General features: G+C 55.3%; 417 protein-coding genes, 2 tRNA genes, 7 pseudogenes and 1 other annotated feature (2 of these 427 running past the window's edge). Of the genes and pseudogenes, 224 read left to right on the top strand and 202 right to left on the bottom strand.

Going from position 1 to position 461,373, the window contains the following annotated elements; all coding sequences use genetic code 11:
• Positions 1 to 346, bottom strand: the 5' portion of a protein-coding gene (gene eptA / locus Q3H59_RS11205) for a phosphoethanolamine transferase EptA (RefSeq protein ID WP_309834845.1). It extends 1,292 nt beyond the left edge of the window; only the first 346 of its 1,638 coding nucleotides appear in the window; its start codon is at positions 344 to 346; its stop codon lies beyond the left edge, outside the window.
• Positions 347 to 574: 228 nt separating this feature from the next.
• Here eptA and Q3H59_RS11200 point away from each other — a divergent pair, with 228 nt between their 5' ends.
• From Q3H59_RS11200 to Q3H59_RS11185, 4 genes are all read left to right on the top strand, one after another.
• The gene (locus Q3H59_RS11200) at positions 575 to 814 is read left to right on the top strand and encodes a DUF1289 domain-containing protein (RefSeq protein WP_008110296.1); all 240 of its coding nucleotides are present in this window, start codon (positions 575 to 577) and stop codon (positions 812 to 814) included.
• Positions 815 to 885: 71 nt separating this feature from the next.
• Positions 886 to 1,782, top strand: coding sequence for an aldo/keto reductase family oxidoreductase (locus tag Q3H59_RS11195; RefSeq protein ID WP_309834842.1), 897 nt, complete (start codon positions 886 to 888; stop codon positions 1,780 to 1,782).
• An 80-nt stretch (positions 1,783 to 1,862) separates the two neighbouring features.
• Positions 1,863 to 2,381 carry a superoxide dismutase family protein gene (sodC, locus tag Q3H59_RS11190; protein WP_101764542.1) on the top strand — a complete coding sequence of 173 codons (519 nt, stop codon included), beginning with the start codon at positions 1,863 to 1,865 and terminating at the stop codon, positions 2,379 to 2,381.
• A gap of 130 nt (positions 2,382 to 2,511) precedes the next feature.
• Positions 2,512 to 2,979, top strand: coding sequence for a hypothetical protein (locus Q3H59_RS11185; RefSeq protein WP_280172754.1), 468 nt, complete (start codon positions 2,512 to 2,514; stop codon positions 2,977 to 2,979).
• Here the strand turns inward: Q3H59_RS11185 and Q3H59_RS11180 are convergent, their stop codons facing one another.
• The 3 genes from Q3H59_RS11180 to Q3H59_RS11170 are packed head-to-tail and all read right to left on the bottom strand — an operon-like array spanning position 2,980 to position 6,085.
• Positions 2,980 to 4,977 (bottom strand): FUSC family protein, encoded by a 1,998-nt coding sequence (locus Q3H59_RS11180; RefSeq protein WP_309834838.1) that lies wholly within the window; start codon positions 4,975 to 4,977, stop codon positions 2,980 to 2,982. It abuts the gene before it with no gap.
• Positions 4,978 to 4,984: 7 nt separating this feature from the next.
• A complete protein-coding gene (locus tag Q3H59_RS11175; protein WP_192411931.1) occupies positions 4,985 to 5,842 on the bottom strand; it encodes an HlyD family secretion protein in 858 nt (285 codons plus the stop codon).
• Between the two features lie 6 nt (positions 5,843 to 5,848).
• Positions 5,849 to 6,085, bottom strand: coding sequence for a DUF1656 domain-containing protein (locus Q3H59_RS11170; RefSeq protein WP_008110284.1), 237 nt, complete (start codon positions 6,083 to 6,085; stop codon positions 5,849 to 5,851).
• Positions 6,086 to 6,236: 151 nt separating this feature from the next.
• On the opposite strand from Q3H59_RS11170, the gene slyA reads away from it, so the two are divergent.
• Positions 6,237 to 6,674: a transcriptional regulator SlyA gene (gene slyA / locus Q3H59_RS11165; protein ID WP_007892783.1), complete on the top strand. Its 438-nt coding sequence runs from the start codon at positions 6,237 to 6,239 to the stop codon at positions 6,672 to 6,674.
• A gap of 40 nt (positions 6,675 to 6,714) precedes the next feature.
• On the opposite strand, the gene slyB is transcribed toward slyA, so the two are convergent.
• Complete coding sequence (gene slyB, locus Q3H59_RS11160) at positions 6,715 to 7,182, bottom strand: outer membrane lipoprotein SlyB (protein ID WP_008110282.1); 468 nt, start codon at positions 7,180 to 7,182, stop codon at positions 6,715 to 6,717.
• Between the two features lie 275 nt (positions 7,183 to 7,457).
• On the opposite strand from slyB, the gene anmK reads away from it, so the two are divergent.
• The 5 genes from anmK to pdxY all read left to right on the top strand — a co-directional run bounded on the left by anmK (position 7,458) and on the right by pdxY (position 11,926).
• A complete protein-coding gene (gene anmK, locus Q3H59_RS11155) occupies positions 7,458 to 8,579 on the top strand; it encodes an anhydro-N-acetylmuramic acid kinase (RefSeq protein ID WP_192233669.1) in 1,122 nt (373 codons plus the stop codon).
• Positions 8,580 to 8,588: 9 nt separating this feature from the next.
• Complete coding sequence (locus Q3H59_RS11150; protein WP_192411930.1) at positions 8,589 to 8,918, top strand: MliC family protein; 330 nt, start codon at positions 8,589 to 8,591, stop codon at positions 8,916 to 8,918.
• Between the two features lie 20 nt (positions 8,919 to 8,938).
• Positions 8,939 to 9,595: a pyridoxamine 5'-phosphate oxidase gene (gene pdxH, locus Q3H59_RS11145; protein WP_101764536.1), complete on the top strand. Its 657-nt coding sequence runs from the start codon at positions 8,939 to 8,941 to the stop codon at positions 9,593 to 9,595.
• Positions 9,596 to 9,734: 139 nt separating this feature from the next.
• Positions 9,735 to 11,009: a tyrosine--tRNA ligase gene (gene tyrS / locus Q3H59_RS11140; protein ID WP_192411929.1), complete on the top strand. Its 1,275-nt coding sequence runs from the start codon at positions 9,735 to 9,737 to the stop codon at positions 11,007 to 11,009.
• Between the two features lie 56 nt (positions 11,010 to 11,065).
• A complete protein-coding gene (pdxY, locus tag Q3H59_RS11135) occupies positions 11,066 to 11,926 on the top strand; it encodes a pyridoxal kinase PdxY (RefSeq protein ID WP_192233671.1) in 861 nt (286 codons plus the stop codon).
• Positions 11,927 to 12,039: 113 nt separating this feature from the next.
• Here the strand turns inward: pdxY and gstA are convergent, their stop codons facing one another.
• The 3 genes from gstA to dtpA all read right to left on the bottom strand — a co-directional run bounded on the left by gstA (position 12,040) and on the right by dtpA (position 15,279).
• Positions 12,040 to 12,645: a glutathione transferase GstA gene (gstA, locus tag Q3H59_RS11130; RefSeq protein ID WP_192234504.1), complete on the bottom strand. Its 606-nt coding sequence runs from the start codon at positions 12,643 to 12,645 to the stop codon at positions 12,040 to 12,042.
• A 99-nt stretch (positions 12,646 to 12,744) separates the two neighbouring features.
• Entirely contained in the window at positions 12,745 to 13,626 is an 882-nt protein-coding gene (locus tag Q3H59_RS11125; protein WP_110866047.1) for a LysR family transcriptional regulator, read from the bottom strand.
• A 147-nt stretch (positions 13,627 to 13,773) separates the two neighbouring features.
• Positions 13,774 to 15,279, bottom strand: coding sequence for a dipeptide/tripeptide permease DtpA (gene dtpA, locus Q3H59_RS11120; protein ID WP_309834827.1), 1,506 nt, complete (start codon positions 15,277 to 15,279; stop codon positions 13,774 to 13,776).
• Between the two features lie 653 nt (positions 15,280 to 15,932).
• Here dtpA and Q3H59_RS11115 point away from each other — a divergent pair.
• Positions 15,933 to 16,622, top strand: a complete 690-nt coding sequence (locus Q3H59_RS11115) for a CTP synthase (RefSeq protein ID WP_309834825.1) — start codon at positions 15,933 to 15,935, stop codon at positions 16,620 to 16,622.
• 142 nt (positions 16,623 to 16,764) lie between these two features.
• Here Q3H59_RS11115 and nth read toward each other — a convergent pair whose 3' ends face one another.
• The 9 genes from nth to ydgT form a co-directional block, all read right to left on the bottom strand.
• A complete protein-coding gene (gene nth / locus Q3H59_RS11110) occupies positions 16,765 to 17,400 on the bottom strand; it encodes an endonuclease III (RefSeq protein ID WP_101764529.1) in 636 nt (211 codons plus the stop codon).
• Positions 17,397 to 18,098 (bottom strand): electron transport complex subunit E, encoded by a 702-nt coding sequence (locus Q3H59_RS11105; protein WP_008110261.1) that lies wholly within the window; start codon positions 18,096 to 18,098, stop codon positions 17,397 to 17,399. Before Q3H59_RS11105 ends, nth begins: the two co-directional genes overlap by 4 nt.
• Positions 18,091 to 18,726, bottom strand: coding sequence for an electron transport complex subunit RsxG (rsxG, locus tag Q3H59_RS11100; protein ID WP_101764528.1), 636 nt, complete (start codon positions 18,724 to 18,726; stop codon positions 18,091 to 18,093). The genes Q3H59_RS11105 and rsxG overlap by 8 nt, the downstream gene beginning before the upstream one ends.
• Positions 18,727 to 18,728: 2 nt before the next feature.
• Positions 18,729 to 19,787 carry an electron transport complex subunit RsxD gene (gene rsxD / locus Q3H59_RS11095; protein WP_101764527.1) on the bottom strand — a complete coding sequence of 353 codons (1,059 nt, stop codon included), beginning with the start codon at positions 19,785 to 19,787 and terminating at the stop codon, positions 18,729 to 18,731.
• A complete protein-coding gene (gene rsxC, locus Q3H59_RS11090; protein ID WP_309834820.1) occupies positions 19,788 to 21,986 on the bottom strand; it encodes an electron transport complex subunit RsxC in 2,199 nt (732 codons plus the stop codon).
• Positions 21,979 to 22,557, bottom strand: coding sequence for an electron transport complex subunit RsxB (gene rsxB / locus Q3H59_RS11085; protein WP_110866053.1), 579 nt, complete (start codon positions 22,555 to 22,557; stop codon positions 21,979 to 21,981). The genes rsxC and rsxB overlap by 8 nt, the downstream gene beginning before the upstream one ends.
• Positions 22,557 to 23,138, bottom strand: a complete 582-nt coding sequence (rsxA, locus tag Q3H59_RS11080; RefSeq protein ID WP_101764524.1) for an electron transport complex subunit RsxA — start codon at positions 23,136 to 23,138, stop codon at positions 22,557 to 22,559. The genes rsxB and rsxA overlap by 1 nt, the downstream gene beginning before the upstream one ends.
• Positions 23,139 to 23,261: 123 nt before the next feature.
• The gene (locus Q3H59_RS11075) at positions 23,262 to 23,705 is read right to left on the bottom strand and encodes a DUF2569 domain-containing protein (protein ID WP_101764523.1); all 444 of its coding nucleotides are present in this window, start codon (positions 23,703 to 23,705) and stop codon (positions 23,262 to 23,264) included.
• 110 nt (positions 23,706 to 23,815) lie between these two features.
• Positions 23,816 to 24,031 carry a transcription modulator YdgT gene (gene ydgT / locus Q3H59_RS11070; RefSeq protein ID WP_167391211.1) on the bottom strand — a complete coding sequence of 72 codons (216 nt, stop codon included), beginning with the start codon at positions 24,029 to 24,031 and terminating at the stop codon, positions 23,816 to 23,818.
• 674 nt (positions 24,032 to 24,705) lie between these two features.
• Between ydgT and ytfQ the strand changes: the two genes are divergently transcribed.
• From ytfQ to yjfF, 4 genes are read left to right on the top strand one after another with little or no spacing between them, the layout of a single operon-like run.
• Positions 24,706 to 25,662, top strand: coding sequence for a galactofuranose ABC transporter, galactofuranose-binding protein YtfQ (ytfQ, locus tag Q3H59_RS11065; RefSeq protein WP_008110249.1), 957 nt, complete (start codon positions 24,706 to 24,708; stop codon positions 25,660 to 25,662).
• Between the two features lie 56 nt (positions 25,663 to 25,718).
• Entirely contained in the window at positions 25,719 to 27,239 is a 1,521-nt protein-coding gene (locus Q3H59_RS11060; RefSeq protein ID WP_137385698.1) for a sugar ABC transporter ATP-binding protein, read from the top strand.
• Positions 27,232 to 28,248, top strand: coding sequence for a galactofuranose ABC transporter, ATP-binding protein YtfT (ytfT, locus tag Q3H59_RS11055; RefSeq protein ID WP_101764519.1), 1,017 nt, complete (start codon positions 27,232 to 27,234; stop codon positions 28,246 to 28,248). Before Q3H59_RS11060 ends, ytfT begins: the two co-directional genes overlap by 8 nt.
• Positions 28,245 to 29,231: a galactofuranose ABC transporter, permease protein YjfF gene (yjfF, locus tag Q3H59_RS11050; RefSeq protein ID WP_101764518.1), complete on the top strand. Its 987-nt coding sequence runs from the start codon at positions 28,245 to 28,247 to the stop codon at positions 29,229 to 29,231. The genes ytfT and yjfF overlap by 4 nt, the downstream gene beginning before the upstream one ends.
• A 303-nt stretch (positions 29,232 to 29,534) precedes the next feature.
• Here yjfF and araA read toward each other — a convergent pair whose 3' ends face one another.
• Both araA and Q3H59_RS11040 read right to left on the bottom strand, forming a co-directional pair.
• Positions 29,535 to 31,037 carry an L-arabinose isomerase gene (gene araA, locus Q3H59_RS11045; RefSeq protein ID WP_110866056.1) on the bottom strand — a complete coding sequence of 501 codons (1,503 nt, stop codon included), beginning with the start codon at positions 31,035 to 31,037 and terminating at the stop codon, positions 29,535 to 29,537.
• A 12-nt stretch (positions 31,038 to 31,049) separates the two neighbouring features.
• Complete coding sequence (locus Q3H59_RS11040) at positions 31,050 to 32,735, bottom strand: ribulokinase (RefSeq protein WP_309834811.1); 1,686 nt, start codon at positions 32,733 to 32,735, stop codon at positions 31,050 to 31,052.
• A 365-nt stretch (positions 32,736 to 33,100) separates the two neighbouring features.
• Between Q3H59_RS11040 and Q3H59_RS11035 the strand changes: the two genes are divergently transcribed.
• The 5 genes from Q3H59_RS11035 (at position 33,101) to Q3H59_RS11015 (ending at position 38,886) form a co-directional block, all read left to right on the top strand.
• Positions 33,101 to 34,084 carry an arabinose ABC transporter substrate-binding protein gene (locus Q3H59_RS11035; protein WP_101764515.1) on the top strand — a complete coding sequence of 328 codons (984 nt, stop codon included), beginning with the start codon at positions 33,101 to 33,103 and terminating at the stop codon, positions 34,082 to 34,084.
• 174 nt (positions 34,085 to 34,258) lie between these two features.
• Complete coding sequence (gene araG / locus Q3H59_RS11030) at positions 34,259 to 35,779, top strand: L-arabinose ABC transporter ATP-binding protein AraG (protein ID WP_192411919.1); 1,521 nt, start codon at positions 34,259 to 34,261, stop codon at positions 35,777 to 35,779.
• 17 nt (positions 35,780 to 35,796) lie between these two features.
• Positions 35,797 to 36,783, top strand: coding sequence for an L-arabinose ABC transporter permease AraH (gene araH, locus Q3H59_RS11025; RefSeq protein WP_008110235.1), 987 nt, complete (start codon positions 35,797 to 35,799; stop codon positions 36,781 to 36,783).
• 67 nt (positions 36,784 to 36,850) lie between these two features.
• Positions 36,851 to 37,768 carry an arabinose operon transcriptional regulator AraC gene (gene araC / locus Q3H59_RS11020; protein WP_101764513.1) on the top strand — a complete coding sequence of 306 codons (918 nt, stop codon included), beginning with the start codon at positions 36,851 to 36,853 and terminating at the stop codon, positions 37,766 to 37,768.
• A gap of 77 nt (positions 37,769 to 37,845) precedes the next feature.
• A complete protein-coding gene (locus Q3H59_RS11015; protein ID WP_061720150.1) occupies positions 37,846 to 38,886 on the top strand; it encodes an oxidoreductase in 1,041 nt (346 codons plus the stop codon).
• Between the two features lie 73 nt (positions 38,887 to 38,959).
• On the opposite strand, the pseudogene add reads toward Q3H59_RS11015, so the two are convergent.
• The 3 genes and pseudogenes from add to malX form a co-directional block, all read right to left on the bottom strand.
• A pseudogene (gene add, locus Q3H59_RS11010) lies at positions 38,960 to 39,959 on the bottom strand (adenosine deaminase).
• A 118-nt stretch (positions 39,960 to 40,077) separates the two neighbouring features.
• A complete protein-coding gene (locus Q3H59_RS11005) occupies positions 40,078 to 41,256 on the bottom strand; it encodes a MalY/PatB family protein (protein ID WP_309834804.1) in 1,179 nt (392 codons plus the stop codon).
• Positions 41,256 to 42,842, bottom strand: coding sequence for a maltose/glucose-specific PTS transporter subunit IIBC (gene malX, locus Q3H59_RS11000; RefSeq protein WP_110866061.1), 1,587 nt, complete (start codon positions 42,840 to 42,842; stop codon positions 41,256 to 41,258). Before malX ends, Q3H59_RS11005 begins: the two co-directional genes overlap by 1 nt.
• A 175-nt stretch (positions 42,843 to 43,017) precedes the next feature.
• Between malX and malI the strand changes: the two genes are divergently transcribed.
• A complete protein-coding gene (gene malI, locus Q3H59_RS10995) occupies positions 43,018 to 44,046 on the top strand; it encodes a Mal regulon transcriptional regulator MalI (RefSeq protein ID WP_101764508.1) in 1,029 nt (342 codons plus the stop codon).
• A 26-nt stretch (positions 44,047 to 44,072) separates the two neighbouring features.
• Here the strand turns inward: malI and Q3H59_RS10990 are convergent.
• Positions 44,073 to 45,573: pseudogene (locus Q3H59_RS10990) on the bottom strand (YdgA family protein).
• A 132-nt stretch (positions 45,574 to 45,705) separates the two neighbouring features.
• Entirely contained in the window at positions 45,706 to 46,881 is a 1,176-nt protein-coding gene (manA, locus tag Q3H59_RS10985; protein WP_309834801.1) for a mannose-6-phosphate isomerase, read from the bottom strand.
• A 197-nt stretch (positions 46,882 to 47,078) separates the two neighbouring features.
• On the opposite strand from manA, the gene fumC reads away from it, so the two are divergent.
• Complete coding sequence (gene fumC / locus Q3H59_RS10980) at positions 47,079 to 48,476, top strand: class II fumarate hydratase (protein ID WP_101764505.1); 1,398 nt, start codon at positions 47,079 to 47,081, stop codon at positions 48,474 to 48,476.
• Positions 48,477 to 48,565: 89 nt separating this feature from the next.
• On the opposite strand, the gene Q3H59_RS10975 is transcribed toward fumC, so the two are convergent.
• The 4 genes from Q3H59_RS10975 to tus all read right to left on the bottom strand — a co-directional run bounded on the left by Q3H59_RS10975 (position 48,566) and on the right by tus (position 51,391).
• Positions 48,566 to 49,210, bottom strand: coding sequence for an anti-sigma factor domain-containing protein (locus Q3H59_RS10975; RefSeq protein WP_137385709.1), 645 nt, complete (start codon positions 49,208 to 49,210; stop codon positions 48,566 to 48,568).
• Positions 49,207 to 49,761 carry a sigma-70 family RNA polymerase sigma factor gene (locus Q3H59_RS10970; protein ID WP_110866066.1) on the bottom strand — a complete coding sequence of 185 codons (555 nt, stop codon included), beginning with the start codon at positions 49,759 to 49,761 and terminating at the stop codon, positions 49,207 to 49,209. The genes Q3H59_RS10975 and Q3H59_RS10970 overlap by 4 nt, the downstream gene beginning before the upstream one ends.
• 43 nt (positions 49,762 to 49,804) lie before the next feature.
• Positions 49,805 to 50,368, bottom strand: coding sequence for a fasciclin domain-containing protein (locus Q3H59_RS10965; protein ID WP_309834798.1), 564 nt, complete (start codon positions 50,366 to 50,368; stop codon positions 49,805 to 49,807).
• 93 nt (positions 50,369 to 50,461) lie between these two features.
• Positions 50,462 to 51,391: a DNA replication terminus site-binding protein gene (tus, locus tag Q3H59_RS10960; protein WP_101764501.1), complete on the bottom strand. Its 930-nt coding sequence runs from the start codon at positions 51,389 to 51,391 to the stop codon at positions 50,462 to 50,464.
• Positions 51,392 to 51,547: 156 nt separating this feature from the next.
• Here tus and Q3H59_RS10955 point away from each other — a divergent pair, with 156 nt between their 5' ends.
• Positions 51,548 to 52,747 (top strand): MFS transporter, encoded by a 1,200-nt coding sequence (locus Q3H59_RS10955; protein ID WP_309834796.1) that lies wholly within the window; start codon positions 51,548 to 51,550, stop codon positions 52,745 to 52,747.
• 158 nt (positions 52,748 to 52,905) lie between these two features.
• Positions 52,906 to 53,391 (top strand): Rrf2 family transcriptional regulator, encoded by a 486-nt coding sequence (locus Q3H59_RS10950; protein WP_008110154.1) that lies wholly within the window; start codon positions 52,906 to 52,908, stop codon positions 53,389 to 53,391.
• A 113-nt stretch (positions 53,392 to 53,504) separates the two neighbouring features.
• On the opposite strand, the gene oqxB is transcribed toward Q3H59_RS10950, so the two are convergent.
• Both oqxB and Q3H59_RS10940 read right to left on the bottom strand, forming a co-directional pair.
• A complete protein-coding gene (oqxB, locus tag Q3H59_RS10945; protein ID WP_110866070.1) occupies positions 53,505 to 56,657 on the bottom strand; it encodes a multidrug efflux RND transporter permease subunit OqxB in 3,153 nt (1,050 codons plus the stop codon).
• Positions 56,658 to 56,675: 18 nt separating this feature from the next.
• Entirely contained in the window at positions 56,676 to 57,830 is a 1,155-nt protein-coding gene (locus Q3H59_RS10940) for an efflux RND transporter periplasmic adaptor subunit (RefSeq protein WP_101764498.1), read from the bottom strand.
• Between the two features lie 293 nt (positions 57,831 to 58,123).
• Between Q3H59_RS10940 and Q3H59_RS10935 the strand changes: the two genes are divergently transcribed.
• From Q3H59_RS10935 to Q3H59_RS10925, 3 genes are all read left to right on the top strand, one after another.
• Positions 58,124 to 58,471 (top strand): helix-turn-helix domain-containing protein, encoded by a 348-nt coding sequence (locus tag Q3H59_RS10935; protein WP_008110158.1) that lies wholly within the window; start codon positions 58,124 to 58,126, stop codon positions 58,469 to 58,471.
• Between the two features lie 86 nt (positions 58,472 to 58,557).
• The gene (locus Q3H59_RS10930) at positions 58,558 to 58,992 is read left to right on the top strand and encodes a ribonuclease domain-containing protein (protein WP_309834793.1); all 435 of its coding nucleotides are present in this window, start codon (positions 58,558 to 58,560) and stop codon (positions 58,990 to 58,992) included.
• Positions 58,993 to 58,994: 2 nt separating this feature from the next.
• Complete coding sequence (locus tag Q3H59_RS10925) at positions 58,995 to 59,267, top strand: barstar family protein (protein WP_210081625.1); 273 nt, start codon at positions 58,995 to 58,997, stop codon at positions 59,265 to 59,267.
• Between the two features lies 1 nt (position 59,268).
• Here Q3H59_RS10925 and Q3H59_RS10920 read toward each other — a convergent pair whose 3' ends face one another.
• The 4 genes from Q3H59_RS10920 to Q3H59_RS10905 all read right to left on the bottom strand — a co-directional run bounded on the left by Q3H59_RS10920 (position 59,269) and on the right by Q3H59_RS10905 (position 67,286).
• Positions 59,269 to 61,641, bottom strand: coding sequence for a virulence factor SrfC family protein (locus Q3H59_RS10920; protein ID WP_309834791.1), 2,373 nt, complete (start codon positions 61,639 to 61,641; stop codon positions 59,269 to 59,271).
• Complete coding sequence (locus Q3H59_RS10915; protein WP_309834789.1) at positions 61,638 to 64,610, bottom strand: virulence factor SrfB; 2,973 nt, start codon at positions 64,608 to 64,610, stop codon at positions 61,638 to 61,640. The genes Q3H59_RS10920 and Q3H59_RS10915 overlap by 4 nt, the downstream gene beginning before the upstream one ends.
• Before the next feature lie 2 nt (positions 64,611 to 64,612).
• Positions 64,613 to 65,956 carry an SrfA family protein gene (locus Q3H59_RS10910; protein ID WP_309834787.1) on the bottom strand — a complete coding sequence of 448 codons (1,344 nt, stop codon included), beginning with the start codon at positions 65,954 to 65,956 and terminating at the stop codon, positions 64,613 to 64,615.
• A gap of 151 nt (positions 65,957 to 66,107) precedes the next feature.
• A complete protein-coding gene (locus tag Q3H59_RS10905) occupies positions 66,108 to 67,286 on the bottom strand; it encodes a benzoate/H(+) symporter BenE family transporter (RefSeq protein ID WP_309834785.1) in 1,179 nt (392 codons plus the stop codon).
• 96 nt (positions 67,287 to 67,382) lie between these two features.
• Between Q3H59_RS10905 and Q3H59_RS10900 the strand changes: the two genes are divergently transcribed.
• The 3 genes from Q3H59_RS10900 (at position 67,383) to Q3H59_RS10890 (ending at position 69,046) form a co-directional block, all read left to right on the top strand.
• The gene (locus Q3H59_RS10900) at positions 67,383 to 67,928 is read left to right on the top strand and encodes a helix-turn-helix domain-containing protein (protein ID WP_280172779.1); all 546 of its coding nucleotides are present in this window, start codon (positions 67,383 to 67,385) and stop codon (positions 67,926 to 67,928) included.
• A 120-nt stretch (positions 67,929 to 68,048) separates the two neighbouring features.
• Positions 68,049 to 68,474 (top strand): MarR family winged helix-turn-helix transcriptional regulator, encoded by a 426-nt coding sequence (locus Q3H59_RS10895; RefSeq protein WP_192233724.1) that lies wholly within the window; start codon positions 68,049 to 68,051, stop codon positions 68,472 to 68,474.
• Between the two features lie 17 nt (positions 68,475 to 68,491).
• Entirely contained in the window at positions 68,492 to 69,046 is a 555-nt protein-coding gene (locus tag Q3H59_RS10890) for an isochorismatase family protein (protein ID WP_280172780.1), read from the top strand.
• Positions 69,047 to 69,107: 61 nt separating this feature from the next.
• On the opposite strand, the gene Q3H59_RS10885 is transcribed toward Q3H59_RS10890, so the two are convergent.
• From Q3H59_RS10885 to pqqU, 3 genes are all read right to left on the bottom strand, one after another.
• Complete coding sequence (locus Q3H59_RS10885; RefSeq protein ID WP_280172781.1) at positions 69,108 to 69,533, bottom strand: type II toxin-antitoxin system VapC family toxin; 426 nt, start codon at positions 69,531 to 69,533, stop codon at positions 69,108 to 69,110.
• Positions 69,533 to 69,784 (bottom strand): type II toxin-antitoxin system prevent-host-death family antitoxin, encoded by a 252-nt coding sequence (locus Q3H59_RS10880; protein WP_101764487.1) that lies wholly within the window; start codon positions 69,782 to 69,784, stop codon positions 69,533 to 69,535. Before Q3H59_RS10880 ends, Q3H59_RS10885 begins: the two co-directional genes overlap by 1 nt.
• A 133-nt stretch (positions 69,785 to 69,917) precedes the next feature.
• A complete protein-coding gene (gene pqqU / locus Q3H59_RS10875; RefSeq protein WP_271459840.1) occupies positions 69,918 to 72,029 on the bottom strand; it encodes a TonB-dependent receptor PqqU in 2,112 nt (703 codons plus the stop codon).
• 129 nt (positions 72,030 to 72,158) lie between these two features.
• On the opposite strand from pqqU, the gene Q3H59_RS10870 reads away from it, so the two are divergent.
• Together Q3H59_RS10870 and Q3H59_RS10865 are read left to right on the top strand one after the other, a co-directional pair.
• On the top strand, positions 72,159 to 73,112 hold the full coding sequence (locus tag Q3H59_RS10870; RefSeq protein WP_309834778.1) for an NAD(P)-dependent oxidoreductase: 954 nt from the start codon (positions 72,159 to 72,161) through the stop codon (positions 73,110 to 73,112).
• 1 nt (position 73,113) lies between these two features.
• Positions 73,114 to 73,896 carry a helix-turn-helix transcriptional regulator gene (locus Q3H59_RS10865; protein ID WP_309834777.1) on the top strand — a complete coding sequence of 261 codons (783 nt, stop codon included), beginning with the start codon at positions 73,114 to 73,116 and terminating at the stop codon, positions 73,894 to 73,896.
• On the opposite strand, the gene leuA is transcribed toward Q3H59_RS10865, so the two are convergent.
• Positions 73,847 to 75,532, bottom strand: coding sequence for a 2-isopropylmalate synthase (gene leuA / locus Q3H59_RS10860; RefSeq protein WP_309834775.1), 1,686 nt, complete (start codon positions 75,530 to 75,532; stop codon positions 73,847 to 73,849). The two genes, Q3H59_RS10865 and leuA, sit on opposite strands and share 50 nt — an antisense overlap.
• A gap of 322 nt (positions 75,533 to 75,854) precedes the next feature.
• On the opposite strand from leuA, the gene Q3H59_RS10855 reads away from it, so the two are divergent.
• The 8 genes from Q3H59_RS10855 (at position 75,855) to pqqF (ending at position 83,572) form a co-directional block, all read left to right on the top strand.
• Positions 75,855 to 76,787 (top strand): ABC transporter substrate-binding protein, encoded by a 933-nt coding sequence (locus Q3H59_RS10855; RefSeq protein ID WP_309834774.1) that lies wholly within the window; start codon positions 75,855 to 75,857, stop codon positions 76,785 to 76,787.
• Positions 76,788 to 76,865: 78 nt separating this feature from the next.
• Positions 76,866 to 77,891 carry a dipeptidase gene (locus tag Q3H59_RS10850; RefSeq protein ID WP_280172785.1) on the top strand — a complete coding sequence of 342 codons (1,026 nt, stop codon included), beginning with the start codon at positions 76,866 to 76,868 and terminating at the stop codon, positions 77,889 to 77,891.
• A gap of 148 nt (positions 77,892 to 78,039) precedes the next feature.
• Positions 78,040 to 78,111, top strand: a complete 72-nt coding sequence (pqqA, locus tag Q3H59_RS10845; protein WP_002905689.1) for a pyrroloquinoline quinone precursor peptide PqqA — start codon at positions 78,040 to 78,042, stop codon at positions 78,109 to 78,111.
• A gap of 55 nt (positions 78,112 to 78,166) precedes the next feature.
• A complete protein-coding gene (gene pqqB / locus Q3H59_RS10840) occupies positions 78,167 to 79,093 on the top strand; it encodes a pyrroloquinoline quinone biosynthesis protein PqqB (protein WP_192411898.1) in 927 nt (308 codons plus the stop codon).
• Complete coding sequence (gene pqqC / locus Q3H59_RS10835) at positions 79,090 to 79,845, top strand: pyrroloquinoline-quinone synthase PqqC (protein WP_101764483.1); 756 nt, start codon at positions 79,090 to 79,092, stop codon at positions 79,843 to 79,845. The genes pqqB and pqqC overlap by 4 nt, the downstream gene beginning before the upstream one ends.
• A 4-nt stretch (positions 79,846 to 79,849) precedes the next feature.
• On the top strand, positions 79,850 to 80,128 hold the full coding sequence (gene pqqD, locus Q3H59_RS10830) for a pyrroloquinoline quinone biosynthesis peptide chaperone PqqD (RefSeq protein WP_061720121.1): 279 nt from the start codon (positions 79,850 to 79,852) through the stop codon (positions 80,126 to 80,128).
• Positions 80,115 to 81,254: a pyrroloquinoline quinone biosynthesis protein PqqE gene (gene pqqE / locus Q3H59_RS10825; protein ID WP_101764482.1), complete on the top strand. Its 1,140-nt coding sequence runs from the start codon at positions 80,115 to 80,117 to the stop codon at positions 81,252 to 81,254. Before pqqD ends, pqqE begins: the two co-directional genes overlap by 14 nt.
• On the top strand, positions 81,254 to 83,572 hold the full coding sequence (gene pqqF, locus Q3H59_RS10820; RefSeq protein ID WP_309834770.1) for a pyrroloquinoline quinone biosynthesis protein PqqF: 2,319 nt from the start codon (positions 81,254 to 81,256) through the stop codon (positions 83,570 to 83,572). Before pqqE ends, pqqF begins: the two co-directional genes overlap by 1 nt.
• 97 nt (positions 83,573 to 83,669) lie before the next feature.
• Here the strand turns inward: pqqF and dld are convergent, their stop codons facing one another.
• The gene (gene dld, locus Q3H59_RS10815; RefSeq protein WP_309834768.1) at positions 83,670 to 85,370 is read right to left on the bottom strand and encodes a D-lactate dehydrogenase; all 1,701 of its coding nucleotides are present in this window, start codon (positions 85,368 to 85,370) and stop codon (positions 83,670 to 83,672) included.
• 434 nt (positions 85,371 to 85,804) lie between these two features.
• Here dld and Q3H59_RS10810 point away from each other — a divergent pair, with 434 nt between their 5' ends.
• The 12 genes from Q3H59_RS10810 to Q3H59_RS10755 all read left to right on the top strand — a co-directional run bounded on the left by Q3H59_RS10810 (position 85,805) and on the right by Q3H59_RS10755 (position 95,437).
• A complete protein-coding gene (locus Q3H59_RS10810; protein WP_222233501.1) occupies positions 85,805 to 86,785 on the top strand; it encodes a 6-phosphofructokinase in 981 nt (326 codons plus the stop codon).
• Between the two features lie 10 nt (positions 86,786 to 86,795).
• The gene (locus Q3H59_RS10805; RefSeq protein ID WP_008110086.1) at positions 86,796 to 87,110 is read left to right on the top strand and encodes a PTS sugar transporter subunit IIB; all 315 of its coding nucleotides are present in this window, start codon (positions 86,796 to 86,798) and stop codon (positions 87,108 to 87,110) included.
• On the top strand, positions 87,103 to 88,476 hold the full coding sequence (locus Q3H59_RS10800) for a PTS sugar transporter subunit IIC (protein ID WP_008110085.1): 1,374 nt from the start codon (positions 87,103 to 87,105) through the stop codon (positions 88,474 to 88,476). Before Q3H59_RS10805 ends, Q3H59_RS10800 begins: the two co-directional genes overlap by 8 nt.
• Positions 88,463 to 89,305, top strand: a complete 843-nt coding sequence (locus tag Q3H59_RS10795; protein WP_101764478.1) for a class II fructose-bisphosphate aldolase — start codon at positions 88,463 to 88,465, stop codon at positions 89,303 to 89,305. Before Q3H59_RS10800 ends, Q3H59_RS10795 begins: the two co-directional genes overlap by 14 nt.
• Positions 89,306 to 89,367: 62 nt before the next feature.
• Entirely contained in the window at positions 89,368 to 89,637 is a 270-nt protein-coding gene (locus Q3H59_RS10790) for a hypothetical protein (RefSeq protein WP_222210468.1), read from the top strand.
• A gap of 9 nt (positions 89,638 to 89,646) precedes the next feature.
• Positions 89,647 to 90,084 carry a PTS sugar transporter subunit IIA gene (locus tag Q3H59_RS10785; protein WP_091003163.1) on the top strand — a complete coding sequence of 146 codons (438 nt, stop codon included), beginning with the start codon at positions 89,647 to 89,649 and terminating at the stop codon, positions 90,082 to 90,084.
• Positions 90,081 to 90,665: an AAA family ATPase gene (locus tag Q3H59_RS10780; RefSeq protein WP_192411893.1), complete on the top strand. Its 585-nt coding sequence runs from the start codon at positions 90,081 to 90,083 to the stop codon at positions 90,663 to 90,665. Before Q3H59_RS10785 ends, Q3H59_RS10780 begins: the two co-directional genes overlap by 4 nt.
• Positions 90,666 to 90,789: 124 nt before the next feature.
• The gene (locus tag Q3H59_RS10775; RefSeq protein WP_192411979.1) at positions 90,790 to 91,584 is read left to right on the top strand and encodes an SDR family NAD(P)-dependent oxidoreductase; all 795 of its coding nucleotides are present in this window, start codon (positions 90,790 to 90,792) and stop codon (positions 91,582 to 91,584) included.
• A gap of 224 nt (positions 91,585 to 91,808) precedes the next feature.
• Positions 91,809 to 92,165 (top strand): hypothetical protein, encoded by a 357-nt coding sequence (locus Q3H59_RS10770; RefSeq protein ID WP_101764474.1) that lies wholly within the window; start codon positions 91,809 to 91,811, stop codon positions 92,163 to 92,165.
• 49 nt (positions 92,166 to 92,214) lie between these two features.
• Positions 92,215 to 94,215, top strand: coding sequence for a protein-disulfide reductase DsbD domain-containing protein (locus Q3H59_RS10765; RefSeq protein ID WP_309834761.1), 2,001 nt, complete (start codon positions 92,215 to 92,217; stop codon positions 94,213 to 94,215).
• Positions 94,215 to 94,937 carry a DsbA family protein gene (locus Q3H59_RS10760; protein WP_110866094.1) on the top strand — a complete coding sequence of 241 codons (723 nt, stop codon included), beginning with the start codon at positions 94,215 to 94,217 and terminating at the stop codon, positions 94,935 to 94,937. The genes Q3H59_RS10765 and Q3H59_RS10760 overlap by 1 nt, the downstream gene beginning before the upstream one ends.
• A complete protein-coding gene (locus tag Q3H59_RS10755; RefSeq protein ID WP_309834758.1) occupies positions 94,934 to 95,437 on the top strand; it encodes a protein disulfide oxidoreductase in 504 nt (167 codons plus the stop codon). Before Q3H59_RS10760 ends, Q3H59_RS10755 begins: the two co-directional genes overlap by 4 nt.
• A 16-nt stretch (positions 95,438 to 95,453) precedes the next feature.
• On the opposite strand, the gene Q3H59_RS10750 is transcribed toward Q3H59_RS10755, so the two are convergent.
• Complete coding sequence (locus tag Q3H59_RS10750; RefSeq protein ID WP_309834756.1) at positions 95,454 to 95,783, bottom strand: cupin domain-containing protein; 330 nt, start codon at positions 95,781 to 95,783, stop codon at positions 95,454 to 95,456.
• 128 nt (positions 95,784 to 95,911) lie between these two features.
• On the opposite strand from Q3H59_RS10750, the gene Q3H59_RS10745 reads away from it, so the two are divergent.
• A complete protein-coding gene (locus tag Q3H59_RS10745) occupies positions 95,912 to 96,550 on the top strand; it encodes an RpiB/LacA/LacB family sugar-phosphate isomerase (RefSeq protein WP_277974829.1) in 639 nt (212 codons plus the stop codon).
• A gap of 69 nt (positions 96,551 to 96,619) precedes the next feature.
• Here Q3H59_RS10745 and Q3H59_RS10740 read toward each other — a convergent pair whose 3' ends face one another.
• The 6 genes from Q3H59_RS10740 to Q3H59_RS10715 all read right to left on the bottom strand — a co-directional run bounded on the left by Q3H59_RS10740 (position 96,620) and on the right by Q3H59_RS10715 (position 103,003).
• Positions 96,620 to 97,375 (bottom strand): ABC transporter ATP-binding protein, encoded by a 756-nt coding sequence (locus Q3H59_RS10740; RefSeq protein ID WP_309836679.1) that lies wholly within the window; start codon positions 97,373 to 97,375, stop codon positions 96,620 to 96,622.
• Positions 97,376 to 97,393: 18 nt separating this feature from the next.
• Positions 97,394 to 98,260 carry an ABC transporter ATP-binding protein gene (locus tag Q3H59_RS10735; RefSeq protein WP_309834754.1) on the bottom strand — a complete coding sequence of 289 codons (867 nt, stop codon included), beginning with the start codon at positions 98,258 to 98,260 and terminating at the stop codon, positions 97,394 to 97,396.
• On the bottom strand, positions 98,232 to 99,137 hold the full coding sequence (locus tag Q3H59_RS10730) for an ABC transporter permease (RefSeq protein WP_176972282.1): 906 nt from the start codon (positions 99,135 to 99,137) through the stop codon (positions 98,232 to 98,234). Before Q3H59_RS10730 ends, Q3H59_RS10735 begins: the two co-directional genes overlap by 29 nt.
• Positions 99,134 to 100,159, bottom strand: a complete 1,026-nt coding sequence (locus Q3H59_RS10725; protein ID WP_309834751.1) for an ABC transporter permease — start codon at positions 100,157 to 100,159, stop codon at positions 99,134 to 99,136. The genes Q3H59_RS10730 and Q3H59_RS10725 overlap by 4 nt, the downstream gene beginning before the upstream one ends.
• Complete coding sequence (locus Q3H59_RS10720) at positions 100,156 to 101,787, bottom strand: ABC transporter substrate-binding protein (protein ID WP_309834749.1); 1,632 nt, start codon at positions 101,785 to 101,787, stop codon at positions 100,156 to 100,158. The genes Q3H59_RS10725 and Q3H59_RS10720 overlap by 4 nt, the downstream gene beginning before the upstream one ends.
• Positions 101,788 to 101,848: 61 nt before the next feature.
• A complete protein-coding gene (locus tag Q3H59_RS10715; RefSeq protein ID WP_192411886.1) occupies positions 101,849 to 103,003 on the bottom strand; it encodes a mandelate racemase family protein in 1,155 nt (384 codons plus the stop codon).
• A 323-nt stretch (positions 103,004 to 103,326) separates the two neighbouring features.
• Here Q3H59_RS10715 and Q3H59_RS10710 point away from each other — a divergent pair, with 323 nt between their 5' ends.
• The 4 genes from Q3H59_RS10710 to Q3H59_RS10695 all read left to right on the top strand — a co-directional run bounded on the left by Q3H59_RS10710 (position 103,327) and on the right by Q3H59_RS10695 (position 108,257).
• Positions 103,327 to 104,442: an ABC transporter substrate-binding protein gene (locus tag Q3H59_RS10710; RefSeq protein WP_309834746.1), complete on the top strand. Its 1,116-nt coding sequence runs from the start codon at positions 103,327 to 103,329 to the stop codon at positions 104,440 to 104,442.
• A gap of 130 nt (positions 104,443 to 104,572) precedes the next feature.
• Entirely contained in the window at positions 104,573 to 104,995 is a 423-nt protein-coding gene (locus Q3H59_RS10705) for a DUF2231 domain-containing protein (protein ID WP_309834744.1), read from the top strand.
• Positions 104,992 to 106,284: a sorbosone dehydrogenase family protein gene (locus Q3H59_RS10700; protein ID WP_101764461.1), complete on the top strand. Its 1,293-nt coding sequence runs from the start codon at positions 104,992 to 104,994 to the stop codon at positions 106,282 to 106,284. The genes Q3H59_RS10705 and Q3H59_RS10700 overlap by 4 nt, the downstream gene beginning before the upstream one ends.
• 590 nt (positions 106,285 to 106,874) lie before the next feature.
• The gene (locus tag Q3H59_RS10695; protein WP_309834741.1) at positions 106,875 to 108,257 is read left to right on the top strand and encodes a M24 family metallopeptidase; all 1,383 of its coding nucleotides are present in this window, start codon (positions 106,875 to 106,877) and stop codon (positions 108,255 to 108,257) included.
• A 158-nt stretch (positions 108,258 to 108,415) separates the two neighbouring features.
• Here the strand turns inward: Q3H59_RS10695 and uxuR are convergent, their stop codons facing one another.
• The 3 genes from uxuR to uxuA all read right to left on the bottom strand — a co-directional run bounded on the left by uxuR (position 108,416) and on the right by uxuA (position 111,922).
• Positions 108,416 to 109,192 carry a Uxu operon transcriptional regulator gene (gene uxuR / locus Q3H59_RS10690; RefSeq protein WP_137385745.1) on the bottom strand — a complete coding sequence of 259 codons (777 nt, stop codon included), beginning with the start codon at positions 109,190 to 109,192 and terminating at the stop codon, positions 108,416 to 108,418.
• 121 nt (positions 109,193 to 109,313) lie between these two features.
• Entirely contained in the window at positions 109,314 to 110,729 is a 1,416-nt protein-coding gene (gene uxaC, locus Q3H59_RS10685) for a glucuronate isomerase (RefSeq protein WP_309834738.1), read from the bottom strand.
• Complete coding sequence (gene uxuA / locus Q3H59_RS10680; protein ID WP_309834736.1) at positions 110,729 to 111,922, bottom strand: mannonate dehydratase; 1,194 nt, start codon at positions 111,920 to 111,922, stop codon at positions 110,729 to 110,731. Before uxuA ends, uxaC begins: the two co-directional genes overlap by 1 nt.
• A 230-nt stretch (positions 111,923 to 112,152) precedes the next feature.
• Between uxuA and Q3H59_RS10675 the strand changes: the two genes are divergently transcribed.
• Entirely contained in the window at positions 112,153 to 113,454 is a 1,302-nt protein-coding gene (locus Q3H59_RS10675; RefSeq protein ID WP_309834734.1) for an MFS transporter, read from the top strand.
• Between the two features lie 14 nt (positions 113,455 to 113,468).
• Positions 113,469 to 115,862: a glycoside hydrolase family 31 protein gene (locus Q3H59_RS10670; RefSeq protein WP_309834732.1), complete on the top strand. Its 2,394-nt coding sequence runs from the start codon at positions 113,469 to 113,471 to the stop codon at positions 115,860 to 115,862.
• A gap of 83 nt (positions 115,863 to 115,945) precedes the next feature.
• Here Q3H59_RS10670 and Q3H59_RS10665 read toward each other — a convergent pair whose 3' ends face one another.
• The 3 genes from Q3H59_RS10665 to Q3H59_RS10655 are packed head-to-tail and all read right to left on the bottom strand — an operon-like array spanning position 115,946 to position 116,997.
• Positions 115,946 to 116,107, bottom strand: coding sequence for a hypothetical protein (locus Q3H59_RS10665; RefSeq protein ID WP_225608150.1), 162 nt, complete (start codon positions 116,105 to 116,107; stop codon positions 115,946 to 115,948).
• A 14-nt stretch (positions 116,108 to 116,121) separates the two neighbouring features.
• On the bottom strand, positions 116,122 to 116,865 hold the full coding sequence (locus Q3H59_RS10660) for a LysR substrate-binding domain-containing protein (RefSeq protein ID WP_309834729.1): 744 nt from the start codon (positions 116,863 to 116,865) through the stop codon (positions 116,122 to 116,124).
• A gap of 9 nt (positions 116,866 to 116,874) precedes the next feature.
• On the bottom strand, positions 116,875 to 116,997 hold the full coding sequence (locus tag Q3H59_RS10655) for a LysR family transcriptional regulator (RefSeq protein WP_309834727.1): 123 nt from the start codon (positions 116,995 to 116,997) through the stop codon (positions 116,875 to 116,877).
• Positions 116,998 to 117,100: 103 nt separating this feature from the next.
• Between Q3H59_RS10655 and Q3H59_RS10650 the strand changes: the two genes are divergently transcribed.
• Positions 117,101 to 118,195: an NADH:flavin oxidoreductase gene (locus Q3H59_RS10650; protein ID WP_309834725.1), complete on the top strand. Its 1,095-nt coding sequence runs from the start codon at positions 117,101 to 117,103 to the stop codon at positions 118,193 to 118,195.
• 53 nt (positions 118,196 to 118,248) lie between these two features.
• On the opposite strand, the gene Q3H59_RS10645 is transcribed toward Q3H59_RS10650, so the two are convergent.
• Positions 118,249 to 119,151, bottom strand: a complete 903-nt coding sequence (locus Q3H59_RS10645) for a ParB/Srx family N-terminal domain-containing protein (RefSeq protein WP_222233484.1) — start codon at positions 119,149 to 119,151, stop codon at positions 118,249 to 118,251.
• Positions 119,152 to 119,283: 132 nt separating this feature from the next.
• On the opposite strand from Q3H59_RS10645, the gene Q3H59_RS10640 reads away from it, so the two are divergent.
• Together Q3H59_RS10640 and Q3H59_RS10635 are read left to right on the top strand one after the other, a co-directional pair.
• Positions 119,284 to 119,916 (top strand): DapH/DapD/GlmU-related protein, encoded by a 633-nt coding sequence (locus Q3H59_RS10640; RefSeq protein WP_280172800.1) that lies wholly within the window; start codon positions 119,284 to 119,286, stop codon positions 119,914 to 119,916.
• Between the two features lie 77 nt (positions 119,917 to 119,993).
• Positions 119,994 to 121,292 carry a Fic family protein gene (locus Q3H59_RS10635; protein ID WP_309834723.1) on the top strand — a complete coding sequence of 433 codons (1,299 nt, stop codon included), beginning with the start codon at positions 119,994 to 119,996 and terminating at the stop codon, positions 121,290 to 121,292.
• 58 nt (positions 121,293 to 121,350) lie between these two features.
• Here the strand turns inward: Q3H59_RS10635 and Q3H59_RS10630 are convergent, their stop codons facing one another.
• From Q3H59_RS10630 to Q3H59_RS10620, 3 genes are all read right to left on the bottom strand, one after another.
• Positions 121,351 to 122,316, bottom strand: a complete 966-nt coding sequence (locus tag Q3H59_RS10630; protein ID WP_101764449.1) for a GT-D fold domain-containing glycosyltransferase — start codon at positions 122,314 to 122,316, stop codon at positions 121,351 to 121,353.
• Between the two features lie 236 nt (positions 122,317 to 122,552).
• Positions 122,553 to 123,896, bottom strand: a complete 1,344-nt coding sequence (locus Q3H59_RS10625; protein ID WP_309834720.1) for an NtaA/DmoA family FMN-dependent monooxygenase — start codon at positions 123,894 to 123,896, stop codon at positions 122,553 to 122,555.
• Positions 123,893 to 124,822 carry an aliphatic sulfonate ABC transporter substrate-binding protein gene (locus Q3H59_RS10620; RefSeq protein ID WP_277974842.1) on the bottom strand — a complete coding sequence of 310 codons (930 nt, stop codon included), beginning with the start codon at positions 124,820 to 124,822 and terminating at the stop codon, positions 123,893 to 123,895. The genes Q3H59_RS10625 and Q3H59_RS10620 overlap by 4 nt, the downstream gene beginning before the upstream one ends.
• A gap of 368 nt (positions 124,823 to 125,190) precedes the next feature.
• Between Q3H59_RS10620 and Q3H59_RS10615 the strand changes: the two genes are divergently transcribed.
• The 6 genes from Q3H59_RS10615 (at position 125,191) to Q3H59_RS10590 (ending at position 135,030) form a co-directional block, all read left to right on the top strand.
• Positions 125,191 to 127,551, top strand: a complete 2,361-nt coding sequence (locus Q3H59_RS10615) for a membrane-bound PQQ-dependent dehydrogenase, glucose/quinate/shikimate family (protein WP_309834716.1) — start codon at positions 125,191 to 125,193, stop codon at positions 127,549 to 127,551.
• A gap of 99 nt (positions 127,552 to 127,650) precedes the next feature.
• Positions 127,651 to 128,292: a glutamate racemase gene (locus tag Q3H59_RS10610; RefSeq protein WP_309834714.1), complete on the top strand. Its 642-nt coding sequence runs from the start codon at positions 127,651 to 127,653 to the stop codon at positions 128,290 to 128,292.
• 259 nt (positions 128,293 to 128,551) lie between these two features.
• Positions 128,552 to 129,694, top strand: coding sequence for an efflux RND transporter periplasmic adaptor subunit (locus Q3H59_RS10605; RefSeq protein ID WP_309834712.1), 1,143 nt, complete (start codon positions 128,552 to 128,554; stop codon positions 129,692 to 129,694).
• A gap of 2 nt (positions 129,695 to 129,696) precedes the next feature.
• A complete protein-coding gene (locus Q3H59_RS10600) occupies positions 129,697 to 132,852 on the top strand; it encodes an efflux RND transporter permease subunit (RefSeq protein WP_192411870.1) in 3,156 nt (1,051 codons plus the stop codon).
• Between the two features lies 1 nt (position 132,853).
• Positions 132,854 to 134,287, top strand: a complete 1,434-nt coding sequence (locus tag Q3H59_RS10595; protein WP_217546680.1) for an efflux transporter outer membrane subunit — start codon at positions 132,854 to 132,856, stop codon at positions 134,285 to 134,287.
• 77 nt (positions 134,288 to 134,364) lie between these two features.
• The gene (locus Q3H59_RS10590; protein ID WP_309834708.1) at positions 134,365 to 135,030 is read left to right on the top strand and encodes a TetR/AcrR family transcriptional regulator; all 666 of its coding nucleotides are present in this window, start codon (positions 134,365 to 134,367) and stop codon (positions 135,028 to 135,030) included.
• A gap of 2 nt (positions 135,031 to 135,032) precedes the next feature.
• Here Q3H59_RS10590 and Q3H59_RS10585 read toward each other — a convergent pair whose 3' ends face one another.
• Positions 135,033 to 135,596: a TetR/AcrR family transcriptional regulator gene (locus Q3H59_RS10585; protein ID WP_217546678.1), complete on the bottom strand. Its 564-nt coding sequence runs from the start codon at positions 135,594 to 135,596 to the stop codon at positions 135,033 to 135,035.
• A 204-nt stretch (positions 135,597 to 135,800) separates the two neighbouring features.
• Between Q3H59_RS10585 and Q3H59_RS10580 the strand changes: the two genes are divergently transcribed.
• The gene (locus Q3H59_RS10580; RefSeq protein ID WP_309834704.1) at positions 135,801 to 136,472 is read left to right on the top strand and encodes a pirin family protein; all 672 of its coding nucleotides are present in this window, start codon (positions 135,801 to 135,803) and stop codon (positions 136,470 to 136,472) included.
• Between the two features lie 85 nt (positions 136,473 to 136,557).
• Complete coding sequence (locus Q3H59_RS10575; RefSeq protein ID WP_309834702.1) at positions 136,558 to 137,274, top strand: GntR family transcriptional regulator; 717 nt, start codon at positions 136,558 to 136,560, stop codon at positions 137,272 to 137,274.
• Position 137,275: 1 nt separating this feature from the next.
• Here Q3H59_RS10575 and Q3H59_RS10570 read toward each other — a convergent pair whose 3' ends face one another.
• Positions 137,276 to 138,475 (bottom strand): enolase C-terminal domain-like protein, encoded by a 1,200-nt coding sequence (locus tag Q3H59_RS10570; RefSeq protein ID WP_192233810.1) that lies wholly within the window; start codon positions 138,473 to 138,475, stop codon positions 137,276 to 137,278.
• Positions 138,476 to 138,778: 303 nt separating this feature from the next.
• On the opposite strand from Q3H59_RS10570, the gene Q3H59_RS10565 reads away from it, so the two are divergent.
• Complete coding sequence (locus Q3H59_RS10565; protein WP_309834700.1) at positions 138,779 to 140,170, top strand: PTS transporter subunit EIIC; 1,392 nt, start codon at positions 138,779 to 138,781, stop codon at positions 140,168 to 140,170.
• Positions 140,171 to 140,204: 34 nt separating this feature from the next.
• Here Q3H59_RS10565 and Q3H59_RS10560 read toward each other — a convergent pair whose 3' ends face one another.
• Entirely contained in the window at positions 140,205 to 141,221 is a 1,017-nt protein-coding gene (locus Q3H59_RS10560; protein WP_309834698.1) for a lipoate--protein ligase A, read from the bottom strand.
• Between the two features lie 204 nt (positions 141,222 to 141,425).
• Here Q3H59_RS10560 and Q3H59_RS10555 point away from each other — a divergent pair, with 204 nt between their 5' ends.
• The gene (locus Q3H59_RS10555) at positions 141,426 to 142,106 is read left to right on the top strand and encodes a type 1 glutamine amidotransferase domain-containing protein (protein ID WP_309836674.1); all 681 of its coding nucleotides are present in this window, start codon (positions 141,426 to 141,428) and stop codon (positions 142,104 to 142,106) included.
• Between the two features lie 99 nt (positions 142,107 to 142,205).
• Positions 142,206 to 142,811: a TetR/AcrR family transcriptional regulator gene (locus Q3H59_RS10550; RefSeq protein ID WP_309834696.1), complete on the top strand. Its 606-nt coding sequence runs from the start codon at positions 142,206 to 142,208 to the stop codon at positions 142,809 to 142,811.
• 63 nt (positions 142,812 to 142,874) lie between these two features.
• Here the strand turns inward: Q3H59_RS10550 and tkt are convergent, their stop codons facing one another.
• Complete coding sequence (gene tkt, locus Q3H59_RS10545; RefSeq protein WP_309834694.1) at positions 142,875 to 144,866, bottom strand: transketolase; 1,992 nt, start codon at positions 144,864 to 144,866, stop codon at positions 142,875 to 142,877.
• 29 nt (positions 144,867 to 144,895) lie between these two features.
• Positions 144,896 to 145,354: an RpiB/LacA/LacB family sugar-phosphate isomerase gene (locus Q3H59_RS10540; protein WP_101764432.1), complete on the bottom strand. Its 459-nt coding sequence runs from the start codon at positions 145,352 to 145,354 to the stop codon at positions 144,896 to 144,898.
• 446 nt (positions 145,355 to 145,800) lie between these two features.
• On the opposite strand from Q3H59_RS10540, the gene Q3H59_RS10535 reads away from it, so the two are divergent.
• From Q3H59_RS10535 to Q3H59_RS10510, 6 genes are all read left to right on the top strand, one after another.
• A complete protein-coding gene (locus Q3H59_RS10535) occupies positions 145,801 to 147,135 on the top strand; it encodes an MFS transporter (protein ID WP_101764431.1) in 1,335 nt (444 codons plus the stop codon).
• Between the two features lies 1 nt (position 147,136).
• A complete protein-coding gene (locus Q3H59_RS10530) occupies positions 147,137 to 148,882 on the top strand; it encodes a dihydroxyacetone kinase family protein (RefSeq protein WP_309834691.1) in 1,746 nt (581 codons plus the stop codon).
• A 3-nt stretch (positions 148,883 to 148,885) separates the two neighbouring features.
• Positions 148,886 to 149,659: a triose-phosphate isomerase family protein gene (locus tag Q3H59_RS10525; RefSeq protein WP_309834690.1), complete on the top strand. Its 774-nt coding sequence runs from the start codon at positions 148,886 to 148,888 to the stop codon at positions 149,657 to 149,659.
• Positions 149,659 to 150,468: a sugar phosphate isomerase/epimerase gene (locus tag Q3H59_RS10520; protein WP_210080639.1), complete on the top strand. Its 810-nt coding sequence runs from the start codon at positions 149,659 to 149,661 to the stop codon at positions 150,466 to 150,468. The genes Q3H59_RS10525 and Q3H59_RS10520 overlap by 1 nt, the downstream gene beginning before the upstream one ends.
• A 4-nt stretch (positions 150,469 to 150,472) precedes the next feature.
• The gene (locus Q3H59_RS10515) at positions 150,473 to 151,330 is read left to right on the top strand and encodes a phosphogluconate dehydrogenase C-terminal domain-containing protein (protein ID WP_309834686.1); all 858 of its coding nucleotides are present in this window, start codon (positions 150,473 to 150,475) and stop codon (positions 151,328 to 151,330) included.
• Between the two features lie 194 nt (positions 151,331 to 151,524).
• A complete protein-coding gene (locus Q3H59_RS10510; protein ID WP_008104043.1) occupies positions 151,525 to 152,499 on the top strand; it encodes a sugar-binding transcriptional regulator in 975 nt (324 codons plus the stop codon).
• Here the strand turns inward: Q3H59_RS10510 and Q3H59_RS10505 are convergent, their stop codons facing one another.
• Complete coding sequence (locus Q3H59_RS10505) at positions 152,500 to 153,027, bottom strand: nuclear transport factor 2 family protein (RefSeq protein WP_309834684.1); 528 nt, start codon at positions 153,025 to 153,027, stop codon at positions 152,500 to 152,502. It lies immediately after the preceding gene.
• Positions 153,008 to 153,796 (bottom strand): type IV toxin-antitoxin system AbiEi family antitoxin, encoded by a 789-nt coding sequence (locus tag Q3H59_RS10500; RefSeq protein WP_192411856.1) that lies wholly within the window; start codon positions 153,794 to 153,796, stop codon positions 153,008 to 153,010. The genes Q3H59_RS10505 and Q3H59_RS10500 overlap by 20 nt, the downstream gene beginning before the upstream one ends.
• Positions 153,797 to 154,042: 246 nt before the next feature.
• Between Q3H59_RS10500 and Q3H59_RS10495 the strand changes: the two genes are divergently transcribed.
• Positions 154,043 to 155,650, top strand: coding sequence for an ABC transporter ATP-binding protein (locus Q3H59_RS10495; protein WP_309834682.1), 1,608 nt, complete (start codon positions 154,043 to 154,045; stop codon positions 155,648 to 155,650).
• Here the strand turns inward: Q3H59_RS10495 and Q3H59_RS10490 are convergent.
• The 7 genes from Q3H59_RS10490 to Q3H59_RS10460 are packed head-to-tail and all read right to left on the bottom strand — an operon-like array spanning position 155,636 to position 163,090.
• Positions 155,636 to 156,454: a rhodanese-like domain-containing protein gene (locus Q3H59_RS10490; protein ID WP_309834681.1), complete on the bottom strand. Its 819-nt coding sequence runs from the start codon at positions 156,452 to 156,454 to the stop codon at positions 155,636 to 155,638. The two genes, Q3H59_RS10495 and Q3H59_RS10490, sit on opposite strands and share 15 nt — an antisense overlap.
• Entirely contained in the window at positions 156,444 to 157,427 is a 984-nt protein-coding gene (locus Q3H59_RS10485) for an ornithine cyclodeaminase (RefSeq protein WP_309834678.1), read from the bottom strand. The genes Q3H59_RS10490 and Q3H59_RS10485 overlap by 11 nt, the downstream gene beginning before the upstream one ends.
• On the bottom strand, positions 157,427 to 158,425 hold the full coding sequence (locus Q3H59_RS10480) for a D-cysteine desulfhydrase family protein (RefSeq protein WP_309834676.1): 999 nt from the start codon (positions 158,423 to 158,425) through the stop codon (positions 157,427 to 157,429). The genes Q3H59_RS10485 and Q3H59_RS10480 overlap by 1 nt, the downstream gene beginning before the upstream one ends.
• The gene (locus Q3H59_RS10475; protein ID WP_309834674.1) at positions 158,403 to 159,830 is read right to left on the bottom strand and encodes a M20/M25/M40 family metallo-hydrolase; all 1,428 of its coding nucleotides are present in this window, start codon (positions 159,828 to 159,830) and stop codon (positions 158,403 to 158,405) included. The genes Q3H59_RS10480 and Q3H59_RS10475 overlap by 23 nt, the downstream gene beginning before the upstream one ends.
• On the bottom strand, positions 159,827 to 160,741 hold the full coding sequence (locus Q3H59_RS10470) for an ABC transporter permease (RefSeq protein WP_064738660.1): 915 nt from the start codon (positions 160,739 to 160,741) through the stop codon (positions 159,827 to 159,829). Before Q3H59_RS10470 ends, Q3H59_RS10475 begins: the two co-directional genes overlap by 4 nt.
• A 1-nt stretch (position 160,742) precedes the next feature.
• Positions 160,743 to 161,603 carry an ABC transporter permease gene (locus Q3H59_RS10465; RefSeq protein WP_101764420.1) on the bottom strand — a complete coding sequence of 287 codons (861 nt, stop codon included), beginning with the start codon at positions 161,601 to 161,603 and terminating at the stop codon, positions 160,743 to 160,745.
• Entirely contained in the window at positions 161,600 to 163,090 is a 1,491-nt protein-coding gene (locus Q3H59_RS10460; protein WP_309834670.1) for an ABC transporter substrate-binding protein, read from the bottom strand. Before Q3H59_RS10460 ends, Q3H59_RS10465 begins: the two co-directional genes overlap by 4 nt.
• A gap of 168 nt (positions 163,091 to 163,258) precedes the next feature.
• Between Q3H59_RS10460 and Q3H59_RS10455 the strand changes: the two genes are divergently transcribed.
• The 6 genes from Q3H59_RS10455 (at position 163,259) to Q3H59_RS10430 (ending at position 169,136) form a co-directional block, all read left to right on the top strand.
• A complete protein-coding gene (locus tag Q3H59_RS10455) occupies positions 163,259 to 163,921 on the top strand; it encodes a GntR family transcriptional regulator (RefSeq protein ID WP_309834668.1) in 663 nt (220 codons plus the stop codon).
• Positions 163,922 to 164,050: 129 nt separating this feature from the next.
• The gene (locus tag Q3H59_RS10450; RefSeq protein ID WP_309834666.1) at positions 164,051 to 165,151 is read left to right on the top strand and encodes an ABC transporter ATP-binding protein; all 1,101 of its coding nucleotides are present in this window, start codon (positions 164,051 to 164,053) and stop codon (positions 165,149 to 165,151) included.
• Between the two features lie 27 nt (positions 165,152 to 165,178).
• Positions 165,179 to 166,453, top strand: a complete 1,275-nt coding sequence (locus Q3H59_RS10445; protein ID WP_309834664.1) for an ABC transporter substrate-binding protein — start codon at positions 165,179 to 165,181, stop codon at positions 166,451 to 166,453.
• Positions 166,453 to 167,367 carry a carbohydrate ABC transporter permease gene (locus Q3H59_RS10440; RefSeq protein WP_192411848.1) on the top strand — a complete coding sequence of 305 codons (915 nt, stop codon included), beginning with the start codon at positions 166,453 to 166,455 and terminating at the stop codon, positions 167,365 to 167,367. Before Q3H59_RS10445 ends, Q3H59_RS10440 begins: the two co-directional genes overlap by 1 nt.
• Positions 167,364 to 168,182 (top strand): carbohydrate ABC transporter permease, encoded by an 819-nt coding sequence (locus tag Q3H59_RS10435; RefSeq protein ID WP_309834661.1) that lies wholly within the window; start codon positions 167,364 to 167,366, stop codon positions 168,180 to 168,182. The genes Q3H59_RS10440 and Q3H59_RS10435 overlap by 4 nt, the downstream gene beginning before the upstream one ends.
• Before the next feature lie 12 nt (positions 168,183 to 168,194).
• Positions 168,195 to 169,136, top strand: a complete 942-nt coding sequence (locus Q3H59_RS10430) for a metallophosphoesterase (RefSeq protein WP_309834659.1) — start codon at positions 168,195 to 168,197, stop codon at positions 169,134 to 169,136.
• Here Q3H59_RS10430 and Q3H59_RS10425 read toward each other — a convergent pair.
• On the bottom strand, positions 169,106 to 169,843 hold the full coding sequence (locus Q3H59_RS10425) for an HPP family protein (protein WP_309834657.1): 738 nt from the start codon (positions 169,841 to 169,843) through the stop codon (positions 169,106 to 169,108). The two genes, Q3H59_RS10430 and Q3H59_RS10425, sit on opposite strands and share 31 nt — an antisense overlap.
• A 179-nt stretch (positions 169,844 to 170,022) precedes the next feature.
• On the opposite strand from Q3H59_RS10425, the gene rluF reads away from it, so the two are divergent.
• Positions 170,023 to 170,904, top strand: a complete 882-nt coding sequence (gene rluF, locus Q3H59_RS10420) for a 23S rRNA pseudouridine(2604) synthase RluF (protein ID WP_101764411.1) — start codon at positions 170,023 to 170,025, stop codon at positions 170,902 to 170,904.
• Positions 170,905 to 170,941: 37 nt separating this feature from the next.
• Here the strand turns inward: rluF and Q3H59_RS10415 are convergent, their stop codons facing one another.
• The gene (locus tag Q3H59_RS10415; protein WP_101764410.1) at positions 170,942 to 171,682 is read right to left on the bottom strand and encodes a nitroreductase family protein; all 741 of its coding nucleotides are present in this window, start codon (positions 171,680 to 171,682) and stop codon (positions 170,942 to 170,944) included.
• Positions 171,683 to 171,823: 141 nt separating this feature from the next.
• Positions 171,824 to 172,588, bottom strand: a complete 765-nt coding sequence (locus Q3H59_RS10410; RefSeq protein ID WP_309834654.1) for a hypothetical protein — start codon at positions 172,586 to 172,588, stop codon at positions 171,824 to 171,826.
• Between the two features lie 294 nt (positions 172,589 to 172,882).
• Between Q3H59_RS10410 and Q3H59_RS10405 the strand changes: the two genes are divergently transcribed.
• From Q3H59_RS10405 to Q3H59_RS10385, 5 genes are read left to right on the top strand one after another with little or no spacing between them, the layout of a single operon-like run.
• Entirely contained in the window at positions 172,883 to 173,860 is a 978-nt protein-coding gene (locus Q3H59_RS10405; protein ID WP_101764408.1) for a sugar ABC transporter substrate-binding protein, read from the top strand.
• Positions 173,850 to 175,373, top strand: a complete 1,524-nt coding sequence (locus tag Q3H59_RS10400; protein ID WP_309834650.1) for a sugar ABC transporter ATP-binding protein — start codon at positions 173,850 to 173,852, stop codon at positions 175,371 to 175,373. Before Q3H59_RS10405 ends, Q3H59_RS10400 begins: the two co-directional genes overlap by 11 nt.
• Positions 175,370 to 176,383: an ABC transporter permease gene (locus tag Q3H59_RS10395; RefSeq protein WP_309834648.1), complete on the top strand. Its 1,014-nt coding sequence runs from the start codon at positions 175,370 to 175,372 to the stop codon at positions 176,381 to 176,383. The genes Q3H59_RS10400 and Q3H59_RS10395 overlap by 4 nt, the downstream gene beginning before the upstream one ends.
• The gene (locus Q3H59_RS10390; protein ID WP_309834646.1) at positions 176,376 to 177,362 is read left to right on the top strand and encodes an ABC transporter permease; all 987 of its coding nucleotides are present in this window, start codon (positions 176,376 to 176,378) and stop codon (positions 177,360 to 177,362) included. Before Q3H59_RS10395 ends, Q3H59_RS10390 begins: the two co-directional genes overlap by 8 nt.
• Before the next feature lie 12 nt (positions 177,363 to 177,374).
• Positions 177,375 to 178,742, top strand: a complete 1,368-nt coding sequence (locus Q3H59_RS10385; RefSeq protein ID WP_309834644.1) for an LLM class flavin-dependent oxidoreductase — start codon at positions 177,375 to 177,377, stop codon at positions 178,740 to 178,742.
• Here Q3H59_RS10385 and Q3H59_RS10380 read toward each other — a convergent pair.
• Entirely contained in the window at positions 178,739 to 179,992 is a 1,254-nt protein-coding gene (locus tag Q3H59_RS10380; RefSeq protein ID WP_309834641.1) for an SfnB family sulfur acquisition oxidoreductase, read from the bottom strand. The two genes, Q3H59_RS10385 and Q3H59_RS10380, sit on opposite strands and share 4 nt — an antisense overlap.
• A 109-nt stretch (positions 179,993 to 180,101) precedes the next feature.
• Positions 180,102 to 181,130, bottom strand: coding sequence for an NADP-dependent oxidoreductase (locus Q3H59_RS10375; RefSeq protein WP_192411840.1), 1,029 nt, complete (start codon positions 181,128 to 181,130; stop codon positions 180,102 to 180,104).
• A 147-nt stretch (positions 181,131 to 181,277) separates the two neighbouring features.
• Between Q3H59_RS10375 and Q3H59_RS10370 the strand changes: the two genes are divergently transcribed.
• From Q3H59_RS10370 to Q3H59_RS10355, 4 genes are all read left to right on the top strand, one after another.
• The gene (locus tag Q3H59_RS10370) at positions 181,278 to 181,529 is read left to right on the top strand and encodes a helix-turn-helix domain-containing protein (RefSeq protein WP_101764402.1); all 252 of its coding nucleotides are present in this window, start codon (positions 181,278 to 181,280) and stop codon (positions 181,527 to 181,529) included.
• 726 nt (positions 181,530 to 182,255) lie between these two features.
• The gene (locus Q3H59_RS10365) at positions 182,256 to 183,608 is read left to right on the top strand and encodes an MFS transporter (RefSeq protein WP_309834637.1); all 1,353 of its coding nucleotides are present in this window, start codon (positions 182,256 to 182,258) and stop codon (positions 183,606 to 183,608) included.
• Positions 183,586 to 184,929 carry an enolase C-terminal domain-like protein gene (locus Q3H59_RS10360; RefSeq protein ID WP_277974869.1) on the top strand — a complete coding sequence of 448 codons (1,344 nt, stop codon included), beginning with the start codon at positions 183,586 to 183,588 and terminating at the stop codon, positions 184,927 to 184,929. The genes Q3H59_RS10365 and Q3H59_RS10360 overlap by 23 nt, the downstream gene beginning before the upstream one ends.
• A gap of 9 nt (positions 184,930 to 184,938) precedes the next feature.
• Positions 184,939 to 186,057: a beta-propeller fold lactonase family protein gene (locus Q3H59_RS10355; RefSeq protein ID WP_277974870.1), complete on the top strand. Its 1,119-nt coding sequence runs from the start codon at positions 184,939 to 184,941 to the stop codon at positions 186,055 to 186,057.
• A gap of 156 nt (positions 186,058 to 186,213) precedes the next feature.
• Here the strand turns inward: Q3H59_RS10355 and Q3H59_RS10350 are convergent, their stop codons facing one another.
• The gene (locus Q3H59_RS10350; protein WP_309834632.1) at positions 186,214 to 187,644 is read right to left on the bottom strand and encodes a cytosine permease; all 1,431 of its coding nucleotides are present in this window, start codon (positions 187,642 to 187,644) and stop codon (positions 186,214 to 186,216) included.
• Between the two features lie 279 nt (positions 187,645 to 187,923).
• Complete coding sequence (locus Q3H59_RS10345) at positions 187,924 to 188,205, bottom strand: VF530 family DNA-binding protein (protein ID WP_110866150.1); 282 nt, start codon at positions 188,203 to 188,205, stop codon at positions 187,924 to 187,926.
• 125 nt (positions 188,206 to 188,330) lie between these two features.
• Here Q3H59_RS10345 and Q3H59_RS10340 point away from each other — a divergent pair.
• From Q3H59_RS10340 to Q3H59_RS10330, 3 genes and pseudogenes are all read left to right on the top strand, one after another.
• Positions 188,331 to 188,640, top strand: a pseudogene (locus tag Q3H59_RS10340) (hypothetical protein).
• 264 nt (positions 188,641 to 188,904) lie between these two features.
• A pseudogene (locus Q3H59_RS10335) lies at positions 188,905 to 190,250 on the top strand (ISNCY family transposase).
• Positions 190,251 to 190,299: 49 nt separating this feature from the next.
• The gene (locus Q3H59_RS10330; RefSeq protein ID WP_277974872.1) at positions 190,300 to 190,695 is read left to right on the top strand and encodes a helix-turn-helix domain-containing protein; all 396 of its coding nucleotides are present in this window, start codon (positions 190,300 to 190,302) and stop codon (positions 190,693 to 190,695) included.
• Between the two features lie 133 nt (positions 190,696 to 190,828).
• On the opposite strand, the pseudogene Q3H59_RS10325 reads toward Q3H59_RS10330, so the two are convergent.
• Positions 190,829 to 191,169 (bottom strand): annotated as a pseudogene (locus Q3H59_RS10325) (transposase); the annotation flags it as partial.
• On the opposite strand from Q3H59_RS10325, the pseudogene Q3H59_RS10320 reads away from it, so the two are divergent.
• A pseudogene (locus tag Q3H59_RS10320) lies at positions 191,163 to 191,759 on the top strand (hypothetical protein); the annotation flags it as partial. The pseudogenes Q3H59_RS10325 and Q3H59_RS10320 sit on opposite strands and share 7 nt — an antisense overlap.
• Before the next feature lie 118 nt (positions 191,760 to 191,877).
• Here Q3H59_RS10320 and Q3H59_RS10315 read toward each other — a convergent pair.
• From Q3H59_RS10315 to Q3H59_RS10280, 8 genes are all read right to left on the bottom strand, one after another.
• Positions 191,878 to 192,309 (bottom strand): hypothetical protein, encoded by a 432-nt coding sequence (locus Q3H59_RS10315; protein WP_192411834.1) that lies wholly within the window; start codon positions 192,307 to 192,309, stop codon positions 191,878 to 191,880.
• 94 nt (positions 192,310 to 192,403) lie between these two features.
• The gene (locus Q3H59_RS10310) at positions 192,404 to 192,613 is read right to left on the bottom strand and encodes a glycine zipper 2TM domain-containing protein (RefSeq protein WP_061718879.1); all 210 of its coding nucleotides are present in this window, start codon (positions 192,611 to 192,613) and stop codon (positions 192,404 to 192,406) included.
• Positions 192,614 to 192,815: 202 nt separating this feature from the next.
• Complete coding sequence (locus tag Q3H59_RS10305) at positions 192,816 to 193,547, bottom strand: YoaK family protein (protein WP_192411833.1); 732 nt, start codon at positions 193,545 to 193,547, stop codon at positions 192,816 to 192,818.
• A 195-nt stretch (positions 193,548 to 193,742) separates the two neighbouring features.
• Complete coding sequence (locus tag Q3H59_RS10300; protein WP_008104138.1) at positions 193,743 to 194,603, bottom strand: DeoR/GlpR family DNA-binding transcription regulator; 861 nt, start codon at positions 194,601 to 194,603, stop codon at positions 193,743 to 193,745.
• A 186-nt stretch (positions 194,604 to 194,789) separates the two neighbouring features.
• Positions 194,790 to 195,737: a D-ribose ABC transporter substrate-binding protein gene (locus tag Q3H59_RS10295; protein ID WP_101764388.1), complete on the bottom strand. Its 948-nt coding sequence runs from the start codon at positions 195,735 to 195,737 to the stop codon at positions 194,790 to 194,792.
• Between the two features lie 73 nt (positions 195,738 to 195,810).
• A complete protein-coding gene (locus tag Q3H59_RS10290) occupies positions 195,811 to 196,866 on the bottom strand; it encodes an ABC transporter permease (protein ID WP_309834626.1) in 1,056 nt (351 codons plus the stop codon).
• 22 nt (positions 196,867 to 196,888) lie between these two features.
• The gene (locus Q3H59_RS10285; RefSeq protein WP_309834624.1) at positions 196,889 to 198,427 is read right to left on the bottom strand and encodes a sugar ABC transporter ATP-binding protein; all 1,539 of its coding nucleotides are present in this window, start codon (positions 198,425 to 198,427) and stop codon (positions 196,889 to 196,891) included.
• The gene (locus Q3H59_RS10280; RefSeq protein ID WP_309834622.1) at positions 198,424 to 199,077 is read right to left on the bottom strand and encodes a DUF2291 domain-containing protein; all 654 of its coding nucleotides are present in this window, start codon (positions 199,075 to 199,077) and stop codon (positions 198,424 to 198,426) included. Before Q3H59_RS10280 ends, Q3H59_RS10285 begins: the two co-directional genes overlap by 4 nt.
• A 423-nt stretch (positions 199,078 to 199,500) precedes the next feature.
• Here Q3H59_RS10280 and Q3H59_RS10275 point away from each other — a divergent pair, with 423 nt between their 5' ends.
• The 6 genes from Q3H59_RS10275 to Q3H59_RS10250 all read left to right on the top strand — a co-directional run bounded on the left by Q3H59_RS10275 (position 199,501) and on the right by Q3H59_RS10250 (position 206,389).
• Complete coding sequence (locus Q3H59_RS10275) at positions 199,501 to 201,048, top strand: FGGY-family carbohydrate kinase (protein WP_280172841.1); 1,548 nt, start codon at positions 199,501 to 199,503, stop codon at positions 201,046 to 201,048.
• A 10-nt stretch (positions 201,049 to 201,058) separates the two neighbouring features.
• The gene (locus tag Q3H59_RS10270) at positions 201,059 to 202,585 is read left to right on the top strand and encodes a glycerol-3-phosphate dehydrogenase (RefSeq protein ID WP_280172842.1); all 1,527 of its coding nucleotides are present in this window, start codon (positions 201,059 to 201,061) and stop codon (positions 202,583 to 202,585) included.
• A 10-nt stretch (positions 202,586 to 202,595) separates the two neighbouring features.
• The gene (locus Q3H59_RS10265) at positions 202,596 to 203,534 is read left to right on the top strand and encodes a sugar phosphate isomerase/epimerase (protein ID WP_280172843.1); all 939 of its coding nucleotides are present in this window, start codon (positions 202,596 to 202,598) and stop codon (positions 203,532 to 203,534) included.
• A 152-nt stretch (positions 203,535 to 203,686) separates the two neighbouring features.
• Positions 203,687 to 204,640 carry a sugar-binding transcriptional regulator gene (locus Q3H59_RS10260; RefSeq protein ID WP_309834620.1) on the top strand — a complete coding sequence of 318 codons (954 nt, stop codon included), beginning with the start codon at positions 203,687 to 203,689 and terminating at the stop codon, positions 204,638 to 204,640.
• Between the two features lie 165 nt (positions 204,641 to 204,805).
• Positions 204,806 to 205,153, top strand: a complete 348-nt coding sequence (locus tag Q3H59_RS10255) for a helix-turn-helix domain-containing protein (RefSeq protein WP_110866164.1) — start codon at positions 204,806 to 204,808, stop codon at positions 205,151 to 205,153.
• A 24-nt stretch (positions 205,154 to 205,177) separates the two neighbouring features.
• Positions 205,178 to 206,389 carry a HipA domain-containing protein gene (locus Q3H59_RS10250; protein ID WP_309834618.1) on the top strand — a complete coding sequence of 404 codons (1,212 nt, stop codon included), beginning with the start codon at positions 205,178 to 205,180 and terminating at the stop codon, positions 206,387 to 206,389.
• A gap of 13 nt (positions 206,390 to 206,402) precedes the next feature.
• Here Q3H59_RS10250 and Q3H59_RS10245 read toward each other — a convergent pair whose 3' ends face one another.
• From Q3H59_RS10245 to Q3H59_RS10235, 3 genes are all read right to left on the bottom strand, one after another.
• On the bottom strand, positions 206,403 to 207,143 hold the full coding sequence (locus Q3H59_RS10245; RefSeq protein ID WP_192411823.1) for a DNA-binding transcriptional regulator YciT: 741 nt from the start codon (positions 207,141 to 207,143) through the stop codon (positions 206,403 to 206,405).
• A 42-nt stretch (positions 207,144 to 207,185) separates the two neighbouring features.
• Entirely contained in the window at positions 207,186 to 208,448 is a 1,263-nt protein-coding gene (locus tag Q3H59_RS10240; protein WP_309834616.1) for a DUF1479 domain-containing protein, read from the bottom strand.
• 178 nt (positions 208,449 to 208,626) lie between these two features.
• Positions 208,627 to 209,139, bottom strand: a complete 513-nt coding sequence (locus tag Q3H59_RS10235) for an AAA family ATPase (RefSeq protein ID WP_309834614.1) — start codon at positions 209,137 to 209,139, stop codon at positions 208,627 to 208,629.
• 379 nt (positions 209,140 to 209,518) lie between these two features.
• On the opposite strand from Q3H59_RS10235, the gene Q3H59_RS10230 reads away from it, so the two are divergent.
• The 9 genes from Q3H59_RS10230 (at position 209,519) to Q3H59_RS10190 (ending at position 219,273) form a co-directional block, all read left to right on the top strand.
• The gene (locus Q3H59_RS10230; protein WP_101764375.1) at positions 209,519 to 210,544 is read left to right on the top strand and encodes a substrate-binding domain-containing protein; all 1,026 of its coding nucleotides are present in this window, start codon (positions 209,519 to 209,521) and stop codon (positions 210,542 to 210,544) included.
• A gap of 10 nt (positions 210,545 to 210,554) precedes the next feature.
• Positions 210,555 to 212,063, top strand: coding sequence for a sugar ABC transporter ATP-binding protein (locus Q3H59_RS10225; protein ID WP_309834612.1), 1,509 nt, complete (start codon positions 210,555 to 210,557; stop codon positions 212,061 to 212,063).
• On the top strand, positions 212,060 to 213,055 hold the full coding sequence (locus Q3H59_RS10220; RefSeq protein WP_309834610.1) for an ABC transporter permease: 996 nt from the start codon (positions 212,060 to 212,062) through the stop codon (positions 213,053 to 213,055). Before Q3H59_RS10225 ends, Q3H59_RS10220 begins: the two co-directional genes overlap by 4 nt.
• A 13-nt stretch (positions 213,056 to 213,068) precedes the next feature.
• A complete protein-coding gene (locus Q3H59_RS10215) occupies positions 213,069 to 214,058 on the top strand; it encodes a sugar-binding transcriptional regulator (protein WP_101764372.1) in 990 nt (329 codons plus the stop codon).
• Positions 214,051 to 215,805 (top strand): glycerol-3-phosphate dehydrogenase/oxidase, encoded by a 1,755-nt coding sequence (locus Q3H59_RS10210; RefSeq protein ID WP_309834608.1) that lies wholly within the window; start codon positions 214,051 to 214,053, stop codon positions 215,803 to 215,805. The genes Q3H59_RS10215 and Q3H59_RS10210 overlap by 8 nt, the downstream gene beginning before the upstream one ends.
• Positions 215,789 to 216,628: a class I fructose-bisphosphate aldolase gene (locus tag Q3H59_RS10205; RefSeq protein WP_192411816.1), complete on the top strand. Its 840-nt coding sequence runs from the start codon at positions 215,789 to 215,791 to the stop codon at positions 216,626 to 216,628. Before Q3H59_RS10210 ends, Q3H59_RS10205 begins: the two co-directional genes overlap by 17 nt.
• Positions 216,629 to 216,688: 60 nt before the next feature.
• Positions 216,689 to 218,173: an FGGY-family carbohydrate kinase gene (locus Q3H59_RS10200; RefSeq protein WP_309834605.1), complete on the top strand. Its 1,485-nt coding sequence runs from the start codon at positions 216,689 to 216,691 to the stop codon at positions 218,171 to 218,173.
• Between the two features lie 117 nt (positions 218,174 to 218,290).
• A complete protein-coding gene (locus tag Q3H59_RS10195; RefSeq protein WP_154193487.1) occupies positions 218,291 to 218,773 on the top strand; it encodes an antitoxin Xre/MbcA/ParS toxin-binding domain-containing protein in 483 nt (160 codons plus the stop codon).
• Entirely contained in the window at positions 218,773 to 219,273 is a 501-nt protein-coding gene (locus Q3H59_RS10190; RefSeq protein ID WP_101764367.1) for an RES family NAD+ phosphorylase, read from the top strand. Before Q3H59_RS10195 ends, Q3H59_RS10190 begins: the two co-directional genes overlap by 1 nt.
• Positions 219,274 to 219,554: 281 nt before the next feature.
• Here Q3H59_RS10190 and Q3H59_RS10185 read toward each other — a convergent pair whose 3' ends face one another.
• Positions 219,555 to 220,817, bottom strand: coding sequence for a phosphatase PAP2 family protein (locus Q3H59_RS10185; RefSeq protein ID WP_309834602.1), 1,263 nt, complete (start codon positions 220,815 to 220,817; stop codon positions 219,555 to 219,557).
• Positions 220,818 to 220,892: 75 nt separating this feature from the next.
• On the bottom strand, positions 220,893 to 221,132 hold the full coding sequence (locus Q3H59_RS10180; protein WP_101764365.1) for a hypothetical protein: 240 nt from the start codon (positions 221,130 to 221,132) through the stop codon (positions 220,893 to 220,895).
• A gap of 250 nt (positions 221,133 to 221,382) precedes the next feature.
• Between Q3H59_RS10180 and hpxO the strand changes: the two genes are divergently transcribed.
• Positions 221,383 to 222,540, top strand: coding sequence for an FAD-dependent urate hydroxylase HpxO (hpxO, locus tag Q3H59_RS10175; protein ID WP_277974885.1), 1,158 nt, complete (start codon positions 221,383 to 221,385; stop codon positions 222,538 to 222,540).
• A gap of 24 nt (positions 222,541 to 222,564) precedes the next feature.
• Here hpxO and dcp read toward each other — a convergent pair whose 3' ends face one another.
• From dcp to guaD, 5 genes are all read right to left on the bottom strand, one after another.
• Complete coding sequence (gene dcp / locus Q3H59_RS10170; protein ID WP_309834599.1) at positions 222,565 to 224,613, bottom strand: peptidyl-dipeptidase Dcp; 2,049 nt, start codon at positions 224,611 to 224,613, stop codon at positions 222,565 to 222,567.
• Positions 224,614 to 224,685: 72 nt separating this feature from the next.
• Positions 224,686 to 225,468, bottom strand: a complete 783-nt coding sequence (gene xdhC / locus Q3H59_RS10165) for a xanthine dehydrogenase accessory protein XdhC (RefSeq protein WP_101764362.1) — start codon at positions 225,466 to 225,468, stop codon at positions 224,686 to 224,688.
• Positions 225,455 to 227,821, bottom strand: a complete 2,367-nt coding sequence (gene xdhB / locus Q3H59_RS10160; RefSeq protein WP_277974887.1) for a xanthine dehydrogenase molybdopterin binding subunit — start codon at positions 227,819 to 227,821, stop codon at positions 225,455 to 225,457. Before xdhB ends, xdhC begins: the two co-directional genes overlap by 14 nt.
• The gene (xdhA, locus tag Q3H59_RS10155; protein WP_280172855.1) at positions 227,811 to 229,253 is read right to left on the bottom strand and encodes a xanthine dehydrogenase small subunit; all 1,443 of its coding nucleotides are present in this window, start codon (positions 229,251 to 229,253) and stop codon (positions 227,811 to 227,813) included. Before xdhA ends, xdhB begins: the two co-directional genes overlap by 11 nt.
• Positions 229,250 to 230,578, bottom strand: a complete 1,329-nt coding sequence (guaD, locus tag Q3H59_RS10150) for a guanine deaminase (protein ID WP_277974889.1) — start codon at positions 230,576 to 230,578, stop codon at positions 229,250 to 229,252. Before guaD ends, xdhA begins: the two co-directional genes overlap by 4 nt.
• Before the next feature lie 384 nt (positions 230,579 to 230,962).
• Between guaD and ydfG the strand changes: the two genes are divergently transcribed.
• Entirely contained in the window at positions 230,963 to 231,709 is a 747-nt protein-coding gene (ydfG, locus tag Q3H59_RS10145) for a bifunctional NADP-dependent 3-hydroxy acid dehydrogenase/3-hydroxypropionate dehydrogenase YdfG (protein ID WP_101764358.1), read from the top strand.
• A gap of 128 nt (positions 231,710 to 231,837) precedes the next feature.
• Here ydfG and Q3H59_RS10140 read toward each other — a convergent pair whose 3' ends face one another.
• Positions 231,838 to 232,167 (bottom strand): YnfA family protein, encoded by a 330-nt coding sequence (locus Q3H59_RS10140; protein ID WP_192233901.1) that lies wholly within the window; start codon positions 232,165 to 232,167, stop codon positions 231,838 to 231,840.
• Positions 232,168 to 232,297: 130 nt separating this feature from the next.
• Here Q3H59_RS10140 and Q3H59_RS10135 point away from each other — a divergent pair, with 130 nt between their 5' ends.
• Together Q3H59_RS10135 and Q3H59_RS10130 are read left to right on the top strand one after the other, a co-directional pair.
• The gene (locus tag Q3H59_RS10135; protein ID WP_101764357.1) at positions 232,298 to 232,633 is read left to right on the top strand and encodes a DUF1283 family protein; all 336 of its coding nucleotides are present in this window, start codon (positions 232,298 to 232,300) and stop codon (positions 232,631 to 232,633) included.
• A gap of 52 nt (positions 232,634 to 232,685) precedes the next feature.
• Positions 232,686 to 232,982 carry a DUF1161 domain-containing protein gene (locus tag Q3H59_RS10130; protein ID WP_277974923.1) on the top strand — a complete coding sequence of 99 codons (297 nt, stop codon included), beginning with the start codon at positions 232,686 to 232,688 and terminating at the stop codon, positions 232,980 to 232,982.
• A 31-nt stretch (positions 232,983 to 233,013) separates the two neighbouring features.
• Here the strand turns inward: Q3H59_RS10130 and Q3H59_RS10125 are convergent, their stop codons facing one another.
• Complete coding sequence (locus Q3H59_RS10125) at positions 233,014 to 234,474, bottom strand: MDR family MFS transporter (protein WP_309834592.1); 1,461 nt, start codon at positions 234,472 to 234,474, stop codon at positions 233,014 to 233,016.
• A gap of 384 nt (positions 234,475 to 234,858) precedes the next feature.
• Between Q3H59_RS10125 and Q3H59_RS10120 the strand changes: the two genes are divergently transcribed.
• The 4 genes from Q3H59_RS10120 to osmV are packed head-to-tail and all read left to right on the top strand — an operon-like array spanning position 234,859 to position 238,311.
• Positions 234,859 to 235,575, top strand: a complete 717-nt coding sequence (locus Q3H59_RS10120; RefSeq protein ID WP_101764354.1) for an ABC transporter permease — start codon at positions 234,859 to 234,861, stop codon at positions 235,573 to 235,575.
• A 16-nt stretch (positions 235,576 to 235,591) separates the two neighbouring features.
• A complete protein-coding gene (locus tag Q3H59_RS10115; RefSeq protein ID WP_309834590.1) occupies positions 235,592 to 236,518 on the top strand; it encodes a glycine betaine ABC transporter substrate-binding protein in 927 nt (308 codons plus the stop codon).
• A gap of 9 nt (positions 236,519 to 236,527) precedes the next feature.
• The gene (gene osmW, locus Q3H59_RS10110) at positions 236,528 to 237,175 is read left to right on the top strand and encodes an osmoprotectant ABC transporter permease OsmW (RefSeq protein WP_309834588.1); all 648 of its coding nucleotides are present in this window, start codon (positions 236,528 to 236,530) and stop codon (positions 237,173 to 237,175) included.
• Positions 237,175 to 238,311: an osmoprotectant ABC transporter ATP-binding protein OsmV gene (gene osmV / locus Q3H59_RS10105; protein ID WP_101764353.1), complete on the top strand. Its 1,137-nt coding sequence runs from the start codon at positions 237,175 to 237,177 to the stop codon at positions 238,309 to 238,311. Before osmW ends, osmV begins: the two co-directional genes overlap by 1 nt.
• A 144-nt stretch (positions 238,312 to 238,455) precedes the next feature.
• Here the strand turns inward: osmV and Q3H59_RS10100 are convergent, their stop codons facing one another.
• From Q3H59_RS10100 to Q3H59_RS10085, 4 genes are all read right to left on the bottom strand, one after another.
• Entirely contained in the window at positions 238,456 to 239,829 is a 1,374-nt protein-coding gene (locus tag Q3H59_RS10100; protein ID WP_309834584.1) for a nucleobase:cation symporter-2 family protein, read from the bottom strand.
• A gap of 178 nt (positions 239,830 to 240,007) precedes the next feature.
• Positions 240,008 to 240,712, bottom strand: a complete 705-nt coding sequence (gene bioD, locus Q3H59_RS10095; RefSeq protein ID WP_280172858.1) for a dethiobiotin synthase — start codon at positions 240,710 to 240,712, stop codon at positions 240,008 to 240,010.
• 102 nt (positions 240,713 to 240,814) lie between these two features.
• Positions 240,815 to 242,032 (bottom strand): ROK family protein, encoded by a 1,218-nt coding sequence (locus Q3H59_RS10090; protein WP_277974892.1) that lies wholly within the window; start codon positions 242,030 to 242,032, stop codon positions 240,815 to 240,817.
• A 134-nt stretch (positions 242,033 to 242,166) separates the two neighbouring features.
• Positions 242,167 to 243,063 (bottom strand): LysR substrate-binding domain-containing protein, encoded by an 897-nt coding sequence (locus Q3H59_RS10085; protein WP_309834581.1) that lies wholly within the window; start codon positions 243,061 to 243,063, stop codon positions 242,167 to 242,169.
• A 94-nt stretch (positions 243,064 to 243,157) separates the two neighbouring features.
• Between Q3H59_RS10085 and Q3H59_RS10080 the strand changes: the two genes are divergently transcribed.
• From Q3H59_RS10080 to Q3H59_RS10070, 3 genes are all read left to right on the top strand, one after another.
• Positions 243,158 to 244,414 (top strand): MFS transporter, encoded by a 1,257-nt coding sequence (locus Q3H59_RS10080; RefSeq protein ID WP_110866193.1) that lies wholly within the window; start codon positions 243,158 to 243,160, stop codon positions 244,412 to 244,414.
• A 168-nt stretch (positions 244,415 to 244,582) separates the two neighbouring features.
• Entirely contained in the window at positions 244,583 to 244,840 is a 258-nt protein-coding gene (locus Q3H59_RS10075) for a hypothetical protein (RefSeq protein ID WP_101764347.1), read from the top strand.
• Positions 244,841 to 245,207: 367 nt separating this feature from the next.
• Positions 245,208 to 246,392, top strand: coding sequence for a sugar transporter (locus tag Q3H59_RS10070; protein ID WP_101764346.1), 1,185 nt, complete (start codon positions 245,208 to 245,210; stop codon positions 246,390 to 246,392).
• A gap of 82 nt (positions 246,393 to 246,474) precedes the next feature.
• Here the strand turns inward: Q3H59_RS10070 and Q3H59_RS10065 are convergent, their stop codons facing one another.
• Positions 246,475 to 246,732, bottom strand: coding sequence for a YdgH/BhsA/McbA-like domain containing protein (locus Q3H59_RS10065; protein ID WP_101764345.1), 258 nt, complete (start codon positions 246,730 to 246,732; stop codon positions 246,475 to 246,477).
• A 295-nt stretch (positions 246,733 to 247,027) separates the two neighbouring features.
• Between Q3H59_RS10065 and Q3H59_RS10060 the strand changes: the two genes are divergently transcribed.
• The gene (locus tag Q3H59_RS10060) at positions 247,028 to 247,681 is read left to right on the top strand and encodes a TetR/AcrR family transcriptional regulator (protein WP_222182152.1); all 654 of its coding nucleotides are present in this window, start codon (positions 247,028 to 247,030) and stop codon (positions 247,679 to 247,681) included.
• Between the two features lie 67 nt (positions 247,682 to 247,748).
• Here Q3H59_RS10060 and rhaM read toward each other — a convergent pair whose 3' ends face one another.
• From rhaM to rhaB, 4 genes are read right to left on the bottom strand one after another with little or no spacing between them, the layout of a single operon-like run.
• Positions 247,749 to 248,063 carry an L-rhamnose mutarotase gene (gene rhaM, locus Q3H59_RS10055; RefSeq protein ID WP_008108878.1) on the bottom strand — a complete coding sequence of 105 codons (315 nt, stop codon included), beginning with the start codon at positions 248,061 to 248,063 and terminating at the stop codon, positions 247,749 to 247,751.
• Positions 248,053 to 248,895: a rhamnulose-1-phosphate aldolase gene (gene rhaD / locus Q3H59_RS10050; protein ID WP_101764343.1), complete on the bottom strand. Its 843-nt coding sequence runs from the start codon at positions 248,893 to 248,895 to the stop codon at positions 248,053 to 248,055. The genes rhaM and rhaD overlap by 11 nt, the downstream gene beginning before the upstream one ends.
• A gap of 10 nt (positions 248,896 to 248,905) precedes the next feature.
• Positions 248,906 to 250,162, bottom strand: a complete 1,257-nt coding sequence (locus tag Q3H59_RS10045; protein WP_176970493.1) for an L-rhamnose isomerase — start codon at positions 250,160 to 250,162, stop codon at positions 248,906 to 248,908.
• A complete protein-coding gene (gene rhaB, locus Q3H59_RS10040) occupies positions 250,155 to 251,627 on the bottom strand; it encodes a rhamnulokinase (protein ID WP_309834573.1) in 1,473 nt (490 codons plus the stop codon). The genes Q3H59_RS10045 and rhaB overlap by 8 nt, the downstream gene beginning before the upstream one ends.
• A 290-nt stretch (positions 251,628 to 251,917) precedes the next feature.
• Here rhaB and rhaS point away from each other — a divergent pair, with 290 nt between their 5' ends.
• A complete protein-coding gene (gene rhaS / locus Q3H59_RS10035; RefSeq protein ID WP_222182158.1) occupies positions 251,918 to 252,739 on the top strand; it encodes an HTH-type transcriptional activator RhaS in 822 nt (273 codons plus the stop codon).
• Positions 252,740 to 252,754: 15 nt separating this feature from the next.
• Positions 252,755 to 253,621: an HTH-type transcriptional activator RhaR gene (gene rhaR, locus Q3H59_RS10030; RefSeq protein ID WP_277975436.1), complete on the top strand. Its 867-nt coding sequence runs from the start codon at positions 252,755 to 252,757 to the stop codon at positions 253,619 to 253,621.
• A gap of 27 nt (positions 253,622 to 253,648) precedes the next feature.
• Here the strand turns inward: rhaR and rhaT are convergent, their stop codons facing one another.
• A complete protein-coding gene (rhaT, locus tag Q3H59_RS10025; RefSeq protein ID WP_101764338.1) occupies positions 253,649 to 254,683 on the bottom strand; it encodes an L-rhamnose/proton symporter RhaT in 1,035 nt (344 codons plus the stop codon).
• Positions 254,684 to 255,049: 366 nt separating this feature from the next.
• On the opposite strand from rhaT, the gene Q3H59_RS10020 reads away from it, so the two are divergent.
• The 3 genes from Q3H59_RS10020 to aldA all read left to right on the top strand — a co-directional run bounded on the left by Q3H59_RS10020 (position 255,050) and on the right by aldA (position 257,124).
• Complete coding sequence (locus tag Q3H59_RS10020; RefSeq protein WP_101764337.1) at positions 255,050 to 255,373, top strand: hypothetical protein; 324 nt, start codon at positions 255,050 to 255,052, stop codon at positions 255,371 to 255,373.
• 14 nt (positions 255,374 to 255,387) lie between these two features.
• The gene (locus tag Q3H59_RS10015) at positions 255,388 to 255,486 is read left to right on the top strand and encodes a YoaK family small membrane protein (RefSeq protein ID WP_137385834.1); all 99 of its coding nucleotides are present in this window, start codon (positions 255,388 to 255,390) and stop codon (positions 255,484 to 255,486) included.
• 201 nt (positions 255,487 to 255,687) lie between these two features.
• The gene (gene aldA / locus Q3H59_RS10010; protein ID WP_222233400.1) at positions 255,688 to 257,124 is read left to right on the top strand and encodes an aldehyde dehydrogenase; all 1,437 of its coding nucleotides are present in this window, start codon (positions 255,688 to 255,690) and stop codon (positions 257,122 to 257,124) included.
• Between the two features lie 580 nt (positions 257,125 to 257,704).
• Here aldA and Q3H59_RS10005 read toward each other — a convergent pair.
• Together Q3H59_RS10005 and Q3H59_RS10000 are read right to left on the bottom strand one after the other, a co-directional pair.
• The gene (locus Q3H59_RS10005) at positions 257,705 to 258,979 is read right to left on the bottom strand and encodes an MFS transporter (protein WP_110866203.1); all 1,275 of its coding nucleotides are present in this window, start codon (positions 258,977 to 258,979) and stop codon (positions 257,705 to 257,707) included.
• Positions 258,976 to 260,397, bottom strand: coding sequence for a M20 family metallopeptidase (locus tag Q3H59_RS10000; protein WP_309834564.1), 1,422 nt, complete (start codon positions 260,395 to 260,397; stop codon positions 258,976 to 258,978). Before Q3H59_RS10000 ends, Q3H59_RS10005 begins: the two co-directional genes overlap by 4 nt.
• Positions 260,398 to 260,545: 148 nt before the next feature.
• Between Q3H59_RS10000 and Q3H59_RS09995 the strand changes: the two genes are divergently transcribed.
• Positions 260,546 to 261,472, top strand: a complete 927-nt coding sequence (locus Q3H59_RS09995; RefSeq protein WP_309834562.1) for a LysR family transcriptional regulator — start codon at positions 260,546 to 260,548, stop codon at positions 261,470 to 261,472.
• 1 nt (position 261,473) lies between these two features.
• Here the strand turns inward: Q3H59_RS09995 and Q3H59_RS09990 are convergent, their stop codons facing one another.
• Positions 261,474 to 263,069: an ABC transporter substrate-binding protein gene (locus Q3H59_RS09990; protein ID WP_217547524.1), complete on the bottom strand. Its 1,596-nt coding sequence runs from the start codon at positions 263,067 to 263,069 to the stop codon at positions 261,474 to 261,476.
• A gap of 126 nt (positions 263,070 to 263,195) precedes the next feature.
• On the opposite strand from Q3H59_RS09990, the gene pepT reads away from it, so the two are divergent.
• Entirely contained in the window at positions 263,196 to 264,422 is a 1,227-nt protein-coding gene (gene pepT / locus Q3H59_RS09985; protein WP_137385839.1) for a peptidase T, read from the top strand.
• Between the two features lie 34 nt (positions 264,423 to 264,456).
• Here pepT and Q3H59_RS09980 read toward each other — a convergent pair whose 3' ends face one another.
• On the bottom strand, positions 264,457 to 265,236 hold the full coding sequence (locus Q3H59_RS09980; protein ID WP_110866208.1) for a transporter substrate-binding domain-containing protein: 780 nt from the start codon (positions 265,234 to 265,236) through the stop codon (positions 264,457 to 264,459).
• A gap of 16 nt (positions 265,237 to 265,252) precedes the next feature.
• On the bottom strand, positions 265,253 to 266,419 hold the full coding sequence (locus tag Q3H59_RS09975) for a methionine aminotransferase (RefSeq protein ID WP_280171721.1): 1,167 nt from the start codon (positions 266,417 to 266,419) through the stop codon (positions 265,253 to 265,255).
• Positions 266,420 to 266,545: 126 nt separating this feature from the next.
• Between Q3H59_RS09975 and Q3H59_RS09970 the strand changes: the two genes are divergently transcribed.
• Positions 266,546 to 267,388: a LysR substrate-binding domain-containing protein gene (locus Q3H59_RS09970; RefSeq protein WP_192233938.1), complete on the top strand. Its 843-nt coding sequence runs from the start codon at positions 266,546 to 266,548 to the stop codon at positions 267,386 to 267,388.
• Here the strand turns inward: Q3H59_RS09970 and Q3H59_RS09965 are convergent.
• Together Q3H59_RS09965 and Q3H59_RS09960 are read right to left on the bottom strand one after the other, a co-directional pair.
• The gene (locus Q3H59_RS09965) at positions 267,385 to 269,052 is read right to left on the bottom strand and encodes a methyl-accepting chemotaxis protein (protein WP_192411791.1); all 1,668 of its coding nucleotides are present in this window, start codon (positions 269,050 to 269,052) and stop codon (positions 267,385 to 267,387) included. The two genes, Q3H59_RS09970 and Q3H59_RS09965, sit on opposite strands and share 4 nt — an antisense overlap.
• A 213-nt stretch (positions 269,053 to 269,265) precedes the next feature.
• Positions 269,266 to 270,783 carry a carboxylesterase/lipase family protein gene (locus Q3H59_RS09960; RefSeq protein ID WP_309834557.1) on the bottom strand — a complete coding sequence of 506 codons (1,518 nt, stop codon included), beginning with the start codon at positions 270,781 to 270,783 and terminating at the stop codon, positions 269,266 to 269,268.
• Between the two features lie 192 nt (positions 270,784 to 270,975).
• Here Q3H59_RS09960 and Q3H59_RS09955 point away from each other — a divergent pair, with 192 nt between their 5' ends.
• Positions 270,976 to 271,410, top strand: a complete 435-nt coding sequence (locus Q3H59_RS09955) for a DoxX family protein (RefSeq protein WP_110866212.1) — start codon at positions 270,976 to 270,978, stop codon at positions 271,408 to 271,410.
• A gap of 54 nt (positions 271,411 to 271,464) precedes the next feature.
• On the opposite strand, the gene Q3H59_RS09950 is transcribed toward Q3H59_RS09955, so the two are convergent.
• Positions 271,465 to 272,802 carry a VOC family protein gene (locus Q3H59_RS09950; protein ID WP_309834555.1) on the bottom strand — a complete coding sequence of 446 codons (1,338 nt, stop codon included), beginning with the start codon at positions 272,800 to 272,802 and terminating at the stop codon, positions 271,465 to 271,467.
• A gap of 88 nt (positions 272,803 to 272,890) precedes the next feature.
• Positions 272,891 to 274,225 (bottom strand): aromatic acid/H+ symport family MFS transporter, encoded by a 1,335-nt coding sequence (locus tag Q3H59_RS09945; RefSeq protein ID WP_101764324.1) that lies wholly within the window; start codon positions 274,223 to 274,225, stop codon positions 272,891 to 272,893.
• 323 nt (positions 274,226 to 274,548) lie between these two features.
• Between Q3H59_RS09945 and Q3H59_RS09940 the strand changes: the two genes are divergently transcribed.
• Positions 274,549 to 275,469: a LysR substrate-binding domain-containing protein gene (locus tag Q3H59_RS09940; protein ID WP_101764323.1), complete on the top strand. Its 921-nt coding sequence runs from the start codon at positions 274,549 to 274,551 to the stop codon at positions 275,467 to 275,469.
• Here the strand turns inward: Q3H59_RS09940 and smrA are convergent.
• Positions 275,466 to 276,032, bottom strand: coding sequence for a DNA endonuclease SmrA (gene smrA, locus Q3H59_RS09935; RefSeq protein ID WP_110866213.1), 567 nt, complete (start codon positions 276,030 to 276,032; stop codon positions 275,466 to 275,468). The two genes, Q3H59_RS09940 and smrA, sit on opposite strands and share 4 nt — an antisense overlap.
• Before the next feature lie 296 nt (positions 276,033 to 276,328).
• Between smrA and Q3H59_RS09930 the strand changes: the two genes are divergently transcribed.
• Positions 276,329 to 277,081 (top strand): FNR family transcription factor, encoded by a 753-nt coding sequence (locus tag Q3H59_RS09930; RefSeq protein WP_008106391.1) that lies wholly within the window; start codon positions 276,329 to 276,331, stop codon positions 277,079 to 277,081.
• Positions 277,082 to 277,199: 118 nt separating this feature from the next.
• A complete protein-coding gene (gene uspE / locus Q3H59_RS09925) occupies positions 277,200 to 278,156 on the top strand; it encodes a universal stress protein UspE (RefSeq protein WP_101764321.1) in 957 nt (318 codons plus the stop codon).
• 78 nt (positions 278,157 to 278,234) lie between these two features.
• Here uspE and pntB read toward each other — a convergent pair whose 3' ends face one another.
• A complete protein-coding gene (gene pntB / locus Q3H59_RS09920; RefSeq protein ID WP_137385846.1) occupies positions 278,235 to 279,623 on the bottom strand; it encodes a Re/Si-specific NAD(P)(+) transhydrogenase subunit beta in 1,389 nt (462 codons plus the stop codon).
• A gap of 11 nt (positions 279,624 to 279,634) precedes the next feature.
• On the bottom strand, positions 279,635 to 281,164 hold the full coding sequence (gene pntA, locus Q3H59_RS09915) for a Re/Si-specific NAD(P)(+) transhydrogenase subunit alpha (protein WP_309834549.1): 1,530 nt from the start codon (positions 281,162 to 281,164) through the stop codon (positions 279,635 to 279,637).
• 539 nt (positions 281,165 to 281,703) lie between these two features.
• On the opposite strand from pntA, the gene ydgH reads away from it, so the two are divergent.
• On the top strand, positions 281,704 to 282,660 hold the full coding sequence (gene ydgH, locus Q3H59_RS09910; protein ID WP_309834547.1) for a DUF1471 family protein YdgH: 957 nt from the start codon (positions 281,704 to 281,706) through the stop codon (positions 282,658 to 282,660).
• A gap of 224 nt (positions 282,661 to 282,884) precedes the next feature.
• Positions 282,885 to 284,276 carry an amino acid permease gene (locus Q3H59_RS09905; RefSeq protein ID WP_309834545.1) on the top strand — a complete coding sequence of 464 codons (1,392 nt, stop codon included), beginning with the start codon at positions 282,885 to 282,887 and terminating at the stop codon, positions 284,274 to 284,276.
• Here Q3H59_RS09905 and Q3H59_RS09900 read toward each other — a convergent pair.
• On the bottom strand, positions 284,273 to 284,686 hold the full coding sequence (locus tag Q3H59_RS09900; RefSeq protein ID WP_192411786.1) for a hypothetical protein: 414 nt from the start codon (positions 284,684 to 284,686) through the stop codon (positions 284,273 to 284,275). The two genes, Q3H59_RS09905 and Q3H59_RS09900, sit on opposite strands and share 4 nt — an antisense overlap.
• 176 nt (positions 284,687 to 284,862) lie before the next feature.
• Between Q3H59_RS09900 and rstA the strand changes: the two genes are divergently transcribed.
• From rstA to Q3H59_RS09875, 5 genes are all read left to right on the top strand, one after another.
• Positions 284,863 to 285,588, top strand: a complete 726-nt coding sequence (rstA, locus tag Q3H59_RS09895) for a two-component system response regulator RstA (protein WP_309834543.1) — start codon at positions 284,863 to 284,865, stop codon at positions 285,586 to 285,588.
• Positions 285,585 to 286,895 (top strand): two-component system sensor histidine kinase RstB, encoded by a 1,311-nt coding sequence (rstB, locus tag Q3H59_RS09890; protein ID WP_137385849.1) that lies wholly within the window; start codon positions 285,585 to 285,587, stop codon positions 286,893 to 286,895. The genes rstA and rstB overlap by 4 nt, the downstream gene beginning before the upstream one ends.
• Before the next feature lie 12 nt (positions 286,896 to 286,907).
• Positions 286,908 to 288,395, top strand: a complete 1,488-nt coding sequence (locus Q3H59_RS09885) for a carboxypeptidase M32 (RefSeq protein ID WP_309834541.1) — start codon at positions 286,908 to 286,910, stop codon at positions 288,393 to 288,395.
• Positions 288,396 to 288,565: 170 nt separating this feature from the next.
• Positions 288,566 to 289,036, top strand: a complete 471-nt coding sequence (gene asr, locus Q3H59_RS09880) for an acid resistance repetitive basic protein Asr (RefSeq protein WP_007888004.1) — start codon at positions 288,566 to 288,568, stop codon at positions 289,034 to 289,036.
• 278 nt (positions 289,037 to 289,314) lie between these two features.
• On the top strand, positions 289,315 to 290,121 hold the full coding sequence (locus Q3H59_RS09875; RefSeq protein WP_154193524.1) for a serine protease: 807 nt from the start codon (positions 289,315 to 289,317) through the stop codon (positions 290,119 to 290,121).
• 156 nt (positions 290,122 to 290,277) lie between these two features.
• On the opposite strand, the gene hrpA is transcribed toward Q3H59_RS09875, so the two are convergent.
• Positions 290,278 to 294,174: an ATP-dependent RNA helicase HrpA gene (gene hrpA / locus Q3H59_RS09870; protein WP_309834537.1), complete on the bottom strand. Its 3,897-nt coding sequence runs from the start codon at positions 294,172 to 294,174 to the stop codon at positions 290,278 to 290,280.
• Positions 294,175 to 294,404: 230 nt separating this feature from the next.
• On the opposite strand from hrpA, the gene Q3H59_RS09865 reads away from it, so the two are divergent.
• From Q3H59_RS09865 to Q3H59_RS09855, 3 genes are all read left to right on the top strand, one after another.
• Entirely contained in the window at positions 294,405 to 295,004 is a 600-nt protein-coding gene (locus tag Q3H59_RS09865; RefSeq protein ID WP_309834535.1) for an FMN-dependent NADH-azoreductase, read from the top strand.
• 89 nt (positions 295,005 to 295,093) lie between these two features.
• Complete coding sequence (locus Q3H59_RS09860) at positions 295,094 to 295,798, top strand: GNAT family N-acetyltransferase (protein ID WP_277973643.1); 705 nt, start codon at positions 295,094 to 295,096, stop codon at positions 295,796 to 295,798.
• A gap of 48 nt (positions 295,799 to 295,846) precedes the next feature.
• A complete protein-coding gene (locus tag Q3H59_RS09855) occupies positions 295,847 to 296,506 on the top strand; it encodes an NAD(P)H-binding protein (protein ID WP_101764309.1) in 660 nt (219 codons plus the stop codon).
• A 5-nt stretch (positions 296,507 to 296,511) separates the two neighbouring features.
• Here the strand turns inward: Q3H59_RS09855 and Q3H59_RS09850 are convergent, their stop codons facing one another.
• The 4 genes from Q3H59_RS09850 to Q3H59_RS09835 are packed head-to-tail and all read right to left on the bottom strand — an operon-like array spanning position 296,512 to position 300,996.
• On the bottom strand, positions 296,512 to 297,825 hold the full coding sequence (locus tag Q3H59_RS09850) for an MFS transporter (protein ID WP_309834531.1): 1,314 nt from the start codon (positions 297,823 to 297,825) through the stop codon (positions 296,512 to 296,514).
• A gap of 35 nt (positions 297,826 to 297,860) precedes the next feature.
• Positions 297,861 to 298,181: a YdbL family protein gene (locus Q3H59_RS09845; protein WP_101764307.1), complete on the bottom strand. Its 321-nt coding sequence runs from the start codon at positions 298,179 to 298,181 to the stop codon at positions 297,861 to 297,863.
• 11 nt (positions 298,182 to 298,192) lie between these two features.
• Complete coding sequence (locus Q3H59_RS09840; RefSeq protein ID WP_008106429.1) at positions 298,193 to 298,381, bottom strand: YnbE family lipoprotein; 189 nt, start codon at positions 298,379 to 298,381, stop codon at positions 298,193 to 298,195.
• Positions 298,378 to 300,996: a YdbH family protein gene (locus Q3H59_RS09835; RefSeq protein WP_309834528.1), complete on the bottom strand. Its 2,619-nt coding sequence runs from the start codon at positions 300,994 to 300,996 to the stop codon at positions 298,378 to 298,380. Before Q3H59_RS09835 ends, Q3H59_RS09840 begins: the two co-directional genes overlap by 4 nt.
• 171 nt (positions 300,997 to 301,167) lie before the next feature.
• Between Q3H59_RS09835 and Q3H59_RS09830 the strand changes: the two genes are divergently transcribed.
• The gene (locus Q3H59_RS09830) at positions 301,168 to 302,160 is read left to right on the top strand and encodes a 2-hydroxyacid dehydrogenase (RefSeq protein ID WP_222182204.1); all 993 of its coding nucleotides are present in this window, start codon (positions 301,168 to 301,170) and stop codon (positions 302,158 to 302,160) included.
• A 16-nt stretch (positions 302,161 to 302,176) separates the two neighbouring features.
• Here Q3H59_RS09830 and Q3H59_RS09825 read toward each other — a convergent pair whose 3' ends face one another.
• Positions 302,177 to 302,449: a DUF333 domain-containing protein gene (locus Q3H59_RS09825; RefSeq protein ID WP_061718809.1), complete on the bottom strand. Its 273-nt coding sequence runs from the start codon at positions 302,447 to 302,449 to the stop codon at positions 302,177 to 302,179.
• A gap of 189 nt (positions 302,450 to 302,638) precedes the next feature.
• Between Q3H59_RS09825 and Q3H59_RS09820 the strand changes: the two genes are divergently transcribed.
• Together Q3H59_RS09820 and nifJ are read left to right on the top strand one after the other, a co-directional pair.
• Positions 302,639 to 303,295 carry an MgtC/SapB family protein gene (locus tag Q3H59_RS09820; RefSeq protein ID WP_061718808.1) on the top strand — a complete coding sequence of 219 codons (657 nt, stop codon included), beginning with the start codon at positions 302,639 to 302,641 and terminating at the stop codon, positions 303,293 to 303,295.
• Positions 303,296 to 303,433: 138 nt separating this feature from the next.
• Positions 303,434 to 306,961, top strand: coding sequence for a pyruvate:ferredoxin (flavodoxin) oxidoreductase (gene nifJ / locus Q3H59_RS09815; protein ID WP_309834526.1), 3,528 nt, complete (start codon positions 303,434 to 303,436; stop codon positions 306,959 to 306,961).
• Positions 306,962 to 307,017: 56 nt separating this feature from the next.
• Here nifJ and Q3H59_RS09810 read toward each other — a convergent pair whose 3' ends face one another.
• A complete protein-coding gene (locus Q3H59_RS09810; protein WP_008106442.1) occupies positions 307,018 to 307,218 on the bottom strand; it encodes a DUF2767 family protein in 201 nt (66 codons plus the stop codon).
• A 282-nt stretch (positions 307,219 to 307,500) separates the two neighbouring features.
• Here Q3H59_RS09810 and ttcA point away from each other — a divergent pair, with 282 nt between their 5' ends.
• Positions 307,501 to 308,436 (top strand): tRNA 2-thiocytidine(32) synthetase TtcA, encoded by a 936-nt coding sequence (gene ttcA, locus Q3H59_RS09805; RefSeq protein ID WP_101764303.1) that lies wholly within the window; start codon positions 307,501 to 307,503, stop codon positions 308,434 to 308,436.
• 51 nt (positions 308,437 to 308,487) lie between these two features.
• Here the strand turns inward: ttcA and Q3H59_RS09800 are convergent, their stop codons facing one another.
• The 3 genes from Q3H59_RS09800 to Q3H59_RS09790 form a co-directional block, all read right to left on the bottom strand.
• Positions 308,488 to 308,634, bottom strand: a complete 147-nt coding sequence (locus tag Q3H59_RS09800) for a hypothetical protein (RefSeq protein ID WP_309834523.1) — start codon at positions 308,632 to 308,634, stop codon at positions 308,488 to 308,490.
• Between the two features lie 255 nt (positions 308,635 to 308,889).
• The gene (zntB, locus tag Q3H59_RS09795; protein ID WP_137385861.1) at positions 308,890 to 309,873 is read right to left on the bottom strand and encodes a zinc transporter ZntB; all 984 of its coding nucleotides are present in this window, start codon (positions 309,871 to 309,873) and stop codon (positions 308,890 to 308,892) included.
• A gap of 121 nt (positions 309,874 to 309,994) precedes the next feature.
• Positions 309,995 to 311,614, bottom strand: coding sequence for an ABC transporter substrate-binding protein (locus tag Q3H59_RS09790; protein ID WP_277973646.1), 1,620 nt, complete (start codon positions 311,612 to 311,614; stop codon positions 309,995 to 309,997).
• Between the two features lie 209 nt (positions 311,615 to 311,823).
• Between Q3H59_RS09790 and mpaA the strand changes: the two genes are divergently transcribed.
• Positions 311,824 to 312,537 carry a murein tripeptide amidase MpaA gene (gene mpaA, locus Q3H59_RS09785; RefSeq protein WP_309834521.1) on the top strand — a complete coding sequence of 238 codons (714 nt, stop codon included), beginning with the start codon at positions 311,824 to 311,826 and terminating at the stop codon, positions 312,535 to 312,537.
• Here the strand turns inward: mpaA and ycjG are convergent.
• The gene (gene ycjG / locus Q3H59_RS09780; RefSeq protein WP_309834519.1) at positions 312,506 to 313,492 is read right to left on the bottom strand and encodes an L-Ala-D/L-Glu epimerase; all 987 of its coding nucleotides are present in this window, start codon (positions 313,490 to 313,492) and stop codon (positions 312,506 to 312,508) included. The two genes, mpaA and ycjG, sit on opposite strands and share 32 nt — an antisense overlap.
• Positions 313,493 to 313,646: 154 nt before the next feature.
• On the opposite strand from ycjG, the gene tpx reads away from it, so the two are divergent.
• The 3 genes from tpx (at position 313,647) to Q3H59_RS09765 (ending at position 317,848) form a co-directional block, all read left to right on the top strand.
• Positions 313,647 to 314,150, top strand: a complete 504-nt coding sequence (tpx, locus tag Q3H59_RS09775) for a thiol peroxidase (protein ID WP_101764298.1) — start codon at positions 313,647 to 313,649, stop codon at positions 314,148 to 314,150.
• Between the two features lie 285 nt (positions 314,151 to 314,435).
• Complete coding sequence (locus tag Q3H59_RS09770) at positions 314,436 to 315,815, top strand: glycoside-pentoside-hexuronide (GPH):cation symporter (RefSeq protein ID WP_271459721.1); 1,380 nt, start codon at positions 314,436 to 314,438, stop codon at positions 315,813 to 315,815.
• Entirely contained in the window at positions 315,812 to 317,848 is a 2,037-nt protein-coding gene (locus tag Q3H59_RS09765) for a glycoside hydrolase family 31 protein (protein WP_309834515.1), read from the top strand. Before Q3H59_RS09770 ends, Q3H59_RS09765 begins: the two co-directional genes overlap by 4 nt.
• Before the next feature lie 407 nt (positions 317,849 to 318,255).
• Here Q3H59_RS09765 and tyrR read toward each other — a convergent pair whose 3' ends face one another.
• From tyrR to pspA, 7 genes are all read right to left on the bottom strand, one after another.
• Positions 318,256 to 319,821 carry a transcriptional regulator TyrR gene (gene tyrR / locus Q3H59_RS09760; RefSeq protein WP_309834513.1) on the bottom strand — a complete coding sequence of 522 codons (1,566 nt, stop codon included), beginning with the start codon at positions 319,819 to 319,821 and terminating at the stop codon, positions 318,256 to 318,258.
• Between the two features lie 213 nt (positions 319,822 to 320,034).
• Positions 320,035 to 321,108: a YcjF family protein gene (locus Q3H59_RS09755; protein ID WP_309834511.1), complete on the bottom strand. Its 1,074-nt coding sequence runs from the start codon at positions 321,106 to 321,108 to the stop codon at positions 320,035 to 320,037.
• Positions 321,105 to 322,502, bottom strand: coding sequence for a YcjX family protein (locus tag Q3H59_RS09750; protein ID WP_210080730.1), 1,398 nt, complete (start codon positions 322,500 to 322,502; stop codon positions 321,105 to 321,107). Before Q3H59_RS09750 ends, Q3H59_RS09755 begins: the two co-directional genes overlap by 4 nt.
• Entirely contained in the window at positions 322,483 to 322,731 is a 249-nt protein-coding gene (gene pspD, locus Q3H59_RS09745; RefSeq protein ID WP_007888070.1) for a phage shock protein PspD, read from the bottom strand. Before pspD ends, Q3H59_RS09750 begins: the two co-directional genes overlap by 20 nt.
• A gap of 47 nt (positions 322,732 to 322,778) precedes the next feature.
• Positions 322,779 to 323,126 (bottom strand): envelope stress response membrane protein PspC, encoded by a 348-nt coding sequence (gene pspC / locus Q3H59_RS09740; protein WP_309834508.1) that lies wholly within the window; start codon positions 323,124 to 323,126, stop codon positions 322,779 to 322,781.
• Entirely contained in the window at positions 323,123 to 323,350 is a 228-nt protein-coding gene (gene pspB, locus Q3H59_RS09735; RefSeq protein WP_007888081.1) for an envelope stress response membrane protein PspB, read from the bottom strand. Before pspB ends, pspC begins: the two co-directional genes overlap by 4 nt.
• 60 nt (positions 323,351 to 323,410) lie before the next feature.
• Positions 323,411 to 324,076, bottom strand: a complete 666-nt coding sequence (gene pspA, locus Q3H59_RS09730; protein ID WP_008106471.1) for a phage shock protein PspA — start codon at positions 324,074 to 324,076, stop codon at positions 323,411 to 323,413.
• 164 nt (positions 324,077 to 324,240) lie between these two features.
• On the opposite strand from pspA, the gene pspF reads away from it, so the two are divergent.
• The 8 genes from pspF to Q3H59_RS09690 all read left to right on the top strand — a co-directional run bounded on the left by pspF (position 324,241) and on the right by Q3H59_RS09690 (position 333,214).
• Positions 324,241 to 325,239, top strand: a complete 999-nt coding sequence (gene pspF, locus Q3H59_RS09725; RefSeq protein ID WP_137385865.1) for a phage shock protein operon transcriptional activator — start codon at positions 324,241 to 324,243, stop codon at positions 325,237 to 325,239.
• A gap of 469 nt (positions 325,240 to 325,708) precedes the next feature.
• Positions 325,709 to 327,331, top strand: coding sequence for an ABC transporter substrate-binding protein SapA (sapA, locus tag Q3H59_RS09720; RefSeq protein ID WP_110866234.1), 1,623 nt, complete (start codon positions 325,709 to 325,711; stop codon positions 327,329 to 327,331).
• A gap of 2 nt (positions 327,332 to 327,333) precedes the next feature.
• A complete protein-coding gene (gene sapB / locus Q3H59_RS09715) occupies positions 327,334 to 328,299 on the top strand; it encodes a putrescine export ABC transporter permease SapB (RefSeq protein ID WP_101764290.1) in 966 nt (321 codons plus the stop codon).
• On the top strand, positions 328,286 to 329,176 hold the full coding sequence (sapC, locus tag Q3H59_RS09710) for a putrescine export ABC transporter permease SapC (RefSeq protein ID WP_101764289.1): 891 nt from the start codon (positions 328,286 to 328,288) through the stop codon (positions 329,174 to 329,176). The genes sapB and sapC overlap by 14 nt, the downstream gene beginning before the upstream one ends.
• A complete protein-coding gene (gene sapD, locus Q3H59_RS09705) occupies positions 329,176 to 330,171 on the top strand; it encodes a putrescine export ABC transporter ATP-binding protein SapD (protein ID WP_101764288.1) in 996 nt (331 codons plus the stop codon). Before sapC ends, sapD begins: the two co-directional genes overlap by 1 nt.
• Positions 330,172 to 330,173: 2 nt before the next feature.
• Positions 330,174 to 330,977, top strand: a complete 804-nt coding sequence (gene sapF / locus Q3H59_RS09700; RefSeq protein ID WP_110866235.1) for a putrescine export ABC transporter ATP-binding protein SapF — start codon at positions 330,174 to 330,176, stop codon at positions 330,975 to 330,977.
• A 128-nt stretch (positions 330,978 to 331,105) separates the two neighbouring features.
• Positions 331,106 to 331,894 (top strand): enoyl-ACP reductase FabI, encoded by a 789-nt coding sequence (fabI, locus tag Q3H59_RS09695; RefSeq protein WP_007892455.1) that lies wholly within the window; start codon positions 331,106 to 331,108, stop codon positions 331,892 to 331,894.
• Between the two features lie 198 nt (positions 331,895 to 332,092).
• Entirely contained in the window at positions 332,093 to 333,214 is a 1,122-nt protein-coding gene (locus tag Q3H59_RS09690) for an oxidoreductase (RefSeq protein WP_277973652.1), read from the top strand.
• Here Q3H59_RS09690 and Q3H59_RS09685 read toward each other — a convergent pair.
• Both Q3H59_RS09685 and Q3H59_RS09680 read right to left on the bottom strand, forming a co-directional pair.
• Complete coding sequence (locus tag Q3H59_RS09685; protein WP_110866237.1) at positions 333,211 to 334,107, bottom strand: LysR family transcriptional regulator; 897 nt, start codon at positions 334,105 to 334,107, stop codon at positions 333,211 to 333,213. The two genes, Q3H59_RS09690 and Q3H59_RS09685, sit on opposite strands and share 4 nt — an antisense overlap.
• A gap of 80 nt (positions 334,108 to 334,187) precedes the next feature.
• Entirely contained in the window at positions 334,188 to 335,777 is a 1,590-nt protein-coding gene (locus Q3H59_RS09680; RefSeq protein WP_309834494.1) for a PTS transporter subunit EIIC, read from the bottom strand.
• A gap of 244 nt (positions 335,778 to 336,021) precedes the next feature.
• On the opposite strand from Q3H59_RS09680, the gene Q3H59_RS09675 reads away from it, so the two are divergent.
• The 5 genes from Q3H59_RS09675 to pdeR all read left to right on the top strand — a co-directional run bounded on the left by Q3H59_RS09675 (position 336,022) and on the right by pdeR (position 345,069).
• Entirely contained in the window at positions 336,022 to 338,328 is a 2,307-nt protein-coding gene (locus Q3H59_RS09675) for an FdhF/YdeP family oxidoreductase (RefSeq protein ID WP_309834493.1), read from the top strand.
• A gap of 124 nt (positions 338,329 to 338,452) precedes the next feature.
• On the top strand, positions 338,453 to 340,387 hold the full coding sequence (locus tag Q3H59_RS09670) for an exoribonuclease II (RefSeq protein WP_192233995.1): 1,935 nt from the start codon (positions 338,453 to 338,455) through the stop codon (positions 340,385 to 340,387).
• 184 nt (positions 340,388 to 340,571) lie between these two features.
• Entirely contained in the window at positions 340,572 to 342,638 is a 2,067-nt protein-coding gene (locus tag Q3H59_RS09665; RefSeq protein ID WP_110866240.1) for a carbon starvation CstA family protein, read from the top strand.
• Positions 342,631 to 342,927, top strand: a complete 297-nt coding sequence (locus Q3H59_RS09660) for a YbdD/YjiX family protein (protein WP_110866241.1) — start codon at positions 342,631 to 342,633, stop codon at positions 342,925 to 342,927. Before Q3H59_RS09665 ends, Q3H59_RS09660 begins: the two co-directional genes overlap by 8 nt.
• Positions 342,928 to 343,083: 156 nt before the next feature.
• A complete protein-coding gene (gene pdeR / locus Q3H59_RS09655) occupies positions 343,084 to 345,069 on the top strand; it encodes a cyclic di-GMP phosphodiesterase (protein WP_101764279.1) in 1,986 nt (661 codons plus the stop codon).
• 15 nt (positions 345,070 to 345,084) lie between these two features.
• Here pdeR and Q3H59_RS09650 read toward each other — a convergent pair whose 3' ends face one another.
• From Q3H59_RS09650 to araD, 3 genes are all read right to left on the bottom strand, one after another.
• A complete protein-coding gene (locus tag Q3H59_RS09650; protein ID WP_007892438.1) occupies positions 345,085 to 345,951 on the bottom strand; it encodes a crotonase/enoyl-CoA hydratase family protein in 867 nt (288 codons plus the stop codon).
• Between the two features lie 145 nt (positions 345,952 to 346,096).
• Entirely contained in the window at positions 346,097 to 347,080 is a 984-nt protein-coding gene (gene kdgT, locus Q3H59_RS09645) for a 2-keto-3-deoxygluconate transporter (RefSeq protein ID WP_007892437.1), read from the bottom strand.
• A 552-nt stretch (positions 347,081 to 347,632) separates the two neighbouring features.
• A complete protein-coding gene (gene araD / locus Q3H59_RS09640; protein ID WP_309834488.1) occupies positions 347,633 to 348,331 on the bottom strand; it encodes an L-ribulose-5-phosphate 4-epimerase in 699 nt (232 codons plus the stop codon).
• Between the two features lie 246 nt (positions 348,332 to 348,577).
• Between araD and osmB the strand changes: the two genes are divergently transcribed.
• Positions 348,578 to 348,796, top strand: coding sequence for an osmotically-inducible lipoprotein OsmB (gene osmB, locus Q3H59_RS09635; protein WP_008106509.1), 219 nt, complete (start codon positions 348,578 to 348,580; stop codon positions 348,794 to 348,796).
• Positions 348,797 to 348,864: 68 nt separating this feature from the next.
• Here osmB and yciH read toward each other — a convergent pair whose 3' ends face one another.
• The 5 genes from yciH to pgpB form a co-directional block, all read right to left on the bottom strand.
• Positions 348,865 to 349,188, bottom strand: a complete 324-nt coding sequence (gene yciH / locus Q3H59_RS09630; protein ID WP_176969980.1) for a stress response translation initiation inhibitor YciH — start codon at positions 349,186 to 349,188, stop codon at positions 348,865 to 348,867.
• Positions 349,188 to 349,895: an orotidine-5'-phosphate decarboxylase gene (gene pyrF, locus Q3H59_RS09625; RefSeq protein ID WP_309834485.1), complete on the bottom strand. Its 708-nt coding sequence runs from the start codon at positions 349,893 to 349,895 to the stop codon at positions 349,188 to 349,190. Before pyrF ends, yciH begins: the two co-directional genes overlap by 1 nt.
• 202 nt (positions 349,896 to 350,097) lie before the next feature.
• Positions 350,098 to 351,267: a lipopolysaccharide assembly protein LapB gene (gene lapB / locus Q3H59_RS09620; protein ID WP_110866246.1), complete on the bottom strand. Its 1,170-nt coding sequence runs from the start codon at positions 351,265 to 351,267 to the stop codon at positions 350,098 to 350,100.
• 6 nt (positions 351,268 to 351,273) lie between these two features.
• Positions 351,274 to 351,579: a LapA family protein gene (locus tag Q3H59_RS09615; RefSeq protein WP_101764273.1), complete on the bottom strand. Its 306-nt coding sequence runs from the start codon at positions 351,577 to 351,579 to the stop codon at positions 351,274 to 351,276.
• Between the two features lie 128 nt (positions 351,580 to 351,707).
• Positions 351,708 to 352,472: a phosphatidylglycerophosphatase B gene (gene pgpB / locus Q3H59_RS09610; protein WP_101764272.1), complete on the bottom strand. Its 765-nt coding sequence runs from the start codon at positions 352,470 to 352,472 to the stop codon at positions 351,708 to 351,710.
• A gap of 228 nt (positions 352,473 to 352,700) precedes the next feature.
• Between pgpB and ribA the strand changes: the two genes are divergently transcribed.
• Positions 352,701 to 353,294 carry a GTP cyclohydrolase II gene (ribA, locus tag Q3H59_RS09605; RefSeq protein ID WP_097097212.1) on the top strand — a complete coding sequence of 198 codons (594 nt, stop codon included), beginning with the start codon at positions 352,701 to 352,703 and terminating at the stop codon, positions 353,292 to 353,294.
• Between the two features lie 49 nt (positions 353,295 to 353,343).
• Here ribA and acnA read toward each other — a convergent pair whose 3' ends face one another.
• From acnA to topA, 5 genes are all read right to left on the bottom strand, one after another.
• Positions 353,344 to 356,025, bottom strand: coding sequence for an aconitate hydratase AcnA (acnA, locus tag Q3H59_RS09600; RefSeq protein ID WP_101764271.1), 2,682 nt, complete (start codon positions 356,023 to 356,025; stop codon positions 353,344 to 353,346).
• A gap of 443 nt (positions 356,026 to 356,468) precedes the next feature.
• Positions 356,469 to 356,648: a hypothetical protein gene (locus Q3H59_RS09595; protein ID WP_064738813.1), complete on the bottom strand. Its 180-nt coding sequence runs from the start codon at positions 356,646 to 356,648 to the stop codon at positions 356,469 to 356,471.
• Positions 356,649 to 356,651: 3 nt separating this feature from the next.
• Positions 356,652 to 356,810 carry a YmiA family putative membrane protein gene (locus Q3H59_RS09590; RefSeq protein WP_071531660.1) on the bottom strand — a complete coding sequence of 53 codons (159 nt, stop codon included), beginning with the start codon at positions 356,808 to 356,810 and terminating at the stop codon, positions 356,652 to 356,654.
• Positions 356,811 to 357,303: 493 nt separating this feature from the next.
• Complete coding sequence (gene cysB / locus Q3H59_RS09585; protein WP_064738814.1) at positions 357,304 to 358,278, bottom strand: HTH-type transcriptional regulator CysB; 975 nt, start codon at positions 358,276 to 358,278, stop codon at positions 357,304 to 357,306.
• Between the two features lie 193 nt (positions 358,279 to 358,471).
• Positions 358,472 to 361,069 carry a type I DNA topoisomerase gene (gene topA / locus Q3H59_RS09580; RefSeq protein WP_008106525.1) on the bottom strand — a complete coding sequence of 866 codons (2,598 nt, stop codon included), beginning with the start codon at positions 361,067 to 361,069 and terminating at the stop codon, positions 358,472 to 358,474.
• Positions 361,070 to 361,439: 370 nt separating this feature from the next.
• Here topA and Q3H59_RS09575 point away from each other — a divergent pair, with 370 nt between their 5' ends.
• Positions 361,440 to 361,688 carry a DUF2498 family protein gene (locus tag Q3H59_RS09575; protein ID WP_192411722.1) on the top strand — a complete coding sequence of 83 codons (249 nt, stop codon included), beginning with the start codon at positions 361,440 to 361,442 and terminating at the stop codon, positions 361,686 to 361,688.
• A gap of 26 nt (positions 361,689 to 361,714) precedes the next feature.
• On the opposite strand, the gene sohB is transcribed toward Q3H59_RS09575, so the two are convergent.
• The gene (sohB, locus tag Q3H59_RS09570; RefSeq protein ID WP_110866249.1) at positions 361,715 to 362,761 is read right to left on the bottom strand and encodes a protease SohB; all 1,047 of its coding nucleotides are present in this window, start codon (positions 362,759 to 362,761) and stop codon (positions 361,715 to 361,717) included.
• A 173-nt stretch (positions 362,762 to 362,934) separates the two neighbouring features.
• Here sohB and Q3H59_RS09565 point away from each other — a divergent pair, with 173 nt between their 5' ends.
• Together Q3H59_RS09565 and cobO are read left to right on the top strand one after the other, a co-directional pair.
• Positions 362,935 to 363,699 (top strand): YciK family oxidoreductase, encoded by a 765-nt coding sequence (locus Q3H59_RS09565; RefSeq protein ID WP_137385885.1) that lies wholly within the window; start codon positions 362,935 to 362,937, stop codon positions 363,697 to 363,699.
• Positions 363,696 to 364,283, top strand: coding sequence for a cob(I)yrinic acid a,c-diamide adenosyltransferase (gene cobO / locus Q3H59_RS09560; protein WP_101764267.1), 588 nt, complete (start codon positions 363,696 to 363,698; stop codon positions 364,281 to 364,283). The genes Q3H59_RS09565 and cobO overlap by 4 nt, the downstream gene beginning before the upstream one ends.
• 37 nt (positions 364,284 to 364,320) lie before the next feature.
• On the opposite strand, the gene rluB is transcribed toward cobO, so the two are convergent.
• Positions 364,321 to 365,196 carry a 23S rRNA pseudouridine(2605) synthase RluB gene (gene rluB / locus Q3H59_RS09555; protein ID WP_101764266.1) on the bottom strand — a complete coding sequence of 292 codons (876 nt, stop codon included), beginning with the start codon at positions 365,194 to 365,196 and terminating at the stop codon, positions 364,321 to 364,323.
• An 818-nt stretch (positions 365,197 to 366,014) separates the two neighbouring features.
• Between rluB and Q3H59_RS09550 the strand changes: the two genes are divergently transcribed.
• Positions 366,015 to 366,671, top strand: a complete 657-nt coding sequence (locus Q3H59_RS09550; RefSeq protein ID WP_309836669.1) for a serine protease — start codon at positions 366,015 to 366,017, stop codon at positions 366,669 to 366,671.
• Here the strand turns inward: Q3H59_RS09550 and Q3H59_RS09545 are convergent, their stop codons facing one another.
• Together Q3H59_RS09545 and Q3H59_RS09540 are read right to left on the bottom strand one after the other, a co-directional pair.
• A complete protein-coding gene (locus tag Q3H59_RS09545; protein ID WP_110866253.1) occupies positions 366,672 to 367,292 on the bottom strand; it encodes an L-threonylcarbamoyladenylate synthase in 621 nt (206 codons plus the stop codon).
• 12 nt (positions 367,293 to 367,304) lie between these two features.
• Positions 367,305 to 368,189, bottom strand: coding sequence for an RNase RNM (locus tag Q3H59_RS09540; RefSeq protein WP_309834476.1), 885 nt, complete (start codon positions 368,187 to 368,189; stop codon positions 367,305 to 367,307).
• 154 nt (positions 368,190 to 368,343) lie between these two features.
• Positions 368,344 to 368,452 (top strand) — a sequence feature (Trp leader region).
• Between the two features lie 23 nt (positions 368,453 to 368,475).
• On the opposite strand from Q3H59_RS09540, the gene Q3H59_RS09535 reads away from it, so the two are divergent.
• The 6 genes and pseudogenes from Q3H59_RS09535 (at position 368,476) to Q3H59_RS09510 (ending at position 375,608) form a co-directional block, all read left to right on the top strand.
• Entirely contained in the window at positions 368,476 to 370,038 is a 1,563-nt protein-coding gene (locus Q3H59_RS09535) for an anthranilate synthase component 1 (RefSeq protein WP_192411718.1), read from the top strand.
• A pseudogene (trpD, locus tag Q3H59_RS09530) lies at positions 370,038 to 371,631 on the top strand (bifunctional anthranilate synthase glutamate amidotransferase component TrpG/anthranilate phosphoribosyltransferase TrpD). The gene Q3H59_RS09535 and the pseudogene trpD overlap by 1 nt, the downstream one beginning before the upstream one ends.
• Before the next feature lies 1 nt (position 371,632).
• Positions 371,633 to 373,000, top strand: coding sequence for a bifunctional indole-3-glycerol-phosphate synthase TrpC/phosphoribosylanthranilate isomerase TrpF (trpCF, locus tag Q3H59_RS09525; RefSeq protein WP_192411717.1), 1,368 nt, complete (start codon positions 371,633 to 371,635; stop codon positions 372,998 to 373,000).
• A gap of 46 nt (positions 373,001 to 373,046) precedes the next feature.
• Complete coding sequence (trpB, locus tag Q3H59_RS09520) at positions 373,047 to 374,240, top strand: tryptophan synthase subunit beta (RefSeq protein ID WP_101764259.1); 1,194 nt, start codon at positions 373,047 to 373,049, stop codon at positions 374,238 to 374,240.
• The gene (gene trpA / locus Q3H59_RS09515; RefSeq protein WP_192411716.1) at positions 374,240 to 375,043 is read left to right on the top strand and encodes a tryptophan synthase subunit alpha; all 804 of its coding nucleotides are present in this window, start codon (positions 374,240 to 374,242) and stop codon (positions 375,041 to 375,043) included. Before trpB ends, trpA begins: the two co-directional genes overlap by 1 nt.
• A 250-nt stretch (positions 375,044 to 375,293) precedes the next feature.
• On the top strand, positions 375,294 to 375,608 hold the full coding sequence (locus Q3H59_RS09510; protein WP_192411715.1) for a BON domain-containing protein: 315 nt from the start codon (positions 375,294 to 375,296) through the stop codon (positions 375,606 to 375,608).
• Between the two features lie 46 nt (positions 375,609 to 375,654).
• On the opposite strand, the gene ompW is transcribed toward Q3H59_RS09510, so the two are convergent.
• The gene (gene ompW / locus Q3H59_RS09505; RefSeq protein WP_309834471.1) at positions 375,655 to 376,287 is read right to left on the bottom strand and encodes an outer membrane protein OmpW; all 633 of its coding nucleotides are present in this window, start codon (positions 376,285 to 376,287) and stop codon (positions 375,655 to 375,657) included.
• A 246-nt stretch (positions 376,288 to 376,533) separates the two neighbouring features.
• Here ompW and Q3H59_RS09500 point away from each other — a divergent pair, with 246 nt between their 5' ends.
• Genes Q3H59_RS09500 through yciA form a run of 4 tightly spaced genes read left to right on the top strand, consistent with a single transcriptional unit; the run spans position 376,534 to position 378,784 of the window.
• The gene (locus Q3H59_RS09500) at positions 376,534 to 376,950 is read left to right on the top strand and encodes a YkgJ family cysteine cluster protein (protein ID WP_101764256.1); all 417 of its coding nucleotides are present in this window, start codon (positions 376,534 to 376,536) and stop codon (positions 376,948 to 376,950) included.
• Between the two features lie 27 nt (positions 376,951 to 376,977).
• On the top strand, positions 376,978 to 377,712 hold the full coding sequence (locus tag Q3H59_RS09495; protein WP_101764255.1) for a YciC family protein: 735 nt from the start codon (positions 376,978 to 376,980) through the stop codon (positions 377,710 to 377,712).
• A 58-nt stretch (positions 377,713 to 377,770) separates the two neighbouring features.
• Positions 377,771 to 378,310: a septation protein A gene (locus Q3H59_RS09490; RefSeq protein ID WP_008106564.1), complete on the top strand. Its 540-nt coding sequence runs from the start codon at positions 377,771 to 377,773 to the stop codon at positions 378,308 to 378,310.
• A gap of 54 nt (positions 378,311 to 378,364) precedes the next feature.
• Positions 378,365 to 378,784 (top strand): acyl-CoA thioester hydrolase YciA, encoded by a 420-nt coding sequence (gene yciA / locus Q3H59_RS09485; protein ID WP_007892397.1) that lies wholly within the window; start codon positions 378,365 to 378,367, stop codon positions 378,782 to 378,784.
• Between the two features lie 54 nt (positions 378,785 to 378,838).
• Here the strand turns inward: yciA and tonB are convergent, their stop codons facing one another.
• Complete coding sequence (tonB, locus tag Q3H59_RS09480) at positions 378,839 to 379,567, bottom strand: TonB system transport protein TonB (protein ID WP_192411714.1); 729 nt, start codon at positions 379,565 to 379,567, stop codon at positions 378,839 to 378,841.
• Positions 379,568 to 379,772: 205 nt separating this feature from the next.
• Between tonB and Q3H59_RS09475 the strand changes: the two genes are divergently transcribed.
• On the top strand, positions 379,773 to 380,069 hold the full coding sequence (locus Q3H59_RS09475) for a YciI family protein (protein WP_101764253.1): 297 nt from the start codon (positions 379,773 to 379,775) through the stop codon (positions 380,067 to 380,069).
• A 3-nt stretch (positions 380,070 to 380,072) separates the two neighbouring features.
• On the top strand, positions 380,073 to 380,243 hold the full coding sequence (locus Q3H59_RS09470; protein ID WP_309834467.1) for a hypothetical protein: 171 nt from the start codon (positions 380,073 to 380,075) through the stop codon (positions 380,241 to 380,243).
• Between the two features lie 16 nt (positions 380,244 to 380,259).
• On the opposite strand, the gene Q3H59_RS09465 is transcribed toward Q3H59_RS09470, so the two are convergent.
• Positions 380,260 to 380,433, bottom strand: coding sequence for a YciY family protein (locus Q3H59_RS09465; protein ID WP_137385893.1), 174 nt, complete (start codon positions 380,431 to 380,433; stop codon positions 380,260 to 380,262).
• Positions 380,434 to 380,595: 162 nt separating this feature from the next.
• Here Q3H59_RS09465 and cls point away from each other — a divergent pair, with 162 nt between their 5' ends.
• Positions 380,596 to 382,056: a cardiolipin synthase gene (cls, locus tag Q3H59_RS09460; protein ID WP_101764252.1), complete on the top strand. Its 1,461-nt coding sequence runs from the start codon at positions 380,596 to 380,598 to the stop codon at positions 382,054 to 382,056.
• 37 nt (positions 382,057 to 382,093) lie between these two features.
• Positions 382,094 to 382,423: an HI1450 family dsDNA-mimic protein gene (locus Q3H59_RS09455; protein ID WP_271459703.1), complete on the top strand. Its 330-nt coding sequence runs from the start codon at positions 382,094 to 382,096 to the stop codon at positions 382,421 to 382,423.
• Between the two features lie 43 nt (positions 382,424 to 382,466).
• Here the strand turns inward: Q3H59_RS09455 and oppF are convergent, their stop codons facing one another.
• From oppF to Q3H59_RS09420, 7 genes are all read right to left on the bottom strand, one after another.
• Positions 382,467 to 383,471: a murein tripeptide/oligopeptide ABC transporter ATP binding protein OppF gene (gene oppF, locus Q3H59_RS09450; protein ID WP_101764250.1), complete on the bottom strand. Its 1,005-nt coding sequence runs from the start codon at positions 383,469 to 383,471 to the stop codon at positions 382,467 to 382,469.
• Positions 383,468 to 384,487, bottom strand: a complete 1,020-nt coding sequence (locus Q3H59_RS09445) for an ABC transporter ATP-binding protein (protein WP_101764249.1) — start codon at positions 384,485 to 384,487, stop codon at positions 383,468 to 383,470. Before Q3H59_RS09445 ends, oppF begins: the two co-directional genes overlap by 4 nt.
• An 11-nt stretch (positions 384,488 to 384,498) precedes the next feature.
• Positions 384,499 to 385,407, bottom strand: a complete 909-nt coding sequence (gene oppC / locus Q3H59_RS09440; RefSeq protein ID WP_008106577.1) for an oligopeptide ABC transporter permease OppC — start codon at positions 385,405 to 385,407, stop codon at positions 384,499 to 384,501.
• Positions 385,408 to 385,422: 15 nt separating this feature from the next.
• Positions 385,423 to 386,343, bottom strand: coding sequence for an oligopeptide ABC transporter permease OppB (oppB, locus tag Q3H59_RS09435; protein ID WP_007892378.1), 921 nt, complete (start codon positions 386,341 to 386,343; stop codon positions 385,423 to 385,425).
• An 80-nt stretch (positions 386,344 to 386,423) separates the two neighbouring features.
• Positions 386,424 to 388,064, bottom strand: coding sequence for an oligopeptide ABC transporter substrate-binding protein OppA (gene oppA / locus Q3H59_RS09430; protein ID WP_309834458.1), 1,641 nt, complete (start codon positions 388,062 to 388,064; stop codon positions 386,424 to 386,426).
• A 159-nt stretch (positions 388,065 to 388,223) separates the two neighbouring features.
• On the bottom strand, positions 388,224 to 389,858 hold the full coding sequence (locus Q3H59_RS09425; protein ID WP_309834456.1) for an ABC transporter substrate-binding protein: 1,635 nt from the start codon (positions 389,856 to 389,858) through the stop codon (positions 388,224 to 388,226).
• A 573-nt stretch (positions 389,859 to 390,431) separates the two neighbouring features.
• Positions 390,432 to 391,079: a YchE family NAAT transporter gene (locus tag Q3H59_RS09420; protein ID WP_008106584.1), complete on the bottom strand. Its 648-nt coding sequence runs from the start codon at positions 391,077 to 391,079 to the stop codon at positions 390,432 to 390,434.
• 446 nt (positions 391,080 to 391,525) lie between these two features.
• On the opposite strand from Q3H59_RS09420, the gene adhE reads away from it, so the two are divergent.
• Positions 391,526 to 394,201 (top strand): bifunctional acetaldehyde-CoA/alcohol dehydrogenase, encoded by a 2,676-nt coding sequence (gene adhE / locus Q3H59_RS09415; RefSeq protein ID WP_309834450.1) that lies wholly within the window; start codon positions 391,526 to 391,528, stop codon positions 394,199 to 394,201.
• Positions 394,202 to 394,256: 55 nt separating this feature from the next.
• Here the strand turns inward: adhE and tdk are convergent, their stop codons facing one another.
• A complete protein-coding gene (tdk, locus tag Q3H59_RS09410) occupies positions 394,257 to 394,877 on the bottom strand; it encodes a thymidine kinase (RefSeq protein WP_101764244.1) in 621 nt (206 codons plus the stop codon).
• Positions 394,878 to 395,279: 402 nt separating this feature from the next.
• Here tdk and hns point away from each other — a divergent pair, with 402 nt between their 5' ends.
• Entirely contained in the window at positions 395,280 to 395,687 is a 408-nt protein-coding gene (gene hns / locus Q3H59_RS09405; protein WP_101764243.1) for a histone-like nucleoid-structuring protein H-NS, read from the top strand.
• 95 nt (positions 395,688 to 395,782) lie between these two features.
• Here hns and Q3H59_RS09400 read toward each other — a convergent pair whose 3' ends face one another.
• The 5 genes from Q3H59_RS09400 to rssA form a co-directional block, all read right to left on the bottom strand.
• Positions 395,783 to 396,790, bottom strand: a complete 1,008-nt coding sequence (locus tag Q3H59_RS09400) for an NAD-dependent epimerase (protein ID WP_309834447.1) — start codon at positions 396,788 to 396,790, stop codon at positions 395,783 to 395,785.
• A 10-nt stretch (positions 396,791 to 396,800) separates the two neighbouring features.
• The gene (locus Q3H59_RS09395; RefSeq protein WP_137385896.1) at positions 396,801 to 398,144 is read right to left on the bottom strand and encodes a UDP-glucose/GDP-mannose dehydrogenase family protein; all 1,344 of its coding nucleotides are present in this window, start codon (positions 398,142 to 398,144) and stop codon (positions 396,801 to 396,803) included.
• A 23-nt stretch (positions 398,145 to 398,167) separates the two neighbouring features.
• Positions 398,168 to 399,076 carry a UTP--glucose-1-phosphate uridylyltransferase GalU gene (gene galU, locus Q3H59_RS09390; RefSeq protein ID WP_101764240.1) on the bottom strand — a complete coding sequence of 303 codons (909 nt, stop codon included), beginning with the start codon at positions 399,074 to 399,076 and terminating at the stop codon, positions 398,168 to 398,170.
• A 194-nt stretch (positions 399,077 to 399,270) separates the two neighbouring features.
• Entirely contained in the window at positions 399,271 to 400,287 is a 1,017-nt protein-coding gene (gene rssB, locus Q3H59_RS09385; RefSeq protein ID WP_101764239.1) for a two-component system response regulator RssB, read from the bottom strand.
• 102 nt (positions 400,288 to 400,389) lie between these two features.
• Entirely contained in the window at positions 400,390 to 401,295 is a 906-nt protein-coding gene (gene rssA / locus Q3H59_RS09380) for a patatin-like phospholipase RssA (RefSeq protein WP_101764238.1), read from the bottom strand.
• A gap of 96 nt (positions 401,296 to 401,391) precedes the next feature.
• Here rssA and Q3H59_RS09375 point away from each other — a divergent pair, with 96 nt between their 5' ends.
• The 5 genes from Q3H59_RS09375 to xthA all read left to right on the top strand — a co-directional run bounded on the left by Q3H59_RS09375 (position 401,392) and on the right by xthA (position 404,041).
• Positions 401,392 to 401,847 (top strand): YchJ family metal-binding protein, encoded by a 456-nt coding sequence (locus Q3H59_RS09375; protein ID WP_101764237.1) that lies wholly within the window; start codon positions 401,392 to 401,394, stop codon positions 401,845 to 401,847.
• A gap of 57 nt (positions 401,848 to 401,904) precedes the next feature.
• The gene (gene purU, locus Q3H59_RS09370) at positions 401,905 to 402,753 is read left to right on the top strand and encodes a formyltetrahydrofolate deformylase (RefSeq protein ID WP_101764236.1); all 849 of its coding nucleotides are present in this window, start codon (positions 401,905 to 401,907) and stop codon (positions 402,751 to 402,753) included.
• A 144-nt stretch (positions 402,754 to 402,897) separates the two neighbouring features.
• Positions 402,898 to 402,982, top strand: a tRNA-Tyr gene (locus Q3H59_RS09365).
• 42 nt (positions 402,983 to 403,024) lie between these two features.
• Positions 403,025 to 403,109: transfer RNA gene (locus Q3H59_RS09360), tRNA-Tyr, on the top strand.
• Between the two features lie 125 nt (positions 403,110 to 403,234).
• Positions 403,235 to 404,041: an exodeoxyribonuclease III gene (gene xthA, locus Q3H59_RS09355; protein ID WP_192234037.1), complete on the top strand. Its 807-nt coding sequence runs from the start codon at positions 403,235 to 403,237 to the stop codon at positions 404,039 to 404,041.
• 32 nt (positions 404,042 to 404,073) lie between these two features.
• Here xthA and Q3H59_RS09350 read toward each other — a convergent pair whose 3' ends face one another.
• From Q3H59_RS09350 to Q3H59_RS09335, 4 genes are all read right to left on the bottom strand, one after another.
• Positions 404,074 to 404,370: a YnjH family protein gene (locus tag Q3H59_RS09350; RefSeq protein ID WP_309834440.1), complete on the bottom strand. Its 297-nt coding sequence runs from the start codon at positions 404,368 to 404,370 to the stop codon at positions 404,074 to 404,076.
• A complete protein-coding gene (locus tag Q3H59_RS09345; RefSeq protein WP_309834438.1) occupies positions 404,370 to 406,292 on the bottom strand; it encodes a DNA topoisomerase III in 1,923 nt (640 codons plus the stop codon). The genes Q3H59_RS09350 and Q3H59_RS09345 overlap by 1 nt, the downstream gene beginning before the upstream one ends.
• A 21-nt stretch (positions 406,293 to 406,313) precedes the next feature.
• Entirely contained in the window at positions 406,314 to 407,357 is a 1,044-nt protein-coding gene (gene selD / locus Q3H59_RS09340) for a selenide, water dikinase SelD (protein WP_217546479.1), read from the bottom strand.
• A gap of 153 nt (positions 407,358 to 407,510) precedes the next feature.
• Positions 407,511 to 408,062, bottom strand: a complete 552-nt coding sequence (locus Q3H59_RS09335; protein ID WP_110866269.1) for an NAD(P)H nitroreductase — start codon at positions 408,060 to 408,062, stop codon at positions 407,511 to 407,513.
• Positions 408,063 to 408,231: 169 nt separating this feature from the next.
• On the opposite strand from Q3H59_RS09335, the gene sppA reads away from it, so the two are divergent.
• From sppA to pncA, 3 genes are all read left to right on the top strand, one after another.
• A complete protein-coding gene (sppA, locus tag Q3H59_RS09330) occupies positions 408,232 to 410,091 on the top strand; it encodes a signal peptide peptidase SppA (RefSeq protein WP_309834434.1) in 1,860 nt (619 codons plus the stop codon).
• An 85-nt stretch (positions 410,092 to 410,176) separates the two neighbouring features.
• Complete coding sequence (gene ansA, locus Q3H59_RS09325) at positions 410,177 to 411,190, top strand: asparaginase (RefSeq protein WP_101764219.1); 1,014 nt, start codon at positions 410,177 to 410,179, stop codon at positions 411,188 to 411,190.
• 15 nt (positions 411,191 to 411,205) lie between these two features.
• Positions 411,206 to 411,814, top strand: coding sequence for a bifunctional nicotinamidase/pyrazinamidase (gene pncA, locus Q3H59_RS09320; RefSeq protein ID WP_101764218.1), 609 nt, complete (start codon positions 411,206 to 411,208; stop codon positions 411,812 to 411,814).
• A 36-nt stretch (positions 411,815 to 411,850) separates the two neighbouring features.
• Here the strand turns inward: pncA and Q3H59_RS09315 are convergent, their stop codons facing one another.
• Complete coding sequence (locus Q3H59_RS09315; protein WP_101764217.1) at positions 411,851 to 412,132, bottom strand: YeaC family protein; 282 nt, start codon at positions 412,130 to 412,132, stop codon at positions 411,851 to 411,853.
• A 2-nt stretch (positions 412,133 to 412,134) separates the two neighbouring features.
• Positions 412,135 to 412,545, bottom strand: a complete 411-nt coding sequence (msrB, locus tag Q3H59_RS09310) for a peptide-methionine (R)-S-oxide reductase MsrB (protein ID WP_101764216.1) — start codon at positions 412,543 to 412,545, stop codon at positions 412,135 to 412,137.
• Between the two features lie 338 nt (positions 412,546 to 412,883).
• On the opposite strand from msrB, the gene gapA reads away from it, so the two are divergent.
• Together gapA and Q3H59_RS09300 are read left to right on the top strand one after the other, a co-directional pair.
• On the top strand, positions 412,884 to 413,882 hold the full coding sequence (gene gapA, locus Q3H59_RS09305; protein WP_007889697.1) for a glyceraldehyde-3-phosphate dehydrogenase: 999 nt from the start codon (positions 412,884 to 412,886) through the stop codon (positions 413,880 to 413,882).
• A gap of 75 nt (positions 413,883 to 413,957) precedes the next feature.
• Positions 413,958 to 414,830, top strand: coding sequence for a D-hexose-6-phosphate mutarotase (locus tag Q3H59_RS09300; RefSeq protein WP_309834429.1), 873 nt, complete (start codon positions 413,958 to 413,960; stop codon positions 414,828 to 414,830).
• 23 nt (positions 414,831 to 414,853) lie between these two features.
• Here the strand turns inward: Q3H59_RS09300 and Q3H59_RS09295 are convergent, their stop codons facing one another.
• Together Q3H59_RS09295 and Q3H59_RS09290 are read right to left on the bottom strand one after the other, a co-directional pair.
• Positions 414,854 to 415,705, bottom strand: coding sequence for an aldo/keto reductase (locus Q3H59_RS09295; protein ID WP_271459694.1), 852 nt, complete (start codon positions 415,703 to 415,705; stop codon positions 414,854 to 414,856).
• Positions 415,706 to 415,785: 80 nt separating this feature from the next.
• Complete coding sequence (locus tag Q3H59_RS09290; RefSeq protein ID WP_309834426.1) at positions 415,786 to 416,535, bottom strand: MipA/OmpV family protein; 750 nt, start codon at positions 416,533 to 416,535, stop codon at positions 415,786 to 415,788.
• Positions 416,536 to 416,943: 408 nt separating this feature from the next.
• Here Q3H59_RS09290 and yeaG point away from each other — a divergent pair, with 408 nt between their 5' ends.
• From yeaG to Q3H59_RS09260, 6 genes are all read left to right on the top strand, one after another.
• Positions 416,944 to 418,878, top strand: coding sequence for a protein kinase YeaG (yeaG, locus tag Q3H59_RS09285; RefSeq protein WP_008110364.1), 1,935 nt, complete (start codon positions 416,944 to 416,946; stop codon positions 418,876 to 418,878).
• A gap of 91 nt (positions 418,879 to 418,969) precedes the next feature.
• On the top strand, positions 418,970 to 420,247 hold the full coding sequence (locus Q3H59_RS09280) for a YeaH/YhbH family protein (RefSeq protein ID WP_101764212.1): 1,278 nt from the start codon (positions 418,970 to 418,972) through the stop codon (positions 420,245 to 420,247).
• A gap of 230 nt (positions 420,248 to 420,477) precedes the next feature.
• Positions 420,478 to 422,205, top strand: coding sequence for a potassium/proton antiporter (locus Q3H59_RS09275; RefSeq protein ID WP_101764211.1), 1,728 nt, complete (start codon positions 420,478 to 420,480; stop codon positions 422,203 to 422,205).
• Positions 422,206 to 422,282: 77 nt separating this feature from the next.
• Complete coding sequence (locus tag Q3H59_RS09270; protein ID WP_110866277.1) at positions 422,283 to 422,516, top strand: DUF1480 family protein; 234 nt, start codon at positions 422,283 to 422,285, stop codon at positions 422,514 to 422,516.
• Positions 422,517 to 422,893: 377 nt separating this feature from the next.
• Positions 422,894 to 424,360, top strand: coding sequence for an undecaprenyl-phosphate galactose phosphotransferase WbaP (gene wbaP / locus Q3H59_RS09265; protein WP_008110368.1), 1,467 nt, complete (start codon positions 422,894 to 422,896; stop codon positions 424,358 to 424,360).
• 113 nt (positions 424,361 to 424,473) lie between these two features.
• A complete protein-coding gene (locus Q3H59_RS09260; RefSeq protein ID WP_309834418.1) occupies positions 424,474 to 425,667 on the top strand; it encodes a multidrug effflux MFS transporter in 1,194 nt (397 codons plus the stop codon).
• Here the strand turns inward: Q3H59_RS09260 and dadX are convergent.
• Positions 425,660 to 426,730, bottom strand: a complete 1,071-nt coding sequence (dadX, locus tag Q3H59_RS09255) for a catabolic alanine racemase DadX (RefSeq protein WP_309834416.1) — start codon at positions 426,728 to 426,730, stop codon at positions 425,660 to 425,662. The two genes, Q3H59_RS09260 and dadX, sit on opposite strands and share 8 nt — an antisense overlap.
• A gap of 21 nt (positions 426,731 to 426,751) precedes the next feature.
• Positions 426,752 to 428,053, bottom strand: a complete 1,302-nt coding sequence (locus Q3H59_RS09250) for a D-amino acid dehydrogenase (protein WP_101764206.1) — start codon at positions 428,051 to 428,053, stop codon at positions 426,752 to 426,754.
• Between the two features lie 493 nt (positions 428,054 to 428,546).
• Here Q3H59_RS09250 and Q3H59_RS09245 point away from each other — a divergent pair, with 493 nt between their 5' ends.
• Positions 428,547 to 430,082 (top strand): SpoVR family protein, encoded by a 1,536-nt coding sequence (locus Q3H59_RS09245; protein WP_101764205.1) that lies wholly within the window; start codon positions 428,547 to 428,549, stop codon positions 430,080 to 430,082.
• A gap of 38 nt (positions 430,083 to 430,120) precedes the next feature.
• On the opposite strand, the gene fadR is transcribed toward Q3H59_RS09245, so the two are convergent.
• The gene (gene fadR, locus Q3H59_RS09240) at positions 430,121 to 430,840 is read right to left on the bottom strand and encodes a fatty acid metabolism transcriptional regulator FadR (protein ID WP_101764204.1); all 720 of its coding nucleotides are present in this window, start codon (positions 430,838 to 430,840) and stop codon (positions 430,121 to 430,123) included.
• A gap of 320 nt (positions 430,841 to 431,160) precedes the next feature.
• On the opposite strand from fadR, the gene dsbB reads away from it, so the two are divergent.
• Entirely contained in the window at positions 431,161 to 431,691 is a 531-nt protein-coding gene (dsbB, locus tag Q3H59_RS09235) for a disulfide bond formation protein DsbB (RefSeq protein WP_210080762.1), read from the top strand.
• Between the two features lie 39 nt (positions 431,692 to 431,730).
• Here dsbB and Q3H59_RS09230 read toward each other — a convergent pair whose 3' ends face one another.
• From Q3H59_RS09230 to Q3H59_RS09220, 3 genes are all read right to left on the bottom strand, one after another.
• Positions 431,731 to 432,177, bottom strand: a complete 447-nt coding sequence (locus tag Q3H59_RS09230) for a YcgN family cysteine cluster protein (RefSeq protein WP_008110381.1) — start codon at positions 432,175 to 432,177, stop codon at positions 431,731 to 431,733.
• 64 nt (positions 432,178 to 432,241) lie between these two features.
• Positions 432,242 to 432,901, bottom strand: a complete 660-nt coding sequence (locus Q3H59_RS09225; RefSeq protein ID WP_309834411.1) for a fumarylacetoacetate hydrolase family protein — start codon at positions 432,899 to 432,901, stop codon at positions 432,242 to 432,244.
• Positions 432,902 to 433,168: 267 nt separating this feature from the next.
• On the bottom strand, positions 433,169 to 433,444 hold the full coding sequence (locus Q3H59_RS09220) for a YcgL domain-containing protein (protein WP_110866280.1): 276 nt from the start codon (positions 433,442 to 433,444) through the stop codon (positions 433,169 to 433,171).
• Positions 433,445 to 433,597: 153 nt separating this feature from the next.
• Here Q3H59_RS09220 and minC point away from each other — a divergent pair, with 153 nt between their 5' ends.
• The 3 genes from minC to minE are packed head-to-tail and all read left to right on the top strand — an operon-like array spanning position 433,598 to position 435,427.
• A complete protein-coding gene (minC, locus tag Q3H59_RS09215) occupies positions 433,598 to 434,308 on the top strand; it encodes a septum site-determining protein MinC (RefSeq protein WP_137385909.1) in 711 nt (236 codons plus the stop codon).
• Between the two features lie 33 nt (positions 434,309 to 434,341).
• Entirely contained in the window at positions 434,342 to 435,154 is an 813-nt protein-coding gene (gene minD / locus Q3H59_RS09210; RefSeq protein WP_007889662.1) for a septum site-determining protein MinD, read from the top strand.
• A gap of 3 nt (positions 435,155 to 435,157) precedes the next feature.
• Positions 435,158 to 435,427, top strand: a complete 270-nt coding sequence (gene minE, locus Q3H59_RS09205) for a cell division topological specificity factor MinE (protein WP_007889661.1) — start codon at positions 435,158 to 435,160, stop codon at positions 435,425 to 435,427.
• A 55-nt stretch (positions 435,428 to 435,482) separates the two neighbouring features.
• On the opposite strand, the gene rnd is transcribed toward minE, so the two are convergent.
• The 5 genes from rnd to Q3H59_RS09180 all read right to left on the bottom strand — a co-directional run bounded on the left by rnd (position 435,483) and on the right by Q3H59_RS09180 (position 441,903).
• Positions 435,483 to 436,604, bottom strand: a complete 1,122-nt coding sequence (gene rnd, locus Q3H59_RS09200; protein ID WP_309834404.1) for a ribonuclease D — start codon at positions 436,602 to 436,604, stop codon at positions 435,483 to 435,485.
• Positions 436,605 to 436,702: 98 nt separating this feature from the next.
• Positions 436,703 to 438,379, bottom strand: coding sequence for a long-chain-fatty-acid--CoA ligase FadD (fadD, locus tag Q3H59_RS09195; protein ID WP_309834402.1), 1,677 nt, complete (start codon positions 438,377 to 438,379; stop codon positions 436,703 to 436,705).
• Positions 438,380 to 438,588: 209 nt separating this feature from the next.
• Positions 438,589 to 439,182: a Slp family lipoprotein gene (locus Q3H59_RS09190; protein ID WP_280171753.1), complete on the bottom strand. Its 594-nt coding sequence runs from the start codon at positions 439,180 to 439,182 to the stop codon at positions 438,589 to 438,591.
• 60 nt (positions 439,183 to 439,242) lie between these two features.
• A complete protein-coding gene (gene tsaB, locus Q3H59_RS09185) occupies positions 439,243 to 439,941 on the bottom strand; it encodes a tRNA (adenosine(37)-N6)-threonylcarbamoyltransferase complex dimerization subunit type 1 TsaB (RefSeq protein WP_101764196.1) in 699 nt (232 codons plus the stop codon).
• A 51-nt stretch (positions 439,942 to 439,992) separates the two neighbouring features.
• Positions 439,993 to 441,903 carry an ATP-dependent DNA helicase gene (locus Q3H59_RS09180; RefSeq protein WP_176970030.1) on the bottom strand — a complete coding sequence of 637 codons (1,911 nt, stop codon included), beginning with the start codon at positions 441,901 to 441,903 and terminating at the stop codon, positions 439,993 to 439,995.
• A gap of 124 nt (positions 441,904 to 442,027) precedes the next feature.
• Between Q3H59_RS09180 and Q3H59_RS09175 the strand changes: the two genes are divergently transcribed.
• Positions 442,028 to 442,372 (top strand): RidA family protein, encoded by a 345-nt coding sequence (locus Q3H59_RS09175; RefSeq protein WP_061718729.1) that lies wholly within the window; start codon positions 442,028 to 442,030, stop codon positions 442,370 to 442,372.
• A gap of 14 nt (positions 442,373 to 442,386) precedes the next feature.
• On the opposite strand, the gene Q3H59_RS09170 is transcribed toward Q3H59_RS09175, so the two are convergent.
• Positions 442,387 to 442,584 carry a YoaH family protein gene (locus Q3H59_RS09170; RefSeq protein ID WP_008110398.1) on the bottom strand — a complete coding sequence of 66 codons (198 nt, stop codon included), beginning with the start codon at positions 442,582 to 442,584 and terminating at the stop codon, positions 442,387 to 442,389.
• A gap of 110 nt (positions 442,585 to 442,694) precedes the next feature.
• Between Q3H59_RS09170 and pabB the strand changes: the two genes are divergently transcribed.
• From pabB to Q3H59_RS09150, 4 genes are all read left to right on the top strand, one after another.
• Complete coding sequence (pabB, locus tag Q3H59_RS09165) at positions 442,695 to 444,053, top strand: aminodeoxychorismate synthase component 1 (protein WP_280171754.1); 1,359 nt, start codon at positions 442,695 to 442,697, stop codon at positions 444,051 to 444,053.
• Position 444,054: 1 nt separating this feature from the next.
• The gene (locus Q3H59_RS09160; RefSeq protein WP_137385915.1) at positions 444,055 to 444,624 is read left to right on the top strand and encodes a CoA pyrophosphatase; all 570 of its coding nucleotides are present in this window, start codon (positions 444,055 to 444,057) and stop codon (positions 444,622 to 444,624) included.
• 736 nt (positions 444,625 to 445,360) lie between these two features.
• Positions 445,361 to 446,725 (top strand): L-serine ammonia-lyase, encoded by a 1,365-nt coding sequence (locus Q3H59_RS09155; RefSeq protein ID WP_101764191.1) that lies wholly within the window; start codon positions 445,361 to 445,363, stop codon positions 446,723 to 446,725.
• A 219-nt stretch (positions 446,726 to 446,944) separates the two neighbouring features.
• Entirely contained in the window at positions 446,945 to 448,507 is a 1,563-nt protein-coding gene (locus Q3H59_RS09150; protein WP_280171755.1) for an EAL domain-containing protein, read from the top strand.
• A gap of 54 nt (positions 448,508 to 448,561) precedes the next feature.
• Here Q3H59_RS09150 and Q3H59_RS09145 read toward each other — a convergent pair whose 3' ends face one another.
• Entirely contained in the window at positions 448,562 to 450,127 is a 1,566-nt protein-coding gene (locus Q3H59_RS09145) for a TerC family protein (protein WP_101764189.1), read from the bottom strand.
• Positions 450,128 to 450,638: 511 nt separating this feature from the next.
• Between Q3H59_RS09145 and manX the strand changes: the two genes are divergently transcribed.
• From manX to Q3H59_RS09125, 4 genes are all read left to right on the top strand, one after another.
• Entirely contained in the window at positions 450,639 to 451,610 is a 972-nt protein-coding gene (manX, locus tag Q3H59_RS09140; protein WP_280171756.1) for a PTS mannose transporter subunit IIAB, read from the top strand.
• A 58-nt stretch (positions 451,611 to 451,668) separates the two neighbouring features.
• Positions 451,669 to 452,469 carry a PTS mannose/fructose/sorbose transporter subunit IIC gene (locus tag Q3H59_RS09135; RefSeq protein ID WP_064738889.1) on the top strand — a complete coding sequence of 267 codons (801 nt, stop codon included), beginning with the start codon at positions 451,669 to 451,671 and terminating at the stop codon, positions 452,467 to 452,469.
• A 14-nt stretch (positions 452,470 to 452,483) separates the two neighbouring features.
• Positions 452,484 to 453,329, top strand: a complete 846-nt coding sequence (locus tag Q3H59_RS09130; RefSeq protein WP_008110411.1) for a PTS mannose transporter subunit IID — start codon at positions 452,484 to 452,486, stop codon at positions 453,327 to 453,329.
• A gap of 92 nt (positions 453,330 to 453,421) precedes the next feature.
• Complete coding sequence (locus tag Q3H59_RS09125) at positions 453,422 to 453,880, top strand: DUF986 family protein (protein WP_110866290.1); 459 nt, start codon at positions 453,422 to 453,424, stop codon at positions 453,878 to 453,880.
• Here the strand turns inward: Q3H59_RS09125 and rlmA are convergent.
• The 4 genes from rlmA to Q3H59_RS09105 all read right to left on the bottom strand — a co-directional run bounded on the left by rlmA (position 453,877) and on the right by Q3H59_RS09105 (position 456,151).
• Positions 453,877 to 454,683, bottom strand: a complete 807-nt coding sequence (gene rlmA, locus Q3H59_RS09120) for a 23S rRNA (guanine(745)-N(1))-methyltransferase (protein ID WP_280171757.1) — start codon at positions 454,681 to 454,683, stop codon at positions 453,877 to 453,879. The two genes, Q3H59_RS09125 and rlmA, sit on opposite strands and share 4 nt — an antisense overlap.
• A 141-nt stretch (positions 454,684 to 454,824) precedes the next feature.
• Positions 454,825 to 455,034, bottom strand: a complete 210-nt coding sequence (gene cspE, locus Q3H59_RS09115) for a transcription antiterminator/RNA stability regulator CspE (RefSeq protein WP_008110414.1) — start codon at positions 455,032 to 455,034, stop codon at positions 454,825 to 454,827.
• Positions 455,035 to 455,117: 83 nt separating this feature from the next.
• A complete protein-coding gene (locus tag Q3H59_RS09110; protein WP_110866451.1) occupies positions 455,118 to 455,192 on the bottom strand; it encodes a DUF2627 domain-containing protein in 75 nt (24 codons plus the stop codon).
• A 683-nt stretch (positions 455,193 to 455,875) separates the two neighbouring features.
• Complete coding sequence (locus tag Q3H59_RS09105; protein WP_280171758.1) at positions 455,876 to 456,151, bottom strand: YebO family protein; 276 nt, start codon at positions 456,149 to 456,151, stop codon at positions 455,876 to 455,878.
• Between the two features lie 216 nt (positions 456,152 to 456,367).
• On the opposite strand from Q3H59_RS09105, the gene Q3H59_RS09100 reads away from it, so the two are divergent.
• A complete protein-coding gene (locus Q3H59_RS09100) occupies positions 456,368 to 456,604 on the top strand; it encodes a YobH family protein (RefSeq protein WP_008110416.1) in 237 nt (78 codons plus the stop codon).
• A 36-nt stretch (positions 456,605 to 456,640) separates the two neighbouring features.
• On the opposite strand, the gene kdgR is transcribed toward Q3H59_RS09100, so the two are convergent.
• The gene (kdgR, locus tag Q3H59_RS09095) at positions 456,641 to 457,432 is read right to left on the bottom strand and encodes a DNA-binding transcriptional regulator KdgR (protein ID WP_176972779.1); all 792 of its coding nucleotides are present in this window, start codon (positions 457,430 to 457,432) and stop codon (positions 456,641 to 456,643) included.
• Positions 457,433 to 457,624: 192 nt separating this feature from the next.
• Here kdgR and Q3H59_RS09090 point away from each other — a divergent pair, with 192 nt between their 5' ends.
• Complete coding sequence (locus Q3H59_RS09090) at positions 457,625 to 459,007, top strand: MFS transporter (protein WP_280171759.1); 1,383 nt, start codon at positions 457,625 to 457,627, stop codon at positions 459,005 to 459,007.
• A gap of 46 nt (positions 459,008 to 459,053) precedes the next feature.
• Here Q3H59_RS09090 and htpX read toward each other — a convergent pair whose 3' ends face one another.
• The gene (gene htpX / locus Q3H59_RS09085) at positions 459,054 to 459,935 is read right to left on the bottom strand and encodes a protease HtpX (RefSeq protein ID WP_101764183.1); all 882 of its coding nucleotides are present in this window, start codon (positions 459,933 to 459,935) and stop codon (positions 459,054 to 459,056) included.
• Positions 459,936 to 460,155: 220 nt separating this feature from the next.
• A protein-coding gene (gene prc / locus Q3H59_RS09080) for a carboxy terminal-processing peptidase (protein WP_192411696.1) crosses the window boundary here: on the bottom strand, positions 460,156 to 461,373 show its 3' portion. Its footprint extends 822 nt past the window's final position; the window shows 1,218 of its 2,040 coding nt (coding positions 823–2,040); the start codon falls outside the window, past its right edge; its stop codon occupies positions 460,156 to 460,158.

Genomic DNA, 461,373 nt, shown 5'->3' with positions numbered 1-461,373 from the left:
CTGAGGCTTCCTGCGGGTCGGATTCAAAGACGTTTTGCATCATATTGGTGTCGATCACCATGCCAAAACTGTGCATGAAGTAATTGGCGGCGGCGCTGACGAACACCAGCACAATCAGCAACGGCTTGCGCAGATAAGGCCAGGCAGCAAGTGAGAAAATAAAATAGAAAGCCGAGGCCAGCACCAGCGGAATACTGGCGGCGAACAGATAATCGTGGGGATGATCGTAAGGAATCATTTCCCAGGCACGCAGCAAGAACAGGGCATTCAAAACTAATGCGAAGAACAGCGCTGCGATAAGGTTAAATCCGCTGGTGCCGCACTGCAGGGTGGTCGGGAATCTCATGAAAACTCAACGGTAAGAAGTCGTGTGACAATCGTATGAAGACAAGCTGAGGAAAACCTTAACCAAGAGTAAACATAAACCATCCAAATCCGATAAATGCTGGCTATTTGGTAAACAGGCGTAACCAGACGCCGTAATGGCTTGATTATGCGCAATGGGCGTCTACGCTTTGCACAATGTCATTAAGCTGTTATCAATGTGATATGAGATGTTAATTGCGGAGTGGATGTGGCCGAGCAACTCGAGTTCTTCCCCGTTCCCAGCCCGTGTCGTGGTATTTGCCAGAGTGACGCGCGTGGCTATTGTCGTGGCTGTTTACGCAGCCGGGAAGAGCGCTTTAACTGGATGAAATTCAGCGATGCGCAAAAGCGCGATGTGCTTCGCTTGTGCCGGCAACGCTTTTTGCGCCTGCAACGGCAGCAAAAAGTGGATGAAGATCATGATCCACAACAACCGGAACTGTTTTAAGAAAACGATGATTTGCCTTTCCGTTATACTCCCGCTTTCGTCATCTGGAACCGTGTTTAGGGAGTTTAACCATGTTACAAGCGCAGGCTATTGCACCGCAGGGACCCTCATTTTCACCGCTGATCGCCGGTTACTGGCGTTTAATGGAGTGGGGCGTGACGCCGCAGCAGGTGGTGGAGTTTATTGAGCACCATTTAGCGCTGGGCATCACCACCGTCGATCACGCCGACATCTACGGCGATTACCAATGTGAAGCCGCCTTTGGTGCCGCGCTGCGCCTCGCGCCAGGGTTGCGTGAGAAGCTGCAAATCGTCACCAAATGCGGCATTGCGACGCGCGCAAAGCCTGAGCACCGCATTGGACACTACATCACCGAAGCCAGCCACATTCTGCACAGCGCCGAAAATTCGCTGCGCCATTTCCATACCGATTACCTCGATTTGCTATTGATTCATCGCCCGGATCCGTTGATGGACGCGGATGAAATCGCAGAAGCCTTTATGGCGCTGCATCAGAGCGGCAAAGTACGCCATTTTGGCGTCTCTAACTTCACCGCGTCGCAGTTAACGCTGCTGCAATCGCGTTTGCCGTTCAGTCTGGTCACCAATCAACTGGAGATCTCTCCGCTGGAACAAACGTCGCTGCTGGATGGCTCGCTTGACCAGTGCCAGCAAAATCGCATTCGCCCGATGGCGTGGTCATGCCTCGGCGGCGGTCGCCTGTTTAACGATCCGCATTATCAGCCGCTGCGCGATGAGCTGGAGCAGGTGAAGCAGGAGATCGGCGCCAGCAATATCGAGCAGGTGGTGTATGCATGGGTGATGAAGCTGCCAAGCCGTCCGCTGCCGATTATTGGATCAGGTAAAATCGAACGTGTAAAAGAGGCGGTTGGCGCGTGCCAATTGACGCTGGATCGCCAGCAATGGTTCCGCATCCGTAAAGCCGCCATCGGCTACGATGTGCCCTAAAGCGTAAAGCTGCGTCAAATTACGGCAGCCTGGATGAAAGCAGTCCAGGCTTAGAGGGAATCTAACCGTAAGGAGACGTTATGAAGAAAACCCTCATTGTTATGCTGGCTCTGGCCTGCGCCGCGGGTGCGCAGGCGGCGTCAGAAGAAGTCACGCTGCATGAAACCACGGCGCAAGGCATCGGGGCAGCGATTGGCACCGTCACGCTTAGCGAAACGCCATACGGTGTGCAATTTACCCCAGCGTTAAGCGGCCTGAAACCCGGCATTCATGGTTTCCACGTCCATGCTAAAGGCAGCTGTGAACCGGGCGAGTCGGACGGTAAAACGGTGGCGGCCGGTGCGGCGGGCGGACATCTCGATCCGCAAAAAACCGGCAAGCATCTTGGCCCGTATGCTGATGGTCACCTTGGTGACTTACCCGCGCTGTTTGTCACAGAAGATGGCAAGGCGACGTATCCGGTCGTTGCGCCACGCATCAAATCCCTGAGTGAAATCAAAGGTAAAGCCTTGATGGTGCATGTGGGCGGCGATAATCATGCCGACCATCCGCAACCGCTTGGCGGCGGCGGGGCGCGTTTTGCCTGCGGCGTAATTTAATGCTTTGGGCGGCAGCAGCTTGTCGCCCCCCTTTCCTCACGCTGAAAAAAGTTGACCCATTTTCTTGCTACTCTCCGTGGTTTTTCCATCCTATGATATTGATTCAGGAATAAAACCTTCAGGGGCAGGAATGAAAGCGCGTGGGATAATGTTGTTATGTTTATTGCTGGTGGGATGCGATCAACCCAACGACACACAGCTGCGTTTAGATGCCAGTCGACAACTGCAACGCACCATTGATACCAATCCGCTGCGCGTCGGCTGTGAGAAAATTGCGCGTGGCCGTGAATGGCTGACCCAGCACACCCTTCATCGGCTCGAAGCCAATGGCTGCGAAAATGTCTTGCGCAGCGCCACCGAAACCAACTTCACCCACAGCGAAACTTATCGTCATGCGATGACAGTGGTGTGCGGCGGTATTCAGGGCAAAAGTTTCACCGGCACCACCTTGTATCGCCGCTTTATCTACTCTTCAGAAGAGAAGGCGCTGGTAATTGAACCGATGTCCGATCAGGATAAAACCCGCTTTGAAGGACAGAAATCGCTGCAGCAGTTGCAGGATGATTTTAATCGTCAGACCACGCAATATTGCCAGTAATCAATCCGGTACCGCCTGCGCTAACTGGGCCAGTGAGCAGCGCAGGCGCCACAAAATGCCCGCCAGCGTATTGGCTTCGCTCTCCTGTTGCTGCAGTTGCTCAATCAGGGTTTCCAGCTCATCCAGCGTGGCCTGCAGCGCGGTGTGATGCACGCCGCGCAGACTTATAATTCGTTGCAGATCCTGCAGGCTGCTATCACGCATTTGCCTGAGCGTAGCCGACGTCGGCTGCCATTCGCGCAGCTGCCAGACAATGTGGGAACAGTTCAGTAACACCACGCCCCAGCGCAGCAGCCAGACGCGCGCTTGCTCGTCACGACTGTTACTGAGCTGGCTAATATGATGATAAATCTGTGATTCGAAGTGGCTTTCGCTCAGGCGCGGATGGCGGCGAAGCTGATCGAGAAACGCATGGCGCAGGGCACGAATATGCCGACGACTGCGACGCGCATCGGAACTGGGACGCAGCACCTGAAACGCCAGCCACGCCAGCATTACGCCGCACACCTTGGCGATATTGTCATTGAGGAAGCTTTGATAATCCCAGTCCGGCGGATTGGTGACGGCGATAAAGGATCCCATAAAAACAATGAATTGCCCCCACATCCCGGCGCGTTTCTTCTGCTGCAGTTTGAACAACTGCAAGGTGAGCAGCAGCGGGAATAGCACCAGTAAAAACTGCCACAGCGCGCTGATTTGCACCATCAAACCGAACTGCAGCACAAAACTAAACAGCGACAGCCACAGCAAGGTTTTCAGCAACAGCGAGACGCTGCCACTGGGCGAGGGCGCGGAGGAGTAAAGCACGCAGGCGATGGCGGTAAGCGTCAGGGCGGCGGCACCGGAATCCCATTGCGTGGTGATCCAAAAGGCGCAGCCCAGCATGATGACGCTGAAGGTGCGCAGCGCGCTCCAGCCGGCTTCAGCACTGTCGCTTTCGCGCGCCAGCGAGGGCGCATACGGTGGCTGAAAACGGGTATCGGCATCGGCGCGTTCAATCAGGCGAATCCAGCGATTCACATTGAGATACACCCAGCAGAAATAACGCAGTCGCTGGACGAAGGCGCGTTGACGGTAATCACCGGTTGCTGATGGCGTGATGCCACGCAGAATCAGCGCCAAACGGTATTTGTCGCACTGAGGCTGCGCCAGTTCCTGCAACAGTTTGGCCACGGCGTCGTAAAGTTCGGGTGGCGCATCGGGCCAATTCAGCAACATGCGGCGCAGGCTGGAGAGTACGCTGGTGAGACGCAACTGCTGGTGCAGCACATAGTTCAGCACGTTGTTCTGGCGGCGGAAGCGATAGTGGCTCCAGAACGCCTGAATGCGCAGCAGGTTCATGGTGAGAATCTGGCTAATGACATTCTCATGTGCGGTGCGCACGTTATCAGTGCTGCTTTGCTGCAGTAATAACACCGCATGATCCAGCAAACGCGCGTGCATCTGACGCAGTGAACTCATCAGCGCGTTGCCATCTGAGGTGCTGGGCAGAATCATCATCATCAATCCGGCACACAGGATGCCGGAGATCACTTCGCACACGCGCGCTTGGGCGATATCCCACAGCTGAGTGACATCGGTGATGTTGACGCTGCTAAAAGCGATGATGGCGGCGGTATAACCCGCCAGCGAAAACGCGTAGGCCACGTTATTTTGGTAGTGATTGGCGATCCAGGTACAGAACGCCAGCCACCCGGCCATGAAAAAGGCAAACAGCCAGGGTTCGTTCAGCGTGTGTCCGGCGATCAGCAGCGCGGCGCTGGCACCGAGCAAACTGCCAACGATGCGCCCCAGACTTTTACTGATGGCGCCGCCGACGGTGGGAAAACTCACCACCGCCGCCGAGGTCATGGCCCAGTAAGGTTGATCGAGTTGCAGCGCATAGGCGATGGTCAAGGCGAGACACATCGCGATGCCATTACGCAGCGCGTAGCGCCACTCGCCCCAACTTGCTTTTATCCATGGCAGATTTTGCCAGGCCAGCCACTGAAAATTCATCACAACCTCAGTGGGCGATGGAGATGGTGCAGGTGGTGCCCGCCACCAGCGGCACGCCTTCCGGCAACGCGTCTAAGCGAATACGCACCGGCACGCGCTGCGCCAGGCGCACCCACGGCACGTTAGGCTTGATATCCGGCACCAGCCCGCCATCGCTGGCGACGCTTTGGTCATAAATGGCGCGTCCGATACTTTCCACTGTACCCTGCAAGCGTGCGCCGTTGCTGTACAACACAATTTGCGCGGCTGCGCCGGGCTGAATATGGCGCAGCTTAGTCTCTTCGAAATAGCCCATCACGTAGTAAGAGTGGCTGTCGACCAGCGCAAACAGTGGCGTACCGGCGCTGGCATAGTTGCCGGTGCGCAGCGTCAGGTTGCTGATCCAGCCATCGGTGGGCGCGGTAATGGTGGTTTGCTCAAGATTCCAGCGTGCCTGATCGAGGCTAGCCTGCGCCGCTTTTGCCGTCGCTGCGGCAGCATTGGCGGTTAAGCGGGCGGCATCCATATCTTCCGCTGAAATGACGTTGCGCGGCAGGCTGGCGCGGCGATTGGCTTCATGCTGCGCTTTGGCCAGATCGGCCTGCGCTTTAGCCAGTTGGGCTTCGGCATTGGCCTGCGCAATTTGCCACGGCACCGGATCGAGCTTCAGCAGCACGTCGCCTTTATGCACAAACTGATTGTCGCGCACTTCCAGAGCGATGATGCGACCGGACACTTCCGGCGTGATATCCACCAGCTCGGCGCGCACTTTGCCGTCACGCGTCCATGGCGATTGCATGTAGTAATTCCACATCCACCATCCGGCAAGCAGGGCCAGCGCAAAAATCACCAGGGTTGAAAAATACTTAAAAGGGTTGAATTTCATAGTGATTTATCCGAGGCTCAGTAACCACAATGCGCCAGCGACGCACAGTACAAACAGGGAAAGGTCCATCAAGGTGGGGTGCCAGACATCGCCGGAGTAGATCCAGCCGCGTATCAGCGGGTGAATCAACAACCAGAAAAAGAAACCGAGTAACACCGCTTTAAACAGCGGCGGGAAAAACAGCGACGCACCGAACACCAGGTCGGTAAGCGGGGCGCTGGGAGAAAAGGCGGTTAGGGACACGTGTCATCATCCTTTTTGACCGGGAATCATCTAAATAGCGCGTAGACGGCAAGCGTATATGCAGGCCTGGTATTTGTAATTTGCCAGGTAAACTCGCAGAATAGTGTAAAATCTGGCTTAATAGCTAGCAAGCTAATTATAAGGAGATGCAATGGATACGCCCTTGGGAACCGATCTGTCTCGTCTGGTGCGCATTTGGCGCGCGTTAATCGATCAGCGTTTAAAACCGCTTGAGTTGACACAAACACACTGGGTGACGCTACACAATATTCATCAACTCCCGCCAGAGCAGTCTCAAATTCAGCTGGCCAAAGCGATCGGCATTGAGCAGCCTTCACTGGTGCGCACGCTGGATCAGCTGGAAGAGAAAGGATTGATCACCCGCGCGACCTGCGCCAACGATCGTCGCGCCAAGCGCATCAAGTTGACCAAGCAGGCTGAGCCGATTATCGAGCAGGTTGAGAATGTGATTGATGCCACGCGCGATGACATCCTTTCCGGCATTAGCCTGGAGGAGATCAATCAGATGGTGACGCTGATTGCGCGGCTGGAAAAAAACATTCTTGAGTTTCATAACCGCGAGAAATAAAAAAACCGACGCCAGGCGTCGGTTTTTTTTATCTGTCCGCTTAACGAGGCGAAACGGTAACCTGGCTGCCGTTTGACGCCATCACGACGCGCTGGCCTACCGAGTAGCGGGTGGCAGCTTGCTTCTGCACCACCATGATGGTGTTGCCATCATCCTTGCGGATTTCCAGCTCGACACCGTCAGATTTGTTGACCGCACCCTGAACGCCCTGACCGGCTACGCCACCGAGTACCGCACCGCCAGCGGTTGCCAGACTGCGACCGCTGCCGCCGCCAATGGTGTTACCGAGGAAACCGCCCAGTACTGCACCACCAATTGCGCCAATCACGTTGTTTTCATCGCCGCCCTGGATTTTCACCGGACGAACAGAAACCAGCGTGCCATAGGAAACACTTTGTACTTGTTTAGCTTCGCTGGCGCTGTAAACGTCACCGGAAAGGGTGCTGTCGTTGGCACAACCTGCCAGAGTTAAGCCGGTCAACGCCACGGCTACAAAACGCTTAATCATCAGAACGCTCCTTAATGCAAAAAAACGCCATATTTCTCATCCTGTACTGCACAGAGTATAAGACAGAAAACTGGCAAATGACGCTAAGTCCGTATAAAACGCGGCTGGGGCGAAGCATAGACCATCGTCCCTCAACAAAAATTCAATTACCCAACGAAAATATTGCTGAGCTGGAATGCACTGTGCAGTGACGCTGAAAAGCGGAATTTTATCATAGAATTAGACCCGGTAATTTGCCAGGCTTAAGCCAGACGATGTTAAGGGAGTGAACCGCTATGAAATCAGGACGCTATATTGGCGTGATGTCCGGCACCAGCCTTGATGGCGTGGACGTGGTACTGGCGGCCATTGATGGTCAAATGGTGGCGCAGCAGGCCAGCTATTGTCATCCCATCCCGCAGGAATTGCGCCAGCAGGTGCTGGCCATTTGTCAGGGGCAAACCTTGACGCTGTCGCAGCTCGGGCAGCTGGATACGCGGCTGGGCAAGCTGTTCGCCGAGGCGGTTTTAACCTTGATGCACCAGCAGTCGCTGGAGGCCAGCGACATCATGGCGATTGGCTGCCACGGACAAACGGTGTGGCATGAGCCGCAAAGTGATGCGCCAAATACGCTGCAAATTGGCGATAACAACCAGATCGCGGCGGCAACCGGCGTCACGGTGATTGGGGATTTTCGTCGCCGCGACATGGCGCTCGGCGGGCAGGGCGCGCCGCTGGTGCCGGCTTTCCATCAGGCGTTATTAATGGACAGCGCTGAGCGCCGCATGGTGCTGAACATCGGCGGCATCGCTAATCTGTCACTGCTGATCCCCGGCCAGCCGGTACGCGGTTTTGATACCGGGCCGGGCAATATGCTGATCGATGCGTGGATTTGGCGCAATAAAGGTTTGCCGTACGACAAAGATGCCGCCTGGGCGCGCAGCGGACAGGTGGTTCCAGCGCTGCTGGAGTTGATGCTCAGCGATCCGTGGTTTGCCCTGCCGCCGCCAAAAAGCACCGGGCGCGAATATTTCAATCTCAGCTGGATCGAGCAGCAGTTGCAGCGTTTCCCGGCGCTGGCGCCACAGGATGTACAGGCTACGCTGACCGAGCTGACGGCGTTAACCATTGCGCAGCAGGTGCAGCTCAACGACGGTTGCGATCGTCTGTTGGTCTGCGGTGGTGGCAGCCGAAATCCACTGCTGATGGCGCGGCTGGCCACGCATCTGTCGGGAACGGAAGTCGGTACCACCGACGAAGCGGGCATCAGCGGTGATGATATGGAAGCGCTGGCCTTTGCGTGGCTGGCGTTTCGCACATTAAATGGGTTACCGGGCAACCTGCCAGCGGTAACGGGCGCGCGGGACATGAGCGTATTGGGCGCAATTTACCCCGCCAATCCCCGACTTGGTCGTTAAGAGGTAAAAATGAAAAAAATAATGATGATACTGAGCAGCGTGGCGCTATTAAGTGGCTGCGGCATGATGCATAAGCAGGAAGAGGCGCCGCAACAGCTGCGCTATCAGTGCGGGACTTTGCCGCTGACGGTCACTCAGGATAACGCGAAGCAGCAGGTGAGCTTTATTCTGGATGGTAAGCCTCTGACGCTGGCACAAACGGTGTCGGCCTCTGGCGCGCGCTACAGCGACGGCACTTACGTCTTCTGGTCAAAAGGCAATGGCGCTTTTGTTGAACGTAATAACAAAATCGTGATTAATGATTGTGAATTGCAGAACGCGGATACCTCCGTTCAGTAAACGTGAGAAAGAGAAACAGCATGAGCGACAGTGACAGCTTGCAACATATTGCCCATCTGCGTCGTGAATACACCCGCGGCGGGCTGCGACGTAAAGATCTGCCCGATAACCCTTTGGCGCTGTTTGAGCAGTGGCTGCAGCAGGCCTGCACCGCGCAGTTGCCGGATCCGACGGCAATGACGGTCGCCACCGTTGACAGCAGCGGCCAACCTTATCAGCGCATTGTGCTGCTGAAGCATTACGATGAGCAAGGCATGGTGTTCTATACCAATCTCGGCAGCCGCAAGGCGCTGCAGCTGGCAGAGAATCCGCGTATTTCGCTGCACTTTCCATGGCACTTCCTTGAGCGTCAGGTGATGGTGCTGGGCGAAGTGGAAAAACTGTCGCCGCTGGAGGTGCTGAAGTACTTCAGCAGCCGCCCGCGTGATAGCCAGATTGGCGCATGGGTGTCGAAGCAATCAAGCCGCATCTCGGCGCGCGGCGTGCTGGAAGGCAAGTTCCTCGAACTCAAACAGAAATTCCAGCAGGGCGACGTGCCGCTGCCGAGTTTCTGGGGCGGCTACCGTGTCAGATTCCACACCGTGGAGTTCTGGCAGGGCGGCGAACATCGTCTGCACGATCGCTTCCTCTACCAGCGTAATGACAATGGCTGGTCGATTGACCGTTTAGCCCCGTAAAACTGCGTTTTATCCCCTTTCAACGCTGGCGCAGTTGGCGTCAGCGCTTTATGCTATAGCCCTCTTTTTTTTCGTCTCCGCACGTCAGCGGAAAGCTGTGTACCAGCCTAGGTGCAGTCTGATCAATTTGGAGTCAGTGATGACCAGCAGTAACCTGATACAACAATTGCAAGAAAGGGGCTTAGTCGCCCAGGTAACGGATGAAGAAGCGTTAGCAGAGCGACTGGCGCAAGGGCCAATTGCACTCTATTGCGGCTTCGATCCTACCGCTGATAGCTTGCATTTGGGCCATCTGGTGCCGCTGCTCTGCCTGAAACGTTTTCAGGATGCCGGACACAAGCCGGTCGCGCTGGTGGGTGGTGCCACCGGTCTGATTGGCGATCCCAGCTTTAAAGCAGCAGAACGTAAACTTAACACCGCTGAAACCGTTGGCGAGTGGGTGGATAAGATCCGCAACCAGGTCGCGCCTTTCCTCAGCTTCGATTGCGGCGACAACAGCGCGATTGCATCGAACAACTACGACTGGTTTGGCGGCATGAACGTGCTGACCTTCCTGCGCGACATCGGTAAGCACTTCTCTGTGAATCAGATGATCAACCGCGAAGCGGTGAAACAGCGTCTGAACCGCGAAGATCAGGGCATCTCTTACACCGAGTTCTCCTACAACCTGCTGCAGGGTTATGACTTTGCGGAGCTGAACAAGCGTCACGATGTGGTGCTGCAGATTGGCGGTTCCGATCAGTGGGGCAACATCACTTCCGGTATCGATCTGACGCGTCGTTTGCATCAGCAGCAGGCGTGGGGCTTGACCGTACCGCTGATCACCAAGTCTGACGGCACCAAGTTCGGTAAAACCGAAGGTGGCGCAGTGTGGCTGGATGCGAAGAAAACCAGTCCATACAAGTTCTACCAGTTCTGGATCAACACTGCGGATGCCGACGTATATCGTTTCCTGAAGTTTTTCACCTTCATGAGCATTGAAGAGATCAATGCGCTGGAAGAAGAAGACAAAAACAGCGGCACAGCGCCACGCGCGCAATACGTGCTGGCTGAGCAGGTGACGCGTCTGGTGCACGGCGAAAGCGGCTTAACTGCGGCAAAACGCATCACCGAGAGCCTGTTCTCCGGCAGCCTGAGCGCGATGACCGAAGCGGACTTCGAGCAGCTGGCGCAGGACGGCATGCCAACCATCACGCTGACGGCAGAAGACGATTTGCAGCAGGCGCTGGTGGCGGCTGAGCTGGTGCCATCACGCGGCCAGGCTCGCACCATGATCGGTTCTAACGCGGTATCGCTGAATGGCGAAAAACAGTCAGATGCGGAGTACCGTTTCAGCGACAGCGATAAACTGTTTGGACGTTTCACGTTGTTGCGTCGCGGTAAAAAACATTACTGCCTGATTAACTGGCAGTAAGCGTTCAGGGCCGGCTTCCGGCCCTTTTTTATGGCAAGACAGCAGTACAGGGCAAAATGAAAAATATTCTCGCAATTCAATCTCACGTTGTTTACGGACACGCCGGTAACAGCGCTGCCGAATTCCCGATGCGCCGCATGGGCGCAAACGTTTGGCCGCTGAATACCGTGCAATTTTCTAATCACACTCAATATGGACACTGGACCGGCACCGTGATGCCCGCCACGCATTTGACCGACATCGTTAAAGGCATTGCGGCAGTTGACCGCCTGAAAACCTGTGATGCGGTGTTAAGTGGCTATTTGGGATCGGCGGAGCAGGGCGAACAGATTCTGGAGATCGTGCGTCTGGTGAAAGAAGCCAATCCGCATGCGTGGTTCTTCTGCGACCCGGTGATGGGCCATCCGGAGAAAGGCTGCATCGTGGCGCCGGGCGTGGCGGAGTTTCACTGCAAAATGGCGTTGCCTGCCAGTGACATCATCGCCCCGAACCTGCTGGAGCTGGAGATGCTCAGCGGCCATGAAGTGGCCAACGTCGAGCAAGCGGTGGTTGCGGCACGAGAACTGATTAGCAAAGGCCCGAAAGTGGTGCTGGTGAAACATCTGGCGCGTGCCGGACGTCGTAGCGATCGTTTTGAGATGCTGCTGGTGACCGCCGATGAGTGCTGGCACATCAGCCGTCCGCTGGTGGACTTTGGCGTGCGTCAGCCGGTTGGCGTGGGCGATCTCACCAGCGGTCTGCTGCTGGTCGATCTGCTGCAAGGCAAGTCGCTGCAGGATGCGCTCGAGCACATCACCGCGGCGGTTTATGAAGTGATGCTGAAAACCCACGAAATGGGCGAGTACGAATTGCAGTTGGTGGCCGCGCAGGATGCGATTGCCAAGCCGACACAGCATTTCGCCGCTGAAAAGCTGTAAATTCCCCGTGAGGTGCGCAGTCCTGCGCACCTGCCATTCAGCTCACCATGAATGACGATCCAACGATCTGGGGCGTACGCACTGATAGCGACCCGACGAAGAATAGCGCCGGATCAAACCAAACCTTCCGCCTTCAATGCCGCTTGCACCGCTGGGCGCTCTGCAACCCGATTAAACCAGGCTTCCAGCGCATCCAGCCCCGCTAAATCCAGCTTGATGGCTTTAGCCCAGCGCGTCACCACGAACAGATACACATCGGCAACGGTAAAGCGTAATCCCAGCAGCCACTGTTTATCCTGCAACGCCTCATTCACCTGCTGATACTTTTTCTCCAGCTGCGCACGGGCAATGGTTTTGTACTCTTCCGGCGTATCCGGACGGAACAGCGGGCTAAAACTTTTGTGCAGTTCGCTGCTGACAAAACTCAACCACTCCAGCGTGTGATAGCGCGTCAGGCTGCCGGTCGGTGCCAGCAGATGGCGATCCGGCTTGAGATCCGCCAGATATTGCACAATCGCCACGCCTTCGGTCAGGATGCTGCCATCGTCAAACTGCAGCGCCGGCACTTGTCCTTTCGGGTTAATCTGCCAGTAATCTTCTCCCTGCTCGGTCACTTTCTTCTGCAGGTCCACGTTCACCTGGGTGAAGTCGAGCCCGCATTCCAGCGCGACAATATGCGGTGATAGCGAACAGGCACCGGGCTTACAATAGAGTTTCATCATGGCTTCTCCTTGAGTGTTGTGGTGATCAAAGCAGCATAAGTCTGCCAGGGATATTTACCCGTGACTGCGATCAGGAATTACGGTCACCGTTCAGGTTTATTCAGCAAAGCATGGCAGTAACGGCAGCTTTTCGAGCGCAAAATCCCAAAATTGCCGCACTTTAGGCGTCATATTCTTCACACGCTGGGTCACTAACTGCACCGGCAGCGGCGCGGGTTCCCATTCTGGCAGCAAGCGCAGCAGTTTCCCGCTGTGGATATCGTCAAGAACCTGATACGACAGCAGCCGTCCGATGCCGTGTGCGCTGCGTAGCGCTTCCAGCTGGCTCTCCACGTCATTAACCCGCAGACGCGGCGTGATGCGCACGCGCAGGTCGTGAGCGAAGCGCCACTCGCGCGTATGGCGCAAGCTCGTCACTAACGCATGTTGAGTCAGTTCAGTGGGATGAACAGGCGTGCCAGCCTGTTGCAGATAGTCGGGGCTGGCAACCAGCGTTGAACGCACAGTGCCAACCTGACGCGCCACCATCGAAGAATCCTGCAGAGCACCAATGCGCAGCGCGATATCGAGGCCGTTCTCAATCAGGTCCTGATAGCTGTCGCTGAGCACCACTTCAATCTGCATCTCCGCATGCTGTTGCAGAAAGGCATTCACCAGGGGCATGACGTGGCGACGACCAAACTGCACCGGCGCGGTTAAACGCAGCAAGCCATGCAGGCCGCTGTGGTGAGCGCTGTCGATGGCGCGCTGATAATCGCTCAGCACGCGCTGTGCCTGCTCAAACAGCTGCCAGCCAGCTTCGGTGGGTGCCAGCTGGCGCGTGGTGCGTTCAATCAAAGTGGTGGCGAGGCGGGCTTCAAGGGTGTTGAGGGTGCGCGTGATCACCGGTGGCGATCGCTGTAACAAACGTGCGGCGCCAGCCAAACTGCCCTGCTGGATAACCGCGACAAACACCTCAAGCTCATCAAACCTGTCCATGCTTATTCCACTCAGATTAACAGTGAGCCGACATCATGAAGTTAAGCGAGCAAAAAGCGAAGTGTGGGTAGCAGAAATCGTTAAAGGAAATGTGAATGGCGGCGAAATAGTGGGTAGAAAAAAGCCGGGACATGCCCGGCTTTCTGCTTACTGATTGGCGCTGGCGCGTTTCAGGTCAGTTTGACTATCATCCTGCGTCATGCGGTTCAGCAGTGGCGCGGTGATTAACATCAGCAGGGCGATCACGCCGGTGGCGATACCAATCTGCTGGAACACATGGCTGTAGACCGCCAGCGACGTATGTGGATCGGTCACATCATTTGGCACCGCCATCAGGTTCGCGACTTTACCGGCAATCATTGCCGCACCCGCGGTGGTCAGGAACCACGAACCCATGATGAAGCCCATTAAACGTTGTGGTACCAGTTGTGCCACCATTGCCAGGCCCAGACCGGAAATCATTAGCTCACCAATGCTCTGCAGCGCATAGCTAAGGATCAGCCAGTTCACTGAGACGATACCGGCTTCGTTGGCAAATTTGGCACCAAACGGCAGCACCAGGAAGGCCGCTGAACACAGCACCATACCGAAGGCGAATTTGTGTGGCATCGGCATTTTATCGCCAAGCTTGTTGTACACCGCGGCCAGAATCGGGCTTGCCAGCATGATCCAGAACGGGTTCAGCGCCTGGAACTGCTCCGGCTCAAAGGTGATGCCGAGAATCGCGTGCTCAACGTTGCGGATAGCGAAGAAGTTAAGTGAGGTTGGCATCTGCATGTAAAGCACGAAGAACACAATCGCTTCAACCATCAGCAGGAAGGCCACGATCATCTTACGACGTGCTGCCCCCTTCAGCGCGAAGGCTTCTTTAGCGAAGATCACCACGATACCTGCGGCGATGACGCCCAGCGTCATACGTGCGATGCTCTGGTGATGCAGCAGCCAGGCCGCCAGCGCAATCAGTGCTACCACGCCAATCAGCGTCATCAGCAGTTTACCCATCTGCAGCGGGGCAAAATCCGGCTTGGATCCGTAGTTTTTCACGACACGCTGGAAGAACAGGAAGTTCAGCAGCGTGATCACCAGACCGACAACCGACAGCGAGAACGCGGCGCCCCAGCCATATTTCGCGGCCAGCCACGGCGTCAGCATCATCGAGAACAGCGAACCGATGTTGATCGACATGTAGAACATAGTGAAGGCACCGTCGAGGCGCGCGTCATCTTTCTCGTAGCAGGTCGACAGCAGGGAAGACGGGTTAGCTTTAAACAAACCGCTACCTACCGCGATAGTCGCCATGCCGATATACACCATTGAGGTGTCATGGCCGGAGAAGGCAATCAGCGCATAACCCAGCGCCAGCACCATTACGCCGAGCACGATGACGCGTTTGGTACCCAGCACTTTATCGCCGAGCCAGCCGCCGATGGCGACTAAACCATACACCAGCGCGCTAAACGAGGTGAACAGCGTAATGGAGTCCGCTTCGGACATGCCCAGCTGTTTAACCAGGTAAACCGCCATGATGGCTTGCAGGCCGTAGTAACCAAAACGTTCCCACAGTTCGATGGAGAAGATCAGATAAAACGCTTTCGGTTGCTTAAAAGCGTTGAGGCTTGGCGCCCCGTCAGTGTGTTTGTTTGCAGTTGACACGTATACCTCAGTTTTAACATAGCCTGTTTTGCGACAGGAATTAAGTCTGCGTCGGGCTGGGTAATCCCGCGCAACATTGTTATTAGAAAGGAAAAACGGCGACTAATTTGGCTGAATCAGTCCAACAGGGCAAGCATTTTCTGCACGCTGAAATACTTGCAATAGGTAGGGTTAATGCCGTTATACAAAGTTGTAAATCAGTGTTAAATCTCGCCTGAGGGCATTATATCAGGATAAACAGGTGAAATGCAGATCGGGAAGATCATTTTCCTGATATAAACTGCTCAGAGCGGATTTATCAGAACATAACGCTAAAGACCATAATTTATACAGAGATTATTATTGCCGTTGTGCACAATATAAGCACAACAGCTTGATTGGTGAGCGTAATAAGCAGTCAAAAGATTCCAGAACGCTAATTAGTTGATCCTGCGCACAAAACCACGAATTAATTATCAGGGTAAAAGAAGAAACCGTTTGCGTAGCTGACATCTGGCGAAGATTAGCGCGGTCTGACACCTTATTTGGCAGATAAAAAGGCGTCCATAAGCGCAATGCGTGGAAACGAAAGCCGCATAAATCGACGTTTAAAGGCGTTTAGACAGCGGGTTAACTTTGCTGTAACCTCCTTTTTTCCCTGAAAGGACGTAGTCATGATGAAGTCGATTCGTGTCGCCCTGATTGGCGATTACCGTGCTAATGCCGTTGCGCATCAGGCCATTCCTCCCGCTGTACAACTCGCTGCAAAAACCCTTTCACTCAACGTCAGCGCCGACTGGATCGCCACGCCGGAACTCAATCAGCACAATCTCAATGATTACCAGGCGATTTGGCTGGTTCCGGGCAGTCCTTATCTCAATGATAAGGGCGTGTTTGCCACCCTTCGCTGGGCGCGGGAAAGCGGTAAGCCATTTTTGGGTTCGTGCGGCGGATTTCAGTACGCCATCGTTGAGTACGCGCGCAATGTGCTGGGCTGGGAAGATGCTGCGCATGCGGAAACCGATCCCAGCGGTCGCTGGGTGATTGCGCCACTGGCCTGTTCGCTGGTGGAACAGCGTGGCAGCGTGACCTTCCAGCCGGGTTCACGTATTGCTCGGGCTTACGGTGCGTTACAGAGCGATGAGGGTTATCACTGCAACTTTGGCGTCAACGCCGAGTTCAGCGCAGCGCTGGCGACGCAGAATCTGCAGATCACGTCGTGGGATATGGAAGGCGACGTGCGCGGCATTGAATTGACCGATCACCCGTTCTTTGTCGCCACCTTGTTCCAGTCCGAGCGGGCAGCGTTACAAAACCGGCTGTCGCCGCTGGTGGTCGCCTGGTTGCAGGCCGCCGCAGGTTAAATACGCAGCTTGTCTATGGCGTAATGCGTGTCACTTAAGCCAGCAGCGAGTGCGCTGGCCGGGGCCCGCTATGAAGCTTTAGTGCGCGCAGTTGAAAAGGGCACATTTGCCGTGACGCAGCAAATGTGTCAGAGCCCGCGATTCAGAGTTCGGTTTTGGCGTCGAATTCACACAGATCTTCGATCAGACAGGATCCGCAACGCGGTTTGCGCGCCACGCAGGTATAGCGACCGTGCAGAATCAGCCAGTGATGGCAATCGACTTTAAACGCCGCCGGCACCACTTTCAGCAGCTTATCTTCCACTTCTTCCACATTCTTGCCCGGCGCAAAGCGGGTGCGATTGCTGACGCGGAAAATATGGGTATCAACGGCGATGGTCGGCCAGCCGAAAGCGGTATTCAATACCACGTTGGCGGTTTTACGCCCGACGCCCGGCAGCGCTTCCAGCGCCGCACGATCTTCCGGCACTTCGCCACCGTGCTGTTCCAGCAGGATGCGGCAGGTCTTGATGACGTTCTCCGCCTTGCTGTTAAACAGGCCGATGGTTTTGATGTACTCCTTCACGCCATCCACGCCCAGCGCCAGCATCGTTGCCGGGGTATTCGCCACCGGATAGAGCTTCGCGGTAGCTTTGTTGACGCTGACGTCGGTGGCTTGCGCGGAGAGTAACACCGCAATCAACAACTCAAACGGCGTGCTGAAGTTCAGTTCTGTGGTCGGATGCGGATTCTCATCACGCAGGCGCGTCAGGATCTGCGCGCGTTTCTCTTTATTCACACCGCTTTCCCGGTTGCGCCTTGCGGCTCCGCTTCAGGCGCTGCTGCACGGGTGGCCGCACGCTGTTTCATCTTCTGATCGATCAGGTATTTTGCCGCCAGCAGCATGCCAAGGCCGATAAAGGCTCCCGGTGGCAGCATCGCCAGCAGCATCGGCGAATCAAAGTGCACCACTTCAATACGCAGCGCTTTGGCCCACGGCCCCAGCAGTTGATCCGCCCCGTTGAACAGCGTGCCGCTGCCAATCAGTTCACGAATCGATCCCAGCGTCACCATCGCGCAGGTTGCGCCCATGCCGATGGCAAAACCGTCCAGCGCCGAAAGCGGAATGCTGCTCTTTGAGGCGACCGCTTCGGCGCGACCCACCACAATGCAGTTGGTGACGATTAGCGGGATAAAGATGCCGAGCGACTGATACAAACCGTACGCATAGGCGTTGATCAGCATCTGCACGCAGCTCACCACTGAAGCGATGATCATCACGTAAATCGGAATACGGATTTCGGCCGGCACCCAACGACGCGAGGCGGAAATTGCGCTGTTGGTGATGGTCAGCACCAGCGTGGTCGCCAGGCCTAAACCGAGGGCGTTGGTCGCGGTTGAGGTCACCGCCAGCAGCGGACAGAGACCGAGCAGCTGCACCAGCGCGGAGTTATTTTTCCACAGGCCGCCGACCAGTAAATTCTTGGCTTCACTCATTTGCATCTCCACATTCAGGCAGCGAAGCGAGCTTCGCTGGCAGTGTTTCAATCAGCAGCGCGGTGCGCTTGGTGGCGTTGACCACCGCGCGTGGCGTAATGGTTGCGCCGGTAAATTGGTCGAATTCACCGCCGTCTTTTTTCACCGCAAAATTTTTGTCATCCGCGCCGTGGATCACTTTGCCATTGAAGCTGTTAATCCAGTCTGAAATACGCAGTTCGATTTTATCGCCGAGGCCCGGCGTTTCATGGTGCTCAACCACGCGCACGCCCAGCACTTTGCCGTGGAAATCGGCACCGACCAGCATCTGAATCGCCCCAGAATAGCCGTCTGGCGCGGTGGTCTCAAGCGCGGCCGCCACCGGCTGATCGCCTTTACGCGCTAAATAGAGATGGTGCGGGCGATCATTGCCCAGCGCCAGCGCATCGGTCACCAGATAACACTCTTGCTGGATGTGATTGTCGTACAGATCGGTCGGCACCACCTGATCTAACAAATTTTTCTGTTGTAGCGCTGTCTGATGCTCCACCGTCGGCTTGGTGACATAGTTAACCACCGCCGTCACGCCGGTGGTGATCACCGCAAAGGCCGCCAGCGTCACCGCATTTTTACGAATAGCTTCGATCATCTTCAATCCTTGCGATGGCCGTAAACGCGCGGCTGAGTGTAGTAATCAATCAGCGGCACACAAATATTGGCCAGCAATACCGCGAAGGCGACGCCGTCCGGATAGCCGCCAAAGCTGCGAATCAGCCACACCAGCAAACCAATCAGCGCGCCGTAAACCAGGCGGCCGCGATTGGTGGTGGAGGCGGTCACCGGATCGGTAGCAATAAAGAACGCGCCGAGCATGGTGGCACCGGAGAACAGGTGAATCAGCGGTGAGTTAAGCGACTCCGGCGAGAACACCCAGCCCAGCGTGGCGCAGAACGCCAGCGAGACGAGGAAACTGACCGGAATGTGCCAGCGGATAGCATTCTTTGCCAGCAGCAGCGCGCCGCCCAGCAGATAACCGAGGTTAACCCACTGCCAGCCAACACCGGCTAACACGCCACTATAAATCGGCTCCGCAAGCAGCTGTTCGGCGCTGTGCCCAGCACGCAGGCCGGTTTTAAAGGTATCGAGCGGTGTCGCCTGGCTGACGCCATCAACGCCGAGCTGCAGCTGCTGCATGGTTTCACCGGCCAGCGTGTGGTGGGTGAAGATCATACTGAGCGAATCCAGCAGGCCGGGTTTGATCGCCTGCAGGCTATCGGGCGGCAGCCAGCTGGTCATCTGCACCGGGAAGGAGATCAGCAGCACCACGTAACCGACCATTGCCGGGTTAAACGGGTTTTGCCCCAAACCGCCGTACAGCTGTTTGGCAATGACGATGGCGAAAATGGTACCTAACACCACCAACCACCACGGCGCGAGCGGCGGCAGGCTGATGCCCAGCAGCAACGCGGTGAGCAGGGCAGAGTTATCGGATAAGGTCGGCACCACCGGCGTTTTACGCAGGCGCAGAATCGCCCCTTCGGTGGCCCACGCGGTGGCGGTGGCCAGCAAAACCTGAATTAAGAAACCGACGCCAAAGAAATACCATTGTGCGGCCATGCCCGGCAGCGCGGCAAACACCACCAGCAGCATGATATTGCCGGTGCTGCGGCGGTTGTGGGTATAGGGAGAACTTGCAATACGAAAAGCCATTTAATCCTCAGTCGTCGAAGGCTGCTGCTGCGCTTTACGCGCTTTGGCACGGGCGACCGCAGCGGCAATCGCCGCTTTGCGTGGGTCGGCGGAGTCAGGAGAGGCAGCAGCCTCCACTTCAGGAGGTGTGGCTTCAGCCTGCTGCGCGGCAGCCGCGGCTTTCTTCGCTTTGGCGCGCGCAATCGCCGCTTCAACGGCGGCTTTGCGCGGGTCAACTTCAGCAGCAGGTGCATCAGCTGACGGCTCGGCGGGTGCCGGTGCAGCGGGTTGTGCGGAAGCGGCGGCTTTTTTGGCTTTGGCGCGCGCAATCGCCGCTTCAACGGCGGCCTTGCGCGGATCGACTTCAGCAGCAGGCGCGACGGCTGGCGGCTCAGCGGGTGCGGGTTCTGCCGCAGCGGCAGCTTTTTTCGCCTTCGCACGCGCAATCGCGGCTTCCACCGCCGCTTTACGCGGATCGACTTCTGCCGCAGGCGCATCAGCTGGCGGCTCGGCAAGCGCGACGTCAGCCGCTGGTGCGCCCGCTTTCTTCGCTTTCGCCCGGGCAATTGCCGCTTCCACCGCCGCTTTACGCGGATCGCCGGACTGACGACTCAGCGCCTGCGTTTCAGCTTGCTTCTCGGCCTGCTGCGCTAAAGCTTGTGTATGACGCGCTTCGCGTTCCGCAGCATCCTGCTCCGGCGTTTTTTCCTGACGCGCTTTCACGCGTGCCACGGCGGCGTCGAGTTCACCCTGATCGCTACGCGCCACGCGCTGTTTAGCCTGTTCATGACGCGCTTCACGCGCCTGTTTTTCGCGTTCCAGGCGTGCCAGACGCGCTTCGAAACGCGCTTTCGCTTCGGCGGTACGTTTCGCTTCAAGATCGATGGCGCGCAGTTCGGCTTTTTCCTGGCGGTAATATTGCACCAGCGGAATGTTACTCGGGCAGACGTAAGCGCAGGCGCCGCACTCAATGCAGTCATCAATATTGTGCGCGCGTGCTTTTTCGTGATCGCCGCCCTGGCTGTACCAGAACAGCTGCTGCGGCAGCAGTTTCGCTGGGCAGGCATCCGCGCAGGCGCTGCAGCGGATACAGGATTGCTCTTGCTGATCGTTGCCCATTTCGCTGGCCGACGGCGCCAGAATACAGTTGGAGATTTTCACCAGCGGCACGTTCAGCGACGGCAGGGTAAAGCCCATTAGCGGGCCGCCCATGATCACCATCTGGCGCGATCCCGGCGTAAAACCGGCATGCTGCAGCAGGTGGCTGATCGGCGTACCGAGACGTCCCCAGACGTTGCGCGGGCGCGCCAGCGCTGCGCCGGTCAGCGTCACCACGCGTTCGGTGATCGGTTCGCCGTCTACGATGGCGCGTTTTACCGCCCACGCGGTGCCGACGTTTTGCATCAGCACACCGATATCGGTGGAACGTCCGCCGTGTGGCACTTCGAGGCCGGTGAGAATCTGCGTCAGCTGTTTCGCGCCGCCAGACGGATACTTGGTCGGAATCACACGAATCTGCAATTCACGATCGCCGCCCAATGCCTGTTTCAGCGCGGCAATGGCTTCCGGTTTGTTATCTTCTATGCCGATCAGCACGCGTTCCGCCTGCAACACCCACGCCAGAATGCGGCAGCCTTCCAACACTTCGGCGGCACAATCCTGCATTAAACGGTCATCGGCAGTGATGTACGGCTCGCACTCGGCGGCGTTGATGATCAGGGTTTTTACGCCGCGCAGGCCGCCGCGCAGTTTGGTGGCGGTCGGGAAGCCCGCGCCGCCTAATCCGGCGATGCCCGCATTGTGAATGCGTTTTACCGCTTCTTCACGCGACAGGGCGCGGTAATCGGGCTGCGGATCGAGCGTGGTCCAGCGATCTTCGCCGTCGGCACGCAGGAAAATGCATAGCTCGGAGAGGCCAGAAGGGTGCGCCGTCATGTGTGGCGCAATCTCTTCGATGGTGCCGGACGTTGGCGCGTGCACCGGCAGCATGCGTCCGCCGCCAAAGGTCAGCGGCTGGCCGCGCAGCACTTTGTCGCCGGGCGCCACGCAAATTTCGCCTTCATGGCCGATATGCTGTTTTAACGGAATGATAAAGCGCTCAGGCAGGGGTAACTGGCTCAGCGGCGTACCGTTGGACTGTGTTTTCATCTCAGGCGGATGGATGCCGCCCTGAAAATCCCACAACTTCTCTTTGCGGAACAGATTTAACAAATTAAGCATGGGTTTCTACCGGGATCACCCGTACAGGAATGGTGTCGAGATTCCACTTCCAGTTGGCCGTGGTGGTGGCAACCGGGCGCATCTCAATGCAATCGGTCGGGCAAGGCGCAACGCAGAGATCGCAGCCGGTGCAGACATCGCTCAGCACGGTGTGCATGGCGCGCGTGGCACCCACGATGGCGTCCACCGGGCAAGCCTGAATACATTTGGTGCAGCCGATGCAGTTCTCTTCATCGATCCATGCCACGGTACGTATCGGCTCCAGCACGTCTGCGCCGCCGTCGAGCGGTTGCGGTTCAACGTTGAGCAGCGCGGCCAGCTTGAGCATGGTCTGCTCGCCGCCGGGCGCGCACTTATTGATCGCTTCACCGTTGTTACCCACCGCATCGGCATACGGGCGGCAGCCGGGATAGCCGCACTGACCACACTGGCTCTGCGGCAAAATCTCATCGATCTGCTCAACAATCGGATCTTCTTCCACCTCGAAGCGACGTGAGGCGTAACCCAGCAGGGCACCAAACACCAGGCCCAATGCAGCCAGCGCGATAATCGCAATCCAAATCGCGGTCATTAGAATTTCACCAGCCCGGTAAAGCCCATGAAGGCCAGCGCCATCAGACCTGCGGTGATCAGCGCAATCGAGTTACCTTTAAACGGCGCGGGAACATTCGCCAGTACCAGACGCTCGCGCATGCCAGCGAACAGCACCATCACCAGCGAGAAGCCGAGTGACGCACTGAAGCCATACAGCGCCGCCTGCAGGAAGGTGTGATTGAGGTTAACGCTCAATAATGGCACGCCCAGCACCGCACAGTTGGTGGTGATCAGCGGCAGGAAAATACCCAGCAGGCGATAGAGCGACGGACTGGTTTTACGCACCACCATTTCGGTGAACTGCACCACAACAGCAATCACCAGGATATAGGCGAGGGTGCGCAGATAGACCAGATCAAGCGGCACCAGAATCAGGTGATTCACCAGCCAGGCGCAGATCGCCGCCAGCGTGATCACGAAAGTGGTGGCAAGTCCCATGCCAATGGCCGTTTCCAGTTTTTTTGACACGCCCATAAATGGGCAAAGGCCGAGGAATTTGACCAACACAAAGTTGTTCACCAGCACCGTGCCAACAAAGAGAAGTAAGTAATCGGTCATTTTTTAACCTGGGAAGCCGAAAGGCGTCTATTATCCGGAATTGAGAGGTGCATCTCAACCTTCAACGGGTTTGTGTGAGCATTGAGAGCACTCAGAATTAAATTGCTGACGAAACTCACGTCATTATGGCTGGATAAACGTCTGTTTTACGCGCTGAGAGCGTTTGAAATAGGGCACAAACACCGCAGCCGCCAGCAGCGACAGCAGTAAAGTCTGAATCGCTTTGCCATCGGCCACCGGCGTGAAGGCAAAGGTTTTTAACGCCAGCAAGATGGTCATCAGCAGCCACAGAATGTAATGGCGCGGTAAGCGACGCGAACGTTTACAGAAAATCCAGCACACCCAAATGCTATACGCCCATACCACCGCAGCAGTCAGCAGCGAGATCGACCATTGCGTCAGCAAAGTGCCGCCGTGTGAGAACAGCGTCGTGCGTAATTCGGGTTTAAACAGCGGGCTCAGATACATTGCCACCACCAGCGCACTGGTCAGCATGGTCATGATCAGCCACGCCAGCGGCAGCAGTAGCCAGCCAGCAATACGTGGCGGGTTCACCAGTTGGGTCATCGACAAGATCCTGTTTGCAGAGAAGAGGGCGATGCAGAGCGTATCATGTCCAAACGGGGCACGCCCGACCTGGACAACGCAAGAGCGCAGATAGAGAGGGGATAAATCAATTAGATCACGTAACGCCAGACGGTTTTCGGCACGCGGCCCATATCGAACAGACGTCCGCCAGAGACCAGTTCAGCACGTCGATGGTCGGCGGCGCGATACATATTGATGATCTCTTTATCATCAGTCAGCGAATAATTCAGATGGTCGTAGAGTTTTTCCAGACTATCGAGATTATTCACTTTGCGGAATTTCAGCAGGTAATCTAATGCAGTCATGATTGCCATTTAAATATAAAGTACTTGGAAGTGCCCAAGTATAGGGAGCACACGGCGAGAGTCCATACGCTACTCATAAAAAAATACAAAATTCAGACAACATGCGCTAATTCGCTCATGAAACGACACTTTTTTGCCTTTTACGCGTTTTAAACGCGCATATAAAGTACGATTTAAGGCAAATTCAGGCCGGTATTTAGCGGGCTTGTGAGAAAATCTCACGCTATTAACGCATGATTGGAAAGCCGTTATTTCTCCGTCTCTATAATAGGTATTTGCGATCGTGCTGCGAATGAATCCGCTGTTTATTCCGCTCTGGTCAGCAAATTTATGCACACGCCGTGAAACCGGCACTCACATTCTGTGCGAGCAGTCACAAAACCAATAATTGATCGTCGCTGCAGACAATAACCATTCTTTACGCGCCCGCTGTAATCGTTTCCAGAAGTGAGAAGCATAACCGATTCTGTTTATTACATTTATTTAACGCCCTCCGCAATAATTAGCAGGCATTTTGTCCATAATGCCACGATCTATAAAGCATTGCCTGTTCACGTAACTCCTTTAATTCACTCTGATTTGTGAAGTATGTCGCGCTTGTTTACGCGCTTTTCAGCCAGGCTTAATTCGCGTTTTGTACCCCTACAACACACTCCCTTCAGAGGAATGAAATTATGTGGAAACGTTTACTCTTGACCGCCATGGTGAGCTCGGCACTGAGTACGTCGGTGTTGGCTGCTGATATGACGGTGGGCTTCTCACAGGTTGGCTCGGAATCTGGCTGGCGTTCAGCAGAAACCAATGTGGCAAAAAGTGAAGCGCAAAAGCGCGGTATCACGCTGAAAATCGCCGATGGCCAGCAGAAACAAGAGAACCAAATTAAAGCGGTGCGCTCGTTCATTGCGCAGGGCGTTGATGCCATCTTCATTGCGCCGGTGGTGCAAACGGGATGGGAACCCGTGCTGGAAGAAGCCAAAGACGCCAAAATCCCGGTGTTCTTACTCGATCGCGCCATCGTGGTGAAAGACAAATCGCTGTACATGGCGGTGGTCACTGCGGACAACGTGCTGGAAGGCAAGTTGATTGGCGACTGGCTGGTGAAAACGGTCGCGGACAAAAAATGTAACGTCGTCGAGCTGCAAGGCACCGTCGGCGCCAGCGTGGCGATTGACCGTAAGAAAGGCTTCGCCGAAGCCATCGCCGGCCACGACAATATCAAAGTGATTCGCTCGCAGTCCGGTGACTTTACCCGCAGTAAAGGTAAAGAGGTGATGGAGAGCTTTATCAAGGCGGAAAACAACGGCAAGAACATCTGCATGGTTTACGCGCATAACGATGATATGGCGATCGGTGCCATTCAGGCGATTAAAGAAGCTGGCCTCAAGCCAGGCAAAGATATCCTGACCGGTTCGATTGATGGCGTGCCCGATATCTATAAAGCGATGCTGGCCGGTGAAGCCAATGCCAACGTGGAGCTGACCCCTAATATGGCCGGTCCGGCATTCGACGCGCTGGAGAAATTCAAGAAAGACGGCACGATGCCGCCGAAAATCATCAAAACAGAATCGAAACTGTATCTGCCGGACTCCGCACAGGCGCAGCTCGATACCAAAAAAGGCATGGGTTACTGATCCCCGCAACCGCCCTTCGGGGCGGTTTATGATGACGTAAGGCGAGGGAGAACCTGATGAGCACCTCCGATGAAACCGCACTGCTGACCATTAGCGGCGTCAGCAAAGGCTTTCCCGGCGTGAAGGCGCTGGATAATGTCTCGTTCAGCATCCGTAAGGGCGAGATCATGGCGTTGCTGGGCGAAAACGGCGCGGGCAAATCCACGCTGATTAAAGTTCTGACCGGCGTGTATACCCGTGATGCCGGCACGGTAACCCTGAACGGCAAGGCGATTACGCCGCATAACACCGCTGATGCACAGGAGATGGGCATTGGCACGGTTTATCAGGAAGTGAATCTGCTGCCGAATATGTCGGTGGCGGATAATTTGTACATTGGCCGCGAGCCGCGTCGCTTCGGCATGATTGATCGCAAGCGCATGGTGCGCGACGCCGATGCGCTGATGCGCAACTACGGCTTTGTACTCGACGTAACGCGTCCGCTGGGGCATTACTCGGTGGCGATGCAGCAGATCATTGCGATTTGCCGCGCGGTCGATCTCTCCGCGCAGGTGCTGATCCTTGATGAACCGACCGCCAGCCTCGATGCCAATGAAGTCGAAATGCTGTTTACCCTGATGGCGCAGCTAAAAGCCAAAGGGATGAGCCTGATTTTTGTTACCCATTTTCTCGACCAGGTTTACCGCATTACCGATCGCATCACCGTGCTGCGTAACGGCCAGTTTATTGCCACGCGCGATACCGCCACGCTGCCGCAGATTGAACTGATCAAGCTTATGCTGGGACGCGAGCTGCTGGAAACCGCTTTGCAGCGTCAGGGCAGCACGCTGCGCAGCAATCAGCCGGTGGTGTCGTTTGAAAATTACGGCAAGAAGGGCACCATTGAACCGTTCAACCTGCAGGTGCGTCCGGGTGAAGTGGTGGGACTGGCCGGACTGCTCGGTTCAGGCCGTACCGAAACCGCCGAAGTGCTGTTTGGCATTCGCCGGGCGGATCGTGGCACCGCGACCATCAAGGGCAAAGTGCAGAACATCCGCACGCCCGCCAAGGCTTCGCGCCTCGGTATGGGTTTCTGTCCGGAAGATCGTAAAACCGACGGCATCATTGGTGGCGCATCGGTGCGCGAAAATATCATTCTGGCGCTGCAGGCGCAGCGCGGCTGGCTGCGACCGATCAAGCGTCGTGAGCAGCAGGAGATCGCTGAGCGCTTTATCAAGAGCCTCGGCATTCGCACGCCGCATGCCGATCAGCCGGTTGAGCTGTTGTCCGGCGGCAATCAGCAGAAGGTGCTGCTTTCGCGCTGGCTGGTGACCAAACCGCAATTTCTGATCCTCGACGAGCCAACGCGCGGCATCGATGTCGGCGCGCACGCCGAAATTATTCGCTTAATTGAAACCCTGTGCGCCGACGGATTGGCGCTACTGGTTATCTCCTCTGAACTCGAAGAACTGGTGGGCTATGCCGATCGCGTGTTGATCATGCGCGATTTGAAGCAGGTGGCCGAAATCCCGCTTGAGCAGCTGTCGGTGGCCGCGATCGTCAACGCCATCGCCGATGGAGGAGCACAACATGCTTGAATCCCCTATGACACATGACAAACCCGAACGGCGTAAGCCGAAGCTGCCGCCTGGCATGCCGCAGATTGTGGCGCTGATTCTGGTGCTGCTGGTGGATAGCCTGGTGGCGAATAACTTTTTTGCCATTCACATTCAGGATGGCCGTTTGTTCGGCAGCCCGATTGATATCCTCAATCGCGCCGCGCCGGTGGCGCTGCTGGCGATTGGCATGACGCTGGTGATTGCCACCGGCGGCATCGATCTGTCGGTGGGCGCGGTAATGGCGATTGCCGGGGCAACGGCGGCAACCTTGACGGTGGCGGGGCACAGTTTGCCGTTCATCATTCTGGCGACGCTCGGTACCGGCCTGGCCTGCGGTTTATGGAATGGCATTTTGGTGGCGCTACTAAAAATTCAGCCGTTTGTCGCCACTTTGATTTTGATGGTGGCGGGACGCGGCGTGGCGCAGCTGATTACACAGGGCCAAATCGTTACCTTCAACAGCGATAGCCTGGCGTGGTTTGGTAGCGGTTCGCTGTGGCTGCTGCCGGTGCCGGTATGGATTACGCTGCTGGTGGCGCTCGTGGTGTGGCTGCTGACGCGCAAAACCGCGCTCGGACTGTTTATCGAAGCGGTCGGTATCAACCTGCGCGCGGCGCGTAATGCCGGTGTGAATGGCTGGCTGGTGGTGATGTCGACCTACGTGATTAGCGGCATGTGCGCGGCGGTGGCGGGTATGATCGTCGCTGCGGATATTCGCGGTGCCGATGCCAATAACGCCGGTTTGTGGCTGGAGCTGGATGCCATTCTGGCGGTGGTGATTGGCGGAGCCTCGCTGATGGGCGGGCGCTTCAATCTGGTGCTGTCACTGATTGGCGCGTTGATTATTCAATCGATGAATACCGGTATTTTGCTGTCCGGCTTCCAGCCTGAACTCAATCAGGTGGTGAAAGCGGTGGTGGTGATGTGCGTATTGCTGCTGCAGTCGCCACGCTTTATTGCCATGTTGAAACGGAGACGCCCGAAATGATGAAACGTCATCTGCCCTTGATGATCACGCTGCTGGTGTTTGTGGCGGGTTATCTGTTTTGCCTGAGCCAATTTCCCGGCTTCGCTTCAACGCGCGTGATCTGCAATATCCTCACCGATAACGCTTTCCTCGGCATTATCGCCGTGGGGATGACGTTCGTGATTTTGTCCGGCGGGATTGATCTGTCGGTGGGCGCGGTGATTGCCTTTAGCGGCGTGTTCCTGGCACGGGTGATTGGTGATTATCATCTCGATCCGCTTCTGGCGTTTGCGCTGGTGCTGGCGATGGGCGCGCTGTTTGGCGCGATGATGGGCTGGCTGATCGATGCGCTGAAAATCCCGGCGTTTATCATTACGCTGGCGGGGATGTTTTTCCTGCGCGGCTGCAGCTATCTGGTGTCAGAGAATTCGATTCCTATCGATCATCCGCTCTATACCACGCTGTCGAGTCTGGCGTGGAAGATCCCTGGCGGCGGACGCCTGAGTTTGCTGGCGCTGATTATGCTGGTGGTGGTACTCGGCGGGATTATTCTGGCGCACCGTACGCGCTTTGGTAATCAGGTGTATGCGATTGGCGGCAGCCTGACTTCGGCGCAGTTGATGGGCGTGTCTACGCGCGCGACCACCATCAGGATTTATATGTTGTCGACCACGCTGGCGACATTGGCGGGCATTGTGTTCTCCATTTATACCTCGGCGGGCTATGCGCTGGCGGGATTGGGTGTGGAACTGGACGCGATTGCCTCGGTGGTGATTGGCGGCACCTTGTTGTCTGGCGGCGTGGGCACAGTGTTGGGTACGCTGTTCGGCGTGTTGATTCAGGGATTGATTCAGACCTGGATTAACTTCGACGGCACCTTGAGTTCATGGTGGACCAAGATCGCCATCGGCATTCTGCTGTTTGCGTTTATCGCGCTGCAACGCCTGCTCACCGTGATGTGGGATCGCCAGCAGAACGCACCTGTTAAGCGTTTGACCTCTTAACTTCTTCACCCGCCTTTCCCTCACCCCAACCCTCTCCCGCGCGCGGGAGAGGGAGCCGCCGGTGCAGCGATAAGCAGCACTCTTCCCTGAAGCAAAAGCAGACGTTGAGTTCGGAGTGACAGCGTTTATAAAACGGTTCCTTCTCCCGCTTGCGGGAGAGGGAGCCGCCGGTGCAGCGATAAGCAGCACTCTTACCTAAAGCAAAAGCAGGCGTTGAGTTCGGAGTGACAGCGTTTATAAAACGGTTCCTTCTCCCGCTTGCGGGAGAAGGTTAGGATGAGGGGAATATCGCAGAGGACGAAATCAACGTGCCAGGCGGTAATACGCCTCATTCCAGCGCAGCGCATCTTTAAATGCCGGTAAGCGCGTCTCCTCATCAATCACCAGCACTTCAATGCCATTCAGCTCGCCGTACAGATACATATCATCCAGATCCAGCGCCTGGCTGAACACCGTGTGGTGCGCGCCGCCGGCCAGAATCCAGGCTTCTGATGCGGTGGCCAGCGACGGCTGGGCACGCCACAGCGCACGGGCCACCGGCAATTTTGGCAGCGGTTTGGGCTGTTCGATCGCATCCACCACATTCACCAGCAAACGGAAACGATCGCCCAGATCGATGACGCTGGCATTCACCGCGCGTCCGGCCGGCGTGGAGAAGATCATGCGCGCCGGATCGGCTTTGTCGCCAATGCCGAGGAACTGCACATCAATCAGCGGCTTCTCCTCTTTGGCGATGGACGGGCACACTTCCAGCATGTGCGAGCCCAGCACCAAATCATTGCCCGGTGAGAAGTGATAGGTGTAATCCTCCATAAAGGAAGTACCGCCCGCGCGTGTGCCTGCCTGGATCTTGAGAATGTGCAGCAGCGCGGCGGTTTTCCAGTCGCCTTCACCGGCAAATCCATAGCCCTGGCCCATCAAGCGCTGCACCGCCAAACCGGGCAGTTGCGTCATGCCGTGCAAAGTCTGGAAGTTGGTGGTAAAGGCTTTGCAGCCCTCGGCTTCGAGGAAACGTTTCAGACCCAGCTCAATGCGTGCCGCATCCAGTACGTTTTGACGTTTGTCGCCATTGACGGCGGCGGCATCGGTGAAGCGATATTGGCTTTCGTATTCATCGATCAGCGCGTTGACGTCGCCATCGCTGACGCTATTCACCACCTCGACCAAATCGCCCACGCCCCAGCCATTCACGGAGTAACCAAACTGAATCTGCGCCGCGACTTTATCGCCTTCGGTCACCGCCACTTCGCGCATGTTGTCGCCGAAGCGCGCCACTTTCAGCTGCTGGCTGGCCTGTTTTGCCAGCGCGGCATTGATCCAGCGTCCGATGCGCTGCTGGCTGGCTTTATCCTGCCAGTGACCGGTAACCACGCTGTGTTGCAAACCCATGCGCGCGCCGATAAAGCCGAACTCGCGGCCGCCGTGCGCGGTTTGGTTAAGGTTCATAAAGTCCATATCCATGCTGTCCCACGGAATCTCCGCGTTGAACTGGGTATGGAATTGCAGCAGCGGCTTATTCAGAATGCTCAGGCCACCAATCCACATCTTGGCCGGCGAGAAGGTGTGCAGCCAGGTAATGATGCCGACACACTGATTATCGTGGTTAGCGTCGCGGCACAATGCCAGCGCTTCGTCTGGTGATTTAACCAGCGGCTTCAGTACCAGCGACACCGGCAAGGTGCCGGCCTGATTCAATCCGTCCATCACCTGGCGGGCGTGCTGTTCCACCTGACGCAAGGTTTCCGCGCCGTAAAGGTGCTGCGTACCAATAACAAACCACACCTGTTGTGCGTTGTGCTGTTCCATTAAATCTCTCCTTTACTGAGCGGATGCGGTGCGCGCGGCGTACTGCGGTTCAGCAGCCTGGCACCAGTTTTGATAACGTTGATAAAGTTGCTGATAAACCACCACGCGCGCGGCGTTGGGTTGCAGAGTCACATCAATCGGACTGGCCATTACCTGCTGGGCGGCAGGCACATTGGCATACACGCCCGCGGCCACGGCGGCAAAAATGGCCGCGCCGAGCGCACAGCATTCGTCAGAGGCGACAATATCCAGCGGACGGTTCATGACGTCGCAGCACGCCTGCATGATGGCGGGGGATTTGCGGGCGATGCCGCCGAGCGTCAGGATGCTCTGCACCGGAATCTGCTGCTGTTCGAAACACTCCATAATGGCGCGTGCGCCAAACGCGGTGGCGGCGATCAGGCCACCAAACAGCGCGGGCGCATCGGTGCCGAGATTGAGATCGGTGATCACACCTTTTAAGCGCTGATTGGCGTCTGGCGTGCGGCGGCCGTTGAACCAGTCGAGCACCACCGGCAGATGATCGAGTTGCGGATTGGCCGCCCAGGCTTCGGTGAGGTTGCGGATCAGATCTTTTTGCAGCGCGGCTAACTGTGGTTGCAGCTCCGGATGGTGCTGCGCCGCCTGCTGCAGTGGCCAGCCGAGCAGGCGGCTGAACCAGGCATAAATATCGCCAAACGCCGACTGGCCGGCTTCGCAGCCTATCGCGCCCGGCACCACGCTGCCATCCACCTGACCGCAGATGCCTTTGATGGCGCGGTCGCCAACGGTGTCGCTGTCGGCAATCAGAATGTCGCAGGTTGAGGTGCCAATCACTTTCACCAGCGTATAAGGCTGCGCACCGGCACCAACCGCGCCCATGTGGCAGTCAAACGCGCCGCCCGAAAGAATCACCTGTTGCGATAAGCCGAGGCGCTGCGCCCATTCGCTGCTGAGCGTGCCCACCGGCACATCGGCGGTCCAGGTGTCTGCGAACAAGGGGGAATCAAGCTGCTCGACCAGCAGAGGATCGAGCGCGCGGAAGAAGTCAGCCGGCGGCAAGCCATGCCACTCCGGATGCCACAGTGATTTGTGCCCGGCGGCACAGCGTCCACGACGCAGCTGCGCGGGTGCGGTGGTGCCGCTGAGGAGCGCGGGCACCCAATCGCACAGTTCCACCCAAGACACTGCCGCGTCACGTACCGCAGCATCGGCGCGTGACACGTGCAGTATCTTGGCCCAGAACCACTCCGACGAATAGACGCCGCCAATATAGCGGGTGTAATCGTTGAAACGACCGCTACGACACAGCTGATTGATCTCTTCGGCTTCTTCAATCGCGGTGTGATCTTTCCACAGCACGAACATCGCATTGGGGTTGGTGGCGAATTCCGGGCGCAGCGCCAGCACGTTGCCATCACGATCGATGGGCGCAGGCGTCGAGCCGGTGGAATCCACGCCAATCCCCACTACGGCGGCGCGCTGTTCAGGCGTTAAGGCGTTAACCACGGTGACAATCGCCTGTTCTAACGCATCGATATAGTCCTGCGGATGGTGACGAAAGCGGTTGGCGTGCGCATCGCAAAATTCGCCGTTGGCCCAGCGTGCATAGTTGACCACCGCTTTTTCCAGCTCTTTACCACTGTGACAGTCCACGGCCAGCGCACGCACCGAGTCACTGCCAAAATCCAGCCCAATTGTTATGGCGCCAGCACCCATTGGGATTCTCCTGTGTGAGTTATCTGGCTCTATCCTGGAATGGGGCGGCAGAAGCGGTTAGTCATCAGTCGCTGAGAATATGCACTTTTCTGCCATCGGCGAGGATGTGTGATCCACTGCAAAAGTTAACGACCGGTTAAATTTGCTGAATATATGGAGGATTTTGTCATCGTTTTGGGATGTGATACCGCTCTACATTTTTCCCGTCCATTCCCGCTACAACTAGCCCAGCGTTTGCGCAGCCTTTGTACAACCTTTGCGCTAACGCGCTGATTTTTAGCTGTACCCCACAGAATGATTTGATTGGTAGCGTTTACACCGATTGGTTAATAACAGCCTAAAACAACATTATGCCGGAGAGCATCATGCATAAATTCACTAAAACGCTGGCGGCGCTAGGTCTCGCTGCGGTTATGTCACAATCCGCTATCGCCGAGACCATGAAACTCGGTTTCCTCGTTAAACAACCGGAGGAACCCTGGTTCCAGACTGAATGGAAATTCGCGGATAAAGCCGGCAAGGATCTCGGCTTTGAAGTGATCAAAATTGCCGTGCCCGACGGTGAGAAAACCCTTAACGCCATCGACAGCCTGGCCGCCAGCGGCGCGAAAGGCTTCGTCATCTGTACGCCAGATCCGAAACTCGGCTCCGCGATTGTCGCCAAAGCGCGCGGTTACGGTCTGAAAGTGATTGCCGTCGATGATCAGTTCGTGACCGCCAAAGGCAAGCCGATGGATACCGTGCCATTGGTGATGATGGCGGCAACCAAGATCGGCGAGCGTCAGGGGCAGGAACTGTATAAAGAGATGCAGAAACGCGGCTGGGATGTGAAAGAGACCGGCGTGATGGCCATCACCGCCAACGAACTCGACACCGCACGCCGTCGCACCAGCGGTTCGATGGACGCGCTGAAAGCCGCCGGTTTCCCGGAGAAGCAGATCTATCAGGTGCCGACCAAATCCAATGATATCCCAGGCGCCTTTGACGCCGGTAACTCGCTGCTGGTGCAGCATCCGGAAGTGAAACACTGGCTGATTCTCGGCATGAACGATAACACCGTGCTGGGTGGCGTTCGCGCCACCGAAGGTCAGGGCTTTAAAGCGCCCGATGTGATCGGTATCGGCATTAACGGTGTTGATGCGGTGAGTGAGCTGTCGAAAGGTTCCGCCACCGGCTTCTACGGTTCGCTGCTGCCAAGCCCGGATGTACACGGTTATAAGAGCAGCGAGATGCTCTACAACTGGGTGACCAAAGATCAGGAGCCGCCGAAGTTCACCGAGGTCACCGATGTGGTGCTGATTACCCGCGATAACTTCAAAGCCGAGCTGGATAAGAAAGGGCTGAAGTAATCACGTTGTTCGTTGTTTGAGCAGCACCATCTAAATGTTTAGCCAAAATGATTCGTGCTGTAACAAGACGGCAAGTGCACTTATCCCCGGGAGCTTACTTTTGTAAGTGACCGGGGTAAGTTCACGCAACCAACGCAGTTACAGTGCGAAGCATGAAGGCTTAGAGGAGTCACCATGAACATAGATCAAGCCTTTCTGTCGTTTCATGGCATCAGCAAAACCTTTCCCGGCGTGAAAGCGCTGCAGGACATCTCATTCAGCTGCCGTGCCGGCGAAGTGCACGCGCTGATGGGGGAGAACGGTGCCGGTAAATCAACGCTGTTGAAGATCCTCAGCGGTAGCTACCAGCCCAGCGGCGGCGAGATCCGCATTAAAGGCCAGCCGAAGAGTTTCAACACCACCGTGGATGCGCTGGATGCCGGCGTGGCGATCATTTACCAGGAACTGCATCTGGTGCCGGAAATGAGCGTGGCGGAAAATATCTATCTCGGCCAGCTGCCGCACAAGCGCGGTCTGGTGAATCGCAAACTGCTGCGCTATGAAGCCGGTTTGCAGCTGCAAAATCTTGGCATGGATATCGATCCGGACATGCCGCTGAAATATCTGTCGCTCGGCCAATGGCAGATGGTGGAGATCGCCAAAGCGCTGGCGCGTAACGCACGCATCATCGCTTTTGACGAACCGACCAGCTCGCTGTCGGCGCGCGAAATTGATCACTTGTTCCGCGTCATCCGTCAGCTACGCGAGCAGGGCCGCACCGTGTTGTACGTGTCGCATCGCATGGAGGAGATTTTTGCCCTGAGCGATGCCATCACCGTGTTTAAAGATGGCCGCTACGTGCGCACCTTCACCGACATGAAAAACACCCATCACGATGATTTGGTACAGGCGATGGTGGGGCGCAATCTGGGGGATATTTATGGTTACGCGCCGCGTGAACTGGGCCCGGTGCGCCTGCAGCTGGACGCGGTGGAGGCGAAGGGCGTGCGCACGCCGATTTCGTTGACGGTGCGTGCCGGTGAAATCGTTGGCCTGTTTGGTTTAGTGGGCGCGGGACGCAGTGAACTGATGAAAGGGCTGTTCGGTGCCACCAAACTGCGCGGCGGCAGCGTGACGCTGGATGGCAAAAAGCTCAACATTCGCCAGCCGATCGACGCCATCCGCGCCGGCATCATGCTGTGCCCGGAAGATCGCAAATCTGAAGGCATCATTCCGGTGCATTCGGTGCGCGATAACATCAACATCAGCGCGCGTCGCCACAATCTCACCGCTGGTTGCCTGATCAAACCGAGCTGGGAAGCGAAAAACGCCGATATCCACATTCGTTCACTCAACATTAAAACGCCAGGCCCGCAGCAGCTGATCATGAATCTTTCCGGAGGCAACCAGCAGAAGGCGATTCTGGGCCGCTGGCTGTCGGAAGAGATGAACGTAATCCTGCTCGATGAGCCGACGCGCGGCATTGACGTCGGTGCTAAACACGAAATCTACAACCTGATTTATCAACTGGCGAAAAAGGGGATTGCGGTGCTGTTTGCCTCCAGCGATCTGCCGGAAGTGATGGGATTAGCCGACCGCATTCTGGTGATGCGTGAAGGTTCCATTGCCGGTGAACTGTCCCATGACACGGCCACAGAGCAGCTGACGCTGAGCCTGGCGATGCCGAAAACCACTCAAGCGGCCGCCGTGGCCTGATGTAAAGGAGAGCAATAATGGCTTCATCTACCACTTCCAACACGCCACCGGTGCAGCGCAACGGGCTGCAACTGGGGCGGATTTGGGACAACTTCGGCATGCTGGTGGTGTTCGCACTGCTGTTTATCGTTTGTGCCATTTTCGTGCCGAACTTTGGTTCTATCATCAACATGAAAGGGCTCGGGCTGGCGATGTCGATGTCCGGCATGGTGGCGTGCGGGATGCTGTTCTGCCTGGCTTCCGGCGACTTTGACCTGTCCGTGGCGTCGGTGATTGCCTGCGCCGGTGTGGTCACCGCGGTGGTGATCAACATGACCGAAAGCCTGTGGATTGGCGTGGCAGCGGGTTTGCTGCTCGGCATGGCCACCGGTTTTATCAACGGCTTCGTCATTGCGCGGCTGAAAATCAACGCCCTAATCACCACGCTGGCCACCATGCAGATTGTGCGCGGCCTGGCTTACATCTTCTCCGACGGCAAAGCGGTGGGGATTGAAGACGAGCGCTTCTTTACCCTCGGCTACGCCAACTGGCTCGGCGTGCCGGCACCGATTTGGCTCACCATCGCTACCATGGTGCTGTTCGGTTTCCTGCTGAACAAAACCACCTTTGGTCGCAACACGCTGGCGATTGGCGGCAATGAAGAAGCAGCGCGTCTGGCCGGCGTGCCGGTGGTACGCACGCGTATCATCATCTTCATTCTGTCCGGTTTAGTGTCGGCGGCGGCGGGCATCATTCTGGCGTCGCGCATGACCAGCGGCCAGCCCATGACCTCGCTCGGATACGAGCTGATTGTGATTTCGGCTTGTGTACTGGGCGGCGTCTCGCTGAAAGGCGGCATTGGCAAAATTTCATACGTAGTGGCGGGCGTGCTGATTCTGGGCACGGTTGAGAATGCGATGAATTTATTGAATATCTCGCCATTCTCACAGTATGTAGTGCGCGGTTTGATACTGTTAGCGGCGGTGATTTTTGACCGCTACAAACAGAAAAGTAAAGCCGCCTGATAACCCAGGCTGAGCGTGTCGGAAAGTGGGCACGCTCAGCGCCGCGAAACCGAAAAGTGAGGGCATTATGTACCATCGCGAACCCCCAAGTGAGCAGCAGAATCCCTTATTGCCGGGCTATGCGTTCAATGCCTGGCTGGTGGCAGGCTTAACGCCGATTAATGCCAATGACGCACTCGATTTCTTTATCGATCGTCCGCACGGCATGAAAGGCTACATCCTTAATCTGACTATCAAAGGTCAGGGGCGCGTGTTTGATGGCGAATCTGCCTTCGACTGCGAGCCGGGCGATCTGCTGCTGTTTCAACCGAAAACCCCGCACTATTACGGCCGCGCGCCAGACAGCCCGTGCTGGTTCCATCGCTGGGTCTATTTCCGCCCGCGCGCTTACTGGACCGATTGGTTGCAGTGGCAGGATGAGAGCCAGGGCGTGGGGCGCTTGCATCTGTCAGAAGCGCAGCGTGCCGAGTTTGATCGCCTGTTCGCCAGCATCGAGCAAACCCACAACTCCGGTCGTCGCTTCGCCGAAGAGCTGGCGATGAATCTGCTGGAGCGCTTGCTGCTGCGCGCGGTGGAAGAGGATCCGCGTAGCCATCAACAGATCCGCGATCCGCGCGTGATTGAAGCTTGCCAGTACGTCACCAATCATCTGGCGGGCGAAGTGAAGATTGAAGAAGTGGCGCGCCATGTTTGCCTGTCGCCGTCACGGCTGGCGCATCTGTTCCGCGAGCAAATGGGCATTAATCTGCTGCGCTGGCGCGAAGATCAGCGGGTGATCCGCGCCAAACTGCTGCTGCAAACCACTCAGGAACCGATCGCTTCTGTCGGGCGTGAAGTGGGCTACGATGACCAACTTTACTTCTCACGCGTGTTCCGCAAACGCGTTGGCGTCAGCCCCAGCGACTTCCGCCGCCGTAGCCAGGATGCGCAGGATGCGTTGGTGGCGCACGAGAGCTGGCAATCCGCACGGAGTGCTATTTCCTGAGTTTTCAGGTGATTCCGCCTTGTTCTTATAGATCGATTCGTCTTAAATCATTCTGGTAACGAACAAGAGGAATGAGAATGAGCGATAAATTACGTGTCGGCCTAATCGGCTACGGTTTTGCCAGCAAAACCTTTCATGCACCCTTGATCGCCGGTACGCCGGATGTTGAGCTGGCGGCGATCTCAAGCAGCGATGCCAGCAAAGTGCATGCTGACTGGCCGTCAGTGCAGGTGGTTTCCGATCCACAAGCGCTGCTGGACGACCCGACACTGCAACTGATTGTTATTCCGACCCCGAATGACACCCACTTCCCATTAGCCAAAGCGGCACTCAACGCCGGTAAACACGTGGTGGTCGATAAGCCGTTTACCGTGACGTTGTCACAAGCACGTGAGCTGGATGCGCTAGCCAAAGCCAAAGGTCTGCTGCTGTCGGTGTTCCACAACCGCCGCTGGGACAGCGATTTCCTGACGCTGAAATCCCTGCTGAACGACGGTACGCTGGGCGAAGTGCGTTACTTCGAATCCCACTTTGACCGTTTCCGTCCGGAAGTGCGTCAGCGCTGGCGTGAAATGAAAGGCGCGGGCAGCGGCATTTGGTTCGATCTCGGACCGCACGTGCTGGATCAGGCTTTGCAGCTGTTTGGCACGCCGGTCGCGATCAATGTCGATATGGCAGAGCTGCGTCCGGGCGCGCAAACCACCGATTACTTCCATGCGGTGTTGACCTATCCTACGCGTCGCGTGGTGCTGCATGCCAGCATGCTGGTGGCGGCGGAATCCGCGCGCTTTGTGGTGCACGGCACGCGCGGCAGCTACGTAAAATACGGGCTGGATCCGCAGGAAGATCGTCTGAAAGCGGGTGAACGTCCGCCGCAGGAAGATTGGGGCTACGACATGCGCAACGGCACGCTGACGCTGGCGGAAGGCGATGTGATGGTGGAGAAAGAGCTGCTGACCTTGCCAGGTAATTATCCGGCGTACTACGCAGGTATCCGTGATGCGATTGCGGGCACAGGTGCGAATCCGGTGCAGGCAGAAGAGGCGATTCAGGTGATGGAGTTGATCGAGCTGGGCTTGCAGTCCGCCGAGAAGCGTCAGACCCTATCGTTGCGTTAATTCGCTTTACTCGCTCTCCCATGGGAGCGCCAATACTCGCTTTATTCCCTCTCCCAAAGGGAGAGGGAATATTTTATCCCGCTACGCGCGCGCGCAGCGCGGCTTTCTCTGCATCACTCAGGAACGAGATGGTTACACCATTATCCTGTGCCTGACGCATCTCTTCTGCCGTCAATCCCGCTTGCGGTGCCGCCACTTCATACTCATGGGCCAGCTCAACGCCCTGAACCGCCGGGTCGTCGGTGTTAATGGTGGCGAGAATGCCGTGCTGCAGGAAGGTTTTCAGCGGATGGCTGCTCAGCGACGAAACGGTGCTGGTCTGAATATTCGAAGTGAGGCATGACTCAATCCCAATGCGCTGCTCAGCAAGGAAATCCATCAATGCACGGTCTTCAATCGCCTTCACGCCGTGACCAATACGCTCCGCGCCCAGCTCGCGAATCGCTTGCCAGATGCTTTCCGGACCTGCGGCTTCACCGGCGTGAACGGTAATGCGGAAACCGGCGTCACGCGCACGATTAAAGTGGCTTAGGAATTCACTGCCTGGGAAGCCTAGCTCGTCACCGGCCAAATCGACGGCGGTGATGCCCTCGCGATGTGCCATCAAAGCTTCCAGCTCGCGCAGGCAAGCTTCTTCACCAAAGGTGCGGCTCATAATGCCGGTCAGGCGTACATCAACGCCGTATTGCTGAATGCCGGCGCGCACACCATCAATCACCGCTTCAACCACGCCGGCAATCGGCAGTTGATGCGTCATCGCCATGTAGCCCGGTGAGAAGCGCAGTTCCACATAGTGAATGCCAGCGCGCGCCGCATCTTCGACGTTTTCCAGCGCGATACGACGACAGGCATCAAGATCGCCCAGCACTTTCACGCCCCAGTCGAGTTTCTGCAGGAAACTCACCAGATCCGGTTCATTAGCCGTGACCTGCACATGCGGACGCAATGCATCAAGCGTTTCAGCGGGCAGCGCAAGATTATGCTGACGACCTAAGTCGAGAATGGTTTGTGCGCGGATATTGCCATCAAGGTGGCGGTGAATGTCGGTAAGGGGGGAGTTTGGGATCAATCATGGCGCACTCGCTTAAGTTTCATAAAGTGCAGAGGATTATAAAAACATCTTGCGCAACAGCGCCAGCGATTTGCGCAAACAGCAAAACGGATGCTGAATTAATCAGCATCCGTGGCATTTTAGAACGATTTTAGCCCGGCAATCAGGCGATCCAGTCCATCATCCAGTTTGCTGCGCGGGCAACCGGCGTTGAGACGCAGATAACCGCGATTCGCCGCGCCGTAGGTCGAACCCGGCATGATCGCCACTTTGTGTTGATGAATCAGACGCTGTTGCAGCGCCTGTTCATCAATGCCAAGCGGATTGAGATCGATCCACGCCAGGTAAGTCGCGGCGGGCGGTTGCCAGTTAAGCTGTGGAAACGCCGTGTTCAGGCGCTGCGCGATATGCTGCATGTTGCTACGTAGATGGTCGCGCAGCGCATCCAGCCACGGCGCGCCCGCGCGATAAGCGGCGATGGTAGCGGCAAGCGCCATTACCGCTGGCGAGGATAAGCCATCCTGCTGCTTCAGCGCATGGAACCACGCCTGACGATCGCGCTCATCAGGAATGATGCCCCACGCGCCGGTCAGCGCCGGAATGTTGAAGCTCTTGGAGGCCGAGGTGAACAGCGCCCAGGCGGACTGCGCAACCTGGCTCCAGGGCGTATGCTGCGCATCACTCAGCACCATGTCCATATGAATTTCATCGCTGATCACCTTCACGCCATGCTTTTCGCACAGCGCCGCCATCTGGCGCAGCTCATCTTCGCGCCACACTTTGCCGCCAGGATTGTGCGGACTGCACAGCAGCATCACTTTACAGCGCGGACGCGCCAGCAAACTTTCCAGCTGCGTCATGTCACACAGCCATTCGTTAGCGTGGCGCTGCAGCGGCAGCTCTAGCACGCGACGCTGATTGCCATTGATGGTGTTATAAAACGCATCGTAAGCGGGGGTGTGAATCAGCACTTCATCATCCGGCTGCGTCCAGTGGCGCAACAGCTGCGCCACCATGTAAATCACCGACGGGCCATAAACCAGCGATTCTGCCGCCACTTCGGTAGCGAAACGGCTGCGCATCCAATGTTGAATGGCAGAAAGAAAATCATCATGCTGCCAGCGGCTGTAGCCAAACACACCGTGTGCGAGGCGCTGTTGCAGCGCCTCGAGGATGCATGGCGCGGTGGCGAAATCCATATCGGAGATAGTGAAGGGCAGCAAGTCCGCCACGCCGAAACGATCGGCCACGAAATCCCACTGCGTACACCAGCTACCGCGGCGATCCACCACTTGATTGAAAGTGAAATCCTGCATCATTACACCGTCGCGCTCATCAAGTGTGCCATCTCATCTTTGACCGACTGCACCTGCGGGCCCATCACCACTTGCAGATTGGTCGCATTAACATGCACCACGCCAATCGCACCGTTGGCTTTCAGTGTTGCATCATCCACCTTGCTCATATCGACCACGGTAATGCGCAGACGCGTCAGGCAGTTATCCAGTGAGGCGATGTTTTCCACGCCGCCCAGCGCCGACAGAATCGCTGGCGTATTAAAGCCGGATTTACCCACAGCCGCGCGATTAACCTGCTGCGCTACGCTGTTGGTTTCCACTTCGCGGCCTGGCGTTTTGATGTTGAAGTGACTGATAGCAAAGCGGAAGATAGCGTAATAACCCACGAACCACACCGCAGCAATCACCGGCACCCAATACCATTTGGTGGAGAGGCCGTGCAGCACGCCGAAGACGAAGAAGTCGATCACGTTGCCGTCGGTATTACCGATAGTCACGCCCAGCATCGCCATTACGGTGAAGCCCAAGCCGGTCAACAGCGCGTGGATCAAATACAGCACCGGCGCGACGAACAGGAACAGGAACTCCAGCGGTTCAGTGGTACCGCCCACCACGCAAGCCACCACGCCGGAAATCAGCAGACCTTTAATTTTATGACGGTTTTCCGGACGGGCGCAGTGATACATCGCCAATGCCGCACCCGGCAACCCCCCGAGGAAGGCTGGCATTTTACCCTGCGACAGGAAGCGCGTGGCGCTCTCGGCGAAGCCGTGGGTATCCGCACAGGCCAATTGCGCCTGGAAGATAGTTAACGCACCGCTAACACTTTTACCGCACACATCCATGGTGCCGCCCGCATCGGTAAAGCGGATGATTGCCACCAGAATGTGCTGCAAGCCAAAAGGTAAAAGCAGACGTTCGCCAGTACCGAAGATCATCGGACCAAATTCACCGGCGCTGTTAATCACCCAGCCGAGGCCGGTAATCGCGCGTGCAAAGAATGGCCAAATCAGCGGAACCACCAGGCCCAGCACGCCCATCGCCATCGCCGTAACGATCGGCACAAAACGCGTACCACCGAAAAACGCCAGCGCATCTGGCAGGCGAATGTTGTGGAAGCGCTCATGTAACCAGAACACCACGATACCGACGATCACCGCGCCGAGAATACCGGTGTCGATGGACTGAATGCCGAGGATGTTTTGTACGTTATTGGCTTTCAGCACCGCCGCATCGGTGGTTGGCAGAATGCCGTTGATGTTGAGCCAGAAGTTGATACTCAGGTTCAGCACCGCGTAGCCAACAAAACCGGCAAAGGCGGCGACGCCTTTATTCTCGCGCGCCATACCGAGCGGAATGGCAATGGCAAACATCACCGGCAGATAGCTAAAGGCAAAAGAGCCGATCTTCGCCAGCCAGATAAACAGGTATTGCAGGAAAGGCTGATCGAGAAGAGGAATTAGCGTCAGGACGTCATGACTGCTGAGGGAACTGCCAATTCCTAACAGAATGCCGCAGAACGAGAGCAGGGCGACGGGCAACATAAAGGTTTTACCCAGACTTTGGAAAAACTCCCAAAGTGACATTTTGGGGCGGCTGGCGGACATAGATTCTCCTGGCAATAAAAAGTGAAAGGCTTCAATGTGGTCAAGGATGATAAAACGTTTTACCACTTATTTTTGTGGCTATAATCACAAAGAGTGACTAATTGCAGGCTTTATTTTTGGTGCAATCAGTGTAACGTTTTATCTCTTTGAATTTGGACGTCGGTAACGGAACACTATGTCCCAGCAGAAAACCACTATTCATGATGTGGCGTTGGTCGCCGGGGTGTCGGTCTCTACCGTGTCGTTGGTGCTCTCCGGCAAAGGGCGCATCTCGCCCGCTACGGCCACACGCGTTAATCAGGCGATTGAGCAGCTTGGCTACGTGCGTAATCGCTCAGCCTCGATTTTGCGCGGCGGCGAAAGCGGCGTGATCGGCCTGATCGTGCGCGATCTCAGCCAGCCCTTTTATGCCGCGATGACGGCCGGACTCAGTGAAGTGCTGGAGCAGCAGGGCAAAGTGCTGGTGCTGACACAAAGCGGTCAACACGGACAACACCTTAAACGCTGTTTTGACACGCTGGTGGCGCAGGGCGCAGAAGGCATTGTGCTTGGCGGCGCGGCGGCGCAAGCAGAAACGCTGGTGCCGCAGGCGCAGGAGCAAAACATCGCGTTGGTTTGCGCTTCGCGCGCCAGCAGCCTCGACAATGTCGACTCACTGCGGCCCGATAACAGCCAGGCGGCGCGCATGGCAACGGAGTATCTGATTCGGCAGGGACATCAGCGCATCGCCTGGATGGGCGGTTTGGGATCGTCACTGACGCGCGCCGAACGGATTGGCGGCTATTGCGCCACCTTGCTGCAATATGGCCTATCGTTCCGGTCCGACTGGATTATCGAGTGCGACGATCGCCAGCAAAGCGTGTCCGCGTTAACGCTGCAGTTGTTGCGTCAACATCCCGGCATCACCGCGATTCTGGCGCATAACGGCAGCACCGCGCTCGGCTGCTATTTTGGCGCGTTACGCTGTGGGCGAACCTTTGGTGAAGGCGCGGTGGATAGCTACTATACGCAGCAGCTGGCGCTGGTGGGCTTTAATGACGATCCGCAGCGGGAGTTGCACGATCCCACCATGACCTTTGTCAGTAGTGAAGCGCGTGATGTGGGGAGAAGGGCGGCGGAGCGGATGTTGCAGCGGCTGGCGCAGCCGGAAGCGGAGATTCAGAGTTTGATTGTGCCGCCGCAGCTAATGCGCGGCGAAGTGTAAGGGCGGCCAATTGGCCGCCCCATGAATTACTCTGGCATACCTTCGCTGGTTGGTGCGCCCAGCATATAGCGTGACAGGAACTGCTCCAGCGTCATCTTGTCGCCATTCATGGTGACCTGGCCGTTGCCGTACTGCAGGCTGGTGACGATGTTATCATCCTGCTGCTGCGTCAGGCGGAACATCTGGCCCATCGCTGCTAAACCCTTAACCTGCTGATCCGCCAGTTTCTGCGCATCGTCACCCTGATAACCTTCCGCCAAACCGACATGACGCATGGTTTCGGTTGCCATTGGCATATTGATCGCCAGCTTGCCGTCGAGGGTTTTCAGCACGCGATCCACTGCGGCACCCAAACTCTGCGCCTCGCCGCTCACGGTGGCCGGATCGTTAAAGCCCCACGTTCAGGTTAAAGGTGCTTTCACCTTTATCATTTTTCCAGCTCAGCGGCACGATGCTCAGCGTTGGCGAGCCTTTCAACAGCGTTGGCAGGTTATTACGCAGAATGGTTTGCACGCTGGCCTGATAGCGAATCGGATCTTCCGCCACGCCCGGCTGGTTCAGCAGATCCTGCATCTGGGCGTTGTAAGTATCGGAGAAGGCTTTCACCGCCTGCGCATCAAACTGCGCAAACTTCATCGCCAGCTTAGCTTCACCAAACGGCTGCTTCTGCAGGGTAATCTTGTCAACATCGACATCCAACTGCCCACCAATCTTGCCTTCTTTATTGTCAAAGGACGAGGTGGTTTTCAGCTTCTCCAGCGACAAACCTTCCTGGCCGTTGATGCTGGCATCCAGTTTATCCAGAGAGATCGACTGATCGCCGACGCGCACGCCTTCCGGGCTGAGATGGGTATCGCCGCTCAGCTTCAGGCCATTCAGCGTAAACAGCACCGGCAGTTCAACCTGATTTTTGCTGGTGACCGCGATGCTGGAGAAGTCGCCGTCGAGGCTGACTTTGTCACCTTTGCTGTCGGCGCTGATGTTCAGCGTGCCGCCATTGGTGGCCAGACGATCGCCGGTCTGCGGATTGTTATAATCCACCGCCAGCAGGTTGAGATCGGTATTGGTCGCACCGCTGTAGCCGACGCGGGTATCGGCGTTGACCAGCGATTTGCCGTTGGTCAGTTCAAACAGTTTCTTCACCGCATCGGTGTTTTCCAGTTCGGTATGCACAGACGCCATACTTGGGATCAGGCTGCCGCGCTTCAACTGGGCGAACGGGAAAGGACCGTGATCGATCGTCTCGTTCAGCACGATGCTTTGACCAGGCTTCAACAGTGGATTGTCATTGGTTTGTGAGCTGGCCTGCACCACCAATTTGGTTTTGCTGCTAAACACGCCACGCTGATAATCCTGATAGCTCAGCGTCAAACGGCTGTTCGGCGCGTAAGCATTCAGCTGCGCGTTGGCGTTCTGCAACATCTCATCCATATGGCTTTCCAGTTGTTTACCGGTAAACCATGCAGCACCAGTCCAAATCACGCCGAGCGCCACAATCACACCTACGGCAACCTGGGTCTTTTTCATCGCTGTGTCGTCCTTATCCTTGCGTCCGCACGCCGCTGATCGGTGCGCGACGGGTGAAGAAAAACGCCCGCAGGCGTTTTAAATTAATAGTTTAAAAGAATAGCAGTTAATGCTGTCAGCGTCAGCCGGAACTCAGTTGAGCGTATTAAACACGCGCGCCAGCCGTCCGGTGCCTGCCGCGTTGACCGGCGACTCATTGGCAGCGACAAAGCAGGATTCACCCGGCTTCAGCACCAGCTGTTGCCCGGACTTCTCAATTATCGCCTGACCTTCAATGCAGAACAGCAGGGCCGCGCTGTTTTGTGCCAACGTTTGCGGCGCAGCGGAAAGCCCATGAATGGCAAAGGCAAAGTCCTCTACCGGAATCGGGAAGTTCAGGGTTTCGCCGTCGCGCTGCGGCTGCGTTAGCAGCGTCGCGGCCGGTTTTGCCTGAAACTTCAGATTAGCCAGCAATTCCGGGATATCGATGAACTTCGGCGTCAGACCGGCGCGCAGCACGTTATCGGAGTTCGCCATCACTTCCAGCGCCACGCCTTTCAGATAGGCGTGCGGCGTTTCTGCAAACAGGAACATCGCTTCGCCGGGCTGCAGGGTAATAACATTGAGCAGCAGCGGCGAAAACAGACCGCTGTCATCCGGATAATCGATGGCGATAGATTTGATGGTCTGCCACGGTTCGCCTTCACGCGCGTTGAGCGCCGATTTCAGTACGCCGATGGCGCGCGATTTGGCCTCGTCTTGCAGCGACAGCAGCGTAGCGAACAGTTTGGCCAGATTGGCTTCGTCAGCGTTTTCGAGGAAGTGAGCGATCTGCGGATGCGCACCGGCCACCGGCTCCAGCAGCGAGACAATCTCATGCAGCTCACGGAAACCGTTCATCGCCTGGAAGGGTGTCAGCGCATATACCAGCTCGGGCTTGTGATTAGCGTCTTTATAGTTACGTTCGGCAGCGCTCAGCGGAATGCCCGCGGCATTTTCACGCGCAAAACCCTGTTCGGCAGCAGCTTTGCTGGGATGTACCTGAATCGACAGCGGCTGATCGGCGCACAGCACTTTAAACAGGAACGGCAGCTCGCCGAAACGTTCAGCCACCGCTTTGCCGAGCATGGCGACTTTGTCGGCATCAATTACCTCACGCAGCGAACGCACTTCGCCATTGACCTCAACGGTAGACGGGCTTTTCGGGTGCGCGCCCATCCACAGTTCCGCCATCGGCAAACCTTGTGGATTTTCGATGCCATAGAGTTCGGTCAGCGCAGTTTTGCTGCCCCAGGCGTAATTTTGCAGCGAATTGTTCAATTTTTGCATCGTTTACCCTTAATAACCGTAAGTAAATAGGCTTATTAAAGCAGAAAGTGCCATAGAAAATACACGAACAAGTGCAATAAAGGCGATAGGCTCGCATAATGTTAAATTCTTGTATGTGACAATCTTGCTCGCTCAACGGCGTCGCGGGAAGGCGTTTAGAGCGGAAACCTCAAAATCTGAGCTAAGGAGACGTAGTCATGGCAGCCAATCGCATTGAAAAAGACTCAATGGGACCGATCGAAGTACCGGCAGATAAGTTGTGGGGCGCACAAACCCAGCGTTCGCTGGAACATTTCAAAATCTCAACCGAGAAAATGCCCGTGGCATTGGTGCATGCGCTGGCGCTGACCAAGCGCGCGGCGGCGCAGGTCAATCAGGATCTCGGTTTGCTGCCCGCCGACCGCGCACAAGCGATCCTCAAAGCCGCGGATGAAGTGCTGGCCGATAAGCACAGCGAGGAGTTTCCGCTGGCGATCTGGCAAACCGGTTCCGGCACGCAAACCAACATGAACATGAATGAAGTGCTGGCCAACCGCGCCAGTGAAATTCTTGGCGGCGAGCGTGGCATGTCGCGTCTGGTGCACCCAAATGACGACGTAAATAAAAGCCAAAGCTCCAACGATGTGTTCCCCACCGCCATGCACGTGGCCGCGGTCATCGCCGTGCGGGAGCAGCTGATTCCGCAGATTCACGTGTTGAAAAAGACGCTGAGTGAAAAATCCGACGCCTTCAAAGATATCGTCAAGATTGGTCGTACCCACTTGCAGGATGCGACACCGCTAACGCTCGGTCAGGAGATCTCCGGCTGGGTGGCGATGCTTGAGCACAATCTTAAACACATCGAGAACAGTATTCCGCACGTAGCGGAGCTGGCGCTGGGCGGCACCGCGGTCGGGACCGGCCTGAATACCCATCCGGAATACGCGGTTCGCGTGGCTAAAGCGCTGGCCGATTTGACCAAACAGCCGTTTGTCACCGCGCCGAACAAGTTCGAGGCGCTGGCGACCTGCGATGCGCTGGTGCACGCGCACGGTGCGCTGAAAGGCCTGGCAGCTTCGCTAATGAAAATTGCCAACGACGTGCGCTGGCTGGCCTCTGGCCCGCGTTGCGGCATTGGCGAACTGGCGATCCCGGAAAATGAGCCAGGCAGCTCGATCATGCCAGGCAAAGTGAACCCCACGCAGTGCGAAGCGCTAACCATGCTGTGTTGTCAGGTAATGGGCAACGACGTGGCGGTGAACATTGGCGGCGCGTCCGGCAACTTTGAGCTCAACGTGTTCCGTCCGATGGTGATCCACAACTTCCTGCAATCGGTGCGTCTGCTGGCCGACGGCATGGACAGCTTCAATCACCACTGCGCGATTGGCATTGAACCGGTGCGCGAGCGCATCGATCAGCTGCTGAACGAATCGCTGATGCTGGTGACCGCGCTGAATACCCATATCGGTTATGACAAAGCGGCGGAAATTGCCAAGAAAGCCCATAAAGAGGGGCTGACGCTGAAAGGCTCGGCGCTGAAGCTGGGCTATCTGACCGAAGAGCAGTTCGATGAGTGGGTGCGTCCGGAGGAGATGGTTGGCAGCATGAAGCAGTAAACCGCTGTTAAAAACTGGCAGACGTAGCACCCTCGTAGCGGCGCAATTGATTGCGCGATAAATCGCGCCGCTACGGATTGTGCGGTGATTTATAGCCGCCCGCTATACAACACCGGACCGGTTGGCTGGCCGGTTGGCGAGCCGCCGCGCGGTTCAAGGCTGATGGCAATGATGCCTGAGCGGGAAATCGTGCTATTCAACGCCACATCCGTTGCCTTCTGATTATCCAACAAACCCAATGAAATCGGCGCTTTGCCTGGCGGAATCAGCCACAGCTGCAAACTGTTGTTATCGGCGATGGTCACGGGATGTAACGGCGTCAGGCTCAGCTGCGCCAGTTTGCTGTCCGCGCTGACCACCCATTGCTGTTGATGCTGGGCGTCGTTCAGTACCGTCAACGGCGTTAACGTCGGCTGCTGCAGGAACAGTGAGGCGAGCAGGGCGAACGCCGCGACACTGGCAGCCGCCAGCCAGCCCGCATAATGGCGTTTGGGTTGAATGACGCGTTGCTCGGGCAAACTCAATGTAATCTTTTTCCACACCTTTTCCGGTGGCGTGACGGGCGCAAGCTGATTATCCAGGCCCGCCAGCAGGGCTTGCCAGCGCGCAACGTTAGCCGCGAGCGCTGGCTCGTTACGCAACCTGCGTGCAAAGCGCAAACGCGCCAGCCCGCTTAAGGTGCCCAGCGCATACTCAGCTGATAAGGCCTCATCGCGTTGTAATTTATCGTTCATAGGCCCACACACTCCCGCAGATGCTCCAGCGCGCGGCGAATCCAGCTTTTTACCGAGCCAACCGGCTGTTGCAGCCAGGCGGCAATATCACTGTGGGACATCCCCTGATAATAGGCGAGCGTGATGCTTTGCTGCTGTTCGCTGCTCAGATGGCCAATGCAGTGTCGCAGGCGATCGGCTTGTGCCGGATCGTGCCAGTTATTCTGTTCGTCTTCGCTGGTGATTGGTAGCAGGTCGCTAAACTCTTCTGCCTCCAGCGTCAGGCGCGCCTGTCCGCTGCGTAACCCGTCAATGCAGCGATTGCGCACAATGTGCGTCATCCACGTCATCGGCGCGCTCAGGGCGGCATCGTATGAAGCGGCGCGGTTCCAGATGGTGAGGTAGCAATCGTGCAGCACCTCTTCCGCCCAACCTTGCTGACGCAGCATGCGCAGGGCGAGGGCGAAAAGATGCGGCGACGTAAGTCGATACAGTTGCTCAAACGCGCGGCGATCGCCTTTCGCGATCGCCGGCAATAAGTTATCTAACCGTTCTGCAAGCCTGTTATCCATCATCTTCCCGGTTGGCTAAAATGCCCAATCCGAGTATAGGCAATTACTTAGGCATCAAGACGGTATCGATCACATCAATCACACCATTTTTCTGAGTGACGTCATAGGTGCTGATATTCGCCACGTTACCCTGACCATCTTTCAGCTGAATATTGTGCGGGCCATTATTCATAATCCACAGCGGCTGGCCGTTGACGGTTTTCAGCTCGGCATGTCCGCCACCTTGCTTAATTTTTTTCTCCAGCGCTTTCATGTCGTATTTGCCTGCCACCACATGATAAGTCAGGATGCTGGTCAACTTCGCTTTGTTCTCCGGTTTGACCAGGCTATCAACGGTGCCCGCAGGCAACTTGGCGAAGGCCGCATTGGTTGGCGCGAAGACAGTAAACGGACCTTTACCTTCGAGGGTTTCCACCAAACCCGCCGCTTTAACAGCAGCAACCAGCGTGGTGTGATCTTTGGAGTTCAGCGCGTTTTCAACGATGTTCTTTTGCGGATACATCGCTGCGCCGCCGACCATCACGGAGTCATCATTCATGGCGGCAAATGCACCTGCGGTGAACAGTAAAGTGCTGGATACGACTGCAATGCTCATTAGCTTTTTCATCATAAATCCTCGTAGTAGGGAGCGAAGAAGTTGCTCACACTCTGATATACGAGGGCAGCCTGCGAATTGGATGCAGCGATTTAAAAATAAATTTTACGCCAGCCGATCGCTCCACAAATGCAGGCGCGGAATGATCAGATGCAGCGGCTCGGCCAGCGGTTTATGACGCCAGGCAACGTTATCGGCATCGTAGTTCAGCAGTTCTCCCAGAATCGGCACCTGCGTGCGATCGCGGCACAGCACCAGCAGCGGAGAAGGGCAGGCAAGCTGCACCTGTTTCTTCTCGCTGGCGCGCCATACGCGGGCAATCGGCTGCACCTTCACCGGACGCTTGATTTTCAGCTTCGCACCGGCTGGCAACGCGAGGATTGCTTCCAGCTCTTGCTGCACTTTCTCCGCCCACTGTTCCCGCGTCCACGGTGCCTGCGCACGATTGGCCTTCAGGCTGCGCTCCAGCTGTTCTACCACCGCATCACGCGTGACGTTTTTGATGATGTTTTTATTCGCCCAGCCAAAGCGCAAACTGTCCGGCGCGTTGAGCAGCGTGACGCTGCGGTAGGCGTTAAGCGTAATTAACCCGCGCAGATGCTGGTGGACGAACTCAAAGCGCGCCTCGCTCGGCAAGCCCGACTCCACGGTGATCAGCTGTTCCAGCCGCTGCTTCAAAGTATTAATCTCGGCAACCTGCTGCGTAATCTGCGCATGCACATCGCCGTCGGCTTCAATGCAAATCGCGCCCGGCAAGCGCACGGCGGCTTTGGTGCTGAGCTTTTCCGATTGATGCTGCATAAACAGGCGGCAGTAATGCATTAGCGCCATGTCGCGTGCCGTTTTACCAAGATGCTGCGTCACCGCGATGCGTTCAATTTCATCATGTTCGCGGCCTTTCTCGATTTCCGGCAGACTAAACACGCGCGCAATCAACAGCGGTTGCTGCTCAATGTGTTGACGTAACGCGCCCAATCCCGCCTCCAGCGCATTAACGCATTCGTGCAGATCGGCAACCAAATCATAACGAGCCATAAAACGCCTCCATAGTTACAACATCCTTTCAGTGTACCGGCTTAGGCGCCGGTCTGCCAGCATAGCACAGGGATTTTGTTAAACAGGGAAACGTGGGATTTTTCAAGCTGGATGAACGTGTTATAACAATGCTTTGCCTGCTAACGGAATAATGTTGTGAAGCCTCAGCCAAAGCCACCTGCCGCCGCCATAGTTACGCTTGGCGCAGTACAAATCCTGTCGTGGGGCGGATCTTTCTATCTTATGGCGGTGATGGCCAATCCGATCGTGGCGGAAACCGGCTGGTCGCAGCAATGGGTGTATGGCGCGTTATCGCTCGGCATGCTGATTTCCGGTTTGCTGGCGCCGCTGAGTGGGCGACTGATTTCCCGCTCCTATGGCCGCGCATTGCTGGCGGCGAGCGGGGCGGTGATGGCGATCGGTCTGGTGATCATGGGATTGAGCCACAATCTGCCGCTGTTTCTGTTTGCCTGGCTGATTATCGGCGTAGGTATGGCGATGGGCCTGTACGATGCGCTGTTTGCCACGCTCGGCACGCTCTATGGCGGCCAGGCACGCGGCGCGATAACCGGCATTACGCTGATTTCTGGCTTCTGTACCACTATCGTGTGGCCGGGCACCGCGCTGCTGATTCACTGGCTGGATTGGCGTAACGCCTGTTTTGCCATTGCCGGATTGTTATGTGTTTCAGTGTTGCCCGCCTATCTCTACGCGCTACCCGCGCCAGAAGCGAAAATCGCCGCCGCTAAGGTAAAACCGACCGCGCAGGGCGACGAACTGGCACCGACACTGTTTTGGCTGCTGTGCAGCATTTTCACGCTCGCATCGGTGATCATGACGGCGATTTCGGTGCAGCTGATCACCCTGCTGCAGGCCAGCGGCCACACGCTGGCGTCGGCGCTGGCCATCAGTGCGATTCTCGGTCCGTGTCAGGTGGCATCGCGCATCGTAGACATCGCCTTCAAGCGCGGTCACCCGATCTGGACCACCTTTTTCTCGGTGGGATTGGTGGCGCTCGGCTTGTTGCTGCTGGCGTGTTATCCGCAGTTTGCGGTGCTCAGCATGGTGCTGTACGGTGCCGGAAATGGTTTGCGTGCCATTGTGCGGGGAACTTTACCGCTGGTGATGGTCAAACCAGAGGCCTACGCGATTGTGGTAGGGCGCATGGCGCGTCCTGCCTTGATTGGCCAGGCCTTGACGCCGCTGGTTGGTGGCTATGTGTTTCAGCACCTCGGTGCCAGCGCCACGCTGTGGTTGCTATGCGTTCTGGCGTTGATTAACGTGCTGTTGGTCGCGCTTTTGCAGCAGAAATTGCCGCAGGCCAGCCCACAGTCGGAAAGGGGAGTGATAAACTAAGCAGCCTGTGCGCTTCTGCCCGATTAAATGGGGAATACGTGCCTGGATCACGGGCGTTGACTTCTAAAAAGCAACAGTGTTTGTTATATTTATTGCTCATTGATTACTCACTGTCGCGGCATAAAAACAACAAGATAACCGCAACTCAGGATATTGAAATGCTTGATTACCGCTTCCCGACAGCTTTGCAGATGGTTTTGAGCGTAGCGATGGCGGAGCAACTGGGCAAACGCTCGACCAGTGCCATATTGGCGTATGGTCTTGAAGCGAACCCCAGTTTCATTCGGAAACTTATGGTTCCGCTCACGCGTGACGGCATCATCGTCTCAACGCTTGGCCGCACCGGTTCCATTCATCTGGGTCGCCCGGCCGCCGAAATCACACTGCGCGACATTTATACTTCTGTGATTGAAGATAAAAAACTCTGGGCGTCACGTCCCGACGTGGCACCGCGTTGTCTGGTCAGTGCCAACCTGTGTTGGTATTTCAAATCGATTGCTGAAGAGGCTGAAGAAGCGTCGCTGAAAGTGCTGGAAACCCGCACCGTAGCGGACGCGCTGGCCGAACTGAAGCATAACGACACCAGCAACTGCGAAGAGTTGCCCGATCTCGAACTCGCCGACCTGTGTAAAAAAGGCCGCTAAAACCACTCTCATCCGTAAGGGCGTCATTCATGACGCCCTTTTTTATTGCCTCAATCTGCACGCAAAAAAAATCCGGGCACATCGGCCCGGATTGTTCATTTCACCTAAAACCCTTACACAGTTTGCACTTCCGCCTGTGGTTGCTTGCGCGTTACCAGCTTACGCAGCGTCACATAGAACACCGGCGTCAGGAACAGGCCAAACAGCGTCACGCCCAACATGCCGGAGAACACGGTAATCCCGGTTACGCCGCGCACTTCTGCGCCTGCACCTTCACCAAGAATCAGCGGGATAGTACCGGCGATAAAGGCAATCGAGGTCATAACGATCGGACGCAGACGCAGACGACAGGCTTCCAGCGCTGCATCGACAATGCTCTTGCCTTGCATCTCCAGCTCGCGCGCAAACTCGACGATAAGAATCGCGTTCTTACACGCCAGTCCCATCAGCACTACCAGCCCAACCTGCACAAACACGTTGTTATCGCCACCGGTCAGCCACACGCCGACCAGCGCCGAGAGCATGGTTACCGGCACAATCAGGATCACCGCTAGCGGCAGCGTCCAGCTTTCATACAGCGCCGCCAGCACCAGGAATGCGAGTAGGACCGCGACCGGGAAGACGATCAGCGCGGTATTGCCCTGCGTTGATTGCTGATAGCTCAGGTCGGTCCATTCAATGTTCATGCCGTTCGGCAGCACCTGCGTCGACATCTCCTCCAGCTTCTGCATCGCCTGCGCCGAAGAGAGCACGCGCGGATCGGCATCACCAATCAGGTCAGCCGCCGGATAGCCGTTATAGCGAATCACCGGATCCGGGCCGTATGTAGTGGTGATATTCACCATGCTGCCAATCGGCACCATTTCGCCGCGATCGTTGCGGGTACGCAGGTTACCGATATCCTGCACGCTATCGCGGAAATCGCCGTCCGCCTGCGCCATCACGCGCCAGGTGCGACCAAACTTATTGAAATCGTTGACGTACGACGATCCGAGATAGGTTTGCAGCGTGCTGAACAGTTCGGTCAGCGACACGCCTTGCGCTTTGGCTTTATCCCGATCCACCTGCACATCCAGCTGCGGCACGTTGGCCTGGTAGGATGAAATTGGGAACATCATGCCCGGCGTCTGCAACACCGCACCGGTCATGGTGTTGATGGCGGTTTGCAGCGCACCGTAACCGAGCCCCGCGCGATCCTGCACATACAGCGAATAACCCGAACCTTGTCCCAGACCTAAAATCGGCGGTGGCATAATCGAGAAGCCAAAACCTTGCTGAATTTTCGAGATCTTAGCGTTGATCTCAGCATTAATTTCCGCGGCGGTGCGCGTACGTTCACTGAACGGCTTCAAACCAAAGAACACCGTGCCGGTATTCGGCGTGTTGGTGAACTGCAACGCGTTCAAACCGGGGAAGGCGACCGAATAAGCCACGCCTTCGGTGTTCATGCCGATCTCGCTCATCTTGCGAATCACTTCATCGGTACGCGCCAGCGACGAACCTTCCGGCATCTTCACGCCGCCAATCAGGTAGAGCTTGTCCTGCGTCGGAATAAAGCCGCCCGGCACGGTATGGAACATAAAGCCCGCACCGGCCAGCAGCAGCACGTAGACGCCGAACACCGCGCCGCGACGACGCAAGGTTTTACCCACCAGCGATTCATAGCCATCTGAACTGCGCTGGAAGAAGCGGTTAAACGGACGGAACAGCCAGCCGAGCAGGCGATCGATAATACGCGTCGGCATATCCTTTGCGGCATCATGTGGCTTCAGCAGCAGTGCTGCCAGCGCCGGTGACAGCGTCAGCGAATTGATGGCGGAGATCACCGTTGAGATGGCAATCGTCACCGCAAACTGCTTATAGAACTGACCGGTCACGCCGGACAGGAACGCCATCGGCACGAACACCGCACACAGCACCAGCGCGATGGCGATAATCGGCCCGGACACTTCCCGCATCGCCTGATGCGCAGCCGCCGTCGGCGACAAGCCTTGCTCGATATTACGTTCGACGTTCTCCACCACGACAATGGCGTCATCCACCACAATACCGATTGCCAACACCAGCCCAAACAAACTTAAGGTATTGAGCGAGAAGCCGAGCAGATAAAGGATGCTGAAGGTACCGACCACCGAAACCGGCACCGCCAGCAGCGGGATAATCGAGGCGCGCCAGGTTTGCAGGAAGAGAATCACCACCAGCACCACCAGCACAATCGCTTCGAACAGCGTTTGCACCACGGCACGGATCGAGTCACGCACGAACACCGTTGGGTCGTACGGCGCGGCCCACTGCACATCGTCCGGGAAACGGGTGGCCAGTTCGGCCATCTTGTCGCGCACCGCATTCGACAGATCGATGGCGTTGGCGCCCGGCGCCTGGAAGATACCGATACCGACCGCATCTTTGTTGTTCAGCTGTGAACGCAGCGCGTAGCTGCCGGAACCCATCTCGATGCGCGCCACGTCACGCAGGCGCACCAGCGTGCCGTCGTCAGCGGTTTTCAGGATGATGTTGCCGAACTGCTCTTCGCTCTCAAGACGACCCTGGGTGTTGATCGACAGCAGAAAATCGCTCTGTTTCTTCAGCGGCTCCGCGCCAAGCTGGCCGGCAGACACCTGCACGTTCTGCTCCTGCATCGCGCTGACCACATCGGAGGCGGTCAAGCCACGTGCTGCCACCTTATTGGGATCGAGCCAGACGCGCATCGCGTATTCACCGGCACCGAAGATCTGAATCTGACCGACGCCTGGCAGGCGCGCCAGCTCATCCTTCACCTTCAGGGTGGCGTAGTTACGCAGATAGAGGGAATCGTACTTGCCGTGCGGCGAGAACATGTGCACCACCAGCGTCAGCGTCGGCGACATCTTCTGCGTGGTGAGGCCGAGTTGGCGCACCTCTTCCGGCAGACGCGCTTCAGCCTGCGCCACGCGGTTCTGCACCTGAACCTGCGCCTGATCCGGATCGGTGCCCGGACGGAAGGTCACGGTGGTGACCAGCACGCCATCGGAACCCGCCACGGATTTCATGTACATCATGTTTTCTACCCCGTTGATGGCTTCTTCCAGTGGCGTCGCCACAGAATCTGCAATCACTTTGGGGTTGGCACCGGGATATTCCGCGCGCACCTGCACGCTCGGCGGCACCACGTTGGGATATTCACTGATCGGCAGCAGCGGAATGGCGATCAGTCCGGTGGTAAAGATCAAAATCGACAGCACCGCGGCGAAAATCGGTCGGTCGATAAAAAAGCGGGAGAAATCCATAAAAGGCAGTCTCGAAGGTTATTGAGCGGAGCGCATCGCCACCGGTTGGGCGTTCACCGGCATGCCAGGCATAAAGACTTTCTGCAAGCCGTTAACGATCACCTTGTCGCCGGGCTTCAGGCCTTGCTGCACAATACGCAGACCATCGGCTAACTCGCCGGCCTGAATATCGCGGCGCTGGGCTTTACCTTGCGCATCGACCACGTAAACGTACTTACGATCCTGATCGGTGAGCACGGCTTTATCATCAATCAACAGGGCGGTGAAGTCGGCGCGGCCCGGCAAGCGCACGCGCGCAAACAGGCCCGGTGTGAACTGACGCTGCTGATTATCCAGCGAGGCGCGCATGCGGATGGTGCCGGTGCTGGCGGTCAGCTGGTTATCGAGGAAATCCACGGTGCCGCGATGCGGAAAACCCTCTTCCCCGGTCAGCGCTACTTCTACCGGCAGCGACCCGCGATTTTCGCCTTTACGCGCCATCGCCTGATAATGCAGATAGGTGGCTTCATCGACGTCGAAGTAGACGTACATACGATCCTGCGATACCAACGTGGTCAGCACGCTGGCGCTGTCACCGGCGGTCACTAAGTTGCCGGTGGTGATCATCGCGCGGCTGGCGCGACCTTCAATCGGCGCGGTAACGCGGGTGAAATCAAGATTCAGCTGCGCCATATCCACCGCCGCCTGTGCTGACAGCACGCTGGCCTGCGCCTGATTAGCCGCCGAGCGACGCTGTTCCCACTCTTCGCGTGACACGACATTGGTGCCGATCAGTTTATCGGTACGCGCCGATTCACTGCGGGCCAGCGTAGCCTGGCTGCGCGCGTTGGCGAGTTCGGCCTGCGCCTGCTCGAGCGTGGCGCGGTAGGTGCGATCGTCAATGGTGAACAGCACCTGACCTTTTTTCACCTCATCGCCTTCGCGATAATTAACCTGATCGATATAGCCCGAAACGCGCGGCCGCAGCTGCACGCTCTGTACCGCTTCGAAACGGCCATTGAAGCTATCCCATTGGCTGACTTTCTGCTCTACCACCTGCGCGACACTTACTTCGGGCGGTGGCGGCGGGGCGTTTTGCGCCACACCGCGATCGCAACCGGCCAGCAGGCTTCCCAGCAACATCACTCCTGACAGGCTTACCGCCCATTGAACCCTGTACGTTTGCAGATGCATTGTTGTTATTCCGCTTTGGTGAAAATGAAAGGAGACGTACGAAAAATCTGCAACTTTTATGATTGCATTAAAACGCCACGAGTGTAGGCTTGCTCAAACTGCATCTGCAAGAATATCTGATACACTTTATGTGCGGTTTTGATCATTACGTTGCAGAAGGATCAAAGCCCCTACGCGCAGTGCGGCATTTAATGCAATAATAAAACTTGCATTAACTGGCATAGTCGTTCAACCTTAAAGTGTAATTGCAACTGATACTGATACTGTTCGCAACGGCGACCGGAGAAAACGAGATGATGACCACCGCATTTATTCACGATTTGATCGACTGGATTGACAACAATATTGAAACGCGTCTGGATCTGGATACCGTAGCGGGGCGCGCCGGTTATTCGAAATGGCACCTGCAGCGTATGTTCAAAGAGCACACGGGTTTGCCTCTGGGCGAATACATTCGTGAGAAGAAGCTGAAGAAGTCAGCGGATCGCTTGACCACCAGCAATGAACCGATTCTTAACGTGGCGATTTCACTCGGTTTCGACTCGCAGCAGTCGTTTAACCGCAGCTTTAAACGCCAGTATGGCGTAGCGCCGGGAGCATGGCGTCGTCACGCCGCGCCATCCGCCAGCGCGATGCAGTAAACCCCGCCAGGGCCAGCTCTGCTGGCCCGCGTTTTTCCCTGCCCTAAATCTGTTATTATCGTCGTCCTGTTTTTCAGGATGCCACCATGTCAAAAAAACTCTGGATTGCCTTAATTCTGATCCTGGCCGCGTTGTGGCTCGGGCTAAAACCGCGTTTGTCCGATAAATGGGCCACCAGCCACCCCGATATTTCGCAGCTCACCGATGCCAACACCGTGGCGCTTTGGCTGCAGCAGCATCACACATTACCCGATCTCTATCTCACCAAAAATGAAGCGCGTCGTCAGGGCTGGAATCCCAGCAAGGGCAACTTGTGTGAAGTGTTGCCGGGCCGCGCGATTGGTGGCGATCGCTTTAGCAACCGCGAAAGAAGGCTGCCGATGCAGGCGGGCAGGCAATGGTATGAAGCTGACGTGAATTACGATTGCGGTCACCGCGACGCCGATCGTCTGCTTTACTCAAATGATGGATTGATTTTCCTCACCACCGATCACTATCGCAGCTTCAAACAGGTGCCTTAACCATGTTGACGCTCCATTTTGACTTTGAAAACTTGTCAGATCGCCAGGCGTTTTACCGCGCGCTGGTGCAGCAGAGTGCCTGCCCAGTGGATTTCGGTAACAATCTTGATGCGCTATGGGATTGGCTGACCGGCGGCATGGCGCTGCCGGCCACCTTCTATTTAGCGCATGCCGATGACGCCAGCGTGAGTGCAGAATTCGCGCCGGTGCTGGCGTTACTGGAGGAGGCGCAGCAGCAGTTGCAAGGCGAGCTGCGCCTGGTGCGTGGGGAATAAACTACGCGTGCAGCGGTAACAGCAAAATTGCCAGCATCTGGCGGGCATTCGCGGGCAAATCGCCGCCGCCGGTGTAGCCATTGTTCTCAACGATCACCGAATTCAACCCCACCAGCCAGTCATAGATGTAGTAAGCGGTATGATTGGCGGGCGCGGCAGACAAGCGCGTCAAACGCTGTCCCGGCGAGAAGCTGACGCTCGGTGCAGGCGGACGGGCGAAAATCGTCTGACCGCGATTGACGCGGCTTTCAGGACGTTCGCTCTCCGGGCGCTGTAAAAAGCCCAGCCACGCCACAAAATCCCCCAGCACCGTCATGGCGCGTGAAACCTGGCGATCGGTACGCGCTTCATGGGCGCTGGCCTGCGCATCCGGCTCGTTAAGCGCGCTTTGCAGTTTGCTCAGCACCTTGAGACGGAAGCTAGCGGTTATTAACTCTTCCACCAGCATCTCCAGCGTCGGCTTATCGACGTTGAGCAGCGCCAGCAGGCTGCGGCTCTCCGGCAACTGACGCAAGTGCTCCAGCCACAGCGCAAACACCTGCTGCGGGAACTGCTGATCGCGTTGCCCGCCCGAACTGCGCGGCTCAGCGGCAGCTACCGGCTCATCTTTAAACAGATCGAACTCGAAGCCGATGCCGAAATAGCTCTGCTCAGCGGCCGCCGTTTTGGCGCTGTGTTGAATGTGATGGCTGCTGCTCTGGCTCAGCCACAGCTGACGCACCGCTTCACGCGACGGCTGCAAACGCTCCAATAGTTCGCCGTGCAAACCGGTGCGATGTTGCAAGCATTTCAGCAGCGTATCGGAAATCGCCTGCTTGCGAGCTGCCTGTTCTGGCGTGGCGCTGGATTCGGTCCACGGCTGCAAACGTTCCACCAGCTTGTGCTGTAGCGCGCTGAGCTGCAACGCTAAACGCTCACGGCGCGCTTCCGGCTGCATCTCATCCTGCAACCAGCTGCCCATGCGATCGACGCCCGCGCGATCCAGCGCCAGCATCGACCCCCAACTCTGTCCCGGCTGACCAATCTGGCGTTGCACCGCTTCATCAACGTTAATCTGCTGCTGCTGATAGCGCGCATCATGTGGCGTGATCGCCCAAATCAGACGCGGCTTCTCACCGCTGGCAGCGATGGTTTGGTGTATGTGCCACTCGCGCAGCGCGCTGGCGGCGACATCGGTGTCGTGACGCTGGCTGGCAGCGGTACAGATCAGCATCAGATCAATGCCCTGACGCGCGGCGTACAGGCCCGGCAGCAGTGCGCGTTTCTGTTCCAGCAGCGTGGCGCGCAGCGGATCGCGTTTGCGCAGCTGGGCCAGTTCATCCTGTTGCGCGCGATCGGCTGGCGTGCCCGGCGCAGGCAGCTCCAGCATATCCGCATCATCGTACAGCGCCTGACGCGGCGTGGAACTGAGCGGCAAGGTGATCTCCATCGTCAGCAGCGACAGCAATCCCAGCGGAACATGCTGCGCTTTCCCCACGCGATTGGCGACGATCGGACACACTTCGATCATCTCCTGCCAGTCGGCATCATTACCAATCAGTTTTTCTGCTGGCAGCGCGGCATCGTCCACCAGCACGCTGAGCGGCGCTAACACGCGCGGCGCATGGCGCAGCTGGTGGCGCAAATGCATCAGGCTACGCAGGCTTTCGTTCAGCGCGTTCTGTCCCGGCCACAGCAGGGCAAACAGCTGCACGCGGTCGTCCACGTTGAGCCACGGCGCCAGCGCTACCGCCTGCGGCCAGAAGTGACGATCGAGAATCTCGGCATGACGATGGTGACGACGGCTCCACGCCCATAGCGTGATCAGCGCATCGCTATCGAGGCCAGGCTGCGCTTCATCCTGACGGTGGCGCTGCAAACGCTGCAACGCGGCATCGATCTGCGCCGTGTCCGGCTGCAGTTCGGTGTTGGCACAGGCCAGCATCAAACGAATCAGTTCCACTTCGCTCAGCAGCGTCATCTCCAGCGGCCAGGCGTTGGATTGCGTTTCACGCTGGTGGCTGAAGCGGGTGGCGATGGCGAAATCGAGATTGCCGGGATTGATGTTCTGGAAATAATTTAGGGTTTTATCGCCAAGGCGCGCAATTAACTGGCCCTGGGCATCACCGACCATCTCACTCAGCAGCCAGGCTTTGCCCGCCTGCGACTGGCCAAACAGCGCCAGCGTCACCGGACGCGCCAGCTGGCGCGCCAATGCATGGCTCTCCACGCGCGCGCGGCGCAGCTGCAGCGTCAGAGTTTCAGCTTCCATTGCCAGACGCGGCGTGTGCGCCTGATGGGTTTCCACCCAGTTCAGCGCGCCATCCAGCGTTTCCTGCATCAGGCTAAGACGTTTCGCGGGCGTAACCGGCGAGGCTTTTTTGGCAGTTCTCATCGTTTGCAGACGCTCCCGCTGTCGATCCAATATTGCGCATTCGCGTTGCCGGTAGCAGAAAGCGTGTTCAGTTTCAGACTCAGTTGCTCCAGCGGCACACGCGTGCCGTCATCCATGCGCGCATCGCTCAGCACCAAACGCTCCGGGCCGAGATTAGCCGGGCCGGGCTGCACCGCCAGCTTAATGCGCAGTACGCTTTCGCCGGCAACCTGACGCGCCAGCGTCGGGTCCACAATGCTCAGGCTATACAGCGGCGAGGCCGGCCAGCGATCGTTCTCCAGCTGGCGGAAGCCGAGGCAAACGTTGCCGCGAATGCGGAAGCTGCTTTTGCGATCCAGCGCGAAGCTGCTGCTGTCGAGATCGATCTCGCTGTAACACAGATTATCGTCGCTGAGCGCCGAGGTCTCATCCAGCACGCCGAGATAGCGAATGGTGGAGTACGGTTCGAAATCACCGGCGCGGAACCAGAAGCTGCTGAGGCGCAGATCGAGCGCCAGCAGGCACAGCATCGCGCCGACTGCGGCGGTGGATTTCGGGTTATCAATGCGGCCCTGCTTGTTGAACGGATACCAGTCGCTGGTGTGATAGCCTTCCAGCGACAAAATACGGCTGCCCGGCAGCGGTTGCAGATGTCGCACCAGCGCCTGAATGCCAGGGAAGCGTGACGGACGACCGGTGAGCAGCAGCACATCGCACTGATACAGCGACACCACTTCACACATCGCGCGCAGCGCCGGAATGATCGCCATACGGTGTTGCAGGAACTCGCCGTGCAACTGCGCCATGCTGACCACCAGCGGCACTTCGAGCAGATCGAATCGGCTGTCGCCGCCGAGCGTGCGCTGAATTTCGCCATTCACAAACGCCAGCACGCTGCTGGCCGGTTTTTGCGGCACCAGCTCGCCGAACAGCGCGTTGATTTCACTGTGGCTGTCGAGCGGATCCCAATTTTCATACTGCTCCAGCACCGCCTGGGCCAGCGGAATAAACAGCTGTAGCGTCACTTGCTGACGCAGCGTGGCTTGTCCGTCCATACGGCTGTCGTGACCAAATAGCTTGTTCATCAACGGTTCGGCCAGCTGCAAACCGGCTTTCTGCAAGCTCTGCTGCAACGCTGGCAGAATCCACAGCTGAATCACGTCCAGCAGAATATCGTCACCGGCGACTTTGAAGCCTTCGCGGAACAGCAAGCGCGGGGTGATTTTGACGTTGTTGCCCTGGCCGTCATCAAGACGATATTGGGTAATGGCTAAATCGGTGGTGCCGCCGCCGATATCAATCGAGGCGATGCGCAGGCTTTTACCCGGCAGCTCGTCAACTTCACGCGGACGATCCGGGCGCGCCATGCTGCTGAAGAAATCTTCTGCGCGGCCGGCAAAGTTGACCTGGGTTTCGTTGAATAGCCACACCATTTGACCACAGGTGGCTTCGTCCCACTCCATCTGCACATCCGGTACCGGACGCAGGCTGTTTGCCTGGCTGGCGGCGGTAAATTCCTCTTCGGCCGGATGCCAGCCCTCGGCTTTCCATACCAGCGCGATGGCTTCCTGCATGCGGCGACGGAAAATCTCACGCTCCGGCTTCGGCATCGCCGACGGCAGCGTCAGGATCACATGACGCAGCTGGCGCGGCGCCTGGCTTTGCGGCATGCGCTGGCGCTGCGCCACGCTGTTCATCTGCATCATCGCCTGCGCCAGCAGTTCGCACAGCATAAAGGTCATCAGCGAACTGCGGCTGTAGCTGGCGGAGAACACCGGCAGACGGTCGTCTTCCGCCAGTGCGTGCAGCGGCTGGCCTTCGTCGTTAATCAGTAAGGTGAACGGCAGCGCGGTGGCTTGCGGCTCATCGCTGCTGCCGTTGGCGTTGAAGCGCCAGCCTGGCTGATAGCGCGCTTCATCCCACAAATAGCGGCGCGGACTGGACAAACCGGTGCTGCCTTCGGTGCCGGCACGCAGCAACGCCAGACGGCTGGCTTCCCGGCCTACGCGCGTCAGCGACGGCCACATAAAAGCGTTTTCACGGCCGCTCTCCAGCGAGAAGTTGGCCTTGCCGAAACGGGTTTCAGCAAACTCCAGACGGCTGTCGAACAGCTCGTTGTAAACCTGATGCGGCTCGGAGAGATCGCGCAGCTGCAGCTCGTAGGTTTGACGCAGGCCGCTGCTCTCTTCGGCGTGATCTTCCACCAGAATGCCGCAGGTATGCGAGTTGCCGACGTCGAGAATGATATCGACGTTGACCGCCGGGGTTTGCAGCGAAGTTGCCTGAATATAGATTTCCGCCAGATCTAGCTGCTCGCCCAGCAGTTCCAGCAGGTTGAGATAGTGCGCCTGATATTCGAATTCACGCAGCGCCTGGTTCAGCTCCTGCTCACGGCGTGATTCCAGCGCATGCACCTGCTGACTAAAGGTTTCACGCAGCCAGCCATCAACCCATGTATGGTCGAGGAATTCACCCAGCTCGTAGTTGTGCCAGGCGAGGGCGAAACTGACGCCGTTCTGCGCATCGGCTTTGCTTAAACCGTGCTGCTCGCCGCCATCCTGCTCAGACACAATGCGCGTATCAAAGGCGAGGGTGATGCGATGGGTGTTGCCTGCCGCGTCGGGTTGCGCCAGCGGCGCCAGATGCAGACGTGCCCAGTTGTCCGGGCCGCCGATAAAACGACGTCCGCTGGTGCAGCGCAGCACCGGCAGCGGCAGCCATTGATGAGCCAGCAGCTTCAGAGAGTCGGCTAGCGCGATGTCCGTTTCCGGACGCACCACTTCCGCCGCGCCGCCATCTTCCGGATAGAGCAGGAACTTGCCGCTGTTGCCGTCGACGTTGAGACGCAGCAGCGGGCCGTTGGCGGTTTGCCGCACGAACTGACGACGTGCCTGCAACGCAGGTAAACGCAAACCGAAATCAAGAAACTGCACACCGCTATCTTCAATCAGCGTGATTTTCTGTTTGTCATCGATGAGGGGAGCCAACATGTTTACTTACTCTCACGCTTAATCGTCAACGGGAAGACCTGATCTGCGCCGTATTGCGCAGTACAGCTGGCGATGCCATCACCGGCTTTACACACCAGTTCCGGCATGCGGTAACGCGATTTATCGCTGCAGGTCGCAGTATAGCGGCTGCGCACTTCCATGCTGCCGGCGCTGGTCATCGCGGCGGTGACATCGGCTTTACAGCGGATGTTGTCGCCCTGGGTAATGGTGGCGGTGCCTTTGCCGTTGCGGATTTGATAGCGCAGGCTTGGCGGTTTGCCGGTCGGCAGATTGGTTTGACGCAACGTGACGCGCCAGGTGCCGTTAATAAATTTCACCGATCCAACGCGCGCATCTTCGGTGGTCATCACCAAATCATCGGCTTTGGCCGGTTCGGTGTGTTCAGCCACCACCTCAGGCGGCGCGACAGGTGTGGCAACCGGCGCGGCGGCAACGACGGTGGCGGCGGTTTGTGGCAGCGTGGTGGCGAGTTTTTCCGCTTTAACCATCACGGCAGGCGGCTTACTCACCGGCACCGGCACATCCGCAACGCTAATCGCAGCCGTTTGCGGCGCGCTGTGCAGCCAGTAGGCGACGCCCGCAGCCACCAGCGCCGCAACCGGCAACAGCAGCATCAGCGGACGCACGGTAAAGGCGCGACGTGGCGGCGCGACAGGTTCGGGGAGCGATTCAGGCGCGGGCTCAGCAATGTCCTCAACCGCCGGTTCTTCGGCTTCAGGTTCCGGCTCGATCAGCGGTTGAGCAGCAGCAGGCGGCACCTCGATCAGCGGCGCAATTACCGGCGCAACCACCAGCGGAGCAGGTGCTGGCGGTTCTGGCAGCAGCGGCGGCAGCGCATCTTCCAGCGAATCGCGCAGGCAGGCCAGCGCGTCATCACGCGAACGCGCCTGCGGATCAACAAAGCCCCAGAAGGTGATCACCGGTTTGCCATCCACCAGATAAACGTACTGCTGATCCGGGAACTGCAACGTTTTGCTCAGCAACGCACCAAACAAGCGCATCGCCGGATTCTCCGCATCGCGTGCACGCAGGCTCAGCGCCTGCAGATCCTGCTGGTTTAGCGTCAGCAGTTCCAGCGCCTGACGGCGCTCGTGATCGCTGGCACCCAGCCAGGATTTTACTTTGCCAGTAAACGGGGCGTACCAATCGAGGCGGTCACCGCGCTCGTTGACCTGCGGGATCGCGAGGCAATTGGCCAGCGTGGTTTGGCGGCGCAGGCGCAGGGTTTCACGGATTTGCAGCGCGGACGTCCAGACCGGCTGGCCGTTTTCACCCAGTGCCAGTACCGTGTCCAGATTGCCGCTGCGCAGAAAAGTTTTTGCCACTCGTTGGGCCCTTATCGGTGGTTGTCTGAGGCAGAACAGTGTGTGTTTTTGGCGATGATAGTGATCTTAAGCCAAATGCAGCGAAATCAAACGGCTGATAAAGGGGAAAAACAGGGCGTTTTTCCCGCGTGCGGAGAAGATTGCTGAAATTTTAAGCGCGACTGCGCGGGGAAAGGATCACATAGGTCAGCATGCCGCCGAGCAAACCCCAAAAGGCGGAGCCGATGCCGAGCAGCGAAACACCGCTGGCGGTGATCAGAAACGCCACGATGGCGCCGTCGCGCTGATCCGGTTCGGCTAAGGCGCGCTGCAAACTGCCGGACAGCGTAGCCAGCAGCGCGAGGCCCGCCAGCGTGGCAATTAACACTGGCGGCAAGGCGCTCAGCATGATGGCGATCAATCCGCCGGTAAATCCGGTCAGCAGATAGAACACGCCCGCCAATGCCGATGCCATCCAGCGGCGCGCCGGATTCGGATTGACATCGTCGCCCATACAGATAGCAGCGGTAATCGCAGCGATACACACCGAAAACCCGCCAAATGGCGACAGCACTAAAGCGATAAAGCCGGTCCAGCCGGTGAGCGCAGATACCGGCGGCTGATAGCCGTGCGCCTGCAAGGTGGCGATGCCGGGCGCATTTTGCGACGCCATGGTGACGAGGAAATAGGGCAAACCCACGCCAATCAGCGCCGCCAGATTAAACTGCGGCATGATGAATTCCGGCCGACTGATCGCCAGCGCATGCGGCGGAAAGTGGATCGATTGCTGGCCGAGCGCCACCAGCACGCCCGCGATCAACGCCAGAATGATGGCGTAGCGCGGCAGCCAGCGGCGGCTCAACAACCACACCAAACACATGCTGCCGCACAGCGCGAAATTGCTCTGCAAACCGCTAAAGGTGCCGATGCCAAATTTCAGCAGAATCCCGGCCAACATCGCGGCCGCCAGCGATTGCGGAATGTGATTCATCAGGCGAGCGAACAGGCCGGTAACGCCGCATAACACAATCAACAGGTTGGTGGCGACAAACACGCCCACCACTTCATTCAGCGTCAAACCCTGCACGCTGGTGGCGAGCAGCGCCGCGCCAGGCGTCGACCAGGCTGCGAGGATCGGCATGCGTGTCCATAGCGATAAGCCGAGCGAGGCCAACCCCATACCTACGCCGAGCATCGACAGCCAGCCGCCAATCTGCGCCGGCGAAGCGCCCGCCGCCTGCGCCGCCTGGAAGATCAGCGCTGCCGTGCTGCTGTAGCCCACCAGCACGGCGATAAAACCCGAAATCAGCATCGGGAAAGAGAAGGCACTGCGTGTGGTAGCGGTGGTCATCAGGTCACATCCGATTGTGCGTTATAACGCACATTGTGGCATGGAGCGTTATAGCGCACAAGTGCTACACTGCGCGCGAGCTTTTCGGGAGAACACATGGAAAATTTGCATCAACATTTGAGTCTGGCGCTGAAACAGTTGCGTCAGGCCAACGGCTGGAGCCTGACGCTGGCAGCGGATCGCACCGGCGTGAGCAAAGCGATGCTCGGCCAGATCGAGCGCGGCGAATCGAGCCCCACGGTGGCGACGCTGTGGAAAATTGCCACTGGCTTTAACGTGCCGTTTTCCTTCTTTGTGCAGGGCAGCGATCAACCGCCGGGCAGCGTGGCGACCTTCAGCGAGCCCAACGCGCAGATGCAGGTTAAGCCGCTGCTGCCGTACGATGCCAGACTGCGTTTTGATTTGCTGGAAGTGACGCTGGCGGGTGGCGCGCAGAGTGATTCATCAGCGCATGAAAGCGGGGTGATTGAGCAGGTTGTGGTGCTGGAAGGCGAATTGTTGCTGGGCGTGGAAGGCACATGGCGTCGCTTGCTTTCGGGCCAGGCCAGCCAGTTCGCCGCCGACACGCCGCACAGCTACCGCAATCCTCTCAGCACGCCGCTGCGTTTCCACAGTTTGATTCATTATCTGCAGCGCGCCTAGGATCGCCATGCATGGCGACTACCTAACAATCCAGCACAATTACAAATTGATACGAAGGTAAACTACCCAGTTTGCCTTCGTATTTATATACTCGCGGCTCATCAGTAAGGAGAAGGTGCCATGAGCGACCTCAACAGCGCGGCGGCGTTACTGCGCAGCATCAATGGCAAACTGGCGCGTCGCCTGCGTGAATCGGCGCCGCCGGGCGATCTCACCTGGCCGCAGGTGTCGGTACTCGGCTATCTGGTGCGCGATGGCGCGATGACGGTAACAGAATTGGCTACGCTGGAAGGGGTGCGCACTCAGTCGATGGGCGCCACCGTGGCGAGCCTGCAGACGCTGGGTATGGTGCAGGGCGCAGCCGATCCGCTGGATGGCCGCAAAACCCGCTATCAACCCACCGATGCCTGCCTGAAACTGATTGCTGCCAACCGCGCACAACGTGATGACTGGCTGCTCAACAGCATCGCAACGCAACTGAGCCCGCAGGAACAGCACACGCTGCTGGCCGCGCTTCCCTTACTGCAACGACTTGCCGACCAATAATCCTGAGAGGACTCAACATGGCTTTAACTACCCTTGACGACAACACCGCGCTGATTGTGATTGACCTGCAAAACGGCATTGTTGCGCTGCCGGTCGCACCGTTAGAGGCGCATGAAGTGATTGAGCGCTCAGCGCGTCTGGCCGATGCATTCCGTGGGCAAAAGCGCCCGGTGGTGCTGGTCAACGTTGCGGGCGGCGCGCCTGGCCGTAATGAGCAGCCGAAACACGCTGGCGATTTGCCAGCCGATTGGGCGACGTTGGTGCCGGACCTGGCGCAGCAGCGCGGCGACATCATCGTTACCAAAAAAACCTGGGGCGCATTCCACAACACGGATCTGCACGAGCAGCTGCAGCAGCGCGGCATCACACAAGTGGTGATTTGCGGCATCGCCACCAGCATCGGCGTGGAATCCACGGCGCGTCAGGCGTATGAGCTGGGTTACAACGTCACGTTGGCAACCGACGCCATGACCTGCCTGAATGCCGAAACGCATAAAAACAGCGTCGAGCGCATTTTCCCGCGCCTGGGCGAAACCGGCACTACCGAAGATGTGCTGGCGTTGTTGAAGTAAGGATCATCGTAGGGTGCGCATTCATGCGCACCTGGCTTGCAGGACGCCATGAATGGCGAGCCTACCGTTCCTGCCATGGATTCAGCAACATCACGCCAGTGGTATCAAAATCCCGTACGTTACGCGTGACCAGAATCAGCTCGTGATGAATCGCTGTCGCCGCGATCAGCGCATCGGTATGTGGGCGTTCATCAGGAATATGCAGCTGAGCGCAAAGGCGGGCCACGCCGCTATCAATAGAGAGTGTGCGCCAGGCAAATTCTGTCAGAACCTGCTCTTGATACCAGCGCTGTAAATGATGAGCTTGCTGAGGGTCTTTACGGGCGAACTTAAGGATACCTTTTTCAATTTCCATCAGCGTTAATGCTGAAATAAACATCTCTTCAGCATCAATGCTTTTAGCCCAGGCAATCACCTGAGGATTGGCTTTAGGCGTCCCTGCCTTACGTAATTCTGAAATAACATTGGTATCCAGCAAATAGCGCATTAGAACTCCACATCCCTGTTGATTATGGTCGCACGTTCTGGCTCAAAATCGATATCTACGCCGTCCGGCATGGCGAGTGAATCTACGATGCTTCGGTTTGAACCCGTGAGTTTTTTATACGCTTCAAATGTCAGTAAAACATGTGCAGGATTGCCACGGTCAGTAATATAAACCGGGCCTTCCTCGGCGGCTTTCTTGGCCCGGGATACCTCCTGATTAAAAGCTCGACTGCTGATTCTCGTCACTGTCATCACGACCTCCATGATATGTAGAGATGTTGCTACATAACTATAAAGCAATATGCCGTGCTGGACAATATTCAACCAATAAAAAGCCCCGCAAGCGGCTTGCAGGGCTTTAATATCATCTATCCAACGCGTTTATTTACTGAAACGCATAACTCACCGTCAGACCCACGCTGTAATTGCGACCCGGCGCCGGTTCGTAATAGCGACCGTTGCTTTCATTCACGATAACTGAACCGATGTAGTTGCGGTCAAACAGGTTATCGACGCGGCCAAATAGATCCAACGTCCAGTTCTGCACCAGCCACTTATAACCGCTGTTCACGCCGACCACGGTGTATGACGGCGCTTTCACGTCATTCTCATCATCCGCCGCGATATCGCTCAGGTAGCGCACATCGGTTCCGGCATACCAGCCTTGATCGGGCGCGTAAGCCAGTCCGGCGTAAGCCATGTTACGGGCAATGCCGGGAATGCGGTTGCCGTCGCAGCTTTCGGTGCCGCAGGCGTTAGAGCGGTAGCGGGCATCCAGCAAGGTCCATGCGGCTTTGAAGCGCCAGCTCTCGCCGAATTGCTGGTCGAGGCCCAGCTCCAATCCACGACGGCGGGTTTCACCGGCGTTTTTGTAGCTGGTGCGGCCTTCAAAGCTGCTGTCAGAAACGATCTCGTTTTTGGTGTCAGTCTGGAAAATCGCCGCCGTTAACAGTCCGTTGCCGATGCGTTTTTTACTGCCCAGTTCAACCGTTTCGCTGGTGGCAGGTTGCAGGTTGAGATTCAGCCCGGCCTGATCGGCGGCGCGATAGGACAACTCATTCAGCGTCGGCGTTTCGAAGCCGCGACCAGCAGAAACGTAGGCGTTCCAGCTGTTATCAATGGCGTAATTCAGCGCAGCGGCAGGCAACCAGCGGTGATAGCGACGATTGCCGCTGTCATCGGGATCGCTGTCGGTGACGTAATAGTCATTGGAGTCGAAATTCACCGTGCTGAAACGCACGCCGGCATCCAGTGACAGTTTATCGGTTAGCTGCCACGCGGTTTGCAGATAAGGATCGAGGTTCCACATCAGGTTGCGTTCATTACGACGCATCTCGCCCTGTACGCCCAACTCGTCGCCGTTAAAGTTTTGATAACCTTTACGCTTCTCAGTCATGGTTTCATAGTCGAGCCCGCCAGTGAAGGTTACCGGAATGGTGAACAGCGCGTCGCGGTGCGTCCAGCGGGTATCAATGCCCTGATAATGACGCGACAAAGCGATCACGCCGCCGGGATAACCTGCGCGCAGCTGGGTGGCTTTAGGAATGGATTGATACTGCGTGGTTTCACGTTCACCCGCGTACATCATCACGCTCAGGTCATCGTTCTCACTCATCTGGCGCTGATAGTGCAGGCCCGCTTGCGTCTGATCGACGGTTTTACGCGCGTCGTACAAGCTCACGTTGCTGGCGACCTGGCGGGGATTATTTTTCCACTGCTCAGCGGTCAAACCGCCCGGGTCCTGCGCTTCAACGTGCACGCTGTTGAACAACAGCGTCAGGGTGCTGACATCGTCGATGCGCACGCCGAGTTTGGCGTTGCCGAGGTTTTTCTGCGCCGAGCTGTGATCGCGGAAGCCGTGCGTGGTAAAGCGCGAGGCGGAAACCGTGTAGTTGACGTCGCCGGCTTGCGTACCGTCGCCGGTTGCGCCGCTGGCTTTAACGCTGTTGCGCCAGCTGCCGTAACTGCCGTACCAGCTGCTGGCTTCCAGCGTGGTGGGTTGCTGTCCGGTTTCGGTTTCAACGTTAATCACGCCGCCCGATGAGTTGCCGTACAGCGCCGAGAAGGGGCCGCGCAGCACGTCGATGTGATCGATGGAACCGATATCGATGTTGGAAGTTTGTCCCTGGCCGTCGGGCATGGTGGCGGGGATCCCGTCGACGTACATACGAATGCCGCGCAGGCCAAAGGTGGAACGCGAACCAAAACCGCGCACCGAAATCTGCAGGTCCTGCGCATAGTTCTGGCGGTTTTGAATTTGCAAACCGGGCACGCTGCTGAGGTTTTCTGACAAATTGACGCGCGGTGCCGCGTGGCGCATATCGTCGCCGGACACCACACTAACTGCCGCTGGCGTATCCAGTTCAGACAGTCCGGATGCGGACGGCGCCGCGCTCACCACCATGGTGTTGCTGGCCGCGTTTGCCGCCAGCGCCGAGACCGGTAACATCGCAGGCAGCATCAGCAGCGAAGCCTGTCGCAGTAAAGCTATTTTCATTATGAAAGACCGTAAAAAGGGCGTGGAATGTACCGAATGGAACATTAATGGCACGTATGTTAATCGTTTTATCATTTGTTTGAAAAGCGTAAATAGTATGACGGATTATTCATCATTGCGGCGTTGAAAATGTTTTTTCATCGCATCTCTGGCCTGGCTGCGACAGGGAAATTCTGTCAGTCTGGCGGTTTTGTCTTAAGGCACAAAAGAGAGGGAATGATGAGTCAACAACCTGTGGTCGCGGTACTGGGATTGGGCGCGATGGGGCATGCATTTGCCGCTAACCTGTTGAAAAAAGGCTTCACGGTGTGCGGCTGGAACCGCACGCGTGCCAAAGGCGAAGATCTGCTGGATGCAGGTATCACGCTGGCCGACAGCGCTGCGCAAGCGGTGAGTGGCGCGGATGTGGTGATCGCCATGCTGGCCGACGGCGATACCACGCGTCAGGCGCTGAACGACGCCAGCTCCGCGCTCAAGCAGGGCGCGACAATTTGCCAGATGGGCACCATCGGCGTGGCCGCCACCGATCAACTGATTGCGGAATTCAAAAGCACGCGTCCGGACGTGGTGTTTATCGATGCACCGGTTTCCGGCACCAAAGCGCCAGCAGAGAATGCGCAAATCCTGGTGATGGCCAGCGGCGATCAGAGCAACGCGCAGGCCGCCGAGCAGGTGTTCGCCGCGATCGGTAAAGGCACGCAATGGCTGGGCGAGGCGGGCGCCAGTTCGCGCATGAAGCTGGTGGTGAATAGCTGGCTGATTGGTCTGATGCAGAGCCTGGCGGAAAGTACGCGTCTGGCGGAAGAGTTTGGTTTCAGCACTGACGATCTGTGGAAAGTGCTGGATGGCGGTCCGCTGGCGGCACCGTACGCCAAAATGAAACTCGGCATGATTGCCAGCGGCGATTTCACCCCGCAAATGCATCTGGTGTGGGCGCTGAAAGACGCCAAACTGGCGCTGGATGCGGCGGGCGATAGCAAACTGCCGGCGCTGGAAAACATTGTGGATGTCTGGCAGCAAGCGGTAGATGCCGGTTACGGCGAGCAGGATCTGGCGGCGGTTTATCAATATCTGAAACGCTAACATGAGTGCGCGGCTCAACTTCGACTTCGCCTATCGTCCGCTGGTGCCCTATGCGCACGATTATGCGCATGGCGACGCGGAGCCGTGGCATCACCACGCTTGCGCCCAGCTGATCCACACGCTGAGCGGCGTGGTGAAAGTGGAAACGCAGCACGGCAGCTGGATTGTGCCGCCGAGTCGCGGCGTCTGGCTGCCGGCGGGAACGCGTCACGCGCTGCACATTGTTGGCGCGGTGGCCGCGCGCACGCTATTTGTGGATCCGCTGGCGCGCGCCGATCTGCCCGCCAGTTGTCAGGTGGTGCAGATTTCGCCGCTGCTGCGCGAGTTGATTGTCAGCGCGCTGGCGCTGCCGGAGCAGTACGCTTCCGGCAGCCGCGCCGAGCGGATTTACGAGCTGATCCTCGATGAGATCCGCGTGATGGATGTGCTGCCGTTTGGTCTGCCGCTGCCGGAAAGCGAGCGGCTGCTGAGTTTGTGCCAGCAGATCCAGCAAGCGCCCGGGGAAAACTGGACGCTGGCCCGCGCGGCTACGCAACTGTGCGTGGCCGAACGCACACTGGCGCGCCATTTCAGCCGCGAAACCGGGTTACAATTCAGCGACTGGGTGCGCCGCGCGCGACTGAGCGTGGCGTTGACCCGCTTAGCGCAGGGCGATAGCGTGCTGACGGTGGCGCTCGATCTCGGTTATGACAGCCCGAGCGCCTTCAGCGCGATGTTTCGCCGCGTGCTCGGCGTCACGCCAGCGAACTACTTTCCTGCGGCAGAAAAGCGTGCGCTGCGTTGAGCAGCGCCTGCAGTGAAGCGCGCGCCACATCATTATCAATGCCCACGCCCCACGCGCGTTCACCGCGTGCATTAATGCAGCTGATGTAGGTCACCGAACGACTGTCGCTGCGTTTGCCCAGCGTGTGTTCGTGATAATCCTCAATGGTGATGATTACGTCATAGCGCTGACGCAGCGCGGCAACGGCGGCTGAGAGCAAGCCGTTGCCTTTACCTTCCAGCATCAACTGCTTCGCGCCCTGTTGCAGCCGCGCCTTGAGGCGCGTTTCGCCTTTATCGTCGCTGTGACTTTCCGCTTCCAGCAAACAACGCGCGGGCTGGGTTAAGCCGTAATGCTGGCAAAACAGCTGCCACAGCGCGTGATGGGTCATCTCCTGACCGTGCTGGTCAGTTTGCTGCTGCACCAGACGGCTGAAATCCTGCTGCAAGCCGCGCGGCAGTTGCAGACCGTGATTCTGCTCCAATAGCCAGGCGGCGCCGCCCTTACCCGATTGACTGTTAACGCGGATCACCGCTTCGTAGCTGCAGCCGATATCCAGCGGATCGAGCGGCAGATACGGCATCTGCCAGATTGCTTCTTCACGCTCAGCGCGGGCGGCAAAGCCTTTGCGTATTGCATCCTGATGCGAACCGGAGAAGGCGGTAAACACCAGTTCACCGGCATACGGATGACGCGGATGCACTGGCAGCTGGTTGCAGCGCGTCACCACTTCCAGCACCTGCTGGATATCGCTGAAATCGAGCTGCGGCGCGATGCCCTGAGTGTAGAGATTGAGCGCCAGCGTAACGATATCGACGTTGCCGGTGCGCTCGCCGTTGCCAAACAAACAGCCTTCCACGCGATCGGCACCCGCCAGCAGCGCCAGCTCGGCGCAGGCGATGCCGGTACCGCGATCGTTATGCGGATGCACGCTGATCGACACCTGCGATCGCTGGCTGAAGTGGCGACAGAAAACCTCAATCTGATCGGCATAGACGTTCGGCGTGTTCACTTCGACGGTCACGGGTAGGTTGATGATCATTGGACGCGCCGGGCCCGGTTGCCAAATCGCCGCCACCGCTTCGCAAATCTCCAGCGCAAACTCCGGTTCGGTAAAGCAGAAGGTTTCTGGCGAATACTCGAAGGTCCACGCGGTATCCTTTTGCGCTTCGCAACCGGCGCGAATTTGACGCGCACCGGCGCAGGCCAGTTCGATAATCTCGGCTTTGCTCTGGCGGAACACGCGCTCGCGGAACAGCGGCGCGGTGGCGTTGTAGAGATGAATAATGGCGTTCGGCGCGCCACGCAGCGCGTCGAAGGTGCGATCAATCAGATCGCTGCGCGCCTGGGTCAACACCTGAATCGCCACATCGTCTGGAATGTGCTTCTGCTCAATCAGCAAACGGACAAAATCAAAATCGGTCTGCGATGCCGCCGGAAAGGCCACCTCAATCTCCTTAAAGCCACAGCGCAGCAGCAGTTGCCAGAACTCCAGCTTGCGCGCGCTGTCCATTGGTGTCGCCAGCGCCTGATTGCCGTCGCGTAAGTCGGTAGAGAGCCAGCGCGGTGCCTGCGTCAGTTGGCGCGAGGGCCACTGACGATCGGGTAAGTCGATAACCGGAAACGGGCGGTATTTTGTAGCGGGTTGCGTGAGCATAACGATCTCCTTGTAATGTGGCGTTCAGTCTCGCCCAGCATCGCGCGGCGCGGCTCGCGCATTGCTGACAACCACTCGCGCAAAAGTGACAACCGGGTTCAGACTCTTGCGCGCACACTCTGTAGCGGCGCGATTAATCGCGCATTTTTCAGGCGACACCGCGCTCCTCCCGACATTGCGCAATAAATTGCGCGGCTACGATAATTGCGGTGATTGCATGCATAGTCTTTATGCGCCACGCGGCATATCTCATGCGAAATCGGCATCGGTCATTTGGCGCGCGCGGGTTAGGCTGGGGTTTTGCGCGATGGGATAAAATACAATGAAAAGAGCAGCTTTGGCACTATTAATCGTGACAGCCAGCGGTGCGGCGACGGCAGAAACCGTGACGCTGCGCATTGCCGATCAAAAGGGAAATATGCACGCCGAAATGGAAGCGGCTCAGCAGTTGAGCAACCTCAATTATAAAATCGAATGGGCCGAGTTCCCGGCGGCGGCTCCGCTGGCGGAAGCGCTAAATGCCGGTGCGGTGGATGCCGGTATTATCGGCGATGCGCCGCTGCTGTTCTCGCTGGCGGCCGGTTCGCAGGTGAAAGCGGTGGCGGTGAGCAAATCGGTGCCCGAAGGATTGGCGGTGCTGGTCAGCCCGGATTCGCCCATCAAAACCGTTGCTGAGCTAAAGGGCAAAAGCATCGCTACCGGACGCGGATCGATTGGTCACTTTGAGGCGCTCAAAGCGCTGGAGCAGGCGGGCGTCAGCGATAAAGAGGTTAACTGGCGCTTCTTAACGCCGGCGGATGCGCGCATCGCGCTGGCAAACGGTTCGGTGGATGCCTGGTCAACGTGGGATCCTTATACCGCGCTGGCGGAAGTGACCCACACCGGACGCGTGCTGGTGAACGGCGTTGGCCTGTCCAGTGGCAACAGCTTCCTCGCCGCCACCGACGCCGCGCTAAACGATGAAGCCAAACGCGCGGCGCTGCAGGATTACGTCAATCGCTTAGCCGCCGCCGATCGCTGGGCCAACAGCCATGTCGATGAGTACTCCACCACGCTGGCAAAAATCATCGGTTTCCCGAAAGAGGCGGCGGCGAAATCCTTCTCACGTCGCAAATCGCACTGGCAAAGCATTGATGATGCCACCATCGCCCAGCAGCAGGAGACCGCCGATTTCTACCAGAAATACGGTTTGATCCAGCAGCATCTTGATGTGAAACCAACTTTTTATCACGGCTTAAAGGTTGCGCAGAACTAACCCTTTGTGCGCCCGCATTTGGCGAAACAGCAGCGCGCGCGTAGCATGGCGCCATGTTGTTTCGTCAAAGAACCCCTCATGTTGCTAAAAACCTTCGACGGTCATAACGACCTGCTTCTCAATCTGTGGCTGCATCATCGCGAGGATCCGGCGCAGGCCTTTTTTCACGGCATCGAAAAGGGCCATCTGGATTTTCCGCGCATGCAGCAGGGCGGTTTTGCCGGTGGGCTGTTCGCGATGTTCGTGCCGCCAGCGCGCTATGTCAAAGAGGTCGCGCCGCAGCGAGCGGAGGAAAATCTCGATCCACTGACGATTCTCTGGCAGCAACTCGACATCCTGAAAACGCTGGCGGCGCAATCTGACGGGCGGGCGCGGTTATGTCTTAACACCGCCGATATTGCCGCCTGTCGCGCTGACGGCGTGCTGGCGCTGGTGGCGCATATTGAGGGCGCGGACGGGTTTGATGGCGAGGGTGAAGCGCTTGATGCGTTTTACCTGGCGGGCGTGCGCAGCATCGGGCCGTTCTGGAATCTGCCCAATCGCTTTGGCGAAGGTGTCAGCGGATCATTCCCCAACTCACCGGACAGCGGGCCAGGTTTGACCGAACAAGGTGAGCAGCTGATCGCCGCTGCCAATCGCCATCGCATGCTGATCGATATGTCGCACATGAACGAGAAAGCCTTTTGGGACACCGCGCGCCTGTCAACCGCGCCACTGGTGGCGACGCACTCCAATGCGCACGCGCTCTGCGCGCAGCCACGCAATCTGACCGACGATCAGCTGCGCGCCATCCGCGACAGCGGCGGCGTGGTGGGCGTGAATTTTGGCAACGCTTTTCTGCGCAGCGACGGAAAACGCGACAGCGACACCGCATTGATCGAAATTGTTAAACATGTTGAGCACCTGATCGCGATAATGGGCCGCGATCATGTGGCGCTGGGCTCCGATTTTGATGGCATCAGCGTGCCTGAGGCGCTGAAAGACGTGAGCGGATTACCGCATCTTTATGCGTTGTTGCGTTCGTTCGACTACGATCAAACAGCACTTGAGCAGCTCGCATGGGGCAACTGGCAGCGCGTGTTGCAACAAATTTGGCAGGATTAGCACCATTCCCTTACCGAATCAGGGTTGATCTGCTCGCTACATTGGCGCAACATCTGCGCGCGTACGGATTGCGATGTGATCTAAGTCACAGCCGCAATCCTCTTCAGCAGAGATCTCTCTGCGTTTTTGTTTTATGAGGAAGACCATTATGTGGAAAAAACCTGCGTTTATTGACCTGCGTCTGGGCCTGGAAGTGACTCTGTACATCTCCAACCGCTAAGACTTCTGCCCGCCGTTCGTGCGGGCATTTTGTTTTCTCTCTTTGGTCAACGTTCATGTTTATTAAAGTCCTCGGTTCAGCGGCGGGCGGCGGCTTCCCGCAGTGGAACTGTAACTGCGCCAATTGCAGCGGCCTGCGCAACGGCAGCATTCAGGCGCAGGCGCGCACGCAATCTTCGATCATTGTCAGCGACAACGGTGAAGATTGGGTGCTGTGCAACGCTTCGCCGGACATCAGCCAGCAAATCGCCCACACGCCAGAACTGATCAAAAAGGGTGTGCTGCGCGGCACGGCGATTGGTAGCATCATTCTCACCGACAGCCAAATCGATCACACCACCGGCTTGCTGAGCCTGCGCGAAGGCTGTCCGCATCAGGTGTGGTGCACGCCGGAAGTGCATGGCGATCTCACCAGCGGTTTCCCGATTTTCACCATGTTGCAGCACTGGAATGGCGGTCTGCAGCATCATGCATTAACGCCGCTGGAGCCGTTCCGCGTCGATGTCTGCCACCGTTTGCAGTTCACCGCGATTCCGATTCTCAGCAACGCGCCGCCGTATTCGCCGTATCGCGATCGCCCGCTGCCGGGCCACAACGTGGCGCTGTTCATTGAAAACACCGCCAACGGCCAAACGCTGCTCTACGCGCCGGGACTCGGCGAGCCGGATGCGGTGATCATGCCGTGGCTGCAAAAAGCCGATTGCCTGCTGATTGATGGCACGGTGTGGCAGGACGACGAGCTGCTCGCCACCGGCGTTGGCAAAAATACCGGCAAAGCGATGGGCCACTTAGCGCTGGCCGAAGAACAAGGTTTGATGGCGTTGCTGGCTGCGCTGCCGGCCAAACGCAAGATTTTGATTCACATTAACAACACCAATCCGATCCTTAATGAGCAATCGCCGCAGCGCGCCTATTTGACGCAGCAGGGCATTGAAGTGAGTTGGGATGGCATGGCGATTCATCTGCAGGAGTTTGCATCGTGATCATCACTGAAGCATTATCGCCCGCCGCGTTTGAGCAGGCGCTGCGCGATAAAGGCGCGTTCTACCACATTCATCACCCGTATCACATTGCCATGCACAATGGCGAGGCGACGCGCGAGCAGATTCAGGGCTGGGTGGCGAACCGCTTCTACTATCAAACCAATATTCCCCTAAAAGATGCGGCGATCATGGCGAATTGCCCGGACGCGGCGACGCGGCGTAAATGGGTGCAGCGCATCCTCGATCACGACGGCAGCAACGGTCACGAGGGCGGGATTGAAGCCTGGCTGCAGTTGGGTGAGGCGGTGGGGCTGGAACGTGACGTGTTGCTGTCAGAGAAGCTGGTGCTGCCGGGCGTGCGTTTTGCGGTGGACGCCTACGTGAACTTCGCGCGCCGTGCTAACTGGCAGGAAGCGGCCTGTAGCTCGCTCACCGAGCTGTTTGCGCCGCAGATTCATCAGTCGCGTCTCGACAGCTGGCCGCAGCACTATCCGTGGATCAAAGAGGAAGGCTATTTCTACTTCCGCAGCCGTTTGAGCCAGGCGAACCGCGATGTGGAGCATGGGCTGGCGCTGGCGCTTGAGGTGTTTACCCGCGCCGAGCAGCAGAACCGCATGCTGGAGATCCTGCAGTTTAAACTCGATATTCTCTGGACCATGCTCGATGCCATGACCATGGCGTATGCGCTGCAACGTCCGCCTTATCATACGGTCACCGATCAGGTGTCCTGGCACAGCACAAGACTGGTATAACAACATGAAAGATAATGTGATTCCGGCTTTCCGTCGCGGCTACCGCATGCAGTGGGAAGCGGCGCAGGATAGCCATGTGGTGCTCTATCCGGAAGGCATGGCCAAATTGAACGAGACCGCCGTGGCGATCCTCGAACTGGTGGATGGCAAACAGGATGTGGCGGCGATCGTTGCCACGCTGGATGCGCGTTTTCCGGACGCGGGCGGTGTCGGCGACGACGTCAAAGAGTTCCTGCAATCCGCCATCGAACAAAAATGGATACAGTGTCGTGAACCCGAGTAAAAGCGTGACGCCACCGCTGTGGCTGCTGGCAGAACTGACCTATCGCTGCCCGCTGCAGTGTCCGTATTGCTCCAATCCGCTGGATTTTTCCCAGCAGGAGAAAGAGCTGACCACCGAACAGTGGATTGAGGTGTTTCGTCAGGCGCGCGCCATGGGCAGCGTGCAGCTCGGTTTTTCCGGCGGCGAACCGCTAACCCGTAAGGACCTGCCGGAACTGATTCGCGCCGCGCGCGATCTCGGTTTCTACACCAACCTGATCACCTCCGGCATCGGCCTGACGGCGAAAAAACTCGACGCCTTTGCCGACGCCGGACTCGATCATATCCAGATCAGTTTCCAGGCCAGCGATGAAACGCTGAACGCGGCGCTGGCCGGGTCAAAAAAGGCCTTCCAGCAGAAGCTGGAGATGGCGAAAGCGGTGAAAGCGCACGGCTATCCGATGGTGCTGAATTTCGTGCTGCATCGCCATAACATCGACCAGATCGACAAAATCATCGATCTCTGTATCGAACTGGAAGCCGACGATGTCGAGCTGGCGACTTGCCAATTCTATGGCTGGGCGCAGCTCAATCGTGAAGGATTACTGCCGACGCGCGAGCAGATCGCCAACGCCGAAGCGGTGGTGGCCGATTATCGTCAGCGCATGGGCGCCAGCGGCAATCTCACCAATCTGCTGTTCGTGACGCCGGATTACTACGAAGAGCGGCCGAAACCCTGCATGGGCGGATGGGGATCGATCTTCCTCAGCGTCACGCCTGACGGCACCGCGTTGCCGTGCCACAGCGCGCGTCAGCTGCCGGTTGCGTTCCCGTCGGTGCTGGAGCGCACGCTGGACGATATCTGGTACAACTCGTTTGGTTTTAACCGCTATCGCGGCTTTGACTGGATGCCGGAACCCTGTCGCTCCTGCGATGAAAAAGAGAAAGACTTTGGCGGCTGTCGCTGTCAGGCCTTTATGCTGACCGGCGATGCCGATAACACCGATCCGGTGTGCAGCAAATCGCCGCATCACGGCAAGATCCTCGAAGCACGGCGCGAAGCCAACTGCAGCGACATCAAAATCCAGCAGCTGCAATTCCGCAATCGCAGCAACTCCGAACTGATCTTTAAGCAGCGCGTCACCTGATGCACGCGCGCCAGCTCACGCTCGCCAACGGCCTGCGCTGCCATCTTTATCATCAGCCCGACGCGCGTGAGGCGGCGGCGCTGATGCGCGTGCAGGCCGGCAGTCTGGATGAAGCGGATCGCTGGCCGGGTTTGGCACATCTGCTGGAACATCTGCTGTTTTGCGGCAGCGAAGCTTTTCGCGACGACGACCGCCTGATGCCGTGGCTGCAGCAGCAGGGCGGCCAGGTGAACGCCACCACGCAGTTAAGCCGCAGCGCCTATTTCTTTCAGCTCCCGGCTGCAGAGCTCTCAGCGGGCGTGCAGCGGCTGTGTGACATGTTGGCGGCACCGTTGCTGACAGCGCAGGCCATTCAGCAGGAAGCGGCGGTGATTGAGGCTGAGTATCAACTGCTGCAAAACCATGCCGACACGCTGAGTGAAGCTGCCGTGCTGGATAAGTTGCCGGAACGTTTCCAGCGCTTCCGAGTCGGCAGTCGGCAGGCTTTTGGTGACAATGTCACGGCGTTGCAGTTCGCACTACGCGATTTCCATAGCCGCTTGTATTGCGCTGAAAACATGGAACTTTGGCTGCAAGGCCCGCAATCACTGGATGAGCTCGAACAGCTGGCGGCACGCTTCGGCGGCAGTTTGTTGGCGGGTGGTGAACGCGCTGCGGCTGTTGAAGCTACGCTGTTGCAAGGCGATCGTTTACTGCTATCAGGCGGTGAAGAAAATTTCTGGCTGACGATGTTGGTCGCGGGCGATGAGCAGACTGTGCGTGACAATGTCACCTTATTAACAGCATTCTGGCAGGACGAAGCGCCCGGCAGCTTGCTGGCGCAGTTGCGCGTTGAGGCGTTATGCGAAACCTTTGACGCGCATTGGTTATGGCAAGATGAGCAGCAAGCGTTACTGGCGCTGCGCTTTAGCGCCAGGCGCATTTCCCTGGCGCAGGCGCAACAGATTGAGCAACGCGTTTGGCAGCATCTGGCTGCGTTAGCTGAATGTAATGCGATTCAGCTGCAGCACTACGCACAGCTCGCGCAGGAAGATTTCGCGACCTTGTCGCCGCTGGAACAGTTGCGCGGCCGGGCGTTGGGCTTCGCGCCGGGTTGCGCGCTGCCAGACAACTTCACGGATTTTGCCGCAGCGTTGCCAGATTGTCCGCGCACGCGTCTGCTCACGCAGCAACAGATTGACGGCGCACCGCATCACACGCAGGGCTTTACCTTGCAACTGGCCGAGTGGCTGCCGCCGTCGTTGGCTGCGACCAAACCCGCAGCGTTTCACTTCTATCCTGCTTCAGCCGCTGTTCCGCTCCCTCGTCTCTCGCCCGTGGCGCAGCCGTTGCCGCTGATTGCACCGGTAAAACAGGTTGAAACGCTGCTGCTGCGTCCGGCGTTTTATCAGACCTTGAGTGAGGAAGACGCGCAGTCGCGGCAGCGCCAGTTACGCCCGTTGCTGGCGGAATTGCGCCACGCGGGTGGCAACGGCAGCTGGCAACAGACGCATGCCAGCTGGCAGCTGCTGCTCAATTTGCCTGCATCCGCCGATCGCGCGTTGTTTAGCGTGCATCAGGCATTACTGGCGCTGAACACGCCGATGCTGGCGCAACCCGCAGCGAATACCCCTTCGATTGTGATTCGTCAATTGCTCGCCGCGTTGCCCACTCGCTTGATCAAGCCATTACCCGCGCCACAATGGCTGGCGGCATGGTGCGGCACCAATACCGCATTAAGCCAGCGCGTGGCGCATCTGCTCAGCGATTTTACGCCGGATCTGGCGCGCGACACGCCGCCGGCACGACTGCAACACGGCATCGTGCCCATCGCCTGCGACGGGCGCGATCAGGCGCTGCTGCTGTTTATGCCGTTACCGCAGGCCGACGATGCCAGCCTGGCCGCTTTACGCGTGCTGGCGCTGATGCTGGAAACGCGCTTCTTCCAGCGGTTGCGCGTGGATCAGCAAATTGGCTATGTGGTGTCGGCGCGCTATCAGCGGGTGGCGGATGTGGATGGCTTGATGCTGGCGCTGCAATCACCGGATATCTCCTGGCGCGCGCTGCTGGGTCACTGCAAACGCTTTATGCGTGAGATGGTCTCCGAGATCGCGGCAATCTCGCCGCAAAAGCTGGCGGCATGGCAGGCAAGCTTAATGACGCAATGCGCAAGCAAAGACAATGGCGAGGCCGCACTCGAAACCCTGCGCCAGCAGCACGGCCTGGCCACTCTCAATCGCGCGGCTATTCAGGCACTGACGCTGCAGCAGCTTGAGCAACTGCATCAGCGTCTGCTGCGCGAACGGCATCGCTGGTTGATTTTGGTCAATCAAAGCTGAAAGATTCAACCGAAACGTACGTGAAATCATTCGTCATTACGTAGGGTCGCTATTTATGGTGACCGAGTGCGCATGAATGCGCACTCTACGTGCGATGCTACATCTCCCGCCAAAACTTCTTCTTACTGGTTTTACCAATCCCTGGATTACAGCTGTTGGTGGGATCAAGCTGTTTCCAGTGCGCGACATGCTCACACGACGCCTGATAAAGGTGCCCAACATTGTGCTCGGCGGGATACTTCGCGCCGCGCTGTTCCAGATACCGTTTCACCTCTTCCTTAAACACTTTCGCGTCGTAGCCGGATTTCAGCACGTAATCCTGATGATTGACGAAGCAGAAGAAGTGCCCGCAACACGAATCAACCTGTACCTGCGCCGCCAGATGATCGGGCAGCGTCAAACGCCACGCGTCATCATTGCGACGCAGCGCCACGTCGAAGGCCACCAGCCGCTCGTTGGGGTTATAGCCCAGCGCGTCGCAGTAGGAAATGGTGCAGCCGCCCACGCCGAAACGCACTAAAAACGCATCCGCCGCTTCACGCGTATTGCAGCGGAAAAAGCCGCCTTGCTGCTCAGCAAAGAACTGCTGTAACAAGCGCTGTAATTCGGCGGTTTGCGGCGACTCTACTTTGATCATCAGATGATGTTGATACTCGCTGCGGTAATCCATGATGCGCGGCGCGATAAAGCTCGGCGTCAATTGGTTGAAGAATTGCAGCACCCGATCAACAAAATTGCGCGGCAGGAATTTCAGGTGGCTGACGTGCACATCCCATTTGGCTTTATTGGCCATCATCTGCGGAATGGCCTGCGGGCCCAGTTTGCGAATCGCCAGATACATATGCTTGGCGTAGCGCACGGTTAAATCGAAGGCGTTGCGATGAATATATTCCGCCTGCAGCGGCAGTTCGCTCATTTCGGTTAGCAGGAAACGGCGCAGCGCCACCAGCACGTTCTCATCGTTAGTGCCGATGTAGAAGGTGTCGCTGCCGGCGCTGGCTTCGAAGGTGGGCAAACGTACAGCGAAAACCATCACTTTACCGGCGCTGCCCGAGCTGTCGTGCAAGTAGCGCAGATCGCCATTGAAGCGTGCTGGGGAATCCGCGGTCACATCTCGTAAGCGGTCGGCGTAGTCATCGGCCCAGATTTTACCCTGCCAATCGGCTTGCTCGCCGGTGTGATACTGCTGCTGCGCCAGGTTTTCAAGCATCACTTCTGGCGTGTCGCCCAACTCGATGCCGAGATGATTAACCATCTCCAGACGACCATCCTCATGAATACGGGCGAACAGGGATTTTTCGGTAAACGCGGGGCCGCGCCGAATCAGCGAGCCGCCGGAATTATTACAGATCCCGCCGACCACCGACGCGCCGATGCAGGATGATCCAATCACCGAGTGCGGCTCTCGACCGAGCGGCTGTAAGGTGTGCTCCAGTTCAGTCAAGGTGGTGCCGGGGAAGGCGATCACCTGGCGCGCCTGATCGATCACCTGCACGCCTTTGAGCTGGCGGGTGCTGATGATCACGATATCGCGGTCGTAATCATTGCCGTCAGGCGTTGAGCCGCCGGTGACGCCGGTATTTGACGCCTGCATCAACACAATCACATCGTGCGCCACGCACACCTGCAGTGTTTGCCACAGCTGCAACAAGGTTTGCGGTAACGCCACCGCCAGCGCGTCACCGCGCCCGACGCGGAACCCCTTTATGTACCAGGCTTTATCATCCGCATGGGTTAATAACTGTTTGTCACCCACCACCGCGGCCAACTTAAGCAAAATATCCTTCTGCATGCTCATTTTTCTCTTCTTTATTCTTTATCTGCCACGGTATTGGACAAGCGCAGCTGCACTGAGTCAATCATTCACTGGCCCTGACGCGTAAATAACGCACGGAATCATTATCCCTTTTTACTTTACGGAATAACCGGCAGGAACCGATAAAAATGCGCGGGAAATCACAAAATAGATCGAAATAAAAATCGCCAAGGGCGCGTTTATTTGGCTTGCTGATTTTACTGCGCAAAACAAATATAAACCTATGATTTTATTTGTTATTAAGGTTTTAAGGTGAAAAATGCCATGTGATTTATATCACAAAAATAAGCCTTTGTTGGATGCTGTCAATTATCTCACTCGGGAAATTCATCGCAAAAGTGTGACATTCGTTGCAAATAACAATGCGGTTAATCGGAAGAATGAATTCCAGACGCACAGCATAAAGGATGATGACAATGAGAATTGGCATGGTGATCAGCGGTGGCGATGTCACCGGGATTAATAACTTTGTGTATCAAATATCGCGCTTAACACAAGCGGAAATGGTGTTATTTAATGGTGGTATTCCAGGTTTGCTGGAAAACAATCACCAGGAAATATCCCAACGTGATTTAGTGGATTACGCCATCGCCGCTATTCCGGTGATGCAATCGGGACGAACCAGCAAGAAATTAATTCGCCCGGAATATGAGATGATCGCCAAACACCTTAAATCGCTGCGCATCGATGTATTAATTATGGCGGGCGGAGATGGTTCATTACAATTCCTGCATACGCTGAGCGAATTTGGTGTCAACTGTTTTGGCGTCGGCATGACCATCGATAACGATGTCTTTGGCAGTGATTACAGCATCGGTTTCTCCACCGCCTGTGAGCAGGTGTTAAAAGAGGTGGCGAAGTTACGTAATACCGGCCGCGCCTTAACCGGTCGTGTATTTATGGTGGAGCTGCTGGGCGGTTATTGCGGTGAATTAACCTTGCAGTCAGCGATCAAATCCAATGCCGATTTCGCGCTGATCCCGGAATGCCAGATTGCACCGCAGGAGCTGGCGGAGCGCATCACGCAGCGGCTGGCGGCGCAGAACAGCGTGATAATTTTGTGCTCGGAAGGCTATACCCGTGAATATTCGCCGGGCTTTCAGGGTGCTATCGATACCTTAATTAAACAAATTGAACCGTTAATTGGTGTGCGTATTCGTAAAACGATTATCGGTTATGGCCTGCGTAATGGCGATCCTACCTGTGAAGAGATTTATCAGGGCACCATTATGGCCAGTGAAGTCGCGCGTTGTATTCAGTCGGGAATGCGCAATAAAGCGGTGATTATTAATGGCAGTAATCGACCGATTCCGATTGATTTAATAAGCATGAAAAAACGCCTGGTCGATACGGAAGGGCATCATTATAAACTCGCTAAACAACTGCAAATTCTGTGAGGAAATAGCCATGCTGAAAATATTATGTGTCTGTGGATGTGGTTTGGGTTCAAGCTTTGCGATTGAAATGAGCGCCAAGTCAGTATTAAAGAAACTCGAAATTGATGCTGATATTGATCACACCACCATTTCTGAAGCCAACGCCTTTAAATCCGACATGATTTTAACCCAGAAAGCCTTTGCTGATGTGTTAAATGCCGATGCCAGCCCGGAACAGATCAAGCGGGTGATTATTCTCAATAAGCTGACCGACAAAGCAGAAATTGAAGAGAAAATCGTGGCGTTTATGAAAGAACGTAACTTAAAGGTTGCTAATCATGAATAGTGTCATCGACTTCCTGGTAAAAGACTTATTGGGGCAGGCATCGATACTGATCGCCTTTATTGCCCTGATTGGTCTGCTACTGCAAAAAAAATCGGCGGGCAAGGTGGTGGAAGGCACCTTTAAAACTCTGCTCGGTTTCTTAATTATGATGGCCGGTATCAACATTATTGTCGGTACGCTGACCTTCCTGAACACCATTTTCACCCACGGCTTTGGCATGCAGGGTTATATCACCGACGTTGCCGCCATTGCCGGGTTAGCAAACCGCGAGCTGGGTTCAGAAGTGGCGCTGACGCTGTTGGTGATCTTTATCGTCAACATCATCATTGCGCGTCTGACACCGTTCAAATACATCTTCCTTACCGGACAGGCACTGCTGTGGATGGCGACCATCGGTGCGGTGATTGGCTATAAAGCGGGGCTGACAGGTTTACCTCTGATCCTTACCGGCGGCATTTTTGGCGGCATTATGGCGGTGGTGATGCCTGCACTGGCCCAACCGGTGGTGCGCCGCATCACCGATTCTGACGACGTGGCGCTCGGGCACTTCTGCACCATTGGCTATCTGCTGACGGCGGCGGTGGCAAAGGTGGTGGGCAAAGGGTCACGCTCCACCGAAGATCTCAAACTGCCCGATAACTTTAAATTCCTGCAGGACACCTATCTGTCGATGGCGGTGGTGATGGTGCCGATGTACCTGATCCCTGCGGTCGCCGCCGGTCCGGAATTTATCGGCCAGTACAGCAACGGCATGAACTACCTGATGTACGCCTTTATGCAGTCGATTCAGTTCGTGTGCGGTGTGTTCGTGCTGTATAGCGGCGTGCGTCTGTTGCTGAATGAACTGGTGCCGGCTTTCCGTGGTATCGCCATGCGTCTGGTGCCGGATGCAAAACCGGCGCTCGACTGCCCAGTGATGTTCCCGTACGCCCCGAACGCGGTGATCGTCGGCTTCCTCGCCACCACGCTGGGTTCGGTGGTTGGCATGCTGGTGTTCCCGATGTTTGGTCTGGCGATGATTCTGCCAGGATTGCTGACTAACTTCTTTGCCGGTGGCACCGCAGGCGTGTTCGGTAATGCGCTCGGTGGGCGTCGCGGCGCAATGATTGGCGGTTTCGTGCACGGTCTGTTCATTACCTTCCTGCCGGCGATTCTGGTGCCGATGCTGGAAAGCTACGGTTTTACCGGAGTCACCTTCAGTGATTCGGATGTCATCAGTACCGGCCTGGTGCTCGGCCATGCATTCCAGAATAACTGGCTGTTCGTCGCGCTGTTTATCGCCTTTATTACTCTCATCGCCTGGTTTGTTAACGGAAAATCCACCAAGTCTAAATCCCATGAGGAAAAGCTCCATGAAACTTTATAACTTTACCGATCTGTTACAGGTGGCTAAAGAACGTGAATTTAAAGCGCTCGGTTCCTTTAATTTGCACTGTCTGGAAATGTTGCCCGCCTTTTTTAAAGCAGCGGAGAAAACGAATAGCCCATTAATGATTCAGATCTCAACCGGAACCGCCAAATATCTCGGACATAAATTATTGGTGGATGCGATTCGCTCATTGTCTGAAAGCCGTAACGTGCCGACCTGTTTGCACCTCGATCACTGTTCGGATTTGGACGCTATCCAAACCGCGCTGGATGCGGGCTTCAGTTCAATTATGTATGACGGTTCACATTTACCGATTGAAGAGAACATCGCCAATACGCGCCGTGTTATTGATATGGCGCGCCCGCTGGCGGTTTCGGTTGAGGCGGAATTGGGCGCGATTGGCGGGTCGGAAGATGGCAAAGAGGTGGAAATGAACGATGCGGCGTTTACCACCGTCGATGAAGCCAAACGCTTTGTCGATGAAACCGGCGTCGATATGCTGGCGATCTCCATCGGCACGGTGCACGGCTTGTACACCGGTAAAGCCCATATTCAGCATCAGCGCCTGGCGGAAATTACCGATGCCACTAAAACGCCGCTGGTGCTGCACGGCGGTACCGGCGTCAGCGATGAAGATATGCGTCTTGCGGTGCGCAGCGGGATTGAGAAAGTCAACGTTGGCACCGAGATGAATGTGCAGTGGGTTGCGAACTGCAAGCAGACGTTTGAAAAGGGCAAGGTCAACGACAGCGTGCGTAATTTCCTTGTGCCGGCCAACGATGCCGTGACCAATGTGCTGGTAGAAAAGATTCAACTGTTCCGCTAATTCCGACTTACTCATGACGTAATAACCTGAGGTGCCCGGCGCCATTCGGGGCAGGAGATGCTATGTTTGGATTCTTGAAAAAGGGCTCTGATAATAAGAGCCAGGATTCACAGGAAATAGATCTTCAGGCTGAAACCATCAGCGGGAAAATAAGCGAACTGGAAAAACAGTTGGCCAATAATCCGCAGGCGACAGACACGCAAAAACAATTAATGCTGGAATATAATCGTGCATTAAATATCTTTGCCAAAAGTCGACACTATCGTCAGGAAATTGATCCGTTGTTTGTCAAAATTGATGAACTGCGTAACACCATTCGCAAATCGTTTTAAGGAGGCAGTATGAGTATTAAACAGCTGCTGCAGGAGGCAAGTGCGATTCAGGTGGGGATCAGCGCCAGGGATTGGCGCGAAGTGATCGCGCTGGCGGCGCTGCCGCTGGTGAACGGCGGTTACATCAAAGCCAGTTACCCGGAAGCGGTGATCGCTAACACGCTGGAGCATGGTGCCTATTACGTGTTTGAGGAGGGCATCGCCATTCCCCATGCGCGGCCGGAGACCGGCGTGCTGAAAGATTGTTTCAGCATGATTGTGCTGGATGAGCCGATCTCATTCGACGGCAGTGACAAAGCCGACATCGTGATTATGTTCGGTGCGCGTGACAGCAACGCCCACATTGAAGAGGGCATCCGCGCGATTGTTACGCTGCTGGAGGATGAGGAGACGTTGGTGCGCTTGCGCAACGCCAGCAGTGCCGCGGAGGTGATAGAAATCCTATGACAACCGACACTGAAGAGAAAATTGTCGTGCTGGTGAATGGCATTCCGGCTTCCGGCAAAAGCACGCTAACGCGCGCGCTGGCCGAGCAGTTCGGCTTTCCGGTGCTGACGCTGGATAGCCTGAAAGAGCCGTTTATGGCCAGCTTTGCGCCGGTGGATCGCCTGCGCAATCGCCAGTTAGGTTGTGCGGCGTATCAGGCGATCTGGCAAGTGGTGGCGCAAGCACCGACGCGTTGTATCTATGTCATCGATGCCTGGTTTGGCTTCCAGCCGAAAGAGGTGCTGCAGCAGGGATTGCAGCAGGCGGGCGTGACGCGGGTGCTGGAGCTGTGGCTGGCGATCACGCCGGATGAGGCGGTGACACGTTATCAGGCTCGTTTAACCGATCGCATGCCGGGACATCCGGGCGCGGAGTATCTGCCAGAACTGCGCAAGTTAGCAGAAACCGCCCAACCGATGGCGCTGGGTCCGGTGTTGCAGCTTAACGCACGCAATCCGGATCAGGCGGCAGCCTGCGCCTGGTTACAGCGTCAACTGCGGCTGCCGATCAGCGCTCAACCGGCTTTATCGGCCTCGGGCTAAATAATGTCGGCAGCAGGCTGAACGCACATCAGCCCTGTGGCCGACAGCACCATCGCATGATTCGTCAATGCATCTTCTCCTGTCTGAACCAGGCTTTGTGATTACGCTCACAGAGGAAAGCATGATGAATATCGATTTACACGGAAAAACAGCCTTAGTTACCGCATCAACTGGCGGTATCGGTTTTGCCATTGCACAAGGTCTGGCGGCCAGCGGGGCGGAAGTGGTGCTGAACGGGCGCAGTGAAGCCTCGGTGAGTCGTGCGCGCGAGAAGCTCAACGGATTAGTGGCGGGCGCCAAAATTCACACCTTTATCGCCGATCTCGGCAGTGCCCAGGGCGTTAAGCAACTGCTTAACGGCTTGCCGCCAATCGATATTCTGGTGAATAACGCCGGGATTTACGGTCCGCAGGATTTTTATGAAGTGGATGACGACACCTGGGACGCCTATTGGCAAACCAATGTGATGTCCGGCGTGCGCCTGTCGCGGGCTTTATTGCCGGAGATGGTGCAGCGTGGTTGGGGCCGCGTGGTGTTTATCTCCTCGGAATCAGCCTTGAACATTCCCGCCGATATGCTGCATTACGGCGTGAGTAAAACGGCGCAGCTATCGCTGGCGCGCGGTCTGGCAAAAGTGGTGGCGGGCAGCGGCGTGACGGTAAACACCGTGTTGCCCGGCCCAACGCTCTCTGATGGCTTTGCCGCGATGATGGAAGATGAGGTGAAGCGCACCGGTAAGCCGCTGGAAGAGCTGGCGAAAGAGTTTGTGATGGCGCAGCGGCCAAGTTCGGTGATTCAACGCGCCGCCACGGTGGAAGAGGTGGCGAATATGGTGGTGTATGTTTGCTCGAAACAGGCGTCGGCGACGTCCGGTGCCGCGCTGCGCGTCGATGGTGGCGTGGTGGATGATATTGTTTAACGCCGTGTAACGATAAAATTTTGATGGCCGCAATCATCGTAGCGGCGCCATATATTGCGTCGTGTTTAGATGGATAATATGCCTTCGTTTAGATGCGCGATAAATCGCGCCGCTACGATGCCGGATCTGCGTTGAGCACCACAAAGACAAAAGTTTACACAGCAAAGCTTGGTGTTTCTGCTGCAGATGCTTAAAATACCCGCACTTTTCTCTGAGGCTGCGGCATGACGATATCGCTATCACGCGCAAAATGGATTCTGGCACTGGTTTGTCTGGTGCTGGCGTTTTGTCTCGTCCAGCGCAGCTTCAATTTGCCTTCCGCACCTTTAGCGCAGGTCAGCGCGTCCGCGCACACCAACAGCAGTGATGATGCCAGCGGCAGCGAAAAACCCTGTGCGCTGAGCGCAAAATCGCTGAGTGCCGCCGCGCCAATCCTTGATACCGCATTGCCTTTCCTGCTGTTGCTGCTGGCACTGATCGCCACCTTCACACAAACCACCACTTGCGTCGGCTATCGCCGCGCACCGCTGTTTCCACCTCTGCGACGGCGGCATCTGACCTTTTGCGTCTTCCGGGAATAACACCTGCGCGTTACATCGCGTAAACCCTGTTATTCACTGGAGAATTCACATGACTGTATTGATCAGGAGCCTGCTGCTCCTGCTGGCGAGCTGCGCAATCACTGCGCAGGCGGCAGACACCGGCTGGCTGCGCAATGCGCAAAACAGCCACGCCGAAGTGCGCTTGCGCAGCGCCAGCCACAACGATAATCAGCAACTGCTGCTGGATATTCGCCTGCAACCCGGCTGGAAAACCTACTGGCGCACGCCTGGCGAAGGCGGCGTTGCGCCGGAAATCCGCTGGCAAACCCCGGAGGTCAAGGCGCAATGGTTCTGGCCCGCGCCCGAGCGTTTTGACGTCAGCGGCTTGACCACGCAAGGCTATAAAGGCGATATCACGCTGCCGATCGAGCTGGCGAAACTGTCGAGCCAGCAACTTGTGGAAACGCTGACGCTCTCAACCTGTAGCGATGTTTGCATCCTCACCGACTTCCTGTTCAGCCTCGATCTGACCCAGCCCGCAGACGCCGATTTTGCCCGCGATTTCGCCGAGGCGATGGGGCGCATCCCGGCGGCTAGCGGCTTAACCGATCAACTCCACGCCAGCTTTGTAAATGGCGAATTGCAGATCCGCGCACAGCGTCAGGGCGGCTGGCAACAACCTGAACTGTTCTTCGATTATCCGCCGGGCAGCATGCTGGCGGCACCGACGATCCGTGTGAATGGCGACACGCTCAGCGCGCGCGTAGCGGTCACCGATGAATGGGGCGAAGCGGCACCGGATCTGCGCGGCAAAACGCTGTCGCTGGTAGTTGCGGATGCTGGCATTGCGCAGCAAAGCGCGATAAATATCGGCGCGGAAACGCTGGTGTCCGGCGATGCGGCGCAAACCTTATGGTCGGTGTTGCTGCTGGCGCTGCTCGGCGGCTTGATCCTCAACCTGATGCCGTGTGTGTTGCCAGTGCTGGCGATCAAGCTCAGCAGCCTGGTGCAGCAGCAAGGGCAAACGCAGCGTCAGACGCGCCAGCAGTTTCTCGCCTCCAGCGCTGGAATCATTTTCTCCTTCCTGCTATTGGCGCTGCTGATGACGGGACTGCGACTCAGCGGTCAGGCGCTGGGCTGGGGCATTCAGTTCCAGAGCAGCGGCTTCCTGCTGGTGATGGTGCTGGTGATGTTCCTGTTTAGCGCCAGCCTGTTTGATCTGCTGCATTTCCGCTTGCCGTCGGGTTTGAATACCAAACTGGCGACGCAGGGCGGCGACGGCTTGCTCGGCCACTTCGGCCAGGGCGCGTTTGCCACCTTGCTGGCCACGCCGTGCAGCGCGCCGTTTCTCGGTACGGCGGTGGCTTATGCGCTGACGGCACCGCTGCCGCAGCTATGGCTGCTGTTTGTCGCGCTCGGCGTCGGCATGAGTTTGCCATGGTTGCTGGTGGCGGCGTTACCGGGCATGGCGCGCTGCCTGCCGCGTCCGGGGCGCTGGATGCTGCATCTGCGCAGCGTGCTCGGCCTGTTGATGCTGCTCGCCACCTTCTGGCTGGTGACGTTGCTGGTGCCGCATTGGGGCAGCACCTTCGCGCTGGTGCTGGCGGGCGTGTTACTCGTGGTGTTGTGTGGCTGGCTGGTGAAACGTCGCGCGCTGCAGCAGGCGGGCGTGGTGTTTATCACCCTGACGCTGGCCGGAGCGCTGTTCCTGATGACGCGTATCTCGCCGGAAGAGGAGGCGCTGCACTGGCAGCCGTTGACCGAAGCGGCGATCCATCAGGCACTTGAGCAGGATAAACGGGTGTTTGTCGATGTCACCGCCGACTGGTGCATCACCTGTAAAGTGAATAAATCTCGCGTCCTGAATCAGCCCGATGTGCGTGCTGCGCTCAAAGCCGATGATGTGGTACTGCTGCGCGGCGACTGGACGCAGCCCGATCCCGCCATTGGTGAATTCCTGCGCCGCCGCGACCGCGTGGCGATCCCTTTTAACCAAATTTATGGCCCTGCACTGCCGCAAGGCCAGATTTTGTCACCGCTGCTGAGTCGTGAAGCGGTGATCTCCACTCTCTCTGAGGCGAAAAAATAATGAAGAAATCCCTGTTACTGCCACTGATGTTCCTTGCCATGCCTGCACTGGCGGCCGCGCCTTTTACGCCTGAGCAGGAAGCGCGCATCAAAGAACTGATCCGTGAAACCCTGGTGCAGAATCCGTCGATTCTGGCGGAAGCCGCTGATGCCTTTGATAAAGAAGCAGCGCAACAGCAGCAAAACGTAGTGGCGCAGATGGTGAAGAAAAACCACGATGCGCTGTTCAACGACGCCGGTTCACCGCGCATTGGCGCTGAAAAACCGGCGCTGACGCTGGTCTACTTCACCGATTACAACTGCGTGTTCTGTAAGAAGTTTGAAGCCGATATCGAAAAACTGATTAAGGCTTATCCGCAGGTGGCGGTGGTGATTAAACCGCTGCCGTACCGTGCTGAAACCTCTCTCACCTCGGCGCGTCTGGCGCTCACCGTGTGGGAGCAACAGCCGAAAAACTTCCTAAAGCTGCATGAGCGTTTGATGGCGAAAAAGGGCAATCACGATAACGCCAGCATCGACGCGGCGCTGGAGAAAACCGGCATCAAGCTGAAAGAGCCAAGCAAAGTGAGCCTCGATACCATCAACAGCAACCTGACGCTGGCGCAGCAGCTCGGCGTTCAGGGCACGCCAGCCACGCTGGTGGGCGACCAGATGATCAGCGGCGCGGTGCCATATGAGCAGCTGGAAGCGGCAGTGAAAGGCGCGCTGCAGGCGAAGCAATGAGTCGATTAAAGCGCTGGCTGCGTGAGGCACTGCTGCTGGTGCTGATTGTCGCGGCTGCGCTGTGGGGCATGGATTGGATGCGGGCACCGCAGCTGCCTGCCGACCTGGCGCAACAACCGCTGACCTCGCTGCAAGGTGAGGTGAATCTGGCGGAACTCAGTCAGGAACGGCCAGTGCTGGTGTACGTCTGGGCAACCTGGTGTGGGGTGTGCAAACTCACCACGCCAACCGTGGCGGCGATGAGTCAGGAAGGTGACAAGGTGGTGAGCGTGGCGCTGCGTTCCGGCAGTGACGCGCGCGTGGCAACCTGGCTGGAGAAGAAAGGGCTGCAAGGCGTGGCGATCAATGATGAGAGCGGGGCAATCGGCCAGCGCTGGGATATCAACGCCACGCCGACCTTTATCGTGCTGCATCAGGGCAAAGTCATCAGCATCAGCACCAGCAGCGGCTGGACCAGCGGTTGGGGGCTGAAACTGCGACTTTGGTGGGCTTCCCGCTAATCGTTCTGGCGGCACGTTAAGGTGCCGCCAGAAAATCCTCGCGTTGCGGCGTAAAGGTATCCAGCAATACGCCCGCTTCCAGACACACACAACCGTGCACAATGTTCGGCGCTTTATACAGCGTATCGCCGGCGCTCACTTCTTTGGTAACGCCATCAATGGTGGAGGCAAAACGTCCGGACAGCACATAGGTGAGCTGCTCATGCGGATGGTGATGCAGCGGACCGACGGCACCCTGCTTAAAGGTGACTTCCACCGCCATCAGGGTGCCGCCGTGCGCCAGTATTCGGCGCGTTACGCCGTTGCCTAAATCGTCCAGTCGGGTTGCGCTTTTAAAGATAAACATGATTTCTCCTTGCAGGTTGCATCGTCAATATGTGACTTAACTCACAGTCAAAAAGGCATTTAAAGGCTGCATTTTAACGTTCTTTGATTAAAATGAAACAGTGTTTCAATTTAATCTGAGGATGGATCATGAAAATCGCTTTGATGATGGAAAACAGCCAGGCTGCGAAGAACGCAACGGTGTTGAAAGAGCTTCAGTCTGTGGCGCAACCGCTCGGGCATCAGGTGTTTAACGTCGGTATGAGCGACGAACAGGATCACCATCTTACCTATATTCACCTCGGCATCATGGCCAACGTACTGCTTAACAGCAAAGCGGTGGACTTCGTGGTGGCCGGTTGCGGTACCGGCCAGGGCGCGTTGATGTCGCTCAACCTGCATCCCGGCGTGGTGTGCGGCTACTGCATCGATCCGGCGGATGCTTACCTTTTTGCGCAAATCAACAACGGCAATGCGCTGTCGCTGCCGTTCGCCAAAGGCTTCGGCTGGGGCGCGGAACTAAACCTGCGCTTTATTTTCGAAAAAGCCTTTACCGGTGAAAAAGGGCACGGCTACCCGCCAGAGCGCAAAGAGCCGCAGGTGCGTAATGCGGGCATTCTGAACGAAGTGAAAGCGGCGCTGCTGAAAGAGAATTACCTTGATTCACTGCGCGCCATCGATCCTGAGCTGGTGAAAACCGCCGTGAGCGGCCCGCGCCTGCAGCATTGCCTGTTTGAACATGGGCAGAATCAGGAGATCGTGGATTTTGTGCGTGAACTGACGCAGTAATTCCCCCATGATGTTCGTAGGGTGCGCATTTATGCGCACCTGGTAAAGTGGTCACCATGAATGGCGACCCTACGCTAAAATCCCGTTATCCTGCCGGCTCGCATCCACCAGCATCTGCGTATACGCCACCTGCGCGCGATTGTGCACCAGCGCATCGACATCCAGCGTCTCCAGCACTTTGCCATGTTGCATCACCGCCACGCGATGGCACAGATGCGTCACCACGCCGAGATCGTGCGTCACCATCAGGTAGGTCAGCTTCTCCTGCTGCTGCAGATCACTAAGCAGATTGAGGATCTCCGCTTGCACCGAGACATCCAGCGCCGAGGTCGGTTCATCCAGTAGCAATACGCGCGGTTCGAGAATCAGCGCGCGGGCGATGGCAACGCGCTGGCGCTGACCGCCAGAAAGTTGGTGCGGATAGCGGGTTTGCCACGCGCGATTGAGGCCAACTTTCTCCAGCATGGCGATAACGCGCTGCTGACGCTGGCCGATGCCGTGAATCTGCAGCGGCTCCTCGAGAATATCGCCGATGGTGTGGCGTGGATGCAGCGATCCGTACGGATCCTGAAACACCATCTGTACGCTGCGGCAGCGCTCGCGCGCGATACGATGTGCCAGCGGCACACCATCAATCGCTAGCTCGCCGTGCCAGTGGGTGAACAGCCCGGCGAGGCACTTCAGCACCGTGGTTTTGCCCGATCCGGATTCGCCAACCAGGCCAAAGATTTCACCCTGATGAATCGACAAATTGACGTCGAACAGCACCTGATTACGTCGCTCCTCCTCACCAAAACTGAGGTTGAGATTACTCACGCGGATCATCTCGTTCATCATTGCTCCTTAGGGTTGCAGCCAGCTGGCCTGACGTTGCAGCACCGGCAGACGCGCGCGACGCTGATCCATATCGGGCAGTGCAGCGAGGAGGCCTTGCGTATAGGGATGCTGCGCCTGATCGAGTTCGCTGGCCGCCAGCGACTCCACCACGCGCCCGGCATACATCACCAGCACGCGGTCACAGAAACGCCGCACCAGATTGATGTCGTGACTGATAAAAATCAGCCCCAGACCGCGCTGTTTCACCAAATCATCCAGCAGCGCCAGCACCTGCAAACGCACCGAAACATCCAGCGCCGAAGTGGGTTCGTCGGCAATCAGCAGCTCGGGATCGGTAATCAGCATCATGGCGATCATCACGCGCTGGCCCTGACCACCGGAAATTTCGTGCGGGTAACATTGATAAATGCGGCCCGGATCGCGCACCTGCACTACTTCGAGCATCTCCATCGCCCGCTGCCGCGCAACCTCGCGCTGGCCGGGATGATGACTGCGCCAGGCTTCAGCAATCTGCTCACCCACGCGCACCACCGGATTCAGCGAGTATTTCGGATCCTGCATAATCATGGAGATGCGCTTGCCGCGAATGGCGCGCATCTGTGCCGGCGTGGCACGCAGCAGGTCCACGTCATCAAACTGCATGCGCTGTGCCGTGACCTGCGCGCTGCGTGGATGCAGCTGTAACAGCGCGCGGCCAACGGTGGATTTGCCGGAACCGGATTCACCCACAATCGCCAGTTTCTCCTTGCCCAACTGGAAGGAGATGCCGCGCACGGCGGGCGTCACCAGCCGGCCATTGACGAAATTGACCTGTAAATCCTGCACGTCGAGCAACGGTGCAGCGCTATTCGCTGCGGGGATCGAGGATGTCACGTAAGCCATCTCCTAAGAAGTTGAACGCTAAGCTGTTGATCAGAATCGCCAGACCTGGCACCGTCACCACCCACCAACACTCCAGCATGTATGTGCGGCCGCTGGCGATCATCGCGCCCCATTCCGGATCCGGCGGCTGCGCGCCCAAACCGAGAAAACCTAGTCCGGCAGCGGTGAGAATGATGCCCGCCATATTCATGGTGATGCGGATAATCACCGAAGGCAGGCACAGCGGCACAATGTGTTTCCACAAAATGCGCAGTGACGAGGCGCCCTGTAAGCGCACCGCGGAGACAAAGTCGGCCTGACGCAGCGACAGTGCTTCAGCGCGCGCCAGGCGGGCAATCGGCGGCCAGGCGGTGAGCGTAATGGCGATCACCACATGCTCCAGCCCCGGACCGAGCGCGGCGACAAACGCCAGCGCCAGCACCAGGCTAGGAAAGGAGATGAAGATGTCGGTGACGCGCATCAACACGCTATCCACTTTGCCGCCGAAGTAACCGGCGGTGACGCCGAGCAGCAAGCCCAGCGGACCCACGGTGATCGACACCAGCAGCACGATATACAGCGTGATGCGCGCGCCCCACACCAGACGGCTGAAGATGTCGCGGCCAAACTCATCGGTGCCAAACCAGTGCTGCGCGTTGGGCGGCGTCAGTGCGTTGTTGAGATCCTGAATCAGCGGATGGTAGGGCGCGATCCAGGGTGCGAACAGCGCCACCACCAGCAGCAGCAAAATGATGCCGCCGCCAATCGCGGTTAGCGGGTTGCGCGCCATTTGCCAGAGAAAATGGCCGATGCGCGCGCCGGTGCGGCGACAGCGCGCCAGCCGTTCGCGCGTCTGGCTGGCTAACGGCGTATCGAGAGAAATCGTCATACTTTGGTCCTCGGATCGAACACCTGATAGAGCAGGTCAGAGAGAAGATTGAGCAGCACGAAAATCAGGCCGACCACCAGCACGCAGCCCATCACCGCATTCATATCGCCGAGCATCAAACTGCCGGTGAGATAGGACCCAAAACCGGGCCATGAGAACACGGTTTCAATCAGCACCGCGCCTTCCAGCAGCGAGCCGTACGCCAGCGCCACCACCGTGAGCAGCTGCACCAGAATATTGCGGAACGCGTGCTGCCAAATCACCTGCCATTCGCTGAGTCCTTTCACCCGCGCCGTTAAAATGAACTCCTGTGACAGTTGCGCCAGCATAAAGCTGCGCGTCATGCGGCTGATGTAGGCCAGCGAGTGAAAGCCGAGCAGGGACGCAGGCAGAATCAGATGATTGAGTGCATTGCTGAACACCGTGAAGTCGCCCACCAGCAAGGCATCGATCAGCAGAAAACCGGTGCTACGCGGCACAATGCCATCGAGACTGAAATCAACACGGCCCGCGCCGCCGACCCAGCCGAGATGGGCATAAAACAGCAGCAGACCCACCATGCCCACCCAGAAGATCGGCGTGGAGTAACCCGCCAGGCTGATGATGCGCACCAGATAGTCAATCACGCTGTTGCGGCGTGCGGCGGCCCACACGCCCAGCGGGACGCCGAGGCCGGTACCAATCACAATCGCCAGCGTCGCCAGTTCTACCGTGGCCGGGAAGACGCGCAGGATATCGTTGATCACCGGCTGCCCGGTCAGTAGCGCCAGCCCAAGGTTGCCGTGCAGCAGGCCTTGCAGATAGATACCAAACTGCACCCACAGCGGTTTATCGAAGCCGAGTTGGTGATAAACCTGCTGATAGGTGTTGTGATCGGCATCCGGCCCGACAATCGCCAGCACCGGATCGAGCGGCATCACGCGACCAATAAAGAAGGTCAGCAACAGCAGGCCAAACAGCGTGATCGCCACCTGAACGGTGCGGCTACGCAGGCGCCGCCAGTGGCTTTTTGTCAGCTTCATTGCGCACCTCCCGCCAGGCTGTCTGGCGTTTTCCATACGTCACGCAGGAAAGTGGTGGCCGATGGATGCGGCACGTAATCCTGCACCCGATTATTCACCACCACCGAATCGGTCATTTGCGAGATCGGCATCAGCGCCGGAATCAGCTGGTCGTAGCGCTGCTGGATAGCGAAGTAATCCTGCTGCTGCTGTTTTACATCGCGCTCCAGCAGCGCTTTATCGATCATGCTGTTCAGCTGCGCGTCATAAAAACCGGTGCGCCAGCCCTGAAAATTGGTGAGGCGCGCGCTGTCGGCGTTATTGGGGTTGTACACCAGCGCGCGCAGGCTGGAGTGCGGATGCGGCTCCACGCCGCTGCCGCCGCGCCCGACCAGTAGATTGAACTGACGATCGCGCATCGCACCGTAAATCTGGTTACCGGTGCCGGTGATGATTTTGGCGCGAATGCCGCCCTGCATCAGCGTGGACTGAATCGCGATGGCGACATTGAGGAACGGCTGATCGGCCAGCACGCGCAGCGTGGTATCAAAACCGTTGGGATAACCGGCGGCGGCCAGCAAGGCTTTGGCGCGCGGCACATCCAGCTTGTAGCCAGGATCGGGCAACGTTGCCGGCATGCCGGCTTGAATTGGCCGCTGATGCAGCGTGCCGTAACCGGCCATCAGCGTTTTGTTAATCCCCTGATAATCCACCAGATAACGCAGCGCTTCGCGTACCTGCGGATGGGAGAAGTGATCGTCCTTCATGCTCATCGCCAGGTAATAAATCGTGCCTTTTTGTACCGCGTCGATGGTGAGATCGGGATCGTGGCGCAGCGCTTTTACATCGGGGATCGCCATGTTGCTGGCAATATCGAGATCGCCTTTCTCCATCATCAGACGCAAGGTTTGCGACTCCTGCAGATGACGGAACACCACACGCGTCAGCTTCGGCGCACCGCGCCAGTAGTGGGCATCGCGGCTGATGCGCAGCACATCTTTGGCCTGCCACACATCCAGGCGGAACGGTCCGGAACCCGCTTCGTGGGTGGTGAGCCAGCGATTGCCCCAATCGTTATTCACCGCCTGCGCCTGCACGGTTTTGCTGTCGAGTACCACCATGCTGCCGAGCGCCGCCAGCGAATAGAGCACCAGCTTGGGATCGTTAGGCTTGGGCAGGCGAATCACTACCGTGCGCGCATCCGGCGCGCTGATCATCTGATCCACGTTCTCTTTGCTGAAGCCGTAAGATTTCCATACCGAGGCCTGCGCCAGATTCAGGTGCAGCACGCGACGCATCGACCAGATTACATCGGCGCTGCTCAACGGATTGCCGGAGTGGAAGGTGACATTTTCACGCAGGTGAAAGGTGAGTTGACGATTGTCGGGGCTGATCTCCCAGCGCTCAGCCAGCGCCGGGCGCACGTTGGTGAGCTGTTGCGGATCTAACTCGACTAAACCGTCATAGAGATTGACGACAATGCCGACCACTTCGTTGCCGGTCATGGCGGCGGGATCGAGCGTGAGCAGGTTATTCATGTTCATGCCCACAATCAGCTGGTCGTCTGGCGTGGCCGCCAGCATCGATGGGCTACAGGTGAGCAGCAGCAGCGCGGCGCACCACGCTCTGCAGGGGTTCATCAGGTTCATAAGCAAAGTCCAGCAGGTCAGAGGTTTATCGTTTTTATGCCGTACTGCTTGTGTTGGGCGCTTACCAGCGATTTAGCGTGTGCGTCTCAATCCACGCGAAATTGATGTCCTCCCCAAGTCCGGGACGCGTTGGCAGATGGACAAAACCCTCTGCGTCCATGGGATCGACCAGCGCGTTGAGATAGGCCGGCGGCTGTTCGTAATCGAGGAACGGATGCAGCAGACCGCGTTCGTACCAGCGGCAGTTGCGGATAGCGCCGACCACCGCGATGCTGGCGGCACCGTTGCCGTGTACTTCGCAATCCATACCAAAGGCTTCGGCCAGGCTGGCGACCTTCATGGTGGCGGAGATGCCGCCGACGCCGTTAGCGCCAGCGCGTAGAATGTCGCAGGCACCAGCGCGCACCCAATCGGCGCGGCTGTGGTGTTTGCCGCCGAGACTTTCCGGGCCGAGCACGTCAATGCTGAGGTTTTCCGCCAGCCACGCGTACGACGCCATGCTTTCCTCTTCCATCGGCTCTTCGAACCAGGCGAAATTGAGTTTTTCCAGCGCTTTGCCGATGGTGAGCGCCTCGCTGCGGCTGTACCAGTGATAGCCGTCGAGCATCAGGGCGATGTCCGGGCCGACCGCTTCGCGCACCGCAGCGCAGGCTTTGATGTCCATTTGGGTGCTGGGCGCGAACGACACCGGCGGCATCCAGGTGTGTAGTTTGATGGCCTGATAACCGCGCGCGACCAGTTTTTCGGCAAACTGCGCGTATTCATCGGGCGTGGATAAACCGCCTTCCAGCTCATCGCCGCACATGGTGCTGCCGTAAGCGGGAATTTTCTCGCGATAACCGCCAAGCAGTTTGTGGACCGGTTGTTTGAGCTTGCGACCAATCAAATCCCACAGCGCCTGTTCCACCGCCGATAACGCGCGTTCGGTGAGCTGATGGGCGCTACCGCGCTGCCAGTGCACCAGATCCTGCCACAGACGCTCGCGATCAAAGGCATTTTGCCCAATCAGCACCTTGCGGAAGAAGGCATTCACCACGTGCGGACGAATCACTTCGGCGGGGGCAAACGCGTAGCCGCAATCGCCATCTTCGCTGGTGATGGTCAGCAGCGCCATTTGCGCATCGGTCTCTGCACCGGGATGCGAATGTCCGGCGCTGTCAGAGACGCGGCGCGTGGGGTAGCTAAACAGGGTGACATCAATGGCACTGATCTTCACGGTAACTCCTTCTTCAACTCAGTGGCTTGCCCAACTGGGTATTAACATAAAAAATAAAACGTCGTTTCATTTTGTAATTTAGCGTTCACATTTTGTTTACGCATTAGCCAAAGCGCGGGATAGCGTGGCGATTAATTGGGCATTTGCCCGGTGCGCTGTGAGGTTTTTCACGAATGACGGGCGTTTTGTGAGCGAATGCACAGCGGGAAAAAGCGCAGGGAATGTAAAAAAATGTGTATCCAGGGCTTTTCATTTCCTGTCTGCCAGGTAATAGTGACGCCGCGAAATTTAAATAATAATCATTATCATTCTAGGTGTATTAAATGAAATCATGGCTGATAGCACTGGGATTACTGGCGGTGGCGGGGCACGCTGCGGCGAAAACCATTACCGATGTGGCTGGACGACAGGTCGAGGTCAAGGAGGAGTCTAAACGAATCATTCTCGGCGAAGGGCGTCAGATGTACTTGCTGGCGGCGTTTGACACCGCTGCGCCGTTCCAGCGCGTGGTGGGCTGGCGTGACGATTTCCATAAAGCCGACTACGACGGCTATATGGCGTATGAAAAGAAATATCCGCAGATCAAAAAGCTGCCGACCTTTGGTGGCGCGAAAGATGGCACCTTTAACGTCGAACAGGCGCTGACGCTGAAGCCCGATTTGGTGCTGATGAACCTCGAATCCAAAGCCGCGACCGACGAAGGCAAGCTGATCGAGAAGTTACAAGCGGTGGGCGTGCCGGTGGTGTTTATCGACTTCCGCGAGAAGCCGATGGAGCATGCTGAGCAAAGCATCCGCATCATGGGCGAGCTGGTTAACAATCCACAGCGCGCCGAAGAGATCGTGGCGTTCCGCCGTGCGCAAATCGAAAAGGTGACCGATCGCCTGAAAAACTTTAACGGCACGCGCCCGAAAGTGATGATTGATCGTGCTGGCGGCTACAGCGACGAGTGCTGCATGTCGTTTGGTAACGAGAACTTTGGCCAGATGGTAGAACTGGCGGGCGGCAGCAACATCGCCAAAGCGTTGATTCCAGGCACGTTCGGCACACTCAATCCCGAGCAGATCATCGCCAGCCGTCCCGATGTGGTGGTGGTGACAGGCGCGAACTGGAAAAACTACAACACCGTGGGTAAATGGGTTGGCGTGGGGCCCGGTGCGGATGTGAAAGAAGCGACGGCGCGTTTACGCCTGCTAATGATGCGTGATGCCTTCAAAACACTGCCGGTGGCGCACAACGGTAACGCGCATGCCATCTGGCATCAGTTCTACGACAGCCCGTATCAGTTTGTCGCGATTCAGACGCTGGCGAAGTGGCTGCATCCTGAACTGTTTGCCGATCTCGATCCGGACGCCACGTTCCGTGAGTTTCACGAAAAGTTCCTGCCCTTGCCGTATCAACCGGGTTATTGGGTAAGCCTGCCGGCAGATAAGTCTTAAGTTAGAGTGTGTTAGATAAGTGTTAAACGTTACTGTTTATCTTTACTAATATTTCACAGGTGGCTGCACGTTGTTTTATAAAAGCGAAACGCGTGCACCATCTGACAATAATACGGTAAGGGAGAGAGTAATGTTTCATACCTCAGAAAGATCGGTGTTCGGTGTGACGTTGTATACGCTGCTGGAACCGTTGCCGCTGGGCTTTTTTGTCGCCGCCTGGTTTTTCGATATCCTCTATTTGCAAACCTTCGTCATCATGTGGACCAAATCCGCCAGTTGGCTGATCGCTATAGGTCTGGTGCTGGCCATCCTGCCACGTTTAATCAGTTTGGTTTATTTATTCCGTGGCGCGCGGCCGAATGAGAAAACCCATTTCTGGCTGTCGCTGCTGGCGATCGTGCTGGCGGTGGTGAATGCCTTTATTCACAGTCGCGATGCTTACGCGGTGGTGCCGTTGGGCATCACGCTGTCGACGCTGGTGGTGGCGCTGCTGCTGATCGCTAACGTGCAGCTGGTGTTGCGCGAACGTCGCACGCAAGGAGGTCGCGTATGAAACACTTACTCAGTGCGGTAGCCATCGCGATGCTGCTCAGCGCCTGTGACGACGGAGCGTTGATCGATCCTCAAAAGCAAATCGGTGCGAATCCTGAACTGCCGCAGGCGCAAAACTTCTTTATGCCGCCGATGCAGGTGCCGGAAGGCACGCCGTGGAAAGCCGGTGAAATGCCGAAAGTGGCGGATGGGTTAAAGATCGAAAAGATCGCCGACAATCTGCAGCATCCGCGTCAGGTGCTGGTGCTGCCGAACAATGATGTGCTGGTGGCGGAATCCAATGGCACACCGAAACCGACCACCGCACCGAAGCAGCTGATTATGGGCATTGTGCAGAAAGCGTCTGGCAAGGGCGGCGAGGGCGGTAATCGCATTACCTTGCTGCGTAATGTTAACGGCAAATGGGAGCAACATCGCTTTATCGACAACCTGACGGCGCCGTTTGGTATGCAGCTGGTGGGCAACACGCTGTATGTGGCGAACGCCGATAGCCTGGTGAAATTCCCGTATGAAACCGGGCAAACCGAGATCCGCACCCCGCCGGTGGAAGTGACCGAGCTGCCGGGCGGGCCAATTAATCATCACTGGACCAAATCGCTGCTCGCCAGCCCCGACGGCAGCAAGCTGTACGTTGGCGTAGGTTCGAACAGTAACGTGACGGAAAACGGCATTGGCGAGGAGTATCGCCGTGCGGCGGTGCTGGAAGTGGATGCGGCCAGCGGTGCCAGCCGGATTTATGCCAGCGGCCTGCGCAATCCCACCGGATTGCAGTGGGAGCCGCAGAGCGGCAAGCTGTGGGCGATTGTGAATGAACGCGACGAGATCGGTTCTGATTTAGTGCCGGATTACATGACGTCGGTGCAGGACAAAGGCTTCTACGGCTGGCCGTACAGCTATTATGGCCAGCACGTGGATGAGCGCGCGCAACCGCAGAGGCCGGATCTGGTGGAGAAGGCGATTAAACCGGATTACGCCCTGAGTTCGCACGTCGCACCACTCGGTCTGCTGTTTTACGGCGCGGATAATATGCCGCAGTATCGCGGCGGGGCATTTATCAGCGAACACGGCAGCTGGAACCGCACGCCGCTCAACGGCTATCAGGTGGTGTGGGTGAAATTCGAGAATGGGAAACCGGTGGGACAACCACAGCCGGTGGTGACTGGTTTCCTCACCGACGATCAGAAGCAGGTGCGCGGTTTGCCGGTCGGTTTAGCCACCGATCGGCAGGGCGGCGTATTAATTGCCGATGATGCGGGAAATACCATTTGGCGTATCAGTTCCGCCAGATAATTAATCGCAGGTAATAAAAAAGGATTTGGCATTAAGCCAAATCCTTTTTTTTATGTCCGCTAAACGGCTGGTAACCGCGCCGCGAACGGGGTGCTCAGCACTCCTCACAACAGCGATAATAAAATGTGCGGCGAGATATTTCAAGTTTTGCCATAATACTGTATGGTTATACAGGTGTTGAGTGACGAGCGAAGCCTCATTGTTTTTCTGATGACTCCAGGGGCGCGGATAGTTAAATCCCGGCAGGTTTCAGGTGGTGCTGGCCTGTGGCTTTTACAATGAGAGCCGCTCAGCACTCCTCACAATTGTGCTTAGGCGGTCGGCGGGTGGAGTCAAAGCCCCGGCAGCTGAAAGGCGCGCTCCTCTCAGAGGAGAAGGAAAGTGATGGAACTTGTTCGATTGCTGCTGGACATCGTCCGCATCATTCTTCAAATCATCGTTGCCCTTTTGCAACTGACCGGTCAGGCACACTGACTGGAACTTGAGACAAGGCGGAGCTCACCCCTCCGCCTTTTTTCGCGTGGATCAAAATCCGCTGCGCTAAAAACGCGACTATCCTCATCTCATTCTGTAATGCGAGGAAGTGCATCATGGCAATCACGTTCGGGCCGATTACCGCGCCGATGACGTTCAGCGACGTTGAACCGGTTTTTCTCACCGATGATACGCTTGTGCAGCGCAAGAACGCGCTGCTGGCGAGCATGCAGCGCGAGGGTTTTGACTGGCTGGTGATCTATGCCGACAAGGAACACGGCGGCAATTTCGAATATCTGACCGGATTTATCCCGCGTTTCGAAGAGGGATTGCTGCTACTGAATCAGTCCGGAGCTTGCACGCTGGTGCTGGGCAACGAAAACCTGAAAATGGCGCGCTTCTCACGCACAGCGGCCGCGCTGCTGCACACGCCGTACTTCTCGCTTCCCAATCAGCCCATGGACGATGAAGTGCCGCTGGAAAGTCTCTTCAAAGATGCGGGCTTAGCGAACGGCCATAAAGTCGGGCTGGTGGGCTGGAAGATGTTTACGCCCGCCGCCGGCAATGGGCGTGCGATGTTTGATCTGCCGTACTTTATTGTCGATGCCATTCAGCGCACGCTCAGCGATGACGCCACGTTAGAAAATGCCATCCATTTGTTTATTGGCGATAACGGCGCGCGCACCACCTGCAATGCCAATGAAATCGCCCATTACGAATATGGCGCAAACCTCGCGTCAAAGTGCATGCTGGACGCGCTGAATGCCATTGAGGTGTGCGTGCGTGAAACAGAATTGGGCGCGTTACTGCACGCCGAAGGGCAATGCAACTCGGTGGTCACCATCGCCGCGACCGGCAGCCGTTTCGACAAAGCGAACCTCTATCCCACCGATAAAAAAGTGCAGCGCGGCGATCCGCTCTCGCTAACCACCGCTTTCAAAGGTGGACTCTCCAGCCGCAGCGGCTTCGTCATTGCCGATCAACGTGAGTTGCCGCAAGGCCAGCAAGATTATCTGGAGCGCATCGCCAAACCCTATTTCTCAGCCGTGGTGGCCTGGCTGGAAAACATTCGCTGCGGCATGAGCGGTGGTGCGCTGTACCAGCTTATCGAGCAGGTTTTGCCGAAAGCCCGTTTTGGCTGGCACCTCAATCCGGGACATCTGGTGGCGGACGAAGAGTGGATGTCGTCGCCGATTTATCATCAGTCCACCGAATTGCTCAAGAGCGGCATGATGCTGCAAATTGATATCATCCCGTCGGTGCCGGGCTACAGCGGTGCCAGCGCCGAAGAGTGCGTGGTACTGGCCGATGCGGCGCTGCAAAGCGACATCCGCAACCATTATCCGGCTTTGTGGCAGCGCATCGAAACCCGCCGCCGTTATCTGCGGGAAACCATCGGCATTCAGCTTAGCGATGAAATTTTGCCGCTGTCGAATAGCGTGGCGTATTTAAGGCCGTTCTTTTTGGCAAAGGATCAGGCGTTAAGCGTGGTGAGTTGATGTTGTAAGGTCGCCCTGAATGGCGTAATGCCGATCAGTCAAGCGCCGTGCCGAATCACCACACCTTTCGTAGCGGCGCGATTTAGCGCGCAATGATTTGCGCCGCTTCAATGTGTGCTCTCGGTAATTAGCCTTACAAGATTAGTCGTTAACGCACATTAGTTTGGCGGATTATGGGTGGCGTACAGCGGCCATGACTCAAACAGATAACCATCGAAATCGATATCATCAACGTCTGAGAACTCCAGCAGCCGCTGTTTCACGTTTTCCAGATGTTGCCACATCGCCAGCTTGGCGGCGCGCGCGTCTTTTTTGATCAGCGTCGCGAGGATTTTTTTGTGATCGTCGAGCCACTGTTTACGGTAATCGTTGTTGACCAGATGGCGATGCAGTTGGCTCCACATCACGTTATCTTCGCGCCACTGCCAGGATTGCTTAAACAGCTCAACCAGCATGCTGTTATGGGTGGCTTCGGCAATCGCCAGATGGAAATTGCGATCGCCGTTTTCACTTTGGTTGACCGCACCGGACGCCAGCTCTTTCTCTTCCAGCTCCAGCGCCTGACGCATCTTCATGATGTCTTCACGCGTCGCCTGCAGCGCGGCGAACTCGGCAATATTGCTCTCCAGCAGCTGACGCGCCTGCAACATCTCGAACGGCCCGGCATCGTTGCTGGCTTTGTGAAGCGAAACAGGTTGCTGCGGCGAATCGTGAATCACATAGATGCCTGCACCACGCCGCACCTCAATTAATCCTTCCAGCTCCAGCATAATCAGCGCTTCACGCACCAGCGTTCGCGTCACATTCAATAGCGCGGCGAGTTCGCGCTCCGGCGGCAGTCGTTCGCCCACCGCATACTGCTTCTGCGTGATCATCTGGCGGAGCATTTCTCCGACTTCCTGATAAGGGCGCTGTGCTGAAGTTTGAGTTTTCATCGTGCTCTTTTCTGTGTGTTAAAGGATTCACAACCTCTGATACAGCCTCACTCAGAGACGCGCACTATAGCATAGCGAATAAGAATCGGCCTGGTCACGGCGTGCAGTGACCAGGCCACCATCACTGGGCTTTCAGCGCGAAATAGCGTTCGGCATTGTTAAAGCAGATGTCGCGCAGCATGTTGCCGAGCATCGGCTCATCGTGCGGCACAATGCCGTCTTTTACCCACTGCGCCAGCAGATTGCACAGAATACGGCGGAAGTATTCGTGGCGCGTGTAGGAGAGGAAGCTGCGTGAATCGGTCAGCATACCGACAAACTGGCTGAGTAAGCCGATTTGCGACAGTTGCTCCAGCTGACGCAGCATGCCGTCGCGCTGATCGTTGAACCACCAGCCTGAACCGAACTGCACCTTGCCGGCAATACCCGCGCCCTGGAAGTTGCCCGCCATAGTAGCCAGCACTTCGTTATCGCGCGGATTGAGACAATAGAGAATGGTTTTCGGCAGCTGATCGTTGAGGTCCATCGCATCCAGCAGGCGCGCCAGCGGCCAGGCAATATTGTTATCGCCAATCGAATCAAACCCGCTGTCTGGCCCGAGTTGGCGGAACATGCGTGTGCTGTTATTACGAATCGCGCCGATGTGCAGCTGCATTACCCAGCCGCGCCGCGCATATTCGCTGCCGAGCCACACCAACACCGCGCTGCTGAACTGGGCGATTTCCAATTCATCCAACGCATCGCCACGGCGACGTTTCGTCAAAATCGTATCGAGCACGCGGTCGTCCGGCACCGGCGCAAAGCGCAGGGTTTCGATACCGTGATCTGAGGCGCGACAACCGTGGGCAGAGAAGTGGTCAAGGCGACGTAACAGCGCGCGGCGTAGCGCATCGAAGCTGTCGATGGCGACATCGGCGGCGGCTTCCAGGCGAGCAAGATAGTCGACAAAACCCTCCAGCTCGATTTTGAAGACCTTGTCCGGACGCCAGCTCGGCGCAACGTCAATATCAAAACTGTGGTCATCGGCGATTTGGCGGTGATAGTGCAGTAAATCAACCGGATCGTCGGTGGTGCCGACCATGCGCACCTTCATCTGGTGCATGATGCCGCGCGCGGAAAATTCCGGCGTCGCCAGCTGTTCCGCGCAGCGCTGCCAGATCGCAGGGGCGGTGTCCGGGCCAAACAGCGTATCGGTGATGCCAAACGGGCGCCGCAGTTCAAGGTGCGTCCAGTGATAGAGCGGGTTACCGAGGGTTTTTGGCACCGTTTGCGCCCAGGCGAGATACTTGTCGTAGTCGCTGGTGCTCTTGCCGGTAATCAACGACTCATCGACGCCCGCGGCACGCAGCGCGCGCCATTTGTAGTGATCGCCTTCCAGCCAGATTTGGCCGAGGTTGTCGAAGCGACGATCTTCAGCAATCTCCTGCGGATTGAGGTGACAGTGATAATCGTAGATTGGCATATCCGCAGCGAAGTCGTGGTACAAGCGCCGCGCGATATCGCTCTGCAGCAGAAAATCTTCATCCATAAAGCGCATTAGTGGGCTTCCTGAGCAAAATAGGCGCGGTGGATCGCCAATTCGACGCCGCGAATTTCCGCCAATCCTTTCAGGCGACCGATCGCCGAGTAGCCGGGATTGGTTTTCTTCTTCAGGTCATCCAGCATCTGGTGGCCGTGGTCGGGACGCATTGGAATCAAATCTTCCTCCCCCGCGGCTTTACGTCGCTGCTCCTCTTCGGCAATCGCCTTGATCACCGCAAACATATCGACATCGCCACCCAAATGCGCGGCTTCGTGGAAGCTGTTGGGGTTCTCTTCCCGCTTGGTGGAGCGCAAATGCGCGAAGTAGATTCGTGGGCCGAAGCGCTTGACCATTTCGGCTAAATCATTCTCTGCCAGCACGCCGTACGAGCCGGTACACATGGTGAAACCGTTGGCGGGGCTGCTGACGGTATCGATCATCCATTGCAGATCGTCGGCGTTGGAAACGATGCGCGGTAAGCCGAGAATTGGGCGTGGCGGATCGTCCGGATGTACCGCCATGCGTACGCCCACTTCTTCCGCAACCGCGACAATGGCGCGCAGGAAGGTGGCAAAATTCTCTCGCAGCTCGGCCTTACCGATACCTTGATAACGCGCCAGCTGGGCACGGAATTGATCCAGCGTGTAGCCTTCCTCCGCACCCGGCAAACCGGCGATGATGTTGCGCATCAGGCGGTTACGGTGCTCTTCACTCATCGTTGCAAAGCGTTCAGCAGCCTCGGCGATCTCTTGCGCACTGTAATCCTGCTCCGCGCCGGGACGCTGCAGAATGTGCAGTTCAAACACCGCGAACTCAATCTGATCAAAACGCAGGGCTTTCGCGCCATCCGGCAGCAGATATTCGAGATCGGTGCGCGTCCAGTCAAGGATCGGCATGAAGTTGTAGCACACGGTTTTAATGCCGCACTGCGCCAGGTTGCGCAGCGACTGCTGATAATTGCTGATCCAGTGCTGGCAGCGGCCGCTGCCGGTTTTAATCTCTTCATGAATCGGCACGCTCTCCACCACCGACCACACCAAACCAGCGGCTTCCACCTGCGCCTTGCGCTGCATGATTTCGTCGACTGACCACACTTCGCCATTAGGGATGTGGTGCAGTGCGGTGACGATGCCGGTTGCGCCCGCCTGGCGCGCATCGTCCAGAGAGACAGGATCGTTGGGGCCGTACCAGCGCCAGGTCTGCTTCATGTTGTTACCTCACTCACTATTGGTTGACCAATGTTCTTTATTAGCGCGCTACATCAGATAATAACTACGCGATTCCGGATTAAAACTCTGCTTTTTACGGGGTTAAGTCAACCTGGTAAGTGATTTTGGTTAACCAGATCACATTTGCGACATCAATCTGGCGACCACTTTTCGCAACTGTGGTTCACTCCTGGCGGATGGTTAGAAATGACTCACTAACGGAGAATCAGATGAACCGCAGTTTAAACCCAGGGATAACCGCCGCAGGCACCAAACGCACCTTGCGCAATCTGCGCTGGTGGGTATTAGTGCTGTTCTTAGCAGGCGTCACGGTCAACTACATCACCCGTAACTCGTTGGGCTTGCTGGCACCGGAGCTCAAAACCAGCCTCAACATCACCACCGAACAATATTCCTGGATCGTCGGCGCATTCCAGCTGGCGTATACCTTCTTTCAACCCATTTGCGGCTGGCTGATCGACGTTATTGGCCTGAAAGTCGGCTTCCTGATCTGCGCCACCATTTGGGCCGTCGCCTGTTTGTTCCACGCTGGCGCGGCCAGTTGGGTGCATCTGGCTATCCTGCGTTTTGTCATGGGCGGTGCAGAAGCAGCAGCCACGCCCGCTAACGCCAAAGTGATTGGCGAATGGTTCCCGAAAAAAGAGCGTCCTATCGCCGCCGGATGGGCGGGGGTGGGCTTTTCGCTTGGCGCGATGCTGGCACCGCCGATTATCTACTTTGCGCACGCTTCCTTTGGCTGGCAGGGCGCGTTCCTGTTCACCGGCTGCCTGGCGTTGGGTTGGGTGGTGCTGTGGTGGTTGTTCTATCGCGATCCGGAGCAGCATCCCAATCTGCAGGCCTGGGAACTGGAATTTATTCGTCAGGATAATGAACCGCCAGCAGTGAAACTGCCGTTCTTTACCGCGCTGAAAACCGTGTCGAAAAACAAACGTTTTTACGGCATCGCCATTCCCGCCTTTATGGCTGAACCTGCCTGGGGCGTACTGAGCTTCTGGGTGCCGCTCTATCTGGCGAAAGAGCTGGGTATGGATCTGAAGCAGATTGCTATGTTCGCCTGGCTGCCGTTCCTCGCCGCCGATTTAGGCAGCGCGGCCAGCGGCTATCTGACGCGGCTCTACACCAAAATCTTTGGTTTTACTCAGGTTAATTCCGTGGTGGCGAGTTCGGTGACGGGCGCTTTCCTGATGCTGTCGCTGGCGCTGGTCGCGGTCACTAAAGATCCTTACGTAGCGATTGCGCTGATCTCGATTGGTGGTTTCGGCCATCAGATCATCTCCTGCATGCTGAGCGCGCTGGTGGTGGAGAAGTTTGATAAAGGCCAGATGGCCACCGTCAACGGCATGCGCGGCTCGTTCGCCTGGATCTCCAGCTTCCTGTTCTCACTGCTGATCGGCGTTACCGCCGACACCATTGGCTTTAATCCGCTGTTTGTCGCCATGGGCTTCTTCGACCTGATTGGCGCCGTATTCCTGATTGCTTTTATTGCTGAACGTCGCGCCCAGCGCGCATGAAAAAGTAGGTAACGATGAAAACGTTAAAAAATTGGTCATTAGCCGGTTCCGATGCACACCACGTGGCGTTAACCGTCGACGGCAAACACACGCTGTGTCTTTATGTGCTAGAAACGGGCATGTTCCGCGTGGCGATTAAACGTCATGGCGCATACAGCCTCGATCGCACCTGGAGCATCGCGCCAGAAAGTGATGTGCCGTGGGAAGGGCGTCAGCGTGACAGCCTGGCCGGATTCACCTTGCCATCGTTCACGCTGGAAGAAGAGGGCGACACGCTGGTGGTGGCCACCGATAAGCTGCGGGTGATCGTCCATCAACCGCTGGCGCTGGAGTGGCAATATTGCGACAGCCACGGCGCATGGCAGCTGCTGACCTGCGACCGTCCAACCAGCGCTTATCAAATCAACACGCACGGGGATGGCGTGGCGCACTATCAGTGCCGCATGAACGACGATCGCTATTATGGTCTGGGCGAGAAAACCGGCGATTTGCAGCGTAATGGCCAGCGCTATGAGATGCGTAACCTTGATGCGATGGGCTACAACGCGGCCTCCACCGATCCGCTGTACAAGCATGTGCCGTTTACCATCACCCGTCGTACCGATGTTAGCTTTGGTCTCTATTACGATAACCTCAGCAGCAGCTGGTTTGATCTGGGTAATGAACTCGATAACTATCACAAACCGTATCGCCGCTGGCAGGCGGAATGCGGTGATATCGACTATTACCTGTTTGTCGGTGACAAGGTGCTGGATGTCACCAAAGCCTTTGTGCGTCTCACAGGTAAAACGCTGTTCGGCCCGAAATGGAGCCTTGGCTACAGTGGTTCAACCATGCATTACACCGATGCGCCGGATGCACAACATCAGCTGATGAACTTCATTCGTCTCTGCGAAGAGCACGATATTCCGTGCGATTCATTCCAGCTCTCGTCCGGCTACACCTCAATTAACAACAAGCGCTACGTGTTCAACTGGAACTACGACAAAGTGCCGCAGCCGGAGGTGATGAGCCAGGCGTTTCACGACGCCGGCTTGCGCCTCGCCGCCAATATCAAACCGTGTCTGTTGCAGGATCATCCGCGTTATAACGAAGTGGCGGAACAAGGGCTGTTTATTCGTGACTCCGAAGAAGATGCGCCTGAACGTTCGGTGTTCTGGGATGACGAAGGTTCACATCTCGATTTTACCCATCCGCAAGCCGTCGCCTGGTGGCAGGAAAACGTCACCAAACAGCTGCTGGAAAAGGGCATCGATTCCACCTGGAACGATAATAACGAATATGAAGTGTGGGACGGCGAAGCGCGTTGCCACGGTTTCGGCACGCCAATTGCCATCAAACACATTCGCCCGGTGATGCCGCTGCTGATGATGCGCGCCTCGATGGAAGCGCAACAGCGCTTCGCGCCGGAAAAACGTCCTTTCCTGATTTCCCGTTCGGGTTGCGCCGGGATGCAGCGCTATGTGCAAACCTGGAGCGGCGATAACCGCACCAACTGGACCACGTTGCGTTACAACATCCGCATGGGATTGGGTATGAGCCTGTCCGGTTTGTACAACGTGGGACACGACGTCGGTGGCTTCTCCGGCGATAAACCAGATGCAGAACTGTTTGTGCGCTGGGTACAAAACGGCGTGATGCATCCGCGTTTCACCATTCACTCGTGGAATGACGATCACACCGTCAATGAACCCTGGATGTATCCGGCGGCTACGCCTGCGATCCGCGCCGCGATTGAACTGCGTTATCGTCTGCTGCCTTACCTCTATACGTTACTGTGGCAGGCGCATGCTGACGATGAACCGATGCTACGTCCGACTTTCCTCGATCATGAACAGGATGCGCAGACGTTCGCCGAGTGCGATGAGTTTATGCTGGGCCGCGATCTGCTGGTGGCCAGCGTGGTCGAACCCGGCCAGCGCGAGCGTCGTCTGTGGCTGCCCGACAACCAAACTGGCTGGTATGACTTCGCTACCCAGCAATGGTTCAGCGGCGGTCAATGGATCACGCTGGCGGCTCCGCTGGAAACCCAGCCGATGCTGGTGCGTGCCGGAGCGGGCTTACCGCTCAGCGAGCGCCTGCGTCATGTTGACACTAAAACTGACGATCGCCGCACCTTGCAGCTGTTCCCGCTGAAAGGCAAAGGGGTTAGCCACGGTATGCTGTTTGAGGATGATGGCGAAAGCTGGGGTTATCAGCAGGGCAATGCGCTGTGGCTCAACTGGAAAATGCGCAGCGATGCTGAGGCGATTCACCTCAACTTCCAGCGTAAAGGCAGCTTCCAGCCAGCCTGGCAGACGCTGAAGATTATGCTGCCGCCGGGTGAACAGCGTCAGCTGTTTATTGATGGCGTAGCGGTGGATAAGGCGCAGGCAGAAGCGGTGTTAGCGGATATTGCTGCGGAGTAATCGGTCGCCCTGAATGGCGGCACTACATCGATGTTGTATTCGTAGGGTGCGCATTCATGCGCACCTGGAATAAAGCAGAGAGATCAGTCGATTAACCCTTTCGCCCGCGCCAACAGAAACGCGGTAACCGTTGTCGCGTCGCTGATCTTTCCTGCCAGAATCAGTTCAAGAAATGCGTCGATTTTAATTTTCTTCGCGGTTAGTCCCACCTCTTCCGCATCCAGATTTTGCCCCTGATTCGCCATTCACATTTTCTGAATTAACGTGCCATCGCCAGTTTTAGGGCGTTTAGAAAAACCGTGACGCGCGTTGGCAGATGCCGTGCGGTGGGAAACAGCGCCCAGACGCCGAGCAGCTGCGGTTGAGCATCTCGCAAGGTAATCTCAGTCAGTTCACCTGCCGCCAACTCTTGCTGCACATCCCACGTAGAGAGCTGGGCGATGCCGCTGCCCGCTACGCATAAGGTACGCACGCCTTCCACATTGCTGCCGCTAAAACGGCCCTCAACGCTGACACTGGAAATATGGTCGTCGACTATAAAACTCCATTGCGGCACGCCGGATAAGCGCAGGCAGTTATGCTGATGCAAATCGGCCAGCAGCTTTGGCGTGCCGAAGCGCGCCAGATAGTCTGGAGAAGCACAGAGCACGCGCGGATTATCCGCCAGCCGCTGCGCGACTAAGCGCGAATCCCGCAGCGGGGCGATGCGAATGGCGACATCGTAGCCGAGCCCAACAATATCGGTGACGTTATCGCTGAGCTGGAAATCGATCTTCAGTTCGGGATTCTCCGCCATCAGCGCGGGCAGCAACGGAATAATGGTGCGGCGGCCAAAACCAGAAGGTGCGGTGATGCGCAGCTGGCCGGTGGCGCCCTGTTTATTCGGCGAGAACAAACTGCGCGCGCTCTGTTCGGTTTCTGTCAGGGTTTTGGCATAGGGCAGAAACTCTTCACCTTCATCAGTTAACGCAATGGCGCGGGTGGTGCGATGCAGCAGGCGCACGCCGAGATCTTATTCCAGCGAGGCGAGTCGGCGTGAGACCGTCATCGGCGTGGTGTTCAGTCGCCGCGCGGCCTGCGTCAGGCTGCGCGTCTGGGTGACCATCAGGAACACCTCAACATCTTTTGAGTTCATTGTAACGATTTCCGTTATACAGACGTATCATCATCGGCCATTTTTGTCCCTGTGGCGACCGAATATACTGCGCTCTGTAGATAATCCGCATCCAGAGAGCAACATGAGTGATAAACATCTTTTTCAGAGCGGCACACTGAACCGGCTGGCGCTGAAGAATCGCATTATGGTGGCACCCATGACGCGCATCTCCGCCAGCGTTGACGGCATACCAGGCGAACGTATGCAGCACTACTATCAGCGCTTCGTGCGCGGCGGCTTTAGCGCCATCATCACCGAAGGCATCTATATCGATGAAGCCTGGTCGCAAACCTATGCGTTTCAGGCGGGGCTGATTAACGCTAAACAGAGCGCCGGCTGGCGTGCGATCACCGATCGGGTGCATCAGTATGGCGGCAAAATCATTGCGCAGTTGATGCATGCCGGGGCGATATCGCAGGGCAACATCTATCGACCGGACACGCTCGCGCCCTCAGCGGTGCAGCCGCGCGGGGAACAACTCGGTTTCTATCACGGTCATGGCGCCTATCCGCTGCCACGCGAAATGAATGAAGAGCAGATCCAGCAGGTGATCGACAGCTTTGCGCACACTGCGGCGCGGGCAGTCGGCGAAGCGGGTTTTGATGGCATCGAAATTCATGGCGCTAACGGCTATCTGCTTGACCAGTTCTTTACCGATTACACCAATCAGCGCAACGATCGCTGGGGCGGCGATATCGTGGCACGTTTGTCTCTGACGCTGGCGGTGATCGCCGCGGTGCGCCAGCGCGTAGGCAAGGATGTTGCGCTGGGAATTCGCCTCTCACAGGGCAAAGTGAATGATTTTCATCACAAATGGCGGGAAGGCGAAGCGGGCGCGCGCCTGGTATTCGCCGCGATTGCTGAGGCCGGCGTGGATTATCTGCATCTGACTGAATATGACGCGCTGCAACCGGCGTTTGCCGATTCGCCGCTGTCATTGGTGCAAATTGCGCGTCAGGCGGCACCGAAATTGCCGATTATCGCCAATGGTGCGTTAAGTGATGCCAGCACGGCGGCGCAGGCGCTGGAGCAGGGCGCGGATTATGTGTCGATAGGCAAAAGCGCGCTAGCCAATCCCGACTGGCCGATGCGTATTCGTGATGGCGTGGAACTGCGCGAATTTGATAAAAATCTGCTGGCGCCATCGGCGGATGTGAAAAACTGCGAATTGGTTTAACGCTGAAAGGGCGCTGATGGGTGAATGGGTCGCCATGAATGGCGACCACGCGATTATTGCGCAAAAGCCCACGTCAGTTTGCCCTTGTCGGAGACCAGCTTCTCCAGCTTCTTCTCATTCACTTTCTTGCGTGCGCCTAACCGATCCGCCGTCAGCGGGCCGCTATCGCTGTGCGCAATCACCGTGTCTTTCGGCACGCTGGTCATCTTCTCAGCGATGGTTTCCAGCGCTTTGGCGTAACCGTTGCGGTTATTGAGGTCAAAGTTCTTCAGCGGCAGCTGTGTTTCCAGCCATTTGCCCCAGTAGAACTCGAGGAACGGCGGCGGATTCTGCTCCTTCTCAAAGCCAATATCGCGCACGAAATAGACCAGCGAGCGATATTCATCATTCTGCATATGCTGGCGGCCCAACTCTTTCGGCAGCGCATCCGGTTTAATTTTGCCTGCAGGCGTATCCAGCCATACCAGATGTGCCGTTTCCATTTTTTGCCAAAAGGCGGACATGGTTTTCAGGCTGCGGAAGTCATCGGTGATGCGCACTTGCACCGGCGTGTTAAGACCGGCGATATCGGCGAAATTGCTGAAAGTATGATGACCATCGGTGAGGTACAACACGTTATCCGGCGCAATCACCGCCGTTTTCATCGGCCCCGGTTCGCTGCCGACCGGCGCTTTACAGCTGAAGCTGCTGGGCTGCGAGAGACGTGATTTACTGTCAAATTTATCAACGCCTTTCTGCCCCATGCTTTCGCAATAATCATCGAACAGCTTTTTCGGTTCGGCTTCATAACGATGCTGTTTGTAATCCAGCTGACGATAGCCAATCGCAGCCTGCGTCGGATGGAGTTGCGCTAACTGCACTTGCACAATATCACCGGCTTTGATGTCGGCGGGCAGCGCGGCGGATGCCTGTCCGGCTGACCATAACAGCGCCAGTATTGACCACGGTGTTCTCATTCCTTTTCCTCGAATCGCCAGAAACAGATACGCACAATAGCATTAGTGTCATTTTGCCGCTGTAGTGTTGTCGCTCGCGGTTGCCCAGTCGCAACCGGTCATCCAGACATCTGACCACACGGAGCTTTGATTATGGCACTTGCTGCTGTGCAACCGACAAAACTGCAACACACTGTTATCGATCCCAGCGTGCGCATGCGCGAAACCCAGATTGGCGCGCAATGTGAAGTGCTGGCCGAAACCTATATCGAATACAGCGAACTGGGCGACTTCTCCTATCTGGGAGAGCATTGCTGCGTCGCCGATGCGCAAATCGGACGCTTTACCGCCATTGCCAATCATGTACGGATTGGCGCACCCAATCATCCGATGGATCGCGCCTCGCAGCACCGTTTCACCTACTGTCCGGAATACTACGATGCGCAGGCGGAACGCGATAATGGCTTCTTTGCTGACCGTCGCGCCGATCGCGTGATTATTGGCAATGATGTGTGGATTGGGCATGGCGTGATCGTACTGCCGGGTGTGGCGGTGGGTGACGGCGCGGTGCTGGCGGCCGGTGCGGTGGTGACGAAAGATGTGCCGCCATACACCATTGTCGGTGGCGTGCCAGCCAAAGTGATCCGTGCACGTTTCGCGGCGGATATTGCCGCGCAGCTGCAGGCGATTGCCTGGTGGAACTGGCCGCTGGAGAAGCTGATGGCGAATCTGGCCGATTTCCAGTCCTCCGATCTCCGCGCATTTTGCCAGCGGCACGGCAGCTAACTCCGCTGCAAGCGCCATTTGTCGTCGCAGCGAATCTCAAGTAAACTCAAAATACCCTGTTTTTGAGATTGCTTGAGATGAAACTGCGCCGCCCGCCCGTTCAACTTATTGATTCACTGAGTATCAGTGAGATTAACTCGCTTCTTGCCAGTCATGCCGAGTGGGATGAGCGCTATCTGCATTTCGATGAGTTATATCGTCGTGTCAGTGATAGTCAGACGCGTGAGAAAGTGTGGAGCGCACTGAAATTCAAGCGCCGCAGCAGCGCGCAGCACTTTGTGATCGCCGATCAAACCGTGACCTGTAATCTCACGGCCAAAATCACGGCAGCGATGTCGACAGTCGATCGTATGACCTTTGCGCGCAATGGCGAACCAACGGATGAGGATGCGGCTTCTTACCTGATGTCACAGCTGATCATGGAAGAGGCGATTTCATCCAGCCAGTTGGAAGGCGCGGCGACCACCTCGCGCGTGGCGATGGAGTTGCTGGCGGTGGGGCGTGCGCCGCGCAACGAAGATGAAAGCATGATCATGGGCAACTGGCGCTTGATGCAGCACATTGCCACGCTGGGTGACGCGCCGCTGACGCGCGCCGATATTCTGGAAATTCATCACATCGCCTGCGCCGGCATTAATGATGACAAATATCGGCCCGGCGCCGTGCGCGACAATAACGATGTGTTTGTTGCCGGGCGCGACGGCGAAATCATTCATCAGCCGCCGGATTATCAGCGGCTCAATAGCCTGCTGGACGCGCTATGCGCCGAAGTTGCGTGGCTGGAGCAGCAGGGCACGCATCCTTTGCTGGTGGCCTGCGTGATGCACTTTGCTATCGGCTACATTCACCCGTTCAATGATGGCAACGGGCGCACCGCACGCGGGCTGTTCTACCATCATCTGATTCGTCACGGTTACAGCGCGTTCCGCTACATCTCCATCAGCAAGCTGTTGAAAGCCGCGGCGGTAAAGTACGGCATTTCCTATCTTTACAGCGAAACTGATGAGATGGATCTGACCTATTTCGTGCAGTTTCAATGCGAAGTGGTGATGCGCGCGGTGACTGCCTTCACCGAGCAAATCGCCACGCTGCATAAAGAGCGGGAACGTTTAGTGACGTGGGTGGAAGAGCATATGACTTTAGCCAAAGGTGAGCTGGATATCATGGCCATCGCGCTGAATGCGCCGGGTTCGTTACTCAGCTCTGCCGGGATTAAATCGCGGCTCGGCATCGCGGATAACACCGCGCGTGCGCGCCTGAAAAACCTCACCGAACAGGGATTGTTGCGTCCACTAAAGGAGGGGAAAGGAACGGTGTACCAGGCGCCTGTTTCACTGCGCAAGCTGCAGGAGTGGCTGAAAAAGCGCGAAGGGTAACAGCGTTATCGCAAGCAATCTCAAAATGCCCTATTTTTGCGATTACTTGCGATGTGGATTAGATCGGCGGATGCATTACCATCGCCGATAGCACCGCTTCCTGCGGCAACCCGACATGCAGCAAAATCTGCTGGCGATAATGATCGTCGGCGTCGCGCGCATCGTCGCTGAGTAACACGCCCACTTCATTGACGTTCTTGCCGGCCACCTGCACCTTGTCACGCGCGGCACTGCGCATCCATTCGTACTCGATATCAATGTGGCCGGTATCAATGCAGCGAATGCCATGCTGGCTGAGATCGTAAGCCAGCACCGTGGCGGTGGGGCCGAGCGACATCAGCACCATATCGTAATCGCGTGCGTGCGCCAGCACCGAGCTGTAGAGCTCGTTGTAGACCGAGAAGGCGTTGCGATTGAGCGTGGTGATGCGTTTAATCTCCCGCGCGCCATCGAGCAGATCGTTACCGATGCCGAGACGCGTGCCGCTGCCTTCCACAATTAATATCTTTTTATCGCTGAACAGCTGCTTGAACTTATTAAACACGCGAACCGCCTGCTGCTTGTCCTTATAATCGTGATAGGGACGCGTAACGGAGGTATTGCCGTAGCGGTAATCTTTCTTTAATAAGCTTTCATAATGGCGAAAATAAAATGCTTTATGAAAAAACCAGAATAGGGCCGAACCAAAACGCATATTCGCGGTGCCGCGAAAGGCATCGGGCATACACAATAAACACGGATTCTTCGGCTGACTTCCGCGCCGTAATATCTCTTTAAGGCGAATAGAGAGTCGTTCATCAAAAGATTGAAAGCCGATATTCTTGAACAAAGTCATTTCCAATTCGCCGTCGCCATAGCGGCTTACGGAGAGCTTGTGGTTGCTGAGCAGCAGGTCAATGGTCTGTTCAGGCGACATCACCTGATATTGCCGGGCTCGCGCATTGGCAACCGGAAACTTAAAAGCAGCGTGTGTGAGTTTAAAAGGAAAACGTAATTTACGATAAAAGAAATCTGCGCTAATCATCATAACCTTCTTTTTATTAGCGGCCTTGCCGCAGAGCAGTTACGTGATTTATATCACGCTTAATCCGGGATAACAGGCTGAGGAAACTCTCAAAAAGTCATTGCGGCGCAATGGCTAATCAATTTAAAAAAGATTAAATGAAGAGGGGATAAATAAAACTGTAATAAAACCGCACTTATTCGCGCTGCTATGATAATTGTTGCCAGGAATAATCGCAGCAGCGCATTAATGATTAATTAAGTTATTTCAATTGATGACGAAAGGTTAAAGCGATTTTCCGGCTTTACTAAGCCTAAACGATCGCGCAGCGTGCCCGGTTGATAGTCGCTGCGGAAGACGCCCGCAGCCTGCAGGCGCGGGACAACCTGTTCGAGGAAGCGATCTTCGTTCTCGTCAATGTAGGCGGGCAGAATGACAAAACCGTCGCAGGCCTGATGCTGATACCAGTCAATCATCTGCTGCGCAATGCTATCCGCTGTGCCGGTCGGTGCCGGGAACGACAAGCTCTCGGCGTAGCGTTTCGCCATCTCGCCCAGCGGCAGGTTCTGCTCAATGGCGCTGGCGATCACATACTGAAAACGGCCTTTGCTGCCGGTGATCTTTTCACGCAGGTCAGGCACCGGCCCGTCAATGGGGTACTGCGACAGATCGATATTCATGCTAGCCGAAACAAAGCTGAGGCCCGATTCCACGGTAATCAATGATTTCAGGTATGCCGCACGCTCTTCGGCATCGCGCTGCGTATTGCCGACAATCGGCACCATGCCGGGCAGAATGCGCAGTTGATCGGGCTGACGCTGATACTGCAGCGCACGCTGTTTCAGGGTTTGATAAAACTGCTGCGCGCGTTCCCGATTGGGTTGCACCACAAACAGCACTTCCGCCTGTTGCGCGGCCAGATCGATAAAGGCTTCCGATACGCCAGCCTGGATCACCACCGGATGACCTTGCGGCGGACGCGGCAGATTAAGCGGTCCCTGCACGTTGAAAGATTCACCCTGATGATCAAGCCTATGGAAGCGTGCCGGGTCGGCAAAGTGCGCCTGCGCTTTATCCAGAATCAGCGCGTCCTCTTCAAAGCTGTCCCACAGCGCTTTCATGACATCAATAAATTCAGCCGCGCGGCGATAGCGAGCTTCATGGCTGAAGTGCTCGCTGCGACCAAAGTTGCGCGCTTCGGCGTGGCTCAACGAGGTAACCACGTTCCACGCTGCGCGCCCGCCGCTAATATGGTCGATGTTTGCCAGCTGACGCGCGGTGGTGTAAGGCACCGAATAGGAGGAGGAAACCGTGCCGCCGAGGCCGATGTGGTCAGTCACCGCCGCCAGCGCGGCTAATAATGTTAAGGGTTCAGACCAGCCAACCTGACGATGCTGCACGGTGTGCGCCAGATGCCCGCCGTAAACATCATCAATCGCCAGCTTGTCCGCGACAAAAATCATGTCCAGCTTCGCGTCTTCGGCGCGCTGGGCGATTTTGCGGTACAGCGGCCAGTTACTGCCGCCGGTCGCGGCCGAATCGGGATGGCGCCAGCCGCCCTGATGAATGCCGGAGTCGAGGTAGAGCGCCAGATTCATCATGGTTTGGCGGCTCCGTTGGCGTTAAAGAAGGAGGCATCCACCAGTTTGTCGGCTTTTAAGCCGGGTTTGATCAGGCCGCCACGGGTGAAGGTATCAATCGCCAACTGCTGGCGTTTCTCTACCAACGCGTAATCTTCTACCGGCGCGTTGTTTTCACGCTGTACTTTACTCAGCGCCACCGCATCTGGCAGACGCAGCAGTTTGGCGATCTCGCTGGCGTAGGCTTGTGGATGCGCCACGCCCCACGCACGTGCGCGAATCAGGCGCTCGCGGAAGTCCGTGAGCTGTTCACGCTTGCTGGCGATGGCGCTATCGGTCGCCACCAGATAGTTTGAAACTGGCGAATTTTTGCCGTCGATGGCGATGCGATCGCCGGACTGCGCCACGGCAAAGGACACATAAGGTTCCCAGGTTGCCACCGCATCCACCGCGCCATTATCCAGCGCCAGCGTCGCTTCCGACGGCGTGGTGAAGACAAAATTGACGCTGTCGTCGGGCAAACCCGCTTCGTGCAGCGCATTCAGCACCATGTTTTGCCCGGCCGATCCTTTTACCGTCGCCACTTTCTTGCCTTTTAGGTCGGCGATGCTGTGCAGGGCGCTGTCCTTTTTCACCAGGATGGCATTGCCGAGATATTGCGATGCCTGAATGGCGCGGATCTGCGCGCCTGCGGCCACGGCAAACGACAGCGGACCATCGCCGACTAAGCCGGCATCCAGATGCTGGGAGTTGAGCGACTCCAGCAGCGGCGCAGCGTTGGGGAACTCATACCATTTGATTTCATACGGCACATTGTTGAGCTCGCCAGCGGCGGACATCACCGCGCGAGCATTGCCTTTTTGATCGCCGACGATCAGTGGGTCAGTTGCAGCGTGAGAAGTCACCGCGAGGAGCAACAATGAGCTGGCTAATAAAGTGATTTTCATAACGTTTCCCGGGTAAAAAGAAAACAGCGTAAGTTTTCTACTACAGCGGGCGTAGTAACAAATCTGCGCAAGGTTATGTCTCAGGCGCAAATTCCCCCAAAATCGCGCATCCTCGCCATTTTTCGTTATCAAAAAATGCGAATTTTCCTCACTAATGATTAATTCTCTCAACGAAAATGAAACGTGATTTCAGTCACAGATTGAACGAGGCGGTAGCTGGCAGCCATTAGCCAAACTACATTCATTAGCGGAGCTAACGACACACCTCGCAACGGGTTTTTACTAAACGGTAACGTAAGTTAAAATTCTGTTGATTTTATGTGGGGTTATTTTTGAGGTTTTTCGATGAATATGGTTGAGGGATTAGCATGGTTAACAAATTAACCAGTATCGTGCTCGCGATTCTGGCGATTGCCTTGCTGTACATGGGCGGCAAGCTGTTGATGCTGGGCGGCAGCGCCTTCTATGCGCTGATGGCGGTGGGATTACTTATCACCGCAATATTACTGTTCCGCAACCAGCGCAGCGCGCTGGCGCTTTATGCGGTGCTGATGTGGATTACGCTCGCCTGGATTATCTGGGAAGTGGGCTTTGATAAATGGCAGTGGATCCCACGCGGTGACCTGTTCGGCGTGATCGGCCTGTGGCTGGCGATGCCGTGGGTGGTGAAACCGCTGTATCGCGGTGAACGCCGTTTCCACGCCTTCCTCGGCGGCACCGTGATTATCATGATCGTGGTGGTGATTGGTCTGTGCTTCTACGATCCGGTTCCGCAGCAAGGCACCATCAGCAATGCCCGCGAGCAAAACAGCGAGCAGGGCGCCGCTAACGACTGGACCGCGTACGGTGGTTCGTCTGACGGCCTGCGTTTCTCGGCGCTGAATCAGATCAGCAAAGACAACGTCAAAAACCTCGAAGTTGCATGGACCTATCACACCGGTGATTTGCGCCAGGATGCGGATGCCACCGAATACACCTTCGAAGCTACGCCGCTGAAAGCCAACGGTATGCTGTATTTCTGTACGCCGCATAACGAAGTGCATGCGCTTGATCCGGAAACCGGCGCGGTGAAGTGGAAATTTATGCCAAATAAAGACCGCTCTTACCTGCAGCAGCATCAGACCTGTCGCGGCGTAAGCTACTACGAAGAAACTCCGGTTGCCGCACAGGATAGCGCCGCGAATCCGGCCATCTGCCGTAAGCGTATCTTTAACGCCACCACCGATGCGCAGCTGATTGCGCTGGATGCCGATACCGGTAAACCGTGCGCAGATTTCGGTCAGAACGGTGTGGTTGATCTGCACGCCAACATGGGTGAAGTACGTCCACATGCGCTGATGCAAACCGCAGCACCGCTGGTGGCGGGCAAGCTGGTGATCGTTGGCGGTTCCGTGATGGATAACGGCTTCAACAGCGGCAACCCGTCAGGCGTGATCCGTGCCTATGACGTGCAAAGCGGTCGTCTGGTGTGGAACTTTGATCCGGCTAACCCGGATAACACCGCGCCAATTGCTGCCGGTCAAAACTACCCGCAGGACACGCCAGTGGCGTGGGGCACGCTGAGTGCTGACCTGAAAAATGGCGTAGTCTATGTGCCGTTTGGTAACGCTTCACCGGATGAAGTGGGCATTGAACGCGATCCGAACAGCAACACCGAGAAGTTCCGTGATGCGCTGGTGGCGCTGGATCTGCAAACCGGTGCGTTCAAATGGCGCTATCAAAGCTCCAACCACGACCTGTGGGACCGCGATAATCCGTCACAGCCTTCGTTGGTGGACATCGATTATCAAGGCCAGAAGCAGCCTGTGGTGATCCTGCCGACCAAAACCGGCAACCTGTTTGTGCTGAACCGTCTTACCGGCCAGCCGGTGTATCCGGTGAACCAGGTGAAGGTTTCTACTGAAGGTGGCGTAGCGGGTGAGAAATTTGCGTCGACTCAGCCGGTTTCCAGCCTGAACTTCATCCCGCAGCCGTTGACCGAGAAGTCAATGTGGGGCATTACGCCGTTTGACCAGATGTCATGCCGCATGGATTTCCGTAGCCTGCGCTATGATGGCAATCCGTGGACGCCCGCAACGGAAGGCGGTTCACTGATCTTCCCTGGCAACATTGGTGTGTTCAACTGGGGTTCTGTTGCTGTCGATCCGCAGCGTCAAATGCTGATTGCCGCGCCAGTGCGTCTGGCCTACAAGTACAACCTGATCAAACGCACCGAGCAGACCGCCACCGAGCGCCTGTTTACCAAAGATGGCACGCCATACTGGAACGAAAACTTCCACGGTGACTACGCGATCCATATCCAGCAGATGGCGTCAGGCCTCGGCATTCCCTGTGTTGCGCCGCCTTGGGGCCGCATGGTGGGCGTGGATCTGAAGACCGGTAAAACCGAATGGCTGCGCCGCGTGGGCGTCACCAAAAACCTGAAGACCAGCTTCCTGCCGGGCCGCTTCCCCATCGGCTTCCCGATGGGCATGGTGGCGCACGGTGGTCCATTGCTGACCGCAGGGGATTTGGTGTTCCACGGTGCAACTGCGGATAACTTCTTCCGCGCCTACGACAGCACCACCGGCGAACTGCTGTGGCAGACCGAGCTGAGTGCCGGTGCGCAAGCCACGCCGTCTACCTTTATGGGTAAAGACGGTAAGCAGTACGTGGTGATTGCCGCAGGCGGTCACGGTTCGCTTGGCACCCAGGCGGGTGACAGCGTTGTGGCATTCCGTTTGAAGTAATTGCAGTGAAATAGAATAAGGCGCCCGCTGTGGCGCCTTTTTTTGTTTTTGTCAGGTTATATTGAGCATCCCTAAGAGACGCCACTAATCAGGAATTCTATGACTATCGCCTGCCTGCATACCGCCGCCAGTAATATCGCTATTTTCGATGACGCCGCGCACTCATTGGGCATGAGCAACGGCGCACTAAGTCATATCGTGATGCCGCATTTGCTGGCGGAAGCGGAGCTGACCGGTGGCATGACCGCTTCGCAGCAGCAAAAACTGGAACAGCTGTTACGCAGCCTGACGCCGTGGTTCGACGCGATTCTGATTACCTGCTCGACGCTGGGTCCGGTTGCCGATGGTTTTTGTGTTGAAGGGCATGATTGCCCGGTGTATCGCACCGATCGCATGCTGGCCGATGAGGTGTGCCGTTTGCCGGGAAAATCTCTGGTGCTGTGTGCGGCGGAATCCACGCTGGCGGCGACGCGCGCGCTGTTTTGCCCAGCGACGCTGCCGGTTGAACAGCATCCTGTTGTGCAGCTGATTCCTGGCGCATGGGCGGCGTTCAAAGCGGGTCATCAGGATGCGTATCTGCAGATGATTGCGCATGCGGTGGCAGACGGGAAGCAGCAGGGCGCAGATCATGTGGCGCTGGCCCAGGTTTCCATGGCGGCGGCGTCCAGGCTGTTTAGCGCCGATAGTCAGCCGTTAACCAGCCCGCAGCTGGCGTTAAAAGTGGTACATAATTTTTCGTAGGGTGCGCATGCAAGACCGCGCATCGGGTTAACGTTTACTTTCATGTAAATAATAATCATTTGCATTAGTGGTTATAACTCATTATCGTTAGCAACACTTTGTAACCTATCGCGATTTAACCTTTAAAAATCCTCAATCAAAGAGGACGCTATTCTGCTATCGCTTTTCAGGAGCGCTCTTTTCATTTTCCTGACATACGCCCACATCCGCGATTTGGTAGACTCAAGATTGAGAATGAACGTTCACTACAGGATTATTCATGAAGAATTTTCAGCGCACGGCCATCGCCGGGCTGGTGTTATTGCTCGCCGCCTGTGACCAAAATAGCGCCCCGCCAGCGGGCGACATGACCACCGAAGTCAGCGTGAAAACGCTGCAAACTGAGTCGGTGACGCTCGATAGTCAACTCACCGGACGCGTGGTGGGCAGCATGGTGTCGGAAGTGCGTCCGCAGGTGGACGGTATCATCCAGAAGCGCCTGTTTACCGAAGGCGACGAAGTCAAAGCCGGTCAGGTGCTGTATCAAATCGATGCAGCCAGCTATCAGGCCAGCTACGATCAGGCCGTTGCGCAGTTGAAAAATGCGCAGGCGTTAGTGAAAAGCAGCCAGTTAAAATCCGCGCGCTATAGCGCGCTGGTGAAAGAGAATGGCGTATCGCGTCAGGATGCCGACGATGCGCTGGCAACCTATCAACAGAACGTGGCGTCGGTTGATCAATATCGTGCCGCCGTCGAAAGCGCCCGCATCAACCTCAACTACACGCAAATCAAAGCACCGATTTCTGGCCGCATCGGCATCTCGTCAGTGACGCCGGGCGCGCTGGTGACCTCGGCGCAAACCACGGCGCTGGCGACCATTCGCGCGCTCGATCCGATCTATGTCGATCTCACGCAATCCAGCGTGCAACTGCTGAAACTGAAGCGTCAGCAGGCTTCCCTCCAGCAGAGCAGCGATGTGGTGCCAGTAACGGTAAAACTGGAAGACGGCAGCAATTACGATCATCCCGGCAAGCTGGAACTGACTGAAGTGGCGGTTGATGAAGCCACCGGAACCGTTACGCTGCGCGCTATTTTCCCTAATCCGCAGCATGAATTGTTGCCGGGCATGTATGTGCGCGCCAGCGTCACTAACGGCGTTAAAAAGGATGCGATTCTGGCCCCGCAGCAGGGCATCACGCGTGATGCTAAGGGCAACGCCACGGCGCTGGTGGTGGATAACGAGAACAAAGTGCAAAGCCGGGAAGTGGTGACCGATCGGGTTATCGGCAACACCTGGCTGGTGACCAGCGGTTTAAACAGCGGCGACAAGCTGATTGTCGAAGGCACCGCCAAAGTGCAGGCCGGGATGACGGTAAAAGCAGTTGAAGTGACGCCAAACAGCGCCCGCAGCGGAGGCCAGTAATTATGTTGGCTCAGTTCTTTATTCGCCGCCCGGTATTCGCCTGGGTGATTGCCATCTGCATCATGATGTTTGGCGTGCTCAGCATTAAAAGCCTGCCGATTGCGCAATATCCCGACGTCGCACCGCCGCAGATCAGTATTCAGGCCACTTACACCGGCGCGTCGGCGGAAACGCTGGAAAGCAGCGTCACGCAGGTGATCGAGCAGCAGCTCACCGGCCTCGACGGCTTGCTTTATTTCGATTCCACCAGCACCGCCTCAACCGGCCAGGTAAAAATCAGCGTCACTTTCCAGCAGGGCACCGATCCGGATATTGCGCAGGTGCAGGTGCAGAACAAAGTGCAGCAGGCCGAAAGCCGCTTGCCGACGTCCGTTACCACGCAAGGCGTGACGGTGGAGAAGGCGCAAAGCGACTTCCTGCTGATTCTGGCGCTGTACGATAAAACCAACCAAAGCACCTCGGCCGATGTGGCGGACTACATGGTCAGCAACATGGAAGATACGCTGGCGCGCGTGCCGGGCGTCGGTAGCGTGCAGGTGTTTGGTGCCGAATACGCCATGCGCATCTGGCTCGATCCCGCCAAACTCGCCTCCTTTTCGCTGATGCCGTCCGATGTGACCAGCGCGCTGGAGAGCCAGAATACCCAGGTTTCCTCCGGTCAGCTGGGCGCGCAACCGGCCAGCAAAGAGCAGCAGCTGGTGGCGACCGTGCGTTCGCGTTCACGTCTGCAAACGCCGGAACAGTTCCGCAATATCGTGTTGAAAAGCCAAAGCGACGGCTCGGTGGTGCATCTGAGTGATGTGGCACGCGTGGAAATGGGTGACGAGGATTACAGCGCCAACGTGCTGGCGAACGGTCATCCGGCTTCAGGGATTGCGGTGCAACTGGCGTCCGGCGCCAATGCGCTTTCAACCGCCGAACAGGTGAAAGCCACCATCGACGAGTTCCGCAGCAGCATGCCGCCGGGCTATGAAGTGGCGTATCCGCTCGACAGCACCGACTTCGTGAAAATCTCGATTGAAGAGGTGGTGAAAACCCTGATCGAGGCGGTGATTCTGGTGGTGATCGTGATGTTCGTGTTTCTGCAGAACATCCGCACCACGCTGATTCCGGCGATTGCCGTGCCGGTGGTGTTGCTGGGAACCTTTGGCGTGCTGTCACTGTTCGGGTACTCGATCAACACCTTAACCATGTTCGGCATGGTGCTCGCCATCGGGCTGTTAGTGGATGACGCAATCGTGGTGGTGGAGAACGTCGAACGTGTGATGCGCGAAGAGGGTTTGCCGCCGCGTCAGGCCACTGAGAAATCGATGAAAGAGATCACCGGCGCGCTGATTGGTATCGCGCTGGTGCTGTCGGCGGTGTTTCTGCCGATGACCTTCTTTAGCGGCTCAACCGGCGTTATCTATCGTCAGTTCTCCATCACCATTGTGTCATCGATGGTGCTGTCGGTGATCGTGGCGTTAACGTTGACGCCGGCGTTGTGCGCCACGCTGCTCAAACCGCACAACGAAGAAGGCGGCCAAAAGGGCTTTTTCGGCTGGTTCAATCGCAGCTACGAGCGCGTGCAGGCGCGTTATCACAACGGCGTGGGTCATGTGCTGCACAGTTCGGTGCGCTATCTGCTGCTCTACGCGGTGCTGCTGATCGGTTGCGCGGTGCTGTATATGCGTTTGCCGACCGGCTTCCTGCCGACTGAGGATCAGGGCTATATCATGGTGCAATACCAGCTGGCACCGGGCGCGACGGAAAACCGCACCAGCGCGGTTCGTCGTCAGGTGCAGGAATACTTCGCCACCAAAGAAAAAGACAACATCAACGTCAGTATGCTGGTGAATGGCTTCAGTTTTGCCGGCAGCGGCCAGAACGCCGGGATTGGCTTTATCTCGCTGAAGAACTGGAGCGAGCGTAAAGGTGCTGAAAACAGTGCCGATGCCATTGCCGCGCGTGCCATGGCCAATCTTGCCAGCATTCGTGATGCGCAGATCTTCGTGCTGTCGCCGCCGTCGGTGTCCGGTTTAGGGCAGTCAGACGGATTCACCTTTGAGCTGCAGGCGCGTGGTGCCACCGGGCGCGATCAGCTACTGCAAATGCGCAATCAGCTGATTGCTGAAGCCAATCAGGATCCGCTGCTCAGCGCGGTGCGTGCCAACACCTTGCCGGATTTGCCGCAGCTGCAGGTCAATATCGACGATGAAAAAGCGCAGTCGCTGGGTCTCACCATCAGCGACATCAACGACACGCTCAGTGCGGCGATTGGCGGCAGCTACATCAACGACTTCACCGATCGTGGCCGCGTGAAGAAGGTTTACATGCAGGGCGATCAGCAGTTCCGCAGCAAGCCGGAAGATATCGATCGCTGGTACGTGCGCGGCAGCGATAGCAACAGCAATACCACCATGGTGCCGTTTGCGTCGTTTGCCTCCTCAGAGTGGGCGTATGGCCCGGATGTACTGTCTCGCTATAACGGCCTCGCGTCTTACGAAATCGAAGGTTCGGCGGCGGCCGGCAAGAGTTCCGGGGATGCGATCAGCGCGATGGAAAAACTGGCGGCGAAGTTGCCGGCGGGCACCACCTTTGCGTGGAGCGGCTTGTCCTATCAGGAAAAACTCTCCGGCAACCAGGCGATGTCGCTGTATGGCATCTCGCTGATTGTGGTGTTTCTGTGCCTGGCGGCGTTGTATGAAAGCTGGTCGGTGCCGTTCTCGGTGATGATGGTGGTGCCGCTGGGGGTGATCGGCTCGCTGCTGGCGATCAGCCTGCGCGGGCTGGAAAACGACGTCTACTTCCAGGTGGCGCTGTTAACCATCATTGGCTTGTCGGCGAAGAACGCGATTCTGATCGTTGAGTTCGCCGAAGACAATTACCGCAAAGGGGAAAGCCTGGTGAAGGCGGCGACGCACGCGGCATCGATGCGCCTGCGGCCCATCATTATGACTTCGCTGGCATTTACCGCTGGCGTATTGCCGCTTGCGATTTCCACCGGCGCGGGCGCCAACAGCCGTATTGCGATTGGTACTGGTATTATTGGCGGCACGCTGACCGCTACCTTGCTGGCGATCTTCTTTGTACCGCTGTTCTTTGTTCTGGTGCGTCGCGTGTTCCCGGCGATACCGCATGACGATAATCATGCATCTGTGGCCAAGGCGGGGGAATAACATGTCGGCAAAACTCTTAATGGTATTGGTTCCCGCGCTGCTGTCGGGTTGTGTGTCGCTCGATCCGCACTATGAGCGCCCGCAAGGCGCGGTCAGCAGCCAGATGCCGAGCGGTGAAGCCTATCGTTCATTGCAAGGCACACCAGCCAGCAACTACCGCGACCTGAGCTGGCAGGATTATGTGCTCGACGCCAAACTGCGGCAGGTGGTGGCGATGGCGCTGGATAGCAGCCGCGACTTGCGTGAAGCGGTGGCCAGCGTTAAATCCGCGCATGCGCAATACGGTGAAGAGCGCGCCAATCTGTTCCCGGCTATTAGCGCCGGCGTGAGCGGCACGCGTTCGCGCGCGTTAACAGGCGAAGGCAATCAAACCGCCATCAGCAACAGTTATTCAGCAGAAGGCAGCGTCAGTTCGTTTGAACTCGATCTGTTTGGCAAAAACCAGAGCCTGACGCGCGAGCAGTATGAAACCTATCTCGGCACGCTGCAGGGCGCACGCAGCACGCGCCTGACGGTGTTGTACAACACCGTGGATTACTGGCTGCAGCTCGCCGCCGATCGCAGCAATCTGGCGATTGCCAAGGAGACCGCCGAGAGCGCGCGACAATCGTGGCAGGTGACGCGCAAGCAGATGGAAAATGGTATCGCCTCAATGGTGGATGTGTCGTCTGCGGAAACCACCTATCAGTCCGCGCAGGCCGATGTCGCCAGCTACAGCACGCTGGTGGCGCAGGATAAAAACGCGCTGGATTTGGTGGTGGGCCGCAGCGTGCCGGAGAACCTGCTGCCTGACAGCATTGAATCGATCGGTAACGCACTGCGCGAGGTACCAGCGGGCGTCTCATCAGATGCCTTGCTGAATCGTCCTGATGTGTTGCAAGCCGAGCATAATCTCAAGTCAGCCAACGCCAGTATCGGCGCGGCGCGTGCCAACTTCTTCCCGAGCATTACGCTGACGGGCAGCGGCGGCGTCGGCAGTAGCGATCTGTCGACGCTGTTTAAAAACGGGGCGGGTATTTGGTCATTTGCGCCGAGCATTTCGCTGCCGATTTTCCAGGGCGGCTACAACGTCTCTTACCTGAAATACACCAAAGCACAGAAAGAGTATTACGTAGCGGCGTATGAGAAAGCGGTGCAAACCGCCTTCCAGGAAGTGGCGGATGCGCTGGCGCGTCGTGGCACCATCAACGATCAGCTCAGCAGTCAGCAGCGTAATGTAGCGGCATCGCAAACCTATTATCATCTGGCGGATCTGCGCTACCGCAACGGCGTTGATAGCTACCTCAATGCGTTAACCGCGCAGCGCACTCTGTACAGTGCCCGAACCAATCTGGTGAGTACGCAGCAAGCCTATTACCTGAATTTGATCACCTTCTATAAAGTGATGGGTGGCGGCACGGCGTTGAAAGAATCTGAAATAATGAGCGCGCAATAATTGCACTTTTCGTAGCGGCGCGATTTATCGCGCAATAAATTGCGCCGCTACAATGCCTGCGTGCGGGGAAGCAAGAATTGGAAACATTGTCTGGGTTTCTCACCGGAAACGCATCACGTATGATGACGGGAATAAACGATAAATTCTTTTTCGGAGCCAATGTGAGTCACTCTGAACATGACGATTTTCTCTTACAGCGTCAGCAGCAGGTGATTTCTGCGGCGAAAGTCTGTTTTAGTCGCTCCGGATTTCATGGCGCCAGCATGGCGGATATTAGCCGTGAATCTGCGTTAGGGGCAGGGCAAATATATCGTTACTTTAGCAGTAAAGAGCTTATTGTGATGGAAACAATAAAAAGCATCGCGCAGAACTGGCGCCTGTTTTTAATACAACACTTGCCCGCACAACAATCGACTCAGGATATTATCAACGCTGATTCGCCATTCTGGCAGCATTGGCCGAGTCAGGACCGGAAATTATTACTGGAAATGTATTCTGAGGCGTCGCGTAATGAATCGGTGCGTACCATTCTGGCCCAGCAGGAGCAATTATTACTTGCTGAGTTAGCGGCTATTTTTCGCGCGCAACAACCTGATATCGATCCAACACAGCGCGCCAATCGCATTCAATTTTTATTGCTGCTGGTCGATGGCGTCGCCTGTCGCGCCTTCGTCGATAGCGACCTGGACCAACGTGAAATGCAGCGGGTGAACGGCGTTCTCAGCCAGCATCTGTTCGGCTGAATTTACACCGCCCCGTGCGGATAGACATCATTCACCACCGCATTGAAAAACGGCATAAAGCCCGACGCCATATCGCGCTGCTTCATGCAGCGGCGAATAATAATGCCGTCAATAATCAGCGACATCACATATAAGCGGGTGTGAATGGCATTGGCGTCCTGCTCGGGGTGCAGCGTCTGCTCCTGAGCAATAAAATTATTTTTAAGATCATGCCAGGCATCGAGCATGATTTGTTGGATGCGATTATTACGCGTGGCTTCAGATGACACTTCCATCAGCAGAATAATACTGTTTTCCACTGCCGCCGGCACAATATCCTCCGCTTCGTGATAATGTCCTTTCATATGCGCGATACGTTCAAAGTCGGCATTGAGTAGCGTGATCATCCGCTGCACCACATTGGTGACTAATGCCTCAATGATCGCCTCTTTGTTTTTATAGTATTTATAAATTAAACCAATACTGACGTCGGCCTGGCTGGCAATATTCTGAATCGATGTCTGGTGAAAGCCTTTCAGCCGCATGCATTGCTCGGCGGCGGCCAGGATCTGTTCGCTTCGGTTCATGATTATTACACTCACAGAATAAAGCGGCTATTTTACGCAATTGAAGCTGTACTGGCGATGAATAAAAACATTAACCCAACCTGATTATTTCGGCGCTTTATCGTTGTTCAGTTTTTTTGATTTAAGCGAGCAGTTTTGCCTGCTGTTCATGATTTTTCAGACCTCTATGATGGTGGACAGAAAAAATCATCAAGGAATAACATCATGAACATCCTGCGCGCCCAACGCGATCAGCTGTTTGAATATGGTCCTTTCACCATTCGCCGTCAGCGTCCCGGTGAAGCGTTTGGACCGCTGGCGATTGTCGACCAAATGACGCTGCAACTGGATGCCACTATCCCGCTGCATTCTCATCAGGATAGCGAGATTTTCAGCTACGTTTGGCGCGGTTCGCTGCTGCACAGCACCGAGCAGGGTGAAACGCACTCCCTTAACGCCAAACGCGCGCTGCTGCTGAGTGCCGGTAGCGGCATGCGCTTTGCCGAGTCTGCGCCTTTTATCGAAACCGAGATGTTGCAGGCCACCATCATTCCAGCGCAAACCGGCGGTGAGCCGCAGGTCAATACCTTTACCCGTGCGGACGGTGCGGCAGTAAACTCATGGACGTTACTGGCAGGGCCGCACGGCAGCGAGGCGCCGCTGGCGCTGAATCAGGCGGTATACATTTATGACCTGAAACTGGAGCGCGGCAAACAGGTGGATGTGCCACAGCATGCAGGCTTTTCCAGCTGGGTCAGCGTGCTGGACGGCATTGTGCGTATGGATAATGAACGGTTGCACAAAGGCGATTCCGTCAGCGATAACAAGGCTTTGCCAGCGTTGATGGGCGAGCGGGATGCAACGCTGATTGCGTTTCTGGTGCAGAAAAGCCTGTAGAGCCGCCATTCATGGGCACCTAACCCTTCCTCCTTATAACATCGTGTTATCATCTGCGGATAAAACACCGGAGGAGGGTAATCCAATGAAAAAGAAAGAGTTCGTTACCCAGGATTTGCTGAGCAAGATCTATCAGGAAGATACCTCCGCGCCACGCAAATTACCGCCTGAACGCCAACTGGCCGAAGAGTATGGCGTATCGCGTTTCACTATCCGCCAGGCGCTGGAGAAACTGGTGAGTATCGGCGCGGTACGTATCGTGCAGGGATCAGGTATCTGGATTAATGAAACGGTGCGTAATAACCCGCTGGTTTATAATTCGATCACCGAAAAGCGCTTTGATCAGATGCATTACCGCTCACTTAGCCTGCGTAAAAGACGCCCCGATAGTGATGAGCAACAGGTATTTGCCATTAACGACAACGCCTTTATCTGGGAGTTTTCCCGCCTGCGCTATGTCGATAATGTGGCAGTACAAATTGAAATATCGCGTATGCCCGCAACCTTATTTACCGATCTCAACGGTGAGATTATTGAGCGCTCGATACAGCAATATGTGTTGTCCAAAGGCTACGAAATCTCACATTTACTCACCAGCTATCGTGCGATTAGCGTTAACCGCGAACAGGCGACGCTACTGGGTTGTAAAAAAGGCAGTCCGGCGATGCACATTATTAATCGTGGTATTTTGCAGGGCGGGCAGGTGTATGAAATCAGCGACATCGTTGATATTCATTACACCTGCACCTATCTGATTCCGCACAACCCGGATAATCTGCGTTTCCGCCAGCAACAGCGCTAACTTATGGCGTGTGCATGGTGCCGTCTGGCAGGCGACTCTGCGTCCATTCATGCGGACGATAAACTACCGGATATTTTTCCGCTAACGCCTGATCAAAGCCGACGCCAATACCTGATGCTTGCGGCGGATAGAGATAGCCATTTTTAATTTCCGGCGCGCCAGGGAAAATGGCATCCGTCAGCGTTGAGCGTGGAATAAATTCCTGAATCGCAGCATTGTGCAGATGAATATTCAGATGTGTATTAACCGCCACGCCAATCGGCGTCATATCGCCCGGTCCGTGCCATGCCAGTCGCACACCAAATGCCTGACACAGTGCCGCCAGTTTCAATGCCGGCGTAATACCACCAATCTGCGAGACGTGACAGCGAATAAAGTCGATGCGACGATTGACAATTAACTCGTGCCATTCTGCGGGATTATTAAATAATTCGCCTAACGCTAACGGCACCGCGCTTTGCTGACGCAACTGCGCTAGCCAGCCAGTTTGCGCGGGTGGGAGCACATCCTCAAGGAAATAGGGCATATATGGCTCAAGCTGTTTTACCAGCTGAATGGCCTGCTGCGGGAATAAGCGCTCATGCACGTCATGCAATATTTCAAAACAGTGACCGTATTTCTCCCGCAACGCGCGGAACATCTCGACCGTATTTGTCATGTACTCTTGCTGCGAGTAATAAGCGCCGGAGGTGCTATTTTCCGGTGCGTGGAGTTCTTTCGGTGTTCCGCCGTAAAAGCCCAGCTGACAGCGGATATGGCGATAGCCTTTCTCTAAGGCATTATCAACGGAGGTATAAAGTTCCTCCAGCGTTTCACCGCTGGCATGGGTGTAAGCTGCAATCGCATCGCGCGCTTTGCCGCCCCACAGCTGATATAAAGGCATATCGGCTAACTGCGATTTAATATCCCACAGCGCCATATCCACGCCCGAAATGGCATTGTTGGTCACCGGCCCGTTACGCCAATAGGCATTAACGTTCATCATCTGCCACAGGTCTTCAATATTGTTGGCATCGCGTCCAACTAATAGCGGCACCAGATACTCATCCACCATGGTTTTTACCGCCAAAGGGCGCTGTTGAAAGGTGGCGCAGCCGTGACCGGTAATCCCTTTATTGGTGGTAACACGTACGGTAATAAGGTTATGGCGATCGGGGCGGGTAATAAAACACTCAATACTTTCAATAAGGGTTGGGGTCACGTGAAATACTCCTGTGGCGCGGTCACTGCGCTCAATTTCAAGGCCTGTTGATAAGCTATTTTGGCGTATCATTACCGGGTTTTTATTGAGACGCAAACCCTTTTTCAGCCAATAAATATTGGTCAGTAAAAAAGAGTATTTATCGCGATAAAACAGACCAATTTTCCATTTTAAAACTTAATGGCTCTGTTGCAGCGGGTTTTGTGATCGCAGTCATGATTTATTGGTTTGTTTTGTTGAGTGTCATTTATTACCATCCAGTGCAGATTTCATCAGGCTGTTTTTCTTCCCTCAGGAGCACGTATGGGAACGCAGGAAGTAATAAATAATATAATCCACTTAGTGGGTGGGAAGAATAATATCAATAAAGTCTGGCATTGCATGACGCGTCTGCGCTTTGACCTTATTGATGACAATAAAGTTAACCAGAGCGAAATTAAAACCTTGCCCGGCGTATTGGGCGCGCAAATGCAGAGTGAACAATTCCAGATTATTATCGGGCCCAAGGTCAATAGCTGGTATGAGCAAATCGTTCCGGTATTAAATAACGACGGCGTTCAGCCCGCGCAAAACGAGAAAGCGCGCAAAAGCCTGGTATCGCTGTTTATGGATACCGTTTCGGGCGTATTTGGCCCGATTGTTCCCGCCATTGCTGGCGCCGGGATGATCAAAGGTTTGCTAGCCGGATTGGTGGCGTTACAGCTGGTTTCGGCCAAAAGCGATACGGTGATGGTGATTGATTTAATCGCCAGCGGCGTGTTCTATTTCCTGCCGTTCTTTTTAGCGGTCTCTGCCGCCAAAATATTTAAAACCAACGAGTATTTAGCTGCAGCCGTGGCGGCGTGTTTAATGTATCCCTCTTTAATCGATGCGGCAAAATCGCTGGCGGCGCATCAGGAGGGCGCAGTAAGCGCATTTTGGCTGATGGGCGTGCTGCCGGTTTCGGTATTTAATTATGCTTCCAGCGTTATCCCGGTCATCTTCTCTATTCTGGCTCTCAGCTATATCCATCGCGGGGTGGATCGTATTATGCCGGAAGTATTGAAAACCGTATTTACCCCAACCTTAACGCTGTTCCTGGCGGCATTAACCGCGCTGGTGGTAATTGGCCCGATGGGTATTTGGCTTGGCAAAGGTTTGGCGCTGTTTATTGAGGGCTTATTCAGTATCTCAGCGAGCTTTGCTGGCTTAATTGTCGGTGCCATTCGCCCCGTTGCGGTGCTAACCGGCATGCATCACGCGATGACACCGATTGCGCTGCAGAATTTCAGCGATCGCGGTTATGACATGTTGATGCCGATGATGTTTATGGCAAATATGTCGATTGCCGGAGCTACATTTGCTATCTGGAAATTGACTAAAAATCGTCAGGACAAAGTGGTCACACTTTCAGCCGCCATTTCAGCATTATTAGGCATTACAGAACCGGCGTTGTTTGGCGTGCTAACGCGCTACCAAAAAGCCTTTATTGCGGCAACGGTTTCCAGCGCGCTGGCTTCGGCCTTTATCGGTTTCTTTGGCGTGCGTTTATACGGCTATATTCTTTCCAGTATATTCAGTTTGCCGGCCTATATTGGCCCGTACTTTATCTGGGCCATTTCCGGCGTCGCCATTGCGCTTATTATGTCGTTTAGTCTGACATTGATGTTGGTAGGCAAAGAACCGGATTTAGTCGCACAGCCCAAGAATAAGTAATGTTTGGTCGCCATTTATGGCGACCAATTTACGCTTAGCTCACACTCGCCACCAGCCAGCTTTCCAGCTCGCTCAGCTCATTCATCTGCTGAGGATATTCTGCTTTCAACTGCGCTAATTGCGCCAATACGGTTTCAGGTCGATACACCGCGCCCTGCAGACGCAACGCCAGCGTTTCTAATGGCGAAGGGTTCAGGCTGTCGGTGAAAATCTGGCAGCGAGAAATCACGCCGCGTTCGACATCAAAGTGGATCTCAACGCCGCCCCAGACAAAACGCTCATTCAGCAGATGCGAGAAATCCGGTGCGTTACCAAAATTCCATTCCCAGCTGCTTAGCCGCGCAAACTGCTCTTCAAAACCAGGCAAATCAGGCAGTGCGGCCGGGGAAATATGCTCCGGCTCGCACTCTTCCTGGTAGTAATCGAAATAAGCGGCAATCACCTCATGGCAGATCGCCTCAAAGCTGATGCCTGGCACCAAATCGGCAATGTTGGCCACGCGCGATCGCACCGAGGTAATGCCTTTCGCCTGTAATTTTTTAATGTCTGGATTGAGGTAATCGGCGAGACGCGACAAATCAGCATTCATCAAAAAGGTGCCGTGATGAAAACCGCGATCCGGCGTTTCACGGTAAGCAGATCCGGAAATCTTGCGCACTTCGCCATCTACATTCACCACGATATCGTTGCGACCGGAGGCTGTTGCCGGAATGCCGAGCTGTTCCAGCGCGCGCAGGATAATCGCCGTGGAGACTGACTTATCGTATTCCGGTTTACCGGCCATAAAGGTGAAGCAGCAGTTGCCCAAATCGTGAAATACCGCGCCGCCGCCGCTGCTGCGTCGTGCCAGCTTGATGCCGTCTTCCGCCATGCGTCGCGTGTTGCACTCTTTCCACGGATTCTGGGCGCGACCGACAACCACGGTTTCGGCATTCTGCCAGAGAAACAGCACGCGCTGCGTTGTCGGCATCTGGCGGAAAATACACTCTTCTACTGCGAGGTTGAACCAGGGATCGTGTGAGTCAGAAATGAGTAATCGTAGGGTGGACATGATTTTTTCGGTTCCGTGAGAAAGGGCAAACCGGGACAGAGTACGCTGAAGCGGATCGAAAGGTAAGAAACAGCAGCGCATTCCATTTCAATAATAAAATGAATTAACCTCTAGACGACTGGTCTATTAGCTGTTACTTTGAATTCAAGCGCTAGACGACTGGTCTAGTTTAGAAGTTTAAACCCAGCAAGCAGGAGATGGATGATGAAGATTCTGATGGTTCTAACCTCACACGACCAATTGGGTAACACCGGCCGCAAAACCGGTTTCTGGCTGGAAGAGCTGGCCGCGCCTTACTACGCCTTCAAAGATGCTGGCGCAGAAATCACGCTGGCGTCACCGAAAGGGGGCAACCCGCCGTTAGATCCTAAAAGCAATGAGCCCGATTTTCAGACGGAGCACACGCATCGCTTTGAAGCGGATGCAGCAGCAACCGCGCAACTCGCCGCCACCGTGCGTCTGGACAGCGTATCGCCAGCCGATTTCGACGCGGTGTTTTACCCAGGCGGTCACGGTCCGCTCTGGGATCTAGCAGAAGATCAGCACTCAATCGCGCTGATCGAAGGCTTCCTGGCCGCCAACAAGCACGTTGCACTGGTGTGTCATGCGCCGGGCGTGCTGCGCCACGTCAAAACCCCGCAAGGAAACCCGCTGGTAGCAGGCCGTAAAGTCACCGGTTTTACCAACAGCGAAGAGGAAGCGGTCGGCCTGACTCAGGTGGTGCCTTTCCTGGTGGAAGACGAACTGATTGCGAAGGGCGGTCTGTATTCGAAAGGCGCGGACTGGAGTTCCTATGTCGTCAGCGATGGTTTGCTGATTACCGGACAAAACCCAACGTCTTCAGCAGAGACGGCGCAACAGTTGATCAAGCAACTGGCGCAATAAACGCATCGGGAGGCGAACCGCTGTCCGCCTCCCTTATCGCAGCAGTAAACGCATGCTTAGCGCCTAGACGACTGGTCTAGTATTTGGTAATCTAACGCTATGACGACTACATCCCAATTGCATAACAATGAAATCCGCGATCACATCCTTGCCACTGGCCAACGCATTATGGCCGGCAAGGGTTTTTCGGCTGTCGGATTAAATGAAATCCTCACCGATGCCGGTGTGCCAAAAGGCTCGTTCTATCACTACTTCAGCTCGAAAGAGGCTTTTGGCGTGGATATGCTGGCGCGCTATTTCGATGATTATCTGGCTGAGCTAGACGCGACCTTGAGCGAGCCGGGCCTGACGATGGCGCAGCGGCTGATGAACTACTGGCAGCTGTGGCGTGAATCGCAATCGTTCTCCGATTGTCAGGGCAAGTGTCTGGCGGTGAAGCTGGGCGCGGAAGTTGCCGATCTCTCGGATAGCATGCGCGGCACGCTACAGACCGGCACGGCCGGCATTATCGCGCGACTGGCGCATGCGCTAGAAGCGGGTGTTGAGGAAGGTTCGCTGTCTATCGATGATAAACCGAGCCGTGTGGCGGAAAGCCTGTATCAGCTGTGGGTGGGCGCCAGCGTGATGGTGAAAATCGTGCGCAATACCGGCCCATTTGATTCCGCCATGAGCATGACGCAAAAAATTATTCGTATCACCGCGTAGTAAAAAGGGCGACTCAACAGAGCCGCCTTTTCTTTTGTTGGGTCGCTATTTAGCGACCTCAAATCACAAAACCGATCTCGCCGTGTTAACCACGTTCTCAACCGTAAAACCAAACTCTTTGAACAGCTGATCCGCAGGCGCTGACTCACCGAAGGTGGTCATGCCGACGATCGCGCCGTTTAGGCCGGTGTATTTGAACCAGTAATCCGCGATACCCGCTTCAATCGCCACGCGTGCGGCAACGGCTTTTGGCAGCACGGATTCACGGTACGCCGCGTCCTGCTTGTCGAAGGCGTCGGTGGATGGCATAGACACCACGCGCACCTTGCGGCCTTCCGCCGTCAGCTGATCAAACGCAGCCACTGCCAGTTCCACTTCTGAACCGGTGGCGATCAGGATCAGCTCTGGCGTACCTTCGCTGTCCTTCAACACGTAACCGCCGCGCGCCACGTTAGCCAACTGCTCAGCGCTACGATCCTGCTGCGCCAGGTTCTGACGCGAGAAGATCAGCGCCGACGGGCCGTCCACGCGTTCAATCGCGTACTTCCACGCCACCGCTGACTCAACCTGGTCGCACGGGCGCCACAGGCTCATGTTTGGCGTCACGCGCAGGCTGGCCATCTGCTCAACCGGCTGGTGCGTAGGGCCATCTTCGCCCAGACCAATCGAGTCGTGGGTGTAAACCATGATCTGACGGATTTTCATCAGCGCGGCCATACGTGCGGCGTTGCGCGCGTACTCGACGAACATCAGGAAGGTGGCGGTGTAAGGCAGGAAGCCGCCGTGCAGCGCGATACCGTTGGCGATGGCGGTCATACCGAACTCGCGCACGCCGTAATGGATGTAGTTGCCCGCCGCATCTTCGTTGATTGGCTTAGAGCCAGACCACATGGTGAGGTTACTCGGCGCCAAATCAGCGGAGCCGCCCAGATATTCCGGCAGGATTTTACCGAAGGCTTCAATAGCGTTCTGCGAGGCTTTACGGCTGGCGATTTTCGCCGGACTGGCCTGCAGCTGCTCGATGAACTTCTGCGACTCGCTGGCCCAGTTCGCCGGCAGCTCATTGTTCACGCGACGTTTGAACTCGGCAGCCAGTTCCGGATGCGCGGCGGCGTAGGCGGCAAACTTCTGGTCCCATGCGGACTCTTTCGCCTGGCCGGCTTCTTTGGCATCCCACTGCGCGTAGATGTCTGAAGGGATTTCAAACGGACCGTGGTTCCAACCGAGCTGCTTGCGGGTCAGCGCGATTTCGTCGGCACCCAGCGGCGCGCCGTGCGAGTCGTGCGTACCGGCTTTGTTCGGCGAACCAAAACCGATAACGGTTTTGCACATCAGCAGTGAAGGCTTGTCGGAAACCGCTTTGGCTTCTTCCACCGCTTTCTTAATCGCGTCGGCATCGTGACCGTCCACGCCGCGCACCACGTGCCAGCCGTAGGCTTCAAAACGTTTGGCGGTGTCGTCGGTGAACCAGCCGTCAACGTGACCGTCGATGGAGATGCCGTTGTCGTCATAGAAAGCAACCAGTTTGCCCAGCTTCAGGGTACCGGCGATGGAGCAGACTTCGTGTGAGATGCCTTCCATCATGCAGCCGTCGCCCATAAACACGTAGGTGTTATGGTCTACGATGTCATGACCCGGACGGTTGAACTGCGCTGCCAGCGTGCGCTCGGCAATGGCAAAACCCACTGCGTTAGCGATGCCCTGACCCAGCGGGCCGGTGGTGGTTTCAACGCCGGGCGTGTAGCCGTATTCGGGATGCCCCGGCGTTTTGGAGTGCAGCTGACGAAAATTTTTTAATTCACTGAGCGGCAAATCGTAACCGCTCAGGTGCAACAGGCTGTAAATCAGCATCGAACCGTGACCGTTCGATAACACGAAGCGGTCGCGGTTAGCCCAGTGAGGATTGCGTGGATTGTGCTGCAAAAAGTCGAGCCACAACACTTCAGCGATATCCGCCATGCCCAGCGGGGCGCCAGGATGTCCCGAATTGGCTTGTTGTACGCCATCCATACTCAAAGCGCGGATGGCATTGGCTCTTTCCCGGCGTGTCGACATAAGGTTCTCCAGAGGTGCGACGTCGGCGCTTATTTAGCGTGGGATACTTGTTCGTAGTAACCGATCTTGTCTACTTTGGCGGTTGAGCCGCCACCTTCAAACTCCGATGCCAGCCAGGCATTCACGATATTCTTCGCCAGCTCAGGCCCGATGACGCGCGCGCCCATGGTCATGATCTGCGCGTTGTTGCTCTTGCGAGCACGCTCGGCAGAGAAGGTGTCATGACACTGCGCCGCACGCACGCCTTCCACCTTGTTGGCGACAATCGCCACGCCGATGCCGGTGCCGCAAAGCAGAATGCCGCGCTCAAATTCGTTCTTCTGGATAGCGGTGGCGAGCGCAAATGCCACATCCGGGTACATCGGACGGTCGTTTTGCGCGTCATTGGTATAATCCGTCACCACATACTCTTTCTCTTCCAGCAGCTTTTTAATCACATTTTTCAATTCGATAGCCGCATCATCGGCGCCAATTGCGATAGTTTTCATCGTCGTTCTCCAGCAGGGTGTGCAATGACGCCTGCACGTTTGTTCAGCAGGCGAGAAGTTGTTCATAGTTAGCCTGCCACAAAATCAATCATATGTTCAATGGTTGTTCATATGAATCGCCATCAGGATCGCGCCTGAATACCTCATCGAACCCCTTGAAATCGCCCGTGCGCCGGCAAATGGGCGTGGTAATCCGATAAATTGACCAAAATCAAATCTTATGCGGCTGCTCACACTTTCGCGTGTTGCAGTTGAGGGATGCACAATTATCCGTGTAGTGTTCATATGTTCGCATGACTATACCAATGTACAAGAAGACCCATCGAGGACTCGAACATGTGTCATTTACACCGTACCTCTCAGTACTCCTGCAGCCAGCGCCTGTTTGGCGATTGGTCAACACCACATCAAGAAATGATCACTCACGCACGTCGTGGAGGTGCGTTATGAACCAACCATCAATGACAGCGGTGGAACAATCCACCATCAGAAAAATCTCCTGGCGCTTAGTGCCGTTCGTGGCGCTGATGTTCTTTATCAACTTCCTCGATCGCACCGCGATTTCGTTTGCCGGCCCCAACGGCATGACGCAAGACCTCGGCCTCACCGCGCTGCAGTTTGGCCTGGCGTCGGGCATCTTCTTTATTGGCTACATTCTGCTGGAAGTGCCAAGCAACCTGGCGCTGCATAAGTTCGGCGCGCGTCGCTGGCTGGCGCGCATCATGATCAGCTGGGGCATTGTCTCGCTGCTGTTTACCTGGGTGAGCAGTGTAGAAGGCTTGTATACGCTGCGTTTGCTGCTGGGTATCGCCGAAGCTGGCTTCTTCCCAGGCGCGATTCTCTACCTAAGCATGTGGGTGCCGGGACGTCATCGCAGCAAAATCCTGTCGCTGTTCTATCTTGCCCAGCCGCTAACGGTGGTGTTCGGTGCGCCATTAGCCGCGTCCCTGATTCAGCAGCACGGCCTGTTCGGCATGGAAGGCTGGCGCGTGATGTTTATGGGCGTGTCGATTCCCGCGATTCTGATTGGTATCGTCGCGCTGTTCTGGTTGGTGGATTCGCCGCGTCAGGCCAAGTGGCTGACCGCCGAAGAGAAAACCTGGCTGACCACCGAACTGGAAGCCGAGCATCAACAGAAGCAGGGCCATCAAAAACACAGCCTGCGCTCGGTGATGGGCAACGGCCGCGTCTGGATGCTGTGCCTGATTTACTTCGGCTTTATTTATGGCCTGTATGCGCTGGCGTTCTTCCTGCCAACCATTATCGCGGGCTTCCAGCAGCAGTTCGGTACCACTTTTAACGTGATGCAGAAAGGGCTGATTACCGGCGTGCCGTACCTGATTGCGGCGGTGGTGATGTTCTTCTGGTCAAAAGATGCCACGCGTCGCGGTTGCAAAACCTGGCATATCGCCATTCCAGCGCTGGCAGGCGGCATCAGCGTGCCGCTGGCGCTGTATATGGATTCGCCGTTCACCACCATTATGGTGATTGCGATTACCGCCAGCTCCATCTTCGCTGCACTGCCGAATTTCTGGACCTTACCCACGCAGTTCCTGACCGGCGCGTCTGCCGCCGCAGCCATTGCTTTGATCAATACCTTAGGAAACGTAGCGGGCTTCTCCGCGGGCTACATCACCGGCGCGCTGCACGACGCCACCAACAGCTACGCCTTGCCGATGTTTGTGGTGGGTGGATTCATGCTGCTGTCCGCGTTCCTCATGCTGTTACTTAATCGCCGTCGCTCGCCGTCTCAGCCGACCTCTTTAGCTCAGGAGCATTAATATGACGTACCTGTTTAACCAACCTTCAGCCTTTGCCGCTGAGCTTATCGAAGGCTTTGTCGCCGCCAACGCCGATAAAGTCCGTCAGGTCACCGGAGGCGTGGTGCGCAGCACCCGCAGCCAGCCGAATACGGTGGCGGTGATTGTGGGCGGCGGGTCCGGTCACTATCCGGCGTTCGCCGGGTTGGTTGGACAAGGTCTGGCACACGGCGCGGCGATGGGTAACTTATTCGCTTCGCCATCAGCGCAGCAGATCTACAACGTAGCGCGTGCGGCCCATAATGGCGCGGGCGTGTTGCTGATGTTCGGTAACTACGCCGGGGATGTGCTGCACTTCGGCCAGGCGTGCGAGCGTTTGCGGGCGGAAGGTATCGCCTGTGAAGTGCTGGCGGTGACCGACGATATCTCCAGCGCGGGTAAAGATGAGCTGGAGAAGCGTCGCGGTGTGGCTGGCGATCTGTGCGTGTTCAAAGCCGCCTGCGCCGCGGCTGAAGCGGGTCACGATTTATCAAAGGTCCTGCAGCTGGCACAGCACGCGAATAGCCGCACGCGTACATTTGGCGTGGCGTTTTCCGGTTGCAGCCTGCCGGGCGCTTCGCATCCGCTGTTCGAAGTGGAAAAAGGGCGCATGGCGCTGGGACTGGGCATTCACGGCGAGCCGGGGATCAAAGAGACCGACATGCCGAGTGCGGATGAGCTGGCCGAGATCTTCGTGGAGCGCTTGCTCAATGAATTGCCAGCCGACATCCCGCAGGCCGAAGGTCAGCGCGTGGCGGTGATCCTCAACGGTCTGGGCTCGGTGAAATATGAAGAGCTGTTCGTCGTCTATCGTCGCGTCGCGCAACTGCTGGAGGCCGCCAACCTGCAGGTGGTTGAGCCGGACGTCGGTGAGTTTGTCACCAGCTTCAATATGGCCGGTGCGTCACTGACGCTGATGTGGCTGGACGATCAGCTGGAAACCTTGTGGCGCGCGCCGACTAATACGCCAGCGTACCGCAAAGGCAGCGTATTGGTTGCCGAACCGTTAAGCGCCGCTGACCGCATTGAAAGCATGGAAGAAGCCTTGCCAGCAGCCACCGCGGAATCGCAAGAGAGCGCGAAGCGCGTACTCCAGCTGCTCGAATCCGTGGCGGAAATGTTACAGCGTAACGCTGAACGCCTTGGCGATATCGATGCGGTGGCCGGTGACGGCGACCACGGTATCGGCATGGAGCGCGGCGTGCTGGGCGCGGTTGAGAAAGCGCGTGAAGTCGCTGCGCGCGGTGCCGGGGCGGGCAGCTTGCTGTGCCGCGCGGCAGATGCGTGGGCCGATAAAGCGGGTGGCACCTCCGGCGCGTTGTGGGGCGTGGCGCTAACTGCATTGGGTACCGCGCTTGGCGATCGTCAGACACCAGATGCACAGCGTGTGGCCACCGGCGTGCGTGAAGCAAAAGAAGGCATTATGCACTTTGGTAAAGCGCGCGTTGGCGATAAAACCATGGTGGATGTGCTGGTGCCGTTCAGCGACAGCCTGAATGAGGCGGTTGCCGCCGGTGCGTCGTTAACGGACGCCTGGCTGAAGGCGGCGCAGGTGGCTGATAAAGCTGCGCAGGACACCGCGCAGCTGGTGCCAAAAATGGGGCGTGCGCGTCCGCTGGCAGAAAAAAGCGTTGGCACGCCGGATGCCGGAGCCATTTCGCTGGCATTGATCGTCAATACCGTCGGCGATCTGCTAAAAGAACACAGTGCCTCTGAACAAGGAGCTTGAAGCATGTCTCAGCCAAAAATCTGGCTCGGCGTCAGTTTAAAAATGTACTTCGGCTATCAGCAAACCTTGCAATGGTGTCGTGATGTAGCGGCATTAGCCGACCATGCTGCGGTGAAAAACGGCGACGTGGGCTTGTTTGTGTTACCGGCTTATCCAGCGATTCCGGCGGTTGCAGCCATCTTCGCTGACACGCCGGTGCGCTTCGGCGCTCAGGATGTTTGCCAGGCGGAGAACGGAGCCTGGACCGGTGAAGTCAGCGCCAGTATGTTGCAGGAGTTGGGCTGCTCGCTGGCCGAAATTGGTCACGCTGAGCGCCGTCGTCATTTCCACGAAGACAAAGTGCAAATTGCTGCCAAAGTGGCGATGTCGCTGCGTCATGGCATCACGCCGGTGCTGTGTATCGGTGAAGAAGTGCAGGCAGAACCGCAGCAGGCAATCGCGCTGTGCCAGCAGCAGCTGGCCGAAGCGCTGGCCGAGTCGGCGCAGCAGGGCTTAAAGGGCGAAGTGTTCTTTGCCTATGAACCGCAGTGGGCAATTGGTGCGCCGCAACCGGCACCGGACAGCTACATCCGCGCCGTGTGCGCCGGATTGCAGCAGCTCGCCACGCCGCCCGGCATCACCCTGAAAATCATTTACGGCGGCAGTGCCGGTCCGGGACTGATTCAGCGCCTTGGCGCGGACGTAAATGGCCTGTTTCTGGGGCGCTTTGCCCACGATCCCAAAGCGTTGGCACAAATTATTGATGAAGCCAGTGAGCTGGCTCAGGAGCTGCGTTAATGAGCCGTATCGGACTCAGTACCTACGCCTTTTTCTGGCGCATGTCATCGAAAGTCCCTCATCCGCTGACGCTGGAGCAGATGCTGCAACAGACCGCCGAACTGGATGTGTCGGTGTTTCAAATCTGCGACTACCCGGCGATTGAAAGCTGGACTGACGCACAGCTGCTGACGCTGCGTCAGCAGGCTGATGCGCTCGGCATCACGCTGGAACTCGGCACGCGCGGCCTCGGCACTGCGCATCTGCGTCGTTATCTGCACATGGCGGAGATCCTTGATGCGCGCGTCATACGCTCGATGTTCTACACCGCCGATCACCGCCCCACGCTTGACGAAGCCGCCGAGCTGATTGGCGCAGTGTTGCCGGATTTTGCCCGCCAGCAGGTGCGTCTCTGTCTGGAGACATACGAGCAGGTGAACAGCGGCGCGATGATGTCAGTGATCAACAAGTTCCTGTCTCCGTGGCTCGGCGTGTGTCTCGACCCCGCCAACTGTGTCGCCGGACTCGAACTGCCAGAGCAGGTGATTGCCAACACCGCCGCGCGCGTCGGCAATCTGCACATCAAAGACTTTGCCTTCACGCGCCGTGATGGCTGGATCGGCTTTACCTTCGCCGGCTGCCCGATGGGCGAAGGCTTGCTGGATTACGACCGGATGATCGCCAGCGTGCGCCCGGCGGATAAAGGCATTAACCAAATCGTCGAACATTGGTTGCCGTGGCAAGACGATGCCGCTGTAACCTGCGAGCGAGAAGCCGAATGGACTCGCCGCACCGTTGAATTCTTACGTAGTAAACAAGATCAGGAGTAACAACATGAGCGTGCAACTGAAAACCATCACCGTGATTGGCGCGGGCGGCAAAATGGGTATGCGTATTTCTGCCAACTTCCAGAAAAGCGATTACCAGGTGTTTTACTGTGAGAACTCCCCCAAGGCGCAAGAGCAGGTGAGCGCACAGGGGCGCGAACTTTCTGATGCCGCCTCCGTGGTGCCATTGAGCGACGTGGTGATTCTTGCTGTGCCGGATATCGTGCTGGGCAAAGTGTCTGAAGACGTGGTGCCACAGATGAAACCGGGCGCGATTCTGCTGACGCTGGACCCGGCGGCGGCCTACGCCAATCTGATCGCCCATCGTGATGGCATTGAATACGCGGTGGCGCATCCTTGCCATCCGTCGGTATTCCTTGAGCGTTACACCAAAGAAGAACATGCCGATGCCTTCGGTGGTATCGCGGCGATTCAGCACGTGGCGGCTTCCTATGAAACTGGTTCTGATGAGCAGAAAGCCGAGCTGAGCAAGGTGATCAGCGTGATGTACGGCCCGGTGGAGCAGGTGCATTGGGTCACCGTGACGCAGCTGGCGTATCTGGAACCGACGCTGGTGGAAACCGTAGCCTGCATGGTGGGTGCGTTTATGAAAGAGGCGCTGGATGAAACCGTGAAGCACAGCGGCGTGCCGGAAGAAGCGGCTAAAGCGATGTTGTACGGCCATATTCAGATCGCGCTCGCCGTGGCGTTCCGCGCGACCAACCCGTTCTCGGATGCCTGCATGATCGCCATGGAGTACGGTCGTGAGAAGATTGTGAAACCTGACTGGAAACAGATCTTCGATCAGAAAGAGCTGGATATCGTGATTGCCCGTATGCTGAAAATCGACGCCATCAAGCGCTAAGCGTGACGCTCGATCGACTCGCGGCGCTGTGGTCTGGCGAAGCGAGTCGTATCAATGATATAACTCCCTGCCAAAGTCAGATCTCGCCCCATTTTGTAGGGTCGCCATTTATGTTGACCTGGTGCGCATCAATTCGCACCCTACATGGCGCGGTCGCAACATCTTCATATAACGCCCAAAAAGACAGGTTACGGATGGAAAAAAACACGCTTTCTCAGGACTCCGAGCTGCTGACGGAAATAGCTGTCGCCTATTATCAGGACGAAATCACCCAGGAGGAGATTGCGCGTAAGTTTGGTATTTCCCGCATTAAAGTCGGCCGGCTGCTCAAACGCGCACGCGAAGAGGGCATCGTCGAAATCAACGTGCGCTACCATCCCGTCTTCAGCACCCGCCTCGAACAACAGCTGCAAAATCGCTTCCCACAACTGCAACGTGCGCTGATAGCGCTCGATCAGCCCGATCAGGAAGAGCAGCGACGTCAGGTCGCCGCGCTGGTGTCGTCACATTTAGCGCAGTCGCTGAAAGACGATGCCATTGTTGCCGTTGGGCAAGGACGCAACGTGGCCGCTGTCGCCGATTATCCCGGCCAGGTGCCGACGCGTAATTGTCTGTTTATCAGCGGTATTGGCGGCACGCATCGTCCCGGTGATGCCATTAACGCCGACCATATCAGCCGTCGTCTGGCGAAGAAGTTCGGCGGCATCAGCGAAACGCTTTACGCGCCCGCTTATGTTGAGAACCGCGCGTTGCGCGATGCGTTTATGCAAAACGGCACCATCAAAGAGACGCTGGACCGCGCGCGTAAAGCCGACGTGGCGCTGGTGGGCATCGGCGACATGAACGAAAACAGCTATATGGTGAAACTCGGCTGGTTCACACCGCACGAAATCATCGACGCCAGCGTTAATCAGGGCGTGACGGGCGATGTCGCCGGCTACGACTTCTTTAATTCGCAGGGCCAGCACGTGGATACCGTGATGAACGATCGCGTCATTGGGCTGAGCATTGATGAACTCCGCAAGATTCCCTGCGTGATCGCCATTGCCGCGGAAAATACCAAAGCGATGGCGATCCTTGGGGCATTGCGCACTGGCGCGATTGATATTATCGCCACCACCGCGCAGAACATCCGCACCATTCTGAGTTTATCGCAGGAGAAGGTTTAGTTAAACGGCCAACCATTGCTTCGCGTCGTGTTTGATCTTCTGCTCCAGTTCACTGCCGCGCGTGGCATATACCCGCTGTAACGGAAAGCCGCTCTTTTCCAGCAAATACGCCAGCGTGGCGTATTCACGCGGATATTTCGCCACCACCGCCGGATCTATCTCCACCAGACCCAGCGGGAAGGTAAAGGTCCCCATATCGTAAATACTTTGGCGACGTACCAGTCGCCAGACGCCGTCGCGTTTTTCAGCCATGTCATAAAAGCGGTTGTGGCATTCACAGCCGACATTCAGTTTTACATTCTCGGCGATGATCATCGCATTGGTTTCAAGAATCGGTTTGCTGCCACTTGCGCTGAAGGTAATCGCCGGAGCGGCAATCAAATGTTTGGTGCGCAGATCGGATTTACCCATGCGCATTGAACCTGCGACAAAGTCACTCGCCAGCCCTTCAAATCTGGTAATTTCTATCGTGCCATCGGGGTGGAACAGATCGCGTAATTGCTCCCATTCACCCAGATCGCGGTGCATCCTCCTTTGGCACTGTAATGTTCCACTTATTATCAAGTCGGCCAGCTTTGGCAAGTTCACGTTTTCCGCTGCCAAAATCATATGCCTCCGGATGCAGGTGTTTAAGCCAGGCATGATTATGTCTTTCCGCCAGCCACATAAATAATCGCTTTGCTTTAATACTGGAGCAGGCTCGCAAAAGTGCGCCTATTTTACGCGGTGACAGCGTTGAGAGTCCTTGCATAAGTTGATCGGCATGTTCAAAGCTGATCGTTTTGGGTACGTCGTTTAACACTTCCAGCATGGCTTTTTCAGGTCCGGAATAGTGCAAGGCTGGCAAAGAGTCATGCCACACCTCTTCGCGGAGGAATTTCTTCTCATGCATGAGTGATTCTGGCCAGATTTTACGCGTACTGTGGTAATCAAAATGCGTATTGATGCCGAGTTTGTTTAACCAGGTCGGCATCGGCGCCGCCGAGTAGAGCTGAACACTAGCTAACTTGCCACGCGACTGATAGTGCGCTAAACCGTCTAACTCCAGAGCGGTTAATCCGCCGACATGAACCGGATGTTCCTGCATTCTTTGCAACGAAGTCACCACGCCTTTCCACAGTAGAGGTGCAGGTTCACGCATATAAACACCGGGTTTAAGCGATATCAACGTGCCGCTCTTCACTGCATTATCAATGAAGTGCGGGTTTAAATCGTTCTCCTGCAGCCATGTTTTCGTCGCGATTAAGCCAGCAGGAATCAAGCTTCTCAGCCGCTTTCTACTTTCAGCATTCAGCATAAGCCACCCGTTTGCGAATCATGTAACTGGCGGCGATTATTGCCGTCGATATGAAATAATATAAACCAATGATACAAAAAAGTTTATCATTTTACGATTCAACGGCAATCATCGCCGTTAATACGGCGTATTTTAAACCTGGCGTACAGCCTTATGCCGCCACGCGCAGTGCCATAACTTAACGGTCTTGTTCGTGCTATGTTCAGGATATATCCTGTATTTTTCCTTGTTGAGAATCCCTGCCTGATGACTAACGCGCGCTTGCTCTCGGTTGAAAATCTCTCGCTGCACACTCACGATCAGCGCTTGCTGGTGGATAACATCTCTTTTCATCTCGATCGCAAGGAAATCCTGGCGTTAGTTGGCGAATCGGGATCTGGCAAAACCTTGACCTCGCTGGCGCTGATGAGTTTGTTGCCGGCGGGCGTGCAGCAGAGTGGCGGCCGCGTGGTGTTCAATGGCGAGCCGCTGGATGCGCGCACAACCCAGCAATTGCGTGGTTGCCGCATCGCCACGGTGTTTCAGGAGCCGATGACCAGCATGAATCCCACGCTGCGTATTGGTGAACAGATTGCCGAAGTGCTGGTGCGGCATCGTCAGTTTGGCTGGAAACAGGCGCAGCAGGAAGCGATAGCGCTGCTGGATCGCGTCGGCATCGTCAATCCGGCGCAGCGCGCGCGGCAGTATATCCATCAGCTGTCGGGTGGCATGCGGCAACGGGTGATGATCGCCAGCGCCATCAGCGGTCAACCGGAGTTATTGATTGCCGATGAGCCGACCACCGCGCTGGACGTTACTATTCAGGCGCAGATTCTGGCACTGTTGCAGGAGTTGCAGCAGGAGATGGGCATGGGGATCTTGTTGATCACCCACGATCTCTCGGTAGTGGCGCGCTACGCCGACCGCGTCTGCGTGATGCAGCAAGGGCAGCTGGTTGAACAGGGTGCGGTGCTGAGTACGCTCGGCGCGCCAACGCATCCTTACACGCGCAAATTGATTGCTGCTTCGGCAGCGCAAATCCCCGAGGCGACTGCGCCGGTTGCACAGCCGCCGCTGCTGGTGCTGCGCGACATCAGTAAAAGCTATCCGCTGCCGCGCCGCATGCCGCTGTGGCCGGCCAAACGGCAAACCGTGTTGCATCCGGCGAATCTGTCGATTGCGCAGGGCGATATTGTCGGACTGATTGGCGAATCCGGCTCCGGTAAAACCACATTGGGCAGTGCGGCGATTGGCCTGATTACGGCGGATGGCGGCGAAGTGCATTTTCAGGGGCAGCATTTGCAGGGCCGTCAGCTGCATAGCTTACGTCGCCACACGCAGATTATTTTCCAGGATCCTTATGCCAGCCTGAATCCGAAAATCCCGGTTGGTGAGCAGATCGCCGAACCGCTGCGCGTCTGGCAACTGCGCAAAGGTGCGGCGGTGGATGAGCGAGTCAAAGAGCTGCTGGCGTTGGTGGGATTGAAGGCCGAACATGCCACACGTTTGCCTGGTGCGTTCTCGGGCGGCCAGCGTCAGCGTATTGCCATTGCGCGCGCGCTGGCGATGGAGCCGAAGCTGCTGGTGGCGGATGAAGCGGTAGCGGCGCTGGATTTATCGGTGCGCGGGCAGATTCTGGCGCTGTTTAATACGCTGCGCCACAAGCTGGGATTATCAGTGCTGTTTATCAGCCACGATCTCGGCGCGGTGCGTCAGTTGTGCGACCGCGTGGTGGTGATGTATCACGGCAGGATTGTGGAGTCCGGCGCAACCGCCAGCGTGATTAACCATCCACAGGACAATTACACCCGCCAGCTGCTCGCCGCTGCGCCGGACGTGCAGCAGGCGCTGGCGCTGCGATCAGCTGCCGTGTAACAGCGGCAGTTCGTGATGTTCGGCCCATTCGTGCCAGGAACCGACGTACACCGAAACATGGGGATAGCCCGCCAGTTTTAACGCCGCCAACACCGTGGCGGCGCGGGCACCACGATGGCAATAAACCTGCAACTTCGCGTTTTGACTCAGTCCTGCCGCCGCGGCGCGTGCGGCAATCTGCTGCGCTGATAAGAAATGGCCGTTGGCGATGACATCTTCCCAGAACAGCAGCTGAGAATGTGGAATCCGTCCCGCGCGCTGGCAGCAGGCATGCGCAAAGCTGCCGTCAAACTCGCTGGGGCGACGGGCATCCACGTTGATCACCGCCACGCCATCCGCTGCTAGTACCTGTTCACGGCTGCACACCAGCTCGCGATTCCACGCGGGTGCGTTGGCTGCCGGTGGATGCGCCACGGTGCGGCTTAATCCCAATCCCGGCGCGAGTTCATAGCCTGCCGCAATCCAGGCATCGACGCCGCCATCCAGAATCAGCGCATCATCACGCTTGAGCAGCCATGCGAACCAGGCGCCGCGCGGTGAACGCATGCCAACCTGCTGCTCGAAAAACACCGGCGTGGCGTTGGGATACGCGGTAAACATCGGCTGCAGTGCGGTGGCGGCTTCGGCTGCCATCACCGCTAAACCTGTCTCGCTGCAATCCTCAATAAAATAGTCGTAGACGTTACAGTGCTGCGCGCCAGGCAAGGTGGCGCGTTGCCAGTCGGCAAATTCGCGGACATCGATCAGCAGAAACGCTTCGCCGTGCGCCTGGCGCTGATGCAGTGAAAGCACATCAATGATCATGCAGGACTCCTGAAAACAGCGACTGCAACGAACCGAGCTCGTCGTGCTCAGCGGCCTGTAACACGCGGGCGGCGAGGGCGATATCAAACACGTTGAGGCCAAATGAGGAGAAATAGACGCTGTCATCGGGCTGTGGACGCCAGTGATCCAGCAGCAGCGCGGCGAGATCGGCCGCCACATCCTGTTCAGCAAACTCCCCGGCGCGGAACATCTGGAACAGGCTTTTGGCGCTGCGCTGGGCAAAATCGCCCCACGCATCCACCACCACCTTGCTGCTGGCTTTGATGGCGGCAAAACTCACTTCGTGATAACCGACCTGCAAAATGATCCTGCCGGGACGTACCGCTGCGGCGTCGACAATCGGCTGGTCGGCGCTGGTACAGGTCAGCACGGCGTCATAAGGCTGCGCCAGAGCGAGTGGCAGATCGGTTTCGATTTGCACTTCGCGCAACGCGCTGAGTTTAAAAGGAGAGCGATTCCACACGCCAATCTGTTCCAGCTGCGGAAACAGCTGCTGCAGCATGCGCAGATGCGCCTGCGCATGCAAACCAGCGCCGAGCAGCAGCACGCGCTTTACCGGACGCGGTGCGGCCAGCTGTAACGCCAGTGCGCTCACCGCCGCAGTGCGCGCCGCGGTGAGTGCCCCGCTGGCTAGCAAGCCGCGCGGAATGCCGCTCTGCGCATCGTTAATCAGGGTCAAGGCTAGGGCGGCGGGCAACGCATCCGGTCGCTGGGGACGATGTGCCGTCCACTTCACGCCTGCGGCATTGTAGCTGCCGCCGACGCGCGCCGGTAAGGCATACGCTTTACCGAGCGGCGTACCGAGGTCGATGTGATTTTCGGCGGGCATCTGCGCCTCGCCGAGACGCATCAGCTGAATCACCGCTTTGACGTCTTCCAGCGCTAAAGCGACATCCCCGCCGCCTAATTGCGCGACGGTGGCTTCATCCAGTACACGCAACAAGGCTTCCATTACGCCTCCAGCAGGCGATCGGCGAAGGGATAAAGCGCCGGAGAACCGCCACAATGCACGAAGGTCACGCGCGATCCCTGCGGAATGCGCCCCTGTTCGACCAGCGAGAACAGGCCGTGCATCGCTTTACCGGTGTAGACCGGATCCAGCAGCACGCCTTCCAGTTGGGCGAGTTGATAGATGGCAGCGATGCCGCCGTCCGATGGCACGCCGTACGCCTGACCGACATAACCATCCTCAATCCAGATATCCTCCGGCTGCCACTGCTGCGGCCATTGCAGCAGATCGGCACAATCCTGCGCCATGCCGGCAATGCGTGGCTGAAACCAGTCGGCTTTGGCGCTGACGCTCACGCCAATCACCTTAGTATTGGGCCAATAGCGACGCGTACCCACATGCAATCCCGCCAGTGTGCCGCCGGAACCGGTGGGCGCGACGATGAAATCGGGTGCGGGCGTCTGGCTTGGTGCCAGCTGCGCTGCTATCTCTTCCACTGCGCGTACATAACCCAATGCGCCGAGTGGCGTTGCGCCACCCAGCGGAATAATCATGGGGGTTTCACCTTGCGCGAGAGCCGCATCCGCGTGCGCCTGCATCGCACCTTCAATCTGGCTGAAATAGCCGTCGGGATCGAGGAACTGCACCTCGGCCCCGAACAGCTTATCCAGCAGCAGATTACCCTGCCAGCTTGCGGGCGGATTGCCCCGCAGCACCAGCACCGGACGCATACCAAACTTGCGTGCGGCGGCAGCCACCATGCGGGCGTGGTTCGACTGATGCCCGCCGGTGGTGATCACCACATTCACGCCTGTTTTACAGGCCTCCGCCATCAGATACTCCAGCTTGCGGACTTTGTTGCCGCCGCCGCCGAAGCCACTGTAGTCATCACGTTTGATCGTCAGCGTAATCCCAAGTGCCTCACTGAGCCGCGGCAGCGGCTCGTGAGGAGTGGGGAAGAAGCCGAGCGGAACGCGTTCAAACTCTTCTACTGATTTCATTATTTACTACCTTTATATTTTTGTGTACTGCGGTGTTTCCCTGGTGTGGCGCGACCCGGCCAATGGCCGAATCATTGAATGCGTTGAGCCACAGGCTCATGGATTGCTGGAAGCGTTCGAGTCCCGCCAGCGTGACAAACTCATTAACGGCGTGCGCGTTGCCGCCGTGGCCTAATCCGCCAATCAGAAAGGCGGGCGCAACGGCCGCGAAAGCGTAGGCGGGCGCACAGCCCGGCGCCCACGGCCAGATTTGCGGTGCCGCACCCAGCGTTTGATAGCTGGCGATTAGGGCATCGACGCCGCTGGCGCTGCGGCTAAAGCGCACGCCGGGATAGCGATCAAACAGGTGCAGCTCGCTGCCGGCTAAATCGGCTTGTGCCAGCCGCTGCTGCACGTCGGCAATCATCGCGTCCTGATCGAAACCCGGCGGGATGCGAAACGCCAGTTCCGCGCTGGCACGGAACGGGATGACGCCGCGTCCGCCCGGCGGATCGCTGTGCAGTTCTGCCAGCGTTAACACCGCGCTGCCGAGCAGCGTTTGCAGGCAGCTCAGCGTATCGCCGGCGATCATCAGGCGCTGACTGCGACGGAACTGCAGTTCGTCATTGATGCTGAATTCGGCGGCTAAGGTCGCCAATAACTGATTCGCCTCCTCGTCCGTGGCGTGACACGCCAATACGCCGCTGTGTTCTGCTGGCGCGATGGCATCTAATGCCTGTACTAAACGCCACGCCGGATTGGCGATCCAACCGGCATTGCTGGCATGAATCGCGGAGGACGGTCCGCCCCATGCGCCGCCGGTGACGCTGAGGCGTCCGCTGGCCAGTCCGGTAAAGCCCAGATAGACGCGCGGTGCGCCGCCACCGTATTCGCACAGTGACGGAAACAGCACGGCTTCAGCGGGAGCAATCGGGCAAGGCTGTTGCGCCAGATAACGCCGCAGCGCGCCGCTGCCCACTTCCTCTTCACCTTCAAGCAGGATTTCGATATTAAAATCGAGCTGCTGGCTCTGCTGCAGTTCACGTAGCAGAATCAGCAGGGCGGCGACCGGGCCTTTATTGTTCTCTGCACCGCGTCCGACAAATACCGCGCCGAGATCGTCCCAGTGACACACGCCACCGACAAACGGCGGCACATCCCAGCCGGCATCATCCGCAGGCATTACGTCATACATGTTGTACAGCACCACGGTTTTGCTGCTGCCGTTATCGATGCGTACATGGACCAGCGGCGGGACATCATCGGTTTGAGACGCCACCGGATAGACGATCGCGGCATTCAGCTGCGCCACCATCCACTGTTCCAGCCAGGCGGCCAACCCGCGCTGCGAGGATAACTGACCGGCTACGCTTGGCCAGCGCGTCAGTTCACTCAGCAGTTCAAGCGTGGCGTCAAGGCGACTCATAAACGAATCCTCGGGTTCAGCACCAGATAGAGCAGGTCGATCAGCAAATTGATCGCCACAAACACCACGGCGGCGAGCAACACAATCGCCTGCACCAGCGGGAAATCGCGGTTTTGAATCGCCTGAATCGCCAGACGACCAATGCCCGGCCAGGCAAAAATAATCTCAGTCACCAGTGCGCCGCCGAGCAGCGAGGCGAAATACATGCCCTGTACGGTGATCACCGGAATCAGTGCGTTACGCAAACCGTGGCGTACCACGATGCGCCAGGCGCTGAGCCCTTTGGCGCGCGCGGTGCGGATATAATCCTGTTGCAGCACATCCAGCAGGCTGGCGCGCGTCAGGCGGGCCACGGCGCTCATGTAAAACGCACCCAGACTGAGCGCCGGCATCACCAACGCGGCGAAAGTGCCGTAACCGCTGGAGGGCAGCCACTGTAACTTCAGGCTGAACAGCAGAATCAGCAGCAGCCCGAGCCAGAACACCGGAATCGCCTGGCCGGAGAAGGCCAGCAGGCGACATAACAAATCCCACAGGCTGTGCGGTCTCAGGGCGCTGATAATGCCGAGCAGCAGACCGAGCAGCGAACTCCATGCCAGCGCACTCACCGCCAGCAGCGCCGTCGCCGGCAGACGTTCGGCAATCAACGCCAATACCGGCTGGCTGTAGCGCAGCGATTCACCAAAATCCCCGTGCAGCACGCCGCCAAGATAGTGGCTGTATTGCCACAGCAGCGGACGATCAAAGCCCATGCTATGACGAAAAGTAGCGATCTCCTGCTGGCTGGAGCCGGGCGGCATCATCAGCGCCGCCGGATCGCCCGTCATGTGCAGGCTAAAGAAAATCAGCAGCGACACGCCGAGCAGCACTAATACCGATTGGCCAAGGCGATTGAGCAGAATGTTCAGCATCTTAATCCAGCCTCGTATGCGTGCGACGTAGCAGCGCATCGCCGAGCAGGTTGCAGCCAATCACCAGCGCTGCAATCACCAAACCGGGATAGAGCACCAGCCATTGCGACAGCAGCATGTAAGAGCGACCTTCGCCAATCAGATTGCCCAGCGTTGGCGTGGGTGGCTGAATGCCCATACCGAGAAAACCCACTGAGGCTTCGAGCACGATCAGGCGTGGGATATCCAGCGTTAGCAACACCACCAGCGGCGTCAGCAGATTGGGCAGGATATGCCGTAGCAGTATGCGCAGCGGCGAAAAGCCCATGGCGCGCACCGCCTGAATATATTCCAGTTCCCGAATCTCTAAGGTTTTGGCGCGCGCTACGCGGGCATAAATCGCCCAACTGGTGCAGCCCATAATCACAATGATGTTGGTCAGTGATGCACCCATCAGCGCAATCACTAGCAGAATCAATAGAATAAACGGCACCGCCAGCTGGATGTCGATCAGTCGCATGATCAGCGCATCAACCCAACCGCCGGCGTAACCGGCGATCATACCGAGCGCGACGCCAATCACCGCGCCAATCGCCGCCGCGACCAACACCACCAGCAGCGACAAACGCGTGCCGGAGAGAATGCGCGCCAGCAGATCGCGCCCCAGTTGATCGGTGCCGAGCCAATGTGTGGCTTGCGCACCGGGTGAACCCGGCGGCAGGAACATCTCATTGAGATTGTTACTTAAGGCATCGGGCAACGGCAGCCACGGAGAGAGCAGCGCCGCGGCAATCACCACGATCAGCAAAAGGCTGCCGATTACCGCATCGCCGTAAATCAGGCGGCGTGGACGGCGCTGCAGCACGGTGCCCGGTGAAATCATTTCAGCCTCAGATCAAACAGCGGGATGCGGGCATCGACGCGGCCTTTGAAGTTGAGCGACGTGCTGTGCGCATACAAGGTATCTTCACGGTACAGCGGCAGCAGCGGCTGTTGTTCCGCGACGCGTTGCTGAATCTGCTCTAACACTTTTTTGCGCGCAACGGGATCGACAATCTGACGGCTTTGGTCGAGCAGCTTATCCAGCTCTGCATCATGCACGGTGGAATAGGGCTCGCCGCTGCGCAGGATGGGGAACAGCGCGGCATCAGCATCCAGCGTCTGCGTGGATCCCCACGCCAGCATATACATCGGAGCCTGTTTCTGGGACGCGACCTGCTGGGTGTAAACCGACCACTCCGGCACTTCCAGCTCGGCTTTCACGCCAATCGCCGCTAAATCCTGCACGATGGCTTGTGCGACGTCGGCGCTGGCAATATAACGGCGTGGTGCCTGGAAGCGCAGGGTAAAGCCATTGGCGTAACCGGCTTCCGCCAGCAGCGATTTGGCTTTCGCCACATCCTGCGTGGTGGCTGGAACCGACAGATAACCAAAGTCATTGGCTCCGGCCATGGTACCGGTTGGCGTACCGAAACCGTGCAGCAGCTGTTGGGTATAAGCCTGACGGTTTAACGCCAGCGAAAGCGCCTGACGGACGCGCACATCACTCAGCGGTTTCTCATCATCTTTAAGGCCGAGATAAATCGTCAGTCCGCCGCCTTTCACCTGTTCCAGTTCGACATTGGGGCGATTTTTCAGCGCGGGCACTAAATCAGCAGGCACGCTTTCAATCAGCTGCACTTCGCCGGTCAGCAGCGCGGTGAGGCGTGCGGTGGCTTCGGGAATCGGACGCCAGGTAACGCGATCAATCGCCGGTTTGCCGCGCCAGTAAGTTTCATTGGCGACCATCACCACTTTTTCATCCGGGATAAAGCTATCCAGCTTGTAAGCGCCGCTGCCCACCGGTTTGCGCGCAAACTCGCTGGCGCCGACCTTCTTCACGTAGGCGGGCGGCACAATGTAAGCCGGGTAGCGGCTCATGCGCGTGGGCAGCAGAGGATCCGGGCCGTTGGTGTGGATCTGCACCTGATAGTCGTTGATCACGTCCACCGATTTGATGGTGCGGATATAGGAAATCGTCGGTGCGTGATTGGCGGGGTCTAAAATACGATCGATGGAGAACTTCACCGCTTCGGCGTTCACCGGCTCGCCATCGGTAAATTTCACGCCCTGGCGCAGGGTAAATTGCCAGGTGGTGTCGTTAATCGCTTTCCACTCAGTGGCTAAGCCCGGCTGTAATGACATGTCATCGGCGCGGCGCACTAAGGTATCGAAGAGGTTGTCGACTAAGGTGGCAGATTCTTTGAGAAAGCCGGGATCCATCGCCGTGGCAGACGTGGGTTGGCCAATGGTCAGTTCCGCTGCCTGTACGGCTGGCATCAGAGCAAATAGCAACGCGGTGGTGGCAAACTTCACTGCAGGTAATCTCATAACGTTTCCCAAAATTGCCAACGGCAAGGTAGTGAAAAGAGTGGATACTGCCAGAATCAAGACTGTGCTTATTTGTAATACATGATATATCCTATAATCTGGCAAGTTGGCAATAAAACATTAAAAATAACTTACCATTTGCGAATTTCAGTAGAAGGCCCTCAACGTATGATCGAAATGGATAAAGCGCAGCGCATGAGTTTGACCGCGCAGGTGGAATCGTCACTGCGCAGCGCGCTGATTGTTGGCAAGTTAAAACCTGGTGCACGGCTGGTAACGCGCGATTTGGCGGCTCAATTGGGTACCAGCATCACGCCGGTGCGTGAAGCCTTGTTGCGACTGGTTTCTGCCGGAGCATTAGACGCCACGCCAGCTGCGGCGTTTCTGGTCCCGGAAATGACGCGCCCGCGCTTTGATGAGATTACGCTGATTCGTAAGCAGCTTGAAGGTTTAGCGGTGAGGGCGGCGACGCCATTTTTGGGAAAAAAACAGATTTCCGTACTGAAAAAACTCTGCGCGCGCTTTATGCAAGCCAAACAAAGCGGTGATGCCGAGGCGGCGTTAGAAGCCAATCGCGCGTTCCGTTTTACGCTCTATGGCTATGCGCAAATGCCAACGCTGGAGGCACTGATCGAACAGCTTTGGGTGCAGATCGGTCCGTGCTTTAACTATCTCTATCCGCAGCCGGCCGAGGTGGTGAATGGGCATCATAACTATGATCACCTGCTGGAAGCGTTACAGGCCGGCGATGCGGTCACCAGTGAAAAGATATTGATGAAAGCGATTGATGATGGGGCTGCGATTTTGCATCAACATTATTTTAATCAGTGATTCATGTTTGAAGGTCGTCATTAATGATGACCCTTCGGTGGCCTTTAACCGCGCGGTCACCGCAATGACATAAAACCTTCATTTCCTTCCGCTAGCTTACCGCCATTCTGATTTCTGGATTGCGGATGCATGAGCCACCTTTCGCTTCACCACATCACTAAAGCCTGGGGCGAGAAAACCGCCCTGGACGACATCAGCTTCGACGCGGCAGAAGGCGCGTTTGTCGCGCTGCTCGGTCCATCGGGCTGCGGTAAATCGACGCTGCTGCGTACCATCGCCGGACTGGAAACAGCCGATCGCGGGGCGATCCACTTTAATCATGCCGATATCACCCATCTGCCGCCGTCGCAGCGCAAGCTATCGATGGTGTTTCAATCTTACGCGCTGTTTCCCCACCTCAACGTGCGCGAAAACCTGCTGTTTGGTTTGAAAGCGCGCGGCGAGGAGAAACTGTCGTTTGCTGCACGCCTGGATAATGTCAGCAAGCTGATGGAGCTGGATAAGCTGCTGGATCGTTTGCCGTCGCAGCTCTCCGGCGGACAACAGCAGCGCGTGGCGCTGGGCCGTGCGGTGATCGCCAATAACACGCTGTGTTTAATGGATGAGCCGCTGTCGAACCTCGACGCCAGGCTGCGGCAAAGCATGCGCCGTGAGATCCGCGCGCTGCAGAAAAAACTCGGTTTGACCATGCTGTACGTCACGCACGATCAGACTGAAGCGATGAGCATGGCCGACAGCATTATCCTGCTCAACGATGGCCACATTGAACAGCACGGCACGCCAGACGATCTCTACAACAATCCCGCCAGCGTGTTTGCCGCACAGTTCATTGGCGCACCGCCGATGAACATCCTGCCGCTGCAGCGCAATGGCGCGCATCACTATCTGCTGCATCTCACCGCGCCGGTAGTGGAATACCGCGACGCGCCGCTGAGCCTTGGATTGCGTGCCGAAGATATCCAGCCGATCGCTGCAGAACAGGCGGCGCTGACCGCGCGGGTGATCAGTTCTGAATATATGGGCGCTGATACCTTGCTGGTGTGCCTGCTTGCTGGCATCAACGAACCGCTGACCATCAAAGTGCCGGGCATGCAGCGCTTCACCGATGGCAGTGAAGTGGGATTGCAGTGGTCCGCCGCGCGGCAATATCTGTTTCATCGCGAGAGCGGTAAGCGCTGCGTGCCAGCCGAACAACAGATGTTTGCTTCACAGAAAAAATACGCTGTTTAACCGTTGTCATTTGCCCAAGGGAAAATCATGTCTGCGATTCGTTATTCACGTCTTTCTGCATTAGTCCTCGCCATCACCACCTCAGCTTTTGCGGCTGAACCGGTCAAGCTGCAAATGTATTACCCGATCGCGGTGGGCGGCAAAGTGAGCCACACCGTTGATTCGCTGGTGGCGGATTTCCAGAAAGTGCATCCGGACGTGAGCATTCAGCCGGTGTATACCGGTGACTACGCCACCACCGTGACCAAAGCGCTGACCGCCTTTCGGGGTGGCAACGCACCGCAGCTGGCGGTGATCGGCGATATCGAAGCGTATTCACTGATTGATGCCGGTGCGATTGTGGCGGCCAGCGATTTAGCGCAGGGCGAGGAAGGCAAAAAATGGATCGACGGTTTCTACCCGGCGTTTCTGCGTCACATTGACGGCAAAGTGTGGGGCGTACCGTTCCAGCGTTCAACCGTGGTGATGTACTGGAACAAACGGGCGTTTGAGAAAGCCGGTTTGAACGCCGATACGCCACCGGCCAACTGGCAGCAAGTGGTCGAATTCAGTAAGAAGCTCACGATCAAAGATGCCAACGGCGTCAGCCAATGGGGCATTGAGATTCCGTCCACGCCAAACGGTTACTGGAACTTCCAGGGTTTGTCCGCCACCAACGGCGGTCGTCTTGATAACGGCAAAGGTACAGCGGTGCACTTCAACACGCCGGGCAACGTGGAAACGCTGCAGTGGCTGACCGATCTCGGCCAGAAAGAGGAGGTGTCGCCAAAGGGTGCCATTGCGTGGGGCACCACGCCGCAGGACTTCATCAGCGGCAAAACTGCCATGATGGTGACCACCACCGGCAACCTGACCAACGTGCGTGATAACGCGAAATTTCCGTTCGGTGTGGCGATGCTGCCGGAGAAAACCCAGCGCGGCAGCCCAACCGGCGGCGGCAACCTGTATGTCTTCAAAAATACCTCACCAGAACAGCAGAAAGCGGCGATGGAGTTTATCCGTTGGGTAACCTCACCCGAGCAGGCGGCACGCTGGAGTATCGCCACCGGTTATGTAGCGATCTCTCCGGCGGCATGGGATACCACGGTAATGAAGGATTATGTTAAAGAGGTTCCTCAGGCCCTGGTGGCGCGTGAACAGCTGAAGTATGCGCAGCCAGAACTCTCGACTTACAACAGCGTGCAGATTCAGGATGCGCTCAATCACGCGGTAGAAGCGGCGGTGACGCAGGCGAAAACGCCAGCCGAAGCGCTGGAAGGCGCGCAGAAGCAAGCCGACCGTCTGCTGAAGTCTTATCAATAATGACGAGCACGATTCTCACCGTTGCGCCGGTTCGGCGGCCCCGGTTATGGTCGATGCAGCTGTATGGCTATCTGCTGATTTTACCGGCACTGAGCTTTTTACTGCTGTTTACGCACTATCCGGCGGTTGCGACCGTATGGGAAAGCCTGTTCAGCGCAGCACGTAACGGTCGTCCAGCCCATTTTGTTGGGCTGGATAACTATCTTGCGCTGCTGGATGACGACATCTTCATTCAGTCGCTGTGGAATAACCTACTGTATGCGTTGATCACCATTCCGCTGGCGGTAACGCTGGCGCTGCTGATGGCGCTGGCGGTCAATCGTCACATGCGTGCCAATGCGCTGGTGCGCACTGCGTTCTTTATTCCTTCGCTGCTGCCGATGATCGCCATCGCCAATCTGTGGCTGTTCTTCTACACGCCGCAGCTGGGTTTGCTGAATAAGCTGCTGGCGCTGTTTTCGCTGCCAGCGATGAACTGGCTCGGCGAACCGGGTAGCGCCTTGTACTGTTTGATGGCGGTATCGGTATGGCGCGAAGCGGGCTTCTTTATGATCTTTTATCTCGCCGCTTTGCAGCAGATCGATCCGCGCCTGAGCGAAGCCGCGCAGATAGAAGGGGCGTCACGCCGCTATTTCTTCCGCCGCGTGCAGTGGCCGCTGCTGATGCCCACCACGCTGTTTGTGCTGATCAATGCCTCGATGAATGCGTTTCGCATCGTCGATCAGGTGATCGCGATGACCAACGGCGGGCCGAATAACAGCAGTAGCCTGCTGCTGTTCTACATCTATCGCACTGCCTTCAGCTTCTGGGATATGCCCGCCGCAGCGGCAATGACGGTGGTACTGCTGGTGATCCTCGCCGCGATTGCACTGCTTAAATTCAACCTGCTGGACAAGCGAGCCCATTACCAATGAAGCCAACAATCACGTTTGGTCGCCTGTGTCTGAATATGGGCATTGGGCTTGCCGCGTTGCTGTGGTTTTTACCGATTCTGGTGGCGATCTGGGTGGCGATTCATCCGGCATCCGATCAGGCGGGCTTTTCGCTTTTTTCGCCGCTGACCTTGCAGAACTTCGTTAATGCCTGGCACGCCGCGCCCTTTGGTCGCTACTTCCTCAATACCAGCTTGCTGGTGCTGATGATTGTGGTGGTGCAGCTGATTCTGGCGACCATGGCCGCTTACGCATTAGTGCGCTTCCGCCTGAAATTCTCCGGCGCGATCTTCGCGCTGATCCTGCTGCAGCTGATGATCAGCCCCGACGTGCTGATTCTGAATAACTACAAAACCATCGGCGCGCTGGGTTTCCGCGATACGCTGACCGGCATCGCGCTGCCGTATTTCTCCTCGGCCTTCGCCATCTTTCTGCTACGCCAGACCTTTAAAAGTATTCCGCTGGTATTGGAAGAGGCGGCGATTGTGGAAGGTGCCAGCCGCTTTTACATTCTGCGCAAGATTTATATTCCGCTGGCGAAGCCGATTTATGTGGCGTTTGCGCTGGTGTCGATCAGTTTCCACTGGAATGATTTCCTCTGGCCGCTGGTGATTACCGATTCGGTCAACGTGCGGCCGCTCACCGTGGGCCTGCAACTGTTCTCGGCGCCGGAGCAGGGCGTGCAATGGGCGTTGATTGGCGCTGCTACGTTAATGACGACGTTGCCGCTGTTAGTGCTGTTCCTGATGTTCCAGCGTCAGTTTATTCAATCGTTTATGCGTGCTGGTATTCGCTAAGGAGTGCTTTTCGTGTCTTATCCGCATCCGCTGACTGAACTGCAGCGTGAACTGCTGGGCGATGTCGCCGAGCTCTATGCCTTGCCCGATGTGCGTTCCGCGCCGCTGAGCAGCACGCTGCGTTTTGGTTTGATTGCCGATCCGCAATATGCCGACATCGACGCCGATATGGCGAAAAATCTCTACTATCGCCACGCGCTGCGTAAGCTGCCGCAGGCGATTGAGGTGTTGAATCAGCAGCCGCTGGATTTTGTCGTTACGCTGGGGGATTTAGTCGATCGCGACTGGAACAGCTACGCGGCGATATTGCCGATTTACGATCGCCTCGAACATCCACATGCGGTGGTGCTGGGTAATCACGATGCGCAGACCATCGCGCAGCATCTCAACGAAGCCGCTGCGCTACCCAAAAGCTATTACGCCTTTGGGCTGCAGGGCTGGCGTTTTATTGTTTATGACGGCAACGACATCAGCCTCTATTGCAACACGCAGAACGGTGACGATCGCAAGCAGGCGGAGGCGATGCTGGTGGACCTCACCGCGCGCCAGCAGCCGCAGGCGAAACCCTGGAACGGTGCGGTAGGAACGCAGCAAATGGCGTGGATTGAGCAGCAGTTGCAGCAAGCCCGCCAGCAGGGGGAGAAAGTGGTGGTGTTTGGGCATTATCCGCTGGCGCCGCATAACAGCCACAACTTACTCAACGGCAGCGCGCTGGCAGAGCTGCTTTCTAGTTACAACATACATTGCTGTTTCTCTGGACACGATCATCGCGGCGGCTTTGCGCGCATCGGTCAAACAGGCTTCTATACGCTCAAAGGGATGCTGGATGGGGCAGAAGAGGTGCCGTTTGCGGTGGTTGAAATTGAGGGCAATGAAGTCATTGTGAAAGAATATGGTGTCGAGTCGCCATTTATGGCGACCACTCATGATGATGCCGGCATCTGCCCGCGCTGACGATGTGTCGCAATCTCTTCGGCGCGTTGCAGCAACTGCTGCAAATCATCCTCATCGATATCCAGCACTTCACCGCTTTCCAGCGCCTGATGCAGGTCTTCACGCGTAATCGCTACGTCGATCACCACAGGCGGCGCTTTGGTTTCCGTTGCCGCCAGCGGATGCGGATAACGACGTCCGGCGAGATTGTTAAACAGCAACGCCAGCAGCGCGAGGCAAACCGAGTTCAACAGCACCGGCGTCAGAATAAAGTGGTAACCCAGTTGCTGGACGCCGTTACCGCCCAAAATTGCGGTCAGCGCCACCGCGCCGCTCGGTGGATGCAAACAGCGCAGTTGAAACATCAACGCAATCGTCACACAGGCCGCAATACCACACGCCAGCGCGGGATGGGGAACCCACAGCGCGGTGGTGACGCCAACAACGCCCGCCACCAGATTGCCGCCGACAATTGACCACGGCTGCGCCAGCGGACTGTTCGGCAGACCAAACAGCAATACCGCCGAAGCGCCCATCGGCGCGACAAACCACAGATTTACTTCGCCCAGCAGCCAGTGACTGATCAGGCTGGTCATCATTAAACCCAATCCCGCGCCAATGCTGGCGATGACCATCTGCTTTTTGCCTCCCGGTAACGGATGGGGCCAAAGGCGGGCCAGAAAGGTGCGCACGGAGGTTATCCACGTCACCGATGGCTGATTTGTCATGAGGGAATCACTCTGTCATAAGAAAAAACGATGGGTGCGAATTGTCGCTGATCGATCCGCTGACAACAACCACATTGTTAGTGTGCTGTTATATCGTGGTAAGAGAAATGCTGATGATTGTCGCGAGGCTTAACCAACGCCTAAGGTTGCTGTATAGTCCGTTTTTTTTCGGAGGAACCATGCTGCCTAACTCATCCACACGCCTGAACAAATACATCAGCGAGAGCGGAATCTGCTCACGCCGCGATGCCGATCGTTACATCGAGCAAGGCAACGTGTTCATTAACGGTAAACGCGCTGCCGTCGGTGCGCAGGTGTTTGCAGGGGATGAAGTCAAAGTGAACGGGCAGCTGATTGAGCCGCGTGACGAAGAAGATTTAGTGCTGATTGCGCTGAACAAACCGGTGGGCATCATCACCACCATGGAAGAGGGTGAGCGTGACAACATTGGTGATTTCGTTAATCACAGCAAGCGCGTGTTCCCGATTGGTCGCCTGGATAAAGATTCGCAGGGACTGATTTTCCTCACCAACCACGGCGATCTGGTGAATAAAATCCTGCGTGCCGGTAATAACCACGAAAAAGAGTATGTGGTCACCGTTGATAAACCGATCACCGATGAATTTATTGCCGGAATGGGCGCGGGCGTACCGATGCTCGGCACCGTCACCAAAAAGTGCAAAGTTAAAAAAGAGTCGACCTTTGTCTTCCGCATCATTCTGGTTCAGGGGCTGAATCGTCAGATTCGTCGAATGACCAAACACTTCGGCTTTGAAGTGACCAAGCTTGAACGTACGCGCATCATGAACGTCAGCCTGAAAGGGATTCCGCTCGGCGAGTGGCGCGATTTGACCGATGACGAGCTGATCGATCTGTTCAAACTGATTGAAGACTCATCATCCGAAGATCAAAAAACGCAGAAGACGCAGGCGAAAAAGAAACCCGCCAGCGCGGCGAAAAAGCCCGCGACGGTTGGCGCTAAACCGGGTGAGAAAGCGGGAGCAAAACCGGCTAATCGCCAGCGTTTCGCCCAGCCAGGTCGTAAGAAGAAAGGGCGTTAATTTTCTTTCCCCGCGCACAGCGCGCGGGGAAAAGCCGTCACTTGTCGTTGCCAAACCCTTGCTTCTTCAGCGCGTCCAGCACGTGCGGGAAGTAAATCTTGTGATAATAACCGCTAACGCTTTCACTCCAGCTCTCGCCATCCTCACGTCCGGTATTTTTCCAGTGCTGCACCATCTCCTGATTATAGGCAGCGATGTGTTGCTCCAGTCCATCACGTTGATAGCGCTCTTCATGACGGAAGGTAGCCAGCGGCAGACGCGGCTTCTGATGCGCAGGCTGATCGACATGGCCAATCACCACGCCCGCCACCGGGAAGGTATATTCCGGCAAATCCAGCAAGCGGATTAACGCCTGCGCATCGCGACGAATACCGCCAATCGGCACAATGCCCAAACCTTCCGCACGCGCTGCCGCCATGATAGAACCCAACGCAATACCCACATCGGTTGAGCCCGACACAATGCTTTCGATGCTCTGCTGCGCGATCTGCTCGCGGTCGATAGCGTTCATCGCCAGACGCGATTTATGCATATCCAACACCAGGGTAATAAATACCGGCGCTTTGGCAATCCACGGCTGACCGCCAGCAATCTGGGAGATTTGTGCGCGTCTTTCAGCATCGCGCGTCACCACCAAAGAGACCTGCTGCGAGTTCACCGAGGTTGGCGCGCGATACGCGGCCGAAATGATGCGATCCAGCACCGCATCCGCAACGGGAAGGTCAGTAAAACTGCGATCGCTTTTATGACTGGTGAAAATATCGATTAATGAACTCATGGATCCTCCTGATTGGGAGGCGAGAGCGTAGCAGAAGAGAGAGTGATGTGACTTAACCGTTGTTGCCGTAGCTAACTACTTCTTTTGAATAAGCAAAGTGCGGAATGGGATAAGCGATGAGACCGGTGCATAAAGCACCGGCTAAGCGACTCTGGCTTCAGCGACAGCCGGATGAACGCTGCGATCGGGTCCGCTCAGCATCACCGGTTTACCGGAACGTAATCCGCGCTGGAACTGGGTCATGCGTTCATGGCTGATCCCGGCACCGCACCACAGCAGGTGATGATCGTGGCGGCTTTCTGAACTGTACAGCATCGGTTGTGAGGTTTGATCCACCTCGACGCAGAATCCTTGTCCGGTAAGGCGAATGGCTTCCAGCCACACTTCCGTTTCATCGCCGGTGCTGACCACTTCCAGTAACAGTGGCATCTGCTGCTGACGGGCTGAAGCGCGTTTTACACAGTCGCTGTGATGAACGATCGCTTCATGAAAGCGCGTTAACCTGCGTGATGCCCCGCGACGCGTATCATCACGCAGCCAGCGGTTGAGCGGTTTCATCAGCACATTGACGAAATCGTCGCTGCTGTAATCGCCCGCCAGATTGCGCACAGTACGCGCTAGTTCTCGATCAGAGCCTAACTCCAGCTGCCGTAACAGATCGCCGCGGCGTGCCACCCAACCAGACGAAGAGTAATCGAGCCCGCAGTGACGGCCTTGATAGATTTGCCACAGCGTGGCGCCACCCGAGGTCAATGCCATCATGGCGAGCACTTCATCAACCTGATGTCGGCTCCAATCCTTATTGACGTGATTCTCAGAAATTAATCCACCGCGCAACCAGCGACGTAAATTGGCGCGGTTGGCACCGGTAATGACGCAAACGGTTTCAGTTGAATAAAAGTTCATTACGAGCCCTCAGATAGAGGGTGAATGGCCGTGGGTGCTAATCCAGGATGAGTGACCATCCTGAACCTTATCTGTATGGATTACCAGTATCTTTACGTAACTGTGCATAAAAAACCGACAAAGCGCAGCGGGAAAAAACGCACCGAACTAGTGCGGATTGGCTATTACCAATCGCCAGCTAGCCTAAGGAGAAAATAGCATTATGGATAAAAAATGGCTGTGATAATTTTTATTTCACACGCCAGATAACAGGCGTCACACAACATTATTTTATTGTTTCCAGGGATATTAAGAATGAAAAAGCACCGCCTGGCAGGTCTGTTATTGGCTTCTCTATCACTATTATCAGGAATGGCGCACGCCGAGGATCAACCGATTCCGTCGCTGGCGGGTAAACGCATTGGCATCACCGTCGCGGGTACCGATCACTACTGGGATTTGAAAGCTTATCAGGGACAAATCGATGAGGTGAAGCGCCTTGGCGGAACGCCGATTGCGCTGGATGGCGGGCGTAAAGAGTCGCAGCAAATTGCGCAGATTCAGACGCTTATTGCGCAAAAACCGGATGCCATCATTGAAACCCTCGGCACAGCGTCGGTGCTGGAACCCTGGCTGAAAAAAATCCGCGAAGCGGGCATTCCTTTATTTACCGTTGATACCGCCAGCCCATCCAGTATTAACGTCACCACATCGGATAATTTTTATATTGGCGAACAGTTAGCGTTAAAACTGGTAAATGACCTGCGCGGCGAAGGCAATATTTTGGTATTTAACGGTTTCTATGGCGTGCCGGTAGTCGCAATGCGCTACGACCAGTTAAAAGCCGTGCTGAAGTGGTATCCGAAAATTAAAATTATCCAACCTGAATTGCGCGATGTCATCCCGAATACCGTGCAGGATGCGTATGCGCAAATCAGTCAATTACTGAATAAATATCCGAAAGGTTCAGTGCAGGCGATTTGGGCGGCGTGGGATGTGCCGCAAATCGGCGCCACGCAGGCGGTAGACGCTGCCGGACGCAACGAAATCAAAACGTACGCGGTGGATGGCAGCCCGGATGTGGTGTCACTGGTTAAAGATCCCAAATCCAGCGCGGCAGCGGTGGTGGCGCAGCAGCCGTATGTGATTGGCCAAACTGCGGTGCAGAACGTGGCGAAATACCTCGCTGGCGATCGTTCGCTGCCACCCGCAACCTATGTGCCGTCGATTCTGGTGACCAAAGAGAACGCTGCCGAAGCGCAGAAAACCCTGGGTCAAACGGATGGCAAATAACGCGCCACTACTGCAACTACACGCCATCAGCAAAGCTTTTGATGGCGTGCCTGCGCTGCAATCGGTGTCGCTCAGCGTGCATGCCGGTGAAGTTCACGGCTTGATTGGCCATAACGGTGCGGGCAAATCGACGCTGATCAAAGTGTTAGGCGGTATCCACGCCGCCGATCGCGGCAGCATCGAGCTGGATGGCCAGCCGCTTACGCTCGCTACGCCCGCGCAGGCGCAACGCCAGGGCATCGCCATCGTGCATCAGGAGCGATTGTTGCCTGGCTCGCTGACGGTGGCGGAAGCGCTGTGGCTTGGCAACGAACCGCGCTTAGCCAGTACGCCGTTTATCCTGCGACGTCGTATGCGCCAGCAGGCAGAGCAGCAGCTGCAGCAGCACTTTGGTTTGCAACTCGATCCTGATGCGTTGATCGCCACGCTGAGCGTGGCGGAGCAGCAACTGGTGCAAATCTGTCGCGTGCTGCAAAACGCGCCGCGCGTGGTGGTGCTGGATGAACCGACCGCCGCGCTGGCGCGCCATGAAGTGCATGCGCTGTTCCGGGTAATTGAACGCATGCGCCAGCAGGGCATCGCGCTGCTTTATGTTTCGCACTATCTCGATGAAATTCAGGAGCTGTGCCAACGCGTCACGGTGCTACGTGACGGCAAAGACGTGGCGCAGTTCAACGCAGATCAACTATCACCGGCGGCACTGATCGCGGCGATGGTAGGCGACGCGCGCCATGAACTGGCACCGCGTCAGTCGCGCCGCGCCGGTGCGCAAGTACTGCAGGTTACTGCGCTCAGCGCGCCCGGCCGTTTTCACCCGCTGTCGTTCACCGGCCGACAAGGCGAGATCATCGGCATCACCGGCTTGTTAGGTTCCGGCGGTAAAGCGCTGATTCGCGCGCTGTTCGGGCTGGAAAACGGCGTCAGCGGCAAGGTTACGCTGGGCGAAGTGAGCGGCGTGCCGGCTTCTCCACATGCCGCAGTGAAGCGCGGTATCGCCTTTGTACCAGAAGATCGCCGCGCCAACGGCGTCGCGTTAGATTTGTCATTGCGTGACAATGTCACCTTAACCACGGTGCAGCGCTTGCTGCGCTGGGGCGGCGTTTCGCGTCAGGCGGAGAGCGAACTGGTGGCGAAGAACATTCAGCAACTGGATATTCGCACGCCGGGGCAGCTGGCGGCGCTGCGTCAGCTTTCGGGCGGCAACCAACAGAAAGCGGTGCTGGCCAAATGGTTAAACACCGGTGCGCGCCTGTATTTGCTGGATGAGCCCACGGTGGGTGTTGATATTGCGGCTAAGGCGGCGATTTATCACACATTGCAGCAGTTGGCTGATGACGGCGCCCTGATTCTGGTGTTCTCCACCGATTTACTCGAACTGCAAACGCTGGCCGATCGCATTATGGTGCTGGCGCGCGGCGAACATGTCGCCACGCTGGAGGCACAGCACACCAGCCATCAGGAAATTCTCTCCTGGGCTTCGGGCACCGGCGCGTTAACGGAGCGTGCTTCATGAGTGATGTTACCCAATCTGCACCGGTTGCAGCGCCACGCAGCGTGCGCGGTCAGCAGTGGCTGCAACACGTTTCGCTGCTGATTATTTTGCTGGTTTTAGCCGTCTTTGCCTGGCTGTCGCCGATTTTCCTTACGGTGATGAATCTTGGCAACGTGCTGCAGCAGACCGCGGTGGTTGGCACGCTGGCGCTTGGCTTAACGCTGGTTTTAAGCGGCGGCGGCTTGCAGGGTATTACCGGCGGCATTGATCTGTCGATTGCCGCCAACCTTGGCCTAAGTGCGGCGGTGTTTGCCAGCCAGCTCAACGCCGGTCAGCCCATCGCGATTGCCTTGCTGCTGACGCTGTTAACCGGTGCGGCTGTGGGTTTGTTTAACGCGCTGGCGATTGTCTGGCTGGGGATTTTGCCGCTGCTGGCAACGCTCACCAGCATGAATATCGCTATCGGCCTGGAAATGGTGCTGACCAGCAACGCCTCGGTGTCAGCCAGCAGCGATCTGCAAAATCTGTTGTTAAGCAACGGTCCGCTAGCGGTGTCGTGGCTGGGTTGGTCGTTTCTGCTGCTGGCGTTTGGCGTGATAGCCTTGAGCCGCCTGACGTCCTTTGGCCTGCGCTTGCAGGCGGTGGGCAGCCATCCGCAGGCGGCGAATGCGGCGGGCATCGGCGTTAAACGCTATCAGGGTTTGAGCTACGTGTTGTGTGGCGTCAGCGCGGCTATCGCGGCAATTGCGTCGGTGTCGCTACTAAGCGGCAGTTCGCCTGGCGCCAACGACAATCTGTTGATGGTGATCGCGGCGGCGCTGTTGGGCGTGGTGTTTTCCCGTCGTCTGGTGCCGACACTTGGCGGCGCACTGATTAGCGCGCTATTTCTCAGCCTGATTGCCAACGGCTTTCAGCTGATCAATGTTTCAAGTTACTGGATAAACGGCGTCGAAGGCGTGTTGATCCTGTTAGTGGTGGCGTTAACCGCGCTGTTACGTCGTCGCCAGTCAAGGAGAACGCAAGGTGTCTGATTCTTTGTTATCACCTGTCGCGCCACGCCCGCGCCAGACCGGCTGGCTGCGCGCCATCATCGTGCTGACCTTTGTAGCGCTGCTCGTGTTCTTTAATGTCGCGGCGCCCGCTTTTGCCACTGTCTCCAATATTCGCAGTGTGTTGCTCAATAACGTCGCGCCGCTGGCGATCGTCGCCCTGGCGATGACGTTGGTGACACGCATTGGCGCGATTGATCTCTCGGTGGGCACGGCGATCGATATTGCCTGTCTGGTTTTGGTGACACTGGTGCTGCATCAGGTCAGTTTGCCAGTGGCGCTGTTCGCGGCATTAATTGCCGCGCTGCTGGTTGGCGTGTTTAACGCCTTTTTAGTGACACAGTTAGGCGTGGAGCCGTTTCTCGCCACGCTTGGCACGCTGTTTATCGGACAAAGCGTGCAGCAGCTGTCGTCAAATGGCGGACAACCGGTTTATCTGCTGAGCCAGAAACTGCCCGATGGTTTTTCGGCGATAGGTCACGGCGCGCTGCTCGGCATTCCGCTGCCGTTGTGGCTATTGTTGCTGGTAGCGCTGGCGCTCTATCAGTTGCTGCATCGCAGCGCCACCGGCCGTTCATTGCGGGTAATGGGCGAGCAGTACAGCGTTGCGCAGCATTCGGGCGTGCCAGTGAAACGACTCACTGCGCTGGCGTTTATTCTCGCGGCGTTGATTGCCGGTATCGTCGGTTTGATTCTGGCGGCCAACGTCAAAGCCTGGGTGCCGCTGTCGGGCAATGCCTATCTGCTGAATGCGATTGGTGCCAGTTTTATTGGTGCCACCTTCGCGCCATCACGTCGGCCCAATGTGTTAGGCACGCTGCTTGGCGTGGTGCTGCTGAGCTTTATCGCCAACGGCTTGCTGCTGGTCGGCTGGAATTTTTACTGGCAACAGGTCGCCACCGGCGGATTAATTTTCATTGTGCTGGCCGTCGGGGCTCTGCGCGCGCGTCGTCACAGCTGAGAGAGGTCAAAGATGAGCCGGGCACCGTTTTTACTGTTTGGTTTTATGATGAATGTGCCGGGCCACATCTCTGCAGGATTGTGGCGGCATCCGCAGGATCAGGCTCATCGCTATACCGAACTGCGTTACTGGACCGATATTGCCCTACAGCTGGATCGCGCCGGGTTTGATGCGCTGTTCATCGCCGATGCGTTGGGCCAGCTGGACGTGTGGCAAAACAAGCCGGACGCGGCGCTGCGTCTGGCGACACAAATGCCGGTTAACGATCCACTATTGCTGGTTTCTGCAATGGCAGCGGTGACGCAACATTTGGGCTTTGGTATTACCGTTTCCACCACCTACGAACAGCCGTATCTGCTGGCACGCAAATTCACCACGCTTGATCACCTGAGCAACGGACGCATCGCCTGGAATGTGGTGACGTCAATGCTGGATTCAGCGGCACGTAATCTGGGGCTGACGCAGCAAATTCCGCACGATGAACGCTACGATCGCGCGCAGGAGTTTCTCGATATCACCGGCAAGCTGTGGGAAGGATCGTGGGAAGAGGACGCGGTGCGGCGCGATAAGCAAAACAGCGTTTATAGCGATCCGGCCAAAGTGCATGCTATCAAGCATGCCGGGCGCTGGTATCAGGTACCGGATGCGCACCTAAGCGAGCCCAGTCCGCAGCGCACGCCGGTGCTGTTTCAGGCGGGAACCTCCAGTCGCGGGGCGCAATTCGCTGCACGCAACGCGGAAGTGATATTTCTCGGTGGCGTTACGCCGCAGGCCATTGCTGCGGATATCCAACGCATTCGCCAGTTAGCCGCAGCAGAAGGGCGCCATGCGGCTTCGCTGCGTTTCGTCACAGCGATCACGGTGATCACCGCAGAGAGTGATGAAGCCGCGCAGACTAAACATCGCGATTATCAGCAGTACATCAGCGAAGAGGCCGCGCTGGCGCTGTTCTCTGCGTGGACCGGTATCGACTGGTCACAGGAGGATTTGGATACGCCGCTGGCGTTTCGTGAAACCGATGCCTGTCGCTCAGCCTTAGCCAGCCTGACGCGCATTGACGATCAAAAACGCTGGACGCTGCGTGATGCGGCGCGCTACATCGGCATTGGCGGATTGCATCCGCTGCTGATCGGCGGCCCAGAGAGTATCGCCGATCAGCTGGAACAGTTTGCCGCGGAGTCGGGTGTTGATGGCTTCAATCTGGCGTGGGCGATTAGTCCCGGCAGCTTTGAGGATTTTATCCAGCATGTGATGCCGGTGCTGCGGAGCCGAGGGCTTATCCGCGAAACGCCCGCGCAAGCCGTAACCTTGCGCGAACGGTTGTTTGGTCAGCCGCGACTCACGGCTGACCATCCAGCGGCACGCTTTCGCCGCCGTTAATTCCAGGCATGGCGCGGCGGCGGGGTGCCATTGAGGTAATAATTGCCAACATGGTAATACTTCCAGCGCACCGGATCGTGCAAGGTGTGGGTGCGCGCGTTGCGCCAGTGGCGATCGAGGTTGAACTCCTGCAGCGTTGAGCGCGTACCCGCCAGTTCGAACAGCTTGTTACCTGCCAGAATAGCGATTTCGGTGGTCAACACTTTGGCTTCAGCGGTAGCAACCGTTGCCGCAGCCACCGTGCTTTCATCGGGATGCCGCAGCGCCAGATCAATCGCTTCGCCAGCGCGCCACAGCAAGGCTTCAGCGGCGTGCAGGCGAATTTTCAAATCCCCGACTGCCGCCAGCGTAAAGTGATCGTCAGATGCGCGCTCCTGGCCGCTATCAATCCACGGACGTGACCGCTCGCGCACAAAATGCAGCGTGTCTTCAACAGTGCCGCGAGCAATGCCCACATCCACCGCCGCCTGAATAATCTGCGAAATCGGACCGGCGGCAGTCGGGCGCTCAAACGCCTGATAAGCCGGGATCACGCGGGATAGCGGGGCGCGCACGTTCTCCAGCAGCACGGTGCCCGATGCCGTGGTGCGCTGACCAAAGCTCGACCAATTGTTAATGATGGTCACGCCCGGCGTGTTGCGATCCAGCACAATCAGATGCGCGCGATCCTGATCGTCGAGCGCCACCGCGTGAATTCGATGCGCCAGCAGTGCGCCGGTGGCGTAGAATTTCTCGCCGTTGATCACCACGTCATCACCTTCACGCTGAAAACGCGTCTGGAAATCGGCGACGGTGCGCGAATTCTTCTCGGAGAAAGCGTTGCCCCAGCGCAAGCCAGCCAGCACTTCGCCCAGTAGTTCTTGTTTCTGCGCCTCGCTGCCATCCGCCACCAGATGCGCCACGCCGGCTAAATGGTTCTGCGGTAGCTGACCGAGCGCGGAATCTGCCGCCGAAATGATGGCGATGACTTTCGCCACCGTCACCCAGGATACGCCCGCGCCGCCATAGATTTTAGGGATCGCCATCGCCCACAAGCCACTTTGTGAGAATGCATCCAACTCGTTGAGCGGCAAGATGCCTTCGCGGTCGCGCAGTGCGGCGTCACGCGCAAACTCTGTGGCCAGACGTTGAGCAATCTCAATGGCTTCGGCATCATCACGAATGATATGCGCCGGTTCAGCAGGTAAAGGAACGGGTGCTTCAGGCTGTTGGGAATTGACCTTCAGGATGTGGGTTTGGCTGAGCGACATGAGTACTCCCGATAATGAAGATGTAGGGAAAATATCTTCTCATGCGCTCAGCGCACGCCATATCTCAATTGCGGCTATGCAAAGTGAAAAATAGCGTTAACACAACGGTTTACTGCGCGACTTTCACCACGGTTTTACCGAAGTTTTTGCCTTTTAGCATATCGAAAAACGCCTGCGGGGCATTTTCCAGCCCGTCGATCATGTGCTCGCGGTAGTGGATTTTTTGCTGCTCCACCAGCGGCGTCATCGCTTTGAGGAATTCAGGATAACGATCGCCGTAATCCTGGAAGATGATAAAGCCCTGCATGCGAATACGACGTTTAAGAATGCCGCCCATGATTTGCGGGGTGCGATCCGGGCCCGGCGGTAATTCGCGGCTGCTGTAACCAGAAACCAGGCCACACACCGGCACGCGCGCTGCGGTGTTCAGCAACGGGAATACGGCATCAAACACTTTGCCGCCAACGTTTTCGAAGTAGATATCAATGCCGTCCGGGCAGGCAGCCGCCAGTTGTTCCGCAAAGTCGTCACGATGGTGATCGATACAGGCGGAGAAACCGAGCTTCTCAATCGCATAACGACACTTCTCTTCACCCCCCGCAACACCTACGACATGGCAGCCTTTGAGTTTGCCAAGCTGACCCACCGTTGCACCGACCGGGCCGGTAGCCGCCGCGACCACCAGGGTTTCACCCTGTTTTGGCTGGCCGATATCCATCAAGCCCATATAGGCCGTAAAGCCCGGCATACCGAGAATGCCCAGCGCCCAAGAAGGATGGGGCAGATCGCCCAATTTCGCCACGCCGTTTCCGTCCGAAACCGCATAGCTTTGCCAGCCGCTTTGCGCGAGGACCACATCGCCTTGCTGGAAATCCGCGTGTTTAGATTCCACCACTTCGCTCACCGTGCCGCCAACCATCGGTTGGTCGAGTTCAGCAGGTGCAGCATAAGATTTGCTGTCATCCATGCGCCCGCGCATATAGGGGTCGAGCGACAAATAGAGCGTGCGCAGCAGAATTTGGCCGTCCTTCACGTCAGGAATGGGCTGCTCTACCAGGCGGAAATTCTCTTTTACCGGTTCGCCATGCGGGCGTGAGGCTAATAGCCAAGCTTGATTACGTTGATTAGATTGCGACATTTTTACCTCTATTAGCGTTTCCACGTGAGGCAAGTGTAGACGAGGAAAAGGCATTAAGGCCGCCTTTGCAGAACTTAAGTGTTGCTATATGATAACATTTTGGTAAAAATATAGACATTGTTATCATATACCAACAATAGAGGTTTTATGTTGCCTGGTTTGCAAGCAATAGGCGCTAAATGTCAGGAAAGGCGCAAGGCTAACCGTTGGACTCAAGCCGACGCTGCGACGCGTGCAGGCATTCATCGCACGGTTATTTCACAGATTGAAAATGGCCATTACGCGGGATCGTTGAAAGCATTTACTCTTTATTTGACGTCACTGGGATTGAAACTTTCAGCCATTGATTTCTCATTTCCACAGCTAGAAGACCTGGACACTTTATTTGATGAGGGTTGACCTCATCCTTGCATGAATTTTCAATATGTAACTTTTGAAGTTACTTGCTTTATCGGGAGGATTTGTCCTTCAGGTAAATTAATTATCTACATTATCTTAGTTTTCATAGCTGTAACTACCCGAATGTCTTCAAATAACAACTTCTGAGAAAGCACTTTATGGAACCTGGGCCATTTGTGTACCAGGTCACCATAAATGGTGACCCTACGGGATTTATAGCGATGGTGAGTCAAATTAATGCATTGATGCAGCAGCGCGGGTGTTGAGGCGACATCCCAAACCGCTGAACGAATGAGGGATTCCAGGGCGAGCCGCATGGATGCGGCGAGAGGCGGCGCTGAGCAGGAGCGAATCGGCGCCGGTCCGTCAGGAATCGTGAATGAGTGAAGGTACCGCGCAGCGGCGGATTGGGCTGGCGCAAGGCCCGGGAGTGCAGAGGGCGCGGCCAGGCGCCCTTTGCTCGGTCGCCGCACGGCAAAACTGAAACAATCTGAGCCTATGGCGAACGAAAGTCGCTCAGTTTAATGTGAGGTATGCTCAGGCACGGGGCCTGTAGTGAGCCAGCGCACAAACCAGGCGTAAACTTGTCGACGCGAATTAATATAACACCATGAATTTTAACAATCATAGGGCATTTGCCTAAGCGGTATCGGGCAATGCCACATACACCTGGCCACACTCTGCTGCGTATACCTATAGCGATGCTTTTCTCCCTACAGGTGACGCATGACACAACAACAATACGTATTATCGCCCGATCATGACGCGCATATCGCCTCGGCTATCGGCAAGTTCTTTCGCCGCATCATTCCGATGCTGGCGCTGATGTTAATTGTGAACCAAATTGACCGGGCAAACATCGGCTTCGTAAAAGCCGAACTGCAAACGGATGCGGGCATTAGTGCGGCCGCCTTCGGCTTAGGCGCGGGGCTGTTCTTTATCGGCTATGCGCTGTTTGAAGTGCCGAGCAACATGATGCTGAAGAAACTCGGCGCACGCGTGTGGCTGACGCGCATCATGATTACGTGGGGCATGGTGGTGGTGCTTACCGGTTTTGTGAGTACGCCGCTGCATTTCTATCTGCTGCGTTTCCTGCTCGGCGTGGCGGAAGCCGGCTTCTTCCCTGGCGTGCTGTTCTATTTTCGTCAATGGGTGCCGAATGCGTGGCGAGGGCAAGCTACCGCGATGGTGTTGAGCGCCACCGCCAGCGCTTTTCTGTTCTCCGGTCCGCTCACCGGCGCCATTCTGATGATGCATGATGTTGGCGGCATCGCGGGCTGGAAATGGGTGATGTTTATGGAAGGCGGCGGATCGATGGTGATCGGCTTGCTGGCAGCCTTTGTGCTGGTATCCAAACCGCAAGGCGCGAAATGGTTGAGCGAAGCCGAGAAACAAGCGCTGGCGCAGCAGTTAGCGCTGGAAGATGATGCGCGCGAAGAGCACGCGGTGAAACACGGCCGCTGGGGCTTGATCAGCGATCGCAGCCTTTTGTCTTACTGCCTGATCTTCTTCACCATGACCATGACCGGCTACACGTTAGTGTTCTGGCTGCCGCAAATCATTCAGCGTATTCAGGGCTTCAACAGCTTTGAAACCGGATTGCTGACCGCCGTGCCGTGGCTGTTCGCTATCGTCGCGCTATTTCTGCTCGGCAAAGCCACCGACCGCTATCGCGATAAACTGGACAAAGGACTCGGCATCGCCATGCTGATCGCCGCGTGCGGCACCTTTATGGCTACGCTGGGTACGCCGTGGTTTGGCTTTGTGGCGATGATTGTGGCCTGCATCGGATCCAAAGTGAGCGCGGCGTTCTTCTGGCCGATGCCGCAAAGTGAATTACCCGCCTCGATTGCCGCGCCCGGCATTGCGCTAATCAACTCGATTGGCAACCTCGGCGGCTTCTTTGCGCCCACGGTATTCGGCTACCTCGAAATGCACACCGGCAGCACCACCGGCGGACTTTACGCGCTAACCAGCGTGTCCGTGGTTACCGGACTCTATTTGCTGCTGCGTCGCAAACCTGTTCCACCCGCTTTCGGTCACACGGAGAGAAACCATGTCAGACAGTCCAGTCATTAAATCGATGCGCATCGTGCCGGTTGCCGGTTACGACAGCATGTTATTGAACATTGGCGGTGCCCATAACTGTTACTTCACGCGCATCATCGTGATATTGACCGATTCCGCCGGACATACCGGCGCTGGCGAAACGCCGTGTCATGCATCCACCTTGCAGCTGCTGGAACAGTTTCGCCCGCTGATAGAAGGCAGTTCGCTGCTGCGTCTCAACGCGACACTCAGCCAGCTGTTCAGCAGCGAGGCACGTCAGCAACAAACCTCGCACACCAACGACATTCATATCCCGCAGATGAATCCGGAGAAGTTTTATAACGCCGCCGCTGCCATTGAAGCGGCGCTGCTGGATCTGCAGGGCAAGCTGTTTAACCTGCCGGTGGCGGATCTGCTTGCCAGCGGTAAACAGCGTGACCGCATTCCGGTGCTCGGCTATTTGTTTTATATCGCCGATCGCAAGCGCACCAACATGCACTATCAATCGGGAGAGCATGAACAAGATGGCTGGTTCCGTCTGCGTCATGAGACGGCGATGGACAGCGATGCCGTGGTGCGACTGGCCGAAGCGGCAGTTGAGCAATACGGCTTCCGCGACTTCAAGCTCAAAGGCGGCGTGCAGCCAGGCGAAGTGGAAGTGGCAACGGTGGAAGCGCTACTGGCGCGCTTCCCAGAAGCACGCGTCACCGTCGATCCTAACGCCAGCTGGTCGCTGGATGAGGCGATTCGCTTTGGCAAGCAGCTCGCGGGGAAGGTGCCGTATCTGGAAGATCCTTGTGGCGCTGAACAAGGCTATTCGGGTCGGGAAACGCTGGCCGAGTTTCGCCGCGCCACCGGTGTGCCGGTCGCGACTAATATGATCGCCAACGACTGGCGCCAGCTGCATCATGCGCTGCAACTGAATGCCATTGATATTCCGCTCGCCGATCCGCACTTCTGGACGATGCGTAACGCCAACGTGGTGGCGCAGCTGTGCAACGAATGGGGGCTGACAACCGGCTGCCACTCCAATAACCATTTTGATATTTCGCTGGCGATGGTGGCGCACCTGGGTGCCGCCGCGCCGGGCGATCGTCAAACCGCCTTTGATACGCACTGGATTTGGCAGGACGGTCAGCAGCTTACGCGTCAACCGCCGCAGATCCGCGATGGTTATCTGGAGTTACCGCCGGGGCCGGGATTGGGCATCGAGCTGGATATGGATCGCATCGAACAGGCGCATGCGCTATATAACGCGCTGCCGGATAAAAATCGCAACGATGCGCTGGGGATGCAGTTTTTGATCGATAACTGGCGCTATGACGCCAAACGTCCGTCATTGGTACGCTAAGGAAGCAGCATGAAGAACCTATTACGCGCGGCGACGCTTTTAGCATCGTTGGCCGCCAGCGCGCCGTTGCTGGCGCAGACTTTTGTCTACGTTTCAGAAGCCGATGATGGCACCATCGCGCGCTACGCGCTGAATGAGCAAACCGGTGCATTGCAACTATTGGGACGCACTCAGGCCGGCGGCAAAGTGATGCCGATGGCGTTGAGCGCCGATCATAAACATCTGTACGCCGCGATTCGCAGTAAACCGCTGCAACTGGTGAGCTGGAACATCGACAGCAAAACGGGCGATCTCAGCCCGTTGAATAGCGTATCCGCTGCGGCCAGTTATCCCTACATCAGCACGGATCCGCAGGGTCGTTTTCTGCTGGGCGCTTCCTATGATGGCGATGTGGTGCACGTTTATCGACTCAATAGCGACGGCAAGCTGATTGCGCCGCCGGTCGGGAGTTACAAAACCGGACATGCCGCGCACTCGGTGATTGTCGATGCGAGCGGCGAGCAGGCTTATGTCGGCAATCTCGGCACCGATCGCGTACTGCAATTGAAGTTGAGCGCCGAGGGCGAGCTGACGGGGTTAGGCAAAGGCTATGTTAAAACGGCGACAGAAAACGGACCGCGCCATTCGGTGTTGTCGCCGGATAATCGCTATCTCTACAACATCGGCGAGATGGGCGGCATCATCACGCAGTTTCGTCGTGAAGCCAGCGGTGAGCTGGTGAAAGTGGCGGAGACGCCAAATGCGGTAGCGGAAAAATATCAACTGCAACACGGCAAAGAGCGACCGCCGGGCTACAGCGACACCACGCCGCGCATCTGGGCGGCCGATATTCGTCTGACACCGGATGGCCGTTTTCTCTATGTCAGCGAGCGGACCAGCAGCACCATCAGCGGATACCGAATTAATAAAGCAGACGGCAAACTGACGCTGATTGATAGCTGGCAAGTGGAGAAACAGCCGCGCGGCATCGCGATAACCGCTGACGGATGTTGGTTGATTGCCAGCGGCGAAAAGAGTGCGGTGACCGGTAGCTATGCCATTGACCAAGAAAGCGGTGCGCTGAAGCGCGTTGGCGAAGCACCGGCCGGCGGTGACGCCAATTGGGTGACGGTGGTGAGTTACAAATAATCCCGTAGAATTGCCATTAATGGCGACCAGGTGCGCCTTACAGTTGCTTATATTTCTCGTTGGTTAAAGTGTAGCGATGGGCTGGCTGCATGATAATGCGCTCAAAGTTGCAAGCACTTGTGAGCGCGATTCATTAATACGACATGCGTGACAACGTCACTGATTAGGGTAGATAGAGTGCGACAAGGTCCCTCGACGATCGACCTTTCTTGCGGCTAACCACAACAGTGCGGTGACAATCCAGCCAATAATCCACGACACATCATTACCGGCAAAAATCCAGGTTAACGATCCGTGATGCAGTGGATTATCAATGAACGGCAACTGCACCAGCACGCCGCAGAAGTAGACAATTATGCCCGCCCAGTTCCAGCGACCGTAACGTCCGTTGGGCTGGGAAAGCGCCGGTACATCGACTTTACCTTTGGTGATCAGGTAGAAATCGGTCAGGCTGATTGCGCTCCACGGCACAAAAAAGGCCAGTAAAAACAGCAGGAAATGGGTGAATGATTTCAGGAAAGCGGGTTCGCTAATCAGCGCAATCACACAAGAAATCGTCACCATCAACACCACAAACAGAATGCGGCCGCCACGACTTAATGCGGTTTTCTGACGGAAGCCAGAAACGATGGTGGTGAGTGACATAAAGCTGCCGTAAGCATTCAGCGTGGTGAAAGTGATTTTGCCGAAGCAGATCGCAAAATAGATCACCATCGCCATCGTAGCGCTGCTGCCTAAACTGACAATATAGCCAACCTCGTTGCCAGAGAAAGCCTTACCGGCAATCGCCGCGACAATTACACCCAACGTCATTGAAGCCTGCGTTCCTAAAACCGTGCCGAAGAAAACGCAGCTGAAAAGTTTTTTGGCTGAGACGTTAGCCGGTAAATAGCGCGAATAGTCAGAAACATACGGGCAAAATGCAATCTGCCATGACGACGACAACGAAACCGCAAGCAGGAAGTTAGCGACCGTGAAATGCTGGTTCTGCCACACCGCGGACAGATCATGGGTTGAGAGCAGCGTGATAAACAGGTAAACAAAGGCAAGCACGCCAATCACGCTGGCTACTTTACCGAGCTTGTGAATCACGCGATATCCCAGCACCGCGATGACGACGATAATCGCACTGAACAGGATCATGCCTGACGCATTGCTGGTATTAATCAGTTTGGCGAGCGCCTGTCCGGCCAACACCGTGCCGCTGGCAGAGAATCCGACATACATGATGCACACCAACACCAACGGAATCACCGCACCATATACGCCAAACTGCATGCGGCTGGTGATCATTTGCGGCAATCCGAGACGCGGTCCCTGAATGGCATGCAGTGACATGATCGCCGCGCCCACAACTTGCCCAACCAGCAAGCCGATGATCGACCACACCACATCGCCGCCCAACACCACGGCCAGCGCGCCGGTTACGATGGCGGTGATTTGCAAATTGCCGCCAAACCACAAGGTGAACTGGCTGAAAGGATGTCCGTGGCGTTCGCTCGGAGGAATGTAATCAATGGATCGCGTTTCTGATAGGCGCTTTTTCTCTGCGCCGGCGTAATCTGCTGCAGGTGATTCGGCTGACATAGTTTCCTCGCTAAAACGGCTAAAGATGGGAAATTATTGTTAGTATGATGTGGCTTCTCTTGATGGTACATGTATATACATGTAGCGATATTGTCATGCAGCATGGAAACTTACAATACGATCGGTCATTGGAAAATGTGATGACGCGGGCAAGGTTGGGAAGTTATGAAATGGAGAGAACGGAGGAGTTGATATGACGTCGCTACGTGAATTCTGCAAAAAGAGCAGGGTGGAAGTTGCCGAGAATTCACGTAGCGCTGCCGGTTTTGTCGCCAGAAATTACTGATCCTTGCCCATAGTCCAGGGATTTGGCGCGGAATCATCTGCCTTATCCGCAGCAAAATCATCCAGTGAATCCAGATACAGTGCTTCAACCTCAGCGCGTGCCCAGGGTGTGCGGCGTAAAAACTTCAGGCTCGATTTAACGCTTGGATCGCTTTTGAAGCAGTTGATATTAATGAGCTTACCCAGTTCGGCCCAGCCATAATGGGCGACCAGCGCATTAATTTGCATCTCAAGCGTGACGCCGTGCAAGGGATCTTTGGAGCGATGATCGTTCATAGGAAATCCTTAAAATGTTGACGGCAAAGGTTACAAGAAAGCCACGTAAGCGGCAATGGTGCGATCTTCATTGCCGGTAAATGCTGTACACTTGTTGTCAGAAAATCACTATTGGACGGTACGCTATGAACGACAAGAAAATGATTTCCATCGATCAATTCAATCTCAGTGAACGCGTTGCAGTAGAAGAAGCGTTTAAGGGATTGATGGAGAAGTATCGCCAGCGCACTGGCAAAGACGCCGGATGCAAAGAAAGAGAAAGAGTTCACGGCGGAAGCCCGGCAGCAGATTATGACGACGAAACTGGCCAAAGAGAAAGCGCTGGCTGAAAAGGCAAAGAAAACGCCAACGCGCAGGAAGAAACCTGAATCGTTGAAAGAGAGCGAAGTCAGTGATTTCAACTGGAAGGCGTCGGTGATTAAAGGGCGCAGATAACGGCAACGTGCGTTCAACAATCCGTCGCCGGGATGATCGCGGGTTACGGATTGTTGGTGACGGAGGTGAAAGAAGGCAGGTGATGAGCGGATAATGGTTGAAGTGCGCAATGAGATACTTCATTTAACATAATATACATTATGCGCCCTTTGGTTGTTACTCCAAAGCGCTAATGTCGTACGGAACAATTCACAGATGTCGTCCCTGAACTAACCTTAGATCTCCTCAGGCTTAGCTCAGGATGCAGACTTTATGTTGGTGACTATGACAGATAAAGATCTATACCGGCTCGGCATCATCCAGCGCGTTCACGACCACACTCTGCTGCAGCGTGAAGCTGCTCGCCTTCTTGAACTTACCGTTCGTCAGGTGCAACGTGTTTTACGTCGTTACCGTGAACACGGCGCGGCGTCGGTTGTTTCTACCCGGCGCGGTCGTCCCGGCAATAACCGCATTCCCGAAGATTTACGCTGCGCTGCTTTGCAACTGATCCGGCAACACTATGCGGATTTTGGTCCGACGCTGGCCACAGAGAAGCTTCTTGAACGACACGGCATTCCGGCTTCCGTTGAGACAGTCCGTAACTGGATGATCTCTGACGGACTCTGGCGGCCACATTCACGGCGTCAGGTTCACATCTATCAGCCCCGACACCGGCGCGACTGCCTCGGCGAACTTGTTCAACTGGACGGCTCACATCATGCCTGGTTTGAGGAACGCGCGCCGAAGTGCTGCCTGCTCGTGTACATTGACGATGCCACTGGCCGCCTGATGCACCTTCGCTTTTGTGACTCTGAGTCTGCGTTTGATTATATGACGGCTACGCGTGAATACATTGATTTACATGGAAAACCTGTCGCATTCTACAGCGATAAGCACGCCGTATTTCGGGTCAACGGCACGGACGCGCGCCGCAGCGGAACCACGCAGTTTGGACGTGCGCTGCGCGATCTGAGCATTGAGCTTATCTGTGCCAACAGCAGCCAGGCCAAGGGACGCGTTGAGCGCGCTAACCAGACGTTGCAGGATCGGCTGGTCAAGGAGATGCGGCTGCATAACATCAGCTCCATTAGCGAGGCGAACCGCTGGGTTGCAGGTTTTATCGATGACTTTAACCGGCGTTTTTCGCGGCCGCCAAAGTATCCGAAGGATTTGCACCGTCCGGCTGATTTAGCGCCGGAAGAACTCGATGATATCTTTGCCTGGCAGGACCTGCGCAAGCTCTCAAAAGCGTTGACATTTCAGTATGATAAAATGATATACCTCATTGATCCAACAGATGAAAACACCCGGATCGCCGGCGAAAGAGTCACGGTCTACGAGTATCCGGACGGCAGAATCGCCTTCCGGTATGCACACAGGCTGCTGCGCTATCAGGTCTTTGATCGTCTTGCCTGTGTGGATCAGGGGGCGATCGTTGATAACAAGCGACTGGGCGCGGTTCTGAGGCTGGCACTGGAAAAGCAGGACGAACAGGAGGCCGAAGGTCAGCGTACACGAAGTAAAAAAATGCCGCGCAGGCGGCTCAGGAGCGTGCGCTTGAGGAGTTGCGGGCAATCAACCCCGTGCTGGTCAGCCCCGAAGACTTTGTTCCGAGCCTGAAGCGCTGACGTCTTTCCCCTGCCCGCCTAACCGCAGGCAGCGATAAGAGGTGAATGCATGAATGAATTTAAACCACTCGTCCTGCTGCGTGACCAGATGCGCGCCGACCTCATCGAAGCGTTTCTGGCACGGGATATCTCGCTGGCCGACGCCGCCGAATCGATGGAGCTGAGCCGCCGGCAATGCCGTCGCCCGGTTAAGCGGTATCGCGAAGATGGCCCGGAAGGACTGATTAACAGGCGTCGTGGTAAACCCGGTAACTATCAGCTGAAAGACGACCTGAAAGCTCAGGTGATAAAGCTTATCCGCACCCGCTGCCGCGGTATGAGCCCGACTGGCGCATGGCGATTACTCAATGCCGGTTTTGGTCTGAGCATCTCAAAGGAAACCGTCAGAAAACTGATGATTGCCGAAAATACGTGGGTAGCTCACCCCAGAAACACGCCCAGATAACCAGACTCTGTCCATGTAAAGAATGACACTTTAACTTAGCCAGATAGACGACATCTTAATAATGGATAGACATTGGTTGTAGTGGCTAAATTCAGATGTCCGCCTCGGAGATGCGGATGTTTTGTTGGACTGGTTATGTTGAGATCCTCAGATGCTGCCGGTACTTCACCGGGCTCATTGCACCTAATGAGATTTTAATACGCTCCTCGTTATACCAGCGTATGTACCTGTCCAGGAAGCACATAAAATTTTCCAGCGTTGCGCCCGCCCAGTTTCTACCGTAGTACATTTCATTTTTGACCCGCCCGAAGAAGCCTTCGCACGCTGCGTTATCCGATGAGCAACCTTTGCGCGACATGGACCTTATAAGTCCCGACGCGTTGATACGTCAAGCCAGCCCGGCCATCGATAATGACTGCCTCTGTCGCTGTGTATTACCGGCTTTTCATTTTCTCTGAGCGTATCCCGGACTGCTGGCACTGGCGAACCGCCGCCGTGGATTTTGCGCGGTAATCGGCAGCTTGTTCATGGCCTTGCTGAACTTGCTCTGGGCATCATTCGAAATAATTACGCCGACTTTGGTCCGACGCTCGCCTGAGAGAAGCTGGCCGAACTCCATGACGTTGTGCTGGCTAAAGAGACCGTGCGTCAGCTGATGGTTCGCGCCGGACTCTGGATCCCCCGGAAAATGCGTGCGCCGAGGATCCAGCAGCCGCGCTATCGTCGCGCCTGCGTTGGCGAGCTGATACAGATCGACGGCTGCGATCACCGCTGGTTTGAGGAACGCGGTCCTGCCTGCATGCTGCTGGTCTATAGTGATGATGCAACCAGCCAAATCATGGAGCTTCTGCTCGTCAAGACGCCTACCATTACCCTGACGGGAAAAAAGAACCCCGTCTAAACGGCATTGCTCTTCCCTGCTCCACTTACGATCGGCTTTCAGAGATTGATCAGGGCGCGGTCGTCGACAATAAGCGGCTTAGCAGAGCGCTTGAATTTACCCAACTGGTACAGGAAAACGGGATGATACCCACTCCCGGTCCGTGCCTGCCGGTGATGGTCCTTAACGCAGGAGCGCAAAGACTGCCGGTAATGCCGCACTGGAGCTGGCGGCGGATAAAGAGCGTGCGGCTAAAGTCCAGCTGGTTTTTTGAAGGATAACCGGAGAGAAAGCCTCTCCGGTTATTTCCTGAAACGGACTAAATCCTTCAGGGTGGCGTGTTCGAATTCGGGTAAAGCAGCAAAAATGCCATCACCTTTCATGTCATAAATTTGCTGAAAATAAAATTTTGCGCCATCAATTGCACCCAGAGCATAGAGCGCACGCGCAAGCGTCATTCGGGAAAGTATTTGGTTGAGTTGCGCTTCCCTGTCGAGGGCTTCTTTCGCCGCTTCAATTGCTTCTTGATAGCGCTGACACTGGATTAATATTGCGCCATAGCCGCTCATAATCCAGAAATAGATATCGTCATCTCGCAGATGCGCTTTGGCTAATTCAGCGGCTGCACCCCATGAACAGGCTGCAGCCTGATGCTCACCCAGCGAATCAAGTGAAATACCTCGATTCGCTAAATCGAAGGCTTTCTCATGCCAGTTTTTACGGTGGAACTCCATGTCATCACCTCATTTTGCGATAGGAACAGTATTGATATCCTATGCAGCATAAATGAGAGTGAAATAAAGTTCATAGTTACGCGAGAATATTTCCTTACCTGCTAACTTCGTGTCCGATTAAACCACCGATCGCCGCGCCACCCAATGTACCGAAGGTGCTACCACCGGTAAGTACCGCACCGCCTACCGCACCAACACCAGCACCAATCGCGGTATTTCTGCCACGATGCGACATGCCACACGCGGTAACAGAAAACATGACCAGTACGACAATAGCAATATTACAGCTGCGTTTTAAAAGCATACAAAGCCTCACTGCCATGAATAGATGGCATGCAAAAGTGTTTATTTGATTGTTGTTAAAATACCCAATCTGTTGTGACTGGCACTGCTCGTCGGCGTGAATTTAAGGTGTTTTATGATGAGACGGAAGGTAAAAATTCTTATTTGCGGCTGGCACTAGCGAGGCGGCGAAAAAGTCGCCGCCTTGCACACGTTCCATCATGTCAGGAAGCCGCTCGCTTTACCCGTGCTACCGTTCTCACCATCGCCAATGTGGCAACAATCAGCAGTATGCCGCCGACCATCGACATGGCTTTAAAACCTAGATGTTTAAACATCATCAGGCCTACAATCCCGCCGATCAGGAAGGAAAATATCGTGGTCAGATGCGTCCACAGCTGACGTTTCTGGCCAGAGAGCTGTTTCGACGGATCGCGGCGGAACAGCGCGGCTAATACCGATGCCAGCGAAATTCCGGCATCGGTCAGCGTGCCGGTAATATGGGTTGAACGTACGCGGCCATTGGATAACTGCGTAGAGGTTGAATTATGCACGCCCATCAGGAAGCCCAGAATGACAATAACTTCCCGGTTGTTGGCCGACGAATAAAAGAACATTTCAAACAGCGATAACGCTATTAAGGCCAGCCCTTCAACCCACAATATTTGGCAGAATATAATGCGATTGCCATTGGCTAATCCGCTGATCACCACCATTCTCGCCGTGACCGCACCACAAACAAAGGCAAACAGGATGGTGGCTAAAAAGGTGATATCACGGAAATTAACGTTCGATACTTCACTGGATAATTGAGAGGTATTACCTGACATATGCGAGGGGAAAAAGCCAAACGCCCCCAAGGCGATTGCATTGAGCACACCGGCGGCCGTGGCGAGCCACATTGCCAGATTCCTGTCCTCATCATGCGTTCGTGTGCGTTTAAGTTTAATCAGCATCAGATACCTCATTATTCTGAATCAGGGCCGAATAATAACCATAGAGCACTACGCGGCGTACATAACCAGGAAATCCCCGAATAAGACCCTGAGCAGATTAAAGAAAGTAAAAAAAATCAACGAGGCGGGATATATTTAAATTAATGTAAAGATTGGCACGTCATATAAAGGTCCCCATTTAGGATGCCCGCCTTTTCAGGAATTAACCGAATGATTTATTTTCATCGGGGCGACCACCACATTCACGCCTAAATCCTGCATACGCCGCAAAATAGGCACTGGCGTGCCCTGATTAACAATTACCACATCGAATTCACTCAGATGCGCAAAACGGTGCAGCGCCCGGCGTTCAAACTTGGTGTTATCCATCATCAGAATGCGCTTCTGCGCGGCATCAAACATCGCGCGTTTGGTCTCCACCGTTTCTGCGGATTGGTGGAACACTGCATCATCGATAATCGCTGACATGCTGACGAAAAACACGTCGGCGCGCAGGCTGGCAATTTCATCCCGCGTCATGCGGCCCATAAAAGCATTGCACCAGTGATAGAACTGCCCGCCGAGGCCCATCAAAGTGATATCGCGGCCATTGCGCAGCTCGTTCATGAGGGTCAGGGAATTGGTGATTACCGTTAGCGGCGCGCGCGCCGAGAGCAGCCGCGCCATCTGCAGCACGGTGGTGGAATCATCGAGGAAAATCGCCTGTCCCGGTTCGAGATAGGTAGCGGCGACATCGGCAATCGCCTGTTTCTCCTCCAGCTGACGCGTGGCGCGATAGATATCGCTGGATTCAACCAGGCTGGTTGGCGTCGCAGACACCACGCCGCGCGATTTATGCAGCAGGCCACGCTCAACCATTTCGTCGATATCACGATGGGCGGTCATCAAACTGATGCCGAAGCGATCGGTGATGTCTTCGATGCGAATCGCCCCTTCTGCCATCACCGCTTCGGCGATTAACTGGCGACGGGCCAGTTGACGCGCCTGGCGGCTATCGCTGGGTAAGGTTTCGGCCATAAATACGCCAAGTGAAGAGTCCTGCGGGTTATGCGCCATATTTCATCCGGGAAAGTGAAGCGAGAAGCGTTTTCGGCACTCATTACAGCGTTTAATACGGATTTTGGCAAATTGCGACTAACGTTACACTGCGTGATAAATCGCGCCGCTACGAATACGTGCGTTTCAAAGGTGGTTGTTATAAAAAACGCACATAGCGTAGTGGCGCAATTTATTGCGCCACTTTTACTGCTTCAGAACAAACGGTGAAGCAAAGTTACCGGCGTTCTCTTTAGTGATCAGGATGCAGTCAAACAGCTGCTTCTCGGAGGCCGCACCGGTCTTACCGGTTTTCAGGAAGCTATCCGCCTGCTCTACCGCTTTCTGCGCGAACTGCGCCACCGGCTGCATCACAGTGTAGGCCAGCGTACCGGCTTTCACAGCGTCAACCGCATCCGGTGAACCGTCAAAACCGCCGACTTTGATCTGATTCAGCTTGCCAGCTTCTTTCAACGCAGCGATCGCGCCCAGCGCCATTTCGTCGTTGCCGCTGATCACGCCTTTGATGTTGGGATTGGCTTGCAGCAGTGACTGCATTTTGTTGAAGCCTTGTGTGCGATCCCAGTTAGCCACTTCCTGACCGACTTTCTTCAGCGTGGGATATTGCGACAGCACCGTATCAAAACCGTTGGCGCGGGTAGCGGCGTTATTATCCGACGGCGGGCCGACCAGCTCGACATAGTTCGCACTATCGCCCACCTGCTTCACCCACTCCATTGCGCCAACCGCCGCGCCCTGCGCGTTGTTAGAAACCAACTGCGCTTTGGCGAGCCCGCTCTGGTTCAGTTCGGCATTGATGATAAATACCGGAATATTGGCGGCGATGGCCTTTTTCACCGAGCCGACCGAACCATCGGCGTTCGCCGGATCGAGAATAATCGCCTTCGATTTATTGGTGATCGCCGTATCAATCAGCTGACTTTCGGTATTGGTATCGCCTTTGTGCGCACTGACTTTGGCGCTGTAGCCCAGCTTTTCCGCCGCTTTCTGCGCTACCTGGCCTTCCGTCAGCCAGTAAGGGTTGGAAGGATCGTTAACGATGATGGTCATTAACCCGTTATCTGCCCAGGTGGGTGCAGCAAAAGTGGTGATAGCCATAGCCGCAGCCGCGATGAAGAGACGTTTAGTGAACATAGTTGGTGCTCCGTTATTATTTGGGGTACAGGTTTTACGGATATCCGCGCGCTGCTGAAACAGCGCGCGTGAGTTAGCGAGCGCGTCGTCCGTATTGCAAGGTGTTGAGCAATACCGCCAGCACGATCACGGCACCAGTGAACACCGTCTGCCAGTAAGCAGAGACGCCGATAATCACCAGGCCATCAGAGAGAAAACCAATCACGAACGCGCCAAGCAGCGTGCCGCGCACGTTGCCGCGTCCACCGGTCAGGGCCGCGCCACCAATCACCACTGCCGCAATCGCAGTCAGTTCATAAGTGGTACCAGCGGTTGGGCCGGCCGAGGTGAGCTGTGAGGAGAGCACCAGCCCGGCGAGTGCCGCGCAGACGCCAGACAACACATAGACGCTGATTTTGATGCGCTTCACCGGCACACCCGACAGATCGGCCGCACGTTCGTTACCACCCGACGCGTACAGCCAGCGTCCAAACGCTGAGCGGCTAAGCAGGAAACCACACGCCAGCGCCACCACGCCCAGCACCAGCACGCCAACCGGGATATTGAAGAGGCGATTAAAACCGAGCCAGTCGAAACCGGTATTCCCCAGCGCTTCGCTGCCGGAGAGTTTGTTGTAAGTCAGACCATTAGTGATCAGCAGCGCAATGCCGCGCGCCACATACATGGTGCCGAGCGTGGCGACGAAGGCCGGAACGCGGAACCAGGCGATCAGCACGCCGTTGACTAATCCCACCAGCGCGCCCATCACCAGCGTCAAAATCGCCACCGCCCACACCGGTAGATAGAGCACCACGCCGAGCGCTTCGAGGTTGATGCCCTGCATCATAAATCCGGCCATCACTCCAGCGAGACCGAGCGTGGAGCCCACCGATAAATCAATGCCGCCGTTGAGGATCACCAGCAGCATGCCGATCGCCGGCAAACCGAAGATCGCCACGTGCGACGCCATGGTGAGAAAGTTAGCGCCGGTAAAGTAGTTGGGCGACAACATGGAGAAGGTAGCGATAATCACCAGCAGCGCGATAAACGCGCGCCCTTCCAGCAGCAGACGCGCCACATTCAGCTGCTTGTCGCTTTTTTTCTTGTTGACCACCGGCGGCGTGTCCAGCGTTTGGGTTCTGTCAGTCATACCTTTTGCTCCACTTTTCATTTCATGCCACCAAAGACTCGCCTGAAGCGGCCATAATGCGTTCTTTACTGACGCTTGCGTCGAAGATGGCGGAGATGCGCCCTTTGCTCATCACCACAATGCGATGGGCAACACTCAGGCATTCGCCCACTTCCGAGGTGGTATACACCACCGCCAGCCCCTTTTTGGCGTTCTCCGCCAGCAGGCGAAACACTTCCGCCTTAGCGCCTATATCGATGCCGCGGCTCGGCTCATCCAGCAGAATCACTTTGGGACGGGTGGCGAGCATTTTGCCGATCACCACTTTTTGTTGATTGCCGCCGGAGAGCGATCCAATCGCCGCATCGCCACCAGCGGTTTTCACCGTCACGTTACGAATGCTGTCGTTGACCAGCTGTTTTTCCCGGCTTCTGGAGAGCACCAGTCCGCGTACAAAGTCGCCGATGCTGGCCAGCGACAGGTTTTCACCCACCGACATGGTTTGTACCAGGCCATCGCGCTGCCGATCTTCCGGCACCAGCGCCAGCCCAATTTGAATGCGTTGTGAGATGGTTAGCGCGGAGATATCGGTGTCCTGCAATAGAATGTGACCGCTGCTTTGCTGCAGACGTCCGGCGATGCACTCCAGCAGCTCGGTGCGCCCCGCGCCCATCAGCCCGTAAATGCAGACAATTTCCCCGGCTTGCACCGCCAGCGATAAGTTGTCCACCAGCCGAATGCCGGTTTTACTTTTCAGCGTCAGATCTTTTACCGTCAGCGCCGGCAGCCCGAAGTCGTAGCCCTGCGGCGGCGATCCCAGATCAAAGTGATCGCCTACCATGTTGCGCACGATCCATTCGAGATCGATCTCATCGCGTTTGGCATAGGCGGTCATCACGCCATCGCGCAGCACTACCGCCCGATCGGTAATCTCCAGTGCCTCTTCCAGATGATGCGAGATATAGACAATCGCCACGCCCTGGCTGGTTAAATCACGGATCACCTGAAACAGCACCGCCACTTCCGCCGCGCTCAGTGCCGAGGTCGGTTCATCCATGATCAGAATCTGCGAATTCACCGACAGCGCGCGGGCAATCTCCACAATCTGCTGCTGTCCCAGACGCAGGTTTTCCACTGGCGTCAGCGGATCGATCTCCTCCTCCAGCGCCGCCATCAGGTGCGCCGTCACGCGCGCCTCTTCGGCATAATCGACGCCGCCCGGCTTCATGATTTCGCGCCCCATAAAGATGTTGTCGCGCACGTTCATATTCGGCGCGAGATTCAGCTCCTGATGGATAATCGAGATGCCACAGTCACGCGCTTCGGTGGCGGATCGAAAGGTCTTCTCCTCGCCGTGTAACAAGATTTCCCCGGTTGTTGGCGTAATCACACCAGACAAAATTTTCATCAGCGTCGATTTACCCGCGCCGTTTTCACCAAACAGCGTGGTCACTTCGCCACGACGAATTTCGAAATTGACGCCCTTAAGCGCGTGCGTGGAGCCGTACACTTTGCTGACGTTGCGCGCTTGCAGGATCACTTCGCCTTTCAGCAAGGCGGGATTGAGATTGAACGGTTTCATTTCACCTCCATGCTGACCGGCGTCACCATCCAGTTTTTCGCGTTGAGTAAGCGGAACACGCCAATCACCTGCACGGTTTTGCCCGGCAACGCATCACGATCCAGCTTGTCGAGCACTGCGCTTTTCATCGCACGATTGATGGCGGAACCGGCATTTTGATATTCGATTTGGTTCGTGAAATCACCGAACTGGATCTTGCCGTTAGCGTCACGCAGATCGGTGCCGGTAATCGCCGGACCGGTTTGCAGCCGCACCTGCATATCACCTGCTAATCCATCGATTTTCAGCGGGAAGATGCCCATCTGCCCGGCTTGCACCACGCCGGAGAACTTGACGGCAAAGACCGGCAGCGGTGCGCCAACGCCATATTTCTGCACCGCTTCCTGCTGATTAGTTTGCAGCGCATCGGCTAACGTTTTGGCGTCTACTGCGCGTGATGCCACATCCTGCTGGATAGTCGGGAAGGTTTTCTGGCCGTAACTCTCGGGCGAGAAGCCTTGCTCCTGCGCATCTTCGGCGGAGCCAATTTTTACCACCTTGGTGTCGAGCGCCATCGCCGCGATCAGCGCAATCACCACCACGCCGAGGGAGGCGTAACGCTGGACGCGCTTGCGGGAAATTTGCTGGGCCTGGATTGAGACATCGGACATAACGTGACCTCTCACTGACATCAGCTGCGATAATCGCGCCGATAATGTTATATATGTGATAACTTGTGTGATGAGAATTGTGCTGATGTGACTAAATTGTCAACAGGTGACGCGCAATTTTTTCAGGAGAGCGATCTGGATCGCTTAATTGATGTCGACCCCATCACAAAGTGCAATAAACCCTGCCTTATCAGCCTGTTCGCCGTGTTATCTCATTTCTACCTGTAAGGTTTTGACGCCTGATTCGTGATCACAATCGCTATTTCAGGTGAAATTTATTGGTTTTATCGAAAAATAATACAGTTGATATGTTATCTCAGTGAGAAGTGGTGTAAGACATTATTTAGCAAATTCATCACAGCCCGTTAACACCTTTCGGTGTTGGCGGCGATGAATTTAACTCTTCTTCTTTCGGAGGTGTATGTGGACAGTGGCGATATCATTCTGGGTCTGGATTCCGGCACCTCGGTGGTTAAAGCGGTGGCGTTTGATCTGGAAGGCACGCAACTGGCATGCGCATCGGTGCGTAACCGTTATTACCGCAGCGAAGGCGGCGCAGCGCAGCAGTCAATGAGCCAAACCTGGCAGGATGCGGTCACAGCGATACGCAAACTGGGTGAACGCGTCGACAACCTGGCCGCGCGGGTGGTTGCCGTGGCCGTCACCGCACAAGGCGACGGCAGCTGGCTGGTGGGTGCCAACAATCAGCCGGTCGGCGATGCCTGGATCTGGCTGGATGCGCGTGCGGCACCAACGGTTGAAAAACTCAATCAGCACCCGTTAGCCGCCGCGCGCTTTCGCGCTACCGGCACCGGACTCAACACCTGTCAGCAGGGATCGCAGTTGGCGCACATGGATCACCTCTATCCCGAGCTGTTAGCTAACAGCGAAGTGGCGCTGCACTGCAAAGATTGGCTTTACCTCAATCTCACCGGCATCCGCGCCACTGATCCTTCTGAGGCCAGCTTTACCTTTGGCAACTTCCGCCACCAGCGCTATGACGATCAGGTGATTGCCGCGCTGGGGCTGGAACAGCATCGTCATCTGCTGCCGGAGATCATTGAAGGCACAGACGCCACGCATCCGTTAACCGCGGAAGCCGCGCAGGCCACCGGTTTACGGGCTGGCACGCCAATCTGCCTCGGCTATGTCGATATGGCGATGACCGCGCTTGGCGCTGGCGTGCACACCGGCGAAGCCAATACCGCCTGCTCGATTGTTGGCTCGACCGGCGTACATCTGCGCAGCGTCACCATTGGTGAGGTGTGGCTGAATCCGGCACAAACCGGCTACGTGATCCCGCTGCCGTGGCCGGGCTATGTCACGCAGGTGCAAACCAATATGGCATCAACGCTCAATCTTGACTGGCTACTGAATCTCGCCAGCGATCTGCTTAACAGCTTTGGCTGTGAAATCGATCATGCCCGTTTGGTGGGCCATATCGATCGCTGGCTCAACGCGGCGAAGCCCGGCAGCCTGCTTTATCACCCGTATATCTCGATTGCCGGTGAGCGCGGGCCGTTTGTTAATGCCGAGGCGCGCGCCAGCTTTACCGGCCTGAGTTACACCCACAATTTTGGCGATCTGGTGCGGGCGGTCATTGAAGGCATCGGTTTTGCGGCGCGCGATTGCTATCAGGCGATGGGCAGTTTGCCGGGAGAAATTCGTTTAACCGGCGGCGCGGTGCGTTCGAAGCCGTTACGCCAGATTTTATCTGCCTGCATTGGTGCGCCGGTGCGCATCAGCCAGCGCGACGAAGCCGGAGCGGCCGGTGCCGCGATGATGGCGGCGGTGGCGATTGGCGCGTATCCGTCGATGGAGAGCTGCGTCAAAACCTGGGTGATGCCGCTGCTGGATGCGCCCGAAGCGCCCGCGAGCGAACTGATGCAGCGCTATAACCAGCTGTTTCCCACCTATCAGCAGCTGCGTAACGATCTTCCTGCCGCCTGGCACGCGCTAAAACAGTTTTGAGGAGTAAATCATGAGTGAACACATGCTGGATCTGTTTGTGATTGGCGGCGGTATCAACGGTGCTGGTATCGCGCGTGACGCTGCCGGTCGCGGATTGTCGGTAATGATGTGTGAGAAAGATGACCTCGCGCAGGGCACCTCATCGCGCTCCGGCAAGCTGGTGCACGGCGGGCTGCGTTATCTGGAGTATTACGAGTTTCGGCTGGTGCGTGAGGCGCTGATCGAGCGCGAAGTGCTGCTCAACGCCGCGCCGCATATCATCTGGCCGATGCGGTTTGTCTTGCCGCACAGCCCAACCGATCGCCCGGCGTGGCTGGTGCGCCTCGGCCTGTTTCTTTATGACAACCTTGGCGGCCGTCAGAAACTGCCGGGCACGCGTTCGCTGGATTTACGCCGCGATCCTGAAGGTGCGCCGCTGCTGGACAGTTACAGTAAAGGATTCGAGTACTCCGATTGCTGGGTGGATGATGCGCGGCTGGTGACGCTGAATGCGCTGGATGCCGCCGAGCGCGGCGCCACCATTCTGCCGCGTACCCGCTGCGTAGCGGCGACACGTCATAACGGCAAGTGGGAAATCACCCTGCAGGATGCCAGCGGTACCTCACGCACCGTGTTTGCCAAAGTGTTGGTCAACGCCGCCGGACCGTGGGTGCTGGATATCGTTAATCAGGTGACACACACCAAAAGCAGTCGCAACGTGCGGCTGGTCAAAGGCTCGCACATCATCGTGCCGAAATTCTGGGAAGGTCAGCAGGCGTATCTGGTGCAGAACACCGACAAGCGGGTGATCTTTATCAACCCGTATGAAGGCGATAAAGCGCTGATCGGCACCACCGATATTCCGTGGCAAGGCAAAGCGGAAGCGGTCACCGCTGACGACAGCGAACAGCAATACCTGATCGACGTGGTGAATCGCTACTTCAAGGTGAAACTGCGCGCCAGTGATGTGATCACGCGCTTCTCCGGCGTGCGTCCGCTGTTTGATGACGGCAAAGGCAATCCGTCGGCGGTGACGCGTGATTACGTGTTTGACCTCGACGATCAACAAAATGCCCCGCTGCTGCATGTGTTTGGTGGCAAGATCACCACCTTCCGCAAGCTGGCTGAACATGCGATACAAAAACTGGCACCGTTCTTCCCCAACATGGGCGCGGACTGGACGCGGGGCGCCACCTTACCGGGCGGCGATATGCCACACGCCGATTTCGACAGTTTCTTAGAGCAGGTCAAAGCGCGCTGGCCGTGGCTACCGCAGGCGCTGCGTAAACACTATGCGCGGCTGTATGGCACGCGTATCGATAAGCTGATCGGTCATGCCAATGCGCTGGGCGATCTTGGCCGCCATTTTGGTGGGCAGCTGTACGAAGCCGAGGTGCGTTATCTGGTGGAAAACGAGTGGGCGCAGCAGGCCGAGGATGTGTTGTGGCGCCGCACCAAGCATAAGTTGCACCTCGATGACGCGCAGCAACAGGCTTTCACCCAGTGGTTCAACGCCACCTTTGCTGCTCCCGCGCCGCTGCGTGCGCATGCCGGATAAGAGGTGAATCATGCCGTTAACGCTGTCACTGAATACTAATCCGTTGGTGAACCGCTTTGCCGACCCGCAGGATTTGATTACCACCGTGGCGCAGCAGATCCGCATCCGTGATGTGCAGCTCACCCATGAATTTATCAATCCCGGCTGGCCTGCTGCGACCCTCACGCGCATGACGCGCAAGATGCAGCAGGCGCTACGCGCCACCGGCGTGCGCGTGACCTCCGGCATGACCGGACCCTATGGTCGCCTCAACCATTTTGGTCACCCTGATGTCGAAGTGCGCCGCTATTATGTTGACTGGTTTAAAATCTTCGCTGATATCACCGCCGAGCTGGGCGGCGACGCGGTAGGTTCGCAGTTCGCCATCTTTACCCAGCAGGATTTCAACGATGTTGCGCGCCGCGACGCACTGATCGACATTGCCATTGATTGCTGGGCCGACGTTGCCGAACACGCCAAAGCCGCCGGATTGAAATACCTGTTTTGGGAACCCATGAGCGTGGGCCGCGAGTTCGGCGAAACCATTCCGGCCTGTCTGGCGCTGCAGCAGCGTTTGAGTGCTGCCTCAATGGCGCTGCCGATGTGGATGATGGCGGATATCGATCACGGAGATGTCACTTCCGCCGATCCGCGCGATTACGATCCTTATGCGTGGGCCGAAGCGGTGCCGCGTTACTCGCCGATTATCCATATTAAACAGAGCATGCTGGATAAAGGCGGACACAGACCTTTTACATTGCAGTACAATGCCGGCGGTCGCATTCAGCCGCAGCCACTGCTGGACGCGCTGGCGCGCGGCGGGGCGCATGATAATGAGATCTGCCTTGAGCTGAGCTTTAAAGAGCGCGAGCCAACCGATAGCAACGTGGTGACGGAGATCGCCGAAAGCGTCGCCTTCTGGGCCGGGCATATTGATACCGGCGTGCAGGATCTGCATTTGGCGGAGTGAGGGCCGCGGTTTCCCCCTCACCCTAACCCTCTCCCGCAAGCGGGCGAGGGAACTGTGCGCGCGCGCACGCTGCTCGATCGGCCCCTTCTCCCACTTGTGGGAGAAGGTTGGGATGAGGGCTTAAGCGCACCATATAAACCAAAGGACAACCCATGAAACCGGCACCAACCTCGACTGAACGCGACGAATCTCTGGCGCTGCGCGCCGCATGGCTGCACTACGTCGGCGGTTTAACGCAGGCGGAAGTGGCGAAACGACTCGGGCTGCCGTCGGTGAAAACGCACCGCATGATTGCGCGCATGGTGGCGGAAGGCGCGGTGAAGGTGTCGATTGATGGTGATATCGTCGCCTGCGTCGCACTAGAAGATCGTCTGCGCGCGAAATTCGCGCTTAACTTCTGTCATGTCGCCCCCGATCTTGGCGAAGAAGGCTTGCCGGTGCGCGCGCTGGGCATGGCGGGCGCGGATTACCTGCGTAACCTGATCACCGCGTCGCCTTCTACCACCTTAGGTCTGGGGCATGGTCGCACCCTTTCCGCCGCCATCCATCAATTGCCACGTATTGATGCGCCGCATATGCGCTTTGTCTCGCTGCTCGGCTGTTTAACCCGCAACTACGCGCTCAATCCTCACGACGTTATGCACCGCGTCGCCGAGAAAACCGGTGCGCAGGCCTACATGATGCCCGTGCCTTTCTTTGCCAATACCCAGGAAGATCGCCAAGTGTTACTGGCGCAGCGCGGCGTGAGCGAGGTGTTTGCCATGGCGGCGCAAAGTGAAGTCAAACTGGTGGGAATTGGCACCGTGGAACCCGCGGCTCAGCTGGTTGAAGCCGGCATGATTGATGAAGCGGAGATCAACGATATCTCCTCATCCGGCGCGGTCGGCGAGCTGCTGGGCCACTTCTTCGATGCCAACGGACAGATGATTCACACCAACTTAACGGCCCGCACGTTGTCGGTGGATCTCGATCTCTCGCATCGCGCAGAGATTGTCGCCCTGGCGGGCGGCGCCAGTAAGGTCGCCGCGATTCGCGCAGTGCTGGCCAGCGGTCTGGTGACCGGTTTGATCACGGATGAGGTCACCGCGCAGGCATTGGTGGGCTGAATTGCAATGATGAAATGTTCACTGTGTAGTACCAATAAGCGTAATTGGTACTACACAGTGAACATCTCTGACATTATGCGCCGTTGAAAAAATCCTTCACATCAGGCTAAGATGTTCCATATATAGTACAAATTACGTTTATTGGTACCCTGTATGGAACAAGTCATGGCTTCTATCACTTCACCCACCTCACGCTATGCTCAGGAAGCGATTGCACTATTAGCTTCCTTGATTCGTGCTGAACGTATCGAGAAGCAAATTCCAGTATCTGAGTTAGCAGAAAGAGCCGGTATTTCGCGTGGGACTTTACATCGCATTGAGCAAGGCGACGTGAAATGTCAGATTGGCAGTTATTTCGAGATTGCGGCCATATTGGGCATTCCCCTGTTTGATGCAGAGGTGAGTTTGCCATCATTGGTCAGTCATCGAAATCGTGTTGAAGAAAAGCTCAAGCTGTTACCCAAACACACCAGTAAAAAAAAGAGTAGCAGGAAGGTGAAGGATGACTTCTGAAGCGCATTTTAGAGACGCTTACGTATGATATGGCTGCCTGGTGAAACATCACCAGTGGTGGCGGGCAGGCTTGAGACTGAAGGCGATACGCTGCTTTTCAACTATGGTCGTAGTTATCTGCAGCGAGAAAACCGCATTCCGCTCAATCCCAATGAACTTCCTTTGCGGACTGGCGTTATTCCGCCGCTGAATGGGTTAAACATTGCGGGATGTATCCGTGACAGCGCACCTGATGCCTGGGGACGCCGGGTCATTATCAACCGTCGTATGGGACGGAAAGGCGCCAACGTCGATACCGGAATACTCGATGAGCTGACGTATCTCATTGAGTCCGGTTCAGATCGCATTGGTGCCCTGGATTTCCAGCACTCAGCAACGGAATACATTCCGCGCTCAACTGCAAATGTCACCCTTCCTGAATTACTGGAGTCGGCTGATCGGGTTGAAAAAGGCGTGCCGCTAACACCCGAACTGGATCAGGCGCTTTTCCATGGGACGTCGATCGGTGGCGCGCGGCCAAAAGCGCTGATCGAGGCCGAGGGAAAAAAATACATCGCGAAATTTTCTGCCAGTGCGGATATCTGGAACGTGGTGAAAGGCGAATTCCTGGCGATGCGGTTGGCGCAGTTGGCAGGATTGCATGTCGCTCCGGTGACGTTAGTCAAAGCAGCAGGACGCGATGTGATCATGATTGAGCGCTTTGATCGCGAACATAAAGCCGATGGATGGACGCGAAAAGTGATGCTTTCGGCGCTGACCCTGTTTGAACTCGACGATATGCTGGCGCGCTATGCCAGCTACGAAACACTCGCTGAAATTATTCGTCAACGTTTTGCCTCGCCCAAAGAGACTTTGCTAGAGCTGTATAAACGGCTTTGCTTCAATATTCTCTGCGGCAACACCGATGACCATGCCCGCAATCATGCCGCCTTTTGGGATGGTAACAGCTTCAGTCTTACGCCTGCTTATGACATTTGCCCACAAGATCGCGCTGGCAATGAAGCCTCGCAGGCGATGTTGATTAGTGGCAACAATAATCTGAGTTGTATGAGCAGCTGCCTTGATGCCGCTCATCACTTTGCTTTGAGTCGCGCTGACGCGCATGCGCATTTCATGCTGATAAAAACGTCGATTGAAACCTATTGGCATCATGTTTGTGATGAAGCCGATTTGAGCAAGGTGGATCGGGAAAGCTTGTGGCACAGGCAGTTCATCAATCCTTTTTCACTTGAATAGCTGATTGCGTGAGCTAGACCAAACTCACTTCCACGCCCTTCTCACGCAGCGCTTTTTGATAGCTCGCCTCCAGTTCGGCATCGGTGATCAGTTGGTTAAACGGCTGAAGCGGTGCCAGCGCAAACGGATGAATCTGGCCAAACTTTGAGGAATCCGTCAGCGCGATGGTGTGTGTAGGCTTTTCCATGATGGCGTTGACCACGTCACAGCGCAGCATATCGCGGCCGGTAAAGCCGGTGACTGCATCCCAGCCATCAATCCCAATAAACGCCTTGTGGAAATTGAGGTGCTGAATACACAGACGCGTCAGCGGCCCCACCACCGATTCACTGCTTTTCTGGAACAGGCCGCCAAGGATGATCACATCGCCGCCCTTTTCGCGCAGCAATCCGGCGATGTAATGGCTCACGGTAATGATGGTGATATCGTTGCGTTCACTCAGTTCACGCGCCAGCAAGGCGTTAGTACTGCCGCCTTCGATAAACACCGTTTCACCGCTGTTCACCAGCGACGCCGCGTACTCGGCCAGACGCTTTTTCACCGCGAAGCGGGTTTGCATACGCGCGCCAACATCATCACTTTCTGGCGCCACGGCGGAACCGTGCACGCGGCGCAGAAAGCCGCCTTTCTCCAGAAGATTGAGATCCTGACGCACCGTCACTTCTGAGACGCCGGTGGTGTGCGCCAGCTCATTTACGCTGACGCTGCCGCGCTCGCTGACCAATTGGATAATCTGCTGATGACGTGCGTTCATAACACCCGCTGCTGTGAAATTTTTGCCAAGCTTACCAGAAATTTAGCCCAATCCCAGACTGCGGCGACCATTGGCATTCAGCGCATCGAGGGTGAAGCGATCGCGCCACTGCGTTTCATAATCCTCCTGCGGGAAATCGCCTGGCGACGCACCGCTGGCCAGCGCCTGCGCCACTTTTGTCGCGTATGCGGCATTTTTCTCACACAGCGGTGCGGCGGGAATGTACATCACATTGCCCCAGCCTTGCTGATTTTCTACCGGCGCGACCGAGTGGATCACATCACAATGCCACCAAACCGAATCGCCAGCCTGCAGCGCGGGAATCGAACACAAGCCCTCAATCAGTTCCGGATGCCACTGCGCTGAAACCGGCAGCACTTTGCCCGGCGCAACGCCGCAAAGCTCATCTTCCGGTACATCTTTCAACAACGGACGCAGTAACAAATAGGCCATCGCTTCCGGCACCGGCACCACATGCAGCAAGCCCTGACCAATCTGCATATCCGACAGCGCGGTCCAGCCCTGGAAGGTACGGAATACCGAGCACTTGGTGGTAGTCCCCGATTGATACTCATTCACTTCAGTGCGATGCGCCGCATCCCAGGGATCGTATTGATCAAACTGGTTGGTGAAAATTTTGCTGAACACCTGTTGATACGCCGGCAGTAACCAACGCTCCAATGCGCCTGAATCAGTGTGCGCGCCAAGACCTTTGGAGGTGGTGCCCGGCAAGCGGCGACGAATACGATCGGGATAAATGATGCTGACGTCAGGATCAAACCAGCGCGAGCCGCGCGACTCAAACGTCCACAAGCGATTGAGGAAAGATTGCGTCTGGGCCATGGCCTCGCTTTGACGCGCTGACATCTGCGCATCGCTCCAGTAAATCGGATAGATTTCCGGACGTGACGCATCAAGATTGCCGAAGAAGTTATCGCCCGGCCCTTGGTAGACGCTGTCGAAATCGTTGTCATCGAGGTACTTAAGCATTGATTCATCCCAGGCCAGCGCCTGATCGCGCGGGAATGTCTGCTTCACTACCACACAACCGCGCCGACGAATATGATCCTTCACCTCATCGGTGATACGTCCTGCCGCAATATCCTGCTGGCTGACCTGCGGCCACGCGCTGCCGTTTTGCGCCTCTTCCGCGCGAGCGGCTGCAATTTCGCTGACGATTTTGCTTCTGACTTGTTCAAACAGACCTTCAACATCGCCGATCTGCTCTCTTAGCACCCTTTTCATCAGGCATACGTTTTGTTTGAAATCATCAGGGTGTTGCAATGAAGTGAAAGTATTATTCATGACATGCTCCGATTCGTTAACTTGATAGTTTCATTCGAAACTAAAATACGCTTCATTCATAACAAATGCGTAGCAATAAACAATAATGCAACCGCCGAATCCGGAGGTTGATCACATTAACATCGAAGAATTAGTTTCAGGTGAAAGTGGCGGCATATTAAATGCCGCCACTGAAAGATCAGGATTGTGAGGTTTTCGGCAGCGCTTGCAGAATGGCATCCACGCACTGCTGCACCGAAAGCAAGGCGCTATCAAGCTGCAAATGATCGCGCTCCCAGGCTTGATATTCGCGCTGTTCAACTGCCTGCCAATCCGGCAGCTTCAAACCTTTAATATCGGAAGCGCGATTTTCGACGCGAAAGCGATGTTTGTTACGATCGGAACAGATTACTTCGACTTCCAGCAGCGGCGCACCGCTCAACAAGGCGATATCGCGATAAGCGTTGCGGATCAGTTGCAGGTCGTTAACCGAGTCGGTAATAACGGTGGAACCGAGCAGCAAATTGTCGCGTGCCAATCCGTAGATAACGAAATATCCTTCCGGCCCGATCGCTTTCTCGCTCTCTTCACCCGATCGCAACGCCTGTTCGATAGTATCGACGCGTAAATACACCGCGCCGATCTGCTGCGCTAATAAGCGCGCAATGGTGCTTTTGCCGGTGCCGGGTAATCCGCTAAACGTGATGAGCATTAATTAATTCCTATTTTGCATTGATGTTCAATCGTGATTAGCCTGACGGTGAATGCGATTTTTATTATCACTGCAGGCCAGGTTTCCTCTTTCCTGGCTGAACGTCCCAGTTGGCACGTTTGCAGCGCTGGATGCGTAAATAGCTTTCGTCACTAAATGTGTAAAACGGTAAGAGCCCCTTGCGCAATTAGTGAACGCACTCACAAGTCAGAAACAATTCATTAACCAACGTTTGATCTTTTCCCCGCCAGCTTTTATACCTTTTGAAAATTATTTCATGCATAAGAAATAATTTTCAAGGTCAACCCCGGCTCGTTTTTCCGCGTTTTGTCGTCACGGCTGAGCCATACACATTCAGCGTCAGTTCCGGGGAATAAACATGAAAAAAATCACTGTTCTACTCGCCAGTTTGTTCATGGCGGGCAGTTTCACCAGCATCACGCAAGCAGCGGATGCGCCTCAATTTCGCTGTAAACCCGGCGAAACTTACTACATGAACGTGATGGTGACAGGCGTAGAGTATTGGTTCCCGGTTTACGAAATGTTCAAGCAGGCTGCGCATCAGCTGGGCTGTAAGACCGTATACGGTGGCACACCCGCTTATGACGTTAACCAGCAACTCTCAAGCTTTGAACAAATCCTGGCACAAAAACCCGCCGGTATTTTTCTTCATCCGATGAATCCTGACCCCTTTATTGAGCCCATTAATCGTGCTGCTGAAATGGGCATTCCAGTGGTGACGTTTGCCGCCGATTCACCTAACAGTAAACGCGTTGCTTATATCACCTCAGACAATTTCCGTGAGGGTAAAGCTGCAGCCGACGAACTAGGGAAAGCAATGGGTAAAGGTGCCGAATTTGCGGTGCTGGAAAACCCCGGTCAGGATAATCACGATAGGCGTGTCACTGCGTTTATTAATGAGATGAAAACCGCCTTTCCTGACAGCAAATTAGTCGCACGCGCTGCGACGAATCAGGACCCTTCGAAAGCCTATAACGCCGTACTCTCAATGTTGCAGGCGAACCCCAATCTGAAAGGCATCTTTATGCCGGAAGCCAGCTCTGCGATTGGTGCTGCGCAGGCAGTGGCTGAAAACGGCGGCAAAGTGAAAGTGATGACCGTGGATGTCAACGCTAAGGTGCTGGATATGATTAAAAGCGGTCAGGTATTTGGCGCAATCAATCCAAATCAGGGCATCCAAGGCTATATGGGTTTTATGACCTTGTTCCTTGCTGCTCATCCTGAACTGATCGATCCGATGAATGACGCCAAACGCAACGGGACCAATCCTTTTGCCTTCCCAATCCTTGATAACGGTTATGCGGTGGTGACTAAAGACAACGCCGATGATTTCCGCTGGGATGCTTATCTGAAACGCCGCGGCACTAAAGGCATCAATGAGTAAGGCGACGATTATGACAGCACTATTGGAATTACGTGGCATCACTAAAAGTTTTGGCGCGGTACGGGCTTTACAGGGGGTAGATCTCACCCTCCGCGCGGGAGAAATTCATGCGCTGGCCGGAGAGAATGGCGCTGGAAAATCAACGTTGATGAACATTATTGATGGCATTTTGCGTCCAGATGGTGGCGAGATATTGCTGTGTGGCAAGGCCGTGACCATTCGCTCACCACGTGAAGCACAGAGTCTTGGCATTGGTCTGGTACATCAGGAAATTGCTCTTTGTCCTGATATCAGCATTTATGAAAACATTTGGATGGCGCATGCCGCTGGCCAGCGCGGCGTGCTCATGCCGCATAAAATACTACGTGAAAAAGCGCAGCAGGTGATGAATCGACTCGCGCCGATAGCGGTGACTAAAAAAGTGGGTGAACTTTCTCTCTCTCAGCAGCAACTGGTGGAGATCGCCAAAGCGCTGACGCTGGATTGTCGCCTGCTCATTCTGGATGAACCCACCGCCGCGCTAACCGAACCAGAGGCTCAAACGCTGTTTACGATTGTGCGCCAGTTGCAGGCGCAAGGCATTTCAGTCGTCTATATCAGCCATCGCATGGCAGAGATTTTTGCGCTATGCCAGCACATCACCATTCTACGCGATGGCCTTACGGTACACAGTTCAACGCTGCAAAACATGACGCCCGATGAAGTGATTACACGTTTGGTCGGACGCGAACTGTCGCAACTCTATCCTGATAAACGCCCAGTTAGCGCCGCTTCACCATTGCTTGAAGTGCGTGAGCTTGGCGATGGCAAACACTTCAACGATATCAATTTTGATTTGCGTCCCGGCGAAATCCTTGGCATTGGCGGTTTGATGGGGGCAGGACGCAGCGAAATTGCGCAGGGTATCTGCGGTTTACTGCCCATCAAACGTGGCGCAATCCGTATCAAGAGCAAAGCTGTGACATTGAGGGATTACGCCGCGAGTATTGCGCTGCGCATGGTCTATTTGTCGGAGGATCGCAAAGATGCCGGACTTTTTTTAACGATGCCGATCGAATGGAACATTTCGGCTCTGGATGTCAACGCAGTCAGTCATCATCGTTTGTTGATCAGTCCGCAGCTTGAGCGTCAGCAGGCAGAGGCGCTGGCAAAGCAAGTGAAACTCAAGCTTGCCAAATTAAGCGATCCGGTGTCGTCGCTATCAGGTGGGAATCAGCAGAAAGTCGCGCTAGCACGCGTATTATCGGTACAGCCGGAAATTGTATTTTTTGACGAACCAACACGTGGCGTGGATGTCAGCGCCAAGGCTGAGATCTACAGTATCCTCGCCAAACTGGCGGCCAGCGGTGTGGGTTTAATCGTGATTTCATCAGAGTTACCGGAACTCATTGGCCTGTGTGATCGCATCATCGTGATTCATGAAGGGCGCATGAGCGGAGAAGTGACCGGTGAGGCAATGAATGAAGAGAACCTGATGCGGCTAGCGGCTGGCATCATTCCAGAAGCGGAGGCTGTATGACAATGAATACCACCTTGCCTACACTGCAAAAATCGCGTTGGTCTCTTTTTGGCGGCATTCACAAACAGCGCGAAGTGGGACTGATTGCGGTCATTGCACTGATCTTCATGGTGATGAGTTTCACTTCCCCCTACTTTCTCACCTGGGCCAACATGAAGGCGATGCTACTGTCGTTTTCAATTGAAGGCATTGTGGTGATTGGCATGACTATTCTGCTAATAGTTGGCGGTATCGACCTTTCGGTTGGCGCAGTGGTTTGTCTTTCAATGGTGGTCGCTGGGCAGCTATTTCTTAGCGGCGTGGATCCCTGGCTGGCTGGCGTAGGCGGCATTGCGGCGGCGGCGCTGATTGGCTTTTTAATGGGGCTGACGGTAACAAAAATCGGCCTCAGTCACTTTATCGCTTCGCTGGCGGCGATGGTTATCGTGCGCGGCCTGTGTATGATCGTCACTCAGGGAACGCCGCTATCATTATTTACCCTGCCCGTGAGTTTCAAATTTATCGGCCAGGGCGTTCTGTGGGGCGTTCCGTTCGTTATCCTGCTGTTCTTCGTGCTGGTCGCACTGTTCGACTTCTTTCTGCGTAAAGCCACGTTATTTCGCAAAGTGTTCTACACCGGCAGTAATGAACGTGCCGCCGCCTATTCCGGCATCAACATTAATCGCATCAAATTGTGGGTCACAGTACTGACCTCTACGCTGGCAGGACTCGCCGGCATTATTTATATGGCACGTCTTGGCTCTGCAACGCCAACCTTTGGTGTCGGTATGGAACTGAATGTCATTGCAGCGGCGGTCATTGGCGGCGCGAGTCTGAAAGGTGGCACTGGCTCAATTCTTGGCGCGGTGCTTGGTGTTGCATTGCTGTCGATCGTCACCAGCTCGCTAATATTAATCAACGTCTCCGTTTACTGGCAGGAGTTGATTAAAGGTTTGATTTTACTGGCCGCCGTCTCAATCGATCACTTACTGAATAAATACCGTGCTGCATAAGGAATTATCGCCCATGGAATTCGCTAATGAGCACCCTGCGTTTCATAGCGCGCGTCAGATTTACCAGGTTCTGGTGATGTATTACCTCGATGGCAAGAAACAGTCGGAGATTGCGGTTGAAACCGGCTTATCGGTTGCCAGTGTTAATCGTCTGATACGTCAGGGCAAGGAGAGCGGCATGGTGGAAATCACCATCAAATCCCCTTGGCTTTCAGCACATCAACTGGAGAGCGATCTGGCTGCCCTCGGTCAGTTGCAACAGGTGGTGGTGGCGCCGAACGTTGCACGCAGTGAGGATCATAGTCTGCAAATGGTCGGCGCAGCGGCGGCAGAATATTTGTTATCACGCTTAAAGGATGGCGATGTCATTGCTATTACTGGTGGCAAAGGTGTAAGTGCGCTGGTTGAAGCATTACAACCCTCACGTAAATACGATGTTCAAGTGGTACCCGCGCTGGGCTGCGTGCAAGGCAAACATTACACCGACGTCAATCATGTGGCCTCGGAAATGGCGGCGCGTCTTGGCGGACACGCATGGCAGATTCACGCCCCGCTTTTTACTGATTCTGCCGATGAACGCGACATGCTGATGGGCATTAGCGCCGTCGACCAGGTGCTGGATAAAGCGCGTAACGCCACGTTAGCGGTAGTGGGTTTAGGATCAATTCATAGCGACAACTCCAGCTACTACGATCTTAACCTCTCGGCGCGCCATGCTTCCTCCAGCATTGAAACCAGCGGTGCGCGCAGTGAACTGTTAGCCTGGCTGCTGGATGCTAACGGCCAACCGGCTCCGTTCGATGCCAACCGGCGTTTGGTTGGCCTGACGTTGCCTGAACTGCAACGCATTCCCTTCTCAATGGCGGTGGTGGCTGGTCGTGACAAAGTGGACCCGATTGACTGCGTGCTGCACGGTCAGTGGCTGAAAGGCATGGTCACTGATGAATCGACTGCGGCAGGCGTACTGGAATTGGCCCTGAGCCGAGGAGCATCTCATGGATAACATTAAAACCCGCGAACATCGTCTGAGCGCCCTGCGCCTGCGTTCATCGACACCGGTGTTGATTGTCGGCGGCGGCATCAACGGCATCAGTACGTTTCGTGAGCTGGCGTTACAGGGCATTCCGGCGATTCTGGTGGAAAAAGGCGACTGGTGTCAGGCCGCCAGCGGTGCGCTGTCGCGCATGATTCATGGCGGTTTGCGGTATCTGGAAACCGGTGAATTCACGCTGGTCAAAGAGTCGGTCACCGAGCGCGATCGCCTGCTGAAAAATGCGTCGCACTATGTTTTCCCCCTACGCACCACGGTGCCGATCGATAATCTCGCTGGCGGCTTAGTGAATGCTACCCGCCGTTTTCTAAGCCTGAGCGATAAACCGACGCGGCGCGGGGCGTTGCTGATCAAAACCGGGCTTAGCCTGTATGACATTTACACCCGCCAATATGGATCGATGCCGAAGCATCAGGTGCGCAATGAAGCCGCCACGCGTGACCGCTGGCCAGGATTCGCGCCCTGGGTGAAATACAGCGCCAGCTATTACGATGCCTGGATCAGCGCGCCCGAGCGGCTGGGATTTGAGCTGATTGATGATGCCGAAAAAGCCTGTCCAGAGGCGCTGGCGCTCAATTATCTGCAGCTGGTCAGCGCCGAGGGCGAAACGGTTATTTTGCAGGATGCGTTGAGCGGTGAGCGATTTAGCCTGCAACCGCATGTGCTGGTGAATGCCGGTGGCGCATGGATCGACCAGCTTAACCAACGCATCACCTCCAACCGCGATCTGCCAAAGCTGATTGGCGGCACAAAAGGTTCGCATCTGATCCTCGATCATCCTGAATTGCTGCAGATGCTGGACGGCGAAATGGTCTATTTCGAAAACCAGGAAGGCCGCGTCTGCATCATGTTTCCGTGGTTTGGCAAGGTGCTGGTGGGTTCCACCGATATCCGCGTGGACGATCCCGATGCAGTGGTGTGCGAAGAGGAGGAAAAGAGTTATATCCTGGAGTCACTGCGCTTCGTCTTCCCGCATATCGAGGTGGCGGATTCCGCCATCGTTTACACCTTCTGCGGCGTACGTCCGCTGCCCGCCAGCGAGGCTAAACTCAACGGCCAAATCTCGCGCAATCACTCGTTAGTGGTGTTGCCAGCTGACGCCAATCGCGCCTGGAGCACGCTCTGTTTAGTCGGCGGCAAATGGACCACTTTCCGCCAGTTTGGTGAAGAGGCGGCAGATCGCGTGCTGCGGCTGCTCGGCGAAAAACGGCAGGTCTCCAGCGGTGATGTGCCGATTGGCGGCGGACGTGATTTCCCCAAACCTTCAGGACAAACCGCGTGGCTGGCGCAACTGGCGCAGCGTTATGGCGTGCCGCTACCGCGCGTAATGCAACTCGCCAAACGTTACGGCAGCCGCGCCCTGCCGCTGCTGGCGCTGATCCAGCAGCACGGCGAGCAAATGTTGCAGCATCACGCCGCCTACAGCGATGTCGAATTGCGGTATCTGATTGAGCACGAGCAGGTTTGTCAGCTGGAGGATTTGCTGGTGCGCCGCACCTCGCTGGCGATTTGCGGTGAACTTAGCGCGCCGCTGGTGCAGGAGATCGCGCAGATCATGGCCGCGACGCTCGGCTGGAGTGATAGCGAACGCACGCAGCAGCTGCAGCGCGGCTGCGCCAATTTGGCACGGTTGCACGGGCTTACCGGCCTTTACCCCACGGTTTTTCAGGAGGAAACACGACATGTTAGTAACCAATAAAGTGCGCATGCAGCGTCTGTTTCAGCACGGTAAATGTCTGGATGTCGCCATTGATCACGGTATCGCCAACGAGCCTGATTTTCTCATCGGACTGGAGAATATTGAGGGCGTGATGGATAACCTGATCGCCGCGCAGCCGGATGCGATTCAGGTCAACTATGGTCAGGCCGATCTGCTGCAGCGTGTGGCGGGACGCAAACCGGCGCTGGTGATGCGCACCGATGTGGGCAATGCCTACAACGCGGCGCGTCACCGGGAAATGTGGGCGGTGCTGCACAATCCGGATGAACCGATTCTTGCCGCGTTGCAGATGGACGCCGCCGCAGTGGTAGTGAATCTCTATCTGATCCCGGATGAACCGGGCATTTTCCGCATGTGCGTCGAAAATATTGGCCGCTTGCGCCAGGCTTGCGATCGCTACGCCATGCCGCTGATGATTGAGCCGCTGGTGATGGCCCCCGCTGGACAAGGCGCGGCTTACGGCTCACTCGGCGATGTCGAGAAAATTGTGCCGCTGGTGCGGCTGGCGCGTGAGTTAGGTGCCGATATCATCAAAGCCGATCCCACTGAGAACGTGGAAGATTTTCATCGCGTGGTGGAAGCGGCACGCTGTCCCACGCTGGTGCGCGGCGGCGGCAAAGGTGAACTGGCTGGCGTACTGACCAAAAGTGCCGCGCTGATGGCGCAAGGTGCCAGCGGGATGGTGTATGGCCGCAATGTTTATCAACACGATAATCCGTCACGCGTGGTGAAAGCGCTGATGGCGATTATTCATCAGGGCGCCAGCGGCGCGGACGCCCTGGAAATCTATCAGCAGGGTTAAGCCTTACCTGCACCGGCGCTTAAGCGGTGCGCCGTCTTCGCCAGTTGCACGGAGTCGGATATGAAGATAGTCGGTATTGATGCCGGAAACACCATGATCAAAGCGGTGCTGTTTGATCTCAGCGGTCGCGTATTGTCGGTGGCCGAGTGCGCGGGAGAAACCCATCGTCCGCAGGAAGGCTACGCCGAACGGCCGGTGGCGGATATCTGGCATGGCGTCAGCGATGCGGTGAGCCGTTGTCTGGGGCAGGCGGAGACGCCCGCCAGCGATGTAATTGCGGTTGGCGCGGCCGGCCACGGCAACGGTTTGTACGCGCTGGATAAGCATCAGCAGCCACTGTTTGGTATTCAATCTATCGATCATCGAGCTTGTGACAAGGTGCACGCGCTGGAAATGAGCGGCGCGGATAAGCGCATCTACCAGATTTCGCTGCAAAAACCCTGGCCTGCGGCAACGCCGGTATTAATCAGCTGGATTAAGCAACATCAACCCGAGCGCTGGGCGCAAATCGGCCATTTACTCTGCGCGAAAGACGTTATCGCCCATTTTCTCAGCGGTGCGATTAGCGCTGATTTTTCAGATGCCGCCGGCGCCGGCTTAATTGATTATCGTGCGCGCGGCTACAGCCGTGAATTGATGGCGCTGTACGACATCGAAGAGGCGCTCGCCCTGCTGCCCGAACTGCGTGAATCCTGCGAGGTGGTTGGCCATGTCACAGAACGTGCATCCCAACTCACCGGATTACCGGCGGGCATTCCGGTGGTGGCGGGCATATTTGATGTGGTGGCCAGCGCCGTGGGTTCAGGCGTGGTGAACACCGGTCAAGCCTCGATTGTCGCCGGTACGTGGAGCATCAATCAGGTGGTGGTGGATAAACCCGACTATCTGCGCCCGGTATTTATGAACTCCATTATAGAGTTCGACCGTTATATGGCGATTGAGGCCAGCGCCACCTCGGCGGCGAATCTCGACTGGTTCCTGCGCGAATTCGACGATGGTCGCGGCGGTCAGGGCGCGGCGCGCAGCAGCGATAGCGTGGCGCACGTGCAACCCAATGCCCAGCTACCGCTCTATCATCCTTATCTCTATTCCGGACGCAAATCGGAACCGGCCAAGGCCGGGTTTTATGGCTTAGGCGGCTGGCATACGCGCGCCGATATGCTGTTTGCGCTGTTCGAAGGTGTGACCTTTGCCCATCGGGCGCATATTGATCGCTTGCGTGCGGCAGGCATCCCTTTTACGCAGGCCATTTTGTCGGGCGGCGCGGCGCGCAGTTGCATCTGGCCGCAGATGTTTGCTGACGTGTTAGGCATACCGATTCGCGTGGCGGAGTGCAAAGAGACCGGCGCGCTGGGCGCCGCCTTGTGTGCCGGTGTGGGCGTCGGCGCATGGCGCAATCTTGCCGAGGCCGCGCAGCAGGCGGTGCAGATCAATCCCGGCAAATTGTTGCCGCGACCAGAGCGCGTTGCGTTTCACGACGTACGTTATCGGGTGTTTAAAAAGCTGGAGCTGGCGATGCGCGAGATGTGGCAGGAAGCCAGTTGATTATTGTTTATTAACAATGCATTAGTTTTAAGATCGTATAAAAAATGACAACCCCTGCGCAGTAATGTACACTTGAGCTATCAAAATGTTCAAATGAACATTGTTCAGGAGGTTGTTATGACAACTGCATCCCCATTCAATCACGGCAATGCCGCACGCGTCTTCGATCCCACGCTGATCCAGCACGCTCAGCAATCGTTTATGGATCAAATGGGCTTACCGCGTAATCCGCTGAAAGCGCACCAGTTGATCACCGAAGGTCTGGATGTCGGCATCGTTGAACGCGCGGCCACGGTGCTGAAAGCAACGCCGCTGGATGTGGCCCAGATGGTGTCTATCGATCGCAATACCTATCGCCGCCGCGAGAAAGCCGGATCGCAACTTTCGGTGGAGCAAGGTGCGCGCGTGTATCAGGTGTTCGAAATTCTGGATGCCGTATTGCAATTATTTGCCGGTGACGTTGACGCTGCCATGCACTGGATGTATCAACCTGCGTTGGCACTGGATGATGCATTGCCGATGGAGATGCTGAGCACGCCTGCGGGTTGTGATGCGGTGTTAACGCTGATTGGTCGCCTGGAACACGGAGTAATTGTGTAATGACGCAACGGAAGGAACCGGATGCTCCCTATCGGCTGTTTTATCGACTCGTGAAAGAAGAGTACGCCAGCGAGGCATTTAGCGGCGCTGGCGCTGAAAAATGGGGCGGACGCTGGAATCCGCCCGGTATTAAGACGGTTTACCTCAGCAGTTCAAAGGCGCTCGCCACGCTGGAACTGGTGGTGCATGCCGGTAAAGCGATGCTGGAGAAAAGTCGCTTTGTGATTTTTACTCTGCCGATTCCTGAGAGCGAAATCATGGCGCTGGACAGCAATAAACTGCCCGACGATTGGCAAAAGTATCAGCAGCAGGAAGAGACACAGGCGATTGGCGCCGCATTCCTCGATGTGCAAGGCGGCTTTCCTTTGCTATTAACGGTACCCAGCATTTTGACCGGCGAAGACAACGCCATTCTCAATCCCGACCATCCCGCCGCTGCGGCCCTATTTGCACAAGCTACTTCAGCGCCCTTCGCGCTTGATCGCCGGATTAAAGCGTGACGAGGGTATTGCTTCAGTGCGAGTTGTTGAAAAGGACACATTTGCTAAAGGCGCTGGCGCGTCTGCTGCGGCAAAAGGGCTATCCACAGCGCTGAGGATTTTACGTTGGGCCAGGAGCCTCACGCATGGATGCGTGAGGCAGTTCGGGGCCGGCCAGGACGGCCGATCCCCGAACGGTCCGTTGGCACAACGTAGAAGCCGAAGGCACCGCGCTAGCGGCGCGAGGACGGCCCGTGACGCAGCAGATGTGTCTGCGCCCGCACCGAATTTAAAGCAAAATATCAACGCGCCGGTTTCGCTAAAGCATACGCCGCCGTTAAATCCACACGTTGCCAGAATGACTGATCTGCATCATTGCCAGACAGCGGATAGCCGTTTGGCAGCGCGCTTTTCACCATCAGGCTACGAATCTGCGCATCAGACAGCTGCGGCAACGCGGTCTTCAGCAGGATCTCCGCGCCCTGCGGGACTTTGACAGGCGTATTCTGCACATTGGCTTTCGGCAGGTTGTAACTCATGGTGAAACGATAGAACTGCTTCATTGCCGGTGAGCGATATGGATCGTCCTTGCCATTGCTGCGCGCACACTCTGCCAGCGACGTGCCGCACTCTTTTTCCAGCGCAGCACGCAACTGATCGCGCGCTTCGCTAAACAGTGCCTGATAGCGCGCACCATTGAGATAATTCGCCACGTTGCGCTGCGCTACCATGCGCGAACCCATCACATCCAGCGGGTAATGCACGCCCAACACTAAACGCGAATAACCGTAGCGTGCGCCGCGCATCACCAATGCTTCAAAACGTTCCGGCACCATTTCGGCCAGCAACAAGGCATCGGTATAACCGGTGTTGGTATGGCCGCTCGGGAAAGAGCCGCCGTCGGCGGTGTAACGCACGTTGTCTTTGACCACCACATCGTCCGGCACCAGATGAATGCTGTTGCCCTCGCGCAGGAACGGTCGCGGATAGTTAAAGTGCTTTTTCGCCGCGCTGGTGCTGACTTCACTCGCTTTAATCAGCGCGGCGGCCTTACCAATCTCACCTTTGTCGTAAGCGGCGAGGAAGGCTTTGCCGAGACGCGGGCCGAGCGCATCGGAGAGGAAATAGAGATAGCTGATGGCTTCTGCATCGGCCAGAGCCTGATGACGCACATTTTGCGTGGCGTTCAGGTTGATGTGGGTGACGGTGGCTTGGCTGGCATCAAGTACGCTGGCGGGCAACGTGCTAAAGCCCGAAAGCAGCACAATTCCGGCCTGCTGGTTCTCTTTAATTTTGAAATCGTAGCCGCTGTTTTTCAGCCACTGCGTGTCAGCTTGTTTCGCGGTCTGTTTGGCTTTTTCCAGTTGCTCGCGCGTCAACGTGCTGCTGTCACCTTGCAGCGCCTGACGTTCAGCCTGCAGCGATTGCTGTTCGAGATCGCGATAAGCGGAGGTGGAACCGGTGGAGGTTAAGCCTGCCAGCGCGGCCGCACCGGGCAGTGAAACCGCATGTGCCTGCTGTGCCAGCAGAATAACCGATGCAATCAGTGTGAAGCGGGTTTTCATTATTTTCCCCTGTTATCAGAATATTACCTTGCCGGGGAAACACGCTAGCACTCGGTTATGACAGATTTATTTCATTTAACGACACTGACTGGCACAGTTTTGTACGCAAATTTGTGCCAGCGAGCCGCAGCCGCCGTTATTGTCATTTTTACACTGTGATTGCTGCACATAGCAGTTTTGCTGACAGGCTGAAACATCGCACTTCGCGGCAATCGGCGTCAGCTGCACCACCGGTGCTTTTCGCTCCGGCTGCCATTGCGGTTGTGCCAGCACGCTGGCGCTGAACAGCAAGGTAAAAGCCATTATCCATTTCATGATTGAGTCCTCGCAGAACGGGTGTAATGAGTATGGCTGCTGCGGGGCCAATTACCATGCTGAAACAATCGATTCACTCTTTCACAGAAGTTGCTCTGCTACAGTGCATGGGCGTGCGCCACTGTAGTGCAGAGCGTTAAGATCAGATGCTGCTTCGTTGATGTAAAATCAACGAGTTAGCCTCCATTCGGCCAACCCTCCAACCTGGTACAAAAGTTGCAGTCTTTAATGCATAGCAAAGGAGACGGATATGAAAGCGATTGTGATTGGCGCGGGCATTGGCGGTATGAGTGCTGCGATTGCGCTGGAGAAAGCGGGTTTTGACACCGCGGTGTTTGAAGCAGTGAAAGAGATGAAGCCGGTGGGTGCGGCGATCTCTATCTGGCCCAACGGCGTGAAATGTCTCAACGCGTTGGGCATGAAAGAGCCGCTGCGCGCACTGGGCGGCAACATGGCGTTTATGGCCTACAACGATGCGCACAGCGGCAGCACGCTCACCCGCTTCAGCATGAAACCGCTGGTGCAGCAGGTGGGGGAATATCCCTATCCGGTGGCGCGCGCGGAGTTACAGGCGATGCTGATCGATACCTACGGACGTTCGCGCATTAGCTTTGGTAAACGCGTCACGCAGGTTGAGCAAACCGAGCATGGCGTCACCGCCTGGTTTGATGACGGTAGCCAGGCCGAAGGTGATTTTATGATTGCCGCCGATGGTACGCACTCGGTGATCCGCCACTATGTGCTGGGTGAAAGTGTGGAACGTCGTTACGCCGGTTACGTCAACTGGAACGGCCTGGTGACAATTGATGAAGCGATTGCGCCCGCCGATCAATGGACCACTTTTGTCGGCGAAGGCAAACGCGTGTCGCTGATGCCGGTCAGCGATAACCGCTTCTACTTCTTCTTTGATGTTCCGCTGCCAAAAGGCTTGCCGGAAGATCGCGCAACGTTGAAAAACGATCTCAAAGGCTACTTCAGCGGCTGGGCCGAACCGGTGCAGCGTCTGATTGAACGCCTCAATCCGGAAACCACCAACCGTGTGGAAATCCACGACATCGAACCGTTTAGCCGTTTTGTTAAAGGTCGCGTGGCGTTGCTGGGCGATGCCGCACACAGCACCACGCCGGATATCGGGCAAGGCGGTTGTGCGGCGATGGAAGATGCGGTGGTGCTGGCGCAGACGCTGGCGTCACACTCTTTAGGGATTGAGGATGCGTTGTTACGCTATGAAGCCCGACGCGTGGAGCGCACCAAAGATTTGGTGTTGAAAGCCCGTAAGCGCTGCGATGTGACCCACGCTAAAGACGCGGAAGTGACGGCGGCGTGGTATGCAGATTTGAAAAACGAAACCGGCGAGCGCGTGCTGGCCGGCATGTGCGATACCATTGAAGGCGGTCCGCTGGGTTGAACCAGGTCGCCATCAATGGCGTTTCTACGACTCTAATCCACGATTTTTCAGCATAGGGCCGATCTTCGGCTCTTTGCCGCGCCACGCCAGCCACAGATGCTGCAAATCGGTGCTGTTACCGCGTGACAGAATATGTTCGCGGAACTGCTGACCGTTTTCACGTGTTAATCCACCACGTTCGACAAAGGCTTGATAGCCATCATCGGCGAGCATCTGCGTCCAGATATAGGCGTAATAACCGGCTGCATAGCCGCCGCCCCAGATATGGCGGAAATAGCTGGAGCGATAACGGGGCGGAACCGTCGCCAGCGCAATGTTTTCGGCGGCCAGCGCCTGCAGCTCGAAGTGGCTGACGTCCTGCGGATTGTCTTGCGTGGTCAGTGAATGCCACTGCAGATCCAGCAGCGCGGCGGCCAGCAGTTCGGTCATGTCGTAACCTTTGTTGAACTTCGCGGCGCGCACCATCTTGTCACGCAGCTCAGCCGGCATCGCCTCTCCGGTTTTGTAATGGCGCGCATAGTTGGCAAACACCGCTTCGTTGCTGGCCCAATGCTCATTAATCTGCGACGGGAACTCGACAAAGTCGCGCGGCGTGGCGGTACCCGACAAGCTCGGATAGCGTTGCGTGGCGAACAAACCGTGCAGCGCATGACCAAACTCGTGGAACAGCGTGATCACTTCATCCCAGCTCAGCAGCGCCGGCTGGCCTGCCTGCGGCTTGTTGTAATTGCACACGTTGTAGATCACCGGTTTGGTGCCGAGCAGCGTGGTTTGGTCGACGAAATTACTCATCCACGCGCCGCCGCTTTTGTTATCACGCTTAAAGAAATCGGTGTAGAACAGCGCCAGCGGCGTGTCGTCGGCATCGAAAATCTCGTAGACGTTAACGTCCGGATGATAAACCGGCAGATCGTGGCGCTGGCTAAAGCGAATGCCAAACAGCTGGCTGGCCGACCAGAATACACCTTTTTCCAGCACGTTATTCAGCTCAAAGTACGGGCGGATTTGGCTCTCATCCAGCGCGTATTGGGCTTTACGCACCTGCTCGGCATAAAAACTCCAGTCCCAGGCGCGCAGCGGAAAACGGTGATGCGCGGCTTCAATGGCCTGCTGAATGTCGGCGGCTTCGCGTTCCGCGCGGGCCCGCGCGGCAGGGACAATATTGCGCATAAAGGCAAAAGCCGCCTCCGGCGTTTTCGCCATCTGATCCTGCATGCTCCATTCGGCATAGGTTTTGAAACCGAGCAAACTCGCCTGCTGCGCGCGCAGTTGCGCCATGCGTAACACGATGTCGCGCGTGTCGTTATCATCGCCCTGCTCGCTGCGTGTTAGCGCCTGCTGGAACAGCGCTTCACGCGTGGCGCGCACTTCCAGCGCCTGCAGCGCCGGTTGTTGCGTGGTGTTTTGCAGAGCAATCAGCCATTCGCCGTGCAAGCCACGTGCTTCGGCCGCCGCTTTGGCATGCGCCAACTCTTCCTCGCTTAATCCGGCCAGCGCCGCAACATTGCTCACCACATAAGCACCGGCTTTGGTGGCCGCCAGCAACTTATTACCGAAGCGGGTGCTGAGGCTCGCCAGCTCCTGATTGCAGGCGCGCAGCTGGGTTTTATCCGCGTCGCTCAGGCTGGCACCGGCCAGCCGAAAATGCTGCCAGGTGACTTCCACCAGCCGCATCGCTTCGGCATCCGGGCACTGCGAACCGCGATGCTGGTAAACGGTATCGAGGCGAGCAAACAGCTGGCTGTTCAGGTAGATTTCATCATTGAGCGCGGTGAGTTGCGGGGTAATCAGTTCATCGATTTCCTGCAGGCGATCGCTGGTGTTGGCGGAAGTCATGGCACCAAACACCAGATTCACGCGCTTCAGCAACTGGCCGCTACGCTCCAGCGCCTCAAAGGTGTTGGCGAAGGTTGGCGCGTCAGGATTGCTGGCGATCGCCGCCACTTCGCGCCGTTTCTCTTCAATCCCCGCCTCCAGCGCCGGCAGAAAATCCTCTTCCTGAATCTGGTCAAATGGCGGGGTTTGATACGGCAAGGTGCTGGCGGTGAAAAACGGATTAGCTCGTGAATTCATTATCGCTCCTGATAATCAGCAACGCCGCACGGTGGCGGCGGGATGGTTCTATCCTGGCAGTTTCCTCGTCACTCAACAACTTATCGCCTGCTGCTGATAAACGCTGATGATTTCTCCCGCCACCGCGACGGCAATTTCCGCCGGTAACTTGCCCTTCACATCCGCCAAACCAATCGGGCAGCGCAAACGTGCGAGGGAATCTGCCGCAATGCCTTTGCCCTCTAAGCGATAGCGAAAGCGCTGGGCTTTAGTGGCAGAACCAATCACACCGGCATAGCGAAAATCGCCCCGGCGCAAGATCGCTTCGCTGAGCGCCAGATCGAGTGGATGATCGTGCGTCATCACCACAAAATAGCTGTCGGGCGCGGCTTCCTGCACGCAGTCAATCGGATCCTCAACCTGACGCACCGTCACGCCGGGCGGCACGGCGCGAAACTGCGCGGCGCGGCTGTCAATCCACGTGATGCGGCACGGCAAAGTGGCAAGCAGATTTACCAGCGCCTGGCCAACGTGACCTGCACCGTACACCTGGATTTCCGGCTGCTGCTGCATCAGCGGTTCAAACAGCAAAGTGGCGTGACCACCGCAGCATTGGCCGAGACGTGCAGCCAGCGCAAACTCTTCACTGCGCGGTTGAGTGCAGCGCTGCTGCAGCATCTCTCGCGCCTGAGCAATGCATTGATATTCGAGATGGCCGCCGCCAATGGTGAGAAAAGTGTCAGTGGCGCTGACCACCATTTTGCTACCGCGATCGCGCGGCACAGAGCCCCGCTCGCTGAGCACGGTAATCAGTACGCAGCTTTCGCGTTTTTCCCGCAGGCTGTGCAACACGCTGATCCAGTCATGATAAATCATGGTCCGCTCCTGATAAGCGCTGAATCCCCCAGAATACTCGCTCCGGCGTGGCGGGTGCGTCCAGCTGCGGATGGCGACGATAGTTATCAACGCTGGCAACCGCATCCTGCAATGCGCACCACACGGCGATGCCCAACATGAACGGCGGTTCGCCGACGGCTTTGGAGTGGAACACCGTGTCCTGCGGGTTTTTGCGGTTCTCAACCAGCGTGACGCGCAAATCACTGGGCACATCACTGATCGCCGGGATTTTGTAGCTGGCCGGGCCATCGGTGAGCAATTTGCCCTTGTCGTTCCACACCAGTTCTTCGCAGGTGAGCCAGCCCATGCCCTGCACAAAACCGCCCTCAACCTGGCCGATATCAATGGCCGGATTCAGCGACGCGCCCACGTCATGCAAAATGTCGGCGCGCAGCAAGCGGTATTCGCCGGTCAGCGTATCCACCAGCACTTCACAGCAGGCCGCGCCGTAGGAGAAGTAATAGAACGGTTTGCCGCGTCCGGCGGCGCGATCGTAATGGATGCCCGGCACTTTGTAGAAACCGGTGGCAGAAAGCGGCACCTGATTAAGCCACGCTTGCTGTGCAACCTGGGCGAAGGTGAAGTGTTTCTCGCCGACGCGCACGATACCGTTGCTGAAATGCACCGCGTCTGCCGCGCATTGATGTTGCTGACACAGCATCTCGGTAAGGCGATCGCGCAGGATTTGTGCGGCATTTTGCGCCGCTTTGCCGTTGAGATCGGCCCCGCTGGACGCTGCGGTTGGCGAGGTGTTGGGCACTTTGCCGGTATCGGTGGCGGTCACCTGAATCTGGCTGATATCAATCTGCAGCACTTCCGCCACAATCTGCGCCACTTTGGTGTTTAAGCCCTGGCCCATTTCGGTGCCGCCGTGATTGAGCTGCACCGTGCCATCGGTGTAAATCAAAATCAGCGCGCCGGCCTGATTGAGGAAGCTGGAGGTAAATGAGATGCCGAATTTCACTGGCGTCAGCGCCAGTCCGCGTTTCATAAAACGTTTGCTGGCGTTAAATGCGCTGATGTCACGACGCCGCGCGGCGTATTCGCTGCTGGTTTCTAATTGCTCCGTCATCTCATCCAGCAGATTGTCTTCCACCTGCTGGTGGTAATGGGTGATGTTGCGATCGGTTTTGCCGTAATAGTTACGTTTGCGCAGTTCGAGCGGATCTACTCCCACTTCGCGCGCGACGTGATCCATGATCTGCTCAATCGCCACCATGCCTTGCGGCCCGCCGAAGCCACGGTACGCGGTGTTCGAGGCGGTATGTGTGCGGCAGCGATAGCCGGTAATCAGTGCATCGCCGAGGTAATACGCGTTATCGGCGTGGAACATCGCACGATCGACAATCGATCCGCTGAGATCGAGTGAATAACCGCAGTTGCCGGCCAGATCGATCTTCACGCCGCAGAAGCGACCATTGTCATCGACGCCGACATCGTAGCGGACAAAAAACGGATGGCGTTTGCCGGTGATCTGCATATCGTCGCGGCGCGCCAGACGCATTTTTACCGGTTTGCGCAGCTGACGCGCGGCGATGGCACACAAACACGCCACGCCTGCCGCCTGCGTCTCTTTGCCGCCAAAGCCACCGCCCATGCGCCGCATATCAATGGTGACTTTGTTCATGGTGATGCCCATCACTTCCGCCACCAGCTTCTGCACTTCGGTGGGATTTTGCGTCGAGGAGAACACCTGCAAGCTGTCATCTTCGCCGGGGATCACCAGCGCCGTCTGGGTTTCCAGATAGAAATGTTCCTGACCGCCGATGTGAAATTCGCCCTGAATACGGCGTGACGCCCGCGCCAGCGCAGCGTCAGCATCACCGCGTTGGTGAATGTGCGGCTGCTGTACAAAGAAACGCTGTTCCAGCGCTTCACGCACGTCGAGGACGGCCGGTAGCGCTTCGTACTCAACAATCGCCGCTGCGGCGCCGGCACGCGCCGCTTCCGGTGAATCAGCGGCGACGGCAATGACGATTTGACCGAAATATTCGATTGTGTCCTGCGCCAGCAGCGGATCGCCCGGTTCGAGCGGACCGACATCGTTGAGGCCCGGCACATCGCGCCACGTCAGCACGCTGACTACGCCCGGCACCGCGTAACATGGCTGCACATCCAGTTTGGTGATGCGCGCATGCGCATGCTCGCTCAGACGCGGACAGAGATGCAGCAATCCCGGCAGATCCGGCTTGTCGTCGATATACAGCGCTTCACCGGAGACATGCTTGTCGGCACTTTCATGTTTATTGCTGCGCCCGACGCCCGTTTGCATGTCGGTGGCAAACTGGGCTTTCAGCAGCGTTTCGTTCAGTTCCGGACGGTTATGAGACATAGCGCGATACCTCAGTAATGGTCAGCTCGCCAGACGCTTGTGCGTAGTAGCGGCGCAACAGATTGCGCGCCACCTGCAGGCGATAATCGGCGCTGGCGCGGAAGTCGCTTAGTGGCTGGAAATCCACACTTAGCGCGGCGCAGGCTTTTTCGATGGCGCTGAGATGCAGCGGCTGGCCCAGCAGTTGTGCTTCAGCCGCCAGCGCGCGTTTCGGCGTGGCGGCCATACCACCAAAGGCGAGCCGCGCTTCCACAATTACCCCTTCCGCGATGTGCAGATTGATAGCGGCGAAAACGGCGGAAATATCATCATCCAGCCGTTTAGCCACTTTCCACGCCGCAAAGTTGGGTGACACCGTCACTTTAGCGATGGTGATGCTGCGAATGAATTCACCCGGCAGCAAGACCGTTTGGCGATAGGCGGTAAAGAATTGATCGAGCGGGACTTCTCGCCTCTTTTCACCCTGCTGCAAAACCAGATGCGCATTTAAAGCCAGCAGCATCGGCGCGCAATCACCAATCGGCGATGCGTTACTAATGTTGCCGCCGAGCGTGCCCTGATTACGAATTTGCAATGAGGCAAAACGCTCCAGCATGCTGCTAAACGCCGGAATGTGCTGCGCTAAAAACTGATAGCAATGCTGCAATGAGGCGGCAGCACCGAGATAAAGATGCGTTTCATCTTCGTGGCAGACCTTCAACTCATCAATCTGCTCCAGCGCGATCAGCAGCGGCAAGCGCTGATATTGCTGAGTGATTTGCAGTGTCAGATCGGTACCGCCAGCCACCAGACGGGCTTCAGGATATTGCTGATAGAGCTCGGCGAGTTGCGCTACTGTTTTCGGCAGGTAGCAGCGGCTGCCCGCGGCTTCGATGATCTGTACTTCATTGTTGCTGAGCGCCTGTAAACGCTGCACTAGCGCGGGTGCATTAGCACGGAAGGCATCCGCATCAGGTTGTTCACACGCCTGCTGCGCCGCATCCATGATCGGACGATAGCCGGTGCAACGGCATAAATTACCCGCCAGCGCCTGTTCCGCCTGATGACGATCCCAGCCAGCGCTGTTTTTCTGCAGAGTAAACAGCGACATCACGAAACCCGGCGTGCAGTAGCCGCATTGCGAGCCGTGGCAATCCACCATCGCTTGCTGCACGCTGTGCAGTTCGCGGCCCTGCTTGAGATCTTCCACGGTAATCAATTGCTTGCCTTGCAGGCTGCTGACCAGCGTCAAACAGCTGTTCACCGCCTGATACTGCATCTGCCCATCGACGACTTTACCGAGCGTGACGGTGCAGGCACCGCAATCGCCAGACGCGCAGCCCTCTTTGGTACCGCGACGCTGCTGCTGGCCGCGCAGGTAGTTAAGCACGGTGAGATTGGGATCAAGCTCGCATTCGGTGATTAAACGATCGTTGAGTAAGAACTGGATCATGCGATTTGCTCCTCACTTTCGCGCTGCCAAACCGGTTTGCCGCTCACCCAGGTTTGCGCGATGTTGCGGTCGTCGCCAAGCGTCATCATTACAAACAGCCGCTCCCAGATGTCTTTGCTGTTGGCATTGCGCAGCTTCTGCAGCGGCGACACCGCCGCATCGAGTACCACGAAATCGGCCTCTTTGCCGGGATTGAAGTTGCCGATAACGTCATCCAGATCGAGCGCGTGCGCGCCGCCTAAGGTGGCGTGATAAAACGCTTCGCAAGCGCTGAGTTTGTATTGCTGTAGCTGGCCGACTTTGTAGGCTTCGCCCAGCGTTTGCAGCAGATTAAAGGTGGTGCCTGCGCCAACGTCGGTGCCAATGCCCATGCGCACGCCCTGCTGCCAGCAGCGTTTGATGTTGAATAATCCGCTGCCGAGGAACAGGTTTGAGGTCGGGCAGAAGGCAATTGATGAATCGGTGTCATGCAGGCATTGCCACTCTTGATCTTCCAGATGCAGGCAGTGCGCGAACACGCTGCGTTTGCCGGTAAGTTGGTGGTGGTGATAGACATCGAGATAGCCTGCGCGCTCCGGGAATAGTGCTTTTACCCAGGCGATCTCCTGCTGGTTTTCACTTAGGTGCGTGTGCATCCAGACATCAGGAAACTCCTCGCGCAGCTGGCGCACTTTATCCAGCAATTCCGGCGACGAGGTCGGAGCAAAGCGCGGCGTGAGCGCATAGCTCAGGCGACCGCGCTGATGCCAGCGCTCAATCAGTTCACGCGAGTGCTGATAACTCTCTTCCGGCGTTTCGGTCAGGTATTCCGGCGCGTTGCGATCCATCATCACTTTGCCCGCGATCAGTCGCATATCCAGCTGCTGCGCGGCGCTGAACAGCGAGTCGACCGACTGCTTATGCACGGTGCCGAATACCAACGCGGTGGTGGTGCCGTTCGACAGCAGCTGATGCAGGAAGAACGCCGACATTTTTGCCGCGTGATCGGGACAGTGATATTGGCTCTCCACCGGGAAGGTATATTGGTTGAGCCACTCCAGCAGCTGTTCGCCAAAGGCGCCGATCATCTCGGTTTGCGGGTAATGAATATGGGTATCGATAAAGCCGGGCACGATCAGTTTGCCGCGCAGATCGGTGACGCGCGTGGGATCAACGCGCCCTTCCGCGATTTGCCAGCTTTCAAGGCTGACCACTTTGCCGTCACGCAGCGTTAATAAGCCATCTTCGAGATAGCGTGCATTGGCAGCGATGTCGTCTGGCTGCGCGGCCAGAGCGGTGAAATCAAAGAAGCTGGCGCGCAGCAGCGTTTCGGGTGCGTAAGGCATAATGGTTCCTTGGTGCTTTTTTATGAGTGCAGGTGATTGCCTTAAAGATAGTTTGCAAAGCGCATGCCAATGCAAAGAACAAAAAATACTGTTTACTTTCAATATAATAGGTTGTTTTGATGCGTTTTTGTGTCAAGCTTGACGAGCAAACGTATGCGCAACCGGTTGCCTGCTATCGCAAACGGTTGCGATTTAACATAGCGGCGAGTTTTGTCACGCATGGCGTGATTATCGCCTGTTGAGATGCGTCTTTGTGGTGCGCCAATGCACTCGTAATGTGCAGGAAAAATCCTGCAACACGCTGCTTTGGGTTTTCATGAGCATGGGTTCGAGGTTAATGCTAAGGTGTGGCTGATAACCTGAAATCGTTTAAGGAACAGTGAGATGATTATTTTTGTTACTGGCGCAACTGCTGGTTTTGGTCAAAGTATCACCCGCCGCTTCATTGCTACAGGTCACAAAGTGATCGCCAGCGGACGTCGCGCTGAGCGTTTAAAAGAGCTGAAAGATGAGCTGGGCGACAATCTGTATACCGTTCAGCTGGACGTGCGTAATCGCGCCGCCATCGATGAAGCGATCGCCTCCCTGCCCGCTGAATGGCGCAATATTGATGTGCTGGTTAACAATGCTGGCCTGGCGTTGGGTGTGGAACCGGCGCACAAAGCCAATATCGAAGACTGGGAAAATATGATCGACACCAACAATAAAGGTTTGGTGTACATGACGCGTGCGGTGCTGCCTGCAATGGTTGAGCGCAATGTTGGTCATATCGTGAATATCGGTTCGATTGCCGGTAGCTGGCCTTATTTGGGTGGCAACGTGTATGGCGCAACCAAAGCGTTCGTGCGCCAGTTCAGCCTGAATCTGCGTACCGACCTGCACGGCACCGCGCTGCGCGTGACCGATATCGAGCCAGGTTTGGTGGGCGGCACTGAATTCTCAAACGTGCGCTTCAAAGGCGATGACGATAAAGCGGGCCAGGTTTATGAAGGCACCACCGCGCTGACGGCGGAAGATGTCACCGAAGCGGTGTATTGGGTGACGACGCTGCCGAAGCACGTCAACATCAATACGCTGGAGATTATGCCGGTGACGCAAACCACCGCGGGACTGAAGGTGCATAAAGGTTAATCGCGGTTACACGCTGTTTGATCGAAATACCCGGGGCGATCATCCTATGAGGCGCTCCGGTGGCTTTCGCCGCGACGACCTCATCGGGATGTTTCCCCCCTGATATCGCACGCCGGTGTGGCCGATGATTACGCGCGGCCCCAACCGGTCACGATAATCAACATGCCGCTCAAGGCGACCAGCGCGCCGACCCAATCCCACGTACTCAGTTTTACGCCATCCACCACGCGCAGCCAGATTAGCGCCGTCAGCACGTATACGCCGCCATAGGCCGCATAAACGCGCCCGCTCGCGGCGGGATGCAACGTTAACAACCAGACAAACAGCGCCAGACTTGCCGCGGCCGGCACCAGCAGCCACGCCGTCATGCCCTTCTTCAACCACAGCCACGGCAGGAAACAGCCAACAATTTCCGCTATCGCAGTGATAAAAAACAGCAAGGCGGTTTTGACCAGCATAGAAAATCTCTCGCTAAGCTAAACAAAGCGCTCACCGCTGGTGAGCAAAGAAGCAGCGATGATATACTAGCGCCCATGGTTGTTACAGCCGCGATCCCGGCTGTGCTGGTGTTAACTGAAGGAAATGACGATGAAAAAACTGTTTTCCGCCCTGCTGGCTACCGTGGTGACGTCGAGCCTGTTAATGGCTGCGCCCATCGCTGCGGCCAAAACCGATCGCCTGATTATTGAAGATGGCAGCAGCGCCTCCAGTAATGAAGCCGCGCGCCAGAGCAAAGAGCAGTGGAACGATACCAAAAACCTGCGTAATAAGGTCAATACGCGCGTTGAGAAAGAGTTTGATAAAGCGGACAAAGCCTTTGATACCCGCGACTCCTGCGAGAAGAGCTATAACGTTAACGCCTATTGGGAACCGAATACGCTGCGCTGCCTCGACCGCCGCACCGGACGTCCAATTGCACCTTAATCGTTTATCACTGCTATAGTTTTGACAGGATTTCTGACCAAAGGAGTGAATGATGAAAAAACGTAATGCAGTTCTGCTGATGGCGATCTTGTCGCTGCCGCTATTGGCGCAAGCGTCTTGTGAAAGCGTCAAAGCGGACATCAGCAAAAAAATCATTAACAACGGCGTCGCCGAATCGGATTTCACGCTGGATATCGTGGCCAATGATCAAGCCGATCAGGTCGGCGGCCAGGTTGTGGGTCATTGTGAGAACGACACACAGAAAATCGTCTACAAGAAAAATGGCCGTGATGGTGACAGCACCGTGCCAGACAGCGCGGGCAGCTCTCAGGATACGCCAGCGCAGTAAACTTTCGGGCGGCTCTCTGGCCGCCCTGCTTTTACTCCACTTCCGGCCTTTGCCGCGGCATTATCCACGCCACCCACAACGTTAGCAGCGCAATCAGCAACGACACTACAAACACCCAATGTAAAGAACTGGCGATTTGTCCGGTCCAGTCATGCAATGTCGCCTCCGACAGCGCCTGACGGCTTTCAGGCGACATGATTTTCTGCATCGGATCGTCGGCCTGCGGCAGACGCAGCGACAAATTGAGGTTCAGCACCGCGCCCAATAACGCGGTACCAATCGCCGACCCGATCATGCGGCTGAACATGATTGAGGCGGTGCAAATGCCGCGAATATCGTAATGCGCATGGTTCTGTACCGATACCAGAAACGTGGTGCTGGTCATGCCCATGCCGGTGCCAATCACAAAGGCGGTGAATCCGGCCTGCACGATTGAGCTGTCGCTGCGCAGTAGCAGCAGTAATGCGCTGCCCGCAATCAGCAGCAGCGCGCCCAACTGCGCGGTGAAGCGATAGGAGGTGATAAGCATCAACCTACCGCTCAATGTACTGGCCAGCGGCCAGCCAATCGACATCATCGCCAGTGCGCTGCCGGCCTGCAGCGGCGTGCCGCCGGTGATGCCCTGAATCCAGGTTGGTAGAAAGGCGCTGATGCCCATCATGCTGGCACCGATGATCAGGTTGCCAATGTTGCCAGCGACGATAAGCCGGCTGCGCCAGATTTCCAGCGGGAACAGCGGCGCATCAGCACGCTGTTCATGCTGTTTTAAACGCCAGGCAGCAATGACCGCCAGCAGCAGGAACGGCACCAGCCAGAAACCGAGCACTTCTGCCTGCAGCAGCGCGACCAGCAACGCCGTTACGCAGATCATCAGCCAGCAGCTGCCGGTGAGATTGAGCGTGGTGGCCTGATTTTGTTCGCGCGATGGAAGAAAACGCGCCAGCAGCAGCATGGCGATGGCGCCAATCGGCACGTTGACCCAGAAAATCACCGACCAGCTAAAGTGCTGCACCAGCCACGCGCCGCTCAGCGGACCAATGATTGCCGCCACGCCCCAGACGCTGGAGAGCCAGCCCTGGACGTTGGCGCGTTCGCGCGGCGAATAGACGTCCGCCACAATGGTGGACGTCAGCGGCATAATCGCCCCGGCACCTAACCCCTGAAAAGCGCGAAACAGGATCAGCCACGCCATGCTTTGGGCAAATCCGCACAGAATCGATCCCAGTAAAAAGAGCGAAACACCGATAAACAACAGTCGTTTGCGGCCCCACATATCTGCCAGTCGGCCATACAGCGGCACGCTGACGGCTTGCGTCAGTAGATAGATGGAAAATACCCAGCCAAACTGCGAAAAGCCGCCAAGATCGGCAATAATGGTCGGCATGGCGGTGGCTACGATGGTGACTTCAATCGCCGCCATAAACATAGCGAGCATGCAGCCGATAAGAATCCAGTGGCGATGTTCCGTGTTCAATTCTGCAGTTTCAGTCATACGTCTCCTTAATTTCTAACAAGGCTAGCTGAAAATTCACCAAACCAGTTTCCTCTACGTGCGCCCCATCTGTTACGACGTCACTTATTTCGATGAAAATTTTTTATTGTCGGATGATGCCTTATTCCGCGCGGGTTAGATGGCGTTTTTTATTATTTCTATCTGTCTGATTTTGCCGCAAAAACTAGCGCTTATCGACAAGCATTGCTATAGGTCTAAGCGGTGCTTTCCAGATATTCACTGAAAAAGCATTTGATAACAGTCATTTTAACTGCAATTTAACGGGGTGAAGGATTTTCGTATGTGCGCGTTTTAACACTGCGCCGTCATCCTGGGAATGACATTACCTATCGAACGATTTCTTGAATCAGGAAGACACTGGCTATGCAAAATGCATCGCTCGCCCGCCGCGCTGGGCTGGCTCTGCTCGCGATTGTTGCGGTGATTGCCCTGCTGGTTTGGGGGCTGGGGCTGAATACGCTGCGCGACCGGCGGGAAGATTTGGTTTATCTCGGGCAGCAGCATCTGTTTTTGGTGTTTTGGTCAATGTTCTTTGCGCTGCTGGTAGGCATTCCCAGCGGCATCCTGCTTAGCCGTCCATTTGCTCGTCGCTGGGCAGAGTACGTGATGCAAATCTTCAACGTGGGTAACACGCTGCCACCGCTGGCAGTATTGGCGCTCGCGATGGTGATTGTCGGTATCGGCGATCGTCCCGCGCTGATTGCCCTGTTCCTCGCCTCGCTGCTGCCCATTGTGCGTAATACTTTTGCCGGTTTAAGCGCGGTACCGCCGTCGCTGATTGAAGCCGCCAACGGTATAGGTATGACGAAGTTTCAGCGTTTGCGCCAGGTTGAAATTCCCAATGCGCTGCCGGTGATTCTGGCAGGCGTGCGCATCGCCACGGCGATTAACGTCGGTACCGCGCCATTGGCGTTCCTGATCGGCGCCAGCAGTTTTGGTGAGCTGATTTTCCCCGGCATCTACCTCAACGACTTCCCTACGCTGATCCTCGGCGCTGTGGCCACCGCGCTGGTTGCGCTGGTGCTCGACATGCTGCTCGCAGCATTGGGACGTTATCTCAGCCCGCACTCTGCGGCTTAACACAAGGAGTTTTGTGATGGCCACTGCCAATAAGCTGGCGCGCTGGGTTAAAAGTACTGCGCTGGCACTCACCGCGACGCTGGCAATCAGCCAAAGCGCCGCGGCTGCAACACCGATTACCATGGCAACCAAGAGCTTTACGGAGCAGCACATCCTCTCCGCGATGACAGTAATCTGGCTGCAAAAGAAAGGTTTCCAGGTGATTCCCAAGACCAATATCGCCACCACTATTGGTCGTAACGCGATGATCAATAAACAGATTGATATGACATGGGAATACACCGGTACTTCGCTGATCATCTTTAACCACATCAATAAGCCGATGTCGACCGAAGACGCGTATAAAACGGTAAAACAGCTGGATGCGAAGTTAGGGCTGGTGTGGCTCAATCCTGCACCGATGAACAATACCTATGCGTTTGCCATGCAACGCGATCGTGCGGAGAAAGAAGGCATCAATACCATGTCGCAACTGGTGGCGAAGCTGGAAGAGGTACGCAAGAACGATCCGGATCATAACTGGAAACTGGGTTTGGACCTGGAATTCTCGGGCCGCTCCGATGGTCTTAAGCCACTGCAGAAAGCCTACAACATGCCGCTCGATCGTCCGCAGATTCGCCAGATGGATCCCGGCTTGGTTTACAACGCGATTCGCGATGGCTTTGTTGATGCCGGTTTGATCTACACCACCGATGGCCGTGTGAAAGGGTTTGAACTCAAAGTGTTAGAGGATGATAAGCACTTCTTCCCGAGTTACAACGTCACGCCTGTGGTGCGTCAGGATGTGCTCGAGAGCCATCCGGGCCTGGATACGGCGCTCAATCAGCTCTCCGCCTTGATTAATGACGAAGCGATCACCGAGATGAATAAGCGTGTCGATATTGATCATCAGTCGCCGCAACAGGTGGCGCGTGATTTCCTTCAATCCAAGAACATGCTGTAAGGAGGCGCTGTGGATACCTTGCATTACATCATGAATAACTGGCACACCTTGATGACGCTCACCTGGCAACACACGTGGCTGGTACTGGTGGCGGTCGGTTTCGCCATTATCGTTGGCGTACCGCTGGGCATTTTGATTGTGCGCTTTAAGTGGCTGGCCACGCCGGTGCTCGGCATCGCCACCATTGTGTTAACCATTCCCACCATCGCGTTGTTTGGTTTGATGATTCCATTGTTTTCTATGATCGGTCAGGGCATTGGCGCCCTTCCCGCTATTACCGCCGTGTTTCTCTACTCGCTGCTGCCGATTGTGCGTAACACCCACACCGCGCTGAAGAATTTGTCTCCCGGACTGCGTGAAGCCGGTCGCGGGATTGGCATGACCTTCTGGCAGCGTCTGCGCTGGGTGGAAATTCCGATGGCGCTGCCGGTGATTTTTGGCGGTATTCGTACAGCGGTGGTGATGAATGTCGGCGTGATGGCGATTGCCGCCGTGATTGGTGCGGGCGGTTTGGGCCTGCAACTGCTCGACGGGATCAGCGGCAGCGATGTGCGCATGCTGATTGCCGGTGCCTTGATGATTTGTTTGCTCGCGATTGTGCTTGATTGGCTGCTGCACCGTTTGCAGTCGGCGCTGACTCCTAAGGGGATTCGATAATGATAAAACTTGAAAACCTGACGAAAACCTTTACGCAAAAGAACGGCACATCACTTAATGCCGTGGATAACGTCAGCCTTGAAGTGCCTGCCGGGGAAATGTGCGTGCTGCTCGGCCCATCGGGTTGTGGCAAAACCACCACCCTGAAGATGATTAACCGTTTGATTCCCTCCTCAAGCGGCAGGATTTTGATCAACGGTGAAGACACCAGCGGACAAGATACCGTCACCCTGCGCCGCAATATTGGCTATGTCATCCAGCAGATTGGTCTGTTCCCGAATATGACCATCGAGGAGAACATTACCGTGGTGCCGCGCATGTTGGGTTGGGATAAGAAGCGCTGCCGTGAACGCGCCACGGAATTGATGAGCATGGTGGCGCTCGATCCGACCAAGTTCCTGCATCGCTATCCGCGCGAAATGTCTGGCGGTCAACAGCAGCGTATTGGCGTGATTCGCGCGCTGGCTGCGGATCCACCGGTTTTGCTAATGGATGAACCTTTCGGTGCGGTCGACCCAATCAACCGTGAAGTGATTCAGAACGAATTCCTTGAGATGCAGCGCCAGTTAAAGAAGACCGTGATGCTGGTTAGCCACGATATTGATGAAGCGCTGAAGCTCGGCGACCGCATTGCGGTGTTTGGTCAGGGGAAAATTGTGCAGTGCGCCAGCCCGGATGAGCTGTTAGCCAAACCGGCGAACGACTTTGTTGGCTCCTTTGTCGGTCAGGACCGTACGCTGAAACGTTTGTTGCTGGTGCAGGCCGGCGATGTCACCGATCAGCAGCCCACCATCACCGTGCAGCGTAATACGCCACTGCAGGAGGCCTTCGCCACCATGGACGATAACGATATGCGTTCGGTGACGGTAGTTGATGAAGATGGCAAGCCACTGGGATTTGTGAAGCGGCGTGAAGCGCGCGGCGCTACTGGCCGCTGCGAAGAGATGCTGCATACCTTTAAAGTGACCGGCAAAGCGGAAGAAAACCTACGCGTGGTGCTGTCGAAGCTGTATGAGCACAACACGGTGTGGATGCCGATCGTCGATGAGGAAGGTCGTTATAGCGGCGAGATATCGCAGGATTACATTGCCGATTATCTCAGTTCTGGACGTACGCGCCGTCGGTTGAATCCGTAAAACCCTAAGCAGTCGCCGAGGGGCATATGGCAGATCGTAAAGTCGCCATAAATCATCCCTGAGGCTCAGCCCGCGCCTTCCCTGGCGCGGGATGCTTTACTCCTCTGCCATATGCCCCTCGGCTATTTGACTCCGTGCGCTTTGTTAACGCGACTCCTCAGCCGTTTTTGCCGCCACTGCTTCGCTGCGCTCTGAAGGCAGCACGACATTCAAAATAATCGCCAGCATCCCGCCGGTAGTCACTGCGTGACCAAACAGGTTGCTAATCAGCGTCGGGAACTGTTTCAGCACCTCAGGCACCGCTTCGACACCCAAACCGATACCAAACGACACGGCAACAATCAGCATCTCGCGACGGCCAAGTGGCGTTTGCGTCATCACACGGATACCGGCCGCCACCACGCTACCAAACATCACGATGGTCGCGCCGCCCAGTACCGGCGGTGGAATCTGCTGCAGCATATAGCCAATCGCCGGGAACATACCGAGCAGCACCAGCATCACGCCGATCACCATGCCAACATAACGGCTGGCAACGCCGGTCATTTGGATGACGCCATTATTTTGCGCAAAAGTGGTGTTGGGAAAGGCAGAGAACACGGCGGCAAGCAAACAGCTGATGCCATCGGCGAAAATACCGCCCTGCATGCGGCGCTCAAACGCTTCGCCTTCAATCGGCTGCTGCGACAACATGCAGTTCGCCGTGAGGTCGCCCACCGCTTCAATCACGGCTATCACCGATACCAGCGCGATGGGAATAAAGATGGTCCAGTCAAAGGCAAAACCAAAACGGAATAGCGCCGGCATTACCAGCCACGGCGTATCACCCATTGGCTTGAGGGTGAGATGGCCGGTTAACGCTGCGGCGATACAGCCCGCAGCAATGCCGGCCACCACCGCAACCAGCCGCGTCCAGCGATTTTGCGAACGGTTAAGTACGATAATCACCAGCAGCGTCAAGGCACCGAGCGCCAGATTGCCGGGCGCGCCAAAATCGCTGGCGTTATGGCCGCCAGCCCAATCGGTGATGCTGACTTTAATCAGGCTGATACCAATTAAGGTAATAACGGTGCCGGTAACCACCGGCGTCAACACTTTGCGTAATGGCGCGATGCAGCGGCTGATCAACATCGGAATCATCGCCGCCACCAGGTTGCAACCAAAGATCATCGCCATGATCTCTTCTGGCGATCCGCCGCGCGCTTTGACCATCAATCCGCCCGACAGAATCACCCCGAGAAAGGCAAAGCTGGTGCCCTGCAGGCAGATCATGCCTGCGCCAATGCCCATAAAGCGGCGCGCCTGCAGGAAAGTACCGAGACCGGAAACGAGCAGTGACATACTGATCAGATAAGGGATCCATGCCTGTAATCCCAACACGGAACCAATAATCAGCGGCGGCGTAATGATGCCCACTACGCTGGCCAGCACATGTTGCAGTGCGGCACAAAATGCAGGCAATGGACCGATGCGGTCATTCAGCCCATACAACAAACCTTTCTCATCTGATTGCGACATACAGGTGCTCCGGCAAGATATTCATCAGAGCTGCTGATGCATGAATCACGCCAGAACAAGGGGTTTATTAAAATTTGTAAGTAAGATATTGAATATTATGGCAATTAATTCAGTAAAGAGGAGGGCTGAACCTGAAATCTTAGATTCAGCCATTGATCATTTGCGGCCTTTTGTTTCATCAGGCCGCAGGCTTTGCACTGTTGTCGTGCGTAAAATTGTCATCGAGCAGTGAAATATCCAGATAACCACTCAGTTCCCGCTGTTCTGCGCGCGGCAGATAAGGCAACTCGCCTAATAAAGGTGCACCTAACTTGTTGCTCAAAACATCAATAATTTCAGCGTAATGCGCCAGACCGGGATTAATACGGTTGGCTACCCAACCCACGAGTCGCAATCCATCCTGCGCAATCGCCTCGGCGGTCAGTAAAGCGTGGCTGATGCAACCTTCTTTAATGCCGACTACCAACACAACGGGTAAATGTTCCTGCCGCACCCAGTGGGACAAAGGCTGTAAGTCGTTCATTAAACTGCGCCAGCCGCCGGTGCCTTCTACCACCACGCGCGCGGCGCGCTGCTGCAAATCGTTTAGACTGCGGCTGAGCAACGGATAATCTATACGCTGCGACGCGCTGGTGCTGATTTCATCCTCTTGTAAGGCGATAGGATTGACGGCGGAATAATCGAGAGCGAGACCTGAAGCCTGCTGTAATAACAGGGCATCTTTATTACGTAAGCCTTCAGATGTGAGTTGCGCGCTTTTGGCGACAGGTTTGAAGCCTGCGGCGCACAGATTCGCCTTGGCAAAGCACTGCAATAATGCGCGTGATACCACGGTTTTACCCACCGCGGTGTCGGTACCGGTGACAAAAAGCGTTTTCACCATTCTCCTCCTTCATTAAAGCGATGTGTAACGTGCGAAGGAGGCAGTTTAAGGAAATGTTTTCGCGGGCAGATTGCGTTAGGACAAACTTAAGGTGAGCTGTAATTATCCCTGCAACAGTTTTACCAATAAATGGCCGCTATAGAGCGCGTCTTTTATCAGTGCGGCGCCGCCAAAGGTGCCGGGATCGCTGAAAGCCGTTGGTGTGAGCTGGATTTTACTGCTGTATGCGGGCAAGGCTTGTTGTCGAATGGTACTGCTCACCGCAGGGAACAGCACATCGGCGGCCTGATTCAGCGGCGAACCGATAAGGATTTGTTGAGGATTAAAGATGTTTACCATCATCGCCAGCATGCGGCCAATATGATGTCCGACGCCCGCAATCACATCACGCGCCAGGCGATCGCCCTGCTGCGCGGCTGCGCATAAGCTCTCAATCGTCAACGGCGTCTGATGCAATACACTGTCCGGCTGCGACGGCAAACGCTGGGCGGTGAGAGTAAGCAGGCTTCCGATGCTGGCGACGGTTTCCAGACAGCCATTATTGCCGCAATAACACTGCTGGCCGTAAGGATCGATTTGCGTATGACCAATCTCCACCAGCGTACGACCATTTTTGTGCAGCAGTTGTCCGCCGCTGATCACGCCTGCGCCGACGGTTTCATCAATCACAATCTGAATCACATGTTGCGCGCCACTGGATGCGCCAAACAGCGCTTCGGCTAACGTCCAGGCGGAAATATCATGCTGCACGAACACCGGCAGACCGGTGCGCTGCGCCAGCGTTTCTCCCAGCGGCATATCCTGCACATCATAACCCGGCATACGATGGACCACGCCAGAAGCGGCGTTGATCAATCCTGGCAAGGTAATGGCGATGGCGGTCAAACGCTCCAGCTTGCTTTGGTGGCGAATAAAGAAGTCATTCACTGTCTCGTGCAAGGTTTGCAGCAGTGGTTTGTCGGCGCTGGCGTGCAGCGGCAGGCGATCTTCCTGCAGCGCGCGGCTGCTGAGATCGCGCAGCGTCAGCGTAATAAATCCGGGCTGAATGCGCACGGCGAGATAGTGCCAGGCGAGCGTATCGAGGATCAAACCAATCGCGGGACGACCGCGACTGCCCGGCTCCTGAAATTCAGTTTCCTGAACCAGATGGGCATCGAGCATTTCACGCACGATTTTGGTAATGCTGGCGGGTGCTAACTGGGCACGTTTAGAAAGCTCAATACGCGAAATCGGGCCGTAAAGGTCAATCAGTCGGTAAACCACACCAGCGTTGGTCTGTTTTATCTGATCAATATGACCAGGTTGACTGTACAGATTCACGCCCTGCTCCCATTATTTTCGCGCTTCTAAATAAACAGCAGCTATGGTGATGCAGATTGCCTTGCAGCGTCAAATATTTGATTAGAAATGTGATTTATCGCACATAAAGTTTGGGCCCTCATTCAACTGCGGACTCAATTCTCTGCATTTTGCAGCATCAGCGACATCATATTGGTCATTTGCGCCGTTGGTTCTCGCGTCGCTGACCAGACCAGCCAAACTTCAGAAATCGCGTCGCTCTCCTGCAACGGGATCCACACCACATCAGCCAGACGTGCACGGCTGAATGACGCCGGCAGAATCGACACGCCGAGTCCGGTCGCCACCAGACCAAGGATGGTCATCGCCTCGCCCACTTCCTGCGTAATAAAAGGTTTGATTTGATAGCGATGCAGCAGCGCCAGGATTTCACCGTATAACGCAGTGCCGCCTTGCGGATCGAAAAATACAAACGGCTCGTTGGCTAATGCCTGAATGGAAATCGACTCTGCATCGGCCAGCGGATGCGCCCAATGCACTACCGCGCATAGCGGCTCACGCAGTAACACGCGGTGCTGCAGATCGCTGGGCAGCGGCGTATTGCGCATCACACCGAGGTCGAGCCGATCGTCATGAAGTGGCGCAAGCTGCTGCCGCGTGTTGTTCTCCTGCATCTGAATGTGTACTTCTGGCCAACGCTGGCGGAATTGGTACAGCGCGTCAGAAACCAGACCGGTAAACGGCGCTGAGGAGGTAAAGCCGATGCGCAACTCGCCCTCCTGCCCGCTATGCACGCGTGCGGCGCGGCGGGCGGCCTGCTCCACCTGTAACAAAATGGCACGCGCATCCTGCAAAAACAGCGCGCCGGCGGGCGTGATCTGTACGCTGCGATTGGTGCGGGTAAACAGCTGCGCGCCAATTTCCTGCTCCAGCTGCTGAATCTGCTGGCTTAGTGGCGGTTGCGAAATATTCAGGCGCTGCGCGGCGCGGCCAAAATGCAACTCCTCCGCGACGGCAATGAAATAGCGTAAATGACGCAACTCAACATTCATATTTTAAACGTCTCATTTGAGATTATTAATATATTGTACAACCTATTCGCCCTTTCCTACAGTAACGGCATGATTGTTCAAACGAGGATGTTCCGTGAGTCGCTCTTCTCAGGCGGTGATACTCGATGAAGACGAGTTGTCCGTAAAGCCTGCTCCAGCTGCAACCCCTTCAGAATGGATTGAACGCGGATCGCCGCAGTTTATGCGCGTGACGCTGGCACTGTTCTCCGCCGGTCTTGCCACTTTCGCCCTGTTGTATTGCGTGCAGCCCATTCTGCCGGTGTTATCGCAGCAATTTGGCGTTTCTCCAGCGCAAAGCAGTATTTCTCTCTCGCTATCGACCGGCTTAATGGCATTGGGATTACTGTTTACCGGGCCGCTGTCGGATGCGATTGGGCGTAAATCGGTGATGGTTACCGCGCTGTTGCTCGCGGCTATCTGTACCTTGATTTCCGCCACCATGAGCAGCTGGCAGGGGATTTTGCTGATGCGCGCGCTGATTGGTTTGTCACTGAGCGGGGTTGCGGCGGTTGGCATGACCTATCTGAGTGAAGAGATTCATCCACGCGTTATCGCCTTTTCCATGGGGCTGTACATCAGCGGTAACTCGATTGGCGGCATGAGCGGACGCCTGTTGACGGGCGTATTGACCGATTTCTTCTCGTGGCGCGTTGCGGTGGGCGTGATTGGCTGTTTCGCGTTGGCGGGCGCGCTGATGTTTTGGAAAATCCTGCCTGCGTCGCGTCATTTCCGTCCAGCTTCGCTGCGTCCGCGTAGTTTGCTGATCAACTTCCGTTTGCACTGGCGCGATAAAGGATTACCGCTGCTGTTCGCTGAGGGCTTCCTGCTGATGGGCGCGTTCGTCACGCTGTTCAACTACATCGGCTATCGCCTGCTGAGTGCGCCCTGGTCGCTGAGCCAGGCGGTGGTGGGATTGCTGTCGGTGGTCTATCTGACCGGATCCTGGAGTTCACCGAAAGCCGGCGCGATGACCAGCCGCTTTGGACGCGGTCCGGTGATGATTGGCGCAACTGCGATTATGCTGACGGGATTGCTGCTGACGGCGTTTAACTCACTGTGGCTGATTTTACCCGGCATGATGTTGTTCACCGCCGGATTCTTTGCGGCGCATTCTGTTGCCAGCGGCTGGATTGGCCCGCGTGCGCGTCGGGCTAAAGGCCAGGCATCGTCACTCTATCTGTTTAGCTATTACGTTGGATCCAGCGTGGCGGGTACATTGGGCGGCGTGTTCTGGCACAGCTATGGCTGGATGGGCGTTACGGCATTCATTAGCTTGCTATTATTAATGGCTTTGCTGGTCGGCTGGCGATTGCAGTGCCGGAAACTGTAATACCTTTCATCTGTTAAACGGGGCTAATGCGCCCCGTTCTCTCATCAAGTCCACGCCATCCGGTGATCTCACAGTCCCAGATAAAACAAAACGGCCATTCGTCGCTATAATTCATTCCATTCCAACAATAGTTAGACTTTTATTATTTCACAGCAATGAGGACGATAGATGGGACTCTATTATTACGTCGATAAGCATGCCGGCTATAACGACAACCATGTAGTACACGCAACGGGATGCCCGTACCTACCCGCCGATGAGGCACGCCGTTTCCTTGGGACTTTCTACACGCCAAATGCCGCCATTCAGCAAGCGCGTAAATTTTATGCCAGCGCGCTGGGCTGCGAGCACTGCTGTCCGGTGGGGTTAAAAAAAAACATGACGACTCAGAATAGTGTGGCACTAAAACATATGGTGCGACTCTGATAATCATGATGTGAGAGTGGTCAGCAGACCTAACTCTTTTGTTAAGCAGCACTGCGGCGTTTCATAATAATTATAAATTTAAGTGTAATAATAACTGGACCTTCCAAGGCGTTCAAGGTGGCGTCAGGTCCAGTTGCCTCTTTCTCCCCCGTTGTTAATCTTGCTCGCTCTCGTATTGATGACAGAAAGCGTAAAAACCTCAGGCTATTAATTACGCCACTCTTGATAAAAAATATTCAGTAATAAAAGCCCGACAAACGGTTTCCCTCCGCTCATTAATGCTCCACAATAGCGGCAATTTGTGACTCCGGTCACTTTCTGGGGTGCTTTTTGCCCTTTCATTTGCCGTCTGACAGATTTGAACTCCATGCAATCTACTACTGTTTCCCGTAAAACGGCCTGGCTACGCGTTGTACTGCTGGCTATTGCTGCTTTTGTCTTTAACACCACAGAATTCGTGCCTGTCGGTCTGCTGTCGGATATCGCCGCCAGCTATGACATGAAGACTGCCGATGTTGGCATTATGCTGACCATCTACGCGTGGGTTGTCGCGCTATTGTCACTGCCGTTGATGCTGTTAACGCGCAATATTGAGCGTCGCCTGCTGTTGGCGGTGTTGTTCATTGTGTTTGTTGCCAGCCATGTGCTCTCGTCTTTGGCATGGGATTTCACCTCACTGGTTATCTCGCGCATCGGTATTGCCTTAGCGCACGCCGTGTTCTGGTCAATTACCGCTTCGCTGGCCATTCGCGTGGCGCCTGCAGGCAAGAAAACTCAGGCGTTGAGTATGCTGGCAACCGGTACCGCGCTGGCGATGGTGCTGGGCGTGCCGATTGGGCGTATCGTCGGTCAATATCTTGGCTGGCGCACTACTTTTGGCATGATCGGCTTGTCTGCTTTGGTATTGCTGATTTTGCTGATGCGCATACTGCCGCGTCTGCCGAGCGAGCACACGGGTTCACTGAGCAGCGTTCCGATGCTATTCCGCCGTCCGGCGCTGGTGGCAATGTACGTTCTGGTTACCGTGGTGGTGACGGCGCATTACACCGCTTACAGCTACATCGAACCGTTTATGCAGGTGGTGGCTAATGCCGATGATAATTTCACCACGCTACTGTTACTGCTGTTTGGATCAGCGGGCATTCTCGGCAGCGTGCTGTTTAGTACGCTGGGCAATAGATTCCCTTCTGCGATGCTGATCGCTGCAATTGCGATGATCACCCTAAGCATGGGCTTGCTGGTGTTTGCTGCAGTACGTCCCGCTGCAATCACCGTGCTGTGCATCGTTTGGGGCATGGCAATGATGATGATTGGTCTGGCGATGCAGGTGCGCGTTTTGGCGCTGGCACCGGATGCCACCGACGTCGCGATGTCGCTGTTCTCGGGTATCTACAACATCGGTATCGGCGCGGGTGCGCTGCTGGGTAATCAGGTCAGTTTGCATATGCAAATGTCGGATGTCGGTAACGTCGGCGGCATTATTGGCCTTGCCGCACTGTTCTGGTGTATCGCTATCTTCCGCCGCTATCCACAGCTGCGTTCTAACGGATAAGAAAAAAGGCTTCAGAAGGTTATCTTCTGAAGCCTTTTATTCACTTCCTGCGGAATGCTTAATTGCCCTCCGCTCAATTCTCTTAGTTATAAATTACTGCTGTGCCATTTAGCTTGTTGTTGCCAGAGGTCGAAGTGATGCGGAATGACTTTGCTCCGGCAGCACTGGCCTTTTCCGCTAGCTGATTCTCCAGCGATGTCAGGTTAGTGCTACCTGATGCGCTAACCACACCAATTTGTTGTTGATTCAGCGGCGCTTCGTTTACTAAGTCTGCAGCCATGCTACCAAACGCGATTGAAGACAATGCTACAGCGGCCAAAGTCAGTTTGATGCTTTTCATAATTTTGCTCTCTTAAACAGGTGAATTGGGGTCGGTCGCGATTAAGTTAACAACCGTTAATTAAATGCTACTGCCGAATGGGTCCGCGCGTCAATCATTTTATTAACGGTCATTATTTTAATCGGAAGTGGCGTGATTATGGGCTTCCCAGCCCTTTTTGACTTATCCATTTGGGTGCTTTCGCAAGCCAAAAGCACAAACGGGCAAAGACGAATAGACTCATTCCGGGCTGCGCTTGCATATTTATTTAATGATCGGTAATTTAATGGGGTGTTTTTACGCTTTGAGGTGCCCAATGACAGAAGTTATCGATGTGGTGAACAGGAAAACGCGCGGCCGTCCGAAAGTGTTTGATCGCAACGATGCCCTGGACAAGGCATTGATGTTGTTCTGGGCGCATGGCTATGAAGGCACTTCGCTGTCCGATTTGGTTAACGCTACCGGCGCTAAGGCCCCAACCCTTTATGCTGAGTTTGAAAATAAAGAAGGGTTATTCCGTGCGGCGATGCAGCGATACATTGAAACGTTCAGCGCACAACGCAACGCCGTGCTAAATGATGATGCTTTAGACGTGAAAACGGCCATTGAAGCCTATTTTCGCGCAACCGCCGCATGCTTCACCGAATGTGATAAGCCTGCTGGCTGTTTCTTTATTTGTACCTCGAGCGCGCTCTCTTCCGGCTCAGAAGAAGTGGCGCAAATGCTGGCTCAACAGCATCACGCGCAGGAATCAGCGTTAAAAGCATTTCTTGATACCCGGCAGCAGCGCGGCGAGTTACCGCAATGTGCCAATAGTGCAAGGTTAGCCCGCTACCTGGCGTGTTTACTGCAGGGCATGTCGGTGCGTGCGCGTGAAGGCGCTAATCGTGAGGACCTTGACCAGATCGTGGATACGCAGATGGCAATCTGGCCCGCTCTGGCGGGATATTGTGAATTGAGCACCAAATAAAATTCAGGCCGACTTCCGTGTCGGCCTAAAATTATTGCCTCCGTACAAATACTGAGGTGAGCGCGCGTTAAGGCAGGAAAAACATCGGTTTCAACGCTGCACTCACCGGACTATTATCCGGATTCGATGGCATTAAATCCTTCATCGATGCCCACCAGCGCTGACACACTTCCGTTTTTGCCACTGCTTCCCAGCGCGCTTCAGACTCAATTTCCACGCTGGCAAACAGCAGATTGCGTTCAGCATCCAGCCAGATAGCGTAATTGTGCGCGCCATGCGCTTTTAGCGTCTCAGCCAGCTCCGGCCAAATTGGCGTATGACGGCGCAGATACTCATCGTGGCAGTGTGCATGCACCTGCATCACAAAGGCTTTACGCAACATCGCTGCGCTCCGCCTGCAGCGCGGCTTGCCACGGCTTAACGTTGAAGCGTTCACCCAGCGCGATCAGCTGCTCAGTGGTGATGCTTTGACGAATGCCGCCCATTGACAGCGCTTTTACCACCACTTCGGAGGATTTCTCCGCCGTATCGATCAGGCCGAAAGTCTCGTCGAGGTTTGGACCCGCGCCAAAGATGCCATGGAACGGCCACATCACAATGCTGTGATTTGCCATTGCGTCTGCCGTTGCCTGACCAATTCCATCGGTACCGGGCACCATCCATGGCAGAATACCTACGCCATCCGGGAACACCACCAGACATTCGGTGCTGCCTTCCCACAACAGGCGTGTGAATCGTGCGGAATCCAGATTTACCACATAGCTCAGCGCCATAAAGTTGGTGGCGTGGCAATGCATGATGACGCGATCAATGCCGTTTGAGACCTGCTTGCGCACGCTGTGCGACTGGAAGTGAGCTGCCAACTCTGATGTTGGCAGGCCACCGTTACTCAAACCCCAATGGATTTTGTATGACAAGCCTTTGTCATCCACCTGCAGCAGCGCCAGACAGTCGGCCGGGTCGAGCTGAACGTTACGGAAAAACTTACCCGATCCGGTGACCAGGAACCAATCATTGGCCAGCGCTGGAGCAGGTTTGGTCAGCTCAATACAGCGCGGCTCGGCATAGAAATCACCGGCGAAATCTTTAACTTCTTCCGGCAGTAAACGTAAGCTGACGTTGCCGCCATTACGCTCATCCCAGCCTTTCAACCACATGTCGCTGGTCGCTTTAACCATTCCCTGAACAAAAGCGGAAGAGAGGATATTTTGCATGGTGTGTCCCTTAACGTTGACGCAGTGTTTGTTGTTCATAATGACGGACTTCGCTCAGCCAGCTGGCATCAGCAGGGACATCGTGGCGCAGACACCAGGCTTCCCACACCGCTTGCCATGGCAACGATTTTTGTTCTTCCAGCATCGCCAGGCGGCCGGTGTAATCCCCTTCGCTTTCCAGCTTGCGTAACTGGTCGGTAGGTTCCAGCAGAGCACGCAGCAGCGCTTTTTTGGCATTGCGTGTCCCAATTACCCACGCCGCGATGCGGTTGATTGACGCATCGAAGAAGTCGAGACCGATGTGCACCTTGTCGAACAATTTGTGGCGTGCGATTTCGGTAGCGATGGCCTGGGTTTCATCGTCGAGAATCACCACGTGATCGCTGTCCCAGCGCACCGGACGGCTTACGTGCAGCAGCAGGCGCGGCACATAGAGCATGGCCGTGGAAATTTTGTCGGAAATCACTTCGGTTGGATGGAAGTGGCCGGCGTCCAGAGTCAACGCGGTCTGGCGGCTGCTGGCATACCCCAGGCAGAATTCATTGGAACCCACGGTGTAGCTCTCTGCGCCAATGCCAAACAGTTTGCTCTCTACCGCATCAATGTGGTGCGCAGGATTGAGTTTTTCACTGATCACTTCATCAAGCGCACTCGCCAGGCGTTGACGCGGTCCTAAACGATCGACGGTGAGATCTTTCATTCCGTCCGGCACCCAGATATTCATAACGGATGCGGTACCCAGTTGCTCACCAAAGTGTGCAGAGATACGACGGCTGGCCTTGCAGTGATCGATCCAGAACTGACGAATCCCTTTGTCGGCGTGTGACAAGGTAAAGCCATCGGCGCTCAGCGGATGGGAGAAACAGCTTGGATTAAAATCGAGGCCCAGCTTGTGCGTTTTGGCCCATTCCACCCAGTTGCTGAAGTGTTTCGGTTCAATCGCATCACGGTCGACCGGCTTATCGCTCTCCAGATAAATCGCATGCAGGTTGAGGCGTTTAGCACCCGGAATGAGTGACATCGCTTTTTCAACATCAGAGCGCAGCTCATCAGCATTACGGGCGCGTCCCGGATAGTTGCCGGTAGCCTGAATACCGCCGGTCAGTTCACCGTTCGGATTTTCGAAGCCGCGCACGTCATCACCTTGCCAGCAGTGCATCGAGACCGGAATGCCATCCAGCTGCGCCATTACCTGTTCCACATCCACACCGATGGCGGCGTAACGTTGTTTGGCCAGTTCGAAGGCCTGTTCAATCAGCTTAGTCATATGCAAGTTCCTTAGCAGGTTGGCTGAGCGCGGCAAAGCGTGCCTGATGGGCAGCGAAGGCGCTGTTGTTCAACGGTTCAAATTTTTCTAACGGGAAGTTTTGGCTAATGCAGCGGCGTAAATCGCTGACGTCACGCAGTTCGCCCAAAGCAATGAGCTGGCAGCCGACGTTGCCGAGCGTCGAGGCTTCAATCGGCCCCGCCAATACCGGCAGCTGACAGGCATCGGCACACAATTGATTTAACAGCGGGTTCTGACTGCCGCCGCCCACCACATGCAGTTGACGCAGCGGTGCCGCGCGCAGTGTGCCGAGTTCGCCAATAACCTGGCGATAGAGTAAGGCCAGACTGTCGAAGATGGTGCGAGCCAGCGCAGCCGGCGTCTGCGGTACGGGCATGTTCTGTTCGGCGCAGGCGTTTTGAATCTCCTGAACCATGCTGTCTGGATTGATAAAACGGCTGTGATTGGGGTTAACCAGCGCACGACAGGCGGGCTCTTTTGCGGCTTCTTTGATCAGCGAACAGAGATCGGTGATTTGCAGCTCAGTGCAGACACGTTGCAGCAGCCACAAACCCATAATGTTTTTCAGAACGCGGTAGCCTTCTGCTCCACCTTCATTGGTTACGTTGGCATTGAGCGCCGCCGTGCTGACACAAGGCTGCAAGCTCTCAATCCCCATCAGTGACCAGGTTCCCGAGCTGAGATAAGCGGCATCATCCTGCATTAACGGGGTGGCCAAAACCGCGCTCGCCGTATCGTGAGTCGCAACCGCGATCACCGGAGCGTGGTTGCCGCTGGCGCTGGTCCAGTAACCGACAGTGTTACCTGGCGATGTGGGTTTGCCGAACCACTTAGCCGGCACGCCAGCCCACGCAAGCAAATCGCTGTCCCATTCGCCGCTGTGAATATTGAGCAGTTGTGTGGTGGTGGCGTTGGTGTATTCCCAGTTCATCTGGCCGGTAAGGCGATAGTGCAGATAGTCAGGAATCATCAGCGCATACTGCACTTTTTCCTGCCAATCTGGCTGCTGCTGATGCAGTGCGTGCAGTTGATAAAGGGTGTTGAACGGCAAGAATTGAATGCCGGTGCGCTGATAGATTGCTCCTTTGCCGAGATCGTTAATGGCCTGAGCCATGTGCCCTTCTGTACGCTTATCGCGATAACTTACCGCCTCGCCGACGCGTTCACCGTTGGCATCCAGCAACACCAAATCAACGCCCCAGGTATCGATGCCAATGCTGTCCGGCACAATGCCTTCATCATCAAGCTGGGCCAGCCCTAAACGAATCTCTTGCTCCAGTCGATCCAAATCCCAACAATCATAATCTGCACGGCGCACACGCTGATTGGTGAAGCGACGCACTTCGCGCAGGCTGATCTGCTGATTCGCTGAACTCCATTGTGCGAGCATCACGCGCCCGCTGGATGCGCCTAAATCAATGGCAACAATGTTACGCATACTCATGGCGTGTTCTTCCTGTAATGAGATGACTACAGATTAGAAATCTCCGCTTTTTGCCACCTTCCCCTTACTGCCAGTGCGTAATAGTCACTGGCAGGCTGACAAAGAAGTTCGTGAGAAAGCTCACAGAACCACACAAGTGGCGAGATGTGAGCCTTGCCGCATTTCTGTCAATCGCCGGTGAGATCTTGAAAAATTAGCCATTTTCCTGCGTCACTAAGATGAAAATTCAAGGTAAGGTGCGGGGCGCCTGCGTAGACTCGGCAACGGTTGAGTTAATTAAGAGGCGAATCATGACCGTTCTACATAGCGCAGATTTCTTCCCTGAAGGGAATTACGCCATCGCCATCGAGCCGCGTGTGCCGCAGCAGGCATTTCCGGAGCACCATCATGATTTCCATGAAATCGTGTTGGTGGAACACGGTTCTGGCATTCATGTGTTTAACGGTCAGCCACAAGCTTTATCCGCAGGATGCGTATGCTTTGTGCGCGATCACGATCGTCATCTTTATGAGCAAACGGAAAATTTGTGCCTGACCAACGTGCTGTATCGCAGTCCGGCGTCATTTCGTTTTCTCTCGGGTTTGCAGGCGCTCCTGCCGCGCGAAGAAGAGGATCACTACGCGTCGCACTGGCGCATTAATCACAAGGTGATGGCGCAGGCGCTACAAATCGTTACGCAGATGAAGCAGCAAGATGTGTGGTCACTGGAACGTCACGCACGCCAGGAGCAACTTTTTCTGCAACTGCTGGTGTTGTTGCGCGAAGCAGCTCACAACGATCAATTACAGGATCAGGAAGCACGCTTACATCGGTTGCTCGACTGGCTCAATGAGCACTACAGTGAAGAGATTGTGTGGGATGCATTAGCCGATCGTTTTTCATTGTCGCTGCGCACTCTGCACCGCCAGATGAAGCAGCAAACCGGTAATACACCGCAGCGTTACCTGAATCGGCTTCGCCTGTTACAGGCGCGGCATTTACTGCGTCATAGCGATATGCGCATAACAGACATCGCCTACCAGTGTGGATTTGGTGACAGCAATCACTTCTCCACGCTGTTCCGGCGGGAATTTGGCTGTGCGCCCAGAGCGGAGCGCCAGCAGATGCTATAACTGGAGCGTTTCCTCATGTCGCTGATCTTAACGCGCGAAGACTATTTTCCGGCCACCAATCTGCCGATTGCGGTGGCCGAGCGCATGCCGCAGCCCTCCTTCCCTCCGCACCGTCATGAATTCAGTGAAATCGTTATCGTCTGGCGCGGTAACGGCCTGCATGTGTTGAACGATCGTCCATGGTTGATAACCTGCGGCGACGTTTTTTACATTCACGATAACGACTGCCACAGTTATGACAGCGTCAACGATCTGGCGCTGGATAACATTCTTTACTGCCGCGATCGCTTTCGCCTTGGCCTTGACTGGAGCCAGTTGTTGCCGCCGCAAGAAGAGGATTCGCCAGGCTGCTGGCGTTTAACCACGCGCGGGATGGCGTTAGCGCGCGGCGTGATTAGCCAGTTGGAGCGCGAAAGCCGCAAAAGTGATTCGCTATCAATTCAACTCTCTGAAGCGCTGTTTTTGCAACTCGCGCTGATTTTACGCCGTCACGGCTATGCTGCCGATCGACCCTGGGCATTACCTGAGGGTGAACAATTGGATCTGCTGATGTCGGCGCTGCAAGGTGCCATCAGCCGTCCATTCGATTTGGCGGTGTTCTGCCAGCAGAATCAGTTAAGCGAGCGTGCGTTGAAGCAGCTTTTTCGCCAGCAAACCGGTATGACCGTGGGACACTATCTGCGGCAGCTACAGCTGTGTCAGGCGAAGTATCTGCTGCGGACGCAGGATTGCTTAATCAGTGAAGTGGCCGCGCGTTGCGGCTTCGATGACAGTAACTACTTTTCAGTGGTGTTTACGCGAGAAACTGGTTTAACGCCGAGCGCGTGGCGGCAGCGTTTCCTGCCGCATCGCGAACTCTCAGCTGAGAAAGTGAAAGCCTGACGCGCAGTAGCGGCGTCAGGCTTTACATCAGGCTGCCATGCCTAATCCAACAATGTTGGCAGCAATGATAATCACCACACAACCCAGTGACAGTACGCGAACCGGACGTTGACCCGCCGATTTCCACTCTTTCAGTACCAGACCAACCAAACCACCACACAGCACGTAGAGGCTCATATGCAGCATCCAGCTGATGAAGTCATACTGTGCTGGGATTTTGGCGTGTCCCCAGGCGTAGAAGAAGAACTGCAAATACCACATGGTGCCGCCCAGCACAGCAAACGCGATATTGGCCAGCAGCATTGGTTTGGCGACGGAGAAATCACGGCGTACAGAAATATCGGTTTTTACCGCCAGACGGATAAAGCAGTAAGCCAGATTGATTAACGCACCACCGCCCATAATCACCACATAGCTTGGCAACGCAACATAGAGTGGATTGATACCCAGATTGGCTGCAGCTTCATGCATCGGCTTGGCGGCATCCATCGCAAACGACATGCCGGCCGAGAAGATGCCGCACATCACGGCCAGAATCAGCCCTTTTTTCAGGTTGAACTCTTCGGCATTGATGCCCAGCGCCCGCTCTTTTAATAGACCGGCACGCGATACAATCCCCACGCCGATCAGCGCAACTAACACGCCGAGCAGCGTCATGCGTCCGCCGGGTGAGCTGAACAGCTCGACAAAGCGGCCTTGTAGTAGCGGCGTCATCAGGGTTCCCACCACTAACGTGATACCGATGGCAATACCAATGCCCATCGACATCCCGAGGTAGCGCATGGTCAAACCATAGTTGATGTTACCGATGCCCCACATGGCACCAAACAGAAATACCGGCATCAGTTGAGAGAAACTAAAGCTGCCGTAATACGCCCAGAAGTTCGGCAGTAATACCGCACTGACTGCCCAGGGAAGAATCAGCCACGACATAACGCCGCCTACCGACCACATCGTTTCCCAGGACCACTTTTTCACCTGCTTAAATGGAGCATAAAAACAGGCGGCACTGGCGGCACCCACCAGATGCCAGAAAATACCTGCAATGATGGCACTGTTCATTGTTATTCCTTCGTAAGGTTGAGGCCAACAGGAAACCGGCGGTTTCCCGATTACCGGCAGTCTACGGTGGGCAGCTTTTCGTCAGCCTTTGGATGGCTGCCGGAAAGCGGAGGTTGCTGGCAAAATTCGGTGGGTCGTCAACATAAGGATCACAAAATCGCATTCGCAGGCAGGTCACGGGGTGATTTTTATAAGTGGCTTATTCTTCAACATATTTTTCTATTATGCTGTGCCGATCAGCACAGTTTTTGATTCACTGCCACTGCAACAGTTAACATGGCAGTCACACAAAGCCGCGTACCAGACTTTCCCCGCAGGCGTTTAATCCGTATAACGTTGGGAAAATCATCAGGACGAAGGATTGAGATGAATACCAAAAGATTGCGGCTGTTGCTGTCACAATCGGTGAGCCGCGTGATGCTGGATGACATCCGGGCCATCGTGCCGGCGCAGGCGCTGAACGTCTTTATTAATGGATTAGATGAAGCACATTACGCCACACTGGATTGCGTGCAGAGCGAGGAGAATTGCGCCCTGCTGGCTTCGGTGATTGTGGTGTGGCGACAGCTGGGTCACGTTCATGCGATTCATTATCAGAAAGGTGAGCATCTGCGTCAGGTCGACGACGCCACGCAATTCCAGCTGTTCAGTATGATGAAAACCCATCGCGCGATCGTGCAGATCGCTTAACTCTCGGGATGACTATGAAAATCGGACTGCTTTTCCCTATTGCCATCATCATTGCTGGCGTCAGTTTTTTGGCGTGGTTTATTGTCAGCGGCGCGGCGATGCCAGGTTCCTGACATTTTTTAACATACCTTAAATCACTACTAAGCCGCTGAAAGCGCGGCATTTCGCCAGGAATGCTGCGTCTGTCGTGTTGTTCTTCCCTTCTTTGCCATCCCTCAAGTTGCATTGGCAATAGCAAAAAGGTGCTATGCCCTGATCTGTTTCACTCTGCAATTCACAAATCTTTAACGAAACCGATCGCGGAGAACCTGCACATGACAACACACCATCAACATTATATTAATGGCGCGTTTGTTGCCGATCAGAACGACAAGTGGATAGAAGTGATTAACCCGGCAACTGAGGCATTACTTTCGCGCGTGCCGGAAGGCAGTAAACACGACGCCGCGCAGGCCATCGACGCTGCTGAAGTGGCGCAGCCGGATTGGGAAGCGCTCCCCGCCGTTGAACGCGGCAACTGGCTGCGCAAAATTGCCGCTGCTATTCGTCAGCGTGAACCAGAACTGACCGCCACTATCGTCGCCGAAGGCGGAAAAACCCAGGGTCTGGCGCAAACTGAAGTACTGTTTACCGCTGATTATCTTGAGTACATGGCCGAATGGGCACGCCGTTATGATGGCGAGATCGTTAATAGCGATCGTCCCAACGAAAACATCTTTGTGTTCAGGAAAGCGATTGGCGTCACCACCGGCATTCTGCCGTGGAACTTCCCCTTCTTCCTGATTGCACGTAAAGCCGCGCCCGCGCTGGTAACCGGCAATACCATTGTTATCAAGCCAAGTGAGCTGACGCCTAACAATGCGGCGATTTTTGCGCACATCATCCATGAAATTGGTCTGCCAAAAGGCGTGATCAACTTTGTTTACGGCTATGGGCCGGAGATTGGTCAGGAGCTGGCAGGCAACCCGAAAGTCGGCCTGGTCAGTCTGACCGGCAGCGTCAACGCCGGTATCGCCACCATGGAAGCTGCAGCGAAAAATGTCACCAAAGTATCACTGGAGCTGGGCGGAAAAGCGCCGGCCATCGTCATGGATGATGCCGATCTCGATCTGGCGGTTAAAGCGATTGTTAGCTCTCGCGTGATCAACACCGGACAGGTGTGTAACTGTGCTGAGCGCGTTTACGTGCAGGAAGGCATCTACGATCGCTTTATCAGTGCGCTGACTGCCGCCATGCAGCAGGTGAAATTGGGTAATCCGGCCGAGCAAAACGATATCGATATGGGCCCGCTAATTACTGCGGCCGCGCTGGAACGCGTTGAGCAGAAAGTGGCGAACGCGGTCGCGGATGGCGGCAAAGTAGTGCTGGGCGGGAAGCGTGCAGGCAGCAAAGGCTTCTATTTTGAGCCAACCATTATCACGGGCGTGCGTCAGGATATGGAGATCATGCAGCAGGAGATTTTTGGTCCGGTGCTGCCAGTAATGACCTTTAAAACCCTTGATGAAGCCATAGCGCTGGCGAATGACTGTGAATATGGTCTGACCTCATCGATTTACACTCAGAACCTCAACACCGCGATGGTTGCCCTGCGTAAGTTGAAGTTTGGTGAAACCTACATCAACCGCGAGAACTTCGAGGCGATGCAAGGTTTCCATGCGGGCTGGCGTAAATCGGGCATTGGCGGCGCTGATGGCCGTCACGGTTTGGAAGAGTTCTTGCAGACGCACGTGGCGTATTTGCAGTTCTCGTAGGATCGCCATTCATGGCGTAATGCTTGTCAATTAAGCCAACGACGAGGGCGCAGGCCGGTGGCACTTTTGGTCCGGCGGTCCTCGCGCCGCTAGCGCGGTACCTTCACTTCGCTCGTCTGCCTGACGGACCGGTGGAGACGGGACGTCCTTGTCCCGGCTCCACCTTTCGCCCGCGTCCTGCGGGCTCTCCTGGCTTCCTCGCTTCGTTCAGCGCTGCGGAATGCCTGCCCAAAAGTGCCCCCGGCCTGCTTTAAAGCTTCAGTGCGTGTTTCTGAAAAGGGCACATTTGCCAGAGGCTCTGGCGCGTCTGCTGCGGCAAAAGGGCTATCCGCAGCGCTGAGGCTTTTACGTTGGGCCAGGAGCCTCACGCATGGATGCGTGAGGCAGTTCGGGGCGGCCAGGACGGCCGATCCGCGAACGGTCCGTTGGCACGACGTGGAAGCCGAAGGCACCGCGTTAGCGGCGCGAGGACGGCCCATGACGCAGCAGATGTGTCAGAGCCCGCACCAGATTTAAAGCAAAATGGTTTCTTAACGGACAAGCATTACGCCATAAGTGGCGACCTGTAACCCTGAAACCTTTATAAAACCCGCTTCTGGCTGCGCAGCAGCGCCAGGCCGCTTAACACCGACATCGCCATCAGATAATAACCGGGCGCCAGACTGGTGCCGGTCACGCTAATCAACAGTGTACAAATCAGCGGGGCAAAGCCACCAAACACCGTAACCGCCACGTTATAGCTGATCGCCATGCCGCTGGCGCGCGTACCCATCGGGAACAGATCCGCCATCACCGACGGCACCGTTGAGAAGTAGATCGACTTCAGCAGCGCCATCCAGCACACCAGCAAAATCAACGTAGTCGGCGTGGTGTGATCAACCACCAGCTTAAACGCCGGATAGATGGTGACGATCAGCAAAACCAACGATCCCCACATCAGCGGCACGCGCCCCACCCGCTCGGCCCATAACCCCATAATGGGCGTGACCACCGTCAAAATCACACCCGCCAACAAGGTAGCAGTAAACGCCACGCTGCCCGACAGGTGCAGATTTTTGGTGGCGTAAGTCGGCACATAGTTCAGCATGTAGTTCACCGCGGTCGAAATCACCATCAGGCCGATCGCCAACAGCATCAACTCCTTCTGGCGACCAAACAGACTTTTCAGCGGCGCGGCTTCCGGTTTGTGCTCAGCAAAGCTCGCCGGTTCATGGACGTGACGTCGGATATAGATCCCCAGCGGGCCAATCAGCAGGCCGAAGGCGAAGGGAATACGCCATCCCCAATCCTGAATCTGGCTTTCGCTGAGAATCTGCGTCAGTCCGAGTCCAAATGCCGACGCCATCAACGTACTGGCGCCCTGCGTGGCGAACTGCCAGCTGGCGATAAAGGCTTTGCGCTCCGGGAAGTGTTCAACCAGGAACGCCGTCGAGCTGCCAAATTCGCCCCCGGCGGAGAAACCCTGCACCAGACGCGCCAGCAAAATCAGCAGCGGCGCCATCAGGCCAATGCTGCTGTAGCTCGGCATAAAGGTGATGACCGCGCCGCCGAGCATCATCAGGTTGATCGATAACAGCAGCGCTTTTTTTCGACCGTGACGATCGGCATAGTTGCCCAGCACAATCGCGCCCAGCGGACGAATCAGGAATGACACACCAAAACTGCCAAAGGTCAGCAACATTGAAACCGACGGATCGCTGGTAGGAAAGAAAGCATGCGCAATGTAGCTGGCAAAAAAGCCGTACACGGCGATATCAAACCACTCCAGCGCGTTACCGATACAGGTCGCGAACAGCGTTTTGTGCAGATTGGGCTTCGCTGCGTTCAACGGCATCGTGGTATTTAATGTACTCATTGGCCACCTCCAACGTGCGCACGATGCTGCGCCACCAGTTCCGTTCCCTGCTCGCCGAGATCCCACAGCAGACGCGTCATAATCTGCAAACCTTCGCGGGCAATCGATTTCAACATATGCTCATTGACGCCATGCTGGCCGCATGCTGGATACGAGTGCGGCACCCACAAGGTCGGCAAACCGAGAATGTCGGAGAACACGTCATTGGGCAGCGAGCCGCCGAGGTTAGGCAGCAGCGCCGGTTTCTTGCCGCTGATTTCCGCCATGCTGGTCAGCACCCAGTTGACCAGCGGATCGGTGGGATCAAGGCGTGTCGCGGGCGATCCGCGCATAAACTCCACGTCCACATAGTCAAAACCGTGCTGATGCAGATGTGCGCGCACATGCTGGGCGAGATTTTCCCAGTCGGTACCCACCACAAAACGCAGCTGACAAACGGCGGTGGCGCTGCCCGGAATAGCATTCATCGGACGCGCCGGATTGCCGGTGAGAAACGACAACACTTCCAGCGTGTTCCAGCCATACAGGCGTTCAGTTGGCGTCAGTCCCGGCTCGCCCCAGTTCACGTCGATATCGGGATCGCCCGGCATGCCGCCCACCTCGGTATCGCCCAGAATATCGCGCACCTGCGGCGTCAAAGAGTTGGGTTTCAGCGCCTCGACCTGCAACACGCCCTGCGCGTTGACCAGCGAGGCGATGGCGTTGGCCAACTGCGTACCCGGATTGCTCAACAATCCGCCCCAGTTGCCGGAGTGATAAGCGTTGTCACGCGCGTTGACCGTCAAACGGAAATTAACCGCGCCGCGTGAGCCCAGGAACAGCGTTGGACGAACCGCATTGAGACGCGGACCGTCGGAAGCAATAAACAGATCGGCTTGCAGCAGCTCGCCCTGCTGCTGGCACAACTGCGCCAGCCCTGGCGAGCTGATCTCTTCACCCATCTCGAACAGTATTTTGCAGTTAAAGCCCAGGCTACCGCCGCGCAACGCAAACACCTGCTCCAGCGCCGCCAGATTGACGCAGTGCTGGCCCTTATTATCCGCGCTGCCGCGCGCATACCAGCGATCGCCCTCTTCAACCATCTGCCATGGCGATAAGCCGTCGCGCCAGTTTTCATCATCACCAAACACCACATCGCCGTGACCATAGCTGAGCAAGGTTGGCAGCATGGGATCTTCAATGCGTACCGCCACGAGGAACGGTCGATTAGCGGCTTCCGGGTTGTCGATGAAATGCAACGTGAAGCCCAGAGCGATCAGCTGCGGCCCGATCTCATCCTGCAAATAGCGCTGTAATTCGCTGTCACGATCGTCGCGCTGGCTTTCGGTACGTTGCGCCACGCGACGCGCCAAAATTTGTTGAAACTCCCCGCTGTCAAAATATGCGGTGGCTTGTTGAACCGCCTGATGTGCTGTCATGTTTGCCCTGTCTTTTATTGTTTTGTCGTTAAGGCATCTTTGCGGAAACACTGCTTTGCCACAATTATCAATTTATCGAGTAAGATTTGCTTTTATAGCAAAGCTAGCCTGCCCGATTTCGAGGCATGCACCACCATGAGGCATCCGCATGTTAAGCAGTGAAATCCGCTATTTTCTCGCCGTCGCTAACACTGGCTCGCTCAGCGCCGCCAGCGAACAGCTGTTTGTGGCGGTGTCGGCGATCAGCCGGCAAATTCAGCGGCTGGAAAATCAGGTTGGCGTGCCGCTGTTTGCGCGTCACGCGCGCGGCATGGTGTTGAACGAAGCGGGGGAAATCTTTGCACATCACGTACGTAAGAATCTGCTGGATATGGAGTATGCGCTGGCGGAAATTAAGGGACTGAAAGCGGTGCGCCGCACGTTGATTCGCGTGGCCTGCACCGATGGGCTGGCGTTTACGCTGCTACCTCGTTTGATCGCAGATTTTCGCAATGACAATCCGGGCGTGCTGTTTGATGTGAAAGTCGCCAGCACGCAAGGCGTGGCGGAAGCGCTGCGCAACGGCGAGTGTGACGTGGCGCTGCAATTTAGTCTTCACGCTGAGCGCGGTGTGGAAGTGATGGGTTCATGGCCGGCACCGGTATTAATCGTGATGCACCAAACGCATCCGCTGGCCAACGCGCCGCAGGTCACGCTCGCCGATCTCAGTCACTATCCGCTGGCCTTGCCGCAGCAAAACACCACCGTGCGGCAACTGTTTGAGCTCGCCAGCCACATGAACGGCAGCCTGGTTGAGCCGGTGATGACCTGCGATACCTTTTCGATGTTGTTTCAATTCCTGCTGCGCACGCCGCAGTCGGTGACGATTTGCAGCGCCTTTACCGTGCTGCAAGAGGCGGAAACGCACGGTTTGATTTTGCGCTCGGTAGGCATCGATCAGCTGAGCCAGCGCACCTTGCAGCTGCAGACGCAATCAGGGCGACCTCGCAGTGCCGCCCTGAATGTGTTTCTCACCTTTTTGCTGCAACAGCTGGATGCGTTAGAGGAACCGCTGCGCCAGCGCTGGAAGCCGTGACTCAGTTCTTGATATCCACCGGGTAGAAGATGTGTTTACCGAACGGATCGACCTGATAACCAGTCACCGATTTGCGTACCGGCTCGAAGATGGTTGAGTGAGCAATCATCACCGCTGGCATTTGATCATGCATAATCTGCTGCGCTTGCTGATACAGCGCCACGCGTTTGTCGTGATTTTGCTCGGCGCGCGCTTCGGTAATGATCTTCTCAAACGGCTGATAACACCATTTCGACGAGTTGGAGCCGCCATTTGCCGAGGTGCAGCTGTAGAGCGGACCGAAGAAGTTATCCGGATCGCCGGTCGCCGTGGTCCAGCCCATCAGCGCCGCCTGATGCTCACCGCCTTTCACGCGCTTGAGGTATTCGCCCCACTCATAACTGACGATATTGGCTTTGATACCCACGTTGGCCCAGTCCGCCTGAATCATCTCCGCCATTCGTCGCGCGTTTGGATTATACGGTCGCTGTACCGGCATCGCCCACAGGGCGATTTCGGTGCCTGGCTTAATCCCCGCCTCCTGCAGCAGCGCTTTGGCTTTCTGCGGATCGTAGTCGTAATCCTTCAGATCTTTATCCGCACTCCACACGTCCGGCGGCAGGATGTTTTTCGCTACCGTGCCAGTACCTTTAAAGATGGCATCAATGATCGCCTGCTTATTGATCGCCATCGCCAGCGCCTGACGCACCTTGACGTTATCCAGCGGCGCTTTGGTGGTGTTGAACGACAGGAAACCGGTATTCAGGCCCGATTTCTGTTCCAGCGTTAAATCGGGATTGGTGCGCATCTTCTCCAGATCGGCCGGATTGGGGAACGGCATAATCTGGCATTCATTTTTCTCCAGCTTGGCATAACGCACCGAGGCGTCCGGCGTGATCGAGAAGACAATACGATCGAGCTTCGCCTTGCCCTGCCAGTATTCCGGGAAGGCTTTATAGAGAATGCGCGAATCTTTTTGATACTGCACCAGCTCAAACGGCCCGGTGCCAATCGGCTCCATATCGACCTTCTCCGGCGTGCCGGCTTTCAACATCTGGTCGGCGTATTCAGCCGAATGGATCGAGGCAAAATACCAGGCTAAGTCGGCGAGGAATGGCGCTTCAGCGTGAGCTAAGGTGATGCGCACGGTATTGTCATCGACCTTCTCAATGCTGGTGATCAGCTTCGCCAGCTCGAGGCTTTCGAAGTTGGCATAGTTACCGCCGGAGACATTGTGGTAGGGGTTTTTGGCATCCATCTGGCGCATAAACGAGAAGATTACGTCGTCGGCGTTAAAATCGCGCGACGGCTTAAATAGCTTGTTGCTCTGGAATTTCACCCCTTTGCGCAGATGGAAGGTGTAGACCTTACCATCCGGGCTGATATCCCAGCTCTCGGCGAGGCTCGGCACCAGTTCGGTGGTGCCGGGCGTGAAGTCCACCAGGCGGTTAAAAATCGGTACCGCGCTGGCATCGACGCTGGTTCCCGACGTGTACAATTGCGGGTTAAAGTTCTCTGGCGATCCTTCTGAACAGTACACCAGCGTTTTTGCCGAAACCCCGCCCGCGACCGCCAAGCCGATTGCAGTGAGAGTGAGATTTGCCATCATTTTTTTCATCATGATCCTCGCTTTTTATTGACTTCCATGAGTCTGCTTCGTTATGTAATGTTCATCTGATTAATAAATAACATGATTTAACCAGCACGCGTACTACAGACGCCGCAATGCTAATAAGGAATTGTGATGACAGACCAACTTGCCAGCCAATTGACCCAGCGTTTCTACCGTTATCTGGCGGTTTCCAGCCAGAGCGATGCCAAATCAACCACGCTGCCGAGTACGCCGTCCCAACATGCGATGGCGGAGTTACTGGCAAAGGAGCTGGGCGAACTGGGTTTGCAGGATATCGTGATTGACCAGCACGCCACGGTCACTGCGGTGAAACCCGGCAATCGCCCTGATGCGCCGCGTATCGGTTTTATCACCCATATTGATACCGTGGATGTTGGCCTGTCGCCGGATATCCACCCGCAAACCCTCAGGTTCACCGGGGAAGATCTGTGCCTTAACAGCACGCAGGACATCTGGCTGCGCGTGGCGGAACATCCGGAGATCAAACCTTATCTCGGGCAGGAGATTATCTTCAGCGACGGCACCAGCGTGCTGGGCGCCGATAACAAAGCAGCGGTGACGGTGGTGATGACGTTGCTGGAGAACCTGCGCGGCGATCACGGTGATATCGTGGTGGCGTTTGTGCCCGATGAAGAGATTGGCCTGCGCGGTGCAAAAGCGCTGGATCTGGAGCAGCGCTTTAACGTCGATTTCGCCTGGACTATCGACTGCTGCGAGCTGGGTGAAGTAGTGTATGAAAACTTCAATGCTGCCGCCGCTGAGCTGGTGTTTACCGGCGTGCCGGCGCATCCGATGTCGGGCAAAGGCGTATTGGTCAATCCGCTGCTGATGGCGCATGACTTCATCTCCCGCTTCGATCGCTTAAAAACCCCCGAGCATACCGAAGGCCGCGAAGGTTATATCTGGTTTAACGATATGAATGCCAACGCCAGCCGCGCGGTGTTGAAAGCCTCGATTCGTGATTTCGATTTGCAGGGTTTTGATGCGAAGAAACAGCAACTGGTGGAAGTGGCCGATGAAATCGCCGCGCGTTATCCCACCGGCCATGTAGCGCTGACGATTAACGATACTTACAGCAATATCAGTAATGCGATTGGTGAAGATCGCCGCGCAATTGACCTGATTTTTGCCGCGTTAGAGCAAGTGGGCGTGGAACCGAAGGTGATCCCGATGCGCGGCGGCACCGACGGTGCAGCGCTATCAGCGAAAGGGCTGCTGACGCCGAACTTCTTCACCGGCGCGCACAATTTCCATTCGCGTTTTGAGTTTTTGCCGGTTCCCTCGTTTGTGAAGTCGTATCAGGTGGCCGAAGCGTTGTGTTATTTAGCCGCGAAATAAAAAAAGGTCGCCCTTCATGGCGACCTTTTTTAGGTTATTTGCTCGCTGAAACATCAATCCCAGGGAAGAATTTCGCCGCCAGCTTAGTGACGGTGCCATCGGCTTGCACCTTGGTGATTGCCGCATCCAGCTCTTGTTTCAGTTTGTCATCGCCTTTACGCAGACCAAAACCGATACCGGTGCCGAGAATGGTGTCATCTTCTACCGGCTTGCCGGCAAAGGCGAAACCTTTACCCTGCGGCTTTTCGAGGAAGCCCGATTGACCGGCAGCTGACATCACCAGCGTGCCGTCAAGACGACCGGCAACCATGTCGTTGTAAACCTGGTTCTGATCCTGATAAGAGGTCACTGTAACGCCCTGCGCTTCCCAGTGCTTCTTGGCATAGGTTTCCTGGATCGAACCCTGCAGCACCCCGATGTTTTTCCCTTTCAGTGATTCGGCGGTTGGCAGCAGCTTCTCGCCCTCTTTCACGATTAACATGGTCGGAATGCGGTAGATTGGCTTAGTGAAGTCGATGCTTTTCGCCCGCGCTTCGGTGATGTTCATTGCGGAGTTAATGGCATCAAATTTTTTCGCCTGCAGCGCCGGAATCAACGCATCAAAGCTGCTTTCCACCCACTTACAGTCGAAGTTGCCTACCTGACAAATCGCTTTACCCAGTTCGATGTCGAAACCTTCCAGTTCACCCTGCGCGTTGCGGCTCTCAAAGGGCGGATACTGTGATTCAAGACCATAGCGTAAGGTTTCCTGCGCCAGCGCGTGCGCCGAGGTCAGCATGCCCAAAGCGACAAACAGTGCGTTCAATTTTTTCATTATATTTACCCCTAAGTTACCCTTTGACCTGGCAGAGCGCTTCTGCACCGGCCTGAAGTGTTGCGTCGTCTTTTGCGAATGACAGGCGAATTAATTTATTGTCAGTGCCGTCCATATAAAACGCCGACAGCGGAATGGTGGCCACACCGTGATCGACGATGAGACGTTTTACCATTTCGCTATCACTTTCGTCACTGAAATGTCCGTAGCTGGCCAACATAAAGAACGAACCGGCGCTCGGCAGCAGTTTAAACGGCGAATCCTCCATCAAGGTCAGCAGGCGATCGCGCTTCTCCTGATAGAACGGCGACAGCTGCAGATAGTTCTGCGGATTTTGCAGATAGTGAGCAAAACCGACCTGCATCGGCGTATCGGCGGCGTACATCATGAACTGATGGACTTTGACGATCTCTTCCATCAGCGCTGCCGGTGCCAGCGCATAACCCACGCGCCAGCCGGTGACATGGAAGGTTTTACCGAAGGAGGAAACCACCACGCTGCGCTGCGCCAGTTCCGGATGCGTTGCCATGCCGCAGTGCTTACGGCCATCAAACAGGATGTGTTCGTAGACTTCGTCAGACAGCACCACAATATCGGTGTTGCGCGTCAACGCGGCTAACTGATCCAGATCCGCAGCTGACAGCACCTGCGCGCTGGGATTGTGCGGCGTATTGATAATGATCATGCGGGTGCGCGGCGTAATGGTGGCGCGCAGTTCCTCCCAATTGATGGCGAAATCCGGCACCTGCAACTTCAGGCCAATTGGCGTAGCGCCCTGCAGACGGACCACCGGCGCGTAGCTGTCAAAAGCCGGTTCGAAGAAGATCACTTCATCGCCTGCGTGGACCAGCGCGGAAATCGCCATGTAAATGCCCTGGCTGGCGCTGCCGGTGATCAGCACTTCGCTGCCGGCATCATAGTGCTGGCCATACAGCGTGTGAACTTTCTCCGCCAGCGCTTCACGCAGCGACGGCAGGCCGGTCATTGAAGCGTATTGGTTATGACCGTCACGCATCGCCTGGCTGACCAGCTCAACCAGCTGGGGATCACACGGGAAGTTGGGTGCGCCTTGCGACAGGTTAATGGCTTTATGCTGCGCCGACAGCTGGCCAATGACGCTAAAAATCGTCGTGCCGACATCGGGCTGTTTGGAAGAGATGTTCACACTGCTGTTCAAGGTCATCGGTGCCTCGTAAGGTTGCATAACCACGTATCGAAAGTAGATTTCTATTCAACGGTGTGCGGCTTGAGTCGACAAGCGAATTGTTGTCATAATAGCCATGATTAAAAATCATAGCTTGAGGTTGTTATGTCCCGCTCTGCTCTGCCGCTCAATGCCATCCACGCGTTTCTGGTCACCGCGCGCCATCTCAATTTGACGCGTGCCGCCAGCGAGCTGTGCATCACCCAAGGCGCGGTGAGCCGTAAAATCGCCACGCTGGAGAGTTGGCTGGGCTTCGCGCTGTTTACCCGCCACGCCCGTGGTCTGCATCTCACCGAACAAGGTGCCGCGCTGCTGCCGGAATTGCAGCAAGGTTTCGCCATGCTGGTGAATGCCACAGAAAAAGCCAGCCGCAGCAACGCCTCGATTCGTCTGAAAGCGCCTACCTGCGCCATGCGCTGGCTGGTGCCGCGTCTGGTGGCGCTGGAACAGCAGCGGCCAGATATTCACGTAGCGTTGACCACCACACTCGATCATGGCTCACAGCTCGATAACTTTGACGCGGCGATTGTGTTTGGCCCGTCGCCAGCCGGTTCGATTTGCCTGTTTGAGGAGCGTTTAACGCCGGTGATGGCCAGCAGCGTCACGCCGCCCACGCAGATTGGCGAACTGGCGAAGTTTACTTTTCTGCATCCCACGCCGGATTCACGCGACTGGCAGCTTTGGCTGGCCGGGCTGGATGCCGCGTTGCCAATGGCGCGCAATCAGCATTTCGCCACCATGGATCTCGCGATCAGCGCTGCGATTCAGGGTTTTGGCGTCACGGTGGCGGATGTCACCTTGGTGCAGAACGATGTGGTGAATGGGCGACTGATTGCGCCGTTTGCCACCAGTGTGGCGACCGGCGCAAGCTACAGCCTGTTACAGCGGGCGGAAAAAGATGCGCCACCGTTCCTGCCGGAACTGGTGGCGTGGTTATCTGAGGTTTAGAACGAGACCCATTCGTCAGAGGCTGATTTCGGCTGTGCGAGGCCTGCGCCGGTCAACACCGGCCGACGCAGCGCGGTTGGCGATACCACGACCTTATTCACAGGCGCGCTGTCCGATAGACGGAATTTCGCCACCGAGGCCTGCAGCTCTTGCGTCTGGCGCTCCAGCGCGCTGGCAGCGGCAGAAACTTCCTCAACCAGCGAGGCGTTCTGCTGGGTGACGCTGTCCATCTCGGTGACGGCGGTACCGACCTGCGAAATCCCTTTGCTCTGCTCTTCTGACGCAGCAGCGATGTGCTTCATGATTTCATTCACATCCTGCACCGACTTAAGAATGTCGTGCATGGTGCTGCCCGCGCTGCTCACCAGCGCCGACCCTTTTTCCACGCGCTGCACGGAATCTTCGATCAGTGTGGCGATCTCTTTCGCCGCACCGGCGCTGCGCTGCGCCAGATTGCGCACTTCACTGGCCACCACGGCAAAACCGCGGCCCTGTTCACCGGCGCGTGCGGCTTCTACCGCGGCGTTCAGCGCCAGGATGTTGGTCTGGAAAGCGATACTGTTAATCACGCTCGTGATCTCAGCGATCTTCTTCGAGCTGCCTGAGATGCCTTGCATGGTGGTAACCACTTCGCCCACCAACCGTCCGCCCTGCTGCGCGGTACCGGTAGCGGTTTCGGCCAGCGAACTGGCCTGACGCGCGTTGTCGGCGTTGAACTTCACGGTAGCGGTTAACTGCTCCATGCTGGCCGCGGTTTGCTCCAGCGCGGCCGCCTGCTCTTCGGTGCGCGATGAGAGATCGTTGTTGCCGGAGGAGATCTCCGCTGCGCCGCGATAAATGTTTTCAGTGCCGCTGCGAATCGCGCTTACCGCTTCGCGCAGGCTGTCCTGCATGGCACGCAGCAGCGGCACCAGCTTGCCGACGCAGTTACGGCCAAAATCTTCCACCGGCTGGCTGAGGTCGCCCTGCGCAATAATCGTGAAATGGTTACGGATACGCTCCAGTGGTTTCACCAGCATCGCCACCAGATAGCGATCGGTAAACAGCAAGATAAACAAGCCAATCACCACCGCCACCAGAATAATGACTTTAGTGATGCTGGTGAGCTTATCGACGGTGACGCGCGTCTCATCCAGTTTGCTGCCTGCGGCTTTATTGAAGGCTTCCGCGCTGGCACCAAACGCACGACTAAGTGGCGGCGTGACGTTATTGGCTTGCGCACGATAGGCTTCAAGCGTGCCCTGCTGCGCCAGCGATACCTGCGGTGCGATGCCTTCATCGAGCAGTTTTTGCCAGTTGGCGATGACGCTATTGGCGGTCTCCGCATCCATCGGACCTGGCGCCATGGTTTTAAACTGCGCCAGCAGCGTTTTCATATTGTCGAGCGCTTGTTGCACCGGGGTAAAAGCATCAGCACCGACTGCGCTGCCTGAGGCGCGGCCTTCCATCACGCGAGACAGACGCGTAACGACACGAAAATATTGATCATTTCCTTTGCTTAAAATGGTCATTTGATTGACCAGTTGGCGGTCAATCTCGTTGCCCTCGCCGAGGGCGTTCAGTGAGTGGACGCTAAACAGCCCAACGGCACACCACAGCAGGCAAAACAGCCCAAGAATGGTGAGCAATACGGCGCGGATGGTGAAATTTTTTAAGATACCCATACATAATCCCTTGGTGTGAAACGCGAAGGAGGCCCGATAAAATCGGGCATATTGCGTTTATCGGCATCGGATTGGGAAAATGTAACGGTTTTGTAAGCTAATTAATTGCTTACTGACGCAGGTAAGGAATATGCGCTTTTATGATTTATCAGCAAGATAGGCGATAATTTGCCTTATAAATTGATTTGCCAGATTACACCATTAGCACGCTCATTAAAGCTTAACGTGGCTGCGCATCATCAAACGGAACAAACGCAGCCGTCCACGCATAAAGCGCGCCTTCACCACCGCCTGGGCTTTGCCCTGTTCGCCCAGCGCCAGCGTCAGATCGTCGCCCGGTCGCCAGGCTGGCCAATCTACTTCACCCGCTAAGTGCGAGCTAAACTCGCTGGCTTCACGCGCGAAGGTGACCCAATAAGCGCTGACTGTGGAGGCGAACGCTTTATCCTGCTCGCTGTAGCTGCGTTCCGCTGGCGGCGCTAGCGTATCCAGCGTGTTAAAGACATAGGGAATTTCGTTGCCGTGCCATGTTCCGTGCGGATAGAGGTCGCGCGCATTTTCGGAGACGTAATCGAACCAGTAACGCCATGCGGGCAGGCCGATATTGTGCTGCGCCTGAGCGATGATTAACGGTAACACCGTGAACGCCATATCGCGCGCCACCGCACGTCCCAGCAGTGCATCATCATGGATGTCGTACAGCCACTTCATCAGGCGATAACTGATGCGGTTTTTGCTGCGCATCTGTCGCAATACTGCTGTGGCATCCACGCCAAAATAGTCCAGTACGCTGGCTTCATCGCTGTTGCTGCCGATCATTAACGGAATGCGATGCTGCTTGCCGGACATAAACGTGGTTAACATCGGTTTCGGCAGTACCGCATCGCCGCTGATGGGCACCGGGCCGAGCGCCAGCGGGCGTTCTAACGGCCAGAATTGTTCGGCCGGTAGCTCGCGCAGCTGCTCGGCGCTGGCATCTTCGGGTAACGCAAAATGCGCCGCGACCTGTAAACCGATCTGTTGTGCCTGCTTTTGCGGGATGTCGGGCAAGCTGTAGGCGCTTTGTACGATGCCTTTGTGAAACAGCGCCTCGGAGAGCGGCGAGCAGCACAGCGATAACACACTACGCGCACCGGAGGATTCACCAAACAGCGTCACGTTATGGCGATCGCCGCCAAAGGCAGGAATGTTGCGCTGAATCCATTGCAAAGCGGCAATTTGATCGAGTAAGGCAAAGTTGTTGATTACGCGCCCGTCGGGGTATTGCGCATCCAGCGCCGGATGAGAGAAAAAACCGAAGTGACCGAGTCGGTAGTTAAGCGTTACCACCACCACACCTTGCGCCGCCAGCGCTTTACCGCGATAAGGATCAAGATTACCGGCGCCGATGGAAAATCCCCCGCCATGCAACCAGACCATTACCGGCAACGGCCGCGAAGGCTCAACATCCGGCGTCCAGATATTCAGGTAGAGACAATCCTCACTAAAGCGACCGGGATCGCCACCGCCGGCGGCCACGCAATAGTCACGATTTTGCCAACTTGCTGCGCCCCATTCGGTCGCATCACGCACCTCTTGCCACGGCTGGACCGGCTGCGGCGGTCGCCAGCGTAAAGCGCCAGTAGGTGCAGCTGCGTACGGTATTCCTTTGAAGACAAAAAGATCTTCGTCCATCAGGCCTCTGAGTTCCCCTTCTGCGGTCATGATCCTCAGACGTCGTTCATTTTTCATCTCGGCTTCCCTAATAATGCATCGTTCCATTATTTGCAGGCCTTAGACGAATGTCCATGTTCTGAAAGCATTTGCAGATTAAGCCGAAACGCGGCGCGATTATTTGAACAACTCCATCAAATATTTTGGCTAACCCCATTGAGGCCATTTGTTTTAAGGTTGCAAGTTAACCTGGCGCGACGGAGAAACACCATGTTTGGTGGCATTAATCAAATGTTCAACCGGATGTGCGATCACCCGGACCTTGGCAAACTGCTTTTGCGCCTGACGTTGGGCGGATTGCTGCTGTTTCATGGGGCGTTCAAAGTGGTGCATGGCGTGGGTTGGATTGCGCACATGCTCGCCGTCAAAGGAATGCCAGGTTTCATCGCTTACGGTGCTTACATCGGGGAAATAGCGGCACCTGTAATGGTGATCATCGGATTTTTGACGCGCCCTGCGGCGTTCATTATTGCGGTGAACATGATTGTTGCGACACTGCTGGTAAAAATGGGCGCTGTCTGGCATCGCACCGACGTCGGTGCGTGGGCGCTGGAGACAGAAGCGCTTTACCTGCTGGGTGCGCTCGCCATTATGTTTTTGGGTGCCGGGAAGTACACGCTGGTGCGTGACGCGCGCTTGCAATAACCACAAGAAAAGCAGCCGGTCTGCTTAATTTCAGACCGGCTGTAACATTTCTCCTCAGGCTACACCACACCGTTCCAGACTGCGCTGCTGCATCTGCTGGTACAACGCCATTTCATCCTGCACCGCGCAACCTAACGCGCTTTCAAAATCCGCTCGGCTGGCATTCCCCGCGCTGCGTGTTTGCGCCACGTCCCCCAGATTCGACTGGAAAATCCCCGCGGCACTGACCGGCAGGAAATCCTCGTAAACGATCGGTTCGGCACTCAAACGCTCTTCTGCCAGCAACTGCGTCACGCTTTCGCCCGCGCGTGGTGGCAGATGCTCGCCTTTTTCGGTCAGGCGATAGCGGAACCACGCCAGCTGCTGCTCGCGCAAAGACTCTTCGTCATCGGGGAAATCACTAAATACCGCGCTAAGATGTTGCTGGTGATGCTGGTTATCGCTGCCGGTACCGGCTTCAGCCAGCAGACGATCGTAAAGTTCGCGTCCTTTCGGGGTGAGCGCCGCGCCGCGCTGTTCGATCTCACCAAAGCGCGCGGTATGCGTGCCCGGCGTGCCATCGTTAAAGTGCACCGCTTCTTCCAGCGCTTTGAAGCTGGTCTGGCGCAGCAGAATCGGTACTTTACGCTGCGGCGGGCCTTCAATCAGGGTTTTTGGATCGATGCCGCGCGAAGGCATCAGCGCTTGCACCCGATCAATATCCAGCGTGCGCGGCGTCAAATGGTTGATGTGGCAACCACGGAAACACACCACATCGGCAATCAGACGATGCTGCTGGCTCAGTGCGCGATAAGTGGCGCTGTCTACGGTGGTATGCGCATGCCAGCGGAAGGTTTCCAGCGCTTCCTGCACGAAAGTGGCGGCATCCGCGGCGTTCAAACCGCCCTGCTGCTGATGCTTAGCGATCAACGCGCGGCAACCTGGCGTAAAGATATCGCGCGCGGCGAGAATTGCAGCGGCCTTCTCGCGCAGCGCCGCATCATCAATCAGTTCCAGACGCAGCAACGAAGTGAAAACGCGGAATGGATTATGGCGCAACGCGCGATCGCTGACCGGACGAAACGCCGTGGAGTGCACCGGCACTCCGGCTTGCGACAGGTCGTAATACCCCACCGCTTCCATGCCCATCACGGCAAACATCTGGCGCAACGTGCTGAGTTCATCAGCCTTGCCGACGCGAATCGCACCGTGACGTTCGACGCTCAGGCGACTCAGTTCATCGGCGGCCGACAAGCGGTTTTTTAACTCGGGATTGGCTTCCAGCGTACGTTCATTAACAGCGGTGACCAGCTGCGTCAGCGTGCCGTATTGCGGCACTTCCTGCTGATACAGGGTCGACATTGCCTGCGAGAACAGCGTGCGGATGGCATCGCTGCTGAGAAAGTTTGGCATCATCATCACCTTGGGCTAACGGGTTGTTGCTACTGTAGATCAACCCTTTAGCGGCGGGTAACAATTTCGTGGAACTGTGATCGCCTTGTCACTCGGTGAGGTTTGACTGGTCACCAAAGCGACATTTCAGCACCAGCATGATGGTGGTTAACACGGCGGGAATCGCCAGCAGCAGGAAGATCTGACTGAACGTCCAGCCAAGCGTTAACAACTCGGCACCGACAAAGGCGCTAATGATGGCGCCGATGCGCCCTATGCCGTGCATCCAGCTGGAGCCGGTGGCACGCGCGTGAGTTGGGTAATAACTGGCGGAGAGCGCATTCATGCCGGTGTTGGCGCCGTTAAAACAGAAGCCGCTGCAGAAAGCGATGGCGCTCATTAAGCCGACCTGCGCGGGTGAAAAACCCAGCGCCACAATGGCAATGCCACCGCAGAAATAGATCACCGCCAGCGCCAGATTGGCGTTGATGCGGTCCATCAACCAACCCGCAAACAGCGAGCCAAGGGTTCCGCCGGCCTGATACATCGCCGTGACAATCGCAGCTTCCGTCACCGACATGCCGAGCGTGCTGATCAATGAAGGCATCCAGCTGCCAATCAGGTAAACGAGGAACAGCCCCATAAAGTAGCCGCCCCACAACATCAAACTGCCGAACAGATAGCGGCGCGACACCACGGTCGCCACCGAGCCTTTACGCGCGGTCGGCAGCTCAGTGCTTTGATAATGGCTATCCGGCTGCACGCTGCCGGGCAGCATACGTTCGAGGATGGCGTGAATACGTGCGGCAGGCGCGCGACGGCTAATCAGAAAACGTACCGATTCCGGTAAGCCGCGCACTAAAAAAGGCAGCACCAGCAGCGGCAGCACGCCGCCCATCAGCATAACGGAGTGCCAGTCATAGCGCGGCAGCAGCCACGAAGCGGCAAAGCCTCCCGTCGCGGCACCAAAGGTAAAGCCACAGAACACCACGGTAATAATAAATGAGCGGCGACGTTCGGGCGCGTATTCGGCCACCAGCGTGCCCACGTTGGGCATCGCGGCCCCAAGCCCTAAGCCGGTGAGAAAGCGGAACAGCATCATCTGTTCGATGTTCTGCGCCATCGCCGTGGCCAGCGTCCACAGACCGAAAAACAGCACGCTGATGAGGATCATCACGCGGCGACCATAGCGGTCGGCCAGCGGTCCGGCGACCATCGCCCCCAATGCCAGACCAATCAGCGCCGCGCTGATCACCATGCCGAGTTGATGGTTCGTGACGCCCCAACTGGCTTTCAACGTGGGCGCAATAAAGCCCATCAGCGCAATGTCCATGCCGTCCAGCGCCACTACCACGAAGCACAGCGCGATTAAGCGCTTCTGCCAGCTGCTAAGCGCACTCTTATTGATAAGCTGGCGAACGTCTACTGCTTCAACGCTGGTCACGTAACGACTCCTGCACTTTTAACCGTTTAGGGCATCAGTTTTAGTAAAAAAAACGGCGCTTATCATAGCTCATCGTTAACAATAACAGGCACTCCTTTTGGATGTAATTGAGAACTATTCAACTTTTTACGCTGTATGTTATTGATTTTTATAGCGCGCGAATATGCTGCAAAAAGTGTCTTTTTCAGCTTTACTCATAAATACATCAGGTTAGCGGCGAAGCTTGCATAGCGGTGTTTTTGTTAATATAAATTTGCAGGCAAGTTAACATAATTAACGTTTCCTCATTGCTGCTCCTCGGCATAACTCATTATGTTGGGCGTATGGACAAAAATATCCTTTTCAATCAGCGCATTCGCTTGCGTCATTTACATACCTTTGTGGCGGTGGCGCAGCAAGGCACGCTCGGTCGTGCCGCTGAAACGCTCAATCTGAGCCAGCCCGCTTTATCGAAAACACTGAATGAGCTGGAAGAGTTGGCGGGCGCGCGACTGTTTGAGCGCGGACGACTCGGCGCGCAGCTCACCACGCTGGGCGAACAGTTTCTGGTTCATGCGGTGAAAGTGCTGGATGCGCTTAATCATGCTGGTCAGAGCTTCAACGCGCCCCAGCCGGGCCGACCGGTGGTGATTCGACTCGGCGCGCTGACGACTGCGGCGATGGGCATGCTGCCGCAAATTCTCGATCGCTTCCATGAACAGCAACCTAACACCACGGTGCAGGTTGCGACATTGCATAACAACGTGTTGTTGGCCGGTTTACGTGCGGGTGAGTTTGATGTCGGGATAGGTCGTATGGCGGACAGCGATATGATGGCCGGACTCACTTATGAATTGCTGTTCCTGGAATCACTCAAACTGGTGGTGCGCCCCGATCATCCGCTATTAAGCGAGAACGTTATGCTGTCGCGCGCGATGCAGTGGCCAGTAGTGATTTCGCCGGAAGGCACCGCACCGCGCCGTATCGCGCAGCATATGCTGAATGAGCAAGGTTGTACCTTGCCAGCAAACTGCGTCGAAACTTCATCGACATCGCTGGCGCGACAGCTGGCATTGCGTTACGACTATGTGTGGTTTGTGCCTTCTGGCGCCATCAAAGAAGATTTGAATCACGATGCGTTGTGCGCGCTACCGATTGCCTCGCCGGGGCCGGGCGAACCGGTGGGCATTATTACGCGCAGCGGCAGTCCATTAAGCCTGAGCGCCGAAGTGCTGATGGCGACCATCCGCAAATTCCACAGCTAGCGACTGTGTTTTGCATGACGCTCACGGTTCTCCAGGCGCGCCTGTTCGGTTTTTCGTAAACCGACATAGAGCGCGCCCGCCCCACCATCTTTCGGCTGCGCCGTACAAAAGGTCTGCACTTCTGCAAACTCCGGCAACCATCGCGCCACATAGCTGCGCACGATATTGGCGTGCGACTCATCGTCACGCCCTTTGCCATGAATAATCAATAGATTGCGCAACCCATGTTTATTGGCCTGCTGCATAAAGCTGAACAGCGCCTGACGACAGGTTTCTACTGGCTGACGCAACAGATTAAGGCTGGCTTGAGGCGGATATTTGCCCAGTCGCAGCTTATCCAGCACGCCTTGCTGTACGCCTTCAACTTTAAATTCCAGCGGTGTTGTCAACGGAACGATGTCGAGATAGCCACGCGTGAGGAAATTTTCCTGCTCGTCACTTTCCTGCGGCGCACGCGGCGCTTTAGGCGAAGGTGCGCGTAGCCATTGGGTATTAGCGCAATTTTTTAATGGTGTCACATCACCCATGGCATCACGGAAAAGGTCTTCATCATCAAGGTTCATGGTGTCTCCTCTCGCCTGGTGTTTGCCTGCGCGTCCAATTCGACGCTAAAGCAAAAGAGTAGCAAAGGATTATGGGCAAAACATCTGTCACTTTTTGCGCTGTAATAAGCGCGCTCTAGCTGTAAACCTGGCAACAAAACGTTCCAGATCAATAAATGCGCTTCAGTCAGACCAGCGCAAACCGCGTAATACCTGACATTTGTGGGGTTTTAAGGACATTTACTGCTCGGATGAGTTCCCTTCGCTTAGAAAAATGTTAAAATTGACCGCAGTCAATAATCATCGAGCGTAACTATATGATCCAGGAAAAACGCAGCATTCGACGTATTCAGTCTGGCGGTTGTGCCATCCATTGTCAGGATTGCAGTATCAGCCAATTGTGTATTCCCTTCACGCTGAACGAGCACGAACTGGATCAGCTGGATAACATCATTGAGCGCAAAAAGCCGATTCAGAAAGGCCAGACGCTGTTCAAAGCCGGTGATGAACTGAAATCTCTCTACGCTATCCGCTCCGGCACTATCAAAAGCTACACCATCACTGAACAAGGCGACGAGCAAATTACTGGCTTCCATTTGGCAGGCGATTTGGTGGGTTTTGACGCCATTGTTGGTGCCAAACATCCAAGCTTTGCGCAGGCGCTGGAAACCGCGATGGTGTGCGAAATCCCGTTTGAAACGCTTGACGACCTCTCCGGTAAAATGCCGGCGCTGCGTCAGCAGATGATGCGTTTGATGAGCGGTGAAATCAAAGGCGATCAGGATATGATTCTGCTGCTGTCGAAGAAAAATGCCGAAGAGCGTTTGGCGGCATTTGTCTGGAATCTGTCGCGTCGTTTCGGTCAGCGCGGCTTCTCACAGCGTGAATTCCGTTTGACCATGACGCGTGGCGACATTGGTAACTATCTGGGACTAACCGTAGAAACCATCAGTCGTCTGCTGGGTCGCTTCCAGAAAAGTGGCATGCTGGCCGTAAAAGGCAAATATATCACCATTGAGAACCACGCTCTGCTGGCAGAATTAGCTGGCCAGACCGAACAGGCCGCGTGATTCTGTGCCGGGTTAATAAAAGTTATTTTATTGATCCGGCAACAACTTTTCCGCTTCTGCCCTGTCCAAACTTAGGCTATCTTTAACCCAACTTGCTTTGGTTTTAGGAGATCGGCTTATGTCCCGGTACCAAAATATTCTGGTGGCTATTGATGCCCAGCAGGACGATCAGCCCGCGCTGCGTCGTGCGGTTTATCTCAATCAACGTATTGGCGGAAAAATCAAAGCTTTCCTGCCTATTTACGACTTCTCATATGAAATGACCACGCTGCTGTCGCCCGACGAGCGCTCCAATATGCGCAAAGGGGTGATCAGCCAACGTACCGAATGGATCCGCCAACAGGCCCAGGCATATATTGAGGCCGGCGTTGAAATTGAAATCAAAGTGGTTTGGCATAACCGTCCCTATGAAGCCATCATCCAGGAAATTCTGGCACATCAGCATGATTTAGTGTTGAAAATGGCGCACCAGCACGATCGCCTCGAAGCGGTCATCTTCACCCCGACGGATTGGCATCTGCTGCGTAAATGTCCATGTCCGGTATGGATGGTGAAAGATCAGGCGTGGCCCGAAGGCGGCAAAGCGGTGGTAGCGGTCAACTTAGCCAGCGAAGAGCCGCATCATGATGAGCTGAATCAGAAGCTGATTCGTGAAACCACGCTGCTTGCCGAGATGGTGAATCACACCGAAGTGCATTTGGTCGGCGCTTACCCCATCACCCCGATCAATATTGCTATCGAACTGCCCGACTTTGATCCCAGCGTTTACAACGACGCGATTCGCGGCCAGCATTTAGTGGCGATGAAAGCGCTGCGTCAAAAATTCTCCATCAGTGAAGAGTTCACCCACGTGGCGAAAGGTTTGCCCGAGGAAGTGATTCCGGATATTGCCTCGCATCTGGACGCCGGCATTGTGGTGCTCGGCACCATCGGCCGTACCGGTTTGTCAGCCGCGTTCCTGGGTAACACTGCGGAACAGGTGATTGATCATCTGCGTTGTGATTTGCTGGCGATCAAGCCAGACGATTTCAAATCGCCGATTGATCACGATGACGAAGAAGATGAAGACGATTGATTAAAAAAAGGGCGGCTCGCCATGGCCGCCCTACTTATTTCTACTCAGGGCGGTGAATCACATCACCGCCCTGCTTTTTTACAGCGCGCGCAGAATGCCTTCCACGCTCGCTTTTGCATCGCCAAACAGCATCTGCGTATTGTCTTTAAAGAACAGCGGATTCTGGACACCCGCATATCCGGTGCTCATCGAGCGTTTAAACACAATCACGTTCTGCGCTTTCCACACTTCCAGCACCGGCATGCCAGCGATTGGACTGCGCGGATCTTCCAGTGCGGCTGGGTTAACGGTGTCATTCGCGCCAATCACCAAAACGGTATCGGTATCGCTGAAGTCATCGTTAATCTCGTCCATTTCCAGCACCACATCGTAAGGCACTTTCGCTTCCGCCAGCAGTACGTTCATGTGACCCGGCAAACGACCGGCAACCGGGTGAATACCAAAGCGAACTTTGATACCGCGCGCGCGCAGCTTTTCGGTAATCTCCGCTACCGGATACTGCGCCTGCGCCACCGCCATGCCATAACCCGGCGTGATCACTACAGAAGAAGAGGCTTTCAGCATTTCTGCCGTCTCTTCCGCCGTAATTTCACGGTGCTCGCCCACTTCATCGCTTTCGCCGCCCACGCTTACATCGGTACCAAAACCACCGGCGATCACGCTAATAAAGGAGCGGTTCATCGCTTTACACATGATGTAAGAGAGGATGGCACCCGAGGAACCGACCAGCGCACCGGTAACGATCAGCAAATCATTGCTCAGCATGAAGCCTGCCGCCGCCGCCGCCCAACCGGAGTAAGAGTTCAGCATCGAGACCACAACCGGCATATCCGCGCCGCCAATTGACGCCACCAGATGCCAGCCAAACACCAGCGCAATGACGGTCATCAGCAGCAGCGCAAACACCTGCGCACCGGTGCTATCAGTTTGTACGAACCACAGCATCAGCAGGAAGGAAATCACCAGCGCCGCGAGGTTCATTTTATGACGATGTGGCAGCATCAGCGCTGATGAGGAGATCTTGCCGCGCAGTTTGCCAAACGCCACCAGTGAACCAGTAAAGGTCACCGCACCGATGAAAATGCCGAGGAACACTTCGGTCAGATGGATATTTTCCATCACCGGCGCGAGGCCTGGCGCGTGATCGATATAGCTGTTGAAGCCCACCAACACCGCCGCCAAACCCACGAAGCTGTGCAGAATGGCAACCAGTTCCGGCATTTCGGTCATTTCGACTTTCTTCGCCAGACGCAAACCAATCGCACCGCCGATCACCATCGCCAGCAGAATCCAGGCAACGTTCCCGGTGTTCGGGCCAAAAATGGTGGCGAGCAGCGCAATCGCCATGCCGCTCATACCAAAAATATTACCCTGCTTTGAGGTCTCGTGTTTCGAGAGACCGGCAAGGCTGCAAATAAACAGAATCGCGGCAACAATATATGCTGCAGTAACTAATCCGCCAGACATGTTGCTACCCCTTAATTCTTACGAAACATTTTCAGCATGCGCTGGGTGACGGTGAAACCACCGAAGATATTGATGCTGGCGATCAGTACGGCGATAAACGACAGAATCGTGACCCAACCGCCGTGGCCCATCTGCAGCACCGCACCCACCACAATAATGCCGGAAATGGCGTTGGTGACGGCCATCAAAGGCGTGTGCAATGCGTGACTCACGTTCCACACTACGTAATAGCCGACCACGCAAGAGAGCGCGAACACGGTGAAGTGTGACAGGAAGTCCGGCGGCGCGACGTTGGCCAGGCAGGCAAACAGCACCACCGCCAGCGCCAGCAGCAGATACTTGCGCCATGGTGAAACCGGTTTGGCTTCGGCCTTCGGCAGCGGCTTTGCGGCGGGTTGCGCTTTCGGCGCGGCGGAAACCTGAATCGGCGGCGCTGGCCATGTCACTTCGCCATCACGAATCACCGTCACCCCGCGCACCACCACGTCGTCGAAATCCACGGTAATTTCGCCGTTTTTCTCTTTGCACAGCAATTTCAGCAGGTTGACAAGGTTGGTGCCGTAAAGCTGTGAGGATTGCGTTGGCAGGCGACTTGGCAAATCGGTGTAACCGATAATCTTCACGCCGTTAGGGGTTAAGGTCACCTGATCGGCCACCGTCAATTCGCAGTTACCGCCGGTTTGCGCAGCCAGATCGACGATTACGCTGCCTGGTTTCATGCTGGCAACCATCTCGGCAGTAATCAGCTTCGGGGCCGGACGGCCAGGAATCAACGCGGTGGTGACGATAATGTCCACTTCTTTCGCCTGCGCGGCAAACAGCTCCATCTCTGCCTTGATAAAGGCTTCAGACATCACTTTGGCATAACCATCGCCGCTGCCCGCTTCCTCTTCAAAGTCCAGCTCAAGGAACTCGGCGCCCATACTCTGCACCTGCTCTTTCACTTCCGGACGCGTATCGAACGCACGCACGATGGCGCCTAAACTGCCTGCCGCACCGATGGCCGCTAATCCCGCGACGCCCGCACCGATCACCATCACTTTGGCTGGCGGCACTTTACCGGCAGCGGTGATTTGACCGGTGAAGAAGCGGCCGAATTCATGAGCGGCTTCAACGATGGCGCGATAACCCGCGATGTTCGCCATTGAGCTCAACGCATCCAGCGCCTGCGCACGAGAAATACGCGGCACCGAATCCATCGCCATCACGGTGACGTTGCGTGCTGCCAGCTTTTCTAATAGCGCGGGATTCTGCGCAGGCCAGATAAAGCTCACCAGCGTGCTACCGGCGCGCGTCAGTTCAATCTCCTGATCGTCCGGCGCATTCACTTTCAAAACGATGTCCGATTGCCACACATCGTGAGTGTTAGTAATAGTGGCGCCGACGGCGATAAAGCTTTCATCATCAAAGCTGGCGCGAAGTCCTGCGCTCTGTTCAACGGTGACGCTAAATCCCAGCTTGATCAGTTGTTCAACGGTCTTTGGCGTGGCGGCCACGCGCGACTCGTTGGCTAACCGTTCTTTGGGTATCCCAATTAACATACTGTTTCCTTTCAACAATTAAAGGATGAGGTTCTGTAAGTGGCAAAAAGCTCAAAAGCCGAAACAGTGTTTCAGCTTCTTATGAGCAAAATGCGCAATGTAACAAAGTCTTTATAACCTACTGAAAATATGAAGAGTGATCCACAGCGATAACGCCCACTTATGACATTCACACAAATATTCAGACACAAAGATTGAATGCCATGTTTTGCCACTGCATTTGGTGTTTATTAAAAAATATTCTGCTGCGCAAAATCGTGTCATGTCGAATTAAGTGTTTTTAAAAACCTTTAATTAACAATGCGTTAACTATTATGGCACTAAGTGTTACCAGAATAAGTGGTTATCTGTGCAAAAAAGAGCCGTAACAGAAGTCAATGACAGGTCGATGAATAAACGGCAGAGATTGTCAATGTTATGCGCTTAAATTGGCTGAGACAGGCCGATTATTACATGCAATAATCAGCGGCTAATCTGTTATACATCAAGAGTCCAGCACGTTTTCGTACTCATTTTGCGTAAGGCGAAGGATCATTTTTATGAAGCTGAAGAACACCATTCTGGCGTCAACCTTGTTATCACTGCTGGCAGCGAATGCGTTTGCTGCTAAAGAGTTAACGCCAGAGCAAGCGGCCGCGTTGAAACCATTCGAACGTATTAATATCAGCGGCCGTTTCAATGCGATTGGCGATGCAACTGATGCCATCTCCAAACAAGCCGATGCCAAAGGCGCTGACTCTTTCTATGTTCAGGGTATTAATGATAGCAACGGCAACGGCGGTAACTGGCGCGTAACGGCTGATTTGTATAAAGCTAACGCACCGAAAGCGGATGACTCCACTAAATATCGCACCTTCTCAGGCGTGAAAGAGCTGCCGAAAGCAGAAGCCTATCGCCTTGAGCCGTATGACACCGTATCGGTAAATGGCTTCTTCTCCAGCCAGCCAGATGTTAATGAAGCGATTGCCAAGGCAGCCAAAAATAAAGGTGCGGCATCGTTCTTTATCGTGCGTCAGGTTGATGCGAACAACGGCGGCAACCAGTACGTGACCGCGTATGTTTACAAGGCTGATGCGCCAGAACGTAAAGTACAGAACTCCTCTGATTCAATCCCAGCAGATTCTGAAGCCGGTAAAGCAGCACTGGCCGCTGGTGGCACCGCCGCCACTAAAGTGGCCATTCCTGGCGTGGCCTCTTCGGATACCCCAAGCCGCAACGTTGGTCGTTTCTTCGAAACGCAAAGCTCAACCGGCCAACGTTACACGGTGAAAACTGCCGATGGCCGTAGCGTGCAGGAAGTGAATGCGATTACTGCTGCGCAGATGCAGCCGTTTGACACCATCACCTTCTCCGATCACTTTGGTACCCCAACCGAAATCTCGGAAGCGGTTGGCAAACGCGCAGTGGAAAAAGGCGCTAAGTACTACCACATCACGCGTCAATGGCAGAACCAGAGCGGCGGCAACCTGACCGTCACCGCCGATCTGTTCAAGTAATAGCGATTAAGGGCGGCGTCCGCCGCCCTTTTCAAAATCTCCTTCATACTAACTGCATAATCTGTGCGCAGATTTGCATAGCCTTGCATTGCCTTCCCCGTTTGCACTCCGTAAAATCTGCCGCCTGTTTTTAGGGGATTCCGTTTCAAAGTTGGCTCATTGCCACGCGACACTCCAGCGGAATCGTCACCACCCAGCATACTCTGCTGTTTAGGATGGGCGTTTTGGATAAAAAATTAGGTCTTAGTGCGCTCACCGCGTTGGTACTCAGCTCTATGCTGGGCGCTGGCGTGTTCAGCCTGCCGCAAAATATGGCAGCGGTTGCCGGCCCGGCGGCGCTGCTGATCGGCTGGCTCATCACCGGCGTTGGCATCATCTTCCTGTCGCTCGCCATGCTGTTGCTGACGCGGCTGAAACCAGAGTTGGATGGCGGCATCTTTACCTATGCGCGCGCCGGCTTTGGCGAGCTGATGGGCTTCTGCTCGGCGTGGGGATATTGGCTGTGTGCGGTCATTGCCAACGTCTCTTATCTGGTGATTGTCTTCTCGGCGCTGAGTTTCTTTACCGACACGCCGGATCGCGTGGTGTTTGGTGATGGCAATACGTGGCAGGCGATGCTCGGCGCGTCAGTGCTGCTGTGGCTGGTGCATTGTCTGGTGCTGCGCGGCGTGCAAACTGCGGCCAGCATTAATGTGCTGGCGACCCTGGGAAAACTGGTGCCGCTGTTGCTGTTTGTGGTGCTGGCGCTGCTGGCATTCAACTACGATCGCTTCCGCTTTGATTTCAGCGGCGTGGAACTCGGTCAGCCGCTGTGGCAGCAGGTGAAGCAAACCATGCTGATCACCTTGTGGGTATTTATTGGAGTGGAAGGCGCGGTGGTGGTTTCTGCGCGTGCGCATAATAAACAGGATGTCGGACGCGCCACGCTGATGGCGGTGCTGGCCGCGCTGCTGGTCTACTTGCTGGTTACGCTGCTGTCGTTAGGCGTGATTCCGCGTGCCGAGCTGGCGCAGATGCGCAACCCTTCTATGGCGGGTTTGATGAAGCATTTGCTCGGTCATTGGGGCGATGCGGTGATTGCGGTCGGATTGATTATTTCGGTGTGCGGCGCTTATCTGAGCTGGACGATTATGGCCGCTGAAGTGCCGTTCCTCGCCGCACAACAAGGTGCCTTCCCGCGCAGCATCGCGCGTCAGAACCGCCACAACTCCCCTTCGGCGTCATTATGGCTGACCAACGGCAGCGTACAGGTTTGCCTGATTTTGATCGCCTTAACCGGTGCGGATTACAACACGCTGCTGACCATCGCTTCAGAAATGATTTTGGTGCCCTATCTGCTGGTGGGTCTGTATCTGATTAAGGTCGTGCGCGGGCAGAACAAACCCTGGGCGATGTTTACCGGCGTCGGTGCCAGCGCGTATGGCATTTGGCTGCTGTATGCGTCGGGTCCTTTGCATCTGCTGCTCTCTGTTGTGCTCTATGCGCCCGGATTGCTGCTGTTTCTGTACGCACGACGCGGCGGCCGTGGCGACAAGGTGTTGTCACAGCTGGAGCGTATCGCGATTGTGTTGTTGATTGCGGCGTCACTGCCCGCGTTGTGGCAGCTAACGAATTAGTGCGGCTGAACCGGAATGGAAACGCACAGCAGGTCATCCTGCTGTGACAGATTGAGCGGCTTACGGTATTCCTGATGAATAGCGTCAAGCTGCTCGGTTGACAGCGGATACGGCAGCTGAATATCAAAGCGGCTGATATGTTGTTGTTCGGCCAGGGTGATCAAACGCGCGATATTAATCTCGTCGCTCACCTGCGTTGAAATGATTTGTAATGCTAATTCTTTCAGATGATCGTCGCTGGCCTGAAGATTGTGCGCCGATTTACGCGTCACCATGCCAAAAATAGGCATCACGCCATAAATGGCATCAACAAAACTCCAGCGTTTTTTGCAGGAAGCGGAGAGATAATCACTGTAATTGAAGCAGATGCGATCACTGTATCCGGCTGAAGCCAGCTCTTTATCAGACACTCTCGCACTCCTCCTGTTTTTCGTTGCGGTTCCGAACCTTGCGCGACAACGCGCCGCTAATGATGGCACATTTCACGGTATACATACCAGTCACGCAGGGATATTTCGTGCGATAGCGTAGAGCTCAGGACCAGGAAAAGCTATGCTGCTGAGATTCTCATCCGTCACAGTGAATTATGAACAAAATCGTCTATGTGGAAGATGAGCCAGAAGTAGGCGAACTGATCGCCGCTTATCTTGGCCGCCACGATATTGAAGTTATTGTTGAAACGCGCGGTGACCGCGCCGAAGCCACCATCGCCCTGCACGATCCCGATTTAGTGATGCTGGATATCATGTTACCCGGCAAAGATGGCATGACACTGTGCCGCGATCTACGTGCCAGCTGGCAAGGTCCGATTGTGCTGCTCACCTCGCTCGATAGCGACATGAACCACATTCTGTCGCTGGAGATGGGCGCTAACGATTACATCCTCAAAACCACGCCGCCGGCTGTGTTGCTGGCGCGCCTGCGTTTGCATCTGCGTCAGGCGCATGCCGGTCAGCCGGAAGTGACGCCCGCCCTACAAAGCTCACAACGCGTGCTGCGTTTTGGTTCCCTGACCATCGACTCGCTCAATCGCCAGGTGACGCTGCTTGAGGAGAATATTGTGCTATCCACCGCCGATTTCGATCTGCTGTGGGAACTGGCGAATCACGCCGGACAGATCCTCAATCGCGATGCGCTGCTGAAAACCCTGCGCGGCGTGACCTACGATGGCATGGATCGCAGCATCGACGTGGCAATTTCTCGCTTACGCAAAAAACTCTACGATAGCGCCACCGAGCCATTCCGCATCAAAACCATCCGTAACAAAGGCTATCTGTTCGCGCCGCAGGCCTGGGATACCCGTTCCGCATGAGAAAGCTCTTTATTCAGTTCTATTTGCTGCTGTTCGTCTGTTTTCTGGTGATGACGCTGCTGGTTGGGCTGGTATACAAATTCACCGCCGAACGCGCCGGACGCCAGTCGATGAACGACTTGATGGCCAGCTCGCTTTTTTTGATGCGCAGCGAACTGCGCGAGATCCCACCGCGCGACTGGAGCAAAACCATTCGCAGCCTCGATCTCGACCTGTCGTTTGATCTGAATATTGAGCCGATGAGCAAATATCAGCTGGGTGATGCAGACATGAAGCGCCTGCGCGCCGGGGAAATCGTGGCGATTGACGATCAGTACACCTTCTTACAGCATATTCCGCGCAGCCACTATGTGCTTTCCGTTGGCCCGATTCCGTATCTTTTCTATCTGCATCAGATGCGCATTCTGGATATCGCGCTGCTGGCATTTATCGGGATGTCGCTGGCGCTGCCGGTGTTTATCTGGCTGCGTCCGCACTGGCAAGAGATGCAGCGGCTGGAGAAAGCCGCGCAGCGTTTTGGCCGTGGCGAACTCGACGTGCGCACCCATTTTGAAAGCACCTCCAGCCTGCACAGTCTTGGCGTGGCGTTTAATCAGATGGCGGAGAACATCAACACGCTGGTTGCCAGTAAGAAACAGCTGATTGACGGCATCGCACACGAGTTGCGCACGCCGCTGGTACGACTGCGCTACCGGCTGGAGATGAGCGATAACCTCACCGCCACGGAATCCGCCGCGCTGAACCGCGATGTGGGCCAGCTGGAGAGTTTGATTGAGGAGTTGCTGACGTATGCGCGCCTCGATCGTCCGCGCGTTGATCTTCATCTGCAATCCTTCGATCTGGCGCAATGGCTACGTGTACATATTGAAGACGTGCAAACCATGAATCCGCAGACGCAGATTGCGCTGGATATCCCGCAGCTGGAGAACGTCGGCAGCGCTGATACGCGCCTGATGGAGCGTGTGCTGGATAATCTGGTGAATAACGCCCTGCGTTATGCGCAACAGCGCCTGCGCGTCAGCTTATGGTTTGATGGCGCGCTGGGCTGTTTGCAGGTGGAAGACGACGGTCCGGGCATTCCGCAGGAAGAGCGCGCCCGCGTGTTCGAACCTTTTGTACGCCTCGATCCAAGCCGCGATCGCGCCACCGGCGGTTGTGGTTTGGGTCTGGCGATCGTGCACTCCATTGCGCTGGCCATGCAGGGAAATGTCTCGATTGAGAGCAGCCCGCTTGGCGGCGCCAGCGTTCGCTTTTGCTGGCCGGTTGATCTACCCTTGCGGGACATTGCGCCACGCTTACCGTCATAAGGAGCTTTTTACGTGACTTCAGCTTATCAAGAACTTAGCCGCACTTTTCAGCGTCTCTCCCGCTTTGGCCATTTAGGCGCCATTGCCGGTGTCGATATGCAAACCACTATGCCGCCGGGCGGCAGCCAGGCACGCGGTGAAGCGATGGCCGAACTGAGCGTGTTCATGCACGAAGTGCTGACCGATAAACGCCTCCGCGGGCTGTTTGATGCCGCGCAGCAGGAATCATTGAATGATGTCGAACAGGTTAACCTGAGCGAGATGCAGCGCGCCTGGCAGCAAGCGACGCTGCTGCCCGCCTCACTGGTGGAAGCCAAGTCGCTGGCCGGTTCACGCTGTGAGCACGCCTGGCGTCAGCAGCGCCCGGCGAATGACTGGCAAGGTTTCTCAGCCAATCTGAAAGAAGTGGTCAAGCTGAGTCGTCAAGAGGCGCAGCTGCGTGCCGATGCACTCGGCGTATCGCGCTACGACGCGCTGCTGGATGTGTTTGAGCCTGGCATGACCAGCGCGCAGCTGGATCAAACCTTTGGCGATCTGAAAAGCTGGTTGCCCGACCTGCTACAAAGAGCAGTGGCGAAGCAGCAGCAAACCCCGATCGCGCAGCCGGTGGGTCCGTTCGCTATCGAATCGCAGAAACAGCTCGGCCTGAGCGTGATGAAAACGCTGGGCTTCGATTTCAATCACGGTCGTCTAGATGTGAGTGCGCACCCGTTCTGCGGCGGCGTGCCGGAAGATGTGCGCATTACCACGCGTTACAACGAGAACGACTTCCTTAGCGCCATGATGGGCGTGATCCATGAAACCGGCCATGCGCGTTACGAGCAGAATTTGCCAAAACAGTGGCGCGGTCAGCCGGTGGCGCAGGCGCGTTCTACCGCGATTCATGAGTCGCAAAGCCTATTTATGGAGATGCAGCTGGGGCGCAGTGAAGCCTTCCTGCAACATATCCATCCGCAGGTGGTGGCGCTGATGGGCGATCAGCCTGCGCTGGCGCTAAACAACTTTATCCGTCAGGCGCAGCGCGTGAAGCCGGGCTTTATTCGTGTCGACGCTGACGAACTGAGTTATCCGGCGCACGTGATTTTACGTTACGAGATCGAGCGCGCGCTGATTGAAGGCGAGATTGAAGTTGAAGATATCCCGGCGCTGTGGGACGAGAAGATGCAGCAATCGTTGGGCATTGATACGCGCGGTAATTATCGCGATGGCTGCATGCAGGATATTCACTGGACCGACGGTGCGTTTGGCTATTTCCCCACCTACACCTTGGGTGCGATGTATGCAGCCCAGCTGTTCCAGGCGGTGAAGCGTGCCATTCCGCAGGTTGAGACGCTGATCCAGCAAGGTGAGTTGCAGCCAGTGTTTGACTGGTTACAGCAGAACATCTGGCAGCACGGCAGCCGTTTCCCAACGCAGCAGCTGCTGATCAATGCCACCGGCGAAGCGCTGAATCCGCACTATTTCCGTCAGCACCTTGAACAACGTTATCTCTCTGAGTAAACTGCGCGGCGGCCGATGCGGCCGCCCTTTTCTCTTCCTTTACGCCGCTTTGTACAATCCGTTACACGCCGATACCAATGCCTCACGGAAAGCCTGAATTGTTTTTCATATAGTGTTTTCACCGGCCCCGCAGTGGGCTACACATGAAAAAATAGTTCGAGGATTTTGCAATGAAAAAATTATTTGCACTGGTGATCGCCGCTGCTATGGGTATGTCTTCTGTTGCTTTCGCTGCTGAGACCACAGCTGCTCCAGCAACGCCAGCAACCACTGCAGCGCCAGCGAAACACAAAGCAGTACACCATAAGAAACCTGCTGCTCAGAAAGCGCAGGCGGCTAAGAAGCACAAAAAAGTAGAGAAGAAAGCGCCAGCTGCACAGAAAGCTCAGGCCGCTAAAAAGCATCATAAAAAAGCAACCAAGCCAGCGGCTCAGAAAGCTCAGGCTGCTAAAAAGCACCACAAAAAAGCAACCAAGCCAGCGGCACAGAAAGCTCAGGCTGCTAAAAAGCACCACAAAGCAACCAAACCAGCTGCACAGAAAGCTCAGGCTGCTAAAAAGCACCACAAAGTAACCAAGCCAGCTGCGCAGAAAGCTCAGGCTGCTAAAAAGCACCACAAAGTGAAAAAAGCAGCTAAATAAGATCGCCTTTAGCGCCAACAACGTATTGATGATTGAAAACACCCGGTTATGCCGGGTGTTTATTTACTGGAGTAGCGAAAAATGGTGCGTCGCTATCGCTTCGAAATTATTCTGATTGTGATGATCCTCTGTGGCCTAGTTGCAGCCAGCTTTTTTATCTAGTCGTTGTAGCGTGCTGATTACTCCAATATTTCTCCCTTTTTCACCGCTCACCGACTATAGTTATCGCTCAAGCGTGATGACAACAACTTCTACTTATTCTCGCCATTGAGAGAACTATGCGCCTGGCTATCCTGTTACTCGTTGGTCTTTTCAGTTTTAACCACACAGCACATGCCGATGATGAAGATGGGCCAAGCCCGGAAGACATCAAAACGTTGTTTTTTGGCAAAGATCATCGCCAGGCGATCAGCGACGTGAGCGCCGCGCCCTGGGATGCCATCGGTCAGTTAGAGACCGAAAGCGGTAACCTCTGCACTGCCACCTTGATTTCTGCCCATCTGGCGTTGACCGCCGGACACTGTTTATTGGCTCCGCCCGGCAAGTTTGATAAGCCGGTGGCGCTGCGTTTTATGGCCAGCGCGAAAGGTTGGCGCTACGAGATTCATGATATTGATGCGCGCGTTGAACCCTCTTTAGCGCGCCGGTTGCAGGCAGACGGCGAAGGCTGGATCGTGCCGCCGGGAGCCGCACCCTACGATTATGGGCTGGTTATTTTGCATAATCCGCCCTCCGGCATTGTGCCGATTCCATTGTTTGAGGGTTCGCGTGGCGATTTAACCGCCGCATTGAAAACCACGCAACGTAAAGTGACGCAAGCCGGATATCCGGCCGATCATCTGGATACGCTCTATTCGCACAGCGATTGTTTAGTGACCGGTTGGGCACAGCGTGCAGTGTTGTCGCATCAGTGCGATACCTTGCCGGGCGACAGCGGTTCGCCGCTGCTGTTGAAGAACGGTGATGAGTGGCAGTTGATTGCGGTACAGAGTTCAGCACCCGCGCCGGCCGATCGTTACCGTGCCGATAACCGCGCGATTGCGGTGCCGTCCTTTAAAGATAAGCTGGAAGAGTTAGCCCAGTAATTCTGCGCTCTCAGGCAAAAAGGCGGGGCCGCTACGTAAAGTCGCCGTGGACCCATCCCTGGGGCCTCTGCACCGTCTTGCCGTTTTCTTCGCGAATTTTGCGATGTTAAAACCGCGCTGTTTCGTAGCGGCGCGATTTATCGCGCCATCTAACAATTAACTCAACTGCTCCATCGCCTGCAGAATACGCTTATCCGAAATTGGATAAGGTGTGCCCAACTGCTGGGCGAAATAGCTAATTCGCAGCTCTTCCAGCATCCAGCGAATCGCCTGCACGTCGGCATCATCCTGACGCTGGGGCGGCAATTTATTCCGCCACGTCTGCCATGCTTGCTCCACCGCCTGCACTTTCAGCATACGCGCACGATCGCTGTGAGGATCGACCGGCAGCTTCTCGAGACGACGCTCAATACCTTGCAGATAGCGCAGCGTATCACCGAGACGCGACCAGCCATTGCCGGTGACGAAACCGCGATACACCAGGCCATTCATTTGCGCTTTGATATCGCCTAACGCCAGCGCCAGCGACATATCCACGCGTCCTTTAAGGAACTTGTTGATATTGAACACGCAGGTCAGGATCTGTTCGACCTGTTTGGCGATGGTGACCACGGTTTCATTCAAATCAGCACGCACTTTGTCGCGCAGCTGTTCGAAGTTTTCCTGTTGCCACGCCGGGCCGCCCGCCTCCGCCATCAGCTTATCCACGCCGCAGGCGATGCAGTCATCGATCAGTTCCAGCACTTTGCCGTAGGGATTGAAGTACAAACCGAGTTTGGCTTTGTTCGGTAGCTTCTCGTGCAGATACTTGGTTGGCGACGGAATGTTGAGCAGCAGCAGGCGACGCTGACCGCGCCACATCATTTTCTGCTGTTCCACTTCGCTATCGAACAGGCGAATCGCCACGCTGTCCTTTTCATCCACCAGCGCCGGCCAGGCTTTGACCTGATAGCTGCCGCGCTTCTGCTCGTAGCTTTGCGGCAAATCGCCAAAGCTCCAGATGTGCAGACCGCTCTGTTCCAGGCCATCATCCGCCACTTTCGACAGCGTTTCCTGCACTTTGCCTTTCAGCAGCAGCCGCAGCTGATGCAGATTTTTGCCTTCCTGCAGCTTACGGTTGTGTTCGTCAACTACACGGAAAGTCATTTTCAGGTGATCGGGCACCTGATCCCACTGCCAGGCTTCCCGGTCAATGGTGACGCCGGTCATGCGGCGGAATTCGCGTTCCAGCGCATCCAGCAACGGCAGTTCCATCGCCGTAACGCGACCGAGAAACGCTTCGGCGTAGTTGGGCGCGGGTACCAGATTGCGGCGCACCGGCTTGGGCAGCGATTTGATCAGCGCGATAACCAGTTCGCGGCGCACGCCCGGAATTTGCCACTCAAAACCGGTCTCTTCGATTTGGTTCAGCAGCGGCAGCGGAATGTGCACCGTCACGCCATCGGCATCCGCGCCCGGTTCAAACTGATAGCTCAGTTTGAGTTTCAGGTTGCCTTGATGCCAGAAGTTGGGGTAATCGAGCTGGCTGACTTTGTCCGCGCCGTCTTTGATCAGCATTTGCTTATCAAAGCTCAGCAGATCCGGATTCTCTTTGCTGGCTTGCTTCCACCAGCTATCGAAATGGCGTGCAGACACCACGTCGCTGCCGATGCGGCGATCGTAGAAAGCGAACAGCGTTTCATCATCGACCAGAATGTCGCGACGACGCGATTTGTGCTCCAGATCTTCAATTTCGTTGCGCAGTTTCAGGTTATTGCGGAAGAACGCGTGACGCGTCTGCCAATCGCCCTCCACCAGCGCATGACGGATAAACAGCTCGCGGCTCAGTTGCGGATCGATGCGGCTGTAATTAACCTTACGCGCCTGCACAATTGCCAGGCCGTAAAGCGTCACTTTTTCCGTCGCCATCACCGCGCCCTGTGCTTTTTCCCAGTGCGGTTCGCTGTAACTACGTTTAATCAGATGCTGCGCCAGCGGTTCGATCCATTCCGGATCGATACGGGCGGCAACGCGGCCCCATAAACGGCTGGTTTCCACCAGTTCCGCCACCATGGTCCACTTCGGCGGCTTCTTAAACAGCCCGGAACCGGGGAAGATGGCGAAGCGCGCGTTGCGAGCGCCGGTAAACTCCTGCTTGTCGTTATCTTTCTGACCAATATGCGACAACAAACCGGTAAGCAAAGCGCAGTGCACTTCACGATACGGCGCAGGTTCGCTGTTGACCGGCATCCCCTGTTCCCGCACCACCTGACGCAGTTGCGTGTAGATATCCTGCCATTCACGCACGCGCAGATAGTTAAGGAACTCGGTTTTACACAAGCGACGGAAGTGATTGCTGGAGAGCGCTTTTTGCTGCTCCTGCAGGTAATTCCACAGATTGACGAAGGCGAGGAAATCAGACTCTTTATCCTCAAAACGACGATGTTTTTCGTCAGATGCCTGCTTTTTATCCGAAGGACGCTCGCGCGGGTCCTGAATCGATAGCGCCGCGGTGATGATCATCGCTTCGCGTACGCAGCCAAATTTTTGCGCTTCCAGCACCATGCGCGCCATACGCGGATCGACTGGCAACTGCGCGAGCTGGCGGCCCGAAGGCGTCAACTTGTAGGTTTCGTCTTCACTCAGCGTGATGGCACCCAGCTCTTCCAGCAGGCGCACGCCATCCTGAATATTGCGCTTGTCCGGTGCTTCGACAAATGGGAAGGCAGCAATATCGCCCAGTCCCAGCGCGGTCATCTGCAGAATCACCGAGGCGAGGTTAGTACGCAGAATTTCAGGATCGGTAAATTCCGGACGGCTGAGGAAATCATCCTCGGAATAGAGGCGAATACAGATACCTTCCGAAACGCGGCCGCAGCGCCCTTTTCGCTGATTAGCGGAAGCCTGCGAAATCGGCTCAATCGGCAAGCGCTGCACTTTAGTGCGGAAACTGTAGCGGCTGATACGTGCGGTGCCAGGATCGATAACATATTTGATGCCAGGCACGGTCAGCGAGGTTTCCGCCACGTTGGTCGCCAGCACGATGCGGCGTCCGCTGTGCGACTGGAACACGCGGTTTTGCTCGGCGTTCGACAGGCGCGCATACAGCGGCAGAATCTCGGTGTGCGCAATATCGCGCTTCATCAGCGCATCGGCGGTATCGCGGATTTCGCGCTCGCCGCTCATAAAGATCAGGATATCGCCGCGGCTCTCTTGGCCCAGCTCATCGACCGCATCGAAAATCGCCTGCAGCTGATCGCGATCGGTGTCGTCAGCCTCTTCCACCATTGGGCGATAACGCACTTCGACCGGATACGTCCGGCCGGACACTTCAATCACCGGCGCATTGTGGAAATGGCGTGAGAAGCGCTGCGGATCGATGGTCGCTGACGTGATAATGACTTTTAAGTCGGGACGACGCGGCAAAAGTTCGCGCAGATAGCCGAGCAGGAAATCGATGTTGAGACTGCGTTCGTGTGCTTCATCGATAATGATGGTGTCGTACTGCAGCAACAGGCGATCCTGCTGGATTTCCGCCAGCAGGATACCGTCGGTCATCAGCTTAACCTGGGTGGTTTCGCTCACCTGATCGTTAAAGCGCACCTTGTAACCGATGGTGCCGCCGAGCGAGGTTTCCAGCTCATCGGCAATGCGGTTGGCCACGGTGCGCGCCGCCAGACGACGCGGCTGAGTATGACCAATCAGCCCTTTAACCCCGCGCCCCAGCGCCAGGCAGATTTTCGGCAGCTGCGTGGTTTTACCCGATCCGGTTTCACCCGCGACGATCACCACCTGATGCTGACCGATCGCATCAGCAATATCCTGCTGCTTCTGACTTACCGGCAGGTTGTCAGGGAAAGTGATGCGCGGTGTCGCCGCCGTGCGCTGCGCCAGGCGCTGCTCCGCCGCGACAAATTCCGGCTCCAGTTCAGCCATAATGCCCTGCTGCGCCGCAGGATTTTTCACCTTTGCAGCGCCCAGCAGTCGACGTCGCAGACGTTGACTGTCGCGCAGCGTCAGATTATCGAGCCGCGGCCAGAGGGAGGCTAAAGGTGAAGAGTCGGATGATGACATAGCGATGCGTACCTGTTGTTGCAGCGGGCAGATGATTTCCCGGCGGATTCAAGCAATTAATGGTCGGCATCATAGCACAATTTGGAACACCTGCCTGAACGGGACGTGCGAGGTTATTCAATTATTTCGAACATTGATCTCGAAATATTGCGCTTTTACCCCGCGGGCTAACTCCGTACAGTGTAAAGCATTGAGCGGTAAGCCAACCGCGTAACGTACAGGAAAATACCATGAGCAAAGTTTTAGTTCTGAAATCAAGCATCCTCGCTGGTTACTCTCAGTCAAATCAACTGGCTGACTTCTACGCTGACGAAGCACGCGCTAAAGGTGACTCGGTTACCGTACGTGATTTAGCCGCGCAGCCGATTCCGGTGCTGGATGGTGAGCTGGTTGGCGCGCTGCGCCCATCCGATGCCCCACTGTCACCACGTCAGCAGGAAGCGCTGTCTCTCTCCGATGAGCTGATTGCTGAACTGCAAGCCCATGACACCGTGGTTATTGCCGCACCCATGTACAACTTCAATATTCCAACTCAGTTGAAAAATTACTTCGATCTGATTGCCCGCGCTGGCGTGACCTTCCGTTACACCGAAGCAGGCCCGGAAGGTCTGGTGACCGGCAAACGTGCGGTGATCCTCTCCAGCCGTGGTGGCATCCATAAAGATACGGCCAGCGATCTGCTGACGCCATACGTGAAGCTGTTCCTCGGCTTCATCGGTATCACTAACGTGGACTTCGTGTTCGCGGAAGGCATCGCTTATGGTCCAGAAGTGGCGACCAAAGCGGCTAACGATGCAAAAGACGCCATCAAACAAATTGTTGCTGCGTAATCATTTTTTTCGCATGATCAATGCCCGCCAGGCTTAACTGGCGGGCATTTTTTTTGCTGTTATTTTTCAGCACAGCGAAAGGAGATGAAGTGACACAACACAATCAATATGGTCAGCCTATCGGTTTTGCGCTACACGACTGGCAACCCGCAATCTTCCCGCCCGCTGCTATTCTCACTGGCCGCTTTTGCCATCTCACACCGCTTCAACTCAATCACGCGCCCGCCCTGTTTGCCGCCTTTTTGCTGGCACCCGACGATCGCGACTGGACCTGGCTTGGCGCATCGCAGCCGCAATCGTTAGCCGAGATGAACGATTGGATTGCTAACAAAATAGGTGACCGTGGATTGGTCAGTTATGCGGTGATCGATCAGGCTAATCAGCAAGCGGTTGGCGCGGTCTGTTTCGCCAATATCGACGTGCAGAACGGCGCGATTGAGATTGGCCATGTGACCTGGTCGCCGCTGATGCAGCGCAACGTATTGGGCTCTGAAGCGTTATATCTGCTGTTGCAGCAGGCCTTCGCGCTCGGTTATCGCCGCGTGGCTTGGCGTTGTGATTCCCTAAATCTGGCTTCCCGACGCGCCGCTGAACGTATCGGCTTTACCTTTGAAGGTCGTTTTCGTCAGGCCATGACGCGCAAACAGCGCAATCGCGATACCGATTGGTTATCGATCATTGATGGTGAATGGCCGCCGATTCAGCAGGCTTTAAGCCAATGGCTGGCGGTGGAGAATATGGATCAGCACGGACGCGAAAGGCAAAAGCTGCGCTGCTTTTTCTCCGCAGATTGACGTTGGCTATACTGACTCGCTGTTATCCACGCAATTTAAGAGGTACTCATGTCCAAGGTATTTATCATTGGCGGCGCAGGCAACATTGGCCGTCGTCTGGCATCACTGCTGGCCGCAAACGGGCACGTTGCGCGCCCGCTGTTTCGCAAAGCGGAACAGGAGCAGCCTTTGCGTGAACGGGGTGCGGAGCCGGTTAACGGCGATTTAACCGCGCTGGACGCAACATCGCTGGCCGCGCTGATGAAGGGCAGCGATGTGGTGGTCTTCACCGCCGGTGCCGGTGGCAAAGGCGGTGAAGAGATGACGAACGCCATTGATGGCAAAGGATTAACTACCGCAGTTGCTGCCGCGCAGCAGGCCGGCATCTCACGCTTTCTGCTGGTTTCGGCTTTCCCTGAAGCCGGCAGAAACAAAAACCTCTCCGCCAGCTTCGAAAACTACATGCGCGTGAAGAAAGCAGCAGATGTCGAGCTGGCGCAAAGCGATCTGGATTGGGTGATTTTACGCCCCGGCACGCTAACGGATGAGCAAGGCCAAGGCCGGGTGCGTGCTGGTTTGGCCATCCCGTATGGCGATATTCCTCGCGATGACGTGGCGGCGACGCTGGCTGAAATCATCGATCAACCGGCGGTCAGCCGGGTGATCATTGAGTTAACCGGCGGTGAAGTGCCGGTGCATGAAGCAGTTAAGCAACTGGCAACACGCTAGCGTCTTCAACCATCTGCTTCATCCAGCGAACGCAGATGGTCTTTTTTGTTTAGCGTCATCAGCGCCGGAATACTGATTGCAGCCGTGACCATGATGTACCAGGCGGGGATATCCAGATTCCCCGTTTGCTTAATCAGGGAGGTGATAATCAGTCCGGCACACCCCGAGAAAACTGCGTTAGAGAGTGAATAGGCCAGTCCCAGCCCGGTATAGCGGACGCGCGTGGGGAACATTTCAGCTAACATTGCCGGGCCCGGTCCTGCCAGCAATCCCACAATTCCACCCGCCACAAACACCACCAGCGCCTTGATCAACAGCGTTGAGGAATCGGCCTGCAACACTTTCAATAACGGTAATGCCAGCACCAGCAACAAACATGCCGCGATAACCATCACGCTGCGGCGTCCGATTTTATCGCTAAGCATGCCCGCTGGAATGATGGTGGCGGCAAAGCCAAGATTGGAGATCACCGCAATCAATAGCGCCTGGTTAAAGCCGGTGTGCAGCGAAGATTGCAGATAGGTTGGCATGATCACCAGATAGGTATAGCCCGCCGCTGACCACACCATCACGCGGCTGATTGCCAGCAAGATAATCCTGAGCGTCTCGCCAAAACTGGCGCTGACCGCCATTGGCTGATGCGCTTTTTGCGTTTGCTGCTGACGCACGAAGCTGGGCGTTTCTTCCATGCTATAGCGCAGCCACAGCGCCACCATCCCCATCGGCAAGGCGAGGAAGAAGGGAATGCGCCAGCCCCAACTGTGCATCTGATCCACACTCAACACCGCCGACAGCAACGCGACAATGCCAGCGCCCGCCAGCAGGCCCAACGCCACGGTGAATGATTGCCAGGCACCGTAACGTCCTCGCTGCCCTTTGGGGGCAAACTCTGTCATCAGTGACACCGCACCGCCGTATTCCCCCCCAGCAAACAAGCCCTGCAGAATACGCAGACCGGTAATGATCAGCGGCGCCGCCACACCAATGCTGGCATAGGTGGGAATAATGCCGATCGCGGTCGTCACCAGCGTCATCATGATCAAGACAAAAATCAGCGTCGGCTTGCGCCCAATACGATCGCCCATGCGGCCAAAAAATATTGCGCCCAGCGGACGGAAGAAAAAGGCGATGGCGAAGGAAGCGTAGGTCAAAATAATGCCGGTCAGCTCGGCTTCGCCTTGCAGGCGAAAGAAGTTCTGCGCGATCACCGTCGCGAGAAAGCCATAAACCGCAAACTCGTACCATTCAATGAAATTGCCCACTGAACCGGCGATTAAGGCGCGCTTCTGTGCATCCGTTGTCGTTTGCGGCATTGGCATTTTAAGCTCCCAAAAAGATTATCTGCGGATAAACCTTACTTACGCAGCCACTGCCCATTGATGCCGCGCACATACTCGCCGCTCCCTGCGCGGTTCACCAGCTTTTCGCCGGCGATGCGCGCCACTTCGCTGGCAGTCAGGTTATTTTGCTGCGCCACGCGCTGATATTGCTGCAGGCGGCCATCGTTAATGCGCTTGACCAGCGCCAGCGTTTCTTCGTCCTGCTGACGCGCCGCCACATAGCCGCTGAGCGTTTCGCCCACGCGCCCCTGTTGACGCGCCTCATCCAGCGTGAGCGCCCAGGCAGACGGCATCAGCAGCAGCGCCGCAAGCAGCGCGATCCCCTTGCGTTTCATCATGCTTCTCCTCAAAACAGTCCGCTCTGATTCTTCAGCAGCGCTTCCACATCTTTATCCACCTTGATGTGAATCTCATGCTCAATTTTGACGTTCATATTGATGGTGATGGGCTCTTTCGGCGCCGCAACTTCAATGCGCGGCACGCAGCCAATCAGCGGCAGCCAGGCTGCCAGCACCAGTAATGCCCTGAGGCTCATGGTTGGGGATCCTTCTTCGAGGGTAAGGTGGCATTTTGCTCCACCCAGGATTGCAAATTATCGCCAAAGCGCAGGCTGCGCCACAGCTGGAACAAATTTTCCTGATGCCGGTAGTTCAGATTAACGGTCTGTCGGCGGTTACTGAACTGGCTAACGCCTTTCACTTCAGATTGCATGATTAGATTGCCGAAGTTATCCAGATCGATAGTGGCCCATGAACGCGAGATTTCCATGTAGCGCAGCCAATCCAGCGCCGCTCCGGCCGCAAAGTTATTGCTGACAATCGCGTCCGCCATATCTTTATCCAGCCGGAAGGTGAGCGGACCGCTGTTGGCGATCCAGCCCTTTTCAACCAGCCATTGCGGATTATTCACCCATAGCGGCAATTCGCCATTGACCTTGCCAGACATGGCAAACTGCTTGGGTTTGATCGCGCTGACCAGCTTGCTGAGATTGATCTCCTTCAGCGAGACGCGCGCCGCTTGATGCTGTGGCATGCGCAGTTCGGGCATGCTGACGTGTCCGCCTAACAGATCGAGATTGACGTTGCTGAGCGTTAACGGCTGGCGCTCCTGCCATGGATAGTGACCTTGCAAATCGGCGGTGATGTTTTGCAGCGAGAACTGATTTTTTACTTCGGCGATACGCAGTGAAACCGGGCCGCGCCGTCCAAGCTGCCATTGATGATCCTTCAGCCGGAACGGCAGCGAGAAATCGATGCCGTTGATTTCACTGTCCGGCATCCACAGGCTGCCGTTTTTCACCGTCCAGTGACCGCCCGCTTCAAAGCCCTGCTCGCTGGCCGCCGAGAATGCCACCTGCGCGCGCAGTTCACCCGACTGGATACGCATTTTTAAATCGCTGCTGAGCAGCGGCTGGAACACCGTCAAAGATTGCGCCGGCCACCAGGCTTCGCCGCGCAGACGTTCGCCGTCCCAGCGGCCATGCACGCGTACCGGGCCAATATCCTCCGCCGTCAGCTGACCGCGCCAGATAAACTGGCTGGGATCGCTGCCTTTGGCTTCAAAATTAAGTTCTGATGGCGGCAGCCAGCCGCCGTAGCTGAACTGGGTTTGACCGGATTTGAGCGTGAAGCCACCGTTAAACGCCGGATGCGAGGGATCGCGCTGCCAGCGCACCGGCGCATTGAGCGTCAGGCGCGGTTTAGCCACTTGCACCATGCCGTACGCCAGCTGATCGAAACCGGTATTCAGCGTGTCGAGGCTGATCAAAGTGTCCTGCCAGCTGCCGGTGCCCTTCACGTCCCATTTGGCGGTGAGCGGCTCGATCAGGCCGTCCCCCCAATAACGCCAGTTCCACACGCCGCTGTCGGGCCAGAAATCGCTGGCGCGGCCATCGAGATGCAATCTGAAACGACCAAAGCTGGGATCGTGTGCCTTAAGTATTGCCTGCAGGCGACCATTAATTCCGCTCGACGCCACCGTCACGCCCGCCAGCGGCCAGCGCGCTTCATCCACTTCCAGCGTTGAGAGCAAGCGACCGCGCAAACGCAGCAGCGCGCCTTGTTTCAGGGTCAATTGCGGATCGGTCAGCATGCCGTGCAGTAAGCCCGGCATGCTGCCAAACAGCTGCAGATCGGCGAATTTGCTCTCGCCGGTCAACTGGAACGGCAAGGCGCTATCGACCATGCTCAGTTTGCCAGGGCCAACGCTTAATACCAGATTGCCTTTACCGCCGCGCCCTTGCGTCAGCAAATTAAATCGCCCGCTGACTAGCGTGTTTTCCAGTCCTTGCTGCCAGTTTTCCAGCGTTACTGCCACGCCACCCGATAGCGGCTGATCGGCCTGCGGCCAGCGCCATTGACCTTGCGTAATACGAATCTGCCGCTCATCGACCTGCCACGGCAGCTGCAGCAGCGGCTGATCGTCATCCTGCTGTGTCACCGTCAGGGTGCCTTGCTGTTGCTGCCAGTTGAGCGCCAGCGCCAGCGGCTGTGGCCACTGCACAATATTGAGGTCAGCGCTGAGTTCGCCCGCTACCGGCAAACCATCGGCAAAGGTTGGCAAGGTGACATCGCCATGCAGGTTGAGCGGTTTGGGCAGTAAAGGATGACTGAGCTGCAGCTGGGCAATCTGCAGCAGCTGGCCTTGCAACCGCGCATCCACACTCAGGTTGTCGCCCTGATAATGCAGCTGCTGCACATCGTTATTTAAGGTGAGATCGAAACGTCCGGCATATTGTTGCCACGGCAGAATGGTGATTTTTTGCAGGTGGACATCGGCGCCAGGCAACATCTTCTGCCAGTCGGCCAGGCTGCGCGGCGCATCGCTCGCTTCGCTATGCGGCAGCGATTGCAGGCAGTCGCTATTGAGTTGGACTTCTCCCGCGCTAAGTTGCCAGCGCTTTTGCTGCCAGCCGAGCGCCGCATCGCTGACGTTTGCCAGTACACAATCGCCCGCCAAATAGCGCACCGACGGGAAATGCAGCGCGCCTTGCTGCCAGCGCGGCGTGCCGTTAAGTTCCACTCGGGTGTTTTCAGGCAGCCAGATACCGGCCAGACGCGGCAACCATTGCGTGAGCGTCAGCAGCAATCCCAATAGCAGCAGTATTAGCGCCAGCAGCGCAGCAAGTGTTCGGCGAAGGCCACGCGTCATGGCAGTTAACGTTCCTGTTCTTTACACAATCCTGACGAGGAGCCAAATGATGGCATGTTACGTCCGGCAAATGAAGGTGTTAGCGACATAGTCTGGCTGAAGCACAGCAAAATGACGCGGAAAACGTTATCCTGTTGTGATACCGACGTTGCATTTTTCAGGAGCGAAACAATGAAAGTTGCGGTTTACAGCACCAAGCATTACGACCAAAAATACCTTGAACACGTCAACGACAGCTACGGATTTGAGCTGCAGTTTTTTGACTTCCTGCTGACACCGGCGACGGCGAAAAACGCTGCGGGCTGTGATGCGGTGTGTATTTTCGTCAACGATGATGCCAGCAAAGCCGTGCTGGAAGAGTTGGCGGCGCTGGGCGTGAAGCACATTGCGCTGCGCTGTGCCGGTTTCAATAACGTCGATCTGGCGGCGGCAAAAGCGCTGGGCTTAAACGTGGTGCGCGTCCCGGCATATTCGCCAGAAGCGGTGGCGGAACATGCGGTTGGCCTGATGATGACGCTAAATCGTCGCATTCACCGCGCCTATCAACGCACGCGCGACGCCAACTTCTCGCTCGATGGCTTAACCGGCTTCAACATGCATAACAAAACCGCGGGCGTGGTCGGAACCGGCAAGATTGGTATCGCGGCGATGCGTATCCTCAAGGGATTTGGCATGCGCCTGTTAGCGTTCGATCCCTATCCAAGCCAGGCGGCGCTGGAGCTGGGCGCGGAATATGTCGATCTCAAAACGCTGTTCGCTGAAGCCGATGTGATTACGCTGCACTGTCCGCTTACGCCGGAAAACCACCATCTGCTTAACGCGCAGGCGTTCAGCCAAATGAAAGATGGCGTGATGATCATCAACACCAGCCGTGGCGGTTTGATTGATTCACAAGCGGCAATTGATGCGCTTAAACAGCAGAAGATTGGTTCGCTGGGGATGGATGTGTATGAAAACGAGCGCGATCTGTTCTTTGAAGACAAATCGAATGACGTAATTCAGGATGATGTGTTCCGTCGTCTGTCGGCCTGTCACAACGTGCTGTTCACCGGCCATCAGGCTTTCCTCACCGCCGAAGCCTTGACGGCAATTTCAGAAACCACGCTCAGCAACTTACAACAGCTGGAACGCGGCGAAATCAGCCCGAATCAGGTCACCGCTTAACCCTTTTGCGCCTGCCTTAGCGGGCGCAGCTTCCACCCATCAGCGCCTGTTCGTCACAGCGACGACCATTCGCCAACTGGCACATACCGATGCGTGAACCGTCTAACTGACGCGAAAACGCCAGCGATCCCCCGGCATTACTGCAATTCACTTCAGCCATTGATGACATCACAACGCGCGGTTGTACGTGGGCGGCAGTAGCTTGTTGCGGCGGTTCGTTGTCACTGTTGCTGCTGCAGGCAGAAAGTAACAAGGTAGCGCCAGCCAGCAGGAAGAGAGCGGCTTTCATCGATGGGGCTCCGGGGATTGAGCGAAAAAGTCGCACCAGCATATGTCAGGTGCGCTGAGGGATCGATAGGCGACACAGCTTTTTACAAAATTTAATTTCATTGTTTGCAAGCAGAATTATCCTGTTTGAGATGTTTCCGCCCTTTTCACCCGGCGGATGATTTGTTTATCAATAACTAAGGAGAGAACGATGTTGACGGATATGCTTATCCGCATCGCGCTGGCTGGAATCCTCGGCGGACTGATTGGGCTAGAGCGGCAGCTGCGCGCCAAAGAGGCCGGTTTGCGCACCCATATCCTGGTCGGTATCGGCAGCGCGATGTTTATGCTGGTATCGAAATATGGCTTTGCCGATATGTTAGTCAGCGACCATGTAGCGCTCGATCCCAGCCGTATTGCGGCGCAGGTGGTGAGCGGCATGGGCTTCCTCGGCGCCGGTACCATCATTATTCAGAAGCAAGTGGTGAAAGGTCTTACTACCGCCGCCGGTTTATGGGTCACTGCGGCGATTGGTCTGGTGATCGGTAGCGGCATGTATGAAATCGGTATCTACGGCACCGTGCTGGCGCTGGTAGTGCTGGAGACGTTCCGTCGCATCAGTCACTGGCTGATTGGCCGTCACCATACGCTGCTGGTGCACCTCAAACCCAAAAGCGTGCCGCTGGTGCTGCTGGTGCTGCAACGCGAAAATGTGCGCTACGGTCACATCGCCGTAGTGAACCGTGATGAAGAGGTTGGTCTGTGCGAACTGAGCGTTGAGGTGACATTGTCACGACGTACACCAATGCATAACATCTATGACAAGGTGATGGAAATCAAAGGCGTTCAATCGCTGGAGATGATGTAAAAATCATCAATGTTAGATTGTGGTGCGCTGCCACCTCGCTAGCACACAGATGAAAAAGTCGCGTCATAGCCCTTTGCTAAACTGAACTGATAACCCCCGTAAAGTTTGCGGGTTTCTCAGCTTAGCAAAGGACGATTTATGATTACCGTCGACGGTAACGGTGCAGTGGCTTCAGTCGCTTTCCGCACCAGCGAAGTGATTGCCATTTATCCCATCACGCCCAGCTCAACCATGGCCGAGCTGGCGGATAGCTGGTCCGGCGAAGGCCGCCGTAATATCTGGGGCGATGTGCCGCGCGTGGTCGAGATGCAATCTGAAGGCGGCGCGATTGCCACGGTGCACGGCGCGCTGCAAACTGGCGCACTCTCAACCACGTTTACCTCTTCGCAGGGATTGCTGTTGATGATCCCGGCGCTCTACAAACTGGCGGGCCAGCTGACGCCGTTTGTGCTGCACGTCGCGGCGCGGACCGTGGCGACGCACGCGCTGTCGATATTTGGCGATCACTCCGATGTCATGGCAGTACGACAAACCGGCTGCGCGCAGCTCTGCGCCTCCAGCGTGCAGGAAGCGCAGGATTTTGCCGTGATTGCACAAATCGCCTCACTGAATAGCCGCATCCCATTTATCCACTTCTTCGATGGCTTCCGCACCTCGCACGAGATCAACAAGATCGTGCCGATCAGCGATGAAACCTTGCAGGCGCTGATGCCCGCCGAGGCAATTAACGTCCATCGCGCTCGTGCATTAACGCCGGATCGCCCAACGATTCGTGGCACATCCGCCAATCCTGATACCTATTTTCAGTCACGCGAAGCCACCAACCGCTGGTATGACGATTGCACCCAGCACGTTGAGGCTGCAATGACCGCGTTTGGCGAAAATACCGGCCGCCATTATCAGCCGTTTGAGTTTTATGGCCATCCGCAGGCCGAGCGTGTAATGGTGATGATGGGCTCCGGCTGCGGCACGGCTGAAGAGGCGATTGATGAGATGCTGCAGCGCGGCGAGAAAGTCGGGCTGGTGAAAGTGCGCCTCTATCGCCCGTTTTCGGCGGCGCATTTGCTGCAAAAGATCCCCGCTTCCGCCCAGCGGATTGCGGTGCTCGATCGCACCAAGGAGCCCGGCGCGCTCGGCGAACCGCTATTCCTGGATGTGATGACCGCGCTGGCTGAAGCTTACAGCCGTGGCGAGCGGGCGTCGCTGCCGAAGGTGATCGGCGGTCGCTATGGTTTGTCATCGAAAGAGTTCGCACCCGATGCGGTGCTGGCGGTTTTTAGTGCCTTGCTGCGCGAAACACCGCCAGCGCGTTTTACCGTCGGCATTTACGACGACGTCACCCATCTTTCGCTGCCGCTGGAAGCCAATATCGTGCCGAATCGCGCACGGCTTGAAGCGCTGTTTTATGGTTTAGGCAGCGACGGCAGCGTCAGCGCCAGTAAAAACAACCTGAAAATAATCGGTAACGCCACACCGTGGCAGGTGCAGGGCTATTTCGTCTACGACTCGAAGAAAGCCGGCGGCCTGACGGTTTCCCATCTGCGCGTCAGTGAATATCCGATTCAATCCGCCTATTTGATTCAGCAAGCCGACTTCATTGGCTGCCATCAGCTGCAGTTTATCGATAAGTATTCGATGCTCGATCAGCTTAAGCCGGGTGGGATTTTTCTGCTCAATACGCCCTACAGCGCTGAGGAGGTGTGGCCGCACCTGCCGCAGGAAGTGCAGAGCCAGCTCAACGATAAACAGGCGCGATTTTATGTGATCAACGCTGTGCGTATCGCGCGCGAATGCCAGTTGGGCGCACGCATCAACACCGTGATGCAGATGGCTTTTTTCCAGCTGACCCAGATTTTGCCAGGCGATAGCGCATTAACTGAACTGCAAAACGCCATTGCGCGCAGCTACAGCAGCAAAGGCGAAGAGCTGGTGCAGCGCAACTGGCAAGCGCTAGCGATGGCACAACAAGCGCTACAGAGGGTGCCGCTGCAACCGGTAGACGATCGCAGTCCGCATCGCCCGCCGGTGGTAGCCGATAGCGCACCCGATTTCGTCAAAACCGTCACCGCAGCGATGCTGGCCGGCCTTGGCGATAAACTGCCGGTTTCGGCGCTGCCGCCTGATGGAACCTGGCCAGTTGGCACCACGCAATGGGAAAAGCGCAATATCGCCGAAGCCGTGCCGATCTGGCAGCCCGATCTCTGTACGCAGTGCAACCATTGCGTCGCCGCCTGCCCGCACTCGGCGATTCGCGCCAAAGTGGTTGATCCTGCAGCACTGGACGATGCGCCACCTTCGCTCGCTTCACTCGATGTGAAATCGCGCGATATGCGCGGACAGAAATACGTGCTGCAGGTAGCGCCGGAAGATTGCACCGGCTGCAATCTTTGCGTGGAAGTGTGCCCGGCCAGCGATCGCCAGCATCCGGAAATCAAAGCCATCAACATGAAATCACGCCTGGAGCATGTTGAGACGGAAAAGGTCAATTACGCTGCCTTCCTTGCGCTGCCGGAGATCACCGCCGAGCAGCTGGAACGTATTGATATCCGCACCTCGCAGCTGATTACGCCGCTGTTTGAATATTCCGGTGCCTGCTCGGGCTGCGGGGAAACGCCCTATATCAAACTACTGACGCAGCTGTATGGCGATCGCTTGCTGATTGCCAATGCCACCGGCTGCTCCTCCATTTATGGCGGTAATCTGCCTTCCACGCCTTACACCACCAATGCTGAAGGTCGCGGTCCGGCGTGGGCGAATTCGCTGTTTGAAGATAATGCCGAATTTGGTCTGGGCTTCCGCTTGAGCGTCGACCAGCAGAAACAGCGCGCGCTCAGATTACTGGATCAATGCGCTGCGCAGCTACCGGCGGCATTGGTTGACGCATTAAAAGGTGACAGCGTCACCATTTCCCAACGACGCGAGCAGATTATACAGCTGCGCGCCCTGCTCGCGGCTTCACCGCAGCCTGAAGCCAAAGCCCTAAACGACACAGCGGATGCGCTAGTGGCGAAATCGGTCTGGCTGATTGGTGGCGATGGTTGGGCGTACGACATTGGCTACGGCGGCCTCGATCACGTGATGAGCCTGAGCGAAAACGTCAACGTGCTGGTGCTGGATACGCACTGTTACTCCAATACCGGCGGCCAGGCATCAAAAGCGACGCCGCTCGGCGCAGTGACCAAGTTTGGCGAACAGGGGAAACGCAAGGCGCGTAAGGATCTCGGCATGTCGACGCTGCTGTATGGGCATGTGTATGTGGCGCAGATTTCGCTGGGCGCCCAGCTCAATCAAACCGTGAAAGCGATTCAGGAAGCGGAAGCCTGGCCGGGACCCTCGCTGATCATCGCTTACAGCCCGTGTGAAGAGCATGGCTACGATCTGGCTCATAGCCACGAACAGATGCGCCTGCTGACCACCAGCGGTTTCTGGCCGCTTTATCGTTTTGATCCTCGACGCGCCGAGCAAGGTAAAGCCGCGCTGGCGCTGGATTCGCGTCCGCCGACCTCGGAACTCGAACAGGCATTGATGAACGAGCAGCGTTTCCGCCAGTTGCAAACTCAGCGGCCAGATGAAGCGTCGCAGCTGTGGCGTGATGCAACGGAAGCCGCCAGTCAGCGTTATCAGCGGCTGGCCGAGTTAGCCGGGAAAACCGAGAAAAGCGAGTAGATGAAAAAGCCCGGCGCGATGGCCGGGCGTTGCTTTGCTGGGTTAATGTTAATGGATTAACAAGGCTTGAGCTGAACGATGGCCATCTCTACCGCCCGATTCGGTGAGCCGGTAAGTTCACGATAGCGCAACTGTAGATTGCGCAACTCGCTGGCTAGCACCTCTTTTTCGGTTGCTGCGCCTCGCTGTGCCAGCTCCAGATAACATTGCCCCACCAGCCGACACGCCTCTTCAAAAACCATATCGTACGTTTGCATTTGCCGCTCCTCACCTAAAGAAAGTAAAAAAAGCACTTCGGCCATCCTGTCAGGCCCAGATGAGGTAAATATTTGCCCAGATCAATAAATAGCCAGATTGTTCTGACAAAGTGTGCGCCTTTGTCTCAAGCGCATTGAGTTATCATCAGAAAAGAGATCACTTCAGGCTAGCATTCGCGCCCGCAATCCGTACCATACGCAGTCATGTTTACAGGGTTTATTGCCGTTGAAGATTGCTTCAGCCGCTAACGGCCCTCGCCTTCACTATCAAGCGTGAAAATAATGTCAGAAAATCAAGAAGTAACAAAAAAAGAGCAGTACAACCTCAACAAACTGCAGAAGCGTTTGCGTCGCAACGTTGGCGAAGCCATTGCTGACTTCAACATGATTGAAGAAGGCGATCGCATCATGGTTTGTCTGTCTGGTGGTAAAGACAGCTACACCATGCTGGAGATCCTGCGTAATTTGCAGCAGAGCGCGCCGGTGAATTTCTCGCTGGTAGCAGTGAATCTCGACCAGAAACAGCCCGGTTTCCCGGAGCATATTCTGCCAGCCTATCTGGAACAACAGGGCGTTGAGTATCACATCGTTAACGAAGACACTTATTCCATCGTTAAAGATAAGATTCCTGAAGGCAAAACTACCTGCTCACTCTGTTCGCGTTTGCGCCGGGGGATTCTGTATCGCACCGCCACCGAGTTGGGTTGTAGCAAAATCGCCTTAGGTCATCATCGCGACGATATTCTGCAGACCATGTTCCTCAACATGTTCTACGGCGGCAAGATGAAAGGCATGCCACCAAAACTGATGAGCGATGACGGTAAACATATCGTGATTCGTCCGCTGGCATACTGCCGCGAGAAAGACATCATTCGTTTTGCGGAAGCGCGCCAGTTCCCGATCATTCCGTGCAACCTGTGCGGTTCGCAGCCGAATCTGCAACGTCAGGTGGTTGCCGACATGCTGCGTGACTGGGATAAACGTTATCCGGGCCGTATCGAAACCATGTTTACCGCGATGCAGAATGTGGTGCCATCACACATGGCCGACATTAATCTGTTCGATTTCAAGGGCATCAAACACGGTGATGCCGTGGTGGATGGCGGTGATTTGGCGTTTGATCGCGAAAGCTTGCCGGTGCAGCCCGCGGGCTGGCAGCCAGAAGAGGATGATGCGCCGAATCTCAGCGTACGTCTTGATGTGCTGGAAATTAAGTAATAGGTTTTGCTGTAAAAAAAGGCGCGTCGCTTCGGCTACGCGCCTTTTTTATTAACGGTGCGGCGGTGGATCCTGGATCGGTGGGAATTCGGGATCGTGCGGTGGCTGTGCGGGTGGTATCGGCTGCGGTTGTGGAATCGGTTCGGGAATCGGTGGTGGATCGGTAGGAATCGGTTCGCTGGCAATGATATCTTGCATGCCCTTCTCCTTGTCGCTGAATGTCCTTTAAGCATAGGAAAGGTTGGCCGAGCAAGCCAGGCGGGCAAAAAAAAGCCGGCGGATAAGCCGGCGTCGTACGAATCAAATGTGCTATGCAGTAATTCAAAAAAGGAAGTAAGACAATATGGAGCGCAACGCCCATCGCTTGACGTTGCATTCACCTGCGGGAAAGAGTTTGCCCCGATTGCGCTGGCGGGATATTGATATCGATCAGGTTTAATCCGCTTTTCTGCCTTACAACCATTTCCGCCGTTTCAGCCATATTGCCACGCCGCCAACCATTACCAATAGCAGCACGCAGAACGCGGTAAAGCCCAGCGCCCAATTGCCACCCGGAATGCCGCCGAGGTTGACGCCGAATAAGCCGGTAAGAAACGTTGCCGGTAAAAAAATCATCGCCATCAACGACATGGTGTAAGTGCGGCGGTTCATCGATTCCGCAAGGATTGACGCCACTTCATCCGCCAGAATCGAAGTACGCGCCACGCCGGCATTGAGATCGTCCAATCCGCGACCTAAGCGATCGGCAACTTCTTGCATACGGCGACGATCATCGTCGTTCATCCACGCCATCTTCTCGATAGCCAGCCGCGCATAGACATCGCGCTGCGGTGCCATATAACGACGCATCACAATCAGCTGCTTACGCAGCAGCGCCAAATCGCCGCGCGCTGGTACTTCCTGATTCATCAGCGCATCTTCCAGCTCGATAATTTTATCGTGCATCTCTTCGATAAATTCGCTGGCGTGATCGGTTAACGCATCGCACACATCCACCAGCCAGCTGCCGCCGTCAACAGGACCGTTACCTTGTTGTAGATCGGTCAGCACGGCATCAATGGCGTACACTTTGCGCCGGCGCGTCGAGACAATCAGCTTATCGTTGATAAATACGCGCATCGCCACCAGCTGATCGGGACGTGAATCGGCGTTATGGTTCACGCTGCGCAGCACAATCATGAAGCCGTCACCGAGCCGCGTCACGCGCGGACGCATGCTGTCACCCGCCAGCGCATCACGCACCGAATCGGGGATCAGCGGCGTGTTTTGCAGCCATTCCGCACTTTGTCGTTGGGTGTAATTGAGGTGCAACCAGCAGGGACGTTCGCAGTTGATGACGTCTTTATCTTCGATGGGGATCATGCCGCCTGCGCCATCCAGCTGACAGGACACAATGGCATCGGATACTTGTAACGCTTTTCCTTCAATGACGTTCACGAACTCGCCTCACTATCAAAATCAATACGATACAGTCTAGCGTGGCGCAGACCAGTTGCAATCATCAGGCTGTGAGCAAAGATGACAGGCGGTGACAATCACCGCCTGCGGATGTGCGGAGTTAATGCTTCTCAATCCAAAGCTCGCGGCTGTACGCCACGTCTTCAGGATTGGTGATCGGATAACCTTTCACCCACGGCTTGATTAAGCGGCCATTGGTGTATTGGTAGATCGGCGCGATCGGCGCCTGATCGGCGATGATCTGCTCGGCTTTGTTGTAATCGGTGTTACGCGCCGCCACGCTGGTTTCAGTGCTGGCTTTGGTGATCACCGCATCGTAATCGGCACTGCGGAAGCGCGCGATATTGCCGGTGTGGGTCGAGGTCAGCAGACTGAGGAAGGTTGAAGGCTCATTATAATCGCCGATCCATGAAGCGCGGATCACATCGAAACTGCCGCTATTACGGCTGTCGATATAGGTTTTCCACTCCTGATTTTGCAAGGTGACATCCACGCCAAGATTCTTCTTCCACATTGACGCCACCGCGATAGCAATTTTCTGATGGCTTTCCGAGGTGTTATAGAGCAGCGTCAAATGCAGCGGTTTGCCCGGTCCATAACCTGCCGCTGTCAGCAATGCTTTGGCCTGCGCGTTCAGCTCCTGCTGGCTATGTTGCTGCAGATAGCTCTTCATCGGTGTGAAACCGGCGGTAACGTCCGGCGTGAAGTGCCAGGCCGGTTTCTCGCCGGTGCCCAATACTTTCTCCGCAATGATGCGACGATCGATGCTCCACGACAGCGCCTTGCGCACGCGTACATCAGCGGTTGGCCCTTTCTCAGTATTGAACGCGTAGTAATAGGTGCCAAGCTGATCCGGCGTATACACCTGACCAGGCAACTCTTTTTTCAGCAGCGCGTACATGTTTTTCGGGAAGGATTCGGTGATATCGATATCGTTGGCACGATAGCGTTTGGTAGCACTGGACTCTTCATTAATCGGAATAAACGTGACTTTCGTCAGCACCGATTTTTGGTCATCCCAATAGTTAGCGTTGCGCACCAATACAATTTTTTCGTTCACCACGCGATCCTGCAGCTGATAAGCGCCATTGCCCACTAGCTTGCCCGGTGACGTCCAGCTATCACCCTCTTTTTCAATCACTTGCTTCGATACCGGATACATCGCGGCGTTGGCGACCATGCTCGGGAACCACGGCACAGGACGTGACAATGTCACCTTAAGGTGAGTCGCATCGGTTGCCGTCACGCCCAGCTTATCGGCGCTCATCTGTCCTTTGGTGATTGCTTCGGCGTTTTCAATGCCGCTCAAGGCGGCGAACCAGGCAAACGGCGAACTATTCTTCGGCTCAACTAAACGTTGCCAGCTGTAGACAAAATCCTGCGCGGTAACCGGCTCACCATTTGACCAGCGCGCATCTTTGCGCAGGGTAAACATCCAGGTTTTGTTGTCGTTGCTGCTCCAGCTTAGCGCCACGCCCGGCACGATTTTTCCGTGGGCGTCCTGATTGGTCAGCCCTTCAAACAGATCGCGCATCACCTGAATTTCTGGCAAGCCAACCGCCTTCATCGGATCGAGTGAAGCGGGTTCATCTTTAATATGGCGAACAATTTCCTGGGTGCTGGCCAGCTGTGCGCCCGACGGCACGTTGGCGGCGAATGCGGGTGAGACAGCACTGGCTACAATTAAGGCAGTCAGCGTTTTGCGGAACGTTAGTTTCATCACCACTCCTTTACGCGAAAAAAATGGCGACCGCGAAGAGATTGTGTCGCCAGCAACTTTTGGCACTTTATCGCAAATTGCTGATTGATATATAGCTATTTCCCCGCAGGCTATTTACCGTTATGTTGAGGCTGGATTCCCGGTCACATTTTTACCTTGAGCGCCAGAAGGCTTTTGGCGGTGTTGGAAGCATTTCATAGAGGAACGTCATGTCGTCATACCATCCACGTCCGCTGCGCGGCAAGCTGGACGCTGTCTGGCAACAATACGGGCAATCGGTGCTGGGTGCACCGCTGCTGTGGTTTCCGGCACCCGCCGCCGATGCCGAAAGCGGGCTGATTATTGCTGGCACGCACGGCGACGAGAATGCCGCGATTGCCACCTTATCGGGCGCGATGCGCACCTTGCCGGGCGCGCTGCGGCGTCATCACGTTGTTCTGGCGGTCAATCCCGATGGTTGTCAGTTGGGGCTGCGCGCCAACGCCAACGGCGTCGATCTTAACCGTAATTTCCCCGCCGCTAACTGGCAGCATGGCGACACGGTGTATCGCTGGAACAGCGAAGCGGATGAGCGCGATGTGGTGCTCTCAACCGGATCAGCGCCCTCTTCCGAACCAGAAACCCGCGCGCTGTGCCAACTGATTCATCAGATCAAACCGCGTTGGGTGGTTTCGTGGCATGAACCGCTGGCCTGCATTGACGATCCGCACCACAGCGAATTAGCGCAGTGGCTGGCGCAGCAGACCGCGCTGCCGGTGGTGAGCAGCGTGGGTTATGCTACGCCGGGTTCGTTTGGCAGCTGGTGCGACGATCTCGGCCTGTTATGCATTACCGCCGAGATGCCGCCGATTTCGGTGGACGAAGCCACCGAAGTCTATCTGGAAGCGATGATCAATCTGCTGCGCTGGCAGCCAGCGGCTTGAGTACGCCGTGAGAGAAATGCAGCGACGGTTCAACATCGGCCGCAAGCCAGGTTGGACCGTCGAGATCCGCGAAGGTCGCGCGCGCCGTCAGCGGTAATGCCGCACGAATCGCCCGCGACGTGCAGAGCATGCAGCCGAGCATAATCGCGAATCCCTGCTGCTGCGCCGCCTCTGCCAGCGCCAGCGCTTCCGTTAATCCGCCGGTTTTATCCAGCTTGATATTCACCATCTCATAGCGCCCTTTCAGCTGCGGCAGGCTTTCACGCGTATGGCAGCTTTCATCGGCGCAGATTGGCAGCGGATGGATAAAGTTGCCCAGCGCGCTGTCTTCTGCGGCCGGTAGCGGCTGTTCCAGCATCGCGACATTGAGGTCGGCCAGCAGCTGACAGCGTGCCGCCAGGCCTTCGGCATGCCAGGATTCGTTGGCATCGACAATCAAAGTCGCGTCAGGTACCGCGCTGCGTATCGCCACCAAACGTTCGCTGATCAGGTGATCGTCCATTTTAATCTTCAATAAACGCGCGCCATGTTGCCACAGCGCCTGCGCGCTGCTGGCCATCGCATCTGGCGTATCGATGCTGATGGTATGTGCGGTGACAATCTCTTCAGCCAGTGGCACCGCGCACAATTGCACCAGACTTTCGCCTTGCTGCTGTCGTGCCAGATCCCACAGTGCGCAGTCAATCGCGTTGCGTGCCGCGCCCGCCGGTAACGCCTGTTGCAGCGCTTCTCGCGTCATGCCGCTTTGCAACGCGCTTAGCTGCGAGGCGATCTGCTTGAGCACCGACTCCTCACTTTCACCGTAGCGCGCGTAAGGCGTCGCTTCGCCAACACCTTTAACGCCATCCTGCTCGATTTCCACTACCACAACATGCGCCTCGGTGCGGCTGCCGCGCGAAATAACAAACGGCGAATGTAACGGCCAGGCTTCCGGATAACTCTTCACTGTTCTCATTATTTCTCCTTAAATCCGTCGCTTTAATGCGAGCCGGCTCGATTATCGCCAGGAAATGCGCTCGTAAACCCTTAAAAATTATGTCATAAACAAGCGCTATACCTGTTCTGACGTTCCAAAAGTCAGATATTTCATCGTTCAAAAAGGAAATCGCATGTCTCAGACTGTTCACTTTCAGGGCAATCCGGTGCCGGTTGCAGGCCAGTTCCCACAAGTTGGCGAGCAAGCTAAACCTTTCAACCTGGTCGCAAAAGATCTTACTGACGTATCCCTGGCTAATTATGCAGGCAAACGCAAAGTTCTGAACATTTTCCCAAGCATTGATACTGGCGTGTGTGCGGCATCGGTGCGTAAGTTTAACGAGCGTTCAGGTGAAGCGAACAACACGGTTGTGCTGTGCATCTCTTCCGACCTGCCTTTCGCCCAGTCACGCTTCTGTGGCGCAGAGAACGTCAGCAACGTGATCACGCTCTCTTCCCTGCGCGGCGCTGAGTTCAAAGAAAACTATGGCGTGGCGATTGCTGATGGCCCGCTGAAAGGCCTGACCGCACGTGCGGTGGTGGTGCTGGATGAAAACGATAAAGTGATTTACAGCGAGCTGGTGAATGAAATCACCGAAGAGCCAAACTACGATGCCGCGCTGGCTGCGCTGAAGTAAATCTCTCGCCTGCCAGGCGAAACAAAAAGCACCGAATGATTAACGCGTCGGTGCTTTTTTTATGCTCACCTTCAGGATGGCTCAATTTTCAACCTGTTGATTTATCGCGATACGTAGCACTTCTTCCCGCCATGTTGCATTTTTACTGTGATTCTTGTTACCCGTATCACATTAATTAAAAAACATAAAACCCGTAACAAATCCCGCAATTGTTCCCATCAGCATCGCTACCTATAACTAACCGTCAATTGCACTTAAGCGATTCAAAGACAGGCGGGAATCTTTATGCAAGCAAGCTTATCCATTAAAGAAAAGTTCAGTTATGGCCTCGGTGATATGGCCAGCCATATCGCCATCGATAACGTCATTATTTTTCTCACCTTTTACTACACCGATGTGGTGGGTTTGCCCGCAATCTTTGTTGGCACGCTGTTTTTACTGGCGCGCGTCGCCGATGCGGTGATCGACCCGGCGATGGGGATGGTGGCTGACCGAACCCGTTCACGCTGGGGCAAATTCCGTCCCTGGCTATTGATGCTCGCGGTACCGTTCGGCGTCAGCTGTATGTTGATTTATGCGGTGCCGGAAAGCCTGTCGCTGACTGGCAAGATGATTTACGCCGCCGTGACCTACAGCCTGATGATGCTGATGTACACCGCCATCAATATTCCTTACTGCTCGATGGGAGCGATTATCACCGCCGATGATAATCAGCGCATCTCCCTGCAATCATGGCGTTTCTTCCTCGCCACGCTGGGCGGCGCGATGTCCACTTTCCTGATGATCCCGCTCGCCACCTGGCTGGGCGGCGGTAACAAACTGGACGGTTATTTCGCAGCAATGTCGATAATGGCGACGCTGGCAACCCTGCTGTTTTTTATCTGTTTTCTCAATACACGCGAACGCATCAATGCTCCCGCTAACCACGGCAACTTTCTTGCCGATCTGCGCGATTTGCTGCGTAACGATCAGTGGCGCGTGGTCGCGTTGCTGGTGTTCTGCAATATCTCATTCGGCGTGGTGCGGCTCGGCGCGATGATGTACTACGTCACCTATTTTCTGGGTGATGCCAGCCTCTTCATGTGGCTGCTGGCCGCGCATATTGTCGGCAAAAGCGTCGGTAGCGTGCTGGCGAAACTGCTGACGCGCCGCCTGAACAAAATCACCGCCTTTACGCTCAGCGCCATTACTGCTGGCGTGCTAAGCATCAGCATCGTGTTCCTGCCCGGCTCGCTGGCGCTGTTGGTTGGCATGACATTCATCGTCTCCAGCTTCTATCAGGTCACCACCACGCTGATGTGGGTGATGATGGCCGACGTGGTGGATTACGGTGAATATCGTCAGGGAAAACGCCTCGATGGCACCGTCTTCTCGACTCTGCTCGCCGTACTGAAAATGGGCATGGCCATTAGCGGCGCGATTGTCGGCTGGACGCTTGGCCTGAGCGGTTACGTCGCTCAGGCACCTCATCAGCAACCCGCCGCCATGATGGCCATCGTGGCGCTGTTTTCGGTGGTTCCCGGCCTGCTGTCGCTGTTAAGCGCGCTGGCGATGCGCGGCTACAAACTAAACGATGCCACCATGCGTACCATCAATCAGCACAAAGTGTCAGCCCAACCGGCTGCCACTGCTTCCCCCCTTTTACAACCACAGGAGTTGTCATGAGTGAATTACGCGCCGAATCCCAGCGTATTATCTGGACATTTGACCGTCAGACGCTGGTTATCGAACCCTGGGGCGCGCATAGCCTGCGAGTACGAGCCACCTGTCAGCCCGAACTGATCGACCATGACTGGGCGTTGTTATCGCCTGCGGCTTGCGAGGTGGAGATCCAGCGCGAGCATGAATCTCTCAGCCTGCGTAACGGCAATATCACCGCCACGCTGAATATTCGCGGCCAGCTGGCTTTCTATAATCAGCACGGCGAATTGCTGCTCGAGGAGTTCTGGCGTCAGCGCAGCACCGTGGGCATCGGTGCCAGCGAAAAGAGCCAGGACAAATACATCAGCGCCCTGAAGCTGGATGCGCGCGCCTTTCGACCGATTCCGGGAGGGAAATATCAGCTGAGCGTGCGCTTTGAAGCGCGTGCCGAAGAGAAAATCTATGGCATGGGCCAGTATCAGCAGGATTGTCTCGATCTGAAAGGCTGCACGCTTGAGCTGGCACAGCGCAATTCGCAGGCCAGCGTGCCGTTTATGGTATCCAATCTCGGCTACGGCTTGCTGTGGCATAACCCGGCCATCGGCGAGGTGACCTTTGGTAAAAACGGCACGCGCTGGCAAGCCGAAGTAACCGATCAGATGGATTACTGGATCACCGCAGGCGACACACCCGCTGAGATCGTGCGTCAGTATGGCCGCGCCACCGGCACAGCTCCGATGATGCCCAGCTTCGCGACCGGTTTCTGGCAATGCAAACTGCGCTATCGCACTCAGCAGGAAGTGCTGGAGGTCGCGCGCGAATATCGCCGCCTGCAGCTACCGCTCTCGGTGATCGTCATCGACTTTTTCCACTGGCCAAATCAGGGAACCTGGTGTTTCGATGCGCGCGACTGGCCGGATCCGCGTGCCATGGTGCAGGAGCTGAAAGAGATGGGCATCGAAACCATGGTGTCTGTGTGGCCCACGGTGGATAGCCGCAGTGATAACTATCGTCTGATGAAATCCAAAGGCTTGCTGGTTAACAGCGAGCGCGGCGTATCGGTGAACCTTGATTTTATGGGCAACACCACTTTTTTTGACGCCACGCATCCCGCCGCACGCGAGTTCGTCTGGCAGGAAGTTAAGCGCAACTATTATGACCACGGCATCCGCACTTTCTGGCTCGACGAAGCAGAGCCAGAATACCGCGCCTACGATTTTGATAATTACCGCTATCATCTCGGTCCGGTACAGGAAGTGGGCAATATCTATCCGCAGCTGTTTGCCCGCGGATTTTATGAAGGTCTGCAACAACAGGGCGAGAGCGAGATCGTCAATCTGGTGCGCTGCGCTTGGGCGGGCAGCCAGCGTTACGGCGTGCTTGCCTGGTCGGGCGACGTTCACTCCTCGTTCCATGCCTTACGTAATCAGTTTACTGCCGGGCTGAATATGGCGATGGCAGGTATTCCATGGTGGACCACCGACATCGGCGGTTTTCAGGGCGGGAATATTCATGATCCGGCGTTTCATGAACTGTTGATCCGTTGGTTCCAATGGGCGGTATTCTGTCCGGTGATGCGTTTGCATGGTTACCGCGAGCCACAAATTGCACCTGAAGAAGCCTGGCGCGATGGCATTGCGCAGTGTAACAGCGGCTCACCCAATGAGGTATGGAGTTACGGTGAGGAGAATTACGCGCTGATGAAAAGCTGCCTGCTGCAACGTGAGCAGATTCGCCCCTATATTGATGGCCTGATGCGCGAAGCGCATGAGCTAGGTGATCCGGTGATGCGGCCGCTGTTCTATCACTACCCGCAGCAGCCAGAGAGCTGGCAAGTGGAAGATCAGTATCTGCTGGGCTGCGACCTTCTGGTGGCGCCGGTGCTAAACGCCGGGCAGCGTGAACGTGAAGTGTGGTTACCTGCTGGTGAACAATGGATTACCCGCAATGGTGAGTGCTATCAAGGCGGCCAACGCATCAGCGTCGCCGCACCACTGAGTGAAATTCCAGTGTTTACGAGAGCAGGAAGTCAGGTAGACATCCGCGTGCCAGAGTAGATGCACATTTACGATAGGTCGCCATGAATGGCGTAATGCTTGTCAGTTAAGCCCACGATGAATCTTCAGTGAGTGCTGCTGAAAAGGGCTCATTTGCCAGAGGCGCTGGCGCGTCTGCTGCGGCAAAAGGGCCATTCGCAGCGCTGAGGCTTTTACGTTGGGCCAGGAGCCTCGCGCATGGATGCGCGAGGCAGTTCGGGGCCGGCCAGGACGGCCGATCCGCGAACGGTCCGTTTGGCACAACGTGAAAGCCGAAGGTACCGCGCTAGCGGCGCGAGGACGGCCCGTGACGCAGCAGATGTGTCAGAGCCCGCACCGAATTTAAAGCAAAATGCTTCCTTAACTGACAGGCAACGCCATAGATGGCGACCGCATGCAGAACGGCGTTGCGGGATGCACGCGCTCTATTACTCACTCTCGTTGCGCTTCTGCCCTAACCCATATTCACGCAGCTTATTGGCAATCGCGGTATGCGACACGCCGAGGCGTTTCGCCAGTTTGCGCGTGCTGGGATAAGAGAGATAGAGACGCGTTAGCACCGAACGTTCGAAACGGCTGGTGATATCGTCCAGCGAACCTTCCATCGCCTCTTCGCCCAATGACACATCGAGCGCCTGCTCTGGAAACACAATATCTTGTGGTCCCAGCTCGTAACCTTCAAGCTGCGTCAGCGCGCGGTACAGCGCATTCTTTAACTGGCGTACGTTACCGGGCCAATTATAGCGCGTCAGGAATGGCGTCAACTGCGATGAGAGTCGCGGACGCGGCAAGCCTTGTTCATCGGCGAAACGCGCGACAAACATTTCGGTGAGCGGCAGAATATCCAGCGGACGTTCACGCAGCGGCGGCAGATTGAGCGTCAGCACATTCAAGCGATAAAACAGATCTTCGCGGAACTCACCACGCTGCACCAGCTCAATCAGATTCTTCTGCGTGGCGCAAATCACGCGCACATCAACGTGCACTTCATGCTCTTCGCCCACGCGGCGGAACGTGCCGTCGTTAAGGAAACGCAGCAGTTTGGTCTGCATGCGTGGCGACATTTCGCCAATCTCATCCAGCAATACCGAACCGCCGTTAGCCTGCTCGAAGAAGCCTTTCTTGCCTTCCAGCGCATTGGGATAAGCACCGGCAGCGTGACCAAATAGCTCACTCTCCGCCACATCATCCGGCAATGAGGCGCAGTTCAGCGCCAGGAACGGTTTTTTGCCACGCGCGCTACGCAAATGACAGGCGCGAGCCAGCATATCTTTGCCGGTGCCGGTATCACCGACGATCAACAGCGGCGCATCGTGCATCGCCAGTTTGCGCGCCTGATCAATCACCTGACGCATTTTTGGCGTAACCGCCACGATATGATCGAACTCCGATTCATCGGTAACGGTAAGATTCTGCAACTGTCGGCCCATACGCGCCGTCGATTTCAGGGTGATCATCGCGCCGACCGGCAGATCGCTCTGGCCCTCTTCTTCTGCCAGATAAATCGGTCGCGCTTCCATCAGGAAATCGCGCCCCTGAATCACCACATGCTGCGCCTGTGCGTCAACGCGATCATTCTCCAGCCAGCGCTGGAAATTGAAGCCGGTGATTAAAGTGCCAACGTTTTGATTGCGCAGCTTCTGTTCATCAAGGGTAAACAGATTTTGCGCTGCCGGATTGGCCAGCTCGACTTTGCATTTCAGATCGATGGATAACACCGGTTCTGGCATCGCCACCAGCAGCGCGCTCAATGCGCGATGCTCGCGTTCAGAGGGCATAAACGAAACGGTACGCACATCTGTCACGCCAGGTGTACGGCGGATTTCCGCCATCAGATTGCTGAAGGGTTCAAACTCCAGCGCGGTAAAATTGAGATAAATGCGACCGAGTGGCGCAATTTCGATGCCGCGCAGGTCGATATTGCGGGCAACCAGCAGGTCGAGCAACTCGCGCGCCAGACCGATTCGGTCCTGGCAGAAAACTTCCAAACGCATTGCGATGAGCCTTAGTCAGGTTTTAATTTTAGTGATAATACGCTAACTTGCAGCGCCTCAGAAGAGGCCTGTCAGGAAAAGTTGACAGCCAGAGGCTGGTGATAAAGGGAAGTGTAACGGAGCGACCAACAAAAATCCCGCCGAATATGCGTGGTAACACAGATAATTTTACCTTTCACGCCAGTTGCAGCGTGAAAGGTACGCAAGTGCTGATTATTTAGCAGCCTGTCCTGCTTTATCCCCACTTTTTACCAGGGATCCTTTCAGCTGACCGATTAACTCGCGACGGAAATCGCCCAGACGCGGCTTATCATCTTCCAGCCACGGTAACGGGCGACACAGCTCCATCGCTTTAATGCCTAGGCGTGCGGTGAGCAAACCAGCACCGATCCCTTGCGCAGCGCGGGTTGACAGGCGCGCGGCAAGATCCTGTGACATCCAATCCATCCCGACTTCGCGCACCAGTTCGGAAGCCCCGGCAAACGCCATATTGAGCAGCACTAAGCGGAACAGGCGGATGCGGCTAAAGTAACCCAGCTCAATGCCATAGATCGCCGCGATGCGATTGACCAGCCGCAGATTGCGCCAGGCGATAAACGCCATGTCTACCAAAGCCAGCGGGCTAACGGCGATCATTAACGTCGATTCGGCGGCGTGACGGCTTATTTCCCGGCGCGCCTGACGATCCAGCACCGGCTGCACCAGTTGGGCATATAAGGTGACGATTTCACGATCGTTGTGGGTTTCATGCAGCGCCGCATGCCAGCGCTGCAGTGCAGGATGCGCCTGATCAAGCTGCGCCTGTTGCGCCAGCTTTTCACAGAACGCACGACCTTTGCCGACGCCGTGACTGTGCAGCAATTCGCGGCCAATATCGCGCTCTTCGGCCCGCTGACGCAGACGATATAAACGCCGCCATTCGCCAATCAGCGCACCCGCCCCCGCGGCGACAATCAATGTGCCCGCCACGCCGGTGCCGAGGGTAAACCAGTCGCGCAGCAGCCACGCATCGTGCAGCGTTTGCGCGCCCTGCGCCACCACGCTGACGCCGAAAATAGCGAGGCCAACGCCCACCATTTTACGCCACAGGCTGCGCTTCGGCCGCAGCGCGGCTTCCACCACTTTTTCGCCTTCGCCCTCTTCCAACGGCTCGGCTTCCGCCGTGGCGAGAAAGGCTTTCTCGCTGTCCGCGCTAAAGGTTTGTGCGGCGCGCAGCGGTTTTTCCGCTTCCACCGTCAGCGGACGGGCAAAATCAATGCGTCCTTTCAAAGGTGTTTCGTCGCTCATCGCAATTTATCTCCCAATAAAAACTCCAGCGCGGCATCCATGCGAATGTGCGGCAGCGGGCGATCGACATCCAGCTGCTGCGGCCGGAACTGTTCAAACTGAAATCCCTGCTGCTGCCAGAAATTGTGGCCCGGCAAGCGCGGCGGCACTTCGCCGGGATAGAACGTCAGCGCTTCATTATCGGCTAAACGATGACCGCGCAACGCCGGTAATTTCTCGCCACGATGATCAACCAGCCCACTTTCTGTGGCCTGCACCGAGGCTAAACCGAGGCAATCCATATTGATGCCTTCGAACGCCGCATTCTGCCACGCGTCCTGCACCAGTTGCTGCAGCAGCGACACCATATTGGCGTGCTGATCCGAAGTCACATGATCGGCTTTGGTGGCGGCAAACAGCAGCTTATCGATCACCGGAGAGAACAGACGGCGGAACAGCGTGCGCTGACCGTAGTGGAAACTCTGCATCAGTTGCGTCAAGGCAAGACGCATATCGTTGAACGCTTGCGGCCCGCTGTTAAGCGGTTGCAGACAATCGACCAGCACGATTTGGCGATCGAAACGCAGGAAATGATTTTTATAGAATCCTTTCACCACGTGCTGGCAGTAATAGTTGAAACGCTGCTGCAGCATGGCGAAGTTGCTGCCTGCTGGCGCTTGCGCCAGCTTGCTAACCTGCATCTCGTCGACCTGCGGCCACGGGAAGAACTGCAGCGCGGGCGCGCCGGCCATATCGCCCGGCAATACAAAGCGGCCCGGCTGGATAAAGTGCAAGCCTTCGCTTTTGCATTGGTGCAGATAGTCGGTCCAGGCAGCGGCAATCGCTGCCAGACGATTTTCATCGGCGGGCGCAAAAGGATCGAGATCGGCGCACAAGCTGCGCCAGTGCGCTGACCAGCCTGCGCGATCGCCCTGCAGCAAGCCCACCATCTGGCGTGACCAGCTGAGATAATCCTGCGCTAGCATCGGCAGATCCAGCAGCCATTCGCCGGGGTAATCGACAATTTCAAGGTAGAGCGTGGCGGTATCTTTGAAATGGCGCAGCAGCGATTCATCCGGACGATAGCGCAGCGCCAGACGCATTTCGCTCACACCACGCGTCGGCGTCGGCCACATCGGCGGAGTGCCGTACAGTTGCGCCAGACCTTCGTCGTAGGTGAAACGCGGCGTGCCGAGTTCACGCTGCGGCACGCGCTTGACGCCCAGCAGGCGATCTTCGCGCACCACGGAAAACAGCGGCAAACGTGCGCCGCTGTGAACATTGAGAAGCTGGTTAACCAGCGAAGTGATAAACGCGGTTTTGCCGCTACGGCTTAAACCGGTTACAGCCAGGCGCAGATGGCGGTCAACACCGCGGTTCATCAACGCCACAAATTCATTTTGCAGTCTTTTCATCGTTCTCCCTGATGAATCGTGCCGATAAGCGTTTAAACGCTTTGCTCAGCAACGGTTCCAGGGCGGCCGCCAGCAACAGGCGCAGCGGACGGCGCGCCACCGATTTCACCGCCCAGCCAGCGATACCGCCGGGCCCGTAAGTTACTGCACTAATGATGATAAATTTCCCCGCCGACATCAACGCAGGTGTCGCGCGACGGCGCAGAGCAGTAAAACGTTGAGTTTGCATAGAGCCTCTTATCACAATAGAAGAAGTGGGCCCGAAAGCCCGGGAATTTAGATCTGGCGAAAGCGGCTGCGCACGCTAAACGTCTCTGAAGTGACGTAGCGTTCAACTTCACGCACCTTTCGCTCATCGCTTTGCAGCGTTATTTCCAGCTCGTCGAGCAGTTCACGTGCGCTGGGTGCCCGTTCAGATGTCGCATCAACGGGTTTCTCGTCCAGCACAAAGCCCAGAATAAAATAGGCGACGATGGTGAACATAAACAGCCCAAGGAACAGCGACAACACCACAATCACACGCAGCAAGCGTACCGGAATGTCGAGATATTCGGCGATACCCGCGCAGACGCCGCGTACTTTGCCCTGCTGCGGAATGCGCCACAGTTTACGGCCATTCATCATGGTTGCCTCCAGTTTGGATGTTCGGCATCCAAAATGGCTTCCAGTGCTTCAACACGTTCACGCATGCGGCGCGCATCCTGGGTAATTTGTTGCAAACGCTGCAGGTCACTGGACGATAGATCGGCGCCGCCGTTGCGTTTGTTGCTGTAATGCAGCCATAACCAAATTGGTGCGACAAACAGCACGAAAATCGTTAAAGGTATGGCTAAAAAAAGTGCGCTCATTGACTCTCCTTAATCACTAACACCATTTTTAACTCGGGCCCGCAATCAGGCCCGTGGCGATCACTCAGGGCGGTTCATTTTAGCTTTCAGCGCGGCCAGCTGCTGGCTGATTTCATCATCGGCTTTCAGCTCGGCGAACTCCTGATCCAAACCTTTTGGTTTACCAAAACGCTGGCTTTCTGCTTCTGCTTCCATGTGATCGATGCGACGTTCAAAGGATTCGAAGCGTGCCATCGCATCATCAATCTTGCCGCTGTCGAGCTGACGACGCACATCACGTGATGACGATGCTGCCTGATGGCGCAGCGTTAACGCCTGCTGACGCGCACGGGTTTCAGTGAGTTTTTTCTCCAGCTCACCGATCTCGCCTTTCATGCGGTCCAGCGTCTCTTCAACCTGAGTCGATTCCTGCTGCAGCGCAGCAATCAAATCGGTCAGCTTCTGCTTCTCAATTAAAGCAGCACGCGCCAGATCTTCTTTACCTTTATTAATCGCCAGCTCCGCTTTTTCCTGCCATTCGGCCTGCTGAATTTCAGCCTGCTCGCTGCGGCGCAGCAGCTGTTTCTTTTCGGCCAGCGCACGGGCTGAGGTTGAACGGACTTCTACCAGCGTATCTTCCATTTCCTGAATCATCAGGCGTACCAGTTTCTGCGGATCTTCGGCGCGCTCCAGCAGAGAGTTGATGTTAGCGTTCACGATGTCGGCGAAACGAGAAAAAATACCCATAATGATGTTCCTCAAATTTTATGTGTAGGTGCGCGAGGCGCTCTTCACTAATACAATTCGCGTGCCAACTTTTAATTTATTGATTTTACGCTATTTGTTTATTTTACATCCGCCAGAACATCGCTTAAGGTAGTGAAATTGATTAATCAGTGGCGAATTTCATCATGGCGAACAGTTCAGACAACCTGTTAGGCGAATCGAATAACTTTCTGGAGGTACTGGAACAGGTTTCGCGCTTAGCGCCGCTGGAAAAACCGGTGCTGGTGATTGGCGAGCGCGGCACCGGCAAAGAGCTGATTGCCAGCCGCCTGCATTATTTGTCAAACCGCTGGGAAGGTCCGTTTGTTTCGCTGAACTGCGCCGCGCTAAATGAAAACCTGCTCGACTCCGAACTCTTCGGTCATGAAGCTGGCGCGTTTACCGGGGCGCAAAAACGTCATCTGGGACGCTTCGAACGCGCCGATGGCGGCACGCTGTTTCTGGATGAACTCGCCACCGCGCCGATGCTGGTGCAGGAGAAATTGCTGCGCGTGATTGAATACGGACAGCTGGAACGCGTTGGCGGTAATCAATCTTTGCAGGTGAATGTGCGTTTGGTGTGCGCCACCAATGAAGATCTGCCGGCGCTTGCCGCCGCCGGTAAATTCCGCGCCGACCTGCTCGATCGCCTCGCCTTTGATGTGGTGCAGCTGCCGCCGCTGCGTGAACGCCGCAGCGACATACTGGTGATGGCCAACCATTTCGCCATTCAGATGTGCCGCGAACTGGGCTTGCCGCTGTTCCCTGGCTTCAGCGATCGCGCCCAGCTGACGTTGCTCAATCACAGCTGGCCCGGCAACGTGCGTGAACTGAAGAACGTGGTCGAGCGTTCGGTTTATCGCCATCACAGCGCCGACGATGAGCTGGATAACATTATCATTAACCCGTTCGCCCCCCGCACGCCGCCCGCCGACGTCATTGCCCAGGCGGACGTATCTGCCTTGCCTTCCCTGCCGCTGGATTTGCGTCAGTGGCAAAATCAACAGGAACGCGAGCTGGTTGAAGCGAGTTTGCAGCAAGCCAAATACAACCAGCGCCGCGCCGCCGAGTTATTGCGTGTGACGTACCATCAGTTGCGCGCCATGATGAAAAAGCACGGTATTCAGGCACGCGACGAGGATTAGCCAAATCGCCATAAACGTCGCCTATACGTATTCATTTGATTTTTTTTTTTAAAGCAAATCGCACGGTGTTTTTTTCTAACTGTTTCGAGTGGATGCAAGGCGGCAAGCGAGGACATCCCTGGGAGCATACATAAGTATGTGACCAGGGTGGACGAGCGCAGCCAACGCGGCAGCCGCTCGAAACAGGACGAAAAAAGGCCCGCGGGTTAACGCGGGCAACTAATACTGGAAGCAATGTGAGCAATGTCGTGCTCTTCTTCGGTAGAGCCACCGTCGAAGCGCAGAGGAATAATAATCATTCTTATTATCATCTGTAAACCCCTAATTGAGAATTTTTCTCATCTCCACACAGAGATTGTGATTACCCCATCGCCAGTTTGGCGAAAAACACAGCAGAAGCGTCGCGAATTTGGGGAGTACGTGGCGTTTAAGATACACTCACGCTATTGCCTCAGAATCGTTGAGTTCTATGCCAAAATTATTCCCCTCTCTGCTGCTGGGTCTCAGCATGATGAGCGCGTCAGCGTGGGCCGCGCCAACGGACAACATCCGCAACAGCGGTTTTGTCTATTGCGTTAACGGCACGGTTAATACCTTCAATCCACAAATGGTTAGCAGCGGCTTAGTCGTTGATACGCTGGCGGCGCAGCTGTATGACCGGCTGCTGGACGTGGATCCTTATACTTATCGGCTGATTCCCGACCTCGCCCAGAGCTGGGAAGTGCGTGATAACGGCGCAACCTACCGTTTTCACCTGCGTAAAGATGTCGCCTTCCAGCACACCAACTGGTTTAAACCGACGCGGAAAATGAACGCCGATGATGTGGTGTTCAGCTTTGCACGCATGTTTGATCGCAAGCATCCGTGGCACAACGTCAACGGCGGCAGCTATCCCTATTTTGATAGCCTGCAGTTTGCCGATTCAGTGCAGAGTGTGAAAAAGCTGGATAGCGATACCGTTGAAATCCGCCTCAACAGCCCGGACGCCTCATTCTTGTGGCATATCGCGACGCATTACGCGCCGATTTTGTCGCAGGAGTACGCCAATAAACTCAGCGCTAAAGGCCAGCAGGAACAGCTGGACCGCGAACCGGTCGGCACCGGCCCGTTCCAGCTGAGCGAATATCGTACCGGGCAATATCTCCGCCTGGCGCGTAATCCGCAGTACTGGAAAGGCGTGCCGCGTCTGCAGCAGGTGGTGATTGATTTGGGCGTCGGCGGCACCGGAAGGTTATCCAAACTGCTGACCGGCGAATGCGATGTGCTGGCCTATCCCGCCGCCAGCCAGCTGAGCATTTTGCGTGACGATCCGCGCCTGCGCATGACGCTGCGTCCTGGCATGAACATCGCCTATCTGGCGTTCAACACGCGCAAACCGCCACTGGATCGCCCGGAAGTGCGTCACGCGCTGGCGCTGGCGATCAATAACGAACGCCTGATGGAGTCGATCTATTACGGCACCGCCGAAACTGCCGCCTCCATTTTACCGCGTGCGTCCTGGGCGTATGACAACGATGCGCGCGTCACCGAATACAATCCGGCTAAGGCGCGTGAAGAGTTGAAAGCGCTGGGGCTGGAAGATTTGCATTTACGTTTAGTGGTGCCCTCTTCCTCGCAGTCGTGGAATCCCAGCCCGTTAAAAACCGCTGAATTGTTGCAAGCGGATTTGGCTCAGGTTGGCGTGCGCGTCACTATCGCGCCGGTGGAAGGCCGCTTCCAGGAAGCGCAGTTGATGGAGATGAACCATGACCTCACGCTCACCGGCTGGGCAACCGACAGTAACGATCCCGACAGTTTCTTCCGTCCGCTGTTAAGCTGCGCGGCGATCCGTTCGCAAACCAACTACGCACACTGGTGCTCGCCCGCCTTTGATGAGGCTTTGCAGCATGCACTGTTGTCCCAGCAGCTATCGGCGCGCATTGACAGCTATGACAAGGCGCAGCAGATTTTGGCGCAGGAGTTGCCGGTGTTGCCGCTGGCGTCATCGCTGCGTTTGCAAGCCTATCGGCATGATATCAAAGGCCTGGTGCTGAGCCCGTTTGGTAACGCTTCGTTCGCCGGCGTTTACCGCGATGAGAGCAGCGAGGAGTAAGCATGATTATCTATATTCTGCGTCGCGTGGTGCTGCTGCTCATCACCCTGTTTTTGCTGTCGCTGGTGAGCTTCAGTCTGAGCTACTTCACACCAAACGCCCCGCTCGAAGGCGCATCGCTGTTTGATGCGTGGTGGTTCTGGTTCAAGGGCTTGCTGCAGTTCGATTTTGGCGTCTCCAGCACCAACGGCCAGCCGATTGATCTTCAGCTGCGCGAAGTGTTTCCCGCCACGCTGGAGCTGTGCGTAATGGCATTTATTCTGGCGCTACTGGTGGGGATTCCGCTGGGAATTTGCGCCGGCGTGATGCGCAAAAAATGGCAGGATAAAGCCATTAGCGCGCTGGCGCTGCTTGGCTTCTCGATGCCGGTATTCTGGCTAGCGCTGCTGTTTACGCTGTTCTTCTCGTTAACGCTCGGCTGGTTGCCGGTGTCCGGACGTTTCGACCTGCTCTATCCGGTGCAAAACGTTACCGGCTTTGCGCTGATTGATGCCTGGCTGAGCCCGTCGCCGTGGCGTCATGAAATGCTGGTCAGCGCCTTAACGCACATGATTTTGCCGGTGGTCGTTCTCGCCGTTGCGCCTGCTACCGAGATGATCCGCTTACTGCGCAGCAGCACCAGCGATGTGATGGACAAAAACTACGTCAAAGCCGCCGCCACGCGCGGCCTGTCGCGCTTCACGGTGATCCGCCGCCACGTGCTGCACAATGCGCTGCCGCCGGTGATTCCGCGCCTTGGGCTGCAATTTTCCACCATGCTGACGCTGGCGATGATCACCGAAGTGGTGTTCAACTGGCCGGGCCTCGGCCGCTGGCTGATTAACGCCATTCGCCAGCAGGATTACGCGGCGATTTCCGCTGGCGTGATGGTGGTGGGCGGTCTGGTGATTCTGGTCAGCGTGTTATCCGATATTCTGGGTGCGGCGCTTAACCCGCTGAAACATAAGGAATGGTATGCCCTTAGATAATGTCTACGATGAGAAGCGGCTGCCCAGCACGCTGCGTCGCAGCTGGCAGCGCTTGTATCGCGATACCAGCGGTATGGTCGGCTTGTACGGCTTTGGCCTGCTGCTGTTCCTGTGCCTGTTTGGCGGCCTGCTGGCGCCGTATGGCATCGATCAGCAATTCCTGGGTTATCAGTTGCTGCCGCCATCGTGGTCGCGCTACGGCGATGTCTCCTTCTTCCTCGGTACCGACGATTTAGGCCGTGATGTGCTGAGCCGCCTGCTGAGCGGCGTAGCGCCGACCGTCGGCTCGGCGATTCTGGTGACGGTGCTGGCGGCAATTTGTGCGCTGGTGCTTGGCGTGTTTGCCGGTATCACGCACGGCATGCGCTCGGCGGTGATGAATCACGTGCTGGATACCTTACTGTCGATTCCCTCGCTGCTGCTGGCGATTATCGTGGTGGCATTTCTCGGCCCGCGCCTGGAACACGCGATGCTGGCGGTGTTTCTCGCGCTGATCCCACGTCTGGTGCGCGAGATCTATACTGCTGTGCATGATGAGATGGAAAAAGAGTATGTGGTGGCGCTGCGTCTCGATGGCGCGCGCAACCTGAATATCTTGTGGAATGCGGTGCTGCCTAACGTGCTGCCGCTGCTGGTGAGCGAATTTACCCGCTCGCTGTCGATGGCGATTCTGGACATCGCCGCACTCGGTTTCCTCGATCTTGGCGCGCAGCTGCCCTCGCCCGAATGGGGTGCGATGCTGGGTGACGCGCTGGAGCTGATCTACGTTGCGCCGTGGACGGTCATGCTGCCGGGCGTGGCGTTGATGGTCAGCGTGTTGATCGTTAACCTGCTGGGCGATGGCATTCGTCGCGCTGTAGAAGCGGGAGTTGAATAATGCCGCTACTGGATATCCGTAACCTGACCATCGAATTTATGACCGCTGACGGTCCGGTCAAAGCGGTTGATCGCATCAACCTGACGCTAAGCGAAGGCGAAATCCGCGGTTTAGTGGGTGAATCGGGTTCAGGCAAAAGTCTGATCGCCAAAGCCATTTGCGGCGTCACCAAAGATAACTGGCGCGTCACCGCCGATCGCATGGTGTTTGATGATATTGATCTGCTGCGCCTGTCACCGCGCGAACGCCGTCGGATCGTCGGCCATAACGTGTCGATGATTTTTCAGGAGCCGCAATCCTGTCTTGATCCGTCAGAAAGTATTGGTCGCCAGCTGATGCAGGCGATTCCGCGTTGGACGCACAAAGGCCGCTGGTATAAACGGCTGTGGTTCTGGCGCAAAGTGCGCGCCATTGAGCTGCTGCATCGCGTCGGCATCAAAGATCATAAAGACATCATGCGCAGTTTCCCGTATGAACTCACCGACGGCGAATGCCAAAAGGTGATGATCGCCATCGCGCTGGCCAATCAGCCGCGTTTGCTGATCGCCGATGAACCAACCAATGCGATGGAGCCGACCACGCAGGCGCAAATTTTCCGCCTGCTGAGCCGCCTCAATCAGAATAACAACACCACCATTTTGCTGATCAGCCACGATCTGCGCACCATGAGCCATTGGGCCGACCGCATTAATGTGATGTATTGCGGCCAGACGGTGGAGATCGCGCAAAGCGAAGAGTTAATGGAGTCACCGCATCATCCTTACACGCAGGCGCTGATCCGGGCGATGCCCGATTTCGGTAGCGCGCTGCCGCACAAAAGCCGCCTGAACACGCTTTCTGGCGCGATTCCTTCACTGGAACATCTGCCGATTGGCTGTCGTCTGGGGCCGCGCTGCCCATATGCGCAGCGTAAGTGCATCGAAACACCGCGCCTGACCGGCAATAAAGCGCATCTGTTTGCTTGTCACTTCCCGCTGAATATGGAGAGCCAGTAAACATGGAAACGCTGCTGGAAGTGCGCAACCTGAGTAAAACCTACCGCTATCGCACCGGTTTGTTCCGTCGTCAGCACGTTGAGGCGGTGAAAGGCGTCAGTTTTACCCTGCGTGAAAAACAGACGCTGGCGGTGATTGGTGAAAACGGTTCGGGAAAATCGACGCTGGCAAAAATGCTCAGCGGCATGGTCGAGCCGAGCGAGGGCGAGATGCTGATTGACGATCATCCGCTGGAGTACGGTGATTATGGTTATCGCAGCCAGCGCATTCGCATGATTTTTCAGGATCCCTCAACCTCGCTGAATCCGCGCCAGCGCATCAGCCAGATACTCGATTTCCCGCTGCGCCTGAATACCGAGCTGGATGATGACGCGCGTGAAAAACGCATTATCGCCACGCTGCGTCAGGTCGGTTTGCTGCGCGACCACGCCGGATACTATCCGCACATGCTGGCGCCGGGCCAGAAGCAGCGTCTGGCGCTGGCGCGAGCGCTGATTCTGCAGCCAAAAGTGATCGTCGCCGATGAAGCCCTCGCCTCGCTGGATATGACCATGCGTTCACAGCTGGTAAACCTGATGCTGGAACTGCAGGAGAAGCACGGCATCGCCTATATTTATGTCACGCAGCATCTCGGCATGATGAAGCACATCAGCGATCAGGTGCTGGTGATGCATCAGGGCGAAGTGGTCGAGCGCGGCGGCACCGCCGATGTATTGGCCTCGCCGCTGCACGATCTCACCAAGCGCCTGATCACCAGCCACTTTGGTGAAGCCTTAACCGCTGAAGCCTGGCGCCGCGAGCGTTAAGGCGCCGAAAACGCGGTGCGATTTACCGCATTTATAGAGACGTGCTAGACTTCGCACGAGATTAACGTCGGTCGCCTGTTTTTCAACCACCGCGACCGCCAACAACAATGACCAAAAGGATTACAGCTATGGGTTTTCTTTCCGGTAAGCGCATTCTGATTACTGGCGTTGCCAGTAAACTCTCAATCGCCTACGGTATTGCGCAGGCGATGCACAAACAGGGCGCAGAACTGGCTTTCACATACCAGAACGACAAACTGAAAAGTCGTGTGGAAGAGTTTGCTAAAGATCTGGGTTCAGACATTGTTCTGCCATGCGATGTGGCTGAAGACGAGAGCATCACTGCGCTGTTCACCGAACTGGCAAAAACCTGGCCGAAATTTGACGGTTTCGTTCACTCCATCGGTTTCGCACCTGGCGATCAGCTGGATGGCGACTACGTGAATGCTGTTACCCGTGAAGGCTTCAAGATCGCTCACGACATTAGCGCGTACAGCTTTGTGGCGATGGCGAAAGAGTGCCGTGCAATGCTGAACCCGAATTCTGCCCTGCTGACCCTGTCTTACCTGGGTGCAGAGCGCGCTATCCCGAACTACAACGTGATGGGTCTGGCGAAAGCGTCACTGGAAGCTAACGTGCGCTACATGGCGAACGCGATGGGTCCAGAAGGCACGCGTGTTAACGCCGTTTCTGCGGGTCCAATCCGTACGCTGGCCGCGTCAGGCATCAAAGATTTCCGTAAAATGCTGGCGCACTGCGAAGCGGTTACCCCGATTCGTCGTACCGTTACCATCGAAGACGTGGGTAACTCAGCTGCATTCCTGTGCTCTGATCTGGCGGGTGGTATCACCGGTGAAGTGGTACACGTTGATGGCGGCTTCAGCATTGCCGCAATGAACGAGCTGGAACTGAAATAAGATTTACCTAAGGTCGCCTTTCATGGCGACCTCCTCTTCAAATAACGCCCTCCTTATACTCGTAAGCTATTAATTATTCCCCAACATTCTTTTGCCGTGGACAGCCGTTCAGCGACGATAAGCTAGCCCTTTGTTGCATGCCTGCTTTTCAGATTCGCACGCTGTGCAGCAAGTCCGTTTTTAGCGCAAGGAATGACCATGGAACAACGCCGTTCTCCCGGCCATGACCACTGGTTTTATGAAAGCCAGACTCGCCCGAATAGCACCGCCACTGCGCCGCTGGTGCCCGAAGCCGCCTATATCGACGATCGTTTCTTACTCGGTTTGCAACAGGAAGCGACCGCGTTAAAGCCGCTGCTGTCGCGTTTTCAGCCTGCGTTATTGGCCGCGCGCGATCTCAGCCAGATTCTGTTTCCCGATACGCTTGCCACCAGTTTGACCCACACCTTAACGCTGTACGATCGTCTCAGCACCGCGCTAACGGTGGCGCAGGTCGCCGGCGTGCAGCGCCTGTGCAATCACTACTCAGCCCGGCTCAATCCGTTGCCGGGTCCGGACTCGTCACGTGAAAGTAATAATCGCCTGACGCAAATCACCCAATATGCGCGTCAGCTGGCGATGCAGCCGGAACTGATCACCACCAGCAGCATCAGCGCGCTGGACGCGGTGGGCTTAACCGAGCCCGATATCGTCACGCTGAATCAACTGGTGGGGTATGTCAGCTATCAGTCACGCGTGGTGGCATCGCTGCAGGCGATGATGGGCTTGCCGGTGCGCTGGATTCCGGGGGTAACACCGCCGCCGGACGCCAGCGCAGCGCTGTTTACCGGCAACGACGGCTGGCAGCACGCGTTGAAACCGGTTGAACTGCGCTATGCCAGCGCCGATCAACTGGCGGCGGTTACTTTCTGTCAGGGTATTGAGGGATTGGATGATGCCATTTGGCTGCTGGTGCACGATGCGCAAGTGCTGTATGGCTTCGCCACGCTAAAACAGCGGCTGAGTGAACATTTTGCCGGGGATGAAGCGCTGGCGCAGGCGGTTAGCGCACGCGTGCTGGGTTGTCGACGTCAGTTTGATTTTGTTACCGATGAATGGCGTGACGCACTGCTGCAGGATGTCGAAAGCGCTGGCGCAGCATCGCCGGTGATTTCACTCAGCGCCCAGCTCACGCGCCTGCCCGACCGCTTCAGCGCTGCACATTTGCAGCCGCTGCTGAACGCGGGCTGGGGCAGCGAACGTATCTTCACGCTGTTGCAAGCGGTGGCTTTCGCCAGCTGGCAGGATCGCCTGCTGATGGCGCTCGGCGAAACCCGTTAATCGGGCAGATGTCGCCGCGCTTCATCAAAGAAATGCTGAGCCAGCGGCGATGCTCTGCCCGGCTCGGCAATCACTAATGCCGCCTGCCGGCCCATCGGCGCCATCTCAATCGGCCGCCGCGCCAGATTCTGCATCAGCTCCGGCAACAGATGTCCGCATGGCGACACCATCACGCCTAAACCAACCTGCGCACTTTGCAGCAGTTGCATGATCGACGCGCTCTCAACGATCACGCGTGGAATCAAGCCGGTTTCCCTCAGTTGCCCATCAAGATAGCGTCGAAAATAGCGCGTGGGCTCTGCCAGACACAGCGGCTGGCAGGCAAGCGTGGCGAGCGAGATGTTCTCTTGTTCCAGCAGCGCCGGAAAGTGCGCCGGATTGAACAGCGCCTCGACGCCAGGATCTTTCAACAGCGCAGTTTGAAAATGCAGTTCGCGCAGTGACGTCAGTTCAAAAAAGCCGATACCGCCATCCACGGTGTGGCTGTTGAGCGCTTCCAGCAGTTGATCGGCGCTCATCGCGGCCACGCGATAATCCAGCTGTGGATAACGCGCTTCAACCGCTTTCAACAACGCAGGCAGCGCCACGCTGCACTGCGGCATAACGCCAAGCCGCAAGGTGCCGTTGACGCCATGCTTGAGCGACTCCACTTCCAGCTTCAATCCCTGATACACCGAAACAATTTCTCGCGCCCAGGTCAGTACGCGCTCGCCTTCTGGCGTAAAGCCATCGAAATTATTACTGCGGTTGATCAGCGACAGCCCTAATTCGCGTTCGAGGTTTTTAAGGCGCATCGATAGCGTCGGCTGGCTGACAAAGCTGACCTCTGCCGCGCGGCCAAAGTGGCGTTCGCGTTCAAGATTTGTCAGATAGATTAATTGTTTGATGTCCATGGAAAGCAGAATTGGCTGGAAAACAGCAGTGTATCATGGCGGTTGCCGCTGCGCTGCGTCCACGCGCAGCGGCCATTGTGTTACGCCACACCCAAGGCACTTTTTACGTCGTTGGCGATCTTCTCGACCTGCGGGCCGTAAATCACCTGGATATCATGTTCGCTGACGCGATTGATGCCGTTCGCGCCGGTGGTCAGTAACGTTTGATCGACCACCTCATTCATCTGTTTGACCCGCACGCGCAGCCGGGTGAAGCAGCAATCGACGTCCTCTTTATTGGCTTCGCCGCCCAGCCCACTGATGATCACTTTGGTGCGCTCATCAGCCGCCACCTGTTCGGGTTTGTGCTCCTCATCGGATTCCCGTCCCGGCGTTTCAACCCGCATCCGCGTGATGACAAAACGGAAGCCGTAGTAGTAAATCGGCACGTAAATCACGCCGAGCACAATCGTCCACCACCAATGCGTTTTGCTGCCACCGAGAATGCCAAACACCACCAGATCGATGGCGCCGCCCTGCACGTTGCCAATCATCAAATGCAGCATCGACATCAACATAAATGACAGGCCGGTTAATAGCGCATGCAGGATATAGAGCACCGGCGACACGAAGATGAAACAGAACTCCAGCGGCTCGGTGATGCCGGTGGTAAAGGAAGTCAGTGCACCGGCCAGCACCAGCGCTTTAACGCGCTGCTTATGCTCAGGGCGCGCAGTGTGGTAGATCGCCAGCGCGGCGGCTGGTAAGCCAAACATCATTACCGGAATTTTGCCCTGCGCGAGGAACTGCGTCGCGCCGCGCACCGTATCGTCCGGGATGGCGCCGGGATGCGTTAGCGAGGTGTTGAAGATGTTCAGCGCGCCGACGATGCTTTGTCCATCAACCGTTGCCATGCCGCCAATCGGTGTGAAGCGCACGGTTTCGTTGAGGATATGGTGCAAACCGGTGGGAATCAGTAAGCGTTCGCTGGTGCCAAGCAGGAAGGCACCGTATTGCCCGCTTTTACCAATCATCAAACCCACCCACGCGATGCCTTCACCGATGGTCGGCCAAATCAACGCCAGCAGCACGCCCACCAGCGGCAGCACCACCACGGTCACGATCGGCACAAAGCGACGTCCACCAAAGAAGCTGATCGCCGTCGGCAGTTGCTGAGTGTAAAAACGGTTATGCAGCAGCACGGTAATCAATCCAGCAATCACGCCGCCCAGCACGCTCATGTTGTAAGTAAAGATGCCGAGCATGTCGATGTATTCGGCCGACGTCATCATCGCCGCAGTTTGATCCATACCCGCTTTCTGCAGCGCTTCTGGCGTGGTGGTAGCGGCCGTCAAACCTTTCGACGCCAGCGTGGAGCTGATACCGACGTTCATAGCAATATAGCCAATTACGGCGGCAAAGGCGGCGGTCGGTTTCTCCGCTTTCGCCAGCCCGATGGCGCTGGCCACCGCAAAGAACAGCGGCAAATTGGCGAACAGCGCGCCCGCCACCTTGCGGATAAACCCGATAATCAGCTGTGGCACCTGCAGATTGGCGAAGGCATCGCCGGTGATGGCCGGATTTTGCATTGCGGCGGCCAGGCCAAGAAAGATCCCTGCGGCAGCAATCACCGAGATGGGCATCATTAAGGCTTTACCGAAGGCGTGAATTTGGCTTGCCAGATTCTTCATGCTGCGTGCCCTTTTCAGAATGGAAAGAGCAATTATTAGTCAGTTATCTCAGCAGCACGTAACTGCCGCCCCTTAACAGCCGGGAAAGTTTGATTTATGTCACGCTTTACGTGCGTTTCACGATAAACGCCGCCTATCGCACCATTAAACCAATCAATTAGACAACTTTTAAGGAGAGTCGCACACTCCCCGCTAACAGAAGACATATTCTGATAACAACTCATAAACAAATAAGCCTGCAACTATGAAATTTAAACGTAAGATTCAGCCCTATCGCGCTGCTGCGGGCGGCTGGGGTTCATTGGAAGCCACCACCCGTTTCGTCCTTGATAGTAAAGCTGCCCTGAAGAACATGCGAAACCTGATGCGCATGAACAAAGCGCGCGGTTTCGACTGCCCAGGTTGCGCATGGGGCGATGACAACAAAAGCACCTTCAGCTTCTGTGAAAACGGGGCAAAAGCGGTGACGTGGGAAGCCACGCGTCGTGTGGTTGCGCCGGATTTTTTTGCCCAGCACAGCGTCAGCACCCTTTACCAGCAGAGCGATTACTTCCTTGAGTACCAGGGACGCTTAACCCATCCGATGCGCTACAACAGCGCGACCGACTACTACGAACCCATCAGTTGGGACGATGCGTTAGCCTTGATTGCTCGCCATTTGAAGGCGATGGATCATCCAAATCAAATGGAGCTTTACACCTCCGGCCGCGCCAGCAACGAAGCGTCCTGGCTCTATCAGCTGTTTGGCCGTGTGATGGGCACCAACAACTTCCCCGACTGCTCCAACATGTGCCACGAAGCTAGCGGCACCGGCCTGAAACGCAGCATCGGCGTGGGTAAAGGCACCATTCGTCTGGACGATTTTGATCATGCCGACGCGATTTTCGTGTTGGGTCAGAATCCGGGCACCAACCATCCGCGCATGCTGCACAGCCTGCGTCACGCGGCCGATCACGGCGCGAAAATTGTCACCTTTAACACGCTGCGCGAGCGCGGCCTCGAGCGTTTTGCCGATCCGCAAAAGCCGCTGGAGATTGTCACGTCGCTGGCGGGCACCATCAGTTCCGCCTATTACCAACCTAATCTGGGCGGCGATATGGCAGCGGTGCGCGGCATGGTGAAAGCCCTGCTTGAGCTACAGCGTGCACGTTTAGCTGCCGGTGAAGAAGGTATTTTCGATCAAGCGTTTATCGATGCCAACACCCACGGTATTGACGCGTATCTTGCCGCCGTTGATAACACCCGCTGGGATGATATCGTGCGCCAATCCGGTCTCAGCGAAGTGCAGATTCGTGAAGCGGCGGCGATTTATCAAAGTGCTGAACGCGTGATTGTCACCTGGGCGATGGGCATTACTCAGCATAAACACTCGGTGGATACCGTTCGCGAGATCACCAACCTGCAGCTGCTGTTTGGTCAGTTGGGCAAGAAAGGCGCAGGCCTGTGTCCGGTGCGCGGCCACAGTAATGTGCAGGGCAACCGCACCATGGGCATCGATGAGAAGCCGGGCAAGCCGTTCCTCGATGCACTGGGCGCGCACTTTGATTTCGAACCCCCGCGCGAGCATGGTCACAACACCGTTGAAGCGCTGAACGCGATGCTGCGTGACGAAGTGAAAGTGCTGATTGCGCTGGGCGGCAACCTCGCGGCGGCCGCACCGGATTCACCGGTCACCGAAGAAGCGTTGCAGCATTGCGGTTTGACCGTGCACATCAGCACCAAACTCAATCGCAGCCATTTGGTGCCGGGCCACGAAGGGCTGATTCTGCCAACGCTGGGCCGTACCGAACGCGATCGTCAGGCAAGCGGTAATCAGTACATTACCGTGGAAGACTCGTTCAGCATGGTGCACGCCTCAGAAGGCGTCGGCATTCCATTGGCGGAGACGCAGCGTTCGGAAACCGCGATTGTGGCTGGCATCGCCCATGCGACATTAGGCAGCGATAAAATCGACTGGCTGGCGATGGCAGGCAATTACGATCTGATTCGCGATCATATCGCCGCCACGATTCCCGGCTTTGCTGATTTCAATAATAAGTGCGACATTCCGGGCGGTTTCTACCTGGGTAGCGCTGCCGCCGAGCTGCGCTTCAATACGCCAAGCAAACGTGCTGAGTTCAGCGCCGCCGCCCTGCCAACGTCGCTGTTCCCGCAGTTGGGCGATGTCGCGGTGCCGTTCACGCTGCAAACCCTGCGTTCACACGATCAGTACAACACCACGATTTACGGCCTCGATGACCGTTATCGTGGCGTGTACGGTCAGCGCGAAGTGGTGTTTATCCATCCGGATGATATGACGTCGCTGGGCTTCACTGAAGGCCAGTTGGTGGATATCGAGACGCTGTGGAATGACGGTTTAACCCGTCGCGTCAGCGGTTTCAAGCTGGTGCCGTATAACATTCCGCGCGGTAACCTCGCGGCGTATTATCCGGAAACCAACCCGCTGGTGCCGCTCTCGAGTTTTGGCGACGGCAGCGGTACGCCGACCTCAAAATCGGTGCCGGTGAAGCTGGCATTAAGCGCCGCCACACCGTCACAACGTATCGCCTGACCAAAGCGTTATCAGAAGGTAAAAAGCCGCGTAAAGCGGCTTTTTAGCCTGTTTTGGCCTTGCCGCGCGGACCCGATTCGCGTAAAACTGTCAGCCGCTCTTAGGCCACGAAACTATATAAATTATGTTCCAGGATAATCCGCTGCTCGCGCAGCTTAAAGAGAAGCTTCACGCGCAGACTCCGCGCGTCGAAGGTGTTGTTAAAGGTACGGAAAAAGGCTTTGGCTTCCTCGAAGTTGATGCCCAGAAAAGCTACTTCATTCCGCCACCGCAGATGAAGAAAGTGATGCACGGCGACCGTATTTCGGCCGTGATCCACACCGATAAAGACCGCGAGAGTGCCGAGCCGGAAACCCTGGTTGAGCCGTTCCTGACCCGCTTTGTCGGCCGCGTGCAGAAGAAAGACGATCGCCTGTCAATTGTGCCGGATCATCCGCTGCTGAAAGAGGCGATTCAGTGCCGCGCCGAACGTGGCGTGACCCACGATTTCCAGAACGGCGATTGGGCGGTAGCAGAGATGCGTCGTCACCCGCTGAAAGGCGATCGCGGTTTCTATGCTGAACTGACCGAATTCATTGTCACTGCGGACGATCACCTCGCGCCGTGGTGGGTAACGTTGTCGCGCCATAACCTCGAACGTCAGGCTCCGGACGTCGGTTTTGGTGAGATGCTCGACGAAAATCTGCAGCGTGAAGATTTGACCGCACTGAACTTCGTCACCATCGACAGCGCCAGCACCCAGGATATGGATGATGCGCTGTACGTGGAAGAGGCTGCCGACGGCAATCTGATCCTGACCATCGCTATCGCTGATCCAACCGCTTACGTGGCAGAAGGCAGCGAGCTGGATAAGCTGGCGTCGAAACGCGCGTTCACCAACTATCTGCCGGGCTTCAACATACCGATGCTGCCGCGCGAACTCTCTGACGACGTCTGTTCCCTGCGTCCGAACGAGCGTCGTCCCGCGCTGGCATGCCGCGTTACCGTGCTGAAAGATGGCAGCCTGGCTGATGACGTGCATTTCTTTGCTGCGTGGATCGAGTCGAAAGCCAAGCTGGTTTATGACGAAGTTTCTGATTGGCTGGAAAACAGCGGCAGCTGGCAGCCTGAAAACGACGCCATTGCTCAGCAGATTCGCCTGCTGCATCAGGTTTGCCTGGCGCGCAGCGAATGGCGTCAAACCCACGCGCTGGTGTTTAAAGATCGTCCGGACTACCGCTTTGTGTTGGGCGAGAAAGGTGAAGTACTGGATATCATCTCTGAGCCACGTCGCATCGCGAACCGCATCGTTGAAGAGTCGATGATTCTGGCTAACGTCTGTGCCGCGAAAGTGCTGCAGGAGAAGCTGGGCTTCGGTATCTATAACCTGCACACCGGTTTCGATCTAGCCAATGCTGAGCAGGCCGCTGGCGTGCTGGCGGGGCATGGCATCACCGTGGATCCGCAGGCGATTACCACGCTGGAAGGCTTCCGCCAGCTGCGTCGTCAACTCGATGCGCAGCCAACCCAGTATCTGGATAGCCGCATTCGTCGCTTCCAGTCGTTTGCAGAAGTCGGCACCGAGCCGGGCCCGCACTTTGGTCTTGGCCTCGAAGCCTACGCGACCTGGACTTCGCCGATTCGTAAGTTTGGCGACATGATCAACCATCGCTTGCTGAAGGCAATTGTGCGCGGTGAAAGCACTGGCCGTCCGCAGGATGAGCTGACCACCATCATGAGCGAACGTCGTCGCCTGAACCGCATGGCCGAGCGCGATGTTGGGGACTGGTTGTATGCACGTTTCCTCGCACCGTTTGCCGCTACCGATCGCAAGTTCAGCGCCGAGATCATCGACGTGTCTCGCGGCGGCATGCGCGTTCGTCTGCTGGAGAATGGCGCGGTAGCCTTCATTCCTGCGCCGTTCATCCACGCGGTGCGTGATGAGCTGGTGTGCTCGCAGGAAAGCGGCACCGTGCAGATAAAAGGTGAAGTCGCTTACCGTGTCACTGACATCATCGACGTGACCATCGCCGAAGTGCGTATGGAAACCCGCAGCGTGGTCGCGCGTCCGGCCGCCTGAGCATGAAAACTCGCGGGATAACAGCCGTTATCCCGCATTTCTCTCCGCCCGCTTCAGCAAATGTTAAATTTGCTTTCCGCTTCACATTTCTAATGCCTTTGTCTGTCGTTAACAATTCATTACATTACTTTTAACTTGTTGTATTCGATCGCCTCTTTTCCCGGTCCCTACAAGGAGTTAACTCATGAACAACGTCAAAACCAGTCTCATCTGGTTAGCGGTGGCGTTAATTGGCGCGGGCGCATTTGCCATGCTGGCCCTCAGCCGCGGCGAACACGTCAACGCGGTGTGGCTGGTGATTGCCTCCGTCGCCTGCTACAGCATTGCCTATCGCTTTTACAGCCTGTTTATCGCCAAGCGTATTTTCGAACTGGACGATCGCCGTCGCACGCCGGCGGAGCGCTTAAGTGACGGCCTCGATTATGTGCCGACCAATAAATGGGTGCTGTTCGGCCATCATTTTGCGGCGATTGCCGGTGCGGGCCCGCTGGTTGGTCCGATCCTCGCGGCGCAGATGGGCTTCCTGCCAGGCACCATCTGGATTCTGGTTGGCGTAATGTTTGCCGGTGCGGTGCAGGATTTCCTGATCCTGTTTATCTCAACGCGTCGTGATGGCCGCTCATTGGGTGAGATGGCGCGTCAGGAGCTCGGCTCATTCGCTGGCGTGGTCACCATGCTCGGCGCGCTGGGTGTGATGATCATCATCCTCTCCGCGCTGGCGCTGGTGGTGGTGAAGGCGCTGGCCAACAGTCCGTGGGGCTTGTTCACCATTGCCGCAACCATTCCGATTGCGCTGTTTATGGGCGTGTATATGCGCTTCCTGCGTCCGGGAAAAATCGCGGAAGTGTCGATCATTGGCTTCGTGCTGATGATGGCGGCGATTATTTACGGCGGCAATGTAGCAGCCGATCCCTATTGGGGCCCGCTGTTCACGCTGAAAGGCACGGAGCTGACGTGGGTGCTGGTGATCTACGGTTTTGTCGCCTCTTCGCTGCCGGTGTGGCTGCTGCTGGCACCGCGCGATTATCTCTCCACCTTCCTGAAAATTGGCGTGATCATCGGTTTGGCCATCGGCATCGTGTTTGCCATGCCCGAGATGAAGATGCCCGCAGTGACCAAATTTATTGATGGCACCGGGCCGGTCTTCTCCGGTGCGTTGTTCCCGTTCCTGTTTATCACCATCGCCTGTGGCGCCATTTCAGGTTTCCATGCGCTGGTTTCGAGCGGTACCACGCCGAAATTGGTGGAGCGCGAAAGTCATATCCGCTTTATCGGCTACGGCGCGATGCTGATGGAATCCTTTGTGGCAATCATGGCGCTGATTTGCGCCTCGGTGCTTGACCCGGGCGTCTACTTTGCCATGAACTCCCCTGCCGCGCTGATTGGCACCACGGTGGAAAATGCGTCGCAGGTGATTAACGGCTGGGGCTTCGTGGTGACGCCAGAGATGCTAAGCGGCATTGCGCGCGACGTCGGCGAAAGCACCATTCTTTCGCGTGCCGGTGGTGCACCAACCTTTGCGGTCGGCATGGCGCATATCATTACCGAAGTGTTTAACAGCCGCGCCATGATGGCGTTCTGGTATCACTTCGCCATCTTGTTTGAAGCGCTGTTTATCCTGACCGCTGTGGATGCCGGCACCCGCGCCTGTCGCTTTATGGTGCAGGATCTGGTGGGCACCGTGGTGCCGTCGATGGCGAATAACCGTTCATGGTTGGGCAACATGGCGGGAACCACCGTCGCGGTAGCGGGCTGGGGCTTCTTTGTGTATCAGGGCGTGGTCGATCCGCTCGGCGGCATCAATACGCTGTGGCCGCTGTTTGGTATCGGCAACCAGATGCTGGCGTCAATGGCGCTGATTCTCGGCACCGTGGTGCTGTTCAAAATGAAGAAGCAGCGTTATGCGTGGGTGACGATTGTTCCAACCGCCTGGCTGTTCATTACCTCGATGACCGCGGGCTGGCAGAAGATTTTCCACGAAAAACCTTCGATTGGTTTCCTGGCGCAGGCCAACAAGTTCCGCAAAGGCATTGATGACGGCATCGTCATCGCCCCGGCGAAGAGTGTTGCTGACATGCAAACCATCGTCTTCAGCAATCAAATTAACGCGGCCCTGTGCGCCTTCTTCATGCTGGTGGCGGTGACCATGCTGGTGGCGGCCTTCTTCGTGATTCGTCGGGCGCTCAACAGCACGGTGCCAACCACCCATGAATCTGAGATCTCACTGCGCAAAGAGGTGCGAAATGTCTGAGTCCATTTATCACTGGAGAAAACCCAACGGGCCGTGGCACATTCAGCAGTGCTTACCAATCGCCCCCGCCACGGCTGGGCAAAATCTTACGCGCTGGCAGCGCATCTGGCGGGGATTGCAGCAAAGTTTTCGTTTAATGGTCGGCGTTCATGACTATCAAACTTATCTGAAGCATATGCGCGAACATCATCCAACGATCGCCCCCATGGATGAGCGTGCTTTTCACCGTCACTGCCTCGATGCCCGCTTTCCCAGCCAGGCCGGAAAACTCGGTAAGTGCCCTTGCTAACAGAGATTAGCCCCGCTTGTCGGGGCTTTTTCGTGCCATTCTTTAATAAAAACAAAAATATATTTGGATTGCATCTTGTGCTGACGCAGGAGGTTGAATACTGTTGCTAAAATAATGAGATACCGCCCGCTGAGCATTCCCCCGGAGGAAGTTTCCATGACCGATGAACAAGGGCAAACATTGCTATATACCTTGTTTGGCACCACCAGCCCTCATTGGCGTTTAACTTCAGATAGTGATGCTCTGCATTTTGCCGAAGATGAGAACGCAAACACCAATATGGCGGTGCCGCTGACTCCCGCACAGGCCAGTTTACTACGTGCGATGACGGTCATTACCTCAAGTATTAACCTCACGCTGTCGCTGCATGGCGAACCTGTTCCGATGCATTTTGTCGGCCGTAAAGTCAATCAATCTACCTGGGCAGGCACCTCGTCAGCCTGGGGCGATACGTCGTCTGTCGCGCGCGATTTGACGCTGGGTTTATCCTTCGCCGAGCAAGTGGTTTCTGAGGCGAATTCCGTCATTGTGATCCTCGATCAACGCGGCAATATCCAGCGTTTCAACCGTTTGAGTGAAGAGTACACCGGGCTGAAAGAGCAGGAAGTGATTGGCCGCAACGTATTCCAGCTGTTTATGACCAAGCAGGAAGCGCAGGCATCACGCCGTAATATCGCCGGTTTCTTCCGTGAAGGCAGTTCTTACGAAGTTGAACGCTGGATAAAAACCCGTAAAGGTCAGCGACTGTTTCTGTTTCGTAATAAGTTCGTTCACAGCGGTAGCGGAAAAAATGAAATTTTCCTCATCTGTTCCGGAACCGACATAACCGAAGAGCGCCGCGCTCAGGAACGTCTGCGCGTGCTGGCCAATACCGATACCGTCACCGGCTTGCCCAATCGCAACGCGATCCATCAGCAGATTAGTCTGGCACTGGAGCTGGCGAATGGCAGTCAAACCGGTGTGGTGTACCTCGATTTAGACAATTTTAAGAAGGTGAACGACGCTTACGGCCATATGTTTGGCGATCAGCTGCTGCAAGCCGTGTCGCTGGCCATCCTCAGCTGTCTTGGCAAAGACCAGACGCTGGCGCGCCTTGGCGGCGATGAGTTCGTGGTGCTGGCGGAACACACCAGCCAGGCAGCGCTGGAAGCGATGGCGTCGCGTATTCTTGAGCGGCTGCGTCAGCCATTCCGCATTGGCCTGATTGAGGTTTACAGCGGCTGCTCGCTGGGTATCGCCCTCGCCCCGCTGCATGGTGAAGATCGTGAAAGCCTGATTCGTAACGCCGATACCGCGATGTATCACGCCAAAGAAAACGGCCGCGGCAAATTTTGCGTGTTCGCTAATGAGATGAATCAGCGCGTGTTTGAATATCTGTGGCTCGATACCAACCTGCGCAAAGCGCTCGAGCTGGATCATCTGGTGGTGCACTACCAGCCAAAACTCAATGCCGAAGGCGAAGTGCTGAGCGCCGAAGCGCTGGTGCGCTGGAATTCTCCAGAGCGTGGTCTGGTGCCGCCGGGCGATTTTATCTCCTACGCCGAAGAGTCTGGTTTGATTGTGCCCTTGGGCCGCTGGGTGATGCTCAACGTGCTGCAGCAGATCATTAAGTGGCGCAGCGAAGGCATCTTTCTGCGCGTCGCGGTTAACGTCTCGGCTAAGCAGCTGATCGACCAGAGCATTTACACCGATCTGAAACAGGCATTGAATGAAGCCGGTTTGACCGATTGTCCGATTGATATCGAACTGACGGAAAGCTGTTTGATTGAGAACGAAGCCGGTGCGCTGATGCTGATGAAACAGTTTCAGGAGCTGGGTGCGCAGGTGCATCTCGATGACTTTGGTACCGGTTACTCCTCACTTTCTCAGCTGGCGCGCGTCCCGATTGATGCCATTAAGCTGGATCAGAGCTTTGTACGTAATATCAACAAACAACCCGTGGCGCAGTCGCTGGTGCGTGCGATTGTCGCGGTGGCCAAAGCCCTGAAGCTGCAGGTGATTGCCGAGGGCATTGAAACCAAAGCCGAAGAGAAGTTTGTTATGGCCAACGGTGTTGATGGGCGTCAAGGTTATTATTATGCAAAACCAATGCCCGCAGAACAGCTCGGGCATTGGCTGGCTAAGCATCCTGCCCGCGTTTAACGCTGGTCTGCGAGATTAACCGGCTTTGCGCAAGGATGCGCTATGACGGTTCTGCAGTTGTACCAGTCGTTCCATGTAAGCAATGTCTTTAGGTTCCAGTGTGAAGGCATAATCGACCCAGTCCTCCGTGATATCCATCAGCTCAGCGCGTGATAACTGCAATACGCGTTGACGCGCTTTCAACATTGCCCGCACGCCGTTCAGTTTTGGACGTAACGTATCGATGAAGGTGCGTGTGGTGCGATAACCATCGCCCGGCTGGAACACCTTGTCGACCAGACCACGCGTTTCATACCATTCCGCGCTGTGTGACTCACCTTCCATAATCAGCTCTTCGGCCAGCTTCATGCCAGACCGACGCGCCACTAACGAGTAGCCGCCCATACCGGGGAACAGGTTGAATGCGATCTCCGGGAAACCCATGCGCGCGCTGTTCTGCGCCAGAATGAAGTGATGTGCCAGCGCCGCTTCAAAGCCACCGCCGAGCGCACTGCCCTCAATCATTGCCAGCGTAACCGCACCGGTATCGAAACCCCGCGCTGCGGAGTGGATGCAGTCGACACAGGCACGCGCATAAGCGCGCAGTGCTTCACGACGGTTGTTGCGAATGCATTCCACAAAGAAACGCAAATCGCCTCCGGCGTTAAACATCTGTGGCACTAACGAACCCGTCACCCAGAAATCAATCGGCAAACCGGAACGTTGAGCGGAATAGCTCAGGTTCATGATCTCCTCAATTAATTCGTGGTTAAAACTCGGACGGGGTTGCGCACGCAGCATCATCCACATGGTGCGGCGACCCTCTTCATAGTAGGCCGCGAGCTGTGTGGTTTGTCCAACTTCGGTGAACAGTCTGCATGTTGGTTGGTTAATTACTGTCATTGTCTCATCCTCTGTTTATGTTTATGTAGTGCGTTAAACGCCACATCAGCGTAATCCAGAGTGAGGCCAGACCAAATGAGAGATTGATTTATAAAGCAAAATCCAGAGATATCCCCGACCAGCGGCCGGGGAAGCATTAGCGGGCTTACTTGATGGCAGCGCGTTGCCCCACAGCAACATGAGAACGCTTAACGCGTCGTGAATAAACCGCGGTGATGATGGGGACAATGACGGAGGTGACAATGACCGAAGTGGCGACTAACGCCGTTGCGGCGGGTGCGACCGGTTTAAACTGTGGCAGCATCTCGGCGATCAACACTGGCGTGGCCACCGCTGCGCCTGCAGTGCTGGATGCCGCAATCCCCGCTGTCCCATCGCCACCGCCGATCAGGCGATCGGCAATAATCAGCGGAATGCCGGTGACAATGATCACTGCGACACCCAGCATAATGCCCAGCAGGCCAGTTTGCGCGATGACGGTCAAATCAATAGTATTACCCAACGCGAAAGCAAAGAACGGAATCAGCGTGTGAACCGCTTTGCCAAAGAACTCGCGCAGTTCGGGATCGAGATTACCCAACGCGAACCCGACGATAAACGGCAGTACCGCGCCAACGAAGACATGTGGCTCAAACGACGCAATGCCTGCGGTGCCGAGAATCACCATCGTCATCAGCGGCCCGGACTCCAGCGACATCAAGACAAACGCACCGGCCTCTTCTTTCGAACCATATTGCTGCATGATCGATGCGTATAAACCGCCATTGGTCATATCCATCGCCGCCACTAACGCCAGCGTCGAGAGACCGGCAAACATACCCACTTCCACGCCATTTTCCGGCATCACACGTGAAGCGATCGCCGCGACCACCCACGCCACCGCAATCTTGGTGAGCACGAGCGTGCCCGATTTACGCAGTACTGTGCCGGTGGCGCTGAGTTTGATGGATGCGCCCATGCAGAAGAACCACACCGCAAGAATCGGCACGGTGCCGGTCATCAACCCATTGGTGAACGAACCAAAGTATTTACCTGCGCCCGGAGAGAACGTATGGCACAGCGCGCCCAAAAACAGCGGAATCAGCATCATGCCGCCAGGAATTTTATCGATTGCACGTTTGATATGCATAAAGGTGTCACCTTAACTGAGCCAGAGGGAGGTGTTTTTATGAATTGCCAGATGGCATGGCGAGCAAGATAACGATTGGCAGAAAGGAAAAAAGTGATCGCAAATGCATTTATGAAACGCTGTTTTATTTTTATTGATTGATCATTTTGTATTTATGACGTGAATCGCCATACCAGATGATTGGAAGTTAAAAGAGAAGCCGGGAGGCGTTTTTGCTCAAAGGATGGATTATCTTTGCGGGCGCTGACACATCTGCCCTTTTCAACAACTCGCACTGAAGCTTATGAGCAGGCCGGGGGCGCTTTTGTGCCGGCAATCCGCAGCGCTGAACGAAGCGAGGAGGCCAGGAGAGCCCGCAGGACGCGGGGCGAAAGGCGGAGCCGGGACAAGGACGTCCCGTCTCCGCCGGTCCGTCAGGCAGACGAACGAAGTGAAGGTACCGCGCTAGCGGCGCGAGGACCGCCGGACCAAAAGTGCCCCCGGCCTGCGCGCTCACCATTAGCTTAATTAACTGGCATTACGCCAGCAGGCGTATATGTTTCAGAATTGACTTTAATTCTGCCCATACCAGGCATTTTTACCGTGCTTACGCAGATAGTGCAGATCAAGCAGTGTTTGCGATATCGGCGGTAACTCAGTGCGCAGCTGCTCGGTATGCAATGCCATATAGGCCACCTCTTCTAATACCACCGCACTGTGTACCGCAGCATGCGCATCTTTACCCCAGGCAAACGGGCCGTGGGAATTCACCAGCACGGCGGAGATTGCCGTTGGTTCAATTCCGCGCTGCGCAAAAGTTTCAATGATCACCTGGCCGGTATTCCACTCGTATTCCTGCTCAATCTCTTCGCGCTTCATCTGCCGCGTGCAGGGAATGGTGCCGTAAAAATCATCGGCGTGCGTGGTGCCTAACGCGATGATTTCACGTCCAGCCTGAGCCCAAATGGTGGCATGGCGAGAGTGCGTATGCACGATGCCGCCGATCTCTGGCCAGGCGAGATAGAGCGCGCGGTGGGTGGCCGTATCCGAGGATGGGCGCATTTTCCCTTCTATTACCTCGCCGCTGGCGAGATCGACGACCACCATATCGTCGCGCTGCATCTGCTCGTACTTCACGCCCGACGGCTTGATCACCAGTAAACCCCGATCGCGGTCCACCGCACTGACGTTGCCCCAGGTAAAGGTGACCAGGTTGTAACGGGGTAAATCGAGATTGGCTTCCAGCACCTGCTGCTTTAACGCTTCCAGCATCTTTTTTCTCCTGCGAACTGTGATAGCTGAATTGTGCGGAGCAGGAAGAAAAAGCGTTATGGATGGAACGGCTGTAAAAGCTGCGGAAAGTGGCTAAGGCGTTAAATGTGTGGCGCGGGTTGGTTTTGATGATTAAACAAGAAGTGGCTTGCAAACTCGCATTTTAGGACCGTTTTACCCTGCCGAGTGCGGTGTAACATCTATACTTATATGGTTACCACGGTGTTAACAATCAAGGAGAAGTTAATGACTACAACAATGAAACGTCTTACTGCTGCCGTATTGGCAACAACACTAGTTGTCGCGCTGAGCGGCTGTTCGAATTGGTCTAAACGCGACCGTAATACCGCAATCGGTGCGGGTGCGGGTGCCATTGGTGGTTCAGTGCTGACCAACGGTAGCGGACTTGGTACCGTTGGTGGCGCAGCTGTCGGCGGCATCATCGGCCACCAGATCAGCAAATAAATTATAATTATCAGGCTACGCAGCGCATCTACTTAACAACGGGCCACCTAAAAGTGGCCCGAACTGCTTCAACCGCCCGCCAGTTTGACTTTCATGCCTTTGGCTTCCAGCAGCGTTTTTATCAAATCGCGTTTATCGCCCTGAATCTCAATTACGCCCTCTTTTACTGCTCCACCGCAACCACACTTTTTCTTCAGTTCAGCAGCCAGTTTTTCGAGAGCGCTATCATCCAGATCGATACCGGTAATCAGACACACGCCCTTACCTTTACGTCCGCTGGTTTGACGTTGAATACGCACGATGCCATCGCCTTTCGGTCGTGGCGCTTTCTCTTCTTCATGGGTGATACGACCGCTATCGGTCGAATACACCAATCGATTGTCCTGAGCCATTAAGCCTCCTGTAAACTCTGCAGGATTTGCTGCAGCGTGGCGGCCGGATCGGCGGATTGGGTGATCGGACGCCCGATGACCATATAGTCCACGCCGGCGTGTTTTGCCTGCTGCGGCGTCATGATGCGGCGCTGATCGCCCGCATCGCTGCCGGCCGGACGAATGCCTGGCGTAACCAGCGCGAAATCCTGACCAATCACCTGCTTAAAATGCGCGGCTTCCTGCGCCGAACAAACCACGCCGTGCAGGCCGCAATCACGGGTCAAACGTGCCAGCCGCTCAGCCTGCTCGGCTGGAGATAAGGTAATGCCTAAGCCTTTGAGATCGTCTTCATCCATGCTGGTCAATACGGTGACAGCAATCAGCAGCGGCGCATCGTTGCCGAATGGTACCAGCGCTTCACGAGCCGCGTTCATCATGCGAGCACCACCACTGGCGTGCACGTTCACCATCCACACGCCAAGATCGGCTGCGGCCGCGACTGCATGTGCGGTGGTGTTTGGGATGTCATGAAACTTGAGATCGAGGAACACTTCAAAACCCCGTTCCTGCAGCGTTTTCACCAGCGATGGACCAAACAGTGTGAACATCTCTTTGCCCACTTTCAGGCGACACTGGCCTGGATCGATGCGGTCTACAAACTGCAGCGCGCTGTTGAGATCATGATAGTCGAGTGCCACCAGAATAGGTGAAGTGGTTACAGGCATAACGTTTCCTCAGTAACTGGCACCCGCAGGCGCGATGGACAAACGGCAAGCATTCTACCTGCGCAGGCCGGTGCCGACAATCACGCTACCGCCAGAACTTGCCTGTTTGACTGCTAGCTGCACGATGCCAAGGCAGTTTCTTAATTAAACTTACAAGTATGTTGTAACTAAAAAGGTGTAACCAGAAGAGTTATGCGGCCATTTATTGGCCGTCGAGTCCACGGATGGGTTTAACTGAAGACCAGGCGCGACAAGATGGGCAATGCCAGTACAGAGCATGGGCAGTGAAGCCACATTTCTGGCAGCGATATCGCGGCTTAGTGCGGATCTGCTCGCCGACCATATCGCGCAGCACCATCAAGCTCTCTTTCGCACGTCCGTCTTCCGCTTCGTGTAAGTGGAAATCCATCAAACGATGAAACACACGCATCGTCGGATGACGCTGAAGCTGACGATTAATATACAGCTGTGCCGCTTCCGGTCCCTGCTGTTGCTCAAGAATATCGGAGAGATAAAGCTCTGCTGCGGCGCCGGTATTCTCATCGACACAACGCTGTAAAAATTGCGCCCAGTTTTCGGGTTGGTTCAGGCGCTGGTAGCAGGTTTCGAGCATGGGTAACGTTTCACTCACCAGCTCTTTGTCCTGCTCCAGCACGCGCTGCAGTCGGCTGGCGGCTTTGGCGTACTCGCCCTGCTCCATCAAAATGCGGCCCATCATGATTGAGACGCGCGCACTTTGATGATCGGCTGACTCGCCCTTCTTCAGCAAGCTCATCGCCCGATCAAGGTCGTCACTGCTTAATGCCTGCAACGCCAGCTCACAGTAGAAATGGGCAATTTCCCCTTTCTGCTTGTCTTTGCCGAGCTTAACCAGCTTTTCCGCCACGTCGATGGCTTTTTGCCAGTCGCTGGTTGCCTGATGAATCAACAACAATTGCTGCAGCGCGCCAATACGGAAATCGGTCTCTTCCACCAGCTGCCCAAACATATCTTCGGCACGATCGTACAACCCGGCTGCCATGTAATCGCGGCCGAGTTGCTGAATCGCCAGCAAGCGCTGCTCATAGCTGAGCGACGCACTTTCCATTAGGGATTGGTGAATGCGAATGGCGCGATCAACTTCACCACGCGAACGGAACAGATTGCCAAGCGTCAGATGCGCCTCAACCGTGCCGCTGTCCTCTTTCAACATGTCGAGAAAGAGATCAACCGCTTTATCCTGTTGATTGGAGAGCAGGAAGTTTACACCGGTCACATAATCGCGCGACAGGCGGTTCGCTTCCTGTTGCTTATCCTGGTGGGCACTGCGGCGGCCCATATACCAGCCATACGCCGCAGCAACAGGAAGAAGCAGAAACAGCAATTCAAGCATCGAAAATTAATCCCGACGACTGGCAGTTGGTGATGGGATCACTGCAGTTGATTGTTCATTCTGTGCCTGCATACGTTTAAGTTTACGCTGCGCATTTGCCAGAGAAACACGTAAGCGTAACCAGAACAGGCCGCAAATCGCCCATCCCAGCAGGAATCCAGCGCCAAACAAGCTGGCGAGCAGTGTTGAAATGCGGAATTCGCCCTGCGCTAGCAGATAGTTAAAGGTGATGATTTGGTCGTTATGCGCTCCGAGCGTGACGGAGATGATGAAAATGACCAATACCACGAGAAAAATAAGCAAATATTTCACAATGCGTCCTGTCGAGAGGTTATCCAATAGAAGTATGCCAAAAAACCGCCGTCGATGCTGCTTATCCCCACATCAGTTAGCGCTTTTTTCTGCAAGCACAATCAATCATATGGGGATGAATAGGCTGATTACAATCCATCATCACGTTGCGCGATCTCACGATGTTCCTCTGGTGGAATGGTGAGCGGGCCGCAGAAACGCTGGGCCAGCAGCGTAGCTACGGTCACCAATAACCAGGATATCAGCGTTGCCATCACTAAATCACGCGGCCAGTGCATACCCAGCACTAAACGGCTGCCCATCACCGCGGTCGCCCAAACGAATAATACGGCAACGGTGGCAAAATGACGGCGCGGCCATAACAGGCCGATGGCTAAAAGCGCCCAACTGGCGGCAAACATGGTATGCCCGGAAGGAAACGCATAACCGGTTTCAAATGCCCAATGATTCTTCAGCCATTGCGGCAGCTGAGTGTCATTGGCCAGCAAAGTTGAGACCATTTCGCCGCGCTGCTGGCGATGAAGCTGATAAAACTCATCACCGTTAATGCCATGACTTTTTTCCAGCCAGATGACGTAGGGGCGCGGTTCCTGCACATGCTCTTTGATTGAGGATTTGGTGTACTGACCAGCAAGAATCGCACCATTCATGATGAGAATGAGCAGAATCGCGGGTTTGAGCCGAAAGCGTAAACACCACAACACCCAGGCGCTGAGGATGATACTGGTGAGGATACCCCACGGACTGGTAACGGTTTCCGTCATCCAAAACAGCACGCGAAGTAGATTGCCGCTTTCCCCGGGTTGCCATTGCCAGTTTGATATCCACACGCCCAACGGCATCAACAACAATAAAAACGCCCCTAAGGTGGTGCGCTGAATGATTTTTAACATTCGCTTCCTTTTAGATCCGGATTAACAGGTGCGTTAAGCATAACTTTAGCTGAAAAAAGAATAACATACCTATTGCGGCTTGGATAATTGTGCTTTATCACTACAATCACTCTGACCGATTAACGGCAGCCGTTCGGGTTGTGGCACAATAGCGTAAGTTTCATCGGGCCACATGGCCCGTGCGTTATCATGATGATAGCGCATCCTCTGAAGGTTCTGGAGAGTCACATGCAGCTTAAACGGGTAGCAGAAGCCAAACTGCCCACGCCATGGGGAGATTTCCTGATGGTTGGTTTTGAAGAACTGGCAACCGGCCACGACCATGTCGCGCTGGTTTATGGTGATATTAGCGATCACAATCCGGTGCTGGCGCGCGTCCATTCCGAATGTCTCACCGGCGATGCCCTGTTCAGCTTGCGCTGTGACTGCGGCTTCCAGCTGGAAGCGGCGTTAACGGCGATTGCGGAAGAAGGTCGTGGCATTCTGATGTATCACCGTCAGGAAGGTCGTAACATCGGTTTGCTGAATAAAATTCGTGCTTATGCATTGCAGGATAAAGGCTACGACACGGTCGAAGCCAACCATCAGCTCGGTTTCGCCGCTGATGAGCGTGACTTCACGCTATGTGCAGATATGTTCAAACTGTTGGGCGTCAATGAAGTGCGCTTGCTGACAAACAATCCGCGCAAGGTTGAAATCCTGAGTGAAGCAGGTATCAATATCGTCGAACGCGTGCCGTTGGTTGTCGGGCGTAACCCGAAAAACGCGCACTATCTCGATACGAAAGCCGAAAAAATGGGTCATCTGTTGCCAAAGTCGTAAGCGGTCTTTGTAGCAGATAAAAAAAGCCGGGAAATCCCGGCTTTTTCTTTTAGTTCAGCATGTTGCGGATAACGTAATGCAAAATGCCGTCGTTCTGGTAATAGGTTAGCTCGTTGCCCGTATCGATACGGCAGCGCGTTTCCAGCGTCTCCTGGCTGCCATCCGCGCGCGTCAGAATTACGGTTACCGTGCCACCCGGCTTAAGCTGCGACAGATTTGCCACATCTATAAACTCTTCACCCGTAAGCTGCAGCGTTTTACGCGTCACGCCAGCCGGAAACTCGAGCGGCAGAATCCCCATACCAATCAGGTTAGAGCGGTGAATTCGCTCGAAGGATTCGGAGATAACCACGCGCACGCCCTGTAAGCGCGGCCCTTTTGCTGCCCAGTCACGACTTGAGCCGGAACCGTACTCTTTACCAGCAATCACCGCTAACGGCACACCTTCCTGCTGATACTTCATCGCCGCATCGTAAATCGCCAGCTGCTCGTTAGTCGGGAAGTGTTTGGTATAACCGCCCTCAACTCCCGGCACCATTTCGTTACGAATACGGATATTAGCGAAGGTGCCGCGCATCATCACTTCGTGGTTACCACGACGCGAACCGTAAGAGTTGAAATCGGTGCGCTCAACGCCATGCGACAGCAAATAGCGTCCGGCTGGACTTTCGGCTTTGATGCTTCCCGCAGGAGAAATGTGGTCGGTGGTGACGGAGTCACCCAGCATCGCCAGAATGCGCGCGCCTTTGATATCCTGCACCGGCTTCGGCGTTTTCTCCATGTCGTCAAAGAATGGCGATAAACGAATGTAGGTGGAATCGCCATCCCAATCGTAGGTTGCCGCTTCGCTGACTTTGATCTGCTGCCACTCAGGCGTGCCGTTAAACACCTCGGCATACTCTTTGTGGAACATATCGCTGGTGACTTTTTGCACCGCTTCCGCAATCTCTTCCGGCGAAGGCCAGATATCCTTGAGGAAAACATCGTTGCCCTGGCGATCCTGGCCGAGCGGATCGGATTGCAGATTGAGCTTCATATTACCCGCTAAGGCATAAGCAACCACCAGCGGCGGCGAAGCCAGCCAGTTGGTTTTAATTAACGGATGAATTCGGCCTTCGAAGTTACGGTTACCCGAAAGCACCGCGGCAACCGTGAGATCACCCTCTTTAATCGCGCTTTCTATCGCGTCCGGTAACGGGCCGGAATTACCGATACAAGTAGTACAACCGTAACCGACCAGATTGAATCCTAATTCGTCCAGATATGGCGTAAGCTGGGCCACAGCAAGGTAGTCAGAAACCACTTTGGAACCGGGTGCCAGTGAGGCCTTAACCCAGGGCTTGCGCATCAGACCGCGTTCAACGGCTTTCTTCGCCAGTAAACCGGCAGCCATCAGCACGCTAGGGTTTGAGGTATTAGTACAAGAGGTAATCGCCGAGATCACGACCGCACCGTCATCCAGCTGATAGCTTTCTCCAGTTTCGCTATCGCGGTAGCTCACGGTTTTATGCGGTTTTTGCGCCTGATTCACTTCCAGTTCGTTGCTGGCATCAAAGGCAGTAGGAACATCACCGAGTGATACACGATCCTGCGGACGTTTTGGACCGGCCAGGCTGGACTCGACGTCGCCCATATCCAGCGCTAGAGAGCTGGTGAACACCGGCTCATCACCCGCGTTACGCCACATACCTTGTTGCTTAGCATAAGCCTCAACCAGTTCAACCTGCTCCGCATCGCGGCCAGTGAGCGTCATATAACTCAGGGTGACATCATCGACAGGGAAAAAGCCGCAGGTCGCACCATACTCAGGCGCCATGTTAGCGATGGTGGCGCGATCGGCAAGCGGCAGGTCGGCTAAGCCGTCGCCGTAAAATTCTACGAATTTACCCACAACACCATGTTTGCGCAGCATTTGCGTAACGGTTAACACCAGATCCGTTGCGGTGATGCCCGGACGCAATTTACCAGTGAGTTTGAAACCGACTACGTCAGGAATCAGCATTGAGACCGGCTGACCAAGCATCGCCGCTTCGGCCTCAATCCCGCCAACGCCCCAACCCAATACGCCGAGCGCATTGATCATGGTGGTGTGCGAATCGGTGCCCACCAGCGTATCGGGATAGGCGATCTCTTGCCCATTCAGCGTCTCATGCCAGACAGATTTACCGAGGTATTCCAGATTGACCTGATGACAAATCCCGGTGCCCGGGGGTACTACGCGGAATCGATTGAAGGCTTTTTGCCCCCAGCGCAGGAAAACGTAGCGCTCATGGTTGCGCTCCATTTCCAGGTGCACATTTTCATCAAAGGCTTTGTCATCACCGAAATGGTCCACGGTGACAGAGTGGTCGATAACCAAATCTACCGGGGATAAGGGATTGACTTTGGCGACGTCGCCGCCAAGGCGTTTCACCGCTTCGCGCATGGCAGCCAAATCTACCACCGCCGGTACGCCGGTAAAATCTTGCATTAATACACGCGCGGGACGATAGGCAATCTCACGATCGGCGTGAGCATCTTTTTGCCAGGCGACCAGCGCTTCAATATCTTCAAGCGTGACAGAATCACCATCCTGCCAGCGTAAAAGGTTTTCCAGCAGGACTTTCATCGACTTGGGCAAGCGATCGATATTGCCCAGTTGCTGAGCTGCTTTGGGCAAGCTGTAGTAATGATATTTTTTTGCCCGAACATCCAGCGTGTCCTGACTCTGCTCGCGTAACGTTAACGACATAGCGCCTCCATGTAAGTGAATCTTTTTTAAACCTCAGTGACTGCAAGGTTTAACTTAAAGATAGACTACATTGCCGTTAACGTTTTGATAACAACACGAATAGACACATTAAGACACAATGAAAAATGCCCCGACGTTTGTCAGGGCATTTATAAAATTCAGTGTAATTTGAGTTAGGGCTTAAATCATCGCCCAGAAGGCGGCGGCCCAAAAAGCCAGGGAAAAGGTATAAACGCTCATCCAGGATAATGTCGTTGTATTGATGCTCATAATTCACTCCCTCCCGGATTCCGGGCAAAAAAAGTCCACCGTCTTCAGCGTTGTACTGATGACACCGTTTTTTTAATGCTGAGTGTTAAAGGACGGGCTTTTAACTTGCCCACCGGATAATCCGGCAAAAAGAGGGACTAAACGACTAAATATAGTACGGAACGCATGCTGCGTTATTTCGACTTCATATCCATGAAGGATTCAATAAAATTGCGCTGATTCTCGCTGAGTTCCCACGAAGTCGGAATGGTGACCTGAGGTTCAGTGGATACAACGTCTTTAACTTTGCACGCAGGCGTTTGCGGCTGACGTGCAGAAACCGGATGCTTACGACTGAGTGTATTTGCCCACATGGCTTAACCCCACATACGCCAAATCATTAACGCCACCACTACCCAGAACAGTGCTGAAGCAGCGAAGACAGTCATCCAAGCTTTGCGACGGGTATTACCAGTACGCTCAACTTTGGTGCTTTTAGTCCGGAAGCCCGGCTGTACAGTTATTCTCGTATTCATAGTTTTTGATAATCACTCTCAATAAAACGATTGATGACAACGATTAAGATTTAGGACGAATCCTAAACTTGTTAAGACCGAAAATCCAGTTATTTTTATTGAGCACAACGATTAACGCTATTTATCAAAACGCCAAAAATTGATGAGATAAATTTAATTACCAACACAACTATTAATTAAATCGTTACATTGTAAATTTGGGTTAACAGCAAATTAGATCCAATCTAAATTTGAGTTTAATTTACCATGCCAGTTAAAAAGCCCTTCTTCATCAACTCTTAACTAGAGTATGGGAATATTCCTGGCGAGCTGCAAAGCAGCATCGTAAAAATTGTGTACTAATTCGCATTTAATAGATAACAATGAAAAAACATGTGACCCATGTTTCATTTACAAAAAAATAATGATTTTTTTTGAAGTACTCGTGGCGCTAAGCGCTAGGGGATTCCGAAGGTGCCCACTGGACACCTTGGCAAAAGAATGAGTTAGGAATTTACTTGAAGGGTAACTTGATGTCGCGGAACATAGCTTCGATGTCTTCATTGGAGCGCAATGCGACCGCCGCATCCACCACATCACGCGTCAGGTGTGGCGCGAAACGTTGAATAAAATCATACATATAGCTGCGGAGGAAGGTGCTACGTCTAAAGCCAATTTTGGTCGTACTATTCGTAAAGATTTCTGAAGCTTCAATACGCACCAAATCGGGGTCTGCAACCGGATCAACCGCCATACTGGCAATTACGCCAACGCCCAGGCCTAAACGCACGTACGTCTTAATGACGTCAGCATCCGTCGCAGTGAAGACGATGCGTGGCGTTAATCCGGCGCGATTAAACGCGGTGTCCAACTCTGAACGGCCTGTAAAGCCAAATGTGTAAGTCACTAACGGGAAATCCGCCAGCTCTTCAATCGTCACATTTGATTTACCCGCCAACGGATGATCTGGCGTTACCACAATGGCGCGGTTCCAGTGATAGCACGGCAGCATAATCAAATCGTCATACAGATGCAGGGCTTCTGTGGCAATGGCAAAGTCTGCATTGCCCTTTGAAACCGCCTCAGCTATTTGCGTCGGCGATCCCTGATGCATGTGCAAAGAAACGCGAGGATAGCGCTCAATAAAGCCTTTAATCACGCCTGGCAGCGCATAACGTGCCTGCGTATGGGTAGTTGCTACATACAGCGAGCCTTTATCTGGCCAGGTGTGTTCACCAGCAACAGATTTAATCGCGTCAACTTTGGACAGCACTTCGCGCGCAATCCGAATAATCTCTTCACCTGCAGGCGTTACTTGCGTCAGATGCTTACCACTGCGTGCAAATATCTGCACGCCCAGCTCATCTTCTAACATACGGACTTGCTTACTGATGCCCGGCTGCGAGGTATATAAGCCTTCGGCGGTCGATGAGACATTAAGGTTGTGATTAACCACTTCGACGATGTAACGCAACTGCTGCAATTTCATAGTTATATCTTCCTGGTAGCGACAGAGGTGCATTCCCGGCAGGCGTGTTTCCGCTTTAATTGCGGTGAGGGAGGGAAAGCGAATCAGCGAAACGAAAAGAGTTCTATAACTACTATATCAGTTAAAGGAAGAATGTAGAACGATTAGCTATAAGGATAAGAGAAAGGCCAGCGAATGCTGGCCTTGCGGGGAATTACTTTTTCGCTTCCTGCCATTTGCCATCAATATAGAACATTGACCAGCCGGTGGCTTTGCCATCCTTTTCGGAAGAGACGTATTGCTGTTTGGTCTTACGACTGAAACGCACCATCGTCTTATTCCCTTCTGGATCGGCGGCTGGCGCTTCTGACAGATATTTCAGCTTTTCTGGCAGGCGGTCGGCAAAGCGTTGCAGCTCTTCCACCAGCGGCGCGCGCGTTTCACGTGATTTCGGGAAGGTATTCGCAGCAAGGAACACGCCCGCTGCACCATCACGCAACACAAAGTAAGCATCCGACTTTTCACACTGCAATTCTGGCAGCGGCACCGGATCTTCTTTTGGCGGCGCGACATCACCGTTACGCAGAATCTTACGGGTGTTTTTGCACTCGTCGTTGGTACACGCCATGTACTTACCGAAACGACCCATTTTCAGATGCATTTCAGAACCACACTTCTCGCACTCAACAATCGGACCGTCGTAGCCCTTGATGCGGAATTCGCCCTGCTCAATCTCGTAGCCGTCGCACTCTGGGTTATTACCGCAGACGTGTAACTTGCGCTGGTTATCGATCAGATAGCTGTCCATCGCGGTGCCACACTTCTGGCAACGACGACGAGCGCGCAGCGCATTGGTTTCAGCATCATCGCCTTCCAGCACGTTGAGCACTTCATTTTCCGGGATCAAGTTGATGGTCTGCTTGCAGCGCTCTTTCGGCGGCAAAGCATAACCCGAGCAACCCAGGAACACGCCGGTACTGGCGGTGCGAATCCCCATCGGGCGGCTACAGGTTGGACAATCAATTGACGTCAACACCATCTGGTTGGGCTGCATGCCGCCCTCTTCCGGATCTTTCTCAGCATCATCTAACTGTTGGCTGAAATCACTGAAGAAGGAGTCGAGTACCGCTTTCCATTCGGCTTCATTATTCGCCACCTGATCGAGGCTATTTTCCATGCGCGCGGTAAAGTCATAGTTCATTAGCTCGCGGAAATTAGACTCCAGACGGTCGGTAACAATTTCACCCATTTTTTCAGCGTAGAAACGGCGGTTCTCAACACGCACGTAACCACGATCCTGAATGGTGGAGATAATCGAGGCATACGTTGATGGACGACCAATGCCACGTTTTTCCAGCTCACGCACCAGCGATGCTTCACTGAAGCGCGCCGGCGGTTTGGTGAAGTGCTGGCTTGGCATCAGCTCTTTAAGATCCAGCATGTCGCCAACATCTACCGGCGGCAGCGTCAGATCTTCATCATTTTTACGCAGCGCAGGCATCACGCGCGTCCAGCCATCGAAACGCAGCGTGCGGCCTTTGGCTTTCAATTTAAATTCAGCCGCGCCCACGGTCAGCGTGGTGGAGTCGTACTGAGCCGGAACCATCTGGCAGGCAACAAACTGGCGCCAAATCAGCTGATAGAGTTTCTGCGCATCAGCTTCCATATCTTTCAGCTGCTCAGCCACGATATTCACGTCAGAAGGACGAATCGCTTCGTGCGCTTCCTGTGAGTTCTCTTTGCTGGCATAGGTATTCGGCGCTTCTGGCAGATACTTTTTACCAAAGCTGCTCTCAACATAACCGCGCGCCATCGCCACGGCATCCTGGCTCAGGTTGGTGGAGTCGGTACGCATATAGGTGATGTGGCCCGCTTCATACAAACGCTGCGCCATCATCATGGTCTTCTTCACGCCGAAGCCCAAACGCGTACTCGCCGCCTGTTGCAGCGTTGAGGTAATAAAAGGTGCAGAAGGCTTGCTGCTGGTCGGCTTGTCTTCACGATCCAGCACTTCGTAACGCGCTTTCTGCAAAATCGCTACCGCCGCGTGAGTTTGCTCACGATTGACCGGACGGAACGCTTTGTCATTCTGATGCGTCACCTGCATGGCCAGATCGGCGCCTTTCGGCGTGGCGAAATCAGCATCGATTTCCCAATACTCTTCTGGCACGAAGGCTTTGATTTCGTGCTCGCGCTCAACGACCAGACGCACCGCAACCGACTGAACGCGGCCGGCTGACAGGCCGCGGGCAATTTTCTTCCACAGCAGTGGCGACACCATGTAACCCACCACGCGATCCATAAAGCGGCGCGCTTGCTGTGCGTTGACACGTTCAATATTAAGCTCGCCAGGCTTGTCAAACGCCTGACGAATCGCATTCTTGGTAATTTCGTTGAATACTACGCGGCTAAAGCGCTTATCGTCCCCACCGATCACTTCACGCAGGTGCCAGGCAATGGCTTCCCCTTCGCGGTCAAGGTCGGTTGCGAGATAGATGTGGTCTGCGTCGGCAGCCAGGTTTTTCAGCTCAGCGACAACTTTTTCTTTGCCCGGCAGAATTTGATAATCCGCTTCCCAACCATGCCAGGGATCCACACCCATGCGGTTTACGAGTGCGGCTTTCTCATCCTTTTTAACCTTTTTTCCAGGTTTCGCTTTTTCCCCGTCGGCACTTTTACGGGCAGTTGAACCGCTGGTCGGCAAATCACGGATATGACCGACACTGGATTTCACCACGTAGTCATTACCGAGGTATTTATTGATTGTTTTGGCCTTTGCCGGGGACTCAACGATTACGAGTGATTTACCCATATGTACCTTTACCTAAATGAAACGTCCTGATAAACGGGAGAGAATTGGAGGTCCCAAAACCCAATGGGTTCAATATTGCTGCCGGCATTTCGCATTTCAAGGCAGCAGGGATAATCTCAGGTCAGATTGCGTCGACTTCTGCAACTTTATGATTAGGAGCGAGTTTTCCATCTGACAGAACCACACATCCGGGTGTGATCTCCCTGAAAGCTGAATCGCCCACACTCTACCTGATAAAATCCGTTACGCAACTTAATTAGCATTCTGCCTAATTTTGCGCCAGTTTTACGACGCCATGCTGATTTGCTGAACGCGATAGCTCGCAAGTAATATAGAAGGAGAAAAATGGCTGTCAAAAAAGAGGTGAAAAATGTCAGTGCCAACGGAATCTATTTCACGCCACGCGTTACTGGAAATAGCCAATCAGATAATCACGCAGCACGAAAATTATTTTGTCGGATTAGAAGCCAATGATGTGATTCAGCAAGGTGATGTTTTGGTGTTTCGCGGTCCCTATTTTCTCGATGATGAAGGCTTGCCCACCGCCAAAACCACCACGGTATTTAACGTGTTTAAACACCTCGCGGTGGAACTCTCCTCTCAATATCATCTGGCATAAAAAAGCCCGGCAGTTGCCGGGCTCGGTTACAACAGCGGCTTCTCGCCGCGCTGCCATATTTTCAGAATCAACCGTTCAGCCGCCAGACTGGCGCTGTTGGTAAAGCGATCCATCATTTTACGCTTACGTGCGTAATGGACGCCCAGCACGGTGAAGCGATCCATATGCTTAATAATCAACGCATCGCTGGTGCCGATTTCATCAATTAAACCCAAGTCCAGCGCCTGACGGCCATACCAATGCTCGCCGGTCGCCACTTTGTTCAGATCAAGCGATGGACGCATCTGCTGTACAAAATCTTTAAACAGCTGATGGGTTTCATTAAGATCTTCCTGGAATTTCTCGCGCCCTTCTTCGGTGTTTTCACCAAACAGCGTCAAAGTCCGTTTGTACTGACCGGCGGTATGCAGCTCGACGTCAATATCGTTACGCTTTAACAGGCGGTTGAAGTTGGGAATCTGCGCGACCACGCCAATTGAACCAATAATAGAAAACGGTGCGGCCACAATGCGATCCGCCACGCAAGCCATCATGTAACCGCCGCTGGCAGCGACTTTATCCACCACCGCCGTCAATTGCAGACCGGCATCGCGCAGGCGTTGCAGCTGCGAAGCCGCCAAACCGTAGCCGTGTACTACGCCGCCGGGGCTTTCCAGGCGCAGTAGCACTTCATCGCCCGGCACCGCAACTGCCAGCACCGCGGAGATCTCTTCACGCAATGAGGTGACCTCACTCGCGTCCATGCTGCCTTTGAACTCCAGCACATACAGCGTGGGCTTCAGCGTCTCGCTCACGCCGGCTTTAGCATTGCGTTTATCAGCTTTCGCCTTTTGCTTCTCTTCTTTCTTATGCTGCTTGAGCCACACTTTTTGCGCCTGTGGCTTCATTTTGGCGAGCTGCAGATCTTCCTTCATCTCACGATAATCATCATCGAGATGCGTCAAACGCAGCTGACCGCTGCTGTGACGTTTACGCAGCGCGGCATTTAGCACAATCAGAACAATAGCTGCGATCGCCACCACCACGGTAACGGCCTTAGCCAGAAATAATCCATAACTGGAGAAAAAATCCATTCTGCCGCCTTATTAAACAGTAAATTACAACAGCTGTAAGTTTACCCGCTTTACGCGCTGTCGTCGCCTGAAATGCCCGCAGGCGGCACAGAATGCGAGGCTCAAGCGTTGCACCGCGCGGCAAATTCAGGCATAAAGCCAAAAACCTTCTGACCCGAGCAAAGGACATCGCTGTGCATTATCAACCGAAAAGCGATCTGCTGGAAAATCGCATCATCCTCGTCACCGGCGCTTCCGATGGCATTGGCCGTGAAGCGGCGCTGACCTATGCGCGCTACGGCGCGCGCGTCATCCTGTTGGGCCGCAACGCCGACACCCTGCAGAAAACGGAGCAGGCCATCAACCAGTTAAACAAGCAGCCAGCCGCTTCTTTATTACTGGATCTGGCTGAAGCCACGCCAGAAAGCTGCCAGCAGTTAGCCGACCAGGTTACTGCGCTGGTGCCGCGTCTGGATGGCGTGCTGCACAACGCTGGCATTCTGGGCGAAATCGTACCGTTGGAGGAGCTCGATCCGCAGATCTGGCGTGACGTGATGCAGATTAACCTTGATGCCACCTTCTATTTAACTCAAGCATTACTGCCGCTGCTGCTGAAATCAGATGCCGGATCGCTGGTGTTTACCACGTCCAGCGTGGGCCGCACCGGCCGTGCAGGCTGGGGCGCGTATGCGGTTTCGAAGTTTGCCACTGAAGGTATGATGCAGGTGCTGGCCGACGAGTATAAAAACCGTCACTTGCGGGTGAACTGCATCAATCCTGGCGGTACGCGCACCAAAATGCGCGCCAGCGCTTTCCCGGATGAGGATGCCAATTTACTCAAAACCCCCGCGGATTTGATGCCGCTCTACCTCTATTTGATGGGTGATGACAGCCGACGTAAAACCGGCACCAGCTTTGATGCGCAGCCGGGACGCAAAGCGGGGCCGGCAACCGCATGAATGATCGCCATCAGCAACGCCAGCAGCGACTAAAAGAGCAGGTTGATGCCCGAATCGCCGCCGCCACCGAGACGCGCGGCATTTTGATGGTGTTCACCGGTAACGGCAAAGGGAAAACCACCGCGGCTTTTGGCACCGCGTTGCGCGCCTGCGGACACGGTAAAAAAGTGGCGGCGGTACAGTTCATTAAAGGCGAATGGCCCAACGGTGAACGTAACTTGCTGGAACAGCACGGCGTCGAATTTCAGGTGATGTCCACCGGTTTTACCTGGGATACGCAGAACCGCGAGACCGACACTGCCGCCTGTCAGTTGGTGTGGCAGCAGGCGCGTCGTATGTTGGCCGATAGCCGCGTCGATCTGGTGATCCTGGATGAAATCACGTACATGGTGAGCATGGATTATCTGGATTTAGCGGAGCTGGTCGATGTGCTGCAACAGCGCCCTGCTCAGCAAAGCGTAATCATTACCGGTCGCGGCTGTCATCGCACGTTGCTGGATTTGGCTGATACCGTAACGGAAATGCGTCCGGTGAAACATGCGTTTGATGCGGGAATTCAGGCACAGCAAGGAATAGATTGGTAACACGCTGACGCCGCAGAGCGCGGCGTCAGGCTTAGGATCAGGAACCGCGTTTAGTGTTATTCCGACGCGGATTGTTGCTCACCACACCGTGACGTTTTACCGCACGACGAATTTGGTTAGCCTTGGTGCGACGACGATCCTTTTCAACGGCCACTTTCGTTACCGTCTCTTCCGGCATACTGACTAACGTACGCAGATAGTTGACCGCCGGTAATTCCATCTCGATCCAGCCGCCGCGTGGCAAGCCTTTTGGCAACTGGATATCACCGTAACGCACACGCATCAGTCGGCTAACCTGCACGCCAACCGCTTCCCACAGACGGCGCACTTCGCGGTTACGCCCTTCGGTCAGCGTCACGTTGTACCATTGGTTAATGCCTTCGCCGCCGGCAAACTTAATGGTTTTGAACGATGCCGGGCCATCTTCCAGCTGCACGCCTTTGCTCAGCTGACGGATTTTATCGTCATCCACTTCGCCAAACACCCGAACCGCATATTCACGCTCCACTTCACGGCTTGGGTGCATCAAACGGTTAGCCAGTTCACCATCGGTGGTGAACAGCATCAAACCGCAGGTATTCACATCCAGACGACCGACGGCAATCCAGCGTGAACCACGCAGACGCGGCAGACGATCAAATACGGTTGGACGCCCTTCCGGATCGTTACGCGTGCAGAGTTCACCTTCTGGTTTATAGTACGCCAATACGCGACACACTTCGGTCGCCGACTCAGCGATGGAAACCAGATGGCCATCGATACGAATTTTCAGGGATTTATCACTTTCGATGCGATCGCCAAGCGTCGCCAGTTTGCCGTCAACGCTGACGCGTCCGGCTGAAATCATGGTTTCGATTTCGCGACGCGAACCGTGACCGGCGCGCGCTAATACTTTCTGTAATTTTTCGCTCATGGAGCCTCGTTGTCGCCTTCCCAGGCGTCGTGGTAAGAAGAGGTGCGATACAGGGATTACCAATTCCCATATCAGAATCTGTTACCGCTCTGCATCGCTGCTGCAATCTCAGACGGCCCGCGATTTTACACTAACGCAAGTTTTGTTAACACCTTTTCCTTTGCTGCCGATAACAGAGGGTCTGGTAAAAACGTAGCCATTAAGACCATGACGATAAACATTCAGCTGGCTGATAGATCGTTCTTATTTGCATCCGCAGCATCCACGCCAAGTGACTGAATTATTATCACTTGCCCCTAACCTTTCCCGCCTGAGCCTATTATCAACTTAAGACAACTGATACATTAGCGCTTTGCAAGACTGCTTAACCGCTATTGCTCGCCACGCTTAAGGATAATCACAAACTTTAAATCTAAGTAAAAACAATAAAACAGCATAAAAAACTATTTAACAGCATTAAATAAGGTCCATTACCGTAATAAATGCAAACTGATAGTTTATTGGCACTACAGGTTGGATTAAGTCTGTATTTTTGTATTATTTGATTAATATTAAATTTGATGAATTGTTCTGCAGAAAAAACTGTGTAAAATTTAAGCCTGAAATCCAGTGCGTCGTCATAATAACATAGCTTTCATTTACTATTTATATTCGTTCAACTTACAAATCATTAACGAACCACTGTGTAATTTCACTGATATTACAAACCGGCGCGCGCGGGGTTAGACGCGTTTATTCATTTACGGAATGAATTTAATTTGCATGTCGAAAGTCTTCACCAGGGATTTTACGGACATGCTTTAAAGAAGATCACAGCCATGAAAACCTCTCTGCTTTGGCCTGCGCTCGCTGCGCTGGCTCTGAGCGGTTGTTCCGTGGGCCACACTGAGTACAGTCGTACTGCGATGCAACACGTTGATATGAGCGTGACAGGCATCCCGACCGTGCTAGGTTTGGGCATTCTCGGTACAACCATTCCTTTGACGCCAGAATACAGCCTGACGGCGGCGCACGTGGCAAAAACGGCCGTGCAGCGTGTCAAGGCCTATCATCCTTATTGCGACGTCGCGATTATTTATCATAAAAACAGTCCAGAAACGCTGGTGAAATTCCGCAACGGTGCTGTTGGCGAACCGATTAAAATGTACGGTTACAGCTTTATTTCCGCTATGCCGGTGGAATCGAGCGGCGTTAATTTAGCGCGTACCGCCATTACCAATAAATGGAATAAAAAGCCCTGCATGGCAATGGCATCAAATGCTGGCGTGGTGCAAGGGATGTCCGGTGGCGCGGTATATAATGCGGACCAAACCATTGGCGGGGTGATTGTCGGTTACAGCCATGAAATATCTAACGTTCGCAGCAAGAAAGTCATCTTAAAAGATGTCTCGCTGTATATTCCGTACGGGGATTTCAAAACCTGGCTGGAATCCAATATTGGTCAGACGCAGAAAGCCACGCCTGACCATGCATGATTACTGGAACGGGCGCGTGTCACCGACACCTTCGCGCACCACCACCGGCGCATCGCTGGTGAGATCGATCACCGTGGTCGGCTGCTGTCCCAGCGTGCCGCCATCGATGATCAGATCCACCAGCTTGCCAATGCTGTACTGAATCTCTTCCGGATCGGACTCGGTGAAATCATTGCCGGGCAGCATCAGCGAAGTCGACATCATCGGCTCGTTAAGGCGCTCCAATAGCGCCAGCGCCACCGGGTTGGACGGCACGCGTAGCCCGATGGTTTTACGTTTGTCATTCATCAGACGACGCGGCACTTCTTTCGTCGCCTTCAAAATGAAGGTGTAGTTGCCCGGCGTGTTGTTTTTCAGGAGGCGAAACGCGGAGTTATCCACCTGCGCGTAAGTCGACAGCTCCGACAGATCGCGGCACATCAGCGTAAAGTTGTGATTGCCATCCAACTGGCGAATGCGACAAATGCGTTCCATGGCATTTTTCTCTTCCAGACGACACCCCAGCGCATAGCCAGAGTCGGTTGGATAAACAATCACGCTGCCTTTATTGAGATAATCAACGGCCTGATTTACCAGGCGCGGCTGCGGATTGTCGGGATGAATGTGAAAATATTGACTCATAAAAACCTCATATCACCTGTCTGTAACAGCACTGCTGGGCGCCAATGCGGGGAAGCGTTCCCAAACCGGCTCCACGCCGCCCGGTAGCCATAACTTGCGTCCCAGTTCTATCCACGGACAAGGTTGGTGGAAATCTGATCCCTGCGACCCGGCTAACTGATGGTCACGCGCATAGGTTGCCAGCTGCGTGCGCTCGTTGGGCGCTTGCTGGCACTGCGCGACTTCCATGGCATCGCCGCCCACGTCGGCAAAATGCGCAATCAGCCGCTTTAACCATTTAGCCGACAAACCATAACGACCGGGATGCGCCAAAACGGCATAGCCGCCAGAATGATGAATAGCATCAATGGCTTGTTTAATTGTACACCATTGCGGCGGCACGTAGCCGGTTTTCCCGCGCGCCAGATAATTCTTGAATACCTGCGCCATATTGTCGGCTTTGCCAATCTCCACCAGATAACGCGCAAAGTGGCCACGCGTGATCAAGCCGCCCTGCGCCAGTCGCTGCGCACCGGCTAGCGCATCAGGAATGCGAGCGCGCTCGAGGCGTTCGGCAATCTGCTGCGCACGATCAAGGCGTGTCTGATACTGAAGCGCAAGGAATTCAGTCAGCGCGGGATGCTGGCAATCGACATTCAGCCCCACAATGTGGATTTCGTGATTTTCCCATAAGGTTGATGCTTCTAAACCGGCTAGCACGCGGATCGGTAGATCCTGTTGCATCACTGCCGCCTGCGCTTCTGGCACGCCCGCCACCGTGTCGTGATCGGTAATCGCCAGCACACCGACTTTCATCTCAACCGCGCGCTGCACCAGCGCGGTCGGCGTCAATAAGCCGTCAGAAGCCAGCGTATGGCTGTGTAAATCGTAAAGGGGAAAACGAGCGATGTCCGACAAGATAACTCCAGCAACTACATAAACCGGCAGGCATGATAACGATTTTGCCCCTGGCTGAAAAAGGGTATTGACATTTTTCGCCCGAACCAGTTAACTAGTACACAAGTTCACACGTAACGGGTATTTAATCATGACTATTTTTGGTACGCATTTAAATGGTTGGTGGCACGATGATCCCTTTATCGGGCGACGTCGTCGTGCACAATTTGCGTAACCGCAGTGCAGATTGATACCTAAGCCCGCCACCGAGCGGGCTTTTTTTTGAGCGAAATTCAGAGAATCCATTATGGCTATTGCGAAACCTACATTGAAGTTGATAACCGGTACCGCGCCCTACCGCGAAGATCCGGCCGCAGTGTTTCATCAGTTATGCGGCGCACGTCCAGCAACTCTGCTGCTTGAATCCGCAGATATCGACAGCAAACAAAACCTGAAAAGCCTGTTAATCGTGGATAGCGCGCTGCGCGTCAGTGCGCTGGGTAACATCGTCACCATCAAAGCGCTGTCGGAAAATGGTCGCGCCATCTTGCCGCTGCTGGACGAGGCGCTGCCCTCTGAGGTGCGTATTGAGGTGCGCCCTGATGGCCGCGAGCTGCATTTCACCCAGCAGCAAGGCATGCAGGACGAAGATTCCCGCCTGAAGGCCTTTTCCGTATTTGATGCGCTGCGCCTGATCCCGCAGCTGGTGAACAGCCCGGAAGAGGAGCGTGAAGCGATGCTACTTGGCGGCTTGTTCGCTTATGACTTAGTGGCCGGTTTCGAAGATCTGCCGCAACTGCGCAACGAACAGCGTTGCCCGGATTACTGCTTCTATCTGGCCGAAACCTTACTGGTGATCGACCATCAGCAGCGCACTGCTCGCCTGCAGGCCAGCTTATTCAGCCCATCGACCAGCGAGTTCCAGCGTCTGCAAGGCCGCATCGAACAACTGCGCGGCCAGATGACGCAAGCAGCGCCCGCATTGCCGGTACAGCGCGTCGAGCACATGACGCTGAGCACCAGTCAGAGCGATGAAGAGTACTGCAACGTGGTGCGTGAGATGCAGGAAGCGATTCGCATTGGCGAAATCTTCCAGGTTGTCCCTTCACGTCGCTTCTCGCTGCCGTGCCCTTCTCCACTGGCCGCTTACGACACGTTGAAAAACAGCAATCCAAGTCCTTACATGTTCTTTATGCAGGATCAGGATTTCGCGCTGTTTGGTGCCTCGCCAGAAAGCTCACTGAAATATGACGCGACGTCGCGTCAGATTGAGATCTACCCGATTGCGGGTACGCGTCCACGCGGCCGCCATGCCGATGGCTCACTGGATCGCGATCTCGACAGCCGCATCGAACTGGAAATGCGCACCGACCATAAAGAGATGGCTGAGCACCTGATGCTGGTGGATTTAGCGCGTAACGATTTGGCGCGTATCTGCGTGCCGGGCAGCCGTTACGTGGCAGACCTGACTAAAGTTGACCGCTACTCGTTCGTGATGCATCTGGTATCACGCGTGGTCGGCACGCTGCGCGAAGATCTCGACGTGCTGCACGCCTACCGCGCCTGCATGAACATGGGCACGCTGAGCGGCGCACCGAAAGTGCGTGCGATGCAACTGATTGCCGGGAAAGAAGGCACACGTCGCGGCAGCTACGGCGGCGCAGTCGGCTATTTCACCGCTAACGGCGACCTTGATACCTGCATCGTTATTCGTTCCGCGTGGGTTGAAGACGGCGTTGCCACCGTACAAGCTGGCGCCGGTGTGGTTCTTGATTCCCAGCCACAGGCAGAAGCGGACGAGAGCCGCAACAAAGCGCGCGCGGTATTGCGTGCCATCGCAACAGCCCATCACTGCAAGGAGATTTTCTGATGGCCGATATCCTGCTGCTCGATAACATCGACTCCTTTACTTACAACCTCGTTGATCAGCTGCGTACCTTTGGCCATAACGTGGTGATTTACCGCAACAACGTGCCCGCTGAGGTGCTGATTGAACGCCTGCAGCAGATGGAAAATCCGATTCTGATGCTGTCGCCGGGTCCGGGCGCGCCGAAAGATGCCGGATGCATGCCAGATTTGCTGCAAGCGCTGCGCGGTCGTCTGCCAATTATCGGCATCTGTCTCGGTCATCAGGCGATTGTTGAAGCTTACGGCGGCCATGTCGGCCAGGCCGGCGAGATCCTGCACGGCAAAGCCTCTTCTATTACCCACGATGGCGAAGGCATGTTCGCTGGCCTGAGCAATCCGCTGCCGGTGGCGCGCTATCACTCGCTGGTCGGCAGCAATACGCCAGCCGAATTGACCGTTAACGCCAGCTACAACGGCATGGTGATGGCTGTGCGCCACGATGCCGACCGCGTGTGTGGCTTCCAGTTCCACCCCGAATCCATTCTCACCACTCAGGGCGCGCGCTTATTAGAACAAACGTTGGCCTGGGCGCTGGCGAAGTAATAGGGAGATTATGATGCAAACTATTCTGGAAAAACTTTATCAGTCTGAGACGCTGAGCCAGGGCGAAAGCCACCAGCTATTTAGCGCTATTATTACCGGTCAGCTGGAGCCGACGCAGTTAGCCGCCGCGCTGATCGCCATGAAAGTCCGTGGCGAGCGTCCGGAAGAGATCGCCGGTGCCGCTTCCGCGCTGCTGGCCGATGCAAAACCGTTCCCGCGCCCGGATTACACCTTTGCCGATATCGTCGGTACCGGTGGTGACGGCAGCAACAGCATCAATATCTCGACCGCCAGCGCCTTTGTTGCGGCAACCTGCGGCCTGAAAGTGGCAAAGCACGGTAATCGCAGCGTCTCCAGCAAGTCGGGTTCTTCCGATCTGCTGGCGGCATTTGGCATCAATCTGGATATGCCTGCGGAACAAGCACGCCAGGCGCTGGACGATCTCAACGTCTGCTTCCTGTTTGCTCCGCAGTATCACAGCGGTTTTCGTCACGCGATGCCGGTACGTCAGCAGTTGAAAACCCGTACCATCTTTAACGTGCTGGGTCCGCTGATTAACCCTGCGCGTCCACCGCTGGCGGTGATTGGCGTGTACAGCCCGGAGCTGGTACTGCCAATCGCCCAAACGCTAAAAGTGCTCGGCTATCAACGTGCGGCTGTGGTTCACGGCGGTGGCATGGATGAAGTGGCGCTGCACAGCCCAACGCAGGTCGCCGAGCTGCGTGATGGCGAAATCACTGGCTATCAGCTGACACCAGAAGACTTCGGTTTTGGCTTCCATGATAAAGACGCGTTGGCAGGCGGCACGCCGGAAGAAAACCGTGACATTCTGACCCGTTTACTCCAGGGTAAAGGCCAGCCCGCCCATGAGCAGGCGGTGGCGGTGAACGTCGCAATGTTACTGAAAGTGTTCGGAAATGAAGATTTGCGCGACAACGCACAGCGCGCCATCGCTGCCATTCGCAGCGGACAGGCCTACGAGCGCGTTGTCGCTCTGGCAGCGAGAGGATGAGATGAGTATTAAGGGCACTGTTTTAGAGAAAATCGTACAAGATAAAGCCGTCTGGGTTGAAGCGCGCAAAGCACAGCAGCCGCTGGCCACCTTCCAGAACGATTTGCAGCCTGCGGAACGTCATTTTTACGATGCACTACGTGGATCGCGCACGGTATTCATCCTGGAATGCAAAAAAGCTTCGCCCTCCAAAGGGCTGATTCGCGAGGATTTCAATCCCGCCACCATCGCTGGCGTATATCGTCATTACGCTTCTGCGGTGTCGGTGTTAACCGATGAGAAATACTTCCAGGGCGATTTTGCGTTCCTGCCGATTGTTAGCGCCGCCATCACGCAACCGGTGTTGTGCAAAGACTTCATCATCGATCCCTACCAGATCTATCTGGCACGACATTATCAGGCCGACGCCATTCTGCTGATGTTGTCAGTGCTGGATGATGAGCAATATCGTCAGCTCGCCGCCGTGGCGCACAGCCTGAAAATGGGCGTGCTGACCGAAGTCAGTAATGAAGAAGAGATGGAACGCGCGATTGCGCTGGAAGCCAAAGTTGTCGGCATTAATAACCGCGACCTGCGCGACCTGTCCATCGACCTGAATCGCACGCGTCAGTTAGCCCCGCGCCTCGGACATGGCGTCACCGTCATTAGCGAATCTGGCATTCACAATTATGCCCAGGTTCGTGAGCTAAGCCACTTCGCTAACGGCTTCCTGATTGGCTCCGCGCTGATGGAAGAAGCCGATCTCACCGCTGGCGTGCGTCGCGTATTGCTCGGTGATAACAAAGTCTGCGGCCTGACCCGCGCCGAAGATGCACGCGCAGCGCTGGAAGCTGGCGCAATCTATGGTGGATTGATCTTCGCTGAAGGCTCGCCGCGTAAAATCAGCCGCGACCAAGCGCAGGTTGTGCAGGCTGCTGCCCCGCTGAAGTATGTTGGCGTGTTCTGCAACAATGCGGCAAGTGACATTGTCACGCTAGCGGAAAGTTTAAAACTTTATGCGGTGCAGTTGCACGGCGATGAAGATCAGGCGTTCGTCGCAGAATTGCGTCAGGCGCTGCCAGCAGACACCAAAATCTGGAAAGCGCTGAGCATTAAAGAGCAGTTACCTGCGCGCGACTGGCCGCACGTCGATCGTTACGTGTTTGATAATGGCCAGGGCGGCACCGGCCAGCGTTTCGATTGGTCACTGCTGCAAGGCCAGGATCTCAGCAATGTGCTGCTGGCCGGTGGCCTAAGCGCTGACAACTGCGTTGAGGCCGCGCAGCTGGGCTGTGCCGGCCTCGATTTCAACTCCGGCATAGAATCTGCGCCAGGCATTAAAGATGCCAGCAAAGTCGCGGCGGTATTCCGCACGCTGCGCGCCTATTAATTTCGCTTGCCCGCCATGGCGCGGGCCGAATAAGGAAGATGAAAAAATGACCACGTTATTGAATCCCTATTTTGGCGAGTTTGGCGGCCAGTACGTACCACAAATCCTGATGCCAGCCTTGCGCCAGTTGGAAAATGCGTTTGTTGAAGCGCAGCGCGATCCCGAGTTTCAGGCCGAGTTTACTGACCTGCTGAAAAACTACGCTGGACGCCCAACGGCTTTAACGCTGTGCAGCAACCTGACTAAAGGCAGCAAAACCCGCCTTTATCTAAAGCGTGAAGATTTGCTGCACGGTGGTGCGCATAAAACCAACCAGGTGCTGGGTCAGGCGCTGTTGGCTAAGCGCATGGGCAAAAACGAGATCATCGCGGAAACCGGCGCCGGTCAGCACGGTGTCGCGTCAGCGTTAGCCTGTGCCCTGCTGGGTATGAAGTGCCGCATCTACATGGGCGCCAAGGACGTTGAGCGTCAGTCGCCAAACGTATTCCGTATGCGTCTGATGGGCGCGGAAGTGATTCCGGTGCATAGCGGCTCAGCCACGCTGAAAGATGCCTGTAACGAGGCGCTGCGCGACTGGTCTGGCAGCTATGAAACCGCGCACTACATGCTCGGCACCGCCGCGGGCCCGCACCCGTTCCCGACTATCGTGCGTGAATTCCAGCGCATGATTGGTGAAGAGACCAAAGCCCAGATTCTGGAGCGCGAAGGTCGCCTGCCGGATGCGGTGTTAGCCTGCGTGGGCGGTGGTTCGAACGCTATCGGCATGTTCGCTGATTTTATCGAAGAAGAAAGCGTTGGTCTGATCGGCGTGGAGCCGGCGGGGCACGGTATCGAAACCGGAGAACACGGTGCGCCGCTCAAGCACGGTCGCGTGGGGATCTATTTCGGTATGAAAGCGCCGATGATGCAGACCGAAGAGGGGCAGATTGAAGAATCCTACTCAATCTCTGCAGGTCTGGACTTCCCGTCAGTGGGTCCTCAGCATGCGCATCTGAACAGTATCGGCCGCGCGGAATATGTTTCGATTACCGATGACGAAGCGCTCAGCGCCTTTAAAGAGCTGTGCCGTGCTGAAGGGATTATTCCTGCGCTCGAATCCTCACACGCGCTGGCACATGCACTGAAAATGATCCGCGAAAATCCGGAAAAAGAGCAGCTGCTGGTGGTTAACCTTTCTGGTCGCGGCGATAAAGACATCTTCACCGTTCACGATATTTTGAAAGCCAAGGGAGAGATCTGATGGAACGTTACAATCATCTGTTTCAACGTCTGTCGGCGCAGCAAGAAGGCGCGTTTGTCCCCTTCGTTACCCTCGGCGATCCGTCACCTGAACTTTCGCTGAAAATTATCGATACCCTGGTGGAAGGCGGTGCGGACGCGTTAGAACTCGGTATTCCGTTCTCGGATCCGCTGGCCGACGGCCCAACCATTCAGGGCGCGACGCTGCGTGCCTTTGCTTCCGGCACCACCGTGGCGCAGTGCTTTGAAATTCTGGCGACCGTGCGCCAGAAATATCCCGAGCTGCCGATTGGCTTGCTGATGTACGCCAATCTGGTGTTCAGCAAAGGTATCGATAACTTTTATGCACAGTGTGAAGCGGTGGGCGTCGATTCCGTGCTGGTTGCGGATGTGCCGCTGGAAGAGTCTGCGCCTTTCCGTCAGGCTGCGCTGCGCCACAATGTGGCGCCGATCTTTATCTGTCCACCAAATGCTGACGATGAACTGCTGCGTGAGATCGCTGCGCACGGTCGCGGTTATACCTATTTGCTGTCACGCGCAGGCGTCACCGGTTCGGAAAATCGTGCCAGCCTGCCGCTGCATCACCTGATCGAAAAGCTGCGTGAGTTTAACGCTGCGCCGCCGCTGCAGGGCTTTGGTATCTCTGAACCCGGCCAAGTGAAAGAAGCCATCGCCGCTGGTGCGGCGGGTGCCATTTCCGGGTCGGCAATTGTGAAAATCATTGAGCGTAACCAGAACGATCCGGCCACGCTGCTCAGCGAGCTGAAAGCCTTTGTGAGTAGTCTGAAAGCAGCCACCCGCTAAAATCCTTCAGGGCCTTATTCGCTGGTGCGGATAAGGCCTTTTTATTGCCAAAAATATCCCCAAACTCAAATTCCCGGCTACTCTCAGATTTTCATGCCCAGCGAAAACTGCGATTGGATCAATAAGTGGTAAAAACGCCCTATTTCTGACTTTTTCACGCGCGCCGATTTGCTGATTTCGCATCTCCAGACCACAATTAATTGCGCCGCCCCATTGCGGCGAAACATCATCTAAGACAGGGAGATAACCAATGAAATTTTTCAAAGTCGTTGCAGGATTTATGATGGCTGCGGTAATGGCGCTGGCACTTAGCGCGTGTGCACCCACAGCAACCAAAGAAGGCACTGGCGGTTACATCGACGATACCGTGGTAACCACCAAAGTTAAGGCTCAGCTGTTGAATGACGAGTCGCTGAAATCGACCGAAATCAATGTTGAAACCTTCAAGGGTAAAGTTCAGCTGAGCGGTTTTGTCAGCTCACCGCAGATGGCAAATCGCGCGGTGGCCATAACGCGTAGCGTGGCGGGCGTGAAATCTGTGGTTAACAATATGCAGATCAAATAACACAACGGGCGACCTTCTGGTCGCCCGCTTCATTTCTGGTTGCCGATTAGAATCGATATCCCGCACCAAAGAAGAACACCCACGGATCGATACGCGTGTTGATGTTTTGCTGCTCACCGCCAGCTTTAAATTTCACTTCGGTATCAATATCCATGTACCACAGCGAGGCATTCAGCATCCAGTCGCGGTTGATTTGATAATCCAGACCGACCTGGCCCGCCATGCCCCACGAGTCTTTCACGCTCAGGTCGCTTAATCCGGCATCCTCACCCGTTTGGTTGAATTTGGCATCGTAGAAGGTGGTGTAGTTGATACCGACGCCAACGTACGGGCGGACTTTACTTTTGCTATCAAAGAAATAGTACTGCGCCATTAAGGTCGGCGGCAGCTGACGCACGGTGGCCAGATTACCGGTGGCGCCCATTCCAACCTTATGACGGAACGGGGTTGCAGCCAGCAGCTCAACGCCGATGTTATCCGTTGCCATATAGGTGAAGGTCAAGCCCAGCTGCGTATCGTTGCTAACGTTAAAGCCGCCCATACCCAGCACATTGTCAGAGCCTTCAGTCGGACGAACGGTGGCGCTACCTGCACGCATAAAGAAATCACCGGCTTCATGAGCCAGAGCCAGTTGCGGAATTGCCAGCGCCATCAGCAGTGCGCATTTTGCCAGTTTCATAATCACTCCTTTGCCAAATAAAGATGGGTCTCAATGTTGAATGCGGCACAACATTTACCCCTTTTTTGGTAAAAGATCATCTGCATCAATCTAAATTAATCACTTAAAAAACAATGAATTGATTCAGATCAATTTTGGCTTTACAGCGCGTAATAAAAGTCCGCTTGCGAAAATTTTTCGCCGTGACTATTTTAACTTTCCCCTGTGTGATTTTGGTTCGATACCTTAAAGGTGGCGGGCGATCAGATGAGCGATTCACTAAATCCTTGCGTGACCTGTGGCGCATGCTGCGCGCACTTCCGTGTCTCTTTTTACTGGGCCGAAGCCGATGATGGCGCCGGTGCTGTTCCCGTTGAATTAACAGAACCGTTAACCCCATTTATGCGCAATATGCGCGGCACCAACCAACGCCAGCCGCGCTGTATTGCGCTGCAGGGCGACGTCGGCGGCTGCGTCTCCTGCGGTATTTATCAGCAGCGCCCTTCGCCCTGTCGGGAGTTTTCGATGTCCGGCGAGAACGGTGAACAGAACGAAGCTTGCGATCGCGCCCGTGCTCGCTACGGTCTTCCTGCGCTTTTTCACCCTTCTTTACCTGTTATGACAGAAAGTTATCCCAATGCGGGTGCCAGCACGCCAGTAGAACATGTACAATCGCCGGGTTAATTAATCCGGTTCTTTCAAGGAGTTTACATGTCTATCACGGCAAGCTCGTTATACCGTGACACAGGAAATTTTTTGCGCCATCAGCTGGTTACTATTTTACTGCTGGCGCTGCTGACCTCGTTCATTACTGTGATCGTCGGCCACGCGTTAACGCCAGGTGAAGACCAGCTCTCGTTGTTGAGCCAGTCCGATGACAGCGCATCGTCGCTGTTTGAGCTGGTACAAAATATGTCTCCGGATCAGCAGCGTATTTTGCTGCGCGCTTCCGCTGCAGGCACGTTCGCTGCGTTGATTGGCAACACGCTGCTGCTGGGTGGCATGCTGCTTCTAATCCCAATGGTATCGGGCGGACAACGCGTCAGCGCGCTGCGCGCTATTGGCGCATCTGCGCCCATCCTGCCAAAGCTGCTGCTGCAGACCTTCCTGATCACCCTGCTGGTTCAATTGGGCTTTATGGTGCTGATGGTACCGGGCGTGATTCTGGCGATCCTGTTTTCACTGGCACCGGTGATTCTCGCCAATGAGAAGCTCGGCGTGATTGGCGCGATGCGTGCCAGCATGCGTCTCGCCTGGAAGAATATTAAGGTTATCGCACCAGCTATTGTGCTGTGGCTGCTGGCCAAAATTGTGCTGATGTTCTTCTTTTCATCGCTGACCGTGCTGCCCGCCAATATCGCCTCCGTGGTGTTGAACGCGCTGGGTAACCTGGTCTCCGCAGTGCTGATTATCTATCTGTACCGGCTGTATATGCTGTTACGTTAATCGTTATGGCGCTCACCCGGGCGCCATAACTGTACGCTCCTGCCTATTTGGAAACGCTATGAAGCAGTTACTCGATTTTCTTCCCCTGGTGGTTTTCTTCATCTTCTACAAGCTGTACGACATCTTTGTCGCCTCCGGCGCACTGATCGTTGCCACCGGTCTGGCGCTGGTCGTCAGTTGGGTGCTCTACCGCAAGCTGGAAAAAATGACCATTTTTACCTTTGTGCTGGTCGCGGTATTCGGCACGCTGACGCTGGTGTTCCATAACGATGAATTCATCAAATGGAAAGTCACGGTGATCTATTCGCTGTTTGCCGTCGCGCTGCTCTACAGCCAGTGGTTTATGAAGCAACCGCTGATTCAAACCATGCTGGGCAAAGAGTTACAACTGCCTTCAGGCGTGTGGCGCAATCTCAACATTGCCTGGGCAATCTTCTTTCTCGCCTGCGGCTTAGCGAATATTTATGTTGCGTTTTGGTTATCGCAGGAATTTTGGGTTAACTTTAAGGTGTTCGGTCTGACCGGCCTGACCCTACTCTTTACCCTGTTAAGCGGCGTGTATATCTGGCGACAGATGCCGCAACAAGAACAAAAATAATGCCACTCCGCCCGACAGCGTCGGGCTTCTCTTCACCTGCAGAAGAACTGAGCAATGGACGAAAAACATAAGTCGCCGCAAGGCGAGATGGTGTTGCGTACCCTGGCCATGCCAGCGGATACCAATGCCAACGGAGATATCTTTGGTGGCTGGTTGATGTCGCAGATGGACATGGGCGGCGCAATTAAGGCGAAAGAGATTGCCGAAGGACGTGTCGTCACCGTGCGCGTGGACGGAATGACGTTCCTTAAACCGGTGGCGGTTGGCGATGTGGTGAGCTGCTACGCACGCTGCATCCGCACCGGCAACAGTTCCATGACCATAAACGTCGAAGTGTGGATCAAGAAAGTGTCGTCCGAACCGATTGGACAGACCTACTGCGCAACCGAAGCGGTGTTTGTCTACGTCGCCGTCGACAATACCGGGCAATCTCGCCCGCTGCCGCCCGGCAGAAGCAATTTAAGCGATCTGTAACATTAAAAAAGCGGTCATCTGACCGCTTTCTTTTTACCTCTCAGCCACGAGTGCTCATTCGATATTGGCGCCACCATTGATGCGGAATACGATGTTCATGGTGAGATTCTTGCCTGGACGACCTGGCTGATAACGCCACTTCTTCATCGCCTGCTTCACTTCGCGCTCGAACATGTTGCGCGGTTCTGCCGACAAAATCTGGACGTTATCCACACGACCGTCGCTATCAACGTCAAACTGCACCCGCACACGTCCCTCAACACGCAGCGCGAACGCACGTGCCGGATAGGCAGGCTTGCTGACGCTCATCGCTTTCGGACCATCTGAGATGCTCGGCGTTGCGGTCGGATTGGCTTTCGGCGCGGTTGTTGGACGCGTCTGCGTGGTTGCCGCTTCCTGCTTAAACGGATTTTCCTGCGGCTTCACTTGCTGACGCGGTTTCGGCTCAACCTTCTTTTCAACCTTTGGCTTCGGTTTAGGTTTTGGCTTCGGCTTAGGCTCCGGCTTAGGAATCGGTACCGGCTCAACCTTCGGCGGCTCTGGCGCCACTTCAGGCTCCGGCTCAGGTTCAGGTGGCGGCGGCGTGACCTGAGCAGGCGCAGGTTCGGGTTGCACTTCCGGAGCCACCAGCGAAACGCTGATAGGCTGGGACGCTTTTGGAACTTCAATCACCTGATGAAAAGATGCATAGAGAATGCCAGCGATCAACGAACCGTGAAGTACCACGGATAAAATTACAGCAATGGGGGTACGTGAAGGTAAAGGCGTAGTCAACGTGGTCATATCATTCATGTTCATTGAGTGAAGCGCAGATTTTAAATGCAAATAGCAATCAGTTTCAATAAGCGATGTGCAAGCGCCCCGCAGAAAGGTCTTTTTTAACCCTGATTGCGCTGAATGACAGCGTATTTATCTTTCGTTTGCACTCTGATTAACGATCACTTAACGTGTCACGCAATTTCGGCAAGTCTAACGGGAGTATCCCATCGTGCTTTACGTCATTTATGCGGAAGATACCGCTGATTCACTGGAAAAACGCAACTCGGTACGTCCCGCGCATCTTGCTCGTTTGAAGCTGTTGCAAGATGAAGGTCGACTGATTGCTGCGGGTCCGCTGCCAGCAGTTGACAGCAACGATCCAGGCCCGGCCGGTTTCAGCGGTTCCGTGATCATCGCCGAATTCTCTTCGCTGGAAGTCGCGGAATCATGGGCCAAGGATGATCCCTACATTGCCGCAGGCGTGTATGAGAAAGTCGCGGTCAAACCGTTCAAACGCGTTTTCTAATCTATGTGGTTGTCAGTTTTACTGCTGGTGATAGCATTCGCTTTCATCGGCAGAGCACTTTGGCTATGGCGTCAGCAAGGCTGGCGCAACGCTCGTCAGCACGTTGTGATGTTAATTGTGCTGGCAGCGGCAGTAGAGATGGTCAATGTCATCCGGGTGCTACGCGGCGCATGATGGCCGCGTAAACCCATCAGTCCATTTGCGAGATAAACAGGATGGAGCGGCGATGTTGCTGCGCCACCTGATGACGAATGGTATGGATGCGCTTATAACGACGCGACTGCCCTTCCAGCCAGCGAGAACGACGACGGTGTACCTGCCGTAACATTCTCCAGCGCGCCACTTCATTTTTGCTGCGTCTCATCACATCCTCTCAGACAGGCTAAACTCGGCAGGCATTATAAAGATCTGCCAGGAAATGCCAAATCGAAAGCTTCATCGAAACGTCATTCACGATTAAAGGTTTCACTCCCTGTGATCAGCACGTAAACTTTGCACAACAAAGCGCGAACAGGACGTCCACTTAATGACCACATTTTATACCCTAATCAGTTGGTTGCTGCTGTTTGGTTACTGGCTGCTGATTGCGGGTGTCACGCTACGTATTCTGATGAAACGCCGCGCAGTCACCTCAGCAATGGCCTGGCTGCTGATCATCTACATTCTACCGCTGGTGGGTATAATCGCTTATCTCTCTTTTGGTGAGCTGCATTTAGGTAAAAGGCGTGCCGAACGCGCGCGCACCATGTGGCCCTCCACCGCCAAATGGCTTAACGATCTCAAACAGTGCCGTCATATCTTCGCCACTGAACACAGCGACGTGGCGCGGTCCCTGTTTGATTTGTGCCGCCATCGTCAGGGCATCGCCGGCGTGAAAGGTAATCAGCTGCAGTTGCTGACCAACTCCGATGACGTGATGCACGCACTGATCCGTGATATCCAGCTGGCACGGCATAATATCGAGATGGTGTTCTATATCTGGCATCCCGGCGGGCTGGCCGATGAAGTGGCGGAATCGCTGATGGCCGCATCGCGTCGCGGTGTACATTGCCGTTTGATGCTGGATTCAGCGGGCAGCGTCACCTTCTTCCGCAGTCCGTGGGTCAACATGATGCGCAATGCCGGCATCGACGTGGTTGAAGCATTGCAGGTAAGCCTGCTGCGTGTTTTCCTGCGCCGCATGGACTTGCGACAGCATCGTAAAGTGGTGCTGATCGATAACTACATCGCTTATACCGGCAGCATGAATCTGGTTGATCCACGCTTCTTTAAGCAGGAAGCCGGCGTGGGCCAATGGATTGACCTGATGGCGCGCATGGAAGGCCCGGTGGCAACCACCATGGGCATTGTGTATGCCTGCGACTGGGAGATTGAAACCGGTAAACGCATTCTGCCGCCCGCGCCGGATGGCAACGTGATGCCCTTCGAACAGGAGAGCGGGCATACCATTCAGGTGATCGCTTCTGGGCCCGGCTTTCCGGAAGATATGATCCATCAGGCGTTACTCACAGCGGTCTACTCCGCGCGTCAGCAGCTGATTATGACCACGCCCTACTTTGTGCCGAGCGATGACCTGCTGCACGCCATCTGTACCGCAGCGTTACGCGGTGTGGAAGTGAGCATCATTGTGCCGCGCCATAATGATTCGCTGCTGGTAGGCTGGGCGAGTCGTGCCTTCTTCACCGAACTGCTGGAAGCCGGCGTGAAGATTTACCAGTTTGAAGATGGCCTATTGCATACCAAAAGTGTGCTGGTTGACGGGCAGCTGAGTTTGGTCGGCACGGTTAATCTGGATATGCGCAGCCTGTGGCTCAACTTTGAGATCACCTTGGTGGTTGATGATGACGGCTTTGGCAGCGATCTCGCTACCGTGCAGGATGATTACATCGCCCGCTCACGCTTACTGGATGGTGCTCGCTGGGCTAAACGTGCCTGGTGGCAACGTATCGTTGAACGACTGTTTTACTTCTTTAGTCCTTTACTGTAAAACGAGCGAAAATATTACCGCCTCAGGGCAAGCAGGAATGACCATGGATTTAAATAATCGCCTTACTGAAGATGAAACGCTGGAGCAGGCTTACGATATTTTTCTTGAGCTGGCTGGCGACAATCTCGATCCCGCTGACATTATTCTGTTCAATCTGCAGTTTGAAGAGCGCGGTGGCGCGGAACTGTTCGATCCTGCGGAAGACTGGCAGGAACATGTTGATTTCGATCTCAACCCAGACTTCTTCGCAGAAGTGGTGATTGGATTAGGTGAAGCCGACGGCGAGCCGATCACTGATGTGTTTGCACGCGTCCTGCTTTGCCGCGAGAAAAATCACAAACTCTGCCACATCCTGTGGCGCGAGTAAGCGACAGACAAAAAAACGCCGGGCGATTGCCCGGCGTTTTCATTTACAGCGGATCGACTTTTAAACAAGAGACCGCATGACGGAAGCTGCCTTCCAGCAGCGGCCGGGTTTTCGCGCACTCTGGTCCGGCAATCGGGCAACGGGTGCGGAACACGCATCCCGATGGCGGATTGATCGGCGATGGCAGCTCTCCTTCCAGCAGCTGGATTTGCTTGTTCTTCTCCAGGTCCGGATCGGGAATCGGCACCGCTGACATCAGCGCGCGGGTGTACGGATGCTGCGGATTGTTATACACCGCATCGTAAGTACCCAGCTCAACCGCATGCCCGAGATACATCACCAGCACGCGATCCGAGATGTGTTTTACCACCGCCAAATCGTGTGCGATAAAGATCAGTGACAGCCCCATTTCTCGCTGCAATTGCTGCAACAGGTTAACGACCTGCGCCTGAATCGACACGTCCAGCGCCGATACCGGCTCATCGCAGATGATCAGCTTCGGCTCGAGAATCAGCGCCCGCGCGATGCCAATACGCTGACACTGGCCGCCCGAGAACTCGTGCGGATAGCGGTTGATGAGGTTAGGTAACAACCCAACCTTCATCATCATGGTTTTCACCTTATCCTTCACTTGCTGGCCCGGCATCTTCGGGTAATAGGTGCGCAGCGGTTCCGCAATGATATCGCCAATGGTCATACGCGGATTGAGCGATGCCAGCGGATCCTGGAAAATCATCTGGATATCGCTGCGCGCCTGACGCCATTGCTCCTGGCTTTGCCCGAGCAGATCGCGTCCTAACCAGGCAACGCGCCCTTCTGTGGCTTTTACCAGGCCAATGATGGCGCGGGCCAGCGTTGATTTACCGCAGCCTGATTCGCCTACTACGCCCAACGTTTCACCTTCGTACAAACGCAGGCTGACGCCGTCGACTGCTTTTAGGGTATGCGGTGGCTGCCAGAACCACTGTTTGCCATCCTTAATCTCAAAGTGCACCTTAAGGTCGGCGATCTCCAGCAGGACTTTTTTCTCTTCGACTACGGTGCTCATACTAACTCCTCCACCGGCTTGAAGCAGGCACGTAAGCGACCTTCAGCGAAAGGCTCCAGCGGCGGTGCCTTGGCACAAATGTCCATGGCGTAGGCGCAGCGAGGCTGGAACGGACAGCCTTGCGGCAGGCGCAGCAGGTTTGGCGGGTTGCCTGGAATGGTGGTCAGCGACTCGCCCTCCTCAGCATCCAGACGCGGCACCGCACTCAGCAAGCCAATCGAGTATGGATGGGCAGGATGATAGAACACATCACGTGCACGGCCATATTCCATGGTACGACCGGCGTACATCACCAGCACTTTGTCACAGATACCCGCTACCACGCCGAGATCGTGGGTAATCATCACAATCGCAGTATTGAATTCGCGCTTCAGCTCATTCAGCAGCGTCATGATCTGCGCCTGTACGGTCACGTCGAGCGCCGTAGTCGGCTCATCGGCAATCAGCAGCTTCGGCCGACACAGCAGCGCCATCGCAATCATCACACGCTGACGCATACCGCCCGAGAACTCATGCGGAAACATCTTCATACGCTTACGCGCTTCCGGCATTTTCACCGCATCCAGCATGCGCACCGACTCTTCGAACGCCTGAGCGCTGTTCATGCCTTTATGCAGCTTCAGCACTTCCATTAACTGCTCGCCGACGCGCATGTAAGGGTTAAGCGACGTCATTGGATCCTGGAAGATCATCGCAATCTGCTCTGCGCGCAGTTTGTTGAGCTTGCTTTCCGGCAGATTGAGGATCTCTGCGCCGTTAAATTTCGCTGAACCGCCAATGCGCCCATTTTTTGCCAGCAGCCCCATCAAGGCAAACGCGGTTTGCGATTTCCCCGAGCCGGATTCGCCAACAATGCCCAGAGTTTCACCCGCATGTAGTGAAAAGTTGAGGTCGTTCACAGCGGTGACATCGCCATCGTGGGTGCTAAAGGTGACGCGCAGGTCTTTTACATCAAGCAGCAGGTTATTGTTTCCCGCACGTGCAGCCAGGGCTGGCTGAAATTCATGAATGGTCATCGGGAAACTCCTTAACGATCTTTCGGGTCGAGGGCATCACGCAAGCCATCGCCGATAAAGTTAAAACAGAACAGCGTGACCACGAGGAAACCTGCCGGGAACATCAGTAACCACGGCGACACTTCCATCGAGTTGGCGCCATCGCTCAGCAATGCGCCCCAACTGCTCAGCGGTTCCTGAGTGCCGAGGCCAAGGAAGCTGAGGAAAGATTCGAATAGGATCATGCTCGGCACCAGCAGCGAGGCATACACCACTACTACGCCTAATACGTTTGGCACAATGTGACGCAGCACGATTTTGAAGGTGCTCACACCGCCGACCTGCGCCGCTTCGATGAACTCTTTGCGCTTCAGGCCCAGCGTCTGCCCACGTACGATACGCGCCATATCCAGCCACGACACCATGCCGATCGCCACAAAGATCAGCAGAATGTTGCGACCAAAGAAGGTTACCAGCAGGATAACGAAGAACATGAACGGGAAGGAGTTGAGGATCTCCAGAATACGCATCATCACCGAGTCGATTTTACCGCCCAGATAACCCGCCAGTGAGCCATACAGCGTGCCCACCAGCACCGCGATCAGCGCGGAGGCAATGCCCACCATCAGCGAGATACGGCCACCAATCGCAACACGCACCAGCAGGTCGCGACCCGATGAATCGGTGCCAAACCAGTGGCCGGAGACGGTATCCGGCGCGGCAGACATCATCGCCCAGTCGGTGTCGTCATATTTGAACTGCGACAACATCGGGGCGAACACCACGAACAAAGTGATCACCAGCAGCACCAGCAGGCTGATGAAGGCTGCACGGTTGTGAATAAAGCGGCGACGCGCATCCTGCCAGAGGCTGCGCCCTTCGACTTCCAGTTTTTCACTGAAGGCATCCAGAGCTTCGCTGTTTTTTTTACTTAACATCATGGGCGAGCTCCACAATCAGTAACGGATTTTCGGATCGATCACGGCGTACAGCACATCAACGATCGCGTTAAACAGAATGGTCAGCACGCCAACCAGAATGGTCAGACTCATCACCAGCGAGTAGTCACGGTTCAATGCCCCGTTAACGAACAGCTGGCCGATGCCCGGCAAACCATAGATGGATTCAATCACCATGGAACCGGTGATGATGCCGACAAACGCCGGTCCCATATAGGAAAGCACCGGCAACATGGCAGGCTTCAGCGCGTGACGCAGCACGATACGACGCAATGGCAGTCCTTTAGCGCGCGCGGTACGGATGAAGTTTGAATGCATCACTTCAATCATCGAACCACGGGTAATACGCGCGATGCTGGCGATGTAGGCCAGCGACAGCGCCACCATCGGCAGCAACATGTAATTCCATTGGCCGCCGTTCCAGCCGCCGCCTGGTAGCCAGCGTAAGGTAATCGCAAACACCAGCACCAGTAACGGTGCCACGACAAAGCTGGGGATCACCACGCCGGTCATCGCGACCCCCATCACGGCATAATCCCACAAACTGTTTTGCTTCAGGGCGGCGATCACGCCAGCCGTTACGCCCAGCACCACGGCGAGGAAGAAGGCAGCCAGACCAAGTTTGGCTGACACCGGGAAGGCGTGGCCGACCAGATAATTGACCGAGTAATCTTTGTATTTAAACGAAGGGCCAAAGTCGCCATGTGCCAACTGCACCAGGTAGCTCAGGTACTGTTTGCCAATGGGATCGTTGAGATGGTACTTCGCTTCGATATTCGCCATCACTTCCGGCGAGAGGACACGTTCGCCGGTAAATGGACTGCCGGGTGCCAGTCGCATCATAAAGAAAGAGATGGTGATGAGGATAAACAGCGTCGGGATGGCTTCAAGGAGCCGACGCAGGATGAATTTTAACATTGCCGTACCTACCAGGCTGTTGCTTCACAAAGTAAAAAGGCGGTGCCGCAGCACCGCCACTGTCGATAGCCTGAGTGCTATTAATGTTTAATGATATACAGGTTTTTATCGACGGTTTTATCCAGCGGATCGTTGCCGGTGTAACCGCCCACGTAAGGTTTCACCAAACGCGCATTGACGTAGTAGTAAACCGGTACAATGGTGCTGTCTTTATCCAGAATCTGCTCAGCTTTCTGATAATCCGCTACGCGCGCTTTATCGTCTGTGGCTTTAACCGCATCGTGAATAACTTTATCGAAGTCAGCGCTTTTGTAGTGCGAGGTGTTACTGCTGCTGTCAGACAGCATGATGTTCAGGAATGAAGTCGGTTCGTTGTAATCCGCACACCATGCCGCACGAGAGACATCAAAGTTGCCCTGATGACGCGTGTCGAGGAAGGTTTTCCACTCCTGGTTTTCCAGCTTGATGTTCACGCCGATGTTTTTCTTCCAGATAGATGAGGCGGCGATCGCCAGTTTTTTGTGCAGATCGGAGGTGTTGTACAGCAGGTTGAAGGTCAGCGGTTTATCCGCGGTGTAACCCGCTTCAGCCAGCAGCTTTTTCGCTTCTTCGTTACGCTTGTTCTGATCCCACGTGAACCAATCCGGCGGCAGCAGCTCCATGCCATCGGTGGCTGGCGGGGTGAAGCTGTAAGCCGGTTGCTGACCTTGCGCCAGAACCTTGTTTACCATGATGTCGCGATCCAGACCGAGTTTCAGCGCGGTACGCACGCGTGGATCGGTGAATGGCGCTTTCTGGTTATTGATTTCGTAGTAATAGGTGCACAGGTATGGCTTGACCATCAACTCTTTGCCGTTGTCACGCTGCAGTTTTTTGAACAGCTCGATAGGCATGTTGTTGTAAGTGATATCGCTGCCGTTCTCAGAGAAGTAACGGTTAACATCGCTGACTTCGGAGTTAATTGGCAGGAAGGTGACTTTGTTCAGCACGGTGTGCTCGTTATCCCAATATTGCGGGTTACGCACCAGCGTTACGCGTTCGTTGATCACGTGGGATTCAAGTTTAAAGGCGCCGTTACCGACCCAGTTTTGCGGTTGAGTCCACTGATCGCCAAATTTGTCGATCGCCGGCTTATACACCGGAGACATCACGGAGTTGATCAGCAGCTTATAGAAGTAGGGTACGGGCTCGCTCAGGGTCACTTCCAGTGTGTGATCGTCGATGGCTTTTACACCCAGCTCGGAAGTTGGCTTTTTACCGGCGATGATGTCGTCAACATTGACGATGTGGCCGTATTGCGGATAGCTGGCGTAAGGCGATGCGGTTTTCGGATCGACCAGACGCTGCCAGCTATATACGAAATCTTGTGCAGTAACCGGCTCACCGTTGGACCATTTAGCGTTCTTGCGCAGGTGGAAAGTCCAGACTTTGAAATCTTTGTTTTCCCAGCTTTCCGCCACGCCCGGTACCGGTTTGCCATCACTGTCGCTGGTGATTAAACCTTCATACAGATCACGTGCGATGTTGTCTTCGGGTACACCTTCAATCTTGTGGGGATCCAGCGACTGTACTTCATCGCCGTTACCGCGAACCAGTTCCTGTTTTGCTGCCAATTCAACGCCTGCTGGCACTGTTGCTGCCAGCGCGGCATTCCCTGCCAGCGCGCCGATTGCGGCTAATACGCCCGCGGCAATCAGGCTTTTTTTTGTGATGTTGTTCATTATTACGCTCCAGTTTTATTATCTTTACCGGGTCGATTTAACGCCCGGCGTACCCCGTTTCCAGGTGATCTTCGCGTGTCTGAACGAAGACCCTAATCACCCTTCAGGGTTTACCACGGTAAAGTGCCGCCCGACTGTAGCGCCGGATCGGCCCATTACTCAATGTTTCTTTATGTAATAGTATTTCAACGCCAGCATGTCCTGCGGATCTTTGCCGGTAAAACCACCCACCCAGGGTTTTACCAACCGCACGCTAACGCGGTAATAGACAGGTACGATTGGCGAGTCTTTATCGAGTTGCGCTTCCGCCTGCTGATAAAGCGAGGCGCGCTTTGCTTCGTCTGCGCTGGTTAATGTTTGCTGCATCAACTGGTCAAACGCCGGGCTGTGGTAAAACGCGGTGTTATTGGATGAACCGCTCAACAGCATATTCAGGAAGGTAGAAGGTTCGTTGTAATCTGCGCACCATGTGGCGCGTACCACGTCATACTGCGCCTGATGGCGCGTCTCCAGCAGCGTTTTCCACTCCTGGTTCTGCAATGTCACCACCGCCCCCAAATTTTTCTGCCACATCGAGGCCGCAGCAATCGCCTGTCGCTTGTTTTGTTCGGAGGTGTTGTACAGCAGCGTAAAACGCAGCGGGTTTTGCTGATTAAAGCCGGCATCGGCTAATAACTGTTTGGCGCTGGCATTACGCTCGGACTGCGTTTGTTGCGCCCAGGCCGGTGGGGAAAGCGTGATACCGTGGGTAAACGGCGGCGTCAATCCGTAGGCAGGAATCTGGCCCTGGCCCATGATCTTCTGCGCAATGATGTCGCGATTGAGGGTTAACTTTAGCGCGGCGCGTACGCGCGCGTCATCGAATGGCGCTTTTTTGTTATTAATTTCGTAATAGAAGGTGCACAGCAGTGGGCTAATTTTGACCTCATCGCCGAGATCCTGCTGTAACTTTTTGAACATTTCCGGCGGCACCACGCTGTTGGTCATATCGGTGCCACCGCTGCGATAGCGGTTGATATCGCTGTTCTCTGAGGAGAGCGGTAAAAATACGCCCTCTTCTATCACCGTGTGGGTATTATCCCAATACTGTGGATTGCGTTTCACCACGATTTTTTCATTTACCAACCACTCCGCGAGTGTAAAAGCGCCATTGCCAACATAGTGTTGCGGCTGTGTCCACTGCTCGCCCCACTGCTCTATCGCCGGACGATAGACCGGTTTCATCGCGCTGTGAGCCAGCATGGCAACAAAGTAGGGAACGGGTTCAGAAAGGGTGACTTGCAGATGACGATCGTCGAGGGCTTTAATGCCGAGTTCAGACGGTGCGGCTTTGCCAGACAGAATGGCGTCAACGTTCGCCACATGCGCAGCCTGTAAGTAGCTGGCGTAAGGCGAAGCAGTTTTAGGATCGGCCAGGCGCTGCCAGCTGTAGACGAAATCCTGAGCAGTAACAGCCTGGCCGTTACTCCAGCGCGCATCGTCACGCAGCGTGAAAATCCAGATGCGCCCTTCTTCGCTTTGCCATTGCTTAGCGACACCGGGGACGAGTTGACCGTTATTATCGGTTTCAACCAAGCCTTCCAGTAAATTACGCATGACATTGGATTCCGGCACGCCTTCTGCTTTCTGCGGATCAAGCGTTGCCACCTCACTGCCATTATTAATCACGATACGCTGTAATTCAGATAATTGCGTGCCCGCGGGAATTTGGGCTGCCTGGCTTGCTGCCAGTGCGCCTGTAAGGCAGAGGGCAAGCACTGAACGTACTGCCGTTTTCGCTACCATGCATTTCATCAACAAATATCAACCTTAATCATAAGCCTGATAGCCTGCAAGCAAGAAGCGTACACATTTGTCACTATCATATAAAAAATTTGTGATGTGCCGAAAATTATCAGAACAGATGCCCGCACGCCAAAGCTAAACTGCAAAAATGTTAGCAGATTCTCTTTTATCACGTTCGGGTGAGTAGGAAAAGTGTTAATTCTTTTATTGAATAATCGATTAACCAAATGATTTTAAAGTTATTTGTAGGATAACTGCATGTAATTTACTCGTTATTGTTCTTTCAATATGATTTTTACGAATTCGACTATAAAATTAGCCATTATCCGCATAAAGAGTCATCGATTAACTTATCAACTTTTCTCAAATGCTAATTTCAAAGATATGTGCAGAACAATTATCTGTGACGATTATCACAGTTTAGTGTGAGGTTTTACTCGGATGGGATGAGGATAGTAGTAAAAGTGATGCTGGACGTTTGCAGTTAAGGCTAATGAATAAATTAACCAAAATGGTGCAATAAAATGAAGATATGCACCATTTTGGATCGTGAAATCTCTTAAAAGAAAAAAATAACTTCGTTTAATTCAGCAAACCAGGAAAAATAGATTTCATACCTGTAACAATAAACTCGATGCCCAACGCCATTAACAACAAGCCCATAATACGGGTAATCACGTTAATCCCGGTTTGTCCAAGCACCCGCACCATCAACGGTGCTGCGCGGAACAGCAGCCAACAGCAAAAGGCGAAAATGGCAATCGCGATACTAAAACCAATTAAGTTCTGCCAGCTGTGATAACGCGTACTCCAGACAATGGTTGAACTAATTGCACCGGGACCAGCCATTAACGGTAACGCTAGCGGTACCACGCCAATGCTTTCGCGAATAGCGCTCTCTGACTTCTCCTGCTTGTTCTGCTTATCCTCACCCAGTTTTCCGCTGATCATCGACATCGCGATAGTGACCACCAGAATACCGCCAGCAATACGGAATGAATCTATCGAAATGCCAAACAGATGCAGGATGCCATCGCCAAGAAACAGTGACGTCCAGAGGATGATGGCCACAGCCAGGTTGGCGGTAAGATTGGTTTTATTTCGTTCAACCACCGCCTGATAGCTGGTCATGCTGATAAAGACCGGGATGATACCTACCGGATTTACCAGGGCAAACAAACCGACAAAAAACTTAATGTAGCCGGAAAGATCGAGTAGCACGGGATTCAAAGTGGGCTCCGGTAAAGTCTGAGTAGAAAAGCGCGCTTAATGTAGTGCATAAGCCGGGCGAAAAACCAGAGGTGGCGGCAGAAATTTATGCTATCCGTCTGGCTTTGAGCCAGTTTATTTAGCTGCTGTTAACCGTTGGTTATTGCGATGCAGCCGATGCGTGCAGAATATGTGGCACATCGCGCTAACTTTACTTGCGAAAGTTAGTGCTGAAAGGTGTCAGCTTAGATCCGGATTGATCTGCATCAAAATTTACCTACCTCATCAGGGGTAATCTTACCCCGTCGAAACAACTTCCTGACGCTTAAGTATCTTGACCAGGAAACCCTTTTAGTAAGCAACGGCAATACAGACGCCAACCTGACCAATATATAAGCATAGCGTGACTATACTTCTGGATTCAGGCTTGTTTACTAAAAGAGTTTAACTTCCTTCAGGAGAGCACTATGGCCGTTACTAATGTTGCCGAACTTAATGCACTGATTGAACGTGTAAAAAAGGCACAGCGTGAGTACGCTAATTTTAGTCAGGAACAAGTTGATGCAATCTTCCGCGCTGCCGCCCTCGCCGCTGCAGACGCACGCATTCCACTGGCCAAGCTGGCCGTTGCCGAATCAGGTATGGGTATTGTTGAAGATAAAGTCATCAAGAACCACTTTGCTTCTGAATACATCTATAACGCCTATAAAGATGAAAAAACCTGCGGTATTCTCGCCACTGATGACACCTTCGGCACGATTACTATTGCTGAACCGATTGGCCTGATCTGCGGCATCGTTCCTACCACCAACCCTACTTCTACGGCAATTTTCAAAGCGCTGATTAGCCTGAAAACCCGCAACGGCATTATCTTCTCTCCGCATCCACGTGCGAAAGATGCCACTAACAAAGCCGCCGACATTGTGCTGCAGGCAGCGATTGCGGCGGGCGCACCAAAAGATATCATCGGCTGGATCGACACCCCATCTGTCGAACTTTCTAATCAGTTAATGCATCACCCTGATATCAACCTGATCCTTGCAACCGGCGGTCCGGGCATGGTCAAAGCCGCTTACAGTTCCGGTAAGCCCGCAATTGGTGTTGGTGCCGGTAACACGCCAGTGGTAATTGATGAAACAGCGGATATCAAACGCGCTGTCGCATCCATCCTGATGTCGAAGACCTTCGATAACGGTGTGATTTGTGCGTCTGAGCAATCCGTAATTGTGGTTGATTCGGCTTATGATGCGGTACGTGAGCGTTTTGCCAGCCACGGCGGCTATCTGCTGCAAGGTAAAGAGCTTAAAGCGATTCAGGATATCATTCTGAAGAATGGCGCGTTGAATGCGGCGATTGTCGGCCAGCCAGCGACGAAGATTGCCGAATTGGCGGGAATTAGCGTGCCGGCAACCACCAAGATTCTGATTGGTGAAGTGAAACTGGTTGATGAATCAGAGCCTTTCGCGCATGAAAAACTCTCTCCAACCTTAGCGATGTACCGGGCGAAGGATTACCACGACGCGGTCGATAAAGCTGAAAAACTGGTAACCATGGGCGGTATTGGCCACACCTCATGTCTGTATACCGATCAGGATAATCAGATCGAGCGTGTGCATTACTTCGGCGACAAAATGAAGACCGCGCGTATTCTGATTAACACGCCGGCGTCACAAGGTGGGATCGGTGACCTGTACAACTTCAAATTGGCTCCATCACTGACGTTGGGCTGTGGTTCATGGGGCGGTAACTCCATTTCTGAGAACGTGGGACCAAAACATCTCATCAACAAGAAAACCGTGGCCAAGCGAGCTGAGAATATGTTGTGGCATAAACTTCCGAAGTCTATTTACTTCCGTCGCGGCTCACTGCCGATTGCTCTGGAAGAAGTGGCAACTGATGGTGCCAAACGCGCCTTTATCGTTACCGACCGCTTCCTGTTCAATAATGGCTATGCCGATCAGGTGACTCGCGTACTGAAATCTCACGGTATTGAAACCGAAGTCTTCTTCGAAGTAGAAGCTGACCCAACGCTGAGCATCGTCCGTAAAGGTGCAGAGCAGATGAACAGCTTTAAACCTGATGTGATTATCGCACTCGGCGGTGGTTCACCGATGGATGCAGCAAAAATCATGTGGGTGATGTACGAACATCCTGAGACGCATTTCGAAGAGCTGGCACTGCGCTTTATGGACATCCGTAAACGCATCTATAAGTTCCCGAAAATGGGTGTTAAAGCGCGTATGGTGGCCATCACTACCACTTCCGGTACGGGTTCTGAAGTAACGCCGTTTGCCGTGGTAACGGACGATGCGACCGGCCAGAAATATCCATTAGCGGATTATGCGCTGACGCCAGATATGGCTATAGTTGATGCCAACCTGGTGATGGATATGCCGCGTTCACTTTGCGCCTTCGGTGGCCTCGATGCGGTAACGCACTCACTTGAAGCATACGTCTCCGTATTAGCGAATGAGTATTCTGATGGTCAGGCCTTGCAAGCACTGAAACTGTTGAAAGAGAATCTGCCAGCCAGTTATCGCGATGGCGCAAAAAATCCGGTAGCACGTGAACGCGTTCACAATGCGGCAACTATCGCGGGGATTGCGTTCGCAAACGCCTTCCTGGGTGTGTGTCACTCAATGGCGCATAAACTGGGCTCTGAGTTCCACATTCCACACGGTCTGGCAAACGCCCTGCTGATTTCAAACGTCATTCGCTATAACGCCAATGACAACCCGACTAAGCAAACGGCTTTCAGCCAGTACGACCGCCCACAAGCACGTCGTCGTTATGCTGAGATTGCTGACCATCTGGGACTCTCCGCCGCTGGCGACCGCACCGCGCAGAAAATTGAAAAACTGCTCGCCTGGCTTGAAGAGATGAAAACGCAGTTGGGCATCCCAACCTCAATCCGCGAAGCGGGCGTGCAGGAAGCTGATTTCCTCGCGAAAGTGGACAAACTGGCTGAGGATGCATTCGATGACCAATGTACCGGTGCGAACCCACGCTATCCGCTGATTGCTGAGTTAAAACAAATCATGCTGGATACCTTCTACGGTCGTGAATTCTCTGAGTCATTGAGTGAGAATGCTCAAGAAGTTAAAGCCGAAGTGAAAATTGACAAGAAAACCAAAAAAGCCTAAACCGCTTTAAACAAAAAACCCGCTACGGCGGGTTTTTTTATGGCTTGCTGATGAGTTAAACCTGCGGCGATTGTGAGCCATATATCGCCTGAAGTGAACCCTCATCGATTGCCTGCTTATAGTGTTTACGGCAGACCGATATATAACGCTCATTGCCACCAATCACCACCTGCTCGCCTTCGCTGAAAGGTTTACCCTTTGCATCAAGACGAAGCACCATGCTGGCTTTTCTGCCACAGTGGCAGATGGTTTTAAGCTCAACCAGCTTATCCGCCCATGCCAGTAAATATTGGCTGCCAACAAACAGCTCTCCACGGAAATCTGTGCGCAGGCCATAGCAAAGCACCGGAATATCCAGATTGTCGACAACATCAGATAATGCTTTGACCTGTTCGCGCGTAAGGAACTGGCTTTCATCGACCAACACGCAATGCACGGGTTGCTTCGCATGTTCTGCAGCTATTTCCTCATCGAGCTTTGTCTCATCGTTATATAAAAATGCAGGAGACGAAAGCCCGATACGTGAACTGACTTTGCCTGCACCAAAGCGGTTGTCGATCTCGGCGGTATAAACCAACGATCGCATACCACGTTCATGATAATTATAAGAAGACTGTAGCAAAGCCGTTGATTTACCCGCATTCATCGCAGAGTAATAAAAATAAAGTTGAGCCATTAGAAAATCTCATCGCAGCCTATATCTGTTGCGGCGCAGTTTACCATAAACCTGTATAGCTGTAGCGATGCATTATTTTTATCATCTGCTCAAAATAACATCACCATTAAGATGGATATCACAGTCACTATAGAAAGAAAGCACGTTTTGACAAAATAGCGATTACGCCGATATTTTATTCATTTAAATTAAAGCCGAAGCGTCAGGATTAGCGTTCAGCCTGGTCAGCAAGTTAGAAAAGATTACCAAATAAGTAAATATATTCTGAAGAGCGTTATCAATCTGCCCTTCTTTTTTATTTTTACGTTTTGCTTTTAAATCTGGCTATTGCAGTTATTTTTTTGCACCATTATTATGAGTCGGCAGAACAACTCCCATTTATTATATTTTGAGATTAGGACAATGAGCGAAGCACTTAAAATTCTTAATAATATCCGTACATTGCGCGCACAAGCTCGGGAATGCTCTCTGGAAACATTGGAAGAGATGCTAGAAAAACTCGAAGTTGTGGTCAATGAGCGTCGTGAAGATGATACTCATGCACAAGCGGAAAATGCAGAACGCACACGCAAACTTGAACAATACCGCGAGATGCTAATTGCCGATGGTATTGACCCAAATGATCTGTTACAGGCATTATCTGAAACGAAAGTTCCGGGCAAAGCTAAGCGCGCTGCGCGTCCAGCTAAATATTCTTACGTTGATGAAAACGGTGAAAACCGTACCTGGACTGGCCAGGGCCGCACTCCTGCTGTGATTAAAAAAGCAATTGAAGAACAAGGTAAACAACTGGACGATTTCCTACTGTAATCATTCCAGCGCTCAGCATTGTAATTAGTTCATCGCTAATTCACTTTGACCAGGTAAGAAAAAGGAAGCCAATGGCTTCCTTTTTTCATGCTTAATTATTGTTGATAGAAGCGGCGATACCAATCAACAAAATGCTGCACACCTTGCTCTACGCTAGTTTGAGGACGGAAATTGATCGCGTCGTACAAAGGTTGCGTGTCAGCGCTGGTGCCCAGTACGTCGCCAGGTTGCATGGGCAGCATATTTTTTTTCGCTTCAATGCCCAATGCTTTTTCCAGCGACTCAATATACGTCATTAAGCTGGTCGGCTGGCTATTACCAATGTTGTAAACGCGGTAAGGAGCCGAGCTGCTGGCGGGAGAACCTGCTTCCACCGTCCACTTTTCATCCGGTTGAGGAATCACATCCTGCAAGCGCACGATTGCTTCAGCAATATCATCGATATACGTAAAGTCACGCGTCATTTGTCCGTTGTTATAGACGTCAATTTGCTCACCCGCTAACATCGCGCGTGTAAATTTGAACAATGCCATATCCGGACGGCCCCATGGGCCATACACGGTGAAGAAACGTAATCCCGTAGTGGGCAATTGATAAAGGTGTGAATAGGTATGCGACATTAATTCGTTGGCTTTTTTTGTGGCCGCATAAAGTGAAACCGGATGGTCAACGGAATCGTCCGTTGAAAAAGGCATTTTGCGATTCAGGCCATAAACTGAACTGGATGAGGCATACAAAAGGTGGCCGATTTTATGATGACGGCAACCTTCAAGAATATTGAGGTGGCCGATTAGATTTGCTTCGGCATAAGCATGGGGATTTTCGATTGAATAACGCACGCCGGCTTGAGCGCCCAAATGAATAACGCGTTCAAACGCGTGCTCAGCGAATAAAGAGGAAATGGCCTGGCGATCCGCCAGGTCCATTTTTACGAAAATAAAATCAGGATGTTTGGTGTTCTGGTCTAAACGAGCCTGTTTTAGGCTGACATCATAATAGTCATTCAGATTATCGATACCGACAACCTGGTGACCAGCGGCCAGCAAACGCTGACTGACGTGAAATCCAATAAAACCTGCCGCGCCGGTGACCAGAAACTTCATACATCCCTCATTATTCTACGATTTTAATTGACGCTCCGCGGCCGATTGCATAGTACGTGAAACCGCGCTTGCTGATACGCTCAGGATCATACAGGTTACGACCATCAAAAATCACGGGTTCTTTTAACGCACTTTTGATGACGTCAAAGTCTGGCGCACGGAAGTTTTGCCACTCAGTACAGATCACTAAGCCATCCGCACCCTGCAGCGCTGCTTCCTTGGTACCCATCAACTTCAGATCGTTACGATGGCCGTAAATGCGTTGCGCTTCGTCCATCGCTTCTGGGTCGAACGCCTGAACCGTTGCCCCTGCTTCCCACAGCGTCTCCATCAGCACGCGGCTGGAGGCTTCACGCATATCGTCAGTGTTCGGTTTGAACGCCAGTCCCCACAGAGCAAAGGTTTTGCCGCGCAGATCGTCGCCAAAATGGCGTTTAATAAAGGTTGGCAGCTTGTTCTTCTGCGAATCGTTGACGTCTTCAACCGCCTGCAGTAGACGCGGAGTGTAACCAATTGACTCAGCAGTGCGAATCAGCGCCTGCACGTCTTTCGGGAAACAAGAACCGCCATAGCCGCAGCCTGGATAGATGAAGTGATAACCAATACGTGAATCTGAACCAATACCCTGGCGAACTTTCTCGACGTCGGCTCCCAGACGTTCTGCCAGGTTAGAGATCTCGTTCATGAAGCTAATTTTGGTTGCCAGCATGCAGTTAGCCGCATATTTGGTCAGCTCTGCACTACGAATGTCCATCAAAATCATACGATCATGATTACGGTTGAACGGCTCGTACAGCTCGCGTAACAACTCAACCACTTCATCATTATCGGTACCGACAACGATACGTTCAGGACGCATGCAGTCATTGACTGCCGCACCTTCTTTGAGGAATTCCGGGTTTGAAACCACGTCAAAGGCGATGTTTGCATCACGCTTTTGCAGGGTTTCCGTCATTACCGCTCGCACGCGATCTGCGGTACCCACTGGTACAGTAGATTTGTCGATAACAACTTTGTGATCGTTCATGTGCTGCGCAATCGTGCGCGCAACGGCAGTCACATACTTCAGATCGGCAGAACCGTCTTCATCCGGTGGCGTACCCACGGCGATAAACTGCATCACGCCATGATTAACGCCTTCTTCCGCATTCGTACTGAACTTCAGGCGACCCGACTCGTAATTAGACATAACAAGCGGCGTCAGGCCTGGTTCAAAGATCGGAATATTGCCTTTCTTTAAGTTCTCGACTTTCTTTTCGTCGACATCAATGCAGAGAACGTCATGTCCGACTTCGGCCAACACCGCAGCCTGAACCAGACCGACATAGCCGATACCAAATACAGTGACTTTCATTGAATTATCCTGTGTTTATTGAGTTACTTTTTGTTGCCTACCGCGCCTTCAAGCCACTGGGTGAAATCTTTACCCAGCACTGGATGGCGAACGCCGTACTCAACAAACGCTTGCATGTAACCCAGTTTGTTACCGCAGTCATGGCTGACACCGTTCAGGTGATAAGCTTCAACGGTCTCTTTTTCCATCAGCATCGCAATGGAATCAGTCAGCTGAACTTCGCCACCTGCACCTGGAGGCGTTTTCGCCAGCAGCGGCCAGATTTCAGCAGACAACACGTAACGTCCCACAACGGCCAGGTTTGATGGAGCTTCTGAAGCTTTAGGCTTCTCAACCACGCCAACCATTGGCGCGCTCTGACCTGCAGAGAGTTCAGCACCCTGGCAATCAACTACACCGTAAGCGGTTACATCAGCAACCGGCTCGACCATGATCTGGCTGCGGCCGCTCTCTTCGTAACGAGCCAGCATCTCTGCCAGGTTGTCTTTGGTTGGATCAGATTCGTATTCGTCGATGATTACGTCTGGCAGGATTACGGCGAACGGCTCATCACCAATCAGTGGATGTGCGCACATTACTGCGTGGCCCAGACCTTTCGCGATACCCTGACGAACCTGCATGATGGTGACGTGTGGAGGGCAGATTGACTGGATTTCGTCCAGCAGCTGACGCTTAACACGTTTTTCCAGCATAGATTCCAGCTCAAAACTGGTATCAAAGTGGTTTTCGATGGCGTTTTTAGAAGAGTGCGTAACCAGCACAATCTCGTTAATGCCTGCTGCAATGCACTCATTCACGACATACTGGATCAACGGCTTATCGACCAACGGTAACATCTCTTTTGGAATAGCTTTGGTCGCAGGCAGCATACGCGTGCCGAGGCCTGCAACTGGGATTACCGCTTTTTTAACTTTAGTCTTATAGGCAGACATCAAAAATACCTCTCTTAATAGGCCGTTCAAGTTAATACTTGATATGTCGGTTTAAAAACGAAATGAGTATATCAGTTACTATCAGGTGGAATTATCCTGGAAGAAGTTAATCCACGGAATTTAGGACTATTACCCAAGTGTAAAGCTTGCTCCTGGTCCTGTCTTTAACCCACGGAAAAATTAAATCTAACCGGTTATTCTTCGGCTGATAGCATCAAACGTAACCTGCCTCCGGCGCCCCAAATATGACACTGCCAGGCGTCGGCACGTTGGCTGATTTGATTAAGATGAGTGCTGCCCATAGTACCAAGCGGCACACCATTACTGAGTTGGATTTGATGAGTATTGACATGCAACGTCGCGTTGAGCCCTGCTGAAACCAGGATTAGGTTTTTTAACTGGCGATGATAATAGCCCACCAGCAATGGGAACTGCCCGCTCAGATTCGCCTGCCTTAACAGCATGTTGACCTGACGCAGCAGCCCATTCAACTCAGGCAGTCGCTGCTTCTGGCCGGAGAGCTGCTCCTGCAGCAAACCATTGAACAGTGCGCGCAGTAACAGCGCGGCTAACACGCCATTATCGCCAGCGCGCGTTACATCAAGGCAATAGAATGCCAAATCGTTATCTGACAGCGCCGCGATATCCAGTACTAAGCCCGGCTGTTCCGCCATGGTGAGCTGACGGTAATTGATACGGCAATTGGCAATGGTTTGCTGCACCGGCGGCTGGAGCTGTTTAAGTAATTTAGATGCCGCCAGCGGATCGCTGACCAGCGCATCCCAATCCTGAAACAGTTGTTCATCCTCCTCGACTTTGGAGGTAAACATTGATGGATAGAGACACTCAAACACCGCTTCACGGAAACGTTCCATATTTTTGAGCGGTTTTAGCAATACGTCCTGCACGCCCAAACGCAACACATGCGCAATGTCCGCCATATTTTGTGTGGCGGAGATAATCAGAATGGGCACATTGTTGCCGCGCGTGCGAAGACGCTCAACGAACGGGATACCGCCCATACGCGGCATTTCAAGATCGCAAATAACCAGATCCACTGACTGCGCCGACAACAAGGTTAAGCCATCAACACCATCACCTGCCTCAAGCGTTGTTGCACCTAAGCTGGTTAATAAGTTGTCTATCAATGAACGGAAAACGACCTCATCTTCGACAATGAGTATCTTTTTGCCGATTAGCGGTTTTTCCATTCTCTCCCCCTGCGTACCAGATAATTCAATAGTGGTTCATAAAATGCCGTTGCGCCTTTCAGAATTGGCTGAAGTCGCAACACCTGTGAATGAACAACCTGACTATCTGCCACGGACCAGCGGTAATAGTTCATCCATTTTTTTCTCAACGGCGGCCTTGCCAGCCGCAATGGCTTCTTCTGCACGATGGAAGTCCAGTGTGGAAATTTGTGGACAAAACGGCTGAATCAGCACATCCGGCGGATCGCCCGCCATGCGGTTACGTTTCAGGCGATTTTCCAGAACCTGGATTGATGTCGACATAATCTCCATCGCACCCGGCGTTTGATTAGCACGGCGATGCGTCAGGCCAATCAGGCGTTGACGCAGTTTCTTTCCCCAGCTCAGCGCTTCTACTGCCGCCGCTTCTTCACCGCTCTGCGGCGTAACTGACAATAAATCCTGTTGCATCAGATGTGCGTCATGCTGTAAATCCACGGCGATAACGATGTCAGCACCCAATGCGCGGGTTAATGAGATCGGCACGGGATTCACCACCGCGCCATCCACCAACCAGTATCCATTGTAAGCAATGGGTGGCAATAAGCCTGGCATACTACAGGACGCACGCACAGCTTGATGCAAATCGCCTTCGGTCAACCACACTTCTCGTCCGGTACTGAGATTGGTCGCGACGACGCCAAATGGCTTATCGCACTCATCGATGAGGTCGTTGGGAATCAGCTGGCGGATGTGGCTAAACACCCGGTCGCCGCGCAATAAACCACCGCGCTGCCACGACAGGTCCATTAATCGAATGACATCCCAATAACGGAATGCACTCACCCACTTCTCCATCACGCCCAGCCGTCCATTCACGTAAGCCGAACCGACCAACGCGCCAACAGAACATCCGGCCACCACATCGATTTCAATCCCTGCGCGTTCCAGCGCATTGATCACGCCGATGTGGGACCAACCTTTGGCAGCACCTGAACCCAGTGCCAGCCCAATCCTGACCTTTCTCATCTCACCTCATGATTGGCATGGTACGTAGCATCACGCCTGACAGTCGGCTACCATAGCGCACGCTTAAATTTACTTTAATCACTTCCAGGAGATGACGTGTCTGAAAAGTGCCCTTGCTGCAGCGGAAAGGAGTATAGCGTATGTTGCCAACCCTTTCTGAATGGCCAAGCGAACCCGTCCAGCGCGGAACAATTAATGCGCTCACGCTACACCGCCTACGTCGTGAAAGATGCCGCGTGGCTGGCGAAAACCTGGCACTCCAGTAAACGCGTGGCCGACCTTGAGACGTTATTATCCGAAAGTTTTGCCGGTACTGAATGGCTGGGCTTGAATGTAACTCGTTGTAATCATGGAAGCCATGAGAATGAAGCCTTCGTGACGTTTTTTGCGCGTTACCTCGAAAAAGGCCGCACTTCAGCCATCTATGAATGTTCGCGCTTTCTTCGCGAGGATCAACGCTGGTACTATGTCGACGGAACAACGCCTGAGTTGGGACGTAACGATCGCTGTCCTTGTGGCGCCGATAAAAAATACAAAAAATGTTGTGGGTAATCTGGACAGATACACAACGGCTTTACCATTCATCGCTTTGACAGGACTCTGATCGAGATGCAAGCGCAAACCATCCAACGAAAAGTTTTACGAACCATTTGCCCTGATGCGAAAGGTTTGATCGCCAAGATCACCAACATTTGCTACAAGCACGAACTCAACATTGTGCAGAACAATGAGTTTGTCGATCACCGCACCGGACGCTTTTTCATGCGCACCGAGCTGGAAGGCATTTTCAACGACAATACCTTGCTGGCCGATCTCGATAGCGCGCTACCCGTCGGTTCAGTGCGTGAACTGCAAAGTGCCGGTCGTCGCCGTGTCGTGATTCTGGTGACCAAAGAGGCGCATTGCCTGGGCGATCTGCTAATGAAAAGCGCGTTTGGCGGTCTGGATATGGAGATTGCTGCAGTCATCGGTAACCACGAAACGCTGCGTTCACTGGTTGAACGTTTCGATATTCCGTTTGTGATGGTGAGCCACGAAGGCCACACGCGTGAAGAGCACGACAACCGCATGGCGGATGAAATTGACCGTTATCAGCCTGATTATGTGGTGCTGGCAAAATATATGCGCGTGTTGACGCCCGCCTTTGTGCAACGTTATCCAAACCAGATCATCAATATTCACCACTCCTTCTTGCCGGCGTTCATTGGCGCGCGTCCGTATCATCAGGCTTATGAGCGCGGCGTGAAAATCATCGGCGCCACCGCGCACTACGTGAACGATAACCTCGATGAAGGTCCAATTATCATGCAGGACGTGATCAACGTCGATCATAGCTACACCGCAGAAGAGATGATGCGTGCAGGACGAGACGTTGAGAAGAATGTGTTGAGCCGCGCACTGTATAAAGTGTTAGGCCAGCGCGTGTTCGTTTACGGCAACCGCACGATCATTCTTTAACCACTTCGGCGCTGAACTGCACAACTCTTCAGCGCCACGCATAAAAAGTGGGCAAACAGTTTTTATTTTCAGTGACGGCGCTTTACAGACCGAGCGCATTTGTTATGATGCGCCCCGCTTTAAGACGCAATGATTCAGGCCAGTGGTGGGATTCCCGAGCGGCCAAAGGGAGCAGACTGTAAATCTGCCGTCACAGACTTCGAAGGTTCGAATCCTTCTCCCACCACCATCTGAATCGTCTCTGCCTGAAGCCACAATATGAAATATCCCCGGTGGGATTCCCGAGCGGCCAAAGGGAGCAGACTGTAAATCTGCCGTCACAGACTTCGAAGGTTCGAATCCTTCTCCCACCACCATCACATGTTCTCCTTCGTATTCTTCTTTCGTTTTAATCGCTGTTTTCTCCCGCTTATCATCATGACTTTTGCCCAAAAACTCGTTACCATCGCGCCATACTTTTGCGGATAAAAATGGCAGCGAAATGAAATTTGTCTCTTTCAACATCAACGGCTTGCGTGCGCGTCCTCATCAATTAGCCGCGCTGGTTGAACAGCATCAACCCGATGTCATCGGCTTGCAGGAAACCAAAGTGCATGACGATATGTTCCCGCTCGAAGACGTCAGCAAACTGGGTTATCACGTGTTTTATCACGGACAGAAAGGTCATTACGGCGTCGCGCTGCTGACCAAAGCTGAGCCTGTCAACGTCTACCGTGGTTTCCCTGGCGATGAGGAAGATGCACAGCGTCGTTTGATCATGGCGGAAATCCCGAGTCCGATTGGCGATATCACGGTGATCAACGGTTATTTTCCGCAGGGTGAAAGCCGCGACCATCCCACCAAGTTCCCGGCGAAAGAGAAGTTTTATCGCGATCTGCAAAGTTATCTTGAGCAACAGCTAGCCGTGGATAAACCGGTATTGATCATGGGCGACATGAACATCAGCAGCACCGATTTTGACATCGGCATTGGTGAAGATAATCGTAAGCGCTGGCTGCGTACCGGAAAATGCTCGTTCCTGCCTGAAGAGCGCGAGTGGATGGATCGCTTGCTTAAGTGGGGTTTGGTTGATACCTGGCGCGATAAGTTCCCGGAAACCAACGATCGTTTCTCATGGTTTGATTACCGCTCGAAAGGCTTTGACGACAATCGTGGTCTGCGCATCGATCTGCTGCTGGCGAGCCAGCCGCTCGCCTCGCGCTGTATTGAGAGTGGCATCGATTACGATATCCGCAGCATGGAGAAACCGTCGGATCACGCCCCGGTTTGGTCGACATTTAAGCTGTGATGAAGCAGCGTGGCGTCTAGCGCCACGCGCTTTTATTTGATGATCTTCCAGATAAGCGGATTGGTTCCCAATACCTTCTCATCCCTGCCGCACTGCAATAACACGCCTTCCGCTTTGACTACCGCACCTTCAGAATAACTGCGGTTCTCATAGGTACAGCACTGCATGCAACTGCTCTGACGATTGTTTTGCCCTTGTGTCCACACTTCTGGCGGCAGATCCACCACCACATCGGTATTGCCCATACGATTGTTTTCCGGCTGGCGGTTGGCCAGCGCCGAGGTGCTGCATAACAACAATCCGCCCAGCAACATCATTGCATAACGCATCACTCTGTCTCCTTGGTTTTGCGACGAGCCGTTTTCGGTTTGGCTTTCTTTTTGGCCCCAGGCGCTGTCAATCCGCGAAAGGCCTGTAACGACGGTCGCTGGCGTGCTTCACCAATCAGCCCAATCAAGGTGCTGACCAGCGGCTGCATAAACTCATCATAGCGACAAGACTTCTCGCTAATCCGGGTAAGCGTCGATTCCCATTGCGCCGTCATATCGGGCCGGGCGGCCATTTCTGGCAGTGCATGGATCAACGCCCTGCCCGCATCCGTCGAATGAATATAACGGCCTTTTTTCACCAGGAAAGTGCGGCGGAACAGCAATTCGATAATGCCCGCACGCGTCGCTTCCGTACCTAAACCATCGGTTGCACGCAGCACTTTCTTTAATTCTTTATCCTGCACAAAGCGGGCGATGCCGGTCATCGCAGACAATAGCGTCGCATCGGTAAACGGACGCGGCGGTTGCGTCTGCTTCGCCAGCACTTCGCCGCGCTCGCACAGCAGCTCATCACCTTTAGCGACGACCGGCAGCGGCGTGCCATCGTTCTCCTCGTCACGCTCTTTGCTGCCAAGCAGCGCACGCCAGCCGGCTTCGGCCAGAAAACGCGCTTTGGCGATAAATTTTCCGCCGCCGATATCAAGATCAATAACGCATTTGCGGAACACCGCATCCGGGCAAAACTGCATTAGATACTGGCGGGCGATCAATCCGTAAATATTGGCCTCATTTTCGGTCAGACTAACCTTACTGGCACGCGCAGTGGGAATGATGGCATGGTGCGCATCGACCTTTTTGTCGTCCCAGCAGCGGTTCTTCTGATCGGGATTGAAATCCGCTGGCGGTGTCAGATTGGGCTGATGCGCCTGAATGGCGTTCAGCACCGCATGGCGTCCGGCAAAGTGCTCATCGGGCAGATAGCGGCTATCGGAACGCGGGTAGGTGATCAGCTTATGGGTTTCATACAGCCGCTGACAGCAATCCAGTACGTTCTGCGCGCTGAGGCCAAAGCGCTTACCGGCTTCGATCTGCAGGCCAGAAAGCGAAAATAGCAGCGGTGCGGTATCGGATTCACGTTTGTCGTTATATCCGGTGACCAGCGCCGGCTTACCATTAATGCGCTCAAGCACGTGATCCGCCAGCGGACGATGCAGCAAACGCCCCTCTTCATCCTGCCACGGCTCGCAAGCATCGCTTGGCACCCATGTCGCGACAAAACGCTCGTCTTTTGGCGTGACGATGTGCGCTTTAACTTCGAAATAGTCCTTAGGGATAAAGTTTTCGATCTCTTCATCGCGGCGCACCACTAAACCCAGCACCGGCGTCTGCACGCGGCCAACCGACAGCACGCCGTCGTAACCGGCGTTACGGCCCAGCAAGGTAAAGGCGCGCGTCATGTTGATGCCGTACAGCCAGTCGGCGCGCGCACGCGCTAACGCAGACACACACAGCGGAATGAATTCGCGGTTCTCACGTAGGCGCCCAACCGCACGTTCAACCGCCGAGGCATTAAGATCGTTAATCAGGCAGCGCTGCACCGCTTTGCGTTTCTCTGGTGCGAGCTGCAGATAATCCAGCACTTCATCCACCAGCAGTTGGCCTTCACGATCGGGGTCACCCGCATGCACCACCATGCTGGCTTGTTGCAGCAGGCCTTCAATCACTTTTAACTGCTTAGCCACGGATGGACGTGGCTGCAAGCGCCATTTTTCCGGAATAATCGGTAAATCAGCCAGATTCCAGCGCGCATAGCGGCTGTCATAACTGTCGGGCTGCGCCTGCTCCAGCAGGTGCCCAACACACCAGGTCACAACCTGGTCATTCCCGCAGGCAATATAGCCGTCTCCGCGTCGATGCGGTTTTGGCAACACGTCGGCAATCGCACGCGCTAAGCTGGGTTTTTCGGCAATAAACAAACGCATGGATGGCGTCGTTCCTTAACGTCAGGTAACTACGGTAATCAGTGGACGATCGGCTCTAGCGGCAAACAGTTCGCCAATCGACGTTGCTTGCACGCCTGCTGCAGAGGCGCAGCGCTGGAATGCCTCAATGGCGCTGGGTTGAACCGCCACTAGCAGACCACCGGAGGTTTGTGGATCGCACAGCAACGCGCGGGTGGCATCATCTAAGGGTGAAACCTGCTCGCCATAGCTGGCGAAGTTGCGGCTGGTGCCACCGGGCACCGCTCCCGCAGCGATATAGTCATCGACGCCCGCCAGGCGCGGTACCTGCGCTGCAATCACTTCGGCACGCAATCCTGAACCCTGGCAGATTTCACTTAAATGGCCGAGCAAGCCAAAACCGGTGACATCGGTCATCGCGCTGATGCCCGCCAGTTTGGCGAACTCCGCTCCGGCTTTATTCAGCTGGCACATCACATCGGCAGCCAGCGAACGGTGTTCAGGCCGCAGCAGGCCTTTTTTCTCCGCGGTAGTGAGAATGCCAATGCCTAATGGTTTGGTGAGGAAAAGCTGACAACCGGCCTGCGCCGCGCTGTTCTTTTTCACCCGCGCCACATCGACGATACCGGTTACGGCCAGGCCGAAGATCGGCTCTGGCGCATCAATCGAATGGCCGCCCGCCAGGGCGATTCCCGCCGCCTGACAAGCGGCACGCCCGCCCTCGACCACCTGCTGCGCCACTTCCGGACTCAGTAGATTCACCGGCCAGCCTAATATAGCGATCGCCATGATGGGTTTCCCGCCCATGGCGTAGATATCACTGATGGCGTTAGTGGCGGCGATACGACCAAAGGTAAAAGGATCGTCGACGATCGGCATAAAGAAGTCGGTGGTGCTTACCACCGCAGTACCGTTGCCGAGATCGTAGACTGCAGCATCATCACGCGTTTCATTGCCAACCAGCAGTTGCGGATCGTGAAACGGACTGAGCTCACTGCGCAGAATGGTTTCCAACACCTGCGGCGAAATTTTGCACCCACAACCCGCACCGTGGCTGTATTGCGTTAAACGAACAGGTTCACTCATGGCGACTTCCTTATGCGATGAACAGAAGGCGCTATGTTAGCCTGGCTGTTAGTTGGGAGTAAGTGTTGCACGACCTAACCTCGATCTTTCGCACAGGCTCTGTGCAATCTTTGCAACGGCGCCTAACCTGCCGCAAAAGTCCAGCATTGTCTGTCAGAAATAACTGACAAACTGCGCGGTGTCCGGCGCAACCACGGTGGTGTTGGCTTTCAACTGCGGCGTGCCGAGATAGAGGAAACCAACAATCGCATCTTGCTCGCGGCAGCCAAAGGCTTCGCGCACGGACGGATGATCGGTCCACGGACCGCTGCGCCAGATGCCATTAAAACCTTGCGCCACGGCGGCCATCTGCATCGCCATCACTGCACAGCTGGCAGACGCCAGTTGCTCCCACTGCGGCACTTTGGCGTTCTCTTCACAATGCGCCACCACGGTGATGATCATCGGCGCGCGATAAGGCGCGGAGGCTGCTTTGTCAATCGCCTTCTGCTCAAGATTGCTGTCACGCGCGGCCTGTTCCAGCAAGTTAGCAAAGCGCTCGCGCCCCTCATTTTCGACAATAATGAAACGCCATGGCTGCAGCGTACCGTGATCGGGGGCGCGCATCGCGGCGTGCAGAATATTTTGCAACGCTTCACCTGCCGGAGCCGGTTCTGCCAGACGAGACGCCGAGCGGCGATTAACTAATAAATCCAATGCATCCATTATTCTTCTCCCGTGAATAAAAAGCGTGGGCTAATCCTGGCACAGCACGATCTTTTGTAACAGTCTGGCGCGATTTCCTGCTGACTTTTCGCACGCCGCTCTTTAGGATGAACCCGACATCGGGGCAGACCGCGTGCTGGCTGCCCTGCTACGTGAATATGGAGAGTTTATGCGCACTTTGTGGCGAATTATTTCCGGTCTGTTCCGCTGGACCTGGCGGGTACTGAATTTTATTCGGGAATTTATTCTTAATTTATTTCTTATTGTTTTGATCCTGGCGGGCGTCGGGATTTGGCTGCAGGTTTCCAGTTCCAATAGCAGTGAGCCTGTACAGCAAGGCGCATTGAAAATCGATCTGAGCGGAGTGCTGGTCGATAAACCTTCTGTCAGCAATCGTCTGAGTCGTATTAGCCGTCAACTGTTAGGCGCCAATAGCGATCGTCTGCAGGAGAATTCCTTGTTCGATGTCGTCGATGCGATCCGCCAGGCAAAAACCGATAAAAACATCACTGGCATCGTGCTGGAGCTGCGTGACTTTGCCGGTGGCGATCAACCTTCGCTGCAATATGTGGGTAAAGCACTGCGCGAATTCCGTGACGCCGGCAAACCTATTTATGCGGTCGGCGACAGCTACAGCCAGGCGCAATACTACATCGCCAGCTACGCCAACAAGGTGTATCTCTCACCTCAGGGCACGGTCGATCTGCACGGTTTCGCCACCAACGGCCTGTACTACAAGACTTTGCTGGAAAAGCTGAAAGTTAATTCGCATGTATTCCGCGTAGGCACTTATAAATCTGCGGTTGAGCCGTTCCTGCGTGACGATATGTCACCGGAAGCGCGCGACGCTGATGGGCGCTGGATTGGCCAGCTGTGGCAGAATTATCTGAATACTGTGGCAGCCAATCGTCAAATTACACCAGAACAGCTGTTCCCAGGTGCAGCTGGCATCATTAGCGGCTTGCAAGCGGTGCAAGGTGATACCGCGAAATATGCGCTGAATAATAAATTGGTGGATGTACTGGATACGCGTGCAGCCGCCGATCAGGAACTGGTGAAAACCTTCGGCTGGGATAAGGCGAATAACGATTACCGTAGCGTGAGTATCTACGATTACACCGTTAAACAGCCGCTGCAGAGCCAGGATGGCAATATCGCCGTGATCCTCGCCAGCGGTGCGATTATGGACGGTGAAGAGAGTGCCGGAAACGTCGGCGGTGATACCACGGCGTCGCAAATCCGCGATGCGCGCCTGGATGCTAAAATCAAAGCCATTGTGTTGCGTGTCAACAGCCCTGGCGGCAGCGTCACGGCATCGGAAGCGATTCGTGAAGAGCTGGCGGCAGCCCACGATGCGGGTAAACCGGTGGTGGTCTCAATGGGCGGCATGGCGGCTTCCGGCGGTTACTGGATTTCAACGCCTGCCGATTACATCGTGGCGGCACCCAGCACGCTGACCGGTTCCATCGGTATCTTTGGCGTGATTAACACCGTTGAAAACAGCCTGAGTTCGGTGGGTGTGCATACTGACGGCGTCGCCACATCGCCGCTGGCGGATGTCGCCACCACCAAAGCGCTGCCAACCGAAGTGCAGCAGCTGATGCAGCTGACCATTGAGAACGGCTATCGTAACTTCGTGGGCCTGGTAGCGGCCTCGCGTCACAAAACGCCTGAGGAGATCAATGCGATTGCACAGGGTCACGTCTGGACCGGTAGCGATGCCAAAGCCAATGGTTTGGTCGATGCGTTGGGTGACTTTGACGATGCCGTGGCGAAAGCTGCTGAGCTGGCGAAAGTCGCTAAGCCGGAGTTGAGCTGGTATCAGGACGATCCGGGCATGATCGATCTGCTGCTGAATCAGATGAACGCGTCGGTTCAGGCGGTGTTGCCGGCTGCGCTGAAAGTCTGGCTGCCTGCGCCAATGCTGGACGTAATGAGCGCAATGAAACAGCAACCTGGCTTACTGAATAACCTCAACGATCCGCAAAATCGCTACGCTTTCTGCCTGAACTGCGGCAACGTACGCTAATCTTTACAGCCCGGCCGCTGGTCGGGCTGCTTTTCGTTCGTAATCCCCTTATACTGCGCGTTTTACGGCAAGTCTGAGTTCCTTCATGCAAAAGAAAAATATCTACGTAGCCTACACCGGCGGCACCATCGGGATGCAGCGCTCTGCGCAGGGCTACATTCCGGTATCGGGTCATCTGCAACAGCAGCTGGCAAACATGCCCGAATTCCATCGGCCTGAAATGCCGGATTTCACCATCCATGAATATCAGCCGCTGATGGACTCCTCGGACATGACGCCGCAGGATTGGCAATCGATTGCGAACGATATTAAGCAAAACTACGATCGCTACGATGGCTTTGTGATTTTGCATGGTACCGACACCATGGCTTTCACCGCTTCGGCGCTCTCCTTTATGCTGGAGAACCTCGCTAAGCCGGTGATTGTCACCGGCTCGCAAATTCCCCTGGCAGAATTGCGTTCTGATGGGCAGCAAAACCTGCTGAACTCGCTGTATGTGGCGGCCAATTATCCGATCAGTGAAGTTGCCCTGTTTTTCAACAACACGCTATTCCGCGGCAACCGTACCACTAAGGCACATGCTGACGGCTTTAATGCCTTTGCATCGCCAAACCTGGCGCCTTTGCTGGAAGCGGGTATTCATATCCGCCGGTTAAACACCCCGCCCGCACCGCAAGGTCACGGCGAGCTGATTGTGCATCCGATTACACCACAGCCGATTGGCGTGGTGACGATTTATCCGGGTATCTCTGCCGACGTGGTGGGTAATTTCCTGCGTCAGCCGGTGAAAGCCTTGATCCTGCGCTCTTACGGCGTTGGCAACGCGCCGCAAAATGCAGAGTTTCTTTCGGAACTGCAACAGGCCAGCGATCGCGGCATTGTGGTGGTGAATCTGACGCAGTGTATGTCCGGCAAAGTGAATATGGGCGGCTATGCCACCGGCAATGCGCTTGAGCATGCGGGCGTGATCAGCGGTTTTGATCTCACCGTTGAGGCCACTTTGACCAAACTGCATTTTTTATTGAGTCAGAACCTCACCAGCGCGGAAATTCGTGCCAAAATGCAGCAGAATTTACGCGGCGAACTGACCGAAGATTGATACGGAGCGAAACCAATGAAGCGGGCATTGATAATCATCGATATTCAGAACGATTTTTGCCCCGGCGGCCCAATGGCGGTGCGTGAGGGTGACCAAACGGTTGCCGTCGCCAATCGATTTGCGCGTGAGTTTCACGATCGGGGTGAATGTGTGGTGGCATTGCAAGACTGGCATCCAGCCAATCACGGCAGTTTCGCCTCGATCTCCGGCGAGCCGGTCTACACGCTGGGCGAATTAAACGGTCTAGCGCAGATCTGGTGGCCCGATCACGGTATTGAGAATTCTGTCGGGGCGGATTTTCATCCCGATCTCGATCGCTCTCTGATAGATGCCGTGTTCCATAAAGGGGGCGATGTTGAGGTGGATAGCTACAGCGCCTTCTTTGATAACGGCCATCGACGCAAGACAGAACTCGACAGTTGGCTGCGCGAGCGCGGCATTAGCGATTTAGTGATGTTGGGTATTGCGACCGATTACTGCGTCAAATACAGCGTGCTGGATGCGCTGGAGTTGGGTTACAACGTGGAGGTGGTTAAAGAGGGCTGCCGCGGTGTGAACCTGAATCCGGATGACAGTGAAATTGCTTTCGCTCAGATGGAAGCACAAGGTGCGGTATTAATCTGAAAATAAGGGGCTGGTGAGAACCGGCCCTTTTGATTTTTAGTGCAGGTTGATGCGCGTCACGTCGGGCTCAATGCCGAACTCTTCTTTCAGCTGTTTCTTCGATTTCATCACCATATCCCCACCTTTGCTGATGGTCATATGTTGCGGATCGTCATTGTGGCGAGCCTGCCACAACATCACCAGCTGCAGACAATTCTCTTTCTGCTCTGGCGTCAGCGCGACGCCATCTGGCCATTTGCCGATTTCAACCGCCGTGGAGAGCCGCTCGTACACTTCCGGCGTCATCGCCTCCAGCATCGCTTCCAGTTCCTGTTTCATGCTTAACCCTCTTGCTGATTGCCCTGCTCATCAGTGAAGTTTAGCGAGGCGGAGTTCACGCAGTAGCGCTCGCCGCTCGGTTGTGGGCCATCCGGGAACACATGTCCCAAATGTGCATCACAGTTGCCACAGCGAATCTCAACCCGTTGCATGCCGTGAGAATCATCTTCCAGATAGCGGATGGCGTCGTCACTGAAAGGCTGATAGAAACTTGGCCAGCCACAGCCTGAATCGTATTTGGTTTCGGAGAGAAACAGCGGCGAATTACAAACTAAGCAGTGGTAAATCCCTTCCTGCTTGTTGTGCAGCAAGGCGCCCGAGAAAGGGGGCTCCGTTCCACGATGCTGAGTGACATAGCGCTGCATTTCGGAAAGCTGCGCAATTTTTGCGTCGGGTGCGGTGTCTTTAGCCATTTTGAGTTCCGGAGTGTCATTCTGAAAAAATCGACTAGTATTCTAACAAACGTACAACATCTATCGGGTCTTTTTTCGTGCTAACGCCTCCGACATCTGTTCCACAGCACGATTTTGTGATGGCGATCACCCTTTATAAAAGTCATCCCTTTTCAGCCCGCATTCGGCGTAACATAGGCGCGCAATAAGGGTGCTGCGTAAGCGATTGCGCAACGAATTATTCCTGGTGTTGGAATTGACCTGTCGCAACAATTGACACGATTCCGCTTGACGCCTGGTAAGGTTTTTGTAATTTTACAGCCAACCTTTTATTCACTAACAAATAGCTGGTGGAATATATGACTATCAAAGTAGGTATTAACGGTTTTGGCCGTATCGGTCGCATCGTTTTCCGTGCTGCGCAGCAGCGTTCTGACATCGAAATCGTCGCGATCAACGATCTGCTCGACGCCGATTACATGGCATACATGCTGAAGTATGACTCTACTCACGGTCGTTTTGACGGCACTGTAGAAGTGAAAGACGGTGCACTGATTGTTAACGGTAAGAAAATCCGTGTTACCGCTGAGAAAGACCCGGCTAACCTGAAGTGGGACGAAGTGGGTGTTGACGTTGTTGCTGAAGCGACCGGTATCTTCCTGACCGACGAAACTGCACGTAAACACATCACTGCTGGCGCGAAGAAAGTGGTTCTGACTGGTCCATCTAAAGACAGCACCCCGATGTTCGTACGTGGCGCTAACTTTGACAAATATGCTGGCCAGGACATCGTTTCTAACGCGTCTTGCACCACTAACTGCCTGGCTCCACTGGCTAAAGTTATCAACGACAACTTCGGTATCGTTGAAGGTCTGATGACCACCGTTCACGCAACCACCGCGACGCAGAAAACCGTTGATGGCCCGTCTCACAAAGACTGGCGCGGCGGCCGTGGCGCAGCGCAGAACATCATCCCATCTTCTACCGGTGCAGCTAAAGCAGTTGGCGTTGTTCTGCCAGAGCTGAACGGCAAACTGACCGGTATGGCGTTCCGCGTTCCTACTCCAAACGTGTCTGTTGTTGACCTGACTGTTCGCCTGGAAAAACCAGCGACTTACAAAGAAATTTGTGCAGTGATCAAAGCTGAGTCAGAAGGCAAAATGAAAGGCGTTCTGGGCTACATCGAAGACGACGTGGTTTCTACCGACTTCAACGGCGAAACCCTGACTTCAGTATTTGACGCTAAAGCAGGCATCGCTCTGAACGACAACTTCGTGAAACTGGTTTCCTGGTACGATAACGAAACTGGCTACTCACACAAAGTTCTCGATCTGATTGCACTGGTTGCTTCTAAGTAAGCTAACCGGCTAAACGGACAAGGGGTGACTTCGGTCGCCCCTTTTTTTCGACTGGATAAAAGAGAAGGTCTGACCATGCAAGATACGCTTTATACCCTTCCGGTAGTGAATCAAATCACCCCTTATCTGTCACAGCGTCAGCAGGGTGATTTGCCAATTGTAGTGATCAGCCATCCTAAAGTGCGAGCGGCGATTGCCCTGCAAGGTGCGCATCTGCTTTCGTGGCAGCCTAGCGGCCAAAAACCGGTGATTTGGCTCAGTGAAAAGACCCCATTTACTACAGGTAAAGCAATCCGCGGCGGCGTGCCTATTTGCTGGCCGTGGTTCGGTCCGGCAGGTGAACCGGCGCACGGTTTTGCACGCAATATGCCGTGGACGCTGACCGCCCATGACGAAAACGAAGATGCGGTAATGCTGACTTTTACGCTGGAAAGCAACGCACAAACCAAAAAGCTCTGGCCACACGATTTCACCCTGCTCGCTCGCTTCCGGATTGCTGAGCATTGTGAAATTGAGCTGGAAGCTTACGGCGACTATGAAGCCACCGCAGCGCTGCACAGCTACTTCCAGATTGCGGATATCACACAGGTCGAAGTGAGCGGATTAGGTAACAGTTTTATCGATAAGGTTAACGATAATGCGATTGGCGCATCCGACGGCAAGCAGACCTATCCCAACCGCGTGGATCGTATTCACACCGCAGCGGATGACTGCAGCGTGATTCACGATAAAGCGGGCAAACGCCAGATTGAAGTCTATCACCACTATCAGAGTGACGTTGTCACGTGGAATCCAGGTCCGGAGTTATCATGCAGCATGGGGGACATGCCAAATGAAGGCTATAAAACCATGGTGTGCGTGGAAACGGCGCGCATTAGCAAGCCGTTAAAAAGCGCGGGTGAATCCCCTGCGCGTTTGGGCACCACAATTCGTATCGTTAATAAGTAATAAGATGCGGCGCCGTTGCGCCGCTAAACCACATCTAATGCAGTTTTAGATTGAGGCGCAGGAAACGCCCGATCAATGATGCTCAGCTCTTCATCAGTCAAATTGATGCTAAGCGCGGCCGCGTTTTGCTGCACATGTGCAACGCTGCTGGCTTTAGGAATGGCCAAAACGCCTTGCTGACGGATCACCCAAGCCAATAGCACTTGCGCCACGCTGATGCCCTTCTGTTGTGCAATCTGTTTAAGATGCGCATCGTCAAACAGCGCCTGTCGCAGTCGTCCAGCCTGCGCTAACGGGCAATAGGCCATAATCGGCATCTCGCGCTGCTGACACTGCGGCAACAGATCGTACTCGATCCCGCGTGACGCTAAGTGGTAAAGCACCTGATTGGTTAAACAGGATTTGCCGCCGGGCTCTTGCCACAGTTCCAGCATATCGTCATGGTCAAAGTTCGAGACGCCCCAATGGCGGATTTTGCCCTGCTGCTGCAAGGATTCCATCGCGCGAATGGTTTCTTCTAAGGGCACATTGCCGCGCCAGTGCAGCAAGTAGAGATCGAGGTAACCGGTTTGCAGACGGCGCAGACTGCGCTCGCAGGCCTCGATAGCATCGACTTCACCGGCATTCCAGGGATACACCTTCGATACCAGCCAGGCTTGATCGCGACGGCCGCGTAACGCTTCGCCGACCACCTCTTCGGCAGCGCCTTCCGCATACATTTCCGCCGTGTCGATAACCTTAAGTCCAAGATCTAAACCCGCCTGCAGTGCGCCCACTTCCTGGCTGCGCAGCGCTGCATTCTCACCCATATACCAGGTTCCCTGGCCAATAGCGGGTAAAGCTGATTCACCGTGAAATTGGATAGTCTTCATCACTCCTCCTGTTGCGCTGATATGGGGCTCTGAATTGGTGCAATGCAAGAGAAACGCCTCATTACGAGGCGTTTATTTAATCGTCAGAAGCTGTAACTGATGCCGGTCCAGAGTGTGAACTGGCCACTTTTATCGACCATCGGGCTGTCTTTGATTTCGCTGTCGAAGCGCGTGTAACGACCAGACAAGCTGGCGTTCCAGCTTTGGCTGATTTGGTAGCTGGCATTCATCTCGACATACGGCGACCAGCTGTCGTCTGGATGATACTCAGCGATGCCGGTTCGCGCGCTTTCATGGGATGAAACACCGTAGTAATAACGGTTCTGATTGGCGCTGTTCCACATGGCACCAATGCCCGGCGTCAGGCTGAATGTGCCGAAATCAAAGCGATATAGATAGGTGAGATCCCAGATCAACCCATTGCTGTTATTGAGCACATCACCCAGCAGAGCGGTGCGCACGATACCCCAATCGGCAACGTGGCGATAGTTGGCGCCGGCCATCAGCGTCATACGGCGCTTATCCAGCGCTTTCATGTCACCCAAATCGTTGTCTTTCGGATCGTACTGCTGCGGCGATCCCAGCACCGTCAGCGACAGCTGATTCTGCGGGTCTTTCCACAGGTAATAGCCGCCTTGCAGGCTACGGAACCAGAAGTTTTCACCTTCATAATTAATCACCGGAATCGGCAGATAGCGGTCTTGTCCGCCCCGATAAGGTGACTGCGCATAAATCACCGAAGCGCCAAGAGATAAGGGTTCTGCATGAGTGCCGAACGCCGCAAAATAACAAGGAATAGCCAGAGTAAGCGCTTTAAGTTTGAATTGGTTCACAATTTATTCAGTCCATTAATATAACAATCACACGCAGAGTCTAACCAAATTTTTGCTATCGGTTAACGTTTAATGATGCTCTCTAACCAGCATAGCGAAATATTCTCAGTGGCTTCATCGCTCACACGGCTTAGGTTGATTGCCTCAGTGCTTATGAGACTTTGTTATTGATATATCGCTGAATAAGGAGAAAAGTGGCTGCAGGTTTTCTGAATGCCTTCTACAGTTAAATGTAAGACGAGACTTTTTTGTACGAGCAGAGTAACCATAAGAATTGTGTATCCCGATAAAAAAACGTCAGGTTGGCATAAGGGTTGCTGTACTCAATAAAGAATATCTTCCGGGAGCTGCTACAAACTTTTATTACGCTCCTTTACCTGTGCTAAAAACGAAAGGACGGGCATCGCTATGAATATATTCGATCACTATCGTCAGCGTTATGAAGCTGCCAAGGACGAAGAGTTCTCATTGCAGGAATTCCTCGCCATCTGTAAACAGGATCGCAGTGCATACGCCAACGCTGCCGAGCGACTATTAATGGCCATCGGTGAGCCGGTGATGGTTGACACTGCGCAAGAGCCTCGCCTTTCCCGAATCTTTTCCAACCGAGTCATGGGACGCTACCCGGCCTTCGAAGAGTTTTACGGTATGGAGGAAGCGATTGAGCAAATCGTCTCCTACCTGAAACACGCCGCGCAGGGTTTGGAAGAGAAGAAACAGATCCTTTACTTACTGGGCCCGGTGGGTGGCGGTAAATCCTCATTGGCCGAGCGCCTGAAAGCGCTGATGCAGCGTGTGCCGATCTATGTGCTGAGCGCCGACGGCGAGCGCAGCCCGGTAAACGATCATCCGCTCTGCCTGTTTAACCCGCAGGAAGACGCCAATATTCTGGAAAAAGAGTATGGCGTGCCACGGCGTTATCTGGGCACCATCATGTCGCCCTGGGCGGCGAAACGCCTGCATGAGTTTGGCGGCGATATCACCCGCTTCAAAGTGGTGAAAGTGTGGCCGTCGATTCTGGAGCAGGTAGCGATTGCCAAAACAGAACCAGGCGATGAGAACAACCAGGATATCTCTGCGTTGGTTGGTAAAGTGGATATCCGCAAACTGGAAAATCACGCGCAAAACGATCCTGACGCATACGGCTATTCAGGTGCCCTTTGCCGCGCAAACCAAGGCGTGATGGAATTCGTTGAGATGTTTAAAGCACCGATTAAAGTGTTGCATCCGCTGCTGACCGCCACGCAGGAAGGTAACTACAACGGTACCGAAGGGATCTCTGCCCTGCCGTTCAACGGCATCATTCTGGCGCACTCTAACGAATCAGAATGGGTCACCTTCCGTAATAACAAAAACAATGAGGCCTTCCTCGACCGTGTTTACATCGTCAAAGTGCCTTATTGCCTACGCGTTTCTGAAGAGATTAAGATTTACAACAAACTGTTGGATCACAGTGAGTTGACCACGGCGCCATGCGCGCCGGGCACGCTGGAAACCCTGGCCCGCTTCTCGATTCTGTCGCGTTTGAAAGAGCCGGAAAACTCCAGCATCTACTCGAAAATGCGCGTTTATGATGGCGAAAGCTTGAAAGATACCGATCCAAAAGCCAAATCCTGGCAGGAGTATCACGATTACGCGGGCGTTGATGAGGGCATGAACGGCCTTTCTACTCGCTTCGCGTTTAAAATCCTGTCGCGCGTGTTCAACTTCGACCATGCCGAAGTAGCGGCCAACCCGGTGCATCTGTTCTACGTGCTGGAGCAGCAAATTGAGCGCGAGCAGTTCCCTCAGGATCAAGCCGAGAAGTATCTGGAGCACCTGAAAGGCTATTTGATTCCAAAATACGCCGAGTTTATCGGTAAAGAGATTCAGACCGCGTATCTGGAGTCCTACTCTGAATACGGTCAAAACATCTTTGATCGCTACGTCACCTACGCTGATTTCTGGATTCAGGATCAAGAGTACCGCGATCCCGACACCGGACAGCTGTTTGACCGCGAATCGCTGAACGCCGAGCTGGAAAAGATCGAGAAACCTGCCGGGATCAGTAACCCGAAAGATTTCCGTAACGAGATTGTCAACTTTGTGCTGCGTGCCCGTGCGCAGAATAGCGGACGCAATCCGAACTGGACCAGCTACGAAAAACTGCGCACGGTCATCGAGAAGAAAATGTTCTCGAACACCGAAGAGTTGCTGCCGGTGATTTCGTTCAATACCAAAACCTCAACGGACGAGCAGAAAAAACACGATGATTTTGTCGATCGCATGATGGAAAAAGGCTATACCCGCAAGCAAGTACGCCTGCTGTGCGAATGGTATCTGCGCGTGCGTAAATCTTCATAATCGTTATCTGTAAGCGTCGCGGCGCTTCGGTGCTGCAACAGGAGGCCGGGTTTTCCCGGCCTAAGCTTGCAATGCAGTTTGGGGGATTTTTATGGCCTATTTTATCGATCGGCGTCTCAACGGTAAGAACAAAAGCGCCGTCAATCGGCAGCGCTTTCTGCGCCGTTATAAGTCGCAAATCAAGCAATCGATCTCCGAGGCCATCAACAAGCGTTCGGTGACCGATGTCGAGAGCGGCGAATCGGTCTCGATTCCAATTGACGATATCAATGAACCGAGCTTCCATCAGGGCCGCGGCGGCAGTCGCCATCGCGTGCATCCTGGGAATGACCATTTCGTGCAAAACGATCGCATTGAACGTCCGCAAGGTGGCGGCGGCAGCGGCGGTAGCGGCCAGGGCAACGCCAGTCAGGATGGTGAAGGCCAGGACGAATTCAGCTTCCAGATATCTAAAGATGAATATCTCGATCTTCTGTTCGAAGATTTGGCGTTGCCGAACCTGCGCAAGAATCAGCATCGGCAGTTAAACGAGTATAAAACCCATCGCGCGGGCTACACCTCAAACGGTACGCCGGCTAATATCAGCGTGGTGCGCTCACTGCAGAACTCGCTGGCTCGTCGTACGGCGATGACGGCGGGTAAACGCCGCATGTTAAACGAACTGGAAGCTACGCTAGCCGAAGTGGAAACCAGCGAACCGGCGCAGTTACTGGAAGAGGAGCGTTTACGTAAAGAGATCGCTGAGTTGCGCGCGCGCATCGACCGCGTGCCGTTTATCGATACCTTTGACCTGCGCTACAAAAACTTCGAGAAGCGACCAGAACCTTCCAGCCAGGCCGTGATGTTCTGCCTGATGGACGTGTCTGGTTCGATGGATCAAGCCACCAAAGATATGGCGAAGCGTTTTTACATTCTGCTGTATCTGTTCCTGAGCCGTACCTATAAGAACGTCGACGTGGTGTACATTCGCCATCACACTCAGGCGAAAGAGGTCGACGAACAGGAATTCTTCTACTCGCAGGAAACGGGAGGCACCATTGTTTCCAGTGCACTAAAGTTGATGGATGAGGTGGTTAAAGAGCGTTATGACCCGTCACAGTGGAATATCTATGCGGCGCAAGCGTCGGATGGTGATAACTGGGCCGATGATTCACCGCTCTGCCACGAGATCTTAGCCAAACATATTCTGCCGGTTGTGCGTTATTACAGCTATATCGAGATCACGCGTCGCGCGCACCAGACCTTATGGCGCGAGTATGAACATCTGCAGGCAATGTTTGATAACTTCGCAATCCAACATATTCGCGAGCCAGAAGACATCTATCCGGTATTTAGAGAACTTTTCCACAAACAGGCTGCAGAAGCCTGATTTTATAAGCCGGTCACTGACCGGCTTTTTCTTTGCAGCAGCCCCACTCACTTCGCGCCATTTCCTGTTGTTTTTTCATACAAATTTAGCTGTGTATGGGATGCGGCCCCACAGAATGAAAAAATGTGCAATTAAGCGCTGACAAGCTATTGATAAGGCATTATCTTTCCACCTTGTCTGTGTGAATCGCCCGCAGTTTGTCTTTTTTGCCCCGCCGCAGGAGAACGCCGTTGAATACCAGCATGATTTACAGTTTGTTCATTATTGGGTCCGTGCTGGTAGCAGCAAGTATTTTGCTCAGTTCCTTTTCCTCACGCCTTGGCATTCCGATTCTGGTGATCTTCCTCGCTCTCGGCATGTTGGCCGGGATTGATGGTATCGGTGGCATCGCGTTTGATAACTATCCCGTCGCCTATCTGGTCTCCAACCTCGCTTTAGCCATCATTTTGCTTGATGGCGGGATGCGCACCAAAGCGTCTTCGCTAAAGGTGGCGCTCGGCCCGGCATTATCGCTGGCGACGGTTGGCGTGATGATCACCGCAGGGTTAACCGGCGTTGCCGCTGCCTGGCTGTTTAAGCTCGATCTGATGCAGGGCTTTCTGATTGGCGCGATTATCGGTTCTACCGATGCCGCCGCCGTATTTTCGCTGCTGGGTGATAAAGGCCTCAATGAACGTGTCAGCTCCACGCTGGAGATTGAATCCGGCAGCAACGATCCGATGGCGGTGTTTCTCACCATCACGCTGATCGACATGATTCAGCAAGGCCAGTCCGGCCTGAGCTGGATGTTTGTGGTGCATCTGGTGCAGCAGTTTGGTCTTGGCATCGTATTAGGCCTTGGCGGCGGCTGGGCGCTGCAGCAGCTGATCAACCGTATCAATCTGGCGCAGGGTTTATATCCGCTGCTGGCGGTGAGTGGCGGCATCATCGTGTTTGCGCTCACCACCGTGATGGAAGGCAGCGGCATTCTGGCGGTTTATCTTTGCGGCTTCCTGCTGGGCAACAGCCCGATTCGCAACCGCCACGGTATTTTGCAAACCTTTGACGGCATGGCATGGCTGAGCCAAATCGGCATGTTCATTGTGCTGGGCTTGCTGGTGACACCCTCCGATTTGTGGCACATCGCGGTGCCGGCGATGATTCTGTCGCTGTGGTTGATTCTGGTAGCGCGCCCGCTGTCGATTCTGGTTGGTCTGTTACCGTTCAAAGGCTTCACCGGACGCGAACGTATCTTCATCAGTTGGGTGGGCTTACGTGGCGCAGTGCCAATCATCCTCGCCGTATTTCCGATGATGGCCGGGCTGGAGAACGCCAAGCTCTACTTCAACATCGCTTTCTTTGTAGTATTGGTGTCGTTGATGCTGCAAGGCACTTCGCTGGGCTATGCCGCCAAACGCGCCAAAGTGGTGGTGCCACCAACCGCCTCGCCGATTAGCCGGGTTGGGCTGGATATCCATCCGGAGAATCCGTGGGAACAATTTATTTATCAGCTGAGCGCCGACAAATGGTGCGTCGGCGCAGCGCTGCGTGATTTGCAGATGCCGCGCGAAACCCGCATCGCCGCCCTGTTCCGCGATAACGCGTTAATGCATCCCAACGGCAATACGCGCCTGAAAGAAGGCGATGTGCTGTGTGTGATTGGCCGTGAACGTGATCTCCCCGCCTTGGGTAAAATGTTCAGCCAATCGCCGCCGGTATCGCTGGATCAGCGCTTCTTCGGCGACTTTATTCTGGATGCTGAAGCGCGCCTGCGCGACGTGGCGCAAATCTATGGGCTGGAGTTAGATGAACAGACCAACGATCAGCAGTCGCTTGGACAGCTGGTAATGAGTTTGCTCGGCAGCACGCCGGTGGTGGGCGATCAGGTCGAATGGAAGCAGTTAACCTGGACGGTAGCAGAGAAAGAAGATAACCAGATTGTGAAAGTTGGCGTGCGCGTCAGTGAAGACAAAGATTAATCCGAGGCTTTATCGCTCGTAAACTGCGTGTGAACGACTATGCTCACTATTCAACCCAGCAAATACGGGAGAATGTAATGGGACGCGTGGTGAAGATTGGTCAATATGAAATTGTTGATGCAGAGTTCAATAGTGACAATGGCGACACTGTCAGTATTCCCTGCCATACCAATCCCGGCCTGAGTGACCAACTCGACGGCTGGGATGTGGATACCAGTGTACCGGCATGGATTGATGAAGAGGCTGTCGATCTGCAAATCGGACACTATGACAAGCAGCAGGACCTGTGGGTATTAAAAAAACCCGCCTGATTGGCTGGCGCCGCCATTGATGTGAATGGCGGTCATTCCGAAAAGCTGTCTTAAAATGAAGCGTAATATTCGCGATTAATTAACTTTTAACCATACATTTCAATTAAATAGCCAATTATTTCTTTAGTCATTTATTTCCTTTTCAGACTATTTCCATATTAACTCTGTCAAATAACTCCTGCATACTCTTAAACGTTGCTGCAGCTTTTCGTGACGTGCATCACGTCTCAAACGGTCCTTTCCTTGCAGCGCTTATGGCAGCACTGACTTATATCTCGCTGAAAGAATTATTCTTTCCATTTTTCAGCGGACTACTCCTGAGCGCGTACTTGATTCTGGTCAGGCCATCTTTTACTTAAGAAAAGAGAGCAGGTTTTATGGCAAGTACTTTGATAATGAATGATGCAACCCGCTCGTGGAGCGGACTGCGCAAAAACCTCATCGCAAAAGTCGCACTTAGTTTCTCGGATTTAATTGCATTAAATCTGGCATTGTTTTTATCTGCCGCCACCGTTCAAGGTATTTGGGGCGAACTGGATACCTTTATTCCGCCCCAGCAGATTGAATACCGGTTTATTGCCCAATTTAGCCTTTCTATTCTTTGCACCGCCTGGTTCTGGGTGCGTATGCGTCACTACACTTATCGCAAGCCGTTTTGGTTTGAACTGAAAGAAGTGATTAAAACCCTGTTCGTCTTCTCTCTGCTTGATCTGGCGTTGATTGCCTTTTCAAAATGGGACTTCTCGCGCATGGTTTGGGTATTTAGCTGGACTTACGCTCTGCTGCTGCTGCCGCTGATGCGTGCCGTGGTAAAACGCGCCATCAACCGCGCAGGTCAGTGGCAGAAGGAAACCATCATCATTGGTTCCGGTAAAAATGCCATGGAAGCTTATGCGGCGCTGCAGAGCGAGGAGATCCTCGGTTATAACGTGCAGGCGTTTATCTCGCTGGATGATGACCAACAGCATGAGAAGGTTAATGGCGTTCCGGTGATCACCTGGAAAGACATCAACTGGCAAACCATGGACCGTGACAACACGCAATTTATCGTCGCCACCGAATTTGAGCAGCAAGTGGTGCGCGATAAATGGCTGAAGTTCCTGTCCAAAATGAAGTGCCGTTCAATCTCCGTGATCCCAACGCTGCGCGGCGTGCCGCTGTATGGCACCGATATGTCATTCATCTTCAGCCATGAAGTGATGATTTTGCGCGTCAGCAACAACCTGGCGAAACGCTCTTCGCGCTTCCTGAAACGCACCTTCGATATCGTGGTGGCATCCATGCTGCTGCTGTTCCTCGGACCGGTATTTGGACTGCTGTGTGCGATGGTGAAACGTGACGGCGGCAATGCGATTTATGGTCATGAACGCGTTGGGCAAGATGGCGTGAAGTTTAAGTGCCTGAAGTTCCGCTCAATGGTGACCAACTCGCAGGAAGTGCTGCAAAACCTGCTGGCGACCAGCGAGGAAGCGCGTGCCGAATGGGACCGTGATTTCAAACTGAAAAACGATCCGCGTGTGACCAAAATTGGTAACTTCCTGCGCAAAACCAGCCTTGATGAGCTGCCACAGTTGTGGAACGTGATTCGTGGCGAAATGAGTCTGGTCGGTCCGCGTCCGGTGATTGAAGCAGAACTGGAGCGTTATGCCGGTGATGTGGATTACTACCTGATGGCGAAACCGGGCATGACCGGCTTGTGGCAGGTCAGCGGACGTAACGACATTGACTACGATACGCGCGTCTATTTCGATTCCTGGTACGTGAAAAACTGGGCGTTATGGACTGACATTGCGATTCTGTTCAAAACCGCTGGCGTAGTGGTTCGTCGCGACGGCGCTTACTAATACCCTCGAGGCGATGCTTGTGCACTTCGGCAGGCATCGCTTTTATTATCCCTTTCTTTTTCCCCTAAGAGTCATTACCCTTCCGGATTGTTTAACAGGTCGTCCGGTTCGTAATGCAAAAATTCACCTTAATACTTCTTAGCCTGGTGCTGCTGGCGCCGCTTGGCATTGATCTTTACCTCCCGACATTGCCGCAAATCGCCGAAGGTCTTAACAGCCCGGTGAGCCTCATCCAAATCACGATTCCTCTGTTTTTATTGGTGATGGGCATTGGCCAATTGATTACCGGTCCGCTGGTGGATAATTTTGGTCGTAAGCCGCTCGCGTTAATTGGTCTTGCGCTTTACATCACTGGCAGCGCGATTGCCGCCACGAGCACGCTGTGGCCGGTGTTCTTTCTCGCCCGCATCATTCAGGGTTGCGCGGTGTGCTGCACGGCGGTGGTGGCCTTCAGCGGCGTGCGTGACCGTCTCAGTGGCGAGGATGCCGCACGCGCTTACGGCTTTCTCAATGGTGCGCTGAATATCGTTCCCGCGCTGGCGCCACTGCTGGGTGGGATCCTCGCCGAAGCCTACGGCTGGCGGATGCCGTTCTGGTTCCTGTGCGGCTATGCGGTGGTGATCGGCTTGATCGTCCTGCTGTGGCTGCCGGAAACGCGCCCGGCGGACACCTTACGCGTTAAAGGTTTACCGCTGGCGCAGTATGCTGCCATCGCCCGTGAACCGCGCTTTCTCGCCTTTGCCTTTGCCAATGCCGGCGCGCTGGGCATGGTGCTGACCTATGTGTCTCTGGCGCCACACGTGCTGATGACCGAAGGCGGCCTGACGCCGTTGCAATTCTCTTTCGCCTTTGGCGCCAACGGGTTTTGGATCATGCTGGTTAGCGCGTTCGTAAACAAAACCATTCGCAAAGCGGGACGCCCGTTCTGCCTGGCGATGGGTTTCGCCACCATGTTGATCGGCGCAATTCTTCTGATGATGGGCACCACGCTGTTACCGGCGGCGTGGCAAAACCATTGGGCGCTGTACATGATTCCCGTGGCGGTTTCCGTTGCTGGCCTGGCGTTCACGGTCGGTCCCGCCACCAGCTACGCGCTGGAGCCGTATCAGCAGCAAGCGGGCGTGGCCTCAGCACTGCAGGGATTTATTCAGATGGCGTGTGGTGCGGGCGGCAGCATGGCAATCGTAGCATTGCCCGTTGCGGAGAAGTCGTCACTGGCATTGATGATGCTGCTGGGTGCAGCGCTGGCACTGACCGCCTGGCGCTGCAGTAAGAAAATGCACGGTCGCGTGACCGCGCTTAAATAACTTCAACCGGAACGCGTGGCGCGAGCGCACACATCAGCTCGTAGCCCACCGTTCCGGCGGCTTTTGCCACCTCATCGATCTTCACCTGATTGCCCCACAGCTCCACCTTTGAACCGATGCCGGCCTGCGGGCAAGGTTCTAAATCGATCATCATCATGTCCATGGAGATGGCGCCCAGCGTTTGCGTGCGTATGCCATCCACGCTGACTGGCGTGCCGGTGGGCGCATGACGTGGATAGCCATCGGCGTAACCACAGGCGACGATGCCGATACGCTGGGTGCCGCTGGCGTGATAGCGATAACCGTAACCCACGCCGTCACCGGCTTTCAGCTGCTGCACACCAATGATTTCGCTGGTGAGCGTCATCACCGGCTGCAATCCGGTGCTGGCGATATCCTGCCAGTCGCCGCTCGGTGACGCGCCATAGAGAATAATGCCGGGACGCACCCAGTCAAAATGCGCTTCAGGATGCCACAGCGTAGCCGCAGAGTTAGACAGGGAACGCGGACAATCGAGCCCTTCCGCCGCCAGTTCGACGCGCTTCATCGGCTCAACAACTCCTTGCGGATTTTCTGCATCAGCGAAGTGCGCCATCAGCGTCATTGCACCGACGTTCGGCAGAGCGCGCAGTTTTTGCCACGCCGCATGAGCCTGCTCAGGACGGAAACCAAGCCGGTTCATGCCGCTGTTGATTTTGAGGTACACATCGACCGGTGCCGACAGCTGCGCTTTTGCCAGCGCCTGAATCTGCCAGTTGCTGTGCACGCTGGTGGTGAGGCGGTAACGATCGATTAGCGCTAAATCCTCGGCATGAAAGAAACCTTCCAGCAGCAGGATCGGTTTTTTCCAGCCCTGCTCACGCAGCAGGATCGCCTCTTCCATATTCAGCAGCGCGAAACCATCGGTTTCTGCCAGGCTTTGCCACACGCGAGCCACACCGTGACCATACGCATTGGCTTTTACCACCGACCAGACGCGTGATTGCGGGGCCGCCCGGCGAACAACGGCCAGATTATGACGCAGTGCCTGTTGATTGATGGTGGCACCGGTTGGACGTGACATGCTTTTACTCTCCCTGAGGTCTCAGCGCGCCGCGCTGGCGTTACGCAGTGGCGAAGAATGTGGCTCAAAACCTGGCAGGTAGCGCAGCACTGACAAATCATCTGCGGCAATCGCCGGTTTCTGACCGGAAATTAAATCAGCCAGAAGCTGACCGGAACCACAAGCCATCGTCCATCCCAGCGTACCGTGACCGGTATTGAGATAGAGATTGGAGAGCGGCGTGCGCCCGACAATCGGCGTACCGTCTGGCGTCATTGGACGCAGTCCGGTCCAGAACGTGGCCTGTTCGACAAATCCGCCTTCAGGATAGAGATCGCGGACCACCATCTCCAGCGTTTCACGTCGTGCTGGCAACAGTTTGGTGTTAAAACCAACAATTTCTGCCATACCGCCCACGCGAATGCGATCGTCAAAGCGCGTCACCGCCACTTTGTAAGTTTCATCGAGGATGGTGGAAACCGGTGCGGCGTCGGCATTCTTGATTGGAATCGTCAGCGAATAGCCTTTCAACGGGTAAACCGGGATGGCGAGAATGTCTTTCAGCAGCGCGGTTGAATAGGAACCGAATGCCACCACGTAAGCATCGGCTTTGATCACTTCATCGCCACACTTCACGCCATAAATGCGATTGCCCTCACGCAACAACTGATCAACCGAGGTGTTGTAGCGGAAGGTTACGCCCGCCGCCGCTGCCATCGCAGCCAGACGTTGGGTGAACAGTTGGCAGTCGCCGGTTTCGTCGTTAGGGAGACGCAAACCGCCGGTGAGTTTATGCGCCGTGGCCGCCAGCGCAGGTTCGACATTTTTGAGCTGATGCGCTTCCAGCAACTCATAGGGCACGCCCGCATCGCGCAGCACGGCGATATCTTTGCTGGCACTTTCGAACTGTTGCTGAGTGCGGAACAGCTGCAGCGTGCCGCCCTGCCGACCTTCATAGGCAATGCCGGTGCTGGCGCGCAGCGTTTTCAGGCAGTCGCGGCTGTACTCCGCAATGCGCACCATGCGGCTCTTATTCTCTTGATAGTGCTGCATGTCGCAGTTTCGCAGCATATTCCACATCCATTCCAGCTGGAATTTGCTGCCATCAAGACGTACCGCCAGCGGCGCGTGACGCTGGAACATCCATTTGACCGCTTTCAGCGGAACGCCCGGCGCCGCCCAGGGCGCAGCATAGCCCGGTGAAATCTGTCCCGCATTACCGGCGCTGGTTTCCAGCGCGGCGGCAGGTTGACGATCGATAACCGTGACCTCATGTCCGGCCTGCGCCAGATACCATGCGCTCGCTACCCCCACCACACCACTACCAAGAATCACTACGCGCATAAGCCCCTCGTCGCAGCAAAAGAATAATTAACTATTAACCCAGCCCAACACAGCATAACCCGACCGCTATTGAAATCTTACATTCGACCGACTTATTTCACATGTTTTTTACCTGACTGCACACTGAAATCATGCAACAGCGGCAAAATCAGGATTTTTTATGCCTTAAATCCCTTAATCAGCAATTTATTATGCGGAGGGCAGCGGTTTTGACTTTTTTCAGGAGAAAGCGCCGCAGTCATACAATCCACTTATAAACAGAGCATTATTCTGCTAAATGAATAATAGCCAACATTTGCCATCAGTATTGGCTTAACTAACGCTTTTTGAATGATTTTCTGCCAAAAGAATTCGATTGAGATTCAGTTTCGGATAGGCGACAGTGGACTATCATTGAAGTGTTCGCTCAGTTTTTTGGGCCATCTTTACTCAGGATGAGGCCTTAAACGATCGTGACAGGTAACTCCTGCCGCTTGCAAAAAAGAGGTGCGCTATGACGACAATCTTTGACGAGCCAACCCGCAACAGTAAACGACTCAGTGATGGTCCCGACTGGACCTTCGAACTGCTGGATGATTATCTGGCGGAAATTGACCGCGTAGCCAAAAGTTACGGACTGGAAACTTATCCGCACCAAATTGAAGTGATCACCTCCGAGCAGATGATGGATGCCTACTCCAGCGTGGGTATGCCGATCAACTATGCGCACTGGTCGTTCGGCAAGAAATTCATCGAAACGGAACAGCGCTACAAGCATGGTCAGCAAGGCCTGGCGTATGAGATCGTCATCAACTCCAATCCGTGTATCGCCTATTTGATGGAAGAGAACACCATGACCATGCAGGCGCTGGTAATGGCGCACGCCTGTTACGGTCACAACTCTTTCTTTAAAAATAACTATCTGTTCCGCAGCTGGACCGATGCCAGTTCGATTGTGGATTACCTGCTGTTTGCGCGAAATTACATTACCGACTGCGAAGAGCGCTATGGCGTGGAGGAAGTTGAGCGGCTGCTCGATTCCTGCCATGCGTTGATGAACTACGGTGTGGATCGCTATAAGCGTCCGCAGAAAATTTCGCTGCAGGAAGAGAAGGCGCGCCAGCAGAGCCGCGAAGAGTATTTGCAGAGTCAGGTGAATACGCTGTGGCGCACCCTGCCGCGTAAAGAGAAAGAGTCGGTGCACGTTGAGGCATCGCGCTACCCTTCTGAACCGCAGGAAAACCTGCTCTATTTTATGGAAAAAAATGCGCCGCTGCTGGAATCCTGGCAACGTGAAGTGCTGCGCATTGTTCGCAAAGTTAGCCAGTATTTTTATCCGCAGAAACAGACGCAGGTGATGAACGAAGGCTGGGCCACTTTCTGGCACTACACCATCCTTAATCATCTGTATGACGAAGGCAAAGTGTCGGAACGCTTTATGATGGAGTTCCTGCACAGCCATACCAACGTGGTGTATCAGCCACCGTATAACAGCCAGTGGTATAACGGCATCAACCCGTATGCGCTGGGCTTCGCGATGTTCCAGGACATTAAACGCATCTGTCAGACACCGACCGAAGAAGATCGCTACTGGTTCCCGGACATTGCCGGTTCCGACTGGCTGAAAACCCTGCATTTCGCCATGCGTGAATTCAAGGACGAAAGCTTTATCAGCCAGTTCTTGTCACCAAAAGTGATGCGTGATTTCCGCTTGTTCACGGTGATGGATGATGACCGCAACAATTTCCTCGAAATTGCGGCGATCCATGATGAAGCGGGTTACCGCGCCATTCGTCAGCAGCTGTCGGCGCAGTACAATCTGAGCAATCTGGAACCTAACATTCAGGTCTACAACGTGGATTTGCGTGGCGATCGCTCACTGACGCTGCGTTATGTGCCGCAACAGCGTGCGCCGCTCGATAAGAGCCGCAAAGAAGTGTTGAAGCATGTCCACCGTTTATGGGGCTTTGATGTGATTCTGGAACAGCAGAATGAAGACGGCAGCGTCGAGTTGCTGGATCGTTCGCCCACGCGCGGCCCAACGTTATAAGGCAAAAAAAACCGGACTGTCGAAGTCCGGTTTTTCTTTTATCGCTTGCTGGCTAAATCGTCCGGCATGCTTTTCTGCATCTTGTGCCAAATCTCACCGCTGCGGCGTCCGTATTCACGCACGCTATCGACAATCTGCTCCTGCGAAGGATTAGCCACGCACAGGTCAGCCAGCTGGCGATAGAAGTTTCGCGCCAGTTCACGCGCTTCCAGACTGGAGAAGTAGTGACGACCCACGCGGGTATACAACCCTTTCAGGCCATTCAAAATCAGACCATAAATCGGGTTACCTGATGCAAACGCCAGGCCGCGGAACACGCGATAATCCAGCTCGGTATAGGCTTCGGCTTTGTCTTCCTCGATCAGTGCATTTTCCAGCACTTCGCGCGCTTTATCAGGATGATGACGCAGCGCACGGCTGATAAAAATCGAAGAGATGTTAGTCCGCACCGACAGCAGATTATCAATCAACTGGGGGACGCTATCGTGATCGAGTCGGGCCAGGGTTTCGAGGATGTTTAAACCGGAGGTTTCCCAAAAATCGTTAACGCGCGTCGGTTTACCATGTTGAATGGTCAACCAGCCATCGCGCGCCAGACGCTGCAAGACTTCACGCAACGTGGTGCGGGTCACACCAATCAGTTCAGAAAGCTCACGTTCGGCAGGTAGAATGGATCCCGGCGGAAAACGACTGTTCCAGATGCTTTCAATAATATACTCTTCCGCAAATCCCGCGGGGCTCTGCGCCTTAATCACCATAGCATTTATTTCTCGTTGCTTTCTTTATCGTAATGCGACTCATCATACCAGAGCGGCTATAGCGGAAATAGCCTGCCAACCGATTAAAAGCGCGCGCTGGCGCAAAATTCAGCCGTGAATTCAGATGAAAAAACGCTGGCAAGCACACGTTTGCGCTGCTCCTGTGGCTTGCACTTATCGGATGAAGCGCATGGCCGGATCTTTTTTGGCCTCAACGCGACTTAAGTCATTTTTGTACATGATTTTTTCCCTTTACCTGGCTGGCACGGTTGCGCTTTTGGTTTACACTGCGAAACATTAACGGTTACAGGAAAAGCAATATGTTGCGATATTTGAATCAATGCTCGCGTGGACGCGGTGCCTGGCTTCTGCTGGCCCTGACGGCGCTAGCGTTTGAATTGACGGCGTTGTATTTTCAGCACGTCATGGGGCTGCAACCCTGCGTAATGTGTATTTATGAGCGTTGCGCGCTGTTTGGCGTGATGGGCGCGGGCATCGTGGGTGCGATTGCACCGAAAACCCCGCTGCGCTGGGCGGCGATCCTCATCTGGATTTATAGCGCGATTGAAGGCACTCGCCTCTCTTACGATCACACCATGATTCAGCTGCATCCCAATCCGTTTGTCACCTGCGACTTTGCCGCACGTTTCCCAACCTGGTTGCCACTGGATAAATGGTTGCCTTCGGTGTTTGTGGCCAGCGGTGACTGCGCCGAGCGCGGCTGGACTTTCCTGACCTGGAGCATGCCGCAGTGGATGATCGTGATATTCGGCGCTTATCTGCTGGTGGCGCTGCTGGTGTTGATTGCACAACCGTTCAAACCGAAACGCCGCGATCTGTTCGGACGTTAAACACAAAAAAACAGGCAGCCCTGGCTGCCTGTTTTATGTTTAACCGTTGCGATCCGGTCGATCGATTATATGCTCTTCCCAATCCCGCACTTCACTCTCACGCACCGCAATAAAACGCACTGAAATGCGCTGCGCATGCATCGCCTTTTTAGAACCGGCGATCAGCGGATGCCAGGCCGGCAAGGTTTTCCCTTCCCCTAACACGCGATAGGCGCAGGTACGCGGCAGCCATTCAAAACTGGTGAGGTTTTCACGCGTCAACTTGATGCAATTCTCTTCTAACTCAAAACGATGCTCGTAGTTACGGCATTGGCAGGTTTTGATATTCAGCTGATTGCAGGCCACGTTGGTGAAGTAGATTTCGTCGGTATCCGCATCCTGCAACTTATTCAAGCAACATTGGCCGCAGCCGTCGCACAGGGATTCCCACTCTGCGTCGTTCATTTGGTCAAGGCGTTTAGTCTGCCAGAAAGGTTGTTCAGTCATGATGGCGGTCCGGGTTAGCAAAGAGACCGCACCTTATAAAGGTTCAGGTGCGGTGATGCAAGTTTTACAGAACGCGCGTCGAAATACCGTGACCCGCCAGCGATACTTCCAGCTTATCGCCAGAACGCATCGGGCCAACGCCTTCAGGCGTACCGGTCAGCACCACATCGCCCGCGCGCAGGGTGAAATACTGGCTCATATAGGCAATCAGCGGCAGAATTTTGTGGATCATATCGGCGGTCGTCCCGTGCTGACGCACTTCGCCGTTAACCATCAGCTTCAGTTCGGTGTTCTGGGGATCGCCGCTGAACTCGGCAAGCGGAATAAAACCTGACAGCGGACACGAGTTATCGAAACCTTTGGATTTTTCCCACGGTTGGCCCGCTTTCTTCAACCCGGCCTGCACGTCACGTAAGGTCAAATCCAGCGCGACGCCATAACCGGCAATCGCCTTCGCCACATGCTCTTCGCTCGCCTGCTTCAGCGTCGAGCCAATCAGCACAGCCAGCTCCACCTCATGATGCACTTCACCAAAATTTGCCGGGATCGACAGCGGCTGGCGCAGATCGCATACCGCGGTTTCCGGTTTGATAAACACTACCGGTTCGGTTGGCGTGGCACTTCCCATTTCCTTTATGTGCTTCGCATAGTTGCTGCCGACGCAAACCACTTTGCTGACCGGATAATCCAACAGAGCGCCCTGCCAGTTACGATGCTGATACATGCTATTCCCCTGCTTTGGTTGTGTTTGCCGCCAGTGCATCTGGCGATGAAGTCTGGCTCAGAGCCGGAACGCGGCACGCTGAGGTGGAATATATTAGCGGGTTTATGGCGGCAGGCGTGGCGGAAATTGTCAAAAGTCATTAATCGTGTACAACAAAATCAGCTAAACGCCCGGATAATTGCCCGCAATAAAAGGTTAAAGCGGGCAGTTAATTAACGCAAATATCACTGATTATTTCTACAGGATATATTTACAGAGGAATCTGAATTAATCTTTTTTACCCTGATCGAGATGAATGTTGAGCAGACTTTCAACCGGCGGTGGGATTTGCAAATAAAAGCCGTGGTCGCTTAAACCTTGCTTAACTTTATTGATATCCGCGTTAGCCAGCTTGTCACGCTTATCCAGTGACAGCACCATGGCCAGCTGGGGTTTGCCGAAGCCACGCAGCAGTTCTTCCGGCACCCGTGAGAAATCGTCTTTTTTTTCAACATACAGATAAGTCTGTTCACGTTGCGGGCTTCTGTAGATCACACAAAACATATTTTTTACTCGAATTAACCGATGGCGTCACTTGCCTGAATATAGCAGTAACTATAACATGCTTGCAGAACTTCGAATATTGACCGTTTGATGTTATTGCCGATTTTATCGGCGTACATTTAAAGGTCGTAAAACAGGACTGAGTCAGCACAGATGTCGCAAACGCCAATCGAATTCAAGGGAAGCAGTTTTACCCTGTCAGTCGTTCATCTGCATCATTCGCAACCCGAGGTGATTCGTCAGGCGCTACAGGACAAAATCGATCAGGCACCGGCCTTTTTGCTGAATGCGCCGGTGGTGCTGAATGTATCAGCGTTAACCGGCGACATTAACTGGAAACAGATGCAACAAGCGGTGATGGCGACCGGTCTGCGTATCGTGGGTGTCAGCGGATGCAAAGATGAAGCCCTGAAAAAAATGATCGCCCGCGCGGGCTTGCCGGTCCTTTCTGAAGGTAAAGAGAGCCGCAAACAAGCCGCGGCGCCGGTCGCTGAAGCCGCACCGGTTGTTGCGGCAGTGGTGGCGGATGCCGCCAGTAAAACCCGCATCATTAATACGCCGGTGCGTTCGGGCCAGCAAATTTATGCGCGCAATGCCGATCTCATCGTCACCAGTAGCGTCAGCGCCGGTGCCGAACTGGTCGCCGACGGTAACATCCATATTTACGGCATGATGCGCGGACGCGCGTTAGCCGGCGTCGGCGGACAACGCGACAGCCAGATTTTTTGCACCAACCTCGCCGCAGAGTTGGTCTCTATTGCCGGAGAATATTGGATGATCGATCAAATCCCGGCGGAATTCTTTGGTAAAGCGGCGCGCCTCAGCCTGATAGAGGGCGCGCTTACCATTCAGACACTTAATTAAGCCCCTTTTCTTTCGTTAAGGAAATCAACATTTATGGCACGCATTATTGTAGTTACATCGGGTAAAGGGGGCGTTGGCAAGACCACGTCAAGCGCGGCCATCGCTACCGGGTTAGCGCAGAAAGGCAAAAAAACCGTCGTCATCGATTTCGATATCGGTCTGCGTAACCTGGATTTGATCATGGGCTGTGAACGCCGCGTGGTGTATGACTTTGTAAACGTCATTCAGGGCGATGCAACGCTGAATCAAGCGCTGATTCGCGACAAGCGCACAGAGCAACTCTACATTCTGCCGGCTTCACAGACGCGCGATAAAGATGCACTGACGCGTGAAGGCGTTGAAAAAGTGCTGAACGATCTGGCGGCGATGGAGTTCGACTTTATCGTCTGTGACTCACCAGCAGGTATCGAAACCGGCGCGCTGATGGCATTGTACTTCGCCGATGAAGCCATCATCACCACCAACCCGGAAGTCTCTTCAGTACGTGACTCCGACCGTATTCTCGGCATCATCTCTTCGAAATCCCGTCGTGCAGAGAACAGCCAGGATCCGGTGAAAGAGCATCTGCTGCTGACCCGTTACAATCCTGGCCGCGTAACCCGTGGCGATATGCTGAGCATGGAAGATGTGCTGGAAATTCTGCGCATTCCTCTGGTTGGCGTCATCCCGGAAGATCAATCTGTCCTGCGCGCCTCTAACCAGGGTGAGCCGGTGATCCTCGACGCAAACGCTGACGCCGGTAAAGCCTATGCTGATACCGTAGATCGCCTGCTTGGCGAAGAACGCCCCTTCCGCTTTATCGAAGAAGAGAAGAAGGGTTTCCTTAAACGCCTGTTCGGGGGATAACCAATGGCATTACTTGATTTCTTTTTATCCCGTAAGAAGAACACAGCCAATATAGCCAAGGAAAGGCTGCAGATTATCGTAGCCGAACGCAGAAGGGGCGACAGTGAGCCCCACTATCTGCCGCAGCTGAAGCGCGATATTTTGGAAGTGATCTGTAAATACGTAAAAATTGACCCGGATATGGTGACCGTTCAGCTGGATCAGAAAGGGGATGATATCTCGATCCTCGAGCTCAACGTGACACTGCCGGAGCCGGAAGACGTTCCTAAATGATTAAAGCGGTTTCCTGATTTTCCCCTGCGGTGTTGCGCAGGGGAAAATGCTCGCATTAAAGTGCCTGCAGAATCTCGCTGATACCCGCTTTCAGCAAGTCGCCCCGCCAGCCTGTCTGTAACTCAGGTGTGCGCGACGCGTTTTTCAATCCCCAATGCACGCTCAGCACCTGATTAATCTGCCGACGTGATGCCAGCAGTTCCTGGCTGAAACCACTCTCTTCACTCACCTGTTGCACCAGCGCTTTAATGGCTTTGAACGCCTGTTTGTAGTGCGGATGATCGATCAGATTGGGCAGCGGCTGTGGCAAAGTCGCTTCATCCTGCGCCTGCGCTTCAGCCACCAGCGCCACCATCGCTTTACCGTGGAAGCGGATTTCGTGGCCGTTCAGCCCTAAATGATCCAGCTCGCCAAGGCTGCCCGGCATAAAGCGCGCCACTTTCCACAGATTCTCTTCGCGCACCACGAAGTTCACCGCCATATCTTTCTGACGCGCGAGGTTTAAACGCCACGCGGCCAGGTGCTGCAACGCCGCCAGCTGACGCGGACGTAGCTGCCACGCATTGGTGATGTCGCGCCAGGCTTCTTCCGGTTGCAGCACATCCAGGCGGCGCTGACACAGCATATTGCATTCGCTTAACGCCGCCGCCATGTTGCCGGCTTCTTCAGTTTGCGCCACCAGCTGATGGGCAATCGGCAGCAGATAGGCGACATCGGCAGCGGCATATTCACATTGACGTTCGGTTAACGGACGCGCCAGCCAATCGGTACGCGATTCACTTTTATCCAGCTCGATCTGGTTGAAATGCATCACCATTGAGGCAAAGCCCCACGACAGCGCCTGGCCGGTAAACGCCGCCAGAATTTGCGTATCAATCATTGGGTCGGGCAGGCATTTAAAGCGATGCAGGAACACTTCCAGATCTTCGCCACCGGCGTGCAGGAATTTGGTGACCTGCTTGTCCTGCAACAGCGCCACAAACGGCGTCCAGTCACTGATATTAAGCGGATCGATCAGGATCAGCTGGTCGCCATCAAACAGCTGAATCAGGCCGAGCTGCGGATAGTAGGTGCGGGTGCGCACGAATTCAGTATCCAGCGCCACGGCGGCGTGCTGGCGTGCTTTCTCGCACACGGCGGCCAGTTGGTCATTTTGGTCGATCAGGGTGTAATTCACGTTGTCTTTCTCGCTGCGGCAAACTACGCGCAGCGCTCCATGTTAAAAGCAATAAAAACGCCGGACTGTGCCGGCGTTAACCTGAGGAGAATGGCGCGTTACTGCCCTTCTCGCTTCGCCTCATCACGCAATTCGCGGCGCAAAATTTTGCCGACGTTGGTCTTCGGCAACTCGTCACGAAACTCGATAATCTTCGGCACTTTGTAGCCGGTGAGCTGGCGACGGCAATGATCCAGCACTTCTTCTTTCGTCAGTGAAGGATCTTTCTTCACGATGCACACTTTTACCGCTTCGCCCGACAGATCGCTGGGAACGCCAATCGCCGCGGCTTCACGCACTTTCTCATGCTGCATCAGCACATCTTCGATCTCGTTAGGATACACGTTAAAGCCTGACACCAGAATCATGTCTTTCTTACGATCGACGATGCGAATAAAGCCTTCGCTATCAACGGTAACAATATCACCAGTATGCAGCCAGCCATTTTTCAGCACTTCATCGGTAGCGTCGGCGCGCTGCCAGTAGCCGGTCATCACCTGCGGACCGCGAATACACAGCTCGCCCGCTTCACCTGGCGCCACATCCTTGTCTTCATCATCGACGATGCGCACATCGGTGGACGGCACTGGCAAACCGATGCTGCCGGTATGACAGGTAATGTCATACGGATTCACTGACACCAGCGGCGAACACTCGGTCAGGCCGTAACCTTCCAGCAGATAGTGTCCGGTGAGTTTTTCCCAGCGCTCGGCAACCGCTTTTTGCACCGCCATGCCGCCGCCGGCTGACAGGCGCAGCGTAGAGAAATCGAGCTTATTGAAATTGGCATCATTCAGCAGCGCATTGAACAAGGTGTTCACGCCGGTAATGGCGGTAAACGGGAACTTGCTGAGCTCTTTAACAAAGCCGGGAATATCGCGCGGATTAGTGATCAGCAGGTTGGTGCCGCCAAGGTCAAGGAACAACAGCCCGTTCACCGTCAGCGCGAAGATGTGATAGAGCGGCAGCGCGGTCACCACTTGCTCTTTGCCCGGACGCAGCAGCTTGCCGTAAGTAGCTTTAGTCTGTTCCAGATTAGCCTGCATATTGCGGTGCGTCAGCATCGCGCCTTTGGCCACGCCGGTGGTACCGCCGGTGTATTGCAGGAAAGCGAGATCGTCATTGGTCACGGTTGGGCGTTGATAGGTCATCTGTTCGCCCTGCGACAAGGCGCTGCGGAACGGGACCGCGCCCGGCAGATGGTATTTTGGCACCAGCTTTTTCACGTATTTAACGACGAAGTTCACCAGCGTGGCTTTCACCGGCGCCAGCTGATCGCCCATACGCGTTAACATCACATGTTTGATCGGCGTTTCGGCCACCACTTTTTCCAGCGTGTGGGCAAAGTTCGAGACGATCACTATGGCGCTGGCGCCGCTATCAACGAGCTGATGCTTGAGTTCACGCGGCGTATAGAGCGGATTGACGTTGACCACCACCATGCCAGCGCGCAGTACGCCAAACAGCGCGACGGGATATTGCAGCAGATTGGGCATCATTAGCGCCACGCGATCGCCCTGCTTTAAGCCCAAACCTTGCTGCAGCCAGGCGGCAAAGGCGCGGCTTTGCTTTTCCAGCTGCCGATAGGTCATCGGCTGGCCCATATTGATGAAAGCCACCTGATCGGCGTATTGCTCTGTTGCGTGCTCGAAAAGATCGACCAGAGAAGCGTAACGATCCGCATTAATTTCCGCAGGGACATCTGCCGGATAGCGTTTGAGCCAAACCTTATTCAAAGAATCACCCCGATAATCCTGTTGCGTAGCCATCTCCGCCTCGACAATCAATGTTGTTAACAATATTTTAACTGATTGTACCAGTTTGCCTGTTTCGGCATTTTCAGGTTGCGAAGCGCATCACTAAATTTCGCGCATCGGTTGCGCGCCCAATAAAAAGGCCCGTTCGCACGCACCGCGACCGGGCCGTAAATAACACCATTAATAGCTTATTCGGTGAGGATAGTTTGTACCTGCGCCGGTTGGCCAAGGTTCATACCCCAATACGGATTGGGTCCCCAATATCCCGGACGATGGCGCGTTGGGCCATACCAGATGTAGGGATCAATCGGCTGCGGCGGCGTCATCACCTGTTGCGTCAGATGCCAGCGCTGATAGCCGCGCACATCGATCACCACAAAGTTGTAGCTGGCCTTACCGATATCGCCTTTCTCGGTGCCTTTGATGTTGCCCAGCACCGTGATGTATTGGTTATTCAAATCGACCGGATCGACAAAGCCGCGGATGTCAGCAAAGATGCGGCCAACCGAAGCTGAGCCTAAACGCGGACGCGCGCTCTCATCCAGCGGCTGGGTCGCAATTTCCACGCGCGTTAAGCCGTTAAGATTGGTGACCTTCACCACTTTCCCGCCGAAGCGTGATTCCTGACCGACAAACAGTTGCGGCGCGTTCATCACGCGCAGTAAATCTTGCTGTGGAAGCTCAGAACTTCCTTTAATTGAATCTGGCACCGAAACACAGCCGCTGAGCAGCATTGCGCAGGCTAACAGAGCGCCAGACATCCCTTTACGACTTATTGGCATAGCACTTCTCCTGTTATTTCTCTGATTAGACTGAGCACGCGAAGATAAGTTGCGCGCGGCCTAGCGTCCCGGCAACTTTTTCCATGCCACTTCATTGCGCAGATAAACCGGCTCGGCATTCTCCACCGCAACTGCTTCATCACGCTGCCAGGCGCTGAGCGCCAGCGGCAGCATATCTTCTGCTGCGGGTAACAATACCTCTGAGGCGATAAGCTGCGCGCCTGGCGAGGTGAGCAGATGCGGATAGGCTTGCCAGCCGGTGCCAACAGCCGTCCATTCGCCACCTAATGCGGCAATACGTTGCTGCGCCACGTCGGGTTTGATCACCGCTTCGGTTTCCGCGCCCTGCCATTCACCGTTTTCGTCGCGCTGATATTCAGCCCAATAGAGTTCGCCCATGCGCGCGTCGATTGCGGCCAGCACGCGCGTCGCGCCGGTCAAACGCCACGCGCCCTGCGCCATGGTCGCTAACGAGGAGACGCCAATCATCGGCAGATTCGCGCCAAGCGCCAGCCCTTGAGCAATGCCAATGCCGATACGCACACCGGTAAAACTGCCCGGTCCACGGCCAAACGCCAGCACGTCAAGCGCGGTCAGCTCCAGCTGCTGCGCCTGCAACAGCTCCTGAACCAGCGGCAGAATACGTTGGGTGTGATCGCGCGGGGCGATTTCAAAGCGGGCATCAATCTGCTGCAGATTTTGCAGCGCGGCAGAACAGGCTTCTGTCGCCGTGTCCAGGGCTAAAATTCGGGCGGACATAACAACCTCAGAGAGTCAAAATGGCGCGCATCTTATCACAGCCTGGCACAATTAGTGATCCACTGGCTGACGGACAAATTCGATGGCACGCGCAATATCGCGGGTGCGCGGCGTGGGTGGCAAACTGTTCAGGAACAGGCCGCCGTAGGGGCGAGAAACCAGGCGCTGATCGCAAATCACCAGTACGCCGCGATCTTCGGTATCACGAATTAAACGCCCCACGCCCTGTTTCAGGGTGATTACCGCATCAGGCAGTTGCACATCATTGAAGGGATCGCCGCCGCGCAGGCGACAATCTTCCATGCGGGCTTTGAGCAGCGGATCTTCCGGCGAGGTAAATGGCAGCTTGTCGATGATTACCAGCGACAGCGCATCGCCGCGTACGTCAACACCTTCCCAGAAGCTGCTGGTGGCGACCAACAGTGCGTTACCGGCTTCCAGGAACTGCTTTAGCAGCTGTCCTTTACTGGTTTCACCTTGCAGCAATACCGGCAACGTCATGGAAGCACGAAACTCAATGGCTAACTCGCGCATCATCTTGTGCGAGGTGCAGAGGAAGAAGCAGCGGCCTTTGTTGGCATCAATCAGCGGCTTCATCATGCGCGCCAGCTGGCGCGCGCCGCCGGGATGATTGGGTTCCGGCATGTTGCGCGGCACGCACAGCAGTGCTTGCTGGGTGTAATCGAACGGGCTGTCGAGGATCATCGTAGTAGCGTTATCCACGCCAAGGCGGCTGGAGAAATGGCTCATCTGCTCATTCACCGCCAGCGTGGCTGACGTGAAAATCCACGCAGCTTTGCGGTTATCCATCACTTCACGGAAGCGTTCCGCCACCGACAGCGGCGTCAGCGCCAGCGTGAAATGGCGGCTGTTGCACTCATACCAATAGCTGAAGCCGGGCTCATCAATGGCGCGCAGCCGTTTCAGGCGGGTGCGATACAGCGCCGCGCGCTCAAAAGCGGCGTCCAGCAGCGCGGAACGGCCGAGCGACAGTTTGATCACGTCGTAACAGAGTTCGAGCGCATCATCTAGCAAGGTAAACATGCGCATGATGTTGTTGTCGCTCAGCAGATCGCGCAGGTTGCCGCGAAAACCCGGTTCGCCGAGTGTCAAACGAAAATCCTGTGCGCACTGCGCCAGACGATCGGCAGATTTCTGTAGCTGCTGCACATCCCGCACTTCGGTGCGATAGGCAATGATGATGTCTTTGGCGAGGTCCTGCAGTTGACGGCTCGACAGCTGCTGACCGAAATACTGGCTGGCGATATCGGGGAGCTGATGCGCTTCATCGAAGATCATCACATCGGCCTCCGGAATCAGTTCGCCAAAGCCGCCCTCTTTCACCACCAGATCGGCAAGAAACAGATGATGGTTCACCACCACCACATCGGCGTCCATGGCTTTTTTGCGCGCTTTGACCACGAAGCAATCTTTATACAGCGGGCAATCGCTGCCGAGGCAGTTATCGTTGGTGCTGGTGACAAACGGCCAGATCGGGCTGTCTTCGGCCACGCCGTTGCAGTTGCTGACGTCGCCATCGGTGGTTTCTGACGACCAGCCGCGCACGCTGATCAAATCGCCCAGCGCCTGAACGCTGAGATCGCCGCCGGTTTGATTCTGCTGCTCAAGACGTTCGAGGCATAAATAGTTGGAGCGTCCTTTAAGCAGCGCAGTTTTGCCGCTGAACTTAAGGGCACGCGCGATGGTAGGCAGATCGCGATTATAGAGCTGATCCTGCAACGCTTTGGATCCGGTGGAAACAATGACTTTTTTCTTTGCCCGCAATGCCGGCGCCAGATAGGCATAGGTTTTACCGGTTCCGGTGCCCGCTTCTACTACCAGCTCGCCGCCTGTTTTCACCGCCTCGGTTACCGCTTTGGCCATTTGGCGCTGTGCTTCACGCGGTTTAAAGCCCGGAATTGCCTGCGCCAGTGCGCCATCAGCTGCAAAATCGTCTGCCACACTTCCTCACATCAAAAATTAAAACCACTGTAATTATGTCAGGATTCCCGGCGGGCAACCACAACAGATGACATGCGCCCCTGGGATATGGCAGGCTAGCGCAGCAAAATTAAAGGAGAACAGCATGACCATTACGCGTATTGATCCAGAGCACCGTATGTCCGAAGCCGTGGTGCATAACCAAACCGTCTATTACACCAGCGTACCGGAAAACCTGGATGAAGATGCGGAAGCGCAAACCGCCAATGCGTTGGCGGTGATTGACGCCATTCTGACGCGCGTGGGATCGGATAAGAGCAAGATCCTCGACGCCACCATTTTTCTGGTGGAGAAAAGCGATTTTCCGGCGATGAATCGCGCCTGGGATGCGTGGGTTTCGCCAGGCAATGCGCCGGTGCGTTGCACCGTGCAGGCCGGTTTGATGAACCCGAAGTATAAAGTCGAAATTAAAATCATCGCCGCGCTGTAAAATCCGTTCGGGCGTTATTCGTTGTCGTCTTCTTCATCCTCGTCGTCTTCGAACATCGCCCGAATGGCTTCACCTTTATAGGTTTGACGAATCTCCTGCGCCACCTGCGCAATCGCCTGTCCGCTCGACATACCGCCCGCCATCAATTCCTGGATGCGTTCAACCGCTTGCTGCTGTTGCTCATGGGATAACGCTGGAAGACCTGTAAACATAATTCACTCCTGGTGCATGGGGGACGCATTATTACCACGTGGAACAAACGGGTGCCAGCAACAAAAAAATATGTCAGGCTAGCGACCTGCTTGCTGAAGTGATTTGTCCCATGATGGTAAAAAGCCTCGTTCTGAAGTATACGCCCGAAACGCTGTTAGACCTTTTTGCTCCGCTAGCCCACCAACGCTGGGCGATGTTGCTGACCTCCGGCCAGGCCGATCATGCGGATAATCGCTTTGATATCCTCACCGCCGATCCGCGCGCGACGCTGACTACACGCGGTGCCAGCACTGAAATTATCTGCGGTGATGACGTCATTCACTCCGCCGCCGACCCGCTGTTGCTGGTGCAACAACAATGTGCCGCGCTGGGTGTCACGCCGGCTTTTGATGCCGGGTTACCGTTTCAGGGCGGCGCCCTCGGCCTGTTCGGTTACGATTTAGGACGACGCTTTGAAGACCTGCCGCAGCGCGCGCAGCAGGATCTCACCACGCCGGATATGGCGGTGGGCATTTATGACTGGGCGCTGATCGCCGATCACCATCTGCAAAAACTGACGCTGGTTTCGCTCACCGATGCCGGGCAGCGCTGGCACTGGCTGCAAGCACAAACCGCGCCGCCCGCCGAGCCTTTCGCCTTGACCAGCGAGTGGCAATCCAACCTCAGTTATGACCAGTATGCGCAGCGGTTCCACGCGGTGCAGGCCTATATTCAAGCCGGTGATTGTTATCAGGTGAATCTGGCACAGCGTTTTCAGGCGGGCTATCGCGGTGATGAGTGGCAGGCCTTTTTGCGTCTGACGCAGGCGAATCGCGCGCCGTTCAGCGCCTTCCTGCGTTTGCCGGATAGCGTGCTGCTGAGTTTATCGCCAGAGCGCTTCCTCGCTTTACAGCAGCAGGAGATTGAAACACGTCCGATTAAAGGCACTTTGCCGCGTCTTGCTGATGCCGAGGCCGACCGTTTGCAGGCAGAGAAGCTCGCCAACTCGCAGAAAGATCGCGCTGAGAACCTGATGATTGTCGATCTGCTGCGCAATGATATTGGCCGCGTGGCCGTGCCCGGCAGCGTCAGCGTACCGGAACTGTTCGTGGTTGAACCTTTCCCGGCGGTGCATCATCTGGTCAGCACCGTGCGTGCACGTTTGCCTGAGGCGCTGAGCGCAACCGATCTGCTGCGTGCTTGCTTCCCCGGCGGTTCTATCACCGGCGCACCGAAGATCCGCGCGATGGAGATCATCGAAGAGTTAGAGCCGCATCGCCGCAATGCGTGGTGTGGCAGCATCGGCTACATCAGCCTGTGTGGCCGTATGGATACCAGCATCACCATTCGCACGCTGATTGCGGAAAACCACCAGCTTTACTGCGCCGCCGGTGGCGGATTGGTGGCGGACAGCGACCTTGATGCCGAATATCAGGAAACCTTCCATAAGGTGAACCGTATTTTGCCCAGCCTGCGTGATGGGACCTGAAATGAATTTAACCCTTGAGCAGTTCCTCAGCCGCTTTGTCCTGCAACCGCCGCTGCATGCGCCGAAAAGTGCCATCAGCGGACGCCGTGCGGCGGTACTGGTGCCGGTGATCGACGGCGCAGAACCTGGCTTGCTGCTCACGCGTCGCTCATCACACCTGCGTAAACACGCCGGGCAAGTCGCCTTTCCCGGCGGCATGCAGGATGCCACTGATACCTCGCTGATCCACACCGCACTGCGTGAAGCGCAGGAAGAAGTGGGAATCCAGCCGGAACAGGTGCAGATCATCGGCGTTCTGCCGCCGGTGACCAGCAGCACCGGTTTCGCTGTGACGCCGGTAGTGGGCATTATTCCGGCTGATTTTGCTTTGCAGCTCAATCCGGACGAAGTGGAAAGCGCCTTTGCCATGCCGCTGGCGGAAGCATTGCGTTTGAGCCGCTACAGCGATCTCACCTTGCGCCGTGGTCATCGCCAACATCAGGTTTGGTTATCCTGGTATGAGGATTATTTTATCTGGGGCATGACCGCCGGGATTATTCGTGCGCTCGGTCAACAAATCGCCCTGCCGTAAATCACCTAATGCTTGCCAGTTAAACTGTCTTTTTGCTTCAGATCTGGTGCGGGCTCTGACACATCTGCTGCGTCACGGGCCGTCCTCGCGCCGCTAGCGCGTTGCCTTCGGCTTCCACGTCGTGCCGACGGACCGTTCGCGGATCGGCCATCCTGGCCGGCCCCGAACTGCCTCACGCATCCATGCGTGAGGCTCCTGGCCCAACGTAAAAGCCTCAGCGCTGCGAATGGCCCTTTTGCCACAGCAGACGCGCCAGCGCCTTTAGCAAATGAGCCCCTTTCATCAACATACACTGAAGCTTCAGAGCAGGCCGGGGCCGCTTTTGGGCAGGCATTCCGCAGCGCTGAACGAAGCGAGGAAGCCAGGAGAGCCCGCAGGACGCGGGCGAAAGGCGGAGCCGGGACAAGGAAGTCTCGTCTCCGCCGGTCCGTCAGGCAGACGAGCGAAGTGAAGGTACCGCGTTAGCGGCGCGAGGACCGCCGGACCAAAAGTGGCCCCGGCCAGCTCACTCTTCGTTTGCTGACCAAACAAACAATGTGCCGTAAAACCCCGTTTCGTTAGCCTTTCGCCGGGAAAACAGATCCGCTTCACAACTGTACAAACGGATAACTATTTCTGTGGTTTATAATTAGTTTATTTCATGCGAAAAGCTGCTCGTTATACGGCATGGGCGATTACTATTAGCCGCATAAACGGCTTATGCCGTGCAGAATAAGATTTGTGAGGAGTGTCACCGGTGATTAGTGTTTTTGACATGTTTAAAGTGGGCATCGGCCCATCCAGTTCACATACCGTCGGCCCGATGAAAGCGGGCAAGCAGTTTGTTGATCTGCTGGCCGAACAAGGCAAACTGCAGGACGTGACGCGCGTGGCGGTTGACGTCTATGGTTCGCTGTCGCTCACGGGCAAAGGTCACCACACTGATATCGCGATTATCATGGGCCTGGCGGGCTTCGAACCGGCCACCGTCGATATCGATGGCATTCCCGCGTTCATCAAAGATGTGGAGCAGCGCGAACGCTTGCTGTTAGCCAACGGCGCGCGCGAAGTGGATTTCCCGCGTGAAGGCGGCATGGTGTTCCGCAGCGAAAACCTGTCGCTGCATGAAAACGGCATGACGGTATTTGCCTTCGCGGGCGATCTGCTGATTCTGAGTAAAACCTACTACTCCATCGGCGGCGGTTTCATCGTCGATGAAGAGCATTTCGGCCAACCGGTGTTGAACGAAGTTTCCGTGCCGTGGCCTTTCCACTCTGCTAAAGAGCTGCTCAGCCACTGTCGGGAGAGTGGGCTGTCGCTGTCCGGTTTGGTAATGAAAAACGAACTGGCGCTGCATACTCGCGACGAGATTTACGCCTATTTTGGCAACGTGTGGCAAACCATGCAGGCCTGTATCGATCGAGGTCTGAATACCGAAGGCGTGCTGCCGGGTCCGTTGCGCGTACCTCGTCGTGCGGCTTCACTGCGCCGTTTACTGGTGTCATCCTCAAAGCACTCGAAAGATCCGATGGATGTGATCGACTGGGTGAATATGTTTGCGCTGGCAGTGAATGAAGAGAACGCGGCCGGCGGTCGTGTGGTGACGGCGCCTACTAACGGTGCCTGCGGCATCGTGCCAGCGGTGCTGGCCTATTACGATCACTTTATCGAACCCGTTACGCCCGATATCTTCATCCGGTACTTCCTCTCTTCTGGTGCGATTGGCGTGCTGTATAAAATGAACGCCTCTATTTCGGGTGCCGAAGTGGGTTGTCAGGGCGAGGTAGGCGTGGCGTGTTCCATGGCAGCCGCCGGTCTGGCGGAACTGCTGGGCGGCAGCCCGGAACAGGTGTGCGTGGCGGCGGAAATCGGCATGGAACACAATCTGGGATTAACCTGCGATCCGGTCGCCGGCCAGGTTCAGGTGCCGTGCATTGAGCGTAACGCCATCGCTTCCGTAAAGGCCATTAACTCCGCGCGCATGGCGCTGCGCCGTACCAGTGAACCACGTGTGTCGCTGGATAAAGTGATTGAGACCATGTACGAAACCGGTAAGGACATGAACGCTAAATACCGTGAAACCTCTCGCGGCGGATTAGCGATTAAGGTCCAGTGCGATTAACGCTTCGCTGGTGATTTAAACAACAGTTGGCTATTTTTATTCATCTGTAGCTACCTCCAACTGAGTAAAACAGATACATTGATTTTGAGCGCGGCCCTTTGTGGCCGCGCTTTTTTTAGTGCCGTATTTTTTATTCAGCCGCGCTAAACCTGGCCGCCTCAATGCCGATAACCTACACGTTAATTTGGCTTCAATCTTTGTTTTGCAAGGTGGTTACTGATGCTCATTCCCCAGCAATTTGTGGGTCAATTTCGCCGTAAGCGACTGCTTATTGCGTTAGTGATCGCCTCGCTGGTTCTGGTCCTGACGCTAACTTTTCGTTATATCGAAGAGAAATCGCGCATTGAGCAGCAGTCGCTGAATTTCGCCACCCGCGCGATTGAACGCTTTGATCGTATGTTCTCGCCGCTGGATGTTTCCGCCAACAACACGCTCGGTCTGGTTGGCGTACCTTGTGCGCAAGTGCGTTATCCGCTGATTGAGAAAATTGCCGCGCTGCAAACCGTGCGCACCGTGCTGCTGGTTAAGGACGACGCGCTCTACTGCTCCAGCATTTTCGGCCCGCAAAACCTCTCCTTCAGCCAAACCTATCCTGAATTAGCTATCAATAATCAGCGCATGATGTTGGCCACGGACAGTGATCTGTTGAAAGGATCGCCGGTGCTGCTGCTGTGGACGCCAAAATCGCTGGATAATCGCGAAGGTCTGCTGCAGGTCATTAATATTGAATTGATGACCAATTATCTGCTGGAGCCGCAGTTGCCGTGGGTTGAGCGCGCCATTTTCAACGTGGGTGGTCAGAGCCTTGAATACGGTAATCCGCTGATTGAACAAACTGAACCGTCTGAAGATGAAGTGGCGTACGATCAGGCATCACTGCGCTATCCGTTTAGCATCACCTTGTACGGCCCTTCTCCCGCCCGGCTGGCGCTTAACACGCTGCCTTCACAGCTGCCGCTGGCGCTAATGCTCAGCCTGCTAATGGGGTACATCGTCTGGCTGGCGACCGCCAATCGCATGAGCCTCAGTTGGCAGATCAGTTATGGCATCACCGCTAACGAATTTATGGTTTATTGCCAGCCGCTGATTAACGCCAAAAGCGGCGAGTGTGACGGCATGGAGCTGCTGCTGCGCTGGCATAACCAGCGTCAGGGCTGGATTGCGCCGGACGTGTTTATTCCGCTGGCCGAGCGGCAAAACCTGATCGCGCCGTTGACCCGCTTCGTGCTGGCGAAAGTGGTGGATGAGCTTCCCAATCTGCCGCAATGTCCGTCGTTCCACATTGCGATTAACGTTGCAGCCAGCCATTTTCGCGATCGCGCCATTGTGGAAGATCTGCAAAATATCTGGTGGCCGGCCAATCCCATGCCAAAACTGGTGGTTGAGCTGACGGAGCGTGACGCTTTGCCCATCATCGATCAATCGGTGGTGTCGCAACTGCATGAAATTGGTGTACGTCTGGCGATTGATGATTTCGGTACCGGCCACAGTTCGCTGGCTTATCTGAAAGACCTCAAACCGGATGTGCTTAAAATCGACAAGATTTTCACCGCCGCCATTGGCACCGATGCGATTAACGCGACCGTTACCGATATGGTGATCTCGCTGGCGCAGCGCCTGAATATTTCACTGGTGGCGGAAGGTGTGGAAACTGCCGAGCAGGCACACTATCTGCGTGAGCGCGGCGTCGACCATCTGCAAGGCTATTTCTACGCGCGACCTATGCCGATTGAGGATTTCCCGCAATGGCTGGAGCAGCATCAGGCGCAGCTAAGCGCATAAAAAAACGGCCACTCCTTTTGGCGTGGCCGTTATTGTTTCCTTCAGTCCGATGACTTACCCGGCGTGTTCTTCGTGGTCGAATGGCTTATCTTTGGTGACGCGCACCAGATCGATACGGTAATCGGTCGCCTCAATCACCTGGAAGTGCAGCGGCGGCAAATCAATCACTTCGCCGGGCAGCGGCAACTGGCCTTTCTGTGCAATCAACAAACCGGCTAGCGAGGCGTGATCTTCATCGGCTTTCACCAACTCGTGATGATCCAGCAGCTGTTGCAGCGAGTGTAAATCGGTCCCGCCCTTCACTAACCAACCGTCGCCATCGGCAATGATGTCTGGCGTTTCGTCTTCATCCGGGAACTCACCGGCAATCGCTTCCAGCACGTCCAGCGGCGTGATTAAGCCCTGCACCACACCAAATTCGTTGGTGACAATTACAAAGCTACCTTTAGCACGGCGCAGCACGCCCAGCAGATTGATTGGGTCCAGGGTTTCCGGAACCACTATCGCCGGCGTGTTAGCCGCAAAGGTCGCCACATCCATGCCGTGTTCCAGCGCCACCAGCAGCTCTTTGGCACGCACCACGCCGATGATTTCATCCAGCTCACCGCGACATACCGGGAACAAACTGTGTGGCGTATCCAGCAGCTGAATACGAATTTCATCCAGCGGACGCGAAACATCCACCCACGAAATGTTACCGCGCGGCGTCATGATGCTACGGATTGAACGCTGCGATAACGTCAATACGCCGTTGATCATGTAGCGCTCTTCGTCCTTAAACGCTTCCTGCGGCATCGCTTCGGTCAATGAGGTTTCTTCAGTTGTCGTCGCTTGCTTACGCTGGCGTCCGCCCATCAAACGCAGAATCGCTTCGGCGGTGCGTTCACGCATCGGGCGATGTTCCTGATGCTTGATAAAGTTACGGCGCGCAATCTGGTTAAACAGCTCGATGATGATCGAGAAGCCGATCGCGGCGTACAGGTAACCTTTGGGAATGTGGAAACCAAAGCCTTCGGCCACCAGCGACAAACCAATCATCAGCAGGAAGCTCAGACACAGCACCACCACCGTTGGGTGTTCATTCACAAAACGCGTCAGCGGTTTCGAGGCCAGCAGCATGACGCCCATGGCGATCACCACGGCGGTCATCATCACCGGCAGATGGTTTACCATACCAACCGCAGTAATCACCGCGTCGAGTGAGAACACCGCATCCAGCACCACAATCTGAATCACCACCGCCCAGAAACTGGCGTAGCTCTTATTGCCCTGATGTTCGAGCCCGCGGTTCTCGAGCCGCTCATGCAGTTCCATGGTTCCCTTGAATAACAGGAATAAACCACCGAACAACAGAATTAAATCTCGTCCGGAAAAGCTGAAATCGCCTACGCTGAATAAGGGCCGCGTCAGCGTCACGATCCAGGAGATCAGCGACAGCAAGCCAAGACGCATCACCAGGGCGAGCGACAATCCGATTAGACGGGCTTTATCGCGCTGCTTCGGCGGCAATTTGTCCGCGAGGATGGCGATAAAAACCAGGTTATCAATGCCGAGAACAATTTCCAGCACAATCAGCGTGAGCAAACCCGCCCAAATTGAGGGGTCGAAGAGAAATTCCATCAATGACTCCTTACCGGACGTGAAGGCGCACGAAATTGAGTCTGCACCAGAGGGCGAGACGAGAGATCGTTACAGGCGGTGATAACGCTGAAGAGCGTGGAAGCGGGCGCGGAAAAGCGCTGAGAACATGTTGAGCGACGTCGGTGACGGTCCATAAAGGTGAGCTGAAGCCCGGTACTCCTGAATAAAAAACAGAACGCTAATGTATCAGTTACATCAACGACGTCAAAAAAATTTATTACATTTACAAATATCTACGTTAACGCAGGAATATCGAACAAAAGTGCACATTAGCACCGTTACGCGCGAAATAGCTGACAAACATCACATAATTTATTTTTTCGATCACTAAAATAAATCGCGACCTTATCGCTGTGCAGCGGATTGTTGCGTTTTATTTATTGATGCTTTTTCTCTATCACATCATCAACGATCCACCTGAAACACTAACGGTAATATTCAATGATTCCCGGCAATGCCAGAGAATCTCTCACGCGAACGGAGGTAGCAAGTGACCATTGCTATTGTAATTGGTACACATGGCTGGGCGGCAGAACAGTTGCTTAAAACAGCAGAGATGCTGTTGGGTGAGCAGGAAAATGTCGGATGGATTGATTTCGTTCCCGGCGAAAATGCAGAAACGCTAATCGAAAAGTATCAGGCACGGCTGGCCGATCTCGATACGTCAAAGGGCGTGTTGTTCCTGGTCGATACCTGGGGTGGCAGTCCATTTAATGCGGCCAGCCGCATTGTAGTGGATAAGGATGACTATGATGTCATCGCTGGCGTCAACATTCCGATGCTGGTTGAAACCTTGATGGGACGTGATGACAACCCATCGCTGGAAGAACTGATTCACATCGCGGTAGAGGCCGGTCGTGAAGGCGTTAAAGCCCTCAAAACTGAAACGCCAGCGCAAGCCGCAGCTGCGCCTGCTACGGTTGCAGCGAAAGCGCCTGCTCAGCCGCAAAAACCAATGGCTGCAGGCGATCACATGAAAATCGGCCTGGCGCGTATTGATGATCGTTTGATTCACGGGCAAGTGGCCACGCGCTGGACCAAAGAGACCAACGTTACCCGCATCATCGTGGTATCTGATGAAGTGGCGAACGACCATGTGCGCAAAACGCTGCTGACGCAGGTGGCCCCGCCAGGCGTTACCGCGCACGTGGTGGATATCGATAAGATGGTTCGCGTGTGGAACAACCCGAAATATGGCAATGACAAGGTGATGCTGCTGTTCACCAATCCCACCGATGTGGTGAGGATTGTCGAGCAAGGCGTGGACATTAAGTCGGTCAACATTGGCGGCATGGCGTTCCGTCAGGGCAAAACGCAGGTGAACAACGCGGTATCGGTGGATGAAAAAGATATCACGGCGTTCCGCAAACTTAATGAGCGCGGTATTGAACTGGAAGTACGTAAAGTGTCCAGCGATCAGCGACTGAAAATGATGGACCTGATCGCCAAGGTCAATCCGTAGTTCGCCCTTTGCCTGCATACGTGGGCGAATTTTAGAGACCTTGCAGAGGAGAAATGCAATGGAGATAACCACGCTACAAATCATTTTGATATTTATTGTGGCCTGTATTGCCGGGATGGGATCGATTCTTGATGAGTTCCAGTTCCACCGTCCGCTGGTGGCTTGTACCTTAATTGGTGCGGTCCTCGGTGATATGAAAACCGGTATCATCATCGGCGGTACGCTGGAGATGATTGCACTGGGCTGGATGAACATCGGTGCGGCCGTTGCACCGGATGCGGCGCTGGCTTCGATTATCTCAACCATTCTGGTTATTGCCGGTGGTCAAAGCGTGGGCGCCGGTATCGCACTGGCGATTCCGCTGGCTGCGGCCGGTCAGGTTCTGACCATCATCGTGCGTACCATCACCGTAGCCTTCCAGCACGCCGCCGATAAGGCAGCCGAGAAAGGTAACCTGACGGCCATCAGCTGGATCCACGTATCCGCGCTGGTGCTGCAGGCGATGCGTATTGCCATCCCAGCACTGATCGTGGCGATTTCTGTCGGTACTCACGTGGTTCAGGAACTGCTGAACTCAATTCCAGACGTGGTCACCAACGGCCTGAACATCGCCGGCGGCATGATCGTGGTGGTGGGTTACGCGATGGTCATCAACATGATGCGCGCGGGCTACCTGATGCCGTTCTTCTACCTTGGCTTCGTTACTGCAGCCTTCACCAACTTCAACCTGGTTGCGCTTGGCGTGATTGGCGTGGTGATGGCGGTGCTGTATATCCAGCTGGCACCGAAATATAACCGCGTTGCAGGTGCTGCAACCAGCGGTCCTGCAAACAATGACCTCGATAACGAACTCGACTAGGAACAGGTGAAATCATGGTTGATACAACTAACACTCCAAAGAAACTCACCCCCGGCGATGTCCGCGGTGTGTTCCTGCGCTCTAACCTGTTTCAGGGTTCGTGGAACTTTGAACGTATGCAGGCGCTGGGTTTTTGCTACTCAATGGTGCCGGTGATTCGTCGCCTCTATCCAGAAAACAACGACGAACGTAAACAGGCGATTAAACGTCACCTCGAGTTCTTCAACACCCATCCTTACGTAGCGGCGCCGGTGCTGGGCGTCACCATGGCGATGGAAGAGCAGCGTGCCAACGGCGCGCCGATTGATGATGCAGCGATTAACGGCATCAAAGTGGGTCTGATGGGTCCGCTGGCTGGTGTGGGCGACCCGATTTTCTGGGGTACCGTGCGTCCGGTGTTTGCTGCGCTGGGTGCCGGTATCGCGATGAGCGGTAGCCTGCTGGGTCCATTGCTGTTCTTCATCCTGTTTAACGCCGTGCGTCTGTTGACGCGTTATTACGGTGTGGCGTATGGCTACCGTAAAGGCGTGGATATTGTCAGCGATATGGGCGGCGGTTTCCTGCAGAAACTGACGGAGGGCGCGTCGATTCTCGGCCTCTTTGTCATGGGGGCCTTGGTTAACAAGTGGACGCATGTGAATGTGCCGCTGGTGGTGTCACGCATCACCGACCAGACCGGTAAAACCACGGTTACTACGGTGCAATCTATCCTCGATCAGCTGATGCCAGGCCTGATTCCACTGCTGCTAACCTTTGGCTGTATGTGGCTGCTGCGTCGTAAGGTGAATGCGTTGTGGATTATCGTCGGCTTCTTCGCCCTCGGTATCTTCGGTTACTGGATCGGCCTGCTCGGTCTGTAATCACCCCGCCGGGAGCCCTGCTCCCGGCTATTATTGAGCGGCATTATCTGAGCGCCCACGTTGAGATAATTTCGCTTGAGGAAGAACACCTAATGTCACTGACTGACGCCCTGATCGCCCTGCTGATTGCAGGCTTCATTCTGTTCGCCATCTATGATGAAGCGATCCTGCCGCGCCGCAATGGCCCTACAAAACTGCGCGTCGCACTGCGCCGTCGCCATAAAATCGATAGCGCCATTTTCGTGGTGCTGCTGCTGATTCTGCTGTGGAACAACATAGATAAACATGGCACACAACTCACCACCAATTTGCTGATGGTGCTGTGCTTTATGGCGATTTGGCTATTCTGGGTGCGCAGCCCGAAGCTGTTGATGAAGGAAAATGGACTGTTTTTTGGCAGCGTGTGGATCGACTACGGTCGCATTCAGAGTATGAATCTGTCAGAGGATGGCATTCTGGTGATGCAGCTGGAGCAGCGCCGCCTGCTGATTGCTGTCAAACAGCTTGATGACCTGGAACGGATCTACAATACGCTGGTGGAAGCGCGTTAATCGCGCTGCCATAACGTCAGCATAAAGTCGGCATCACAGTTAAACTCGCTGGATGCCGCCAGGTTCTGCCACACTTCTTCGCGCGCACGCCAGGCAAATGGCGTCATCTGCAATAAGCTCACCGCCTCACTTCCGCTCAACGTCATGCTGTAATGCAGGTTTTGTTGATCGACCTGCCTGAAGCCGGCATACACTTTCTCTTCCGCCGCGTGCAGCTGCACTTCGCGATAAATCAGTGCCTTGAACTGCTGCAAGTGATGCGGTCCCGGCGTCACCGTTAGTAGGTAACCCCCCGCTTTGATCGCGCGGCTCAGCTCATCTTCATTGCAGGGCGCATAGATGCGCACCACGCCATCCAGAGAAGCATCAGCAAAAGGTAAACGCTGGCTGGACGCCACGCAGAATTTCACCGCACGATAGCGTTTAGCTGCCATGCGAATCGCTGCTTTCGCCACATCCAGACCAAAGAGTTGCGCCTGCGGTAACGCATCGGCCATCGCCGCAGTGTAATAACCTTCCCCGCATCCGAGATCTAACAGCTGTGTATCTTGCTCACCCAGATGCTGCGCGAGGATCCCGGCGACAGCCGCGCGCAACGGCTGATAGTGTCCGGCATCGAGGAAGGCGCGTCGTGCCTGCAGCATCTCGGCGCTATCGCCCGGTTCACGCGAACCTTTGTGCTGCACCGGCAGTAAATTGACGTACCCTTCTTTCGCCTGATCAAACTGATGACCTGCATCACAGCGGAAGCTATTCGCCTGCTGCAATAAAGGCTGATGACAAAGTGGGCAAATCAAAGACATAGACAACTCCGGGTTAGCAATTCGCGGCGCAGTTTACCCTGATCATCTGGCTACAGAAAGGATAAAAGAAAAAGCCCCGTTCAGTGAACGGGGCTTTAGGATTCGTTTCAGTGGTGCATGGCACCGAGCCTGAGGGCGAAATCAGATTGGGGTAACGTTGACCGCAGCAGGACCTTTCTGGCCATCCTGGATTTCGAACTCAACGCTTTGGCCTTCGGCCAGAGTTTTAAAACCATTGCCCTGGATTGCAGAGAAGTGTACGAATACATCTTTGCTACCATCAGCAGGAGTAATAAAACCAAAACCTTTAGACTCGTTGAACCACTTAACCTGACCTTTAATCTTTGCCATTTCGCAAATTTCCTTTCAATGATTATATTGCCCGCAGGCAGACTTACAGATAAACCAGAGACATTACTGAATGAGGCACTAATTTAAGGTTCGGCAAGGAAGCGGTATTCAACGTCAACGTCTTTACTCGTAACTTCTTTACTGAAGATGCCATACATAAACAGAACTGTACCTCGTTTGACCTACGATTTGTTATCACATATCCGTAAATTAATGGCAAGCCATTTTTAAACGGTGATCGACGTGACGCACATAATTAGTTAATTGGCGCGGCACTTCATCAATCAACATATTGACACCCAGCGCGGAAGGTGCGCAAAAAAGGGTTATCAGTCAGTATAGTTAGCGTCAAATTGCCGCTTAGTCAAGCGCAGCGGTAATGTCTATATTGGTACAATTTTAGGGGTTAACTGTACGACAAAAATATTGCACTAATATGGCATCAATAAGATATTCCACTGAAAACTTCGCTCGCCACACAACAACTGCGCGCCGTTCAAATCTTGTACAAATAGTTATCCCAAGTATAAGTTATTAATTGCTTTGCACCAAAATCAGGAGAAACCAATAATATACGCCCCATATAAACGCATTAACAGTAGGTGGCATTTATCTCAATTTTAACTATCTACCCAACAATTAAATGTTAAAAAGAACATTGAAGAGCTTGATTTAACAAAAACTCCTTAGGATAAATCTTAGTTGATATTCTTTCTGGCAGGGATGGTTGCTATTCATACCTGGCTTAGAAGGGAATTTACTAAAAGTCATTATCCCGCCACGCACCATTTCAGTGCGCAGCGGTCGCCATAATGGCGATTATTTCACCCCTTTTAACGGCTTAACGTTCCGGGATCATCCGAATAAAATCGCGTTTTTCATCCGCGTCTTCATCCGCTGGTGGTTTTGCTGTGGATGACTGTGCGTCAACCAGACGGCGCAGGAGCGCATTCTGTTTCTTTTGCTCTTCGATGACGGCTTCCAGCAAACGGATCTGCTCACTGGCGCGCACGCTAGCCCGGTTGACAAAGAACCAGACAATAAAGGCCACAAGAATGATGATGGCCAGAACGCCATAGTTAAACAGCGGGCTGGTGTTTGCGGCTAATTCGTTCATAACTGCCTCTATAGTCAAAAATCAAACATCTACTCCGCCGCTGATTCTACTCGCTGCCGACGCAAAAGATAATGGGTAGCGACGGAAAGCAGATTATCCCGCCTGCCCTCTCTTTCAGTTATCTCTGATCGATTCGATGGCTAAAGCGCGGCATGCTGCTACAGTAGATTCGCAGCAACGTTGGACGCGCTGCGTTGTGTACCACAAGGAGATAAGATGAAACTACTTATTCGGACGATTATGCTGGTGGCATTAATTTGGTTAGCGATGCTGCTGACCGGCTATGGCGTACTCACCGGCAGCAATAAGAATGCGGCGGGACTTGGGCTGCAATGCAGCTATCTGACCGCACGCGGAATGATCACGGCACAGTATCTGCATACAGACAGCGGTATCGTCGGCGTAACGGATTGTCCACTGCTGAAGAAAAGTGGCGAAGTGGTCGACAATTAAGCGTTGAAACGGGCTGGCAACAGCCCGTTTTTCATTTCAGAAAGGATAGTCGTGGTAGCCCATTTGTTCAGACAGATTGCGCGCCGCACGATGCAGCATCGCCACATACTCATTTTTGGCTTCTTCAGAAAAACGAATGGTGGGGAACGAGATGCTTAGCCCCGCAATCACCACGCCAAAACGGTCAAATACCGGCACCGCGATGCAACGTAAGCCCTCTTCCTGCTCTTCATTATCTTCGCCAAATCCCTGTACTTTTACCTGATCCAACACCGCTAGCAACGCTTCTGCAGTGACAATGGTTTTCGCGGTACTGCGGCGGAATTCCACTTCGCTCAGAATCTCCTGCACTTCAGCGCGATCGCGCCATGCCAGCAGCACTTTACCAATCGCGGTGGTGTGCAGTGGATTGCGGCGGCCGATGCGCGAATACATACGCAGGTTATAAAGAGAATCGATTTTATGGATGTAGACGATGCTGTCTTCTTCCAGTGCGCCGAGGTGAATGGTTTCTTTAGTCAGACGCGACAGCTCACGCATCTCAATATCGGCGCTACGAATCAGATCGACGTTCTGTAACGCTTTGGCACCGAGTTCGAATAGCTTGAGCGTCAGCGAGTATTTCTCACTTTCTCCTTCCTGCGCCACATAGCCAAGCGATTTCATGGTCTGTAAAAAGCGATAAACGGTACTTTTTGACATCATCACGCGTTGGGACAGTTCGGTGATGCCGTGATCGCGCTCTTCGCCCAGCGCCTGCAGAATGCCAAACACTTTCATCACTGATGAAACCGAGTCTGGCTGTTTATCATTATCACTGCTCGCCATGGCGCGTATCCTTTTTGACAGTGTTTCAAAAAAAACGGAACAGAAGCGCCAGTATATGCGTTTCAGCCTGATGGCGGCAACGACTGACGCTAAGTGACACATCCACACGTAATTTTATGTCAATGAATGCGGTGCTTTTCGGCAGCGAATTGATTAGCATGATGATATTCACTCTCTTTACTTACTTTACTTATGCCTTCTACTGTTGCCCAGGATGGATTACCCCTTCCACAGCGCTATGGCGCGATCATCACCATTGCGCTCGGTATTATGATGGCGGTGCTGGATGGAGCTATCGCCAACGTGGCCTTGCCAACCATTGCGCGTGAATTAAATGCCAGCCCAGCCGAATCGATCTGGATTGTTAACGCCTACCAAATCGCCATCGTTATTTCGCTGCTGTCGCTGTCGTTTCTCGGCGATATGCTCGGCTACCGCCGCGTCTATCAGGTTGGACTCGCGCTGTTTATCGCTACCTCACTGTTTTGCGCCCTCTCCTCAACGTTGAATACGCTGACCTTGGCGCGTGTGCTGCAAGGCTTCGGTGGTGCTGCATTGATGAGCGTGAACACGGCGCTGATCCGCATCATCTATCCGCAGCGCTTCCTCGGGCGCGGTATGGCGATCAATTCGCTGATTGTTGCGGTCTCCAGCGCGGCCGGTCCAACCGTAGCGGCGGCGATCCTGTCTGTTGCCAGCTGGAAATGGCTGTTTCTGATCAACATTCCACTCGGCATCGTTGCGCTGTGGCTGGCGTTGCGTTTCCTGCCAGATAACACCCAGAAAGCCAAACAACAGAAATTCGACGTGCCAAGCGCGGTGATGAATGCGCTGTTCTTTGGCCTGCTCATATCTGCACTGAGCGGTTTCTCGCAGGGACAAAACGGCTGGCTGATTGTGGCCGAATTGGTGGCATTGGTGTTGGTGGGCATTGTTTTCGTTCGTCGCCAGTTAGCGATGCCGGTGCCATTGCTGCCGGTGGACTTGCTGCGCATTCCGATCTTTTCGCTGTCGATAGGCACCTCAATTTGCTCGTTCTGCGCGCAGATGCTGGCGATGGTGGCGTTGCCGTTCTTCCTGCAAAACGTGCTGGGCCGGGATGAAGTGGCAACCGGCTTGCTGCTCACGCCGTGGCCGCTGGCAACCATGGTGATGGCACCCATTGCAGGTCGCCTGATCGAGAAGTTCCATGCCGGATTATTAGGCGGATTGGGATTAGCGATGTTCGCTGCCGGTCTGTTCCTGCTGGCGCTTTTACCGACGCAGCCAACTGACGTGGATATCATCTGGCGCATGATGCTGTGCGGTGCCGGTTTCGGCCTGTTCCAGTCGCCTAACAATCACACCATCATCACCGCAGCACCGCGTAACCGCAGCGGTGGTGCCAGCGGAATGCTGGGTACCGCGCGTCTGGTGGGACAAAGCAGCGGCGCGGCGCTAGTGGCGCTAATGTTTAATCTGTTCAACGACAGCGGCACACACGCCTCACTGCTGTTAGCGGGTAGCTTTGCCAGCGTCGCTGCCTTGGTGAGCCTGGCGCGCATGACGCAGTCGCGGCAGGCTGCTGAGTCATAGAAACAGCAAGGGCGCCATCTGGCGCCCTTTTTTCTTCTATTACCGACTACTTCAGGTATTCGCCGCTACGCAGCGCTTCGATACGTTTATCGAGCGGCGGATGCGACATGAACAGCTCGCTCAACGATTTGTTTTTACCGTTGATGCAGAATGCCATCATGCTGCTTGGCTCCTGCGGCTCGTAACTGGTTTTCAGACGCTGCAGTGCGGCAATCATCTTCTCGCGTCCAACCAGTTTGGCAGAACCCGCATCGGCGTGGAATTCACGGTGACGTGAGAACCACATGGTGATGATGCTGGCGAGGAAGCCGAACAGCAGTTCTAACACCATCGAGACCGCGAAATACACCATCGGATTTCCGTTGCTGCTCTCTTCACCGTCGCGGTTACCCGACAGGAAGCCGGAAGCGATCTGCGCCAAAATTCGCGAGATGAAGATCACAAAGGTGTTCACCACACCCTGAATCAGCGTCATGGTGATCATGTCACCATTGGCGATATGGGCGATTTCGTGCGCCAGCACCGCTTCAGCTTCATCACGGCTCATGTTTTGCAACAGGCCGGTGGAAACAGCGACCAGCGACGCGTCTCGGCGTGCGCCTGTCGCAAAGGCGTTAATGTCGGGCGCGTGATAAATCGCCACCTGCGGCATCGCAATGCCAGCCTGTTGTGCCTGGCGGCCGACGGTATCCATCAGCCAGCGTTCCGTCTCATTACGCGGTTGTTCAATGACTTCACCGCCAACGGAACGTAGCGCCATCCATTTAGACATCAGCAGTGAAACAAACGCACCGCCGAAGCCAAACAGACCTGCCATAATCATCAGACCCATAACACTGCTTGACTGGATTCCTGTCAGACTCAAAATCAGTCCGAATACCAACATCACCGCCAGGTTGGTGAGCAGGAAAAGAGCAATACGCATCATAAACGTTAATCTTCCTCTGTTGTGCACGCGCATATGCGCGGATATCTATCCTATGGTCATCGCCGCGCATTTCAAGCAACCTTAATCTTTAAGTGCCTAAAAAGACATAACTTTACATTAGGCAGTGAAGTGCGCAAATCGCTGCATCAGCGGCGCTTAACAACGATTTTAGCGTAAAAAAAAGCACCGCCGAAGCGGTGCTATTTCACAAGCCAGACGGTTACTTCGCGCTTGCGGCAGCAGGCTGAGATTTCTCCAGCTGCGCCATATCGTTAGCGATTTTCACCGTTTCATCCAGATACGGATCCGGCTCTTTATAGTCTTTCGGCAGATCTTCGATGCTCTTCAGCGGCGCTTTACCTTCCGCCTGATAGCGCGCGTTGATGCGCTCCAGACGCAGTGCATCATCTTCACGGTTCTCTTTCTCACGCTGGGCAAGATTGAGCGACACGATATTACGCTTGTCTTTCATCGCATCGAAACGCGCAATATCTTTCATGATGTACTGGAACTCGCGATCTTTAGCGATGCGATCACCGTGCTCTTTGGTCAGCTGCGGTACCAGCGGCGCGATATCGCCGGTTTTGGTGTAGCTTGCCGCATTCACACTGTCCCAAGGCAGCGCGTTGTCCTCGAACTTCTCGCCGGTTTCTGCCGCTTCAACGCCGGTTGGCATCAGCAGATCTGGCGTTACGCCTTTACGCTGGGTGCTGCCACCGTTAATGCGGTAGAACTTCTGAATGGTGTACTGTACAGAACCCAGCGCTGGCCACTCTGGACGCAGCATCTGATCGTAGATACGGTTCAGCGAACGATACTGTTGCACGGTGCCTTTACCGAAGGTCGGCTCACCGACAATCAGCGCACGGCCGTAATCCTGCATCGCCGCAGCGAAGATCTCAGAAGCCGAAGCACTGAAGCGATCGACCAGCACCACCAACGGACCTTTGTAATAGACGATGCCGTCGTTATCGCTGTCTTCACGCACGCGGCCATTGTTATCACGCACCTGCACCACCGGACCGCTTGGAATAAACAGGCCCGAGAGTGAAACGGCTTCGGTCAAGGCACCACCGCCGTTGGTACGCAGATCGATCACCACGCTGTCGACGTTTTGCTTCTGCAGCTTCTGCAGCTGCACCTTCACATCGTCAGTCAGACCAACGTAGAAGCCAGGAATGTCGAGCACGCCAACTTTCTGTTTGCCGACGTTATGCACGGAGCCTTTTACCGCGCGATCTTCCAGACGGATTTTTTCACGCGTCAGCGTCACGGTGCGGGTTTTGGTGCCCTTGCCAGCAGGCAGGATTTCCAGGCGTACTTTGCTGCCTTTCGGTCCTTTGATTTTTGAAACCACATCATCCAGACGCCAGCCAATCACATCTTCCATGGGTTTGCCCGGCTGAGCGACACCGACAATGCGGTCGCCCACGCTGAT

Origin of the sequence: Pantoea sp. SORGH_AS_0659 (assembly GCF_031453915.1) — a bacterium.
GTDB classification, from domain to species: domain Bacteria; phylum Pseudomonadota; class Gammaproteobacteria; order Enterobacterales; family Enterobacteriaceae; genus Pantoea; species Pantoea leporis.
This window is presented reverse-complemented; position numbering and strand designations above follow the sequence as displayed.

Bases quoted from the DNA above. Each gene is read 5' to 3' on its own strand.
- Q3H59_RS11195 (WP_309834842.1), top strand. From the start codon at position 886: ATGTTACAAGCGCAGGCTATTGCACCGCAGGGACCCTCATTTTCACCG.
- sodC (WP_101764542.1), top strand. From the start codon at position 1,863: ATGAAGAAAACCCTCATTGTTATGCTGGCTCTGGCCTGCGCCGCGGGT.
- Q3H59_RS11185 (WP_280172754.1), top strand. From the start codon at position 2,512: ATGAAAGCGCGTGGGATAATGTTGTTATGTTTATTGCTGGTGGGATGC.
- Q3H59_RS11180 (WP_309834838.1), bottom strand. From the start codon at position 4,977: ATGAATTTTCAGTGGCTGGCCTGGCAAAATCTGCCATGGATAAAAGCA.
- Q3H59_RS11175 (WP_192411931.1), bottom strand. From the start codon at position 5,842: ATGAAATTCAACCCTTTTAAGTATTTTTCAACCCTGGTGATTTTTGCG.
- slyA (WP_007892783.1), top strand. From the start codon at position 6,237: ATGGATACGCCCTTGGGAACCGATCTGTCTCGTCTGGTGCGCATTTGG.
- slyB (WP_008110282.1), bottom strand. From the start codon at position 7,182: ATGATTAAGCGTTTTGTAGCCGTGGCGTTGACCGGCTTAACTCTGGCA.
- anmK (WP_192233669.1), top strand. From the start codon at position 7,458: ATGAAATCAGGACGCTATATTGGCGTGATGTCCGGCACCAGCCTTGAT.
- Q3H59_RS11150 (WP_192411930.1), top strand. From the start codon at position 8,589: ATGAAAAAAATAATGATGATACTGAGCAGCGTGGCGCTATTAAGTGGC.
- pdxH (WP_101764536.1), top strand. From the start codon at position 8,939: ATGAGCGACAGTGACAGCTTGCAACATATTGCCCATCTGCGTCGTGAA.
- tyrS (WP_192411929.1), top strand. From the start codon at position 9,735: ATGACCAGCAGTAACCTGATACAACAATTGCAAGAAAGGGGCTTAGTC.
- pdxY (WP_192233671.1), top strand. From the start codon at position 11,066: ATGAAAAATATTCTCGCAATTCAATCTCACGTTGTTTACGGACACGCC.
- gstA (WP_192234504.1), bottom strand. From the start codon at position 12,645: ATGAAACTCTATTGTAAGCCCGGTGCCTGTTCGCTATCACCGCATATT.
- Q3H59_RS11125 (WP_110866047.1), bottom strand. From the start codon at position 13,626: ATGGACAGGTTTGATGAGCTTGAGGTGTTTGTCGCGGTTATCCAGCAG.
- Q3H59_RS11115 (WP_309834825.1), top strand. From the start codon at position 15,933: ATGATGAAGTCGATTCGTGTCGCCCTGATTGGCGATTACCGTGCTAAT.
- Q3H59_RS11105 (WP_008110261.1), bottom strand. From the start codon at position 18,098: ATGAGTGAAGCCAAGAATTTACTGGTCGGCGGCCTGTGGAAAAATAAC.
- rsxG (WP_101764528.1), bottom strand. From the start codon at position 18,726: ATGATCGAAGCTATTCGTAAAAATGCGGTGACGCTGGCGGCCTTTGCG.
- rsxD (WP_101764527.1), bottom strand. From the start codon at position 19,787: ATGGCTTTTCGTATTGCAAGTTCTCCCTATACCCACAACCGCCGCAGC.
- rsxC (WP_309834820.1), bottom strand. From the start codon at position 21,986: ATGCTTAATTTGTTAAATCTGTTCCGCAAAGAGAAGTTGTGGGATTTT.
- rsxB (WP_110866053.1), bottom strand. From the start codon at position 22,557: ATGACCGCGATTTGGATTGCGATTATCGCGCTGGCTGCATTGGGCCTG.
- rsxA (WP_101764524.1), bottom strand. From the start codon at position 23,138: ATGACCGATTACTTACTTCTCTTTGTTGGCACGGTGCTGGTGAACAAC.
- Q3H59_RS11075 (WP_101764523.1), bottom strand. From the start codon at position 23,705: ATGACCCAACTGGTGAACCCGCCACGTATTGCTGGCTGGCTACTGCTG.
- ydgT (WP_167391211.1), bottom strand. From the start codon at position 24,031: ATGACTGCATTAGATTACCTGCTGAAATTCCGCAAAGTGAATAATCTC.
- ytfQ (WP_008110249.1), top strand. From the start codon at position 24,706: ATGTGGAAACGTTTACTCTTGACCGCCATGGTGAGCTCGGCACTGAGT.
- Q3H59_RS11060 (WP_137385698.1), top strand. From the start codon at position 25,719: ATGAGCACCTCCGATGAAACCGCACTGCTGACCATTAGCGGCGTCAGC.
- ytfT (WP_101764519.1), top strand. From the start codon at position 27,232: ATGCTTGAATCCCCTATGACACATGACAAACCCGAACGGCGTAAGCCG.
- yjfF (WP_101764518.1), top strand. From the start codon at position 28,245: ATGATGAAACGTCATCTGCCCTTGATGATCACGCTGCTGGTGTTTGTG.
- araA (WP_110866056.1), bottom strand. From the start codon at position 31,037: ATGGAACAGCACAACGCACAACAGGTGTGGTTTGTTATTGGTACGCAG.
- Q3H59_RS11040 (WP_309834811.1), bottom strand. From the start codon at position 32,735: ATGGGTGCTGGCGCCATAACAATTGGGCTGGATTTTGGCAGTGACTCG.
- Q3H59_RS11035 (WP_101764515.1), top strand. From the start codon at position 33,101: ATGCATAAATTCACTAAAACGCTGGCGGCGCTAGGTCTCGCTGCGGTT.
- araG (WP_192411919.1), top strand. From the start codon at position 34,259: ATGAACATAGATCAAGCCTTTCTGTCGTTTCATGGCATCAGCAAAACC.
- araH (WP_008110235.1), top strand. From the start codon at position 35,797: ATGGCTTCATCTACCACTTCCAACACGCCACCGGTGCAGCGCAACGGG.
- araC (WP_101764513.1), top strand. From the start codon at position 36,851: ATGTACCATCGCGAACCCCCAAGTGAGCAGCAGAATCCCTTATTGCCG.
- Q3H59_RS11015 (WP_061720150.1), top strand. From the start codon at position 37,846: ATGAGCGATAAATTACGTGTCGGCCTAATCGGCTACGGTTTTGCCAGC.
- Q3H59_RS11005 (WP_309834804.1), bottom strand. From the start codon at position 41,256: ATGATGCAGGATTTCACTTTCAATCAAGTGGTGGATCGCCGCGGTAGC.
- malX (WP_110866061.1), bottom strand. From the start codon at position 42,842: ATGTCCGCCAGCCGCCCCAAAATGTCACTTTGGGAGTTTTTCCAAAGT.
- malI (WP_101764508.1), top strand. From the start codon at position 43,018: ATGTCCCAGCAGAAAACCACTATTCATGATGTGGCGTTGGTCGCCGGG.
- manA (WP_309834801.1), bottom strand. From the start codon at position 46,881: ATGCAAAAATTGAACAATTCGCTGCAAAATTACGCCTGGGGCAGCAAA.
- fumC (WP_101764505.1), top strand. From the start codon at position 47,079: ATGGCAGCCAATCGCATTGAAAAAGACTCAATGGGACCGATCGAAGTA.
- Q3H59_RS10975 (WP_137385709.1), bottom strand. From the start codon at position 49,210: ATGAACGATAAATTACAACGCGATGAGGCCTTATCAGCTGAGTATGCG.
- Q3H59_RS10970 (WP_110866066.1), bottom strand. From the start codon at position 49,761: ATGGATAACAGGCTTGCAGAACGGTTAGATAACTTATTGCCGGCGATC.
- Q3H59_RS10965 (WP_309834798.1), bottom strand. From the start codon at position 50,368: ATGAAAAAGCTAATGAGCATTGCAGTCGTATCCAGCACTTTACTGTTC.
- tus (WP_101764501.1), bottom strand. From the start codon at position 51,391: ATGGCTCGTTATGATTTGGTTGCCGATCTGCACGAATGCGTTAATGCG.
- Q3H59_RS10950 (WP_008110154.1), top strand. From the start codon at position 52,906: ATGCTTGATTACCGCTTCCCGACAGCTTTGCAGATGGTTTTGAGCGTA.
- oqxB (WP_110866070.1), bottom strand. From the start codon at position 56,657: ATGGATTTCTCCCGCTTTTTTATCGACCGACCGATTTTCGCCGCGGTG.
- Q3H59_RS10940 (WP_101764498.1), bottom strand. From the start codon at position 57,830: ATGCATCTGCAAACGTACAGGGTTCAATGGGCGGTAAGCCTGTCAGGA.
- Q3H59_RS10935 (WP_008110158.1), top strand. From the start codon at position 58,124: ATGATGACCACCGCATTTATTCACGATTTGATCGACTGGATTGACAAC.
- Q3H59_RS10930 (WP_309834793.1), top strand. From the start codon at position 58,558: ATGTCAAAAAAACTCTGGATTGCCTTAATTCTGATCCTGGCCGCGTTG.
- Q3H59_RS10925 (WP_210081625.1), top strand. From the start codon at position 58,995: ATGTTGACGCTCCATTTTGACTTTGAAAACTTGTCAGATCGCCAGGCG.
- Q3H59_RS10920 (WP_309834791.1), bottom strand. From the start codon at position 61,641: ATGAGAACTGCCAAAAAAGCCTCGCCGGTTACGCCCGCGAAACGTCTT.
- Q3H59_RS10915 (WP_309834789.1), bottom strand. From the start codon at position 64,610: ATGTTGGCTCCCCTCATCGATGACAAACAGAAAATCACGCTGATTGAA.
- Q3H59_RS10905 (WP_309834785.1), bottom strand. From the start codon at position 67,286: ATGACCACCGCTACCACACGCAGTGCCTTCTCTTTCCCGATGCTGATT.
- Q3H59_RS10900 (WP_280172779.1), top strand. From the start codon at position 67,383: ATGGAAAATTTGCATCAACATTTGAGTCTGGCGCTGAAACAGTTGCGT.
- Q3H59_RS10895 (WP_192233724.1), top strand. From the start codon at position 68,049: ATGAGCGACCTCAACAGCGCGGCGGCGTTACTGCGCAGCATCAATGGC.
- Q3H59_RS10890 (WP_280172780.1), top strand. From the start codon at position 68,492: ATGGCTTTAACTACCCTTGACGACAACACCGCGCTGATTGTGATTGAC.
- Q3H59_RS10885 (WP_280172781.1), bottom strand. From the start codon at position 69,533: ATGCGCTATTTGCTGGATACCAATGTTATTTCAGAATTACGTAAGGCA.
- Q3H59_RS10880 (WP_101764487.1), bottom strand. From the start codon at position 69,784: ATGACAGTGACGAGAATCAGCAGTCGAGCTTTTAATCAGGAGGTATCC.
- pqqU (WP_271459840.1), bottom strand. From the start codon at position 72,029: ATGAAAATAGCTTTACTGCGACAGGCTTCGCTGCTGATGCTGCCTGCG.
- Q3H59_RS10870 (WP_309834778.1), top strand. From the start codon at position 72,159: ATGTTTTTTCATCGCATCTCTGGCCTGGCTGCGACAGGGAAATTCTGT.
- Q3H59_RS10865 (WP_309834777.1), top strand. From the start codon at position 73,114: ATGAGTGCGCGGCTCAACTTCGACTTCGCCTATCGTCCGCTGGTGCCC.
- leuA (WP_309834775.1), bottom strand. From the start codon at position 75,532: ATGCTCACGCAACCCGCTACAAAATACCGCCCGTTTCCGGTTATCGAC.
- Q3H59_RS10855 (WP_309834774.1), top strand. From the start codon at position 75,855: ATGAAAAGAGCAGCTTTGGCACTATTAATCGTGACAGCCAGCGGTGCG.
- Q3H59_RS10850 (WP_280172785.1), top strand. From the start codon at position 76,866: ATGTTGCTAAAAACCTTCGACGGTCATAACGACCTGCTTCTCAATCTG.
- pqqB (WP_192411898.1), top strand. From the start codon at position 78,167: ATGTTTATTAAAGTCCTCGGTTCAGCGGCGGGCGGCGGCTTCCCGCAG.
- pqqD (WP_061720121.1), top strand. From the start codon at position 79,850: ATGAAAGATAATGTGATTCCGGCTTTCCGTCGCGGCTACCGCATGCAG.
- pqqF (WP_309834770.1), top strand. From the start codon at position 81,254: ATGCACGCGCGCCAGCTCACGCTCGCCAACGGCCTGCGCTGCCATCTT.
- dld (WP_309834768.1), bottom strand. From the start codon at position 85,370: ATGAGCATGCAGAAGGATATTTTGCTTAAGTTGGCCGCGGTGGTGGGT.
- Q3H59_RS10810 (WP_222233501.1), top strand. From the start codon at position 85,805: ATGAGAATTGGCATGGTGATCAGCGGTGGCGATGTCACCGGGATTAAT.
- Q3H59_RS10805 (WP_008110086.1), top strand. From the start codon at position 86,796: ATGCTGAAAATATTATGTGTCTGTGGATGTGGTTTGGGTTCAAGCTTT.
- Q3H59_RS10800 (WP_008110085.1), top strand. From the start codon at position 87,103: ATGAATAGTGTCATCGACTTCCTGGTAAAAGACTTATTGGGGCAGGCA.
- Q3H59_RS10795 (WP_101764478.1), top strand. From the start codon at position 88,463: ATGAAACTTTATAACTTTACCGATCTGTTACAGGTGGCTAAAGAACGT.
- Q3H59_RS10790 (WP_222210468.1), top strand. From the start codon at position 89,368: ATGTTTGGATTCTTGAAAAAGGGCTCTGATAATAAGAGCCAGGATTCA.
- Q3H59_RS10785 (WP_091003163.1), top strand. From the start codon at position 89,647: ATGAGTATTAAACAGCTGCTGCAGGAGGCAAGTGCGATTCAGGTGGGG.
- Q3H59_RS10780 (WP_192411893.1), top strand. From the start codon at position 90,081: ATGACAACCGACACTGAAGAGAAAATTGTCGTGCTGGTGAATGGCATT.
- Q3H59_RS10775 (WP_192411979.1), top strand. From the start codon at position 90,790: ATGAATATCGATTTACACGGAAAAACAGCCTTAGTTACCGCATCAACT.
- Q3H59_RS10770 (WP_101764474.1), top strand. From the start codon at position 91,809: ATGACGATATCGCTATCACGCGCAAAATGGATTCTGGCACTGGTTTGT.
- Q3H59_RS10765 (WP_309834761.1), top strand. From the start codon at position 92,215: ATGACTGTATTGATCAGGAGCCTGCTGCTCCTGCTGGCGAGCTGCGCA.
- Q3H59_RS10760 (WP_110866094.1), top strand. From the start codon at position 94,215: ATGAAGAAATCCCTGTTACTGCCACTGATGTTCCTTGCCATGCCTGCA.
- Q3H59_RS10755 (WP_309834758.1), top strand. From the start codon at position 94,934: ATGAGTCGATTAAAGCGCTGGCTGCGTGAGGCACTGCTGCTGGTGCTG.
- Q3H59_RS10750 (WP_309834756.1), bottom strand. From the start codon at position 95,783: ATGTTTATCTTTAAAAGCGCAACCCGACTGGACGATTTAGGCAACGGC.
- Q3H59_RS10745 (WP_277974829.1), top strand. From the start codon at position 95,912: ATGAAAATCGCTTTGATGATGGAAAACAGCCAGGCTGCGAAGAACGCA.
- Q3H59_RS10740 (WP_309836679.1), bottom strand. From the start codon at position 97,375: ATGATCCGCGTGAGTAATCTCAACCTCAGTTTTGGTGAGGAGGAGCGA.
- Q3H59_RS10730 (WP_176972282.1), bottom strand. From the start codon at position 99,137: ATGACGATTTCTCTCGATACGCCGTTAGCCAGCCAGACGCGCGAACGG.
- Q3H59_RS10725 (WP_309834751.1), bottom strand. From the start codon at position 100,159: ATGAAGCTGACAAAAAGCCACTGGCGGCGCCTGCGTAGCCGCACCGTT.
- Q3H59_RS10720 (WP_309834749.1), bottom strand. From the start codon at position 101,787: ATGAACCTGATGAACCCCTGCAGAGCGTGGTGCGCCGCGCTGCTGCTG.
- Q3H59_RS10710 (WP_309834746.1), top strand. From the start codon at position 103,327: ATGAAATCATGGCTGATAGCACTGGGATTACTGGCGGTGGCGGGGCAC.
- Q3H59_RS10705 (WP_309834744.1), top strand. From the start codon at position 104,573: ATGTTTCATACCTCAGAAAGATCGGTGTTCGGTGTGACGTTGTATACG.
- Q3H59_RS10700 (WP_101764461.1), top strand. From the start codon at position 104,992: ATGAAACACTTACTCAGTGCGGTAGCCATCGCGATGCTGCTCAGCGCC.
- Q3H59_RS10695 (WP_309834741.1), top strand. From the start codon at position 106,875: ATGGCAATCACGTTCGGGCCGATTACCGCGCCGATGACGTTCAGCGAC.
- uxuR (WP_137385745.1), bottom strand. From the start codon at position 109,192: ATGAAAACTCAAACTTCAGCACAGCGCCCTTATCAGGAAGTCGGAGAA.
- uxaC (WP_309834738.1), bottom strand. From the start codon at position 110,729: ATGCGCTTTATGGATGAAGATTTTCTGCTGCAGAGCGATATCGCGCGG.
- uxuA (WP_309834736.1), bottom strand. From the start codon at position 111,922: ATGAAGCAGACCTGGCGCTGGTACGGCCCCAACGATCCTGTCTCTCTG.
- Q3H59_RS10675 (WP_309834734.1), top strand. From the start codon at position 112,153: ATGAACCGCAGTTTAAACCCAGGGATAACCGCCGCAGGCACCAAACGC.
- Q3H59_RS10670 (WP_309834732.1), top strand. From the start codon at position 113,469: ATGAAAACGTTAAAAAATTGGTCATTAGCCGGTTCCGATGCACACCAC.
- Q3H59_RS10665 (WP_225608150.1), bottom strand. From the start codon at position 116,107: ATGGCGAATCAGGGGCAAAATCTGGATGCGGAAGAGGTGGGACTAACC.
- Q3H59_RS10655 (WP_309834727.1), bottom strand. From the start codon at position 116,997: ATGAACTCAAAAGATGTTGAGGTGTTCCTGATGGTCACCCAGACGCGC.
- Q3H59_RS10650 (WP_309834725.1), top strand. From the start codon at position 117,101: ATGAGTGATAAACATCTTTTTCAGAGCGGCACACTGAACCGGCTGGCG.
- Q3H59_RS10645 (WP_222233484.1), bottom strand. From the start codon at position 119,151: ATGAGAACACCGTGGTCAATACTGGCGCTGTTATGGTCAGCCGGACAG.
- Q3H59_RS10640 (WP_280172800.1), top strand. From the start codon at position 119,284: ATGGCACTTGCTGCTGTGCAACCGACAAAACTGCAACACACTGTTATC.
- Q3H59_RS10635 (WP_309834723.1), top strand. From the start codon at position 119,994: ATGAAACTGCGCCGCCCGCCCGTTCAACTTATTGATTCACTGAGTATC.
- Q3H59_RS10630 (WP_101764449.1), bottom strand. From the start codon at position 122,316: ATGATTAGCGCAGATTTCTTTTATCGTAAATTACGTTTTCCTTTTAAA.
- Q3H59_RS10625 (WP_309834720.1), bottom strand. From the start codon at position 123,896: ATGATGAATCTGGCGCTCTACCTCGACTCCGGCATTCATCAGGGCGGC.
- Q3H59_RS10620 (WP_277974842.1), bottom strand. From the start codon at position 124,822: ATGAAAATCACTTTATTAGCCAGCTCATTGTTGCTCCTCGCGGTGACT.
- Q3H59_RS10615 (WP_309834716.1), top strand. From the start codon at position 125,191: ATGGTTAACAAATTAACCAGTATCGTGCTCGCGATTCTGGCGATTGCC.
- Q3H59_RS10610 (WP_309834714.1), top strand. From the start codon at position 127,651: ATGACTATCGCCTGCCTGCATACCGCCGCCAGTAATATCGCTATTTTC.
- Q3H59_RS10605 (WP_309834712.1), top strand. From the start codon at position 128,552: ATGAAGAATTTTCAGCGCACGGCCATCGCCGGGCTGGTGTTATTGCTC.
- Q3H59_RS10600 (WP_192411870.1), top strand. From the start codon at position 129,697: ATGTTGGCTCAGTTCTTTATTCGCCGCCCGGTATTCGCCTGGGTGATT.
- Q3H59_RS10595 (WP_217546680.1), top strand. From the start codon at position 132,854: ATGTCGGCAAAACTCTTAATGGTATTGGTTCCCGCGCTGCTGTCGGGT.
- Q3H59_RS10585 (WP_217546678.1), bottom strand. From the start codon at position 135,596: ATGAACCGAAGCGAACAGATCCTGGCCGCCGCCGAGCAATGCATGCGG.
- Q3H59_RS10580 (WP_309834704.1), top strand. From the start codon at position 135,801: ATGAACATCCTGCGCGCCCAACGCGATCAGCTGTTTGAATATGGTCCT.
- Q3H59_RS10575 (WP_309834702.1), top strand. From the start codon at position 136,558: ATGAAAAAGAAAGAGTTCGTTACCCAGGATTTGCTGAGCAAGATCTAT.
- Q3H59_RS10565 (WP_309834700.1), top strand. From the start codon at position 138,779: ATGGGAACGCAGGAAGTAATAAATAATATAATCCACTTAGTGGGTGGG.
- Q3H59_RS10560 (WP_309834698.1), bottom strand. From the start codon at position 141,221: ATGTCCACCCTACGATTACTCATTTCTGACTCACACGATCCCTGGTTC.
- Q3H59_RS10555 (WP_309836674.1), top strand. From the start codon at position 141,426: ATGAAGATTCTGATGGTTCTAACCTCACACGACCAATTGGGTAACACC.
- Q3H59_RS10550 (WP_309834696.1), top strand. From the start codon at position 142,206: ATGACGACTACATCCCAATTGCATAACAATGAAATCCGCGATCACATC.
- tkt (WP_309834694.1), bottom strand. From the start codon at position 144,866: ATGTCGACACGCCGGGAAAGAGCCAATGCCATCCGCGCTTTGAGTATG.
- Q3H59_RS10540 (WP_101764432.1), bottom strand. From the start codon at position 145,354: ATGAAAACTATCGCAATTGGCGCCGATGATGCGGCTATCGAATTGAAA.
- Q3H59_RS10535 (WP_101764431.1), top strand. From the start codon at position 145,801: ATGAACCAACCATCAATGACAGCGGTGGAACAATCCACCATCAGAAAA.
- Q3H59_RS10530 (WP_309834691.1), top strand. From the start codon at position 147,137: ATGACGTACCTGTTTAACCAACCTTCAGCCTTTGCCGCTGAGCTTATC.
- Q3H59_RS10525 (WP_309834690.1), top strand. From the start codon at position 148,886: ATGTCTCAGCCAAAAATCTGGCTCGGCGTCAGTTTAAAAATGTACTTC.
- Q3H59_RS10520 (WP_210080639.1), top strand. From the start codon at position 149,659: ATGAGCCGTATCGGACTCAGTACCTACGCCTTTTTCTGGCGCATGTCA.
- Q3H59_RS10515 (WP_309834686.1), top strand. From the start codon at position 150,473: ATGAGCGTGCAACTGAAAACCATCACCGTGATTGGCGCGGGCGGCAAA.
- Q3H59_RS10510 (WP_008104043.1), top strand. From the start codon at position 151,525: ATGGAAAAAAACACGCTTTCTCAGGACTCCGAGCTGCTGACGGAAATA.
- Q3H59_RS10505 (WP_309834684.1), bottom strand. From the start codon at position 153,027: ATGCACCGCGATCTGGGTGAATGGGAGCAATTACGCGATCTGTTCCAC.
- Q3H59_RS10500 (WP_192411856.1), bottom strand. From the start codon at position 153,796: ATGCTGAATGCTGAAAGTAGAAAGCGGCTGAGAAGCTTGATTCCTGCT.
- Q3H59_RS10495 (WP_309834682.1), top strand. From the start codon at position 154,043: ATGACTAACGCGCGCTTGCTCTCGGTTGAAAATCTCTCGCTGCACACT.
- Q3H59_RS10490 (WP_309834681.1), bottom strand. From the start codon at position 156,454: ATGATCATTGATGTGCTTTCACTGCATCAGCGCCAGGCGCACGGCGAA.
- Q3H59_RS10485 (WP_309834678.1), bottom strand. From the start codon at position 157,427: ATGGAAGCCTTGTTGCGTGTACTGGATGAAGCCACCGTCGCGCAATTA.
- Q3H59_RS10480 (WP_309834676.1), bottom strand. From the start codon at position 158,425: ATGAAATCAGTAGAAGAGTTTGAACGCGTTCCGCTCGGCTTCTTCCCC.
- Q3H59_RS10475 (WP_309834674.1), bottom strand. From the start codon at position 159,830: ATGAGTCGCCTTGACGCCACGCTTGAACTGCTGAGTGAACTGACGCGC.
- Q3H59_RS10470 (WP_064738660.1), bottom strand. From the start codon at position 160,741: ATGCTGAACATTCTGCTCAATCGCCTTGGCCAATCGGTATTAGTGCTG.
- Q3H59_RS10465 (WP_101764420.1), bottom strand. From the start codon at position 161,603: ATGATTTCACCGGGCACCGTGCTGCAGCGCCGTCCACGCCGCCTGATT.
- Q3H59_RS10460 (WP_309834670.1), bottom strand. From the start codon at position 163,090: ATGAGATTACCTGCAGTGAAGTTTGCCACCACCGCGTTGCTATTTGCT.
- Q3H59_RS10455 (WP_309834668.1), top strand. From the start codon at position 163,259: ATGATCGAAATGGATAAAGCGCAGCGCATGAGTTTGACCGCGCAGGTG.
- Q3H59_RS10450 (WP_309834666.1), top strand. From the start codon at position 164,051: ATGAGCCACCTTTCGCTTCACCACATCACTAAAGCCTGGGGCGAGAAA.
- Q3H59_RS10445 (WP_309834664.1), top strand. From the start codon at position 165,179: ATGTCTGCGATTCGTTATTCACGTCTTTCTGCATTAGTCCTCGCCATC.
- Q3H59_RS10440 (WP_192411848.1), top strand. From the start codon at position 166,453: ATGACGAGCACGATTCTCACCGTTGCGCCGGTTCGGCGGCCCCGGTTA.
- Q3H59_RS10435 (WP_309834661.1), top strand. From the start codon at position 167,364: ATGAAGCCAACAATCACGTTTGGTCGCCTGTGTCTGAATATGGGCATT.
- Q3H59_RS10425 (WP_309834657.1), bottom strand. From the start codon at position 169,843: ATGACAAATCAGCCATCGGTGACGTGGATAACCTCCGTGCGCACCTTT.
- rluF (WP_101764411.1), top strand. From the start codon at position 170,023: ATGCTGCCTAACTCATCCACACGCCTGAACAAATACATCAGCGAGAGC.
- Q3H59_RS10415 (WP_101764410.1), bottom strand. From the start codon at position 171,682: ATGAGTTCATTAATCGATATTTTCACCAGTCATAAAAGCGATCGCAGT.
- Q3H59_RS10410 (WP_309834654.1), bottom strand. From the start codon at position 172,588: ATGAACTTTTATTCAACTGAAACCGTTTGCGTCATTACCGGTGCCAAC.
- Q3H59_RS10405 (WP_101764408.1), top strand. From the start codon at position 172,883: ATGAAAAAGCACCGCCTGGCAGGTCTGTTATTGGCTTCTCTATCACTA.
- Q3H59_RS10400 (WP_309834650.1), top strand. From the start codon at position 173,850: ATGGCAAATAACGCGCCACTACTGCAACTACACGCCATCAGCAAAGCT.
- Q3H59_RS10395 (WP_309834648.1), top strand. From the start codon at position 175,370: ATGAGTGATGTTACCCAATCTGCACCGGTTGCAGCGCCACGCAGCGTG.
- Q3H59_RS10385 (WP_309834644.1), top strand. From the start codon at position 177,375: ATGAGCCGGGCACCGTTTTTACTGTTTGGTTTTATGATGAATGTGCCG.
- Q3H59_RS10380 (WP_309834641.1), bottom strand. From the start codon at position 179,992: ATGTCGCTCAGCCAAACCCACATCCTGAAGGTCAATTCCCAACAGCCT.
- Q3H59_RS10375 (WP_192411840.1), bottom strand. From the start codon at position 181,130: ATGTCGCAATCTAATCAACGTAATCAAGCTTGGCTATTAGCCTCACGC.
- Q3H59_RS10370 (WP_101764402.1), top strand. From the start codon at position 181,278: ATGTTGCCTGGTTTGCAAGCAATAGGCGCTAAATGTCAGGAAAGGCGC.
- Q3H59_RS10365 (WP_309834637.1), top strand. From the start codon at position 182,256: ATGACACAACAACAATACGTATTATCGCCCGATCATGACGCGCATATC.
- Q3H59_RS10360 (WP_277974869.1), top strand. From the start codon at position 183,586: ATGTCAGACAGTCCAGTCATTAAATCGATGCGCATCGTGCCGGTTGCC.
- Q3H59_RS10355 (WP_277974870.1), top strand. From the start codon at position 184,939: ATGAAGAACCTATTACGCGCGGCGACGCTTTTAGCATCGTTGGCCGCC.
- Q3H59_RS10350 (WP_309834632.1), bottom strand. From the start codon at position 187,644: ATGTCAGCCGAATCACCTGCAGCAGATTACGCCGGCGCAGAGAAAAAG.
- Q3H59_RS10345 (WP_110866150.1), bottom strand. From the start codon at position 188,205: ATGAACGATCATCGCTCCAAAGATCCCTTGCACGGCGTCACGCTTGAG.
- Q3H59_RS10330 (WP_277974872.1), top strand. From the start codon at position 190,300: ATGAATGAATTTAAACCACTCGTCCTGCTGCGTGACCAGATGCGCGCC.
- Q3H59_RS10315 (WP_192411834.1), bottom strand. From the start codon at position 192,309: ATGGAGTTCCACCGTAAAAACTGGCATGAGAAAGCCTTCGATTTAGCG.
- Q3H59_RS10310 (WP_061718879.1), bottom strand. From the start codon at position 192,613: ATGCTTTTAAAACGCAGCTGTAATATTGCTATTGTCGTACTGGTCATG.
- Q3H59_RS10305 (WP_192411833.1), bottom strand. From the start codon at position 193,547: ATGCTGATTAAACTTAAACGCACACGAACGCATGATGAGGACAGGAAT.
- Q3H59_RS10300 (WP_008104138.1), bottom strand. From the start codon at position 194,603: ATGGCGCATAACCCGCAGGACTCTTCACTTGGCGTATTTATGGCCGAA.
- Q3H59_RS10295 (WP_101764388.1), bottom strand. From the start codon at position 195,737: ATGTTCACTAAACGTCTCTTCATCGCGGCTGCGGCTATGGCTATCACC.
- Q3H59_RS10290 (WP_309834626.1), bottom strand. From the start codon at position 196,866: ATGACTGACAGAACCCAAACGCTGGACACGCCGCCGGTGGTCAACAAG.
- Q3H59_RS10285 (WP_309834624.1), bottom strand. From the start codon at position 198,427: ATGAAACCGTTCAATCTCAATCCCGCCTTGCTGAAAGGCGAAGTGATC.
- Q3H59_RS10280 (WP_309834622.1), bottom strand. From the start codon at position 199,077: ATGTCCGATGTCTCAATCCAGGCCCAGCAAATTTCCCGCAAGCGCGTC.
- Q3H59_RS10270 (WP_280172842.1), top strand. From the start codon at position 201,059: ATGAGTGAACACATGCTGGATCTGTTTGTGATTGGCGGCGGTATCAAC.
- Q3H59_RS10265 (WP_280172843.1), top strand. From the start codon at position 202,596: ATGCCGTTAACGCTGTCACTGAATACTAATCCGTTGGTGAACCGCTTT.
- Q3H59_RS10260 (WP_309834620.1), top strand. From the start codon at position 203,687: ATGAAACCGGCACCAACCTCGACTGAACGCGACGAATCTCTGGCGCTG.
- Q3H59_RS10255 (WP_110866164.1), top strand. From the start codon at position 204,806: ATGGCTTCTATCACTTCACCCACCTCACGCTATGCTCAGGAAGCGATT.
- Q3H59_RS10250 (WP_309834618.1), top strand. From the start codon at position 205,178: ATGATATGGCTGCCTGGTGAAACATCACCAGTGGTGGCGGGCAGGCTT.
- Q3H59_RS10245 (WP_192411823.1), bottom strand. From the start codon at position 207,143: ATGAACGCACGTCATCAGCAGATTATCCAATTGGTCAGCGAGCGCGGC.
- Q3H59_RS10240 (WP_309834616.1), bottom strand. From the start codon at position 208,448: ATGAATAATACTTTCACTTCATTGCAACACCCTGATGATTTCAAACAA.
- Q3H59_RS10235 (WP_309834614.1), bottom strand. From the start codon at position 209,139: ATGCTCATCACGTTTAGCGGATTACCCGGCACCGGCAAAAGCACCATT.
- Q3H59_RS10230 (WP_101764375.1), top strand. From the start codon at position 209,519: ATGAAAAAAATCACTGTTCTACTCGCCAGTTTGTTCATGGCGGGCAGT.
- Q3H59_RS10225 (WP_309834612.1), top strand. From the start codon at position 210,555: ATGACAGCACTATTGGAATTACGTGGCATCACTAAAAGTTTTGGCGCG.
- Q3H59_RS10220 (WP_309834610.1), top strand. From the start codon at position 212,060: ATGACAATGAATACCACCTTGCCTACACTGCAAAAATCGCGTTGGTCT.
- Q3H59_RS10215 (WP_101764372.1), top strand. From the start codon at position 213,069: ATGGAATTCGCTAATGAGCACCCTGCGTTTCATAGCGCGCGTCAGATT.
- Q3H59_RS10210 (WP_309834608.1), top strand. From the start codon at position 214,051: ATGGATAACATTAAAACCCGCGAACATCGTCTGAGCGCCCTGCGCCTG.
- Q3H59_RS10205 (WP_192411816.1), top strand. From the start codon at position 215,789: ATGTTAGTAACCAATAAAGTGCGCATGCAGCGTCTGTTTCAGCACGGT.
- Q3H59_RS10200 (WP_309834605.1), top strand. From the start codon at position 216,689: ATGAAGATAGTCGGTATTGATGCCGGAAACACCATGATCAAAGCGGTG.
- Q3H59_RS10195 (WP_154193487.1), top strand. From the start codon at position 218,291: ATGACAACTGCATCCCCATTCAATCACGGCAATGCCGCACGCGTCTTC.
- Q3H59_RS10190 (WP_101764367.1), top strand. From the start codon at position 218,773: ATGACGCAACGGAAGGAACCGGATGCTCCCTATCGGCTGTTTTATCGA.
- Q3H59_RS10185 (WP_309834602.1), bottom strand. From the start codon at position 220,817: ATGAAAACCCGCTTCACACTGATTGCATCGGTTATTCTGCTGGCACAG.
- Q3H59_RS10180 (WP_101764365.1), bottom strand. From the start codon at position 221,132: ATGAAATGGATAATGGCTTTTACCTTGCTGTTCAGCGCCAGCGTGCTG.
- hpxO (WP_277974885.1), top strand. From the start codon at position 221,383: ATGAAAGCGATTGTGATTGGCGCGGGCATTGGCGGTATGAGTGCTGCG.
- dcp (WP_309834599.1), bottom strand. From the start codon at position 224,613: ATGAATTCACGAGCTAATCCGTTTTTCACCGCCAGCACCTTGCCGTAT.
- xdhC (WP_101764362.1), bottom strand. From the start codon at position 225,468: ATGATTTATCATGACTGGATCAGCGTGTTGCACAGCCTGCGGGAAAAA.
- xdhB (WP_277974887.1), bottom strand. From the start codon at position 227,821: ATGTCTCATAACCGTCCGGAACTGAACGAAACGCTGCTGAAAGCCCAG.
- xdhA (WP_280172855.1), bottom strand. From the start codon at position 229,253: ATGATCCAGTTCTTACTCAACGATCGTTTAATCACCGAATGCGAGCTT.
- guaD (WP_277974889.1), bottom strand. From the start codon at position 230,578: ATGCCTTACGCACCCGAAACGCTGCTGCGCGCCAGCTTCTTTGATTTC.
- ydfG (WP_101764358.1), top strand. From the start codon at position 230,963: ATGATTATTTTTGTTACTGGCGCAACTGCTGGTTTTGGTCAAAGTATC.
- Q3H59_RS10140 (WP_192233901.1), bottom strand. From the start codon at position 232,167: ATGCTGGTCAAAACCGCCTTGCTGTTTTTTATCACTGCGATAGCGGAA.
- Q3H59_RS10135 (WP_101764357.1), top strand. From the start codon at position 232,298: ATGAAAAAACTGTTTTCCGCCCTGCTGGCTACCGTGGTGACGTCGAGC.
- Q3H59_RS10130 (WP_277974923.1), top strand. From the start codon at position 232,686: ATGAAAAAACGTAATGCAGTTCTGCTGATGGCGATCTTGTCGCTGCCG.
- Q3H59_RS10125 (WP_309834592.1), bottom strand. From the start codon at position 234,474: ATGACTGAAACTGCAGAATTGAACACGGAACATCGCCACTGGATTCTT.
- Q3H59_RS10120 (WP_101764354.1), top strand. From the start codon at position 234,859: ATGCAAAATGCATCGCTCGCCCGCCGCGCTGGGCTGGCTCTGCTCGCG.
- Q3H59_RS10115 (WP_309834590.1), top strand. From the start codon at position 235,592: ATGGCCACTGCCAATAAGCTGGCGCGCTGGGTTAAAAGTACTGCGCTG.
- osmV (WP_101764353.1), top strand. From the start codon at position 237,175: ATGATAAAACTTGAAAACCTGACGAAAACCTTTACGCAAAAGAACGGC.
- Q3H59_RS10100 (WP_309834584.1), bottom strand. From the start codon at position 239,829: ATGTCGCAATCAGATGAGAAAGGTTTGTTGTATGGGCTGAATGACCGC.
- bioD (WP_280172858.1), bottom strand. From the start codon at position 240,712: ATGGTGAAAACGCTTTTTGTCACCGGTACCGACACCGCGGTGGGTAAA.
- Q3H59_RS10085 (WP_309834581.1), bottom strand. From the start codon at position 243,063: ATGAATGTTGAGTTGCGTCATTTACGCTATTTCATTGCCGTCGCGGAG.
- Q3H59_RS10075 (WP_101764347.1), top strand. From the start codon at position 244,583: ATGGGACTCTATTATTACGTCGATAAGCATGCCGGCTATAACGACAAC.
- Q3H59_RS10070 (WP_101764346.1), top strand. From the start codon at position 245,208: ATGCAATCTACTACTGTTTCCCGTAAAACGGCCTGGCTACGCGTTGTA.
- Q3H59_RS10065 (WP_101764345.1), bottom strand. From the start codon at position 246,732: ATGAAAAGCATCAAACTGACTTTGGCCGCTGTAGCATTGTCTTCAATC.
- Q3H59_RS10060 (WP_222182152.1), top strand. From the start codon at position 247,028: ATGACAGAAGTTATCGATGTGGTGAACAGGAAAACGCGCGGCCGTCCG.
- rhaM (WP_008108878.1), bottom strand. From the start codon at position 248,063: ATGTTGCGTAAAGCCTTTGTGATGCAGGTGCATGCACACTGCCACGAT.
- rhaD (WP_101764343.1), bottom strand. From the start codon at position 248,895: ATGCAAAATATCCTCTCTTCCGCTTTTGTTCAGGGAATGGTTAAAGCG.
- Q3H59_RS10045 (WP_176970493.1), bottom strand. From the start codon at position 250,162: ATGACTAAGCTGATTGAACAGGCCTTCGAACTGGCCAAACAACGTTAC.
- rhaB (WP_309834573.1), bottom strand. From the start codon at position 251,627: ATGAGTATGCGTAACATTGTTGCCATTGATTTAGGCGCATCCAGCGGG.
- rhaS (WP_222182158.1), top strand. From the start codon at position 251,918: ATGACCGTTCTACATAGCGCAGATTTCTTCCCTGAAGGGAATTACGCC.
- rhaR (WP_277975436.1), top strand. From the start codon at position 252,755: ATGTCGCTGATCTTAACGCGCGAAGACTATTTTCCGGCCACCAATCTG.
- rhaT (WP_101764338.1), bottom strand. From the start codon at position 254,683: ATGAACAGTGCCATCATTGCAGGTATTTTCTGGCATCTGGTGGGTGCC.
- Q3H59_RS10020 (WP_101764337.1), top strand. From the start codon at position 255,050: ATGAATACCAAAAGATTGCGGCTGTTGCTGTCACAATCGGTGAGCCGC.
- Q3H59_RS10015 (WP_137385834.1), top strand. From the start codon at position 255,388: ATGAAAATCGGACTGCTTTTCCCTATTGCCATCATCATTGCTGGCGTC.
- aldA (WP_222233400.1), top strand. From the start codon at position 255,688: ATGACAACACACCATCAACATTATATTAATGGCGCGTTTGTTGCCGAT.
- Q3H59_RS10005 (WP_110866203.1), bottom strand. From the start codon at position 258,979: ATGAGTACATTAAATACCACGATGCCGTTGAACGCAGCGAAGCCCAAT.
- Q3H59_RS10000 (WP_309834564.1), bottom strand. From the start codon at position 260,397: ATGACAGCACATCAGGCGGTTCAACAAGCCACCGCATATTTTGACAGC.
- Q3H59_RS09995 (WP_309834562.1), top strand. From the start codon at position 260,546: ATGTTAAGCAGTGAAATCCGCTATTTTCTCGCCGTCGCTAACACTGGC.
- Q3H59_RS09990 (WP_217547524.1), bottom strand. From the start codon at position 263,069: ATGAAAAAAATGATGGCAAATCTCACTCTCACTGCAATCGGCTTGGCG.
- pepT (WP_137385839.1), top strand. From the start codon at position 263,196: ATGACAGACCAACTTGCCAGCCAATTGACCCAGCGTTTCTACCGTTAT.
- Q3H59_RS09980 (WP_110866208.1), bottom strand. From the start codon at position 265,236: ATGAAAAAATTGAACGCACTGTTTGTCGCTTTGGGCATGCTGACCTCG.
- Q3H59_RS09975 (WP_280171721.1), bottom strand. From the start codon at position 266,419: ATGACCTTGAACAGCAGTGTGAACATCTCTTCCAAACAGCCCGATGTC.
- Q3H59_RS09970 (WP_192233938.1), top strand. From the start codon at position 266,546: ATGTCCCGCTCTGCTCTGCCGCTCAATGCCATCCACGCGTTTCTGGTC.
- Q3H59_RS09965 (WP_192411791.1), bottom strand. From the start codon at position 269,052: ATGGGTATCTTAAAAAATTTCACCATCCGCGCCGTATTGCTCACCATT.
- Q3H59_RS09960 (WP_309834557.1), bottom strand. From the start codon at position 270,783: ATGAAAAATGAACGACGTCTGAGGATCATGACCGCAGAAGGGGAACTC.
- Q3H59_RS09955 (WP_110866212.1), top strand. From the start codon at position 270,976: ATGTTTGGTGGCATTAATCAAATGTTCAACCGGATGTGCGATCACCCG.
- Q3H59_RS09950 (WP_309834555.1), bottom strand. From the start codon at position 272,802: ATGCCAAACTTTCTCAGCAGCGATGCCATCCGCACGCTGTTCTCGCAG.
- Q3H59_RS09940 (WP_101764323.1), top strand. From the start codon at position 274,549: ATGGACAAAAATATCCTTTTCAATCAGCGCATTCGCTTGCGTCATTTA.
- smrA (WP_110866213.1), bottom strand. From the start codon at position 276,032: ATGAACCTTGATGATGAAGACCTTTTCCGTGATGCCATGGGTGATGTG.
- Q3H59_RS09930 (WP_008106391.1), top strand. From the start codon at position 276,329: ATGATCCAGGAAAAACGCAGCATTCGACGTATTCAGTCTGGCGGTTGT.
- uspE (WP_101764321.1), top strand. From the start codon at position 277,200: ATGTCCCGGTACCAAAATATTCTGGTGGCTATTGATGCCCAGCAGGAC.
- pntB (WP_137385846.1), bottom strand. From the start codon at position 279,623: ATGTCTGGCGGATTAGTTACTGCAGCATATATTGTTGCCGCGATTCTG.
- pntA (WP_309834549.1), bottom strand. From the start codon at position 281,164: ATGTTAATTGGGATACCCAAAGAACGGTTAGCCAACGAGTCGCGCGTG.
- ydgH (WP_309834547.1), top strand. From the start codon at position 281,704: ATGAAGCTGAAGAACACCATTCTGGCGTCAACCTTGTTATCACTGCTG.
- rstA (WP_309834543.1), top strand. From the start codon at position 284,863: ATGAACAAAATCGTCTATGTGGAAGATGAGCCAGAAGTAGGCGAACTG.
- rstB (WP_137385849.1), top strand. From the start codon at position 285,585: ATGAGAAAGCTCTTTATTCAGTTCTATTTGCTGCTGTTCGTCTGTTTT.
- asr (WP_007888004.1), top strand. From the start codon at position 288,566: ATGAAAAAATTATTTGCACTGGTGATCGCCGCTGCTATGGGTATGTCT.
- Q3H59_RS09875 (WP_154193524.1), top strand. From the start codon at position 289,315: ATGCGCCTGGCTATCCTGTTACTCGTTGGTCTTTTCAGTTTTAACCAC.
- hrpA (WP_309834537.1), bottom strand. From the start codon at position 294,174: ATGTCATCATCCGACTCTTCACCTTTAGCCTCCCTCTGGCCGCGGCTC.
- Q3H59_RS09865 (WP_309834535.1), top strand. From the start codon at position 294,405: ATGAGCAAAGTTTTAGTTCTGAAATCAAGCATCCTCGCTGGTTACTCT.
- Q3H59_RS09855 (WP_101764309.1), top strand. From the start codon at position 295,847: ATGTCCAAGGTATTTATCATTGGCGGCGCAGGCAACATTGGCCGTCGT.
- Q3H59_RS09850 (WP_309834531.1), bottom strand. From the start codon at position 297,825: ATGCCAATGCCGCAAACGACAACGGATGCACAGAAGCGCGCCTTAATC.
- Q3H59_RS09845 (WP_101764307.1), bottom strand. From the start codon at position 298,181: ATGAAACGCAAGGGGATCGCGCTGCTTGCGGCGCTGCTGCTGATGCCG.
- Q3H59_RS09840 (WP_008106429.1), bottom strand. From the start codon at position 298,381: ATGAGCCTCAGGGCATTACTGGTGCTGGCAGCCTGGCTGCCGCTGATT.
- Q3H59_RS09835 (WP_309834528.1), bottom strand. From the start codon at position 300,996: ATGACGCGTGGCCTTCGCCGAACACTTGCTGCGCTGCTGGCGCTAATA.
- Q3H59_RS09830 (WP_222182204.1), top strand. From the start codon at position 301,168: ATGAAAGTTGCGGTTTACAGCACCAAGCATTACGACCAAAAATACCTT.
- Q3H59_RS09825 (WP_061718809.1), bottom strand. From the start codon at position 302,449: ATGAAAGCCGCTCTCTTCCTGCTGGCTGGCGCTACCTTGTTACTTTCT.
- Q3H59_RS09820 (WP_061718808.1), top strand. From the start codon at position 302,639: ATGTTGACGGATATGCTTATCCGCATCGCGCTGGCTGGAATCCTCGGC.
- nifJ (WP_309834526.1), top strand. From the start codon at position 303,434: ATGATTACCGTCGACGGTAACGGTGCAGTGGCTTCAGTCGCTTTCCGC.
- Q3H59_RS09810 (WP_008106442.1), bottom strand. From the start codon at position 307,218: ATGCAAACGTACGATATGGTTTTTGAAGAGGCGTGTCGGCTGGTGGGG.
- ttcA (WP_101764303.1), top strand. From the start codon at position 307,501: ATGTCAGAAAATCAAGAAGTAACAAAAAAAGAGCAGTACAACCTCAAC.
- Q3H59_RS09800 (WP_309834523.1), bottom strand. From the start codon at position 308,634: ATGCAAGATATCATTGCCAGCGAACCGATTCCTACCGATCCACCACCG.
- Q3H59_RS09790 (WP_277973646.1), bottom strand. From the start codon at position 311,614: ATGAAACTAACGTTCCGCAAAACGCTGACTGCCTTAATTGTAGCCAGT.
- mpaA (WP_309834521.1), top strand. From the start codon at position 311,824: ATGTCGTCATACCATCCACGTCCGCTGCGCGGCAAGCTGGACGCTGTC.
- ycjG (WP_309834519.1), bottom strand. From the start codon at position 313,492: ATGAGAACAGTGAAGAGTTATCCGGAAGCCTGGCCGTTACATTCGCCG.
- tpx (WP_101764298.1), top strand. From the start codon at position 313,647: ATGTCTCAGACTGTTCACTTTCAGGGCAATCCGGTGCCGGTTGCAGGC.
- Q3H59_RS09770 (WP_271459721.1), top strand. From the start codon at position 314,436: ATGCAAGCAAGCTTATCCATTAAAGAAAAGTTCAGTTATGGCCTCGGT.
- Q3H59_RS09765 (WP_309834515.1), top strand. From the start codon at position 315,812: ATGAGTGAATTACGCGCCGAATCCCAGCGTATTATCTGGACATTTGAC.
- tyrR (WP_309834513.1), bottom strand. From the start codon at position 319,821: ATGCGTTTGGAAGTTTTCTGCCAGGACCGAATCGGTCTGGCGCGCGAG.
- Q3H59_RS09755 (WP_309834511.1), bottom strand. From the start codon at position 321,108: ATGAGCGACGAAACACCTTTGAAAGGACGCATTGATTTTGCCCGTCCG.
- Q3H59_RS09750 (WP_210080730.1), bottom strand. From the start codon at position 322,502: ATGAAAAGACTGCAAAATGAATTTGTGGCGTTGATGAACCGCGGTGTT.
- pspD (WP_007888070.1), bottom strand. From the start codon at position 322,731: ATGCAAACTCAACGTTTTACTGCTCTGCGCCGTCGCGCGACACCTGCG.
- pspC (WP_309834508.1), bottom strand. From the start codon at position 323,126: ATGATGAATGGCCGTAAACTGTGGCGCATTCCGCAGCAGGGCAAAGTA.
- pspB (WP_007888081.1), bottom strand. From the start codon at position 323,350: ATGAGCGCACTTTTTTTAGCCATACCTTTAACGATTTTCGTGCTGTTT.
- pspA (WP_008106471.1), bottom strand. From the start codon at position 324,076: ATGGGTATTTTTTCTCGTTTCGCCGACATCGTGAACGCTAACATCAAC.
- pspF (WP_137385865.1), top strand. From the start codon at position 324,241: ATGGCGAACAGTTCAGACAACCTGTTAGGCGAATCGAATAACTTTCTG.
- sapA (WP_110866234.1), top strand. From the start codon at position 325,709: ATGCCAAAATTATTCCCCTCTCTGCTGCTGGGTCTCAGCATGATGAGC.
- sapB (WP_101764290.1), top strand. From the start codon at position 327,334: ATGATTATCTATATTCTGCGTCGCGTGGTGCTGCTGCTCATCACCCTG.
- sapC (WP_101764289.1), top strand. From the start codon at position 328,286: ATGCCCTTAGATAATGTCTACGATGAGAAGCGGCTGCCCAGCACGCTG.
- sapD (WP_101764288.1), top strand. From the start codon at position 329,176: ATGCCGCTACTGGATATCCGTAACCTGACCATCGAATTTATGACCGCT.
- sapF (WP_110866235.1), top strand. From the start codon at position 330,174: ATGGAAACGCTGCTGGAAGTGCGCAACCTGAGTAAAACCTACCGCTAT.
- fabI (WP_007892455.1), top strand. From the start codon at position 331,106: ATGGGTTTTCTTTCCGGTAAGCGCATTCTGATTACTGGCGTTGCCAGT.
- Q3H59_RS09690 (WP_277973652.1), top strand. From the start codon at position 332,093: ATGGAACAACGCCGTTCTCCCGGCCATGACCACTGGTTTTATGAAAGC.
- Q3H59_RS09685 (WP_110866237.1), bottom strand. From the start codon at position 334,107: ATGGACATCAAACAATTAATCTATCTGACAAATCTTGAACGCGAACGC.
- Q3H59_RS09680 (WP_309834494.1), bottom strand. From the start codon at position 335,777: ATGAAGAATCTGGCAAGCCAAATTCACGCCTTCGGTAAAGCCTTAATG.
- Q3H59_RS09675 (WP_309834493.1), top strand. From the start codon at position 336,022: ATGAAATTTAAACGTAAGATTCAGCCCTATCGCGCTGCTGCGGGCGGC.
- Q3H59_RS09670 (WP_192233995.1), top strand. From the start codon at position 338,453: ATGTTCCAGGATAATCCGCTGCTCGCGCAGCTTAAAGAGAAGCTTCAC.
- Q3H59_RS09665 (WP_110866240.1), top strand. From the start codon at position 340,572: ATGAACAACGTCAAAACCAGTCTCATCTGGTTAGCGGTGGCGTTAATT.
- Q3H59_RS09660 (WP_110866241.1), top strand. From the start codon at position 342,631: ATGTCTGAGTCCATTTATCACTGGAGAAAACCCAACGGGCCGTGGCAC.
- pdeR (WP_101764279.1), top strand. From the start codon at position 343,084: ATGACCGATGAACAAGGGCAAACATTGCTATATACCTTGTTTGGCACC.
- Q3H59_RS09650 (WP_007892438.1), bottom strand. From the start codon at position 345,951: ATGACAGTAATTAACCAACCAACATGCAGACTGTTCACCGAAGTTGGA.
- kdgT (WP_007892437.1), bottom strand. From the start codon at position 347,080: ATGCATATCAAACGTGCAATCGATAAAATTCCTGGCGGCATGATGCTG.
- araD (WP_309834488.1), bottom strand. From the start codon at position 348,331: ATGCTGGAAGCGTTAAAGCAGCAGGTGCTGGAAGCCAATCTCGATTTA.
- osmB (WP_008106509.1), top strand. From the start codon at position 348,578: ATGACTACAACAATGAAACGTCTTACTGCTGCCGTATTGGCAACAACA.
- yciH (WP_176969980.1), bottom strand. From the start codon at position 349,188: ATGGCTCAGGACAATCGATTGGTGTATTCGACCGATAGCGGTCGTATC.
- pyrF (WP_309834485.1), bottom strand. From the start codon at position 349,895: ATGCCTGTAACCACTTCACCTATTCTGGTGGCACTCGACTATCATGAT.
- lapB (WP_110866246.1), bottom strand. From the start codon at position 351,267: ATGCTTGAATTGCTGTTTCTGCTTCTTCCTGTTGCTGCGGCGTATGGC.
- pgpB (WP_101764272.1), bottom strand. From the start codon at position 352,472: ATGTTAAAAATCATTCAGCGCACCACCTTAGGGGCGTTTTTATTGTTG.
- ribA (WP_097097212.1), top strand. From the start codon at position 352,701: ATGCAGCTTAAACGGGTAGCAGAAGCCAAACTGCCCACGCCATGGGGA.
- acnA (WP_101764271.1), bottom strand. From the start codon at position 356,025: ATGTCGTTAACGTTACGCGAGCAGAGTCAGGACACGCTGGATGTTCGG.
- Q3H59_RS09595 (WP_064738813.1), bottom strand. From the start codon at position 356,648: ATGTGGGCAAATACACTCAGTCGTAAGCATCCGGTTTCTGCACGTCAG.
- Q3H59_RS09590 (WP_071531660.1), bottom strand. From the start codon at position 356,810: ATGAATACGAGAATAACTGTACAGCCGGGCTTCCGGACTAAAAGCACC.
- cysB (WP_064738814.1), bottom strand. From the start codon at position 358,278: ATGAAATTGCAGCAGTTGCGTTACATCGTCGAAGTGGTTAATCACAAC.
- topA (WP_008106525.1), bottom strand. From the start codon at position 361,069: ATGGGTAAATCACTCGTAATCGTTGAGTCCCCGGCAAAGGCCAAAACA.
- Q3H59_RS09575 (WP_192411722.1), top strand. From the start codon at position 361,440: ATGTCAGTGCCAACGGAATCTATTTCACGCCACGCGTTACTGGAAATA.
- sohB (WP_110866249.1), bottom strand. From the start codon at position 362,761: ATGGATTTTTTCTCCAGTTATGGATTATTTCTGGCTAAGGCCGTTACC.
- cobO (WP_101764267.1), top strand. From the start codon at position 363,696: ATGAATGATCGCCATCAGCAACGCCAGCAGCGACTAAAAGAGCAGGTT.
- rluB (WP_101764266.1), bottom strand. From the start codon at position 365,196: ATGAGCGAAAAATTACAGAAAGTATTAGCGCGCGCCGGTCACGGTTCG.
- Q3H59_RS09550 (WP_309836669.1), top strand. From the start codon at position 366,015: ATGAAAACCTCTCTGCTTTGGCCTGCGCTCGCTGCGCTGGCTCTGAGC.
- Q3H59_RS09545 (WP_110866253.1), bottom strand. From the start codon at position 367,292: ATGAGTCAATATTTTCACATTCATCCCGACAATCCGCAGCCGCGCCTG.
- Q3H59_RS09535 (WP_192411718.1), top strand. From the start codon at position 368,476: ATGGCTATTGCGAAACCTACATTGAAGTTGATAACCGGTACCGCGCCC.
- trpCF (WP_192411717.1), top strand. From the start codon at position 371,633: ATGAGTATTAAGGGCACTGTTTTAGAGAAAATCGTACAAGATAAAGCC.
- trpB (WP_101764259.1), top strand. From the start codon at position 373,047: ATGACCACGTTATTGAATCCCTATTTTGGCGAGTTTGGCGGCCAGTAC.
- trpA (WP_192411716.1), top strand. From the start codon at position 374,240: ATGGAACGTTACAATCATCTGTTTCAACGTCTGTCGGCGCAGCAAGAA.
- Q3H59_RS09510 (WP_192411715.1), top strand. From the start codon at position 375,294: ATGAAATTTTTCAAAGTCGTTGCAGGATTTATGATGGCTGCGGTAATG.
- ompW (WP_309834471.1), bottom strand. From the start codon at position 376,287: ATGAAACTGGCAAAATGCGCACTGCTGATGGCGCTGGCAATTCCGCAA.
- Q3H59_RS09500 (WP_101764256.1), top strand. From the start codon at position 376,534: ATGAGCGATTCACTAAATCCTTGCGTGACCTGTGGCGCATGCTGCGCG.
- Q3H59_RS09495 (WP_101764255.1), top strand. From the start codon at position 376,978: ATGTCTATCACGGCAAGCTCGTTATACCGTGACACAGGAAATTTTTTG.
- Q3H59_RS09490 (WP_008106564.1), top strand. From the start codon at position 377,771: ATGAAGCAGTTACTCGATTTTCTTCCCCTGGTGGTTTTCTTCATCTTC.
- yciA (WP_007892397.1), top strand. From the start codon at position 378,365: ATGGACGAAAAACATAAGTCGCCGCAAGGCGAGATGGTGTTGCGTACC.
- tonB (WP_192411714.1), bottom strand. From the start codon at position 379,567: ATGACCACGTTGACTACGCCTTTACCTTCACGTACCCCCATTGCTGTA.
- Q3H59_RS09470 (WP_309834467.1), top strand. From the start codon at position 380,073: ATGTGGTTGTCAGTTTTACTGCTGGTGATAGCATTCGCTTTCATCGGC.
- Q3H59_RS09465 (WP_137385893.1), bottom strand. From the start codon at position 380,433: ATGAGACGCAGCAAAAATGAAGTGGCGCGCTGGAGAATGTTACGGCAG.
- cls (WP_101764252.1), top strand. From the start codon at position 380,596: ATGACCACATTTTATACCCTAATCAGTTGGTTGCTGCTGTTTGGTTAC.
- Q3H59_RS09455 (WP_271459703.1), top strand. From the start codon at position 382,094: ATGACCATGGATTTAAATAATCGCCTTACTGAAGATGAAACGCTGGAG.
- oppF (WP_101764250.1), bottom strand. From the start codon at position 383,471: ATGAGCACCGTAGTCGAAGAGAAAAAAGTCCTGCTGGAGATCGCCGAC.
- Q3H59_RS09445 (WP_101764249.1), bottom strand. From the start codon at position 384,487: ATGACCATTCATGAATTTCAGCCAGCCCTGGCTGCACGTGCGGGAAAC.
- oppC (WP_008106577.1), bottom strand. From the start codon at position 385,407: ATGATGTTAAGTAAAAAAAACAGCGAAGCTCTGGATGCCTTCAGTGAA.
- oppB (WP_007892378.1), bottom strand. From the start codon at position 386,343: ATGTTAAAATTCATCCTGCGTCGGCTCCTTGAAGCCATCCCGACGCTG.
- oppA (WP_309834458.1), bottom strand. From the start codon at position 388,064: ATGAACAACATCACAAAAAAAAGCCTGATTGCCGCGGGCGTATTAGCC.
- Q3H59_RS09425 (WP_309834456.1), bottom strand. From the start codon at position 389,858: ATGAAATGCATGGTAGCGAAAACGGCAGTACGTTCAGTGCTTGCCCTC.
- adhE (WP_309834450.1), top strand. From the start codon at position 391,526: ATGGCCGTTACTAATGTTGCCGAACTTAATGCACTGATTGAACGTGTA.
- tdk (WP_101764244.1), bottom strand. From the start codon at position 394,877: ATGGCTCAACTTTATTTTTATTACTCTGCGATGAATGCGGGTAAATCA.
- hns (WP_101764243.1), top strand. From the start codon at position 395,280: ATGAGCGAAGCACTTAAAATTCTTAATAATATCCGTACATTGCGCGCA.
- Q3H59_RS09400 (WP_309834447.1), bottom strand. From the start codon at position 396,790: ATGAAGTTTCTGGTCACCGGCGCGGCAGGTTTTATTGGATTTCACGTC.
- Q3H59_RS09395 (WP_137385896.1), bottom strand. From the start codon at position 398,144: ATGAAAGTCACTGTATTTGGTATCGGCTATGTCGGTCTGGTTCAGGCT.
- galU (WP_101764240.1), bottom strand. From the start codon at position 399,076: ATGTCTGCCTATAAGACTAAAGTTAAAAAAGCGGTAATCCCAGTTGCA.
- rssB (WP_101764239.1), bottom strand. From the start codon at position 400,287: ATGGAAAAACCGCTAATCGGCAAAAAGATACTCATTGTCGAAGATGAG.
- rssA (WP_101764238.1), bottom strand. From the start codon at position 401,295: ATGAGAAAGGTCAGGATTGGGCTGGCACTGGGTTCAGGTGCTGCCAAA.
- purU (WP_101764236.1), top strand. From the start codon at position 401,905: ATGCAAGCGCAAACCATCCAACGAAAAGTTTTACGAACCATTTGCCCT.
- xthA (WP_192234037.1), top strand. From the start codon at position 403,235: ATGAAATTTGTCTCTTTCAACATCAACGGCTTGCGTGCGCGTCCTCAT.
- Q3H59_RS09350 (WP_309834440.1), bottom strand. From the start codon at position 404,370: ATGCGTTATGCAATGATGTTGCTGGGCGGATTGTTGTTATGCAGCACC.
- Q3H59_RS09345 (WP_309834438.1), bottom strand. From the start codon at position 406,292: ATGCGTTTGTTTATTGCCGAAAAACCCAGCTTAGCGCGTGCGATTGCC.
- selD (WP_217546479.1), bottom strand. From the start codon at position 407,357: ATGAGTGAACCTGTTCGTTTAACGCAATACAGCCACGGTGCGGGTTGT.
- Q3H59_RS09335 (WP_110866269.1), bottom strand. From the start codon at position 408,062: ATGGATGCATTGGATTTATTAGTTAATCGCCGCTCGGCGTCTCGTCTG.
- sppA (WP_309834434.1), top strand. From the start codon at position 408,232: ATGCGCACTTTGTGGCGAATTATTTCCGGTCTGTTCCGCTGGACCTGG.
- ansA (WP_101764219.1), top strand. From the start codon at position 410,177: ATGCAAAAGAAAAATATCTACGTAGCCTACACCGGCGGCACCATCGGG.
- pncA (WP_101764218.1), top strand. From the start codon at position 411,206: ATGAAGCGGGCATTGATAATCATCGATATTCAGAACGATTTTTGCCCC.
- Q3H59_RS09315 (WP_101764217.1), bottom strand. From the start codon at position 412,132: ATGAAACAGGAACTGGAAGCGATGCTGGAGGCGATGACGCCGGAAGTG.
- msrB (WP_101764216.1), bottom strand. From the start codon at position 412,545: ATGGCTAAAGACACCGCACCCGACGCAAAAATTGCGCAGCTTTCCGAA.
- gapA (WP_007889697.1), top strand. From the start codon at position 412,884: ATGACTATCAAAGTAGGTATTAACGGTTTTGGCCGTATCGGTCGCATC.
- Q3H59_RS09300 (WP_309834429.1), top strand. From the start codon at position 413,958: ATGCAAGATACGCTTTATACCCTTCCGGTAGTGAATCAAATCACCCCT.
- yeaG (WP_008110364.1), top strand. From the start codon at position 416,944: ATGAATATATTCGATCACTATCGTCAGCGTTATGAAGCTGCCAAGGAC.
- Q3H59_RS09280 (WP_101764212.1), top strand. From the start codon at position 418,970: ATGGCCTATTTTATCGATCGGCGTCTCAACGGTAAGAACAAAAGCGCC.
- Q3H59_RS09270 (WP_110866277.1), top strand. From the start codon at position 422,283: ATGGGACGCGTGGTGAAGATTGGTCAATATGAAATTGTTGATGCAGAG.
- wbaP (WP_008110368.1), top strand. From the start codon at position 422,894: ATGGCAAGTACTTTGATAATGAATGATGCAACCCGCTCGTGGAGCGGA.
- Q3H59_RS09260 (WP_309834418.1), top strand. From the start codon at position 424,474: ATGCAAAAATTCACCTTAATACTTCTTAGCCTGGTGCTGCTGGCGCCG.
- dadX (WP_309834416.1), bottom strand. From the start codon at position 426,730: ATGTCACGTCCAACCGGTGCCACCATCAATCAACAGGCACTGCGTCAT.
- Q3H59_RS09250 (WP_101764206.1), bottom strand. From the start codon at position 428,053: ATGCGCGTAGTGATTCTTGGTAGTGGTGTGGTGGGGGTAGCGAGCGCA.
- Q3H59_RS09245 (WP_101764205.1), top strand. From the start codon at position 428,547: ATGACGACAATCTTTGACGAGCCAACCCGCAACAGTAAACGACTCAGT.
- fadR (WP_101764204.1), bottom strand. From the start codon at position 430,840: ATGGTGATTAAGGCGCAGAGCCCCGCGGGATTTGCGGAAGAGTATATT.
- dsbB (WP_210080762.1), top strand. From the start codon at position 431,161: ATGTTGCGATATTTGAATCAATGCTCGCGTGGACGCGGTGCCTGGCTT.
- Q3H59_RS09230 (WP_008110381.1), bottom strand. From the start codon at position 432,177: ATGACTGAACAACCTTTCTGGCAGACTAAACGCCTTGACCAAATGAAC.
- Q3H59_RS09225 (WP_309834411.1), bottom strand. From the start codon at position 432,901: ATGTATCAGCATCGTAACTGGCAGGGCGCTCTGTTGGATTATCCGGTC.
- Q3H59_RS09220 (WP_110866280.1), bottom strand. From the start codon at position 433,444: ATGTTTTGTGTGATCTACAGAAGCCCGCAACGTGAACAGACTTATCTG.
- minC (WP_137385909.1), top strand. From the start codon at position 433,598: ATGTCGCAAACGCCAATCGAATTCAAGGGAAGCAGTTTTACCCTGTCA.
- minD (WP_007889662.1), top strand. From the start codon at position 434,342: ATGGCACGCATTATTGTAGTTACATCGGGTAAAGGGGGCGTTGGCAAG.
- minE (WP_007889661.1), top strand. From the start codon at position 435,158: ATGGCATTACTTGATTTCTTTTTATCCCGTAAGAAGAACACAGCCAAT.
- Q3H59_RS09190 (WP_280171753.1), bottom strand. From the start codon at position 439,182: ATGCCAATAAGTCGTAAAGGGATGTCTGGCGCTCTGTTAGCCTGCGCA.
- tsaB (WP_101764196.1), bottom strand. From the start codon at position 439,941: ATGTCCGCCCGAATTTTAGCCCTGGACACGGCGACAGAAGCCTGTTCT.
- Q3H59_RS09175 (WP_061718729.1), top strand. From the start codon at position 442,028: ATGACCATTACGCGTATTGATCCAGAGCACCGTATGTCCGAAGCCGTG.
- Q3H59_RS09170 (WP_008110398.1), bottom strand. From the start codon at position 442,584: ATGTTTACAGGTCTTCCAGCGTTATCCCATGAGCAACAGCAGCAAGCG.
- pabB (WP_280171754.1), top strand. From the start codon at position 442,695: ATGATGGTAAAAAGCCTCGTTCTGAAGTATACGCCCGAAACGCTGTTA.
- Q3H59_RS09160 (WP_137385915.1), top strand. From the start codon at position 444,055: ATGAATTTAACCCTTGAGCAGTTCCTCAGCCGCTTTGTCCTGCAACCG.
- Q3H59_RS09150 (WP_280171755.1), top strand. From the start codon at position 446,945: ATGCTCATTCCCCAGCAATTTGTGGGTCAATTTCGCCGTAAGCGACTG.
- Q3H59_RS09145 (WP_101764189.1), bottom strand. From the start codon at position 450,127: ATGGAATTTCTCTTCGACCCCTCAATTTGGGCGGGTTTGCTCACGCTG.
- Q3H59_RS09135 (WP_064738889.1), top strand. From the start codon at position 451,669: ATGGAGATAACCACGCTACAAATCATTTTGATATTTATTGTGGCCTGT.
- Q3H59_RS09130 (WP_008110411.1), top strand. From the start codon at position 452,484: ATGGTTGATACAACTAACACTCCAAAGAAACTCACCCCCGGCGATGTC.
- Q3H59_RS09125 (WP_110866290.1), top strand. From the start codon at position 453,422: ATGTCACTGACTGACGCCCTGATCGCCCTGCTGATTGCAGGCTTCATT.
- rlmA (WP_280171757.1), bottom strand. From the start codon at position 454,683: ATGTCTTTGATTTGCCCACTTTGTCATCAGCCTTTATTGCAGCAGGCG.
- cspE (WP_008110414.1), bottom strand. From the start codon at position 455,034: ATGGCAAAGATTAAAGGTCAGGTTAAGTGGTTCAACGAGTCTAAAGGT.
- Q3H59_RS09105 (WP_280171758.1), bottom strand. From the start codon at position 456,151: ATGAACGAATTAGCCGCAAACACCAGCCCGCTGTTTAACTATGGCGTT.
- Q3H59_RS09100 (WP_008110416.1), top strand. From the start codon at position 456,368: ATGAAACTACTTATTCGGACGATTATGCTGGTGGCATTAATTTGGTTA.
- kdgR (WP_176972779.1), bottom strand. From the start codon at position 457,432: ATGGCGAGCAGTGATAATGATAAACAGCCAGACTCGGTTTCATCAGTG.
- Q3H59_RS09090 (WP_280171759.1), top strand. From the start codon at position 457,625: ATGCCTTCTACTGTTGCCCAGGATGGATTACCCCTTCCACAGCGCTAT.
- htpX (WP_101764183.1), bottom strand. From the start codon at position 459,935: ATGATGCGTATTGCTCTTTTCCTGCTCACCAACCTGGCGGTGATGTTG.